Origin of the sequence: Dyella acidisoli, assembly GCF_030160295.1 — a bacterium.
Taxonomy (GTDB): Bacteria; Pseudomonadota; Gammaproteobacteria; order Xanthomonadales; family Rhodanobacteraceae; genus Dyella_B; species Dyella_B acidisoli.
This window is the reverse complement of sequence record NZ_BSOB01000046.1, coordinates 192673-530961: the sequence shown is the minus strand read 5'-3', so window position 1 is coordinate 530961 and position 338289 is coordinate 192673. Positions and strand designations below refer to the sequence as shown.

Below are 338289 nucleotides of genomic sequence, written 5' to 3'. Positions count from 1 at the left end.
GGCCCCTCACCCCAACCCTCTCCCCGGAGGGGAGAGGGGGCAAAACGCGCCGGCATTTAGCCATCCAAACGCTATGCCGAATTTTCGGTTGCATTCCGGCTGACGCATTGCAACACTGGCGGAATTGACTTTTCCCGCAACCCTAGACAGAGAAACCGTGACCTCGAACGCCCCCGCGCCGCTTTCCTCCGGCGCACCCTGGATCGTGATGAAGTTTGGCGGCACCAGTGTCGCCACCCTGCCGCGCTGGCAGAACATCCGCGAACTCGTTGCCAGTCGTCGTGCCGAAGGCGCGCGCGTGCTGGTGGTCGTGTCCGCGCTGACCGGCATCACCGACGCACTCAAACAACTGTGCGCCCAGGAAGATAAAGGCAAACGTATCGAGGCATACAAAGCGATCGCGCAGCGTCACTACGATCTGCTCGATCACATGCAGTTGTCCGTACCCGATACCTTGGCCACGCGTTTGCGCGAGCTGTCGAAGCTGGCTGAAGAAGGTCCGGCGGTGATGGGTGAGCTCGCGTGGTCGGCGCTGGTGCAGGCGCACGGCGAGCTGATGTCCAGTGCGCTGGGTGCGGCGTTTCTCTCGCATACGGATCTGCCCACGCAGTGGCTGGATGCGCGCGAGTGTCTGGCCGCGGTGGCGCTGCCGAATCAGAACGAACGCACCAAGCTGCTTTCGGCGATGGTCGAGGCGAAACCCGATCCGGCATTGAACGAACGTCTGGCGCAGCTGGGCGAAGTGTTCATAACCCAAGGTTTCATTGCGCGCGAATCGCAAGGCCGCACCGTGCTGCTTGGCCGTGGCGGTTCGGATACGTCGGCATCGTATTTCGGCGCATTGCTCAAAGCGCAACGCGTGGAAATCTGGACTGACGTGGCTGGCATGTTCACCGCCAATCCACGCCAGGTGCAAGGTGCGCGCCTGTTGCAGAAACTTGATTACGAAGAAGCACAGGAAATCGCTTCTACCGGGGCAAAAGTGCTGCATCCGCGCTGCCTCTCGCCGTTGCGCGAGCCGCGTGTGCCGATGCTGATCAAGGATACGAATCGTCCGGAACTTGAAGGCACCGTGATCGGTCCGGAAGTGCGCGAGCACGCGCCCAGTGTCAAAGCGATCAGCGCGCGCAAAGGCATCACGCTGATTTCGATGGAGTCGGTGGGCATGTGGCAGCAGGTCGGTTTTCTTGCCGACGTGTTTGCGCATTTCAAGCAGCACGGCTTGTCGGTGGACTTGATCAGTTCGGCGGAAACCAACGTCACCGTTTCGCTGGACCCCACCGAAAACCTGCTCGATTCCGATGCCATCGCCGCGCTCGCCAGCGATCTGGCCAAGGTTTGCCGCGTCAAGGTGATTGCGCCGTGTGCGGCGATCACCATGGTTGGCCGCGGCATGCGTTCGATGCTTCATACCTTGTCCGGTGTGCTGGCGGAGTTCGGCCAGTTGCGCGTGCACCTGATTTCGCAGTCGTCCAACAATCTCAACCTCACTTTCGTGGTCGACGAGAGCGTGGTGGACGAACTGGTGCCACGCCTGCACGAAATGCTGATTGCTGCTGGCGCCTTGCGTACCGATGACAGTGCCTTGTTCGGGCCGAGCTGGCAAAGCCTATACGGCAGCGGTGAAACGATTGCCGCAAGCGATGCCTGGTGGCGCATGCAAGAGCGTGAGCGTTTGCTTGCGCTCGGTGCTGAAGCTACGCCGCGCTACGTTTATCACTTGCCGACCGTGCGCAAGCAGGCGCGTGCGCTGAAGACACTCGGCGCAGTGGATCGCCTGCATTACGCAGTGAAAGCCAATACGCATCCGGCCATCCTGCGCGCACTCGCCGAAGAAGGTTTCGGTTTCGAGTGCGTGTCGCCCGGCGAACTGAAAGCGGTGATGGCAGTGGTGCCCGAATCGGCGCCGCTGCTGTTCACGCCCAACTTCGCGCCGCGCGAAGATTACGCGTGGGCATTCACCACGCGTGCCACCGTGTCGCTGGATTCGCTCTATCCGTTGGAGCATTGGGGCGATGTGTTCCGCGGGCGCGAAATCGTGCTGCGTCTGGATCTTGGGCGCGGCCTGGGCCATCACGAAAAAGTGCGCACCGGCGGCAGCGGCAGCAAATTCGGTTTGCCGGTAGATCAGCTCGATGCGTTCCTGCGCCTGGCCGATGCGCATGGCGTCACTGTGCGTGGTCTGCATGCGCATCTGGGTTCAGGCATTCTCGACGTCAAGCATTGGAGCGAGGTGTACAGCCAGCTGGCGACCATCGCTGAACGCATCGGTAGCGTCGCTTTTCTCGATATCGGCGGCGGTCTCGGCGTGCCTTCGCATCCCGGTGAGGCGCAGCTCGACATCGCAGCGCTCGAAGAAACGCTGCGCAAGGTCAAGGCGGCTTATCCGCATTACCAGTTGTGGATGGAGCCGGGACGTTATCTGGTCGCTGATGCGGGCGTGCTGATCACTCGCGTGACGCAACAGAAGGGTAAGGGTTCGTGGCGTTATCTCGGCGTGGATACGGGCATGAACAGCCTGATCCGTCCGGCGCTTTACGACGCCTGGCACGAGATTGTGAACCTCACGCGCCTGGACGAGCCGGCCACCGCGCTCTACCAGGTAGTCGGCCCGATCTGCGAAAGCGGCGACGTGATCGGTTCGGACCGCCGCCTGCCGGAAGCCCAGGAGGGCGACGTGGTGCTGGTTGCCCAGGCTGGCGCTTACGGAAAGGTGATGTCCTCGCCGTACAATCTGCGGGATGAGGCGGAAGAGATCGTCATCGAGTGACGCCGCACTTTAGCTCCCTCTCCCCTTCGGGGAGAGGGCTGGGGTGAGGGGTCAACCTCGCCAGATGTAGAAAGGAACTCAGGGATGAAGCGGATGAATGTCCGCAAGGCGCGGGACTTGCGCGGCAGCATGACTGATGCAGAGCGATTGATGTGGTATCACCTGCGTGGTCGGCCGCTGTCTGGATACAGGTTCCGCCGGCAGCATGAAATTGATCGTTATATTGTCGATTTCGTCTGTTCGGATGCGAGATTAATTGTCGAACTGGATGGTGGGCAGCACGCGGAGCAGATGCAAGAGGATGCATACCGCACGCAACGGTTAGAGACACTTGGTTATCGCGTGCTGCGATTTTGGAACAATGATGTTTTGACGAATACTTACGCGGTGCTTGAGGTGATTTTGGAGGCTCTCGCGAGTGTGGCCCCTCACCCCAACCCTCTCCCCGGAGGGGAGAGGGAGTAGAGCGCGAAGTTGCCATATCCAGCACCCTCTCCCCTCTGGGGAGAGGGTTGAAGTGAGGGGCAGCCTCGCGAGAAAGTTAAAGACAGTTTGGAGTTTCTGAGTGACCCACCCGATCCAACCCCGCCTGACCCAGGTCTTCCGCTTCGTACGCCACAGCTACGCCGACGGCGTGGCTGAGTTGGTCTACGCCTTCGACCAGGGCGAGGAGTTGATCGAGCGGGTGCGCTTCCCCGCGCCGCCTGCACTGACGCCCGAACGCAAACACGCGTTCAATGCCGCGCTCAGGCTGCTGCATTACATAGCGGGTGTGAGCTACTACAAGGCGGGTGTGCCACCGAAGATCGAAGTGGCCGATGGTCCGCTGGACGATGCCACGGCGGATTTGCTCGAGGCACTCTACCTGCACGGCCTGGCCGAATTTGCTTATCGCAATGGCCTGGACTTGCGTGGCCGTATTGCGTTCCCGCGCTCCGGAGAGCCGTCGGGGAAGGTGGAGGCAGCTGCCTTGCATCTTCCCAAGCGCACGCTGGTGCCGATCGGTGGTGGCAAGGATTCGCTCGTTGCCGTGGAAGCGATCAAGCAGATCGGTGGCGAGGCGACCGCGGTTTGGGTAGGCAATTCGCCGTTGATTGCCGCGTGTGCGGAGCGCACCGGTTTGCCCATGCTCAATATCCAGCGCGAACTCGCCCCCGGCTTGTTCGAATTGAACCGGCTCGGTGCCTGGAACGGTCATATTCCGGTGACGGCGGTGAACTCGGCGATTCTCGCCGTTGCCGCCGTGCTCTATGGTTTCGACAGCATTGCCTTCGCCAACGAGCGTTCCGCCTCGGCCGCCACGCTGGAATACGAAGGGCAGCAAGTAAATCATCAGTGGAGCAAGGGCTACGCTTTCGAGCAACTGCTTACCGATTGGCTGCATACCCACGTTGCCTCGGATCTGGATTACTGCTCCCTGTTGCGTCCGTACTCGGAACTTGCGATCACGCGAGCATTCGCCAAGCTAACGCCGTATTTCGACGCGTTTTCCAGCTGCAACCGCAACTTCAAGATTCTTGGGCCGAAACCGGCGGATCGCTGGTGCGGACAGTGTCCGAAGTGCCATTTCGTGTTTCTGGCGCTGGCGCCGTTCCTGCCCAAGCCGCGCTTGCTCGCCATCTTTGGTCGCAACTTGCTCGATGACGAAACGCAGGCTGCAGGCTTCGACGCGTTGCTTGAGTATCACGACCACAAACCCTTCGAATGTGTGGGCGAAGGCGCGGAAGCACGTGCAGCGATGTACACGTTGAGCCAACGCCCGGAATGGCAAGAGGATACGCTGGTGGCGCGTTTCCGTAGCGAAATTCTGCCGCAGCTCGATGTTTCACAACTCGCATTGGAGCCGTGGCTGCACGCTTCGGGCGAACATCGCGTACCGGTCCGCTTGCAGGCGGCGCTCGCGGCGATCGGCTGATATGCGTATTGCCGAACTTGCCGGACAGCGTGTTGCAATCTGGGGATTCGGGCGCGAAGGACGCGCGACCATTCAGGCCTTGCGCAAACGCCTTCCCGAATTGCCGCTGGCGCTTTACTGCAGCGAAGCGGAAGCCGCCGAGGCACAGGCACTGGACGCGGCATTGCGCGTTTATCCACGCGAGCCCGATGCTGTCGCGCTGAGCGCTTATGACCTCGTTATCAAGTCGCCCGGGATTTCCGCTTACAAGCCGGCCATCGTCACGGCGCAGGCGCAGGGCACGCGTTTCACTTCCGGTACGGCATTGTGGTTTGCGGAGAATCCGCAGGCGCGCGTGATCGCGGTCACTGGCACCAAGGGCAAGAGCACCACGACGGCGCTGATTGCGCATCTCGCTCGTACGTCGGGTGTACGCACAGCGCTGGCAGGCAATATCGGCTTGCCTTTGCTCGAACTGCTCGACCAGCAAGCCGACTTGTGGGCGATCGAACTGTCCAGCTTTCAGACAAGTGAGGCCGGTCCGTTGGCGTTGGGCGTGATCACCAGTCTTTACGAAGAACATCTCGACTGGCATGGCTCGCGTGAGCGTTATGTAGCCGACAAGCTCAAACTGGTCGACAGTGCACAGCGGCTGTTGGTGAATGCACAACAGCCTTCGTTGTTGGAGAAGACAACCCAGCATTCGCAACGTTTGCTGTTCGGACAACCCGAGGGCTGGCACGTGGTGGAGGGTTTTATTCGCCGCGGTCAAACGGAAGTGTTTCCCTTGGCGCGCATCGCCGTGCCTGGGCCACACAACGCACTCAATGCGTGTGCAGCGCTCGCCGCGCTGGAAGCGATGGGTATCGACGCCGTTGCAGCAGCGCAAGGACTAGCTTCGTTCCATCCATTGCCGCATCGCCTGCAGCCATTGGGCGAACGCGATGGCTTGCAGTGGATCAATGATTCCATCAGCACGACACCACTAGCCACGCTCGCTGCGTTGGAAAGCTTGCAGGGCAGGGAGGTCACCGTGATCGTCGGTGGTCATGATCGCGGCCTGGACTGGGCGCCCTTCGTCGATGCGGTGAAGTCACGCACGGCTTTGCGCGTCATCACGCAAGGCGCGAATGGTCCGCGCATCGCCGCTGCCTTGCGCGCTGCAAGGGCGGACGTGCCGATGGGTGATGTCGACAAGCTGACAGACGCCGTAGAAATGGCACGCATCATCACACCTGAAGGCGGCACTGTATTGCTCTCGCCGGGTGCACCGAGTTTCGATCAATTCCACGACTACGCCGAACGCGGACGCCGCTTCGCCGGATTGGCGGGGTTCGATGAGCAAGCTATTGCGGGCATCGAAGGCTTGGGAATCGCCTGAACGCCGTATCAAGCGCACGGCCACCTGACTGCGTAAGTTGGGGTGTAAACCCCAACATTGCCATGTCTTTCAGGATCGGGATGTTGGGGTTTGCACCTCAACCTACTTAGTACGCTTACGTTGCCGTTATCTCTGACTAGTTCGAATTTACGTCAACGCCTTCACGCATATTCGATGATCCCTTATAGGGTCTGGCTTAGCCATGCCGTAGTTTTTCACCATTCCGTGCTTTTCTTGGCAGTTGTGTGATGGGTCGCACCGCGTGTGAAGGAAATCGCGTTGTGGCTGCTTTGCAGGAGAGTGAGAAGTGAAAAAGGGATTGCAAGAGAATGTGTGGCTGACGCAGATTATCGTCGCCGTGGGTTACATGCTTGCTTATTTGGCGATGCGACCATTCTCCGATGCGCAGTGGACGCTTACGTCAGGACTTCGTGTCGCATGTCTTCTTCTGATGCCTTATCGCTTTTGGCCAGCATTGGTCGCAGGCGAGATTTTTCCATTGGCGTGGTGGAACCATAGAGAAGGGATGGATCTTGGATGGATTTGGCTAGCAGTCGCATCCATACCGCCTATTGCCTTGGGAATGCCGATAGTGTGGTGGTGTCGCAAGCGTTTGGCGCTGTTTCCGTCACGACGCTTGGTCAACATAGGTGCTCTGTTGCAATGCCTGTTGCTGCTGTCCTTGATCTGGGCGTTTATCAGCTATCTGCTGTATCTAACTGCCAAGCCGTTGCAACCGGTAGAAGATGTGGCCCCCGCCGTGGGGACGATCATGTACTTCCTTGGCAACTATTTAGGCATGATTACGATTTTGCCGTGGGCGTTGCTGGCTAGGCTGGAACAATGGCAGGCGCCATGGCGTTTCAAGTTGAAGCAATTGCTCGTCAATCGCATGGCGCGCGATATTTTTCTGGTTGTGTTGCCATCGATGGGAGGGCTTTTGGCCCTGAGTTGTGTTGATCAGGGTGGCGTTGGGAAAGTGGCGCGCGCAGCCATGCTATTGCCTGTTGTGTGGCTCACGCTCAGGTATGGATGGCGTGCTTCAGTGCTTGGAAGTACGTTTGTTGTGACGTGCCTCTGCGTGCTTTTTGTTTGCAAACCCGACGAAGACATGATGCAGGTCCAGGCCTATGTGGTCATAGTGGTGACTTGCCTATATGCACTGGGTGCGTATATCTCCACGCAAAGTAATCAGAAGGAGGGAGTTGCTACCTATGTGTTGCAAGCACAGCAGGCTGCCAAGAACAGCTTGAATTTTGGTGAGCGCCGTCTTGAGCAGGCATCGCGTGCAATGGAATCATTATTGGGGGTACTGGAAGTCGAGCAATTGAATGTCTCGGAGAAGCTTCGGCATGTCGCCTCAGATACGGAGAGGAGAGCCTACGACAGGCAGGCCAGCCTGCTTCAACAACGCATATATCGTCTGGCTGAGAGCATGTATCCCAGCGCATGGCGGCAGGGAGGGTTGCAGGCAGCTCTTCGCGATTCGATTGGGCGTGTGCTGCGCGAGGCCGGTTTGACGTATAACTTCAGGGTAACCGGACAGCGTTCTGAGATTCTATCGATAAGCATGCAGGCGGCCATCTATCGTGTTGCTTGCGCGGCCGTCGTATGTACGAGCTCGGATCTTACGTGCGCTGCCGTTGATGTGGTTATGCGCGAGGGAAGTACGCAGGGTCATCGCTGGGTTATGTTGCGTGTTGACGGAGTGCTTAGCGAATTGGCGATCGCGCGTAATATCAGCCTTGCGGGGGAGCGTGAGCGCGTGGCGCCGAAATTGGGCGCCGACGCGCTGGATTTCCGAGAATTACGAAATCTCATCCGGCTATTCGATGGTGAGCTACGCATTCGAGAAGAAAAGGATGGCGTGCGTGTTACGGCTCTATTATTTGAGAGCGCCCAGAGAGTGAAGAAAGGCACATTGGCGCTCACGCATCCCTTATGGGTTAGCTGAGTTCATTTAGCGACAATTCTTCCGCCGCCGTTGCAGTAAGTGCAGGTGAGGATATCAATCAAAGCCTGCGTCGCACCGTTTGTTTGCGTGGTCGAAGTGGTCGTTGCTGGAGTGCTGCTCGTCGCTGTCTGCGCAAAGGAGATGGTCGATACACCAACAGTCAAGGCGAAAGCAGCGATGGCTTGACGGGCAAAACGGCTGTTAATGCGGAACATGATGCGTGTCCTTTACGTTTGTAGTGGAAGATTTCCCCTGCGCGCTCAATGTAACAAGACGTGTACTACGGAAAAGACAGCGTTCTTCGTATTGACAGGTCCTCGTTTCATGTGCTTTTCAGTAGGCTTGCTGAAAATTCTTTGAGCGTATTGTTCCCGATTAAAAAAGCCGCACTCCAAGGAGTGCGGCTTTTTTCTGTTTTTCTGCTTGTTTTGATGCTTACCAGATTTTTACGCGATCGTCCGGCGCGAGATAAAGCTTCTCGCCTGATTTCACGTTGAAGGCGTCATACCAGCCGTCGATATTGCGCACGGTTAGCGCGCGGAATTCCGCCGGTGCGTGCACGTCGGTGGCAAGCCGTTGGCGCTGCGCTGCATCGCGAATCTTCGAGCGCCATGCTTGGCCGAAGGCCAGGAAGAAGCGTTGATCACCGCTGAGGCCGTCGATTACCGGCGCCGGCTTGCCGCCGAGCGAGGCGTGATAAGCCGCATACGACGCGGTGAGGCCGGAGACGTCTGCGATGTTCTCGCCCAGCGTCTGCTGACCGCTTACATGCAGGCCGGGTAGTGCTTCGTATTGGTCGTACTGCTTGACCAGTTTCTTCGTGGCAGCTTCGAAGTGCTCAGCGTCCGCAGGCGTCCACCAATTTTCCATCTTGCCTTGTGCATCGAAATCGGCGCCGGTGTTGTCGAAGCTGTGGCTGATTTCGTGACCGATGATTGCGCCGATCGAACCATAGTTGGCAGCGATATCGGCGTTCGGATCGAAGAATGGCGGTTGCAGGATGGCGGCCGGGAAGTTGAGCGCGTTCTGCAGCGGTAGATTGACCGCGTTGACTGTCTGCGGCGTCATCCACCATTCGCCTTTGTCCACCGGCTGGCTGAGCTTAGCGAGCTGGTGCTTGTATTCCTGCGCCACGGAGCGCTCGTGGTTACCGATCGGATCATCGGCGCTGATCTGAAGTGAGCTGTAATCGCGCCAGGTATCCGGATAGCCGACACTTACGCGCAGCGTGGCGATCTTCTCCTTGGCCTTCGCACGCGTGGCGGGTGTCATCCATGCCAGCGTATCGAGGCGTTGATCGAAGGCCGCCACGATGTTCTTCACCAGTTCTTCGATCTTTGCTTTGGACGAGGCAGGGAAGTAGCGCTTCACGTAGAGCTGGCCCACTGCGTCGCCAAGATCGGTGTTGGTTGCATTGACAGCACGTTTCCACCGCTCACGCTGCTTGGGGGTGCCTTGCAGCGTGGTGCCGTAGAACTGGAAGTTGAGGTCCGCATAGGCCTTCGGCAAAAGCGGCGCAGCCTGATCCAGGGCGTGATAACGCAGCAACTGCTTCCAGGTATCGATTGATTCGCTACCCACCAGCTTGGCGAGGCCTGTGATGCCGGATGGCTGCCATACGTCGATCTGTTTCTGACCATCCAGGCTTGCAGCCTTGAAATAGGCATCCCAGTTTAAGCCTGGCGCCTTTTGCGCAAAGTCACCCGCGTTCCACACGTTGTTGGCTTTATGCACGTCCTGGCTGTCGACCAGGCTTTCCTGCGCCTGCGCGATCTTGGTTTCCAGCGTAATGATGGCCTTTGCCTGCGCTTCGGCATCCGGTGTGCCGGCGAGCTTCAGCAACGAGGTCACGTATGTCTGGTACTTGGCGCGCGCTTCGACCATATCTTTGTCTTGCGAAAGGTAGTAATCGCGACTTGGCATCGCGATACCGCCTTGCAGCAGATAGGCCATGTTGCGCGAGGGATCTTCCAACCCTTGCGTCACGAACAGGCCGAACAAGTTCTCGGTCTGGAAGTTGGTGGCATTGATCGGGTCGACGTCGGCGCGCATCTGGCTGCCGAGCACGCTGGCGAGGTCATCACGCGTCTTGATCGCATCGATGAGCGCGAATTCCGACTTCAGCGGTGTGAGGCCGCGTTTTTCGATGTTGGCCTCATCCATGTAGGCGGCGTAGTAGTCGGCGATCTTGCGCTCGTTGGAGCCCGGCGCGGCATGACCTTGTGCAACGTTGCGAATCAGCGTGGACGTCTGCTTCTCGGCTAGTTGGAAAACTTGCAGGAAGGTCCCCGTGCTGGAGCGATCGGCCGGAATCTGCGTGGTCTTCACCCAGGTGCCGTTGGCGTAGTGGAAAAAGTCATCGCCGGGTTTCACGCCGTGATCGACGCCCTTTAAATCGATGCCAATATCCGGGTGACTGGATTTTGCCGTTGGCGCACCACCCACCGTGGCGGGCAAAGCGGCCATGGCCGTCGTGCTGCTCAAGATCGCGGCGGTGAGAATCCATCTGAATCGCTGCATGGCGATCACCTTTATATGTGAGGAACGAGTTCCCCAACATAGCCCGCTTTAGGCGGGCTTGTGAGCATGACTTTCGGGCTAGGTGCGTTCGCTTTTGCTTTGACGTGCGGGTAGCTGCATACCGTGCCGAAAACCAGTTCCCTCTGCCCTTCGGGGAGAGGGTTAGGGTGAGGGGTTAGGCATGCGGGGATTTTCGGTGCGTAAAAATTTTCTCTTGAATCTCGCGTGGAACTAACCATGTCGCGAGGTTCGCCCCCTCACCCCAGCCCTCTCCCCGGAGGGGAGAGGGAGTAACGCGCATCACCGCCCCAACAACGCAATCTCTGCCAACGCTTTCGGCGCGTCATTGTCGAACCGAATCCGGTAATACGCATAAGGTCCTGGCTGGTGAATGCCGAAAGCCCGCGTCTGTCGCGTCCACGGAAAATGTTCGTCCTTGCGCGTATCGAGCACCTTCCAATGTTTCCCATCATCGGAAGCTTCCAACGTCCAGTTCGACGGTGCCGGCGCTTGCTTGGCCGAGGTGAACGTATACATTGCTACCGCGCGCGGCTCGGGGAAATGCCAGCTCACGGCAGCCTGCGAACCGGGCAGCTGCACCTCGGTATCGCTGGTGTGATCAAACAAAGCATTGAGATTGGATAGGGCTGGATAGCCGCCAGGCTCGCCTTGGCCAGGTCCCACAAGATCATGCATGGGGGAGGGTTTGTCGCTGGTAGTCAGTGACGGCGGCAATGCCTGCTCTTCACTGCCCCAGTTGGAAGGCTTCGGCCCCATCACAAAATCCAACGTTGCGCCTTGCGCTAACAATTCGTGCGGCAAGGTCAGTTTGTTCCATGGCTGGCCGTTCACGCGCAGGCTTTGTACGTAACGATTTTCATCGCTCACGGATGGCGCATTGATCACGATGTGCTTGCCATTTTCCAGTGCGATGTCCATGTGCGGGAAATACGGTGCGCCGATCACGTACTCAGGCGTGCCCATGCGCAGCGGATAGAAACCGGCGGCACTGAACAGCCACCAGCCGGACATTTCACCGTTGTCCTCGTCGCCCAGGTAACCCTGGCCGATCTCGCTGCCCAGGTACAGACGTGATAGTACGTCGCGGACTTTATCCTGTGTCTTCCACGGCTCGCCCGCGTAGTCGTACATATAGATGATGTGATGCGATGGTTGATTGCTGTGGCCGTATTGGCCCATGCGCACGGCTTGTGCCTCAAACATCTCGTGGATCGGCTCGCCGTAGCCGCCGACGTGATAGATCCCGGGTGTGGTGAAGAATTGATCCAGCTTCGCGCCGAGTGCTTCGCGTCCGCCATACAGTGCAGCAAGGCCTGCGCCGTCCTGCGGTGCGTGGAAGGCCATGTTCCATGCGTTCGTTTCGGTGTAATCGTCACCCCAGCGCAGCGGGTCGAAGTTCTGCTTGGTGTAACGCCAGCGGCCTTGCGCATCGCGGGCTACGAAGAAGCCGATGTCAGGATTGAAAAGATTTACGTAATCCAGCGCGCGATCGTGGAAGTAGTCGGCATCTTCCGCATAGTGCGATTGATACGGATCGTGTTCGCCATGGTGCGTGGCCAGCGCGCTGGCAAGATTGCCGATCGCGAAATCAGCGATATAGCCGTCCATCGACCAGGAAAAACCTTCTTTGATCGCATAGTCTGTGTAGCCGTTGAAGATCGAGCGCTGCAAGCCTTTGCGGCCGATGCCTTGCAGCGGGCTCACCACGGTGGCGTCTTTCAAGGCAGCTTGATAGAACGACTGCACGTCGAAGTTGTGTACACCTTTCAGCCACGCGTCGGCGAAAGCGACGTCGGCGCTGGTGCCGACCATCAGGTCGGCATAACCGGGCGATGACCAACGCGCGATCCAGCCACCATCGCGGTATTCCTGCACGAAGCCATCGATCATCGTGCCGGCCTGTTGTGGCATCAACAGCGCATAAGCGGGCCATGCTGTGCGATAGGTATCCCAGAAGCCGTTGTTCACGAACACCTTGCCGTCGACGATGCGCGCACCCGTCTGCGTGGGCGTGTTCTCTTCGATAGCGGGTGAGAAGGGGCTTGCGTAGCGATAAACCGGAGCACTGGTTGTGCCGGTGTTCTCGTACGCAGAATTCGGGTACATGAACAGGCGATAGAGATTGGAATACAGCGTTACACGTTCATCGTGGCTGGCACCTTGTATCTGCACGATGCCAAGTTGTTCGTCCCACGTCTTTTTCGCGCGCTCGCGCACGTCGTCGAAGCTTTCCTGCGGTGTGATTTCCAGTTCCAGGTTGTGCTTGGCCTGCTCAAGGCTGAGCAGTGACGTGGCCATGCGTACATTCACCGTTTTTGTTTTCGACGTGTCGAAGCCGAACCATGCTGCGACGTGATCGCGGCCTTCGCCTGTGAGCTGCCCGCTTTCGGCGACCGGTTGATCGACCACGGCGTAGAAGAACAGGCGTGTCGCGCCCGTCGAAAGTTTGCTCTTGACGTCGGAATAACCGCTGAAACTGCGATGTGCGGCATCGAGCGTGATGCCACCCTGATCCGTGCGATTGTCGAATACGAGTTGGCCTCGCTTGCTCGGGAAAGTGAAGCGGAACATCGCGGCATGATCAGTCGGTGTGATTTCGCCGATGATGCCGTTGTCGAATGCCACCTTGTAGTAGTGCGCGTGAGCTACTTCGTTCGCATGGCTGAAGCTCAATGCGCGCTTCTCGCGATTGGCGGTGGGTGCGCCGCTGGCAGCTGCCGCGGGCATGAGCTGGAACGTCTGCCGATCGCCCATCCACGGGCTGGGCTCATGCGAGAGCGAGAATGCTTCGATGCGCGGACGATTGTCGGCGTCGTTACGCTGCTGATACTGGTACATCCAATCCGAGCTGGCGTCGGTTACGGGTGCCCAGAAATTGAAGCCGTGCGGCAACGTGACAGCCGGGACGTTGTTGCCGCGCGAGAACGTGAAGCCGGAATTCGTACCACGCAGGATGTTCACGTAGTCACTCGGCCGATCATTTGTGGCGGGCGCTGGTGCTGGACCGATGCGCAGATCGTCAAGATAACCTTCGATCTTTCCGGCTGGGCCGTCATGCGACAGCACGATATGACGAACACGGCGCCCGGCGGCTACCTTGCCCAGGTCGATCGTCAGCTTGTTCCATTGGTTTACATAAACCGTGCGGCTGGTGCCGAGCGCGTGAGCGTTTGCAGGAATGCGATGCTGATCCTGTGCTTGGCTGGCAGAAAGACGCGTGCCGTCGTCGAACACCAGATCGACGGCAACATAGGTAGAAGGATCGGCCAGATCGCCTTTGCTGATGCAGGGGAACAACAGATACGACAGTTGCGTGTCTGCTTGCACCTGCAGATCCACATCGAACAGGGCGGCTTCTTGCTTGCCGCCAGAGTGACCTTCGTAGTGCAGCGAATGCAGGCCAGTGAAGCCGACACCGGGTTTGGCGGTATAGGCATTTTCGGCAGAAGGGCCACCATCGATCTCAATGCTGAAAGCAGCGCTGGCTGCACTGGTTGGCGGTGCCGGCTCGCCCGCTTCGAAGGAGGTATAGAAGCTCCCATGTTCATCTGCGCTGATGATGGTGGTGCAGAAGGCGAGCGCAAGGAAGAGCAGTGTCTGCCGAGAGCGAGCAGTGAAACCGGGCATTAGATGACCCCTGTAGATTGCGTACGAGTGATGAAGCTACGCCAAGGCCGAATTTGATCGATCTAAATCACGCGTGTCAAACCGCGGCGCAGCATGCGCCCGGAGCAGGCGGCCTCATGCTGGAATCGCTGCGTCACACGATAAGTGCGGGCCGCCAACGGTGCGAGAGTGATATCTTGCGATGTCGATTTCAGGATGGCTCGTTCGACGTACCCAAAAGAGCACATCCGCATTCAAAGGCATCTCATGACGCATTCGCCGGCCGCACATCATTCTCATATCTCCATGCATCCCGATCGACGCTGGCTGGCCTTGATCGTGCTTTGCTTGGGTGTGTTGATGATCGTGCTCGATACCACGATCGTTAACGTGGCTTTGCCTTCGATCAAAGTGGATCTGAAGTTCGGCGACATCACGCTTGCCTGGGTGGTGAACGCCTATTTGCTCACCTACGGTGGTTTTCTGTTGTTGGGCGGCAGGTTGGGCGATCTCTACGGGCATCGACGCCTGTTCCTGATCGGTATCGCTGCGTTCACGCTGGCTTCGCTCGCCTGCGGGCTTTCCACCACGCAGATCGCGCTGGTCGTCGCGCGCGCCATACAGGGCTTGGGTGGTGCGGTGGTGACGGCGGTGGCGTTGTCGCTGATCATGGATTTGTTTACGGATCCGCAGGATCGCGCCAAGGCCATGGGTGTGTACGGTTTCGTGTGCGCAGGCGGTGGCAGTCTTGGCGCCATGCTCGGCGGCGTGCTCACCAGCAGCTTGAGCTGGCACTGGGTGTTTCTGGTGAATCTTCCGATCGGTATTGGCGTGGTGGTAGCTTCGCTGCGCTTGCTGCCGGCAGCGACGGGAACGGCAGCATCCAAACATTTGGACGTGTGGGGTGCGATCACGGTGACCACCGCGTTGATGCTGGCGGTGTATGCCATCGTCAACGGCAATCAAGTTGGCTGGCTTTCGTCGAGAACGGTGGGGCAGTTGGCGATTGCAGTCGCTTTGTTGGTGGTGTTCCTGTGGTTGGAAGCGCGCGTGCACGTGCCGCTGATGCCATTACGTCTGTTTCGGCTGCGCAATCTGGTGGTGTCCAACGTCGTGGGCGTGCTTTGGGCGGCGGCGATGTTTGCCTGGTTTTTTCTTTCCGCGTTGTATATGCAGCTCGTGCTCGGCTACGGGCCGATGGAAGTGGGTCTCGCTTTCCTGCCTGCCAACTTGATCATGGCGGTGTTTTCGCTTGGGCTGTCTGCGAAGCTGGTGATGCGTTTCGGTATCCGTCGTCCGTTGGTGGTCGGTCTCGCCATGGCGGCGTGTGGTTTGTTGTTGTTTGCGAATGCGCCGGAGCATGGCCACTTCTTGCGTGACATTTTGCCGGGCATGGTTCTGCTGGGTATCGGCGCTGGCGTTGCATTCAATCCTGTTTTGCTGGCGGCGATGAACGACGTAGGGCCATCCGAATCGGGATTGGCCTCAGGCGTTGTGAACACGGCATTCATGATGGGTGGTTCACTGGGTCTGGCTGTGCTGGCGAGTTTGGCAGCGGCCCGTACGCAGGGTGTGACAGCGGCAGGTGGCATGGACACGCTGGCGCTGACGTCGGGCTATCAGTTGGCCTTTTTGGTAGGAGCGTGTTTCGCCGCGCTGGGGGCTGTGGCGGGTGCTGTGTTTTTGCGCACATCGCAAGCGGCGGCGGGAGAGCAAGCGACGGCTGTGCACTGAAGGATTAGATCGCAACACCATTCTTCACGAGTTGCTTGCTTCGAATCTGAAGTAGAAGGCCAGGCGGCCGTAGTTTCGTATTTCTCCTATCCCGTCGATCTTTGGATCACGGAACAATCCTACTGTCGAGAACACGAGCGACGCTGCGTGCAATGTCGTTCGTCGTGACTTGTAATCAAGTAGATTTCCCGGGGAAGCGTGATGATGACTTCGGAAGACAATGCTGATCGCATGTTGGCCAAGGTCGCTGCGTTTCCGTTTCGTATCGGACATCGCTACGTATGCTGTGTCAGCATTCTTACGCTGCTGGTGGGGCTGGTTGCATGCAGTTACCGCGCGCCGGACAAGACGAAGTTGTATGCAAAAACTGCTGTCTCCGAATCGCTCGCGATAACTGCGGCTAAGGCGCAAGTCGGCCTGAAGTCCGAAAACGACTCGCCGCTCGATACAGCAGCTGTGTCTGCGTCACCATCGACGGAACTGGCGCAAGTGAACGCATCCCTCGGTGCGTACACGACACCCCGTGGACGCAACAGCAAGCAAGCAGTAGCAGCGATTGATCGCGTCGTGGGTGATGTTTCGGTAACGCTGTCATCAGCGTCGGCTATCGACGTTGCGCCCCTTACCGGGGCGAGCGAAGTGGATACCAGCAACGCACCGTTGCCATCCATTGTCAGGCCTGCCAACGAAAGGTCAGGATCCGATTTTCCATGGTTTTGGCTGCTTGCGGCACTCGCCTTGATCGCGATGATATGGACTGGCTCGGCACACTATCGCCGGCGGCGTGTCGAAACGCTTGGCAAAACTTGTAGTGAAGCGACTGATGTGGCTGTGCAATCGGTGCAGACATCACCACAACCAAATAGCGAAAGATCATCTGAGGATGCAACGCCAGTACGGTTTGAAGCTGTAACGGCCTCAGAGACCCCGCATGTTGAAACCGGTCGTATCGATTTTTCGTGGCTGGAATGGTCGTATCAGGCACTCGATTACGAAGGATATGAGCATTGGGACGCTGCGGCGCCGATCGACTTTCTCCCCGCTTCCCTGTCTGCGTATATTGCGCAAGCGACTCCGGAGGCAGACGAGTTGCCTTTGGAATCCGTAGGCGGAGAAGAGGTGCGGTTCGTCGAAGAAAATGAAAATGTCTCAGTGCGTGCCTCCAGAGACAATCCGCTGTCCGAACTGTTCGATCAGTTGGAAGCCATTGCAATACCGGATGGTGAAGATATTCCCGCGCTCCTTATCGAGCGCGACAGCACACTGCCTAACGTGATGGGCATGAGCAGCGAGCCGGCACAGAGCTTCATTCTGGAGGCATGGGAACGTTTGCTGCGGCAAACCATTCCCGATACAGAAACACTGACGTTGCCGTGGCTACTCGTCAGCACGCTATTGTTGCGAGCGGACAATGCGAACCATCGCGAAGCCGAATCGCTCTATGAAGAAGCGAGGAAGTGGATCGATCTGGGCATGGCTTCCGATGTGGAGAGGCCTGCAACATGGCTCGCGCGCCACATCGATATCGATCTCCGCCGCGCGAAGCGCCAGAAGGGTGCTTCGCGCCTGCTTTCGCTGCGCGGTATGCAGTCGCGCTATGCGGAAGATTTGGCGGGTGGCGAGCCGACCATATTGCTTGTCTGGATCGATGCACTCATTTTCTTGGCCGAGTGCCAGTTCGGTGACGTGGCACTCGCAAAGTACAGTGAGGCTGAGGCGATATGTGTGCACCTTTGCGAGCTTCCAGCGAGCGCTGATGTCGCACAGCGGCGTCGTGCCGACATTCTTCGGCAGCGTGCCGCGATTGAGGAAGGTGGTGCGCGCCTGAAGAGTCTGGATACCGCGCAAACGTTGCTCGATCTGCTTTACAAACGCGTCCCTAGTGGCGATAACGCGCTTGCAGTCGCGCTTACCGCACTCGCCCGAGGCAACGTACTACCGCCCGAGCAGGCCAAAGAAGCGTATTCCCATGCATTGATGCACGCGTTCATGGCCGAGGGTGAGCTGCATCTTCGCTCCGAAAGCCTGCAATGCCGGCTTGCCGTGCAATGGGCTTACGAGAACCTGCCGGGCATGTCGGTGCAAAGCAATGTCGCTATCGGTTTGAGCACCCGCTTGGAAGCCCTGCACGTGCAGCACCCGGAAACGGTGCTACGTATGGCACAGATTTATTTGCGAAACGCCGATTTCGCCCGCGCCTCCGAACTTTGCGAAAAAGCCTGGCGCAACGGCCGGGCGACGCCAACGCTGCTCGCTACCTGGCAGGAAGCCTGCCGGCAGTGGGGCAGCGCTTCCACTCAGCCAGAGCAGCTAATCGCGCAGCAACAGGCGACGCGGCAACTCAGCATCGCGAGCGCCATGCGTTAGCAAGAACCCCTATTCATTTCATACTCAAGAGGTTTGATCATGAACACGCAAAAGAAAGCCAATGCATCGGAATCCTCATCACGCTTGTGGTCGACGCGCTACGGCATGATGACAGGTGTTCCCGTCAAAGGCTCGGTGGCTCGCTCGTTGCAGCGTTACGGCGAATGGTCGGAACAAGAGCTCAACCTGCTTAGCGGGTTGATCCAGGACGGGCAGAGCGTGCTGGAATTCGGTGGTGAATACGGTGCGCACACGCTCTGGTTCGCCCGGGCGGTGGGCGAAAAGGGCAAGGTATATGTCGCTGAACCGCGCCGTCTACCGTTCCAGCAGCTTTGTGCAAACGTCGCCATCAATCAGCTCACGAACGTGTATACGCATTCTCATTGGCTGGCTCGCTCGGATGCACAGCTTGTGCTGTCGTCGCTGCCCGGTGGTGTCGTGCCGGATGGCGAGGAGGATGAAATGGTCAATGTCGTCACGCTCGACAGCCTCAATCTGGATAGCCTGGATCTGCTCAAGATCAATCTGTCGGGCAGCCTGATCGATCTGCTATTGGGCGCTGCGGAAACGATTCGCAAGCATCGCCCGATCATTTACTACCGTCTTTCCGGTATCGAGCAGGTCGAAGCAGAAGTGCAGGCGATCAAGGATCTCGGTTACCGTTGCTGGTCGCATACGCCGTACCTCTACAATGCGGACAATCACGCGAGCGAGAGTGTGAATATTTTTCCCGGCTGCGTGCAGCAGAACGTGATTGCATCTCCGGTGGAGAGCCGTTTCGAACTGGAGCAGCGTTACGAGTTGTAAAACGGTAAGTTGCGATGAAAGCCACTCATACCTCACGGCCGTCATTCCCGCGAAAGCGGGAATCCATTGTGCTCTGATGCATCTTTGAACATGGATTCCCGCGTTCGCGGGAATGACGACCATGAGGGAATGTGTACTCTTATGCAACCTAAGATGGTCACCCCTTCCTAACCTAATAGAGGCTACTTCTCGATACGGTAGTTGACGCTGGCTCGATTGAAATCGGTGGCGTTCTGCGCTTCAAAGCTCCAGCGTCGGCTGAGCCGATAGCGAAGGGTGATGACCTGGCCAGGCTCGAACAATCCGATGCCGTAGCTCAGATAGAGCCGCGGCGAAAGATATTTGCCAACCGTGAAAGCAGAATTGCCGTTCAAGGCGTCGCTGCTGCTTACGCCGATATCTTCGATGCCGAGCTTGCTGCCGATGCTTTTGGCGAGCAGATTCCCGGTCGCCGAGCCGAGTGCCTGCGCTGCCGCGTTCACCATATTACTTTCACCGCCGCTGCTCACTTGCGATAGCGGCTTGCCAGTGATCATGTAGGAAAGCGCGTCGGACTGATCCATCACCGGGTTTGAGAATACGGTAAGGACGGGGCGTTTTGCGGTACCCGTGATCTGAAGACCCACTTGCTGGCCTTCGTTGATAGTGGCGTTAGGCTGCAGATTGCGGATCGCCTTGATGTTGAGGCCTGGGTTGTCGATCGGCGTGCTGGCGAACAGCAATTGGCCTTGCTGGATCTGCAGCTTCTGCCCGTACGCCTTGTACGTGCCAGTGACCGTGACCTGCCCTTGACCGGTGGTGGCCCGGCCTGGACGTTCCTCGACGGTAAGTACACCTCCCAATCGCCCATCCAATCCCATGCCGATCAAATGCGCGCGCTGGCCGAGATCCACCTTGATCGATGCGTTGATGGGCGTGGCCCCACTATTTGCCGCCGGTTGAGGCTCATCCACGACCACGACATCTGGCGATGCCTTGTTGACGCCGCTGCCTGGCAATTTGTCGAGATTCACATCGGCGCTGTCCAGACGTACGGAGCCTGTGGCCTGAAGACCTTGTGTGTCGTGGCGAACCTGCAGATCCGGCGTAAGCACGACTTTCGCCGCTGGAATGTCGATGACCGTGACTTCGTTACCCTTGAGCGTAATCGTCGTGGGTGTTTGCGCATCGAGCCCTGCCGTGCCGCTGATGGCAAGCGCGCCTTTGCCGGATTGCACGCTGCCATCGATGCGAAGCTCCCGCGCGTCGGTGGTGGTCGCTACCAGACGTCCATCGGTGAACTTCAAGCCTGCGTCGGGTATTTCGGCGGCGAAGCCGTCAATGCCTGCCTGGCCGGTGATAGCCGGTTCTGCGACGGTGCCGCCGAGTTTGAAGTCACCATTTATACGGCCTTTGACGTTGGCCAGCGTATCGGTGAACAAGCTCATGAAGGCCAGGTCGTCCAGATGCAGGCTAACTTGGCCATTGAGTACCTGTTGTAATCCCGTGATAGCAACTTGCCCATCCATACGTCCATTGCCGTTGAGCGCTGCATACACAGTCGCGTGCTGGTTGCCAGGCGACAGCTCAGCATTCAAGGCGAGATCCTTGTAGGTGAGCAACGGCTGATCAGGATGTTCGTTGTAGGTAATGCGACCTTGCGATGAGGTGATCGACGCATTACCGGTGAGTGCGCCAGCGCTGGTGCGCCGAATTTTTCCACTACCTTCCAGCAGGCCGTCGGCGCTCACCGGCATGTTGGTGACACCGGCTGCATCGACCACCAATGTCAGCGGTACGGCGTGCAGGCGATAACCGGCATCGAGGTTGCTGGCTTTATCCAGCTTGCCGTTGACACAAAGTAAGGGCTCGCCCGCCGTCAGGCATAAATCGCCAATGCTCGCGTTACCGTCGTTCCAACCTAGCTGCGTCGCTTGTTGCTGATGCCAGCGTGGCATGCCTTGCACGTCCAGCGTGAGCGAGGAAAGCGTGCCGTTCCAGTTCTGTGCCTTCAACGAGCCACTAAGTGCAAGCGAGATGGACAGTGGTTGGCCTTGCGCGTCAAGCGACAACTGATGCTGCGCTGACGTGCCTTGACCATTGAGGTGAATCTGCTTGAAGGCAAGGCCGCTGATAGTGGCGCCCGCTGCATCCAGCTCCAGCTTGCCGCCTGGATGGCTGATATCCGGCACGTCTGCCTGCAACTGCAAGCTATGGACGCTTTGCTTGTCCCAGCCTACCGATTGACCTTGCAGCGTGCCGTTGACGGCCAGTGCAGGATAGTTGCCGCGTACGCGGAACTGGCCATTCAGCGCACCGGTGGCTTGCGGCAGCCAGTCGTTCAACGATGCGATGGCCAGGGTGACGTTCGCGTTGTTGCTGCTGCCCGGTTGCGCGAGCAGTTTGATGCTGCTGCTGCCGGACGCAAGTTCCAGCGTGCCATCCACTACGTGGTTGGGCGATACATGCAGCCGCCCTGTGCCGCGCAGATGGCGTTGGCGCAACTGACCATCCAATTTGCGCAGGTCGAGCGTGACGTCAGGCTGTTTTTGCGCAAACTTGCCTTGTGTGGCGAGATCAGCGTCGAGCGATCCCTGCCAGCCAACAAACAGCTGGCCTGGATCGAATTTGTTCGCGGTTGCCTGCAATTGCCAGGCGAGATCGGGCTGCCATGTCAGCGAACCGTTCGCGCTGAATTGACCCTGCGGCTGCAGAAGGCTCAACGTATGCAATTGGATCTGCTGCGGTGTGCCGTCCAGGTTCAAGGCGAGCTTGGCCGGTTTGCCGGGTGGACCAATCGTCACTTCACCTTCGGCGTGATAGGCATCTGCGCTGCCTTTGGCGGCGAGATGTCCCTGGCTATCGAGGATCTGGCCAACCAGGTCGGCAGGCAATTCGAGATTCTTCCAATCGACGATCAGATCCGCACGGGTCGGATGAGCATCGAGATGGATCGTGCCGGCGGCACTCAATTGACCTTTGATCTGCGGTGAAGCCAGTTGCAACTGCTGCAAGGTGAATGTCTTGAAATCCTTGTCGATGCTCGCCTGCAATGGCTGCAGAAGCACGCGGTAGTCGTTGAGATCGAGCTGACCAGTCAGCGTGCCGCCTTGCTGGTTTCCGCTGCCTTGCAGGCTTACGCCAAGACGTGTCAGCGAACTGCTGCCCAGTAGAGGTTTGGGATTGAAGGCAGGCGCATCGAGTTTGGCTGTCCATGCATTGTTGTTGCGTTGATCCACATCAAGCTGCAGCTGCGCGCTCGTCGGTTGCGTCAAGGCCAACTGCAATTGCGCGTTGCGGCCATCACCCTGTGCATTGAGCGTGCCGATGTACTCGACCTCATTCACTTTCCACGCGATCTCGGCGTGACCTTTGCCTCGATAGCGCCGGCCGACGCCGAGCTTGCCATTGAGGTCGACGTGTCCATCCGGTGCACGCAGTGTCAACGTGCTCACATCGATGCCGCTATTGGCCCAGCGACCAGAGATATCGAGCTGGTCGGAAGCAAATAGAGGTTTGCCTTGCTCGGTGATGGTCACAGGACCAACGTGCGCGCGATCCAGCAACATCTCGATCGGCGGTTTGAGCGAAAAATTGCTGGAAGAAGAGGAAGGTTCTTGTGAAGCCGGAAGCGCCACATCCACGTGCTCTACACGAAGGTCGATGATGTGGAGCTGCTTATAGAGCAGGGCGGCAAGATTCCAATTCAGGTGCGTGCGTGTGATAACGACGTCAGTGCCCTTGCCGTCGTCATAACGCAGCAGCGCGATGTCGATCGGGCCGATCAGCCGACCTTCTGCTTGCTGCACCTGTAACGCGCCATGCGTGAAACCTTGTGCTTGCGCCAGCGCAAAGCGCAAACCTGAGCCGGTACAAAGCAGCCAGAACAGGCTGCTGGCCAGCAGAACGAAAAACACGAGTAACGCAATGCCAATAGCGCGAAGCCAACGGCGGCGAGGACGGGGAGCGGGCTGTGTCGTGTTCATCACAAGTCGGGTCCGATCACCAAGTGCAACTCCACGCCACGGTGCTGTGCATCGTTGATCGGCGTGCCTACATCCAAGCGGATCATGCCCACCGGTGAACGCCAGCGTACACCGATGCCCGTGCCGATCTTGGGATGAACATTGGTGCCGTTGAAGGCATTGCCGGCGTCGACAAAGGTGGCGATGCCCCAGCGCGGCGTGAAGTAGTGCTCCACCGTGGCGCTGGCGATGGCCAAGCTATTGCCGCCGATCACGCGGCCGTAGCCGTTTTGTGGGCCAACAGCCTGATAGGTATAACCGCGAATGGATTGATCGCCGCCGGCGAAAAAGCGCAGCTGCGGCGGCAAGGCCTGGAAGTCGCTGGTCCACACGTGGCCGACATCGCCGCGCAGGATCAATCGGTTGGTGCGCCAGAACGAGCGGATCCATTTGCCGCTGGCTGTGATCTCGCTGAAGCGCGCGGTGGAGAACAGATCGCTTGCCGTGCTGCGCACATCGAAGTTCAGCGACCAACCGCGACGGACGAAGTCGAGATTGTCCGCCACCTTGCGACTCAACGAGCCCTCCGCATAGATGAGCGTGCTGCGGCCATGCTCCACCCCGGGCGTGCTTTCCGGTTCATCAGGGCGCTTGCCGACGCTGAAAGTGCCGGTGAGGGCATGTACGCCCACGGTGCGCACCCATTCATGCCACAGCTCGCTTTCGTTGGCGACGAATTCAAGCGTGCGCGATTGTGAGGTGACGGTGTTCGCGTCGCGATAGTTGACGCCGAAGTTCAAGCTGCGCTGGTTGTCGCCCGTCAATGGAATGGTGTACTGGCTGGACACCGTCTTCAGCCGCTGCGCCAGCACGATGTCGTTCGTCCATTTATGGCCGTAGCGGTTTATCCAGCGGTATCCCACGCCACCGCGCACACCGACGCCCGTATCGGTTCCCACGAACAAACCCGCGCTGTAGATCCTGCGCTTGGCGGGGGCCAACTGCACATGGATGTCGACGACGCCATCCTTTGCCTTGTCGACCTCCGGGATCACGTTGACAGCGGAGAAGTAGTCGGCGCCGTTCAACGCCTGCTGCAAGGTGAGCAGTTGGTTCTGGTCGAAATAGTCGCCGGGCTTGAACGGGACGTAGCGATCGAGAAACGGCGGCTGGAACTGCGAACCTTCGAAACTGACCTCACCATAGCGATAGCGACGACCCACATCCCACGCCAGATGGATGGCCGCACTATGTTCGCCACGATTCACCTCCACGCGACGTAGAGTGAGCTTGGCGTCGAGATAGCCGTTAGCAGTCAGTGCATTGTTCAAGGCATCGCGCGCGGAATCGTAGGCTGCGTCATCCAGCTGTTGGCCCTTGAGTTTTTCCACGCCGCGTTTTGCCGAGCGGATCGGCTTCAGGGCAGCGGCAGCGGAATCGAGCTGGATATCGACGGATGTAACCTTGACCGGATCGCCCGGTACAACGTGCAAACTGATGCGCCAATCCTTGCCGACGTGCTCGAGTTTTCCGGTGGCGTGCGCATCGTAGTAGCCGTACGGCCGCAACGCATTGCCGACCTCACTATCGGCGCGTTCGTAGAGACGATGGATTTGCGCCTCGCTCACGTCGCGCGAAGCGTACTGGGAAAGACTCACGCCTGCGATGACGGCTGTCTTGAGCGGATCGTCCACGCCATCCACGACAAGCTGCACCCCGGCGTGGCTCAACGCGGGAACAAGTAGCAGCGGGAGCAGGCTCAGATAGCGAATCCGGCGCATGCGTTAGGGTTCCATCCTTAGCGGGGTATCGCAAGTGAAGCAGCTTAGCGAGCCGGGTGTGCATCGCGCATTAAGGCTGTTCCTAATTTCGCGATGCCACATGCGCCGTTGTCCGTACGCTGGGATGGCAATCCCAGCACTCAGCATCCATAAGCTGGGATTGTCATCCCAGCCTACAAATCAACCTGCTTTATCGCCGGATCGGTGCGCAATCCACGCACCGATCAGCGCAGAAATATACGGAATCGCCTGCGCGGACAGGATGAACATCCACAACTGCCCTTCGGTGAAGTGCGCCGCCGTACTCTTTGCCATGCCGATGATGCACAGCGTGAGCGCGAGGAACATCAGCATTTCTTCACGCACCGGCGCGAACGCAGCGAAGTTGCTGCCACCCAGGCGCCGGCTTTTGGCGGTCACCACGAACGAGGTCTTCTCCCGTGTAAGGCCATGCAAAATGCCACGTGCAATCGCGTGACTCAGGCTCATGCTGGCGAGCGAGGCCATGATGGTGTCGTACCAGCTACAGGGCACCCGCGCGCGATACAGCACGACGCCGAAGATCGCCTTGGCGAAGAAGAAGCCGATGATCGGAATCAGGAACAGCTGCATTGGCAGGCTGAAAATCTGTGGCAGGCCGACCATGCCAGCCGTCCAGAAGATCGCCATCAGCGTGAAGAGCAGGTGCAATGCATCGGCGAACCAGCTGAACCAGCCGGTGAGGAAGTGGAAGCGCTGGCCGCTGCTGAGTGGACCTTTCTTGGTCATCCAGCTCCAGCGGCCCTTCAGGATCTGCATCGCGCCGAATGCCCAGCGATAGCGCTGGCTCTTGTACGCCTTGAAGTCGGCGGGGGTGAGGCCCTTGCCCATCAGCTCATCGACATAGACCAGCTCGTAGCCGGCATGCATCAGGCGCAGGCCAAGCTCGGCATCTTCGCAGATCGTCCATTCCGACCAGCCGCCGGTGCCTTCCAGCGCAGAGCGGCGCACCATCGTCATGGTGCCGTGCTGGATGATGGCGTTGCGCTCGTTGCGATGATGCATGCCGATACGGAAGAAGCCGTCGTATTCCCAGGCGGTCATGCGGCGGAACGGGTTGTGTTCGAAGTCGCGGTGCGCCTGCGGGCACTGCACCACCGCTACCTTCGGATCGTGGAAGTAGCCGGTAAGTGCTTTCAGCCAGTCCGCACGCACCACGTAGTCGGCGTCGATGACAGCCACCACGTCGGCACGCGGACTGGTTTCCTTCAAGCCGAAGTTCAGCGCGCCGGCCTTGAAGCCAGGCCACGGCTCCAAATGGAAGAAGCGGAACTTGGGTCCCAGCTTCTCGCAGTATTCCTGCACGGGCTTCCAGATTGCTGGATCTTTCGTGTTGTTGTCGATCACCAACACTTCGAAGTTTTCGTACTCCAGCGCGGCGAGCGAATCGAGCGTGATGATCACCATCTCCGGCGGCTCGTTGTAGCAGGCCAGGTGGATGGAGACGAACGGCTGCTTCTCAGCCGGATCAGGCGGCAGCAGGTCTGCGTGACGGATCCATTTGCGCCGCCACAGCACTTCGGTGAATTCGAAACCGTTGATCAGCAGGATCGCCAGGATCGCCACCTGCGCCGGGAACAGCAGCACCAACATGCTCCAGTCCACCCAGCTCAGGTAGAAATTGAACGGCAGCGTCACCGACCACACGATCAGGCCGCAGGCGAGCTGGATCAGTACGTCGAAGAACAACCGACCCGTCAGCTTGAAGCGGCTGAAGCGGATGCCGAACCAGATCATCGGCGCAATCGCCAGCAAGCTCGCCGCCAGCGCCTTCCACGGCCAGCCGGTGTCTTCGGTTACTGGGCCGATGAAGGGGAACTTCGGCTGGCGATCGGCATTGAACACGCCCCAGTAGGAACCGGTGCGGCCTTCGCCCAGACCTTCCTTCCACGGCTGGTCGAAGGCTTCAAACAAGTAGTAGTCGACGTTGTTGTGCTTGGCCCAGATCAGCCACTGGCGGTCAAAGATGGCTTCGTTGGAGATGGACGGATAAGCGCGTTCGCGGCGATCGCCATTGGAGGGCCAGCCCACTTCGCCCACCACTACGTGCTTGTTGGGGAAGCGCTCCTTGATGGCGTTGTAGGCGCCTTCGGCGGCATGGACCGCCACCGAATATCGTTCGTCGCTCGACACCGGCAGGCCGTTCCAGAACGGGAACAGGTGGATGGTGATGTAATCCACGTGATCGGCCAGTTCCGGATACTTCAGCCAGATGTAATCCGGCTCCGCGATCGACACCGGCTGGCGGATATGCGCACGCGCCCGATCCAGGTACGTGATCATTTTGTCGACGGGCAGATCGTTGCGGAACAGCACTTCGTTGCCTATCAGCACACGTTCGATCGTGTCCGGATAGCGTCGCGACACCGCGATCAGCGTTTCCAGTTCCTTTTCGTTGTTCTCCAGCCGGGTGTCGATTTGCGCACTGGCCATCACCTTCAACCCTTCTTTTTGGGCCAGGCGGTAGACCTGCGGATTCTCCTGCATGGAGTACGTACGAATGCGGCCGGTGTACTGGCGCAGGAGCTTCAGGTCGCTGTCGATCTCATCGTCGCTGGGGAAGCTTTGGTTGAACGGGTTCTGGTAGCGCTGGAATAGCGATACGGCGAATCCGTTGATCTGCCCGTGCCAATCCTCGGGACCGTGCGGGCGGTTGCCCCACCACCACAGGCCGATGTTCAACGCGGCGACCACGAGTGCCAAGAAGATGGCAGAGATGATCGATGGCCCGGATTTGGGTTGGGTGGATGTGGCGCTCAAGAAAGTCCCCGCAAGTCACCTCTCACGAGGCGCGTTAATCTCGTGGAGCTTAACCAATTCGCGGCGGGGGGCTCAATAAATTGCGAGTGGAGTGGTCAGCGCAAGGTCAGGGCTTTCCCTCTCTCCCCCCTTTGGAGAGAGAGGGGATAGAGGTTTACTTCAGCAACGAACGCAGCATCCAGGCGGTCTTCTCGTGCGCCTTGAGTCGCCCGGTGGCCATGTCCACGGTGCCTTCATCACCGGCCGCATCGGCGGCCTTGATCACCTCGCGCGCGGTGGAGGCGGCGATTTCGTGGCCGGTGACGAGCTGCTCCACCATCTCCTTCCAGTCCGGCACCCCTGCTTCTTCCTTGATGGTGGTGAGCTTGCCGAACTGGCTGTAGGAACCGGGTGCGAACACGTCGAGCGTTCGGATGCGCTCGGCCACTTCATCGGCGGCCAGCCACAGTTCGTTGTATTGGGTTTCGAACATGGTGTGCAGGCTGTTGAAATGCGGGCCGGTCACATTCCAGTGGAAACTGTGGGTTTTCAAGTACAACGAGTACGTATCGGCCAGCAGTTTGGACAACTGCTTGGCGATGGCTTCACGGTCTTTCTTGGCAATGCCGATGCTGGTGGCCATGCGTGTGTTCCCGATCTTATGAGTCTGGATACTGAGCTTAACCGTGCCCCGGAAACGGGGGAAATGAATAAAGCAGATGCCGGCGATAGTCGCGAGCTATCATGTGCGACTGCATGAGTGATCCCAAACCCGATACCCCTTCCACTGCTTCTCCGGAAACCCGCTTGCGCGCGCTGCGCAAATCGCTGGACACGGTTTCAAGCCGCGATTTCGGCCGCCTGCTGGGCCGTTGGCGCGGCCTGTCCCGCCATCCGGATGCGAACAAGCTGGAAGCGCTGGCCACCGATATTGCCGCTTCTGCCGAGCGGAGGAAGAAGCGCGCGCAAAGCAAACCGGAGATTCGCCTGGACGAATCGCTACCGATCACCGCGCGTGCCGATGAGATCGTGAAGCTGATTCGCGAGCATCAAGTCGTGGTGATCGCGGGCGAAACCGGTTCGGGCAAAACCACACAGCTACCCAAACTGTGCCTGGCGGCAGGGCGCGGCGAAGCCGGTGTGATCGGCTGCACGCAGCCGCGGCGCCTGGCCGCCCGCTCGGTAGCGCGTCGCGTGGCGGAAGAGTTGGGCACCCAAGTCGGCGACAAGGTCGGTTTTCAGGTGCGCTTTACCGACCAGGTGTCCGAGCAGAGCCTGATCAAGTTCATGACCGACGGCATCTTGCTAGCCGAGACGCAGAACGATCCCTGGCTGTCCGCCTACGACACGCTGATCATCGACGAAGCCCACGAACGCAGCCTCAACATCGATTTCCTGCTGGGCTATTTGAAACGGCTCGCGGTGAAGCGGTCCGAGCTGAAGATCATCGTCACCTCGGCCACCATCGACACTGCGCGCTTCGCCGAACACTTCGGCAACGCGCCGGTTGTCTCGGTCGAAGGCCGTGCCTATCCGGTGGAGTTGCGTTGGCGCTCGGTGGACGAAGTGGCTGCGCGCCGCAACCAGCGCAACAGCGAGCTACAGCAGGGCAGTGCCGAACACGTGGCCGCCGTGCTGGACGAAATCACACACGACGATCCACAGGGCGACGTGCTGGTCTTCATGCCCGGCGAACGCGAGATCCGCGATGCACACTTGATGCTGTCGCGCCGCCAATATCGCGAGACAGAAATCCTGCCGTTGTACGCGCGTCTTTCCGCCACCGATCAGGATCGCGTGTTCAAACCCGGTCCAAAGCGACGCGTGGTGCTTGCCACCAACGTGGCGGAAACCTCGCTCACCGTGCCGCGCATCCGCTATGTGATCGATACCGGTACCGCACGCGTTAAGCGCTACAGCCAGCGCAGCCAGCTCGAACGTCTGCACGTGGAGCCGGTCTCGCAGGCCGCCGCGGATCAGCGCAAAGGGCGCTGCGGTCGTGTCGGGCCCGGCATCTGCTATCGCTTGTACGACGAAGCCGACTACGCCTCGCGTGTGGCTTTCACGGATCCGGAACTGCTGCGTTCGTCGCTCGCCAATGTGATCCTGCGCATGTTGTCGTTGCAGTTGGGCGAGGTTGACGAATTCCCGTTCCTTGAATCGCCCGATCCGCGTGTGGTGGCCGATGGCTATCGGCGCCTCGCCGAAATCAGCGCGATCGACGACAAGCGTCAGCTCACCCCCATTGGCCGCACGCTTGCGCGTTTACCCATCGACGTGCAACTCGCGCGCATGTTGGTGGAAGCGCAGAAGCTGGGCAGTCTGCGCGAGCTGCTGGTGGTCGTGGCCTTTCTCAGCATCCAGGACCCGCGCGAGCGTCCGGCTGATGCGCGCCAGCAGGCGGATGCGGCGCATGCAGCGTTTGCCGATCCCAAGTCGGATTTCGTCGGTGTGTTGAATCTCTGGCGTGAGTACGACCACGTGCATGAGGAACTGACGCAGTCGAAATTGCGCGATTGGTGTACGCGGCACTTTTTGAGCTTCTTGCGGATGCGCGAGTGGCGCGAGCTGCATCGGCAGTTGTTGCTGGTGACGCAGGAGCTCGGGTGGAAGCTGGATGCTGCAACCACTTCTCCCTCTCCCCTTCGGGGAGAGGGCCGGGGTGAGGGGGCAATCTCGCGTGATACGGCAAACGTGCGTGCAAGGTCTTCTCAAAAAACTCGCGGGGATGCGTCTTCCGGCAAGCCCCAACCCCTCACCCCAACCCTCTCCCCGGAGGGGAGAGGGAGCGAAGGCGGCAGCGAGAGCGAACATCGCTACGAATCCATCCACCGCAGTTTGCTAGCCGGTCTTCCCACGCAGGTGGGCAATAAAGACGAGAAGGGCGTCTACCGCAGCACCCGCGAACGCCGCTTCCAAGTCTTCCCCGGCTCTGCGCTGGCCAAGACCCCGTCGAACTGGATCTTCGCCGCGCAAATCCTGGATATCGGTGGCCGCGTGTGGGGCATGATGTGTGCGCGTATCGAACCATTGTGGATCGAACAGCAAGCCGCGCATCTGCTGCGTAGCGCCTGCCGCGACGCGCATTGGTCGCGCAAGCGCGGTACCGTGGTGGCGTACGAGCAAATCAGTCTGTTCGGACTGGTGCTGGTTGAACGCCGCCCTGTGACTTTCCAGAAGCAGGACCCAGCCCTTGCGCACGATATCTTTCTGCGCGAAGCGCTTGCACGCGGCGACATCGAAGCGCGTGCGGATTTCATACGCGCGAACCAGCGCGTGCTGGAAGACGCACGCGGCATCGAAGCACGCCAGCGCCGCGAAGGGTTGATCCGCCATGAAGACGAACTGGTGGATTTCTTTCGCAGAAAATTGCCTGAAGACATCGCCAGCAGCCGCGCTTTGGACGCGTGGTATCGCAACGCGCGCCCTACCGAACAGGCAGCATTGCGCTGGTCGATCGATGACGTGATGGTGGGCGGTGCCGGATTGGACCCGAAGGCGTTTCCCGCTTCGCTCGATATTCCGCCGCAACGCTATCGTTTGGAATACCGTTTCGTGCCCGGCGACGAGGCCGACGGTGTCACCTTGCATTTGCCGTTGGCGATGCTCAATGCGCTGCCAGCCGCACGCTGCGAGTGGCTGGTGCCTGGTTTGCTGGGTGACAAGGTGGCGGAGCTGATCCGTGGATTGCCCAAGGCCTTGCGCCGCAACTTCGTACCCGCGCCGGACTTCGCGCGGGCCTTCGTCGAAGCGGAAGCGCCGCGCGATGAGATGTTGGCGAAAGTGCTTGCTGCATTCCTGCGGCGCACGACCGGCGTGGAGATCGAAGCGAGCGAATTCGCACCCGTGGAACTTGCGCCGCACTTTGCGATGCGCTTCCGCCTGCACGATGAGAGCGGACGCACGCTCGCTACCGGTCGCGATCTCGCCGCATTGCGTGCGCAATGGGAAGGGCAGGCGCGTGAAGCGTTTTCGCGCAAGACCGATATCGAACTCACGCGCGAAGACGTGACCAGCTGGGATTTTGAGGAAATCCCCGAGCAGGTGCGCTCCGAAGGCGGATTGATGGCGTTTCCCGCGCTGGTCGATCTCGGCGAAGCAGTGGCCTTTCGCGTATTTGAACGGCGTGACGAAGCGAAGGCAGCACACGTCGAAGGTGTGGAACGTCTGCTGCGCAACTCGCTTGACAGCGAGGTCAAGCAAGCGCGTCGGCGTCTGCCGATTTCCAATCCCATGTCCTTGAAGTACGCATCGCTGGGCAGTGTGGATAGCTTGCGCGAAGACCTGGTGGAAGGCGGTTTTACCGATTTGCTGGAAACGCAGAATCTCAACGTACGCAGTGCCGCGTCATTCGAAGTGTTGCGTACGCATGCGGCACGTGAGTTGTTCGCTGCGGCGGTGGAGCGATTGAAGCTCGCCGAGCCAATCATTGAGGCGCAGGCCGACCTGAAACCCTGGCTGCAGCCACCGTTGATCGGTTTTGCGCGCGCGAGCTACGACGACCTGCGTGAGCAGCTCGATGCGTTGCTGGCATCCGGCTTTTTGCGCGAGCTATCGACTACGCGACTTGCGCACTTCCCGCGCTACCTGAAAGCCATGCGCTTGCGTGCCGAGCGCTTGCGACAGGATCCGGCCAAGGATCAGCAGCGCATGCTGCAGGTGCTGCCGTATTGGCGCGAGTACCTCAACCATCGCGCGGGTGGTAGCGACGGTTTGGATGAACTGCGCTGGTTGATCGAGGAATGGCGGGTATCGCTGTTCGCGCAAGAATTGAAGACGGCCGAGCCGGTGTCGCCCAAACGCCTGGCGAAGTCACTCGAAACCCTCCGCCAATCGTAGATTGGGTTAGTGCAGCGTAACCCAACATGTTCGGGGCGGTATTGTTGGGTTACGCTGCGCTAACCCAACCTACGCAGGCTATGCCTACCTGACGCGCATCATGGTTCACGCCACCACTATCGCAAGCCACCTGGCGGCGTGGCAGTCACGAGCGGGCACGCTGCCCGCCGTACTGGCCGACGCGCTCGCGGCATGCGCGCAAAACGGGGTGAACGAACACGAGTGTGGCGACGTGCTGGATCTGCTCGCCATGCTCGGCTGCGATGCGCAGACTCAGGCTGCCGCGTTGTGGTTTGAGCTCGCACGTACACATCCGCTGGTGTGGGAGCAGCGTGAGGCATCGCTGCCGGACGAATTGCAACGCCTGGTCGCCGGCCAAGTGGCCGCGGAGCGCGTGTGGGCGTTGCATGCACAACGGCCGCCGCAGGGTGGTTCCGAAGGTCTGCGGCGTCTGTTGCTGGCGATCATCCGCGACGTACGCGTGGTGTTCATTCTGCTGTCCCGCCAACTCGCCCGCATGCGTGCAGCCAGTAGCCTGCCCGAGGAGGAGCGGCAGGAACTGGCGCGACTCACGCGCGACATCCAGTCGCCGCTCGCCAACCGGCTCGGTATCTGGCAGTTGAAGTGGGAGTTGGAAGATCTGGCTTTCCGCTACCTGCAGCCGGACACCTACCGGCGTATCGCCAAGCTGCTGGACGAACGCCGCAGCGATCGCGAAACCTTCATTCGCGAAGCGCTGGCCGAACTGGGTGGTGCGTTGCGCGAAGTGGGCATCCACGCTGACCTGGCCGGACGACCCAAGCACATCTATTCCATCTGGAAGAAGATGCAGCGCAAGGCGGTGGAGTTTTCCGATCTCTATGACATTCGCGCCGTGCGCATCCTGGTCGACAGCGTGGCGGATTGTTACGCCGCGCTTGGCATCGTGCACTCACTGTGGCCGCATCTGCCTGGCGAATTCGACGACTACGTGGCGCGCCCCAAAAGCAACGGTTATCGCTCGCTGCATACTGCCGTGATCGGCCCGCGTGGCAAGACGCTGGAAGTGCAGATCCGCACACACGAGATGCATCGCGCCAACGAATTGGGCGTGGCCGCACACTGGCGTTACAAGGAAGGCGGCAGCGGCGATGCGGATTTTGAAGCGAAGATCGCCTGGATACGCAAGCTGCTCGAGCCGCGCAATGACGACGGTGAATTGGCTGCCGAGTTGCAGACCGAGTTGCTGGAAGACCGCGTCTACGTGCTCACGCCCAGGGGTGAGGTGGTCGACTTGCCGCACGGCGCCACCGTGCTCGATTTCGCCTATCACGTACATACTGAAGTAGGTCATCGCTGTCGCGGCGCCAAAGTCAACGGGCGCATCGTGCCGCTCACGCATCAGCCGCACAGCGGCGATCGCGTGGAGATTCTCACCACCAAAGTGCCTGAGCCTCGCCGCGACTGGCTATCGCCGCACCATGGCTATTTGCATACCAGCCGCGCGCGCGACAAGGTGCGCGCCTGGTTCCGCCGCAGTGCGCATGAAGCCAACCTCTCCGCGGGGCGCGCACTGCTGGAGCGTGAACTGAAACGGCTGGCACTGCCGGAGGTGGATCTCGTCAAGTTGCCGGCGCTGTTCCATCTGCAGACGCAAGACGAACTGTTAGTCGCGCTTGCGCTGGGCGAGATCAGCCTGGGGCAGGTGGCGCGCGTGCTGCAGGAAGCGCAGCAGCCGTCCGAACCTGCGCCGAGTGCACCGCATCCCACGGCACGTCCGGCCGTATTCGACCACAGCGCCATCACCATCGAAGGCGTGGGCAATCTCCTTACGGTGCTGGCCAAATGCTGTCAGCCGCTGCCCGGCGATCCGGTGCGCGGCTTCATCACGCGCACGCGTGGGGTATCCGTTCATCGCGCCAATTGCGCGAGTTTGGTGCGTTTGGCGCGGAGTGATCCGGACCGGGTGATCGAAGTGAGCTGGGGCCGGGCTGACGCGCAGGCTTATGAGGTCACCATCCAGCTCAACGGCTACGATCGCAAAGGCTTGCAAAAGGACGTGGTCGGCGTGATCAGCAACGCCAACGTCGGCATCATCGCGTCCAGCAGCCGGCTGTTTCCGCGTACCGGCGAGGTGGAAATGCATTACACGCTGCGTGTGCGGGATTTTGAGCAGCTTTCCACCCTGCTGGACCGGCTGGGCGTGCTGCCAAACGTGGTGGAGGCGCGCAGAGTAGGGGCGGGTTAGGTTGCGGAAGCTCTCAGTTCAATTCTTCCCCGCCAGCAGAGAAGAGAGTGTCTTCGCATCGCTGAACGCAACTTTTCGCTGTCAGTTTCTGTCTTCATGGCAATGCTAAGCTGAACGCATTCACCCGCTAGCTCAGGACCCATGGGCAGAAAACGCGACCCGAACGACCCGAGTAATTCCGGCCGAACCGAACCGAAACTGGGCAACCTGGACCAGGTGGATCGGCCGCATCCGGCTGCCGAGCCGGATGACGGTCTGCCGCGCATTCAGGTGGAGCCTGCTTATCGACGTGACGCATCCAGTAACAAAGACCCTTATAAAAAGCGCCACTGGATCCTACCCACCTTGATCGCCGTGCTGCTGGCGGCGGTCGCCGGCTTGTGGTTCAACCAGAGCCGTTTGCGCAGCCTGGTACCGCGCACCGATTTCGATGACGTGCTGCATCGGGCGCAGGTCGCCTTGCAGCAAGGTCACCTCGATGGCACCGATGGCACCAGCGCGCGCGAGCTGTTCGAAGCGGCGCGCGCACTCGAACCGGATAATGATGCTGCGCGACAAGGCCTCAACGACGTGGGGCGTGCGGAGATTTCGCGCGCCGATGCCGCCTTGCAAGCAGGCAAGCCCGACGAAGCATCCCAGGCATTGACCAATGCTCGCGAATTGCTTGGCGGCGGCAGCGACGTGGATCGCCTTACGCAGGCCATCGCCAAGGCGCAGGTTTCGTCGGGTCAGACGGACAGCTTGGTCGCGCAAGCGCAACAGGCGCTCAGCCAGAACAAGCTCGATGGTCCGGACGGCGCCGCCGCGCTCTACCAACGCGTTCTGTCAGCAGAGCCAGATAACGCAGTGGCGCGGCATGGCATGGATCAAGTCGGCGATGCGATGGCTGCGCAAATCCAGAAAGCACTGAATGCGAACGATATCGCCAACGCTTCCGCCGGCATCGATCGTCTCGCGGCTGTGCTGCCCAACTATGCGCAATTGCCTAACTTGCGCGCGTCGCTTTCCGCACTGCAGGCGCAAGCCAACGGTGCGCTGACCGATGCCATCAATCAGGGCAATGATGCGTTGCGTGCCGGCCGCATTGCGGGCGATGGCAACGACACCGCGCTCGCGCATTTCAAGGCGGCGCTGGCGATCGATCCTAACAACACACAGGCCAAGGCTGGGATTGGGCAAGTTGCGCAAGCACTGGTAGTGCAAGCGAATGCCGCAATCGATGACGGTGATGCCGAACACGCAAAGCAACTGCTCGATCAGGCCGAAACGCTCGCGCCGGGATCGGCCGATCTGGTTGCAGCGCGGGCGCGTTTGGGTCAAACACCTGCGCAGCTCCCCGTTGTCGACAACACTACGGCGACCACCAATAAGGCGCCAACGGTTAGCAAGGGTGGCCAGGAGGAAGGCATCGCGCCACCGCAACAAGCGCCTTTGACAGGGCAGCAGCAAATCAAGGTTGCGGATATGGTCAGCCGCGCCAAGCAGGCCACGGCGCGAGGCGACATCATGTCGCCGCCGGGCGATTGCGCTTACGACCTTTATCGCGGCGCGCTCGCCATCGACGGCAACAACCCGGAAGCGCTGGCTGGACTGCAAGGATTGCCGGGAGCAGTGCAGCAGCAATTCAATCAGGCCTTACGCGCCGGCAATCTCAAGAAAGCCGGCAGCTTGCTCGATGCACTCGACAATCTCGAGCCGGGCGATGCGGCCTTGTCGATATCACGCCAGCGCCTGGCTAACGCCTGGATCGATCAGGCCGAGCAGCAGTTTGACAGTGGTGATCGCAACAACGCGGCCTCGTCACTGGAGCAGGGGCGAAATCTGCTGCCGAACGATCCGCGCGTGCGAGAACTTATTGCACGCATGCAGCAGGGAAGTCGATGACGGTATTGGTCTTTGGCGGCAGCAGCCAGATCGGGCACTACTTGCTGCCATTGCTCGCCGCTCGCGATGAGCCGGTCTTGGCATTGAGCCGGACTGCACAATCCCCGGCGCAAAACGTGACGTGGCTGTCCGGCCGTCTTCCTGACGCGGTGCCGGTGGTCGGAGACATATCGGCCATTTTCAGCTTCGGTCCTTTGAACCATCTTGCCGACTGGTTGCAGCAGGTTGAACTGCCGCATGCGCCGCGCGTGGTGGTGGTCAGTTCGATGAGCGCAGACAGCAAGCGCGATTCAGAAGTGCATACGGAGCGTGAGCTGTCGCAACTGATTCGCGATAGCGAAAAGGTGATGGTTGAAGCCTGTGAAAAGCACGGCAGTGCCTGGACAGTGCTGCGCCCTACGTTGGTTTATGGTGCTGGCATGGATAAAAGCCTCACGCCGATGGCCCAGCGTGCGATGCGCACGCGGGTGTTTCCACTCCCGGCCGGCAGCGGCTTGCGCCAGCCCGTCCATGCGCAGGATCTGGCCCACGCTGCGCTCGCGGCGCTGGATAACGCCGCCGCGGCAGGCAAAGTTCTCGCGATCGGCGGTGGCGAACGGCTGCCGGTAAGCGAAATGTTCCAGCGCGTGCGCCGCAGCCTGCCGGTCGATACGGTGCCTTTGCCGCTTCCGGCGTGGCTGTTGCGAACGGCGAGTCGCGGAGTAGGCAAACTGCGGGGGCCGCTGAGTCGCCTGGAGGCGGATCTTATTGCCGACAATACCGAGGTGACACGGCTGCTTGGCGTGCAACCACGGCCGTTTCAGCCGGATGCCGAGTGCTGGCGGCTGTAGGTTGAGGTGCAAACCTACACGGGGCCTTTGCGGAGTAGAGGCCACGTGAAAACCCCCGAAATGCCCGCCCTGTGCCATCTATGACAGGCCTGCGTTCATCCGGCCGCCGGGTGGCGAGCCCTATGATCCCGACACCGCCGATCCAACTCTCCCTACATCTGGACACCCTTTGGACGCTTTGAGCCGCATCCGATCCATCGCAAGCGCGTGCTGGCCCTGGCTACGCATTCCGTTCTGGGTTTGCACGGGCCTGTTGTTCGGGTTCCTGCTGCCGTACTCGCTAATCCTCAACAAGCGCGTGCAGAACCGTTTCAACGATCTTGTTTTCGCCGTGCCTACGCGCATCTACTCGCAGCCGCTGCGCCTCGCGCCCGGCGTGCCGATGACGCCCAACACCTTGGAAGTGGAACTCACCTTCTCCGGCTACGTGAGCGACGGTCACGGCGATGTCCCGGGTAGCTGGGCGAAAAAGGGCAGCATCTATTTCATTTCCTCGCGTGGCTATGCAGGGCCTGACGGTGGCGAACTGCCCAAGCACGTTCGTGTTGCGGTGGGCAGCGGTGTCGTGCAATCGGTCGCCGACGTGGGCTCGAACAAGGCGTTGAGCGAAGTGCACCTGGATCCTGCACGCATCGCCACCGTGTATGGCGCCAAGCAGGAAGACCGCAGCTACGTACAGTTGAACGACGTGCCGCCGTTGCTGATCGCCGGTTTGCAGGCGGTGGAAGACCGCGACTTCAAGCATCACATTGGTGTCGACTTCACCGCGATCCTGCGTGCCTTGTTCGCTGACTTGCGCGCAGGCCATGCCGTGCAAGGTGCGTCCACGCTCACCCAGCAGCTGGTGCGCAATCTGTTCCTCAATCGCGAACAGACCATGGGGCGCAAGTTGAACGAAGCGCTGATGGCGATCCTGCTGGAGATGCACTACAGCAAGTCGCGCATTCTCGAGGCGTACGTCAACGAAGTGTTCCTGGGGCAGCAGGGCAATCAGGCCGTGCACGGTTTTGCGGCGGGCGCGGAGTTCTATTTCGGTCGGCGCCTGGAATATCTGCGCCCGCAGGAAATGGCCTTGCTGATTGGTCTGGTGAAAGGCCCCAGCCAGCTTGATCCGCGCCGTTATCCCGATCGTGCATTGGCGCGGCGCAACCTGGTGCTGGATATGTTCGCCAGCACAGGATTGCTCACGGAAGAACAGGCCCGCTCCGCGAAGCAGACACAGCTAGGCGTGATCCCTGACGGTCAATTGCCACACAACCGTTTCCCGGCCTTCATGGAACTGGTGCGTCAGCAGATCACCAATGATTTCGATGAAGACACGCTGATGCAGGGCAACCTGTCGATCTTCACCACGCTCGATCCGGCCACGCAGCTTTATACCGAGCAGTCGCTCAGCACCGCGATCAACAATCTCGGCAAGCGCGGCGAGGATACGCAGGGCGCGGGGGTGGTCACCGATTCCAAGACCGGCCATGTGCTTGCTGTCGTGGGCAGCAAGTTTGCCGACGAGCAGGGCTTCAATCGTGCGCTGGATGCACAGCGGCCGATCGGTTCCACCATCAAACCGTTCGTCTATCTGGTGGCCCTGACGCAGCCCGATCGCTGGAATCTCGCCACGCAGTTGGACGATTCGCCGATCAGCATGAAGCAGCCCGATGGCACGTGGTGGACGCCGCATAACGACGACAACCAGAGCCATGGCATGGTGCCGATGGTCGATGCGCTAGCCAATTCCTGGAACCTCGCCACCATTCACCTCGGCATGTCCGTGGGCGTACCGCGCGTCAAGGCGTTTCTCGATTCATTCGGATTGACCCAGATCCAGCCTGGCCCTTCGCTGTTGATCGGCGCGGTCGACCTGGCCCCGATCCAGGTGACGCAGCTTTATCAGTACATCGCGTCGGACGGCCATGCACTGCCGTTGCTGGCAGTGAGTGGCGTGGTCGACGGCAATGGCCGCACCATCAAGCGCTACGAAGTGGAAAGCGGCAAAGGCGAATACCAGCCCGCGGTACGACTGATGACCTGGGCGATGCAACAAGTGGCCACTTACGGCACGGCCAAGTCGCTGGCTGATGGAAGCCTCGCGTACCTGCATACGGCCGGCAAGACCGGCACCAGCAACGACCTGCGCGACAGCTGGTTTGCCGGTTTCACCGGCGATCGGCTGGCGGTGTTCTGGATGGGCCGCGACGACAACAAGCCCAGCCATCTGTGGGGTTCCACCGGCGCTTTGCGCGCGTGGCAAGAGTTGTTCCGCAAACTGCCCACCCAGCCGCTGTCTCCGGCGCCGGGCGACGGGCTGGAAATGGCCTGGATCAACCCCTCCGACGGCCGCCGCAGTGACCCGGCCTGTTCGGGCGCCAAGCAGGTGCCGGTGATCGCCGGTACCCTGTCCACCGATTCGGAGGGGTGTTTCTGGCAAAAGATCGGTAATCTGTTCGGCTCCGGCCAGAGCGCCTCTGCGCCTTCCTCCGATACGCCAACCACCGTCACTAATCAGTAGCCAGCATGACCATGTCGTACCGTTCGCTCCGCCATCCCTTCCTGCTCGCCGCGCTGGCGGGTGTCCTGCTCGCCGCCTGTGCCCAGCCTGCGCCCGAAGCGCCGAAGCCGCCGCCGGGAAAATCCAACGTGGCGATGGTGGATGAGATTCGTGCTGCCGGTGAGCGCGATAAGTCAGTGATCAACGTGCACCCGCTCAGCGACCCGGGCATCACCGCGCTGCAGGATGCTGCGCGCCAGGATGAGCGCAACGGTCAGTATCAGGCTGCTGCCGCGAAGCTCGATATGGCATTGAAGCGCAATCCCGATGCGCCGGATGTGCTGCAGGATCGCGCCGAAGTCGCGATCTATATGGGCGACTTCCAGCTTGCCGAAAAGCTTGCGCATCAGTCGTGGACCTTGGGTTCCAAGCAAGGCCCGCTGTGCGCGCGCAATTGGCAGACCATTGCGGAGATTCGCTTGCAAGCCAACGATCAGCAGGGAGCTGCGTCCGCCAGCAAATGGGTGGGCGAATGTCGCGAGCCGGGTATGCAGCGGCTTTGAGTTCGAGCTAGTCGCTCGTCATTCAGACCTTCGCTACTGCTATCCGGGAAAGCTTGCGGCCGGGTAGGTTGCTATGAAAATCACCATTCCCTTATGGCCGTCATTCCCGCGAAAGCGGGAATCCATCTTGCTCTGATGCATACTTGAAATTGGATTGACCAGCTTCGCTGTTGAAAAGCGCCTCCACTTTCGCGGGAATGACGGACGGCTAAAGTAAGTGCATCACGTGACAGGAAAGACAATCTTGCGCACGCCTCCCTTACGGAATTGCTTCTCATGACCAACGATAAGCCACGGATCGGCCTCGTCGGAAGCCAAGGCGCCTACGGCCGCTGGCTGCGTCACTTTTTCGAAGACCGCATGGGTCTGCACGTCTTCGGCCATGATCCAAGCGGCGACACGGCGCTCTCCGAACGCGCACTCATCGAAGCCGTCGATGTACTGATCTTCTGTGCACCGATCCGCCAGACACCCGCCGTCATCAGCCACTACGTCGCCCAGGCGGCTGGCATCGAACGCGAGCAGCTCTGGCTGGACATCACTTCGATCAAAGCCGTGCCGGTAGCAGTCATGCTGACTTCGCAAGCCGAAGTCGTCGGCCTGCATCCGATGAGCGCCGCGCCCAAAGCCGCCACCTTGCGTGGCCGTTCGATGGTGGTGTGCGAAGCGCGCCTGGATAAATGGCGTCCGTGGCTCGAAGATTTTCTTGCCGCCACCGAAGCCGATTGCGTGCGTGCCGATGCCGAGCAGCACGATCGCATCATGGCGCTCGTGCAAGGCATGGTGCATGCCACGCATATGGCGCAGGGCGCCGTGTTGCGTGAACTCGCACCGGCGGTCGGCGATCTCGACGGTATCCGCCCTTTCAGTTCGGTGGGCTATGAACTGGATGTGGCGGTGACACGCCGCATTCTCGCCAGCAATCCGGCGATCTATCAGGACATCCAGTTCGAAAACCCGCATGTGGCGCCGATGCTGGAACGCCTGGCAGCACATCTGGATACACTGCGTGACTTGGTGCGCCAGGGCGACGATGAAGCGCGCGATCGCATGCGCGAAACCTTGCTGGAACAAAGCCGTGCCTATGTCGGCGAGCAGGCCATAGCCGAAGGCAGTTATGCATTCGAGCGGCTGGGCTATCTGCTCGCCGATCTACACGAGCCGCGCTACATCAGTGTGTTCTTGCCGGTGGATCGCCCCGGCTCGTTGCGCGCGCTGCTTTCCGTATTCGAACAACGTGGCATCAATCTCGATTCCATCCACTCCTCGCGCAGTGCCGACGGGGATCTGCTGTTCCGCATCGGCGTGAGCAGGGACGGCGACACGCTTGCGTTGCGCTCGGCAATGAGCGCGATCGAAGCGGAAGGCATCGGCCGCGTCGTCGATGCGCCGGGGTAGCCATCTAGCCTCTCGGGCTGAAACCGGCATCGCCTGTCACAACAAAGGCATCAGCAAAAGCACGATGCCTACGATGCTGACGCTCCAGACCAGTGTCCTTAGATAAGGAATGCCCAGCGCATAAATAGGCACGTAGATGAGGCGAGCCCAGAAATAAAGCTGCGCTCCCAAGGCGGTCATGGCGGAATGACGTTGCAGCACATAGCCGGCGAGCACCGCCGCCGCAAAGAAGACGAACGTTTCGAGGAAATTTGCGCTGGCGCGATCGAGTCTTGCCGTAACGCCGACGACGGGCGGCAACTGCGCATCACGTGGGCTAGCGGCCCAGCCCAGGCCCCGCTTTCCGATCAGACCGCTGACAGCGATGACGATCTGGACCAGGCCAAGCACGATACTCCAGGCCAACATCTGCAGTTCGACGTTCATGGCGCATCTCCGGTTGGGTGGCGTTATGGTGGACCTCACGGGTCACTCGCGCCAGCAATGACGACGTGAGGCAGCCTTTAAATGATTTCACTCGATGACACGCACTTATAAGTCAGGCGTTTCTTTGAAAACCGCGTAAGCGCTCATAAGCACGTCTTGCGGTTGTGCCATCGTGTATGACGAAAGCGAGCGGTAGCTAGTTTCTGCCACCCTCGCTGCGAGATACTGGATGCATGACCGACCCCGACGACATCGGCGCACTGCTCGGCGCCGACGGCCCGTTTGCCCGCGAGTTGCCGAATTTCGCCCCACGCCCCGCGCAGCAGGAAATGGCGCACGCGGTGCAGCACGCCATTGCCGAATGCGAGACGCTGATTGCCGAAGCGGGCACGGGCACGGGCAAAACGTATGCGTACCTGGTGCCGGCCATGCTGTCGGGCGAGCGGGTGATTGTTTCCACTGGCACGAAGGCGCTGCAGGATCAGCTCTTTTTCCGCGACATACCGAAAGTGCGTTCGGTGCTCGGTGCGCGTCTGAAGACAGCGTTGCTGAAAGGACGTGCCAATTATCTGTGCTTGTATCGCCTCGATCAGACGGTACGCGAAGGTTCGAGCATGGAGCGCAGCCAGGCCGCGCAATTGGCATCGATCCGCGCGTGGTCCGCGCGCACGCGTCGTGGTGATCGCATGGAGCTGGCGGAAGTGCCAGAGGATTCACCGTTATGGGTGCGCGTAACGTCCACGCCAGAAAACTGCCTGGGCGTCGAATGTCCGTTCTACGACGATTGCCATGTGGTCACCGCGCGCCGTGAAGCGCAGGAAGCGGATCTGGTCGTGGTGAATCACCATCTGCTGTTCGCCGATCTGGCGTTGAAGCAGGAGGGCTTCGGTGAAATTCTGCCGGGCGCGCAGGCTTTCATTCTGGACGAGGCACATCAGATACCGGAACTGGCTGGACAGTTCTTTTCGCAAAGCATCAGCGCACGGCAGCTCACCGAACTGGCGCAGGATGCGCTCGCCGAATGCAATGGCGTCACCGGTGCGATGGGTCTTGTGCTGGAACCCGTGGAAGCCTTGCAGGAAGCGGTACGCAAGTTCCGCCTGGCGATCGACACACTGCCAACACGCGGACCATTCCACGAACTATTGCGACGCGACGGCGTGTCCTCCTCACTGCGCGACCTGAGCGAAGTGCTGGCCGCGCTGACCGATGCGCTGGCTTCGCAAGCCGAACGTTCGCGCGGTCTGATGAACGTACACGAGCGAGCAGCGCATCTGAGCGAACGCCTGGATCGCGTCGCCGAAACATCGTCCGAGCAGGACGTGCGCTGGTACGAACTGTTTCCACGCGGGTTTGCATTGCATGCCACGCCGCTGGATCTGGCAGCGCCATTGCGTGCGATGCGCGAGCGCACGCATGCGGCGTGGATTCATACCTCGGCGACGCTGTCAGTCGCGGGGCAGTTTGACCACTTCGCGCGTCAGCTGGGCTTAGACGATCCACAGACGTTGAGCCTGGAAAGTCCTTTCGATTACGCGCGACAAGCCTTGTGTTACATGCCGGATGGTCTTCCCGATCCAGCGATGCGCGATTACACCGATCGTGTGATCGATGCCACGCTGCCTGTGCTGGAAGCCTCCAACGGTCGCGCGTTCCTGCTATTCACCTCGCACCGCGCATTGCGCCGCGCTGCGGATCTGCTGACCGATCGCGTGCCTTGGCCGCTGTTCGTGCAGGGCAGTGCGCCGCGTCACCAGTTGCTGGAGGATTTTCGCGCCAGCGGTCATGGCGTTCTGCTTGGCGCAGCGAGCTTTTGGGAAGGCGTGGACGTGGCCGGCGAAGCGCTGTCTGTGGTGATGATCGACAAGCTGCCGTTTGCCGCGCCGGACGATCCGGTGCTGCAGGCACGACTGGAATCGCTGGAGCAGGCGGGCATCAATCCTTTCATGGGGTGGCAGGTTCCTTCGGCCGTGATTGCGCTCAAGCAAGGGGCAGGGCGGCTGATTCGTGACGTGCACGATCGCGGCGTACTGGTGCTTTGCGATCCGCGTTTGACGACCAAGGGTTACGGCAAGTTGTTCCTCAACAGCCTGCCGCCGATGCCTCGAACGCGGGATATTGGTGAAGTGCAGAGGTTCTTTGAACGTCCGCAGGCAGGCGTAGCGGCCGTTTCTTCGTGATGCTTGTTCACCATGAAGTGATTTCGGCGAAAGAGGTGCTCGCGCTTCAGTGGTAGTAGGGGTGTTGCTCCGGCCACAGACTGCTACAGTCTTGCCCTGCATACGTATTCAGGCGGACAAGATCAGCCGCCCTGCGCAGAATCGGCCATCACTGAAGAACCATCATGTGGGGAGCATGATCGATATGCACATGAATACCAATACAAGTGCGGGTGTGGCGCAGGGGGATGAAGGGCGCACCACGGCAAGAGTCGTGCTGATTGCAGCGGCGGCGGCGATCGGCGGTTTTCTGTTCGGATTCGACACCGCGGTAATCAATGGCGCGGTTGATGCGGTGCGTCATGGTTTCGGCCTGAGCGCGGGACGGATCGGTATCGCAGTGTCTTGCGCGCTGCTCGGTTCTGCACTGGGCGCGTGGTATGCGGGTCCGTTGGCAGATCGCCTTGGACGCGTGCGCACCATGCAGGTGGCCGCGTTGTTCCTGGTGCTGTGCGCGATCGGTTCCGGGCTTGTGCACGGTGTGTGGGATCTGATGTTCTGGCGCGCGATCGGCGGTATCGGCGTGGGTGTCGCTTCGGTGATTGCACCGGCGTATATCGCCGAAGTATCGCCGGCTCATGTGCGCGGACGGCTCGGTTCGATGCAGCAGTTGGCAATCGTGCTCGGCATTTTCGTGGCGCTACTCAGCGATGCATGGCTGGCGAGCACGGCGGGTGGCGCAGCGGGAAAGCTCTGGTTTGGCCTGGAGGCTTGGCGCTGGATGTTCCTGGTCGCCACGCTGCCGGCCTTGATCTACGGTGTGCTCGTGCTGGGCGTGCCGGAATCGCCGCGTTACCTCGTCGCGCGTGGACGTCCTGCTGAAGCGCGCGTAGTGCTGGCGAAAGTGTTGGATCTGCATAGCGATCACGCACTGGATGCGAAGATCAATGACATCGCCCACAGCCTGAAGGTGGAATACCGTCCCACGTTGAAGGATCTGCGCGGTCCGCGTGCGGGCCTGCTGCCGATCGTATGGGTAGGCATTTTGCTTTCGGTGTTCCAGCAGTTCGTCGGCATCAACGTGATCTTCTATTACTCGTCGACGCTGTGGCACTCAGTGGGTTTCAGTGAGGCCGATTCATTTTCGATCACGGTGTTCACATCCATCGTCAATGTATTGGTGACACTGGTGGCCATCGCGCTGGTCGACAAGATCGGGCGCAAGCCGTTGCTGTTGATTGGCTCGGCCGGCATGACCATCACCTTAGCTTTGATGGCGTGGTGCTTTTCGCAATCCGTCGGCAGTGGAGCGGCAATGAGCCTGCCGGCGCCGTGGGGAATGATCGCGCTGGTGGCAGCGAATGCCTACGTCGTGTGCTTCGGATTGAGCTGGGGGCCGATGGTATGGGTGTTGTTGGGCGAGATGTTCCCCAACAGCATTCGTGCGATTGCACTGGCCGTGGCTGCTGCCGCGCAGTGGGTGGCTAACTTTGTCATCACCAGCACGTTCCCGTGGTTGGCGCAGATCGGTCTTAGCTTCGCGTACGGTTTGTACGCATTGTTTGCTTTCGTGTCACTCCTGTTTGTGATGCGCGCCGTGCGCGAAACGCGCGGTATGGAACTGGAAGATATGCGCGCATCCTGATGACTACGCGCCGGCATGTGAGTGTGTCGGCGCGTTTTATGCGTTTCAAGCAGATTCGCATGCATGCATTTGCACTAGGCGAATATCAAAACGAGGACAGGTGGATGGCCGTCTTTGTTCAAGTGGGTGGCGTGCAATATTTTCGATATACACCGTCACTTCCGTTCGATAGCTGAGTTTTTTCTCTCAAGCGTTCACGCGGATATCACTCGCGAGAGTGCACATGTGCGCGCTGCCACGTGTGCATGTACGCGTGTGCGGGGAATCACATTCTGTCTCGGTCATATCTGCGGAGGGCGATATGCGATACGTTGCTATGGTGTTTACCCTGCTGGTGTCGATGTTGGCGGTGAATGCGCCGGCGAAAGCTCAAAGTCTTCCCGGTTCATTGGTTTCGATTCCTACAGCGGATGGCTATCAACTGCAGGCTTATGTCGCGGTTCCTTCGGGAAGTGGGCCTTTCCCGCTCGTAGTGATGCCTTCGAGCTGGAGTGAAAGTGACACAGAGTACGTGGGCGAAGCTAACAAGCTCGCCAGTGATGGATTCATCGTAATCAGTTACAGCTCGCGTGGATTCGGCTTGGGTTGTTCGCTGAGTCCCCAATGCGGCTATATCGATATCGATGGTCCGCTTACGGTAGGCGATGCAAGCACGGTGATCGATTGGGCATTGAGCAACACGCCGGCCGATTCGAACGAAATCGGCATTTCGGGGATTTCGTACGGCGGAGGTACCAGCCTGCTTGCTGCCGAGCATGATCCGCGCATCAAGGCAGTGGCGGCGCTGAGTTCGTGGGCAGATCTGCTTGCATCGCTGGATGCCAACCAGACGGCCAGTTCACAGGCGATTGGCTTGCTGTCGTTTGCGAGTTATCTCGGCAAGCCGGGCACGTTGATGCAGAAGGTGAATGCGGATGTGCTCGCGTTAAACTTTGATGGCGCGGTGCAGACCGTGGAAAATGATTCTGCGACGCCAGGGCGTTCGGCCATCAATGACATTGCAGCGATCAACGCAAACGGTCCAGCAGTGTTGCTGGCAAATGATTTCGAAGACAGCCTCTTTGTGCCTAGCCAGCTCGTCAACTTCTACAGCCGGCTCAATGGGCCGAAGATGTTGTTGCTCGCGCACGGCGATCACACCACTGCCGAGATGGGCGGCGCGATGGGATTTCCCAACGAAATCTATACGGCGGTGAACGATTGGTTCGAGCACTACCTCAAGGGTGTGCAAAATGGCATCGACACGCAGTTGCCAGTGCAATTGAAATCGCAAGCCGGCACGTGGAGCACGTTCGCGGATTGGAACGCTGTGCAGCAAGGTGCTGTCACGTACAGCCTCACCCAACCCAAGGGCTGGCTTGGCATTCTTCCTACCGGCAGTTTGTCAACGGGTGCGGGCAGCAATTGGCAATACGGCATTACGGGCGGTTATCTCACTACAGCAACCACCGGCGTGGCCTTGGTGAGCGGCGCACTGACGGGTTTTCTGCAATTGCCGCCGCCTGTGGAGCTGGCTTTGGTGAATCGGTCAAACGCCAGTGTTTGGACCGGGCCGGTGTTCACGCAGACGCAGAATCTGATGGGCATGCCGTCGTTGCATGTAACAGTCACGCCAACGGCGAATCAGCTCACCTTGATCGCGTATCTCTATAGCGTGAATGCGAGTACCGGCATTGGTCAGTTGATCACGTGGAAACCTTATACGTTGCGCAACGTGCCGGTAGGTGTGCCACAAACCGTCAGCATGAATCTGGAAGCGACGAATTGGGAAATCGGCCCGGGCAATCAACTAGCTTTGATCATCGGTACTAGCGACATTCGCTATGCAGGTGTGACGCCGGTGGGGAGCGCGGTGAGTTTCAGTTCGTCGGCTGCAACGCCAGCGACACTTACTGTATCGCTACATTGAACTGCTAACCCTCACGGCCGTCATTCCCGCGAAAGCGGGAATCCATTTTGGCTTTTGCTTGAGAGCAAGATGGATCCCCGCTTTCGCGGGAATGACGGCCGTGAGGGTACGACGATTTTTCTCGTGAGGTTGGCGTGTTGCCTCACCCCTTTCTTGGAAAAGAGAGGGAAAGGTTTCAAGCAGCGCGCAATATGCGGCTATACGCGTGTACTTCATCCACCAGCACCTTCACGTGCTCAGGATCAACCTCCGGCGTCACGCCGTGTCCGAGGTTGAATACGTGCCCAGGATGATTGCCGTAGCTGTCGAGCACACGGCGCACTTCGCGGCGAATCACTTCGGGACTGGCACGCAGCACAGCCGGATCGAGATTGCCTTGCAGCGCCACCTTGCCGTCCACCGCTTTGCGTGCATCGGAGAGATCGATAGTCCAGTCGACGCCAAGTGCCGCACAGCCGGTGGCCGCCATCTCTGCAAGATGTCCGTTGGCGCCCTTGGAGAACAGGATCAGCGGTAGGTCGCGCGCGTGGATATCCGACTTCAACACGTCGACCACCTGCGACAAATAGCGCAGCGAGAATTCGCGGAATGCCGCCGGGCCGAGTAAGCCGCCCCAGGTGTCGAAGATCATCAATGCCTGCGCACCAGCGGCGGCTTGGGCACTGAGATACGCAGCAACCGAACGCGCGAGCGTCTCGAGCAGCATGTGCGCCATGGCTGGATCGCTCCAGCACATCGCCTTGACGGTGGCGAAATCGCGGGAGCCTTCGCCTTCCACCATGTAGCAGGCGAGCGTCCATGGGCTACCGGAAAAACCGATCAGCGGCACGCGGCCGGCGAGTTCGCGGCGGATGACGCGGACGGCATCCATCACATAGCGCAGTTCGCTTTCCATGTCCGGGACGCCAAGGCGTTCCACCTCGGCGCGCGTACGCACGGGACGCGCAAACTGTGGACCTTCGCCGTGTGCGAAAGACAGGCCCAGACCCATGGCATCCGGAATGGTGAGGATGTCGGAGAACAGGATGGCCGCGTCCAGCTCGTAGCGGTCCAGCGGCTGCAGTGTCACCTCGCAGGCCAGTTCCGGATTCTGCGCCAGCGCCATGAAGCTGCCGGCTTTCGCACGCGTGGCGCGGTATTCGGGCAGATAACGGCCAGCTTGGCGCATCACCCATACGGGCGTGGTGTCGACGGGTTCGCGGCGCAGCGCGCGCAGGAAGCGATCATTCTTCAACGGCATAGGCATGTTGTTTATCGGCGTCCGTAAGGGCCTTCGACGCCCTGGGCAAAGACCACGCGATAGCCGCGCTTGAGCTGGGCATCGCGCACTTTTTCGAAGGCGGCGATGGCTTCGTCGCGCTCCAGGTATTGATCACGCTTGAGTGTGGCGCGGCCACCTTGCGTGCCGGACTCGCGATACAGCGTCCAGCCGCCGAGCAGATCCTGCTCCAGCACGATCTGAACATAGCGCGGCGGCTCGGCCGAGGCTGGCATGGTTTGCAGATAGAGGCGCATGGCGTCCCTGAATAGAGGTGCGGCTAAGCGGCCGCAAGGTAAGGCATTTTAGAGGGCGGGAGGGCTTGCAAGCGAGGGTGCTTGGTTATTGGCCGGAAAAGGTACCGCTCAACGTTGATGGCACGCCTCGCGCAACACCGCCAAAACCTCCGCCTCGTTCACCCCGGACACGATCTCTGCCCGGCCAATACCGCGCCAAAGGATCAACCGCAGCGTGCCGGCGGTGTTCTTTTTGTCCAGCCGCATCAGTGCCAGCAGTTGTTCGGGATCAAAGCCGGACGGCACCTCTGTCGGCAAACCGACAGCGAGCAGCAGTCGCTCCAGTCGCAAGGTATCGGCCTGAGCGCTCATGCCCAGGCGCTCGGACAGGCGTGCGGCCAGTAGCATGCCCACGGCGACGCCTTCGCCATGCAGCAGCGTGGTGTAGTGGCCTGCTGTCTCCAATGCATGTCCGAAGGTGTGGCCAAAGTTGAGCAGGGCGCGCTCACCTTGCTCAGTTTCATCGCGTGCCACCACGCCAGCCTTGTAACGCACCTTGGTGGCGATGGCCTGCACCAGCGCGTTTTCGTCGCGTGCGGCCAGCGCATCGGCATGCTGTTCCAGCCATGCGAAGAAGGTCTCATCGCCGATCGCTGCGCCCTTGATGACTTCCGCCAGGCCAGCGCGGTATTCGCGCACGGGCAAGCTATCCAGGGTGCCGATATCGGCTACTACCGCGCGTGGCTGGTGAAAGGCGCCAACCAGATTCTTGCCGGCGGGAAGATTCACGCCAGTCTTGCCACCCACCGAAGAGTCGACCATCGACAGCAAGGTAGTCGGCATCTGGATGAAGTCGATGCCGCGCATCCAGCAGGCCGCGGTGAAGCCGGCAAGATCGCCGACTACGCCACCGCCCAGGGCAACGACGCAAGCATCGCGCGTCGCGCCGAGCGTGGACAGCGCATCGAGCGCGAGTCCCACATTGGCGAAGCTCTTGTGCGCTTCACCGTCGTCGAGCAGGAACGAAGACCAGTGCAAACCATCCAACCCGCGTGCCACGCGCTCCAAATAGAGCGGCGCCACCGTGTGATTGCTGATCACCAGCGCATGCTTGCCGCGTAATGCAGCGCGCCAACGCGCGTGATCGTCGAGCAGGCCGCGGCCGATCCACACCGGATAGCTGCGTTCGCCTAGCGTGACGTGAATGGTTTCGGATGGTGTAGTTGTGCTTGTGCTCATGCGGCTTGTCGGTTCCAGTTCCGATCGATAAGGGCGATACAGCGTTCGCTCGCCGCGGCCACACCTTCCTGTTCGTGGCCGTGCGGAATGATCAGATCGGTGATTTCTTCATACAGCGAGGTGCGTGCTTCCGCCATCGCTTCCAATTTGCGTTGACGATCGGTATCGGCCAGTAACGGGCGCGAGGTGTCGAGTGCAAGCCGCTGCAACTGCACCGGCACCGTGGTTTGCAGCCAGACGACGTAGCCGCGCTCCATCAATGTGCGGCGGTTGGCCGGATCGAGCACGGCGCCCGCACCGCTCGCCAACACCACACCGCGTCGGCCGCTACACTCCTCCAGCAACGCGCGCTCGCGCCGACGAAAACCTGCCTCGCCTTCGATATCGAAGATGGTGCTGACGGGAACGCCGGTGACTCGTTCGATTTCCTGGTCGAGATCGAGAAACGGCAGGTCGTAGCGAACGGCGAGCTGCCGGCCGATCGACGTCTTGCCAGCGCCGGTGGGACCGACCAGGAACAGGTTGCACGAAGGGTTCATGCGTGGATAGTAGCAAGCACAAGCAGGTGAATGGATGTCCGAACGGATTTTGATCGCCGGCTGCGGCGACCTGGGTGAACGGGTGGCGCGCCTGCTGCTGAAGCAGGGCGACGAGGTATATGCGCTGCGGCGCCATCCCCCTGGTAACAATGATGCTATCCGCTGGGTGGCGGCGGATCTGGCTTCTCCGGAAACACTCACAGCGCTTCCGTCAAGCATCACCCAATTGGCGTACATGCCGGCACCGCAGGCACGAGAGCCGGAGGCTTACCGAGCGGTGTATATCGATGGATTGCGCAATGTGCTCGAAGCGTTGGACGCGGCTTCACTGAAGCGTGTCCTGTTCGTCTCTTCCAGTGGCGTGTATGGCGAACATGGCGATGCATGGGTAGATGAAGCAACACCACCCGCACCGCCGGGTTTCAGCGGCCAAGTGTTGTGGGAAGCGGAGCAATGGCTTTCGAATCAGCCGGTTGAGACCGTGGTATTGCGTCTAGCTGGCCTTTATGGGCCGGGGCGGCTGCAGCTCGTTGATCGTATACGCGCGGGACAGGCGTGCGCGCCGCACGGTCAGCAACATTGGGCCAATCGCATGCATGTCGATGATGCGGCGGCGGCTATCGTGCATCTGCTTGCGCTACACGATCCGCAGAGCGTCTATGTAGGCGTCGACAACACGCCGTTACCGTTGGACGTTCTCTACGATCATCTTGCCGCTTTGATCGGTGCGCCACCTGTTGCTGACGGACCTGCGCCTGCGGGCATTGGCAGCAAACGGCTCAGTAATGCTCGGCTTCGAGCCAGTGGCTTTGAACTTTGCTGGCCGGATTCACGGCATGGGTATGCCGAATGTTTGCGGAGCTAGATCTGCTTCGGCTCGGCGTGCGGTTCGGCGTTCTGCGAGGTCAGGTGTTCCTCGATGCCGTATTTGATGAGATCCGCATCGCGGCTGATACCGAGCTTGCGCATCGCGCTCATTTTTTGCGTGCTTACCGTCTGCTTGCTGCGATGCAGGCGCGCGGCGATTTCGCTGATGGTGAGGCCTGATACGAACAGACGTACTACTTCCAGTTCGCGCGTGGACAAATGGCGTGTACGTGAGATCGATGCGCCGCCCTGAATGCCGTGCCGATGCACGATGGCCTCGATGCCAGGCGAGAGGTAACGCTTGCCGGCGAGCGCGGCATACAGCGCAGTGGTGAGGTATTCCAGCGGATCGGCTTTGCTCAGGATGCAGGTTACGTCCTGCGCAAGCAGCGAACGGATCACGTCGGCATTGCTCATCATGGTGAGCGCGATCAAGCGCACGTTGGGAAAACGTTGCCGCAGCAGGCCAAACAGCGTGATGCCATCGCCATAGCTGCCGCCTGGCATCGCGTAGTCGGAGATGATCACGTCGACGGTCTGCGTTTCCAGCAATTCGATCAACGCGGTGGAATTCGCAGCGGAGCCGACGATGCGGATGTCGGCCTGTCCGCGCAATTCATGCAGCAGACCGGCAACTAGCAGCGGATGATCGTCCGCAATAGCCACGCGGATAGTGCGTTCGCTGGACGGAGAGGAGTCGTTGACGAATTTCGTGGACATGATGCGCAGCTATGATGGGTTATGGTCACGCTGCCGGCTGTGCCATGGATCGTTCGGCGATTACGCAGCGTCCTAATATGCGTGTAGCGGGATGGGCCGTCGGGCCTGCAACGACAAAAAAAGCTTGGGCAAGCTGTCAACGAGACAGTTCGCTTTCACTTGACGTTGCTGTGTATCGATTATGGAAGGGCGGAATGTTCGAACACATAGAACATTTCCGAAATGGCTTGTCTGAAATCGCGCATGTGTCGCGCCTGCAGCATGGCGTTTTTCAGCTGTGACTGAGGCCCATCACATGATGCTTCGTGTCGTATTCCACGCAAGTATCGGCCAGCACGGGCAGGGTGGAAAGAGCATGCCGACTGAGTCGCTCGAAATGAGCAAGGAAACGTTTCATGGCCGTGGCATCCATCGCCAACGGCGCGCCGCGCGCCAGCAATTCCTTTTCGGTTTCGCTGCGCCATTCGCGCACTACTTCCCAGTTCGGTGCCTGCAGCACGATCAGGGCGTCCAGCTTGCGCCATAGTGGCTGATAGGCGCGCAGTTGCTTATTCACCCAATGCCGCCAGCGGCCATCCGAATCTTCGGTACGCTCTAGCTCGTTGACTGGTTCTTCAAGTGCACTTTCCAGTTGAGGCCTCAGGCCCAGCGCCCAGCCTTCCAGCACCACCAAGCGTGGCGGGCGGGTGGCGCGTGGCCAGCGTGAGGGCGGTGTGCGCGTGTCGCGGCCTTTGTCGAAGCGCGGCCAGCTCACCGGAAATTTGTCCGACGCGTGCGGCAGGGCAGCTAGCACAGACAGCAGCAGTTCGATCTCGTGAGTACCTGGAACGCCGCGCGTGCGCAGCAGCGGATGCACCTGATGGGCCAACGCCTCGCGTTCACTGCGCGAGTAGTAGAAGTCGTCCAGCGAAAATACCTCGGTCGGCCAGCCACGATGTTCGGCCTGGGTCTTGATCACCCGTGCAAGAGTGCTCTTGCCGCTTCCCTGCAGGCCCGACAGACCAAGTACGTACGGCCGCTGCGTTCGCGCGATGCGGCCGGCGTAATGATCCAGCAGGTGGCCGGCGAGGGCCTCGTTCTGCGTGCTAGCATCATCCTTCATCGCGTAATCATGACGTGCGCTGGCTACGATTCAAGACCTGACAGACCATCCCATGCTCAAACCCGAGATTCTTGACACTTTCAATACCCTGCTGGATCAGGCCGTGGCAAGTGGCGATCCTGAGCCTACTGCAATGAACTTGTCCAGCGTGGATGCCGCGGGCCGTGTCAGCTCGCGCATCGTACTGCTGAAAGGGGCCGATCAGCGCGGGTTTCGATTCTTCACCAATTACGAGAGCGACAAAGGTGTGCAGATCGACGCCCATCCACAAGTCGCATTGTGCTTTCACTGGAAGCGTCTGCGCGAGGGCGTGCAGGTGCGCGTGGAAGGCCTGACGCGTAAGGCCCCAGCGGAGGAATCCGACGCCTATTTCGCCAGCCGCCCGCGCGGCAGCCAGATTGGCGCATGGGCTTCGTTGCAATCGCAAACGCTGGCCGTGCGCGAGACATTCGAACAGCGTGTCGCTCATTACGAGCGGCAATATGCCGATCGCGACGTACCGCGTCCGCCGCATTGGGGCGGTTATGTGGTGGAGCCCGACATGATTGAATTCTGGTACGGCGCCAATTTCCGACTGCACGAGCGCGTGCGCTGGGACCGCCACGGCCAGACCTGGACCAGCCGATTGTTGTATCCCTGATAGATCAGAGCATCCCAAGGAGCGCGCTATGAGCCGAGCTACCCCCGCGGAACATGTCGCGCAGAACGGCTTTACCGTGCACACACGCGGTCGCGGCTTCAGCGAAATCACCGAGAAGGTGGTCGAGCTGGTAGCGGCCAGCGGCGTGCATACCGGCATCGTCAACATCTTCACCACGCATACCAGCTGTTCGCTGCTGATCAGCGAGAACGCCGACCCGGCCGTGCGCGCCGATCTGGAACGCTGGTTCACCCGCGCCGTGCCCGATGGCGATGCCATCTTCCAGCACGACGCCGAAGGGCCTGACGACATGCCTTCGCATGTACGCGCCATCCTCACCGGCGTGAGCCTGACGCTTCCCATACACGGTGGCAAACCACAGCTCGGAACGTGGCAAGGCATTTACTTGTGGGAGCATCGCGTAGACCCGCATCAACGCAAGGTGACCGTGACGGTACTTGGGCACTGAAAACAACGGGCTCTTCTAAGAGACCAACGAGCGCTATCTCATTTCCATGTCCGATCCCTTTCCCCACCGCATCGTCTGCCTCACCGAAGAACCCACCGAAGTGCTCTACGCGCTTGGTGAAGAACATCGCATCGTCGGTATCTCCGGCTTCACCGTGCGCCCGGCACGCGCACGCAAGGAGAAGCCGAAGGTATCCGTGTTCACCAGTGCGAAGCTGGGCGAAATCCTTGCGCTTGAACCGGATCTGGTTATCGGCTTTTCCGATATTCAGGCCGATATCGCGCGGGAGCTGATCCACGCAGGCATCGAAGTGTGGATCAGCAATCATCGCAGCGTGGAAGGCATCCTCGCCTATATCCGTCGCCTTGGCGCGATGGTGGGTGCACACGAAAAGGCCGAGCGCTATGCGCAGCGTGCCGAAGCGCATCTTGCCGAAGTGCGTGCCGCCGCTGCAGCGTGGCCGAAGCGACCGAAGGTTTACTTCGAAGAATGGGATGAGCCGATCATCACCGGCATTCGTTGGGTGGCCGAGTTGATCGGCGTTGCCGGCGGCGACGATCTATTTCCCGAACTCGCCCGCGAATCGCTGGCCAAGTACCGCATTCTTGCGGATGGCAGTGAAGTGGTGCGGCGCGCACCGGATATCATTCTCGGCTCCTGGTGCGGCAAGCGCTTTCGTCCGGAGCGCGTGGCGCAACGACCAGGCTGGGATGCAATTCCAGCGGTGCGTAACGGTGACCTGCACGAAATCAAATCGCCGATCATTCTGCAGCCCGGTCCAGCCGCGTTGTTCGATGGGCTGGATGCGATTCATGGCGTGATTGCCGATTGGGTGCGTAAGCAGGAATGACCATCGTGGGTTAGGGTGCAAACCCCAACATGACCATACTTGGGGTTTGCACCCCAACAACCTACGAATTAACGATGATGAGGTAGGCATGGTGCGGCGATGCGGGATAGCTCTCGGCGCTGCGCAGCATCCGGCACAAACTGCGCCACTAGCGGCGGTGTTTGTGCATTGCCGCTGTTCTGAATCCAGGTAAACGTCATGCCTGGTTTGCTCAATGCCATCGCAGCACTCGCTGCTGCGTTGTGTTGCCCTGGCGTTGTAGCCATGCCGAACACGAATACGCCCGGACCATCACCGCCGTACCAACCCGAGACTGCGATCTGCCCGAAGGACTGGTTTCCTGCCCGCAGTTCTGCGCTGGGTTGAAATGATGCTGGCGCGCGTGGCCCTTCAAATGCATCGAAAGGAAAGCCCGGCGCGGTTTCGCTCATCAGCGACAGTTGCAAGGACAACGCGCCGCCGGAACCTTGCGTGCACATCAGCGTGAACCACGCGGGATGTTCGCCGCTCTCAGTGGTGACTGTGCCATGCAGGATGACCTGGGGCGGTTGCTGCTGTGACATCACCGACGTACTAAAGACGAGGCCAAGGCAGAGCAGAAGCCATCGCTTTCGCATGATGGCGTCACCCGCCTCGCGCCAGGCTTGCGCCGAAATCGAACAGCGGATCAGCAATCAACCGCATGGCGAGCAGCAACACGATCACGACCACAGTGGGAGAAAAATCAATGCTCCCCACTACTAGCTTGCCACGCAGCGGGCGTAGCAAGGGTTGCACGATGGTGCCGGCAAGTCGGTACATCGGGTGATATGTGTCGGGTGAAAACATGCTGAGTAAGGACCAGCCGAAGATCACCACGATGTAGAACAGGAGCACGAATCTGAGCAGGTCAGCCAGCGAAATCACCAACAGGCTCAACCATGGTGGAAGGAAACCATCCAGCACGGAAATCAACGTACGCTCGACCACGAAAGTAATCAGCAGGATGAGCAACGCGGTCAGGTTGATGCGCCGCCAGTTCGGCAGCACGCGGCGAATGGGTGCCAGGATCGGATTGGTGTAACGGTAGACGAACTGGCTGAGCGGATTATGGAAGTCCGCGCGATTGGCTTCCGCCAGCAAGCGAACCAGAAACAGCGTGGCGATGGCACCGAATACGACCTGGACCAGCAATGCGAGGGCGCTGAGCAGATATGACATGGATCATTCCTTATCCAGCGCGGCGGCAAGTTCAGCACCACGCTTGGTGGCAGCAGCCACGGCACGGGCCACGACGCGCGGAAGCTGGTCGGCGCTGAAGCTTTCCAGCGCAGCCTGGGTGGTGCCGTTAGGCGAGGTGACGCGTTGACGCAGCGTGGCGGGCGCTTCGTTGCTTTCCACCAGCATGCGGCCGGCGCCAAGGCATGTCTGTGTGGCAAGGATGCGCGCAGTCTCGCGCGGCATGCCTTGCGCCACGGCAGCGTCTTCAAGCGCCTCGACCACGGCGAAGAAGTACGCCGGGCCGGAGCCAGAGATCGCGGTCACCGTGTCCATCAGCGCTTCGTCGTCGAGCCAGCGCGTGATGCCGACCGCATCCAGGATGTGCTGCGCATGCTCCCGTTGTTGCGGTGTCACACGCAGGTTGGCGCATAGCCCGGTGGCACCGGCGCCGATCAAGGCAGGCGTATTGGGCATGCAGCGCACGATGGGCAGCAGATTGCCGAACCATCGTTCCAACTGATCGATGCGTACCCCCGCGGCGATGGAGATCAGCAGGGGACGGTTGCGTTGCAAGGTGTCGCGCAGTTCGGCATGGATCGCCGGCATCACCTGCGGTTTCACTGCCAGTACCAGCACATCGGCTTCGGCCACGGCCAGCCGGTTGTCGGCGAAGGTGGCGACGCCGAAATCGCGGCCCAGGCTTTCACGCGCCTGTGCCATGGGTTCGGCTACGCGCAGGTTGGCGGCCGGTGCGCCGGTCTTGAGCAGGCCGCCGATCAGGCTCCGCGCCATGTTGCCGCCGCCGATGAATGCGATACGGGTCATGTATGGGTGGTTCCAGGGTTTTGCGGGTCTATACCTTACTGGACGTTGGGGAATGGGGAACAGAGAACGTGCGAGTCACAGCGGACAGAGTTCAACCGGTCTTTCACGCTTGCCAAATTAAGTCTTTGGGGATAAGTGCTACCCGCTCCCTTACGCCTCACATTCCCCGTTTCCAGCTTTTCTGTGCTCGGTCCCGCAATTAGACCACCCAAAGACTGGCTGCCCGCCCCACCCCGCGAGTAGTATCGGGGGCGCTGCAAAGGATCGGGGGAATGGTGGGGCAGGTGTACTGCACCTATGCATCTGTCCGGGTGACCTGCCGTCGTCCCGATTGTGGCCTGCTTTCGACCAAGACGATCGGTTTCTAGGGGAAACTACTGATGGATATCGCCGAACTGCTTGCCTTCTCGGTGAAGAACAAGGCGTCCGACTTGCATCTGTCAGCGGGCTTGCCGCCGATGATCCGCGTGGACGGCGACGTGCGCCGCATCAACATCCCGGCGCTGGATCATAAGCAGGTGCATTCGCTGATCTACGACATCATGTCGGACAAGCAGCGCCGCGACTATGAAGAATTTTTCGAGGTCGATTTCTCGTTCGAGATTCCCGGCCTCGCGCGTTTCCGCGTCAACGCGTTCAATCAGAACCGCGGTGCCGGTTCGGTGTTCCGTACCATTCCTTCCGAAGTGCTCACGCTGGACGACCTGGGTTGTCCCAAGGTGTTCCGTGAGCTGATCGAGCAGCCGCAGGGACTGATCCTGGTGACCGGTCCAACCGGTTCGGGCAAGTCGACCACACTGGCGGCGATGGTCGATCACATCAACAAGAACGAATACGCGCACATCCTCACCGTCGAGGACCCGATCGAATTCGTGCATACCTCGCAGAAGTGTCTGGTGAATCAGCGCGAAGTACACCGCGATACGCACGGCTTCAACGAAGCGCTTCGTTCCGCGCTGCGTGAAGACCCGGACTACATCCTGGTGGGCGAGTTGCGCGACCTGGAAACCATCCGCCTGGCGCTCACCGCCGCGGAAACCGGTCACTTGGTGTTCGGCACCCTGCACACCAGTTCGGCGGCCAAGACCATCGACCGCATCATCGACGTGTTCCCGGCCGGCGAAAAGCCGATGGTGCGCTCGATGCTGTCCGAGTCGCTGCGTGCGGTCATTTCGCAGACGCTGCTGAAGAAAGTCGGCGGCGGCCGTATTGCGGCGCACGAGATCATGGTGGGCATCCCTGCCATCCGTAACCTGATCCGCGAGGACAAGGTTGCGCAGATGTATTCCTCTATCCAGACCGGCCAGCAGTACGGCATGCAAACGCTGGATCAGATCCTGCTCGACCTGGTGAAGCGCGGTTTGATCGCGAAGCAGCAGGCGATCGGGTATGCGAAGAACAAAGAAGTATTCAAGTGACTAGGGGACGCCCCTACGGGAGCCCGCCATGAGCGAATTTGATTTCACCTCATTCCTGAAGTTGATGGTCCACAAGAAGGCGTCGGACCTGTTCATCACGGCCGGCGTACCGCCGTCCATGAAAGTGCAGGGACGCGTCGTGCCGATCACCCAGAGCCCGCTGTCTGCGCAGCAGTCGCGCGACATGGTGATCAACGTCATGACGCCCAACCAGCGTGAAGAGTTCGAGAAAACACACGAATGCCAGTTCGCGATTTCCGCGCAGGGCGTCGGCCGTTTCCGTGTGTCGTGTTTCTATCAGCGCAATTGCGTGGGCATGGTGCTGCGCCGGATCGAATCGAAGATCCCCACCATCGAGGAGCTGGGCCTGCCGCCGGTCATCAAGCAACTGGCGATGACCAAGCGCGGCATCATCATCTTCGTGGGTGCGACCGGTACAGGTAAATCCACCTCGCTGGCGTCGATGGTCGGCTATCGCAACCAGAATTCGACCGGTCACATCATCACCATCGAAGACCCGATCGAATACGTGCACAAGCACGAGGGTTGCATCATCACCCAGCGCGAGCTGGGCATTGATACCGATAGCTGGGAAAACGCGCTGAAGAACACGCTGCGTCAGGCGCCCGACGTGATTCTGATCGGCGAAGTGCGTACGCGCGAGACGATGGAGTACGCGATCAACTTCGCCGAAACCGGTCACTTGTGCCTATGTACGCTGCACGCCAACAACGCGAACCAGGCGATCGACCGCATCCTGCACTTCTTCGCGGAAGATCGGCGCCAACAGTTGTTCATGGATTTGTCCTTGAACCTGAAGGGCATCGTCGCGCAGCAGCTGATTCCCACGCCGGACGGCAAGGCGCGCCGTGTGGCGATGGAAGTGATGCTGGGCACGCCGCTGGTGCAGGACTACATCCGCCAGGGCGAGATTCACAAGCTCAAGGAAGTGATGAAGGAATCCAGCAACCTCGGCATGATGACCTTCGACCAGAGCCTGGTGCAGCTGTATCAGGCCGGCGAAATCAGCTACGAAGATGCCCTGCGTCACGCGGACAGCGCCAACGAAGTGCGCCTGCGCATCAAGCTGTCGCAGGGCGGCGATGCGCATACGCTGTCGCAAGGCCTGGAAGGTGTGGAACTGGAAGAGGATCGCACCAACCAGAATGGGATTGGTGGAGGGTTCCTGCGGCGTTGATGTAGCTCAACTCACTTTCCCGTCAGGGGAAGGAGCCAAGCTATAACATGATGTTGATGTCGTCATTCCCGCGAAAGCGGGAATTCAATTTGCCTTTTCGCACCAGAGCAAAGTGGATTCCCGCTTTCGCGGGACGTTTGAAAAACCTGCCTGTTCACATGCAGTCACCCGCGACACATTGTGAAACAAGCGCCCATAGCGTGCCGTCTTTTAACGATGGCAACCTCGTGAGGTCGCCATCGTTAGTCATCTATGCGATCCGATCCGCCGCTCGCGCCAGATTCCATGCCGTCAGGGTTAATAACGTCGCGGCTGTATTGCGCGCCAAACCGTAGTAACGCATGCGCATCAATCCGTAGGATCGCTTCAGCGCTCCAAACACCCCTTCAACTCGACCACGCACGCGTCCAATCAGCCGATTACGCACGATCTCCCAGCGGCGAAGCGGACGGCCTCGTGCCGCACGGCGTTGCACGCGATCCTTGATCTTCGCCGCGTGCAGTCGCTCGCGCATGGCCGGACCTACGTAACCTTTATCGGCCCATACCGCCGCTTCGTCCCCTTGCACCAAGGCGTGACCGATGCATACCTCGTTGACGTTCGCTGGCGTCACCTGCGCCGCCCTCACCAACTGCGAATCGCGATCCACCGCCACATGCAGCTTGTAGCCAAATGTCGCCTTCGCGCCGCGTTTGGTCCAGGCAGCGTCCGGATCGGTGGCCGAACGTCCACCGCCTTTCTGTTTGGGCGGTTCGCTCACCGCCGCCGGAATCAGGGTCGCATCGATGAGCGTGCCTCGCCGCAAGATCAATCCATGCGCATCCAACTGCCGATTCACTTCCGCAAACACCGCTTCGGCTTGCCCTTGCAGGCTTTGGCGAAACCGACACAGGCTCGAATGATCCGGCACCTTCTCGCCCAGGCTTAGTCCCACAAAGCGCCGAAACGACAGTCGGTCGCCCAGGGCTTCTTCCATCTCCGGATCACCCAAGCCATACCAGCTTTGCAGCAACAGAATCTTCAGCATCATCAACGCCGGATACGCCGGACGACCCGTTCGGGCCGTCCCACGCGGCGTCAGCGCTTGCTCCAACGAGGACCAGTCAATCAAGGTGTCGATGCGTTCCAGGCGGGCGTTACCACCACCTACCACTAAACCATCCACCAGGCTCATCGTCGGTTGTTTGCGCATCACTATGGCCCTTCGTTGGAGCAATGCTTAGTTTTGCAAACTTTCCGCTTTCGCGGGAATGACGGCGAGGTAATGATGGAACGTATTGGAGAGCATGGATTTGCCAAAAAAAGGAGCCTCGCGGCTCCTTTTTCGTTTAATGATTTCAGCGACGAAGCGTCACTTCATCTCTGTGTGCGTCGTAATCACCAGGCCCTGATCCTGCATCTGCACCCGCATGCCGATCGCCTTGATGCGCGCCGCTTCCGACTTCATCGCTTCGAACTGCGCCTTGGTGTTGGCGATCGCCGTCTTCTCATCGTTCTGCGGGTTGCTGTCGTCCGGATTCATGGTGGCCGCCATGGCGGCGGCGTTTTCGGCGCGCTGCTGCAACAGGGTGATCCAGTTGGCGTACATGTCGCCGTCCAGGCGCACGCGCATCAGCTCGCCGGCGTCACCGCCTTGCTGCTTGATCGTGTCGGCCAGCTTGCCGTCTTCGTCAGTGCCCACCGCAATGCCGATGGACTTGTTGGCCATGGCTGCCCAACCTGATTCGCCCAGCGCATTGGTAAGCTGGGCAGGCAGTACGACGGGCTTGCCATCGCTGGTGGGTTTCACGCCGTTGAGCATGGGGCTGGTGACCTGTGCCATCGCCAGCAAGCCCGCCGGGTTGTTGGTGCCGATCACCACGCGGCCGGAGAGCTTCGGCATGCCGCCACCTGGGTTGGGCGTGTAGCTGTCCACCGCAACGTGCAGACCGAGCAGATCGCCGATCGGCGGTACCGCAGCCTTCTGCACGGCGTCACCAAGGCTGCTGAAGGTTTCGTTGAGGTTGTCCAGCATGGGGCAAGTGAACGGCTTGTCCGTGACCGCTTGTGCCTGGGCGCCCCAGAACGCGCGGATCTGCTGCATTGGCAACGCCAGGCTCATTTCGAACGGTGCAGTGGGGTCGCTGCCGAGGCCGGGCAGCTCCACCTTCAAACCGTTGAACGCGCTGACGATGTCGTTGGCCAGTGTCACATCGAATCGCATGTCGCGATGTTTTTCGTCCAGCGTGGTGTAGCCCACGCTCATCCTGGGCACGCGCGCGGCAATGCGGTCGGCTTCACCTGAGCAACTGGGCGCAACCTGCATCAGGTTGGTCACGGGTTCGCCGGTTTTGGCAGATTCGTTTTCTGCGCGCATCTTTTGCAGCGACTGCGCCAGCGGATCCTGGCCGCTGACGAACAGCGGGAGCAAGCGCGTCAGGTCGATTTCACCCACCGCCCACTTGGCGTAGCCCTTGGACTTGGCCAGGTCCGTGAGGCGATCCGTGTCCTGCACGCTCTTGGCCGGACGATCGAGGCCCAGTGCCTGGCGCAGCAGTGGCTGGGCGGCATCCTGCGGCAGCATGGCGATCACGGCGTGCTTGCCGACCACGGCAATGATGAACTGCACATGCGAAGCCGGCGTGACGTAACGCTGATAGCTCTGCGTACCGAGCGTCACTGTATCGAACTTCTTGCCGTAATCATTTTGCAGCTTGGCGACGAACTGCTGGAACGCGTTCGCGTCTGCCAGCTCCATGCGCAGCACCGGCGACAGGCCCAGGCCATACAGCGCCATGTAGCCCTTGGGATTGAGGCCGGTTTCCTGGATCACCTGTTCGGCCGTGTTGCCGTCGAATTCGCCGGCAACAGTCCGCAGGTATTTCGCCATGTCCTGATCTTTCTCGGCCAACTGGTCGGCCTGCGCTTTCATCTGTGCGACTTGCGCGGGCATCTCCGCATCGACCTGGGCCAGGATGGCCTTGCGCGTGCTGTCATCCAGCACGTCCAGGTTGGCGATCACGTAAGGGGTATCCGCCGGCGCGAAGGCCAGGGGGGCATCCTTGTCTTTGTGCGAGCAGGCGGCCAGCAGCAAGCCGGAGAACGCCAGCGCCAGCACGCGCTTGGGTCTACGCATATTCTTCCCCAGGGGTGTCGTGTTCAACCGCAGCATTATGCCTGCTTTGGCGTGTTGCCGCTGTGGTTGCAGCGCGCCATTTCCCGTTTCGATGGCGACAGGTCGTGGGTTGGGGTGCAAACCCCAACATGGCCATGTGCGCGTGTACGCCGACGTTAGGGTTTGCACCCCAACCTAAGTGTGGCCTCTTATCGCGCCAGCATCTCGCCCAGCACGGCCATGCGCACGAACACGCCGTTACCCACCTGCTCGAGGATGCGCGACTGCGGACCGTCGGCGACTTCGGGGGCAATTTCGATACCACGATTGATCGGGCCCGGATGCATCACCAGGCAACCGCGCGCGGCCTTGGCCAGGCGGCGGGCGTCGAGCCCGTATTCACGAAAATAGGCCGCTTCGTCGGGCAGCTCGATGCTGGCCATGCGTTCTTTCTGCAGGCGAAGCGTGATGGCCACATCGGCGCCTTCGATGGCATCGTCGAAGTTGTCGTAGAACTTGCAGGCGGGGAATTCGCTCTGGTCCGGCATCAGCGAGGCAGGGCCGCACAGACGCACTTCGCGCGCGCCAAGCCGGGTGAAGGCATGCACATCCGAGCGGGCGACACGCGAATGTTTCACGTCGCCGCAGATCACCACGATGAGCTGGCTGAAATCCGGCCGATGCTGGCGGATGGTCAACGCGTCGAGCAGGCCTTGCGTGGGGTGCGCGCGATTGCCGTCGCCGGCGTTGATCACCGACACACCGCTCATGGCATGGCGCACTAGTTCGTCTGGTGTGCCCGACACTTTGTGGCGCACGATGATGGCGTCCAGATGCATCGCTTCCAACGTGTGCAAGGTGTCGAACAGTTCCTCGCCCTTGGCGGTGGAGGAAAAGCCGATGTCGAAATTGATCACGTCCGCGCCCAGGCGGCGTGCGGCCAGCTCGAATGACGTGCGGGTGCGCGTAGACGGCTCGAAGAACAAATTGAGAATGGTGCGCCCGTTGAGCAGATCCAGCTTGCGCGTGCCGTGTGCGCAGGCGTCGCGCATGATGATGGCTCGGTCCAGCAGTCGCTCAATGCAATCGCGCGACAGATTTTCCAGGGTGGTGAGGTGGCGCAGGCGTGAAATCATGGCGATGGTCTTTTGACTGTTGTTGTTAGAGCCTGATTATGGCCTCGGTGTGGGCCACGCCGAGACCATAATCAGGATCTTATGCGGCTTGATGTAACCAGCGTTCGAGAATCACTGCGGCGGCTTCCGCGTCGAGCTGTGTGGCATCGCGGCGACGCTTCAAGCCGGCGGAGCGTGCTTGGGCGAAACGCTGCGCGGCTTCGCGCGAACTGTGGCGTTCGTCCACCAGATCCACGGGCATGCTATAGCGCTCGTGCAAGCGCTCGGCGAAGCGGCGTGCGCGTTTGCTGGCGGTTTGTTCTTCACCTTCGAGTGTAAGCGGCAATCCCACCACGAAGCTCTCGGGCAACCATTCACCGCGCAAGGCATCGAGTGTCGCCCAGTCGGGCATGTCGTCGCGCATCGGAATGGTGGCGATGGCGCGGGCGCTGGCTGTGATGCGATTGCCGACCGCGACGCCGATAAGCTTGCTGCCGACGTCAAAGCCGAAGACGCAGCTCATGCGTGGCCCGCGTAGCCGGGGAGTTGCAGCGGGTCGATGCCGACCAGTCCGGCGGCGGCGCTCCAGCGTTCTTCCAACGGGGTGTGGAAGATCACTCGCTCGCTTGCTTCGGCGGTGAGCCACGTGTTGTCTTTCAGTTCCTGCTCGAGCTGACCGGCACCCCAGCCCGAGTAACCGAGCGCCATCAGCGCCAGACGAGGGCCGTCACCCGATGCCATGGCGACCAGGATGTCGCGCGAAGTCGTCACCGACCAGTCCGCGTTGATGCGATAGCTCGATTCCCAGTGGCCGTGCTCGCGATGCAGTACGAAGCCGCGCTCCTGCTGTACCGGGCCACCGATCAGCACCGGCGCGTCGGCGAGTTCAGGGTCCTTGCAGTCGAGCTTCATCTGCGCCAGCACGTCGCCGAAACGGTATTCGGAAAGCTGGTTCACCAGCAGCCCCACTGCGCCGTCCTCATCGTGCTGGCAGATGAAAGCTACGCCGCGCGAGAACGGTGGTTCGGTCAGGCTGGGCATTGCAATCAGGAACTGGCCGGCGAGGGTCGGGGGAGACTTGGTCTGCATGGTGGCCATTGTATGCGCTGTGCGTGGTCGCGTCTGCGGCAAACAAATAGGGTGGTTGGGGTGCAAGCCCCAACATCGCTGGTACCAGCCGATGCGCCAGTATCGCGCTCGACGGTGTTACAGCACTGTTATTGCGTCATGCGCCGGAGCATTTTACGAAGCCGTCATGGGCGGAAGCGGGACGGGTTGAGGCGTGCGGCAGCTTGTGTGATGTCGACGGGCATGGTGATGCTTGGGTTTGCATCCCAATCTACGCGGAGCGATGCGTTCAGCGCGTCTTGAGCACGTCGCCCGGCTGGAACTCCCAGGTGCGCGTGATGTAGAGGATGTCCACCTTCTCCTTGCTGTCCGGTGGCAACGGCGGGAACGGCGCGCATAGTTTCACGATCGCGATCGCCGCTTTGTCGATGACGCTGTAGCCTGAGCTTTTCGTAACGTCGATGTCATGGATGCTGCCATCCCGATTCAGGCCCACGGTGAGAATCACATCGCCGTGCAGTTGCTGGTCGCGGGCTTGCTGTGGGTAATTCAGATTGCCCACGCGCTCGATGCGATCCACCCAGCCGCGCATGTAGGCGGCATAGGCGTATTCCTTGGTGCTGGCGGAGATGAATTTCTTGTGCGGCCGCTTCGCATAGGCCTGCGATTGCTGGCGCAATTCCGCGGCGAGCTGCGCGGCTTGTTGTTCGATGCGGGCTTCATCCGCGGTGGTGTCCGGTGTATCCCGTGCGTTCTTGGCAGTGTCGCTGTTGACGCTGAAGCTGGCTTGCCCAGTGGTGGTGAGCATGCGTTGATCAGTGGCTTGCTGCGGCGAGGGCGTCGCGGCCTGCACCGGCTGCACGGCCGTGCCCTGGCTGGGCATCGGCAGCAGGCCGGAGAAGGGCTGTGAAGGGCGTTGCGATTTGTCGCTTTCGCCACCGCCCTTGTTGTTGGCCTGGGCGAGAAAATCAGCCTTGTCCGGCGCCTCGCTGTTGGCGACGTTCACCAGCGTCACGTCGAGTGTGGGCAGGGCCGGACGCGTCACCACATAGCTGACGCCGATGCCGAACAGCAGCAGGCCGTGAACCAGCAGCGAAAAAACAAAAGTGGCCCCGATCTTGTTATCGCCGGGGCGGCGGGCTACAGCATTCACGCGGACCTGGTCTCGAGAGCGTCAAATAGCAATCCGGCGATATTAAGCCCGAACTGCTTGTCCAGTTCGCGCGCGCAGGTCGGCGATGTGACGTTGATCTCGGTCAGGTAGTCGCCGATCACGTCCAGACCCACGAAGCGCAGGCCGCGGCGGCGCAATTCCGGACCGATCTCGGCCGCGATCCAGCGATCGCGGTCGGAAAGCGGCACGCCTTCGCCGCGTCCGCCGGCGGCAAGGTTGCCGCGGAATTCGTCGCCCTGCGGGATGCGCGCCAGTGCGTAGGGTATCGGTTCACCGTCAATCATCAGGATGCGCTTGTCGCCCGCACTGATCTGCGGAATGAATTTCTGCGCCATGGCGAAGTGGCGGCCATGGCCGTGCGAGTCGCCGACGAGCAGGGTTTCCAGCATCGAGTTGAGATTCTTGTCACCCGACTGCACACGGAAGATGCCACGTCCGCCCATGCCATCCAGCGGCTTGAGCACGGCGTCGCCGTGCTCAGCCACGAAGCGGCGCAGCTCGGCCGGATCGCGTGCCACCAGGGTCGGTGCCATGCACTGCGGGAAGTGCATGGCGAACACTTTCTCGTTGCAGTCACGCAGTGCGCGCGGATCGTTCACCACCTGCACGCCATCGCGTTGGGCCACGTCCATGACCAGGGTGTCGTAGACGAACTGGGCATCGACCGGCGGATCCTTGCGCAACAGCACGGTGCCTATTTCGCGCAGATCGGTCCAGCGCGCTTCGCCAAGGGTGTACCAGCCGGCAGGGTCATCCTTCACACTCAATGGGCGCAATCGCGCCCACGGTGCGCCATCACGCAAGGCCAGGTCGCCTTGTTCCATGTAGTGCAGCCGGTGGCCGCGGCGCTGGGCTTCCAAAAGCAGGGCGAAGGTGGTGTCCTTGGCAATCTTGATGCTGCCGATGGGATCCATCAGCACAGCGACCGAACGGGGCATGGCGGTTCCGGTAGCGGGTGGGGCGTGCATGTTCGCCGAGGTGATTGGGAGGCCACAAGGGTGGTGTGCGCGAAACCCGGCCGGGCAGGGACACTCTCTTGTCAGGAAGGTATCTCTATAGGTCTTTCTTCACATTTGTGTTCGCGATTTTGGTGATAAACGCCCCCGCCACAACGTTTTTTCCTTGACGGAAGACCGCCCAGGCAGTAAACAGCAACGACGGAGTGCCCGACAAAGATCGGGCGCCCAAAAAGCGTTTCAGCAGGAATTTTTTATCAGCGTTCGGCGGGCGGCCGTTTGCCGCGTGCGGGATGACATACCTGAGCCTGGGGCAGGCAGCAGGGGGGTTAAGTGAACTTGAACGTAGCTACGAACGGCCTGGCTGGTCTGAAGGTCATGGTCATTGACGACTCAAAGACCATCCGCCGCACGGCGGAAACCTTGCTCAAGAAAGAAGGATGCGAGGTGCTTACCGCCGTCGACGGCTTCGAGGCGTTGGCTAAGATTTCCGACCAGAAACCGGCCATCATTTTCGTGGACATCATGATGCCGCGGCTGGATGGCTATCAGACGTGCGCGCTGATCAAGAACAATCCGCAATTCCGTTCGACGCCGGTGATCATGCTGAGCTCGAAGGACGGTTTGTTCGACAAAGCGCGTGGCCGCATTGTCGGCGCGGAGCAATACCTCACCAAGCCGTTCACACGCGATGAACTGCTTGGTGCCATCCACCGTCATGTCGCCAGCACGGTTTAAAGGTTGTGAAGAAGAGCTCTGAAGGGGGAGCTGTGGCCAACATCCTCATCATCGACGATTCGCCCACGGACGTGCGCGTGTTTTCCACCATGCTCGAACGGGCAGGGCATCGCGTCGACTCCTGCAACAATGCGGAGGACGGCATCGAGCGCGTGCGCGCCACACGGCCGGATCTCGTCATCATGGACGTCATCATGCCGGGCATGAACGGTTTCCAGGCGACGCGCACGCTCACGCGCGACCCGGCCACCGCCAGCGTGCCGATCGTGATCATCACCACCAAGTCGATGGAAACCGACCGTGTGTGGGGCATGCGGCAGGGCGCCAAGGCCTTCATCACCAAACCGGTGAATGAGAAGGACCTGCTGGCATGCATCAACGAACTGCTGCCGAAGGCTGCCTGAAATGACGGTAGCAGTCGCCCAGTCGCCCTTCGAGATCCTGGCCCGCTACGAACGGCTTTCACTGGCGCACGCGTCCGGTACGCAGGAGCGTTTCGAAGCGCCCGGTCTGTGGCGTGGCATCGGTTATCGCGCCGGCGGCTACCTGTTTGTAAGCGCCATCGAAGAGATCAACGAGTTGTTGGCCGTGCCCACGCTTACCCCCGTGCCCGGTACCAAGCCGTGGCTGCTGGGCGTGGCGAACGTGCGCGGCAACCTGATGCCGGTGGTGGACATGGCGCGCTTCCTGTTCAGCGAGCGCACGCTGCATTCCGAGCGCGCACGCCTCTTGGTGGTGCGCCAGGGTGCCGGCAGCGTGGCGCTACTGGTCGATGAAGTATTCGGACAGCGCACGGTGGACGCGGAACAACGCCGCGATGCCGAGCGCGAAGACGATCCACGCCTGACGCGTTTCGTCGACGATCGCGTGGAAGTGGACGGACAGCGCCTGGCGCTGTTCAGCATGGGCAAGTTGGTTCGTGCACCCGATTTTCGCCAGGCAGCTGCCTGATGAAGCGGTTGTTGTCGGCACGGGTTGCGCCCGGAGCGGGGCGAGAGCTTCGGAAATTCTTGACTGGCACGCGTTGGCGTGCCGGTGCAGTAGACGGATGAGGTGAAGATCATGAGCACTACAGGGGGCGTCGGCAAGGAAAGGGGATACACCATCCTCATCGTATTGCTGGTGGTTTCGATCGGCTTCGCGGCGATCGACTTCGTATTACTCAACCTCAAGAACGGCGAAGACCGCCAGGCGATTGCGTTGACCACGCAGATCCAGGTGTTGTCGCAGCAGACGGCCAAGTACGCGCTGGAAGCTTCCGGCGGTAACCCCGATTCGTTCGCTGAGCTGGAGAACGCGCGCGACGCGATCGATTCGGCCACACAGCGCCTGGTCAACGGCGACACCAAGACCGGCATGAAGCCCTATGCCGACCAGAACGCCACGCCCACCGGCCGTTCCGTCAGCAAGCTGGCCGATGCGTGGAAACAGCTCGACGGCGATATCGGCAAGATCCTTTCCAACAAGGCGGTCGTGCTCGATTCGACGCAGCGCGCGGACGATCTGTCCAAGCAGTTGCCGCTGCTCAACTCCAACATGGAGCAGGTGGTCAACATCCTGCAGCAGCGCAAGGGCAGCAGCGCGGACGAAATGCTTGGCGCTTCGCGTCAGATGTTGCTGGCCGACCGTATCATCCGCCGCGTGCAGGAAGTGCTGCAGGGTGGTGAATCGGCACAGGCCTCCGCTGACGGCCTGTCGCGCGACGCGCAGAGCTACGGCGAAGTGCTCAAGGGCTTGCTGCAAGGCAACCAGAGCATGGGCGTGCAGCAGCTGGGCGATGCGAACGGTCGCAAGATTCTTTCGCAGATGCAGGGCGACTGGGACAAGCTGAGCGATCCAGTCTCCAAGCTCGTGGCCGCGGCCAGCAACCTCGCCGTGGTGAAGAGCGCCGGCAACCAGGCTTCGCTGGATTCGCAGAACGTGCTGCTGCGCGCGAACGACCTTGCCGAACAGATTGGCCAGCTTCCCGTGCGTCGTTTGTTCCCGAACGTGGGCTGGGGCGTGGTCGGTGCGCTTGGCGCCGTGGCCTTCGCCGTCTTGCTGGTGTTCCAACTGGTGACCGACCAGCGTCGCCGCTTCCGCGAGAGTACCGAACTCAACCAGCGTAACCAGGAGGCCATCATGCGCCTGCTGGACGAAATGGGTTCGCTCGCCGAAGGTGACCTGACCGTAAAGACCACCGTGTCCGAAGACATCACGGGTGCGATCGCCGACTCGGTGAACTACGCTATCGACGAGTTGCGCACCCTGGTGACGACGATTAACGAAACCTCCGAGCAGGTGTCGTCTTCGGCGCAGGAAACGCAGACTACCGCACGCCATCTGGCCGACGCCGCGAAAGCGCAGGCGCACCGCATCAGCACGGCGACCACCGCGATCAACCAGATCGCGACGTCGATGGACGATGTGTCGAAGAATTCCGCCGAATCGGCCGACGTGGCCGAGCGCTCGGTGCAAATCGCTTCCCGCGGTGCCGAGGTGGTGCGCGAGACGATTTCCGGCATGGACTCGATCCGCGACCAGATCCAGGAAACGTCCAAGCGTATTAAGCGACTGGGTGAATCCTCGCAGGAAATCGGCTCCATCGTGGAACTGATTAACGACATTGCCGAACAGACCAACATCCTCGCCTTGAACGCGGCTATCCAAGCAGCCTCGGCGGGTGAAGCGGGCCGCGGTTTCGCGGTGGTGGCGGACGAAGTGCAGCGCCTCGCGGAACGCTCCGCGAGCGCCACGAAGCGAATTGAAACGCTGGTGCAGACGATTCAGTCCGACACCAACGAAGCGGTGAACTCGATGGAACAGACCACCGCCGAAGTGGTGGCAGGTGCCCGCAAGGCCGAGGACGCCGGCAGCGCACTGGGCGACATCGAGCGCGTATCGCACGACTTGTCCGCACTGATTCAAAACATCTCCGCCGCTGCGCGTCAGCAGTCGATCGCCGCGACGGATATTTCCCAATCCATGAATGCGATTCAGGAAATCACCTCGCAGACGTCGCAAGGCGCAAGCCAAACGGCCGAATCGATTGGCTACCTGGCGCAACTGGCAAGCGACCTGCGCCGCTCGGTGGCGCACTTCAAGCTGCCGGGCTGACCGGTGTTACTGGACCTGCTGTTATTAGGCCGGGTGTTATTAGGCATCTACAAGAGGGCAACCTCGACGGTTGTGTCAAAGCGCCAAGAGCGCAGCCGCTGAGGGGGGCGCATGAGACTTCAAGACCACATCGATTTCACCACGCTCCAGTGGGTCAAGCCTGAGCTTGACGAGACGCTTGCGCTCGCGCGACAGGCGCTTGAGTCCTACGTGGACAATCCCGGCGAGCGCCAGGTCATGCGCAACTGCGCCGAGAACCTGCATCAGGTGCAAGGCACCTTGCGCATGGTCGAGCTGTATGGCGCCGCGATGGTCGCCGAGGAGATGGAGACACTCGCCATCTCGCTGCTCGAAGACCACGTACGCAACCGCGAAGACGCTTATGCCGCGCTGATGCGCGGCCTGATGCAGCTGCCCGATTATCTGGAACGCCTTTCCAGCGGTCACCGCGACGTACCGGTGGTGCTGCTGCCGCTATTGAACGAACTGCGCGCCAGCCGTGAGCAGGAAGCGCTGAGCGAAGCGGCTCTGTTCGCGCCTAATCTGGATACCCCGCTGCCGCCGCAGGCACCGGTGGCCGCTGCGGCTGTCGACGTGCAGCGCCGCAAGACCGAAATCAACGAATTGCGCCTGCGCTTCCAGCAGCAATTGCTGGCCTGGTTCCGCGGCCAAGGTGGCTCGCAGCAACTCGCCGGCATGCGCAACACGCTTGCTGCCATCGGCGCTCGCTGTAGCACCGTGCCGGGGCGTCGCCTGTGGTGGATCACCTCCGGTGTGCTGGAAGGCCTCGATCAGGGCATGCTCAAGAGCTACGCCGCCGACGTGCGGCAGCTGATCGGCAAGGTCGATCGCAGCATCCGCCAACTGATCGAGCAGGGCGAAGACGCCATGCAGGGCGGTGACTCCGACGATCTGGCGCGCAAGCTGCTGTACATCGTGGCGCAGTCCAAGCAACGCAGCCAACAGATGGCGCTGCTGGCGCAGACATACAACCTCGACAACCTGATGCCCGATGCCACCGAGCTGGAACATGCTCGCGGGTCGATGGCCGGGCATAACCGCGCCTTGCTCGACTCCGTGGCGCGCGCGCTGAAGGACGATCTGCTGCGCGTGAAGGAAGCGCTGGATCTGTTCCTGCGCCAGAACGATGCCGATCCGGCGCAACTCGGTGCGCAAGCCGAAGTGCTGGAACGCGTCGGCGATACGCTCGGGATGCTCGCGCTGAACGTGCCGCGCCGCGTGGTGAACGAACAGCGTCGAGTGCTGGAAGAAGTCGCCAATCGCATGCGCAGTCCCGATGAGGAATCGCTGCTCGACGTGGCCGGCGCATTGCTCTATGTGGAAGCGTCGCTGGACGATCACATCGAAAGCCTTGGCGCGGACAACGTGCACGAGGAAGAACAAAAGGTCTCGATGCTGCCGCGCAGCGAGGCGCGGCACATTCTTGCCACGCTGATGAACGAGGCCGTGGGCAACACCGGCAAGGTGAAGAACGGCATCGTCGCGTTCGTCGAATCCGGCTGGCAGCACGAACAGCTCGATGGTTTGCCGGCGATGATGGACGAAGTGGCCGGCGCCATGCGCATGCTGTCTTCGCCGCGCTCGGCGGAGATCGCCGAAGGCGTGGGCCGCTTCATCGGCAACGAGCTGTGCATCGACAAGCGCATTCCCAGCAGTGCGCAGATGGATCAGCTGGCCGACGCGATCGCCGCATTGGAGTATTACCTCGAAGCTGCGCGTGAACATCGCGGTGGGCTCGAACATGTCCTGGACGTCGCCGAGCACAGCCTGGGTGGATTGGGCTACTGGCCTCCGCCGGAGGCCAAGGAAGCACCGGAAAGCGCGCCGGAGATACACGCACCGGCAGCTGCGCCGGTGGAGGCCGTCTCTGCGCCAGTACCCGCATCCGCACCCGCTCTCAACGAGTCGGTCACGGTCGCGCACGGCGAAGACGCCACAGCGCTCTTCGTCGGCAGCAGCGAAACGCCTGTACCGGCTGCGCACGACGTCACCGGTCTGCACTTGGTCGAAACCGAACCGCACGCGTACACGCATGCGGCTGAGGAAAGTAGCGACTGGGTCGAGATCGAAGAGGAAATCGAGGAACAGGTTTCGGGCGTCGATCCGCTGGCCTTCACGGCCGGCTTCCAGGCCAGCACCGAAGGCATCGACGACGACATCCGCGACATCTTCCTGGAGGAAATGCAGGAAGAGATCAGCAACCTGCGCCATGCGCAGCAGACCTGGATGACGGATCCGGCGCAGCTGTCCGAGCTCACGTCGATCCGCCGTTCGTTCCACACGCTGAAGGGTTCGGGCCGCCTGGTCGGCGCCGCCGTGCTGGGCGAATTCGCCTGGCGCGTGGAGAACATGCTCAATCGCGTGCTGGACGGCAGCATCCAGGCGCACAGCGGCGTACAGGCGCTGGTCGGTCACGCCATCGAGGCACTGCCCCAGCTGTATTCCATGCTGAAGGAAGGCACCGTGCCGACCGTGCCGCTCAGCGCGATCATGCAGGCTGCCGATCATCTCTCCGCCGGCGAGCAGGCCGATGTGGCGCAGTTCCTCACCACGGGCACGCAGACTGTGCGGCATGTGGTACGCCGCCGCGTGCCACGCGTAGCGACCGATGCGATTCCGACCGCTACGCACACCGATCACTCGGTTGCTGCTGCACAGCCGATCGAGGAGCCGGTCATTCCCGCCGTCATGGCGATGGAAGCGCCGGTGCTGCCGCCGGTCGACCCGGTGCTGTTGGAAATCCTGCGCAGCGAAGTGGCGCAGTACCTCCAAACCATCCGCAATGCAGTGACTTTCGCCAAGGGCGAACTGCCGGTCGAAGACGGTCTGTTGCGCGCCGTGCACACCCTGCATGGCGCCATCGCGATGGTCGACATTCCGCTGCTGATCCAGCTGCTGTCGCCGTTGGAAAGCCTGCTCAAGCGCTTGCGCGCAGCCGGTCAGCCGCTCTCGCTCGAAGGCTTGAGCCTGCTGCGCCAGAGTGCCGACGTCGTCGATGAAGTCATGGCCCAGTTCGACACGCCACATCCGCAGTTGCCGGATGCGACCGCGCTGATCACGCGCCTCACCGAGCTGCGCGATCACCAACCCGAACCGCAGATGGCGCACGTGGTGTTCGAGCCGCACGCCGTCGAGCCGGTGTCGTTCGAGCCGGTGCGCGTGGCCGAGCCGGTCGAACCCGAAGAACAAGCGCACATTGCGGCCGAAGAGCCAACGGTTGAAACGCCGGTCGAGACGACTGCGGAACCGTTTGTCGAATCGCCCGCCATCGCGGGAGAGGACTACACCGCCGAGTTGCTCGATGCGCTCGCCGCGGAAGGTCCTGGCGAAGCTGAGCCCGAGCCCGTGCTGCAGCATCTCGAGCCCGAACCCAGCGCGCAGGACGCAGATTTCGCGGAACTTCTCGCCAGCCTCGAAGCGCTCGACACCGGTCACCACGCTGTTAGCGAGGAAGCGGCCGAAGAACCAGCCGCGATCGAACATCATCTCGACTTTGGTTTCGAAGCGGCGAACGAGCCGGTGGAAGAACCGGCGCACGAAGAACCCGTGCATGCGTTCGTCAGCGAGACCATGCTCGAAGAACCGACTGTGGCCGAGCCGGAAGCGGCTGCGCCAGAAGTGGCTCAACCTGAAGTGGTCGAGCCCGAAGTTGTCGATCATCAGGCTATCGAGCATCAAGCCGTCGAGCATGAGATCGAGCAGCCGGTGGAAGAGCCGGTCGTACAGGCGCCGCATCACGAAGAACCTGTTGTCGCTGAAGCACCGCAACAGGAAACGATCGAACGTCAGCCGGCAGAACGCGTGCCGGCCGGCGAGCTGATGAGCTTCAACCACATCGACCCGGATTTGCTGGAAATCTTCAGCGAAGAAGCGCGCGAGATTCTCGACGACGCCGACGGCACGCTCGCGAAATGGCATGCCGAGCCGACCGATGTTTCACACATGGCCGGACTCCTGCGTGCGCTGCACACCCTCAAGGGTGGCGCGCGCATCGCCGGTGTCACACCGGTGGGCGATCTTAGCCACGCGCTGGAAAGCTTGCTCGAACATTCGCATGGCATCGACCCGCAGAAGACCGGTTCGCTGATCGGCACGCTTGAAGCTGCGTTCGACGAAATGCATGGCCTCGTGCAGCGCGTATCGCAAGGCAAGGCCATTGCCTATCCGCATGCCATGATCGCGCGCCTGACGGGCGGTGACGTGCACGAGACGCAGGCGCATGAAGCGTCAGCACTCGTTGCCGAAGAAGCCCCCGTTGCCGAAGCGCCCGCTCCTGCGCCCGTTGCAGCAGCGCCGGCTCCGGAAGTCAGCGCGTTGGAACTGCCTTCGCTGCTGCCCGCGGAAAACGACGCGCAGGCCGAAGAAGCAGGCCGCACCGCGCAGGAACAGATTCGCGTACGTGCGGAACTGCTGGACAGCCTGGTAAATCACGCGGGCGAAGTAGCGATCTACCGTTCGCGTCTGGAGCAGCAGGTTTCGGCCTACCGCTTCAACCTGGTCGAACTTGAACAGACCGTATCGCGTCTGCGCAGCCAGCTGCGCATGCTCGAAATCGAAACCGAAGCGCAGATCATCGCGCGCTTCCAGCGCGAGCATCGCGAAGCGGGCATGGCGGTGTTCGATCCGCTGGAACTGGACCGCTTCTCGCAGCTGCAGCAGTACTCACGTGCGCTGGCCGAATCGGTGTCGGACTTGGTGTCGATCCAGAGCATGCTGGACGATCTCACCCGTCAGGCCGAAACGCTGCTGATCCAGCAGTCCCGCGTAAGTTCGGAACTGCAGGAAGGTCTGTTGCGCACGCGCATGCTGCCGTTCGACACCATGGTGCCGAACCTGCGCCGCACGCTGCGTCAGGCCGCGCAAGAAGAAGGCAAGAGCGCGCAGCTGTACGTGGAAGGCGCGCACGGTGAAATGGACCGCAACCTGCTCGACCGCATCAAGGCGCCGTTCGAGCACATGCTGCGCAACGCCGTGGCGCACGGTATCGAAACGCCGGAAGCGCGCCGCGCGTCCGGCAAGTCGGAAGAGGGCGCAGTGCGCATCCGCGTGGCGCGCGAAGCCACCGAGGTGGTGATCCGCGTCAGCGACGACGGCCGCGGCCTGGACCGCGAGGCGATTCGCAAGCGTGCGATCGAGCGTGGGCTGATTCGCGCTGATACACGCTTGTTCGACGACCAGTTGCTCTCGCTGATCACCCTGACCGGTTTCTCCACCGCCAGCACCGTCACCCAGCTCGCCGGCCGCGGCGTGGGCATGGACGTGGTGGCCAGCGAGATCAAGGCAATGGGCGGTTCGCTCGCGATCGAGTCGCGTCAGGGCGAAGGCACCACCTTTGTGCTGCGACTGCCGTTCACCCTCGCGGTGACGCAGGCGATCCTGGTGCGCATCGGCGAATCCACTTTCGCCATCCCGATGACCTCGGTACAGGGTGTTGCACGCATCAGTCCAGATGAGCTGTCACAGCGTCTGGTGGAAGAAAATCCGCAGTTCGATTACAACGGCGAGGATTACGCCATCCACGACCTGGCCGGCCTGCTTGGCCTGACCCCAGGCATGGGCGATGAAGAACAGCTGCCGTTGCTGCTGACTCGTTCGGGTGAACTGCGTGCCGCCATCCGCGTCGACGCCGTGATCGGTTCGCGCGAAATCGTGGTGAAGTCGGTCGGCCCGCAAGTGAGCTCGGTGCCCGGCATCCTCGGTGCGACCATCATGGGCGATGGCTCGGTGCTGGTGATTCTCGACCTCGCGCCGCTGGTGCGTCATGGCCTGGCCCGTCGCGAACAGCGCCTGGCCGAAGGCGTGCATTACGCCACCGTCGCGCCGGTGATCGAAGAAGAACGCTTGCGCCCGCTGGTGATGGTGGTCGACGACTCGATCACCATGCGCAAGGTCACCGGCCGCGTGCTCGAACGCCACGAATACGAAGTGGAAACCGCGAAGGACGGCCTCGACGCGTTGGAAAAACTGCACGAACGCGTGCCGAATCTGATGCTGCTCGACATCGAAATGCCGCGCATGGACGGCTACGAACTGGCGACGCAGATGAAGGCCGATCCGCGCCTGCGCCACGTGCCGATCATCATGATCACCTCGCGTACCGGCGAAAAGCATCGCCAGCGCGCCTTCGACATCGGTGTGGAACGTTATCTCGGCAAGCCGTATCAAGAAGCCGAGTTGCTGGCTCAAATCAGCGAAGTACTGGAGCAACACGCGCAGGAGCCGGTGAATGAGCAATAACGCTGTTGCGGTAGCGCTGCTGTTCGATGACGTGGAGTTGGGAAGTCATCTGCGCACCGCACTTTCCGAGCACGGTGCTCGGATTGCGCACGAAGGTCCGGTCAGCAGCTTCGACGTAGTGAAACTGCGGCAAGCCGGCGTGAACGTGCTGGTGGTGAATCTGGACGACTCGGTGGACGACGCCGCGCTTGACCTGATCTATGAGCTGGTCGCTGCCGGCGACATTCCCGTCGTCTTCAACGATGCGCAGGCCAGTCGTGGCCTGGACGGCTGGGATCGTGCGCGGTGGGCGCGCCATCTGGCCGCTAAAACGCTCAAGAGCGACACCATTGATCCGCCGCGCCCAGAGCATGCGCGTGCGGTGGAAGTACCCGTGACGCCGGTGATGCCTGCTGCGGTGGAACCACAGCCCGAGCCACTGGCTGCCGCCGCTGCACTGCCCGTTGTAGAACCGCTGCTCGAACCGGAGCCCGAACTGGAACCACTGCCTGAGCCGGTGGCGGAAGTTCCCGCGGCGCACGAACCCATCGTAGACACATCGCTGGTGCACGAGGAAGTTGCTGCCGCGCCGGCCTCGTCCGAAACACTGGCGGCTGAATTGGAAGCGCTGCTGGCGTCCGACGAAGCGCCGCACGAGCCGGAAAACGAATTCGGTTCGCTGAAATTCAAGGCGGAAGAGGATTTGCAGCCGCTGCACGACGGCGATTTCAGTTGGCATGACGACGCCGTGCCTGTTGCGCACGATGACATTCCGACCTCGCTTGCGTTCGCGCCCGCAGCCGTACCGGAACCGGCTCGGATGGAAGCGCCGACGTTCAACATCAATCACGATGACATTCCGACGTCGCCTGGATTCGCTCCTGCGCCGGTACCTGAACCGGAGCCGGCGCGTATGCAGGCCCCAGCGTTCAACATCAACCTGGATCACCTCTCGCTCGCTTCGCTTGACGAGGAGTTCACCCCGCCGGTGATCGAAAAGGCGACGCTTGCCCAACAGACACCCTCGCCTGTCGCACCGGAATGGGGCTTCATGGCGGAGGATGATCATGCGGCGACGCCACCCGCGGGCGATAAGGCGTTCGGTATCGAGAAAGTCAGCGCGTCGGACTATCTGGCACCCGATGTCGAGTTTCTGGAACACGAGTCGCCGGTCGAGCCGGGTATGAGCCTGGAACTGGTGTCGATGGAAGAAGCTATCGCGCCCCAGGACGAATACGTGCCAGTCGAGTCGCATCTGCAGGAGCTGGATTCCGCGTTCGCGAACTTGCTCGTACTCGGTGCAGCGCGTGACAGCGATGCATCGTTGGCGACTTTCCTCGGCGCACTGCCGGGCAATCTGAAAATGCCGATCCTGCTCACCCAGCATCACAGCCGGGATGCATTGGAACCGTTGATTGCATCACTGACCACACGTTGCAGCTTGCCGATCAAGGTTGCCGCTACGGGTATGCGCGCGCGCAATGGCGAAGTCGTGGTGGTGCCGCGTGGGCAGCAGGTGCGCATCACTCGCGACGGTCGCGTGGAACTCAGTGCCGCGAACGATGACGTCAGTGGCATGCTGCCCTCCATCGACAGCAGCTTCACGATGGCGGCGAACGTATTTGGGCGTGACGCACTGGCGATCGTGTTCGCCGGCCAAGCCACCGATGCCGTGGCTGGCGCACAAGCCATCCATGATCGTGGCGGGCAGGTGTGGGTGGAAGCGGCCTTCAGCGATCACTACACAGACATGGTCAACGGCGTGATGGCCGAACGCCTGGCCAGCTTTTCCGGTTCGCCGCAGGAATTGGCGGTGCGGCTGGTGGAGGACTTCCGATGAGTGAACAGCCGTTACCCCGCGAAATCCGCTGCGTGCTGGTACCAGTAGGCAATCTGCGCCTGCTGCTGCCGAATGCGACCGTGGCCGAAGTGATCACCTTCGCCACCCCCGAACCCGTTGCCGGCGCCCCTGAGTGGTTGCTCGGCCGCATTGCTTGGCGTGGTTGGCGCGTGCCGCTGGTGTCATTCACCAAGCTGGCCAATGCCGAGGAAGGCGACACCGAACTCAGCGTGCGTGTGGCTGTGCTCAAGGCGCTTGGCGACAATCCCGACGTGCCGTTCGTTGCGGTGGTCACGCAAGGTTTCCCGCGCCTGACCACACTCAACGCCGAGCTGATCATTCCCACGCATGATGGCAAGCCATTGCCGCGCGGCGTGAAAGCGCAGGTGCTGGTGCGCGATGACATTGCAGTGATTCCGGATCTCGAAGGTATCGAGATCGAGGTGACCGAGTTGCTGCGTCAGGCGAGCTGATTTCTACTGCCTAGATCATGCAGGTTGGGTTAGCGCAACGTAACCCAACAATTTCAGGCCATTGTTGTTGGGTTACGCTGGGCTAACCCAACCTACAAATCCCCGTGCAACGCTTGCAACGCAGCCAGCGCGGCCAATCCCGCAGTTTCTGTGCGCAAAATGCGCGGCCCTAGTTGCAGCCCTCGAAAGCCAGCTTCGCGCAGTGCCGCAACATCGCGCTCGCCTAAGCCGCCTTCGGGTCCCACCACCAGCAAGCCACCTGACTCGCTGAAGCGCACTTCACGCGCTCGCTGAGTACCCTCGGGCAGCAACGCCAGACGCTGGGCGCCATCATTGGCAAGACCTTCCAGCCAGGTTTGCAGTGGTTGCGCAGGCATCACTTCGGGGAGGCGTACGCGACCGCTTTGCTCGCACGCACTGGCAGCCACCGCGCGCCAATGCTGTAGGCGTTTTTCCGCGCGGGCGGGATCGAGCTTTACTTCGGAGCGTTCGGTAAACAAGGGCACGATGCGCGCAACACCCAGTTCAGTGGCTTTCTGCACGATCAGATCCATCTTCTCGCCACGCGCAACACCTTGCGCCAACGTAAGTTGCAGCGGTGATTCATTCGCAACTTCTTCGCAGCCGTCGATGTGGACGACTACATCGCGCTTGCCGACGCTCACGATCGTGGTTACGTAGTCGTAGCCATCGCCGTTGAAAACGGTTAGTGCGTCCCCCGCATTCATGCGCAGCACGCGCGCCACGTGCTCCGCGGCTTGCACAGGCAAGCTCAGTGTGGCGGCAGGCGTCAGCGGCTGGTCGACGTGGATGCGGATGGTGCGCATAAGCTTCGATCAATGGCAGGTTGTCCAGCATAGCGCTAGGCGCATCGTTGTTCAGCCATCTGAACGCGTTCCAGTAAAATAGGCCTTGCGATGAACCTAAGCTGGTATCAGCATGGTCTTACCTACGTAGCTCGCTCTTTTCCCCCATTTGCGAGCAGGAGGTTTGCCATGTTCAAACGGGTTATTTGCGCAGCTCTGGCGGCTGGTATGGTGACCGTGGCATTCGCTGCACCGCAAAGCGCGCCTCAAGCGGATCAGCAAGCGTCCGCACCGGCCAAGACCGTGCCGCGCTCGCCGCTCAAACCGGGCGATCGTAATTGCATCCGTGATACCGGCAGCCTGATCAAGGCCAAGCCGGGTGAATGCTTGCCGGTCGCGGGCCGTTCGTATAGCAAGCAGGATATCGATGCCACTGGCGAAACCCAGCTTGGGCCAGCGCTGGAGAGACTGGATCCGGCCGTTACGATTCGCGGCGGCGGTGGTCATTAGCTGCTGCACCCTTCCTTCTTCCTTTGGGAGAAGGTGCCCGAAGGGCGGATGAGGGTTCGGGCGAAGCGTGATCTAGACTTTTCACGCAAGTCTTGGTTTTTGCGCGTTGATCGCACCCTCACCCCAACCCCTCTCCCGAAGATGGAGAGGGGCATTTGCATCAGGCTACGACCGCACGCGCAATCCCTGCGCTAGCTACATCCACGAGATGATCAATCTCGTCTTCGCTCACCACGTAGGGCGGCATGAAGTAGATGATGTTGCCCAACGGCCGCAGCAACGCGCCGTGTTCCAGTCCATGCAAATAGACGCGCAAGCCGCGCCGTTCCTCCGAAGGAAACGCGCGTCGCGTTGCCTTGTCAGCCACCAACTCCACCGCAGCGATCATGCCGTGCTGACGTACGTCAGCCACGTTTGGATGCTCGCGTAGTGGTGCCAGTCGCTTGGCAAGATGCGCAGTTAGCGTCCGGTTATGTTCCAGCACCGGTTCGTCGCGAAAGATGTTCAAGGTTTCCAGCGCAGCTCGGCATGCAAGCGGATTGCCGGTGTAGCTGTGCGAGTGCAGAAACGCTTTGCCTGCACTGTATTCGGCGTAGAAGGCGTCATACATGCGCTGCGTGGTGAGCACGGCGGAGAGCGGCAGGGTGCCGCCAGTCAGCCCCTTGGACAGGCACATGAAATCCGGCGCAATAGCGGCCTGTTCGCACGCGAACATCGTGCCGGTGCGACCGAAACCCACGGCGATTTCATCAGCGATGAGGTGCACGTGATACTGATCGCACAACGCACGCAGGCCGCTGAGATAACTCGGGTGATACATGCGCATGCCGCCAGCGCATTGCACCAATGGCTCCACGATTACTGCGCAGGCTTCTTGCGCGTGGCGCTCCAGCAGCTCGCGCATGGTTTCCAACCGGCGCGCGGCGATTTGTTCGGGCGATTCGCCCGGTTCACCTTCGTATATATCGGGTGAGGGCGCGAGTATCGGAGTAAGCAGCAAGGGCGCATAGGTCTTGCGGTACAGCGCTACGTCGCTGACCGACAAGGCACCAAGCGTTTCGCCGTGATAACTGCCGGTGAGCGCAATGAATCGCGTCTTTTCACCATGTCCCTGGTTGAGCCAATAGTGGAAGCTCATTTTCAGCGCCACTTCGATGGCCGCCGAACCGTTGTCGGCGAAGAAGACCTTCTCCAAACCTTGCGGCGTGATGTCCACCAGCCGCTCGGCCAATTCGATCGCGACCGGATGCGTAAAACCGGCAAAAATCACGTGCTCCAGCGTGCGGGCCTGTTCGGCCAGCGCCGCGGCGATACGCGGATTGGCATGGCCGAACAGATTGGTCCACCAGGAGCTGATGCCATCCAGATAGCGGCGCCCGTCCGCGTCGATCAGCCACGCGCCTTCACCTCGCACAATCGGCACCATCGGTACGTATTCGTGATCGTGCATCTGGGTGCAGGGGTGCCAGATGTGGCGGAGATCGCGCTGGGCGAGGGCGGCGTTGGCGTCGAGTTGATGATTCATGTGGCTATGATCGGGGTAGCCGCGATAGGGCTCAAGCATTGACGGAAGGCTGATGAAGCGTTGGTTGTCGATTTTTCTGGTAGGTGTGCTTGCTGTAGGTGCGCTGATATGGTTCGTTCCGGCAAGCTGGGCCTTGCCCTTGTTGCAGTCGCAGCTGCGTGGCGTGCACTTGGAGGGAGTCAGCGGAACGCTGTGGCAGGGCCGGGCTGAGCAAGTGTCGATTGCGAATGGTCCGCCGCTCGGTAGCCTCGATTGGACGCTTTCTCATCGCGCCCTGCTCGGCGATATCCACGTAGGCGTGGACCTCCATCAGCCGCAGCTGCAGCTGAAGGCCCAGATACATCGTCCTTCCTCGACACAGATGGACGTGCGTGACCTCACTCTGCATATGAATATGGCGATGCTCGGCACGCAACCGTGGCTGCACGGAGCGCCGCAAGGCCTGCTTGATGTGCAGATGCCGCAGGCACAGTTACAGGGCATTTGGCCGATGCAGCTCGATGCTACCGGCAACTGGTGGCAGGCTTCAGTCCGCACCGCGCAAGGCGAAGTTCCTTTGGGCACGATGATGCTGGCAGTCACCGGCCAGTCGGGCGCCATCCAGGGCACGCTCAACGACAATGGCAGCGGCCCGGTACAGACGTCCGGACGGCTATCTCTCAGCCCTTTGGGCTGGGATTTGCAAATTCGCCTTATTCCCCGCAACGATGATCCCGCTGTGCTGAGCTGGCTACGCAGCCTGGGCACACCTGCAGCGGACGGCACGCTCGAACTCCGCTATCGTGGTGGTTTGGCACAACTGAGTCCTGCGGCAAGGCAATGATGAACGAACAGCGATGGGGCGCGGCGCTGAAAGCCGCGCGCGAAGCGGCGGACGCAGCCGCCGAGGTGATTAGGCATTACTGGCGTCGTGGCGTCGATGTGGAGATCAAATCCGACGCTACGCCGGTGACGATCGCCGACCGCGAAGCCGAGCAGGCGATTCGCGCCATCCTTGCGCCGGCACTGCCAGGTGCGGCGATCTACGGTGAGGAGTTCGGCCTCGACAACGACAGCGCGGAATGGCTCTGGTTGGTCGATCCACTGGATGGCACCAAAAGCTTCGTGCGCCGCACGCCGTTTTTCTCCACTCAAATCGCGCTGATGTATCGGGGGGAACTGGTGCTGGGTTTATCGAGTGCACCGGTCTATGGCGAAACCATGTGGGCTCATGCAGGCGGCGGCACGTGGTTCAACGGCGAGCGCGTGCACGTGGCGGCAACGACTGAAATGGCGCAGGCGTCCATCTCCACCGGCAACGTCAAGACGCTTACGGGCGATGCGCGATGGCAGGCATTGGGCCAGATGATTCGCGACAGCAACCGCATCCGCGGTTATGGCGATTTCTGCCATTACCACCTGCTTGCGCGCGGAGGGCTGGATCTGGTGATCGAGTCCGATGTGAATATTCTCGACGTGGCTGCGCTGGCAGTGATCGTGCGCGAGGCGGGTGGCGTATTCACTGATCTGGAAGGCAAGTCGCTGAATCTGGAAACCCGCAGTGTGTTGGCCGGTACGCCGGCGATTCATGCGCAGGCGCTCAATCGTTTCAGTCGATAGCCGAGCTGCCCAAGACATTGCGCAAGGTTGCCCCTCACCCCAGCCCTCTCCCCCGGCGGGGAGAGGGAGCAAAAGCCAGTTACAATCCCTTCCCATGCCGCCTCGCTACCCCGTCATCCACGCCACGCGCGACACCACCACCAGCAGCTTCCTGCATGTGGAGCAGGTGGATCTGGAATTCTCCAACGGCCAGCACCGTACCTATGAGCGGCTCAAAGGGCGGGGCCTGGGCGCGGTCATCATCGTGCCCATGCTGGACGATGAAACCGTGCTGCTGGTCCGCGAATACGGCGTCGGCGTGGACCGTTACGAACTGGGCCTGCCCAAAGGTCGGCTCGACCAGGACGAAACGGTGGAGCAGGGCGCGGATCGCGAGCTGAAGGAAGAAGTCGGCTACGGCGCGCGCAAGCTCAAGATCCTGCACAACCTCTCGTTGTCGCCGTCGTACATGACGCACATGGCGCACGTGGTGCTGGCACAAGATCTTTACCCCGAACGACTGCAGGGCGACGAACCCGAGCCGCTTGAAGTCGTGCCGTGGAAACTCGCCGAATTGCACACCCTGGTCTCACGGGACGATGTCACCGAAGGCCGCTCCATCGCCGCGCTGTTCCTTGCGCGCGAATACCTTGCCGGACGTTTGCACATCTAGTGAGCATCATGCCCGATCATCCTCTGCTGCTCGAAGTCGGCACGCTGGCGCGACTTGCCGGCGACGCCATCATGGTCGTCTATCGCGAAGATTTCGACGTCGAGATGAAAAGCGATCGGTCGCCGCTCACGGCAGCTGACCTGGCCGCGCAAAAAGTCATCGCTTCCGGCTTGGCGCAGCTTGATCCCGTGTTGCCGGTAGTTTCGGAAGAAGCGAGCCAGTTGCCGTGGGAACAACGTCGCGAATGGTCGCGGTACTGGCTGGTCGATCCCCTCGACGGCACGCGCGAATTCGTCAAGCGCAACGGTGAATTCACTGTCAACATCGCTTTGATCGAGAACGGCGATCCCGTGCTGGGCGTGGTGCTGGCACCGGTCACGGGAGAACTGTTTGTCGCCGCGCGCGGACATGGCGCATGGTGGCAAGTGCAACGCGATGCCGAGTGGGAACGTATTTCCACGCGCACGCTGGCCAATCCACCGGTTGCCGCGGGCAGCCGCTCGCATGGTGGTTCGTCGGAAGCGACGCTGCGCCGTCTGCTGGGTGAGGATTACCAACTGCATGCGCTTGGCTCCTCGCTGAAGTTTTGCCTGATTGCCCGTGGCTCAGCGGATGTGTACTTGCGCCGTGGCCCGACCAGCGAATGGGATACCGCCGCTGCACAATGCGTGCTGGAAGAAGCCGGTGGTGCAGTGCTCGATCTCTCCGGCAAACCGCTGCATTACAACCGCGGGGAATCGTTGATCAATCCAGAATTCCTCGCCGTGGGCGATGCCGGCATCGATTGGCCCGCGCGCCTGCGCGAAGCGGGATTGCCGTGAATCTATCGATTCCATCGCCCCGGCAACGGCAATGAGAGATATCGATGAAGGTTGAAAAACGCCAAAGCCTCGCCGACCTGCTCGCCATCATGGCGCGCCTACGCGATCCGGAACGCGGTTGTCCGTGGGATGTGCAGCAGGATTTCAGCACCATAGCGCCCTATACCGTCGAGGAAGCCTACGAAGTCGCCGATGCCATCGATCGCAAGGACTGGCACGACCTGCGCGATGAACTGGGTGATTTGCTGTTGCAGGTGGTGTTTCACTCGCAGATGGCGAAAGAGCAAGGGCTATTCGATTTCGACGATGTAGCGCACACCATCAGCGAGAAAATGCTGCGTCGACATCCACACGTGTTCGGCGACGTCACTTACGCGGACGTGGAAGAGCAGAAGCGCGCCTGGGATGAGATCAAAGCCAGCGAGCGCGCTGCGAAAGGCGCGCACAGCGACGACAGTGTGCTCGCCGGTGTTTCACCCGGCCAGCCGGAATGGCAGCGCGCACTGAAGTTGCAGCAGCGTGCGGCGACGGTCGGCTTCGACTGGCCCGATCATCGCCCGGTCATCGGCAAGCTGCATGAAGAGCTATCCGAAGTTGACGCCGAGTTCGAAGCCGGCGCCGATCCCGCTCGACTGGAAGATGAGATCGGCGACGTGCTGTTCGTGGCGGTCAATCTGGCGCGTCACGCCAAGGTCGATTTCGCGCGCGCGTTGAAGCACGCCAATGCCAAGTTCGAGCGCCGTTTTCGGCGCATGGAGCAGCTGGCGGCAGGAGCGGGCAAGACACTTGAGTCGATGGAGCTGATGGAGCAGGAAGCGCTTTGGCAGCGGGCGAAGGCAGAAGAGCGGTAATCTTCATCTATCTGCCCGTTTCAACCTTTTTCACACTTCAAGCATCTGAAGCATTCGAACACCTCCGGAGCTTTCGTATGCGTTACCTACTTGCCCTGCTGGCCTTGCTTCCCCTCACCGCTGCCGCCTCGGAATGTCGCTACAGTGCCCCCCGCACTCTGCACGACGACCTGGCCGGCATCCGTCGTGTCCAGATCGAATTGCATAGTCAGGACTTGCACCTGGTAGGCACCGGCAACGCCAGTGGCTTGCAAGTCAATGGCCGTGCCTGCGCTTCTTCGCAGTCCGAGCTGGATAACCTCCAAGTCACCTCGCGGCGCGAAGGCGATCAGCTCATCATCGACATCGGCGCACATAACACATTCAATGTCCGTGTCTTTGGTGTTTCTTACGCCTATCTGGACCTGCAGGCGCAACTGCCTGCCAACATGCCCGTCAGTATCAATACCGGCTCGGGCGACGCCTACGTGAGTGGGCTGGCGCAGCTCGACGCGCAGACCGGCTCGGGCGATCTGCATGTCGATCATGTCGCTGGCGAAGTCTCCGTGACGACGGGTTCTGGCGATGTTGAACTTTCCGACGTGGGCAGCGTGCGTGCCGATTCGGTGGGCTCGGGCGATCTGAAAGCGCGCAATGTCCGCAACGGCGTCAATATTGGCAACGTTGGTTCCGGCGACGTCACCCTGGAGCATGTGGGAGGCAGCGTCCACGTGGACACCATCGGTTCCGGCGATGTAACGGCCAAGGACGTGCGCGGCGATTTGGTTGTGGCCGCCAAGGGCAGCGGTGACGTGACGCACAGTGAGATTGGCGGCAAGGTGAGTGTGCCGAACGACAACGATTGATCGTCATTCGCTGCCGCTTCAGCTCTCAGGCAAGCAAGCGCATCACGACATAAACCACCGCTGCGCAAACCAGCAAAAACGGAATCGACACTTCATGAAACAGCCGCATGCCATGCGGCTGTTTTGCCAAGCGGAGTGCGATCAGGTTCGCCAGCGAGCCGATTACCACGCCAAAGCCGCCTACGTTTACCGCCACGGCCAACGCCATCGCATCCGGCGAGCGATCAAGCAGCAACACCGTGGCCGGCACATTGCTGATCAGCTGTGAGCTCACGATGCCGCCTAGATAAAGGGCCAGTGGCTGGGTGAAGTCGATCTTGCCGAGTGCATGGCCCACGATCGGCAGCGCGGCGAAATGGCCAAGCCCCAGGAAGATCGCGGCGAAGGTCGCCATCAGCCACCCATCGATGCACCGAAGCGTGCGCCAGGAAAATGAGGCGAAGGGAATCACCAACAGCAGCGCACCAAGCGGTGCATAGCCGCGTTCCATCATCAGTACCATCATGGCGAGTGCGACCAGGGACAGCACTGCCAGCGATACCGAAATTGGGTGCCCATCGAGCTTGTCGGCCTGCAGTTCCACACGTTCTTTTGGTAGCCAGAACCAGGTGAGCACGGCGACCATCACGAACATCACTGCGGACGCGGGCAGCAGGCTGCCGACGAATTGCAGGAAAGGAATCTGCGCATGCTGCCAAATCAGCAGATTCTGCGGATTGCCGATCGGACTGAGCGTGGAGCCGGCGTTGACGGCCAGCGCTTCCAGCACCGCCAAGCGCAGGATCGGCAAATTGGACATGCCGCCGATCGCCACCGTCAGCGGCACCACCAGGAACAGGCTCACATCGTTGGTGAGCACCATCGACAACACCGCCGTCATGCTCACCAGCACCAGGCCCACGCCGCGCAGCGAATGCATGCGTGCCACCAGCATGCCCGCCAAGCGTTGCACCAGCCCGCTGTCGCGAATGCCTTGAATCGCGATCATCAGCCCCAGCAAGCCGCACAAGGTGGGTACTTGCAGCCAACGTTGGTAGCGCGCCCACGGTTGCGGATCGACAAAGGCCAGCAGCACGGTAAGCGCAGTGAACAACAGCAGCAGCCATTCGTGCTTGAGACGGTCGAGCCAGGTGTGGGTGGTAGATGTCTGCGAGGTCATCGTCGATATGCGCGATATTCCTGTTCCCTCTCCCCTCCGGGGAGAGGGTTAGGGTGAGGGGACAATCTTGCGGTGCAAGTAAATCGAAGCGTGGCTTTTATGGAGCCTGAGGCAAGCCTTGACTCCTCACCCCAGCCCTCTCCCCGGGAGGGAGAGGGAGAAAAACTGCCTCACCACTCCGTCAGCCCTTCCAGTTCATACAACTTCTTCCAGCTTGGTCGCGCACGCACGTTATCGGCCAATCGTTTCAGCGCCGACCATTCGGTCGCCGGGCGCGGCATGTTGCGCGACCAACGCATCAGCATGGTGAGCATCAAATCCACGCCGGAGAAATCGGTGCCGAGCATGTAGGGACCATGCGCAGAGAGATGCGCTTCAAGGCGATCCCAGATTCCCTCGATCTTGTGTTGCACGGCGGCGCGGATATCCGGCGGCGATTCCTGATGGCCGAGTTCCTGCGGATAGAACCAGAACCGATACGTCGACATCAGCGCGTTGCTGAGGAATACCGTCCATTGCAACCACGTCTCGCGTTCGGGCGTCCCCACTGGTGGGATCAACTTCGCTTCCGGATGACGCTCGGCCAGGATGATCAGCAGTGCTCCCGACTCGTACACCGCTCGGCCATCGATTAGCAGCGTCGGTACCTTGGCGCCAGGATTGAGCTTCAGATACTCGGCGTCGTATTGCGCTTTGTTGTCGATGTCCACCAGCTTCAGCTGATAGGGTGCGCCGATTTCCAGCAAGGCGAGATGGACGACCATGCTGGCGGTGCCGGGGGAATAGTAGAGCGTGTACATGTGCGGTCCTTGTCGGGAAGGAAGGCGCATCGTACCGCATGCATTTATTCCCTCTCCCCTTCGGGGAGAGGGTTAGGTTGAGGGGACAATCTTGCGTATCAGTCACTTCATGGCGAGGTTGGCCCCTCACCCCAGCCCTCTCCCCCGAAGGGGAGAGGGGGCATAACGCATCATTCCGCGCGCAACAAACGCATCGGCGGCGTATGCGTGACTTTCCGCGTGCCGGCTAGACCAAGCAGCATCACCACGATCGCCGCAGCGAGTGCCGACAGCAGAAGCGGCACCGGTTGCGGCATGAAATCCTTGATGTGGAATACGCTGCGTCCCAGCCACCACCCACCGACCATCGAGCCGCATGCGGCGGTAATGCCGGCAATCAAGCCGAGCAGGGCAAATTCGCATGCCGCGGCGATACGCAGCAAACCGCGGCGTGCACCCAACGTGCGCAGCAAGGCTGCTTCGTGTCGACGTTCCTGCCCGCTGGTGGCCAGCGCTGCCGCCAGCACCAGCGCGCCGGCCAGCAAGCTGAAACCCAGCACCCAACGCACAGCACCTGTTACGCGTTGCACGATATCGCGCACGCGATCGAGCAGTGCATCCACATCCACCAGGCTCAAGTTGGAGTAGTTGCGGGAAACCGCAGCCAGGGCTTCGGTATGGCCGCGCGGCAAATAGAAACTGGCCAGCCAGGTATGCGGCAGCGTGTTTGCGTGCGTCGGATCCATCAGCAGGAAGAAGTTCACGCGGAAAGATGTCCAATCCACATGCCGGAAACTGGTGATTTTGGCGTCGATCTGACCCTCGCCTACATCGAAGCGCATGATGTCGCCGAGTTTCAGCGCATACATGTCGCGCCACATCGTATCCACCGACACCTCGGCCTGTGCTGGCTGCGGCGCAAACCATTGGCCAGCGACCACTGTGTTGGATGGAGGCAGATCGTTCGCCCACGACAGGCGCAACTGGCGATCGCTCCACTCTTTCGCGCGTTCGTCCTTGAATGTCAGGGTGTCGATTGGATGGCCGTTGATGGCAGTGAGCTTGCCGACTGCCAGCGGCATCATGTTGAGCTGATTGGCGTCGAGGCTTGCGAGTGCCTTGTTGAAACCGTCGCGCTGATCGTCCTGCAGGTTGAGCACGAACCAGTTCGGCGTATCGGTGGGCAATTCCTTGCGCCAGCCATCGAGCAATGCAGGCGCTACTACAGCGAGCAGCAGAAGCGCGGTAAGGCCCATGCTCAGTGCAGTCGCCTGCACGATGCTCAAGCCACGGCGACGCGCCAGCGCCGCCATGCCCAGCCGCAGCGCTGGATGTCCACCGGGTGCAATGCGTCGCACCGTCCACAGCAGCAACGCCGCCAGCAGGGCGGCGAACAGCGCAACGCCCAGCAAACTCACCGCGAGGATGCCAGCAAGTTTGGCGGAGCCGCTGAGATTCCAGATCAGCGCCAACGCCACCACGGCAGGAATGAGATACAGCACATCGAAGCGTCGGATACGCCGCGCCATGCTGGCGCGAAACACCGCCACCGGCGGCACATCGGCAAGCCGCACCAGTGGCGGCAAGGCAAAGCCGATCAGTACGGCGATGCCCATGCCGGCCGCGGCGAAGGCGGGCAGTATCGGCAATACCGTCGGCACACCCGAGAACAACTGGCTGGCAAACATCCACGCACCTTGCGCCAGAAGCAATGCCAGCAGCACGCCGAGCAAAGCAGCTGGCAATGCGAGACCACCCATCGTGCCGAGCAACAAGCCAAACACTCGCGCACGTGATGTGCCGAGCGCGCGCAACAACGACACTTCACTGGTTTTGCGGCGCGCGTAGCGCTGCGATGCCAGTGCGATGGCTACACCAGAGAGCAATGCAGAGAGCAGCGCCGTCAGCCGCAAGAACGAGCCGGCGCGATCGAATGCGCTGCGCATGCGTTCCTGCGTCTGTTCCGGCGTGATCAATTCGCCACCTTGCGGCAGCGTGGTGGATTGCGCCCACGCGCGCCAACTTTGCACGGCAGCGGGCTCGCCCGCCAACAGCACGTTATGTCGCGCGCGACTGCCAACGCTTAACAGACCCGCCTGCTGCGCATCGCCCAGGTTCATCAGCGCGCGAGGCGCCATGGCCACCAGTTCGCCGCCGTCCGGTTGTTGCAGCAATTCGCCGGCAATGCGCAGATCGCGGCCACCCAACTGCACGCTATTACCGACATGACGATCCAATGCCACGAGCGCACGGTGATCGAGATAGACCGTTCCAGCTGCAGGTCCATGACTGACGACTTGCCGCCCATTCGTATCAGCGATCAGCAACGTGCCGCGTAGCGGATAGCCCGAGTCGGTAGCAAGCACGTCCAGCAGCTGACTCTGCTGCTGCGCGAAGGCGACGCTGGGAAAGCTGGCGGTCTGGGTGACCGCCAAGCCGCGCTGGCTTCCGGCCACGGCAAATTTGCCTGGGATGTTCTGCGGTGCCGAAACACCTACATCACCACCGATAAGTTCGGCGGCGCTGGCAAGCACGCCGCGTTCCATGCGCGTGGCAAGCGTGGCCACGACACCGAGCGCCACCACCGCTAGCACCAACGACGCCGCGAGCGTGCGCAGTTCCGGCAGATGCCATTCGCGCCGCAGGCTGCGCAAGGCTAGCAACAGAATTCTCATGATAGCGACTCTAAGTGACCTTCCTGCAGTTCCGCGCGCCGCATGCATCGTTCCGCCAATTGCATATCGTGCGTGACAAGTATCAAGGTCGTGTGATGATCGCGATTTAGCGCGAACAACAGATCGCACACATGTCGTCCGGTGCGTCGATCCAGATTGCCCGTAGGCTCATCCGCGAAAAGTACGCGTGGTCCATGCACGAAGGCGCGCGCGATGGCCACGCGCTGTTGCTCGCCGCCGGAAAGTTGCGCGGGATAGTGCTTGCGCCGCGTGCCGAGCTCGACCGCATCCAGCGCAGCACGTGCGCGTTCACGTGCATCAGCATGGCCTTCCAATTCCAGTGGCAGCATGACGTTCTGTTCGGCGGTCAAAGCTGGCAGCAGATGGAACGACTGGAACACGAAGCCGACCAGGCGCCGACGTAAGTCTGCGCGCGCTTCTTCATCGAGCTGCTCCAGCGCATGGCCGTCCAGATGGATGCTGCCGCTGGTGGGTGTGTCCAGTCCGGCGAGCAGGCCGAGCAGGGTGGTTTTGCCAGAGCCGGAAGCGCCGACGATGGCGAAGCTTTCGCCCGCGCTCACCTGCATGGCTACGTTGTTGAGGATATCCAGCCTTCCCTCGGGACCGTTCACCGACTTGCTAACATCGCGAACTTCGAGAACATGCTTTTCAAGCCCCGATCTTTCAACTACCGGACGAGAACCACCACTCATGCGTCGTTTCCTATATCTGTTCGTGCTGTTGTTCGGTATCGGGGTGGTGCAGGCGGCGTCTACGCCGAACGTTTCCGCGAAAAATTTGCTCGTGCTGGGCGATTCGCTATCCGCCGCGCACAACATTCCGGTAGAAGCAGGCTGGGTGCATCTGCTGGAAGTACGTCTCAAACAGATGGAGCCGGGCTGGACGGTGATCAATGCCAGCATCAGCGGCGAAACGTCGGTGAGCGGGCGCAACCGGCTGCCAGCGCTGCTGGCGCAATACCACCCGCGTGTAGTGGTGATCGAGCTGGGCGCCAACGATGGATTGCGCGGTCTGCCGTTGACGGATTTGCGCACTCATCTGGCCGCGATGATCGATGCGGCCCAGCACGCAGGCGCCAAAGTGCTGCTGCTCGGTATCGAAATGCCGGTGAATTACGGGCCGCAATACCGCGACGGCTTGCGTGCGGTCTATGCCGATCTCGCCCGGGAAAAGCACGCCGCGCTGGTACCGTTTCTGCTGGATGGCGTGGCTTTGAATCCGGCATTGATGCAGGAGGATGGTCTGCATCCGGTGGCGGCCGGAGAGCCGATGGTGTTGGACAACGTATGGCCGACGCTCAAGCCGCTGCTGTAAGAGCCTGTTCCATAAGCTCAAATAGCTCCCTGAACAAACCGCAACGGGATCATCACCACATATTCGTCGAAAGAATTTCACATCGGTCTTACTACCCCGAACGTTAGTCTTCACAAATGTGAAGACCGTAACGGCGACGAGGCGAATCATGAGTTCACGTGACGAGCATGCAGGGCTGATCCTGCTAGTGGAAGACAACCGTCAGATCGCGGAAATGGTGGGCGAGTTTCTGGAGCGCCGAGGCTATTCCGTTGATTTTGCTCAAGATGGTGTGAGCGGTTTACATCTGGCGGTGTCCAATAGTTACGACGTGGTGGTGCTGGATTTGATGCTTCCGGGCATCGACGGCCTGGACGTATGTCGCAAGCTGCGCGGAGACGCCAAGAAATCCACCCCCGTGCTGATGCTGACGGCGCGCGACACTCTGGAAGACAAACTGATCGGCCTGGAAGCCGGCGCCGACGACTACCTGGTGAAGCCTTTCGAGGTACGCGAACTGGAGGCGCGCCTGCGCGCCCTGATCCGCCGTGACCGCCGCCAGGTATCCAGCGAAGTGCTGACCGTGGGCGACATGACCCTGGACACCGCCACCCTGCGCCTGACCCGGGCTGGGCAGGAGCTGACCGTTTCCCCGATTGGCCTGAAGCTGCTGGCGATCCTGATGCGCGAATCGCCGCGCGTGGTAAGCCGGCGCGATATCGAGCGGGAAATTTGGGGCGATACCTTGCCCGACTCCGACACCCTGCGTTCGCATCTCTACAACTTGCGCCGGGTGATCGACAAACCGTTCGATCGGGCTTTGCTACACACCATTCATTCGGCCGGTTATCGCTTGGCCGATCTGGAGACTGAGGCGACCGCTCCCATCAGTCATATTGCGTAACCACCCGATACTTGCATGTCGACAATGGGTGCCCCGATGCCGCGCGACGAGCCCGCGCGCGGCGGCTTTCAACGCCGGTTGCTGCTGATTTTCGGCATGCAACTCGTGGCGGTGGTGGTGGCGTGCCTGATGGGTTACTACAACGTGGCGCCGGCGGCCGCGGTGCTGCTGCTGATCGTGATCGTGAGCGCACTGACCTGGCTTGCTACGGAGCGCGCTTGGCGGCAAGTCAGCACGTTGGCGCAATGGGTGGGTAACTGGAAAGAAGGGCAGCCCGATCTGGATGCCATCCAGCCCGAGCGCCTGCGTCAAACGGATAGCGACATCGCTACCTTGGCGCGCGGTTTCCACACCTTCGCCAGCCGCATCGCCGGTTACAACGAACGCGAGCGCAACTTCACCCGCGACGCCAGCCACGAACTGCGCAGCCCGCTCACGGTGATCAAGATGTCCACCGATATGCTGTCGGACGAAGCGGGCCTGAGCGATTTCGGCAAACGTTCCGTGCAGCGCATTCGTCGCGCCACGCGGGAAATGGAAGCGCTGGTGGAGGCCTTGCTGATCTTGGCGCGCGAAGCCGACAACGGCCAGGGCGAGCAGGATTTCGTGGTGAACGACATATTGCGCGACGAACTCGCCAACGCGCGCGAGATGCTGCACGGCCATCCGATCGAACTGCAGTTGGAAGAGCCGGCTTCATTCGCACTGCATGGCTCGCCGCGCGTATTCGCGGTGCTTTGCTGGCAACTGATTCGACATGCCAGCCAATACACCGGACAGGGCATCGTGCAGGTCACGGTGACGCCCGGTATGGTGAGCGTAAGCGCCATCGCGGGTAGTGAGCAGGAACATCCGCCCGCTCCCGGACAGCGAGGCTTTGAATACGCCATCGCGCAACGCATCAGCGAGCGTTTTGCGTGGCCGCTGAGTCTGCATGTGCAGGGCGGCAATCGCTATGTGGCGGAGATCCGGTTTCCGAAACCGTTGCCGGTTTCTGCGTAGCGTCAAACTCGTGCTTGCCGCAAATGGCTCCCTCCCCCACGTGAAGTAGGGGAGGGAGTAAAGCGCGTCAACGCAGTGACGCACTCACCTCGAACGTGCACCCCGTCTTCGCCTTCACCTCGTCCACCGTCACACCTTCCTGCAGTTCGATCAGCGTCAGCCCCTTGCCCTTCGCCACTTCGAACACGCACAGATCGGTGATGATCAGATCCACCACCTGCTGGCCGGTGAGTGGCAGATCGCACTGCATCTTGATCTTCGGCGAACCGTCTTTCGCGGTGTGTTCCATCAGCACCACGACACGTTTGACACCGCTGACCAGATCCATCGCACCACCCGGCCCCTTCACCATCTTGCCCGGCACCATCCAGTTGGCGAGATCGCCGGTGCAGGACACTTCCAGGCCGCCGAGAATCGACAGGTCGATATGCCCGCCGCGAATCATCGCGAACGATTCGGCGCTGGAGAAATAGCTCGAGCCAGGCAGGGCAGTGATGGTCTGCTTACCAGCATTGATCAAATCAGGATCAACGTGGGCGTCGTCCGGGAACGGGCCGATGCCGAGCAGGCCGTTCTCCGATTGCAGCGTTACATCCATGCCCGGCGGAATGAAGTTGGCCACCAGCGTGGGAATGCCGATGCCCAGGTTCACGTAGAAGCCGTCGCGCAATTCCTTCGCTGCGCGCTGTGCCATGGCCATACGAATCGGGCTTTCCTTGCCGGTGTTGGCGCCGGCAACGGTGCGGAACTCGATGCGCTTTTCGTAGTGTTCGCCCTTGATGATGCGGTCGACATAGATGCCCGGCACGTGGATCTGATCCGGCTCCAATTCACCCACTTCCACCAGTTCTTCCACTTCGGCCACGCACACCTTGCCGCAGGTGGCGATCATCGGATTGAAGTTGCGCGCTGTCTTGCGGAATACGAGGTTGCCCAGTTTGTCGGCTTTCCACGCCTTCACGATCGACACGTCGGCATGGATCGCCTCTTCCAGCACGTATTCCTTATCGCCGAAGCGCTTGGTTTCCTTACCCTCGGCCAGCTTGGTGCCGAACGCCGTACGTGTATAGAACCCCGGAATGCCAGCACCCCCAGCGCGCAGCTTTTCCGCCAACGTGCCTTGCGGCACCAGGTGCAATTCCAACTCGCCGGCCAGTACCTGGCGCTCAAATTCCTTGTTCTCTCCTACATAGGACGCATAGACGCGCTTGACCTGGCGTGTTTTCAACAGCGGACCCATGCCGAAATCATCCACGCCAGCGTTATTGCCGACGATGGTCAAACCTTTTGTACCGGCGGCGAGCAGGGCGCCGATCAGGTTCTCGGGAATGCCGCAAAGACCAAAGCCGCCTGCAGCAATGGTCATGCCATCAAACAGCAGACCGTCGAGAGCCTTGGTTGCGCTTGCATAAACCTTTTCCATGAGGATGCCTTTCTTGCGGGGGGAATTAGCTCCCTAGGATACGACGGATCGACGACGGGACATGTTGTACGAAGGTCGAAAGATGCGGCTTTGAGTGTCATCAATGTGCCATACGGCTGAGCACGTCATGACGGCTGGCTATACTCGGCCCATACCGCGAGAGGTGCGACGTGAAGCCGTTTTGTCTGTCTGTTGCGCTTACTGCCTTGGGAATCGCCGCCATGACGCATGCCACCACGCCAGTACTGGTGATCCACGGTGGCGCCGGCGTGATCAAGCGCGACATGAGTCCAGCCAAGGAAAAGGCGGTGCGCGCTGCGATGGCCAAGGCACTACAAGATGGCTATGCCCAGCTCAGGGCCGGCAAGTCTGCGATGGATGCAGTGACGACGGCCATCGTCGCCCTGGAGGACGATTCCGAGTTTAATGCCGGCAAAGGTTCGGTGTTCACGCATGACGGCAAGAATGAGATGGACGCCGCGGTGATGGATGGCGAGAGCTTGCGCGCGGGTTCGGTGGCGGGCTTGCACCGGGTGAAGAATCCCATTCTGTTGGCACGTGCGGTCATGGACCATTCGCCGCATGTCATGCTGGTTGGCGAAGGCGCGGAAGCGTTTGCGAAGGAGCAGGGCGTCGCGCTGGTCGATCCTTCCTACTTTCGTACCGAGGAACGCTGGCAGCAGCTACAGAAAGCATTGAAGGAAGACAGCGAAAAGAAGCCGCACAACGACCCAGCGCGTGCGAGTGCAGATATAACCAAGCATTTCGGCACCGTCGGCGCGGTAGCGCTCGATAGCCAGGGTCGCCTTGCTGCGGGCACGTCCACCGGTGGTATGACCGACAAGCGCTGGGGGCGCATAGGTGATTCGCCAATCATCGGCGCCGGCACTTATGCGAATGCGCAGTGCGCCGTATCAGGCACCGGTTGGGGTGAGTTCTACATGCGCACCGTGGCGGCGCACGAAATCTGCATGAAGGTGTCGATGCTGGATGAACCGGTACAGCGCGCCGCTGCCGAAGTGATCAACCAGGAAATTCCATCCATGGGCGGCAATGGCGGTGCCATTGCGCTGGATTCGGATGGCAACATCGCGATGCCGTTCAATACCGACGGTATGTTTCGTGGCTGGATCGGTGCGGACGGCGTACCGCATGTGGCGATCTACGACGATGAACCGGATCCGTCGAATCATCAGCCGTCGCCAGCGGAGCCATCTTCGACGGAGTAAGGCCTGGCGCAGCGGCGCAATGACGGAAGTGTTGTCCACCTTCCCGATGTGCAATGCTCTTGCGCCCTCATCAAAGCGGTTATGCGCGTGGCGTACAGGACAGGATGGATATCTCGCACTCTTGATTCGTGGCTGATGCCCGTCCTGATTGGCGTGGTGGCCTGTCTGCTCATCACAGGCAGTGCGATGCTGGCCCCCGGCAACGTCAACTGGCTTACGCACGGTGACCTCGCGCAGAGCTATCTAGGCTGGGCGTTTTACCGCCATGCCCCATGGGGTTGGCCGCCCGGAGCCAATTCGCTTTATGGCGCAGGGCTGCATACCTCGGTTTACTACTCCGATTCCATTCCGTTGCTGGCGATGTTGCTCAAGCCATGGGCATCGTGGCTGCCTGAGCCGTTCCAATACTTTGGTCTGTGGGTTCTAGCCTGCTTCGTACTGCAAGCATGGTTTGCATGGCGCCTGCTCGGCTTGGCGACGCAGAACCCGGTGGTGAAAGCGTTGGGGGTGCCGTTCTTCGTATTCGCACCGCCGATGTTGTTGCGGCTTGGCGGGCATATGGCGCTGGTTGGCCATTGGATCGTGCTTGCCGCGGTCTATCTTTGCCTTCGCCCCGATCGCAGGCGCCAAGCGCTCTATTGGGGGTTGTTGCTGGCTGTGGCGATAACGGTGCATGCCTATCTCTTCGCCATGGCTGGGGCGATCTGGCTGGCAGATGTGGTGCAGCGTTTTCGTGTATCTGGGCCAGACGCGGCAAACGCGCGCATCAAAACGCTTTTGTCCGAGCTGCTTTCTGTTGTCGCTGTTGCTGTATTCGCCGCCTGGATAGCCGGATTGTTCATGGTGTCAGGCCACGGCGCGCAGGCCGAAGGTTTCGGCTATTACAAGATGAACGTGCTGGCGCCTTTCAATGGAGCTGGCTGGTCGCATCTAGGATTGAATTTTCCCGAGGCTACAGGCGAATACGAGGGCTTCAATTATTTCGGCCTGGGCGGCTTGGTGTTGATCCTGTCGGCTGCTGTGATAACGATGGCTCGCCGGCGCGCTTTACGCACTCGACGCATACCTGGCCCGCTCTTATGGATGGCATTGTTGCTGGCGATAGCCGCTGTGACTTGCAATGTCGGCATCGGCAGCCTGCAATGGCATATGCCGTTGCCGGAGAAATGGTGGGCTGCACTTTCCCGCGTGCCGCTGCAATCCACCGGGCGCTTGTTCTGGGCTAGCTACTACGTCGTGCTGGTAGCGTCCTTATTCGTGCTGCTGCAATCGTGTTCCGTGCGCTGGCAAATCGCCGTGTTGTTCGGGGCAATCGTTCTGCAGTGTTTGGATATTGCGCCCGGCTTCGCCAATTTGCATGCAACGTTGGCGGCGCGAGCGCGCAATGATTCGGTGCCGGGTTTGCATGGCGCTTTCTGGGATACGGCAGGGCAGCGCTATACCACGCTTAGAGTCGTGCCGCTTGCGAAGCCTTCTGGCTGGGAGCAACTTGCGTTTTATGCGAACAGCCAGCGCATGGGCTTCGATGCCGTGCAACTGGCGCGTATCGACATGGACAAATTTCATGTGCTCTACAACGATCAGCAAACTGCGCTGTTGAGCGGCAATCTGGACACACGCACACTTTACCTGCTGGATGACCGTGAGCTTGCCGTAGCACGCGCCATACCTGCGTCACGTGCCGCCTTGTTCCAGTTGGATGGCAAGAACGTGCTGGCTCCCGCATGGACTGCGCCGTTGCCGTCTTCAGCTATCGATCTGCGTGCGACGGCGTCAACATCGCCGTTTAATTTGCCGTTTCAGAGTGATTTCACCCAAACGAGCCACGGACGTTTGTTGGTGGCCGAAGGATGGGATGCGACGGGTGAGGGTGTCATGAGCCTTGACGATAGGGCGACCTTGTTCGTTCCGGATGGCTCCGACACACAGCGGCCGTTGAATGTGCAAATCAATCTTCATCGCGCGAACACCGGAAAGTCGATGGCGATGGAGTTGGAAGCGTGGTCTGATGGCAAGCGCGTCGGCAGTTGCCATATGGCGAATGATGGCTGCCGCACGTGGGTGTTCGAGGTGCCAGGCGTCACTGGTGAAGGCTATTTTCGCAAATTGGAATTGCGGCCCGGTACCCCAACGGCAAAGCTGCGTATTGCACTCGACGCGATCAGCGTGCAATAGCGCAGCCTTGGGTCGTTTAACTACCCTGGTTCGGTCGCTCGCGCACTGGGTGTTTGCTCAACTTACGCTGCAGCGTGCGGCGATGCATGCCCAGGCGCCGCGCGGTTTCGGAAATATTGCCGTCGCATTCCGTAAGCACGCGCTGGATGTGTTCCCACTCAAGGCGACGTAGTGCAAGCGGAGCTTCGGGGGCGTCGATGACCTCGTCTTCGCCTTGGGGCACCGTGTCGCCTCCTTCGAGCAACGCTCGTACCACGGCATCGGCGTCGACCGGCTTGGCGAGGTAATCATGCGCGCCGCGCTTGATGGCTTCGACAGCCGTAGCGATGGAGGCGTAGCCGGTCAGCAGCAGGATGCGTAAGTCGGGAACCAACTCGCGCAATTCCGGGATCAGGCGCAAACCATTTTCTTCGCCTAGTTTCAGATCCAGCACGCAATGGCGAGGCTGATGACGTTGCGACAGCGCGCGTGCTTCGTCGGCGTTGCCGGCGGTGATCACTTCGAAACCGCGCGAGGTTAGTGCTCGGGTGAGTACACGTACAAAGGTGGCGTCGTCGTCCACGATCAACAATGGACGCGTGCCGCCGGTGGGGATGGGGTGATTCATGTGCCGCTTCTGCTCGAATTTACCGGACTATTTTGCCGGATAAGCAGGCCTGTGTGCGCGTTTGGATATCTCAAGAACTAGGCAAAGCCACGCAGGCTCATCACAAATGTGCCCTACGCACCCTCGGCGATGGTCGACAAGGGCAGCCGCAGACACATTTCCGCGCCGTTTTCGGTGTTCCTGGTGATCAGTTCGCCAGACAGCCTTTCGGCGGTGGCTTCGGCCAGCGCCAGGCCAATACCAAGGCCGCTCTGCTTGCCGCTCTCGCCAAGCGCCGCGCGAACGCCAGTGGGGGCGAAGCCCGGGCCGCGGTCGCTGACGATCCAATCAAGCCACTCTCCGTCGCGGCGCACTTCGAGCGTGACGCTGTTTGAGTCGCGCAATGCGGAAGCGTCGACCGCGTTATTCAGAAGATTGAGCAAGGCATGGCGCAGGCCCGGCGGTGTGCGAAGCACAAGCTGATCGAGTTGTGGCACCACGCGCAGTTCCAGCTCCGCTTCCGGGCGCAGGAGCTGGAAGCGCTTGAGGCAGCCATGGATGAAAGTCGATAGCGTGATCCGTTCGAACTCCTGCGACAGCTGTGTCTTGCCGAAGGCGACCATCTCACGAAGGATGGTGCGGCAGCGTTCCACTTGGCCTTCCAGCAAGGCCAGGTCTTCGTCCAGCGTCGCATCGGCGGCATGTTCGCGCCGCAGTTCCGGTAACAGCGTACGCATGGTCGAAAGCGGCGTGTTCAGTTCATGCGCTGCGCCGGCAGCTTGTGTAGCGATGGCCATGATGCCTTCGTCGCGCAAGGCACGCTCACGCACGCGCTGCACTTCCTGTTGCTGCTGGCGCACCGCAGTCGCCAGCCTGTTGATGAAGAAGCCAAGCAGTAGGGCAGTAATGCCGAAGTTCACGCCCATGCCTGCTACGTGCAGCGAGAAGCCATGATCGTTGGCCGTCAGCTCATTCATCGGCAATGGCACAAACCAAAGCAACAGCACGAAGTACGCCGCGCCGGCAGCGGCAGCCACGGCGAGAATGGCGCGTACTGACAAGGCTGCGGCACTGAGCGCGATAGGTACTAGCAGCAACGTGACGAATGGATTCCTGGCGCCGCCAGTGAAGTAGAGCAAGTAACTCAGCACCAGTGTGTCCGCGACGATATGACACACCGCCTCCCATTCGCGCACCGGCCAGGGCTGACTGATCCGCCACGCGGCAAACACTGCGAATACGGCGAGCAGGTCGATGCCGAGCAGCAGCGACAGCGTGGGAATGTCGATGTGCATCCACCAGGAGCACACCATTACCGCCATGCTCTGACCGGCGATGGCGCACAGGCGCAGCCACGCAAGCGTGCGTGTCAGCGCAAAAGGTCCGATGGGTTGCTTGAGTTGGTGTTGCGGCATGACCGGCTGAGGTGGCTGTGATCCGCCGATATTACGTCGGATCGCAGGCTAGTCATGGGGTGTTGAATTCCTCGGAGCGCACGGCCGGCAGCGGCTCGTAGTTAGTGGCAGCGTCCGAATGGCTAGCCGAAAGCTTGTTCATCAGCGGCAACACAGCAATAGCGACAAGCGTGCAGCCGATGCCGACGAAACCGAGGACATTGAACAGGTGCGTATAGATGGCTAGCGACTGCACCGGATCTGTGAGGTTGTCCGGGATGTGCGCGATGTTGGCTGCCACGCTGCCGAGGTATTGCGAGATGCCCACCGCCACGTAGTAGGCGCCCATCATGAAACCGCCCATGCGTTCGGGCACGTAGCGCGCGATCATCGCCAAGCCCAGGCCGCTCACCAGCAGCTCGCCCAGCGAATAGAGGCCGTAGCCCCAGATCATCACCCACGAAGAAACCTGGCCGTTGACTGCCCCGTTCGCACCGAAGCCATACATGAAGAAGCCCAGCGCTACTGCTGCAAAGCCCCAGGCAAACTTCGTCGCCACCGACGGATCCTTGCCGAGTTTGCCAAGCGAGTTGTAGATGAAGACCAGCACTGGGCTGAGCAGCACAATCCAGATGGCGTTCAAGTTCTGGTACTGCTCGGGAATCCAATTGAACAGGTGAACGCCAAAGACGTAGAACGACAGATCAACATTGCGCTGCGCGAACAGATTCAGCGACGTCGCCATCTGCGCGTAGAAGATGAAGAAAAAGATCGTCTGTACCGTCAGCACCAGCGCTGCCGTCAAACCGGCGCGCTCGCTGGGGCGGCTGCTGCGAATCAGGTGAATGAAGATGCCGAGGATCACGATACCCGCGCCATATACGCACCACTTGGCGACGGTTTCGCTTTGCAGGATGAAAGCGGAAATGAATACGGTGGCTAGTGCTGCCAGCATCACGCCCATCACTCGTTTGAAATCGATCGCACGATCGTCGCTGGGCGAGCCGATGTGCGACAGCGTGCGCTTCATCAGCGTGTAATTGATCAAGCCAAGCACTAGGCCGATGGAGCAGACGCCGAACGCAGTGTGCCAGCCCAGGTCGTCACCATAGCGTTTGCCGATGTAATCGCGAATCCATGGCGTGGCCGTCATCGAGATCATCGAGCCGATATTCACTGCCATGTAGTAGATGGTGAAGGCGCTATCGATGCGTGTTTCGTCGCCTTCGTAGATTTTGCGTACCAGGTTGCCGGCATTCGGTTTGAAGAAACCATTGCCGACCACGATCACACCGAGCGAGAGATAAGTGATGTAGGCGTTATCGGTGGGTATCCACAGCATCGCGTAACCGATGGCGAGAATGACTGCGCCGAGCAACATGGTGCGCCGCGTGCCGATCAGCTTGTCACCGACCCAGCCGCCGATCGCCGGCGTGGCATAGATAAGCGCCGCCGCGGCACCCCAGACCAGGTTGGCCTTGGTATCCACGAAGCCCAGCTTCTTCATCATGAAGGTGACCATCAGCACCTGCATGCCGTAGAAGCCGAAGCGCTCCCACATTTCGATCAGGAATACGGTGGTAAAGGAGCGGGTCTGCGAAACGGATCGGGTTTGGATGGCCATGGATGCTTCCGGATTACGTGTACTGCAAAGCCAAAATGGGCTTGTTTTTGTGGACCTTGGCGAGGCACATCCGGCGAAGCCTACCTGATTCGCCGTTAGCCGAAAGTTGCACTGCGGCAAGCAAAATCCTGCGGGAAATCGGTGCCTAGGCTGGCTTGTGGCATCATGGCGCGCCCGTTGCCACGTTCAGGGAGAGTCGACCGTTATGCCGAAAAGCGCCGTAATTCCCTTGTCGGTAAGCGTTTTTAACCATGCCCGGTAACGGATTTCGCGGTGATCCGCGTCAGTTGTGGCGTGCTTTTCGATGGTCGATGAGCGGCCTGCGTGCGGGCTGGCGGCACGAGGCGTCGTTTCGGTTGGAAGCTATGCTTACCGTCATCCTTGTCCCTCTCGGACTGTGGGTGGGTAACGGGGCGCTTGAGAAGATCGCCCTGGTATCGCCGGTGATCCTGGTGCTGTCGGTAGAGCTGCTCAATTCGGCGATCGAGGCGGTTGTGGACAAGGTCAGTCCTGAATTTCACGAGCTGGCCGGACGGGCCAAGGACATGGGCTCGGCAGCAGTGTTTCTGCTGTTGGTGCTGGTGGTGTTGTGCTGGGGCCTGATTCTGGGGCCACGCTGGTTTTGATTCGCGCAAGCCTGAGCGGCAATTGCATCCCATCAGGTCAAATGCTGCAATGAATGCCTACGGGAAAGGAGCATTCCAATGAAAACCCTGCGTGTCTTGGTGCTGTTGCTGCTGGTGTCCATGCTTTCGGGTTGTGGCTACAACGCGATCCAGAAACAGGACGAAGTGGTCAAGGCGCAATGGTCCGAAGTGCTCAATCAATATCAGCGCCGTGCCGACCTGGTGCCGAATCTGGTGAATACCGTGAAGGGTTACGCCGCGCACGAGGAAAAGGTTTTTTCCGAAGTGACCGAGGCACGTTCACGCGTAGGCAGCATCCAGGTGACGCCTGAACTGGCCAACGATCCTGAAGCGCTTTCGAAATTCCAGGCCGCCCAAGGCCAACTCACCGGCGCATTGTCGCGACTGATGGCTGTCAGCGAGCGCTATCCCGATTTGAAGGCGAACGGTGTATTCCAGAATCTGCAGGCGCAATTGGAAGGCACTGAGAATCGCATTGCCGTTGCACGCAATCGCTACATCCAGGCGGTGCAGCAATACAACTCGTTGATCCGCACCTTCCCCAACAACCTCACCGCCAAGATGTTCGGCTATCAGGTCAAGCCAAATTTCTCGGTAGAGAACGAGAAGGCGATTTCCACGGCGCCGACGGTGGATTTCGGTACCGGTGCGCCGGCTCCTGCTGCGTCGGCACACTGATATGACCCGGCGCTGGCTGCGCCTTTGGATGACGCTGGCGATAGCCTTGCTATCGCCATGGACTTCGTTGCATGCCGACGATCAGCCGGCAGTGCCCAAGCTGGCGCGGCACGTCACGGATCTCACCGCCACGCTGACACCGCAGCAGATTGATCAGCTCGACGCGCGACTGGCCAATCTGGAAAAACAAAAAGGCGCGCAGCTGGTCGTGCTGATGATCGGCAGCACACAGCCTGATGACATCGAAGATTATTCCCTGCGTGTTTCCGAAGCGAACAAGGTTGGTCGCAAGGGTATCGATGATGGCGTGTTGCTATTCATCGCCAAAAACGATCGTCAGGTACGCATCGAAGTGGGGTATGGCCTGGAAGGTGCAATTCCCGATGCCGCTGCGGCGCGCATTATTCGCGAATACCTCGCGCCGAAGTTTCGCAACAACGATTACTTCGGCGGCATCAGCGATGCGCTCGGTGCGTTGACGTTATTGGTCAATGGCGAGCCGTTGCCGCCGCCCGTGCGCGGTAACGAGGTCGCGCATGGCCAGAATCTGCAAGGCTTTTTCTTTCTGGCGCTTTTTGCGCTGATCGTCATGCGCGGCATATTCGGGCGCGCGCCCGCGCTGGTGCGAGCGCCGCTGGGCGGGCTGGTCATCGGGGCCTTGCTCTGGATGCTGGTATCGATGGGCATTGGCATTCTCGGCGGCGTTCTCGGCGGCCTGTTCATGCTGCTGCCGCGGGGATCGGGTCGATCGATCGGCGGCGGTGGCTGGGGTGGCTTCGGTGGTTGGGGCGGCGGCGGTTTTGGTGGTGGCGGCTTCGGCGGTGGTAGCGGCGGTGGGTTTAGTGGTGGCGGTGGCAGCTTTGGTGGCGGCGGCGCCTCAGGGAGCTGGTGACATGTCTGCACGCGGCCAAAGGATCTTCGCGAATCTGTTCGAGGGCTGGTTCCAACTGCATCGGCGCTTTTCGCCCGAATTGCTGGACGATATGACGGCGGCGATCGCCGATGGCGAGCACACCCATCTTGGCGAAGTGCGTTTTGCGATCGAATCGCGGTTACCGTTGCCAGCGGTGTGGGTTGGGCTGGACGCTGGTACGCGCGCACGGCAGGTGTTCGGTCAACTTGGCGTGTGGGATACCGAGCATAACTGCGGCGTGCTGATCTACGTGCTGATGTCCGAGCATCGCATCGAAATCGTTGCGGACCGCGGTATCGCGCGACGCGTGCAGCCGGCAGAGTGGGTGGCGATCTGCAATGGCATGCGGGAGAACTTTGCAGCCGGGCAGTGGCGTGCAGGTGCCTTGCATGGCATTACTCAAGTGCATGCGTTGCTGGCAAAGCACTTTCCGAGTCATGGCAAGCCACGTCCGGATGAATTGCCGGATCGGCCAGTGTTGCTATGAATGGTCGGCTGATCAGTTGTCCGAAGCGCACTTGGCTACATCCTCCGGCTCAGGTGCTGCCGCCCTGATACGTCCTTCCCTGGCTACGCGCACTACCAAAACACGTGGCGAAGTTTCCCGTGTACAAAATACGAGACTTTGAAAGGTGCCAGCGGAACTGCCATCTGGTTTGAACCAGAAATACTGCTTGCTGCTGCCTAAGATGCGGATTGAGTTTGAGTATTTGCCGCCTGTGTAAAGTGGCTTTCCGTCTACCTCTTGCTTACCGTCAGGATCGCGTCCGATCAACCAGCCGTCTTGCCATTTGTTGTCGCCGTTGCACGTGAGCGCATCGTGGCTGGGACAAAGAATAGTGCGTACCTGTTCATTCACGGCAAGATTGCGCGCATGGTGCAAAGCGGCCATGTAGTCACTTTGGGCTGCGCGTAACTCGTGCCCGATCAGCATCCGGTTAAAGGAAGGGACGGCCATCGCGGTCACCACGGCCAGTACTGCCAGTGCGATCAGCTGTTCGGCGAGACCGAATCCTCTATTTTTGTGCTCAGTGAGACCGTTGGCATGCCATGATTTCATTTAGTTGATGCTAAACCGCGACTTCAGCGGACCAACCCGCCATAGGGTGGGGCTGGCGTCAGACCCTGCTGACAGGTTGTGTCAGCACTCGGCGTTTAAAATCCCCGAAACGCCCGCATGCTGAGCCGCTATGACCGAACGCGACCGTTTCGAACTCGTTTCCAACTACAAGCCCGCCGGTGACCAGCCGAGCGCCATTGCGCGCCTGGTCGAGGGCTTCGAGTCGGGCCTTGCCGGGCAGACGCTGCTCGGCGTGACCGGCTCCGGCAAGACCTTCACCATTGCCAACGTGGTTGCGCAGGTGCAACGACCCACCATCGTGCTGGCGCCGAACAAGACGCTGGCGGCGCAGCTCTACGGCGAATTCAAGGAATTCTTCCCGCACAACGCGGTGGAATACTTCGTCAGCTACTACGACTACTACCAGCCCGAAGCGTACGTGGTCGCATCGGATACCTATATCGAAAAAGATGCCTCGATCAACGATCACATCGAGCAGATGCGTCTGGCAGCGACCAAGGCGCTGCTCTCACGCAAGGATTCGTTGATCGTGGCCACTGTCTCGGCCATCTACGGTCTCGGCGACCCAGAAGATTACCTTTCGTTGCGCCTGATTCTTGCGCGCGGCGAGCGCATCGATCAGCGCGCCTTGATCCGCCAACTTACTGAGCTGCAGTACACCCGCAACGAGATGGAGCTGCGTCGCGGTACTTATCGCGTGCGTGGCGAGGTCATCGACGTGTTCCCGGCCGAATCGGAAACTGAGGCGTTACGCATCGAATTGTTCGACGGCGAAGTGGAGAATCTTTCGCTGTTCGACCCGCTCACGGGCGAGACGATCCGCAAGGTGCCGCGCTACACCGTGTATCCGCGTACGCATTACGCCAGCACACGCGAAAGCGTGCTCAATGCCATCGAGACGATCAAGGTCGAACTGAAAGATCGTCTGGAGCTGCTGTACCAGCAAAACCGGCTGGTGGAGGCGCAGCGCCTGGATCAGCGCACACGCTTCGATATCGAGATGATGGCCGAAGTGGGCTACTGCCAGGGTATCGAAAACTACTCGCGCCATCTGACCCGTCGTGCTCCGGGCGAGCCACCGCCGACGCTGTTCGACTATCTGCCGCCGGATGCGTTGCTGGTCATCGACGAATCGCACGTCACCGTGCCGCAGCTCGGCGCCATGTACAAGGGTGATCGCTCGCGCAAGGAGACGCTGGTGGAGTTCGGTTTCCGTCTGCCGTCGGCGATGGACAATCGCCCGCTGCGCTTCGAGGAATTCGAGCGCCGCGCGCCACGTTCGATTTACGTATCCGCTACGCCCCGCAATTACGAGTTGGAGAAATCCGGCGATGCGGTGGTGGAGTTGGTGGTGCGCCCCACTGGCCTGGTCGACCCGGAAGTGGAAGTACGGCCGGTGCGTACCCAGGTGGACGATTTGCTCAGCGAGGCGAAAAAGCGCATCGCAATGGGCGATCGCGTGCTGGTTACCACGCTTACCAAGCGCATGGCGGAGAACCTTACCGAGTACCTCAGTGAGCACGACGTAAAGGTGCGTTATCTGCACTCGGACATCGAAACCGTGGAGCGCGTGGAGATCATCCGCGACCTGCGCCTGGGCGAGTTCGATGTGCTGGTGGGCATCAACCTGCTGCGTGAGGGTTTGGACATGCCCGAGGTATCGCTTGTGGCGATCCTCGATGCCGACAAGGAAGGTTTCCTGCGTTCCACCGGCTCGCTGATCCAGACCATCGGCCGCGCCGCGCGCAACGTGCGCGGCAAGGCCATTCTCTATGCCGATGAAGTGACTCGTTCGATGCAGGCGGCGATGGATGAGACGAGCCGCCGTCGCGAAAAGCAGGTGGCCTGGAACCAGGAGCAGGGCATTACGCCACAATCCGTGGTGCGTCGCATTGCCGACATCATGGAAGGCGCTCGCAGCGAGGTGCCCGGTCGGGGGCGGGGCAAGGCTTCGCGTGGTCGCGCCGCTGCTGCAGTGGCCGAGCAGGCTGCGGAGTATGCGAGCCTGGATGCCGACCAGGCCGCCGCCATGATCAAGCGGTTGGAAGCCGAGATGCGCAAGCACGCGGAAAACCTGGAGTTCGAGGAGGCTGCCCGGCTGCGCGACCGCATCCACCAACTGCGCGAGCGGGCTTTGCGCTAGATAGGGTCTTCCGCTACACTACGCGGCTCGCGCGGTTTGCCGGGCGAGCTTATGGGCGGTTAGCTCAGCGGTAGAGCACTTCCTTGACATGGAAGGGGTCACAAGTTCGATCCTTGTACCGCCCACCAAATTCTAGATGTCACAACGGCGCAACTGAAAAGTTGCGCCGTTGTTTTTTTCGAACGGGTACACGCTGCATTGACGTTGCCTGAGGCTTGAGTTCACTGCTGGGTGACCACGCGCTTTTCCGTCTTGCGTATATCTTCAGTTGCCGATACAACGGCGCACGGCATTACGCGCCGTTTTTCGTCTGCGAAGAGGCTGACCACGCATGGTTTATCTTTGGATCAAAAGCTTCCATGTGCTGTTCGTGATCGCATGGATGTCATCAGTGTTCTATCTGCCACGCATTCTGGTAAACATCGCTGAGGCTGGTGAGGATGCTGCCGTAAAAGCGCGCTTGTGTTTGATGGGGCGCCGCCTGTATGGCTTCGGTCACAACCTGTTTGGCCTCGCGTCTTTGTTGGGGCTTACCCTGTGGCAAGGTTGGCGCGTGTTTCCTCATGCCTTGCCGAACGTCACTGGCCCATTGCACTGGATCGACGCCAAGCTGACCCTGGTAGTCGTGTTGCTGATTTATTTCGTATGGATTGGGCGTTTACTCAAACGCAGCGAAAAAGGTGGGGCGCTGCCTTCGTCGCGCACATTGCGGTTGATGAACGAGTTGCCGGTACTGGTGTTGCTGGGTGTGGTGTTCTTGGTGATCGCCAAGCCGTTCTGATTTGTTCCTGGCGTATACGCCAATTTTGCCTGGCCGTCATCCCGCGAAAACAGGAATGACGGCAGGGCGCGAGGAATGAGCTGCAATCAGGCGATGTGGTGGTATTCCCGATACCACTTCACAAATTTCGCCACACCGTCCTCGATCGATGTATTCGGCGTGTAACCCACATCACGCCGCAGCGCGGAGACATCGGCCCACGTATCCGGCACGTCGCCGGGTTGCATCGGCAGCAAGCGCTTTTCCACTGTACGACCAAGGCTCTGCTCCATCAGTTCGATGAAGTGCATCAACTGCACCGGCTGGTCGTTGCCGATGTTGTAGACGCGATACGGTGCATTCGACGCGCCAGGGTTGGGTTGCGTCGCGTCGTAATTCAAATCCGGCTCGGCAACATGATCCAGCGTGCGAATCACGCCTTCGACGATGTCGTCGATGTAGGTGAAATCGCGGCTGTGGTTGCCGTAGTTGAAGACGTCGATCGGTTCACCACGCACGATGCGGTCGGCAAACAGGATCGGCGACATGTCCGGGCGCCCCCATGGGCCGTACACAGTGAAGAAGCGCAGGCCAGTGGTGGGCAGGTCGTACAGATGGCTGTAGGTATGCGCCATCAACTCGTTGGCCTTCTTGCTGGCGGCGTACAGGCTTACCGGGTGGTCGACGGCGTCTTCCACCGCGAACGGCAGTTTGCGGTTTGCGCCATAGACAGAGCTGGAGGAGGCGTAGACCAGGTGCTCCACCTTGTGATGCCGGCAAGCCTCCAGAATGTTGATGAAACCGACCAGATTGCTTTGCGCGTAAGCCTGCGGGTTCTTAAGCGAATAACGCACGCCTGCCTGAGCGGCCAAGTTCGCCACGCGTTCTGGCCGGAATTCTCGAAAGAGTCGATTCAGCGCTTCGGCATCGGCCAGATCGGCGCGCAGGTGGGTGTAGTTCGGGTGATTGGCGAAGCGCGCCAGGCGGGCTTCTTTCAACGATGGATCGTAGTAGTCGTTGTGGTTGTCAATGCCTTGGACCTGATCGCCCCGAGCCAACAAACGCTCCGTGAGAGCTGCGCCGATGAAGCCAGCCGAGCCGGTGACGAGTACACGCATCGCGATGTCCTTGGGAATGAGGTCGCTATTGTATAGCTCGGTCGCCGTAGCTGAATTGACACGGCCGCCGCGCTGAACTAGCGTTCGTTTCCCAACATTCAGAGACAAGGTGGCCCGCGCCCACGCGCCGGTCGAGTGTGCGACATGGCAACTACGAGCTTCCAACGCTGATTCCGCCACGCCTGTCTTTTCACAAAAGGGCGCGTGTGGCGCCCTTTTGTTTTTCCGAGATCCAACTCCATGATCGAAATCACGCTCCCAGACGGCAGCAAGCGCCCCTTCGACCATCCCGTCACGGTGCAGGACGTGGCTGCCTCCATTGGCGCCGGATTGGCTAAAGCTACCTTGGCAGGCAAGGTGGACGGCAAGCTAGTAGACGCCGGCTTCACCATCGGCCACAACGCCAGCCTCGAGATCGTCACTGAGAAAAGCCCCGAAGCGCTCGAGATCCTGCGTCACTCCACGGCGCACCTGCTGGCGCAGGCCGTGCAGCGCCTGTTCCCCGGCGCGCAGGTGACGATCGGTCCGGTGATCGACAGCGGCTTCTATTACGACTTTGCCTACGAGCGCCCCTTCACGCCGGACGATCTGGTGAAGATCGAGGCGGAGATGGAAACGATCGTGAAAGAGCAGCTGCCCGTCACGCGCAGCGTGAAGTCGCGCGACGATGCAGTCACGTTCTTCCGCGGCCTTGGCGAGGCGTATAAGGCCGAGATCATCGAGAGCATTCCGTCCAATGAGGAGCTTTCGCTCTACACGCAAGGCGAATTCACGGACCTGTGCCGTGGCCCGCACGTACCCAATACCGGCAAGCTGCGCGCGTTCAAGCTGATGAAGGTGGCTGGCGCCTATTGGCGCGGCGATTCCAACAACGCGATGCTCACGCGCATCTACGGTACAGCGTGGTTGAACGACAAGGATCTGAAAGCCCACCTGCATCAGCTCGAAGAAGCCGAGAAGCGCGACCATCGCAAGATCGGCAAGGCGCTGGACTTGTTCCACCAGCAGGAAGAAGCGCCTGGCATGGTGTTCTGGCATCCGAATGGCTGGGCCATCTGGCAGACGGTGGAGCAGTACGTGCGTGGCGTGTACCGCAAGAGCGGTTACCGGGAAGTGCGCGGCCCGCAGATCATGGATGTGAGCCTGTGGAAGAAGTCCGGCCACTGGGACAACTACCAGGAAAACATGTTCTTTACGGAATCGGAAAAGCGCACGTATGCGCTCAAGCCGATGAATTGCCCCGGCCACGTGCAGATCTACAACACGTCGCTGCACAGCTATCGTGACCTGCCGATCCGCTACGGCGAATTCGGCGGATGCCATCGCAACGAGCCCTCGGGTGCCTTGCACGGCATCATGCGCGTGCGCGCCTTCACGCAGGACGACGGTCACATCTTCTGCACGGAAGAGCAGATTGAATCGGAGGTCACTGCGTTCCACCAGCAGGCCATGCAGGTGTACGCCGACTTCGGCTTCGAAGACATTGCCTTGAAGATCGCCATGCGTCCCGACAAGCGCCTCGGCAGCGACGACGTGTGGGATCGCGCCGAGAACGCCCTGCGTGCCGCGCTGCGTTCGGCCGGTGTGCAATGGGAAGAGTTGCCGGGCGAAGGTGCGTTCTATGGCCCGAAGATCGAGTACCACATGAAGGATTCGATCGGACGCGCCTGGCAGGTCGGCACCATGCAGGTGGATTTCATGATGCCGGAGCGTCTAGGCGCCGAATACGTGGACGAGCACAGCCAGCGCCGGCACCCGGTGATGCTGCATCGGGCCATCGTGGGTTCGATGGAACGCTTCATCGGCATCCTGATCGAGCATCATGCCGGCAATCTGCCCGCCTGGCTGGCGCCGGTGCAGGCGCAGGTCTTCAGCATTACAGATGCGCAGTCCGACTATGTCCGCGAGGTGGCGCAAGCCCTTGTCGATAAAGGCTTCCGCGTGCACGCCGATTTGCGCAACGAAAAGGTCGGCTATAAAATCCGCGAACATACGCTTCAGAAAGTGCCCTACCTGCTTGTGGTCGGCGATCGCGAAAAGGCTTCGGGGGCTGTTTCTGTGCGTACGCGCTCGGGCGAAGACCTTGGCAGCATGCCGCTGGCCAGCTTCATCGAACGCCTGGAGACCGAGACACGGCGCTGATGCCGCCGTCCGGCCAAACTGAAACATCTTCTGGAGGATAGTGGTATCGCCACCACAGAAACTAAGGGTAACCGCCGCAACCATGAAATCCGCGTACCTCGCGTGCGCGTGATTGGACCGGATTCCGAACAGCTCGGCATCCTGACTCGCGACGAGGCGCTGCGCGCCGCCGAGGAGGCGGGGCTCGACTTGGTCGAGATTCAGCCGAACGGCGACCCACCGGTCTGTCGAATCATGGACTACGGCAAGTTCAAGTTCGAAGCCCAGAAGAAGGCCCAGGCCGCCAAGAAGAAGCAGAAGCAGGTCGAGATCAAGGAAGTGAAGTTCCGTCCGGTCACGGACGTGGGCGACTACCAGATCAAGCTGCGCAACATGCTTCGCTTCCTGGAAGAAGGCGACAAGGTCAAGGTCACCATCCGCTTCCGCGGCCGCGAGATGTCCCACCAGGACCTCGGCCAGGATCTCGCCAAGCGCATCCAGGAGGATGTGGGTGAGACCGGGGTGGTTGAGTCCTTCCCGCGCCTGGAAGGGCGCCAGATGGTGATGATGATCGGGCCGAAGAAGAAGTAAGTCCGCTCGTTTTTCCCCTCTCTCCATCGGGGAGAGGGGCCAAATGCTGCACGTTGGGCTGGTTTTAAGTAACCAACCTCCGTATAATCGCCGGTTCGACCCGCAAGGAAGGGTCGTGAACCGATCATGGCAGGACGGAAAGCGTGGCCTTTAGGGACCACCGCCAGATCAGTCAGAAACCGGGGCTGCTCTTCATTGAGCAGGCATCCCCATCAAGGAGCACTCAAATGCCCAAGATCAAGACCAACCGCGCGGCGGCGAAGCGTTTTCGCAAGACCGCGTCCGGCAAGTTCAAGGCCGGTCATGCGTTCAAGTCGCACATTCTGACCAAGAAGTCGACCAAGCGTAAGCGCAACCTGCGCGCCACCAACCACGTCAAGGCTTGCGACACCAAGGGTGTAGCACGCATGTTGCCGTATCTCTAAGGCGGAGGACTAAACCATGGCTCGTGTAAAGCGTGGCGTTACCGCCCGTCGTCGTCATAAGAAAATCATTGGCCGTGCGAAGGGCTACTACAACGCCCGTCGCAAGGTCTTCCGCGTTGCCAACCAGGCCGTCATCAAGGCCGGTCAATACGCTTATATCGGCCGCAAGCAGAAGAAGCGCCAGTTCCGCGCCCTGTGGATCGTGCGTATCAATGCTGCTGCCCGTCAGTTCGGTCTGTCCTACAGCCGCCTGATCAACGGTCTTGCCAAGGCCGGTATCACGGTGGACCGCAAAGTGCTGGCTGACATCGCCGTGCACGACATCAAGGCGTTTGGGGCCATCGCGGAAAAGGCGAAGGCCAGTCTGGCCGCTTGATCGTCAAACACTGACGAAATGATGTGAATCAAGCGGGGAGAAGGCCTTAAGCCTTCTCCCCGTTTTTATTTGAGCTTCTGTTAGAAAGCACAGATACCTATTCATCGCGGTGATTTCTTTGTGCCGTCATTCCCGCGAAAGCGGGAATAACGGCAAGGCAAGATGAAGTCTTGTGATGCGGTAGACAGGGAGAGGCTAATCAACATGAACCAAGCCGAGACCACATCGATGGAAGACCTCGACACCCGCGCCACTCAGGCGCTGGCGGAAATCGACAAGACCGACACGCTCGACACGCTCGACGCGTTGCGCGTAAGTCTGCTTGGCAAGAGCGGCATCGTCACTGCCGCACTGAAAGCGCTGGGCACGCTGTCGCCTGAAGATCGCAAAGCGCGTGGTGCTGAAGTGAATCGTCTGAAGGAACGTCTCAACGACGCGCTGGCTGCACGCAAGCAGACGCTGGAACAAGCCGAGCTAGATCATCGCCTTGCTTCAGAGAAACTCGACATCAGCATGCCTGGTCGCAACGGCGAACGTGGCGGCATCCATCCGATCACGCGCGCCCTCGAACGCATCGCCGCGATTTTCGCGCGCCTCGGTTATCAACGCGCCGACGGCCCCGAAATCGAAGACGACTGGCACAACTTCGAGGCGTTGAATTTCCCACCGCATCATCCGGCGCGTGCGATGCACGACACGTTCTACTTCGGTGACGGGCGCCTGCTGCGCACGCATACCTCGCCGGTGCAGATCCGCTCGATGAAAGGCCGGCAACCCCCGATCCGCATCATCGCGCCGGGCAAGGTGTATCGCAGCGATTCGGATCAGACGCACTCGCCGATGTTCCATCAGATCGAGGGTTTGCTGGTGGACGAAACTTCCAGCTTCGCCGATCTGAAAGGCACGCTGGCCGAATTCATCCGCGCCTTCTTCGAGCGCGATTTCGAAATGCGCTTCCGTCCCAGCTATTTCCCTTTCACCGAGCCCTCGGCCGAAGTGGATATCCGCTGGGATGCTGAAGACGGCAGCACGCGTTGGCTGGAAGTACTTGGCTGCGGCATGGTGCATCCGAACGTGCTGCAGAACTGCGGTATCGATCCGGAGCGCTACACCGGCTTTGCCTTCGGCCTTGGCGTCGAGCGTTTCGCCATGCTGCGTTATGGCGTTTCCGATCTGCGCGCGTTCTTCGAGAACGATCTGCGCTTCCTCAAGCAATTCGCGTAAACGCAGCAGGAATCGATACGCATGAAATTCTCCGAAAATTGGCTGCGTCACCATGTTCCGACCCGCGCTTCGCGCGACGAACTTGCTGCGACGCTGACGGCAATCGGCCTGGAGGTCGAAGACGTCACTCCATTGGGCAACTCACTTGATGGCGTGATCGTTGCGCGCATCATTAGCGCTCAGAAACACCCAGAGGCCGATCGCTTGCAGGTCTGTGAAGTGGACACGGGCAACGGCGTCGTCCAGATCGTCTGCGGAGCCGCCAATGCCCGTGCTGGCCTGGTCGCTCCGTTGGCAATCGTTGGCGCCAACCTGCCTGGCGGCATCGCGATCAAGGCGGCGAAGCTGCGCGGGGTTGAATCGTTCGGCATGCTTTGCTCGGCCAAGGAGTTGGGCGTCGATCCCGATGCGTCGGGCCTGCTCGAACTCCCCGCCGATGCGCCGATTGGAACGCAGTTGGCGACGTACCTCGGTCTGCCGGATGCCAGTATCGAAATCAAACTTACGCCTAACCGTGCGGATTGCTTCAGCGTGCGTGGTATCGCATTCGATGTCGCTGCAGCGCTGGGTAGCGAGGTGATCCCGCTCGATCGGGCGTCGATGCCGGTCCAGAGCGATGCCACGATGAAGGTCGTGCTCGATGCGGGTCCGCGCGTGCCCCGCTTTGCGGGTCGGGTCATCGACATCGTGAACGCCAAAGTCGAAACACCCGTGTGGATGGCCGAGCGGTTGCGTCGCAGTGGCTTGCGTCCGATCAGCTTTCTCGTCGACGTCACGCAGTACGTCATGCTGGAGCTTGGCCAGCCCATGCATGCCTTCGACAAAGATAAGCTGGACGGCGAGATTGTCGTGCGTGCTGCGCGTGCGCGCGAACCACTCGCGTTGCTTGACGGCCGTACCGTCGAGCTGGATGAAGACTTTCTCGTGGTTTCCGATAGCCGTGGCGGCAGAGGAGAACGTGCCGTTGCGCTTGGCGGGATCATGGGGGGATTGGATACACGGGTCACTGACGACACGCGCAGCGTCTTTCTGGAAGCCGCGCACTGGATTCCCTCGGCCATCATTGGCCGCAGCCGCAAGCTGGGTATGCATACCGATGCCGCGCACCGCTTCGAACGCGGCGTCGATCCGGAACTGCCTGGCATCGCCGTCGAATATGCGACGCGACTGATCCTTGAGATCGCCGGCGGTGTCCCCGGTCCGCTGACGGACGTTACATTGCCGGAACACTTGCAGTCGCCGAAGCCGATCCTCCTGCGCCGAGCGCGGCTGGCGCGCGTGCTTGGCTTGACCGTCGCCGATGACGAAGTCGTGCGTATCTTCACGGCGCTCGGCATGAAGGTCGAACCGTTGGCGGATGGTTGGCACATCACCGCGCCTAGTCGCCGCTTTGACATCGAGCGCGAGGAAGACCTGATCGAAGAGGTTGCGCGCATCCACGGCTATGAAAACATTCCCACGCACACGCCGGCCGGCGCGCTGACGCTCGCCGCGGAACCCGAAGCCCGCCTCAATGAGCTGGCTGTGCGCGAGCAACTGGCGGCGCGCGACTACTACGAAGCGGTGAACCTTGCCTTCATCAGTAATGACGTGCTTCAGCGCTGGGGCATGACTGAGCAGTTGGTGCCGCTGGCCAATCCGCTTTCGGCGGACTTGGCCGTGATGCGTCCATCTCTATTGCCGGGCCTGATCGCGGCGTTGTCGCACAACCGTGCCCGCCAACAGGAGCGGGTGCGCCTGTTCGAGCTGGGCCGCACGTTCCGCATCAGCGAAGAGGCCGCTGCAAGCAAGGACGCGCCGACCGAGACGCCTGCGTTGGCCATGGTGGCTTGCGGTACGGCGCGCGCCGAACAATGGGGTGCGGCTGCCCGATCGCTCGATTTCTTCGACCTCAAGGGCGATCTGGATGCCTTGATTGCATGGGGCGGCGAACCCCAGCGCTGGGCCGTCCACGCTGATGGCTTACCTGGGTGGCTGCATCCCGGCCGCTCGGCACGCGTTACACGTGATGGCCAGACGGTCGGTTACCTCGGCGCACTGCACCCTCGCTTGGCCAAAGTCCTGGACCTCGGGCCGGACGTGCATGTGCTCGAACTGGCTCTGGAGCCCCTGCTTGGCCGCCGTCTGCCAAAGGCTCAGCCGGTACCCCGTTTCCCATCCGTACGCCGGGACATCGCCGTTGACGTTCCTGAACAGGTAAGCTGGTCACAGATTGAGCAAGCCGTTCGCGCCACCCTGGGCACGACCCTGGCAGACCTGCGGCTGTTCGATCGCTATAGCGGGAAGGGGGTCGAAGCGGGCCGAAAGAGTCTCGCTATGGGCTTGATTTTGCAGGACGCTTCACGCACCCTTACTGACGACGACGCGGACAACTGCGTACGAAATGCGGTGTCTGCGTTGGAGGCTGCATGCGAGGCGAAATTGCGAGGGTAAGATGGCGGCGCTGACAAAGGCGGAGATGGCAGAGCGCCTCTTCCTCGAGGTGGGCCTTAACAAACGTGAAGCCAAAGAGTTCGTGGACGCCTACTTCGAGGTCGTCCGTGAAGCTTTGGAAAGGGGCGAGCAGGTCAAGCTGTCCGGCTTCGGCAACTTCGACCTGCGGCAGAAGAACCAGCGACCGGGGCGTAATCCCAAGACCGGCGAGGAGATCCCCATCTCCGCCCGCCGTGTGGTGACGTTCCGGCCAGGACAAAAACTCAAGGTGAGAGTCGAGGGCTATGCTGGATCAGGGGAATAACACCGAGCTGCCCGCCATCCCGGCCAAGCGCTACTTCACCATTGGTGAGGTCAGCGAGTTGTGCGGCGTGAAGCCCCATGTGCTGCGCTATTGGGAGCAGGAATTTCCTGCGCTCAACCCGGTCAAGCGTCGCGGCAACCGCCGCTATTATCAGCGCCACGACGTGCTGATGATCCGGCAGATCCGCTCGTTGCTGTACGACGAAGGCTTCACCATCACCGGTGCGCGTGCGCGCCTGGAAGGCCCGCAGGCCCGGATGGAAGCCAGCATGTCGCACCAAATCGTGCGTCAGGTACGCATGGAGCTGGAAGAAGTGCTGGCGCTGTTGCGTCGCTGAGCCCACCTACCGGCATGCGTGCCGGTACTGCTACAATTTCCATCTTTGCTGGATCAGTCGGGGCGTAGCGCAGCCTGGTAGCGCATTTGCCTGGGGGGCAAAGGGTCGTCGGTTCGAATCCGGCCGCCCCGACCAATTCAGAAAATCGACAAGCGGCGCCTCGGGCGCCGTTTTTCGTTTCCGGCTGCTAGTCTCGCGCGAACGCACCACCGCGCAGATCAGGAGTCATCGCCATGCAGTCGAACACCTGTCATCCGAACGCCCCGCACGAGAAGCTGAAAACGCCTGACTGGTATATCTCCTCCCTCATGCTGGATCGCGCGCTCGACGCCATCCTGCGCCGGGTGAAGAAGTTCGACCGCAAACACGACATTCCCTATCTTGCCGGCTACAGCCAGGATGGCAAGACCATCTACATCGATCGCCACCTGCCTAATTCCTTCATTTTCCGTGGGCGCACTGTCGAAGTGGATCGCTTTTTGATCCTGCATGAGGAAGTTGAGAAAACCTTGATCGATCAACTCGGCCTGCACTACCTGCACGCCCATCAGATTGCCACGCGCGCTGAGGAAGCCGCCGTGCACGCACAGCGCATCACCTGGAAGGCCTACGACCGTTTCATGCAGAAATACGTGAAGCGCATTGGTGACGAACGCCTGACAAAAGTGCCTGACGATCTCGACCTAAAACCGTATCGCGATTATCACGACTACGATTTGCTACGCCGAATGGAACAGCATCTAGCACGCGACGCGGTACCCGCTGGCGTAAAGAAGGCAGAACTGCAAAGTTACGCGGCCGCATTTCGCGAAGAGCAGCGCGTGAGCAAGCAGCATGTGACGGCTGATGACGCCGTCAGGTCCACTCGCAAGCGTACGGCTACCATGAAGAAGACTGTTAAGCGCGTTCGACAAGGCACATAGAGCCAGGATTTTGCCTCAGCGTCATTCCGGTCTTCGCTCACTGCTGTCCGGGAAAGTTTACAGCGCCTGCCCCTCTCCCTTCGGGAGAGGGGTTGGGGTGAGGGTACGATCAGCGCGTGATGGCAAAACTTGCGGGAGAAATGGGCGCCACGCTTCGTCCGAACCCCCCACCCGCCTCTCGGCACCCCCGATCGGGTCGGGGGCAGGCTCCTCTCCTGGAGGGAGAGGGGCTCACTCAGTGAGTTTTCGAGTCGCCGCACATCAAGCAGTGCCTCCAAGGCCAATGTGCAGCTGAGTTTCTGCTGATCGCAGAAATTTTCCCCGAACAGTCGAGGATCTTTGCTGGAATGACGCTCAGGTACGACAGTGCATGGTGATCAGGCCACTTCCAACTGAGGACGCGACAGCAGCTTTGACTCAACCTGATGCGACATCGGCGCCGTGGAATGGCTGGTCGCTTCTTTCCCACCAAGCTTAAAGAACTCCACGCTTTCGACCAGCGAACGCGCACGCACCTGCACGGTATCGGCTGCGGCAGCTGCTTCCTCCACCAGTGCAGCATTGTTTTGTGTGACTTCATCCATCTGGTGCACGGCGCGATTCACCTGCTGGATGCTGCTCGCCTGTTCCATGCTCAGCGTGGCGATGGCGTCCACCGTCTTGGTGACGTCGTCGACGCTGTTAAGCAATTTGCCAACCATCGATTCAGCATGGCTGATGCTTTGCGTGCCGCTTGCAATGATGGCGACGGATTCTTCAATGAGGGCGCGGATCTCGCGCGACGCTGTGCGCGAATTGCGTGCCAGTCCCTGCACCTCGGCTGCGACGATGTTGAAGCCTTTGCCCGCCTCACCGGCACGCGCCGCTTCCACTGATGCATTGAGCGCGAGAATGTGGGTCTGCGTGGCAATGCGATCCATCGTTTCGGTGATTTCGGTAATGCGGCCTGCCACGTTTTGCACCTGGGTCATGGCATCCACTGCTTCGGACATCGCCGCGCCGCTCTGGAGCGCAATGTGCGAAGCGGACTCAGCCAAGCGGCTAGCCTCATGGGCGCGCATCGCGTTGGTATTCACGCTGGTCGTGAATTCCTGCATCGACGATGATGTTTCCTCCAGCGCGGCAGCTTGTTCGCTGGTGCGCGCTGAGAGATCCTGATTACCCACGGCGATCTGCCGGGTGGACGCGGAGATTTCGGTGGAGCCCGCGCGAATGACACTCACCACGTTGCGAAGTTGTTTGTTCATCACGCCCAGTGCAGAGAGCAACCGACCGGTTTCGTCGCGGCTCGTTGCAATCACCTCGGTAGAGAGATCACCTTCCGCAACGGCCTGCGCGACCTTCACGGCGTGCCCCAGTGGCGCGGTGATGCTGTAAGCCAGCAGCCAGACTAACAAAGCTCCCGCGACCATCGCGCATAACACCACCGTGGCCAGCAGCATGCATGCCTCGCTGAATGCCGTACGGCTCTGGGTATCGATGCGCTTTGACGCGTCGTCGGCCTCTTTCTTCATGCCGGCGACCAGCGCGTCGATGGCCGTGGTGGGCGCGCGATCAATGCCGGCGACCAGGCCGTCGACAACGTGCACGCTCTTTTCGTCCTTGGCATCGTAATGCTGGATGGCGACGAGATATTTCTCGCCGAGTTCGGCGTGCGTGGCCACGGCATTGTCCACGCCGCCTGTGTCGAGGCCGAGCTCGGCCATTTGATGCTTGAGCGTGGCCAGGTCGGTATCGACGGCATGCGCCTGTGCGAGGAAGGCATCGCGGTATTTCTTGAACTTCTCAGCATCCGCGCCGCGCAGCAGCAGATCTTTCCACTCCTGCACTTGTTTCTTGAAATCGACTTGCGCAACGCGAGCGGTATCGACCGCCGCAGCAAACTGTGCCGCAGTTTCGGCGGAACGAACCTGCAGATCATGGGTGCGGACGAGCCCGCGCCAGCCGCCGAAACCGACGATAACCGTGGCTGCCAGCATCACGATGCCAAGCAGGCCGAGACGGGCGGCGATGGGGAAATCACGAAACCGAAAACGCATGGGAAAACCGCATAAGAAAACGCCGAGGTATAGAAAATATCGGCATAAATGCGGTTTTCTTGAGTATGTGGCGGTCAGGCCCGGCTTGTAGCTAGGGTCCCTGGGCCTGACGCCAGTGCTTCAATACAGCACGCGCGCGCGCAGAGTGCCAGGAATCGCCGCCAGCTTCTCCTTCAGCGAAGCCGCCTGATGTTCATCGGCGGACACGTCGATCACGACATAGCCCACGTCCGCGCTGGTCTGCAAGAACTGCGCGTCGATGTTCATGTTGCCCGCGGAGAACAGTTCGTTGATACGCGAAAGCACGCCCGGCATGTTGCGATGGATGTGCAGCAAGCGACGGCTGCGCGGGTGTTCAGGCAGAGTGACTTCGGGGAAGTTGACGGCAGAGAGCGTCGAGCCGTTGTCGCTGTAGCGCACCAGCTTGCTGGCCACTTCGATGCCGATATTCTCCTGCGCTTCGAGCGTGCTGCCGCCGATGTGCGGAGTGAGGATGACGTTGTCCATGCCGATCAGCGGCGACACGAATGGATCGTCATTACCCTTCGGTTCCGCCGGGAACACATCGATCGCCGCGCCACCCACATGTTCGTTGCGCAATGCTTCCGCCAGTGCATCGATGTCCACCACCGTGCCGCGCGAAGCATTGATCAGCAAGGCGCCGTTGCGCATCTTCGACAGCTCGTTGCGGCCGATCATCAGCTTCGTGGAAGGCGTTTCCGGTACGTGCAGCGTGACAACGTCTGATCGTTCTAGCAGATCGTCCAGGCCGGCAGCAGCGCGTGCATTGCCCAGCGACAGCTTGGCTTCGATATCGTGGAAGATCACGCGCATGCCGAGACTTTCAGCGAGCACGCCAACCTGCGTGCCAATGTGCCCGTAGCCGACGATGCCGATCACCTTGTCGCGCACCTCGAAACTGCCGGCAGCCGATTTGGTCCAACCACCGCGATGGCATAGCGCGTTCTTTTGCGGAATACCGCGCAACAGCATGATCGCTTCCGCGATGACCAGTTCCGCCACGCTGCGCGTATTGGAGTAGGGCGCATTGAACACCGGAATGCCAAGCTGCCCCGCGGCCGTGAGATCTACCTGGTTCGTGCCGATGCAATAGCAGCCCACTGCAATCAAACGCTTGGCGTGTTCCAGTACGTCGGCGGTGAGATGCGTGCGTGAGCGAATGCCGATGATGTGCGCATCGGCGATGCGCGCATTCAATTCGTCCTCCGGCAAGGATTTGGCGTGATACTCGATCTGGCTGTAACCCGCGCGCTGGAACGTTTCCACTGCCGTACGGCTCACACCTTCGAGCAGCAGTACCTTGATGTCTTGCTTGGGGAACGAAGTCTTCATGAGAGCGTCGTATTTGGATGTCCAAACACTATGCCAGATTTTGTCGCGTCGCAGCACTAGACGTGCAGAGCAGGCACTGGCACGCTGGGAGCTTCCCTCCCGGAGCCGCCATGAATCCGCAAGCCCTCGCCGATCTTTCCAGCCGCCTGCCCGAGCTGCGCCTGCTCACCGAGCCCGGCGACCTGGAACACTACGGCCGGGACTGGACGCGGCGCTGGACCCCGGCCCCGCTGGCCATCGCGCTGCCGGCGTCGATCGAGGAAGTGCAGGGCATCGTGCGCTGGGCCAACCAGCACCACGTGGCCATCGTGCCATCCGGCGGCCGCACAGGCCTCTCCGGTGGCGCCGTGGCGGCGAACGGCGAATTGGTGCTGAGCCTGGCGCGCATGAACCGGGTGCTGGGTTTCGATGTGGTCGATCGCACGCTGACCGTGCAGCCCGGTATATCGCTGGAGGCCGTGCACACGGTGGCGCGGGAGCACGACCTGATCTACCCGGTGGATTTCGCTGCGCGCGGTTCCTGTTCTATCGGCGGCAATATCGCGACCAATGCCGGCGGCATCCGAGTGATCCGCTATGGCAATACGCGTGAGTGGATTGCCGGCCTCAAGGTCGTGGCCGGCAATGGCGAGTTGCTCGATCTCAATCGCGGGTTGATCAAAAACTCCAGTGGTTATGACTTACGGCAATTAATGATCGGCTCGGAAGGCACGCTCGGCATTGTGGTGGAAGCGACGCTGCGCCTCACTGATCCGCCGCCCGCCTCGCAAGTCATGCTTCTGGCCTTGCCGGACATGGATGCGTTGATGCAGGTGTTTGCGCTGTTCCGCGCACGATTGTCGCTGCAGGCATTCGAGTTCTTCACCGATGTCGCGCTGAAACACGTGTTGGCACACGGTGCCCAGCGTGCGATCGATGGCGATTATCCGTATTACGTGGTTACCGAATTCGATGCCACGGACGAACGCGCACAGGAAGAAGCATTGTCGGTGTTCGAGCAAGGTGTCGAGCAGGGATGTATCGCCGATGGCGTGATGGCGCAAAGCGATGCGCAAGCTGCCGCGCTGTGGCGTTTGCGCGAAGGCATCACGGAGAGCCTTGCCGCACACAAGCCCTATAAAAACGATATTTCCGTGCGCATCGGCGCCGTGCCGGGATTTCTGCAAGAAATACAAGCGTTGCTGACGCGTGAATATCCGCAGATGGAAGTCGTGTGGTTTGGCCATATCGGGGATGGCAATCTGCACATTAATGTACTGAAGCCCGCTTCGCTGGCCGATGCGGAATTCATCGCGCAATGCGAGCATGTCACCAAATTGCTGGCCGAAACGCTGCAGCGTCACGGCGGCAGTATTTCTGCCGAACACGGCATTGGCTTGGTGAAGCGTGCGTATCTTGAAAGCACGCGCAGTGCGGCGGAGATCGCCTTGATGCGCGGAGTGAAAGTGGTGTTTGATCCGAACGGGATCTTGAATCCGGGTAAGTTGTTTGCCTGAGCGTCTACCTAGCTCCCTCCTCTACGTGTAGTAGGGTAGGGGTGGGGTGAAGCAAACTTGCGGTGAACTCAAACATCGCAGCAAGCTCAAGCAACCCCACCCCAACCCTCTCCTGTCAAACAGGGGAGGGAGTCAAATCTCGCGCAGGTTTATCGAGCTTGGGTTGCACACCACTCCCCCGTACCATGTGCCTTCCCCAACCTAAGGCTGCCGAAGACCATGTCCCAGCATCGCCGTACCTTGTACCCCGAGATCGAGCCCTACGATGTCGGCCAGCTCAAGGTCTCCGACCTGCACACGCTCTACTACGAGCAAAGCGGCAACCCGAACGGCAAGCCGGTGGTGTTTCTGCATGGCGGCCCGGGTGGTGGCACCAATCCCAAATGCCGCCGTTTCTTCGATCCGGCGATCTATCGCATCGTGCTCTTCGATCAGCGCGGCTGTGGTAAATCCACGCCGCATGCAGAGCTGACAGACAACACCACCTGGCATCTGGTCGCTGATATCGAGCGCCTGCGTGAGCATCTCGGCATCGCGCGCTGGCAGGTGTTCGGTGGTTCGTGGGGTTCCACGCTATCGCTCGCCTATGCGCAAACGCATCCGGACAAAGTGACCGAATTGGTGTTGCGCGGCATCTTCATGCTGCGTCGCTGGGAGCTGGAATGGTTCTACCAGAAAGGTTGCGACGCGCTGTATCCGGATGCCTGGGAGCCGTTTCTCGCTGCGATTCCTGAGGTCGAGCGTGGTGATCTGATGAGTGCCTATCATCGGCGTCTAACCAGTGCGGATTCGCAGGTTCGCCTGGACGCCGCGCGCGCCTGGTCGGTGTGGGAGGGTGCGACGAGTTTCCTCTATCAGGACGAGGCATACATTCATAACAGTGGCGAGGACGAATTCGCCCTCGCATTTGCACGCATCGAATGCCACTACTTCGTGCACGGTGGCTTTTTTGAACACGATGATCAGCTGTTACGTAATGTGGATCGCATCCGGCGTATTCCGACGGTGATCGTGCAAGGCCGTTACGATGTGGTGTGCCCGATGCGTAGTGCGTGGGATCTGCATCGTGCATGGCCGGAGTCGGACCTGCGTGTTGTGCAGGATGCGGGGCATTCGGCGTTTGAGCCCGGGATTACGCACGAGTTGATTGAAGCGACGGATCGTTTCGCTCGGCGTACTTGATGTAGGTTGGGGTGCAAACCCCAACATCCGTAATGTTCATACATGGCGATGTTGGGGTTTGCACCTCAACCTACGGGGCGTCACGCGGGCAGCTGCTTCGTTCCGAAAATCTTGTCCCCCGCATCGCCTAGCCCCGGCAGGATGTAGCCGTGCTCATTGAGCCGCTCATCGATCGCCGCGGTGTAAATCTCCACATCCGGATGCGTCGCCTCGATGTGCTTCAAGCCTTCTGGCGCCGCTACCAGGAACAACCCTTTAATGCGCTTGCAGCCGGCCGCCTTGAGCATGTCCACCGTGGCGACCAAGGTGCCGGCGGTGGCCAGCATCGGGTCGACGATCAACGCGATGCGCTCGTCCATGCGGCCGGTGAGCTTCTCGTAATAGGTGATCGGCTGCAGCGTCTGCTCGTCGCGTTGAAGACCTACCACGCTCACCTTTGCCGAGGGAATCAGTTCCAGCACGCCGGGCAGCATCCCTAAGCCTGCGCGCAGGATCGGCACGATGGTGATCTTCTTGCCTTTGATTCGCTGCACGCGCACCGGGCCGGCCCAACCATCGATCTGTGTTTCGACGGTTTCCAGATCCTTGGTGGCCTCGTAGGTGAGCAGCGAGCCGACTTCCGAAGCCAGTTCGCGAAATTCCTTGGTGCTGATGCCGGCGCGGCGCATAAGGCCGAGCTTGTGCTGAATCAGAGGATGGCGGACTTCGATGATCTTCATGCGGCAGCGATGCGAAGGAAGTGAAGTGCCGCAAGCATAGCCGGAAATGAAAAAGGCGCCGCCATGCCTGGCAGCGCCTTGAAACGTTCGTGAGCCCCGGTCGGTTCAGCGCATCAATGAGCCTTCAGGCAGGCACTGACGCCACTCTTGTAGTCGGCGCCCTTCTTGCCGGCGTTTTCCTTGCTGCATGCGGCCATCTTTTCCTGCTGAGTCATCTTGGCAGGGGCGGCGGCGGCAGTGTTGTCGCCTTTCATGCAGCTGCTTACGGAGCTCTTGTAGTCGGCGCCGGTCTTGCCTTTGGCGGCGTGGCTGCAATCGGCCAATTTCTGCTGTGACGAAGAAAGGGGTTTGCTTTGCGGTGCGGCTGCGAAAGCGGCGGTGGCGAAAACCAGGCCGGCGCTGGCGGCGAGCAGGCTGAAACGCATGGACATGATGCTTCCTCCTGAAGTGATGACCGGTGGCGGTACCGGCTGGCGCAGTCTATGCCGTGTGAAGGAGGAGGGGAACGGGGGAGTAGGGAACGGAGAACATCAACATTTCGCGGGGCTTTATGTTCCCCGCGAAGGAGTCTCATAGGTTGAGGTTTGCACCCCAACCTACGACGCCCCCTCTCCCTTCGTGAGAGGGGGGCAAAAAGCTGTCAAGCCGCCTGCGCCTCGCTCTTGCGCGGCCCTTCCAACAAAGCATGCCGTACATGGTCGATCACCATGTCCACTTCCGCGCCGGTGATCTTGAAGTGCGGCGTAAAGCGCAACGAGTTGGCACCGCCGTGGATCACGCCAATACCGCGTTCGCGCATGTATTCCTCGGTGGAGCCTGCGCCGTAGCACTTGAACTGCGGCGCCAATTCGCAAGAGAACAGCAGGCCGGTGCCTTGCACCTTGGTGATCAGGCCACCCAGTTCGTCCTTCAACACATTGAGCTTGTCGACGAACTCCTTGCCGCGGGCGGTGATGTTGGCGCGCACTTCATCCGTGAGCTGATCCAGCGTGGCCAGCGCCACATCCAGCGCACGCGGATTGGCAGTCATGGTGTTGCCATAGATGCCCTTGCGATACAGGCCGGCAACGCGATCACCCACCGCCAGCACCGAGAGCGGATATTGCCCAGCGTTGAGCGCCTTGGAGAATGTTTCCATATCCGGCGGTGCGAGTTTTTCGAAGCCGGGATAGTCGATGATCGACAACACGCCGTGCGCGCGCAGGCCCGCCTGGATGGAGTCGACCATCAGCAGCGAGCCATGCGATTCGGTCAACTCGCGCGCGGCCTGATAGAACGCAGGCGTCACCGAACGACCCGGATCACCTTCGCCCATTACCGGTTCCAGGAACATCGCTTCGATGAACCAGCCATGCTTGTCTGCATCGGCGAACACGGCTTCCAGTTGCGCGACGTCGTAGGGCGCCACCGTAAGCAGTGTGTCTTCGTGGCGATAGCTCGCCAGATGTTGCACATACGTGCGACGCGAGGAATCCGAATACAGCGCCGGCCGATCGGTGCGCCCGTGGAACGCGCCTTTCACCGCGATGCGCTTGATGGTGCGCCCGGCATAGCGTGCGCCCGGATCGGTCATCAGCTTCGCGTTCACGTCGGCGATGCGGCAAGCCAGGCCCACCCCTTCCGAACCGGAATTCAGACAAAGATAGCGCGTGTAAGGATTGTTGCCGCGGTGATGGCCGAGTTCGCGCTTCATCGCTTGCGAGAAACGCATCTGCGACACGCTCGGCGTCATCACGTTGGCCATCACTTGCGGACGCGATAGCGCGGCGTCGATCGCAGCGTTGTTGTGGCCGAAGCCGAGCATGCCGTAGCCGCCATTGTCGTGCACCACCGCACCCTTCAGCGTGACGACCCACGGGCCGCGTGCAGCAGCAGGAAGGTACGGATTGATCGCATCGTCCGGATAGAAATTCACCAGGTCGTGTTGCGCCTGCGTCAGCTGCTCGGCTTCATCCAGCTTCAGGAAATCGCCGAGTTCGCCACGCAACTCGCGGTGACGCGCAACCGCATCGGCAATGGCTTGCGTGAGTTGCGGGTCCAACGCGGCCATGCGCTCGATAGTGGCGTCGTCCAGGCCAGTGGTCCGCGGCTTGCCGCCAAATTCGCGCAGTTCGCGCAGCTGATCGATGACACCCATGACTACTCTCCTCGAATCTGACAGCGCCTCGCACCCAACGCGAAGCAGGCCGGCAGGATGTGTTGCGTGCGGTGAAAAGCGTAAAAGCCCGGGCGATACGCCCTGTTCGCACTGCGCCGTGTATGGGGAAACCGCCGGCGCTGGGCTATCAGGATACCCGGTGGAAAAGGGCGGCGGTACCCCCAAGGATGACGGCTGTCATGCGGGATCGCTGACGCGAGCAACTGCAGAAAGGCGCTTGCCGTCCCTACGCTGCAGTGCAAGGAGGACCACCATGCATACTTCATCTGATGTCGTAGCCCGTCTTTGCGGTGTCGTAAAGCGTTACGGCGGTGTTACCGCGCTCGACGGCGTGGATCTTGTGTTGCAGCGCGGCGAACTGTTGGCCGTGTTGGGGCCCAACGGCGCCGGCAAAACCACCAGCATCGGTCTGCTGCTTGGCCTGATGCGTCCCGATGCGGGCCGTGTGGAGTTGTTCGGCATGGATCCGCAGCAGATCGATGCACGCCGCCGCATCGGTGTGATGCTGCAATCCGCCATGTTGCCGCCGACATTGCGCGTTGGTGAACTACTGCGGCTGGTATCCAGCTACTACCCCCACCCACGCGCGTTGGATGAAAGCGCAGCGCTGGCCGGCATTGCCGATTTGCTGCAGCGGCCTTACGGCAAGCTGTCGGGTGGTCAGCAGCGGCGGGTGCAATTTGCATTGGCTTTGTGCGGTCGACCGGAACTGCTGTTTCTCGACGAGCCGACGGTGGGCATGGATATCGACGCGCGCCGCAAACTATGGAACGCGATGCGCACGCTGGTTGCCGAAGGTTGCTCGGTGGTGCTGACCACGCATTACCTGGAAGAAGCCGAAGCGCTGGCACAACGCGTCGTCGTGATGGCCAAAGGGCGTGTACTAAGCGAAGGCAGCGTCGATGCGTTGCGCGCACATGTGCCGCTGTCACGCATTCGTTGCGTTACCGACCTCGATGTCGCGGCGGTGTCGGCCTGGCCGCAAGTGGCATCGGCTGAGCGCGAAGGGGCGCGCTTACGTATCAGCACCAACGAACCCGAAAACGTATTGCGACGTCTGTTGGATGCCGATCTCGCGCTCAGCGAACTGGAAGTGCAGCGCGCGGGCCTGGCCGAAGCATTCACCGAACTCACACGCGAAGAAACCGCAGAACAGGAGGCCGCGTAATGAACAGCGTATCGATACCCGCTACACCGATAGCATCATCTGTTAGCGCTATGAGTACACGGCGAGTGATCGGCGCTTATCTGGCCGAGGCACGCAGCGAATGCCTACGCTACATGCGTGCACCGGGCTTCATGTTGCCGATCATATTGTTTCCCACCATGTTCTATTTGCTGTTCGGCGTCATCATGAATGGTTCCGCGGGCGCCGATACCTTGCGTTATCTGCTGGTGAGCTACGGCGTGTTCGGCGTGATGAGCCCCGGCTTGTTCGGCTTCGGCGTGTCGCTGGCACTGGAGCGCGACGGTGGCCTGCTCACGTATAAGCGTGCTCTGCCGATGCCGCCCGGCGCTTATCTGCTCGGCAAAATGCTGATGGCAATGGTGGCCGCAGCGGTCGTCATTTTGCTGCTGCTCGCCATTGGTTTGACGCTGGGGCACGTCACTTTGTCTTTGCCGCAAGTCGCCTTGATGTTGCTTACCGGCATCTTGGGCGTATTGCCGTTCTGCGCGCTGGGCATGCTGGTGGGCACCTTCATCAAAGGGCAGGGCGCACCGGGCATGCTGAACCTTGTTTACCTACCCATGTCGTTCCTGTCCGGCCTATGGGTTCCGCTCGGTATGTTGCCAAAGGCCGTGCAGCAGATTGCGCCGGTGTGGCCTCCCTACCACCTGCATCAGCTTGGGCTGGCAGCGCTGGGGTTGGAACACGGTAGCGTGATGATGCATTTCGCCATGCTGTTAGGTTTTGCGGGCGTGTTTCTCTTCATCGCTGCGCGCAGGCTGCGGCGCTACGGTTGAAGTAGGATGTGGACATCGAGGGTTCGGGGACAAGCCATGATCATGCAAATTCGAGCTTGGTTTAGACCGGCCCCCGATTCGTATGCGGCGGGAAGCGTACGCAAAGGCAAGTCGCCATGGATCGATGGCGTGCATTTGCTGTGGTCGGTGTGGATTTTCGTTACGCCGATGTTCGATCATTACACGTGGACGTGGGCGCTATTGACGCTGGTGTCCTATCCCGTGTTCCTGTTCCTCTATGCCAAGTGCATCGTTTCGTCGCGGCGAGCCACCAGGCTCTATGCGCTGGGCATGAATGCGCTTTCTATGGCATTGATGGCCTGGTATCCCAGTGGACTCACGTACTTCGTGTTCGGTTGCGTGATGCTGCGCGGCTGCCTGACGGGCTTCCGCACGTATCTGCTGATGATTACCGCGCTCAATGCCGCATGTTTAGTCGAGGCCTGGTTTCTACACTATCCGTGGCAGGCGGTGATATCGATTCCGCTGGTGTCTTTCATCATCGGATTGGTAACCGCCGCGGAGAAGCTCAGCGACGAAAAAGATGCGGAGCTCAAGCTTTCCCACGACGAGGTGCGCCGGCTCGCCGCAACGGCTGAGCGCGAGCGCATTGGACGCGATCTGCATGACTTGCTCGGACATACGCTATCGCTGATTACCTTGAAGCTGGAGCTTTCGCGCAAACTCTTTGATCGCGATAGTGCAGCTGCGCGGCGCGAATTGGAGGAAGCCGAGCGCGTTGCGCGGCATGCTTTGGCGGAAGTGCGCGCCGCGGTTACAGGCATTCGTTCCACCGATCTGGCAGCCGAACTCGCTTCCGCGCGTCTGCTCTTGGAATCGTCTGGCGTGCACCTCGATTACGGCAGCCTGCCCGATGCGCTGCCGCAAGATATCGAACGTACGCTTGCGCTGGTCATCCGCGAAGCCACGACCAATATTCATCGTCACGCTGCAGCTACAGAAGCCAGCGTTCGTTTTATTCGCACCACGGAAAAGTTGGACATGCAGATCAGCGATAACGGAAAAGGTGGCCTTGTGACGCATGGCAACGGTGTCAGCGGCATGTGTGAGCGAATACGCGCCGTCGGAGGAAACTTGCAGATCGATTCGCCGCCGCGTCGCGGCACGCGCTTGCTGATCAGCGTATCGCTGCACGCACAAAAGGCAGGTGGTGGCTCAGAAGGAGCCTCGCAGAAGGGCTATGCGGGGAGCGCTGCATGATTCGCGTGTTGCTGGCCGAAGATCAGGCGATGGTGCGCGGTGCGCTGTCGGCCTTGCTCAATCTCGAGTCGGATATCGAAGTGCTGGGTTCGGCGTCCGACGGTGAAATGGCGTGGCGCGAAGTGCAGCGATTGAAGCCGGATGTGCTGGTAACCGATATCGAAATGCCGGGCCTTACTGGTTTGGAGTTGGCGCAGCGCATTCATCGCCAAGAGCTGCCGGTGAAGTGCATCATCGTGACCACGTTTGCACGGCCGGGATTTCTGCGCCGTGCGCTGGATGCCGGTGTATCCGGTTACCTCTTGAAGGACGCGCCTGCGGAAAACCTCGCTGAAGCGTTGCGCATCGTGCATCGTGGTGGCCGATCGATCGATCCGCAGTTGGCGCTGGAAGCGTGGTCGGAAGCCGATCCTTTGAACGATCGCGAACGACAGGTACTGCGTCTTGCGGGCGAGGGGCAATCGGCGAGCGATATTGCGACCAAGCTCAATCTGTCGCATGGCACCGTGCGTAATTATCTGTCCGAGGCGATCGGCAAGCTCGGCGCGGCCAATCGCATTGAGGCGTATCGCCTGGCGAGACAGAAGGGTTGGCTCTAGTTGCGCTTTGTTCTTTCCTTGTGCATCCCCACTCTCCGGACGTCATTCCCGCGAAAGCGGGAATCCATGTTGCTCCTAGGCGAAAGTAAAAAATGGATTGCCCAGCTTCGCTGTTATAAAGCGCTTTCGCTTTCGCAGGAATGACGTGCAGGGGAAATATACACATCATTTTATAAGAAATTTTCTTAGCGAAAATTTCTTGCATTGGAAATAAACCTCACGTAATGTTCGCATCCTTCGCCAACTCCGGCGATTTATTCAAGGGTTTAATCATGCTGTATCACGTCGTCAAATTCGGTTTGCCGTCGCGCGGAAATCGCGCTGCGCTGCCGTGTGTGCGCGATGAACAGCATCGGCTCACCCTGAACTTCATTCATTGACCGAATCCGCTCGCGGAGATCGGTCACCCCGATCTCCCGAGGCAACGCGAACGCCCTCGGGTCGCCAAACCCGGGGGTGTTTTGTTTTTAGCGTTCGCAAAGCGATGGTCATGCGAAAACAGATCACCAATCCGGCTCCCGGAAGATTTCTTCCGCCCTGAAGCACCCGGCGCGGGCCCGCGCTGTGGCGAAGGGCGCGGCTGCTATAGGCGCATGTGCGCTGCACCTGGGTGCTTCGGTGCGAGCAAGGCGGGATTAGGAAAAGTATTCGGGCGTGTATGCCCAAACGAATTGCCGATTGGAAACAGTCGGCAATACGCAGCACCAAATCGGCAGGTTTCAGCGGTATGGGTTCAAAAGTCCATCCGGTGCGCGGGGTTTTGCCTCAAGCGTATGCCGAAGCTTGTGCGAAGGTGTTGCGAGAAGTCGACGTTAGCTCAGAGGGTAGAGCAACGACACGTGATGCCGTTGGCCGCCGGTTCGAATCCGGCACGTCGAGCCACTGGATAGCTCAGATGGGTAGAGCATCGGACTGTTAATCCGAGTGTCGCGGGTTCGACTCCCGCTCCAACCAGGGCGAAAGCCCTTCAGGAGGGAATGCCCCGTGCGTAGGTGGGATGGATCACCAAGGATGGTGACCGGCCAGCTCACGCAGCGGATGTATAGCCGGATGTCCGTCCCAAGCTTGGGCGGATGATCTTCGAAGTGCAGCGGATGCGGCATGCCGCACAGATGCGACGGAAAGGATTATCTCCACAAGCGAGGCACGAATATTCCGCTTTGCATACGTATAGGGGCATTTCCATTTTTTGAGTTTTGTCGGCGCGAATCATTTTCGAGCCGTATCCCGCGAGGGATGGTCTGCTACGCCTCTGATTATCCAAACAACCATCACGCATTAACGATTCGAAGGCGTGATGGACTATCCAGGCGGATCGAAAAGGGAAAATGAAGAAGGAGTATTCCCATGTTATGGATCAAGCAAATCGTGATCGGCGACGGCGAGCGCGGTTTGCTGTATCGCAACCGTCAAGTGCAGGCCGTACTTTCGGCCGGTGTATATCGCTACTTCGATCCGTTCGACCGCATGGCGATCGTGGTGCACAACGTCGCGCGCCCGGAATATGGCGGCAACGATGCGGAAGTGCTGATGGCGTCTACCGATAAGGAGCTTGCCAAGCACTTTCTGGTGGCCGACGTCGGTACCGACCAAGTTGGCCTGGTGTTGAAGAACGGCAAGCTCGAGGACGTGCTGGCGCCGGGTACGCGCAAGCTGTACTGGAATGCATTGGTGCAGATCGAAGTGCAACTGGTGTGGATGTCCGAATCTCTGGCGATGGATGCCAACGTGGTGGCGCGTTTGCGTCAGCTTGGCGTGCTATCCAAGGTGGGCGTGACGGTTGACGTGCCAGTGGAGTCGACAGGCCTGCTGTTCGTCGATGGCAAGCTGGTGCGCGCATTGACGCCAGGTGCTTATGCGTTCTGGAATTTCCGCAAGAACGTGGCGGCCGAGGTGATCGACCTGCGCGTGCAGTCGATGGAGGTGTCCGGCCAGGAACTGTTGACGCGCGACAAGGTAAGTCTGCGCGTGAACCTCGCAGCGAGCGTGCGTGTGGTCGATCCGGTCACCGCGCGTACCAAAGTCGCCAAGTACGGGGATTATTTGTACCGCGAACTGCAGTACGGCTTGCGCAAGGCGGTATCTGCCAAAACGCTGGACGAATTGCTCGGCGACAAGGCCTCACTGGATGCCGACATCTTCGCGTACGTACGTGGTCGCGTGAGCGAACTGGGTCTTGAAGTGCTTGGTGTGGGCGTGAAGGACGTGATCCTGCCGGGCGAGATGAAAGAGATCCTCAACAGCGTGGTGCAGGCGGAGAAGGCGGCCCAAGCCAACGTGATCCGCCGTCGTGAGGAAGCGAACGCGACGCGCTCCTTGCTCAACACGGCCAAGCTGATCGAGGAAAGCCCGACGCTGATGCGCTTGAAGGAGCTGGAGTCCTTGGAAAAGGTCACCGAGAAGATCGACAAGCTCACCGTGTTCGGCGGCCTGGACGGCGTGCTGACGCAGCTAGTGAGTCTCAAGCAGTAAAATCCAGTTCGGCAGAGGGAATTGCCGCGCTGGATCCTAGGAAGAATGAATCATGGAAACGCAATCCCAATACAAGCTGCTGCATGCCGAAGGTAGCGCCACGCCGATCAAAGGCTGGGTGCGCGGCGTGCCGCTGGAAGAGCAAGCTCATCGCCAACTGAAGAACATCGCCGCGTTGCCGTTCGTCGGTCCGTGGGTGGCGGTGATGCCGGACGTGCACCTCGGCAAAGGTGCAACGGTCGGTTCGGTAGTGCCTACGCGCGGCGCGATCATTCCGGCCGCGGTCGGCGTGGATATCGGCTGCGGCATGGCCGCGGTGCGCACAACGTTGCGTGCGAAGGATCTGCCGGACAACCTCGCACAACTGCGCTCGAGCATCGAGCGTGGCGTGCCGGTCGGCAACGGACGTGGCGGCGATCATCACCGCATGCCAGCCAGTATCGAAACGCGGTTGACTGAGTCAGGACTGTACGAGCGTCTGGAAGCGATCAAGGCCAAGCATCGCCACATTCGCATCGACAAGCTCGACAAGCAGCTCGGCACGCTAGGCGGCGGCAATCACTTCATCGAAATCTGTCTCGACGAGACAGACGCAGTGTGGGTGATGCTGCACTCCGGTTCGCGTGGCACTGGCAACTTGATCGGTACGTACTTCATCGAGCGTGCGCGTGAGCAACTGGCGCATCGCGTGCTCGGCTTCCATCTGCCGGACAAGGATCTAGCCTTCTTCATGGAAGGCGAGCCGCTGTTCGACGATTACGTGGAGGCCGTGTCTTGGGCGCAGGACTACGCCCGGCACAACCGTGAAGCGATGCTGGAGCGGGTACTGGGCGAAATGCGCCATCGCCTGCCGAAGTTCCAACTGGAGAAGATGGCCGTGAACTGCCACCACAACTATGTGCAGCGCGAAACGCATGGCGGTGAATCGCTGCTGGTCACGCGTAAAGGTGCGGTGAGCGCCAGGGAAGGCGAGTTGGGGATCATCCCGGGCAGCATGGGCACACGCAGCTACATCGTGCGTGGCAAGGGCAACCCGGAAAGTTTCCACAGCTGCAGTCACGGCGCCGGGCGTGTGATGAGTCGTACCGCCGCGCGCCAGAACATCACGTTGTCGCAACATCGCCAGGCAACCGCGCACGTCGAATGCCGCAAGGACGCGGGTGTGATCGATGAATCACCTGCGGCGTACAAGTCGATCGATGCGGTGATGGCTGCGCAGACTGACTTGGTGGAAGTGGTGCATACGCTACGGCAGGTACTGTGCGTGAAGGGTTGAATGATCAGCTTGCGCCGCCTCGATGAGGCGGTTTTTTTTTATCCGTCGAAAGGCTTGGTTCTCGCATCGTAGTCATTCCGGGCTGCGCGGGAATGACGAGCACCCTGAATTGCCGTTTGGACAGCCTCCGCGCTCCCGGCTCGGGTGAGCTCCCATTTGCGCAATAATGCGTCATCCCAAGCCAATCTCCCGCCGTGAAGAAGTCCGATTTCAACTTCGATCTCCCGCCCGAACTGATCGCTCAGGCACCTCTACCCCAGCGAAGCGCAAGCCGCCTGTTGGTGCTCAACGTGCCGACGCATACATGGCAGGACCGGATGTTTCGCGACCTGCCTTCCATGTTGCGCAAGGGCGATTTGCTCGTGTTCAACGACACGCGTGTGCTGCCAGCGCGCTTGTATGGGCAGAAGCCAAGCGGCGGCGCGGTAGAGATCCTGATCGAGCGTGTGACCGGCGCGCATGAAGCCACTGTGCAGCTCGGCGTAAGCAAGAAGCCGCGCGAAGGCACGGTGATCGTGCTGGCGGACGGCAGCCATGCCACGGTGCTTGGACGTGACGACAGCTTTTTCCATTTGCGCTTCGAATCACCCGAGCCACTGGAACGCTTGCTGCTGAAACTCGGCGAAATGCCACTGCCTCCGTACATCTCACGGCACGCGGATGCCAGCGACATGGAGCGCTACCAGACGGTGTATGCGCGCGAGCCGGGCGCGGTGGCTGCGCCGACGGCTGGTTTGCATTTCGACGAGACATCGCTGAAGCAGCTGCGCGAAATGGGCGTGGATTTCGGATACGTGACCTTGCATGTCGGCGCGGGCACATTCCAGCCCATGCGCACCGAAGAACTTTCCCATCACAAAATGCATCGCGAATGGCTCAACGTCGGCGCGGGGCTGGTCGAGCAGATTCATCGCACGCGCCGCGCAGGTGGTCGGGTGATTGCGGTCGGCACGACGGTGGTGCGCGCATTGGAAAGCGCCACGGTGAACGGCGAGCTACGCCCGTTCGCCGGCGAAACGCAGATCTTTATCTTCCCCGGCTATCGCATTACCAGCATCGACGGATTGATTACCAACTTCCATCTGCCGCAATCGACCCTTTTGATGCTGGTGTCGGCCTTGGCGGGGAGGGAGTTCATGCTGGGGGCTTATCGGCATGCGGTGCAGGCGCGGTATCGGTTTTTCTCGTATGGGGATGCGATGTTGATCTTGCCGCAGGGTTCATGATGCACGCGCATTTCCTCCTCCCCCCTCCGGGGAGAGGATCGAGGTGAGGGGACAAGGCTTGCCTGGAAATTCAATCGAAGCATCGCTTCGGTCCACCTTTTATTGCGAGGGTGGCCCCTCACCCCAACCCTCTCTCCGGAGGGGAGAGGGAGCTAGTTCAATGCCATACTTCCCCAATGACCTCCATGCACTTCGACCTCCTCGCCACTGACGGCACCGCGCGGCGCGGCCGTCTTACCTTCGATCGCGGCACCGTGGAAACCCCGGCCTTCATGCCCGTGGGTACCTATGGCTCAGTAAAAGCCATGACGCCACGTGACCTGGTCGAGGTGGGGGCGGAGATCATTCTCGGCAACACGTTCCATCTGTTCCTACGGCCGGGCTTGGACATCGTCGGCGAGTTCGGCGGTCTGCACCGTTTTATTGGCTGGAAGGCGCCGATCCTCACCGATTCCGGCGGTTTCCAGGTGTTCTCGCTGGCGCACAAGCGCAAGATCACCGAGCAGGGCGTGACGTTCGCCTCGCCTGTCGATGGCTCCAAGGTGTTTCTTTCGCCAGAAGAATCGATGCGCATCCAGACTGTGCTGGATTCGGACATCGCGATGATCTTCGACGAATGCACGCCGTATCCGGCCACGGAAAAAGTGGCAGCTGATTCGATGGAGCTGAGCTTGCGCTGGGCCGAACGTTCGCGTCGCGCATTCAATGATCTGAACAACCCCAATGCACTGTTTGGCATTGTGCAGGGCGGTGTTTACGAACACCTGCGCAAGCGCTCAGCCGAAGGGTTGAAGCAGATCGGCTTCGACGGCTACGCAATCGGCGGACTGGCGGTGGGCGAGCCGGAAGCGGAGCGCAATTACACGCTGGATTTCACCGTGCCGATGCTGCCGCAGGATCGGCCGCGCTATCTGATGGGAGTCGGTCGTCCGGAGGATATTGTCGAGGCCGTCCGACGCGGCATCGACATGTTCGACTGCGTGATGCCCACCCGAAACGCGCGCAACGGCTTCCTGTTCACGTCCCACGGTACGTTGCGTATCCGCAACGCGAAGTACGCCAACGACACTCGCGTGATCGAAGACGGCTGCGAATGCTACGCCTGCAGCCAAGGCTTCAGCCGCGCGTACCTGCGTCATTTGGATCGCTGCAACGAAATCCTCGGCAGCCAGCTCGCCACCATCCACAACCTGCACCACTACCAGCGCCTGATGGCTGGGTTGCGCGAGGCCATTGCGGCAGGGACGCTGGAGAAGTTCGTGGCCGACTTCTATGCCCGGCGAAAGGGTGGGGCGGCCGAGTAACTCCCTCTCCCCTTCGGGGAGAACATTCCCTTTTCCCTTTTTTCGAGGGAAAAGGGACGGGATGAGGGGCAAATCTTGCGTGAAACTTGGCTAATGACAGCGAACTTTCAGGCTGTTTTTAGACACGAAATCGAAGGTCTGTGGCGAGGTTGACCCCTCACCTCAATCCTCTCCCCGGAGGGGAGAGGAGGCGAACGCAAAGAGCCATTCTCATGGCATAATCCAACGTCTTTTTATTGGGCTTGCGACAAAAACTCCAGTCGCAGCCACAACTTGCGGGATAAGCAGATGACTCTTCCGACGACTTTCGTGCTGGCGCAGGCCGCGCCTGGCGGTGCTGCCAATGGCGGCATTTCCATGATCATCATGATGATCGTGCTGTTCGGCCTGATGTATTTCATGATGATCCGCCCGCAGATGAAGCGGCAGAAGGAACACCGCCAGATGGTGTCCAGCCTGGCCAAGGGCGACGAAGTGGTCACCAACGGTGGCATCGCTGGCCGCGTCGACGACGTGGGCGAGACCTTCATCACGGTCGAGATCGCCCCGAACGTGAAGATCAAGCTGCAGAAGAGCGCCGTGCAGCAGGTGCTGCCGAAGGGCACGCTGAAGTCGTCCTAATTGCGGCGGCTCGTTCCTTCCCTTTAGTTAATTCACGCTACCCGCGGCTAAGACGCCGCGGTTCACCCGGATGCAAGGCATGAGTGATTTTCCACGCTGGAGATACTTTCTGGTCGCCGTCGTACTGGTGCTGGGCATCTTGTACGGGTTGCCGAACGTGTACGTGCCATTGCAGGCCGTGCAGGTAACGGCCAACCAGAGTACGTCTCTTGATCCGGCCGCGCAGCAGAAGGTCATCACCGCGCTGCAGTCCGCCAAGATTCCCTACGTCAACGAAAGCTTGAAGCACGATGCCAGTCGCGGCGATTACATCGTGATCGGCTTCGCCAACGGTGACTTGCAGAAGAATGCGGCTGACGCGCTGAAGGCCACGCTGGGTGACAGCTACACCGTCGCCTTCAACCTCGAGCCCACCGTGCCGCGTTGGCTCACCGCAATCGGCGGTCGTGCCATGCCGCTGGGTCTGGATCTGCAGGGTGGCGTGCGCTTCCTGATGGCGGTTGACCAGGACGACATCGTCGACCGGCAGGAAAATCGCTATACACAAGATATTGCTGCGCTGCTGAAGGACAGGAAGATTCCCTTCATTTCCGTAGCGCGCAATGCCACGCGCGGTCAGGGCGTGAACGTCATGCTGAGCTCCGCTGCCGATCGCACCGCGGCCAGCGATGCCATCGCCTCCGAATACACCGATCTGGGTGTGACGGATGGCGCTAGCACCGGCGATCGCTTCGCGCTCAACGCTTCGATCAAACCGAACAAGCTGCATGACCTGCAAGTCAATGCGATCCGCCAGAACCTCGCCACGCTGAGCAATCGCATCAACGCGCTAGGTGTGTCCGAGCCGGTGATCCAGGTGCAAGGCGAAGACCACATCTCGGTGGAACTGGCTGGCGTGCAAGATCCGGCCGAGGCGAAGAAGGTGATTGGCGCCACGGCTACTCTGCAGTACGTAGCAGGGTTGGGTGATGCCCGTGACCCCGCCGTGCAAGATGCGGCGAAGACGGGCAACGTGCCGCCGGATGCGCATCTGTATTACGGCCAGCACGGTGAACCATTCCTGGTCAGCAAGAACATCATCGCTAGCGGTGACGAGCTGGTGGATGCTGCGTCTGGCAACGATCCGCAATCCGGCTCGCCGATGGTCAGCGTCACGCTGAACTCGGCAGGCGCGGCGAAGATGCTCGATTTCACGCGCGACAACGTCGGCAAGCCGATGGCCGTGGTTTACGTGGAAAACACCACCGACACCAAGATTGTCGACGGCAAGGAAGTGCGTACGCCCAAGACCACCTATTCGGTGATCAATTACGCCACCATCAATGGCGTCTTCAGCAACAAGTTCCAAACTACCGGCCTCCAGAGTTCCAAGGCCGCATCGGAACTGGCGCTGATGCTGAAGGGCGGCTCGCTCGCCGCACGCATGGACATCGTGCAGGAAGGCGTGATCGGTCCCAGCCTCGGTCAAGACAACATCGAGAAGGGCCTGAAGGCCGTGTTGCTCGGCCTGGGCCTCGTGCTGCTGGCAGCTGCGATCTACTACAAGCTGTTCGGTCTGGTGGCAGACGTCGCGCTGTTCTTCAACCTGGTGATCCTGGTGGCGGTGATGTCGATGATCGGCGTGACGCTGACCATGCCAGGCATCGCCGGTATCGTGCTGACGCTGGGTATGGCGATCGACGCCAACGTGCTGATCTGCGAACGCGTGCGCGAGGAATTGCGCAACGGCTCCACGCCGTTGGCTGCGATCCGCGCCGGTTATGAAAAAGCCTGGGCGACCATTCTCGACGCCAACGTCACCCACCTTATCGCCGCGCTGGCGCTGACCACGATGGGCTCCGGCCCGATCAAGGGCTTCGGCGTCACGCTGCTGATCGGTATCCTCACCTCGATGTTCACCTCGGTAACGGTTACCCATGCGATCACCGCGCTTATCCACGGCGGCCGCAAGCTCAAGACGCTGTCGGTGTAATCGGAGACGATCATGGAAATTTTTAGTCACAACAGCAACGTCCATTTCCTGGGTCTTCGCAAGGTCAGCATTGGCATCGCGGTTCTGCTTATGCTGGCCTCGATCGTGCTGCTTGCTACGCGCAGTCTGAATTACGGCCTGGACTTCACCGGCGGCGTAAGCGTGGATGCCACCTATGACAACCCGGTATCGGTCGAGGATGTCCGCAGTGCCCTGGACAAGGGGGGCATCGAGAATGCCGTCGTGCAGAGCGTCGGCGGCACCCGTCAGGTGTCTCTCCGCTTTCAGCCCAAAGACGACAAGCACTACGTGCTGCAAGAGGGTAAATCGCCCAATCTTGATTTGATCTCCAACGACGTGGCGAAGGCTCTGCAAACCGCGCGCCCTGATGCCAAGATCGCCGGCAAGAACTACGTAGGCCCGCAGGTGGGCGAACAGCTGCGTAGCGATGGCGTTACCGCCGCGATCTTCGTGATCATCGGTATCGGTCTGTATTTGTGGATCCGTTTCGAACGTCGCTTCGCGATTGCCGCGCTCGCCACCGAAGTGCATGACGTGTTGGTGACGCTGGGCGTGATCTCGTTGGTGCAGCGCGAATTCGACCTGACCGTGCTGGCTTCGGTGCTGGCGGTGATCGGTTATTCGATCAACGACAAGGTGGTGGTGTTCGACCGTATTCGCGAACTGTTCCGCTCCTCGCGCAAGGCCGATCCGGAAGAAGTGCTCAATCGTTCGATCAACAGCACGCTGTCGCGAACCATCATCACCTCGACGTTCACCAGTATTGCGATGGCCGCGCTGTATTTCTTCGGTGGTCCCTCGGTGCATGGTTTCGCGATTACGATGCTGATCGGCATCCTGGTCGGTACGCTGTCATCGATCTTCGTGGCAAGCCCCATTCTGTTGTGGCTGGGCGTGTCGAAGAAGGATCTGATGCCGGTGACCAAGGAAAATCCGGAACTGGCTCGCCGTCCGTAATTTTCATCGCGTCATGTGCATGCAAAACGGCCCGGTCTCCCGGGCCGTTTTTTTGTAGGTTGGGATGCAAACCCCAGCCTACATCCGCTGTTACGTAACTGACGCAGTGCGCACGTATATGACAACAGTTTGCGCTTGATGCGCATCACATTACGCAAACTTTTCGATCTAAATTTTGTACTCCATCGGTCGATAAGCAGGGAAGGACGCTAACGTCCCGAATGGAGTCCCCCCATGCTTGTCGTGATCGGTTCCCTGGTGGTGCTTTCCTGCGTCCTGGGCGGTTACCTGCTTTCGCACGGCCATATTCTTGCGCTATGGCAGCCGAGTGAACTGATGATCATCGGTGGCGGCGCGATGGGTGCGTTCCTCTCGGCCAACCCGCCGAAGATTGTGAAAGGTGCGTTGCAGAATGTGGCCGCGCTGTTCAAAGGGCCCACGTATCGCAAGCAGGATTACGTCGACCTGCTGTCACTGCTGTACGACATTTTTAGCGTGATGCGCAAGCAAGGTCTGCTTGCGCTGGAGTCGCACATCGAAGATCCGCAATCGAGCTCGATCTTCGGTGCCTATCCTCGCCTGGTGAATGAGCATCACCTGATCGAATTCATCACTGACTGTCTGCGATTGATGGTGGGCGGCAACATGAATCCGCATGAGCTGGAACAGTTGCTGGAGGTGGAATTGGAAACCCATCATCACGAAGCGGAAGCACCTGCGCTGGCCGTGATGAAGATGGCAGATGCGTTGCCGGGCTTCGGTATTGTGGCAGCGGTGCTCGGCATCGTTACCACCATGTCTCAGCTTGGTGGGGACACTTCGCAGATTGGTGAGCATATTGCCGGCGCGCTGGTGGGCACCTTCCTTGGCATTTTGTTGTGCTACGGCTTTGTCGGCCCGCTGGCGGCGGCGATGGAAAGCCGCGTGCAGGAAGACGGCAAAGCGTTTGAGTGCGTGAAGGTGGCCTTGCTGGCTTCCCTGCGGGGCTATAACCCAAAGGTATCCGTGGAGTTTGCACGCAAGTCGTTGTCGCCGCAGGCACGGCCTAACTTCCAGGATTTCGAGGATCATCTGAAAGATGCGGCACGCGCGGGAGCGGCGGCGTGAGCGAGCAGGATCGCGACATGGTGATCGTGGTGCGCCGTTCGCGGCGCAAGAAACACGGTCATCACGGTGGTGCGTGGAAGGTGGCGTATGCCGACTTCGTCACCGCGATGATGGCGTTCTTCCTGGTCATGTGGCTGCTCGGCGTGGGCACGCGCCAGCAGCGCGCAGCGATCGCCGAATACTTCAAAAATCCCAGCATGGCGCAAGGCAATGCCACGATGGCGCCGCCAGGCAGAATGGGGCCGGGTGGCGCAAGCGACAGCATGATCAAACTGGGCGGCGCGATGGACATCCCGCACGGCCCGGGCAAGGATCGCCGCGCGTCACGCGCGGATGCCGCGGACGTGGAAAAGCAGGCGCGCGAACACGAGAAGGAACGCCTGGAAAACCTCATGCAGCAATTGCGTGCGGCGATTGAAAAGAGCCAGGCGCTGGAGCCATTCAAGGATCAGTTACTGCTCGACATCACGCCCGAAGGCTTGCGCATCCAGATCGTAGATAAACAGAACCGACCGATGTTCGATACCGGCAGCGCTACGCTCAAGTCTTATACCGTGGCGATCTTGCACGAGCTGGCGGGCTTCATCGATCAGGCGCCCAACAAGGTCAGTATTTCGGGACATACTGACGATGCGCCGTACAGTGGCGTCAGCCAGTACAGCAATTGGGAGCTTTCCGCAGATCGCGCCAATGCAGCGCGGCGTGCCTTGCTGGATGCTGGCCTTGAAGAAGGAAAGATTGCGCGCGTGGTGGGGCTGGCGGCTTCAGTGCCGTTCGACAAAGTCAATCCTAGCGATCCGATCAATCGGCGCATCAGCATCATCATGATGACCAAGCAAGCCCAGGATGCAGCGCTTTCGCAGGAACAAGCGGAGGCTGTGCCGTCACGCACATTACCCTCACCGGTCACGATTACGCCGCTTGCGTCAGGTGCGCCGTAGGTTGAGGTTTGCGTTTGCAATCCAACTACGCATTTTCATCCGAACGTTCTGCGTTCAACGCTGCCAACCTTTCAGGCGAACCTACATCCGTCCATTCGCCCCGATGATGGCTGCCGTTCACCCAGCCCCGTTGCATCGCTGCGCGCAATAGTGGTGCGAGCTTGAAGCACGGGTGCTTGTTATTCGTTGAATCGCCGATGATGCTTTGCCAATCATTCAAAAGCTCGCGCCGATAAACACCGATTCCGCTATAGGTGAGTCGTTGATCGCCTTCGGTGTGCAACTTGCCCTGCTCATCCAGCGCAAAATCTCCCTGCGGATGATGTGGCGGGTTGTCCACCATCAGCAGATGCGCAACGCCATCAGGCTCCGCTGGCAGCGCAGCGAAATCCGCATCCGTCCACACGTCGCCATTGATCACAATGAACGGCTCCGGCCCTAGCAGCGGCAGCGCGTGCAGCATGCCGCCGCCGGTTTCGAGCGGCGTGGGGCCTTCGTACGCGTAGCGAATGCGCAAGCCCCATTGCGCACCATCGCCGAGCACTTCCGGGAACTGCTCAGCCAGATGCGACGTGTTGATCACCACGTAATGCACGCCCATCGATGCAAGTTTTTCCAGATGCCACGCGATCAGCGGTTTGCCGCGCACGGTGAGTAGCGGCTTGGGCGTGTGGTTAGTGAGAGGACGCATGCGTTCGCCCAGGCCGGCGGCAAAGATCAGTGCATGCCTCATGCGAGGGTTACCTGGGTGAGGTCGCGTCCTTCCGCGTGACGTTCGATCAGCGCTACGAAGTCGGTCAATTCGGGATAGCTGCGCGCCACCGAAATGACATAGTGATAGACGCGCGGCACATCTGCGAGATAACCCGGTTTGCCGTCGCGATACCACAGTCGATAGAACTGGCCCAGCACGCGCACGTGGCGATGCAAACCAGTGAGGTCGAACCAGCGCAGAAAGTGCTCGCAATCGATGTCGGCACCGATCACACAAGCCTTGTGCAATCGCTGCCGATAGGATTCCACCCAGTCTTCCACGCGTTCGCGCGGCCATACGATGTAAGCATCGCGCAACAACGAAGCTAGGTCATACGTGATAGGGCCGGCGAGCGCGCCCTGAAAATCGATGATGCCGGGATTATTGTGTTCCACCACCAGCAGGTTGCGGCTGTGGTAATCGCGATGCACGAAGCAACGCGGTTGTTCCTGCGCGTTGCGGATGATCACACCGAATGCGGCTTTCAGAACGTCCCATTCGCCGCACTCGGGTGTGTGCCCGAGATGACGGCCGAGGAACCATTCAGGCATCACTTCCAGCCCGCTCGCCAATATACGGTGATCGAAGGGCGGCAATTCGCCGTAATCCATGCGTGTCTGCATGCGCAGCAGTGCATCCATGGCATCGCTGTAGAGCGCGTCGGCGTTATGGTCGTTGAGCTCGTTGAGATAAAGCCGCGTGCCAAGATCCTCGATCAGCAGAAAGCCTTGTTCGAGGTCCTGCGCGTGCACAGTCGGAACATGCAAGCCTGCATCGGCGAGTTGCTGGCCGATCTTCAGCCACGGGCGCGGATCTTCCTGCGCGGGTGGTGAATCCATCACGATCCAGCTTTGTCCGTCGTAATGCGTGCGCCAGTAGCTGCGGAAGCTGGCGTCGGAGGAGGCAGGTTCGAGTGTTAGCGAATGATCGCCAAGTGCTGCGCGCGTCCAGGTGAGGCGAGCAGCGGCGCGGTCGGTGATGCTTTGCATGAGGGCATTCGTTGCGGACACATACAAAGCTTAGAGCTTGCGCGCATCACGGCGATACCATTGATTTGCTCCCTCCCCTGCAAGCAGGGGAGGGAGATAGCATCAAGACAGGTTGTACGCCCGCTCCTCATGCTCGGCGATATCCAGGCCCACCTGTTCCTGCTCGGGCCCCACGCGCAAGCCGATCGTCAGATCCACCAGCTTCAGGATCACCCAGCTCAACACGCCGCTCCACACGATGGTGAAGCCCACGCCTTTCGCCTGGATCCACAACTGCGCCAGCGGTGAAATCACCGTACCAAAGCCACCCAGCTTTGGCGCTGCGAACACACCGGTAAGCAGCGCGCCGATGATGCCGGCGATGGCGTGCACGCCGAATACGTCGAGTGTGTCGTCGTAACCGAGCTTGTGCTTGAGCTTGGTTGCGGTGAAGAAACACGCAGCACCCGCGGCGAAGCCGATGATCAGTGCGCCGCCAGGCCCTGCCGTGCCCGCCGCGGGAGTGATCGCAACCAGCCCGGCGACTGCGCCTGAAGCCGCGCCGAGCACGCTGGCGCGTTTGTGCACGAGCCACTCCACCGCCACCCAGCCGATCACGGCTGCAGCAGTGGCGATCTGGGTCACCAGCATGGCCATGCTGGCGTTGCCGTTGGCAGCCACGGCAGAGCCCGCATTGAAACCAAACCAACCCAGCCACAGCAGGGCCGCGCCGATCACCGTATAGCCCAGGTTATGCGGCGGCATATGCGTATGCGGAAAGCCGCGGCGCTTGCCGATCACCAGGCAGGCGACCAGACCGGCGATACCTGCGTTGATATGCACCACCGTGCCGCCGGCGAAATCGAGCACGCCCAGATCGCCCAGCAGCGAGCCTGGGCCGCTCCACACCATGTGTGCGATCGGCAGGTAGACGAACGTCAGCCACAAGCCACTGAACCACAACATGGCGCTGAACTTCATGCGCTCCGCATACGCGCCGATGATCAGCGCCGGAGTGATGATCGCGAAGGTCAGCTGGAACATCACAAACACGCTTTCCGGCACGGTCTGATACAGCGTGGAAGGCGTAAGCCCTGCCAGCATGACCCGATCGAAGGCGCCGAGAAACGAATGCCAGTTGGTAATACCTGCGTGCATGCCTTCGGTGCTGAAGGCCAGCGAATAGCCGTAGATCATCCACTGCACCGTTACCAGGGCGGTGATTGCCAGGCACTGCATCATCACCGACAGCAGGTTCTTTGCGCGCACCATGCCGCCGTAGAACAGCGCCACGCCGGGAATCGTCATCATCAAGACGAATGCGCTGGCGACGAGCATCCAGGCGGTGTCGCCGCCGTTGAGCACGGGAGCAGGCGTGGCCTGCGCAAAAGCCGGCACGGCCAAGCCGGCTGCCAGCATGGCGACGATAAGCCGCAAAACATGTCGATACTTGGTCATCCCCCGTTCCCCATTTCCCCGCATGTCAAAGCGCATCTGCGTCCACTTCCTGCGTACGGATGCGAATCACCTGTTCCAGGTCACTCACGAAAATCTTGCCGTCGCCCACCTTGCCGGTACGCGCCGCGCGGATGATGGCCTCGACGGCCAGCTCGACCTGCTCATCCGCCACGGCAATCTCGATCTTCAGCTTGGGCAGGAAGTCGACCACGTACTCCGCGCCGCGATACAGCTCGGTATGTCCGCGCTGTCGGCCGAAGCCCTTTACCTCGGTGACGGTCATGCCCTGTACGCCGGCCTCGCCCAGCGCCTCGCGCACATCGTCCAAGGTGAAGGGTTTGATGATGGCGGTAACCCATTTCATGCGCGACGGCTCCGTGAGGGTGGCTTTGTTGCGTCACAGCAGAATATGTGCCAAGCGTGAGCGGGAGGCGTCAGGCCCCGCCAGAGCGCCATTTCTGGCGATGGGATGAGGATAGTCAGGCCGAGATGAAGAATGATTTGGTGCATGCTTTGCACCGTTATGGCGCAAATTGACCTCACTCTTCGCCGGGGCGGCGAGCAGGCTAGGTTTGACCCATTAACCACTAATCTGTACCATTTCGGTACGAATTAAGCCGTGTCTCTTTTTCCCCATGTTTCGTGTCAGCCGACTAACGGACTACGCCACTGTGGTGATGACTTGCATCGCCACGCATCCTGGCGACGACGTCCTCAGCACGGCCCAGATCGCCGAAGAGGCGCATCTGGAACTGCCTACCGTCAGTAAGCTGCTGAAGTCGCTGGGGCATGCGGGACTGGTGGAATCCTTCCGCGGTGTAAACGGCGGCTATCGCCTGGCGCGGCCCGCGCAGCAGATCAGCGTGGCCGACATCGTTGAGGCGATCGAAGGCCCGCTCGGCATGACCGAATGCACCCTCGGCGAAGGCCAGTGCGAACGCGAAGCCCAATGCGGCGTGCGCGGCAGCTGGCAACGCATCAACCACGTACTCGACAACGCGCTGCGCACGATGAGCTTGGCCGACATGCTGCATCCCGCGCCGTCACCCGTTGCGACCGTGGCGCTTACCGAATTGAAAGGCAGGACAGCATCATGACCATCGAGAACGATAGCCCCGTCGTGCTGCGCGACAACGCTGAAGTCGCCGCCGCGCTCGGCCGTCGCTACGAAGCCGGGTTCGTCACCGACATCGAAACAGACAGCCTGCCGCCGGGTTTGTCGGAAGATATCGTGCGCCAGCTGTCGGCATTGAAAGGCGAGCCGGAGTGGATGACCGAGTGGCGCCTGAAGGCGTATCGCCACTGGCTCACCATGCCCACGCCGCACTGGGCCAAGCTCAGCATTGCGCCGATCGACTTCCAGGCGATCAGCTACTACGCCTCGCCGAAGAACAAGCCGAAATCGCTCGACGAGGTCGATCCCAAGCTGCTGGAAACCTACGACAAGCTCGGTGTGCCGCTGCACGAGCGCGCCAGGCTCGCGGGCGTGGCGGTGGATGCGGTGTTCGATTCCGTATCCGTGGGCACCACTTTCCGTAAAGAGCTGGCGGAAGCCGGCGTGATCTTCTGCTCAATGAGCGAAGCGATCCGCGAATATCCGGAACTGGTACAGAAGTACCTGGGCAGCGTCGTGCCGACCGGTGACAACTACTTTGCCGCGCTGAACTCGGCGGTGTTCTCTGATGGCTCGTTCGTGTTCATTCCGAAGGGTGTGCGTTGCCCGATGGAGTTGTCGACCTATTTCCGCATCAACGCCGGCCACACCGGCCAGTTCGAGCGCACGCTGATCATCGCCGAAGACGGCGCCTACGTTTCCTACCTCGAGGGCTGCACCGCGCCGATGCGCGACGAGAATCAGTTGCACGCCGCGGTAGTGGAACTGGTCGCGCTCGAAAAAGCGCAGATCAAATATTCCACCGTGCAGAACTGGTATCCGGGCGATGAAGAAGGTCGCGGCGGCATCTACAACTTCGTTACGAAGCGCGGTGATTGCCGCGGCGGCGATTCGAAGATTTCCTGGACGCAGGTCGAAACGGGTTCCGCGATTACCTGGAAGTATCCGAGTTGCGTGCTGCGCGGCGATCGCTCGGTTGGCGAGTTCTATTCGGTGGCGCTCACACACCATCGCCAGCAAGCCGACACCGGCACCAAGATGATCCACATCGGCAAAGGCACCAAATCCAAGATTGTTTCCAAGGGCATCAGTGCCGGCAAGAGCTCCAACAGCTATCGCGGTCTGGTGAAGGTGGAGAAGGGCGCTGAAGGCGCGCGCAACTACACGCAGTGCGATTCACTGCTGATCGGCAAGAAATGCGGCGCGCACACCTTCCCGTATATGGAAGTGAAAAATCCCACGGCAATCGTCGAGCACGAAGCCACCACCTCCAAGATTTCGGACGATCAGCTCTTCTACTGCCGCTCGCGCGGTATTGGTGAAGAAGATGCGGTGTCGATGATCGTGGACGGTTTCTGCAAGCAGGTGTTCCGCGAGCTGCCGATGGAGTTTGCGGTGGAGGCGAAGAAGCTGCTGGAGGTTTCGTTGGAAGGTGCAGTGGGCTAAGGATGCCTCAGCTTCTCACTCGCTCTCCCCTCCGGGGAGAGGGCTGGGGTGAGGGGGCAACCTCGCGAGACAGTTGCTTCCTAGCTAAAGAATTAAAAGGCAAAACCTTTCGTTATGACTACAGCTGTTATGGCAAGCGCAGCCCCTCACCCCAACCCTCTCCCCGGAGGGGAGAGGGAGCTTGCACTCGAGAAGATGTTGCTTGGTTTGCTGTTGCTTGGTGCGGTTGGTGCTGTACACGCCGACCAACCCATGTCAGATCAGCAGGTCGTGGACCGCTACTGCGCCAAGGCCAATACCCAGCGCGACATGGATGAGTGTTCCGCCGCTGCGCTGAGCGATGCCAACCACCAACTCAACGCAACCTATCAAGCGGTGCTGAAGAAATGGGCCGCGTTTCCGGCCATGACTACGAAGGTCCGCCAAGCCCAGCGCGGCTGGCTGACTTATCGCGACGCGGATGTCGCCGCTCACTTTGCCATCGCCGATCAAGATCGGGCCGCTGGCACTGCGGGCACGGCATATCCCATGGCGCGGAATCTTTATCAAACGGGTCTGGTGCTCGAACGCGTCGCCCGTCTTTGCGAATTTCTACGCGGCGATGCCTATGGCGAGCGAGATAACGCGTCATGCGCCGATCTGGTGGCTCACCCCACCGTCGTACCTCATCAACCTTGATGTGACTTTTTAACCATGCTGAAGATCGAAAACCTGCACGCCCGCGTCGAGGGCAAGGACATCCTCAAGGGCCTCACGCTTACCGTGAACCCGGGCGAGGTGCACGCCATCATGGGCCCGAACGGGGCCGGCAAGTCGACGCTGGGTAACGTACTGTCCGGCCGCGATGGCTATGAAGTCACGGCCGGTTCCGTGACGTTCGAAGGACGCGATCTGCTCGCGCTGGAACCCGAAGATCGCGCGGCTGCCGGTGTGTTTCTCGCGTTCCAGTATCCGGTGGAAATCCCCGGTGTGAACAACACGTATTTCCTGCGCGCCGCACTCAACGCACAGCGCAAGCAGCGCGGTGAAGCGGAGCTGGATTCCATGCAGTTCCTCAAGCTCGTGCGCGAAAAGCTGAAGATCATGCAGATCTCCGACGAGTTGCTGCATCGCGCCGTCAACGAAGGTTTTTCGGGCGGCGAGAAGAAGCGCAACGAAATCTTCCAGATGGCGGTGCTGGAACCGAAGCTGGCGATTCTGGACGAGACCGATTCCGGTCTGGACATTGATGCACTCAAGCAAGTGGCGCAGGGTGTGAATGCGCTGCGTTCGCCGGATCGTGCATTCCTTGTCATCACCCACTACCAGCGCCTGCTCGACTACATCGAGCCGGATTTCGTGCATGTGCTGGCCGATGGCCGCATCGTGGAGAGCGGCGACAAGACGCTGGCGCTGAAGCTGGAAGAACACGGTTACGCCTGGGTCAACGATCACGATCCAGCCTTGGCGAACGAGGCGCGTGCATGAGCCAGTCACCGGCACCCATGCCTTTCATCGACGCGCTGCGTGATGCGGGCAACCTGCGCCTGCCGGGCAGTGGTCTGGCATGGTTGGATGCAGCACGGCGCGAAAATCTGGAAGCGTTCATCACGGCCGGGTTGCCGGATACGCGCGCGGAAGCCTGGAAGTACACTGCGCTGCGCGCGCTCGGCCAGCGTCGATTCGCGCTGGGCGATGCAGCGGCGGCTTCGCATCCGGTTGATCCCTATGCACTGACTTTGCCGGGTATCGATGGTCCGCGGCTGGTGTTCGTCAACGGCGTGTTTCGCGCCGACCTGTCGCGGCTCGAAGCCTTGCCGCCGGGTTTGTCGCTGCAGCCGCTTTCCCGTGTATTGGAAAACGATCCAGAGCCACTGCGCTTCGCCCTCAGTCGTCACTATCGGGAAGCGGGTGATGCATTCGCGCGACTCAATGCGGCGCTGGCCGGCGATGGCGTGGTGCTGCGTGTGGCGCCCGGCGTGCGTGTGGGTAAGCCGGTTCACCTGTGTTTTGCTGGCACGCCTGCGCAAGGTGATGCGGCGTGGCACGTGCGTAACGTGATCGAACTGGGCGAAGGCGCAGAACTCGATCTGGTCGAGCATCACCTGGCCACGGCGCAGCACAAGCACCTGGCTACGCTGGTCAGCGATATCGTGGTGCGCGATGGTGCCAAGCTTCAGCATGCGTTGCTGCAAAACGCCGCCGAAGAAAGCACATTGATCCGTCGCGGCAGTATGCACTTGGGCGCGAAGTCACAGGCCACTCTGCACGTGCTGGAACTGGGCGGCGCATTGGTTCGGCATGACTTGCACGCAGAACTGCGCGGTGATCAGGCACGCCTCGATACGCGCGGCGTGTTCGTGCTGCGTGGACGTCAGCATGTCGACACCCAGCTATCGATTCGCCATCAGGCGCTCAATACCGCTTCGGAATCCATCTGGCGCGGCGTGGCCGACGAACGTGCGCGCGGCGTGTTTCGCGGCGCGATCGTGGTGGCCGAAGGTGCCGACGGCAGCGATGCCAGCCTCAATAACAAGAACCTGTTGTTATCCGCGCAAGCAGAGATCGATACCAAGCCGGAATTGGAAATCTACGCCGACGAGGTGAAGGCTGCGCACGGCGCCACGGTCGGCCAGCTCGATGAGCGTGCGTTGTTCTACCTGCGTTCGCGCGGTTTGCCGAATGCGGAAGCGCGCGCGCTGCTTACATCGGCGTTCTGCCGGGCGGTGTTCGCCGCGCTCCCCAACGAAACCCTGCGCGACCATTTCTCCGACGCGCTACTCGCGCATCTACCCTGATTGCCACCATGACCGTCAAGCCCAGCCATCCTTCCGTCGACTTCGATGTGCAGCGTGTGCGCGCGGATTTTCCGCTGCTGTCGCGCACGGTGCACGGCAAGCCACTGGTGTATTTCGACAACGCCAATACCAGCCAGAAGCCGCGACAGGTGATTGAGGCGGTCGACGATCACTATCGCAAGCACAACGCAAACGTAGCGCGTGCGGTGCATCTGCTGGGCGAAGAGGCGACCGCTGCTTATGAAAATGCGCGTGACAGGCTCGCCGCTTTCATCAATGCCGGTTCGCGCAACGAAGTGGTTCTTACCTCCGGCACCACACAATCGATGAACCTGGTGGCGTACAGCTATGCGCTGCCGCGCCTGAAGCCAGGTGACGCAATCGTCACCACGGTGATGGAACATCATGCCAACATCGTGCCGTGGCAGCTTGTTGCTGCACGCACGGGCGCTATCGTGAAAGCTGCGCCGATCGATCAGAACGGTGAACTGATCGTGGAGAAATTCTTCGAACTGCTTACGCCGGATGTGAAGCTCGCGTGTGTGGCGCACGTTTCCAATGTGCTTGGCACGGTGAACCCGGTGCGCGAGATCGCACGCGAATGCCGCAAACGCGGCATTCCGTTGGTCGTCGACGGTTCGCAAGCGCTGCCGCATCGTCCTGTGGATGTGCAAGCAATCGGTTGTGATTTCTACGCATTTACCGGGCACAAGGTACTGGCGCCCACCGGTACGGGCGGGCTATGGGCAAAGCGTGAACACCTGCAGGCCATGCCGCCGTTCTTCGGCGGTGGCGAAATGATTCGCGAAGTGCGCTTCGATGGCACCACCTTTGCCGAGCCTCCACACAAGTTCGAGGCGGGTACGCCGAACATTGCCGGCTTTGCCGGCATAGGCGCCGCGATCGACTACTACCAATCCATCGGCTTCGAAGCGATTCGTGCATGGGAGTACGAGCTGCTGACGTACGCCACCGAGCGCCTGCGTGAGATCCCGGGTGTACGCATTTACGGCGAAGCGAAGGAGAAAGAGCCGGTGATCTCCTTCCTGGTCGAAGGCGCGCAAGCGATGGACATGGCCACGCTGCTCGACCTGGAAGGCGTGGCCGTGCGCTCGGGCCATCATTGCGCGCATCCGCTGATGCAGTTCTACGGTGTGCCGGCCACCTTGCGTGCGTCGCTGGCGTTCTACAACACGCGTGAGGAAGTGGATGCATTCATTGCCGCGCTGTTGAAGGTGCGCAAGTTGCTGATGTAGTAACGCGTGCGCGCGCTTCGGCAAATTGTGTACTTGCCAAGATGAAAGTTACCCCGAGGGCCGTCATTCCCGCTTTCGCGTGAATGACGGCCGTGAGGTAAGGATGACTTTCATGGAGCAACCTACGTCTTTGCTCTACAGCTTGCCAGAATGATGGTGCGGGGCGCTGAGCACCTTGCTTGCCGCAAGCAGCGCCAGAACTCCGGCCATAGCAAGCAGCCACGGCTGCGAGAGCGCCAGCGGCACCAGCTGTTTCCAACTGCTCGCATACCGAACCAGCACACCAATCAACATCCCTACCAGCACGCCAAGCAGCGCCAGGCTCAGATAGAGCTCCAGCCGTGTATCGCCAGCGGTATGGCGACGTGCCTCCAAGGCGACCTTGCTGGCGAAATCGGCCGGCAGGTTTTCATCCAACGGTTGTCGTAATGCGCGCGCTACCAAGCGATAGCGCTGCAGCGCCTGATCATCGCTGGCGTCCAGCCCGAGCCGTTCCGCTCGAACGGCGCGTTCCTGCAGTGCCCATTCGCGTTCCATGCGGTCGTCGTGAGGCGATGGTGGTTCGCGGGTCATGGTGAAACTCCGTACAAAGTCTGCAACTGTTCGCGCAAACGAAGACGTGTGCGAAACAGATGGCTTTTGATCGTACCGGTAGCCAAGCCGGTGATGCTGGCGATCTCGTCGATGGACAGCTCGTCCAGATGATAGAGCGTAAGCAGGGTTCGCTGCAGGGGAGGGAGGGTTTCGATGGCTGCATGTAGATGTGCCGCCATGTCGCTATCGGCATAAGCGCTTTCCAGATCGAAGCTGTCGCTCGCTCTCTCTGCCACGTCAAAGCCGTCCCCATCTTCGCTGGGATCAAGCACTGCAATGCGCTTTCGTTCCAGATATCGCAGCGCCACCGTATAAGCCACACGACCGATCCAGGACTTTAGCGCGCTTTCGTAGCGGTACTGGCGCAGATGCTGGTGCACGCGCAGGAACGTATCCTGGCAAAGCTCGCGCGCGTCCTCCGGGTGGCGGACCATGCGGTAGATGATGTGCCAGCACAGCGCCTGGTGCTCGCGCACCAGCCGCTCGAACGCGCCGGGCGCGTTCGCCAGTACGGCTTCGACCAACTGGCGATCCTGATGATCCATGCGCCGCGGCGCCAATCAGCCGAAACGTCGCGCGAGCACAAAGAACAATAGGTAACCAAGCCCGAAGGCTCCCAATAGCATTGCCACCACGCCAGCGTTGATGTCGGTCCAGCCCATGGCCTGGATGACGCCAAAACCGATGGCTTCCATGACGGTGACAATGCCCCAGCGCAAGGCTGTCATCTGGTCGCGATGCATATCGCCTTGCACCACAGACTCCACCAGCTCCTTCGAGCCGGAGACTTGCAGCATCTTGACGCGCAAGCGCGCGTTGACCAATAGCCTGACTATGTAAGTGATCCCGAAGGTGATGCAAAGGAAGAGCACAATCGGGATCATCTCGCCTAACACGCCTTTGTCCATCATCTACTCCAGATAAAGGGCGCCGGATTGGGCACCGATGAGTATAGAGATACGGCCGGCCACCGATCGGTTGCAGGCGAATGTCTTGCAACTGTTTGCCCTCCAGCCGCATCTACCTCTCCGTAATCCGTTGCAGCCGTCCATACGGTCGCATGCCATGCATGCCGCCAAGGGTTTACTGCGCCTTTCAAAAGGAGATCGTCATGCGTCCCTGCTTAGCGGCAATGTGCCTTGCCTGTCTTCCTCCTGGCGCGCTGGCTAACTCGGTACATATCATCGAGGTCATCAACGATACCCACAGCCGTATCGACTCGTTTTCGATGGCTCCGGCCGGCAGCGACCGCTGGACCGAGGTGGACTTCAAGCCGCCCATGTGGGAGTCGTCGTTTGATCATCAGCAGGCCGCCATGCTGCAGTTTCACGACAACGATGGCTGCTTGCGCGATCTGCGCACGGTACTGTCGGACGGACGCAGGATCTTCGCCAGCAACTTCGACCTGTGCCGTTTCCACGCCTACCGGCCTGGCATGCGTTTTCACGGCGGGCACCCCGGTTCGCAAATCATGCCTTAGCTATGCGGGTGACTTTGGCGGAATCACAGCGCGGATTATCATGGGCGGATGAATACCGTCATCGCTCCCGTTTTCCGCAAGGCCATCGAGGCCGACATCGATGCCATCGTCGCCTTAGTGCACTCCGCCTACCGCGGCGAATTCAGTCGCCAGGGTTGGACGACCGAAGCTGATCTGCTCGATGGACCGCGTACTGATCCCGCCGACGTGGCGGAGGTGCTGGCCGCGCCGGACAGTGCCGTGCTGCTGGCGTCGATCGATAGCGAGTTGCTTGCCTGCTGCCATATCGAGCGACATGGCGAGTCGGCCTATTTCGGCATGTTCGCCGTCCATCCCCCGCGCCAAGGCAGCGGGCTCGGCCGGTTGGTGCTGGCGGAAGCGGAACGATATGCGCAGCAAATCTGGCAGTGCAGGGCCATGCACATGAAGGTGATCGACGTTCGTAGCGACCTGATGGCCTGGTACGAGCGTCGGGGTTATCACCGCACTGGCGAATATTCGCCTTTCCCTTACGGCGACGAACGCTTCGGCCTGCCGCGCCGCGACGATCTACGTTTCGAATTGATGGTGAAGGATCTGGCGGGAGCGGCACGATGAGCGAAGCATGGGTGGAAGTCGGCACGCGCTCGGAGTTGCTGCCCGGCGAATTCAAGGTGGTATGGGATGGCGACACCGCCATCGCCGTGTTCAACGTCGACGGCGATCTGTATGCGGTGGAAGATATCTGCACGCACGACGGCGGCGAGTTGGCCGGTGGCGAGATCCATGGCCACGAGGTGGAGTGTCCACGCCACGGCGCGCGTTTCGATTTGCGCACGGGCGAGCCGACTTGTCCGCCGGCCTATGAGCCGATTCATCGTTTTCCTGTGCGTGAAGAAAACGGGTTGATCTGGACGCGCGACGATCGCTGAGCATGGCGTTCGTCGATTCGTGACAACTGTTTCTTTGTGGCTTGGTTCTCAAGTCAGCGCGCGGAAACATACACGTCAATAATTGTTGACGCTTCTTTCATCCGCGAATTGTTACATCGCAACATAAGCGCTGCGTGGTGTTAGGCAGCGTGATGTTGTGCACATGGCTACGCCTGTGTGCGGGATTGGTTGCAGCGGAACGGCGGATGCGAGGCGGAATGCTGGTCTCTCCGTGTCGTCGCCTATGTGAGTAAACCAAGTGGCTGACGATTGCTGATCGCATTTCAGCCATCGTCACGTTTTTTTGCGGCACTCATCGTGCAAGCGTCTCTTTCATGGCTGCAGTTAGCCGTGACGGGCTGCTAGTGCCTTGAAAAACAAGAGCGCAGCCATCTGCGTCGGGAGAGTGTGTCTAGGGGTAACCGAATTTGCATCACAACGCGAATGCAATGCAGCAAGGCAGGCGCATGCGTGTGAGTTGAGAAAGCCAGCCAGGCCATGACGGAAGTGTGTGCATTCGCAAGGAGAACGCGCAATGAGTCACGAGTCACTTTTGTCGCTGCCATTGACCACCGCGCAGCGCGGATTGTGGGTGGGCCAGAAGATCGGCGCAGCAGATGCCACCTTGAACATCGCCGAGATGCTGGAGATCTGTGGGCCAGTACAGCCCGAACTTTTCATGCGTGCCTTATGGCAGATCACGCATGAAGCGGAGACCTTGCGCGTAGCCGTGGTGGAGCATCACGGCCAGCCCCGACAGATTGTGAGGGCCGTGTACAACGGTCATTTCCCTTTTCTGGATGTGAGTCGCGAGGCCAATCCACGTGCCGCGGCGGAAGCGTGGATGCTGGAGGAATTGAGCCGTCCGGTCGATCTGGCCAACGATCCCTTGTTTGTCAGCGCGTTGTTCAAGGCTGCCGACGATCGTTATTACTGGTATCAGCGCGCCCATCACATCGTTTACGACGGCTACAGCGGTGGCCTGATCGCGCGCCGATTGGCTGAGCTTTACACAGCGTACATGGAAGGACGCGAACCTGAACCCTGCGAGTTTGGTCCACTGAAGGATCTGCTCGAAGCCGAGGCGAGCTATCGAGATTCGAGCCGCTTCCATCGAGACCGAGAATTCTGGAAGGGAAAGCTTGCTGATCTGCCCGAGGCCGTATCGCTAGCACGTGGAAATCACCGCAGCAGCATGGGTGGCTTGCGGCGAAGTATTGGACACTTCTCGATAGCGACGGTAGAACGCTTGCGTAAGTTGGGCAAGCAGACCTCCACCAGTCTTCCTCAAATGCTGATCGCGCTGGTGGCGGCTTATTATCATCGCGCAACGGGTGCCCACGACCTTGTCATTGGCATGCCGGTGTCGGCACGTATGAGTGCGCAGTTGCGCAACTGCCCCGGTATGGTCGCCAACGCAGTAGCGATTCGGCTGAGCTTTACGCCAGGCATGACGACTGTCGACCTGTTTGCGCAAGTCGCCCAGGCAGTAAGGCAGACGCTGCGGCACCAGCAATACCGTTACGAAGATGTCCGGCGGGATGTTGGCCTGGTCACCAAAGGCCAGCACCTTGCATGGCTGGGTGTGAACATCGAGCCTTTCGATTACCAACTGAGTTTCGCAGGGGCTCCGGCCATTTCACACAATGTGTCGAATGGATCGGCCGAGGATTTGACGGTATTCGTCTACGATCGGGGCGATGACAGCGAATTGCGCTTCGACTTCGACGCCAATCCTGCGCTCTATAGCATGCCCGAACTGGATGAGCATCGCCGTCGGCTGGCGTTGCTGGTAGAGGCGGTGCTGGCCGATCCGTCCCAAGCATTGCAGGATATCGACATATTGGGCATCGACGAGCGCCGTCGTCTGTTGCACGAATGGAATGCAACCGAAGCTCTCCTTTCATTGACCAGCCTTCCTGCGCTGGTTGCATCTCAGGCAGCCTTGAATCCAGACGCTCCGGCGCTGATCTTCGAGGACGCGACCGTGACTTATCGGGAACTTCACGAGCGAAGCGTAAAGCAAGCCAGGCAGCTTATCGCCGACGGCATTCTCCCCGGCGACATCGTTGCAGTCATGCTGCCGCGTAGCGAACAGTGGATCGTTGTATTGCTGGCCATCATGCGCACGGGCGCGGCTTATTTGCCTTTGGATCCGAATGGACCAAGGGATCGCATTGCCATGATGCTGAGCGATGCGTCACCCATTGCCCTGATCGCTACGCGCGAACTTTGCGAGCAATTTGCGGTTGGCGGCATGATGATCTTGCATCCCGAGGACCTGGACGTGTCATCGGAGGCGGCGCCAAGCGAGCCTGACTTGGTCAGTGCTGATGCGACCGCCTATGTGCTTTACACCTCCGGCTCAACGGGCAAGCCGAAAGGTGTCGAGGTGACGCATCGTAACCTTGCCAATTTTCTGCAAGGTATGCGCGCGCCTTTGGGCATGCAGGCCAGCGATCGTTTCCTGGCCGTGACGACCATGACATTTGATATCTCCGTTCTGGAGGTTTTCTTTCCTTTGACAATCGGCGCTTGCGTGATCATGGCCGGTAGCGAGGACGTTCGTACGCCTCCCGCATTGGCTCGACTGATCCGCCAGCATCGCGCAACGTATATGCAAGCCACGCCTTCGCTCTGGCGGGTGTTGCTGGCAAGTCCGAATCTGGATTTGCAGCAGGTGAACGTGCTGATTGGCGGCGAAGCACTTAACGCCGAACTGGCTGGACAGCTAAAGCGCCGTGCTGCACGTGTCATTCAGTTCTACGGGCCGACCGAAACGACGGTATGGTCCACCGTATTTGAACTTGATGCTGCGGACGGTGTTAGTGCACCACCCATTGGCCGTCCCATCCTTAATACCCGGCTCTACGTTCTCGACGCCTACCAGCGCCCTGTGCAGACCGGCGCGGTGGGCGAGTTGTATATCGCCGGTGCGGGTGTGGCGAAGGGTTACCTGCATCATCACCAGCTCACTGAAGCGCGTTTTCTGGCTGATCCTTTCATCAGTGATGGCACCCGCATGTATCGCACTGGCGATCTGGTGTACTGGGACGACAAAGGGTTGCTCCACTTCGTCGGCCGTGCCGATGGCCAGGTGAAAATCCGTGGCCATCGCGTCGAGCTGGGTGAAATCGAATGCCAGCTCGTGCGGTACACTGCCATTGCCGAGGCGGCAGTGACAGTACATAGCGAGCAGGACGGTGTCCCCTCGCTCACCGGCTACGTGGTGATGCGGACAGGTATGGATGCCAGCATCCATGCGGTGCGCCAGCATCTGGCGAAGTTCCTTCCCGAGTACATGATTCCCGCACAGCTTATCGTGCTCGACGCCATGCCGTTGACGTCCAGTGGCAAGCTCGACCGCAAGGCCCTGCCGCTGCCCGCACGTTCCAGCAAGACGGCATATGCCGAGCCAGTGACCGGGATCGAGAAGAAGCTGGCCGTGCTATGGCAGCAGGTGCTGGGTGTGGAACGGATCGGTCTGCACGACAATTTCTTTCAGCTCGGTGGCGACTCGCTCAAAGCGGCAGAAATGGTCGCACGCTTTCCCGAGCACTTCGGTATGGAATTGCCATTGGCCAGCCTGTTCGAAGCTTCCACCATCGGTAGTCTGGCCGCGTATCTGCAACGCGCGGAAAGCAGCAGCGATCCGCTCGGCATCGTACTGCCGCTACGGATAGCACGGCGCGAACGTCCGCTGTTCTGCATCCACCCGGCCGTGGGCTTGAGCTGGGGCTATGGTGGCCTGCTGCGTTATCTGGATGACAAGCTGCCGGTGTACGGCTTGCAGTCGCGCGGCTTGCGCGGTGGCGTGCTGCCCGAGAGCATCGCGGAGATCGCGGCAGATTATCTGGTGCAGATGCGGCGAGTGCAGCCGGAAGGTCCTTATCGCATGCTGGGCTGGTCCCTGGGCGGCTTGATTGCGCATGAGGTCGCTGCGCAATTGCAGCGTGCCGGCGAGCAGGTTGAATTTCTCGCCCTGCTGGATGCGTATCCGTTCGTTATCGACGACGCGCAGGCAGATGCCAATCCGTCGCACGAGATCCGGTCGATCCTTCGCTTCCTGGGTTTCCATCATCACGCGGTGGAAAATCCACCGGCGGACTTCGCTGCGTTGACCGATCTGCTGTGCAAGGAATATGGGGTGTTCGACATGCCGCTGGTGCAGGAAATCACCCGCAAGGATTCGCATCTGATCGAGCACGTCTCCGCTGTCACGCTCAATAACTTGCTGCTGGCACGCAAGCATGTGCCACAGCGGATCGATGCTGACGTGATGTTCCTGAACGCGGCGATCAAGGGTGAGGTCGATCTAAGCGGCCAGTTGCATGACAAGCCTGAAGCCTGGCGTCCCTATGTGGATGGCCGGCTGGATGTGCACGACGTGCCTTGCCATCACCAGGCGATGCTGGACGCCGAATACGCCACGCATGTCGGCAAACGGGTGATGCAACGGATGCATGCGCTGCAATCCATTCGCGTTCCAGCTGCTGCAGCCTTGCCGGCGATGGATGCTGGACAGCCATTTGCGGAGAACGCGGCCTATGCGTGACATCATCGCGCACGGCGCGCCCATCGCCATTTTCACCGTAGGCACGCAAGGCGATATCCGACCTTGCGTGGCGTTGGGTGCCGGCCTGCGGCGTGCGGGTTATCCGGTCCGCATCGTCACCAGCGACAACTTTGAAAGCATGGTGCGTGCAGCGGGGCTGGACTTCTTCCCGCTGACCGCCAATTTCCAGCACTTGCTCGACTCCAATCGCGAGATGACCGAGCAAGGCTTGAACATGGCAGCCATGGCGCGTATCTCGCGGCGTTTCTATAGCGATTGGGCTGTGCACTGGGCGCGTGAAGGGATGGCTGCCGCGGAAGGTGCCGGCTTGCTGATCGGCGTGGCCAACAGCACCTTGCTGGCCAAAGCGGTGGCCGAGGCGCGCGGCATTCCCTTCGTGGCTGCGCAGTTGCAACCGCTGACGCCATCGCGCTTTATGCCGCCCTTGGTGCTGTCAGGCGCAGGCACGTTACCGCAGTTCCTCAACATGCCCTTGTACAACGTGCTGCGCCTGCTGGTGTGGTATGTCATGAAGCCGGCCATCAACGATACCGTGCGTTCGCAGCTCGGCTTGCCGCGTTATCCGTGGTACGGGCCTTACTTCCACAGCCGGCAGCAGCGCGTGCTGTACGGTTTCAGTCGCCACATCGTGCCCAGGCCAGTCGATTGGCCTGACGCCGCACAGATCACCGGTTACTGGTTTCTTGATGAGCGGTACTGGCAGCCATCGCATGCTTTGCGTGATTTTCTCGATGCGGGACCCAAGCCGATCTACGTGGGATTCGGCAGCATGGTGAGCGCACAGGCGGAACAGTTTACGGCTTGCGTGCTCGACGCCATCGGCCGCAGTGGTCAGCGTGCCGTGCTCGCGACTGGCTGGGGCGGCCTGGCGGCTGAAGAGGGAGCGCAAGACGAGCGGATCTTCATTACCCAAGGTGCGCCGCATGATTGGCTATTCCCGCGCATAGCTGCCGCGGTTCATCACGGTGGCGCCGGCACGACCGCGGCGGCTGTCCGTGCTGGCATTCCCTCCGTGATCGTGCCGTTTTATGGCGATCAACCGTTCTGGGCGCGCTGCTTGCAGCGTGAAGGTATGGCACCGCCCGCGCTGGATCGCAAACAGCTAAGTGCAGAAGCACTGGCGGGCGCCATCGAGAGCACGCTGCAGGAGCCTATGCGTCGATCCGCTGCGGCACTGGGCGAGCGCGTGCGAGCAGAAGATGGCGTAGCTGTCGCATTGCGTTGCCTGCAAGCCTGGGGTTTCTTGTCGCCGATTGTGGATGAGTCGGCTATCGAACCATTGCGTAACGTGGGTTGAAATCGGCGGCTTGTGTGGCCGGCGAAGGTTCTTCTTCAGCCTGGATGGTGCAACAACGTGGCGAGTTGTCATTGATACCGGAGGGAATGCCATGGAAACCTTTGGCTTGATCTTTGTGCTCTACCAGCCCACTGCCGAATTCGTGAGCAATCTTCACAAAGCAACGGCGCTATGTCGAAACGTCATTGCTGTCGATAACTCGCCCGAGCCGAACTTGCATCTTCACGAGACGCTGCGACAGGCTGGCACCACTGTGATCTTCAATCGCAATCAAGGTGGCCTGGCTGGTGCCTACAATCGAGGTGCGGATCTGCTGCTAGAGCAGGGCTGTGAGGTGATTTTCCTGCTCGATCAGGATTCGGATATTGATGAGCAATTTTTCGTAAAAATGATGAAGGCATGCTCGGGGCTTGGCACCGATATATTCATCATGGGTCCTAAGATTTACGAAATTCATTTGCAGCGATGCATGCCGGTGACGCCGCCAGGGCGAAGGTTTCCCAAGCCGTTCCGCATTGATAAGGAAATCGAGGGGTTGTTTCCCACCCTCTTCGTGATCTCCTCTGGCTCAGCCATATCTGCACAAGCATACCGGACGGTGGGCGCCTTCAAGGAGGACTATTTCATCGAATGCATTGATGTCGAATATGGCCTTCGTGCAACGAGTCTGGGCGTCCCGGTTTATATGAATGCCGCGGTGACGATGCGGCAAACCACGGGGAATATCGAGCGACACGGAAAGTTGTTTACCACTAATCATGCAGCATGGCGGCGCTATTACGGCACGCGCAACGCCGTTCATTCGCTACGGCTTTACCGATCAAAATGGTCGCTGCACTGGCTGAGCGGCCCATTGGCCATCCATTGGGCACTTTGCGTCGTGCTGTTCGAACCGCAGAAGCTGCGCAAGCTTGTTGCGATGGTTGCCGGCTACGTGGATGGACGGCTCGGTGTGTTAGGAACCTTCGAAAGCAGGCATCCAAGGATCGCTGCATTCTGCAAGCGGTCCTCGCGCGAAGAGATTCTCATTCAGGACAATTCATCGGCAACCGCTGAATAGGAGGCGAGCATGAAACAGAAGCTCTCCACCGTGGAGCATTTGATCGAGGGCAATATCACCTGCCGGGTCAGCGTGGATGGCCACCTTTCGATGGATCGACTTCGCTCGGCACTCGATCGGGTGCAGCGTAAACATCCGGCGTTGCGGGCGCTTATCAGTCAGCAGGGCGATGAGCTCTACTACGAAGCGGATACGGCCGGGGCTATTCCGCTGCGCATTGTCGAGATGAATTCGGAAGAGGACTGCACCGGAGCCCGCGAGGCTGAGCTGATCATGGCCTTTCCGCATCATCAACCGCAGTTGCGTGTCGTCTGGTTGAGATCAGGGCTGAGCAACGAATTGCTTATCACGACCTCGCATCGCATCTGCGATGGCATGAGTGTGCTCACCTTGGTCAGGGAGATACTCAAGTCGCTGCACAGTGATGACGCGATGGTTCCCTACGCACCCTTGACCCTTCACGACATCATCGGCGATTTGCGCGATGAAGGCCTGCCCAAGCGTCGGCGCGCGGCGCGCATCATGAACGCGGTGATCGGGTTGGTTCCGGGCTCTCAGAGGCCGGTGGAAAATAAGGAAATCTATCGGGAGTGGAGCGCAAGCCAGGGGTTGTCGACCCTGCTGAGGCAGCGCTGCAAGCTCGAGGGAGTGTCCATGCATACGGCCTTGTTGGCCGTGTTGGATAAGGCGCTGCAGGCGACGTTCGGCAAGCAAGCCCCGGCATGGATAGACAATCCTTTCGATGGGCGGCGTGGTGGGCGACTATCCATGATCAAGAGCGACATGCTCTTTTTCAGTGGCGGCAGTTTCAAGATCAAGTCAGGGCAGAACGATACTGAGGATTTCTGGGAGAGGGTGCGCAAGATCCATGCGGAGGTCCGCCTGAAAATAGAACAGGAGCTGGTCAATATCCCTGCGAAGCATCAGTTCTTTGAGATGATCAAGGTGCCTTCCGAGAGCAAGATGCGATCGATCGTGAGGCTGCAGAATTTCTTGAGCGGCCGCGGCAATCGGAGGGTATTTTCATTTTCCAACCTCGGCAATATTCAAGTGATTGACGAGGATGCGCCCTTTGAGTTGAAGGACTTCCGCCTGTTTGTGCATTCATTCGTCGTGAGGCTTTTGGGCATCATCGCCTATTCGTTGCATGGTCAGCTCCGTTTTATCTATTTGGGCGACGAAAAGTGTTTAAGCCACGCCGAAGTCGATGCGCTGAAATGTCAATTCATGACTTTGCTTGAAATGCATGCCGGGCAGCATGCCCGGACGCCAGAGCCTTTGGGTACATTTGGAGTCGTAGCCGAATGAGGCTTTGGTGGACTTCAGGCTCCATCAGTACCTGATTCGCGTCTTGCCTCAGCTGTGTATGTCGTGGTGTTGGGGCATTGCCTGCGGCGCTTTCGGAGCTTTCGGACCCTAAAGGGCCCGAGTCACTTTTCTTTGCTGGCCCAAAGAAAAGTAACCCAAAGAAATGGCCTAACAGGCTCACAGCATGGGGAGGCTAAAAGCCTGAACGTGTATGGCTAGATAGGTGGTTGGTTGCCCAAGGTTCGACGCTCCCGCTATACCGCGAGGCGTCGAAGCACTGAGGGCTTAAAGCGCGCCTTCCGATAGGTTGAGCTTTGCTGAGATCTGCCAGATCTGCCTTAAGTCCTCAGCGTCTCGACGCCTCGCGGTATAGCGGGGTGGTAGAAGCTTGGCTCGCCATCGATCAAAGCATGGCGACATCCACCAAGCTTGTAACCGATGCAATGCCATGAGCTCTTGAGGCCATTTCTTTGGGTTACTTTTCTTTGGGCCAGCAAAGAAAAGTGACCCGGTCGCTTCGCGACCGGAAGCGCCGCAGGCAATACCCCAACAAACGACATACCCAGCCGAGGCTCGACACTAATTAGGTACTAAGCAGGGAGCCTGTCAGTTGGGGTGCAAACCCCAACGATGCTGGGGTTTGCACCCCAACCAACGTGCGCCGATTACTTCGGCGCAAACTTCACTAACACTCGCTGCCCAATGCGCAACGGCGTCGAAGGTGGCTGATCAAAAGTCAGCACGCATTCCACCGAGCGCGTATTGGCGCGCACCTGCGGATCGTCTTCCAGCGTGCTGGCGCCGAACACATTGCCGATGCGCAGTACGTGCGCCTTGAGCGGGGCCATGCCGCTGCCGCTGTCGTCGTCCACTTCCGCCGCCATGCCTTCGTGCACCACGCCAACGAAGGATTCGTTGAGTTCGGCGCGCACGATACGCGGCGAGTCCGGCAGCATCACGAAGATCGGGCCCGCCGCGGGTGACACCGATGCGCCGGGTTGGACCAGACGCTGCACGATTTCTCCGTCGACGGGGGCATGCAAGCTGCGCAATTCGAGCTGATAACGGGCGCCAGCTACTTTCTGCGCGGCCAGTGCGGTAGCCGCGCGTGCATTGTTCAATTCCACCTGCGTCTGTTGTGCGGCTTGGCGTGCATCATCCGCGCTCTGCACGTCGCCGGCACCAGCCTTGGCGGCCTGTTCCAAGCGCGACGCACGCACGTTCGCGGATTTCGCGCGCTCTTCCAGCGCGGCGATCTGCGCCGTCGCCTGTTGTTGTTCTGCCAGCGCGGAGTCCAGCGCCAGCTTCGCGGGTTCAAGTTCAAGCTGCGCCACCAACTGGCCTTTGTGCACATGCTCGCCTTCATGCGCGTTGACCTGGGCCACTACGCCTTCGCTGGGCATGGTGAGTTTGAGCAGGCCGCCTTCGATATCGATACGCCCACGCGCCACCGCGGAATACGCCGCGGTATTAGTGTTGGACGTGGAAGCCGGTGCTTCGTCTTGCGAGCACCCAGCCAACAGCATGGCGGCGAGCAGGGTGAGCGGAAGGCGGAGGTTGCGCAGAATCATGCGTGAGGTTCTCAGGAATGCTCGGTGATCGCGGCGGATGCAGCGGGCGGCACATGGTCGCTCAGAATGCGGCCGTCTTCCATCGCCAGCACGCGGTCGGCATGGTGGACCAGGCGCGGGTCGTGGCTGACGCAGAGCACGGTGGTGCCGTGTGTGCGGGCAATGCGGTGCAGGATGTCGATCACGATCTGTCCGTTGGCGGCATCCAGCGCGCTGGTGGGCTCGTCGGCGAAGAGCAGTTCCGGCTGTTTGGCCAGTGCGCGGGCAATGGCGACGCGCTGCTTTTCACCGCCGGACAATTCGATGGGCAACATGCTCATGCGTGGACCGAGACCGACTTCTTCCAGCGATTCCACCGCGCGCTTGCGCACGACGTCTTTGGCCAGCCCCATGTAGCTCAGCGGCAGTTCCACCTGTTCCAGCGCGGTGAGTGCAGGGAACAGATTGAAGCCCTGAAACACGAAACCGGTGTGCTGCAGACGGAACGCCTCCAGTGCGCGCATGCTCAGGCCATGAAGATCGTGCCCCAGGGCGCGGACTTCGCCCGTATCGGCGGGCTGCAAACCGCTCAGGATCGCCAGCAGCGTGCTCTTGCCGCAGCCGGAGGGCCCGGAGATCAGCGTGAGTTCGCCGGCACGCACGTCCAGCGTCAGATCGTGCAGCACCGTGCTTTCAACGCGTCCGGAGACGAACGATTTGCGCACGCTGCGTGCTTGCAGCGTGGGTGTGTTCGCGGAGGGATTCGATGCGATTGCGGACATGCTCATCTCAGCAGGCTCGCCGGATCTGCGCGGCGCAGGCTGCGCACGGAAGCCAGCCCGGACACGATGGCCAGCGCCATGCTTACCGTCAGGCATGCCAAGGCGGTCAACGGGCGCATCTCCATCGGCACGCTGCGATTACGCGCAATCACCAGCAGAATCGCGCCGATGACCACGCTGCACAGCAAGCCCAGTGCGCCTACCCAGAACGCTTGCTCCATCACTACCTTGCGCAACGAGCCACGGCCGACGCCGAGCGCGTTCAAGGTGGCGTATTCGCGAATTGAACCGATTACCGCAGCGATCAGCGTCTGGCTGGTGATCACCGCGCCGACCAGGAACACGATGCCGGCCAGGAACAACACGCCAGCACCCGCGCCGGTGTCGAACATCCAGTACAACTGCGATTCGCGCGCGAAATCTTTGGCCGTCCAAACCGTGTAAGGCCCGAACGCGTTTGAGCCATTCAGGCGCCTCGCCGCCGCTTTAGGCCTGACGCCAGGACGTAGTTTCGCGACGAAGTAGGTCATCATGCCGGCGTCTTCCGGTGCAATGTCGAGCACCCGCGCGGTTTCCAGCGAGGCGACGATGTTCACGCCACCGAGCGCACGCAAACCGCTGCTCACACCGACCACGCGCACACGCTGGCCGTTGATGGCCGCGGTATCGCCGATGCTCACGCCCAGGCTGTCGAGATCAGCCTTGTCCACGATCACCGCACCGGGTTCGTTCAAGCGTGCGCGCAATGCCAGGGGCAGGGCGCGCGAAAACATCATGCCGTCGGCGCGCGGATCGATGCCGGACACGAACACCGAGACGCCACCGGTATCGCGTGGGCCGCGCCAGTCGGCGTCCACCCAGCGGAAGGGTTCTACCTTCACTACATCTGGATCCATGCGCAGACGCATCGCTACGTCCTCGTTGATGGGGCGGCCGAGGTTCACGCTCTGCGTGCCCGGATAACCCGCCCACAGATCGGCGGACGAACCGGTGATGTACACGCTCGCGCTACCGAAGATGCCCAGCACCAGGGCTGCCTGCAGCAGTTGTAGCAGGCTCGCAAAACCCACCGCGAGAATCGCGGGGAGAAAGCGGCGCCATTCGTAGATCAGGGTCTTGCGTGCCAACGCGACCATCAGTGCGCCTCTTTCTTGTTGCCAAGCGCCTTATAGTCGGCCGCAACGTTCACCGGAGGCTGAGGTGCGCCGCCCAGCGCCTTGTACAGCGCTACGTACGCGAGGTCGCGTTCTGCGCGCGCGGAAACGAGTTCAAGCTGCGCGTTCTGTTGGGCGATCACGGCATCCTGCATGTCCAGCGTGCTGGCCAAGCCGAGATTGCGGCGCTTGCTTAGTGCGGCAGCGTTGCCGTCGAGCGCCTGCGCCGCCTGCATGGCAGCGCTCTCACGCGTGTGCGCCTGCTGCAGATCGCCCATCGCCGTTTCGGCTTCGGCTACACCCTGCAGCACGGCCTGCCGGTAGGCATACACGGCGGCACGCATTTCGTGGCGCTTGGAACGCGCCTGCGCGACGCGCATGCCCCAATCGAACAGTGGCACATCGACTACCGGGCCGGCCGAAAAAATGCCGTCGCCGGAGCGGATAAACGTGTGATGGCTGAGCAGGTTCGTCGACCAGTCCAGCGAACTGCCCAGCCCAATATGCGGGTAGATCGCCGCGCGGCTGATGCCCGCTTCACCCGCCGCGCGCAGCACGTCGGCTTCGGCAGCAGCGATTTCCGGTCGCGTGCGCAGCAGATCGGCCGGCGCGCTGGTCATTTGCCATTCGCCAAGTTGCGGTTGAGCGCCGTTTGCTTCCAGCCATGCCGGATCAGGCTCGCTCTGGCCGAGCAGCACTGCCAGTTGCTGTGCGTTCGCGTTCATGGCGCGTTGCGGGTCGGTCAGGGCCATGTCGGAGCGGGCCAGCTCGGCTTTGGCGGTGCCGACGTCGGTGGGTGAAACCAGCTTCAGCTTTTCACGTACTTCCAGCAGGCGGAGTTTTTCGCGATTGGCATCGCGCACGGCCGTCAGCAGTCGGGCCTGTTCCTGTGCCGTACGCAGGGCGACCCAGCAACGCGTCACTTCGGCCACCAGGGTGACGTAGGTGCCCTGCAACTGGGCGCTCGCGGCGTCGAGATTCCCGGCAGCGAGACGGTGCGTACTCTTGAGTGCACCGAACAGAGGCATCTCCCACAGCGCATCGAAGCCGACGATAAAGTAGGAGGCGCTGGCGTCAGGCTGGATCACCTGGTTAGTGTCGAAGCGCAGGCTGGGCAGGAATTTGTCGTTGGTGTGCCGGTACAGCGTGCGCGCAGCCAGTACGCGCTCAGAAGCAGCCTTCACGTCCAGATTGTGGTCCAGCGCCCGCTGTACCAGTGAGTTTAGTTGTGGATCGTTGAGGGCCTGCCACCAGTTGTGCAGGTCTGGCTGCGCGGCGCTCGGGTAGGTCGCGGGTGCATTGCGCCAGGTTTGCGGCACTGGTGGTTTCAAAGCTGGCAAGGGAGGTGCGGCGCAGCCAGCCAGCAGGGTCAGCACCAGCGCGGAAAGCAGGTGCAGCCCGGTGTTCGGCCGGCGGGTCGCAGGGAGGGCATGGCGCAGTGCAGGATCGTGCACAGGGGGAAACCGTCGATGAAGGCGTGCAAACGCTAAGCATAGCGGGTCGGCCTTATGTGACACACCTCCTCTCCCCTTCGGGGAGAGAGCTGGGGCGAGGGCTAGAAGCGTAGATTGGGGGGCAAACCCCAACACTGCCACGCACTCATATATCGCGATGTTGGGGTTTTCACCCGGGCGCTAAAGGCGGAAAGGGGCCCGAAAGGGGATGCTTGCCAAGATGCATGCTCATCTTGTGTGTGTTGGAGTGGCGCGTGTGACTGCCTGGACCATCCTCTGCGACTTCGACGGAACCATCTCCGTCGAGGACGTGATCGACTCGCTGCTGGATCGTTTCGGCCGTCCTGGGTGGGAAGCGTTGGAGCAGGACTGGCGCGCTGGCCGCATCGGTTCGCGCGAATGCATGAGCGGACAGGTGGCTTTGCTCGATGTGAGCAGCAAAGAACTCGACGAGCACCTGGACGGTCTGTGGATCGACCATGCTTTCCCCGCTTTCGTGAGCCGTGCGGCGGAACTCGGCACGCCGATCCGTGTCGTCAGCGACGGCCTGGACTATGCCATCCATCGCATTCTTGGGCGCTACGATCTGGATCATCTCCCGCTCGCCGCCAATCACCTGGCGCCGGGCACGCCGCCGCGCCAGTGGCAGCTCACCTCGCCATTCCAGAGTGAAGGCTGCCGTAGCGGCACCTGCAAGTGCGCATGCGTGGCACAGGCGCGCAGCGGCGGTGCCAAGACCCTGCTGATCGGCGACGGTGCATCGGATTTCTGCGCAGCTGACCAGGTGGATTTTGTGTTCGCCAAGCATCGCCTGATCGAACACTGCCGCGCCGCCGGCATTCCTTACGTACCGATCACCGGCTTCGAGGATGCGCTGGAATTGCTGCCGCGTCTGCTGGATGGCAGCTTGCTGGCCGAGCATCAACCGCGGGTGTTGCCGGCGGTTTCGAATTTTTAGTCTTGAGCAGAAGCGTATCCGTACCTTCTCCGTGATGTTGGACTCCTCCGCGCCGTCATTCCCGCGAAAGCGGGAATCCATCTTCGCTCTCGCATCAGGGCAACATGGATTCCCGCTTTCGCGGGAATGACGGCCGGGTAGTAGCAGATCATCGCGGTCGAACCCTTTTCATTTTCATTCCCGTTCCTTATTCGATGAATACCTACGATCCCAACGCCGCCTCCTACGTCATTCCCGACGACGAACTCCTCGCCGACGAAGCTCAATACAGTTCCTTCGGCGACACCGTGCACTACGTCGATCCGCCGAAGATCTTCCGTCACGGCCAAGGCAGCTACATGTACGACACGGCCGGCGTGCCGTTCCTCGACTTGCAGATGTGGTATTCGGCCGTCAACTTCGGCTACGGCAACAAGCGCCTCAACGACACGTTGAAGCGTCAGATCGACGTGCTGCCGCAGGTGGCCAGCCAGTATCTGCATCAGACGCGCATCGAATTGGCGAAGACCATCGCGGTCGACGCACAGAAGAAGTTCGGTCTGAAGGGCCGCGTGCACTTCAACGTGGGCGGCGCGCAGGCGGTGGAGGATTCGCTCAAGCTGGTGCGCAACTACAAGAACGGCAAGAGCCTGATGTTTGCCTTCGAAGGCGGCTATCACGGCCGCACGCTGGGCGCATCGTCGATCACTTCGAGCTACCGCTATCGCCGCCGTTTCGGCCACTTCGGCGAGCGCGCGATGTTCATTCCGTTCCCGTATCCGTTCCGTCGCCCGAAAGGCATGACGCCGGAAGAATATTCCGATCATTGCGTGCGCCAGTTCGAGCGCCTGTTCGAAACCGAATACAACGGCGTGTGGGATCCAAAGGTCAACCAGGCCGAATACGCTGCCTTCTATGTCGAGCCGATCCAGGGCACCGGCGGCTACGTCGTGCCGCCGCGCAATTTCTTCAAGGATCTGAAGAAGGTGCTGGACAAGTACGGCATCCTGATGGTGGTCGATGAAATCCAGATGGGTTTCTGGCGCACCGGCAAGCTGTGGTCGATCGAGCACTTCGGCGTTACGCCCGACATCATCGTGTTCGGCAAGGCGCTTACCAATGGTCTCAATCCGCTGTCCGGCTTGTGGGCGCGCGAGGAGATGATCAACCCGACCATCTTCCCGCCTGGTTCTACGCATTCCACCTTCAATTCCAACCCGCTCGGTACATCGCTGGGTCTGGAAGTGATCAAGATGGGTTACGAGCTGGATTACGAAAAGACCGTGCCGGAGAAGGGCGCTCATTTCCTCGAAGGCTTGAAGGATCTGCAAAAGCGCCACAAGGAAATCGGCGACGTCGATGGTCTTGGCTTGGCCCTGCGCGCGGAAATCTGCACCGACGACGGTTTCACGCCGAACAGGGCACTGTTGGACAAGATGGTTGACATCGGCCTGGCAGGGGATCTCGAGCACAACGGCAAGAAGATCGGCCTCGTGCTGGACGTCGGCGGTTGGTACAAGAACGTCATCACGTTCGCGCCGTCGCTCGATATCAGCTATGAGGAAATCGATCTCGCCATCGTGCTGCTCGATCAGCTGCTGACCAAGGCGAAGAAGGCGATGTAACTCCTTTACTCCCTCTCCCCCATCTTTGATCCATGACGGGGGAGAGGAGCGGGGCGAGGGGCTGCTCTCGCGACCAAGCTTTTATTTCCGTAATTACGAACAAAAGCTTTTTGTCGATGTTCCCATGCAGGGGAAGCTGACAAACATGGCGGCGCTTTGCGCCGCTTTTTTTTGACGATTGGCATCCCGCCAATCGACTTTCATGCATCGCGCGCTTGCGGAAAAACAATTTCCACTCGCAACCCAAGCCCGCTGCTTCCACTCCGATACCGCACCCGCGCGTTATGCCACTCCGCAATGCGCTGCACGATGGCCAACCCCAAGCCGCTGCCTTGCTCTTCACTGCCAGGCACGCGGAAGAAGCGTTCGCCCAGACGCTCGATCCATGTGGGCGGCACGCCGGGGCCGTTATCTTCCACCGCAAGACAGATGGCGTTGCTTTCGCGTTCGAGCGAGACGGTCATCAGGCTGCCGCGCCCGGCGTAGCGCAAGCCGTTGTCGATCAGGTTGTCGAGCATTTCCTGCAGGCGATGGCGATCACCTTCGATCCATAGTGGGCCTGTTGGGCCGTCGTAGCCAAGGTCGATATCCGCCGCCAACGCTTCATGCACGCGTTGGCCGACCAGTTCGGGGATCACCGCTGCGAGATCGAGTCGTTCGGTATCGCCGATTTCGTGCTCGGCGGTTTGCGCGCGGGTCAGCGCCAGCAACTGGCTGGACGTGCGATTGGCGCGCAGAATCAATCGCTGGATGTGATTCAGTGCATCCTTGATCGTCGCCTGATCGGAACTGGCTTGTGCGCGCTCGGCATGGACGCTTAAGCCGGCCAGCGGTGTACGCAATTGATGAGCCGCGTCGGCGATGAAGCGCTCGTGCAAGGCGAGCATGCCGCGCAGGCGTGCAAACAGACCGTCGATGGTGCGCGTAAGCGGCAGGATTTCCACCGGTACTTGGGCATCGCCGATCGGCGCCAGATCGTGTTCGCGATTGGCGAGCTGATTGGTGAGCGGTTCGAGTTGGCGCAAACCGGTGCTTACGCCTAGCCATACCAACAGGAACGCGGCGATGATCAGCAATGCCTGTGCGGGAATGCTCAGCAACAGGATCTGCCGTGCTTCGAGGCGGCGATCACGTAGGGTTTCTGCAACCGTGACTTCAAGCTGATCGCCGGGCTCACGCGGATTGGCCATTTGAATGCTTGCCGCGCGCAATGCATGTCTTTCGATTTGCACGTCATAGAGCTGCGGCCGGGTACCGTCGATGAACAGGCCACCGGGTGGCTTCAACACAGGATTGCCGGCGACCAGGCCGTGGCGGGCGCTGAACACGCTGAAGTAATTGCGGCCTTCCGGTTCGTATTCGAGCAGGAATTGCGCTTGCGGCGAGACGCGGCCATCCGGGCTCTTCGTGGCCATCATCTGCACTAGAGTCACTGTGTCGTTGACCAGGTTCACATCGTGCACGTGGTTGGCGTAGATCAGCGCGCCGATGTAGGTGATCAGGCTGTTCAACAGCAACAGCGCGGTAAGCGGCACCAGCAGCGTGGTCAGCAGGCGTCTACGCAGGCTCTGGCGGCTGTTGCGCCACCGCAGGCGCTGGCTCATGCCTGCTTGACCTCTTCCAATAGATAACCCAATCCACGGATGGTGCGTACTTGCGTGCCGGAATCGATCAGCTTGCGGCGCAGCCGGTAGATGGCGATATCCAGGCCGTTGTCGGTGAGCTCCTGATCCCAACTGCACAATGCTTCGATGAGCTGCGCGCGGCTGGTGACGCGATCGGGGCGTGCAGCAAGCGCCTCCAGCAAGCCGAATTCGCGTGCAGTGAGCTCGAGCGGTTTGTCGTCCACCCACGCACGATGGCCGGGAAGATCCAGGCGCAGGTGGCCCAGCGTGATCTCCGGCGCGCCTTGCGTGGTATAGCGGCGCAGCAAGGCTCGCACGCGCGCTTCGAATTCGGCCAGTGCGAAGGGTTTCACCAGATAATCATCCGCACCCAAATCCAGCACGCGCACGCGCTCGCGCAAACCTTCGCGCGCGGTGATCACCAGCACCGGCAGCCCACTGCCGCGCTTGCGCACGCGTTGCAGCACTTCGCTGCCATCCAGGCTGGGCAGGCCCAGATCGAGCACCAGCAGATCGTAAGGTGTGTCCTTCAGCGCAGCATCGGCGCGTACGCCATCAGCGACGTGATCGACCGCATGGCCGCCCTGGCGCAACGCCGCGCTGACGCCGGCGGCAATGGAGGGGTCGTCTTCGGCAATCAGGATACGCATGGTCGATAGGCTCCCTTGGAACTTCGCAGTATGTCCATGATTTTCAGCGAGTTCCGCGTGATGTGGCTGAACAGTGGGCAGCTTAGCGCGTGTGGTGGTGTTCGCACAGATGCGCTCGAGCTTGTCCTGTTGGGCCGCTTGTGAGCGTCATGACCACATGGGTGGGGGATTGGCACGCTCAATCCATATCGACCGACATGACGTTTGGCCGATGCTGCAACAGATGTCCATGCCGCAGGCTCAACGGATCATCGAAAGGGGAGACCGCAAGATGAGCTTTGCAACAAACCGAGGCGGGCGGTGGCTCGCCGCATGCGTGGCGTTGTGGTCGTGTCAGGCGATCGCGCAGACTGTCACGCCAGTTGGGGAGGTGCAGCGAAGCAACGCGCCACCCATGGCTGTGTCGCAAGACATTCCGTTCGCGCCTGCACACAACACCATCATCACCACGCAGAGCGCAACGAACGCCTGGGGTGGTGAGCGTACCGGCAGCGAACCGACGCTTTCCGATCGCGTGGTGAGCTACAGCATCGATGCGGATCTTGATGCCGCAAAGCATGCCGTGACCGGCAAGGAACACATGACCTGGCGCAATCGCAGCGATCGCGAAGTGCGCAGTGTCTATTTTCATCTCTACCTCAATGCCTTCCAGAATGACGGCAGCACGTTCTTCACTGAGCGCAAAGTGCTCACTGCGCATGGCCAGTTGCGTGGAAACGCGGAGTTGGAGAAAGGGCAGTGGGGCGGGATCCGCCTGCAAAATGTTCAGCAAAACGGTGCGCCGCTGAAATGGAGCTTCGTGCATCCTGACGGTGGCCCGAGCACGGATGAAACCGTAGTACGCATCGATTTGGCGCAACCGGTACCGGCGGGTGGCACGCTGGCGCTGGATATCGACTTCCTCAGTCAGCTGCCGCGCGTGGTGGAACGCACCGGCTGGTGGGGTGATTTCAACCTGGTCGGCCAATGGTTTCCCAAGATCGGCGTACTTGAATTGCCCGGTGAGCGCGGTGCCACCCAGGCGCGCTGGAACGTGCACGAGTTCCATTTCTTCAGCGAGTTCTACGCGGACTTCGGCCTGTACGACGTGCGATTGACCGTACCTAGTGATTACACCGTCGGTGCAGTCGGCAAGCTGCAGGCAGCGCCAGAACAGAAGAATGGCAAGACCACCTATCACTTCGTGCAAGGTGATGTGCACGATTTCGCATGGGTGGCTGCGAAGGGTTTCAAGACCATGGATGGCACTTACGAAGGGCCGGGCAGCCCGAAAGTGGCGGTGCGTGTGATCTATCCGGCGGAATACGAAGCCAGTGCTGCGCCGACCTTGAAGTCGAGCATCGATGCGATTGGCTATTTCTCGCGCACGCTCGGGCCTTATCCGTATGAAACGCTCACTGCGGTCATCCCGCCGTACAACGCCGACGAAGCCGGCGGCATGGAATATCCAACCTTCTTCACCTCGGAAGGCTACAAGCAGGTCGAGCCAGATACGATCAATCAGATGACAAGCGATTTCGTGAACATCCACGAATTCGGCCACGGCTATTTCTACGGCATTCTCGCTTCCAATGAATTCGAAGAGCCGATACTGGACGAAGGGCTCAACGAGTATTGGGACAACCGCATGCTGCGCGAGCGCAAGCAGGAACTGGTGGTGGCTACGCCGTTTACCAAGCGCTTGGGCATCACGCCGCATATCAACGGTTTCACCTTCGAACGCATGACTGCAACGCTGTTTCACCCGGCCGATCCGCTTGCGCAGAACAGTTGGGATCGTCTTTCTGCCACTAGCTACGGCACCGTGTATTCGCGCACCGCCACGGCCATGCACGATCTGGAAGAACGCCTTGGCCGGCCGGCGCTGGAGAAGGCTTTCCGTCTTTACTACCAGCGCTGGCATTTCCGTCACCCCTCGGTGGCTGATCTGCGTGCCGCGCTGATCGACAGCTCCGGCAACGCCAAGGAAGTGGACGCTGTCTTCAACGAATATGTCTACGGCACTGCTTTCATCGACGACAAGGTAAGCGACATCGATAGCTACGAAGTGCTGCCGCAGGCGGGTGTCACATGGAAGGACGGCAAGCAGACCGAAGTGGTCGCATCGGAACTGGACAAGGAGATCGACAAGAAGCGCAGCGAATGGGACAAGGCGCATCCCGATGCAAAACCCGGTGCACCCGGACCCTATCCCTGGCACAGCACGGTAAGCGTGCGACGTGACGGTGTCCCCACGCCGGAGCTGCTGCGCGTGACCTTCGAAGATGGCACGCATGAAGACGTCACCTGGAACGACGACCGCCGTTGGGTACGCTTCGATTTCGTCAAGCCGAGCAAAGTGGTATCGGCGGAGCTCGATCCGGATCAGCACAATCTGTTGGATCGCGATCGCCTCAACAACAGCCTGACCACCAAGCCGAATGGCGCAGCTTCGACGCGCTGGACGGCTGATATCAGCGCGCTTCTGCAGGCGCTTTATTCCGCGCTGGCAACCATGTGAGGGCCACAGACATGTCTCGTTCTAATGGTTTTGGGGCTCTGTTTTCCGGCATGCGCGCCGCGGTGCAGTGGCGACTGTTGCTGCTGTGGCTGCTGATCATGCTGATTCCGGTGACAGTCGTGGCACTGCCGCTGTGGCGCATGCTGAGCGGCTTGCTCGACATGTCGGTACACGCCGCGGATTGGGCCAATGGTTTCAACGACATCATGTTCGGTGATGTGATCGCCAACTTCTCCGATCATCCGCAGTGGCTGGTGACTGATCTGGCGCTCGCGCAGGCGACAACCTTGTTGTTGTCGCCGTTCCTGGCGGGCATGGTCGTTGGCAGTGGTCGTGCAGGGCGTGTATTGGGCTTTGGCGCTTTGCTGCAAAGTGGCCTGGTGGAATACGGCCGTATGTTCCGCTTGATGCTGTGGGCGCTGATTCCCTATGGATTGGTGATTGCTGTGCACGTCATGGGCATGCATCTGGGGGATAAGCACGCAGAACAGGCAGTGCTGGAATCGCAGGCGGATCGTTACGCCGACATCGCACATTGGGTACTGATCATCGTGTTCGTGCTGGTGCAGTCGATTGTGGAATCGGCGCGGGCCGCATTCATTGCGGACACTTCCCTGCGTTCGGCAACGCGCGCGCTGTGGCGTGGCATCAAGCAGTTGTTCCGGCGACCAGTCAGGACGCTGTCGTTCTATCTGGTGGTGACGCTGGTAGGACTGGTGCTGGCATCAGTGTTCGGACTGCTGCGTATCCATGTAACGGCGGTGGGTTTTGCAGGTGTGGTGCTGGCATTGCTGTTGAGCCAACTCATCGTCCTGGCGTTCGGCTGGATGCGCACCGCGCGCTTGTTTGTGCTGGCGGATGTAGCGCGGGATGTGATGCCTGCTCGACGCGTGATGTAGAAGTATATGTAGGTTGGGTTAGCGCAGCGTAACCCAACATTTTCGAGGCGGCTCGTCGGGTTATAACCTAACCTACCGAGCCGCTTCGCCTTTGGGAGAAGCATCTTCAGGCTTGCATGCCCAATCGAAGGTGATGAGTCCTTGCTGGATATATCGGTGTATGGATGAGTAGGGCCAATCTCTTGCTCTGGCTACGTAGCCATGTTTAACAGGATTGATGTGTACGTAATCGAGATGAGTCTGGAAATCTCTTTCATCCCGTATCTGATGTTCCCAAAAACGGCGTTGCCAAATTTCGCGCTCACCTTTTCTCTGCTTTGAAGGGCGAATTATTTCTTCCCGTTCGATGGATTTTGAAAAGCGCTGCTTTATCAATCGCCAACGTTTTGAATAGTCGGGATCACGATCTGGCATGCTCCAGATGGTGTGCATGTGGTCGGGAAGTACGACCCAGGCAGCGATATGGAAGGGATGATGCGTTTTTATATGTCGAACTGCTTCCCGCAAGATATCGACCCGATCAGTGAGTAGCGAACTGGTACGGTTGGCGAGATTGACAGTGAAAAAGTAAGTGGCGCCCGGCGCCTTGATGCGTCTGTAGCGCATTCATCTCTCCTTGACGTTATGTCGTTTGCGTAGGTTGGGTTCGCGCAGCGTGACCCAACGGATTTTGCGAGCCATGTTGGGTTACGCTGCGCTAACCCAACCTACGAGTGCATAGCGGCGAGGTGTACCAACACCAGCTCGCCGCCGCCTTCGATGCGCACGCGCTCACCTGGCCGCGTATCGATCCACAGGTTCGCGCCAGTGTCGATCTCGAGGCGTTCGTTACCGGCTTCCATTTCTGCGCGACCACTAAGCATATGCAGGAACCAACGCCATCCTTCGCGTGATGGCAACCACATGCTTCCGTTCAAGGGCCGTGCGATCAGTTCACCCTGCGCCTCCCCGCGCAACATCACGTTGAAGGCGCGTGTTGCACCTTTCGGGAGGGTGGCGTGTGGCGCATCGGCGCCATCGAAATGGGTAACTTGCAGGCGCAGCAGCGACAGCTCGCGTTGATCGCCAAAGCGCAATTGCACCGGCGCATCCAGTGCCACGAAGTGCCGGCGTGTTTCAGGGAAAGCGGAGAATTCGCAAGCTTGCGTGATGTCGGCAATGCTCAAGCGCCATTGCCAAGGCTCGTCCGGTCCACTAGCGATGACTGTGGTGGTTCCGGCACCGTTGGCCCATGCCTGCGCATGCAGGGCATCATTCGGCACCCGGCGCAGTCGGCTCATGCGAAGGCGTGACGGCGCAAGTCGCGGTGTGGTGGGTAGTAGGCAAAAACGTGGTTGTCGCTGCCGAAGAAGTCGATGTCTTCGATGTGCTCGCCGCCGAGGCGTTCGGCGACGCGATCGGAAGCATCGTTGCCGACGCGTACCAGGCTGATCACGCGTTGCAGATGCAGCTGGCTCCACGCGAAATCGAGAATGGTCGTGCCGGCTTCGGTGGCGTAGCCGTGGTGGCGATGATCGGGTTTGAGCATCCAGCCCATTTCCACGTCCGGCCAGCCTTCCGGATGCAAAAGACCTGCGCGGCCGACGAATTCACCCGTGGCGCGCAGTTCCAGCGCCCACATGCCGTAACCGCGCAATTGCCAGTGGCCGATAAGCATGGCCAGTGAACGCCATGCGTTGGTGCGGTCGAGCGGCAAGCCGTCGCCGATCCAGCGCGTGCTCTCCGAGTCGGCGAGCATGGCTGCGTAGTCGTTGAAGTGGCGTTCGGTCAGCGCCGTCAGACGAAGGCGCTCGGTTTCGATGGTAGGGATCTCGATCATTTCCGATCAGTCGCTTGTCAGTCGCTGGCGCTATCCAACACCCTGGCGAGGGAGCGAGTGGTGGTCATCAGGCTCTCGTCCCATGGAAGGCCTACAATTTTCTCACCGGTGGCGGTATCGATAAAGTCCTCCTCCTGGCCGGGTGGCAGCAGGTGGCGGTAATCCACGGTGATCTCGGTACCAACCGGCAAGTCGTGCAGGGCGAACACAAAACCCAGATGCCAAAGGCCAGTCGGGTCGAAGCTGTGGTTGATGTAGCACTCGTCCGGCCACTCCGGCGACACCGTGTAGCGGTTTTCGAACCAACGGGCACTGGCGTACATCTGTTCGGGGTTCGCCAGCAGTTCGTCTAGCCGATAAGTGTGGTCGATGGCGTCGGGCGCGGTGATGATGCGGCCTGCGTCGACGGTTTCTTCCAGAAACAATCCTTTGCCCGCGCCACGGATGGTGGAAGCGTCAATGCGGTAGCGCGGAAGAATCATGTTAGGTGGCTGCGATGGGCGGATTCGGTTTAGGGCTTTTTCAATGTCTTAGCGTGGTTCGCATGGCGGCCACTCAGGGGCCTTGCGGGTCGCGCTGAGGCATTGAACAGGCCCTTTGCGCCGCGGAGTGTAGCGCAAGCGATGCTGGGCGATACGGTCCACACAAGGACCGTATCGGTATGGTGCGGATCAGTCTTGAGTGGCCTCCTCCTTGGCCGGCTTGGACTTCTTGGCGTGTTTGGGCTTGGCTGGCGCGTCTTCCGCCTTGGCGCCTTCGCCGCTTAGCAGAATGGCGTCGTGATTGCGCTGCAGCGTCGCCGCGCCGATGCCTTTGACCTGCGACAATTCGTCCGCGCTCTTGAACGGGCCGTGTTCGTCACGGAAGGCGACGATGGCTTTTGCCTTGGCGAGGCCGATGCCATCCAGCGATTTGGCGATGGTTTCTGCGTCTGCCGTATTGACGTTGACCGGCGTAGCGGCGAAAGCGGGCAGGGCAAGCGCCAACGTCAACCCGGTGATGGCGATGAATTTTTTCAGCATGAAGGGTGTTCTCCTTTGTGGAATCCAAGCGGCATGTCCATGCCGCAGCTTCACTTTCGCCGTTGCCTGCGCGATGGCCCAGTCGGTGCAGTGCGTGCGGGGATGGCTGGATTGCGCCAACGTGAGTGTCAGCGAGACGCCGTGGTGGTTGTGAGCATCGGTTTTGCGTGGAATCGGGCGCAATTGTTTCCCTGCAGCAAGAGTGTGATAGCGCACGCTGTTAAAATCGCGCTTTCACATTTCCCGATGGAGTCCGTGATGGATACCGCCCGCGTCACCCGTTACATCAGCGATTTGTGGGATGCCGAGATCGTCCCGCAGTTAGTGGAATACATTCGCATTCCCAACAAATCGCCGATGTTCGACAAGGATTGGGCGGCGCATGGACACATGGATGCTGCGGTGAAGCTGATGGAAGCCTGGGCTCGCAGCAAGTTGCCATTGCTGCCCGGTGCCACACTCGAAGTGGTGCGGCTGGAAGGACGTACCCCGCTGATCTACATCGAAGTACCGGGCCAGAACGAAGACACCGTGGTGCTGTATGGCCATCTGGACAAGCAACCGGAAATGACCGGCTGGTCGGAAGGTCTGGGCCCGTGGACGCCCGTGCTGAAAGGCGACAAGCTCTACGGTCGAGGCGGTGCGGACGACGGCTATGCGATCTTCGGCTCGGTTGCTGCGCTGCTGGCGCTCCAGGAGCAGAACATTCCTCACGCGCGCTGCGTGATTCTGATCGAAGCCTGCGAGGAATCGGGTAGCTACGACCTGCCGTATTACGTGGATCATCTCGCACCGCGCATCGGCAATCCCTCGCTAGTGGTGTGCCTGGATTCGGGCTGCGGCAATTACGACCAGCTGTGGCTTACCACTTCGCTGCGTGGCATGACCGGCGGCGAACTCACGGTGCAGGTGCTGGAAGAAGGCGTGCACTCGGGCGATGCCTCCGGCGTGGTGCCGTCCAGCTTCCGCATCCTGCGTGAGCTGCTTTCGCGCCTGGAGGATCCGGAAACCGGCCGCATCAAGCCCAACGAGCTGTACGCGGAGATTCCGGCACAACGTATCGAACAGGCCAAGGCTGCGGCAGGCGTGCTTGGCAAGGCGGTGTATGAGAAGTTTCCCTTTGTGGAAGGCATGCAGCCGGTGACGGAAGACCTCACCGAACTGGTGCTCAACCGCACGTGGCGTCCGCAGTTGGCCGTGACCGGCGCCGAAGGCCTGCCGCCGCTGGAAAGCGCAGGCAATGTGCTGCGACCGAAAACCTCGGTAAAGCTCAGCCTGCGTGTACCGCCGACACTGGACGGTGCGAAGGCCGGCGAATTTGTAAAGCAACTGCTGGAGAAGGATTCGCCATACGGCGCCAAGGTCACTTTCAAGCTAGAAAAAGACGGCAGCGGCTGGAACGCTCCGCAACTTTCGCCGTGGCTGGAACAGGCGGTTGCCGAAGCTTCGCAGCATTACTTCGGCGCGCCGGCTGCGTACATGGGCGAGGGCGGTTCCATTCCCTTCATGGGCATGCTCGGCGCCAAATTCCCGCAAGCGCAGTTCCTGATCACCGGCGTGCTGGGGCCACATTCCAACGCACACGGCCCGAACGAGTTCCTGCACATTCCCACCGGCAAGAAGGTATCGATGGTGGTCGCCGACGTTGTAGCGCGCCATTTCCAGCAAAGCGCACGGAGCTGAGCTTTTGATCGACACCGTGCAACTTGCCGCCAACTGGAACGCCGTACGCCGACGGGTGGACGAGGCCTGCCGTGAGGCAGGCCGTGATCCGGGCGAGGTGAGCATCCTGCCGGTCAGCAAAACGTTCGGCCCGGACGTGGTTCGGGCCGCACTGGCGCAAGGCCTGAATCGCTTTGGCGAAAACAAGGTGCAGGAAATCAAGGACAAAGCCACAGCGCTCGCTGGCGAGTCGATCGATTGGGTAGTGATCGGCCACCTGCAGACCAACAAGGCCAAGGACGTGGCGCGGCTGGCTAGCGAAGTGCAGTCGCTGGACCGGCTGGAATTGGCCGAGGCGCTGCATCGGCGCCTGGAGGCCGAAAACCGCACCCTGGACGTACTGGTGCAGGTGAAGACAGCGCGCGAGGAGAGCAAGCATGGTCTGCCCGCCGAAGAACTGCCGGCTTTCCTGGAGTGCCTGCGTGCGTATCCCACGCTCCGCGTAAAAGGCTTGATGACCCTGGCGACCTTGTCCGAGGACCCCGGCGAGGTGCGCGCTTGCTTCGGCCATCTGCGCGAGCTGCGCGACCGTTGCGCTGCCGAAGGCCACCTGCTTGCGCGGCTTTCCATGGGCATGAGCGGCGATTTCCCGTTCGCCATTGCCGAAGGCGCGACCGAGGTGCGTATCGGAACCGCCATTTTTGGTAGCCGTTCGTACCCTGTGGCGTAGGGTTTCCAGCCGTTGCAGGTGTAAAGCTAGCGAAAAATTTTTCCAGGCCTGCTTACCGGTAAACGTCGGTTTTCGAAAAATGGTTTTAAAAAATAATAAGTTACGTTCAAGTTTGGCGAGAAATAGATTTTCCAAACGATAGGGTTCAGTTAACCCCATCCGAACAAGTCGCGGGTGTTGCTTTGTTACTTTCACTGCTTCGTCACGGCCGCCGCAGGGGGCGACGGCCGGACACAGCAACCGCCCAGAGAACCACCGAATGCCAAACACGCGACTTGTACTTGCCGCGCTTGCCACGGCCTTGTGCTTTTCAGGCACCGCCTTCGCCACCGATACCGCCAATAGCGTTCAAGCTCAGGTTGCCGGCAAATTCTCGTCTGCGTTGTTGAGTCCTCTGGCCGCTTTCAGCGCCGCACCTTCCCTGGCTCAGTCCACGCTCCCCACCCAGCTTCCCATCGCCGCACTGGCGTCCGCCAAGGCCGATACGGCCGACGCTGATCTCAGTGTCGACCAGTTCAGTGATGCCAAGACCAGCCAGGATCTGCGTGACATGCTGATCGGCATGGCCATGCAGCTGCGTCACGTGCGCTACGTGCGCGGTGGCCGCGATCCTTCCACCGGTTTCGACTGCAGCGGGTTCGTGCGCTACGTATTCGAGCGCGCGCTCGGTCTGGAACTGCCAAACAACTCAGCCTCGCAGTACCTGATCGGCCATATCGTGCATCGCAACGACATGCAGCCGGGCGATCTGGTGTTCTTCCGCACCGCCGATCGCCGCGGCAAAGGTCGTATCTCGCATGTAGGCATCTACGTGAGCGACGGTCGCTTCATTCATTCGCCGCGCCGCGGCGAATCCGTGCGCGTGGACAACCTCGCCGACAGCTACTGGGCCAAGCGCTTTGCCGGCGCCCGCCGTCCGGAGGCGATGGCGCAGATCGATGCGGGTACGCACAACGGTTGATTGTTTTAGCAATGACGATTGTGAAAGGCCACCCATGGTGGCCTTTTTTTGTGAGCGCCTTTTGTTCCCTCTCCCCTTTGGGGAGAGGGCTAGGGTGAGGGGTCAATCTTGCGGAGATGTAACTTCCAAGCGGTGCAAGCAGCCAAATAAGGACTTACCGCGATCAGTATCATCGTGGCAAGCTCCGCCACTCACCCCAACCCTCTCCCTAGAGGGGAGAGGGAGCTGTGTGTTGCCGCTTCGGAATCTGCATGCCAACTCGTTTGCCTCCCATCACCCGCAACTTGCTGATCGCCAACATCGCGGTGTTCCTGCTGCAGCAAGTGATGGGCGATACGCTGATCGCTCACTTCGCGCTGTGGCCGTGGGGGCCGGATCAGTTGGCGCAGGCGCGGGACGGTAGCGCGATCGCGATCGGTTTCCGGCTGTGGCAGCTCGTTACCTACGCCTTCATGCATGGCAGCTATCTGCACATCTTCTTCAACATGTTCGCGCTGTACATGTTCGGCGGGATCCTCGAGCAAACCTTCGGTCCGCGCAATTTCATCGTGTATTACTTCGTTTGCCTGCTGGTTGCTGCGCTGACACAACTGCTGGTGGTGAAGTACTTCACGCATGGTTTTGAACCGACGCTTGGGGCATCCGGCGCCATCTTCGGTCTGCTGCTCGCGTTCGGCATGCTCTACCCGCAAGAGAAGCTGATGCTGATGTTCATACCGATCCCCATACCCGCATGGTTATTTGTAAGCGGCTATGGTGCGGTAGAGCTGACATTAGGGGTATCTGGATGGCAGCCGGACGTTGCGCATTTCGCCCATCTTGGGGGTATGCTGGGCGGCTTTTTGATGATCGAGTACTGGCGCGGCAAGCTTCCAATTAAACCTAAACGCCGTTTGATGCGCTGAACAATTTCCATAGGGCGGGAAAACCATGACGCAACATTTGCAGCGCCGGCTGATGCCGCGCCACATCACCTTCATGGCGCTGGGCATGGCCATCGGTACGGGCCTGTTCCTCGGCTCGGCCGACACGATCCAGGTGGCCGGCCCCTCGGTGCTGTTTGCTTACATGTTTGGCGGCTTGATGATCTTCATCATCATGCGCGCGCTGGGCGAAATGGCCGTGCACGATCCGGTGGCCGGTTCCTTCAGCAGCTACGCGCATCGCTACCTGGGGCCGTTCGCCGGCTACGTGACCGGCTGGAATTACTGGCTGCTGATGGTGGGTGTGGGCATGGCCGAAAGCACCGGCGTAGGCATCTACATGAAGCAGTGGTTTCCCGATCTACCGCAGTGGATCTGGGTGTTCGGCAGCGTGGTGATGATCGGCGGCTTGAACCTGATGGCGGTGAAGGTGTACGGCGAAATGGAATTCTGGTTCACCATGATCAAAGTGGTGACGGTGGTGCTGATGATCTTGGGCGGCGCCGGCATGATCTGGCTGGGCTGGGGCAACGGCGGGCATGCGGTGGGCCTTTCCAACTTGTGGAGTCACGGTGGGTGGTTCCCCAACGGGGTGATTGGCATGGTGCTGGCGCTGCCAGTGGTGGTGTTTTCCTTCGGCGGTATCGAAACGGTAGGCATGGCGGCGGGCGAAGCGTCGCAGCCTGAGCGCACCATTCCGGTCGCCGTCAATTCGGTACTGTGGCGTATTCTGATTTTCTATGTGGGTGCGTTGTTCGTGATCATGGCGATCTATCCCTGGAATCAGATCGGCACGCAGGGCAGCCCGTTCGTGACTACGTTCGACAAGCTCGGCATTGCGCAAGCAGCGGGGTTGATCAATTTCGTATTGATCACCGCAGCGTTATCGGGGTTCAACAGCACCACCTTCAGCGGTAGTCGCATGCTCTATAGCCTTGCCAACAAGGGGCAGGCGCCGGCTGTGCTGGCCAACGTGAGTGCGCATGGCGTGCCGATTCGCGGCGTGCTGGTGACGCTGGCCTGCCTGATGATGGGTGTGGTGCTCAACTATCTGCTGCCGAAGAGCATTTTCGGCATGATGATGTCGATTCTCTCGTTCAATACCGTGTGGACGTGGTCGATGGTGCTGATTGCACACTTCAGCTTCCGCCGCCGCTACGGCAAAACCAAGTTTCCGTTGCGCGGCTGGCCGTTCACCAGTGCAATTTGCTTGGCGTTTCTGCTGTTTGTGGTGGTGATGTTGGGTTATCACCCGAATACGCGCGTCGCCCTATATGTGGGCGCGGCATGGGTGGCGTTGTTGACGGTGGCTTATTTCGTGTTTGGCATCGGGCGCAGGATGAATCTTGCAGCGGCGGATGCGAATGCGGTTTGAGTAGCCAGTCCTAGTGAACTTGCGTGCCTCAATCTTGCGTGTAGGCCGTCATTCACGCGGAAGCGGGGATCCATGTTGCTCTTGAACAATTCGTAGGTTGGGGTGCAAACCCCAATACTCGAATGGTTGTGCATGGCGACGTTGGCCCCTCACCCCAACCCTCTCCCCGAAGGGGAGAGGGAGCAAAGCTTCAGCGCAACGCCAGAAAATCCGGACTCACCACGAACCGCACCGCATCCAATCGCAAGCGCGCCTGCGGCAGCGCTTCAAGCAATGCCGCACGTTCCTCTTCGACACCAGCAATTTCCGTTTCGCTGATCGAAGGATTCACCGCGCGAAGTGCGTGCAAACGCGCCAGTTCCGCGTCCAGCATGTCCCTTGCTTCATTCACCGCGTCGGCAATGCTGCTCTGCGCGCGCAGGCTTGCCGCAGCTTCGGCTTTTTCCAGCATCGGTGGCACCAGTTTGGCGAGGAATTTGCGGTAACGCGGCACTTCGATGGAACGTTCGCCGGCTCTGCGCACAGCGATATCGCTCGGCTGGAAGTTCGCGCGTTCCGTGAGTTTAGTGTCGATAGTAGCCACGATCGGTTGCGTGGGTAGGAAACGCTCCGCATCCAGGCTGCGTTCGGCCACGCATTCCAGTACGTATACCGCCTGCAATAACGCACTACGCGACGGTAGCGTATCGTCCACCATGAAAGCTGCGTTGCCTCGTTCGTGAGACAGCGCCAGATCGACGGCGCTCGCGATCATTGGATGATCCAGACGCAGCAGCGGAAGCTCCTCGCGCGCGAGCGCTACATCACGAGAGAAAGTGATGGAAACGGGGCCCTCGGCAAAGCCGGGCAGGGCATCCGTAGAGAGGTATTGCGGATCGAGCAGCAAGACGTTGCTGCTGAGTTCTTCAACGTGAATGCCGAAGGATTCCAGCAGGCGTTGCAAGAAAGCATCGCGCGACGGGTCGTTGTCTTCACGGCGGAAGGCTTGTGCCAATTCATCCGCATGCATATCGCGGCTTGCGGCGAGTTCAAGCAGGTGATCGCGGCCTGCACGGATCAGTTCGGCCATCTGCTCGTGCGCAGCGCGCGTTTCAGCGAGCAGCACATCCAATTCCTGATCGCGTTGGTCGTCGTTGCCTGCGTGTTCCTCTGCGAGCCGCGCCAGTGTGTCGCCGAAACGGCGCAGCAATTCGCGGCCATCGGCCGGGCTGGTGCGGAAGGCATCGATGCCTTCGTGGTACCAGCGCGCCAGTACATGCTGAGCGCTATCTGCCGCGGCGATGATGTGAATGCTGATGTCGTGCTTCTGGCCGATGCGATCGAGTCGGCCGATGCGTTGTTCGAGCAGATCCGGATCAAGCGGTAGATCCCACAACACCAGGCGATGTGCAAACTGGAAGTTACGGCCTTCCGAGCCAATCTCCGAGCAGATCAGCAGGCGCGCCCCATCAGGCTGCGCAAAGTACGCCGCGTTGCGATCGCGCTGCACGATGCCCAAACCTTCGTGAAAGCGTGCGATGCCTGCGCCAGTGCGCGTACGCAGTGCTTCTTCCAGTGCCAACACCTTCGCCTGGCTACGGCAGATCAGCAGGAACTTGTCCTGCGGGTAACGCTCGAGCAACGCGACCAGCGCATCGATGCGCGGATCGTTGGCGTAATTCAATTCCAGCATGGGTACCGGTTGCTGGATATCCGCATGGAACTCGGCCAGCAACGCCTGACGAGTGCTTTCGTCCAGGCGCTCGGCATCGATCAATTCCCACGCGGGCACACGCTTGGGAAAACCGCCGATGTTGGCGCGGCGATTACGGAACATGGAGCGGCCGGTGCCATGACGATCGATCAGCGCTGCGAGCAGTTCGCGGCTGTGCTCGGGCTTGGTGGTATCGGCAAGGCAGGCTTGCAGCGCGACATCGCCATTGAAGGCCTTTTGCAACTGTTCCAGTTCGGCGGCTTCGAGTGGTTTGCGTTCCAATAATTTATCGGCCATGCGAGAAAGCGCCTGGAACCGCTCGGATTCGGCGAGATACGCCTCCAGATCGTGATAGCGCTGCGGATCAAGCAGACGCAGACGGGCGAAGTGGCCGCTGCGTCCCAGTTGTTCCGGTGTGGCCGTAAGCAGAATTACACCAGGCGTGGCCGCGGCGAGCTGCTCCACCAAGGTGTAGCGCGGGGTGGCGTTTTCCGGCGTCCATGCCAGGTGATGGGCTTCGTCCACCACCAATAGATCCCAGTTCGTTTCCAATAGTTGCCTGGCGCGCTTGCCGTTATGTTCCAGGAAGCTGAAGTCGGCGATGACCAGCTGCTCGTCTTCGAACGGATTGGCCTCGTTGCCGGACTGCTCAAGCGCCTCGCAGCGCTCTTCATCGTAGATCGCAAAGCTGAGGTTGAAGCGGCGCAAAAGCTCCACGAACCACTGGTAGACCAGCGTATCCGGCAACAGCACCAGCACGCGCGTGGCCCTGCCGGCTGCAATCTGGCGGGCGATGATCATGCCCGCTTCGATCGTCTTGCCCAGGCCCACTTCGTCGGCGAGCAGTACGCGTGGCGGATGGCGCGATGCGGCGATACCCGCCACGCGCAACTGATGCGGCACCAACCCAATGCGCGCTGAACCCAAGCCCCAACTCGCCGAACGCCGCGCTGCTGCCCGGCGTTCCAGGCTTTCCAGACGCAGATCGAAGTGATGAGCCGGGTCCGTGCGCCCGCCGATCAGCCGGTCATCTGCCTGGCTGACGGCCTGCTCATCATCCAGTTGCCCCTCGTGCAACTCGCGCCCTTCACCGCGATAGACCAGCAGCCCCTCGCGTTCCTCCACCCGCTCAACCAGGAAGGCGATGCCCTTGCCGGCCACCCGCTGCCCCGCCCGGAACTCCGCCCGCACCAGCGGCGCGGAATCCGCCGCATAGGGGCGCAACACCCCTGACTTGGCAAACAACACCTGCACCCCGCGCCCCTCGACGCGCAGCACAGTGCCGAGGCCGAGCTCGGGTTCGGCGGTGGAAATCCAGCGTTGACCGGGTGTGAACATCTGCCTGCATTGCGTGGTTTCGAGGGGTGTCGATTATCCGCGCAATAGAAGGGGCTGGCTACGCCCGAGAAGAACAGCCAAAGAGATTCAATCCATGGGGAGGTAGGTGCCGAAGCAGACGAGAAGGTGACATCACCAGCAACCGGTACCGCCGCTCGACGTGCCAGTGGCTTGCTGATTGCCGAGATAGTCCACCGAATAGTTGCCGCAACTGTCACTTGCTTGCGAGCCCGTTGCGGTGGCCGTGGCCGTATACGTAGTAGCGCTGCTGCCTGAAGACGCGGGGGCACTGAAGGCGATGGTGTAGTAAGGATTCGTGCTGTTAGGCACCTGGATGCTGTTGTTGGTGATGCTCGAATAGCCGAGGCTCACCAAATTGAGCGTGTAGGTGTTGTTCGTGGAGTAGTACGTTTCTTCCCGCCTGGCCAGATCCAGCAGCGCGGACTTTGCGGTGGTGCGATTGGATTTCTGGATTTGCTTTCTATATTGCGGCAAGGCTATCGCCGCCAGAATGGCGACGATAGCGACGACGATCATCAGCTCGACCAGCGTAAAACCCCCGTAGCGACGCCACGTCGAGCGTGTTGAGCGATGATGAGTGCATGCTTTGTCGAGTGTCTTAGCCATTGCTGTTTCACCTTGTCTCAACGCAGTTGCAGCCATGTCAACCGCTGGCCCTTTTGTCCGCCGGGAGGATTGATCTGATTGACAGTGCCAACACCCGAAACAGTCTGGTTGACCAGATAAGGATGGCCATTCGCTGTCACCACCGATGGACTGCCCACTGCGCTCAGTGCGATGCCGCTAATGGAGCCGCTGATTACAGTGCCGGTGGTATCGGCAAAGAACGACTGGGCTGAGAAGCCGCCGCCCGTAGCCGGATTCAAAGCCATCGTCCAGCCGGCAGTTGTCACCACCGTGCAGCTCAGGGGTGAGTTGTTCGCCGGAATCGTGGTATTCACTATAAATGCACCTTCGGATTCAATCGGGCTGTAGATAACCTGTTCGGTCTGGTTACTGCCGCCTACCCAGGACACGCCGTTATAGGCGGGCAGGTTCAGATACCAACCGAACATGGTGCCGGCCGTGTTAACGAGGTTGCCGTTCGAATCGGTCGTTGCACAGGTCGAGCCTTGCATGCATACGGTGTTCTCGCTGACCGTGCGATAGCCCAGAATGGACGTGGAGCCGGTGGCTGTCGTGGTACTGGTTATGGTCTGTTGTTCCAAGGTGCTTTGAGTAATCGGCGCACTTGCAGTGGGCGTGCCGGTTCCGCCAACGGTTAAGCCGGCATAGCCCGTGCCTGCTGTGCCTGCTGCCCCCAGGTTCCAGTCCCAAATGCCATATAGCGTTTGAGGACCTGCCGAATAAATGGCGCTGGACGTCACGGATTGCGGTTCGATGGAGCCGGTGCCGAATTCCACCAATACGTAAGGCGTGTTGGAGCTTGAGCTTGGCTCTGTCGTTGCAACCACGACCAGCTGGGTGGTAATCGGCTGCGGACTGATAACCGTATAAGTGGTGGTGTTGCCGCTTGTCGTACTGGTGGTGCCGTATCCGTAGGTGGATTGTTGCGATGGCGCTACCGGTGACAGAACGGTGATCGTTGGCGACGACGTGGAAGTGGTCGTGGTGCCGCCGCTGGTTGTCGTGGTGGTGGTATACACCGTCTTGATCGGCGGCGTGGTGAACAACGGCGTGGGTGAGCTGTTGCCGTAGTTGGAAACTCCCCAACTGGAAGGGCTGCTGCTGGTCAGATCGAAACGCCAGATGTTGCCGTACGCGTCGCCTGCATAGACGTAATCGGTAATGTGATCGCCATCGAGATCGACGGCGGAAACATAGCCAATACCATTGGGATTGCTCGCACTGCCCACCCCGGTGTCCAGGAAATAGACGGTGGACGAGCTTTGGCTGCTGGCGCTGATGGCGCCGCTGCTATTAACCAACATGACATAGATGCCGGCATGGCCCGTGACGCTGTCGAAGCCGTTGCCGAAAATGATCGCCCAGCTTCCGTTGTGTAGACGCCTGATCTGCGGCGAGCCGACGGTCTGGCCTAGCGACTTGCCGCACGCGCTGCTGGTTGTATCGTTCTTACATACGAGCGTGGTAGCGACCGAGCTGCCTGTAACGGCCGTGCTCCACTCGCCAATAACGCTACCGGTGCCGAAGGTGGAGGTGCCAAGATCGGTGATGTCGAGCGCGAAGATGGCATTGCCGCCGACGCCCAATCCGCTTACCAGCCAAGTGTGCCAGGCATTGCCGTAGAACAGATCACCGGTGCCCGGCGTGGCATCCATGTAGAAGTTATGTGCGTAATTGACTGATGAGTAATCCAGCGTCGAGGTGGCAGCATTGTGGATCGTCGAGAGCACGGCGCCCGGGATGTAAGCAAGCACTTCCTTGCCGTCGTTCGCGGTGCCATCGGCGCAAAGGTTATCGATGCCATTAGCGTTGGCTGATGCGCATGCGTAAGTGCCGTCGGCGTTGTAGTAACCCGATTCGAAACCATGCATGAAGCCGTCATTCGCGCCCACGTAGACCACGTTCAAGCGCTTGGCTTCGTTGCTGGCGAACGTCCCATAAGTGGTGGTGCCCGTAGCGTTCTCAGCCATCGTTTGCGTGGGGTAAAGCAGATCTGACCACGTATTCGGATAAGGCGACAAAGGCGGTCCCACCCAAGTGGGGCTGGAATCGATGATGTCGCCCAGTACGCTGGTACGTGCGCGGAAATTGTCGTACGAGCCCGCGGCATTCTTCACCGACGACCCCGACTGGCTCACTTCGTTGGTGCGATCGCCGCCCAGATAGACAACGCGGTCCTGCGCCACCTGACTGGCGTTCGTGACGCCACTGTCATTAGAGCCCAGCCACTTTTGCTCGTTCGTGGTCAGGCGGCTCCAACTAAAGGGCGCCGCGCCCGCACTGCTGGCATTGTCGTTCGGGCCGCCAGTCCAGGTAACCATGTTGCGACTGCCAGAGCCCTGTGCAGTCAAGCTGGTTTGACCGGTTGCCGTACAGTTGCCACCGGTGAGAACACACGAAGCATCCCAGTTCGCAGAACTTGAAATCGATACCGTGCCGGTGGTTGCGTTGTAGACCAGATTTTGCGAGTCCAGCTCACCCCACCAATTGTTGGGATGGTAGTACGCCAAGTACACCTGCGTACCGGTTTGCACTTCGCCGGTCTGCTGTGTGTTGATGCCGGCCGAGCTGGCCGACACGTTCGCTGGCGTGGCTTGGAAGCAGGTGATCTCGTGAACGTTTTGGCTGCCGCCAGTGGAGCCGCCGAAGCCAAACAGGAAATTCGCCGGCATGGCGCCATTGGATGAAGAAATATCCTGTGCGGTCAGCACGGGCACGTAGTTGCCGCCGTTGTAGCTGTACCACAGGCTTAGCAGGCCCGTCTGAGTGATTTGCAGCTTGTACGCGATAGGTGTGGCGGTAGTGCGTGTCAATGCGCTTTCGTTTGCAATCGGCGTATTGCTGGGCAGATTGATGTATGCGTTGGGAATGGCGGGGTAGTCGGGGATGCTGGCTATGCCGCTATTGGTTGTCGTTGATGTTGTTGTGATTGCGACGGGGTAATAAGCGCCGCCAATTTGTACGAACGGGGTTCCAGTGCCGGTGTAGCCATCGTTGAGAGCTTGCGTACTCGGGCCTACCGTTGAACCCGCGGCCGTGTAGCTATAGGTTGTGGTCGTTACGGTCTGTGAAATATCGCAGACAGTCCCAGTTTTCGGATCGGTATAGGTACCTGGTGTCGGAGTCGACGTCACGCTCGATACCGATTGGTTTTGCTGATACAGCGGCGTTCCTGCCGGAAGTAGGGTCTGACTTCCAGTCAATGGGCCCGCCCCGCCCGTTGAAGTGGGTGCTGGCTGATCGCTATTGCAAGTTTTTTGGTCTTTGTTCTTGCCACTCGCGGCGGTATAGGCGTCAGTTGTGGTAACCAGGGTGGTGTAAGCGCTATTGGCCAGGTAGGAGTAGGTATACGTATAGGTGTTATAGGCATTGGTGTACTGGTAAGTGCCTCCATTCAAACAGGTGGCTTGCACATCCGCTTCGCTGGCCTGTGGGTTGTACGTCTGCAGTGTTGTGAGGTTGACGTTGCCCCAGCCACGCAAACCAATGCGTCCTGGCTGATACTGCACGCCATTGCCGCCGTTGCTGTTCGTTGCCTGCTGACCAGATGCTGTGTTGTCACCGTTATAGGTATAGCTGAGGTTGGTCACGGAACCGTTGAGATAGTTGCCGTACTCGTCCATGCCCAGGCCGATATATGCCCCCACCATCCCGTCGTAGGGGTTGTTGACATTCGAACAACTGTAACCAAGGCTGCCGCCGAATGCGCCAATTTGAGGGGCGTAAGTGGTCGTGCCATTGCTGCTGGTAGATGGGACCTTGGAGGCATCTAGCAGATAGAAGCCGATGCCATCCGCACCATCACCTGCACCACCACCACGGTTCCCGCTGTAGGTATAGGTGGTGAAGGTGACTTGGATACCCTGGCTCGATGAAAATGGTGTGCTCGAAATGATCGCGCCGTTCTGGCTGGGATAGCACGTACCGCTGGAGCCACCGGCGCAACCGTTGGTTAGGCGCAGTGCGCCACTGCCTGGAGCGTCGACGTTATTGGTCAGGCCGGCTTGGGTTTGGTTGCCGTAGTAGGCGAGCCCTTTACAAGCGGGAACGCTACCGGTGCCGTTGCCGGCGGTCAGGCAGGCACCATTGGAGTGAAGCCAATTCAGGCTGGCTGATGTGCCAGTAAAGTTGTCCTGCACGATGTTGGTGGAAGTTTGCGCATAGGCCGTAGGCAGCCATGCGGCGAGACCAATAAGCGCGAGCCAGCTCGCAAATATTCGAGTGGTTTTCATGTGATTCGACCCTGTATTTATGGTCCGCATGACAGGCATCTAGTGTTGGTCGACAACTCATACGTGCTCTGCACTACTGCTACAGCGCTGGGTGTGCTGCCGTAGCTCAGGGCGGTGACCTGATAGATTTGGCCGGCACCATTCGGTGCGCCACCCAGATATTGGAAGTAGTACTGCGGATTGGCGTAATACGTGTCGGTGCTGCTCGTCGTCGATACCGTGATGGCCGGTTGCATGCTGGTATACGCCTGATAAGCGGCCAGCGACATGACACCAGTTGCCGTGGTGGGGTTTGTGATGCTGTAGGAGTTCGAACAGATCGTAAGCGCAGTAAACACCGTGCCTGACGTACAACTGACCGATGAAGGCAGGCTCGCTGAGTTATGCACTAGCACGTATTCGGCGTACTGCAGCGTGCTTTGCGCGAGCTGGAAGGAGCGCCCTTTCTCCTTGGTGTTCGAAGCGACGTTTTCCTGAATGGTGAAGTTGTGGTACATGCTGACAGCTAGCACTGTCATCACGAGTAGCATCAGCAAACTCGCGATCAAGACGTAGCCACCTTCTTTGTGGAAGCTGATTTTAGGGTTGCTATGCATGAGACTTCTCTTGTGCATCATGGCGCGGCGATTACTGCGCCGTCTGCGTCAACGAAACGATTCGGGTAACTTGCGGTAACGTTGGTGAGTTGCTTTGGCCGGGTACGCCCGACTGGCCATACAACGGATTGGTAAACTTGAGCTGCAGATTGACCGATTGCACAGAGGCCCACAGCGTGCCGGCTGTCACCTGATCGGCAGTGAGGTATTCGCTGACGGAGCTGTCTTGCGTGGTGGAGACGCCGTAGTACACCACGAAGGACTGAACATTAGGCACGATCTTCTGTGCCGCCTGACCATTCACCGAGCAGGTAAGATTGTTGTTGCCATCTATCTGGAAGAGGTTGGTAACAAGTGTCTTGGCGGTGTCACTCTGACCCAAGCAGTCGAGCGTGTTGCCCTGGGTCGTATCAGCCATGAAGCGCACTTCCAGCGTATCGTTGCCCGTGGATGGGTGCGTGCCGTAAATCGTCTGCCCCGCTACGGTAAATGGAGAGAGCACGGTGAAAACGTTGCTCTGTGTATAGAGCGGAGTAGGTGGGCTGCCACCATAGTTAGCCGATACCGGGTAATAGCCGGCCGTTTGTATCGCGTTACCCAGGATGATCAGCGCCATGCGCTGGTTGTCCTGCACTTGCGCCAACTGGTTTTGCGTTTTGAAGGTCGTGCGAGTTTGAAACCACACGGTGAACAAGCCGGCGAGCAGGAAGCTGCCGATGAGCAATGCGATCATCAGCGAAATAAGACTGAGGCCGCGCTGGTTATGGCGATGCATAGTCATGGCTCAGATCTGGTTGACCAGCGTGTAGTTCATGGTTGTCGTAGTTGCCGCGTTGGCGGTGCCGCTGTTGAGGGCCGCTACCGACTTCTCTGTCCATTGGATCGCGATTTTGCAACCTACCGGGGCGCTTGCTGTGCAGGTAATGGTGGCGCTGGCGCCGGGGACTTGTTGCAACAACTGTGTGGCCCATTGCTGCACGTCGTAGCCCGCCATGTTGGCGGGCGAGCAAACGGTGTTGATGCAGCCTCCCGTCGGAGCGGCTGGTGTGTTGGTGCCATAGACGGGAGTAGTTGGGCTGCTGGTTGAACTGGTAATGGTGAAAGTCGGCGAGTTGTTCGCCCAGTAATCGGGGTTGGCGCTCATGGCCTCGGCTAGGCTGCGTGCTTGGATCGCCACCATTGATTCGAGTTGTGAACCGTGAGTACTGGATAGCGCTGAAGCCTGCATGGCAGCCAAGCCAATCAGTCCGATAGAGAGAATCACCAGCGCAACCATCACTTCTAGCAAAGTGAAGCCACGCATCCGTTGAGAGGCAAGATTGATCATGGGCAACTCGCCTGAGTATTGTTCTGTTCGGAATCCACGGTGATGGTGCCTGCTTCGGAGATGATCGCGCAGCGGCGCCAGGTGGTATTGTTGGTGGCATCGTGCAAAGTCAGCGTGCCGGTGTTGCCAAAATTGGCCGCGGTACCGAAGCTGTTTGTGCCACCCATGCGATTGAAGGCGATGTAAGTCAGCGTTCCTGGAGTCGCGGTAGACACCAGCGTATCGCTGCCACTGAAAGGGCCATGCACGCGCAATAGCGTGTCACCGTTGGCGTTGCCGAAGGTCTGATTGCCGGCGACATCGATGAAGACGATCCACCCGGTGTTCCACTCGGTGCTGTTGCTGCAGGAGGGGGCAGCGGCTGCAGGTGTGGCATTAGGGTTGGCCGACGGGCAGATGGTCACGGTCAAGCCCTGTTTGATGGCCGCAGAACGCGCCAATGCGATGTCGCTAGCCAGATCGTTGATCTCGCCAGCCATCCGGTTCTGGGTGGTGACAGCCTTATAAGAGGGAACGCCAAATACAAGGAGGACAGCGATGATGGCGACTACCACCATCAACTCAACCACCGTGAACCCTGCTGCCGGTCTGCGATGCGTGCGCATCGTGCTCATGGACCGCCCCCGTACCGCATTGGATAGCTGTATGTACCGGACGATGTCCGGCTCCCCATAGCTCCCCCGGCCTATTCAGCGGTCCATATTGCGGAATTTGTCGCAATGGGCCGAAGCAATAAGCTTCGAAACCATTATGTTGTAGGGGTTTACTGAATTGAACGACCGCTGGTCGGAGGAAAAGCGACGCTTATCGACGAAATGTTGGCGTGCCGTAAAAAAGACAGGGGCGGGGGCGTTAAGGAGTCAGCGTGACCGCATGAGATCTCACTTCTGACCACATCCTTAGCGGGTGTGTGATGCACGCCGGTAAGCCTTACTCGCGCGGCTTCGCCCATCATCACGCGCATGCACAACGGCCAGTGGGCGATCATCTTCGGCAACGGCCTGGGCAGCGGGACGAGTGCTGGCATCTATATCGGCTTGGTGAGCTGGAACGCGACCACGAGTACGCCAGCGGTGAGGTTCCAGCTCCTGGATACCGGGGTGGGTTCGTCCACCAGGGCCAGCGGCATCGCTTACGTCACCTCGGTGGATCTGGATGGTGACAACATTGCGGACTACCTCTACGCAGGCGACCTGCAGGGCAATGTCTGGCGCTTCGATGTGACCAGCAGTAGCGCCAGCAATTGGGCGGCATCCACCTTCGGCAACAGGACATCAACACCGCTGTTCGTAGCCAAGGATTCTTCCGGCAACCTGCAGCCGATCACCACAGCGATCGTCGCCGCCGCGATCCAGACCAATGGCGTGACCCGAGCCATGCTGTATTTCGGCACCGGCCAGAAAATCCCGCAGACGGCCACGTCGGGCGATACGCACAACACCACCGGCACTCAGACCTTCTATGGCATCTGGGATTGGGACGTGGCCAACTGGAACTCGTTATCCAGCGTTGACCGGGGTGAACATCGTGCGCCATTGGAACTAAAGCGGGCGCTAACTATCCGCCAATAGACTGGCTGCAGCATAAGTCCTTCGAGAAACAGATTAATTCTGCCAGCAAGTACCGGCTGCTGTAGTCGTGGGTGTCCAGCCCTTCTTGTTGGTATTGTCGACGGTGAGTGTTGCGCAGGCGGTATCTTTTGCCTGCGCGCCCACGGCGGTTGCAGTGATTACGTATGAGCTGGTGGAAGTACCAGCCGGCCCTGCTGCCGCAGCAAGGGTGTAGTAACTATTCTGTGAGGTCGTTGCAATCTGCGTGCAATTTACGCCGCTGGTATTGCCCGAGTTGCCGTTATAGGCATAGGAATAGTTGTACGTCTGCTGATAGCAGCGCTCCATGATGCCTTGGTCCTGCGACAAAGCAGAATAAGCATCCGTGCGCCGGCTGGTCTGGATGTACTTCGAGTATGAGGCGATTGCAATGGCACTCAATATCGCCACGATTGCCACAACGATCATCAATTCGATCATCGAGAATCCACGTGTCGATCGCGGACATGCCAGGCTTGGATTGCTACATGCCGAGGCGGCGCCGGGAAGGGATGACGTTTCGACCGTCATAGTGGGTGATTGGCCTGGTAGTTGTTGATGCATGATCGGTCTCACTTGATTTGCCACCAGCTGGCGCGGGTGCCTGGGCCGATTGGGGTATACGTAGTGCAAACATGCTGGTAACCGCAGCCTTGGTAATTGCCGGTCGAGCCTAGGCTGTTACCCAGGCTGATCGACGCCGAGGAGTAGCCATTATTGATGGCCACACCGGTTGCGTACGCACCACTCGAAGACTGGTAGGACGAACTGCTTGTAATAGTGCTGCTGTAACTCAGGGCTGGCCTGGAGAACGGGCCACCCGTGGCGTAGTTGACATACATCAGATAGGACAGCGGCAGACCGCATGATGTCGACGTCGAATAGGGCGGTATGTTGACCGTGAACAAGATGCCGCCATACAGCAGTTCCGAGTTGGTGAAGACACGCGGGGCGGGAGCACCGGTGGCGCTGGCCAGTGGCGACAGGTCGAAATACCAGCCTTCGACGGACGGGTAAGTAACGGCCGTACCCGAAGAGTTGTTGATCGTCTCCGATGCGTAGGTCAGGTTGACGGGATTATTCGTCGAATAAACAACCTGCGTCGTTGTGCCGGAGGAAGACGTATACGTTCCTGTCGAAAGCGTTTGTGCTTCCAGATTCGAGCGCGTATAGGGCAGCGTCGGTGGACTTGCATAGTTCGACAGATCGCTGCTGTTGTCCCACACACCGTAGAAGCTCTGGGTATTGGTACTGGTCAAATCGCTCGTTTGCAGAAACAAGCCAGTACCGAAATACACCATGGAACCAAGATAGGTCTGCCCGTTCAAGGAAGGGAAGTTCGGATTGGGCGCGACCGTCGGCGCGGAGGTGATCGGCTGTGCATTGCCCGAACCATCACGCGCTTGGAACAGCAACTTTACAGTCCAGCTCGAAGGCGTGCTATTGCTCATGTTGATGGCCCACACATTCCCCTGCAGATCGCCGGCATAGGCCATGTCTTGTGGAATGCCGGAAACACCGCTGGAATTGACCGCGGTAATGCTGGACAGGCCGTTTGCTGCACTGCTGCTACATGCAGTAGTGGGTACACCGGTTGCGGTGCAGAGGTTGATCTTTGCTAGCAGGGCGCCGGTGGATGCGTTCACTGCATAAAAGATCGGTTGGCCGCTTGGGCTGTTGTAGCCGTTGCCGAACAGCACAGCGAAGCCCTGCACGGTCGCTCCGCTAGTTGCGTCCGTGACTGTTACCGCATTGGAGCGAACGATGGTCGGCGAGCTGTAGCTGTAGCCCATGCCAGAGTCCGTGTATTCCCACTTCACGGCGCTCGCTACGTTGCTATCCGAAGAGAAGTTGGAAGGATTGGTCACGTCAATGGCATAGATGCTGTTGCCACCGGCGTTCTCGCCTCCCACTAGCAAGGTGTGCCAATTCCCATCGCTCAACATCACATCGTCCGCATAGGGAGTACCGTCTACAAAGAAGTGATGGTTGTAAAGATAGCTGGGGCTCGTAAGCAGAGGCAGGTTTGCGAACACGCCATAGGGAACGAACGCCATCTGTTCGCTGCCGGTGCTTGCGTTGAAGCCATGCAGCATGCCGTCATTGGCGCCTACATAAATCATGGGCGTGCGGCTGGCGTTATTGGTCACGAACGTTTGATATGAGGCATCAGGGAAATAGTCGCTAGGCGGACCGACGTAATAGGGTGCACTATCGATGATATCGCCCAGCACATGCTGTCGGGTGCGGAGCGTTCCACCATTGGACTGGTAATAGGTATTGCTGCCGCGCAACCAGCCGAGGCGCTGTTGCCCAAGGCTGTCAGTGGAGTTGAGGACGGTCTGCAGGTTGGTTGAAAGGCTCGTCCATTGGAAAGCGACACCGGCAGGCGTGACGGTGGTGCCGCCGGTGGGTACATGGTAGGGATCCCATGTCGCAATATATCGAGTGCTTTGGCTGTCGAGCAGGCTTTGCGCATCCCAGGTCGCAAGGGAGGTATCGATGGTTCCGCCAGACGCCGAGTAGGCATCCAGATCACCCGTCCACGCATCGGTAGTTGCGCTACCTGGATTGAAAGAGGCCTGGTAGAAAAGGGTGTTGGTCGAAAGCGAAGTCGAGTTGGCTGCAACCTCGCTGATGGAGTTGTTGCGCGAAGCGATGTCGTTCAAGATCGACGCCAAGTCGCTGACTAGCGCCTGTGGACTGGTGGCCGGAAGGTAGCCGTTTGTGCTCACGGATGACGTGCCGCCGGCAATAGCCATCGCCGCCAGTGCTTGAACCGCCGAACTGTTCGAACTGTTGCTGGGATCGGCACCGGCGCCCATGCCGACGACATAGGTGAGTATGCCGGCGTTGTTCAGTGCAGTGATCTGGTTGACCGTGTCGATCAAAGCCTGGTCGTTGACTTTGCCTGAGGGAGGTGTGTAATTGGTATTGAGCGAGCCGTTACTGTTGAAGGAAGCCGTCACTCCATATCCGGTGGCCGAGGCGCTCCCGAGCGGCGGCCAGAAATTGCCGCTCAAATCCTCAGTAGGCAAACCATCGGTAATCAGGATGACGTACTTATGTGGCTGCGTGCAGTCGTAAGAGGGGGCCGTTACGTTCTTCAAGGTGCTCAGCGCACTCTTCATCAGGCCCGCCAACGGTGATTGCCCGGCCAGCGCTTTGATTTCCTTCGTGCTGGTGCTGTTGGTTTCGGCATTCAATGCGCTCGTGAAATAACCAAGAGCCGTGCTTACGCTGGTGGTGGTCGGACTCTGACCGGCGCTGACGATGTTATTCCCGCTACTGTCTGTGGCAACGATCTGTCCGCTGCCGCCCGTTTGGGAGTCCGTTGCTCCGTAACCGAAACCGCGCATGGCATACATCACCTGCGGTGAAAACGGGATGTAACCTGCGTTCGTGGGAGAGGTGGTAGTGACGAAGTTGGGTGTTGAGTTGCTATACGATGTGGTGATACCTCCTTTTTCGTAATCCGATATACCGTAGTGCGTATACGGATTGGATGGGTTGGGACCACCGTATGAAATCGATACAGACGTCCTACCGGATGCATACAGCACGTCGTTGATGCTGGCATCGTCACTGGATGCGCCGATCAATAGGTATTGTTGGTTGACGTTCGACCAACTTCCGCTCGCAATGCTGCCGCAATCACTCTTTACCTGAGAGCTGGCGTTGGAGTAGTTGTAACAGGGATTCGCAATATAACGGTCGCCTGTTGGTGGCGACGTGTTCGTGCTCGAAAAGGTAAAGCCATTCGAGCTGTCGGACATGTAATACACCCAGGTCTGATAAAGCGATGGGCTGTTCTCGGCGTAATCCATCAAGCCGAAATCGGTACTGTAGAAATACTGATTAAGGATTTGGTAGATCGATTGCTTGGCCACATTCAAACGGCTGGCGCTGACGTCGTATTCCGTGTTGCTGCAGGTATAGGTATATGGATATGACGAGGTGGAAGAAACGGCCGGCGCCGAGCAGCTGCTTCCGCCAACGCCCAATTGTGATGGATTGAAGCCGCTGGGTATCGAGTAGTTCACGGGGGAGCTGGAGCTCTGCAGCGACGTATAGCTGCTGCTCAGCGCCCCCGACCCGGTCATGATGGCGCCTGACAAATCTCCGTCCATCGATTCTGAATTGCCGATCGCAATCAAAACCTGCGGATGCACCGGCTGGGTGACGATGATTGGCGTTTGAGAAATCGAAAGCTGGGGCGGCGTGGCGGCCCACACCGGAGCCGGTGCATTCAACATGCCGACTAGCAACACCGCGCCAGCAGTACTGCCAGTGCGACCGAACAGACGGGAGATGGAGCGCTTGAAGGTGCTCATGGAATATACCGATGCAGTTAGGCGAGTATTGGCAGCAGGTAGATCGTTTGCAGCATGACCTGGCCGTGATTGCTTGGCCCGGCAACCTGCACGGTAATACGGAAAACGTTGCACCTGCCCAGGACAGGCGAAGTGATCTGCGGCAACATCTCGATCATGTATTTACAGGACGATATCACCTGCGAAGAAAGTGAGCCGCATGCCGTTGTGTCGGATTGCGCAGTGCTCCATGCAGTCGTGCTATTCCAGGGGAGAGGAGTGCTCGAGCTGTAAGAAGATGGGGAGTAAAAGTAATACCCGTTGGCGTCCGCGACATAGGTAGACGTCGCGGATGAAATCGCGCCGGTGAACAGTCGGTTGGAAACCGTTCTCAGGGCCGTTTCGGCAGCCTGCAGGGTAATTTGCTGAACCTGCGTATTGGTGGCCATGCGTGTTTGCGAGCTGATCTGCTCCACGATCACGACCGAGGAGATGGTCATGACCAACAGCATGATTAGCACGACCGGCAGAACAATGCCTTTTTGTCGACGCTGACTGGGACGATGACGAGTATTCATAATAGCGTGGTGTTCCGCGTGTTGATCGTCATGGTGAAAACGTGGCGCATACGCGTGTCGGGCGCTACCTTGATAGTGCTATTTAACAGCGGGTATGACTGCGCAGAGGATGGCAGTGGCGCAGAGCCAGCTTCCCCTTCGACCAGGAAGCCCAGCTTGACCGATACGACACTCGCCCAGCTGCTGACCAGGCTGGCGTCAACATACTGTGTGGACTGCCCGTTACTGCCGACGCCATACAACACTTTCATCGCGGTAACGCCAGGCACCATGGCGGTGGGTGTCCATGCTGCGCCGGATAGGTTGCCGCCACTGGGAATGGTCATGATCGCCTCATACAACGTGCTCTGCCCGCCGTTGTCTTTACCTATGTAGAACATCGTCTGCTGCAGAGAAACCAGTTGCGCTCCCGTGATGTATTGAGGAGTGCCGTTCGGTCCCGCGGTATATGAAAGTTTGCCGCTGCCAGCAGAACTAGCCAGAAAGATCGTGCTGGATTTGCAGTCCGATACAGCTACGGGCCAAGGGCCACTGCCGGTCAACTCTGAGGTATCGTTCACGGCAAAGGGGCTGCCGACCACGCCGCCGGGTAACCCCGCGGCGTACACATTGGGCGTAGCGCCCAACAGCACGACGATATCGCTACCTTGCTCAGCACCACCCATGTTTACGATGGAACTATCCAGAGCTGGACTCCAGTCGCTTGTAGCGGTGACGTTGGCTGCGTTATCGGTAAACGAAAAACTGCTGGAAATGGTGCCGGTGTAACCCTGCACGGCACTGCTGGTGTTGAACGTTAACGACGATGGCGCTGTGCCGAGATTATTCAGGGTATTCGCGTTGAGTACGCCGCAGCCGAGAAATCCTGCGCTGCGTGCAACGGGCGTGATGGTCGCTGAGATCGCGTTGTCTGCGTCCTGCATCAGCGACTGCGATGAGGAATTGTTGTAGACCTGACTTTCGGCAAGAAAAATCACCAGCAAGCCGGCTGTAACGATCAAGCCAAGGCCCATCGCAATCATGAGTTCGAGTAGGCCAAAGCCCGCCATGCGATAACTTGGAGTGCCGTATCTCATAGTGCACTGACAACCGTGTAGGTCTGGGTGGTGTTGGATGCCGTTGCTCCCTGTGGCGTAAAGGCACTGCTGCCGGCCTGATCGCTCCATGTCACCGACACCGTAACGGTATAAGTGTTGGTGCTACCTGCCGCGATGGTTACGGAGCCCACACCTTGCGGTAGGTTCGTACTGACATTCGTTTCCCATTGCCATACGTCGTATGCCGCCATTTGGGTTCCGGTGCACGTGGAAGTGGAGCAATTGGGCGATGGCGCGCTGCTCGGCACAGATGAAGTGGTATACGAACCCCCGGCTACGGCCGCAACAGTATGATTGGCGCGCATGCGATCCAGAATGTCATAGGCATCCTGCACAGCCTGCTGGCGAACGTAGCTGGATGTCGCGCTGCGATTGGCAGTAAAGAGTGTTGCAGCAATGCCAAGCATGCCGAACGAAACGATGAGCACGGAAACGAGCACCTCCATCATCGTAAAGCCGCGTTGCTTGCGTATCGTCTTCATGGATGCACCTAGCATGAAGTGATGGTTGCTCCAGACGGTGTTTTGCCGGGAGTGGAGGAAGATTGGATAAATCCGGCGGCGTTGATGACCACTCCACGCGCCAGGCTCGTACCACGAGAATCGCAAACGGTGATCACTTCGGACGAGCCAGTGGCCATGGTGACGGTGCCATTGCCTTTAAATTGAAAATACACGTTGCCGCCCACGGCCTTGACGTCGGGAATCGTGTTTGAGGATGTGAGCGAATGCGTGGCGAGCACCTGCGCTGTAGTGGAGCCCTGCGGTATAGCAATAAGTTGCCAGCCGGTTGCCCAGCTACCGCCGCTAGCGCATGCGCCGCCTACGGTGCCGACACCACCTGTGCCAGCGCATAAAAATGTGGACTGGTCCAGATCGATGGCCTGCGTGCGCGCATAGTTAAGCGACGCTACCAGTCCATCGACGGCGCTGTCGCGCCGGCTGTTGAGGACGAACGCACGCAAGTTGGGTATGGCGATGGCGAGGAGAATGATGGCCACCGAAAGGGTGATCATCAACTCCAGCACGGTGAACCCTTTGCTGCATCGGCGCGGTTGCTGCACCCGATTCATCGACTTCCCCCTGATGTGTTCCAGCCGATGATTGCGCTGGACTTTGTTACGGATCGTTTTGGTTACGCAAAGGTGCAGCGACGCTAGAGCACCTGGCGACTGTGATTACCTGAAACTTGCAATTTTCCCCAGCCAACCGCCGCCTATGCGACAAGTGGCGTCGCATCAATAAATGTCTGGCGGTCGGATAATTCTAATGTACGTAAAGACTGACACTCGCGGCCGTTGGTCGGATAAAACCTGCCGCTTGTCAGTTGAAGCGTGAAAGGCATCAACAAATGTGGCGCGGGCCTCATGACTGCTGAGGGCACCTGCATAAGTGACAGAAATGGGTCGTGTGAAACACGAGGGCGGTAACAACGTTGACTTGGTAGCCCTTCTTCCACGCATGAAAGAAGGGCGGTCAAGGAAGGATGCGTCAAGAGTTGGCGTCTGCCTGGCAGGTCTGGCTCATTGTGCCGCTGTAGGAACCCGTCCAATTGGAGCCGCCACCGCCGCGGGCACCACCAATCACGTAAGGCTTGTAGGTCTCAGGTGTACCGGCGTGATCGGAGTTCTGATACGAGCTGGCTTTTGTGTCATCGGTAGGTTTGACGTCCAGCAGAGCGTAGTTACTGCTGAAGTTGGTGTAGACCGCTGCGGCCCACTGCCAATTGATCGTCACGCCGGCGGTATCTGAACTGATCTGGCCGTCCCAGGTCACCGGTTTGATGCCACCGGGCAGGCTGTTCGCCAGTGTCAGTGCTACGGCATCGAGGAAGGTATTGCCGGCCGTGCCATAGGGTGTATCGGTAACCCATGTATTGGTATTGGCGTCGAAGCTCGTGGTAGCGGTCGTAGCGTTGGGATCAAAGGTCACCTGTGCATTCGGCACGGCTACGGTGTAGGTGTTGCCGCTATTGTCTTGGAAAGTGACAGTGGCGTTCGTCACATAGATGTTCACCGCATGCGAAGTGCTGGGCGCGTTCTGCAGCTTCATCACGCTGTTGAACCAGATCGTGTTCTCGGCGGCGATTGGCGTGCCGTTGAAGTTGGAGATGACGGTACTGGAGAACGAACAAGCGGTCGGCGGCGGGGTTGTGGTTGGCGGTGGTGCGACTGCGCTGGCGGTGACAGTTGTTGTGGCACCGAGTGACGTTAAAGCGACGATCAGTGCGCTTGCAAGAAGCTTGCTTGGCTGGATGGATGACATGAGCAATACCCCTGTTTCGATGGATACGAAAAAGACGGAACCGCGCTTCATGGTTCCGGCGGCGGTATCTCAACCGAGATGGGCTATTGGGACAACTCTTTGGGACAGCATGCGGCAGCGAACCTTTTGCAGCGTGACTTAGTTCAAGTGTGTATTGTGTTTTGGTTGGCCTTTGCTCCATGGCGCATGCTCGATTGGGGAAATCTGTGGTCGCCTTCAGCCCGCGGGTGGCTCTGCTCCAGTTTTGAAGTGTCCGAAATTCCGAGCAACGTCAATCAGGCGCCGCGTTTCGGCGCCTCTGGCTTACAAGCCTGACCACATTCTCAACAGGTTGTGATAACAGCCGGCAAGCCGTATGCGCGCGGCTTCATCGGCATTCGTCGCAGTGAGTCGTTGGATAGCGTTATCAAGATCAAACAACATGGTGCGCTGACCATCGTCGCGCACCATGCTTTGTACCCAGAAGAAACAAGCTAATCGTGCTCCGCGTGTAACAGGGTTAACGCGATGCAGACTGCTGGCGGGATAGAGAATCATGTCGCCGGCAGGGAGTTTCACGGTTTGGGTGCCGTAGGTGTCTTCGATCAGTAGTTCGCCGCCGTCGTAGCTTTCGGGTGGTGCGAGGAAGAGTGTGGCGGAGAGGTCGGTGCGGATTTTATCGCCGGTGCCGGGTAGCAGGCGGATGGAGCCGTCGACGTGGTTGCCGAAGTGCATGCCGCTTTCATAGCGGTTGAACATGGGTGGGTAGATGCGGTTGGGCAGGGCGGCGCTGATGAAGAGTGGGTTGCGTTCCAGCGCGGCGAGCACGACGTGACCGAGTTCGATTGCCAGCGGCGAGCCCTCGGCGATTTGCTGGTTTTGTTTGACGTGGATGCCTTGATGGCCTGCGGTGACGCGGCCGTCTACCCAAGGGGCGTCTGTCGCATCGAGGCGTTTACGGAAGTGTGCGAGTTGGTCGGTGGTAAGCAGGTTGGGGATATGGGTAAGCATGGTGAAAGAGCCTTCGCGATGTGGCGGTTATGGCGAGTGTGGCCCCTCACCCCAACCCTCTCCCCGCAGGGGAGAGGGAGTAGTCAGAACTTATACGTAAACGTCGCCAACGCCGTACGCCCAATCCCCGGCACGGCACGCCCGCCATCCGATGGAATCACCGCATCGAAATAGCGCTTGTTGGCAAGGTTCAACAGGTTGAGCCGGATGTCGTAGCTGGGTTGATGGTAGGCCACCATTGCATCCCAGCGCGTATAGCCGCCCACGCTCGTTTTGTCGGTATTCGCTGCATAGCGCTGCGACATATAGGTGGGACCGCCGCCGGCCTCCCAATGTTCGGCAAAGGTATACGTGCTCCACGTGGAGAGGGTGTGGCGTGGCGTGTTGGCGGGTACGTTGCCTTGCGTGCCATCACTCGCTTTCACGATCTTGCCGTCCATGTAGCTGTAGCCGGAGAAGATTTGCCAGTGCTTGGTGATGTGCCCCACCGCGCCAAGCTCGGCACCGCGTACGCGGATGTTGCCGTCCAGCGTGTATTCGCCGGATGAGGTTTGCGTGCGTGCGTTGGTTTGTTCCAGGCGATACAGTGCCGCGTTGATCGCCAACATGTCGTCCAGCAGGTTCCATTTGCTACCGATTTCGTAGGATCGATTTTTCGACGGAGCGAGGTTCTGTGTGCCGTTGGTGAGCGTGAGCTGCTCAAGCACCGGATTGAACGAGGTGCCGTACGACACGTAGTACGACTGTTTTTCACTCGGCTGGTAGATCACGCCACCGCGCACGCTGGTGAAGGACGCCGTTTGTTGTGCATACGCCGGCGCTGAGATGGTGTTACTGATGTGTGCATCGAAGCGATCGCGCCGCACACCGGCAACAACCATCCATTGATCGTTGAACTTGATGGAGTCGTTGGCGTAGATGGCTGCCGTCTTGCCGACCGATTGCGCATAGTTGCCCACGGTGGTTTGCACGTTGGCGGGCGTTGCTTCGTATACAGGATCGAGTAATGAAATAAGCGGTAGGCCGTTACGCGTGTATGTCTGGTTATTGTAGGTTTCTCGCGCCAGTTCTACGCCAGTGATCAGCGTATGCTGCCAGCTTCCCGTGTCGAACTTGGTGACCAGGTCGGTCTGGCTGTCCAGCAGTTTGTCGTGGATGACGCGATCGTGGCTGGCGAGCTGCGCGTACAGATCCTGCAGCGGGAGGTTGGTGGGGTTGCCCAGTGTTCGATTGAGTGTCACGCCAGTCGAGGTCACGATGGAGTTGGCCGCGGTTTCGCGTGCATCGGTTCGGTATTGGCTGTACTGCAGTTGCGTGCGCAAATTGACGTTGTCCGAGAACGTGTGCTCCAGGCGCGCATTGAATGCGTTGACGCTTTGGATGGTGCGGTCATCGGTAAGGCCGTACCAGTTTTTCTCATTCACATGCGCGGGGCGACCGTTGATCGGTGGCAGGCCGTAATCGGGCATGTCGTGATTGCGTTGAAGCAAGGCCGACAACGTGATCTGCGTTGGCGTGCCGATGCCGAAGCGCAGTGACGGCGCAAGGCCTGCATCGCGGTTGTTCAACACGTCTCGTGTGGAATGCATGTCCTGGCCGTAGATATTCAATCGTGCGGCGGAGGTATCGGACAGTGGCTGGTTGATGTCGCCTGTCAGGCGATAGCGATCGCTAGTACCCACTGTGGCACTCACGGTGCCGAACGATTTCAGTTCCGGCTCTTTGGTCACCTGGTTGATCACGCCGCCAGTCGAGCCGCGGCCGAACAGCATGGAGGAGGGGCCCTTCAGCACTTCGACCGCGTCAAGATCGAATACGTCGCGATAGTACTGACCAGGATCGCGGAAGCCATCCAGGTAGATATCCGTGCGTGCGGTGAAGCCGCGCAGGTTGATGTTGTTGCCGATCTGTCCACCTTCTGCCGCGCCGATGGTGATGCCGGGTACGTTGCGCAGGGCATCCTGCAAGGAGGTGGCGCCTTGCGCGTCGAGCAGATCGCGGTTCACCACCACGACGGTCTGCGGAATGTCGCGCAGCGAGGTCGGTACTTTTGCACCGACGGTGGACGTGTCGGCGGTGTAGTCGTTGCCGAGCACGCTGCCGGTGACGTGGACTGAGGTGAGCGTTTTCGGTTTGGTCTGCGCGTCGGAGCTGTCGCTGGGAGGGGAGACGCCTTGTGCATTTGCGGCGGCTGGCAGAGTCAGGGCAAGGAGCAGGGCGGTTTGCAGGGACGAAGCACGGAATGGGGTAGGCATGGGCAACGATGTCGGCAAGTGGAAGGGCCAGAATTTGGGATGGCTGGCTGCCTGAGCCCGACGCAGTGATCTGCGGTCAGCTCAATCCTGCTTGCTGCCCCTGAAACGTTCTTTACGAATGAGAACGGTTCTTATTCTTACATGTTGCGACATCGTTGTGAAGCGATTCGTAGCGTGGGAGGCCAATCCCAGCTTTCTCGCTGGGTCATGGACGTGGATCAGCATCCCGAGTTTGAGGGCGGCGAGAAACGTAGGTGCCTTGCGTCTAGCGATTGCAAGGCAAAGTCGCAGGGCCCCGGCCTTCGCCGGGACGACGCTGAGGTTTCTTCAAAAGTTTCGGTGAAGGTAGGCGCAGTGATTTCCTTACTGCGTCAACTGCACCCAATCCGGATGATGGATCCAGAAATCCTCGCGCGAGCGAAGCCAGCCCGATGCCTGCTGATAGGTCAGCCACGCATTGATCACATCGAGCAAATCACCGTCGTTGCGGCGTACGGCGAATCCGTGTGCGGTTCTGCCATAGGTTTGTACTTCAAGCGTGCGTAGCTGATCCGGATAGGTTTTTGCCAACGCGGTGGGTACCGGTTCTTCGGCCATGAATCCATCGAGTTTGCCGGCGCGCACATCCTTGATGGCTTGGATTTCGTCGTGGATCTCGACCACTTTGCTTTGTCCAAAGTATTCCTTGGTAGTCGCCGCGGTCACTGTGCCGGACAACACGCCGATGGTGTGCGAGCTGCCGCTTTGCAGTTTGGTTGCATCATCCATGCCGATGGTTTGTCGATTCACCACCATGCCGAGTGCGTAGTCGCCGTACGGACGGCTGAATTTCAGCAGGAGCGCACGTTGCGGCGTAATGCTCAGGCCGGAAGCCAGCATGTCGAAATGGTGTGCGCGCAAATCCTCGATACTGTTTTGCCACGATGCGGGAACGAGATCGAGCTTCCATCCCATGTCCTGTGCAAGTTGCCGGAGCAGGTCAATTTCCAGGCCGCTCCACTGGCCGTTGCTATCGCGAAAGACCCAGGGTGCGTTGACGGCTACACCGACTTTCAAAACACCGTTCTTTTGAATAACAGCCAGGCTGCCTTCCGATGAGCTGGTCGAATCGTTCGTGGTCGAAGCCAGGGCTGCATTGGGGATTTGGAAAAGACCTGCAACAACAATCAGCAACATCAACCGCCGTACTACACCGAGTGAGTTCATGACGTCCTCGCAATGGTGGCTTGGGATGATGACCAAATAGTGGCTTGATAATTGAGCGGTAAGCGATGGAACGCAAGCATGATGCGTCACGCTTTGTCGTGTGTTTGCTGCGTGATGATGCCTTCACATGAATCGTAGGTTGGGTTAGCGCAGTTAAAACGCGAGGTTGAAAAAAAGCCCCGCACTCGCGTACGGGGCTTTCGGTTTCGATCCCAGGGATCGTGCGGCTTACCAGATCTTGACCTGCTTGTCGCCATCGCGAACCATCGCATCGCCAGTCTTGCACTGGAACGCTTGGGCGAAGGCCGTCATGTTCGACGGCGCACCAATGGCGCGCAGCGAAGCGGGGGCATGCGGATCGATGTTGAGATACAGCTCTGCCTGCTTTTCACGCGTATTGTTGCGCCACACGCGTGCCCAGCTCAGGAAGTAGCGCTGATCCTGTGTGTAGCCGTCGATCTTCTGCTGCGACTCGGTGGCGTTCTTCTTCAGCGCTTCCTGCAGCGCGTCGTAGGCCACGTTCAGGCCACCGAGGTCGGCGATGTTTTCGCCCAGCGTCAGCTGGCCGTTCACGTGCAGATCCGGCTTGTCCTTGAGCGGTGCATAGCCGCTGAACTGGTCGACCAGTTTGCCCGTGCGGGCCTTGAACTGCGACTTGTCCTGCGCCGTCCACCAGTCGGCCTTGTTGCCGTCGCCGTCGAACTGCGCGCCCTGGTCGTCGAAACCATGGCTGGCTTCGTGGCCGATCACTGCACCGATGCCGCCGTAGTTGATCGCGTCGTCGCCGTTGGCATAGAAGAACGGCGGCTGCAGGATCGCGGCCGGGAAGTTGATCGTGTTGGTGCTGGGATCGTAGTACGCGTTCACCGTTTGCGGCGTCATGCCCCATTCGGTGCGATCGGTGGGCTTGCCGATGTGGCCGATGTCCCACTGATAGTTGAACTTGGCGGCAGCTTGCAGGCTGTCGTAGTAGTCGCCCTGCTTGATGTCCAGGCCATCCCAGCTACGCCAGTGGTCCGGATAGCCGATCTTGGGCAGGAACTTTTCCCATTTCTCCACCGCCTTCTGCTTGGTGGTGTCGCTCATCCAATCCAGATGCTGGATGCGATCCTTCAGCGCCCCGCGCACGTTGGTCACCAATTCCTGTGCGCGCTGTTTGGCTTCCGGCGTGAATTCCTTGGCCACATACAGCTGACCCAGTGCTTCGCCCATCGAACCGTTCACGGCGCCGAGCACGCGCTTCCACAGCGGCTTCTGCTCCGGCTGGCCGGAAAGCGTCTTGCCGTAGAAATCGAAGCGGTTGTCCTGGAAGGCCGTGCTCAGATAGGGCGAAGCGCTGCTGATGGCATGGAAGCGCAGGTAAGACTGCCATTGTGAGATCGGCGCGGTGGCCAGCAGCTTGTCGAACTCGGCGAAGAACTTCGGCTGCGACAGCGAGAAGCCCTTGTCGATGGTCACGCCTTGGGCTTTGAAGAAGTCGTCCCACTTGAAGTGCGGGGTGATCTTGTCCGCATCGGCCACGCTCACGAAGTGATATTGGTTGTCCAGGTCGCGCATTTCCGTGGGCGAGAGCGAGGCCTGCGCCAGCTTGGTCTCGAACGCCAGCACCTCATCGGCCTGCTTCTTGGCATCGGCCTCGGAAACGCCGGTCAGTTCCAGCGACTTGGCAATGTAGCCCTTGTAGGCTTCGCGGATATCGGCGTACTTCTTGTCGGAATAGTAGTCGCGCGTGGGCAGACCGAGGCCCGATTGGTTGGCAAAGCCGATCTGGATCTTGGCATCCTTGAAGTCGGCGCCGGAGCCGAAGTCGAACACCTGGCTGTCGCCGTCGGCGAAGCGGTCGGTGATGTACTTGGCAACGTCGGTCGGCGTCTTCAGTGCGGCGATCTGATCGAGCTGCGGCTTGATCGGGTCGTAACCGAGCTTGTTGATCGTGTCCTGGTCCATGCCGGCCTGGTACAGGGAGCCGATCTTCTGCTCGATCGAGCCTGGCTTGGCCTGCGCGACATTCTTGGCGGCGGCTTCGACGATGTCGTGCTGGGTGTTGAGGCTCTGCTCGGCCAGCGCGTCGAACGCGCCCCAACGGGTGCGGTCCTGCGGAATCGGGTTGGCGCCGATCCATTTGGCATTTACGAAGCCGTTGAAGTCCTGGCAGGCATTAATGCCGCTATCCAGCTCAGCGACGTCGAAGACGTTGACGGGCTTGGCGACGCTGGCGGCTGTGGATGCCGGGGCCGGCGCAGTGGAGGCCGGTGCTGGCGCGGGCGCTTGTTCCTGTTTGCCGCACGCGGCCAGGGCAAAGGTGACGCTCGCGGCGAGCAGCAGCGGCTTCAAATGCTTGTAGGTCATGAATATCCCTCTGAAAGATGTCGATGAATTGCCCGCAGGCGTTCCCATTCATGCTGGCCGGTCACGGGCGTGGTGATTTCGCAGCCATGACCTTCCACGCTAGGCCGTAAGTCATGGTGGGCAAAGTGTCAAAGGTCAGGGGTGGGGTAGGGCTCGGGTTTTGCCGTTTGTGCGGCAATGCCGCGATTGCAGGTTGGGGTGCAAACCCCAACACGGAGATACCCATGCATCGCCATGTTGGGGTTTGCACCCCAACCTGCGACAAGCAAGGCAAGCCTGAGATTTTTCGCGGTGTTACGGGCACTTAACTGCAACTTCGATAGAGTTGCCGATGGTCAGCGACATGAGTGCAGCTCAAGGGAAAGCAGTCTCACACCGCTCTCGCTTATGGGCGCTGATCCCTGCAGATCGCCGTGGTAACGAGGGGACCTGAGCGCATCGAACGTTTCTCAGCCTCAGGCTTTCATGGGCGCCTGTCTGGCGTCTCTTACGAGAGCGATCGCGGTTTGTTGGCGTTGCGCCCTTGAGCAAGCAACGCGCGCGTCACGCAAGATTCAAAACGCTGCACCATCTTCAAATGCAATGCCTGCGGCCGTTCGTGCTGCGAACGGCCATCCCATCACGATTCCCAGTGAATCAGTAAGGAGACTGGCCATGCTTAATAATGAAGAGCAGTTGATAGCCCCTTATCTTGTACTTCTCCTCGGGCGGTTGACCGGGTGGAACTATCCGCACGGTGATGGCGGCGATCCGGTTTATCTCACCGGCGAACAGAAGGCCGCCCTGGCCGTTGAGGGCATCAATCTTTTGAGCTCCTACCTGCCCGCGGATGCCGCCAGACAAGTTACTTCTGCGATCGAGCGGCTGCCTCGTCCGGAGCACATAAAGCGGAACCATGCCGATCACGAAGCGGCTCTCATGCGCATTGGCGCGCTCGGAGGCGTGTTGCATGTTACGCACAGCTCGGGTTCGCCTCCCGGCTGCTGCGTTATGGAGAACGGGCATCTGGTTTGTGTGAACTGATGTGCGCCACCTCATCAATGCCTGATTGCTTAGCTTGTTGGAATTTGCACCCTCCTCTGCTTGCAGGGGAGGGTCGCGGTGAGTGCTCGCGTAAGGTATTCCCTTAAGTTGGGGTGCAAACCCCAACGCAATGATGTGCAAGGCAATGTTGGGGGTTGCACCCCAATCTACACCTGCTAAGCAGCACGTCGTCGCATGATTGTTATGAGGCTGTCATCGCTATTGCGTATGGTTCCGCGTATCGCGCTTAGGGGAGCGTGCCTATTGACCGTTACCGGAGACTGCCATGCGCTCACGTCTTGCCGTCTGTCTTGCCGCCAGTTTGCTTACTTTGTCCGCCGTTGCGATCTCTGCACCCGATCCTGTCGCTGAAGATGCCCACCATGGGTACCACCACGTGCACACCGCCACGCCGATCAAGCATCTGGTGGTGATCTTCCAGGAAAACGTCTCCTTCGATCATTACTTCGGCACCTATCCTTATGCAGCGAATGCGCCGGGTGAGCCGACGTTCTATGCGAAGTCGGATACGCCGAAGGTCAACGGCTTCACCAAGGAACTGCTCAGCAACAACCCCAACGCCAACAACGCTGCCAATGGCGCGGGCGCGATCAATCCGTTCCGCCTGTCGCGTGCACAGGCCGCCACGGCTGACCAGGATCACGATTACCAGCCGGAACAGCAGGCGTTCGACAACGGCGCCATGGATCTTTTCCCGAAGTACACCGGCACAGGTGAAGCGCTGCCGGGCGGCACCACCGCTGAAAACGGCATTGGCCAGGTGATGGGCTACTACGACGGCAACACCGTCACCGCGCTGTGGCATTACGCCCAGCACTTCGCGATGAGCGACAACAGCTACAACACCACCTTCGGCCCCTCTACGCCGGGTGCGATCAATCTGGTTTCGGGCCAGACCAATGGCGTTAGCGACCAGTTGGCCGCTGGCGGCGATGTCGTGGCGGATGGGCAGGGCGGCTACACGCTGGTCAGCGATGCCGATCCGATCGACGACGTGTGCTCCACTTCCAGCGGCGCGCGTGTGCACTTGAGTGGCAAGAACGTAGGTGACTTGCTCAATGCCAAGGGCATCACCTGGGGCTTCTTCGAAGGCGGCTTCGATCTCACCGCCGTGAATGCGAATGGCACTACCGGCTGCAAACGCAGCACCGTGTCCGCTGTCACGCAAGTAAATAAAGCGGACTACATTCCGCATCACCAGCCGTTCCAGTACTACACCAGCACCGCCAATCCGACACACGTGCGTCCCACTTCGGTGGCGATGATCGGCCACAATGGCGACGCGGCGAATCATCAGTACGACCTGAGCGATTTCTACGCCGCCGTGGACGCGGACAATATGCCGGCGGTGAGCTTCCTCAAGGCACCGGGCTATCAGGATGGCCACGCCGGTTATTCCGATCCGCTGGACGAACAGCAGTTCATCGTGCACGTGATCAACTATTTGCAGAAGCGCCCGGAATGGCGTGATACCGCCGTGGTGATCGCCTATGACGACTCCGACGGCTGGTACGACCATCAGTCTGCGCCGCAGGTGAATGCATCGCAGACCAGCCAGGATGCACTGAATGGTGCTGGCGTGTGCAACGGTCACGGCACGCTGTCGGGTGTGAACACCAGCAATGCTGTGCAGGGCCGCTGCGGTTATGGTCCGCGCCTGCCGTTGCTGGTGGTTTCGCCGTGGGCACGTCGCAACCACGTCGATCACACGGTGACCGATCAGAGTTCGATCACCCGCTTCATCGAAGACAACTGGCTGGACAGCCATCGCATCGGCGGCGGCTCCTTTGACGCCGTGGCCGGCAAGTTGAACCACATGTTCGACTTTGACGATTCGTTCCCGGAAAACCGTCGCTTGTTCCTGGATGAAACCACGGGTGAGCCGGTGGAGAAGAAGTAATCAGGGCGCATAGCTGCAACAGCGCCTCGACCTGTTCCCTCTCCCCACCGGGGAGAGGGTTAGGGTGAGGGGACAAGGCTTGCGAAATACCATATAAGTACCTCAACGCCGTCATTCCCGCGAAAGCGGGAATCCATTTTCGCCTGTTGCTTGAGCGTAAGATGGATTGACCAGCATTCGCTGTTGAAAAGCACCTCCGCTTTCGCGGGAACGACGGCCAAATAGCGAGCCTCACGCCAGACTGCGCAACGTGCCATCCCGTCGCGATTTCCTAACTTGGTCCATGTTTGGTCTAGGCGCCTACGCCACGCGCATGCGCGCCCACGACATGCACGCCATGCCAAAAATGGGCGGTGGCAGCGCGCTGTGCAAGCACATGGTGGCAGACCAGCCAAACGTGCCGCGCCTGCTTGATCCAACGCAGTTGAAACCTTTCGTCGATCCGTTGCCGCTGCCGCCAGTGCTGCGCACAGACGGCAACATATTGCATGTGGATATGCGCGAAACCGAGCAACGTCTGCATCGCGATCTGCCACTTACGCGCGTGTGGACGTATGGCGGCTGCATGCCTGGACCTACCATCGAAGCCGAAAGCGGCAAGGAGCTGCGCATTAATTGGCGCAACGCACTGCCATCGAAACACTTTCTGCCCATCGATCACCGCATTCACGGTGCCGAAAAGGACAAGCCCGAGGTGCGGGCAGTCGTTCATGTGCATGGTGCATGCGTGCCGACTGCCAGCGACGGTTATCCGGAAGATTGGTACGTGCCGGGCCAGTCGCGCTTGCACACCTATCCAAACAAACAAGATGCCGCGGGGCTCTGGTATCACGACCATGCCATGGGCATCAATCGCCTGAATATCTACGCAGGCATGTTCGGTAGTTTGATTTTGCGCAATGAGCACGAGCGCTCACTCGGTCTGCCGCAAGGCGAGCAGGAGATTCCGCTGACCTTGAGCGATCGCCTGCTCACCACCGATGCGCAGCTTTACTATCCGGTATCCGGCAATAGCGAAGCGCCCTGGGTGTCGGAGATATTCGGCAACGCCATGCTGGTCAACGGTGCGCTGTTGCCTTACCTGGACGTGCAGCCGCGTCGTTACCGGTTTCGTGTGCTCAATGCATCCAATGCGCGTTTCTTTAATTTGAAGCTACGTGATGGGCGACCGTTTCAGCAGATCGGGAGCGACCAGGGCTTGTTGGCAGCGCCGGCCATGCTGCACAGCTTGTTTATCTCGCCTGGCGAGCGCGCAGACATTGTGGTTGATTTCTCGGCCTGGGCTGGGCAGCAGATTGAATGGATCAACGATGCGCTGCCGATCATGCAGTTCCGCATTGGTAGCACCCGCGTAAAGGATGCCAGCGTGGTGCCCCCCGTGCTGCGCGATGTACCGCGCATGGCGGAATCGGCCGCAACGCGACAACGCATGCTGACGCTGGACTCCTATCAGGATTGCGTAGCCGAACCGATGCTGATGCTGCTCGACGGCAAACGCTGGCATGAACCGGTAACGGAAAAGCCGGTGCTGGGCAGCACTGAAATCTGGAATCTGATCAACCTCACCGACGATTCGCATCCCATTCACTTGCATCTGGTGCGATTCCAGATCCTGGATCGCCGTCCATTTGATCAAGGTATGTGGACGGATTCGAAGACCGTTCGTTATACCGGTCCAGCGCAATCGCCCTCAGCGGGTGAGGCAGGATGGAAGGATGTGGTGCAGGCGTGGCCGGGCATGATCACGCGCATCATCGTGCGCTTCGATGGCTACGTGGGGCGTTACGCCTGGCATTGCCATCTGCTGGAGCATGAAGCGAACGAGATGATGCGGCCGTTTGAGGTGGTGTCTGCCTAGCTTTTAGTTCCCTCTCCCCTTTGGGGAGAGGGTTAGGGTGAGGGGCGAATCTTGCGAGATATGGCCTTTGTGCGAGTGGCAAAAAAGCTCGAATACGCCTGCATGGGTATGCCTTCCTGCAAGCCCCGTCCCCTCACCCCAACCCTCTCCCCGGAGGGGAGAGGGAGTGAAATGGCTACTTCGTCGCAATATTCGCCAACTGCGCCGCATCCACTCGCAACACCGGATAAGCTCCCACGCGCTGCACCGTGTACCACGGTGAGCGCATGAAAAAGAAACTCAACCGCGCACGGCTATTTCCTGCAAAAGCAGGATCATCACGCAACTTCTGCGCGAATTCCGCCTTCAACTTGGGATCCTTATCGATCATGTCACGTGCAAGTTTTTCCAACACACGCGGCTCACCGAATTCCTTCGCTTCAAAGATGGCATTGAGATAACCCCAGTGCAGTAGCGAATCAGGTGCTTCCGGCTCCAGCAATTGGATGGCGACGTTTGCAGCGCGCTGATTCATCGGAACGATCACCGATCCTGCTGGCAATGTCACTTTCGTGGGCTGCGTATGCAGGTTGAAACTTTGCAGCATCAAATGCCCTTCAAAAGGCGCATCGGCCCACTTAGGCTGATCAAGCTGATACGCGGTGGCATCCACTTCTTTCATGGGATGCCCAATGCGCCGGTAGGCGATACCGTGCGCATCCAGCTTGTCGATGATGACTTTCCACTCGCCAGGCACGATGTAGGCCACGGGTGGCGTGATCGATAGATCAGGCAACAGATCGTTCCAATTGTTGATGCGATACGTGACGGGCTTGCCTGGGTCGTATTGAATCCAGGTGTCGTTGGAAATATCGCTATGCGTTTGCGTGAACGCGTAACCCTTCAACTCAAATGGCGTCGACGTGGCATCGAGTTTGAATGTCAACGGGACATTCGCGTGAGCGTCGCCTGCGCGTGCGATCGTATGCGCATCGGCCTGGCTGGTGGCTGCCAGCAGCGAAGCCGGGTCGCGATCAATACCGTCCAGCAGCACGCGCACCAGATCGTAAGCCGCATGCACGCGTGTGGCGTAGGGTTTGAGCATATGCGTTTCGATCAGCAGCGCCGGGCGATTCTGCAGCGCTGCATAGCCGGTGGAGAAACGCTGTCCGGAACCGAAGTTCTCGATGCCCTTGCGCGGATCGCGGCCATCCTTGAATTCCAGGTAGATCGAAGCCTGGTGACCCAGCTTTTCATACGCTGGAATGGCCTGCTCGGCGATGGCTTTGTGTTGCCACGAAGCAACGGCAGGATCGAGTTTATGTGGATCTTCCGTGTACCAGGTGAGGTCGTACTGGTAATCGGCGCCATCCGTGGTATGCACGTCGATCAGAAAATCCGGCAGCCATGTTTGCCACAGCTTCAACCACGCCAGCGTTTCCGGCGCGTCGGCTTTGATGTAGTCGCGATTGAGATTGAGGTACTGCGATTGGCCGCGAAAGCCCATGCTTTCTGGGCCGTTCTGATTGATGCGGTTGTAAGGCGACACGTATTCGTGTCCATCCACGCTGTACACGGGGATGTAGACCAGCGCCACGTGATCGAGCAGATGCGGGTACTTGTTGGTGACGGCCATATCGCGCAACAGCATCAGTCCGGCATCCTTGCCTTCGATCTCACCGGGATGGATGCCGGCCTGCAACCACACGATCGGTTTATGTGCGGCACGTGCGGTGTCGGGAGTAAGCGTGCCATCGCTGCTTGCGACTACCACCGTCATCGGACGGCCTTGCGGGGAAATGCCGAAACTTTCCAGCTTGATCTTGTCCGGCGCGACCTGTTGCAGTTGTTGCAGATAAGCCAATGTCTGCGCGTAGCTCGGCGTGGTGCGAAACTGCGAAGCCTCTGCGGGTGTGGTCCAGTCAGTGTCGTGCGATCCAACTGCGTGCGTACTCATGCTGATCACGCCAAGAAGAGCGGCAAGCCACACCCGGCGCGTGATCATGCATGGTTCCCCGATGGATTCGCCGGCAATGCCGCTGGCGATGCGGGCAGTGTATCGGGCGCTACTGCGCCGCCCGAAATGATGAAGGCCATGGCCTGATCCATGGTCCAGTCGGTCGGTGTCAGCTCATCCAGCGGCACCACTTCCAGATAGCCGCCGGTGGGGTTGGGTGTGGTGGGGATGTACACCGCGGCCATTTCGCGGCCGGTGCCTTCTTCCTGCATCACGCGTGTCACGAAGCCCACGACCTTCATGCCTTTGCGCGGGAAATCCACCAGCACTACACGCTGCGCGCCACTGGGTTTGTTTTGCAGTACGGTCATCAATTTCTTGGTGCCGCCGTAGATGGTCTGCACTAGCGGAATGCGTTGCAAAAGACTATCGAATGCATGCAACAGCCGCTGGCCGATCACGCGATTGGCGAGAAAGCCCAGCAGATACAGCGTGATCAAGGTGAGCGCCAGCGCCAGCAGATAGGTCACCCAGCCGTGGCTGAGCTGATCGGCCACCTGAGGCGATACCCAACCCAAGGCGCCCACGAACGCGGCCACCAGTGGGGCGCCGAGATCGGCCAGAAATCCCACAATGAATTTGAAGACCAGCCACGTGACCCATAGCGGCATAAAGGTAAGCAGGCCGGTGATGAGATAGCGTTTCAGGCGCAGCGGGGGCATGGTCGACTCGGGTGGGGGAGGGCGCTTTATTGTAGGGCCGAACCCTGGGTTGTGATTTTTCATCGCGCGCTGCGAATAACAGGAGTAAGCAAGGGGACAGGCCATGCGCGGAAGGGAACAACAGCGAGCGTTCGAGACATTGTTGCGGGAACACCAACGCATCGTATTCAAGGTGGTGTCCGTATACGCCCGTCATCCGGAAGATCGGCATGATCTGACGCAGGAAATCTGCGTGCAGCTGTGGCGTTCGTTCCCCAGTTTCGACGCAACCCGCGCAAAGTTCTCGACCTGGATGTATCGGGTAGCGCTCAACGTGGCGATTTCGCAGATGCGGCGGCCTCCGCGGCAGGAAGAGCCGCTGGACCCACAAGAACTCGAAGCACTCGGCGGAACGGCGGAGATTGCCGAACAGGATGAGCGGCTTGATGCCTTGTACGGATTCATCGACCAGCTCGATCCGCTCAACCGCGCATTGATTTTGCTGTATCTGGAAAATCGCAGTTATGCCGAGATTGCAGAGATTCTCGGCATTAGCGAAACCAATGTCGCCACGAAGATCAGTCGCATCAAACAGAAACTTCGCAATCAGATGACGGGTGCCACGCCCGTGGGAGCCTGACTATGGAACTCGAGGAAATGAAAGCCGCTTGGCAGGCTTTGAATCAACAGTTGGAACGGCAGCAGGTACTAAATATCCGGTTGCTCGTAGAAAGTCGACTGGACAAGGTTCGCCACGGATTACGCCCACTGATGGTAGGGCAATGGATCCAGTTCGCATTCGGTTTTACTTTCATGCTGTGGGGTATTTCTTTTTGGGTGGTGCGAACCGAGGTTTTGCATTGGTTGATCGTGGGTATCTTGGTGCAGTTATTTGGCGTGTCGATGATGTTGGCTGCTGGGTGGAATCTGCACCTGATCCAGCGTATCGACTACGCGGCACCTATTGTGGAGATACAGCAGCGGCTTGCCGCATTGCGTGCATGGCGCGTGAAGTTCGAAGCGCCACTATTTGCCGCAATCGGCTCATTTGTCTGGATTCCGGTATTGCTGATGGAGGTGCAGCGCGAGGACGAGGATGCCTTGGGTAAGTTTGATCTTCTCGCTCATGCGCCATGGTTGCTACCGCAGCTGATTCTTTGTGGGTGTGTTTCGCTGGTGCTGGTGTTGTTCGTCTTCTGGCTGGTGAGTCGAATTGGACATCGACGTTGGCTCGAAAACAATTTCGCCGGCAAGAGCGTGCAAAGAGCGGAAGCCATGCTGGAGCAGATTGCACAGTTCAAACAGGAATAGCTGCGAATGCGGAAGGAATGTCGTTATCCGTAAGAGGCTTGCTTCGGAATGCGGTCAGCGGTTCCGTGGTTTCAACCGAACATAAAGCTGCTTGCGCACAACCGCTACCACTTCACCTGACGCCGTCTTGATCGATACATCAAACCAGCGCAGCACCTTTTCACCATTAGCTGCGGCGGCACGCAATTCGTCTAGCACGCTGGGTTCGAGTTTGAAGTGCGCATAGACATCTTCGCGGCCGGGCGCCACGAAATCGATGGTGCCCGCTTTGTCCCACACAAAATGATCGCTGCCCAAGTGATGCAGGATCAGCAGCATCCAGAATGGATCGGCCATCGCAAACAAACTGCCACCGAATTGCGTACGCACGTAATTCCGATTCCATGGCCGCAACCGCAATACCACCCGCGCTTCGGTGTAATCGTCATCCAGGCTCAGCAGACGAATGCCGCTGAACAGGAATGGCGGCCACAGATTGAGCAGGCGGCGGAAGGTGGATGCGCGCATGGAGGGCTCCGAAAGAAGGAGCCCTCAGCTTGCCATACTTTGGCGTATGGGTATTAAGGCATCAGAACAGCAGCGACGCCATCCGTCTGCGATAACGTCCCACCAGTTCTGCATCGTCCAACGTATTAAACGCAGCCAGTAGACGCTTCTTCGCTTGACCTTCATTCCAGTCGCGCGCTTTCTCAAGCATCAGCAGCCAATGCTCCAAGCCTGCGGCGGGATCGTTACCGAGCAGCAATCGTACGCCCAGCAAATCGTGCGCTTCCCAATCCTGCGGATTGGCATGAATGCGTTGCTGCAGCACTTCCATCGATGGCGTGCCTTCGAGCGAGCGAGCCAGGTCCAGTTGGCTACGCAGGCGCACAGCGCGCGTGTCGGTAGCGAGGTTGGCGGGCAGGGCGTTGAGTTCCGCTTCGGCAGCGGAAGCTTGGCCGGCTTGCGCGAGTGCGATGGCCAGGTCGAGCTTGAGTTCGGGGCGATTGGTGCTGGCAGCGATTTCCTGCTGCAGGCGATTGATCGCTTGCTCGGGGGATTCGGGCAGGGTTTCCTCTTCCAGCACTTCTTCTTCGAAGTCGCCTTCCAGCGGTTGGACATGACGGGAGAGGAATTGACGTAGTTGGCCTTCAGGCAGGGCGCCGGCAAAGCCATCGAGGATCTGGCCGTCTTTCACCAAGATGACGGTGGGAATGCTGCGGATGCCGAAGACGCCCGCCAGCTCCTGGTTCTTGTCCACGTCCACCTTGCCAAGCCGGAATGCACCGTTGTATTCGGCGGCGAGCTTTTCCAGCAATGGACCCAATGACTTGCACGGGCCGCACCATTCGGCCCAGAAATCCACCAGCACAGGGGTCTGGAGCGAGCCCTGCAGCACATCGGTTTCAAAGTTGTCCTGATCGACGTCAAAAATGTGCGGAGAAACAGCGGCGTTCACGTTGGGCTCCAGATGGATGAACCCCAGACAAGTCGGGGCACCTTGAAGCATATCAAGTGCGCGCAGGGCGCTTAAGGATTTGCGAGAATCGCCAACATGAGCACCCCCCCGGCCGCCGTCGAGCAAGCGCAGAAATCGATGTCGTCGACGCTGATGATCTGCGAGCACTGCGATACGGTGCACCACCGTCGGCCGCTGGCACGCGGCGAGGTTGCCCGTTGCGCGCGTTGCAATGCGGTGCTGGAGCGCCATCAGCGCATCGGTCTTGACGCGATGTTCGCGCTGGTAGTCACCGTGATGGTGGTGTTCATACAGGCTAACGTGTGGCCGATCATCACCCTGGGACTCAATGGCGAGGAAATTCACGCCACTCTGTGGGGCATCATCATCATGATGTGGAAGGAGCACTCGCAGGTGGTGTCGGTGCTGGCGGCGGCGACGCTGTTTTTCTTTCCGCTGTGCAAGATGGGGATTCTGGGCTGGCTGCTGATCTTTGGTCGCAAAGGGCAGCGCGCCCCCGGCTTCGTGCCACTGATGGTGGTGCTGCACTACATCGCGCCGTGGACGATGAGCGAGGTGTTTGTGCTCGGTGTGCTGGTGTCCATCGTCAAGGCGCAGCTGTATTTTGACGTGACGCCCAACATCGGTGCGTTCGCCTATGCAGCGCTGGCGTTGTTGATCACCATCTTTTCCGGTATCGATCTGCACCAGCTGTGGGACAAGCTCCCCGCGGAGTCAACATCATGAGCGCGCTGCCGCGTGCACACGAGCTGGGACTGATTGGCTGCCATGTCTGCGGCCAGGTTTGCCGCGATACGCAAATCGAAGATGCGGCCTGCCCTCGTTGTGGCAGTTCACTGCATCGGCGCAAGCCTTATAGCTGCGTACGCACCTGGGCGCTCCTGATCGCAGCCTTCATCTTCTACATCCCCGCCAATGTGCTGCCGATCATGCGCACGGCAAGCCTGGGTGACGTGGACGACAACACGATCCTGAGCGGTGTGATCGAGCTGTGGGTAAAAGGCTCGCCAGATCTGGCCGTCATCGTGTTCACCGCCAGCATCGTGGTGCCGATGATGAAGTTCCTGGTGATCAGCACGCTGCTGCTGAGTGCGCTTCGCGGTACCAACTGGGCACGTCGCCAGCGCTCCATGCTGTACCGGCTGGTGGAATTCATCGGCTATTGGTCCATGCTGGACGTCTTTGTGGTGGCGCTGCTTACCGCGCTGGTGCAATTCGGCTTCTTTAGCCAGGTGGAGCCGTTGCCTGGGGTGGTGTATTTCGGATTGACGGTCATACTTACCATGCTTGCTTCGCAGAGTTTCGACCCTCGCCTGATATGGGATTGCAAGGAAGACGATGACTGAGAACCAATCCAGCCTAGGCGGTGGTCTGCCCGAACCGGTGGTGCGGCGCAAGCGCGTGAACGCTGCATGGATTTGGCTGGTGCCGGTCGTGGCGGCGCTGATTGGCCTGTCGCTGGTGATCAGCGCGTGGCGGGAGCGGGGGCCTACGATCTCCATCAGTTTTGAAACCGCGCAGGGCTTGGAGTCGGGCAAGACGGTTGTGAAGTACAAGGATGTGGTGATCGGCAAGGTCACCGGTATCCGCCTGAGCGAGGATCACAGCAAGGTGATCGTGAAGGTGGGGCTGGAAAAAAGTGCGTCCGGCATTGCCGTTTCCGATTCACGTTTCTGGGTGGTGCGCCCGCGCATCGGGCTGGGTGGCGTGTCGGGGATCGATACGCTGCTGTCGGGCTCGTTCATTGGCGTGGATGTGGGCAAGTCCCAGCAGACGCAGAACGATTTCGTCGGCTTGGAAAATCCACCATCGGTATTGCACGACTCACGCGGCAAAAGTTTCACGCTGCACGCCGGCGACCTGGGTTCGCTGGATATCGGCTCGCCAGTGTTTTACCGGCGCCTGCAGGTCGGTCGCGTGGCGTCGTACAAGCTGGATGACGACGGCAAGGGCGTCACCATGCAGATTTTCGTCGACAGCCCCTACGACAGTTTCGTTACCAATGAATCGCGCTTCTGGAATGCCAGCGGCGTGGATGTATCGATCAGTGCCGATGGCTTGAAACTCAATACCCAATCGCTGGCCACCGTCTTGGCTGGTGGTGTGGCGTTCAACGATGCCCCCGGACCGCATCCGACCGAAAAACCGGTTCCCGAGAACACCAGCTTTACCCTCTTCGATACACAAAGCAACGCGATGGCGCCGCCGGATGGTGAGCCGCGTTATATCGTCATGCGCTTCGATCAACCGGTGCGTGGCCTGGCGGTGGATTCGCCGGTGGAATTCCGCGGCATCAACTTTGGCCATGTCGTGTCCATCCGCATGGACTACGACGAGAAGACCAGCAAGTTCCCGATCTACGTGGGTGCATTGATCTATCCCGAACGCCTGGGGCGTGCGAATGCCAAGCTGGCTGAGATTGCCAGGTCCAAGGGTGACGAGGATATGTCGAAGGTCGTCACCTCGCTGGTTGCACAAGGCCTGCGCGCGCAGGCCAAGGTGGGCAACCTGCTCACCGGCCAGCTATTCATTTCGCTGGATATCGAACCGAAGGCGCCCAAGGCGGTGGACTACGATCCGAACGCGCGTCCGTTGCAAATCCCCACCATCCCCGGCAGCTTCGACAAGCTGCAGGAGCAGATGGCGGAGATCGTCGACAAGATCAACAAGATTCCGTTCGACGCAATCGGCAACAACCTCAATCACACGCTGGCTGATCTGGATGGCACGATCAAGCAGCTCAACGGTGATGTGTTGCCCGCTTTCAAGACCACGCTTAACGGTGCCAACCAAACGCTCGGCACGGCGAACAACGCGCTCGCCGCCGATTCGCCGTTGCAGCAGAGCCTGAGCGGCACGTTGCAAGAGTTGCAGCGCATGGCGCGCTCGTTGCGCACGCTCACCGATTATTTGAACGCCCAGCCCAGCGCGCTGATCCGTGGACGGGCCAAGGATGCGCCGCCGCCCGAGAACAACGGTTCGTCCACCGCCCAGCCGCAGCAAGGGAGCAAGCCATGATTCGTATGCGACATTTGATGGCGGCATTGGGCGCGGCGGCGCTGGCGGCTTGCGCTTCGGCGCCGATTCATTACTACACACTCATACCGGCGTCCGATAACGGTACGCCGGCCGCCACGTCGCCGGCACACTTCCAGTTCGAGCTGATGCCGGTCGGTGTTCCGGCGCAGAACGACGTGCCGCAATTGGTGGTGCGCCAAGGCGGGCAGGCCGTCACCTTGCTTAACGGCGAACGCTGGGCCGCTCCCTTGGCGGATGAAGTACGCGGTGCGTTGTCCGTCGACCTCTCACAGCGCACCGGTGCGCAGGACATCAGCGGCGGCGTGGCCATCAACGGCAAGCCGGTGCTGCGCATCAAAGTCGACCTGCGCCGCTTTGATTCCGCACCCAGCAGCTATGCACTGATCGATGCGACCTGGACAGTGCGCGAGCTGCGCAGCCAGGCTGTGCTTACTTGCAGCAGCCACATCAACGAAACCGTGGGGCAGGATTACGCCAGCGTGGTGGCTGGTCACCAGCAGGCGCTGTCGACGCTGGCGGACCAAATCGCCAGCGTGGCACCGGCGATGGCGGCGGGGAGTGTGCCGTCGGCTTGTCCGTCTCCGTAAACTGTCTCCGCGCATCGCTTTTCGTCCCCTTTCCCCTATGGGGAGAGGGCTAGGGTGAGGGGGCAAGGCTTGCGGGAAATGGTGTGCGTGCGGGCGGCCACTTTCGTTTTGTGTCTTGATTAAAGATCAGGCGAGGTTGTCCCCTCACCCCAGCCCTCTCCCCCAGAGGGGAGAGGGAGCCAAATCCGATCCAAGCGAAGAGGCATTTCTGCTAGTCTGCCGGGTCCCACGCAGCACTGGGCGACGGACGCCCGCGCTGCCGAATACGCATAACGGCGCCGGATCATGCAGGACAACCAAGACCAGGGTTCTTCCAACGACTACAACCCGCAGGCGGTGGAATCCGCTGCGCAGCAGTATTGGAACGCGCAGCGCGCGTATGAGGTGAAGGAGGATCCCTCCCGGCCGAAGTTCTACTGCCTGGCCATGCTGCCGTACCCCTCCGGCGCGCTGCACATGGGCCACGTGCGTAACTACACCATCGGCGACGTCATCAGCCGCTACCAGCGCATGACCGGCAAGAACGTGCTGCAGCCGATGGGCTGGGACGCGTTCGGCCTGCCGGCGGAAAATGCCGCAATCAAGAACAACACCGCGCCCGCGAAGTGGACGTACAAGAACATCGACCACATGCGTGAGCAGCTCAAGTCGCTGGGCTATGCCATCGACTGGTCGCGCGAATTCGCCACCTGTAGGCCGGAGTACTACCGCTGGGAACAGTTGATGTTCACCCGGCTGATGAAGAAGGGCCTGGCCTATCGCAAGAACGCGGTGGTGAATTGGGACCCGGTCGACCACACCGTATTGGCCAACGAGCAGGTGATCGACGGCCGCGGCTGGCGCTCTGGCGCGCTGGTGGAAAAGCGCGAGATTCCGCAGTGGTTCCTGAAGATCACCGACTACGCGCAGGAACTGCTCGACGGCCTGGACACGCTGCCCGGCTGGCCGGATGCCGTGAAAACCATGCAGCGCAACTGGATCGGCCGCAGCGAAGGCGTGGATATCCATTTCGCGGTGGAAGGCGAAGTCGAGCCACTGACTGTGTTCACCACGCGTCCCGACACCTTGATGGGCGTGACCTTCGTCTCGATCGCTGGCGAACATCCGCTGGCGCAGAAAGCTGCCGGCAGCAATCCGCAACTGGCCGCGTTCCTCGATGAATTGCGTCACGGCGGCGTGTCCGAGGCCGAACTGGAAACGCAGGAAAAACGCGGCATGCCCACCGGCCTGTTCGCGATCCACCCGGTCAGCGGCGACAAAGTGCCGGTGTGGGTGGCTAACTTCGTGCTGATGGGCTACGGCACGGGTGCGGTGATGGCTGTGCCCGGTCACGACGAGCGTGATTTCGAGTTCGCGCACAAGTACAACTTGCCGATCAAGCAGGTGATCGCAGTGAGTGGCGACGATGCCACGTACGATCCGCAACATTGGAAGGAGTGGTACTCGGACAAGACGCGCGCAGACATGCGCGTAGTCAACTCCGGCGACATGGATGGCAAGAATTACCGCGATGCCTTCGACTTCATCGCAGGCCAACTGGAAGCAGCCGGCAACGGGCATCGCCGCGTCAACTGGCGCCTGCGTGATTGGGGTGTGAGCCGCCAGCGTTACTGGGGCTGCCCAATTCCGGTGATCTATTGCCAGCATTGCGGTGCGCTGCCCGTACCGGAAGATCAGTTACCGGTCGTGCTGCCGGAAGATGTCGCTTTCTCAGGCGTGCAGTCGCCGATCAAGGCCGACCCAGAGTGGCGCAAGACGGTCTGCCCGCAATGCGGCGGCGCGGCCGAACGCGAAACCGATACCTTCGATACCTTCATGGAATCGAGCTGGTATTACGCGCGCTACACCAGTCCCGGCGCGAATGGTCTGGTAGACGAACGCGCCAACTATTGGCTGCCAGTCGATCAATACATTGGCGGCATCGAGCACGCGATCCTGCATCTGCTGTACTTCCGCTTCTATCACAAGCTGATGCGCGACGCGGGCTTGGTGAAGTCGGACGAGCCGGCCACTAATTTGCTATGCCAGGGGATGGTGATCGCCGAGACGTTCTATCGCGAAAACGCGAATGGATCGAAGGACTGGATCAATCCGGCCGACGTGGAAATCCAGCGCGATGAAAAAGCGCGCGTTATTGGTGCGGTGCTCAAGGCAGACGGCATGCCGGTGCTGATCGGCGGCACCGAGAAAATGTCCAAGTCCAAGAACAACGGCGTCGATCCGCAAGTGATGGTGGAGAAATTCGGCGCCGACACCGTACGCCTGTTCTCCATGTTCGCCGCCCCGCCGGAACAATCGCTGGAATGGAGCGAAGCCGGTGTGGAAGGCATGGCGCGCTTCCTGCGCCGCTTCTGGCGCGAAGTGATCACGCACGTCGGTCAGCCGGATCATCCGGAAGTCGATCCTGCCGCGCTCGACGCCGGACAGAAAGCGTTGCGTCGCCAATTGCACGAAACCATCCAGAAGGTCAGCGACGACTTCGGCCGCCGCCATGCCTTCAACACGGCGATTGCGTCCCTAATGGAACTGCTCAACGCGCTTGGCAAGTTCACAGACCAAAGCGACCAGGGCCGCGCCGTGCGCCATGAGGCGCTGGAAACCATGGTGCTGCTGCTCAACCCGGTGGTGCCGCACGTCAGCCATACGCTGTGGCAGGCGCTGGGTCACTCGCAAGCCGTGCTGGACGACCAGCCATGGCCGAAGGTGGACTCGGCTGCGCTGGTGCGGGATACGCTCACTTTGGCTGTTCAGGTGAACGGCAAGCTGCGCGGTACCATTGAAGTCTCCGCCAACGCCTCGAAAGAAGAGGCCGAGGCGCTGGCGCGCGCGCAACCCAATGTGGCAGCCTTCCTGGAAGGGCAGACCGTGCGCAAGGTCATCGTGGTGCCTGGCAAGATCGTCAACATCGTCGCAGGATGAGTTCATGAATCACCGCATGCTGAAACTGATCGCGCTGCTGCCCATGCTTGCCCTGGCAGCATGCGGTTTCCATCTGCGCGGAAGCGCGGCCATGCCCGAAGGGATGCAGCGCGTACACCTGACGGTGGGCGGCGGTGGCGACTTCCAGCGCAAATTGGCGCGCGCGCTGCTCGCTTCCAACGTTGTGTTGGAAGACAAGTCCGGCCCCGGCATTGCCGAGTTGCACGTGCCGGCGCAGAACTTCAACGTGCAATCGCTCACCATCAATGGCGCTGCGCAGGTGACGGAATTCGCCGTGCGTTTCCACATGGTGTTTACCGCCGTTGATCCGGACGGCAAGGTCATCGTGCCGGAGCAGGCCATCGATCTGCAGCGCGAATTCAGCTATGACGCCAGCCAGCCGGTGGGCACGCAATCGCAGATGGAACAGATCCAGGGCAGCCTGATCGACGACGCCATCCAGGCCACGTTGTTCCGTTTGCAGGCGGTGGCCAAAAATGGAACAACGGCCGCCGCGAAGGCGGTCGGCCCCATGCCGGCCAACGCGAGTACCACGCAGCAACCGCCGCAATACATGCCGACGCCGATCGGCGACTAAGCGGGCTCTGACGACTATGCCGCTCAACCACGCCCAGTGGCAGAAGGCGCTGGCCGCGGACCGCCTCAGTCCCGTCTACCTACTGGCGGGCGAGGAACTGCTGGTGCTGGAAGCGGCCGACGCGTTGCGCGCGCAAGCACGCAAGCTAGGTTACACCGAGCGCCAGGTCCTCGACGTCGGCGCGCATTTCGATTGGGACGAACTGGCGCGCTCCGCTGCCGGCATGTCGTTGTTCGCCACGCGTCGCCTGCTTGATCTGCGCTTACCCACTGGGCGACCAGGTGTCGAAGGCGCCAAGGCCATCGTCGAATTCTGTTCCAATCCCCCTCCGGATGTGACGCTGCTGATCACCGCGGTGGAATGGAGCAACAAACATGAAGGCGCATGGACCAAGCAGCTGGATAGCGCCGGCTCCATGGTGGTCTTCAACGCGCCGCGGCCCAACGAATGGGAAGCTTGGATCGGCGCGCGTCTCGCTTCGCGCGGACTGACTGCTGTGCCGGATGCGGTTGCTTTGCTTGCCGAGCGCGTGGAAGGCAATCTGCTTGCTGCCGCGCAGGAAATCGACAAGCTCGTGGTGTTGCACGGGCAGGGCAAGATCGATGCGGCGGAGATGGAAAACCTAGTTGCCGATAGCGCGCGTTACGACGCTTTCAAGCTGACCGACGCAGCGCTTGGTGGCGATGGCGCGCGTGCACTGCGCATTCTCGATGGCCTGCGTGCGGAAGGTGATGAATTGATTGCACTGATGGGCTGGCTGGTCAATCAGCTGCAGCTTGCTATGCGACTGGCCAACGCCCATGACTTCGGTGCGCAGGCGCGTGCGGAGCGTTTGTGGCCGGCGCGCGAGCAACTGTTCCGCAAAGCGCTGCGTCGTGCGCCGCGTGAACATTGGATGCAATGCTTGGCGCGCGCTGCGCGGATCGATCGCATTGCGAAGGGTCGTGAAGCCGGCGATGCGTGGTTGGAGACGCAGCGCTTGATTGCAGCGATTGCGGAGCCGAGAGCGGCGCAGGCGTTGGTATGAAAATGAAACCGCTAGCCCTGTTCGGCGGCACCTTTGACCCGATCCACATTGGCCACCTCAGCGTGGCGTGGGAAGCCTCCGAGCTGCTCGACGCCGAAGTGCGTTTGATGCCTGCTAACGTGCCACCGCATCGTCCACCACCTACCGCCAGCGCCACACAGCGCGTGGACATGCTGCGCGCGGCTTTGCGTGGGCAATCGCGCTTGGCGATGGACACACGCGAACTCGAACGCAATGGCCCTTCCTACACCATCGACACGCTGGAAGAGCTACGTCGCGAATTCGGTGCGCGGCCATTGGTGCTGTTGCTCGGCGCGGATGCCTTCGCCGGCTTGCGCAGTTGGCACCGCTGGCGCGAGTTGTTCAACGTCACGCACATCGGCGTGATCAACCGCCCCGGCATTGAAGCGTGCATTCCGGTGGAACTGGAACGCGCCGTGGCTGCGCGGCGCACGGATGATCCTGCTGTTATTCGAACAGAGACTGCAGGGAAGGTGATCGAACTTTCCGTCACGCCTTTTGAAGTGTCCGCTACGCGCATTCGCGAGTTGCTGGCGGCAGGGCGTGATCCGCGCTACTTGTTGCCGGCAGGGTTGTTTGATGACCCTGAATTGTTGGCGCCGTATCGCGCGATACCCTCGCCTTGATGTTCCCTCTCCCTTCGGGAGAAGGTGCCCGAGGGGCGGATGAGGGTACGAACGAAGCGTGTCATAGAAGTCTTGCGAAGGTGTTGGTAACGCGCTCCGTTCGTGCCTTCACCCCAACCCCTCTCCCGATAGGAGAGGGGCAGCATATCGGTAAGCATCAACTCACCCGATACGCCACAAACCGCATCGCCACTGAATTCATGCAATAACGCAACCCAGTCGGCGGCGGACCATCATCAAACACGTGGCCCAAGTGACTGTCGCATCCGGCACAGCTCACCGCCGTGCGAATCATTCCATAGGCGGTATCGCGACTCTCGATCACATTCTTCTTGGCAATCGGCCGCCAGAAACTCGGCCAGCCTGTGCCGGAGTCGAATTGTGTGGCTGCATCGAACAACGCAGTGTCACAGCCGGCGCAGCGATACAGACCTTTGCTTTGCGGCTTTTCATGCGGACCACTGAACGCCATCTCGGTTCCCGCGCGACGCATCACGTTGAACGCGGCATCGGAAAGGCGCTGATGCCATTGCTCATCGGTGAGCACCAGCTTGCGCACGTCACAGGGGCCAAGATGGTGACCGTCGTCGTCGGAAAAGCATTCGAGCAATAGGGTTTCTACCCTGTTGGTTGCGGCAGGCGTGGCCGCCATCGCGTTGCCTCCTTTGCCAGCGAAGAACCTCACCATCGCCACACCACCCAGCGCCGCAACAGCGCCGCCGCCCATCATGGCGAGCAGAAATCGCCGCCGATCCGCAACTTTGTCATCGTATGTGGAGGTCATGCCTTGCTCCTGTTGCTTGTTTTGCTGCACTCAGCCGAACGTGAACGCATACACGCGTACGTCCGGATCGAGGAAGGTGATTTCGAAGACGCGCTCGCCTGTGCCGTGCGTTTGGCGCACCAGCTGGTACAGGCGTTGTCCGTTGATCGTGCCGTTGCCATCCGCATCGATGTCGGTGCCGTGGTCATCACCCGGTGCTTTGCCGTCGAGCGTGACGCGGAAACGCACGGGCTTGCCGTCTTCGCTGGGGCCAAGCACTAGATGCAGATCGCGACCGCGGAAGCGGTAGACAATGCTGCCATTCGATTTGTCGAGCGTGGCGTGTTGCGCGTTTACCGTCCACGTTCCATTGAAGGCCCATTGATTGGCGGTGAGGGTGTCCGGTGCGCGGTACTGCCAGCTGTCATCATGGGCGATCTGTCCACCGGCGAATCCTTCGCTGCGGGCATAACCCACGTAGGTTTCCGGTGAGCGGCGCATGTCGCCGGAGCCGGCGGCTTCCGCGCCGGATGCGCCGGGTTGCACGTAGCCATCAGGTAGATCCTTGTAACCGGCATCGCTCAGCAAGCGACGGATCACATCTTCGCTGCCGGTGTAATCGCCCTCACCGAAATGATGTGCACGGATTTGCCCGTGCGGATCGATGAAGTAATGCGCTGGCCAATATTCGTTGTTGAAGCCTTTCCAGATGGCATAGTCGTTGTCCATCGCCACTGGATAAGTGATGTTGAAATCCTTGATCGCCTTGGCGACGTTGGCGGGATCTTTCTCGAATGCGAATTCCGGCGCATGCACGCCAATCACCACCAATCCGTGATCGCGATATTTCTGCGCCCACGCATTCACGTATGGCAGCGAGCGAATGCAGTTGATACAGGAATACGTCCAGAAATCGACCAATACCACCTTGCCGCGCAGTGCTTCGGGCGATAGCGGTGCACTGTTGAACCACTTCGTTGCACCATCCAGCGACGGTAGTTCACCTTCCACTGGCAACGGTACGCCGGCTTTCGGTGCAGGAGCGGCGTGAACCGGTGCGGGGCGCACGGCATCAATCAGTTTCTGCTCGAAACCGCCGGTGCTTGCCAGCGAAACGCGCGTCAGCAAACCCGTGTCGACACCAAGTGCGATGGCCACCACGCCGGCCAGCACCAGCACACCCAGCGCTCGGCGCACCCATTCACCGGCGCCCAGTGAACGTTTCATCAACGCGAAGACACGTCCACCGACCACCAGCGCGAGCGCGAGCGACGCTGCCGCGCCAGCGGCGTACGTGAGCAGCAGCAAGCTGGTTGTTGCGCTGGCACCTTGCAGCGCCGCGCCGGTGAGCAACAGGCCAAGAATCGGCCCGGCGCACGGCGCCCACAGCAGACCGGTTGCGATGCCGAGTCCCGCGGCGGACCACGGCGAATCCTGCTGCGCCTCGGTCTTCTCGCTGAGCCGGTTGCCAAGTTGCACGAAAGGACGGCTGATCCATTCGGCGAAGTGCGGCAGCAACAAGGTCAGGCCAAGTACCGCCAATACCACCAGCGCGATGTAGCGGCCATATTGATTCGCGTGCACCGCCCATCCGCCGCCCACCGCCGCCAACGTGGCGACCAATGCAAAGGTGAACGCCATGGCAATCAGCATAGGTAGGCCGTTGCGCATGAACGGCCGATCGGCTCGCGCGAACACGAACGGCAGCACCGGCAGGATGCATGGGCTAAGGATGGTAAGGACGCCGCCGAGGAAGGCCAGGATAAGGAGGAGCATGGTTGGGATGCGTGGTGGCTTTGGTGGGATATTCGCTGGGGTGTGGCGAGTGGTTACTTGAGGGCGGAAAATAGGAAACGTAACGATTACGTTTGGTGTGACGCCTCGTGCGCTGTGAAGCGACGATGCTTGCGACGCGCACATTTCACGCGCCCGGCGCGTTACATGTTCCCCGTTTCCTATTTCCCGTTCCCGCCTCCAAGTAACCGTACACCCGAACTCAACGAATACCCCCACAGAAACCACCAAGCCTCAGCATGCCTAACGCATCCTTGACCTTTGACGGCCCGTGGGTCCTACTACGCCAGCCTCTGCCAAGGGGGCTGGATAGCGACAAGGCCGTGCCGACCGAATCTTTAAGTGCCAGCGAACAGGCTGACCGGCAGCGGGCAGCATGGATGGCCGCCGCGCAAGCAGGCGACCAGCGCGCCTACACGCGCGTGCTGAATGATTCGGTGGCGTTGATCCGCGCGGTAGCGCGGCGGCAGGGCGTGGCGGTGGATGCGCTGGATGATGTGGTGCAGGAAACCCTGCTCACGGTGCATCGCGCGCGGCACACGTTCGATCCGTCGCGCTCCTACGACGCTTGGCTGTCGGCGATCGCCGCGCGCCGTGCTATCGACTTGCTGCGCAGCCACGGGCGTCGCGCGCATCGCGAGGTGCACGACGAATTTGCCTTCGATACGCACGCTGACCGCGAAGACGCCAGCGCCGGCACCCAGCGCCATCAGGACGCTGAGCGTCTACGCAAGGCGATCGAAACCCTGCCGCCGGGGCAGCGCGAGGCGGTGGAACAACTTGGTCTGAAGGAGCGCACGCTCGCTGAGGCCGCCGAACGCACCGGGCGAAACACCGGTGCGCTGAAAGTGAATCTGCATCGCGCGCTGAAGACGCTGCGCGATCGCCTGCATGGAGAACCTTGAGCCCTCATGTCCGACGCAGCACGCCATGAAGCCTTGATCGACGCGCTCGGCGCGGAGCTGACGCCCGTGCGGCGCCTGCTGCCGCCGTGGCGGCGTGCGCTCGGCTGGCTGGCGATAGTGGCAGTAATCGCCGTGGGGCTGTTCGTGCGTTATGGCGCCGGCACCATGCTGCATCGCTGGAGCGTGGCGCCCGACCTTGGGCTGGCGGCGTGTGGCGCGGTGATTACCGCGGTCACCGCGGCGCTGGCGTCGTTCATGCTTGCGGTGCCGGGGCGTTCACGCAGTTGGGCGTGGGTGCCCGTGCCTAGCGCGTTGCTTTGGATCGGCGCCAGCGGCATGGGCTGCCTGCGTGCGCACATACCGGGTATGCCGGTGATGGATCTGCACGGCGCCAATGACTGCCTGATCTTCATCATCAGTTTTTCGATTCCGCTGTCCGGCCTGATGGTCTGGCTGCTCCGGCGAGCCTGTCCGTTGCGCCCGGTGCTGACGGCTGTGCTGGTGGGGCTGGCCAGCGCGTCGGCTTCCGCGAGCCTGCTGGAGATCTGCCACAACTTCGATGCCACTGCGTCGGATCTGCTGATGCATACGGTGGCAGTGGGGATCGTGGTTGGCGCCAATGCGCTGATGGGTGGGCGGTTGTTGTCGAAAGCGTAGCTGGGCTTGTTTCTGAGCCCATGGCTACATGCCCACTGCGACGTGCGCGGTACCGGCGCGTCGCAAGTTTCGATAGCGGGCAAGCGCCCACAATGGAAAGAACTTGGGATAGCCGTGGTAGCGCAGATAAAGCACGCGCGGAATGCCGGTGCCGGTAACTAGCTCGTCCTCCCACAGACCGTCTTGGTATTGCGTGGCGAGCAGGTAGGAAATACCGCGCTTAACAGATGGATGATTGATTTGGCCGGCTGCCATCAATCCAAGCAGTGCCCAGGACGTTTGCGATGCGGTGCTGTTGGCGTGCGAGAAATGGCGGTAGTCGCACTCGTAGCTGGCGCAGCTTTCGCCCCAACCCCCATCTGCGTTTTGGATGGCGATCAGCCATTGCACCGCCCGTTGCAGGCGTGGAGTTTCATGCGCCACGCCGGCGGCGTTCAATGCGCAAAGGGCCAGCCAGGTGCCGTAGATGTAATTGACGCCCCAGCGGCCGTACCAACTTCCATTGGGTTGTTGCTCCCGCCACAGGAAATTGATCGCACGGTTGGCTGACTCGCTAGCGGCCGGCAATTGGCCAAGCTGAGCGAGCAGGGATAAACATCGCGACGAAACATCGGCCGTAGGTGGATCGGTCATGGCGCCGTGATCGGAGAACGGAATGCTATCCAGATACGTATGCGTGTTTTCTGCCTCGAAGGCACCCCAGCCTCCGTTGTGGCATTGCATACCTACGATCCATTCCAAACTCCGTGCCACAGCTTCCCGATACGTTTCGGAGTGGGATGATTTACTCGCGCGATCCATCGCAGCGGCGACGACGGCCGTATCGTCAACGTCAGGGTAATGAACATTGCCGTATTGAAACGCCCAGCCGCCCGGCCGTACGTGCGGACGACGTATGGCCCAATCGCCGCGCACGTCCAGAGTCTGATGGGTACGCAACCAATCGAGCCCGCGCACCGCCGCCACCTGGGCAACAGGCGTGTCTGTTTCAAGCAAGGCATGCGCAGCAAATGCGGTATCCCACACGGGTGATCGGGAGGGCTGACAATAAGCTTCGAGCTCGCCCGCTGCCAGGTAATGTTCCACTGCCTGGCGTGACTTGGCTCGTTGCAGGTGATCTTTGGGGTAACCCAGCGCGTCGTACATCATGACCACCATGGCTGCGGCGGGAAAGATGCCCCCCAATCCTTCCTTGCTATCTAAGTGTTCTTCGACAAATGCCACGGCGGCTTCGATCGCGCGTTGCCGAGCGTGCTTTGGAAACAGGCGTTCCGTTGCTCTCAACAGGGTGTCGAGGCCGTGGAAGAACACAAACAGGCCAGCGCTTTGGTGTGGTGCGCGCGGCAGTAGATGCAAGCCAGACGGTGCGACGTTGAACAGTTGATCGATCCCGACCTGATACGCATGTCTCGCTTGCGGGCGTTTGGCATTCACGACAAGCAACGGCACCAAGAAGGCGCGCGCTACAGGCGACATTTTCGACAAATGCACGGGAAACCATGCAGGCAGTTGGATGATCTCGACCGGCATCATGGGCACCGCTTGCCAGGGAACGATGCCATGCAAGGCGAGCAGCGTACGCGTGAATACGTTGGATGCTTCGGCGCCGCCGTGCGCAAGAATGGCCCGTCGGGCGCGCTGCATGGGTTCGGTATCCTCGGTTTCGCCCATGATCTTGAGTGCGTAATAAGCCTTGACGCTGCTGCTTACGTTGATCGGACCACCGGCATACAGCGGCCAGCCGCCGTCCGTAAGTTGCGTGCGATGGAGGTAACGCGCCATTTTTTGATGCTGTTCGAGCTTGGGCGGTTCGCCCAAGTAGTGAGTCAGCATGATGTATTCGGCGGTACTACTGGCGTCGCTTTCCAGTTCGTAAACCCAATGACCGTCTGCCTGCTGTGCGTCCGTCAGGCCTTGAGCAGCACGTTCGATAGCGCTTTCAAGCAGGGAAAAGCGTTCGGCATCCGCTTTCCGTTGCTTATGCGGAATGTCATGCGTAGAGGTCGAAGCAGTGGGCGTCTGAACATCCATCTCAGCACCTACTCAATGCGCGTATTGAGGGGCGTAGATATGGATAGGGCCCCGTAAAGGGCCTGTTTGGATGCCGTGAATGGGCGTGGAATCATTCCATAGATGTGACGCAGGAGACGAAAGTCGGCTTATGAAAGCGTTTCCTGGATGTGAGTTGCCGTCCCGCCCCCAATCCCGGGTGCTGGCGGGGCGACCACAGGGACGTTGCCAGGGTCGCCGGGGGTAAATAAGGGGCGCTTGACGTCCCGTCATGGCAGGGCGGATATACTGCAGTCGCGCAATCCCGCGCTCCCGAAACGCTGCGAGGCCCCAACTCTTGACCACCATTCGTCATACCAAAGCCGTCAATACGGCCGCCCTGCGCAAGACCGTCATCGCCGCCCTTGAAGACCTCAAGGCCAAAGACATCCGAGAAATCGATGTGCGCGGCAAAACCTCTATCGCCGACCTGCTCGTGATTGCTTCCGGCACCTCGGCCCGCCACGTGAAATCCATCGCCGACGAAGTCGTCAAGTTCGCCAAAAAGGCGGGCGTGATGCCGCTGGGTGTCGAAGGCGAGCAGGAAGCGGAGTGGGTGCTGGTGGATCTGGGTGATGTGATCGTGCACGTGATGTTGCCGCGCATCCGCGAGTTCTACGGTTTGGAACGCCTGTGGACTGTGGGTGACCGCGACGCCGAAGGCGAAGCTGCCTTAGCTACCGGCTAAGAAAATCCGGCATGCGCGCCCGCTTGATTGCCATTGGCGAACGCATGCCCGCATGGGTTGCAGAAGGGTTTGCCGAATACCGCAAACGGCTCTCCCATGATTTGCCCCTCGAATTGATCGAACTGAAGCCCGGTGCACGCGGCAAGGGCCGCGACGATGCGCGTGCGATCCACGACGAAGGCGCCGCCATCCTCGCCGCACTCCCACGCGACATCCATGTGATTGCGCTGGACGGTCGCGGCAAAGCATGGTCCAGCGAAGAACTGGCCGAGCAGCTTGCGAAATGGCGCATGGCCGGTCGCGATCTGGCTTTTCTCATCGGCGGCCCCGACGGCCACGCGCCGGAAGTGGTGGCACGCGCTGATCAAAAGTGGTCATTGGGCCCGCTTACGCTCCCCCATATGCTGGTGCGGTTGGTGCTGGTGGAGCAGCTTTACCGCGCCACTACTTTGCTGGCCGGCCATCCGTACCATCGCGCCTGATCGGTGCATGCCAGCGTCACTGTCTTGTCACGGGAGCTGTCATGCTTTTTGAGGTTCGCCAGGCGAATATTTATGACCTGGATACGTTGGTGCCATTGTTCGATGGATATCGGCAGTTTTATCGTCAAACATCCGACCCGGCACGTGCGCGTGCTTTTCTTACCGAGCGTTTCGTGCATCACGAGTCAGTGATTCTGCTTGCCTGCGACGAGCACGGTACAGGGCTTGGGTTCACGCAACTGTTTCCGTTGTTTTCATCCGTGAGCACGGCGCGGATTTATCTGCTCAACGATATATTCGTAACGCGTGAAGCGCGCAAGCATGGTGTGGGCAAGGCTTTGATTGATGCCTCGGCCGAGCATGCACGTGCATTGGGCGCGGCCAGGTTGTGGCTACAGACGGAATTGGACAACACGCCCGCTCAAGCCTTGTACGAATCGACCGGATGGAAGCGCGGCACGGAATTTTGCGATTACGGTCTGGCGTTGTAGGTACGCCTATTCGGGACATGTCATCGCCTTGGTTGTTGCAGTAAGGTTCGCCCTTGGACCTTAGGCAAGGCATCCGGTGTCATGCTTTATCTCGCCTCTCAATCGCCGCGTAGACGCGAACTGCTCGGGCAGCTCGGCGTGAGCTTTTCCATTCTCGATGTGGATGTGGCGGAAGTGCCGTATCCGGAAGAAATGCCGCTGGATTACGTAAGGCGCGTGGCGCGCGACAAGGCGCAGGCTGGATGGGAATCGCTGACGCGCGAAGTGCAGGGCGATGCGCTGGTGATCGCCTCTGACACGGAAGTGGTGTTGGAGGAGCGCGTTTTCGGCAAGCCAAAAGATGCCGACGATGCCGTGGAAATGCTGCATGCGCTGTCTGGCCGCACGCATGAGGTCATCTCGGCCGTATGCATGGTGTCTGCGAAGCAGGAGCACAGCGACGTTTGCGTCTCGCGCGTGCGTTTTGCCGAGTTGGATGAGGCGGAGATTACGGCCTATGTGGCAACCGGCGAGCCATTCGGCAAGGCAGGGGCGTATGCCATTCAAGGTCGAGGCGCTACCTTGATCGAGCATCTGGAAGGCAGCTATTCCGGCGTAATGGGATTGCCCTTATTCGAAACAGCGCGGTTGTTGCGGAAGTTTGGGGTGGGTGTGTGATACCCATCGTTACATCCCACGCGCATAGGTTGGGATGACAATCGTAGGTTGGGGTGCAAACCTACGATGCGCCGCTCGCTGTAGAAAACAACGCCACCAGCGCAAACAGGTTATACACCCCATGCGCCACAACGGCTGGCCATAACGATTCGGACTTCAACCGCAGCCAGCACAACGCGATAGCAAGCAGCATCAAGTTCGGCAGCGCATACCACTGAAAATCCAGTCCGCCCAGATGCACTGCGCCGAACATCACGGAGCAGACCGTAATCGACATTTTCGTCGACATATGACGCATCAGTGCGGAAAGCAGCACGCCACGAAACATCAACTCCTCGATCATCGGCCCTACCGTGATCGCAACGATTGCCAGCGGCAAGCGCAAATAACTTGATGCGTGTTGGCTGAGTTCCTGCACGTTCTGGGTTACTTCATGGCCGTGTGCCAGCAACTGTGTGATCAGCGCACCGAGGAGTGGCATGGTCACCCCAACGAGCAGCGCGGCGACGTACCAACGGGGTGTCGAATGGCCGTGGAACCCGAAGCCAGGCGGTGTCGCGCGAGCCCACAACAGCGGCCATTTGCGATGCACCAGCCAGAACAGGAGCATCGCGATCAACGGCACGGCGATCACCACCAGCATGGCGTTGCCGTCCGGTTGCTGCAGTACGTTCATCGCATACTTGCGCACGTCCGCCAGGGCAAGTTGCGGGTGGCGAATCTTTTCGATCACCCCGACGGTGAAACCCATCAGCACGCCTGCCACGACCTGCAGCAGGAAATAAAGCAAGATCAGGCCAAATGCCTGCAGCACACCCGGTGCCGTGGGCAAAGGTGGTGATGCCGGTTCGTCCCGCGCGCTCATCGACCGCTTTGCATTAGCCCGCGAGCAGCGCGCGCGCCAGACCGAGCGCACTCATCACTACCAGCGCTGCCCAGCCCACCATGCTCACCATGTAACCCGGCCCTCGCTTGCTCGCGTCGCCCAGATAAGCCCATGCGTACCAAGCGCGCCCCACAATCCACACCAGCCCGGCGATGCCTGCCCAAAGTACGTAGCCGTAGTGCGCCGCCAGCCACAGTGCAGGCAGAAACATTACCGTGCTTTCCAGCGTGTTCATCTGCACGCGATAAGCGCGCTCGAACGCGGGATGGCCGCTGACGGCGGGTGCCTCGATGCGGTACTTGCCCCGCGCATGGCCGACTGCCCACATGGTGGCGAATTGCAGCAAAACCGTCAGCAAGGTGACCAGGGCAGGCAGGTTCTGAATCATGACGCATATAGGTAGGAAAGGAGGTGCCACTGTAGCGGTTTGGTGCCATGCTGTGGGGGCTGGCCGGTGGTGGCACTGCGATCGCGCGCATTGGGGAAAACGTATGGACTGGCAGAAAGGCGAGGAGAGTCAGAACGTCGAAGTCGACCAGGGCGGTGGTGGCGGTGGTCGTGGTTTCGGCGGCGGAAGGATGGGCATCGGTGGTCTGATCATCCTGGCTTTGCTAGGTTGGATTTTCTTCAAGAATCCACTGGCCTTGCTCCAGCAGGGTGGCGGTCAGCCGGCCACGTATGCACCCCGTAGCCAGCCGGCGCAAGTGGATCCGCAGCAGATGGAATTCGTGCGCCGCGTGCTCGGCTCTACCGAAAAAACCTGGGGCGACATTTTTGCCGGCATGGGGCGCACGTATGTCGATCCCAAGCTGGACCTGTTCAGTGGCGGCGTGAATACCGCGTGCGGTGCCGCATCGACTGCAGTGGGACCTTTCTACTGCCCTGGCGATCAGAAGGTTTATCTGGATCTCGATTTCTTCCGTGAACTGGAAACGCGTTTTCACTCCAGCGGCGACTTTGCGCGCGCTTATGTGATTGCGCATGAAGTGGGGCATCACGTGCAGAACCAATTGGGCGTGTTTGCAAAGAGCAGCGAAATGCAGCGTCGTGGTGCAGCGATGCAAGGCGCCACAGGACTTTCAGTGCGGCAGGAATTGCAAGCCGATTGCTTCGCCGGCGTATGGGCCAATCGCACGCAACAGCGTTTGCAGTGGCTGCAACCGGGTGACGTGGAATCCGCGCTCAATGCCGCTACCCAGATTGGCGACGATACCCTGCAGCGCGAAGCACGCGGCACGGTAGTGCCGGATTCGTTTACGCACGGCACTTCGGCGCAGCGCGTGAAGTGGTTCAAGACCGGATTGCAGAGCGGCGACATTCAGTCGTGCGACACCTTCAGCGGGCCGCTGTAGTGGCTCCTGCAATGATTCATCCATGCCTGCGCTGCGGCGCCTGCTGTGCTTGTTTCCGAGTCGCTTTCCACTGGATGGAAGCCGAAGCGTCCTTGGGTGGACACGTACCCGCGGAACTCACCGAAAAGCTCGATCCGCATCGCCTGGTGATGCGCGGTACGCAGGCTTATCAGCCGCGTTGCATTGCCCTAAAAGGCACTATCGGCGAGGCCGCCCATTGCGGCATCTATCCTCAGCGTCCGTCGGTGTGCAGGGAGGTGCCTCCTTCCTGGGAATTCGGTGAGCCGAGCCCGCAGTGCGACAAGGGACGCACCGCACACGGCTTGCCGCCGCTCACGCCAGATGACTGGATCGGCATGCACTCAGAGCCTGCAAGCGAAGCCGATACGGCTGATGCTTAAAGTGGAGCGGCATCGTTCCGAAAGGCTTGCACAAACTGTTGCAGCTCACCTTCGTTGATGTCGGATATCGCAATGAAGTGCATGCGTTCGTCCGTCCATTGAATCATCGTATAGCCATGCAACTGCGTGACCTTCGTCTCCGCTGTGGGTGCTGATATCGGCCACTGATAGAGATTGATCACATGCAGATGCCGCCTGTAAACCAAGGCTGCGACGCTGTGGCCATCAAGCGCATCAAGCCGTCCGCCCACCAGCGGGAAACCTTCACTCGTCAGATCTTTCACGCGCGGCGAGAAATCCAGCTTGCCGGCGAACCATGGCTTCACCGTGTGTTGATCGGTGGAAGCCACATCCATCAGGTGTTGCGCCTGCATCGAGCGGATATGGCTGGATACGACCTCATCGACGGCCTGGCTTGCACTGCGGTGCAGTGTGTACCACCACGCCGGTGCGGCGATAAGCAGTGCAGTGACGAATCCCGCGGCCATCGCCAGCGCGACAGGAGGGCGGCGCCACTTGGCGACAGATGGAACGCTGGATTCCGTAGACCATTGCTTGCGCAGCGCATCGGGCGCTCGCCGATATAACGATGCACGCTCAAAGCTTTGGTGCAGCAGCGTGTAATCGGCATGCAACGCCGCGCAGGCCTGGCAGGCTTGCATGTGCCGGTCGATGGCTACGCTTTGCGTAGCATCCAGTTCGTTGTCGAGATAGGCGTGCAGAAGCAGCCTGGCGTCATCGCACATCATGACGGCGGGCCTCCGTGTAAGTGTTGGACAGTTCCGCCCGCAGCCGTTCGCGGGCGCGGGCGAGGCGCGACATCACCGTGCCGATTTTCTGCCCGGTGATGGAGGCGATTTCCTTGTATGAGCATTCCTCCAGTTCGCGCAGCACGATCGCTTCGCGCAACGGATGAGGAAGATGGGTCAGCGCAACTTGCAAGGCGTTGACGTCCACCGAGAGCAGTGCACGTGCTTCCGGCGATGGTTGTTCGTCGACGAAGGCGTGAGCGTCTTCATCGAAGAGCTCGTGCGCATCGTCGGGCGCACTTTTCGCGCGCAACGAATAGAACGTGTTGCGCACGATAGCCAATAGCCATACGCGAGCGTCGCCACCGTGAAAGCTGTTGAAGTAGCGGAACGCGCGCAGCATCGCTTCCTGCGTGACGTCTTGGGCGTCCGCATCGTCGCGCGATAGCCAGCGCGCGAGGTTGTAGGCGGCGTCCAGATACGGCAGCACGCAGGCCTCAAAGTCAGCGTTGTGCGAGGCGGATGCGGAGTGGCGGAAGTGGGAGGGCATAAGACCTTCTACCGGCGTTGCGGCGACTTTATTCCAAGCCCCAAAAACACGGAATAGGCCAGCCCTCACGCGGGTAGAGGCAGGTAAGGGCGGCGCTGGGCAGCCTCTTTGCGTGGAGTGAACGACGATGCAGGACTACGACAACATGATGGACGAAGGCACGGCGGATATCGGCATGGCCGGCGGCCGGAGGCAGTTTCTCAAGTGCATGGCCTGGGCTGGAGCCGGAACGTTGTGGCTGATGAAAAGCGGTGTGCTGCAGGCGCAGCCGCTGGGTGAAGCCAATACCGTGAAAGGCGCCACTTTCAGCTTTGTGCAGATCAGCGATTCGCACATCGGCTTTCACAAGGCGCCCAACCCAGATGTCGTCGGCACGCTGCGCCGCTCGCTGGCGATGATCAACGCCCAGAAAACCCGTCCCGCCTTTCTTCTGCATACGGGCGATCTGACGCATCTTTCCAAACCCGAGGAATTCGACATCTTGAACGGGTTGATGCAGGAGGCGCGCGTTGAACGCCGCTTTTATGTGCCCGGCGAGCACGATGTCATCGGCGACAACGGCGCTGAATTCTTCAGTCGTTTCGGCGAGAAACAGCATGCGGGTGGCTGGTACAGCTTCGATCAGCATGGCGTGCATTTCGTAGGCTTGATCAACGTGCTCAACCTCAAGGCCGGCGGCCTGGGCTCGCTGGGTGCGGATCAATTGGCCTGGCTGAAAAACGATCTTGCGGGTTTGTCGGCCGAAACGCCGGTGGTGGTGTTTGCACACATGCCGCTATGGCCGTTGTATCCGCAGTGGGGCTGGGGCACCGATGACAGCGGCGAAGCCTTGAGCTATCTGCGCCGTTTCGGTTCAGTCACCGTGCTCAACGGGCATATTCATCAGATCCAGCAAAAGGTGGAAGGCAACATCACGTTCTACACCGCGCGCTCCACTGCCTATCCACAGCCGGCGCCGGGTGACGGGCCGGGACCAGGGCCGTTGCAGAGCGTGACGGCGGAGGCGTTGCATCGCTATCTGGGCATTCGCGATGTGCGGCATGTGCGAACCGGTGGCGCACTGGCAGTAACCGAGGAGGTGCTGTCATGAAACCATCGTGGACGTGGCGCTTGATTAGCATGCCGGCAGCAGTCGCATTGTGCGGCGTCGCAGTCTCGTGCGCAGCAGCGGATGTTGCGCCGCCCAAAGGTGTAACCCATCAAGTGGCGATCCAAAATTTCGCTTTTGCGCCGAAATCACTCATCGTGCCGGTCGGTACGCGTGTGGTATGGACTAACCATGACGAGGAGCCGCATGTCGTGACCAGTGCTGGCGCGGCATTTGCGTCGTCCAAAGCGTTGGATTCCGGCGATACCTATGCGGTGACATTCTTTAAGCCGGGTACTTACACCTATTACTGCTCAATCCACCCGATGATGGTTGGCACGATCATTGTGCAGTGACGGAGGTAAGCAAGCTGTCGAAGCGATAGATGTCCATGGCAAAGAGGCCCAGGTCGACACCTGCATCGATGCGTTGCCCATCAGCGTGCTCGCCAGCGGCGCCGAGTGCTACGTACAGCGGCAGCAGGTGTTCGTCGGTGGGATGTGCGCGTTCGGCAAACGGTGCCTGGCGACGGTAGTTGAGCAGGGCGTCGAGATCGCCGTCGTTGATCTTCTGCTCGATCCAGTCGATGAACGGACGCACGTAAGGTGCCTCGTTCGTTTCGCTGTAGCCTGCGCGAAAATCACGCAGGTTGTGCGTGATGCTGCCGGAACCGATCACCAGCACACCTTGTTCGCGTAGTGGCGCCAGCGCGCGACCCACTGCGTATTGATGCGCAGGCCCCAGGTTCGGTTGGATCGACAGCGGCACCACAGGGATGTCGGCTTCCGGGTAAAGCAAATGCAGCGGCACCCAAGCGCCGTGATCGAGACCTTGCCGAGGATCGAGTCTGGAGCTTAAGCCGGCTTGGTCGAGTAAATGCGCAACATGCGCAGCCAGTTCGGGCGCACCCGGGGCGGGGTAGCGGATGTCGAACAGCTCACGCGGAAAACCGTAGAAGTCGTGGATGGTTTCCGGCTCTGACGCGCTACCCACGCTCGGCTGGTGCGCCAGCCAGTGCGCGCTGGCGATCACGATGGCCTTCGGGCGCGGCAGGCTGGCGGCGATTTCGGCCAACTGCTTGCCGACCTTGCCTGGATGCAAGGCGGTCATCGGAGAGCCGTGGGAAATGTAGAGGCTAGGCAGAGTGTTCATGACGACTAAGTATGGCCGGATGAACGTATTTGCAGCGGTAGAGGGTCAGGAACGCACTGTTGCGCCAAATGCAACGATTAGCCCTTTAACCTCACAGCCGTCATTCCCGTACAAGCCGGAATGACGATCGTGAGGGTGTATGTGACGACGAGGACTTACTTGCGGCGCGGGGGCTTATCACCACCACCGCGCCCATGCTTCGGCTTGCCCGCATGCCCTCGCGTATGGGCCGGTTTGAACCCCGATTTGCGCGGTGCACGCGTACCCGCATCGTGCTGTTCGTTCCCATCCCACTCGCAGATGTTCAACTGCTGCTGATTCACCCACACTTTTTTCAGGTGCTGGAACACTTCCTTGGGCATGCCATCGGGCAGGTCGATCAGGCTGTAATCGCCGCGAATGCTCAGGCGGCCGATGTATTGGCTTTCCAGGCCGGCTTCATTGGCGATGGCGCCGATGATGTTGCCGGGCTTCACGCCATGCTCGTGACCCACTTCGATGCGATAGGTGCGTTTGCCGGCTTCGGTGGCATGCGGGCGTAGCTGGCGCGGCGCGAAATCGCGCGGGCTTTCCTCGCGATGACGCGGTTCGCGTTGTGCGTGGTGCTTTTCGCCATCGTGTGCGCGGGCGGGGCGTGTTTCGCGTTCGTGCGTGCGCTCGCGCTTGGGTGGTGCCTCCAATAGCAACGGGCGATCACCTTGCGAGATGCGCGCCAGCGCAGCGGCGATTTCGATGGCGGGTATGTCGTGTTCCTGCTCGAATTGCTCAATCAGCTGCTGGAATTGTTCCAGTCCGCCGACGGCCAGCGTATCGCTGATGTTCTGCTTGAAACGCGCGATGCGGCGGTCGTTCACGGCCTCTACCGTGGGCAGCTTCATTTCATCGATCGGCTGGCGCGTGGCGCGCTCGATCGCACGCAGCATGCCTTTTTCGCGCGGCGTCACGAACAGGATCGCTTCGCCGCTGCGGCCGGCGCGGCCAGTGCGGCCGATGCGATGCACGTAGCTTTCCGTGTCGTACGGAATGTCGTAATTCAGCACATGGCTGATGCGTTCCACGTCCAGGCCGCGTGCGGCGACGTCGGTGGCGACGAGAATGTCGAGCTTGCCTTCCTTGAGTTGCTGGATCACGCGTTCGCGCTGCGGTTGTGCGATGTCACCGTTGATCGCGGCCGCGGCGAGGCCGCGCGCTTGCAGTTTTTCGGCTAGTTCCTCGGTGGCCTGCTTGGTGCGCGCGAAGATGATCATCGCGTCGAACGGTTCGGCCTCGAGGATGCGCGTCATGGCATCCAGCTTGTGCATGCCGCTCACCCACCAGTAGCGCTGGCGGATATTTGCTGCGGTTGTGGTGGCAGCCTTGATGGTGACTTCCACCGGATCTTTCAGATGCTGCTGCGCGATCTTGCGGATCGGCTGTGGCATGGTGGCGGAGAACAAGGCCACCTGGCGTTCCGGCGGCGTGGCTTGCAGCACTTTCTCGACGTCGTCGATGAAGCCCATACGCAGCATCTCGTCCGCTTCGTCGAGCACGATGAAACGCAGTTCGGACAGATCGAGCGTCTTGCGATCGAGATGATCGATCACGCGTCCCGGCGTGCCGACCACCACATGTACGCCGCGGCGTAGTGCGTGCAACTGTGGGCCGTAGCTTTGGCCACCGTAGATCGGCAGCACCTGGAAGCCTGGCATATGCGCAGCGTAGCGTTGAAACGCTTCGGCCACTTGGATGGCTAACTCGCGCGTCGGCGCCAAGACCAACGCCTGTGGCTTGCCGGGGCGCATTTCGATGCGCGAAAGAATCGGCAGTGCGAAGGCAGCCGTCTTGCCGGTGCCCGTCTGTGCCTGTCCCAGCACATCGCGGCCTTCGAGCAGCGATGGAATCGTGGCGGCCTGGATCGGCGAGGGCGATTCGTAACCCACGTCGGCCAGCGCGCGCAGCACTTCCGGCGAGAGCGCAAGCGCAGAGAAGCCAGCGGTGGCCGGAGCAGAGTCGGAAGACGGGGACGACATGGGAGACCTCGACGGGGCATGCGCGGGGCATGCGGGAGAAAGGTCACTATTGTAACAGCCCGTGGCCGACATACTCTTGATGGGTTGTATGACCTAAGGGAGCTGTCATGAAGAATCGCCTGAAAGATCGTATCGCGCTGGTTACGGGAGCATCCTCGGGAATCGGCGAGGCGACCGCGCTGGCCTTGGCCGAGCAGGGTGCCAAAGTGGCGATTGCCGCACGACGCAAGGACCGGCTCGACCTGCTTGCAGCCAAGCTTGCCGGCCTAGGCGCGGAACCGCTGGTGCTGGTGGCGGACCTTGCTTTGGAAGCCGAAGCGCAACGCATTGTGAAGGAAACGGAGGCTCACTACGGTCGCCTGGATATCCTCGTCAACAATGCCGGCGTGATGTACCTGGAGCCGGTCGCCGAAGCGGATCTGGGCCGCTGGCGCCACATGCTGCAATTGAACGTACTCAGCCTGATCGCCTCCACGCAGGCTGCACTGGCCGGCATGCGTGTGCGGCGCGATGGGCACGTCGTAAATATTTCGTCAGTGGCCGGACGCGTGGCCAATCCCAACGCGGCAGCGTATGCGGCAACCAAGTTCGGCGTGGTTGGTTTTTCCGAATCGCTACGGCGCGAGGTTTACAAAGACAACATTCGCGTCAGCGTGATCGAGCCGGGCATGGTGGATACGGAATTGCGCGACCATGTTGGCCATGAAGCCAGCCGTCGTGCAGTGAATGCACGGGCAGGTGAAATGCGCCAGCTTCAAGCCGAGGATATTGCCGACACGATTCTGTTCTGCGTGACGCGGCCGGATTATGTATGCATCAACGAAGTGTTGTTGCGGCCAACGGATCAGGAGCGTTGAGGTTGCAACGTTTGATTGTTTTGCCGCAACTGGAAACGCCTCACACACGCATTCGCTTGGCAGAAGAAGCGGACGCGGCCAAGCTGCTGCGCTACCGCGTGGAGAATCGTGCGCATCTGGCGCCGTGGGAGCCGCTGCGTGAAACGGAGTACTACACGCTCGAACATTGTGTGAAGACGATCGTTGGTGGATACGACAACGCGATGCATGATCGCGGTTATCCCTTGGTTGCGTTCGATCATGCGGAGCAGGCGATTCTCGCTACCTGCAACTTCGCCAACCTCGTGCGCGGCGCGTTTCAGGCGTGTCATCTGGGTTACGGCGTGGATGCGCGCATGCAAGGGAAGGGGCTGATGCGCGAAGTGCTGCAGGTCGGCATAGCCTGGGCGTTCGGCGAATTGCATTTGCACCGGATCATGGCGAACTATCTGCCGCGCAACGAACGTAGCGCGAAGTTGCTGGCATCGCTCGGGTTTGAGCGCGAAGGGTATGCGAAGCGGTATTTGCAGATTGCCGGGGTGTGGGAGGACCACATTCTTACGGCGTTGATTGGCCCAGGTGGTTGAGTCTTGCGACGTGCAGTTCCCTCTCCCCTTTGGGGAGAGGGTTAGGGTGAGGGGATACTCTAGCGATAGCGGCAAATCGAAGCGTTGCTCTTGTGAAGTCTGCGGCCAGTGCCGCCCCTCACCCCAGCCCTCTCCCCAAGGGGGAGAGGGGGTTAAAGGCGTTACGCTTTCGCGGCTGGCTTGCGCCCACGCGACCGCTTGCGTTTGCGATTCCCCATCGCATGCTCGCCCGCGCCATTGTGGTGCTGCGCATGTCCATGCGTACGATGGCCGTTGCCACCTTGCCGCGGTTGTTGTTGACGCTGCCCCTGCTTCGGACGCGGCGCATGCGCATCCAGGCGCAGCGGTGCCGAAGGCTCGAAACCAGACACTTCACTGATCGCAATGTCCTGCTTGAGCAGCTTGCGGATATCGCGCAACAAGCCCGATTCCTCATGACTCACCAGCGATAGCGCAAGGCCGCTGGCACCCGCGCGACCGGTACGGCCGATGCGGTGCACGTAATCTTCCGCGACCATCGGCAGATCGAAATTGATAACGATCGGCAGCTGGTCAATATCGATGCCGCGCGCGGCGATATCGGTGGCCACCAGCACGGTGACGCGGCCGTTCTTGAAATCGGCCAGCGCTTTCGTGCGCGCGTTCTGACTCTTGTTGCCATGGATGGCGGCCGCACGCAGACCGGATTGCTCTAGGTAACGCACCAGCTTGTCGGCGCCGTGTTTGGTGCGAGAGAAGACCAGTGTCTGGCGGCGGCTGTCCTTGCTGAGTACATGCAGTAGAAGGTCGCGTTTGCGTGCTGCATCGACGGGGTGCACTTCATGGCTGACCGTGGTTGCAACGCTGTTGGCGGGCGTTACGGACACTTCGCGCGGTGATTGCATGAACTGCATGGCCAGTGCTTTGATCTCCGGCGCAAAGGTGGCGGAGAACAACAGTGTCTGCCGCTGTTTGGGCAACGCACCGATGATGCGCTTGAGGGCCGGCAGAAAACCCATGTCGAGCATGCGGTCGGCTTCATCCAGCACCAGTACCTCAATGCCGGAGAGGTCGATCGTGCGTTGCTGCATGTGATCGACCAGACGGCCCGGCGTGGCGATGATGATGTCCGTGCCGCGCCGCAATGCCTGCACCTGCGGGCCCATGCTTACGCCGCCGAAGATCGTCGTGCTGCTTACACGCAGATGCTTGCCGTAGGCGCGCATGTTGTCTTGGATCTGCGCAGCCAGTTCGCGCGTGGGCGTGAGTACGAGCGCGCGCGGGCGTTTGGCGGTGTGCTCAGTCGTGGACATGCGCTGCAGCAAAGGCAGCGAGAAAGCGGCGGTCTTGCCGGTACCGGTTTGCGCGGCGGCCAGCAGATCGTGGCCTTCAAGTACCACCGGAATGGCGCCGGCCTGGATAGGTGTGGGTTCGGCGTAGCCCTGTTCGGCAAGCGCGCGCAGTAACGCAGGGGCAAGGCCCAGCGATTCGAAAGACATGGATAGCTCCTGTGCAACCCGGAGCCTTCATGCAGAACCGCGTTGCTGATCGATATGGATATGGGAATGCGTCCAGAGGACGCGATTCGAGCGCGGAGTATACATGAACGACCGTTCGTAGCGCGGCCACTGCATGGTAGCCTCGCGCCACCGCAAACCGGGAGCCGTGCATGTCCGTCCTGTCAGCCCTTCGCGAGTTGAATCACGAGCAACGGCATACCGTGCTGGCGAGCTTCCTGGGTTGGACGCTCGATGCGTTCGACTATTTTCTCTACACCTTCGTGATTGTCGGCATTGCGAAGGACTTCGGTGCTGATCGAACCGAAGTCACGCTGGGCGTGTTTCTGACCTTGGCGGCGCGCCCGGTTGGCGCGCTGCTGTTTGGCCGACTGGCGGATCGCTTCGGCCGGCGGCCGGTGTTGATGGTCGACGTGATGCTGTTTTCACTGTTCGAACTGGCGACCGCGTTTTCGACCTCGATGGCGATGCTGTTGGCGCTGCGTTTTCTGTTCGGCGTGGCGATGGGTGGTGAGTGGGGTATCGGCGCTTCGCTGGCGATGGAGTCGATTCCGCCGAAATCGCGCGGACTGGTATCGGGTTTGCTGCAGAGCGGTTATCCCTGCGGCTTTTTTCTCGGTGCGTTGGCGAACTGGTTGCTGATCGATCACATCGGTTGGCGCGGCTTATTCGTCGTAGGCACCTTGCCCGCGCTGCTCGTGCTCTACATCCGGCGCAAGGTGCCGGAATCGCCAGCATGGGAAGCAAGCCAGGCGGTACATGGCAAGCGCAGTTTGGGCGAAGCGATGCGCGGCCACTGGAAGCTAGCGATCTATCTGATGTGCCTGATGGCTGCGTTCAACATGTTCAGCCATGGCTCGCAGGACATGTATCACACCTTCGAGGAAGTGAACCTGCATCTGCCCACTGGCTCCAGTGCGGCGTTTTTGCTGGTAGCCATGCTCAATCTCGGTGCACTGGTGGGCGGTATTTGCTTCGGTGCGTGGTCGGAGAAGGTTGGACGTCGCCGCACGATGATCATCGCCGCGTTGCTCGCCATTCCGGTGATTCCCTTGTGGACGTACGGCGGCTCGCTATGGTTGCTGGGCGCAGGGGCCTTCTTGATCCAGGTGATGGTGCAGGGTGCCTGGGGCGTGGTGCCGACGCATCTCAATGAACTCTCGCCGGACGCGGTACGCGGCACTCTGCCCGGCTTTGCGTATCAGATGGGTAACTTGATCGCAGCCGGGACGGCTACGGCACAGTCCTGGCTGGCAGGGCAGGGGGTGGGCTTGCCGCTGGTAATGTCGCTGTGGATCGCCGGGGTGGCCTTGCTGCTGGCGTTGCTGGTCTGGCTTGGTCCTGAGGCGCGGGGCGTGCGCTTCGGGAGCTGATAGAATCCGCCTCTTTGATTTACAAGAGATCAGGCAATGAAGGCTGGCAAGGACAAGGTCATCGCGTTTCACTACACGCTCACCGTGGACGGCGAGAAGGTTGAAAGCTCGCACGACGGCGGCGAACCGTTGTGGATTCTGCTTGGCCACGGCCAGCTGATTCCGGGCCTGGAAAAGGCGCTGGAAGAGCACGGTGCCGGCGACACGCTGCAGGTGGAAATTCCGCCGTCCGAAGGTTACGGCGAACGCCAGGAAGGACAAGTCCAGCGTGTGCCGAAGAAGTATTTCCAGCAGGGTAATCGCCTCAAGCCCGGCATGGTGACGGTGCTGTCGCTGAAGCAGGGCGGCCAGCGTGCAGTGACGGTGCACAAGGTCGGCATGTCCACGATCGACGTGGATATGAATCATCCGATGGCTGGCAAGACGCTGAATTTCGACGTTGCGATCCAGGAAGTACGCGATGCGACGGAAGAGGAAATCCAGCACGGGCACGCGCATCCGCCGGGTGCCGAGGCGCATTGAGCGCTGCTCGGACAAGAGACGACAACGGCGCCTTTCGGCGCCGTTGTTTTATCAGTCACTCACATCAAACCAGGCTGATCTGCACATCTACGTTGCCGCGCGTGGCATGCGAATACGGGCAGATATCGCGATGTGCGACGTCAACCAGTTCCTGCGCAACAGCGGGATCGATGCCCGGCAGGCTCACTTCCAGCTTCACGGCGATCGCAAAGCCGGTGGGCTCGCGCGGACCGATGCCGACGTGGCCGGTCACCGAGGCTTCCTTCAGCGCGACCTTCTTCTCACGCGCGACGTAGCGCACGGCACCTTCGAAGCAGGCGGCATAACCGGCGGCGAACAACTGCTCCGGGTTGCTGCCGAGACCGCCTGGGCCGCCGAGTTCTTTCGGCACCTTCAGATCGAAATCCAGCACGCCGTCGCTGCTGTGGATGTGGCCTTCGCGGCCACCCTTGGCGGTGGCTGTGGCGGTATAGAGGACTTTGGTGGGGTTGCTCATGGCTATTTACTCTCTTGGTCAGTGGAGGCGGCGAGTTGAGTCGCCAGGGTCTTGAGTTGATCGCGCAGACGCGTGAACGAATCTGCGGACATGCAAAGTTTTTCGGCCAGGCAGCGCGGCACATCCTCGGCGCGTTCGCGCAGTGTGTGCCCGGCATCGGTCAGGGTGATTTCCACTTCACGTTCGTCGCTTAGGCGGCGGTGGCGACCCAGCAGGCCGGCTTGCTCCAAGCGCTTCAGCAGCGGCGTCAGGGTGCCCGAATCCAGCTGCAGGCGTTCGCCCAGTTCGCGCACAGTCACGCCATCCTGTTCCCATAGCACCAGCATCACGATGTATTGCGGGTAGGTCAGGTCCAATGCATCGAGCAGCGGGCGATAGGCCGCTGTCATCCGGCGTGAGGCGGCGTACAGCGCGAAGCAGAGCTGTTCGTCCAGGAGCAGGGAGGGGGTTAGAGATTTCTTCATGGCGAAAACAGTAGCATCAAATTTAATTGTGCGCAATATAATTTTCGTGAAGATAAGTGGCTTTTGCTTTCGCCGAAGACTATTCATCGGGTGAGTTGGGCAATCTCGCCTCATCGTCGTCCCGGCGAAAGCCGGGACCCAGCGACTTTCGCTCTTCCACGCATAAAGACACTGGGTCCCGGCTTTCGCCGGGACGATGAATCTGAGGTTTCTTTATGTGGATAGGTGAGTTGTGGAGAGAGTCAATCCAGCAACCGCTTCCCATACGCGAAGTGATCGCGCCAATACGGCCCATCGATATCGTCGAGCCGCACGGTGCCACCACTGTTGGGCGCATGCACGAAGCGGCCTTTGCCCACGTACACACCGACGTGGTTGATGCCGCCGCCGCTGCCGAAGAACACCAGGTCACCGCTCTCCAGATCGTCCATGTGCTTGACCTTGACCCCATCCATCGAGGCCATGTCGCGCGAACTGTGCGGCAACATGATGTTGGCGGCGTTGCGATAGATGTATTCGACCAATCCACTGCAGTCGAAGCCGCCGGTGGGCGTATTACCACCCCAGCGGTAGGGTGTGCCGACCAGGGCCATCGCGCGGAACAGGACGTCGTTGGCGGTGCCGATGGCGTTTTCCGGTGCGCGGGCCGGCTCGTCGGCGAGTGCAGAGCGTGATGGTTTGTAGGTGGCTTCGCGACGGGGAGAGCTGGCGCAAGCGGCGAGCAACAGCAGCGTGCCTACGAGTGCGCCGAGGCGCAGCGCACGGGCGAACGATCGATGTTTGTCGGGATCACCGGCGCCGGCCAAACCCATAAGAAAAAACCTCGGCGTGTTTGCGCCGAGGTTATAGCAAATCAATGGCTTGCCTGGAAGTTCTCAGGAACTGGAGGAGCTTGATTGCGTAGGTTGCGCAGCCGGCGGGGGCGGCATCGGGCTGCCCGGCGGTGGGGGTGGCGGCATCTCTCCGCCATGTGGCGGTCCGGGCGGGTGTGGCGGCAGCAGCGAGAGGCTGTAACGCACCGGTACTTTCACCCACGCGTCGGCCGACTTGGCGTTCTCCTGCTTCAGGTAATGCCATTTCAGGGCAGCATCGCTGGCCGCCTTGGTCAATTCGGGTGAGGCTTTGTTATCCGGGTCGACTTCGACTTTGCGTGCAGTTCCGTCGGCCCCCACCAGCACTTTGAGCAGCACGATGCCTTGTTCGCGGTTTCTGGCGCCATCGGGCGGCGGCGGAAAACCGCTATGCGGCATATCCGGGCCGTTTTCAAAACCTGCCGGCGGTGCATCCGGGCTTTGTGCCAGGGCGGCGCTGGCAAGCAGGGCGGCCAACGTCATGCCGCCGATGCGACGCCGCCATGCGTTGCGGGAATCAATCATGGTGAGCTCCTTTGTTTGCGGCTCGACGAGCCGGGGGATCAAGGACGCTCCCGCGCCTGCGCAGAAACTGCACATTGCCGTTGGGTCGCGGGACGTCTTGCCAGGAAAGCTACTCGTGCGCGCAGAGCGGCAAAAGAGCAGCAGAGAGCCACAATCACCAGGGCTTGTTCAATATCTCAGCGCAGCGGTACGTCGATATCCTGCTGATGCAGGGTCTTGCCCGTGGCATCCCAGGCACGCAGCCGGTAATGACCGGGGAATAGATAAAGATTGTTGTGCGAGTGCTTGTGGAGAAAAGTGTAACGATCGGCCGGCGTGGCACCGTCGGGTTCGTTGGGATAGTGGGCGTCGATCACGCAAGGTATCTGGCTGTCGCAAAGGTCCGTGCTGATCGGGTAGGCCACGCGAGCGCCACCCAGGGTCAGCCACGGTGGCCGACGATCGAGGTCGAACGGCGGGCGCGGCAAGATGACTTCGCGGCGCAACACGTCGCTGTGCACGATGCCGTTCACGTCGAGATCGCTGTCCGACGCGGGCGGTAGTACGACGGTGACGTCATGCTGCTGCGGATTGGAGCTCCAGATCGTGCCATCGCTCCGCGCGCGCAGTACATAAGGTTCTTGTGCAGGGAAATGGCTTGCTACGGTGTTGTAGAAACCAAAATCCAGGCCGCCAACGGCAACGTCATGAAACTGGGTTTGATCGACGCTTAGCGGGTCCTCGCCGACCAATCGTTTGAGTTGCATCGCCATCGGTTGAACGCCGCTGCCCAGGTTGCCCCCCGCCTTGTCGATATGGGCATAGCCTGCGTGCACGAACAATTTGGCCTGGCTGTCCTTGTCGAACACTTTCTTCTTGAGCGTGAGCGCTTCTTCGCCATCGCGGTTTTCGGAGGCGGCGTCTTCGGGATCGTACGCGACGATGGTGTAACCCAGCCGGATGGCCTGGCGCACGATCTCGCCATACAGCGGCTCAAGCACGTATTCGCTGCCGGAGGTTTCGGTTACGTAGCCGCGGCGCATCAAGTCAGTGTCTTTAGGGCTGAGTGCTTCCACCGCAAAGTATTGGAAGCCGAGCGCGCGCAGTCGCGGTAGCAGGGCCAAGGTCAGTTCGCGCGTGTGCGCATCATGATGCGATTCGTTCACCATCACGATGCGGTGTTTGGCGACGAGCTTGGTTATCGCGTCCGCCGCATCGACGGCTTGCCACTGATCGGGTTGTGGTAGCGGCGTGGATTTGGGCGGCGCGACGCGGTTGTCGAATGGGAAGGCCATCACGGCCTCGTTGTACAAACCCAGTTCGCTGTCCACCGTTGCCAGCAGCTGTTTTGCGAACGATTTATCTTCACCCGTAAGCAGAGGCATCACCGAGGTAAGGTACTCGTAGCGAGCAAGGCCGTTGGGCGCAGTGCCGAAGCGGGTCAGCAGCTCGGTGGTGGAAGGGGGAGACAGTTGCTCACGCGCGCTGAGTGGAGCCACCAGCACGGTCGTGCACAGCAGGCACATCACTATCTTCAGTCGCATCGGTGTGGGGGGCGATGTCGTGGATGCAGTACCAGCCTGCGACGAAGTTCGGCCGCGCGCAAGTACCTTGTTCGTCAAGGTCGAGCATGGCCACCCTGATCCGTCTTGAGTGACGCAAATCAAGCACCAATTGAGCTGGTTTCGCGGAAGGCCATCCATAGTTCGACTGGCTGGCCGCTACAATGGTCCGATGAATCCTTCCCGTAGCGACGTATTGATTCTCGGTGGTGGTGTCATCGGCCTTTCGTGTGCACTGCATCTGCTCAAGGGGGGCGCACGGGTGCGTGTGCTGGAGCAGGGGACGCCCGGATGCGGCAGCTCGCACGGCAACTGCGGCACCATCACACCTAGCCATGCGGCACCTTTGTCCATGCCAGGCACACTGGGTGTGGCGTTGCGTTCAATGCTTCGCGCAGACGCGCCGCTTTATCTCAACCCGCGGTTCGATGGTCCACGCCTTCGCTGGTTGCTCGGCTTTGCTCGGCACTGTACTTGGCGTGATTTCGAGCATGCTGCGCAGGCGCGGGCGGCGATTCTGCATCGTTCACGCGGTCTGATTGCCGAGTTGATCCGCAACGACCGGCTGGACTGCGAGTTTGTGGAAGAAGGTCTGCTCTACGTCTATCGCAGCAGCGCACAGATGGCCGATGACGAGCACCATCATGCGCAGTTGCTCGATCGCATGGGTGTTCCCGTGCAACGCTTGCGCGGCGACGAAGTGGAAGCGATGGAGCCAGCGCTGAAACCGGGTGTGCATGGGGGCTTGTTTCACCCGGAAGATGCGCGTTTGCGGCCAGATCGCTACGTCGCCGAACTGGCGCGACGAGTAAGCGAGCAAGGCGGGATGATCGAGACCGGCGCGAAGATCGAACAGTTTGCGACCGATGGAAAACGCATCGTAGGCGTCAGTACATCGCGTGGCGATTTCACTGGCGATTGCTTGGTGATGGCGCTGGGCGCCTGGTCGCCACTGCTCGGCAAACGGCTTGGCTTGCGTCTGCCCATGCAGCCCGGCAAGGGCTATTCGCTGACGTATACGCGACCGCAGCTGGCGCCGCGGCATGCGATGGTGCTGCGCGAAGCCAAGGTGTGCGTCACTACCTGGGACAGCGGGTTTCGCCTGGGTAGCACCATGGAATTCTCCGGTTATGCGGAAGGGCTTAATCGCGGGCGGATGGATGCGCTGCGCCGAGGCGCTGCGGAAGGACTGCGTGAGCCAGAAGGCCCGCAACTGCAGGAGGAATGGTGGGGCTGGCGCCCGATGAGTGTGGACGAAATACCGATCATCGGCCCGAGCACGCGCTGGTCGAATCTGCACTTGGCTACAGGTCACGGCATGCTCGGAGTCAGCATGTCGGCGGCGACCGGTGAATTGGTTGCTGCGCAAATCAATGGTACGACGCCGATGATTGATCCGGCGCCTTATGCGCCAGCACGCTTTGGTCTCTAAACGTGTTCATTGCGCACGTTGCCTGAAACCTTATCTGAAGTGAGTCGTCATTCCTCCGGAACGACGTCGGAAAAAAACAGCAGGAGGATGCATGAGCGAACGCTTCGATCTGATCGTTGTGGGAGCAGGATCCGGTGGTTTGAGTGCTGCACAGCACGCGGCGCGATTGGGTGCGCGGGTTGCGTTATTCGAGCCTGATCCACTTGGCGGCACCTGCGTGAATCGCGGTTGCGTGCCGAAGAAGGCGATGTGGTTCGCGGCGCAGATTGCCGACATGCATCAGTTGGGTCAGGAAATTGGGTTCGATTCCGGACCCTTGCGCTTGGATTGGGCGCGCTTTCGCAACTTGCGCGACCAATACATCGCTGGCATCCGCGATCGCTATGCGAAGCGGTTGGACCTGGCCGGCATCCACGTGATCGACGAATCGGTGCGGCTGGTTTCAAACGACACAGTGGTCACGCCTAAGGGGACGCAAGCAAGCGCGCCGCATATCGTGATTGCGACAGGTGCCCGGCCGAATCGGCTCGATATTCCCGGTTTCGAACTGGGTATCGTGTCCGACCAGATCTTCGAACTCGATGCGCCACCCCAACGCATTGCGGTGGTCGGCGGCGGCTACGTAGCGGTGGAATTTGGCTGTGTGCTGCGCGGACTTGGCTGCCAGGTGGATTTGCTGGTGCGTGAGAAGCTGCTGACGGGCTTTGATCTTGAATTGGTCGAAGCATTGGCCGTACAGATGCAGGCACATGGAATTCGCATCGTGCGCAATACGCGAATCAAATCGGCGCGTGGCCAATTGGGCAAGGTGACATTGGAAGCGCTCGATGGCGCCGAGCATGGCGTCTACGATGCGGTGCTATGGGCGTTGGGGCGTGTGCCCAACAGCGGCAACCTCGGCCTGGAAGAACTTGGTGTGGAATGCGACGAACGTGGTCATGTACTGGTGGATGCATATCAGAACACCAACGTGTCCGGCATCTATGCAGTGGGCGACGTCACCGATCGCAGGGCGCTCACACCGGTCGCCGTGGCGGCGGGGCGTGCGCTGGCCGATCGATTGATTGGCGGTCACGCTGGTGCAAGGTTCGACGACAGTGTCATTCCCAGTGTGGTGTTTTCCGAGCCACCGCTGGGTGCCGTTGGCCTTACCGAACAGCAGGCACATGCGCGTTACGGTAATGCGGTGAATGTGCATACCGGCCGCTATACCCCCTTGTTGTGGATGGTGGCCGGTCGGTCGGAGCAAAGTGTGGTGAAGGTGGTGACCGTCGGTGAGGAGCGCAAGGTTGTCGGCATCCATGTGCTGGGGCCGGGCAGTGACGAATTGCTGCAGGGCTTCGCGGTGGCGATGCAGAAGGGGCTGTATTGGCGTGACCTGAAGGCGGCGATCGCGATCCATCCCACCGCGGCGGAGGAGCTGCTGTTGCTGCACTGAGCGTGGACGGGTCAAACTGGGCGAATGGATACATTCACCCTTACCCGCGGCCATGTGCCGCTGCTGATCAGCCTGCCGCACGACGGCACCCATCTTCCTAGCGATTTGATCCCACGGCTGCAGCCCCGCGCGCACCGCGTCCCCGATACGGACTGGCACGTCGCCCGGCTGTATGAACCTCTGGCGCGAGCACTTGGGGCCAGCATGATCAGGCCGGTTGCTTCGCGCTACGTAGTCGATCTGAATCGTCCTGCGGACGGCCATGCCCTGTATCCGGGGCGCCGTGAAACAGGTCTGCTGCCGACCATTGGTTTCGATGGCGAGCCGCTTTACCTGGAGGGGCAGGAGCCGGACGCAGACGAAATCCACCAGCGTGTCGACACCTGGTGGCGTCCCTATCACCAGGCGCTTGCCGGCGAGCTTGCGCGACTGAAAGCAGAGCACGGTAGGGCGGTATTGTGGGACGGCCATTCCATTCGCAGCCGGGTTCCCATGCTGTTCGAGGGCCGGCTGCCGGATTTCAACCTGGGCACGGCCGACAGCACGAGCTGTGGTCCCGATCTGCAATGGAGCCTCACCAACGTCCTGGAAGCCCAGAATCGCTACGACTTCGTCGTCAATGGACGCTTCAAGGGCGGCCACATCACCCGCCACTACGGGCATCCGGCTGACGGCGTCCAGGCCGTGCAGCTTGAGCTGGCGCAGTACCAATACATGGACGAGGAAAGCTTCGCCTGGGATGAGGCCAAGGCAAAACAGGTGCAGGCCACCATTCTTGAGCTGTTGCGTTGCTGTCTTGCCTGAACCTGTAGGCATGCCAATGGGATGTCAGCGGATTTGGGTGTTTGTTTAAATGGCTACCCGCGGCATCGACATTTTCCAACCGCCGTTCAGTTTCGGTATGCCGAGGTGGATGCATTGTTAGGGCCGTCACGCCGCCCGCGATAGCCGGGTTCCGGCCGGGTCCGTGGCGACCAAAATCTCGAGGCTCATGATCATGATGCGTAAACTTGCGATCGCTTCCCTGCTTGTGGCAGGTGTCGCTCTTTCCGGTTCGGTGCTGGCTCAGGACACGTCGGCTGCTCCGGCACCCGCGTCGACCTCGGCTGCGCCCGCCAAGCACGCCCACAAGTCCTCGACTCACAAGAGCCACAAGTCGACGAAGAAGGCCAGCAGCACCGAAGCAGCACCGGCTTCCAGCAGCACGGCCGCTGGCAAGTAATTCACTCATCCAGTTCGGATGCAAAGACCCGGTGGCGAAGGCCTCCGGGTTTTTTGTGTCAGCGCGATGAAGCCGGCAACGCGGCCACGCACTTCAACTCGATGGCAATCGGTGTTGGCAACGCGGTGATGCCAAGCGTGGTGCGGCAGGCATCCACGCCCTTGAAGTATTCGGCATAGAGACGGTTGTACGTGGGGAAATCGCGTGCCATGTCGGTGAGGAACACGGTGACGTCGACCAGATCCTCCCAGCGGACGCCGCTTGCTTCCAGCACTGCACGCACATTGGCGAACACCTGTCGGCACTGTTGTTCGATGTCGTAGCCGACCAGCTTTCCCGCGGCGTCGTAGACGTTGCCTGGAATGGCGTTGGTGCCGGGCTCGCGCGGACCTACACCGGAAAGAAACAGCAAATCACCCACGCGGCGCGCGTGCGGATAGGCACCGACGGGTGCGGGTGCGGCATCTGTGCGCACCACGTTGCTCATCGCAGCTCCTTCGCGTGGTGCATCAACAGCTCCAACGCTTGTTCGTAACTGGGCCGCAACGCTTCGCGCGATGACACATGCATGCCCAGGTCGTGCATATGTCCGTTGGCGAGGCTGTAGCACCACGCATGTACGGAAAGCGGCTGACCGCGATCCCAGGCATCCATCACGATGGTGGTCTGGCATACGTTGACCACCTGTTCGATCGCGTTGAGCTCGCACAGGCGCATATTGCGCAGTGGCATCGAATCCACAGTTGCCAGCTTGTCGATGTGTTTGTGCGCCACGTCGCCGACATGGCGCAGCCAGTTGTCGACCAGGCCAAGGCGCAGTTCGTCCAGTACCGCTTGCACGCCGCCGCAGCCGTAATGACCGACCACGATGATGTGCTCCACTTTCAGCACGTCCACCGCAAACTGGATGGTGCTGAGGCAGTTGAGATCCGTATGCGATACCACGTTGGCGACGTTGCGCTGCACGAAGATCTCGCCCGGCGGCAGATCCACGATCTGTGTGGCCGGTACGCGCGAATCGGAGCAGCCGATCCACAGATACTTAGGCGATTGCTGCTTGGCGAGCCGTTCAAAGAACTTCGGATCGGCTTCTGTTACCGCTGCCGACCAGCGGCGATTGCTGTCGATCAGATCCTGTAGTGGATTGCTCAAGGTGCTTTCCTCAATAACGAATGCAGATGTTGCGTGGCTCGGTGAAGAAGCGCAGTGCTTCCGCGCCGCCTTCGCGACCGACGCCGGATTGCTTGCTGCCGCCGAACGGTGTGCGCAGATCGCGCAGCAGCCAGCAGTTGATCCACACGATGCCGAATTCCAATTGCGCGCCCATGCGATGGGCGCGCGACAGGTCGCTAGTCCATAGCGAGGCGGCTAGGCCGTAGCCGGTGCCATTGGCGATGGCGAGCGCTTCGGCTTCATCACCGAACGGAATCAGCGTGACGACGGGGCCGAAGATTTCCTGCTGATTGGTAAGCGTGTCGTTCGACAAGCCATCGATCACCGTGGGTGCGGTGAACCAGCCATCGGCGCAGCGCCCTTCGAGTTTCAGCGCATGGCCGCCGCAGAGAATGCGCCCACCTTCATCGCGTGCCTGCGTAATGCAGCGCATCACTTTGTCGAAGTGTTCGCGCGAAACGAGTGCGCCCAGATCGCTGGGTGCTTCCTGTGGATCGCCTACGCGCAGCGCCTGCACTTTCGCCAGATAGCGTTCGCGGAAACTGTCGTAGATCGAACGTTGCACCAGCAAGCGCGAGCCGCAAAGACAGATCTCACCCTGATTGGCGAAGCCGGAGCGCACGATGGTGTCGAGGTTTTCGTCGCTGAGGTCAGCATCGGCGAACACAATGGCGGGATTCTTGCCGCCCAGTTCCAACGACAGCTTCTTGAATTGCGGTGCCGCCGTCGCCGCGATGCTGGCGCCAGTGCGCGTGCTGCCGGTGAAGGAAATGGCCTTTACCGCCGGGTGTTCGACGATGGCTTGGCCGGTGCTAGGCCCGCGTCCTTGGACGACGTTCAGCACGCCAGGTGGAAAGCCCGCTTCAATGCTGAGCTCGCCCAGCAGGGCAGCCGTGCAGGGCGTGATTTCGGAAGGCTTGGCGATGACTGCATTGCCGCTGGCCAGCGCCGGTGCAATCTTCCACGTGAACAGATACAGGGGAAGATTCCACGGGCTGATGCAGCCGACCACGCCGAGCGGATGACGCAGCGTGTAGTTGATCGCGCCGGTTTCCATCGCGTGCGCTTCGCTTTCCCAACCGATGATCGCGGCAGCGAAGAAGCGCAGATTGGAAATGGCACGGGGAATATCCAGGCGCCTGGCGAGCGCTACGGGCTTGCCGCTGTCGCGCGATTCCAGTGCGGCGAATTCATCGATGCGTGCTTCAATCAGGTCGGCCAGCTTGTGCAGCCGTTGCGCCCGTGTTTCAGCAGGCGTGGCTGCCCAGCCCGGTGCTGCGCTTTGTGCGGCTTTTGCTGCAGCTTCCACGTCGGCAGCAGAGGAGTCGGGACATTGCGCAAACACTGCGCCGGTGGCTGGTTCGTAGACGTCGAGCCAGCGATCGTCTAAAGGCGCCTGCAGGCGACCATCGATGAGATTGGCGAGGCGTGTGCTTGGCATCCTCGCAAGCTTAGGGCTTGCGTGCGCGAAATGCACCGGACGCGGGAGTATGTGTGATCAGCTCAGCGCCTTCGTCCGCCCACCATCCACTGCAATGCTCACGCCGTTGACGTAAGCCGCCGCCGGCGTGCAAAGGAAGGCGATTACGGCGGCGATTTCTCCCGGTTCGCCGAAACGGCGCGCAGGTACGGCGGCTGCCATTTCTTTGGCTAGTTCTTGTTCGCTACGCCCGCTTTTTTGCGCTTGCACCTCGAGCAGGCCATCGAGTCGGGCAGTGCGGGTATAGCCCGGTAGTACGTTGTTGACGGTGATGCCGTCAGCGGCCAATTCGCCGGACATCGTCTTGGCCCAGGCGGCCATCGCTGCGCGCACGGTGTTCGATACGCCGAGCCCGGGAATCGGCTCCTTCACCGATGTGGAGATGACATTCACCACGCGTCCATAGCCGCTGTCGCGCATGCCTTGCAGCACCACTTGCAGCAGTGTGTGAGCTGCCAGTACATGCTGACGGAAGGTGTTCTCGAAGGCGGCTGTTGCCGCACTATGGATGGGGCCTCCAACTGGACCACCGGTGTTGTTGATCAGGATATGCACCGGACTGGCTCCGACAATGTCGACAGCTGCCGCATGGAGTGCATCGGAATCCAACATGTCGACGCTGCGCCAGCTATGGCGTTGCGCGGGATGCGTGCGTGGCAGGTTTTCGGCGAGCGAGGCCAGGCGCTCGGCAGAACGTGCCAGCAGGGTGACATCGGCACCGAGTTCGGCGAGTTCGACGGCTGCCGCGTGGCCGATACCTTGCGATGCGCCGCACACGAGAGCATGACGGCCGCGCAGATTCAAATCCATGTGATCTCCTGATTAGAGCCTATTTAATGTTTCAGCGTAGTTCGCCTAGCCCCTGAGTAGCCGCTATGCGGCCGTGCGCGGCTTGACCAGACAGCCAGCACGACCACCTAACGACTACTCAGGGGCTAGGCGGGCTGCGCTGAGATATTAAACAGACTCTTGCGGTCAGCGGCTATGCCATTGCATCGCCAAGGCCGCCAACCAACAGCCCCAAGCAAGCCATTGACTGTAACGCCAGGTGCGCCACAGTCGCGTGATCGCGGCATCGTCGATGGCGGCAATGGCCGGGGAGCGCAGCACGTTTTGCATGCGCAGCCATAGCTGCGGCCCATGTGCGGCCTGTGCACTGCCGGTATCGACGATGACCTTCCAGTGCAGCGGGTAGTCTTCGCGCAAGTGCTTGGCGATGCGAAACGGCAGCACAGCATGCGTGATGAAACAGGCAAGGCCGATCAGCAGCAAGCCGATGTAGACCACAACGGGAATCAAGGGCCTCTCCGCTGCAAGCCGAGATCTGCACTTAGCGAGTTAAGCAGACCGTTGCCTTGCGGAGCCTTGGCGCACACGGCTTTGTTGACCGCTTGGGCATACGATTTGTCCATCATGCCTACCCATACCACGCCTTCGGGACCATGCGAGATTTTGTAACTGCCGCCCATGGTCGTGGTAGCAGGCGTGGCGTTGGTGCTGCTGGTGGTGGAGAAAGTGCTGGCCGACTGCTCCCAGTACGTGTTGTCCGATTGCTGCTTGGCGGAGCTGTAAACGACGAGGTAACGCGCGCGGCTATTGGTGACTTCGATACTGCCGAACGCACCGCTATCGTCGTTGCTCCAGCCCATGTATTCGCACAGCTTCACGTCTTGCGAGTCAATCGGTTGGAACGCTTCGTCCAACTGGACGATGGTCGGCGCAAACAGATAGCTGCTGCTGGTGACGGAGCGGCCGACCAGTTCCGATTTCAGGCCGACCTTGTACGGCAGCTTCACGTCCGCTGGCAAAGTGAAACTCAAGAAATAGCTGCGCGAACCGTTAATCGCCACCACCTGGCTGCCCGGGCCAAGTTGGAAACGCTGCGGTCGCCAGGGCAGGAGAGTCTGATAGGAAAAATCGGCGAAGGTGGTGCAGCACGGTGTGGCGTCGCTCAACGCTTTCTTCGCGTCGGCGAGCGGCCGGATCGGCTGACTCTGCGGCAGCAGATCCGTGGGCAGGGGCAACTTGGGCAGCTTGACGGTATGGCAAGCTGCAAGCAGCAACATAGAAGCGAGTGTGAGTACGAGTCGAAGACGCATGAGTTCTTTAGGCGATCAGAATTCGGCGCTCCCTGCCGCGCGTGGGTAAGGGATGGCGTCACGGATATTGGTCAAGCCGCACACGTAGACAAGCAAGCGTTCGAAACCGAGGCCGAAGCCTGCGTGCGGTACGGTGCCGTAGCGGCGCAAATCACGGTACCAGCCGTACGTGGCAGGATCGAGACCGAACTTGGTCATGCGGCGATCCAGATAATCCAGGCGCTCTTCACGCTGGCTGCCTCCGATGATTTCGCCGATGCCAGGCGCGAGCACGTCCATCGCGGCAACGGTTTTCTCGTCGTCGTTCAGGCGCATGTAGAAGGCCTTGATCTGTTCCGGGTAGTTCATAACGACCACGGGGCGGCCGATATGTTTCTCGGCCAGGTAACGCTCGTGCTCGGTTTGCAGATCCACGCCCCATACCACGGGGAATTCGAACGCTTGGCCGGACTTCTTCAGGATCTCGATGGCGTCGGTGTAATCGATGCGTTCGAACGGCTGGCTGATGAAGGTTTCCAGGCGAGTGATGGCTTCCGGCAGCACGCGTTCGGCGAAGAACGTCATGTCGTCAGCGCGTTCATCCAACACGGCCTTGAAGATCGCCTTGAGGAAGGCCTCCGCGCAGTCGGCGTCGGCGGAAAGATCGGCGAAGGCGATTTCCGGCTCCACCATCCAGAATTCGGCCAGGTGGCGCGGTGTGTTCGAGTTTTCCGCACGGAAGGTAGGGCCGAAGGTGTAGACCTTGCTCATCGCCAGTGCGTAGGCCTCGACGTTGAGCTGGCCGGACACGGTGAGAAACGCTTCGCGACCGAAAAAATCCTTGCGGAAATCGATCTTGCCCTTGTCGTCGCGTGGCAGGTTGGCCAGATCCAGCGTGGACAGGCGGAACATGTCGCCGGCGCCTTCAGCATCTGACGTGGTGATGATCGGCGTGTTGATCCAGAAGAAACCCTGCTCGGTGAGATGGCGATGGATGGCCGTCATCATCGTGTGGCGCACGCGCGTGACGGCACCGAACAGGTTGGTGCGCGGACGCAGATGCGCTACTTCGCGCAAGAACTCCATCGAGTGCTGCTTGGGCTGGATCGGGTAGGTTTCCGGATCGTCGACGAAGCCGGTGACCACCACGCTCTCGGTCTGCAACTCGAACGTCTGGCCCTTGCCCTGTGAAGGCACCAGCGTGCCGTTGACGATTACGCCGGCGCCGGCGGTGAGGTGCTTCACCTCGTTCTCGTAATTGCCAAGGGTGGCCGGCACCACGGCCTGAATCGGATCGAAGCAGGAGCCGTCGCTGATATTCACGAACGACAGGCCCGCTTTGGAGTCGCGGCGCGTGCGCACCCAGCCGCGCACCGTCACTTTGCTGCCGGCCTCGAGCTTGCCGGAAAGGGCCTGTTTGACGCTGACCACCGTCATGGATTGAAACTCCTGGAAGAGGCGCCCATCTGTTCATGGGCGTGAAGGCAAGCGGGCATGATAATCTAGCCGTGCCGCACTGCGACATGCCATCCATGGCAGAAGTGCTGATTCAGAACCTGTCGTTATGACCATCTCGATCACTCCGTCCGCCAATCAACGCATGCGTCAGTTCCTTGCGCAGATGCCTTCCGCCGCGGGTGTCCGCTTTGGCGTGAAGCGCACTGGCTGCTCGGGCTTCGCCTATGTCGTGGACTTGGCCGAGAGCGTGGGTGAGGGCGACGAGACGTTCCAGATCGATGGCGTGCCAGTGATCGTCGATGCCAAGAGCCTGCCGATGATCGAGGGTACTGAGATCGACTTTCAGCGCCAGGGGCTCAATGCCAGCTTTGTGTTCCGCAATCCAAACGCTACTGGCGAGTGCGGTTGCGGCGAGAGCTTCACCGTCGGCTGATTTCTCCTGCCAACAGGGCGAAAGGTAAGACCCGCAACCAATTCAGCGACTTGCGCCGCTTCGCTCACCCCGCTTACAATTCCGCTTCTGCCTACGCCAAACAGGTGCCAGGCAGCCTTGCCTCACCGCAATGCCGCGGGAGGCTGCGAGGCCCGTAAGGGTCGCATCCATAAGGAGTTTCCCCAATGACCTTGCGTCATTACGAAGTTGTATTCCTGGTCCATCCCGACCAGAGCGAACAGGTTCCGGCGATGATCGAACGCTACAAAGCGCTGATCGCCTCCGACGGCGGCAAGATCCACCGCCTGGAAGACTGGGGTCGCCGCCAGCTGGCCTACCCGATCGTGAACCTGGCCAAGGCTCACTACGTGATGCTCAATATCGAAGTGAGCCAGAACGTGCTGAACGAGCTGGAATCGGGCTTCCGCTTCAACGACGCCGTGCTGCGTCACCTGGTGATCAAGCGCGATGCGGCCGACACTGAGCAGTCCTTCATCCTCAAGAGCAAGGAAAAGGATGATGCCAAGTCCTCTCGCCGCCGTGACGACGACAGCGATGGCGACGACCGCCGCGTGGGTCGCGCCGATAGCGACGACGTCGATTCCGAAGACTGATCCAGGAGCCTGAGCCATGTCCAAGTTCTTCCGCCGCCGCAAGTTCTGCCGCTTCACGGCCGAAAATGTCAAAGAGATCGACTACAAGGATCTCAACACGCTGCGTCAATACATCACCGAAAACGGCAAGATCGTGCCCAGCCGCATTACCGGCACCAAGGCGCGCTACCAGCGTCAGCTGGCCGCCGCCATCAAGCGTGCGCGCTTCCTGGCACTGCTGCCGTACACGGATAACCACGACGTTTAATGCTTTACCTGCCGCTTCCCGAAAGGGGATGCGGCAGTTCCCTTCGGACAACCGTCCACGGCTGCGCCGGGCCACTCCGGTGCTAACGAATTGAGGAATCAATCATGGAACTCATTCTTCTCGAAAAGGTGCGCAACCTCGGCAACCTCGGCGATAAGGTCAACGTGAAGCCGGGCTACGGCCGCAACTACCTGCTGCCGCAGGGCAAGGCCGTGCGCGTCAATGCTGAAAACCTCGCCGCATTCGAAGCCCGTCGCGCCGAATACGAAGCCAAGGCCAACAACCTGCTGGCCGGTGCTGAAACCCGCAAGAACAAGCTGACCGACGTGACGGTGACCATCGCCGCCAACGCCAGCCCGGAAGGCAAGCTCTACGGCTCGGTCGGTCCGCGCGAAATCGCCGATGCGCTGCAGGCCGTTGGCCACGACATCCACAAGGGTGAAGTGATCCAGGGTGAAGGCCCGATCCGCCACATTGGCGAGTTCGAAGTGGTGATCAGCCTGCACGCCGATGTGCAGGGCTCGGTCAAGGTGATCGTGGTCGCCGAGAAGCAGTAAGCAAGCTAGGAGCCTGCAAGCGCGATACGTTCGCGGTACGGGTTCCAAAAGACGAAAGGCATCTGCACATCTGCAGGTGCCTTTCGTTTTTTCGAGCGTGCGGTTTATACCCGGCCACCCACAAGATATCCACAGACTTATTGTCTCGTCTCAGACGATGAGACCTCGTAAGCTCATTACTTGTGCCTACGACCTACGCGGCGTCGAGCACCCCCCTTGCTACAGGGAATGTCCATGTCCTTCGTCCCCGAACGCAAATCCGCTCATAGCGCTATCGAGGCTCTACGCGTACCGCCGCACTCCATCGATGCAGAGCAGGCGGTGTTGGGCGGATTGATGCTGGCCGCCGATGCCCTGGATCGGGTGGCCGACAAACTCAACGAACAGGACTTCTATCGCAAGGATCACCGCCTGATCTGGCGCGCAATTACCGAGCTTGCCAACAAGGGCATGCCTTGCGACGCCATCACGCTGGGTGATTGGTTCGAGGCCAACGGCCTGGCTGAGATGGTGGGCGGTGCCAGTTATCTGGTGGAATTGGCGAATGCGACGCCCAGCGCGGCGAACATCATTGCCTACGCTGAAATCGTGCGCGAAAAGTCGGTGTTGCGCCAGCTGATCGATGCAGGCACTGCGATCACCGAAGACGGCTATCGCCCGGAAGGCAAGACCGTCCACGAAGTGCTGGAAACGGCCGAGCAGCGCGTGTTCCATATCGCCGAATCCGGTGCGCGCGGCAAGAAAGATACCGTATCCATGCGCGAGGCGGTGAAGGACGCCTTCCGCCAGTTGCACGAGCGTTACCAGAATCGCGGCCAGCTCACCGGCATCTCCACCGGCTTTACCGATCTGGACAACCTCACTTCGGGTTTGCAGCCGTCGGACCTGATCATCGTTGCGGCGCGTCCGTCGATGGGCAAGACCGCTTTCTCTGTCAACATCGCCGAAGCCTGCGCGTTGCGCGCCAAGAAGCCGGTCGCGATTTTTTCGATGGAAATGTCCGCATCACAGCTGGCCTTCCGTCTGATCTCTTCGGTTGGCCGCATCCATGCGCAGCACTTGCGCACGGGTGACCTGGCCGAAGAGGACTGGCCGCGCGTCACCAATGCCATCGCGCTTCTGTCTGAAGCGAAGATCTTCATCGACGACACGCCCGGTCTCTCGCCGGTTGAAATGCGTTCGCGCGCGCGACGCTTGGCGCGCGAGCATGGCGGTCTCGGCCTGATCGTTATCGACTATTTGCAGTTGATGCAGGTGCCGGGCAACAAGGAAAACCGCGCCACCGAAATTTCGGAAATCTCGCGCTCGCTGAAGGGCCTGGCCAAGGAACTCAACGTGCCGGTGATTGCCCTGTCACAGCTGAATCGTTCGTTGGAGCAGCGCGCGGACAAGCGGCCGATGATGTCGGACCTGCGCGAATCGGGCGCTATCGAACAGGACGCCGACGTGATCATGTTCATCTACCGCGACGAGTACTACAACAAAGAGTCGGCGGACAAAGGCCTTGCGGAAATCATTATCGGCAAGCAGCGTAACGGCCCCACGGATACGGTGAAGCTGACCTTTTTGGGTCACTACACCAAATTCGAGAACTACAGCCCCGATTCGTACACAGGGCATTTCTGAGCGAGTGCTGCCCGCACATTGCCATTTCCCCGCCCTGATCGGGTGCCTGCTTCCCGCTACCCTATGTGGCAGTACGCGCAGGTGGCAGACTTCCTGCGCGCGTCGTTTTTCGATGGCAAGCCTTAACCTCACATCCTGCCCATGAGCCGCACCACTGTCGCCACTATTCATCTGGGCGCGTTGCGCCACAACCTAACGCGGATCAAGGCGCTGGCTGCGCCAGCCAAGGTCATGGCGGTGGTCAAGGCCGATGCATATGGGCATGGTTTGGAGCGCGTCGCACGCGCTCTCGATGGTGCTGCAGATGCGTTTGCCGTCGCGTCGCTGGGTGATGGCTTGCGTCTGCGCGCGGCAGGACATCGTCAGCGCATTGTCGTGCTGTCGGGCCCGGATCAGGCGGGCGATATCGCGGAAATGCAGCGGCTCGGCCTCGATGCTGCGATTCATCACGAGAGCCAATTGCAATGGTTGTCGGAAGCATCGCCTGCACGTGGCCGCCTGCGCGTCTGGTTGAAAGTGGACAGTGGCATGCATCGGCTTGGCTTCGCACCTGAGCGCGCGGTTGAGGTGCATACGCAATTGGCGGCGATGGAAGGTATCGATCCGGATATCGGTCTGATGACGCATTTTGCGGAATCCGAAGTATTTGACGGTGAACGCACGCAGCAACAGATCGAACGTTTCCAATCGGCAACGCGCGGTCTGGCCGGTCCGCGATCGCTCTCCAACTCCGCCGCTGTGTTGGGATGGCCCGACGCGCGCGGCGAGTGGGTGCGCACCGGAGGCCTGCTTTACGGACTCTCCGTGGTGGAGGGTAAAAGCGGCATCGACTTCGGTTTTCGTGCAGCCACGACGTTGTCCACTCGCCTGATCGCGATCAACACCATCAAGCGTGGCGAACGCATTGGTTATAACGGGCTATGGGAATGTCCCGAAGACATGCCGGTAGGTGTGGCGGCCGTCGGTTACGGCGACGGTTATCCGCGCAGCGCTGCGTCTGGCACGCCGGTGCTAGTGGGGAATCGGTCCGTGCCTCTGATCGGGCGTGTCTCGATGGACTTGATCACGCTGGACTTGCGCGAAGCACCGGAGGCCAAAGTGGGCGATCGCGTGGTGCTGTGGGGGCCGGAGCTACCGGTGGAAATCGTTGCGACACAGGCCGGTACCATCAGCTATGACCTGACATGCGGCATGACGCGTCGCGTACTGTTCGTCGAGGATGATCAGTAATCACCATGTCTCGCGGCTTGCGATCATTGCAAGCTAAGCTCCCCTCATCGAAACACGCGCATCTCTATCATGGCCAAAGCCAAAACCGCTTACGTCTGTGCCGATTGCGGCGCTGAGCACTCCAAATGGCAGGGTCAGTGCGTGGAATGTGGCGCGTGGAACACGCTGTCGGAATTCGTAGTGCAGCCGGCGCAGAAATCCATGGGCGCGGCGCGGCAAAGTGGTTATGCCGGTGTAACCAACGGTGTTGCGCGCGTCACACCGTTAACTGACGTGCTGGTGACGGCCGAATTGCGCACGCTGACCGGCATCGGTGAATTGGATCGCGTGTTGGGCGGTGGTCTGGTCGACGGCTCAGTGGTGCTTATCGGTGGCGATCCCGGTATCGGTAAATCCACGCTGTTGCTGCAGATGCTGGGCAAGATCGGTGAAAAGCTTCCCAGTGTCTACGTCACCGGTGAGGAATCGCTGGCTCAGGTTGCCGCGCGTGCGCAACGTCTCGATTTGCCGTTGCAGCCGCTGCATGCGCTGGCCGAAACCGGCATCGAGCGCATTCTCGATCAAGTCGCCGCCTCGCGACCGCGCGTGCTCGTGATCGACTCCATCCAGACGATCTGGACCGACCTGCTTACCGCGGCACCGGGTTCGGTGAGTCAGGTGCGTGAATCCGCTGCGAAGCTGACACGCTTCGCAAAGGAGACCGGCACTTCGGTATTCCTCGTCGGCCACGTCACTAAAGAAGGTGGCATAGCCGGGCCGCGTGTACTCGAGCATATGGTCGATGCTGTGCTGTATTTCGAGGGTGAATCCGGTAGCCGTTTCCGCGTATTGCGTGCTTTCAAGAACCGCTTCGGTGCAGTAAACGAGCTTGGCGTATTCGCGATGTCCGAAAAGGGCTTGCGCGAGGTGCCCAATCCCTCCGCCATTTTCCTGTCCGCGCATAGCGGTCCTACGTCGGGCAGTGCCGTGATGGTTACGCGTGAGGGCACGCGGCCGTTGTTGGTCGAGGTGCAGGCGTTGGTGGATCAGTCCTCGCTGGGCAATCCACGACGCGTGGCGCTTGGTCTCGAGCAGAATCGACTGGCCATGCTGCTGGCTGTCCTGCACCGGCATGGCGGTGTAGCTGCTTATGATCAGGATGTCTTCGTCAATGTCGTCGGCGGCATCCGCGTGCAGGAAACCGCTGCAGATTTGCCCGTACTGCTGGCGGTGCTCTCATCCCTGCGAGATCGCCCGCTGCCGGAGAAAACGATCGCCTTTGGCGAGGTCGGCCTTTCCGGAGAAATTCGTCCTGTGCCTAACGGCGAAGAACGCATGAAGGAAGCGGCTCATCATGGCTTCCGGCGTGCCATCGTGCCGAAAGCCAACGCGCCGAAGAAAGGGTCGGTGGGTGAGATGGAGGTGATCGGGGTGGAGCGTTTGGCACAGGCGATCGACGCCTGCCGCTGAGGAACTTAATCCACAGCGCGGTGCAGGATCACTTCCAGCACGAACTTCGATCCAAAGAACGCCAACACCAGCACGCTCATTCCGATCAGCGTGAGGTTGACCGCGCTGCGTCCGCGCCAGCCATGCCGCCAGCGGCCATAGAGCAGGGCGCCAAAGACTAGCCAGGCAATGATCGACAGCACAGTTTTGTGTGCCAAGTGCTGACTGAAGAGATTGTTGATGAACAGGATGCCGGTGAGCAGTGCCACGGTGAGCAATGCGAAACCTGCGCCGATCAGTCGAAACAGCAGCGATTCCGTCAATGTCAAAGGCGGCAACGCGCTCAGCCACGGCGTGATGTGACGATGCCGCAACGCCCGGTCCTGGATGGCCAGCAGGATGGCCATCGCTGCTGCGATAGAGAGCACACTGAAAGCGAGCAGCGCCACGGTTACATGCAACTTGATTTGCCAATCCATCGATATGGGCGCCGTAGGTGGCGCGAGAAAGCTGTCCACTAACAGCAACAATGCGCTTAGCGGAAAGACGATGACGCCAAGCGCGACGACCGGCCGAGTGAGATTGACCGCCAGTGTCAGCGCCGACACCACACACGCCACCAGTGATAGTGCGGCGAAGAAATGCAGATCCAGCGCACCGCGGTGCGTTGCCAGCAACCAGGCGGCGTGTGCCGCTACAGCAACGGTGGCAATCACGAGCGCAGGACGCGCCAATCGAGTCGGCGCGGCTGTATTGCCGTCAAACAGAGGCCACGCCAACAGCCCGCTGGCGAGCAGGTAACAGACGACGGCTAAGATGGAGAGAGTGGCTAGCATGGCGTGCAAGTGTGGCACACGGCGGGAGTGGGGTGAGCGCGGTTGTGTGACTGGTACTTGCAGCATTTAGAAGGTTGTCTAAATATCTACTCGTCAATCGGAGTGTCTTGCCAGGCGATGAAGCAACAAGCCGTCTTCCGTGCCCTCGCCGATCCCACGCGTCGCGCTATTTTCAAGCGATTGCAGAGCGGCCCCATGAGTGCGGGCGAAATGGGCGAAGCCTTCGACATCACCGGCGCATAGCTCTCGCATCACTTCACCTGCAGTGTATCGACGCTTGGAACTGCGTCGTTGAGAGGGATGTCTACGAGCAGCGCATTGTGTCGGGCAGTCCGGTTTGGCTCTGCCGCAGAGATGGCGGCGTCGCACCGTGACGAGGGATTGGCGAATGCCTAGGGCCATTTTCTGAGGCCCTGAGAAAACAGGCGGGTCTGATACAATCGCCTGTCCAATTTTCGTATGTCGATCCCGCGCTTATGTTCGAGTCGCTCAGCCAACGCCTCTCTACCACCGTCAACCGCTTGCGTGGCCGTGGCCGGTTGACCGAGGAAAATATCCGCGAATCGCTGCGCGAAGTGCGCATTGCGTTGCTGGAAGCTGACGTGGCGCTGCCAGTGGTGCAGGCGTTGATCGAGCGCGTGAAGGTGCGCGCAGTCGGCCAGGAAGTGCTCAAGAGCCTGTCGCCGGGCCAGGCCTTGGTGAAGGTGGTCAGCGACGAGCTGACAGCAGTGATGGGCACTGCCAATGCCGAATTGAACCTTGCCCAGCAGCCGCCCGCCGTGGTGTTGATGGCGGGTCTGCAGGGTGCTGGTAAGACCACCACCGTGGCCAAGCTCGCGCGCTTCCTCACTGAGCGCAAGAAAAAGCGCGTGATGGTGGTGAGCTGCGACGTGTACCGTCCGGCAGCTATCGAGCAGTTGCGTACGCTCGCCGAGCAGGTGGGTGTGCGGTTCTTCCCCTCCGAGGGCAGCCAGAACCCCGTCGACATCGCCAAGGCGGCGATCAGCGCCGCGCGCAAGGAAGTGATGGACGTGCTGCTGGTGGATACCGCTGGCCGTCTGCATATCGATGAAGCCATGATGGCCGAGATCAAAGCGCTGCATGCCGCGATCACGCCCATCGAAACGCTGTTCGTAGTCGACTCGATGACCGGTCAGGACGCGGCCAATACTGCCAAAGCTTTCGCCGAAGCGCTGCCGCTCACCGGTGTGGTGCTGACCAAGACCGACGGCGATGCCCGTGGTGGTGCGGCGCTCTCGGTGCGCTACGTCACCGGCCGGCCGATCAAATTCCTCGGCGCGGGCGAGAAGACGGACGCGCTGGAGCCGTTCTATCCCGATCGCGTGGCACAGCGCATCCTCGGCATGGGTGACGTCCTGTCGCTGGTCGAGGAAGTAGAGCGCAAGGTCGATCAGGAAAAGGCGCAGAAGCTCGCCGAGAAGGTGATCAAGGGCAAGCGCTTCGACCTCAATGACATGCGTGACCAGCTTGAGCAGATGAATAACATGGGTGGGTTGGCCGGTTTGATGGACAAGCTGCCGGGCGTCTCCTCGCTGCCTGAGAACGTGAAATCCAAGGTCAACGATGGCGAGATCAAGCGCATGATCGCGATCATCAGTTCGATGACCAAGAAAGAACGTCGCCATCCGGACCTGCTTAACGGCTCCCGCCGCGCTCGTGTGGCGCGCGGTTCTGGCACGCAACCGGCGGACGTCAACCGCCTGCTGAAGCAGTACATGCAGATGGAAAAGATGATGTCCAAGCTCTCCAAAGGCGGCACCAAAGGCCTGCTGCGGCAGATGCGTGGTGCCATGAAGGGCATGGGCGGGATGGGCGGCGGCTTTCCGCCAATGCGCTGAAGCGGGCTGGATCGCTAACCCCTTCCTTTTTCCACGAATTTCATTAAAATGTCGCGTTTACCGCGCCCAGTCTAGGGCGTGCTTGCCGGGCAAGTCGGCAACTCTGGAGCTTTTTACTATGGTCAAGATTCGTCTTTCGCGCGGCGGCGCCAAGGGCCGTCCGTTCTACCACGTCGTTGTGACCGACTCGCGCAGCGCGCGTGATGGCCGCAACATCGAGAACGTTGGTTTCTACAACCCGGTCGCTGCGGGCAAGGACAAGCGCCTTGAGCTGAACGTCGCGCGCGTGCAGGAGTGGGTAGGCAAGGGCGCTCAGTTGAGCGACAAGGTTGCCTCCCTGTTGAAGGAAGCCGCCAAGCAGGCTGCCTGAGCATGAATGCAGCCGGTCGGCGCGTCCTGGTCGGACGCATCGTCGGGTTGTACGGCGTACAGGGCTGGGTAAAGCTCGAATCCTGGACCGAGCCCCGTGCGCAGATCTTCAACTATCTACCCTGGCAGCTCTCGGGGGCGCCGGGCGGGGAAATGAAGACCGAAGGTGTCAAAGGTCGGCCTCAGGGCAAAGGGCTCATCGCCAAATTGCCAGGGGTGGACGACCGGGATGGTGCAGCGGCATTGGTAGGGCAGGAGATCTATGTCGCCCGCGAACTGCTACCACCGCCTGGGAAGGATGAGTACTACTGGGTCGACCTCGAAGGTCTCGAGGTTGTCACCACCGAAGGCGTAGCGTTGGGACGCGTGAGTCATCTGTTCGCGACCGGCGCCAACGATGTGGTGGTCGTAAGGGATGGCGAGCGCGAGCGGCTGGTTCCTTTCGTCCAGGGTGTATATGTGCGTTCGGTGGATCTTTCCGGCGGACGCATGGTGGTGGACTGGGATCCCGAGTTCTGAGGGTCCTATGCGCATCGATGTCGTCACGTTGTTCCCGGACTTCATGCGCCAGTGCGCCGCCGTCGGTGTCGTGGGACGCGCGCAACAGCGTGAGCTGCTGCAGGTGGAAGCCTGGAATCCGCGCGATTACGCCACCGACAACTACCGTACCGTGGATGGCCGCACCTGCGGCGGCGGTCCGGGCATGGTGATGTTGATCGAGCCTCTGCGCAAAACCCTCAAGGCGATGCGCGAGGCAGCACCCGAACCGGTGCATGTGATTTACCTCAGTCCGCAAGGAGCGCGGCTGACGCAGGGCAGGGTGGAAGCGCTGGCGAAGCTGCCGCGCATCGCTCTGCTCTGTGGGCGTTACGAAGGTGTAGACGAGCGTCTGCTGGCGCACGAGGTCGACGAGGAGCTGTCCATCGGCGATTATGTGCTGTCCGGCGGTGAGTTGGGTGCCGCGGTAATCATCGACGCGGTAGGCCGCTTGCAGGAAGGTGCGTTGAACGATGCACAATCCGCCGAGCAGGATTCGTTCTCGAACGGCTTGCTCGATTGTCCGCACTACACGAAACCAGTGCACGACGCACTGGGCGACGTACCGGAGGTGCTGCTTTCCGGCGATCACGCGGCAATTCGCCGTTGGCGTCTGAAGCAATCGTTGGGACGAACTTGGTTGAGGCGTCCCGATTTATTGGCGCAGCGCGCGCTGGATAAAGAATCACGCGCGCTGTTGGATGAATTCCGCCGTGAGCATGCTCAAGTGCAGCAACGGCAAAACGATGCGGCCGATGAAGACCGCAGTCATTGAACAAAGACAGGTGTTGTCATGAACAAGATCATCGAACAGTTCGAAGCCGAGCAGATCACCCGCCAGCTGCCGGAGTTCGGCCCTGGCGACACCGTGGTGGTCAACGTCAAGGTGAAGGAAGGCAACCGCGAGCGCGTACAGGCGTTCGAGGGCGTTGTCATCGCCAAGCGCAGCCGCGGCCTGCATTCGGCCTTCACCGTGCGTAAGATTTCGCATGGCACTGGCGTGGAGCGCGTGTTCCAGGCGCACAGCCCGAGCATCGAATCGGTGCAGGTGAAGCGCAAGGGCAAAGTGCGTGGCGCCAAGCTGTACTACTTGCGTAACCTGGAAGGCAAGGCAGCGCGCATCAAGGAAAACATCGGCGCTTCGACCTCCGCCGACTAATTCGACGGCTGCAGCGTTATATGAAAGCCCTGCGGATTTCCGCAGGGCTTTTTGTTTTTGTGGGTTGGGGTGCAAACCTCAACATCGGAATGCGCCGCCATGGCAGTGTTGGGGTTTGTACCCCAATTTACGTCATTTGTGCCCCAGCCCACGAAAGGCTTTTCTTAGGCGTTCACCACCAAAGGCTGGGGCTCTTGCAGGAAGTTGCCCTGCACGAAATCCACGCCGCAAGCGAATAGCAGCGAAGTGCTGGCCGCATCTTCTACCCATTCGGCCACGGCCAAGCGCTTCATCTCGTGCACTTGCTGACAGATCTCGGTGATCTTCTTCTGGTTTTCCGGGTGCTGCGGAAGATCGGCCATGAAGCTGCGGTCGATCTTGAGGTAATCCGCGTCGACGTGATTGAGCAACTGGAAAGAATTGAGGCCGGAACCGAATTGTTCCAGTGCGAAATAGCCGCCGAGCTTCTTCCAGGCCGTGATGAATTCCTGCGCGGGGCGCAGCATCGTCACCACCTTGCTTTCCGTCATTTCCAGTACCAGGCGGCCATGCTTGAGTCCGGCCTGTTTCAGTGCGCGATCCAGCCACGGCAGCAAGTTGGCTTGCGGTTGCATGGAGTCAGGCGTGAGCTTTACGAAAAAGGTAGTGGGGATGCCATGCCGGTCGCGCGTCTTCAGCGCGGTGATGGCTTGGTTGAGCACCCAGCGGTCGATTTCGGCGTTGAGGCCATTCTTTTCGGCGATCGGCATGAAGAAGCCGGGCGAGACTTCGCCCTGCGGACCGTTCATGCGCAACAGGATTTCCGAATAGTCGCCCTCGGCATCCTGCAGGCTGATGGTCTGCTGGTGGTACAGCATGAATTCGTTCTGGGTGAGCGCCTTACGTAGCAGGCTCAGCCAGTTGCGTTCGCGCTCGGCATCGGCTTTTTCTCTGGCGGCCGGGTCGTGCAGTTCGCTGCGATTGCCGCCCTGGCCCTGTGCGCTGCGTATGGCCTGGCCAGCCTGGTTCAACAGCATGTCGGTGTTGGCGTTCTTCTCACCCAGCAGGCTGCCGCCGATGCTGGCAGTCAACGTGATCGACTGCGTGCCCAGGTCGAAAATCTCACTGGAAATGGCCTTTTGCAGACCATCGATCCAGTCGCGGATCGCCTCATCGGTCTCCGTGCGCAGGATCACGCCGACAGTATGATCAGCGAGCAGGCCGGCAATGTCCTCCTGCCCTAGTTGCCCGCTTACGCGGCGCGCGAAGGCTGCCAGTAATTCATCGGCTTTGCCCAGCCCGACATTGTTGACGATCGGCGCCCAGTTGTCCGGCTCGATCAAAAGCAAGGTTTGACCCTTCTGGCCTTCGCTCGCGGCAGCGACAGCGTTGTCGATGCATTCCAGCATGCGGGCACGGTTGAACAACCCAGTGACTGAATCGCGCTGCAGCTGTTCCACCAGGGAGGGGTCGATCTGCTGGCGGCGGAATACGATCTGCAGGCAGGGCTCGCCTTCGAAGGTGGCGTGCGCGAACTCGGCCGTAGCCGGGAAGGTGCTGCCGTCGGCGCGGCGCGCGTGCAGTTCGAGACGGTGTTCGGTTTTTTCGCCCTTTGATAGCGCGCGAAGCAGGTTCTTGAAAGCTTCCGCATCGGATGGGCCGATCAGGTCCAGTACCGGCAGGCAGAGCAGATCGTCGTAGTCGGTATAGCCGAATGTATCCAGATAAGACCGATTGGCGCGCACGTGCATACCCTCGTGCACGTAGGCGATCGGATCGTTCGAGGAGTCCAGCAGTGCATCGCAGCGACGCTCCGATTCACGCAGGGCGGTTTCGAGCCGGCGAACCTGGCGGCGTGCGTTGAGCGACTCGAACTCGCGCCGAATCACGGTGATGAGTTGCTTGGGCTGGGTACGCGAACCGACCCCGTGTACGCCCTCCTGGAACATGTCCGCCACGCTCTGCTCATCGATCTTGGGCACGCAGGCGATCATTGCGATGTCGCGGGCGGTTGCATCGATCTGCTGCGTGACACTGCGCAGGGGTAGTCCGTTAACGGAGGGGTTGTATAGCACCAGATCCGGGCCGAGCTCTTCGAGCACATCGTGGACCTGTTCGGGAGTTGTCGCCCGCGCGGGGCGTACGGCAATGCCGGCATTGCGCAACAGCGTGATGATTTGTTCCGCGTCCTCGACCGAGTTTTCGATGAAGAGGATCTTGATGACGGAGTCTGTCTTCATGGGGGCGTCGTGCGTTCCTTTGATAAGGCTGCCCATGCGGAAAGGCATCCGAGGGCTAGCCGGCACTGAAATAACGTTTTAACGGATTCCGTTCAGCCCCGCCAGCGTCAATGCGTCCATTGGTGACGAAGCGCATGGGCACGTAGGAGCTTGGCGGCAACCGCTTACCATGAGATGACCGGGTGGCCCCTGATGACAGCTCAAAGCGGACGCTTGGACGGGTCGCCGCCTACCTCGCGCACCAGCTTGGGTACGAGGTATCCCGGCAGGCGATTGCGCATCAGCTCGATCAGTGCCTGCGCCAACGCATCCGCCACTTCGAAATGCGCCGCGCCTTGCACGCGATCCAATTGGTGCAGGTAATACGGCAATACTCCCGCAGCGAACATCCGCTCCGATAGTGCTATCAGGATATCGGCATCGTCGTTGATTCCCTTTAGCAGTACGGATTGATTGAGTAGTGTGGCCCCTGCGCCGTGCAGGCGCGAGCAAGCCTCGTCCACACTATCGTCGAACTCATTCGCGTGATTGGCGTGCATCACCACCACCTTCTGCATCGGCAAGGCCTTGAGCCAGTCGATGAAGGGGCCGTCAACGCGCTCGGGCAGCACCACCGGCAGACGAGTGTGGATGCGCAGGCGGGTCACGTGCGGAATATCTGCCAGTCCACGGCTGAGCTCTTCCAGTTTGCTGGTGGCCAGGGCCAGCGGATCCCCGCCGGAAAGGATGAGTTCGTTGATAGAGGTGTCCTCGCGGACATGCTCCAGTGCCTGGCGCCATTGGCTCGCTGCGGCCATTTCGTCGCCGTAAGGGAAGTGCCGGCGGAAGCAATAGCGGCAGTTCACCGCGCAGCTACCGCTGGCGATCAGCAAGGCACGTCCCTGATATTTGTGCAGCACGCCTTGAGCTTCACGGGCAGCCAGGTCGCCGACAGCATCCATCATGAAGCCCGGTGCCTGCTCCAGTTCGGCGAGTTGCGGCAGCACTTGCAACAGCAGCGGATCGCGCGGATCACCTATACGCATGCGCGCCACGAAGCCCCGCGGCACGCGCAGGCTGAAACCGGCGTCATCGGCGGGCAAGGTACCGGCAAGGTACTCGAGGCCCACCAGTGCCAATAATTCGTGGGCGTCGGTAATGGCTTCGCGCCATAGCGTCCGCCAGTCGGACCCGGGCAGTGATAGGCGTGTGGCGTGGCTTGCGGTTATCATAGTGAGTCTTGATCCGGGCTTAGTGTCCGGGAAATCCCCATTCTAGCCGCCTGTCGGCGTCACCACATCTGGAGCATAAAGCGCATGGCCACCGTCGGTCTTAACGACGTCAAGAAGGGTATGAAGATCCTTCACAACAATGACCCGTGGGTCATCACCGACGCCGATTTCATCAAGCCAGGCAAAGGTCAGGCGTTCACCCGCATCTTCATCCGCAACCTGAAGAACGGCCGCACCACCGAACAGACGATGAAGTCCAGCGATAGCTTCGAGGTCGCCGACGTTGTCGATACCGATATGCAGTATCTGTACTCCGATGGCGAATACTGGCACTTCATGCACCAGGAAAGCTTCGAGCAGCACCAGGCCAGCAAGGTGGGTATGGGTGACGCGACCAAGTGGCTCAAGGGCGAGGAGGAATGCGTCGTCACGTTGTTCAACGGCGAGATCATCGCGGTGCAACCCCCGAATTTCGTAGAGCTGAAGATCACCGAAACCGATCCCGGCCTGCGCGGCGACACCTCCGGCGGTGGCGGCAAGCCCGCGACGCTGGAAACCGGTGCCGTGGTGCGTGTGCCGTTGTTCGTCAACACGGATGAAATGATCAAGGTCGACACCCGTACAGGCGAGTACGTCAGCCGCGTCGGCAAGTGACGTATTGGCCGCGTTTCAGCGTGGCGACAAGCAATCCACCGGGGCGGTCATCGTAAGATGTACCGCCCCGTTTCATATCCCCACACAAAGAACATCATGACGAGCCAGATCGCGCCGCATTCTGTGGATGTACTTATCGAAGCCCGTTGGGTTGTGCCGGTCGAACCTCACGGCGTGGTGCTGGAGCACCATGCGGTGGCGATCCAGGCTGACCGTATTGTCGCCATCCTGCCGATCGCAGAAGCGCGCACCACCTATGCACCACGTGAGCGCGTAGAGCTGGGCGAACACGTGCTGATTCCGGGCCTGATCAACACGCACGCGCACAATCCAATGACGTTGATGCGCGGCCTCGCCGACGATCTGCCACTGATGGTGTGGCTGCAGCAGCACATCTGGCCGGTGGAAGCGAAGGTGATCGGTCCTGAGTTTGTACGCGACGGTGTGGAACTCGCTATTGCCGAGATGCTGCGTGGCGGTACGACCTGCGCCAATGAAAATTACTTCTTCCCGGATGCGATCGGTGCGACCTACCGCAAGCACGGTTTCCGCGCGGTGATCGCCCTGCCAGTGATCCAGTTCCCCACAGCCTGGGCGCGGACACAGGATGAGTATTTCGAACGCGCTGGCGAAACCCATGACGCTTTTCGCAACGATCCGCTGATCCGTACCGCGTTCGGCCCGCACGCGCCATACACCGTATCCGACGAATCGTTCGAACGCATTCGCGTACTGGCCGATCAGCTTGATATTCCCGTGCATCTGCATCTGCACGAAACGGCGCACGAAGTGGACGAGGAGCGCAAGAAGAGTGGACTGCGTCCCTTCCAGCGTCTGCAGAAACTCGGGTTGATCAACGATCGACTGATCGCCGTGCACATGACCCAGCTCACCGATGGCGAAATTGCGGCTTGCGCCGAAGCTGGCGTGTCCGTGGTGCATTGCCCGGAATCGAACTTGAAGCTCGCCTCTGGTTTCTGTCCGGCTGAAAAATTGCGCAACGCCGGCGTGAATGTGGCGCTGGGCACCGATGGCACTGCGTCCAATAACGATTTGGATATGTTTGGCGAAATGCGCACCGCGGCGCTGCTTGCCAAAGCGGTCGCAGAGGATGCCGCTGCGTTCGACGCGGGCTTTGCGCTGCGCACTGCCACCATCCAAGCCGCCAAGGCGCTGGGGCTAGACGCCGAGATCGGCTCGATCGAAGCCGGCAAGCAGGCAGACCTGGCAGCCGTGCGACTGAGCGATTTGGAAACCCAACCGCTGTTCCACATCGTGTCGCAGTTGGTCTACGCAACCGGTCGCCATCAGGTCACCGATGTGTGGATCGCAGGCAAGCGCAAGCTGGCCGCGCGCGAGCTGGTGGACATGGATCTACCCGGCGTCATGGCACGTACCCACGCATGGCGCGAACGCATCGCCGCGCTAGATCCGGTATGAAGCGCTTTCTGGTCATGTTGATGCGCCGTCCGCAACTGGATCAGGCGGTCATTCCTTTGCACCAGCAGTTTCTCGCATCGCTGCGCGAGCAGGGGCGCAACGAGATGTCGGGTGGATTCGCCGATAAATCTGGTGGCGCGTATCTTCTGCGTGCCCCTTCGATGGAAGAGGCGTTAGCGATTGCGCACAGCGATCCGGCGCATACTAGCGGCGGCTGGGATGTCACGGTTTACGAATGGAACACGCACTAACTTAAGCGGGTCCACGGGAGTTGTTCGTCATGCAAGCCACGCAAAACGTCAGTCACAAGGAAATCGCGCGCTTCGACAAACTGGCCTCGCGCTGGTGGGATCCGGATGGCGAATCGCGGCCCTTGCACGATCTCAATCCCGTACGTCTTGACTATGTGGCCAAGCGCGTAGCCTTGCGAGGTGCACGCGTGGCGGACGTCGGTTGCGGTGGCGGCTTGCTGAGTGAGGCGCTGGCGTGCGCAGGTGCCGACGTCGTCGGTATCGATCTCGGTTTGAAAGTGATCGAAATTGCGCGGCTGCATCTCCATGAGTCGAATCTGCAGGTTGATTACCGCAAGCAATCATCGGCAGAACTTGCTGAGACGGAACCGGGCAGTTTCGATGCCGTGTGCTGCATGGAAATGATCGAGCACGTGCCCGATCCGGCGGCGCTGGTGCACGACCTTGCGGTGATGCTCAAACCGGGCGCCCGTCTGTTTATGTCCACTCTCAACCGTACGCCCGCTGCGTTCGGCGCGGCGATCATTGGTGCGGAATACGTTGCGCGCCTGCTGCCACGCGGCACGCATCATTACGCGCAGTTCCTCAAGCCTTCCGAACTGGCGCGACTGATGCGCCATGAAGGTTTGGAACTCGAAGACATCAGCGGCCTCGGCTACAACCCGATCAATCGCAAGGCATGGCTCAGCCGCTTTACTGCCGTCAATTACCTCGTTTGCGCACGTAAACCTGCATGAAGCCGTTGCCCGCATCCCCTCATGGCATGTTGTTCGATCTGGACGGCACATTGCTCGACAGTGCGCCGGACTTGCACGCAGCGCTGGCTGTTTATTGCGGCGAAGTGGGCGCTGCGGTGCCTTCGTATGCATCGGTGCGCACTGTGGTATCGCGCGGCTCGCGTGCCATCCTGCGTTGCGCTTTCGATGAAAGCGATGAAGCCTTGTTTGAACGCATGCCTCGTTACCTCGAGCTTTATCACAGCATGATGTCCCGCCACACGCGTCCTTTCGAGGGCGTTGACACGCTGCTCGATGCACTGGAAGGCAACGGCATCGCCTGGGGCGTCGTCACCAACAAGCCTGGCTATCTCACGGACGACCTCGTCAAGCAGATCGGCTGGGATGAGCGTGCATGTGCGGTGGTTTCCGGTGACACGTTGCCAGTGCGCAAGCCAGATCCTGCGCCCGTGCTGCTGGCCTGCGAGCGGGCTGGACTCGATCCCGTGCGCTGTTTCTTCGTCGGCGACGACCGCCGCGATGTGCAAGCCGGCCGTGATGCCGGGCTTTATACCGTTGCCGTGCAATGGGGTTACCTCGATGGCGGCGATCCGCATGCCTGGGGTGCCGATGCAGTAGTCGCGCATCCGCGCGAATTGCTCGAATTGCTCAAGTTGAAGGTTCCGGCGTGAGCGAAGTGGTTTCTCACGGTCACGGTGCGCTGCAGAGTTACATCGACAAATGGCTCGCAGTGCAACCGCAACAGCGCATGGCGCTGGTGTTCGTCGAACCGAATAAATATCCGGGGCACGTCGCGCTTGCGGCGCTCGAACAAGAGCTGCTTTCGGCCGCATACGGCATTCGCGAGCCGCACGTCGCAACCACCAAGCTCAATTGGTGGGCGGAAGAATTAAGCGGTGCGGCTGCCAGCGGAGGCCGGCATCCATTGACTCGCGTGTTGTTCGATGACGAGCGCGCACACGCCATGCCGCAGCAACGCTGGCTAGCACCGGTGCTGGCTGCGATGGCGCAACTGGAAGAGGGCACCGCAGTGGATTTCGCCGCTCAGCTCAACGCTGCTTCGGCGTTGCACGGCGCCTTGGCCGAGTTGGAAACCGCATGGTGGTTCGGCGAAACCGAATCACCGGCACGCGCGGCGCGGGTGGCCACCCTTAGCCATCTGCTGTTTGCCTTGCGCCGCCTGCAGGACGATGCCGAGCGGGATCGCCTACCTCTGCCCATGGCGCGGTTGGCGCGCTTTGGCCTGAGCCGCGCCGGCTTGCGTCAGAGCAGCGAGGCGCGTGATGAGGCGATCAAGGCCCAATTGGGCGATCTGCGCGCCGCCTGGAGCGAGGCCTCGCGCATTGATGGCCCGCTCAGTGTGTTCCGCGCGCTGGAGACGGGCGACGGTGAGCGCCTTGCGCGCAAGGCAGCCCGGGCCAGCACGCCCCTGGAAATGCTGCAAAAAGGCGTGCCGGACGGCGGTTTCATGGCGACCCTACGTGCCTGGCGAGCAGCCCAGCGTTGGCGGCAGCAAGTGGCGGTCTGATCGCCATAAACGCACCGTTTCCGGCGTGGTACCTGTTGCGACGCGGCAAGCTGTCCCAAAATGAGTCTGGAGGCCGTGCCGCGCGGTTTGTACAACCTGATCTCCCTTGCCAGCCGGGGGAGGGGATTCAAGGAACACTCATGCATACCCACGAAAACACCGTCCGTCTGATGCCCGACGTTGCCAGCCAGGCGCAGCCGCATCTGGCCGGCGCACTGGATTGGGTGGGCATGGACGGCATCGAAGTACCTGCGCTGTTCGACGCGGGTGACGGCACCGTGCAACGTTCCAGCGCTCAGGTCGGCGCATTCGTGAACCTCACTCGGCCGGACAAGCGCGGTATCCACATGTCGCGTTTGTACTTGCTGGTCGACGAATACTTGAGCGCAAAGCAGCTTGACGCAAGCATGCTGGAATCGCTGTTGCGCGCCTTCCTCGATTCGCACAAAGACCTCGCCGACCGCGCGCGTGTCAGCATTCGTTTCGATCAGCTCGTGCGTCGCGCCGCCCTGCGCAGTAGCAACAGCGGCTGGCGCGCTTATCCGGTGTCCATTGAAGCCAGCTTGTGTGAAGAGGGTTTCCGCATGGAACTGGGGACGGAGGTCGTCTACTCCTCCACCTGTCCCGCTTCAGCGGCGTTGTCGCGGCAGTTGATTCAAGATCAATTCGCCAAGGATTTTGATGCTAGCAAGCCGTTGGACCATGCCGCCGTATTGGCCTGGCTGGGCAGCGAGAAGGGCATCGTTGCCACACCGCATGCGCAGCGCAGCGTGGCGCGCTTGCTGGTGCGTTTCAATGACAACGCGCCGCTCAACTTGATTGGTCTGCTTGATCGTGTCGAACAGGCATTGGGTACGCCGGTGCAAACCGCGGTGAAGCGCGAAGACGAGCAGGCCTTTGCGCTCGCCAACGGTGGCAACCTGATGTTCTGTGAGGATGCCGCACGCCGCATTCAGCGCGCGCTCGATGCCGACGAGAGTATCGCCGACTTCCACATTCGTTTAGAGCACCAGGAAAGCTTGCATCCGCACGATGCAGTGGCTTATGTCAGCAAAGGCGTGGCGGGCGGCTTCGGCGACAGGCGAGGGTGATTCAACGCCACCTCGTGCGCGGTTGTTATCATCCGCGTTCGCAGATCAAGGAGTCGCCATGAAAATTCGCTACGGAGTGCTTTTGGCCGGCACGGTTGTGCTGGCCGGTTGCAGCTGGATGCCGCATTTTGGCAAGCATAAGCAGGAGGCAGCGCAGCAGCAGACGTTGATGAAGTCATTGAGCGGGGAAGTGGATTATCACCTCGCGCATGACTTGCCGCCCGATGCCTATCTGGTCGTCACGCTCGACCGGCATGATGCGCCTGCGCGAATGATCGCAAGCGACCGCATCGCGCCCATCGGTGCGTCACCGGTTTCTTTCGTGTTGAGTTACGAGCCTGGCGACCTGGTCAGCGGTACAGATTTCACCGTGTCGGCCAGCATCAAGCAAGGCGATCGTACGTTGGCGTCGAACGATACGCCGATCAGGGTGCTTGGAGATTCCGGCAATGAAGGGCCGGTGTTGGTGGTGGTTTCCGAGTTGCACTGACCTCACCCCTCTCCGTTCAAGAGAGGGGCTTGCCTTGCATTTCGCTAGATCTATCGATCAAACGCCAGTCGTTCACCGCGCACGGCGCCGTCCACGTTCGAGCCGTCCCATACGCGCCGTCCGTTGACGAACGTGGCGGCAATCGAGCTGTTGAAGGTATAGCCCTCGAAAGGCGACCAGCCGCATTTGGAAAGTACCTGCCCGCGACGCACCAAGTGCGGCTTGTTTGGATCGACCAGCACCAGGTCGGCAGCGTAACCCTCGCGCAGAAAGCCGCGCTCGTGCACGTCGAACAATGTGGCCGGCGCATGGCTCACGGCTTCCACCACGCGCTCCAAGGTCAACTTGCCTTCGGTCACACGCTGTAACGCGGTCTGCAGCGCGAACTGCACCAGCGGCAAGCCGGAGGGTGCCTTGTCGTAGGTCTGCCCTTTTTCTTCCAGCAGATGCGGTGCGTGGTCGGTGGCGAGCACGTCGATACGGCCTTCCGCTACTGCCTTGGTGATGGCTTCGCGATCGGCGGCGGTTTTGATGGCCGGGTTGCACTTGATCAGGAAGCCGAGCCGGTCGTAATCCTCGTCACTGAAATGCAGGAAGTGCACGCAGGTTTCGGCGGTGATCTTCTTGCCTTTGAGCGGGCCGGGTTGGAACAGGGCAAGCTCGTCCGCGGTGGAAATGTGCAGCACGTGCAGGCGGGTGCCGTGTTTTTGGGCCAGCGAGATCGCCAACCGGGTCGATTTGATGCAGGCCTCGCGCGAACGGATCAGCGGGTGCTCGCGCGCGGGAATATGTTCGCCATACGTTTCGCGCGCCTTGGCGTGCAGCGCGTCGATCATCGGCGTGTCTTCGCAGTGCGTGATGATCGGTGTGGGCGCTTCGCGGAAGATACCGTCCAGCGTGTCGGGATTGTCCACCAGCATGTTGCCCGTGGAGGCGCCCATGAAAACTTTCACACCGGGTGCGGCCTTGGGGTCCAGCGTGCGGATCGCTTCGAGGTTGTCGTTGCTGGCGCCCATGTAGAAGGCGTAATTCACGGCCGAGGTTTGCGCCGCGCGCTCGTACTTGGCTTCCAGCGACTCGCGGTCCAGGGCCGGTGGTTTGGTATTGGGCATTTCCATGAAGCTGGTAATGCCGCCGGCGGCACAGGCACGCGACTCGTGCGCGATGTCGGCCTTGTGCGTAAGCCCGGGTTCGCGAAAGTGGACCTGGTCATCGATCATGCCCGGCAGCAGCCACAGTCCGCTGGCGTCGATCACCTGCTCGCCAGGGCGGGCGGCCAGGTCGCCGCCGATGTTGTCGATGCGACCGTGCTTGACGCGCAGATCGGCATGGAAACGACGCCCTTCATTGACCAGTTCGGCGTTCTTGATCAGCCAATCGGTGGACATGCGAACTCCTTAAAGAAAAGGGAAACTAAAAAACGCGTTGGACTTGTGTCGTGCTCAAGGAGCCCCATCTTCGGGTCCCTTGTCGGTGGCGCGGCAGCTGGGAAAATGGAAATGCTCGGGCACAGGATCGTTACCGCCCGGGCACAGCGGCTGACAGCGTAGTATCCGCCACCCGGCCAGCAAACCGCCTTGCCATGGACCGAAGCGGGAGACTGCAGTGCGTGCATAATCCGAGCAACTGGGGTAAAAGCGACAACGCTGTCCCAATAGAGGGCTCACGAAGCGTTTGTAGAGGTTGAGCAGGAAGATGATCAATCGACTCACGGCGTTCACATGGCCGAAACCGCTTTGAGACTCAAGAATGTAAGTATTCCAGAAGGATGGTTGCCGGTGTGAACGGTATTGGGCTATAACAGCCGGCCGCCAAGGCCAAAATGGTGAAGGTAAATGGCGAAAACCACGCGTAGTACCACCGCCGCCAAGAAAGCTGCACAGGGAAAGGCTGCGGGTAAGAGCAACGAAGCCAAGGCCAGCAAGGCCAAGGTCGCTGCGCCCAAATCCGCGAAGAAGGCCGAGCCTGTCAAGAAGGCTGCGGTGAAGAAAGCGCCGGCCAAGGCTGCTGCCAAAAAGGCGCCGCCGGCCAAAAAGGTTGTGGCCAAGCCAGCCCCCAAGCCGCAGCCTAAGAAGGCCGAGCCGGTCAAGGCAGTGAAGCAGGCGGTCAAGCCGTCGGCTCCGAAGCCGGAAGCCAAGCACGCCGCGCCGGCCGCCAAGCAGGCACCCGTCAAGAAGGTTGCGGAAAAGACTGTCACCAAGTCGGCCCCGCACCCCACTCCGGCACCTGCGCCTGCTACCGCTTCCAAACGGCCAACGCCAGCTACACAAACTGCAACATCACAACCCGTATCATCCCCCGCTGCCAGGCCCATTGCGGGCAAGGTAGCGAGTGCCGTGGGCCCCACGGCGCCGCGCGTAGCGAATGCCACTGCGCATAACTCCACCAGCAAAAAGCAGAAGACAACGCAGTCCTCAATGAATAGCTCCGCTACAACGCTCGATAATGGTGTAACCCGCGAAGACGGTCGTTACGCCCTGCCCATTACTACGAACATCGATCTGCCTCCCGGCTATCGTCCTTCGTCCGACGAGGAGTACATGAATCCTCGTCATCTCGCTTACTTCCGCAACAAGCTGCGCGTGTGGCGCGACCAGTTGGTGGAAGAGTCGCGCCAGACTATGGAAAACCTGCGCGATGAAGTACGTGACGTAGGCGACGAAGCCGAACGCGCCACCCGCGAAACGGAAAATTCGCTGGAGCTGCGCACCCGCGATCGCTATCGCAAGCTGATCTCCAAGATCGACAAGGCGCTGCGTCGCATCGAGGAAGGTCGCTACGGCTATTGCGAGGAGACCGATGAGGAAATCGGCCTCGAACGCCTCGATGCCCGCCCGATCGCTACGCTCTCGCTGGATGCTCAGGAGCGTCGCGAACATTTGCAGAAGCAGATGGGCGACTGACGTTTGTGGCTTCGGCCGGAACGAAAAAGCCCCGCCAAGTGCGGGGCTTTTTGTAGGTTGGGGTGCAAACCCCAACGTATGCCATGCATGCAATGCGGTGATGCTGGGGTTTGTACTCCAACTTACTTTTCGAGCGCCGCCGCGGCGTGTGCTTTCAGCTTCGCCAACATCGCCACCAAACCGTTGGATCGCGTGGGTGACAGATGCTTGGCCAGCCCGATCTCCTGGATAAAAGCCGGTTCGCTGGCCACGATCTCCGCCGCCGAGCGATCCGAATACACGCGCAACACCAGCGCGATCAAGCCAGAGACGATGGCCGAATCGCTGGTGGCATCGAAGTGCATGTTGGAAGCGTCACCGCTGGGGATCAGCCACACCATCGACTGGCAGCCGTGCACGCGATAGTCCTCGCTCTTCCACTCATCGGGGAAGGGCGGCAACTGTTTACCGAGGTCGATCAGGTATTGGTAGCGCTCGGTCCAGTCGCCGAAGAAGGCGAATTCGTCAGCAATGTCTTGTTGGGCCTGGATGGCGCTCGTGGTGGCTAGAGTGTTCATGGATGAATTATCGCGCGGTTCGGCTTAGCTCGGGCCGAACCTGGCCATTTCAATGCTTTGCCACGCTCCAGCGCGTGCCTTGGGTGCCGTCCTCGATCGCCACACCCATGGCTGTCAGCTCATTGCGGATCGCGTCCGCGCGAGCGAAATCGCGGGCGGCGCGTGCGGCACGGCGTTCTTCCAGCAGTGTCTCGACGCGTTGGGCGTCCACATCGCTACCGCTCGCCTGCTTGAACCAAGCTTCAGCATCCTGCTGCAGCAAGCCGAGTGTTGCGCCGCCGCCGAGCAAGGCGGCTTTCGTGGCGGGGCTGGGTGTTTGCCGCGCGGCATCCGCAAGCAAAGACAGTTCGGCCAGCGCTTGTGGCGTGTTCATATCGTCGCAAAGCGCCGCTTCCAGGCGCTCGGGAACGGGCAGTGGCTGAGTGACATCGACGGCGATGTCGCCCAATTCGCGTAGCACGCGGTACCAGCCGTCCAGCGTGCTGATGGCTTGTGCAATGGCAGCGTCCGACCAATCCAATGGTTGACGATAGTGACCACGCAGCAACAATAGGCGCAGCGCTTCATGCGGATGTTGTTTCAGCAGCTCATGCACGTGCAGCACGTTGCCCAGCGACTTGGACATCTTGCGTCCTTCGAAGGTGAGCATGCCGTTGTGCAGCCACCAGCGCGCGAACACCTTGCCGCCATGTGCGCAGGTGGATTGGGCGATTTCATTCTCGTGATGCGGAAATTGCAGGTCCACGCCGCCCGCGTGGATGTCGATGGTTTCGCCCAGATGTGCCGCAGTCATCGCTGAGCATTCGATATGCCAGCCCGGTCGGCCGCGACCCCAGGGGCTGTCCCAGCCGGGCAGCTCCGGGGTGGATGGCTTCCACAGCACAAAGTCGGTGGGATTCTTTTTGTAGGGCGCCACTTCCACGCGCGCGCCGGCGATCAGCTCGTCGGTATCGCGGCCTGACAGTGCACCGTAGGCGGCGTAGGAGGCCACGTCGAATAGCACATGGCTTTCCGCTTCGTAGGCATGACCACTCTGGATGAGGGTCTGAATCATGGCGATGATCTGACCGATGTGCGCGGTGGCATGGGGTTCCACGTCCGGCGGTGCAATGCCCAACTCGGCCATGTCTTCGCGGTAGGCCTGGGTGAAGCGGCTGGTGATCTGGCCGATCGGCACACCCTGTTCGATAGCAGCGGTATTGATCTTGTCGTCCACGTCGGTGATGTTGCGGGCGTAGATCACCTTCGGGTAATGCCGGCGCAACAGTTTCACCAGCACGTCGAACACCACCGGGCCACGCGCATTGCCAATATGAACGTAGTTATAGACCGTAGGCCCGCACAGATAGACCGTCACCCGGCTCGGATCGAGCGGCGCAAAGGGCTCGATGCGGCGGCTGAGGCTGTTATAGAGCGAGATCGGCATGGCAGGTGGCGCAGTCAGGTCAATAAGCCCACCATCTTATCAAGCTCTTACGGGAGTGCTGCCAGAAACCGCTGCAAAAGTTTCGAAAACGTCTGGCAACGCGGCACTAAGTTGCGGTCGTTCTAAGCGTGGATTCAGTGTGAATTTGCTGAAATTTAACCATGCGCACAACGCGCCCGAATCCCTCTTCAGGAGGTTGTCCATGAACAAGAAAACGCTGTTGATCCCCCTGCTTGCGCTCGCCGTGGCTTCTACCGGAGCGCTGGCGCAGCAAGGCGGGTATCCGCCTCCGCCGCCTCCGCAGGGCGCTGCGGGTCCGGATAACGCGCACTATGCCTGGGCCGACGTGCTGCGCGTCGATCCGGTCTATGGTGTAGCCCGTACGGCAGCCCCCACTACCCAGTGCTATGACCAGCAGGTGGTGCAGCAGACTCCGGGTAATAAGGGTGTGGGCACAGTGCTCGGCGCGGTTGTCGGTGGCGTGCTCGGCAGCACCATTGGTCATGGTCGCGGTAATACGGCGGCTATTGTGGGCGGTGCGGTGGCGGGCGGTGCCGTCGGTAACTCCGTCGCCAGTGGTGGGCAGACTTACAGCTCCACCCAGACCGTTTGCCAGCCGGTCACCCAGGTCAGCGAGCAGCGCCAGATCATCGGCTATGACGTGGAGTATCGCTATCACGGCGACGTCTATATGTCGCGCCTCAGCTACGACCCGGGTGAGCGTCTCCGGGTGCGGGTGAGCGTTTCCCCCGCTGACTGAGCGATAGCACGTTCCTCATCAAGGCGACCGTTGCCTCTGGCGCGGTCGCCTTTCTTTTTGCACTCCGAACTTTTCTGTTGCATGGCAACGAAAATCCCGTCATGATTGAGATTCAACCACCCGGAAGCCTCATGTCTTCAGCCGTCTATACCGCTACCGTGCTTACCAGCGCCCGCATGGCCGCTGGCATGACCTCGCGTGCGCGCCGACCGCTGAATCGACATTCGGCCGGGTAGGCTGTCGCCACGTTGCATGTGTAATACGACGACGAAACCCGGCCCTTGTGCCGGGTTTTTTGTTTTTTGACTGGAGTCAACGATGTCACTTCGTCATTTCCTCACTACCCAGGATTACAGCCGCGCAGAGATCGACGCGCTGCTTGAGCAAGCCACCGCATTCAAGCGCTCGCCGCGTGGTCAGCAACTGGCTGGCAAATCGGTGGCGCTGCTGTTCTTCAATCCCTCGATGCGTACACGTACGAGCTTTGAGCTGGGTGCATTCCACCTCGGTGGTCACGCCATCGTGCTATCGCCCGGCAAAGACGCATGGCCGATCGAATTCCGCCCTGGCGTGGTAATGGATGGCGAAGCGGAAGAGCACATTGCCGAAGTGGCACGCGTGCTGAGCCGCTATGTCGACCTGATCGCCGTGCGTGCCTTTCCGAAATTTCAGGATTGGTCGGTGGACCGCGAGGATGCCGTCATCAAGGCGTTCGCGCAGTACGCCACGGTGCCGGTGATCAACATGGAAACCATCACGCATCCTTGCCAGGAACTGGCGCATGCGTTGGCGCTGAAAGAACGCTTCGGTGATCTTACTGGCCGCAAATACGTGCTCACCTGGACCTATCACCCGAAGCCGCTGAATACGGCGGTAGCCAATTCGGCACTGCTGATCGCCACCAAGATGGGCATGGATGTCACGCTGCTGTGCCCAACGCCGGATTACGTGCTGGATGAGCGCTATATGGCCTACGGAGAACAGAACGCGAAGGAGAACGGCGGCTCGCTCACCGTCAGCCACAACATCGAGGAAGCCTATCGCGGCGCCGATGTCGTTTATGCCAAGAGCTGGGGCGCGCTGCCATTCTTCGGCCGCTGGGAAAATGAAAAGCCGATCCGCGACGCACACAAGCACTTCATCGTCGACGAAGCGAAGATGGCGCTCACCAATAACGGTGTCTTCAGCCATTGCCTGCCGTTGCGCCGGAACATCAAGGCCACCGATGCGGTGATGGATTCACCGGCCTGCATTGCCATCGACGAAGCCGAGAACCGCTTGCATGTGCAAAAAGCGGTGATGACATCGTTGATCGCGCAAAAATAATCGCGAGCACGGCATGTATCTACCCAAGCCCTTCCATGAAACACGCACCGACGTGCTGCATGCGTTGATGCGCGACTATCCGTTCGCCACCATTGTCATGCAGAGTGCGGATGGGCTGGCTGCGAATCACGTGCCGCTGGAACTGGTTGACGACGTTTCCCTGCATGGCCACGTAGCGCGCGGCAACGAATTGGCGAAAGCAGACGGCGCGCAAGTGCTGGTGATCTTTCACGGCGCAGAAGGCTACGTCAGTCCCAACTGGTATCCAAGCAAACACAAGCACGGCCGCGAGGTACCTACCTGGAACTACGCCGTCGTGCACGTGCATGGCCGCTTGCGTGTGATGGAAGATCAAGCATGGCTGCGCCGCTTGCTGGAGCGACTCACCGACCGCCACGAAGCAACACAGCCGAAACCCTGGCACGTGGATGATGCACCTGCAGATCACGTAGAAAAAATGCTGCGCATGATCGTAGGTATTGATATCGCGATCGAGCGCATCGAAGGGAAATTCAAGCTGAGCCAGAACCACGTCGCTGCCAATCGTGCAGGCGTGCTTCACGGCTTGGCCGAACGTCATGGCCGGCGCGATGCCGAACTGTCCGAACTGATGCAACAAGCCGAGGAACGTCGACATGAGTCATAAGCAGCACCAGTATCCCGTTCAAGTGGCTTGGACCGGCAATCACGGCAGCGGTACCAAGACCTATCAGAGTTATGGTCGTGAACATGAGGTGCGCATCCCCGGCAAACCGGTGATTGCCGGCTCGTCCGATGCTGTCTTCCGTGGCGACAACGCCAAGCACAACCCTGAAGAATTGCTGGTTGCGGCGCTGTCAGGCTGCCACATGCTTTGGTACCTGCATCTGGCGGCGGATGCGGGCGTGGTGGTTATCGATTACGTCGACGACGCGGTTGGAACGCTGCAAGAACTTGGCAAGGACGGGCGCTTCACCGAAGCCGTGTTGCGCCCGCGGGTGACGATCAGCGCAGACAGCGACCCCGACCTTGCCGCGCGCGTGCACGACGACGCACACCATGCCTGTTTCATCGCCAATTCCGTCAATTTCCCGGTGCGCTGCGAACCGCGCATTGTCATCGAATCCGTGTAAACAACTATTCTTTTGGATCCAGCATCATGAGCAAAGATATCGTTCTGGCCTTCTCCGGCGGTCTCGACACCAGCTTCTGCATTCCTTATCTGCAGGAACGTGGCTGGGCCGTGCACACCGTGTTCGCCGATACCGGCGGCGTGGATGCCGAGGAGCGCGCCTATATCGAAGCCCGCGCCAAGGAATTGAAGGCAGCCAGCCACGTCACGATCGACGGCGGTCCGGCGATCTGGAGCGGATTCGTCAAACCGTTCGTGTGGGCGGGTGAGGGTTATCAGGGCCAGTATCCGTTACTGGTATCTGATCGCTACCTGATCGTGGATGCTGCGCTCAAGCGTTGTGCGCAACTAGGCACCAAGGCGATCGCGCACGGTTGCACTGGCATGGGTAACGATCAGGTGCGTTTCGACCTCGCTGTGAAAGCTCAGGGTGATTACGAGATCGTGGCGCCGATCCGTGAGATCCAGAAAGAACACACTGAAGTGCGCGCGTATGAGCAGAAATATCTGGAAGCCAAGGGCTTCGGCGTGCGTGCCAAGCAGAAGGCCTACACCATCAACGAGAACCTGCTCGGCGTGACCATGTCCGGCGGCGAGATCGACCGCTGGCTGACACCCGGCGAAGGCGCGGTGGGCTGGTGCAAGCCGCGTTCGGAATGGCCGTCCAAATCGCTGCGCCTGAAGCTCAGCTTCGTCAACGGCGAAGCGGTGGCGTTGGATGGTGAAAAGATCGATGGCCACAAACTGCTCGCCAAGCTTAACGGCCTGCTGGCACAGTACGGCGTGGGCCGCGGCATCTACACCGGCGACACCACCATCGGCCTTAAGGGCCGCATCATTTTCGAAGCGCCGGGCCTCACCGCGTTGCTGGTAGCGCATCGCGCATTGGAAGAAGCTGTGCTGACCAAGCAGCAGAACCGCTTCAAGCCGGACGTGGCGCGCAAGTGGGTGGAGCTGGTTTACGAAGGCTTCTTCCACGATCCGCTGAAAACCGACTTGGAGGCGTTCCTCGCTTCGAGCCAGTCGACCGTCAATGGCGACGTCACGCTGGAGACCAACGGCGGCATCATCAATGCGGTCGCAGTGGAATCCAAGCACATCCTCAACGCCAAGGGCGCCACGTACGCGCAGGCGGCGGACTGGGGCGTGGCGGAAGCGGAAGGCTTCATCAAGCTGTTCGGCATGAGCAGCACGCTGTGGGCCGAGGTGAACCGATGAGTGCTGCGGAGCTCGGGGCTCGGAACTCGGGACTCGGTGCATCTTTACTTGATGCAACGCTGACGCATTTGCGTGCGCTGATTTCGTTCGATACGCGTAATCCTCCACGCACGATCGGCACTGGCGGCATTTTCGATTACCTGCGCGAACAATTGCCGGGCTTCGATGTGAAAGTGACCGATTACGGTGCGGGTGCCGTGACGCTATATGCCGTGCGCGGCAAGCCGAAGTATCTGTTCAACGTGCATCTGGATACCGTGCCGGACTCGCCGCATTGGACGCATGATCCACATGTGCTTGAGGTGACAGAAGACCGGGCAATCGGTCTTGGCGCTTGCGACATCAAAGGTGCGGCAGCGGCATTGGTTGCCGTGGCGAACGCCTGCGAGGGCGACCTGGCCTTGTTGCTCTCCACCGACGAAGAAGCGAATGACCCGCGTTGTATTGCCGGTTTCCTTAAAGAGAGACACAAGTACGATGCGGTGATTGTGGCCGAACCCACGCGTGGCGAAGCCGTGCTTGCACATCGCGGCATCCATTCGGTGCAGATGCGTTTTACAGGGCAGGCCGGTCACGCCTCGGGCGAGATCAAAGCGACTGACAGCGCCGTGCATCAAGCGATACGTTGGGGTGCTGCCGCACTAGAACACGTGGAAAGTCTGTCACACGAACGCTTCGGTGGCCTCACCGGTTTGCGCTTCAACATCGGCCGAGTAGAAGGTGGTATCAAGGCGAACATGATTGCGCCGACGGCCGACGTGCGTTTCGGTTTCCGCCCGTTACCCAGCATGGATCCTGACCAATTGCTGGAGACGTTCCGCACCCTGGTGGAACCCACGCCGGTCAGCTACGAGGAACTGTTCCGCGGCATGTCCTTGCCGGCGGGTGATGTTCCCAACGCCGAGGCACGCCGCCTTGCTGCGCGCGACATTGCCGATGAACTCGGCATCCCTGTCGGTAACGCGGTGAACTTCTGGACCGAAGCGGCGTTATTTTCTGAAGCCGGCTACATCTCTTTTGTCTACGGCCCCGGCGACATCGCACAGGCGCATACCGCCGACGAATGGGTTGCGCTGGATCAATTGCAAAAATACGCTGAAACCATCTACGAGATCGTGAACCGTGGAAGCGCATAAGAACACCCGCCAAACCATCGTGCGTCTGCTTTCCGCCATGGGCAGCGCCAAGGAAATCCAGCAATACCTCAAGCGCTTTTCGCAACTCGACGCCAAGCGTTTTGCCGTGGTGAAAGTCGGCGGTGCAGTGCTGCGTGACGAACTCGGCGATCTGACATCTTCGCTCACCTTTCTGCAACAAGTCGGTTTGACGCCAATCGTGTTGCATGGCGCGGGTCCGCAACTCGATGTGGAACTGGAAGCTGCCGGCATTACCAAGCAAACCGTCAATGGCTTGCGTGTTACGTCGCCAAAGGCTTTGGGCATCGTGCGTCGCGTGTTTCAGCAGGAGAACTTGCGACTGGTGGAAGCCCTGCAGGCGATGGATACGCGCGCCACTTCGGTGCCGTCTGGTGTCTTCATGTCCAGCTTTCTGGATAAAGATACCTATGGCATGGTGGGCAAGGTCGATAGCATCAATCTCGCACCGATCGAAGCCAGCCTGCGTGCTGGTTCCATCCCGGTAATCGCCAGCCTGGGCGAAACCGATGAAGGCCAGTTCCTCAATATCAACGCCGACTTCGCGGCGAATGAACTGGTGCGCGTGCTGCAGCCGTACAAGATCATTTTCCTCACCGGAACCGGTGGCCTGCTCGACGACAAGGGCCAGATCATCGATTCGATCAACTTGAGCACCGAGTTCGAACACCTGATCCAGCAACCGTGGATCAACGGCGGCATGCGCGTAAAGATCGAGCAGATTGCCGATCTGCTGCAAAGCTTGCCGTTAACCTCGTCGGTGTCGATCACTCGTCCGTCGGAGCTGGCGAAGGAGCTGTTCACGCACAAAGGTTCGGGCACGCTGGTGCGTCGTGGTGAAAAGGTGTTCCGCTTCGAAAGCTGGGAAGGTGTGGACCAAGCGCGCATGCGCGTGCTGATCGAATCCAGCTTCGGTCGCAAGGTGGTCGATGACTATTTCGCACGCACCAAGCCCTATCGCGTCTATGTCAGCGAAAACTACCGTGCCGCGATGATTCTCACCAACGAGAATGGCCTGATTTATCTGGACAAATTCGCCGTGCTGGACGACGCACAAGGCGAAGGCCTCGGTCGTGCCGTGTGGCTGGTGATGCGCGAGGAAAATCCAAGCTTGTTCTGGCGTTCGCGTCACGGCAATACCATCAACCATTTCTACTACGCCGAGTCGGATGGCTGTTACAAGCAGGAGCGCTGGAAAGTGTTCTGGTACGGCTTGGATGGTTTCGACACGATCGCGCGCTGTGTCGAACATTGTGCGCATCGCCAACCCACTTTGATCGACTGACGACTATGGCGACTTCCAAGAAACGTATCGGCATCGTTGGCGCGCGCGGTCATACCGGTGCAGAACTGATCCGCCTGGTTGCGGCGCATCCGGCGCTGGAATTGGCTTATGTGTCCTCGCGCGAATTGAACGGACAGTGCGTCGAAGATCACGTTGAAGGGTACAAGGGCGAGCTGCGCTACACCTCACCTGCACATGAAGAACTGCCTTCGCTCGACGCTGATGTGGTGGTGCTGGCCTTGCCGAACGGAAAGGCGTCCGCATTCGTTGAAGCGTTCGACGCTGCCGGCAAGGATCCGGTGATCGTGGATCTCTCGGCAGACTATCGCTTCGACAACACCTGGTATTACGGCTTGCCCGAACTTACTCGTAACAAGTGGCGTGGCGAGAAGCGCATCAGCAATCCAGGGTGCTACGCCACAGCGATCCAGCTTTCCATCGCGCCGCTCAAGGATGTATTGGCCGCGCCGCCTGTGTGCTTCGGCGTCTCCGGTTATTCCGGAGCCGGCACCACGCCGTCCGATAAGAACGATCCGGAAAAGCTGCGCGACAACCTGATGCCGTATTCGCTCACCGGTCATATGCATGAAAAGGAAGCGAGCCGGCATTTGGGTATCCCCGTGGAATTCATGCCGCATGTGGCGCCGCATTTCCGTGGGCTGACCGTCACCACCAATCTCTATCTTTCGCGTGCGCAAAAGCGTGAGGACGTGTTCGCGCGCTTCCAGCAAGCTTATGCAGGCGAGAAGCTGGTGCGCGTGTTGGATGAGGCACCGTGGGTGAGCAACGTTGCGGGCAAGCACCATGCCGAAGTTGGCGGCTTCACCTTGTCGGCCGATGGCAAACGCTTGGTGGTTGTCGCGACGTTGGACAACCTGCTGAAAGGGGCTGCGACGCAAGCGATGCAGAACATCAATCGAGCGATTGGTGTGGACGAATACACGGCGATTCCCGCGTAGCCACTCCCTCTCCCCTTCGGGGAGAGGGCTGGGGTGAGGGGCCAACCTCGCCGCGAGCTGCAGTCTTCCCGTTTGAAGCGCAACTAATAGAAATTCTTCGCAAGATTGACCCCTCACCCCAACCCTCTCCCCGGAGGGGAGAGGGAGCAAAAAGAGAGATCTCTGTATGACTAACCTCCTTTGGCAAAAAGCCGGCGTCGAAACCAACGCGAAAATCATGAAGTTCCTCGCCGGCAACGACGTTCTGCTGGATCGCGAGTTCTTCCTGCACGACATCACCGCCAGCAAGGCGCATGTGGAGGGCCTGGCCAATATCGGCGTAGTCAGCGCAAAGGAGATGGACGATCTCAAGCGTGAGCTCGATGCACTGGCCGAAGACTTCAGTGCCGGACGCTTCGTGCTGGACGAACGTTACGAAGACGGCCATTCCGCCATCGAAGCGCGACTTACCGAACGTCTCGGCGACGCCGGTCGCCGCGTGCATACCGGTCGTAGCCGCAACGATCAGATCCTGGTGGCCACACGCCTGTGGCTGAAAGAAAAGCTGGCATTGCTTGAGGCGCATTGCCGCACTGTTGCCGACGTATGTTTGCAGCGTGCGGCGCAACCGGCTTTGCCGCTGCCGGGCTACACCCATCTGCAACGCGCCGTGGTGTCGTCCACTGCCATGTGGTTCGCTGGCTTTGCAGAAAGTTTTATCGACAATGCCTGGCGCGCGAAGCAGACAGCAGCGTGGATCGACGCCAATCCGCTGGGTACCGCCGCAGGCTATGGCGTGAACCTCCCGTTGGATCGCGCGCATACGACGCAGGCGTTAGGTTTCGGCCGCATGCAGGTGTCGCCGATCTACGCGCAGCTCTCGCGCGGCAAGTTCGAAATGGCCGTCATGGAAGCCTTGAGTAGCGCCATGCTCGATACGCGTCGCCTTGCGTGGGATCTCTCGCTGTTCACCACCGCGGAATTCAACTTCGTATCGCTGCCGTCTGAATACACCACCGGCAGCTCAATCATGCCAAACAAGCGCAACCCTGATGTTGTGGAGCTGTTGCGTGCTTCCTACGCCACCGTCGCGGCTGCGCGCTGTGAAATCGAACAGTTGCTTTCACTACCGTCCGGTTATCAGCGCGATCTGCAGTTCTCAAAGGGCTCGCTGTTCCATGGCGTAACGCATGGTCTTTCGGCACTGGAGCTGTTGCCGGATCTGCTTGCACGCATGCAATGGAACGAGGCGGTCATGCGCGCAGCGATCGAGCCGGCCATGTACGCCACGGATGTCGCGATCGAGCAAGCTGCAGCGGGCGTGCCATTCCGGGAGGCCTATCGCGCCGCGGCTCAGGCGGCTGCGGAAGCAGGGCAGGGGCGTACGCCGGAATCAAGCTTGGCGGCACGCACGTCACCGGGCGCAGGCCAGGTTCTTCACCTGGATGAATTGCGGCAACGGTTGGACAGCTTGTCCTCATAACGGAATCGATATGACCATCGTCAGCACGGCCAATGCACAGCACTATCACTGGGGACAATCCTGCGACGGCTGGCATCTGCTGGCGCTGGACGAACTCAGCGTCATCGAGGAACGCATGCCGCCCGGTAGTTTCGAGCAGCGGCATCGTCACGCACGTGCGCGCCAGTTCTTCTATGTGCTGGAAGGCGAGGTGACGATCGAACTGGAAGGCGAAGCGCACAGTTTGCATGGTGGCGAGGGCTTGCACGTTCCGCCCGGCAGCGCGCATCAGGTACGCAACGATGGCACCGTGGACGCGCGCTTCGTCGTGGTGTCATCGCCAAAAAGCCACGGCGACCGGACGGCAGCACCACTGGAGGGTATTTCGCTGTGACGAGCCGTGTGTTACCCGAACACAGGTTGCCGACATGGCGCCGCGCCGTGCTGAAAGTCGGTAGCAACCTGCTTGCAGCTGATGGTGGTGGACTGACGTCCCGGTACGCGCAGACGCTTGCAGCCTTTATCGCAGCCAGTCAAAAAGCTGGGCGCGAAGTGGTGCTGGTTTCTTCCGGCGCAGTGGCTGCGGGACGCGCTCTACTGCGCGAGCGCACAACGTTGGGTCCCGAGCTTGCCGCCAAGCAGGCGCTTGCAGCGCTAGGTCAGGCGCCCATGATCGCCTTATGGCAGAGCCTGTCGGAGCGCCCTGTAGCACAAGTACTGCTGACGCATGACGATCTGCGCAATCGTCGCCGTTATCTCAATGCCCGCGCCACCTTGCGCGAATTGTTGATGCTGAGTGTGCTGCCCGTAGTGAATGAAAACGACACTGTCGCCGTGGACGAACTCAAGCTGGGCGACAACGACAATTTGGCCGCCATCGTCGCCGCGCTGGTTGATGCCGATCTCCTGCTGATCGCCTCGGACGTCGATGCGCTCTACAACGCCGACCCGCGACGCGATCCATCCGCCGAGCCTATCGGGCGCGTGCCACAACTGACACCTGCCATCATTGCCATGGCGGGAGGTAGTGGCACGAGCGTAGGCACCGGCGGCATGCGCACCAAACTGCAGGCGGCAGAGAAAGCGGCCGCGGCCGGCATTCCCACGGCCTTGTTCAGCGGGCGCGAAACCGCAACAGTGCAAGCGTTGGAAGAGGGGCGTTTGCACGGCACGTTGATCGATGTCGCAGGCAACCGGCTCCAGGCGCGCAAGTATTGGCTGCGTCATGCGCCGACAGGTAGTGGGCGCATCAGTGTTGATGCCGGTGCGGTGCGTGCTTTGACCGGTGGCCGCGCATCCCTGTTGCCTGGCGGCATTCTTGATGTGGCGGGCGAGTTCCATCGCGGCGACCTGGTCGAAATTGTCGACGCCAACGACCGACCTGTGGCGCGCGGTCTGAGCCAGTATGGCGCGGCGGAAGTGCGGCGCTTGGCCGGGCGTCACAGCCGCGATATTGCGGCTGTACTCGGTTACAGCTACGGCACAGAGATCGTGCACCGCGATGATCTCGCCACCTTGATCGATCCGGCAGGAGAATCGGAAGCATGAGCGAGATTCGTACACTGGCCCTGGCCTGCAAGGACGCCGCGCAAGCGATGTTTGCGCTGGACACCGAGACCAAGCGCAAACTGCTGCACGACATGGCTGCAGCGTTGGAAGAACAGCGCGATACCATTCTCACGGCGAACGCGCGCGATCTGCAGCAAGCTGCCGCCAGAGGCATTCAAGGCGCCATGCTGGACCGCCTGCGCCTGGACGAGGCGCGCCTGGCAGGCATCGCCAAAGCCGTACGCGAAATCGCCGCCTTGCCCGATCCCGTTGGCCTAGTCACGCGCCGCGATACATTGCCCAACGGTCTGGAAGTAGAACGTGTGCGCATTCCGCTCGGTGTCATTGCGATGATCTACGAAGCGCGTCCCAACGTAACGGCCGATGCGGCGGCGCTGTGCTTGATGGCTGGCAATGCCGTCATCCTGCGCGGTGGCTCCGAAGCTTTGCACTCCAATGTGGCGATTGCATCGGCGTTGCATGCGGCGCTGGAAAAGCATGACATTCCCACTGCAGCTGTAACCTTGATCGAAGATCTTCGTCGCGAAACCATGGTGGAGCTGCTGCAGCTCAGCGACGTTATTGATTTGGCGATTCCGCGTGGTGGCGAAGGCCTGATCCGCTTTGTGGCTGAGCACGCACGCGTGCCAGTGATCAAGCATTACAAGGGCGTATGCCATTTGTACGTCGATGCCACTGCAGACGAATCACTTGCCCTGAACTTGCTAGTTGACGGCAAGACATCGCGGCCTGGCGTTTGCAACGCGTTGGAAACCTTGCTGGTACATCGCGACGTGGCCCCGTCGTTCCTGCCAAAAGCAGTGCAGGCGTTGCAAGAGCGCGGCGTCGAGTTGCGCGGTTGCGAGCGTTCCCGCGCATTGGTCGATGGCATGCGTCCTGCAACCGACGACGACTACGCAGCCGAATTCCTCGATCTTATCCTTGCCGTGCGCGTGGTCGATGACCTCGGCATGGCCATCGGCCACATCCAGCGTTTCGGCTCCGATCACACCGAAGTGATTGCCACGCGTGACGACCAGGCTGCGAGACGCTTCATGCAAGCCATCCGCTCGGCAGTCGTGATGGTCAATGCTTCTTCGCGCTTTTCCGACGGCGGTGAACTTGGCCTAGGCGCCGAAATCGGCATTTCCACCACGCGCCTGCATGCGTATGGACCGATGGGCGCGGAAGCGCTGACTGTCGAGCGCTTTATCGTACGCGGCGACGGGCAAGTGCGTCATCCGCAAAGCCGGCTTTAATCAATAGGGGAAGTCATAGGAAGCGAATTGACCGAGGCGGATATTGTCCGTCCGGTGCAGGAGCAATTGGCCGCGTATAACGCCAAAGTCATCGACCGTTTCATGCAATGGTGGGCGGACGATTGTCAGTACTACGCGTTTCCCTCGGAACTACTAGCAGATGGTGCGGCTCAAATTCGTGAGCGTCATGTTGAGCGGTTCAAAGAACCGGATCTGCATGGGCAACTGGTTCATCGCTCGGTAGCAGGCAATCTGGTTGTCGACCAGGAAGTGGTTGCAAGAAATTTTCCGGAAGGGTTGGGCGAAGTCGACGTCATTGCCATCTATGAAATCGAAGCGGGTAAGATTGCCAAGGCGTGGTTCAAGATAGGGCCACGCCGAATCGCGTCTTCGTAGGTTGGGGTGAAAACCCCAACGTTGCCATGTCTCTCAGTATCGCTATGTTGGGGTTTGCACCCCCCCAGCCTACGACGTCTGCTCTTTCCAACGTCTCACCGCCTGCGCAAACGCCAAACAATCCACAAACCGGTTATACAGCGGCACCGGCGAGATGCGGATCACATCGGGCTCGCGCCAATCGCCGATGATGCCGTGCTCGATCAGATACTCGAACAACGCGCGACCTTGCGTGCGACCACCTAAAACGCGGATGGATAGCTGCGCGCCGCGGCGTTCTGATTCCTTCGGCGTGACGACTTCCAGCACATTGGGTAGTTGCGTTTGCACCAGCCATTCCAGATAGCCAGTGACTTGCAGTGATTTCTCGCGCAGGCGTTGCATGCCTGCGCGATGGAAGAGATCTAGTGAAACGCGCAGTGGTGCGAGGGAAAGGATCGGCGGATTGGATAATTGCCAGCCATCAGCACCGGGCGTGGGAACGAATTCCGGACCCATCTGGAAACGGGTGGATTTATCGTGGCCCCACCAACCGGCAAAGCGAGGCAGCGTGGCGCGAGCGTGGCGTGCATGCACGAATGCGCCGCCCACCGCGCCGGGGCCGCTGTTGAGATATTTGTAGCTGCACCAGATGGCGAAGTCGGCGCCGCTGTCGTGCAATTGCAAAGGCAGATTGCCGACGGCGTGGGCTAGATCGAAGCCCACTTGGCAACCTTGCTTATGTGCGAGATCGGTAATCGCCTTCAAGTCGAAGGCCTGCCCGGTGCGGTATTGCACGCCCGGCAGCAAAACCAGCGCGATACGCGAGCCATGTTCGGCGAGCGCGCGCTCGATGGCGCCCATCGAGATGGTGCCGTTGGGCTCGTCGCCTTCCAGTTCGATCAGCGACAGGTTAGGGCTGAAGCCGTGATAACGGATCTGCGATTCCACCGCATAGCGATCGGTAGGAAAGGCACCGGCTTCGATCAAGATGGCATGGCGATCCGGCGTGGGGCGGTAAAAGCTCACCATCATCAGATGCAGATTTACGCCCAGTGTGTTCATGGCCACAACTTCGTCGGGCTGTGCACCAATGAGTTCGGCGAGATGGTCGCGCACGAATTCGTGGTAATTCAGCCACGGCAGACGGCCTTTGAAATGGCCTTCCACACCCAGCTCACCCCAATAGTCGATCTCTGCGTTGACCGCTTCACGTACACCGCGCGGTTGCAGACCCAGCGAATTACCGCAGAAGTAATGGCTGTCGCCACCTTCGTGCGGAGGAATCAGAAACTCGTTGCGAAAGTCGCGCAGCGGGTCGGCGGCGTCATGGGCCCGGGCCCATTCAAGGGTGGCTTCGTAGGGGGTGGACATCGAGGCATCCCAGCTTGGTTTGTACGTTTGGTTTTACATTTCGTGATGCTCACCTTTTCCGGCCGTCATTCCCGCGAAAGCGGGAATCCATTTTTCACGTGCTACCTAAGAGCAACATGGATTTCCGCTTTCGCGGAAATGACGGCGGCGTAAGGTGGAGCATTCCAACAGCATGCAGATACTTGTGCGTTAGCTCAGCTATTCAACGCGGCAGCAATATCATTGCAGCCCTTGTCGAAGGTCGCAGCCCACGCTTGCCCAGCCTGGCTTGCCGAAGGGCGCGCGCAGCGCAGTTGAATGCCGTGGCCATTGCGGAACCAGTAGCGCTCGACATAGGTGTACTGCGTGCCGCTTTCATTGGCGGTATAGATGAAGCTGTTCTGATCGCCTGCGGGACGATTGCCCTGCTGAAAATCCTTCAAGTTTTTGGCTTTGCTCATCGCAGCGGTAACGTAGTCATTGAACGCCTGCATATCGGTAACTTGCTTCACCGTAACGCTGATGCGCGCCAGCGTGCTGCTTGCGCTGGGCGAAGGGTCGGGCACCTGGAATACGCGCACTTCCGGATCGCCGTCTACCTGCATGATGCCGACCCAATTGGAGGGTGTGCTGAAGTGCACGCTGCCGGATGCCATGGAGACATCGTCGGCATGGGCCACGGTGATGCTGGCCAATGCCAGGAAAGCGGTCGCCATGTAGCGCCTGAAAATCATTAGTGTTCCTCGGGATAAGTGTTTTGAACGAAGCGGCGTTGTGGCAACCCCAGCCATTCCAGTGCGGTGCCGTGAAACAGGCGGGCGCGGGTCGGTTCGTCCAAGTGCAGCGACTCGATACCGCTGCCCGGCTCCTGCTCCCCCAACGGAAAAGGATAGTCGGTACCGAGCATCACGCGGTCGACGCCGGTCACATCCAAGAGATAGCGCAGCGCCGCAGGGTCGTGCACGCAAGAGTCGAAATACAGGCGCTTGAGGTATTCGCGCGGATTGCGTGGATTGTCGGTGGCGACCAGATCCGGCCGCATGCGAAAGCCGTGCTCGATGCGGCCGATGGTCCAGGGGAAGCTGCCGCCGCCGTGCGCGAGCATCACACGCAGTTTAGGCAGCCGTTCCAGCACACCACCGAAGGCCAAGCAGCACGCGGCGCGCGATTGTTCGGCGGGCATGCCAACGAGCCATGGCATCCAGTACTTGGGCATGGTGGCGGCGCCCATCATGTCCCAGGGGTGCACCATGATGGCTGCGCCCAGGTCGGCGGCGGCTTCGAAGAAGGGAAACAGCTCCGGCGCGTCCAGGTTCCAGTCGTTGCAATGCGAGCCGATCTGCACACCGCACAGGCCGAGTTCGTCAATGCACCGCTCCAGTTCGCGAATGGCCAGTTCCGGCGCTTGGAGCGGCACGGTGCCGATACCTGCGTAGTGCTTTGGATGATCCTGGCAGACACCGGCCATGTGGTCGTTCAGATGCCGGTGCAGGTCCAATGCCTGGTAACCCGGCGCCCAGTAGGAGAACAGCACCGGTACGGTGGAAATCACCTGCACACCGACGCCGAAGCGGGCGTAGTCGTTGATGCGGTGTTGCGGATCGAAGGACGATTCCCAGACTTCGCGGAAGAACTTGCCGTCTTTGTAGATACGATGCCGCCCGTCGCTATGAATCATCACCGGGAAAGCATCGTTGCCGTATTTGACGGCGAGATTAGGCCAGTCACGCGGGAGGATGTGGGCGTGGGTGTCTATTTTCAGCATGGGCCAAGTGTAGCGCTTGCGTGGGGCAGGAATCGTCAATCGTAGAGGCAGGTTGCGGTACACCTGCAGGCGGCTGCTTCTGATCCGATTCGGGATTACCGATTGACAGCGCCTGGGTGGCGCTGTGCCGCTGCTGCCTCCTGCGGCCCGCGCCCCACTACGTGGGCCAGCGTATTGATGTTGTCGACCAGCCGGTCGCTGATGCGCACCAGTTGTTCAGCGCGTGGGCGATCGTCCGCCATGGCCAATAGTGTGGAAAGACTGCGCTGCAACTGGCGCAGCTCGGGCGCCGGCGACGGCACCTGGTTGTTGCGCAATGCAACAGCCTGGTTATGCAGATGGGTTGCCGCCCGTTCCAAAAAGTTGGTGACTTCCACTTGCTCTGGCAAGCTGTCGCAATCGTGCAGCAGGGCCTCTAGCGTCATCGTTGTGCGTGCGAGCCGATTGCCATTGAGGAATAGCACGTTGGCCAGCTCCAGCAGATTCAGTGGCGTGGCAGGTTCGGATTGCATGCGATCGATCGACGCCTGCGCATTGGTGCGTGCAGTGCGGGCGGCGGTACGCGTTTCGCGATGAGCATGACGTTGCTCGGGACGCCCCAGCGCGCGCAGATAATCCGCATACGCATCCAGCATATCCGCCAGCGCAGAGCGTGCACGTCTGCGCTCCCAGGTCGGCCAGATCACATAGGCGAGCAAGGCCATGCCGCTGCCCAGTGCGGTGTTGAGCACGCGATCCATCACGGCCGTACCGGAATTTACGCCTTCGAATGAAAGCAGGATCACCACCGTGCCGGTCAGCGCTGCGACCGCAACACCGTAATGCGCCGTAGCGAGGTAACGGAACGCCATGCACAGCACCGCCATCAGCGCCAAGTGCGCCCATGGATCGTGCGGCGTGATGTGCAGCAAGGCAGTGGTCAACACCAGGCCAAGAATGGTGCCGACCACGCGCAGCAAGCCGAAGTTGAAGGTGGCGCCAAAATCCGGTCGCAGCACAATGGCGGCCGTCATCGGCAACCAGTAGCCATGCGGCAGTTGCCAGACGCGTGAAACAAGCAACGCGATGCTCAGGCACACCGCGCAACGCATCGCATGTCGGAACGCTACCGAATGCGTGGTGAGATTCGCGCGCAGCATGGATAGCGGTGCGCGACCGCGCAAGGCGCCAGGCAGGCGTGTTTCGGCGGCTTCCGCGCGCTCCTCGCCGCGTGAACCGGCCCAGTTTGCGTTGCGTACTGCTGCCGCGAGCTGCCCAGAAAGGGCGTGGATGTGTGCAGCAACGCTATCGCTGCGGGTGTGGTTGTCCAGCAGCGCGCGTTCGCTCGCTTGTAGAGTCTGCAAGGCGCGCGCGGCTTGTTCCGGTGAATCGCCACTATCCAGCGCATCGGCGATGGCCGTGAGCACGCGCGCGGCATCTGCACGGAACATTGCGATGACGCTTGCGGCACCATGCAGTTCTGCCATGGCCACCAATTCAAGGCGCAGACGCTCAGCCAATTCCAACAACACGGCGAAGGCTTCCATCGCACGACCACCTGCGTGATGACGGCCCAGCAGCGTTTGCTGCAGCGTGGTCATGGCTTCGGTGAGCGCGGGTACGTCTTCCTGGTTCTGCCGGTTTTCCCTGGCCAACGAAGCCAGGCCGCGATAAACCGTGGCCAATGCATGTCGTTCGGGGCCGTAGCGCTGCAGTGGCCATGCCGCGACGGAGAACAACGCCAGTAAAAGGCCGCCCGCGAAAATCAGTGCCGCGCCGATCAATGCTTGATCCAGCGTGGTCGGCGTCGCCGCCGTAATCACCAGCAGGATCATGCTGGTCATGCCCACGCGTGCGATGTCCACACCGAACACCACCAACAAGCCGCCGAAGAAACCGAATGCGGCCATTGCCAACAGAATCAGCGGCAGATTGGCGCCGATCAGAAAGCCGCAAAGCGAAGCCAGTCCTGCGGCGAGCGAAGCCAGCAACAATTGCCGGATGCGTTGGCGATAAGGGCCAGGCTGGTCGGAAAACATGGTGTCGAGCGCGCCGGCGCCAATGGCCAGGCCTGCTTGTTCATGCCCGGTGAGCATGCCCACCGCTAATGGCAACACCACGGCGGCGGTATTGCGGATGACCACCCACGCTGGCACGTCCGGCCGCTTGGTCGCAGTCAGGCTTTGCAGCACGCTGGCGCGTAGCGAGTAGGCTCGAGTCGACATGGCGGGGAACGGTGCCGGAATGCAGAAGATTCTGCCTTACCGCCGTGGCCGTGTCGCCTGCTCGATATACAAAAAAACGGCGCCGAGAAGGGCGCCGTTCGGTGAAGGTTCAAAGCCGCAGCCGTTGCGCTGCGATCAGAACGTCTTTTCGGACCCGCGTCCGGCGAATTCGCCGGTGAGCGTGTTGACCCACACTTTCTCGTCGGTGGTGATGTATTCCGGCACCTGGATTTCGATGCCGGTGTTGAGCTTGGCGGGCTTGGTACGCTTGGTGGCGCTGGCGCCTTTCAGTTCCGGCGCGGTGTCCACTACGGTGAGCAGCACGCTGGTCGGCACCTGCAGGCCTACCGGCGCATCATCGATCACCTGCACGTAATAGCCTTCCACACTTTCAACGATGTAGCCGGCGTTGTCGCCGATCAGTTCCGGGCCTAGCGTGTACTGCGTGTAATCCTCGTTGTCCATGAACACGTAAGCGTCGCCGTCCATGTACGAGAAATTGGCGGCGCGACGCACCAGATCCATTTCTTTCAGATCGTCGTCGGCGCGCAGGCTGAGGTCGAACTTGCGTCCGCCCGGGATCGAATACAGCGTGAAGCGGAACGTGACGTTGCCGCCACGCGCAGTGGGCGAACTGCGTTCGATATCGCGCACCTGGTAAACGGTGCCTTCGTGTTCGACCACGTTGCCTTTCTTGACGTCGGAAGCTTTCATGGGAAGTGTCGGTAGTTGGAAATAAAAGGGTCGCTATTACTTCGGCTGCAGTCGTACCGCGCCGTCCAGACGAATCGTTTCGCCATTGATGTAGCGATTGCCGAGGATGAACGCCACGGTCGTGGCAAATTCCTCCGGCTTGCCCAGGCGCGAAGGGAAGGGGATCGACGCCGAAAGCGATTCCTGCACCTGCGGCGGCATGTTGTCCACCATCGGCGTCCAGAAGATACCCGGCGCGATGGTTGCCACGCGGATGCCGAAGCGCGACAACTCGCGCGCCATCGGCAAGGTCATGGCCACCACGCCACCTTTCGAAGCGGAATAGGCGGCTTGGCCGATCTGGCCTTCGTAGGCAGCCACGCTGGCGGTGTTGATGATCACGCCGCGTTCGCCGTCCTCGCCTGCATCGTTGTTCTGCATGAGCGCTGCGCCCGCCTTGGCGACGTTGAAGCTGCCCACCAGGTTCACCATCACGGTGGTGGCGAACGTGCTCAGTGCCATCGGGCCTTCTTTGCCGAGCACGCGGCCGGCGCCAAGAATGCCCGCGCAATTGATGACCACATTCAAGCCGCCCAACGCATCACGGGCGGCCGCCACATTTGCGGCCACGCCTTCTTCCGATGTGACGTCGGTGCGGAAGAACTGACAGCCCAGCGCCTTGGCTGCTTCTTGGCCCTTCTCCTCGTTCACATCGAACAGGGCAACGCGCCCACCATGGGCAGCTAGATGTTGCGCCACGGCATGGCCGAGGCCGGAAGCACCGCCGGTCACGATGGCTTTGACTTGATTGAGTTGCATGGGGAGTGTCCCGGAAAGCTAAAACGGTAATGGTAACCCACCGGCCCCCGTTGGTTGGGCGGCTAACCCAAACATCCCTATGCCCATGACAACGGTGGGGTTGCACTTCAACCTACGAGTTAAGCAAGTGTCGCAACGCTTCTGAACCCGCGATCGATGCGAACGCCTGCACTGCCTCCGGTGGATTTGCGGCAGGCTGCAGCTCCTTCTGCCAAACACCTACATCCCACCACAGCCCAAGCTTGTAACCGGCCTTGCGCCAAACACCTGCCGGTGTAAAGCCCATCGCCTCATGCAAGGCCACGCTGACTTCGCCCGGCATGGTGATCACACCCACCGCCTGATTGATGCCTTGCAGGCGCATGACATCGAGCAGCACGCTGTAGAGTTTGCGTGCGATACCGCGCCGTCTCGCGTTTTCATGCACGTAAATCGAGGTTTCGGCAATCCAGTCGTACGCCGCGCGCTCACGAAAGCGTGTGGCATACCCATAAGCAAGCACTTCACCTTGTTCTTCCCACACTAGCCATGGGTAATGCTGCAGGCGGGTGAGAATGCGTTGACGCATTGCATCCGCACCCGGCAATTCGGTTTCGAAGGTGATGGCGGTGTCGATGACAGCGGGTGCATAAATCGCGTGGACGGCTTCGGCGTCCTCGGCGTGGGCGATACGGATCATTTCATGTATTTCCAGTTGCGGTGCTTGCCTTCGGCCAGCCATTCCAGTGCTGTGGCCATACGTTTTTGGCGCGTGGCGTCAGTCTTGGCTTCGGTAAGCCATTCCACGTATTCGCGTTGCGCGCTGGGGCTGAAGGCCTCGTACGTTTTGCGTGCGGCAGTGTGCTTTTTCAGCAGCGCAGCGAAATCGTCGGGTAGTTTTAGCGGTGGTTTGCGCTTGGGTACAGCGCGTTGCCTTGTTACACCCGCTTCCCGCAGTGCGATGGATTTGCGCACGTAAGCGATCAGTTCCTTTTTGCTCGGCAGCTCTTTTACAGATGTGAGTTTGCCGAACTGGCCCATGCCTTCCTTGTCAGTCTCGCCCACCACATCCTTGCCGTGCCAGAAGTGAAAGCTGCAGTGCTGCTTGAACGCAGCCATGGAACACATCAACTTGCCCTGGTACAAGAAGTGCGGGCAACTCCATTTGATGCTTTCTTCCACCTCGGGGCATGCGGCGTGCACTACGTCGCGCAGATGTTCCAGGATGGGTTTTGCGAAATCGGCCGCGCTGGCGATGTAGGCATCGATGCGTGGATCGCGGCTGGCCATGGCGTGCCCTATAGATCGCGAATAAAGAAACGGTCGCAACCGAAATGCCCCGTGCCGCCCATCGGCTCGCACAAGGCCTTGAATCCATTCTTCTGGTACAGCACCTGCGCGGCATCCATGCCGGTCAGCGTTTCGATGTAGCAGCGCTTGAAGCCAAAACTACGCGCAGTGTCCAGGCAACGATGCATCATGGCGGCACCCGCGCCGATGCCGCGTGCTTCGGGCAGAAAGTACATCTTGCGCAGCTCGCAGACGTCATCCTCGCCGGCATCCAGCGGAGCGACACCGCCACCGCCTACAACGACACCGTCACGTTCCACGACGAAGTACGCACTACGCGGCCGTGCATAGGACGCATGCATGTCATTCACTTCGGGGTCGTGGATGGCGAAGCCGGGGCCATCGGCACCGAATTCGGGCATGACGGTGCGGATGATGGTGGCGACTGCGGCGCTGTCGCGAGGTTCGATCGGGCGGATGAAAAAGTTGGGCATAGTGCGAGCTTACCAATCCCTCTTTCTGTGGGGGAGGGATTGGAGTGGCGCTACCGGGGTTTGTTCCCTAGAGCCTCAATCAAAGCGTACCGTCGTCCCGGCGAAGGCCGGGACCTAGCGACTTTGCTTTTTCCGCAAAAGACGCTGGGTGATTCGCTTCGCTCACCCCTTTGGGGCCGTCCTTCGGACGTTCTTCGCGCTTCGCGCTACGTCCGGCCTTCGCCGGGACGACGGATCTTAGGTTCTTTCGTTACTGCGTAGAAGACAGCATCATGCAGCCGTCGTACGCGCCTTCGTCACCCGGCTCGCCGTGGGCTTGTTGAGCTGCGCGGAAAGCCATGCGCCAGTGGCGACGAGCATGTCCAGATTGATGCCTGTCTGCAGACCCATGCCGTGCAGCATGTACACCACGTCTTCGCTGGCGACGTTGCCGCTGGCACCTTTTGCGTAAGGGCAACCGCCGGTGCCGGAGACGGCGCTGTCGACCACGCGCACGCCTTCTTCCAGGCAGGCGAGGATGTTGGCCAGCGCCTGGCCATAAGTGTCATGGAAGTGCACGGCCAGCGCGCGCATCGGAATTTCCTGCGCCACGGCATGCAGCATCGCACGCGCCTTGGCCGGTGTGCCGACGCCGATGGTGTCGGCTACTGAGATTTCATAACAGCCCATCTCATACAGCCGCTTGGCAACGCTGACTACGTCCTCTATCGGTACCTCGCCCTGGTAGGGGCAACCCAAGGCGGTAGACACGTAACCGCGTACTTTCACGCCTTCGGCTTTGGCTTCCTCCAGCACCGGTTCGAAGCGTTGCAGCGATTCCTGGATGGACGCATTGATGTTGGCGCGATTGAACGCTTCCGATGCGGCGGTGAACACCGACACTTCGGTGGCGCCGGCTTCGCGCGCGATTCGATAGCCTTGCTCGTTCGGAACCAGCACCGGATAGGTCACGCCCGGCACTTTGCGGATGTGGCGGAACACTTCCGTTGCGTCGGCAAGCTGAGGCACCCAGCGCGCACTGACGAAGCTGGTGGTCTCGATGGTCTTGAGCCCTGTGGCGGAAAGCCGGTCGATCAGCGCGATCTTGATGTCGGGCGGCAGCAGGGTCTTTTCGTTCTGCAAGCCATCGCGAGGGCTGACTTCGACGATGCGCACTTGAGAGTCTGTATTCATACGAAGCTCCTGCATCCCTCACGCTGATTACGATGCGAAACGAACGAGTACGGCATCGGCTTCTACAAACTCGCCTTGCGTTGCACTCACACTTTCAATAGTGCCGGCGCGCGGCGCCTTCAAGGCCAATTCCATCTTCATGGCTTCCATGACCAGCAATTCTTGCCCTTCTTCGACGGTATCGCCCACGCAGGCTTTCACCAAGACGACGCGGCCAGGCATCGGCGCGACGATCTGGTTGCCGCCGCCGCCTTCTTTCGACTGCCACGCAAAAGCGGCGGTGCGCGTAAAGGCATGGCGCTGGCCGTTCGCATCATGCAAGGCAATGCGTTCCTGATCGGCGTGCATGGCAAGGCGAATGCCCCTGCCATCGAAGCGTGCGCTGAGCGCGTCGTTCTGAAGGCGTGCACCATGGACCTCGCACTGTGCCGAACCGTGCAGCAATTGGTAATCCCCGTCGTGGCCATGCGCTTCGACTTCATAGCGCTGCTCGCGCAAGCTGAGTGCGACGATGCGCTTGCCGGCATGCCCGATGCGCCACGCGTCGGCGCGCGACCAGGGTGAATAAGGATCCCTGCTGCGCGCCGCACCGGCGACCACCGCACGTTCGTCGTGAAGCAGTGCAGCAGTGGCGGCAGCGAACAGGACATGGTCAGAGGGTGACGCATCACCAGTTAGAAATTCATCAAGATGACGATCCAGATAGCCGGTGTCGATGCGACCTTCGATGACCACCGGATGACGCGCCAGGCGCTCGAGAAAAGCGACGTTCGATTTCGGCCCGACGATCTCGCATTCCGCCAACGCCTCGCGCAAACGCTGCAAGGCCTGCGTGCGATCGGCGTCATGCACGATCAGCTTGGCGATCATCGGATCATAAAAAATTGTTACGGTGTCGCCTTCGATGACACCGCCATCCAGCCGCACATGGCGCGACGGTGTTGGCAAACGCAACACACGCAACTTGCCCGAGCCGGGCAGGAAGTTCTGATCCGGATCTTCGGCGTACAGGCGTACCTCGATCGCATGTCCATGCGCCTGGATGTCGTCCTGCCGCAACGGCAACGGTTCGCCGGCAGCTACGCGCAATTGCCATTCAACCAGGTCGAGCCCCAGCGTTTCTTCGGTAACCGGGTGTTCCACCTGCAGACGCGTGTTCATCTCCATGAAATAGAACGTGCCATCTTGGCCGACGATGAATTCCACCGTGCCGGCGCCCACGTAGTTCACCGCTTTAGCTGCGGCGACCGCGGCTTCGCCCATCGCCGTGCGGCGCTCGGCGTTGAGGAACGGAGAGGGTGTTTCTTCCAGCACTTTTTGATAACGGCGTTGGGCGGAGCACTCGCGTTCGTTCAAATGGATGACGTTGCCGTGCGTATCACCGAACACCTGGAATTCGATGTGGCGCGGATGGTCCACGTAGCGCTCCAGGATCACGCGCGTATCGCCGAATGAGCTGGCCGCTTCGCGTTGTGCGGAAGCCAGCGCATCGGTGAATTCTTTTTCCGTGCGCACGATGCGCATGCCCTTGCCGCCGCCGCCTGCGGCAGCCTTGATCATCAGCGGGAAGCCAGTCTTGCGCGCGTGTTCGGCGAGAACCTCGGTGTCCTGGTTGTCGCCGTGATAGCCCGGCACCAGCGGCACGCTGTGTTGCTCCATCAACGCTTTGGCGGCTGCCTTGGAACCCATCGCATCAATGCTTTCCGGGCGCGGACCGATGAACGCTACGCCGGCTTCGGTGCACGCACGTGCGAAGGCGGTGTTCTCGGAAAGAAAACCGTAACCGGGATGGATCGCCTGCGCGCCGGTTTTCTTTGCGACGTCCAGAATGGCATCGCCGCGCAAGTACGATTCGGCGGGACGCGGTCCGCCGATCGGCCACGCTTCGTCGGCCAGCCGCACGTGCTGCGCATCCTTGTCCGCTTCTGAATACACCGCGATGGTGTGGATACCCAGCCGGCGGCAGGTGCGGATCACGCGGCAGGCGATCTCGCCGCGGTTGGCAATCAGTACGCGCTCGAACATGCGGGTTCCTTACCTGCTCGCAGAAGCTGCAAAGCCCATAAAGCTAGCAGAATTGCAGGGTTTCGCCGATGCGCGGTGCAGCAAGAGTGAGCTATTCGCCTTCCCAATAATCGGCGGTATCACCCTGCCGCATCACGATACGAATCATTTGCGGCTTGCCTTCCGCATCCGGTCCGAACTCGCCCAAGATGCCGTATTTGTTGGAATCAGGGTATTCGCAAATCTCCGGCGAAAGCTTGCTGCTTACTGCGAGATAACGCATTTCAACCGATCCAGTATTGATGATCTGGTGCGCGCTTTCCGGGCCACCAGGCGGACACGCAACGAAGTCGCCCTGGCGGATCGGGTAGCGTTCCGCGCCAACGCGTATTTCGCCTTCACCTTCCAGGATGAAAAACATTTCTTCGTTTACGCGATGGTTGTGCAGCGGAAACGCGCGCTTGCCGGGCGGCACTGCGGTGATGTTGTAGCCAAGCTTCTCCGCGCCTAGCTGTATGGAAACGCGGCCCATACGAGCATCAAAGCGTTGCGCAGCATCGCCGGTGGCGGCGAAGCCGGGCGGGCGGGGTTGCAGTTCGATATCGGCGATGTTGACGATGCGTTTCATGGCGAGCCTCAGTCGTAATTGACGAGCGGAATGCAGACGCTAGCAGGGGCTTGCTGCCAGCGTGGTGTCAGCCTTAGAGCCTTTTTAATATCTCAGCGTGGTTTGCATAGTCACTGAGTAGTCGTCAGGTGGTCGCGCGTGGCGCAGCGCCAGACTGCTGGTCTGGTCAAGCGGCGCACGGCCGCATGGCGGCTACTCAGTGACTATGCAAGCCGTGGGGAGGTATTAAACAGGCTCTTACTGTGTCCAGGTTGGTGCGCGCTTATCAAGGAAGGCTGCCAAACCTTCTTGGCCCTCCGGCGATACGCGCAGCCGTGCGATCAGTGCGGCGTTTTCGTGGTCGATGCGCTCGGCCGCTGCTTCGGTCAGCCCGTGCATGCCAAAGGCCAGTTGCTTGGCTTCGTGCTGGGCCACAGGGCCGGCCTTGGCGAGTTGCTTGAGCACCGTGTGCACGGTGTCATCCAGATATTCGGCGGAAACCACTTCGTGCAGCAGGCCGATGCGCTCGGCGGTGTCCGCTTCGAAAATTTCGCCGGTAAGAAACAGTCGACGTGCCTGCCGCACACCGATCGCGGCGATCACATACGGCGAGATCACCGCCGGCACCAGGCCCAGCTTCACTTCCGTAAGTCCGAACTTTGCGGTGTCCACGCCGATGGCGATATCGCAGCAAGCAATCAACCCCACCCCACCGCCGTAAGCGGCGCCGTTCACGCGGGCCACGGTGGGTTTGGGCAGGAACTGCAACGTGCGCATCAAAGCGGCCAGGCGCAGCGAGTCTTCGCGATTTTCCGCTTCGCTGGCCTTGGCCATGCCGCGCATCCAGTTGAGGTCCGCGCCAGCGGAAAAACTGGCGCCTACGCCGGTCAGTACCACTGCGCGCACGGCGGGATCGCCGCCGGCGTCCCGCAGGGCGGCAGTAAGTTCGGCGATCAGCCGGTTATCGAAGGCGTTGTGCACTTCCGGGCGGTTCAGACGGAGTTCGCGGATGCCGGCGTGGTCGGCGATCTGGATGGAGGTGGGCATGGGGCCGTCCGTGCGAGGGGGAATTTCCCAAAGCGTAGAGCAAGCCCCTCTCCCGTCGGGAGGGGGGAGCCCCTGTACTGAATGCGAAAAGAGGATACAATGCGAACCATTCTTATTTAGAAGCATAACAACGTGCGCCTGTCCGACTTGCCGAAAGGTGCCTACGCCGTGGTTGAACGAGTCGAAGATGCCCATGCCGATGACCTGATTGCGCAACGTCTGCGCGATCTGGGTTTTGTCGCCGGCGAACAGGTGCGGCTGGTGGCGTGCGGCCCGGTGGGGGCGGATCCGTTGTTGATCCAGATTGGCTCGACGCGTTTCGCGCTGCGCCGTGCTGAGGCCGCTCGAGTCACAGTGCAGGAGGTTGCATGAGCGCGGGCAGTTTGCGTATCGCACTGGTCGGCAATCCCAACTGCGGCAAGACGGCGCTGTTCAATCAGCTCACGGGTGGTCGCCAAAAGGTCGCCAATTACGCTGGCGTCACGGTAGAGCGCAAGGAAGGGCGATTCAGCGCGCCGTCCGGTCGCGTGATGCAGATCCTGGATCTGCCTGGTACGTACAGTTTCGACGCCGCCAGCCCTGATGAGCAGATCACCCGCGATGTATTGGAAGGCAATTACCCCGGTGAAGCGGCGCCTGACCTGATCATCTGTGTTGCCGACGCCACCAATTTGCGTCTGCACCTGCGTTTCGTGCTGGAAGTGAAGCGTCTTGGCCGCCCGGTGGTGCTGGCTTTGAACATGATGGATGCGGCGCGTCATCGCGGCGTCACCATCGACGTACCGGAACTGCAGCGCCGTCTTGGCATTCCCGTGGTGGAAACCATTGCGGTGAAGCGTGGTGGCACGCGCGCGCTGGTTGAACGCGTGGATGGTGATTTGCCGGATGCGCCGCCTGCGTTACCGGACGATCCGGCCAGTCGTGCCAATCTGCACGACGAGGTGCGCGAGCTGATGGCGGCTACAGTAACGATGCCGCGCGCGACGGCGGTGATCGATGATGTGCTGGATCGTTGGGCGCTGCATCCGGTTTTTGGCGTGCTCACGCTTGCCGTGGTGATGTTTCTGGTGTTCCAGGCGGTGTATGCATCCGGCAAGCCGATGAGCGATCTGATTGGTCGCGGCTTCACGTGGCTGGGTGAACATACTGCCGCCGTGTTGCCGCCTGGGCCGCTGCACGACTTGGTAGTGAGCGGCATATTCGGCGGTCTTGGCACCGTGCTTGGCTTTTTGCCGGTCATCCTCGTGCTGTTCTTTTTCATCCTCATGCTGGAGGAGTCGGGCTATCTGCCGCGCGCAGCGTTCCTGCTCGATCGCTTGATGGTGTCGGTGGGTTTGACCGGACGTTCGTTCATTCCTCTGCTGTCGAGCTTTGCATGCGCCATCCCCGGCATCATGGGCACGCGCAGCATCACCGACCCGCGTGATCGCCTGGCGACCATTCTGGTTGCGCCGCTGATGACGTGCTCGGCGCGCCTGCCGGTGTATGCGCTGCTGATCGGTGCATTCATTCCCGAGCGGCGCGTGTTCGGCCTATTCAATCTGCAAGGCGTCGTGCTGTTTGCGCTCTATGTGGCGGGCATCACGGGTGCGATGGCGGTGGGCTGGGTGATCAAGCGCATTCGTCGCGATAAAAGCGAGCACGCTTTGTTGATGGAGCTGCCTTCGTATCGTCTGCCGCGAGCGCGCGACATCGGTATCGGCTTGTGGGAACGCGGCGCCATCTTCCTCAAGCGTTTGACCGGCGTGATCCTGGCGCTGACGGTGCTGATGTGGTTTATCTCCACCTTCCCGGCGCCACCGGAGGGTGCAACGGGGCCGGCGATCAACTACAGCTTCGCTGGTCATCTGGGCCGTTTCCTGCAGCACATCTTTGCCCCACTGGGTTTCAACTGGCAGATCAGCCTGTCGTTGATTCCTGCTTTCGCTGCACGCGAAACGGCTGTAGCCACGCTGGCGACGGTCTACGCCGTGAGTGGTGATGCTCAAAATGGCGGCCTTGCGCATGCGCTTACCGGTAACTTCTCGCTGGCGTCGGCGCTGTCGCTACTGGTGTGGTTTGCGTTTGCGCCGCAGTGCATGTCCACGTTGGCGGTGATTCGCCGCGAAACCAATTCGTGGCGCAATGTGGCGATTTCGTTCGGTTACATGTTTGCCGTGGCATACGCGGCATCGTTCATCACCTATCAGGTGGCGAGGTTGTTCGTGTGAACGCGAGTCTGCTGATTCAGTACGTGGTGATTGGCTTGGCGGTAGTGGCCAGTGCGGTGTATGCCTTTCACAAGATGGCACCACAGCTCACCAATCGCTGGCTGGCGGCAGCGTCGATCCGATACAGCCAGCCGGAACATGCCGCCTGGGTGCGTGCTTTGGGGCGGCGCCTGCAGCCGAAGCAGGCTACCGGCAATTGCAGCGATGGATGCAGTACGTGCGGGGCATGTGGACCGAAACCACCTGTGAGTGCGCGTGGCGAAGCCAGGCCACTGGAATTTCGGCCGCGGCAGCACTGAATGGATTGCCCCTCGCCCCATCGGGGAGAGGGATAGGGTGAGGGGACAATCTCTCATCAAATCAAACGTACAGCCGAATGCTCCATGGCTGTTATTTCGCCTTCTGCGGAATGGATGGCCATGGAGGTATCACTAGGAAAGCACGCAGCGATCAGTACGGATTGCCACCCGAATAATCGTTGTTGATCGTGCTGCTAAGCTGGCCCATCACGTTCGAATCGGTCGTGGTCAAGCCAAGCTCGCGATTCTTGTTCAACGAGTAATACGAGAAGTTCTCCGAGCCGACGAACGCCACAGCATTCGATGTGCCGTAATCGGCAACGATCGCCTTCGCGTGGATATACAGCGAGGTGTTGTCGTTCGGATAGGTGGCGATATTCGCGCCGGCCGACTTTAGTGCATCGAGGTTGTTGTAGTAGCTGCTGTTATCGGTCATCACGATCGTCACGTTCACGCCGTTGGACGCCGCGTTTTTCAGTGCGCTAACGATGCCGCTATCGCTCATTTCTTCGTTTTCCACCAACAGGCTGGTGGTGGCGTTGTTGATGATATTGAGCAGCGAGCTGCGCGAGTTGGTCGGGCTCCACACCAGGTCGTCACCATTCGAGGGCGTCACCGAAGTGTGAGCGAAGTCCTTGTTGAACGTGGCCTCGATCGCGCCGATATCGGTGGCATCGTTTTCAATGACGGCATAGTCGCGGCTGGTGCTGTAGTAGCGGCTGGTCAGGTTCAGCGACATGATGGCCACTTGCGCGTTCGACTTGCCGTAGTCGATCACGATGCTTTTCTGATGCGTGGCCGAGTAGGTGGTCCAGGCCCACTTCACGCTTACGCCGCAGCTGTTGAGCTGGTTGTAGGCCGACGTGTTGTTGCTCTTTTCAAGGTTGATGTCGAGGATGACACGCACCTTGATACCTTTGCCGGCCGCCGTGCACAGCAGATTCTGCGCGGTGGTGTCTTGCAGTTCGTACATCGTCATGTCGATCGTCGACTGAGCGGACGAGATCAAATTGTAGATCGAGTTGAGCCCCTGGTCGGGTTCGATCACCAGCGTCTGCGTGCCCTGCGCAAAGGCGGGCAGCGCAATGCCGAAAGCACAAGCAGCCGCCAGCGCGGCTTTCGTGAAGCTGGAACGTACAAAACAGCTTTTCATGACTTGATCCTTATGTCGAGTTAGGTTGACGCACTCCGTGCGCTAATCCATTGCCGCTCTCCCTCCCTGCGCGGCCATTCGGCTGGCCGGCAATGCCGGTCTTCCCCTTGGACACCGGTGCGTGCACGCACCACAGCCGAAAGCGCGCATCTCAGCGGGCGTGGATGACAGGAATCTTTCTGCAACGTGGCAAACGCAGTGCGCGTTTAAGAGGCGTGCGCCTTCGTCACGAGTGAGTGAATGCTAGAAAGATGAGATCGATCGAAATGTGATGTGTGACTTGCGCGCATCTGACGAATGCAGATGTATGGTCAGTTACGTGCAAGCCTTGGGTGCAGATAGGCGCGATGACGCCAGAGATCTGCGATCGACATCGCAAATGTGGCGAGTGCCAGAATCGGAATGAGCGGAAAGTCTTCCATGCCTTGCGCGCGTGATAGTGCTGCGATGATCCACACGCTGATCCAAATGAACGCAGGTGTCGAAGCGGTGATGCGCGCGAAGAAACTACCGTTGCCGGCGATCCGTCGCCGAAATTTTCGCATGGCGGCAATGAAGCACATCATGACCAGCCATCGCATGTAAGGTGCATTGCCGGTTTCGTACATCGCAAAGCTCAATACGCATAGCAAAGGAATGGCGAGTCTGCGCAGCCATGGCCAGCGGGATGGGGTGGATTCCGGCATGCCTTGCCAGAGATCGAACCACCAGAATCCAGCTATGAGTAGCCACAACACGAGTATGCCCCCACCCAGGATGCCTGCTACGCGCGCTACTTCCGACCAATGCACGCCGTCTGGCGCGGCGCTCATCATTGCAATGACCACCACCGCCAGCATGGTTACGAACGCCCACACGCCAGCACGCAGCGAGTGGAGAATAAAGCGCTCACGAGTCAGCAACGGACCGCCGGTTGCACCGCGGAACCAGAACATGGCGTGCTGCCGGTTTACGGATGCAGGTAATTCGTCAAGGCGACCGTTATTGGACAGCGTACGAACTAGAGCGGCCAGTCCGTGAGCGCGTTTAGATTGCATCGCCGCCAGAGTGACGCGTGCCCAATTCAGAGGGTGCTGCAGCAGTGCTAGATCTTTTCTCACCCGTAGCACTTCGGGGCGACCGTTGTGCATAAGACCTGCGCGGCGCGCCAGTTCGTGATGATTTTCCGGACGCAGTTCCCACAAGGTCCTCTGCCGCGCGCGTAAGGACTGGAGAGCGACCGGGTTGACACCGGACAGCACATGATCCAGATCAAAGAATTTCAGCATTGCGTCCATGCAATGCGCAGCGATAGCTTGTGGTTGCTGGAACAGACGTTGCAGCACCAATTGTGCTGCCTGCTGTTTGATCTGGATGGACCAGAATTCGGGGCGATTTTTTAACCAGCGAGAAAGTTCTTCGCTGTTTTGGGCTTCAATCGCAGCACGAATGATCTCATTCGTCAGGGTGCCGAGATGGACGACAGGTTCTGTTACGTTGGTGGTGTCTGCGTGCGTCGGTAGAGCGAGTTGTACGGGCGGTCGCGAGGTTGGTTCGGCGTGCGTGACGACGGTCGGCGTGGGCATAATCGCCGCAGTGGCTTTCGCGCTGATATGCGCCAGCACAATTTTGTACGCCATATGCAGCCGCTGAAACGCCTCCGGATCGTCATCCGGGCGTGTGATGCGCAACAATCGTGCATAGGCTCGTTTGACGTCGGCAACATCTGCATCCGGCCTAAGCCCGAGCAGTTCGAACGCCCAGTTCAAACCTGCGCTTCCAGCGAGTCCAGCGCATGGCTGAAGTTTTCGCGGTGTTCCAGGATCACTCGCTCGTCTTGTGTTTCCAATATCTGCCGGAAGTGGCTGATCCATTGCTGTAGCACTTGTCGCGCGGAGAGGTGCTCCTCGAACAGACGCTCCGCGCGTGCGAGCAGGGCGATGTTTTCCTGCTTGGCGCGCGGGTGAATCTTCAACTCTGACAAGGCGGCCAGCCGGGCACGAATTTCCTGGTCGCTGAGCAGGCCGGGGTTCTGCTGCAACATCAGCTCATGACGAATGCCGCTGGCTTTGGGTGTGGCCTCTACTTGCAGCACGCCATTGATATCGTAAGTGAAGCGCACGACCACTTCGTTCTTGGCGATGGGCAGGGTCGGATTGAGGGTGATCTCCAGTTCACCCAGCTTGATGTTGTTGTCCACCATCGGGTTTTCGCCCTGGTAGATCTTCAGTGAGAGCTTGGCTTGGCGTTCGGCCAGCGGGTAGTAACTGCTTTCGCGACTGATGGGCACCACGCTGTTGCGTTGGATGATCGGTGAGAACAAACCGTTTTGCACATGCCCTTGCGCATCGCGCTGTCCCACTTCCACGCCCAGCGTGTAAGGGCATACGTCGGTGAGAATCACTTCATCCAGCTTTGCGTTGCGGCTCTTCAGGCCGGAAGCAACGCACGCGCCCAGCGCAATGGCTTCATCAGGATTCACATGGCGCAGAGGCAACTTGCCGAACATGCGCGCGATCAGTCGCGACACCAATGGCATGCGGCTGGCGCCGCCGACCAGCACGATTTCATCGAGTTGATCAGGACGCAGGCGCGCATCGCGCAAAGCGCGTTCCAGCGGCATACGCATGCGTTGCATCAAGGGTTCGGCCAATTGCAAGAAGCGATCCTGGTCGATGCGCCATACGATGTCGTGCTTGCCGATCTGGCCTTCAACGCTTACCTCGGGCTGCTGGCTCAGGCTGCGCTTGACCAGTTCCAGGCGACGGCGCAGCAGGCCGCGCTCCACTGGAGAAAAATCGTCTGCGCGCAGCTTGAGATCGGCCAGACAGGCGGTTTGCAGAACATCGAGAAAATCCTCGCCGCCGAGATAATTGTCACCCGCGCTGGCATGGACTTCGACGACGCCTTCGAACATCTCAAGCACCGATACGTCGAACGTGCCGCCGCCCAGATCGAAGATCAGAAAGCGGCTGCCTTCCTTGCGTTCCTGCAGACCGTAGGCTAGGGCAGCGGCAGTGGGTTCGTTGATCAGCCGTTCCACCTTGATACCGGCCAACTCGCCGGCGGCGCGTGTGGCCTTGCGTTGCGCGTCGGAGAAATAGGCCGGCACGCTGATCACGGCTTCTTGCACTTTCTCGCCCAGCGCGGCTTCGGCATCGGCCAGCAGCGAGCGCAGCACCAACGCGGACAATTCTTCGGGGCGGAAGCTGCGCTTGCCGAGCTGCACCTCGCGTGCAGTGCCCATCCAGCGCTTGAACGCGGCGACGCTGGTGTTCGGATGGCTGATCAGGCGATCGCGGGCAGGGGCGCCGACCAACATGTGTCCTTCATCGTCGACGCTGATGACGGAAGGTGTGAGGTATTCGCCGAGTGCATTGCGGAAGAGTTGCGGCCCCTCTTCGCCGTAGTGGCCAACCAGCGAATGCGTGGTGCCAAGATCGATGCCGACGATCATGCTGTTTCTTTCCCCTGTACTTCCGTGCCGAAATCTTGCCGATGCTTTCTCCCTCTCCCCGCTGGGGAGAGGGAGAAAAAGCCTACATCCGAAACACGCCGTACCGCTGCGGCTCAATCCGCGCATTCAATGATGCCGACACCGCCAGCCCCAGCACACGACGCGTATCGGCCGGGTCGATGATGCCATCGTCCCACAGCCGCGCCGAGGCGTAATAAGGGTGGCCCTGGCGCTCGTATTGGTCGCGGATCGGCGCCTTGAAGGCCTCCTCTTCCTCGCTGCTCCAGGTTTGGCCGGCCGCTTCCATGCCGTCGCGTTTCACCGTGGCCAGCACGCTGGCAGCCTGCTCCCCGCCCATCACGCTGATGCGCGCGTTCGGCCACATCCACAGGAAGCGTGCGCCGTACGAGCGACCACACATGGCGTAGTTACCAGCGCCGAAGCTGCCGCCGATGACCACGGTGAATTTCGGCACGTGCGAGCAGGCGACGGCGGTGACCATCTTTGCGCCATCCTTCGCAATGCCGGCGTTCTCATATTTCTTGCCGACCATGAAGCCGGTGATGTTCTGCAGGAACACCAGTGGCACGTTGCGCTGGTTGCACAGCTCGATGAAATGCGCGCCCTTGAGTGCGGATTCGGAAAACAGGATGCCGTTGTTGGCGATGATGCCGACCGGGTAGCCATAAATATGCGCGAAACCGCAGACCAGCGTCTTGCCGTAACGCGCCTTGAATTCGTGGAACTCCGAACCGTCGACGATACGCGCGATCACCTCGCGGATGTCGAACGGGCGGCGCGTATCTTGCGGTATCACGCCATACAGTTCCTCCGCCGCGTAGCGGGGGTCGACAACCGGGCGCACGGCCAGCGGCATCGGCTTGTTGCGATTGAGGCTGGCTACGATGTCGCGCGCGATCGACAGCGCATGCGTGTCGTTTTCGGCGAAGTGATCCGCCACGCCAGAGGTGGAAGTGTGTACGTCAGCACCGCCAAGGGCTTCCGCATCAACCACCTCACCGGTGGCTGCCTTCACCAGCGGCGGACCGCCGAGAAAGATTGTGCCCTGTTCGCGCACGATGATGGTTTCGTCGCTCATCGCCGGTACGTAGGCGCCACCGGCGGTGCACGAACCCATCACCACTGCGATCTGCGGAATCCCCAAGCCCGACATGCGCGCCTGGTTGTAGAAGATGCGGCCGAAATGTTCCTTGTCCGGAAAAACCTCGTCCTGCATGGGTAGAAACGCGCCGCCGGAATCGACCAGATAGATGCACGGCAGGCGATTCTCCAGCGCAACTTCTTGTGCGCGCAGGTGCTTCTTCACCGTCATCGGGAAATAGGTGCCACCTTTGACGGTGGCATCATTCGCCACAATCACCACTTCGATGCCATGCACGTGGCCGATACCGGTGATGATGCCGGCAGCTGGCGCTGCATCGTCGTACATGCCATACGCGGCAAGCGGCGAGAGTTCCAGAAACGGCGAGCCGGGATCGAGCAGGGCGCGAATGCGTTCGCGTGGCAGCAGCTTGCCGCGGGCGGTGTGCTTTTCGCGCGCCTTGGCACCACCGCCTTCGGCGCTGCGCGCAAGCTGGTGATGCAGGTCATCGACCAGGCTGCGCAGATTTGCGCTGCTGGCTTGGAAATCGGAAGAACGGGGATCGATCTGCGAAGTAAGGACGCTCATGGGGTCGTGCAAAGATCGTCAGGGCAAACCACGGATGATAGCGGGGCATGCCGTTCTTCCGCATGTTGCACGCGACCATAAAAAAACCGGCCGCCAAACGGCGGCCGGTTTCATGGAGCTTCGAACAAGCAGGTATTAGTGCTTGGCCGACGCGTCCTTGGTGGCGTCCTTCGCAGCGGTCGCAGCCGACTTGGCTGCGTCGGCGGCCTTGTCGGCAGCCTGCGAAGCGTCGGCAGCGGCGCTCTTCATCGCATCGCCAGCAGCCGGAGCAGCAGCGGTGGAAGCAGGGGCAGCAGCCGGAGCGGCAGCGGTGGAAGCCGGAGCAGCAGCCGGGGTAGCCGGAGCAGCAGCGGTGGAAGCAGCGGCGGCCTTCTGAGCCTGGTCAGCAGCCTGAGTAGCTGCTTGCTGGGCCTGATCAGCCGACTTCTGTGCGTCCTGCGCGCCTTCCTGTGCGCCGTTGCTGCAAGCCGCCAGCAGCGCGACGAGCGCAGAGGCGAGAAGGGTACGCGTGAACTTCATGATGGATCTCCTTAGCCGTGGAATGCCAATTGGCGGATTATTAATAGCGCTTTCACGTTTACGGCGCTACCGGTTTCTACTAACAACTTTCATGCCGCATTAAACCAGCCAGGGTAGATACCCCGGCTGGCAGCACACGGAACAGGACTTAGTCCAGACGTTCCACGGCAATGGCAGTGGCTTCGCCGCCACCAATGCACAATGCGGCAACGCCACGACGCAAGCCACGGGTTTTCAAGGCATTGAGCAAGGTCACCACGATGCGGGCGCCGCTGGCGCCGATCGGATGGCCAAGTGCGCAGGCGCCACCATTGACGTTGAGCTTGTCGTGCGGAACACCCAGTTCGCGCATCGGCGCCATGGCCACTACGGCAAACGCTTCGTTGACTTCGAACAGGTCAACGTCGCCCACCTTCCAACCAGCCTTGTCGAGCACCTTACTGATTGCACCGACCGGTGCGGTGGTGAACCACTCCGGTTCCTGCGAGTGGGTGGCGTGGGCAGCGATGCGTGCCAGCGGCTTCACCCCGCGCGCCTTGGCGTCATCCGCCGACAACAGAATGAGGGCAGCTGCACCGTCAGAGATGCTCGAAGAGCTGGCTGCGGTGATGGTGCCGTTCTCCTTGCGAAATGCTGGCTTCAGCGAGGGGATCTTGTTGATGTCGGAACGGTTGGGCTGTTCGTCGGTATCGATCTGTACGTCGCCCTTCTTGCCGGCCACGGTCACCGGGACGATCTCGTCGACAAAGGCGCCGGAGGCCTGCGCAGCCTGGGAGCGCTTTACCGACTCGATGGAGAAGGCATCCTGTTCTTCGCGGCTGAAGTGGTACTTGTCAGCGCAGAGCTCGCCGAACACGCCCATCGCCTTACCGTCATACGGATTGGTCAGGCCGTCCCAGGCCATGTGGTCGACCAGCTTGCCGTCACCGTAGCGGAGGCCACCGCGGGCGTTGACCATGTGTGGTGCGTTGGTCATCGACTCCATGCCGCCGGCCACTACCACGCTGGCCGAGCCGGCCTTGATCAGATCGTGCCCCAGCATGATCGCCTTCATGCCCGAACCGCACACCTTGTTAATGGTAGTGCAGCCGGTGGCCGGGGGGAGCCCGGCGTTCAGGGACGCCTGACGGGCAGGAGCCTGGCCGAGGTTGGCCGGTAGCACGCAACCCATGATCACTTCGCTAACGTCCTTGGCGGCGATGCCGGATTGCTCCAGCGCTGCACGGATGGCAGTGGCGCCGAGGGTGGGGGAGGGGACGCCAGTGAACTGGCCTTGAAACGAGCCAATGGCAGTGCGTTTGGCGGCGGCGATGACGATATCCGACATGGGGATCTCCAGGGGAGCTTTTAGGCGCGTCGCGCCGAGGAAGGAATTAGCGAATTATCGCAGCCCGCACTGCTTTGCAGCAAATCGGCGTTTCTTTGAGAAACCATGCATTCTGTCCACTCGCAATCCGGCAGACTTAACTAATAAGCTATTGCGGAATGCCGCTGTTGGGAGTGGCGGCATTACTTCTGGAAGCACATCATTTACAGGGTGAGAGCTATGGCAACTGGGATGCAGGCGTTGCGCCGCCGCGAAATAGCGCTATTGGTCAGTCTCGCAGTGGGTTTGAGTGGTTGCGGGGGAGGGAGCAACAGTGCTGTAAAGGCGTCGATGCCAGCCGGACCGTCGCAGAGCCTCTCGCCCTCACCCACTCCCACTCCCACGCCATCACCTTCACCTTCGCCGTCACCCAGCACGAATGTTCCGACGCCGCCGATCGACGCGCAGCTATCCCTGACCAATACTTATGCGGCACACAAGCAGGGCTATACCGGAACCGGCGTCACCATCGGCGTGGTGGACAGCGGCATCATGCGCTCCAATCCGGCTATTGCAGGACGCGTGTCGCAAGAGCTGATCTACGTCGATCCCACGCAGAACAACACCAAAGTTGATGACGTGGTCGGACACGGCACATGGGTGTCCGAGGTTGCGGCCGGCACATCGTTCGCGCAGTTTTCAGGTGGTATCGCGCCGGGCGCGAGCCTGGTTTCCGCCCGCATCATTTCAGACAGCGCGCCGGACGATAACGGTTCTGCGCCACCTTCTCAGGTAACGACCAGTGACGCGACGTTCTTTCAGCAGGTCAATCAGGATCTGATCAGCGCTGGCGTAAAGGTGATGAACAATTCCTGGGGCGGGATTACCTGGGATACCACCAACGCCACGCTAAACAGCGCATTCGACGCAGCCTACACGCCGTTCGTGAATAACGGCGGCCTCGTGGTATTCGCAGCAGGCAATGATTCAACAGCAAACCCGAGCACGATCGCTTCGCTGCCAACCATCGCAAATGACGCCAACCTGCAGAAGGGCTGGCTGGTAGCCGTGGCGTTGAACAGCAACAATCCCACGCAACTCGAAAGCTATTCGAACAAGTGCGGCATTGCGATGAATTATTGCCTCGCAGCGCCGGGTGATGTGATCGTGCTGGACAAGAACACTACGTCCACCACCACCAATCCCACTTACTACATCGTGGAAGGCACGTCATTCGCTGCACCGATCGTTTCCGGCGCGGCGGCGCTGGTGTGGCAGGCGTATCCGTATTTCAGCAATGACCTGGTGCGGCAGACGTTGCTGGGCACGGCCACGCCGCTTGGTGGTTCGCAACCCAACCCCACGTACGGTTACGGTGCGTTGAACGTAGGAGCGGCAGTGAATGGGCCGCAGCAGTTCAATTGGGGGGATGTCACGGTCGGCTTCAGCGGCTCGTCGAGCTGGAACAATCCGATAACGGGCAAGGGCGGTTTGATCATGCAGGGGCCGGGTACGCTCAACCTTACTCAGCCTTCTACATACACAGGCAATACCACAATCAACGGCGGAACCTTGAATGCGGTTTCGCTCACATCTGCCAACACTACGGTCAATAGCGGTGCGTTGAACGCCGGTTCGATAGCGTCGACCAATACGTTAGTGAACGGTGGCACTTTGAATGCCAACGCGGTGGCATCGAGCACCAGCATTGCTTCCGGGGGAACCCTGGCGATTACAGGAAATTCCACCACCACCTCGACTCCATTAATCACTGGCAATGTAACGAGTCAAGGCACGCTGGTGGTGGGTACCAGCAGCAACCTCACGATGACAGGTAACTATTCTCAGGCGGGTGGCAAGCTTGCCGTATCGTTGGGTTCTTCTCTGCAAGTGACTGGTGCAGCCACGCTCACTAATGGCGCTGCTTTGTACGTCTACGGTGCCAATCAAGGCTATGTCGCCAGTTCCCAAACCATCGTGTTATCGGCGACCAATGGTCTGACCGGCACGTTCTCTGGCTTTTCTACGCCATCGACGGTCACGCTGCACGCCACGTTGGGTTACGACGCTAACGATGCTTGGCTCAACGTGACGCAGGTCAACCTCACGCAAGCTTCGGGTGCGCCGTATTCTTCCGCCACGTATGCGGGAGCTGTGCGTACGCAGAGCGCATTCAATACGATCACCAGCGTGATCCAAAGCGGTTCGAACTCGCAGCCTTTGCCGGCCAGTTTCGTCGGCAGTGCCGCAAGCATCCAGCAATCGCAAACCACCGCCGAGCTGCAAAAATCGTTGAGCAGCCTCTCCGGCCAGATGTACGCCACCAGCGCCGCGATGACCTTCGAAGCCATCGACGCCGACACGCGTGCGCTGTCCGATCGTTTCGACAGCCTGCTCGATAATCCGCAAGCGTTCGAACGCAGCGGCAAGTTCCAGAATTGGTCGCAGAACCTGGGCTACCAGGGCAGCTTCTCACGCAGCGGTTACGACAACCTCGGCTTCCAGCTCAACGGCAGCATGGTTGGCGGTGATCGCATGCTTGGCAATGGCGCAGTGTTGGGCTATGCCATCAGCCACAGCCAAGGGCTTGGCAATCTGCAGCAGAGCGCCGACCAGGGCTACAGTCGCGCGCTGGAAGGCATGGTTTATGGCGGCATCGTGCACGGTAACTGGTACACGATGGGGCGCTTCGGCGTTGGCAGCGACTGGCAGAACACGCGCCGCGAACTGTTGCTGGGCACCCAATACGCAGGGGTGGGGAGCTTCAGCAATGGCCGCTATCAGGTGGCTTATAGCGAAAGCGGTTACCGCTTCAACGCGGGCAAATGGAAATTCACGCCGTACGCCGATCTGGAATACGCCAATGTCGAACGCGATGGGTTCAATGAACTGGGCGGCGCCGGCTTTGGCTTGAGTTCCAGTTCGCAGAACGTCCAGCGCTGGCAAGCGGGCATCGGTTTGCGTGGTTCGCGCCAGTGGCAAATGCCGGATGGCAGTAGCCTCAGCCTGCAAGCCCGGTACCAGTGGCAGGATGCCATCGCCATACGCGGCGTGATGCCGTCAGCCAGTTTCACAGCCTTGCAGCAGTTCATGCCGATCAACGGCATCGGCTTGTCGCGTTACGGCAGCATCGCTGGCGTGTCGTTGAACTGGCGTTTCTCGGCGCGCTCGCAATTGTCGCTCGGTGCTGATCAATACAACGCACAGCGCGAGCACGCGACGATGGGTACGCTCAATTACAACTTGCGTTTCTGAGGCTCATCCCGCTAAAAACTTAGGTATCCCTCACGGTCGTCATTCCTGCGAAAGCAGGAATCCATCTTGCTCTGATGCATCCTTGAAAATGGATTCCCGCGTTCGCGGGAATGACGGCCGAGAGGGTAAGCGGGTGATTCGGCGAGTATCACTCCCGCCCGTGAAACAACTCACGCCCGATCAACATGCGACGAATTTCATTCGTCCCCGCGCCGATCTCATACAGCTTCGCATCGCGCAGCAAACGTCCGGTGGGATATTCGTTGATGTAGCCGTTGCCGCCAAGCGTCTGGATCGCTTCCAGCGCCACCTGCACGGCATTCTCCGAGGCATTGAGCAGACAGGCGGCAGGATCGATGCGTGACTTCACGCCGGCATCGAATTCCTTCGCCACCATGTAGGCAAAGCCACGCGAACTTTGCAGCTTGGTATACATGTCGGCGATCTTGGCCTGCATCACGCCGAAGGTGCCGATCGGCGCGTTGAACTGCTTGCGCTCACGCACATAGGGCAGGGCGACATCCACCGCAGCTTGCATCAGCCCGATCGGACCGCCGGAGAGCACCAGGCGCTCGGTATCCAGCCCGCTCATCAGCACGCGCACGCCTTCGTTCACTTCACCGACGATGTTTTCGGCGGGAATCTCGCAATTCTCGAACACCAACTCGCAGGTGTTGGAACCACGCATGCCGAGTTTGTCCAGCTTCTGCGCCGTGCTGAAACCCTTCATACCCTTTTCGACGATGAATGCGGTCATGCAACGACTGCCCACGTTGCGCGGCGCGGTGCGCATATACACCAGCAGCACACTTGCGTCGGGGCCGTTGGTGATCCACATCTTCGAACCGTTGGCGACCCACACATCGCCGTGCTGCTCGGCATGGCAGGTCATCGAGCCCACCACGTCCGAGCCCGCGCCTGGTTCGCTCATCGCCAGTGCGCCTACATATTCACCGGTGCACAACTTGGGGATGTACTTGCGGCGTTGCGCTTCGTTGCCATTGTGGAAAATGTTCTGCACGCAGAGATTGGAATGCGCGCCATAAGAGAGGCCCACCGAACCCGATGCGCGCGAGATTTCTTCCATCGCGACCAAGTGAGCCAGGAAACCCATGCCGCTGCCGCCGTATTCCTCCGGCACGGTGATGCCAAGCAATCCCAGGTCACCCATCTTGCGCCACAGATCATTCGGAAACACGTTGTCGTGATCGATGTGGCTGGCGCGCGGCGCGATCTCCTTTTCGGCGAAGGCGGAAACGCTTTCGCGCAGCAGGTCGATCTCTTCACCGAGCGGGAACGGACGCATGACGAACTCCTGGGAGATGGGTTGGAGATGTGAGGAATTGTAGCGCAGGGGATTTCGAAGGCGCTGATGCGCTGCATCAGCGTACCCGCGCTGCCGGTTCTCTTCACTATATTCACTACACCTCAAGGCCGTCATTCCCGCGAAAGCGGGAATCCATTTTAAGGATGCATCAAAGCAAGATGGATTCCCGCTTTCGCGGGAATGACGGCCGTTAGGAATCCCACAAGAAGGGCAAGCTGGCTTACTGCTGCACTTTCACCAACGTGCCCTTCATGATCACACCCGACATCAAAAAGCCCACGTGGCATTCGTACTTCTCACCGTCGCGATATTCATCGCCGTAATCGCTGACGATATCGACCACCGCGTTAGCGCCCGCCGTTTTTGCCTCGTTTTGAAGGGCGATCAACGCCGATTGCAGCGCCCAATCGCACGTGGGTTGATCCGCTTTGCCGAAGGCGTTGGTCTTGCGGTTGACGCTGACATCGCTCTTGATCATCGCCACCTGGCCCTGCGGATCATTCCCGTGGAGATAAAACTTCACTGTGCCGTCCAACTTGCCGGACTTGGTCGCTTCGGCCACAGCATTTGCAAACGGGTAATGCTTGATCGCGTCCTTGGCCACTGCCACGGTTGAAACGGCCACCGACAACGCAACGACAGCGAGTGCGCTTGCTTTCATATCCCTATCCCCCCTTGTTGATGGTTTGTTGGATCGTGCAAATAATCGCTTTTCCTCAACAGAGTCCGCCGTTCACAGCAAGCACCTGGCGCGTGATGTAGCTGGCTTCGGCGCTCATCAGGAATTGCACCGCGGCGGCCACTTCATCGGCCGTGCCGGCGCGCTGCATCGGAATCACTTTGAGAATCTCGTCCAGTGGCACGTCGTCGCTGGTCATGTCGGTGTCGATCAAACCGGGTGCCACGCAATTGACGGTGATCTTGCGCTTGGCTAACTCCACCGCCAGCGCCTTGGCTGCGCCGATCACGCCGGCTTTGGACGCGCTGTAGTTCACTTGCCCGCGATTGCCGATCAACCCCGAGACCGAAGTGATGCACACGATGCGTCCGGCTTGGCGGCGGCGGATCATCGGCATGATGATTGGATGCAGCACGTTGTAGAAACCATCCAGGTTCGTACGAAGCACCTGATCCCAGTCGTCGTCGGTCAGCGCAGGAAAGGCACCGTCGCGCGTTAGTCCGGCATTGCAGACCACGCCGTAGTAGGCGCGATGCGCTTCGACATCTTCCTCGAGCGCGGCAGCACAGGCAGCACGATTGGCGACGTCGAATTGCAGAATGCGCGCGCTGCGTCCAAGTGCCTGGATTGCAGCGCCAACGTGTTCGGCTTCATCGCGACGGCTACGGCAATGCAGAACGATGTCGTAACCGGCCTGCGCAAGCTTCAATGCAATAGCGCGTCCGATGCCGCGGCTGGAGCCCGTAACCAGAACTGTTTCAGCCATGCGGTATCTCCTCGGTGATTTGCTTGAAAAACGCGTCCGCATCAGACGGGCTGTAGACGTTCAGGCGTGCCTCGGCGTGAATGCCAGGACCTTCGATACAGCAGTGGAAGACACCCATGCCTTGCTCATCATGGAAAGCACGTTCCGCCCCGATGCGCAGGCGAACGCCGGCAGGAAACGCATCGACGTTGCATGCGTAGTGCCGCGTACCAAGTAGAAATCCAAGCCGCACGGGGCGTTGTTCCGCACGCGCGTGGCAACCAGCCCAAGCGGCAATGGCCTGCGCCATCAATTCAACACCCACCCACGAAGGCAAGCTGCCATCGGCGTCCGTGAACATGCCGCCCGGCTGAATCGTGCGTACACACGTGATGCACTCGGCCTCGAACGCCTCGATGCTGTCGAGCAAGATCATCTCGCCAGCGTGCGGCACCACCTCTTCGATCGGCCACAGCGTCACGCTGGGTCTCCCAGTATCAGCGACGCATTGTTGCCGCCAAAAGCAAAGGAATTGCTCATCAGATAGCGCCGCCCGCCAGCCGGCAGATGACTGCCGATGTCGATCAGGTTCAAGGCAGGCAGTGACGGATCGGTTTCGTGATCCCAGATATGCGGAGGCAGACGGCGCTCCGGGCGTGCATCGGTCAGACTCAGCCAACAGAAGGCTGCTTCCAGCGCACCTGCTGCTGCAAGCGTATGGCCGGTCAGCGACTTCGTGGACGAACACGGCATATCGCTACCAAACATCGCTGCCACCGCCTGGCTTTCCATGCTGTCGTTGTGCTCCGTCGCGGTACCGTGCAAATTGATGTAGTCGATCTGCGTAGCATCGAGGCCGGCATGAAACAGCGCGTTGTGCATTGCCTTGCGCGCGCCGGTGCCTTCAGGATCGGGCGAAGACATGTGATAGGCGTCGGAACTGGCGCCGCCGCCGAGCAACTGCACAGGGCCGGGTTCACGCGTCATCAGAAACAGCGCTGCCGCTTCACCGATATTGATGCCGCGACGATGCTTCGAGAAGGGATCGCACCGCTGAAGATCGACGGCTTCCAGTGCATGAAACCCGTTGATCGCCAAGCGGCACAACGTATCCACACCACCGCACAGCACAGCATCGCACAACCCGATGCGAAGCAGACGCTGTGCACTCATCAATGCACGTGCCCCCGAAGTGCAGGCCGTGGAAATGCTGTAACAAGGGCCGGACAACCCCAGCCATTCGGCGAGAAGTTCAGCCGGTGCGCCGAGTTCCTGATGTGAGTAGTGATAATCAGCCGGCCAAGCGCCATTGCGTCGATAAGCACCGACACCCTGCGTAGCTTCCTCGATGCCGGTGGTGCTGGTGCCGAGCACGATGCCGATGCGTGCGTGTCCGTAACGCGCGATCGCCCAGCGAATATCGGATTCGATTTCCAGTGCCGCGGCAAGCAGCAGGCGATTGTTGCGGTTGTCGCGGTGATGCAATGTGTCGGGTATCGACGGCAATGTCGCTTGCACACTGCCGAGCGGCGGCTCGTGATTCGGAATCCAGCCTTGCTCGGGGCGGATGCCGCTGTCGTTGCCGGCGAACAATGCCTCGGCGACGGCGGCTTTGGTTGCGCCGAGATTGCAGAGGATGCCGAGGGCGTTGAGGTAGCTGTTCATCCGAAAAGCCTCTGCACACGAACTCCCTCTCCCCTCCGGGGAGAGGGTTGGGGTGAGGGGGCAAGGCTTGCTTGAAA

At 60.3% G+C, this 338289-nt stretch carries 302 protein-coding genes and 4 tRNA genes; 171 read left to right on the top strand and 135 right to left on the bottom strand.

Annotated elements, in window-relative coordinates; genetic code table 11:
- Nucleotides 1–157: 157 nt before the first annotated feature.
- From QQJ86_RS18685 to QQJ86_RS18665, 5 genes are all read left to right on the top strand, one after another.
- Nucleotides 158–2770 (top strand): bifunctional aspartate kinase/diaminopimelate decarboxylase, encoded by a 2613-nt coding sequence (locus QQJ86_RS18685; RefSeq protein WP_284322470.1) that lies wholly within the window; start codon nucleotides 158–160, stop codon nucleotides 2768–2770.
- A gap of 84 nt (nucleotides 2771–2854) precedes the next feature.
- Nucleotides 2855–3235: an endonuclease domain-containing protein gene (locus QQJ86_RS18680; RefSeq protein ID WP_284322469.1), complete on the top strand. Its 381-nt coding sequence runs from the start codon at nucleotides 2855–2857 to the stop codon at nucleotides 3233–3235.
- Nucleotides 3236–3335: 100 nt separating this feature from the next.
- Nucleotides 3336–4685, top strand: a complete 1350-nt coding sequence (gene murL / locus QQJ86_RS18675) for a UDP-N-acetyl-alpha-D-muramoyl-L-alanyl-L-glutamate epimerase (protein WP_284322468.1) — start codon at nucleotides 3336–3338, stop codon at nucleotides 4683–4685.
- Nucleotide 4686: 1 nt separating this feature from the next.
- The gene (murD, locus tag QQJ86_RS18670; protein WP_284322467.1) at nucleotides 4687–6045 is read left to right on the top strand and encodes a UDP-N-acetylmuramoyl-L-alanine--D-glutamate ligase; all 1359 of its coding nucleotides are present in this window, start codon (nucleotides 4687–4689) and stop codon (nucleotides 6043–6045) included.
- Nucleotides 6046–6352: 307 nt separating this feature from the next.
- A complete protein-coding gene (locus QQJ86_RS18665; protein ID WP_284322466.1) occupies nucleotides 6353–7999 on the top strand; it encodes an MASE1 domain-containing protein in 1647 nt (548 codons plus the stop codon).
- A gap of 2 nt (nucleotides 8000–8001) precedes the next feature.
- Here the strand turns inward: QQJ86_RS18665 and QQJ86_RS18660 are convergent, their stop codons facing one another.
- The 3 genes from QQJ86_RS18660 to QQJ86_RS18650 all read right to left on the bottom strand — a co-directional run bounded on the left by QQJ86_RS18660 (nucleotide 8002) and on the right by QQJ86_RS18650 (nucleotide 14167).
- Nucleotides 8002–8214 carry a hypothetical protein gene (locus QQJ86_RS18660; RefSeq protein WP_284322465.1) on the bottom strand — a complete coding sequence of 71 codons (213 nt, stop codon included), beginning with the start codon at nucleotides 8212–8214 and terminating at the stop codon, nucleotides 8002–8004.
- 220 nt (nucleotides 8215–8434) lie between these two features.
- A complete protein-coding gene (locus tag QQJ86_RS18655; RefSeq protein ID WP_284322464.1) occupies nucleotides 8435–10519 on the bottom strand; it encodes a M13 family metallopeptidase in 2085 nt (694 codons plus the stop codon).
- 300 nt (nucleotides 10520–10819) lie between these two features.
- The gene (locus QQJ86_RS18650; protein ID WP_284322463.1) at nucleotides 10820–14167 is read right to left on the bottom strand and encodes a GH92 family glycosyl hydrolase; all 3348 of its coding nucleotides are present in this window, start codon (nucleotides 14165–14167) and stop codon (nucleotides 10820–10822) included.
- Between the two features lie 246 nt (nucleotides 14168–14413).
- Between QQJ86_RS18650 and QQJ86_RS18645 the strand changes: the two genes are divergently transcribed.
- The 3 genes from QQJ86_RS18645 (at nucleotide 14414) to QQJ86_RS18635 (ending at nucleotide 19054) form a co-directional block, all read left to right on the top strand.
- Nucleotides 14414–15880, top strand: coding sequence for a DHA2 family efflux MFS transporter permease subunit (locus tag QQJ86_RS18645; RefSeq protein ID WP_284322462.1), 1467 nt, complete (start codon nucleotides 14414–14416; stop codon nucleotides 15878–15880).
- Between the two features lie 201 nt (nucleotides 15881–16081).
- Nucleotides 16082–18247 carry a hypothetical protein gene (locus QQJ86_RS18640; protein WP_284322461.1) on the top strand — a complete coding sequence of 722 codons (2166 nt, stop codon included), beginning with the start codon at nucleotides 16082–16084 and terminating at the stop codon, nucleotides 18245–18247.
- Nucleotides 18248–18286: 39 nt separating this feature from the next.
- Nucleotides 18287–19054 carry an FkbM family methyltransferase gene (locus QQJ86_RS18635; RefSeq protein ID WP_284322460.1) on the top strand — a complete coding sequence of 256 codons (768 nt, stop codon included), beginning with the start codon at nucleotides 18287–18289 and terminating at the stop codon, nucleotides 19052–19054.
- A 182-nt stretch (nucleotides 19055–19236) separates the two neighbouring features.
- On the opposite strand, the gene QQJ86_RS18630 is transcribed toward QQJ86_RS18635, so the two are convergent.
- From QQJ86_RS18630 to QQJ86_RS18615, 4 genes are all read right to left on the bottom strand, one after another.
- Nucleotides 19237–22950, bottom strand: a complete 3714-nt coding sequence (locus QQJ86_RS18630) for a translocation/assembly module TamB domain-containing protein (RefSeq protein WP_345782829.1) — start codon at nucleotides 22948–22950, stop codon at nucleotides 19237–19239.
- A 68-nt stretch (nucleotides 22951–23018) separates the two neighbouring features.
- Nucleotides 23019–24779, bottom strand: coding sequence for an autotransporter assembly complex protein TamA (locus QQJ86_RS18625; RefSeq protein WP_284322458.1), 1761 nt, complete (start codon nucleotides 24777–24779; stop codon nucleotides 23019–23021).
- A gap of 180 nt (nucleotides 24780–24959) precedes the next feature.
- Nucleotides 24960–27578 (bottom strand): glycosyltransferase, encoded by a 2619-nt coding sequence (locus QQJ86_RS18620; protein ID WP_284322457.1) that lies wholly within the window; start codon nucleotides 27576–27578, stop codon nucleotides 24960–24962.
- Between the two features lie 154 nt (nucleotides 27579–27732).
- Nucleotides 27733–28200, bottom strand: coding sequence for a Dps family protein (locus QQJ86_RS18615; RefSeq protein WP_284322456.1), 468 nt, complete (start codon nucleotides 28198–28200; stop codon nucleotides 27733–27735).
- 113 nt (nucleotides 28201–28313) lie between these two features.
- On the opposite strand from QQJ86_RS18615, the gene hrpA reads away from it, so the two are divergent.
- The 7 genes from hrpA to QQJ86_RS18580 all read left to right on the top strand — a co-directional run bounded on the left by hrpA (nucleotide 28314) and on the right by QQJ86_RS18580 (nucleotide 41783).
- The gene (gene hrpA, locus QQJ86_RS18610) at nucleotides 28314–32396 is read left to right on the top strand and encodes an ATP-dependent RNA helicase HrpA (RefSeq protein ID WP_284322455.1); all 4083 of its coding nucleotides are present in this window, start codon (nucleotides 28314–28316) and stop codon (nucleotides 32394–32396) included.
- 100 nt (nucleotides 32397–32496) lie between these two features.
- Nucleotides 32497–34623, top strand: coding sequence for a RelA/SpoT family protein (locus QQJ86_RS18605; RefSeq protein WP_284322454.1), 2127 nt, complete (start codon nucleotides 32497–32499; stop codon nucleotides 34621–34623).
- 141 nt (nucleotides 34624–34764) lie between these two features.
- A complete protein-coding gene (locus QQJ86_RS18600) occupies nucleotides 34765–36507 on the top strand; it encodes a hypothetical protein (protein ID WP_284322453.1) in 1743 nt (580 codons plus the stop codon).
- Nucleotides 36504–37337: an SDR family oxidoreductase gene (locus QQJ86_RS18595; protein ID WP_284322452.1), complete on the top strand. Its 834-nt coding sequence runs from the start codon at nucleotides 36504–36506 to the stop codon at nucleotides 37335–37337. The genes QQJ86_RS18600 and QQJ86_RS18595 overlap by 4 nt, the downstream gene beginning before the upstream one ends.
- A gap of 169 nt (nucleotides 37338–37506) precedes the next feature.
- Nucleotides 37507–39843 (top strand): penicillin-binding protein 1B, encoded by a 2337-nt coding sequence (gene mrcB / locus QQJ86_RS18590; RefSeq protein ID WP_284322451.1) that lies wholly within the window; start codon nucleotides 37507–37509, stop codon nucleotides 39841–39843.
- Nucleotides 39844–39848: 5 nt separating this feature from the next.
- Nucleotides 39849–40385, top strand: a complete 537-nt coding sequence (locus QQJ86_RS18585; protein ID WP_345782828.1) for a tetratricopeptide repeat protein — start codon at nucleotides 39849–39851, stop codon at nucleotides 40383–40385.
- A 276-nt stretch (nucleotides 40386–40661) separates the two neighbouring features.
- Nucleotides 40662–41783 (top strand): prephenate dehydrogenase, encoded by a 1122-nt coding sequence (locus tag QQJ86_RS18580; RefSeq protein WP_284322450.1) that lies wholly within the window; start codon nucleotides 40662–40664, stop codon nucleotides 41781–41783.
- Nucleotides 41784–41819: 36 nt separating this feature from the next.
- On the opposite strand, the gene QQJ86_RS18575 is transcribed toward QQJ86_RS18580, so the two are convergent.
- Complete coding sequence (locus tag QQJ86_RS18575) at nucleotides 41820–42209, bottom strand: MAPEG family protein (RefSeq protein ID WP_284322449.1); 390 nt, start codon at nucleotides 42207–42209, stop codon at nucleotides 41820–41822.
- Nucleotides 42210–42442: 233 nt separating this feature from the next.
- On the opposite strand from QQJ86_RS18575, the gene yoaA reads away from it, so the two are divergent.
- The 3 genes from yoaA (at nucleotide 42443) to QQJ86_RS18560 (ending at nucleotide 47922) form a co-directional block, all read left to right on the top strand.
- Complete coding sequence (gene yoaA / locus QQJ86_RS18570; RefSeq protein WP_284322448.1) at nucleotides 42443–44389, top strand: DNA repair helicase YoaA; 1947 nt, start codon at nucleotides 42443–42445, stop codon at nucleotides 44387–44389.
- A gap of 184 nt (nucleotides 44390–44573) precedes the next feature.
- Nucleotides 44574–46013 carry a sugar porter family MFS transporter gene (locus QQJ86_RS18565; protein ID WP_284322498.1) on the top strand — a complete coding sequence of 480 codons (1440 nt, stop codon included), beginning with the start codon at nucleotides 44574–44576 and terminating at the stop codon, nucleotides 46011–46013.
- Nucleotides 46014–46314: 301 nt separating this feature from the next.
- A complete protein-coding gene (locus tag QQJ86_RS18560; protein WP_284322447.1) occupies nucleotides 46315–47922 on the top strand; it encodes a CocE/NonD family hydrolase in 1608 nt (535 codons plus the stop codon).
- Between the two features lie 175 nt (nucleotides 47923–48097).
- Here QQJ86_RS18560 and hemE read toward each other — a convergent pair whose 3' ends face one another.
- The 4 genes from hemE to QQJ86_RS18540 all read right to left on the bottom strand — a co-directional run bounded on the left by hemE (nucleotide 48098) and on the right by QQJ86_RS18540 (nucleotide 51194).
- Entirely contained in the window at nucleotides 48098–49168 is a 1071-nt protein-coding gene (hemE, locus tag QQJ86_RS18555; protein WP_284322446.1) for a uroporphyrinogen decarboxylase, read from the bottom strand.
- A 5-nt stretch (nucleotides 49169–49173) separates the two neighbouring features.
- Nucleotides 49174–49437, bottom strand: coding sequence for a WGR domain-containing protein (locus QQJ86_RS18550; RefSeq protein WP_284322445.1), 264 nt, complete (start codon nucleotides 49435–49437; stop codon nucleotides 49174–49176).
- A 108-nt stretch (nucleotides 49438–49545) separates the two neighbouring features.
- Entirely contained in the window at nucleotides 49546–50655 is a 1110-nt protein-coding gene (gene aroB, locus QQJ86_RS18545) for a 3-dehydroquinate synthase (protein WP_284322444.1), read from the bottom strand.
- Nucleotides 50652–51194 (bottom strand): shikimate kinase, encoded by a 543-nt coding sequence (locus tag QQJ86_RS18540; protein WP_284322443.1) that lies wholly within the window; start codon nucleotides 51192–51194, stop codon nucleotides 50652–50654. Before QQJ86_RS18540 ends, aroB begins: the two co-directional genes overlap by 4 nt.
- 34 nt (nucleotides 51195–51228) lie before the next feature.
- Here QQJ86_RS18540 and QQJ86_RS18535 point away from each other — a divergent pair, with 34 nt between their 5' ends.
- The gene (locus QQJ86_RS18535) at nucleotides 51229–52059 is read left to right on the top strand and encodes an NAD-dependent epimerase/dehydratase family protein (protein WP_284322442.1); all 831 of its coding nucleotides are present in this window, start codon (nucleotides 51229–51231) and stop codon (nucleotides 52057–52059) included.
- Here QQJ86_RS18535 and QQJ86_RS18530 read toward each other — a convergent pair.
- Together QQJ86_RS18530 and QQJ86_RS18525 are read right to left on the bottom strand one after the other, a co-directional pair.
- Entirely contained in the window at nucleotides 52056–52781 is a 726-nt protein-coding gene (locus QQJ86_RS18530; RefSeq protein WP_284322441.1) for a response regulator, read from the bottom strand. The genes QQJ86_RS18535 and QQJ86_RS18530 overlap by 4 nt on opposite strands.
- Nucleotides 52782–53052: 271 nt before the next feature.
- The gene (locus QQJ86_RS18525) at nucleotides 53053–53883 is read right to left on the bottom strand and encodes a kinase (protein ID WP_284322440.1); all 831 of its coding nucleotides are present in this window, start codon (nucleotides 53881–53883) and stop codon (nucleotides 53053–53055) included.
- Between the two features lie 52 nt (nucleotides 53884–53935).
- Between QQJ86_RS18525 and pdxH the strand changes: the two genes are divergently transcribed.
- The 3 genes from pdxH to QQJ86_RS18510 are packed head-to-tail and all read left to right on the top strand — an operon-like array spanning nucleotide 53936 to nucleotide 55842.
- Nucleotides 53936–54523 carry a pyridoxamine 5'-phosphate oxidase gene (pdxH, locus tag QQJ86_RS18520; RefSeq protein ID WP_284322439.1) on the top strand — a complete coding sequence of 196 codons (588 nt, stop codon included), beginning with the start codon at nucleotides 53936–53938 and terminating at the stop codon, nucleotides 54521–54523.
- 28 nt (nucleotides 54524–54551) lie between these two features.
- Nucleotides 54552–54992, top strand: a complete 441-nt coding sequence (locus QQJ86_RS18515; RefSeq protein ID WP_284322438.1) for a secondary thiamine-phosphate synthase enzyme YjbQ — start codon at nucleotides 54552–54554, stop codon at nucleotides 54990–54992.
- Nucleotides 54993–55038: 46 nt separating this feature from the next.
- Complete coding sequence (locus QQJ86_RS18510) at nucleotides 55039–55842, top strand: cobalamin-binding protein (protein ID WP_284322437.1); 804 nt, start codon at nucleotides 55039–55041, stop codon at nucleotides 55840–55842.
- 68 nt (nucleotides 55843–55910) lie between these two features.
- Here the strand turns inward: QQJ86_RS18510 and QQJ86_RS18505 are convergent, their stop codons facing one another.
- The 3 genes from QQJ86_RS18505 to proC are packed head-to-tail and all read right to left on the bottom strand — an operon-like array spanning nucleotide 55911 to nucleotide 57867.
- Nucleotides 55911–56459 carry a hypothetical protein gene (locus QQJ86_RS18505; protein ID WP_284322436.1) on the bottom strand — a complete coding sequence of 183 codons (549 nt, stop codon included), beginning with the start codon at nucleotides 56457–56459 and terminating at the stop codon, nucleotides 55911–55913.
- A 7-nt stretch (nucleotides 56460–56466) separates the two neighbouring features.
- Nucleotides 56467–57042 (bottom strand): YggT family protein, encoded by a 576-nt coding sequence (locus tag QQJ86_RS18500; protein ID WP_284322435.1) that lies wholly within the window; start codon nucleotides 57040–57042, stop codon nucleotides 56467–56469.
- A 3-nt stretch (nucleotides 57043–57045) separates the two neighbouring features.
- Nucleotides 57046–57867, bottom strand: coding sequence for a pyrroline-5-carboxylate reductase (gene proC, locus QQJ86_RS18495; protein WP_284322434.1), 822 nt, complete (start codon nucleotides 57865–57867; stop codon nucleotides 57046–57048).
- A 380-nt stretch (nucleotides 57868–58247) separates the two neighbouring features.
- Between proC and QQJ86_RS18490 the strand changes: the two genes are divergently transcribed.
- Nucleotides 58248–59285 carry a type IV pilus twitching motility protein PilT gene (locus QQJ86_RS18490; protein WP_284322433.1) on the top strand — a complete coding sequence of 346 codons (1038 nt, stop codon included), beginning with the start codon at nucleotides 58248–58250 and terminating at the stop codon, nucleotides 59283–59285.
- Between the two features lie 28 nt (nucleotides 59286–59313).
- Nucleotides 59314–60483 (top strand): PilT/PilU family type 4a pilus ATPase, encoded by a 1170-nt coding sequence (locus QQJ86_RS18485; RefSeq protein ID WP_284322432.1) that lies wholly within the window; start codon nucleotides 59314–59316, stop codon nucleotides 60481–60483.
- Nucleotides 60484–60733: 250 nt separating this feature from the next.
- On the opposite strand, the gene QQJ86_RS18480 is transcribed toward QQJ86_RS18485, so the two are convergent.
- From QQJ86_RS18480 to gshB, 7 genes are all read right to left on the bottom strand, one after another.
- The gene (locus QQJ86_RS18480) at nucleotides 60734–61675 is read right to left on the bottom strand and encodes an IS5 family transposase (protein WP_284322431.1); all 942 of its coding nucleotides are present in this window, start codon (nucleotides 61673–61675) and stop codon (nucleotides 60734–60736) included.
- Between the two features lie 159 nt (nucleotides 61676–61834).
- On the bottom strand, nucleotides 61835–63598 hold the full coding sequence (locus QQJ86_RS18475; RefSeq protein ID WP_284322430.1) for an outer membrane protein assembly factor BamD: 1764 nt from the start codon (nucleotides 63596–63598) through the stop codon (nucleotides 61835–61837).
- A gap of 188 nt (nucleotides 63599–63786) precedes the next feature.
- Nucleotides 63787–64713 carry an aspartate carbamoyltransferase catalytic subunit gene (locus QQJ86_RS18470; RefSeq protein ID WP_284322429.1) on the bottom strand — a complete coding sequence of 309 codons (927 nt, stop codon included), beginning with the start codon at nucleotides 64711–64713 and terminating at the stop codon, nucleotides 63787–63789.
- A gap of 79 nt (nucleotides 64714–64792) precedes the next feature.
- A complete protein-coding gene (gene ruvX / locus QQJ86_RS18465; RefSeq protein ID WP_284322428.1) occupies nucleotides 64793–65215 on the bottom strand; it encodes a Holliday junction resolvase RuvX in 423 nt (140 codons plus the stop codon).
- A complete protein-coding gene (locus QQJ86_RS18460) occupies nucleotides 65212–65790 on the bottom strand; it encodes a YqgE/AlgH family protein (RefSeq protein ID WP_284322427.1) in 579 nt (192 codons plus the stop codon). The genes ruvX and QQJ86_RS18460 overlap by 4 nt, the downstream gene beginning before the upstream one ends.
- 259 nt (nucleotides 65791–66049) lie before the next feature.
- A complete protein-coding gene (locus tag QQJ86_RS18455) occupies nucleotides 66050–66913 on the bottom strand; it encodes a TonB family protein (protein ID WP_284322426.1) in 864 nt (287 codons plus the stop codon).
- A complete protein-coding gene (gene gshB / locus QQJ86_RS18450; protein ID WP_284322425.1) occupies nucleotides 66910–67872 on the bottom strand; it encodes a glutathione synthase in 963 nt (320 codons plus the stop codon). The genes QQJ86_RS18455 and gshB overlap by 4 nt, the downstream gene beginning before the upstream one ends.
- 396 nt (nucleotides 67873–68268) lie before the next feature.
- On the opposite strand from gshB, the gene pilG reads away from it, so the two are divergent.
- From pilG to QQJ86_RS18415, 7 genes are all read left to right on the top strand, one after another.
- Nucleotides 68269–68628: a twitching motility response regulator PilG gene (pilG, locus tag QQJ86_RS18445; protein ID WP_188795642.1), complete on the top strand. Its 360-nt coding sequence runs from the start codon at nucleotides 68269–68271 to the stop codon at nucleotides 68626–68628.
- A 32-nt stretch (nucleotides 68629–68660) separates the two neighbouring features.
- Complete coding sequence (locus QQJ86_RS18440; protein ID WP_284322424.1) at nucleotides 68661–69032, top strand: response regulator; 372 nt, start codon at nucleotides 68661–68663, stop codon at nucleotides 69030–69032.
- Between the two features lies 1 nt (nucleotide 69033).
- On the top strand, nucleotides 69034–69579 hold the full coding sequence (locus QQJ86_RS18435) for a chemotaxis protein CheW (protein ID WP_284322423.1): 546 nt from the start codon (nucleotides 69034–69036) through the stop codon (nucleotides 69577–69579).
- 111 nt (nucleotides 69580–69690) lie between these two features.
- A complete protein-coding gene (locus QQJ86_RS18430) occupies nucleotides 69691–71724 on the top strand; it encodes a methyl-accepting chemotaxis protein (protein WP_284322422.1) in 2034 nt (677 codons plus the stop codon).
- Nucleotides 71725–71835: 111 nt separating this feature from the next.
- The gene (locus QQJ86_RS18425; protein ID WP_284322421.1) at nucleotides 71836–77982 is read left to right on the top strand and encodes an Hpt domain-containing protein; all 6147 of its coding nucleotides are present in this window, start codon (nucleotides 71836–71838) and stop codon (nucleotides 77980–77982) included.
- A complete protein-coding gene (locus tag QQJ86_RS18420) occupies nucleotides 77972–79801 on the top strand; it encodes a chemotaxis protein CheB (protein ID WP_284322420.1) in 1830 nt (609 codons plus the stop codon). Before QQJ86_RS18425 ends, QQJ86_RS18420 begins: the two co-directional genes overlap by 11 nt.
- Nucleotides 79798–80274, top strand: a complete 477-nt coding sequence (locus QQJ86_RS18415; RefSeq protein ID WP_284322419.1) for a chemotaxis protein CheW — start codon at nucleotides 79798–79800, stop codon at nucleotides 80272–80274. The genes QQJ86_RS18420 and QQJ86_RS18415 overlap by 4 nt, the downstream gene beginning before the upstream one ends.
- 92 nt (nucleotides 80275–80366) lie before the next feature.
- Here the strand turns inward: QQJ86_RS18415 and QQJ86_RS18410 are convergent, their stop codons facing one another.
- Complete coding sequence (locus tag QQJ86_RS18410; RefSeq protein ID WP_284322418.1) at nucleotides 80367–81101, bottom strand: 16S rRNA (uracil(1498)-N(3))-methyltransferase; 735 nt, start codon at nucleotides 81099–81101, stop codon at nucleotides 80367–80369.
- 168 nt (nucleotides 81102–81269) lie between these two features.
- Between QQJ86_RS18410 and QQJ86_RS18405 the strand changes: the two genes are divergently transcribed.
- The gene (locus QQJ86_RS18405) at nucleotides 81270–81590 is read left to right on the top strand and encodes a hypothetical protein (RefSeq protein WP_284322417.1); all 321 of its coding nucleotides are present in this window, start codon (nucleotides 81270–81272) and stop codon (nucleotides 81588–81590) included.
- A gap of 160 nt (nucleotides 81591–81750) precedes the next feature.
- On the opposite strand, the gene QQJ86_RS18400 is transcribed toward QQJ86_RS18405, so the two are convergent.
- Entirely contained in the window at nucleotides 81751–83115 is a 1365-nt protein-coding gene (locus QQJ86_RS18400) for an adenosylmethionine--8-amino-7-oxononanoate transaminase (protein WP_284322416.1), read from the bottom strand.
- A gap of 52 nt (nucleotides 83116–83167) precedes the next feature.
- On the opposite strand from QQJ86_RS18400, the gene gspN reads away from it, so the two are divergent.
- From gspN to QQJ86_RS18370, 6 genes are all read left to right on the top strand, one after another.
- Nucleotides 83168–83938 (top strand): type II secretion system protein N, encoded by a 771-nt coding sequence (gspN, locus tag QQJ86_RS18395; RefSeq protein WP_284322415.1) that lies wholly within the window; start codon nucleotides 83168–83170, stop codon nucleotides 83936–83938.
- Nucleotides 83938–84714 carry an inositol monophosphatase family protein gene (locus QQJ86_RS18390; RefSeq protein WP_284322414.1) on the top strand — a complete coding sequence of 259 codons (777 nt, stop codon included), beginning with the start codon at nucleotides 83938–83940 and terminating at the stop codon, nucleotides 84712–84714. The genes gspN and QQJ86_RS18390 overlap by 1 nt, the downstream gene beginning before the upstream one ends.
- 94 nt (nucleotides 84715–84808) lie before the next feature.
- The gene (gene nudE / locus QQJ86_RS18385; protein ID WP_284322413.1) at nucleotides 84809–85366 is read left to right on the top strand and encodes an ADP compounds hydrolase NudE; all 558 of its coding nucleotides are present in this window, start codon (nucleotides 84809–84811) and stop codon (nucleotides 85364–85366) included.
- Nucleotides 85367–85374: 8 nt separating this feature from the next.
- Complete coding sequence (gene cysQ / locus QQJ86_RS18380; protein WP_284322412.1) at nucleotides 85375–86187, top strand: 3'(2'),5'-bisphosphate nucleotidase CysQ; 813 nt, start codon at nucleotides 85375–85377, stop codon at nucleotides 86185–86187.
- A 44-nt stretch (nucleotides 86188–86231) separates the two neighbouring features.
- Nucleotides 86232–87038, top strand: coding sequence for a nucleoside triphosphate pyrophosphohydrolase (gene mazG, locus QQJ86_RS18375; RefSeq protein WP_284322411.1), 807 nt, complete (start codon nucleotides 86232–86234; stop codon nucleotides 87036–87038).
- A 77-nt stretch (nucleotides 87039–87115) separates the two neighbouring features.
- Nucleotides 87116–87883, top strand: a complete 768-nt coding sequence (locus tag QQJ86_RS18370; protein WP_284322410.1) for a DUF4097 family beta strand repeat-containing protein — start codon at nucleotides 87116–87118, stop codon at nucleotides 87881–87883.
- A gap of 25 nt (nucleotides 87884–87908) precedes the next feature.
- Here QQJ86_RS18370 and QQJ86_RS18365 read toward each other — a convergent pair whose 3' ends face one another.
- From QQJ86_RS18365 to QQJ86_RS18350, 4 genes are all read right to left on the bottom strand, one after another.
- On the bottom strand, nucleotides 87909–89042 hold the full coding sequence (locus QQJ86_RS18365; protein ID WP_284322409.1) for an SLC13 family permease: 1134 nt from the start codon (nucleotides 89040–89042) through the stop codon (nucleotides 87909–87911).
- 170 nt (nucleotides 89043–89212) lie between these two features.
- On the bottom strand, nucleotides 89213–89842 hold the full coding sequence (locus QQJ86_RS18360) for a glutathione S-transferase family protein (protein ID WP_284322408.1): 630 nt from the start codon (nucleotides 89840–89842) through the stop codon (nucleotides 89213–89215).
- Between the two features lie 170 nt (nucleotides 89843–90012).
- Entirely contained in the window at nucleotides 90013–92496 is a 2484-nt protein-coding gene (locus QQJ86_RS18355) for an ABC transporter permease (RefSeq protein ID WP_284322407.1), read from the bottom strand.
- Nucleotides 92493–93209 (bottom strand): ABC transporter ATP-binding protein, encoded by a 717-nt coding sequence (locus QQJ86_RS18350; RefSeq protein WP_423372825.1) that lies wholly within the window; start codon nucleotides 93207–93209, stop codon nucleotides 92493–92495. Before QQJ86_RS18350 ends, QQJ86_RS18355 begins: the two co-directional genes overlap by 4 nt.
- Here QQJ86_RS18350 and QQJ86_RS18345 point away from each other — a divergent pair.
- The 3 genes from QQJ86_RS18345 to QQJ86_RS18335 all read left to right on the top strand — a co-directional run bounded on the left by QQJ86_RS18345 (nucleotide 93208) and on the right by QQJ86_RS18335 (nucleotide 95716).
- Nucleotides 93208–93831, top strand: coding sequence for an arylesterase (locus tag QQJ86_RS18345; protein ID WP_284322405.1), 624 nt, complete (start codon nucleotides 93208–93210; stop codon nucleotides 93829–93831). The two genes, QQJ86_RS18350 and QQJ86_RS18345, sit on opposite strands and share 2 nt — an antisense overlap.
- A 148-nt stretch (nucleotides 93832–93979) precedes the next feature.
- Entirely contained in the window at nucleotides 93980–94714 is a 735-nt protein-coding gene (locus tag QQJ86_RS18340) for a response regulator transcription factor (protein WP_284322404.1), read from the top strand.
- Between the two features lie 15 nt (nucleotides 94715–94729).
- Entirely contained in the window at nucleotides 94730–95716 is a 987-nt protein-coding gene (locus QQJ86_RS18335; protein WP_284322403.1) for a sensor histidine kinase, read from the top strand.
- Between the two features lie 67 nt (nucleotides 95717–95783).
- Here the strand turns inward: QQJ86_RS18335 and QQJ86_RS22760 are convergent, their stop codons facing one another.
- Nucleotides 95784–97139, bottom strand: coding sequence for a 3-oxoacid CoA-transferase (locus QQJ86_RS22760; protein WP_345782827.1), 1356 nt, complete (start codon nucleotides 97137–97139; stop codon nucleotides 95784–95786).
- A 221-nt stretch (nucleotides 97140–97360) separates the two neighbouring features.
- Here QQJ86_RS22760 and QQJ86_RS18320 point away from each other — a divergent pair, with 221 nt between their 5' ends.
- Complete coding sequence (locus QQJ86_RS18320) at nucleotides 97361–98368, top strand: isoaspartyl peptidase/L-asparaginase family protein (protein ID WP_284322402.1); 1008 nt, start codon at nucleotides 97361–97363, stop codon at nucleotides 98366–98368.
- 135 nt (nucleotides 98369–98503) lie between these two features.
- Nucleotides 98504–100543, top strand: coding sequence for a DUF6311 domain-containing protein (locus tag QQJ86_RS18315; RefSeq protein WP_284322401.1), 2040 nt, complete (start codon nucleotides 98504–98506; stop codon nucleotides 100541–100543).
- Nucleotides 100544–100559: 16 nt separating this feature from the next.
- Here the strand turns inward: QQJ86_RS18315 and QQJ86_RS18310 are convergent, their stop codons facing one another.
- From QQJ86_RS18310 to QQJ86_RS18300, 3 genes are all read right to left on the bottom strand, one after another.
- The gene (locus QQJ86_RS18310; RefSeq protein ID WP_284322400.1) at nucleotides 100560–101150 is read right to left on the bottom strand and encodes a response regulator transcription factor; all 591 of its coding nucleotides are present in this window, start codon (nucleotides 101148–101150) and stop codon (nucleotides 100560–100562) included.
- A gap of 113 nt (nucleotides 101151–101263) precedes the next feature.
- Complete coding sequence (locus QQJ86_RS18305) at nucleotides 101264–102544, bottom strand: ATP-binding protein (protein ID WP_284322399.1); 1281 nt, start codon at nucleotides 102542–102544, stop codon at nucleotides 101264–101266.
- A gap of 52 nt (nucleotides 102545–102596) precedes the next feature.
- Nucleotides 102597–104147 (bottom strand): peptide MFS transporter, encoded by a 1551-nt coding sequence (locus QQJ86_RS18300; protein WP_284322398.1) that lies wholly within the window; start codon nucleotides 104145–104147, stop codon nucleotides 102597–102599.
- A 251-nt stretch (nucleotides 104148–104398) separates the two neighbouring features.
- Here QQJ86_RS18300 and QQJ86_RS18295 point away from each other — a divergent pair, with 251 nt between their 5' ends.
- The 4 genes from QQJ86_RS18295 to QQJ86_RS18280 all read left to right on the top strand — a co-directional run bounded on the left by QQJ86_RS18295 (nucleotide 104399) and on the right by QQJ86_RS18280 (nucleotide 106872).
- Nucleotides 104399–104773, top strand: coding sequence for a diacylglycerol kinase (locus QQJ86_RS18295; RefSeq protein WP_284322397.1), 375 nt, complete (start codon nucleotides 104399–104401; stop codon nucleotides 104771–104773).
- 78 nt (nucleotides 104774–104851) lie between these two features.
- Nucleotides 104852–105472 carry a LemA family protein gene (locus QQJ86_RS18290; protein WP_284322396.1) on the top strand — a complete coding sequence of 207 codons (621 nt, stop codon included), beginning with the start codon at nucleotides 104852–104854 and terminating at the stop codon, nucleotides 105470–105472.
- Between the two features lies 1 nt (nucleotide 105473).
- Complete coding sequence (locus QQJ86_RS18285; RefSeq protein ID WP_284322395.1) at nucleotides 105474–106364, top strand: TPM domain-containing protein; 891 nt, start codon at nucleotides 105474–105476, stop codon at nucleotides 106362–106364.
- A gap of 1 nt (nucleotide 106365) precedes the next feature.
- Nucleotides 106366–106872 (top strand): TPM domain-containing protein, encoded by a 507-nt coding sequence (locus tag QQJ86_RS18280; RefSeq protein WP_284322394.1) that lies wholly within the window; start codon nucleotides 106366–106368, stop codon nucleotides 106870–106872.
- 12 nt (nucleotides 106873–106884) lie between these two features.
- Here the strand turns inward: QQJ86_RS18280 and QQJ86_RS18275 are convergent, their stop codons facing one another.
- On the bottom strand, nucleotides 106885–107445 hold the full coding sequence (locus QQJ86_RS18275; protein ID WP_284322393.1) for a GspH/FimT family pseudopilin: 561 nt from the start codon (nucleotides 107443–107445) through the stop codon (nucleotides 106885–106887).
- A 130-nt stretch (nucleotides 107446–107575) separates the two neighbouring features.
- Between QQJ86_RS18275 and uvrB the strand changes: the two genes are divergently transcribed.
- From uvrB to QQJ86_RS18260, 3 genes are all read left to right on the top strand, one after another.
- On the top strand, nucleotides 107576–109609 hold the full coding sequence (uvrB, locus tag QQJ86_RS18270; RefSeq protein WP_284322392.1) for an excinuclease ABC subunit UvrB: 2034 nt from the start codon (nucleotides 107576–107578) through the stop codon (nucleotides 109607–109609).
- A gap of 53 nt (nucleotides 109610–109662) precedes the next feature.
- A tRNA-Val gene (locus tag QQJ86_RS18265) sits at nucleotides 109663–109737 on the top strand.
- A 203-nt stretch (nucleotides 109738–109940) separates the two neighbouring features.
- Nucleotides 109941–110390: a CopD family protein gene (locus QQJ86_RS18260; RefSeq protein WP_284322391.1), complete on the top strand. Its 450-nt coding sequence runs from the start codon at nucleotides 109941–109943 to the stop codon at nucleotides 110388–110390.
- 86 nt (nucleotides 110391–110476) lie between these two features.
- Here the strand turns inward: QQJ86_RS18260 and QQJ86_RS18255 are convergent, their stop codons facing one another.
- Nucleotides 110477–111487 (bottom strand): NAD-dependent epimerase, encoded by a 1011-nt coding sequence (locus QQJ86_RS18255; RefSeq protein WP_284322390.1) that lies wholly within the window; start codon nucleotides 111485–111487, stop codon nucleotides 110477–110479.
- Nucleotides 111488–111727: 240 nt separating this feature from the next.
- Between QQJ86_RS18255 and thrS the strand changes: the two genes are divergently transcribed.
- From thrS to QQJ86_RS18205, 10 genes are all read left to right on the top strand, one after another.
- A complete protein-coding gene (gene thrS, locus QQJ86_RS18250) occupies nucleotides 111728–113629 on the top strand; it encodes a threonine--tRNA ligase (protein ID WP_284322389.1) in 1902 nt (633 codons plus the stop codon).
- 45 nt (nucleotides 113630–113674) lie between these two features.
- Entirely contained in the window at nucleotides 113675–114199 is a 525-nt protein-coding gene (infC, locus tag QQJ86_RS18245; RefSeq protein WP_345782832.1) for a translation initiation factor IF-3, read from the top strand.
- A 227-nt stretch (nucleotides 114200–114426) separates the two neighbouring features.
- Nucleotides 114427–114624 (top strand): 50S ribosomal protein L35, encoded by a 198-nt coding sequence (gene rpmI, locus QQJ86_RS18240; protein ID WP_019467379.1) that lies wholly within the window; start codon nucleotides 114427–114429, stop codon nucleotides 114622–114624.
- Between the two features lie 16 nt (nucleotides 114625–114640).
- Nucleotides 114641–115000 (top strand): 50S ribosomal protein L20, encoded by a 360-nt coding sequence (gene rplT / locus QQJ86_RS18235; protein WP_128898432.1) that lies wholly within the window; start codon nucleotides 114641–114643, stop codon nucleotides 114998–115000.
- A gap of 228 nt (nucleotides 115001–115228) precedes the next feature.
- A complete protein-coding gene (gene pheS, locus QQJ86_RS18230) occupies nucleotides 115229–116224 on the top strand; it encodes a phenylalanine--tRNA ligase subunit alpha (protein WP_284322495.1) in 996 nt (331 codons plus the stop codon).
- A 21-nt stretch (nucleotides 116225–116245) separates the two neighbouring features.
- A complete protein-coding gene (gene pheT, locus QQJ86_RS18225; RefSeq protein ID WP_284322388.1) occupies nucleotides 116246–118657 on the top strand; it encodes a phenylalanine--tRNA ligase subunit beta in 2412 nt (803 codons plus the stop codon).
- A 1-nt stretch (nucleotide 118658) separates the two neighbouring features.
- Nucleotides 118659–118961, top strand: coding sequence for an integration host factor subunit alpha (gene ihfA, locus QQJ86_RS18220; RefSeq protein WP_115477488.1), 303 nt, complete (start codon nucleotides 118659–118661; stop codon nucleotides 118959–118961).
- A complete protein-coding gene (locus QQJ86_RS18215) occupies nucleotides 118942–119298 on the top strand; it encodes a MerR family transcriptional regulator (protein WP_115493718.1) in 357 nt (118 codons plus the stop codon). Before ihfA ends, QQJ86_RS18215 begins: the two co-directional genes overlap by 20 nt.
- 58 nt (nucleotides 119299–119356) lie before the next feature.
- A tRNA-Pro gene (locus QQJ86_RS18210) sits at nucleotides 119357–119433 on the top strand.
- Between the two features lie 98 nt (nucleotides 119434–119531).
- Nucleotides 119532–120221 (top strand): hypothetical protein, encoded by a 690-nt coding sequence (locus tag QQJ86_RS18205; RefSeq protein ID WP_284322387.1) that lies wholly within the window; start codon nucleotides 119532–119534, stop codon nucleotides 120219–120221.
- A gap of 377 nt (nucleotides 120222–120598) precedes the next feature.
- Here QQJ86_RS18205 and QQJ86_RS18200 read toward each other — a convergent pair whose 3' ends face one another.
- Together QQJ86_RS18200 and serA are read right to left on the bottom strand one after the other, a co-directional pair.
- On the bottom strand, nucleotides 120599–122260 hold the full coding sequence (locus QQJ86_RS18200) for a methyl-accepting chemotaxis protein (RefSeq protein ID WP_284322386.1): 1662 nt from the start codon (nucleotides 122258–122260) through the stop codon (nucleotides 120599–120601).
- Nucleotides 122261–122380: 120 nt separating this feature from the next.
- On the bottom strand, nucleotides 122381–123613 hold the full coding sequence (serA, locus tag QQJ86_RS18195) for a phosphoglycerate dehydrogenase (protein ID WP_284322385.1): 1233 nt from the start codon (nucleotides 123611–123613) through the stop codon (nucleotides 122381–122383).
- 110 nt (nucleotides 123614–123723) lie between these two features.
- Between serA and QQJ86_RS18190 the strand changes: the two genes are divergently transcribed.
- Nucleotides 123724–125109 (top strand): FAD-binding oxidoreductase, encoded by a 1386-nt coding sequence (locus QQJ86_RS18190; protein ID WP_284322384.1) that lies wholly within the window; start codon nucleotides 123724–123726, stop codon nucleotides 125107–125109.
- A 219-nt stretch (nucleotides 125110–125328) separates the two neighbouring features.
- Nucleotides 125329–126291, top strand: coding sequence for a prolyl aminopeptidase (gene pip, locus QQJ86_RS18185; protein WP_284322383.1), 963 nt, complete (start codon nucleotides 125329–125331; stop codon nucleotides 126289–126291).
- A gap of 80 nt (nucleotides 126292–126371) precedes the next feature.
- Here the strand turns inward: pip and upp are convergent, their stop codons facing one another.
- The 3 genes from upp to QQJ86_RS18170 form a co-directional block, all read right to left on the bottom strand.
- The gene (gene upp, locus QQJ86_RS18180; RefSeq protein WP_284322382.1) at nucleotides 126372–127010 is read right to left on the bottom strand and encodes a uracil phosphoribosyltransferase; all 639 of its coding nucleotides are present in this window, start codon (nucleotides 127008–127010) and stop codon (nucleotides 126372–126374) included.
- A gap of 113 nt (nucleotides 127011–127123) precedes the next feature.
- Nucleotides 127124–127441 carry a PsiF family protein gene (locus QQJ86_RS18175; protein ID WP_284322381.1) on the bottom strand — a complete coding sequence of 106 codons (318 nt, stop codon included), beginning with the start codon at nucleotides 127439–127441 and terminating at the stop codon, nucleotides 127124–127126.
- Nucleotides 127442–127650: 209 nt separating this feature from the next.
- Nucleotides 127651–129147, bottom strand: a complete 1497-nt coding sequence (locus tag QQJ86_RS18170) for an aminotransferase class III-fold pyridoxal phosphate-dependent enzyme (protein WP_284322380.1) — start codon at nucleotides 129145–129147, stop codon at nucleotides 127651–127653.
- Between the two features lie 274 nt (nucleotides 129148–129421).
- Here QQJ86_RS18170 and QQJ86_RS18165 point away from each other — a divergent pair, with 274 nt between their 5' ends.
- The 16 genes from QQJ86_RS18165 (at nucleotide 129422) to motB (ending at nucleotide 144850) form a co-directional block, all read left to right on the top strand.
- Nucleotides 129422–130336 (top strand): ABC transporter ATP-binding protein, encoded by a 915-nt coding sequence (locus tag QQJ86_RS18165; RefSeq protein ID WP_284322379.1) that lies wholly within the window; start codon nucleotides 129422–129424, stop codon nucleotides 130334–130336.
- Between the two features lie 50 nt (nucleotides 130337–130386).
- Nucleotides 130387–131133: an ABC transporter permease gene (locus QQJ86_RS18160; RefSeq protein WP_284322378.1), complete on the top strand. Its 747-nt coding sequence runs from the start codon at nucleotides 130387–130389 to the stop codon at nucleotides 131131–131133.
- Nucleotides 131134–131169: 36 nt separating this feature from the next.
- Nucleotides 131170–132354 (top strand): sensor histidine kinase, encoded by a 1185-nt coding sequence (locus QQJ86_RS18155; protein WP_284322377.1) that lies wholly within the window; start codon nucleotides 131170–131172, stop codon nucleotides 132352–132354.
- Entirely contained in the window at nucleotides 132351–132953 is a 603-nt protein-coding gene (locus QQJ86_RS18150; protein ID WP_284322376.1) for a response regulator transcription factor, read from the top strand. The genes QQJ86_RS18155 and QQJ86_RS18150 overlap by 4 nt, the downstream gene beginning before the upstream one ends.
- A gap of 224 nt (nucleotides 132954–133177) precedes the next feature.
- The gene (locus tag QQJ86_RS18145; RefSeq protein ID WP_284322375.1) at nucleotides 133178–133333 is read left to right on the top strand and encodes a hypothetical protein; all 156 of its coding nucleotides are present in this window, start codon (nucleotides 133178–133180) and stop codon (nucleotides 133331–133333) included.
- A gap of 426 nt (nucleotides 133334–133759) precedes the next feature.
- A tRNA-Thr gene (locus QQJ86_RS18140) sits at nucleotides 133760–133835 on the top strand.
- A gap of 1 nt (nucleotide 133836) precedes the next feature.
- Nucleotides 133837–133907, top strand: a tRNA-Asn gene (locus QQJ86_RS18135).
- A gap of 393 nt (nucleotides 133908–134300) precedes the next feature.
- The gene (locus tag QQJ86_RS18130) at nucleotides 134301–135425 is read left to right on the top strand and encodes a slipin family protein (RefSeq protein WP_284322374.1); all 1125 of its coding nucleotides are present in this window, start codon (nucleotides 134301–134303) and stop codon (nucleotides 135423–135425) included.
- Nucleotides 135426–135477: 52 nt separating this feature from the next.
- The gene (locus QQJ86_RS18125) at nucleotides 135478–136701 is read left to right on the top strand and encodes an RtcB family protein (protein ID WP_284322373.1); all 1224 of its coding nucleotides are present in this window, start codon (nucleotides 135478–135480) and stop codon (nucleotides 136699–136701) included.
- Nucleotides 136702–136895: 194 nt separating this feature from the next.
- The gene (gene queA / locus QQJ86_RS18120; RefSeq protein WP_284322372.1) at nucleotides 136896–137927 is read left to right on the top strand and encodes a tRNA preQ1(34) S-adenosylmethionine ribosyltransferase-isomerase QueA; all 1032 of its coding nucleotides are present in this window, start codon (nucleotides 136896–136898) and stop codon (nucleotides 137925–137927) included.
- Nucleotides 137928–138103: 176 nt separating this feature from the next.
- Nucleotides 138104–139231, top strand: a complete 1128-nt coding sequence (gene tgt, locus QQJ86_RS18115; protein ID WP_284322371.1) for a tRNA guanosine(34) transglycosylase Tgt — start codon at nucleotides 138104–138106, stop codon at nucleotides 139229–139231.
- A 288-nt stretch (nucleotides 139232–139519) separates the two neighbouring features.
- Nucleotides 139520–139852 (top strand): preprotein translocase subunit YajC, encoded by a 333-nt coding sequence (yajC, locus tag QQJ86_RS18110; RefSeq protein ID WP_284322370.1) that lies wholly within the window; start codon nucleotides 139520–139522, stop codon nucleotides 139850–139852.
- 79 nt (nucleotides 139853–139931) lie between these two features.
- Complete coding sequence (secD, locus tag QQJ86_RS18105) at nucleotides 139932–141824, top strand: protein translocase subunit SecD (protein ID WP_284322369.1); 1893 nt, start codon at nucleotides 139932–139934, stop codon at nucleotides 141822–141824.
- Between the two features lie 12 nt (nucleotides 141825–141836).
- The gene (gene secF, locus QQJ86_RS18100; protein WP_284322368.1) at nucleotides 141837–142802 is read left to right on the top strand and encodes a protein translocase subunit SecF; all 966 of its coding nucleotides are present in this window, start codon (nucleotides 141837–141839) and stop codon (nucleotides 142800–142802) included.
- A 234-nt stretch (nucleotides 142803–143036) separates the two neighbouring features.
- Nucleotides 143037–143909: a flagellar motor stator protein MotA gene (gene motA / locus QQJ86_RS18095; protein ID WP_284322367.1), complete on the top strand. Its 873-nt coding sequence runs from the start codon at nucleotides 143037–143039 to the stop codon at nucleotides 143907–143909.
- Complete coding sequence (gene motB, locus QQJ86_RS18090; RefSeq protein ID WP_423372824.1) at nucleotides 143906–144850, top strand: flagellar motor protein MotB; 945 nt, start codon at nucleotides 143906–143908, stop codon at nucleotides 144848–144850. The genes motA and motB overlap by 4 nt, the downstream gene beginning before the upstream one ends.
- Nucleotides 144851–144875: 25 nt before the next feature.
- On the opposite strand, the gene murU is transcribed toward motB, so the two are convergent.
- The 4 genes from murU to QQJ86_RS18070 all read right to left on the bottom strand — a co-directional run bounded on the left by murU (nucleotide 144876) and on the right by QQJ86_RS18070 (nucleotide 148394).
- Entirely contained in the window at nucleotides 144876–145583 is a 708-nt protein-coding gene (gene murU, locus QQJ86_RS18085; RefSeq protein ID WP_284322366.1) for an N-acetylmuramate alpha-1-phosphate uridylyltransferase MurU, read from the bottom strand.
- Complete coding sequence (locus QQJ86_RS18080; protein WP_284322365.1) at nucleotides 145580–146593, bottom strand: aminoglycoside phosphotransferase family protein; 1014 nt, start codon at nucleotides 146591–146593, stop codon at nucleotides 145580–145582. Before QQJ86_RS18080 ends, murU begins: the two co-directional genes overlap by 4 nt.
- A 102-nt stretch (nucleotides 146594–146695) precedes the next feature.
- The gene (locus QQJ86_RS18075) at nucleotides 146696–148030 is read right to left on the bottom strand and encodes an ammonium transporter (RefSeq protein WP_284322364.1); all 1335 of its coding nucleotides are present in this window, start codon (nucleotides 148028–148030) and stop codon (nucleotides 146696–146698) included.
- A 25-nt stretch (nucleotides 148031–148055) separates the two neighbouring features.
- On the bottom strand, nucleotides 148056–148394 hold the full coding sequence (locus tag QQJ86_RS18070) for a P-II family nitrogen regulator (protein ID WP_284322363.1): 339 nt from the start codon (nucleotides 148392–148394) through the stop codon (nucleotides 148056–148058).
- Between the two features lie 271 nt (nucleotides 148395–148665).
- Between QQJ86_RS18070 and QQJ86_RS18065 the strand changes: the two genes are divergently transcribed.
- The 6 genes from QQJ86_RS18065 (at nucleotide 148666) to QQJ86_RS18040 (ending at nucleotide 154623) form a co-directional block, all read left to right on the top strand.
- On the top strand, nucleotides 148666–149127 hold the full coding sequence (locus tag QQJ86_RS18065; RefSeq protein WP_284322362.1) for an SUF system Fe-S cluster assembly regulator: 462 nt from the start codon (nucleotides 148666–148668) through the stop codon (nucleotides 149125–149127).
- Nucleotides 149124–150590, top strand: coding sequence for a Fe-S cluster assembly protein SufB (gene sufB, locus QQJ86_RS18060; RefSeq protein WP_284322361.1), 1467 nt, complete (start codon nucleotides 149124–149126; stop codon nucleotides 150588–150590). Before QQJ86_RS18065 ends, sufB begins: the two co-directional genes overlap by 4 nt.
- Before the next feature lie 252 nt (nucleotides 150591–150842).
- Nucleotides 150843–151268: a lysozyme inhibitor LprI family protein gene (locus QQJ86_RS18055; protein ID WP_284322360.1), complete on the top strand. Its 426-nt coding sequence runs from the start codon at nucleotides 150843–150845 to the stop codon at nucleotides 151266–151268.
- Between the two features lie 15 nt (nucleotides 151269–151283).
- Nucleotides 151284–152057, top strand: a complete 774-nt coding sequence (sufC, locus tag QQJ86_RS18050; protein ID WP_284322359.1) for a Fe-S cluster assembly ATPase SufC — start codon at nucleotides 151284–151286, stop codon at nucleotides 152055–152057.
- Nucleotides 152054–153367 carry a Fe-S cluster assembly protein SufD gene (gene sufD / locus QQJ86_RS18045; RefSeq protein WP_284322358.1) on the top strand — a complete coding sequence of 438 codons (1314 nt, stop codon included), beginning with the start codon at nucleotides 152054–152056 and terminating at the stop codon, nucleotides 153365–153367. Before sufC ends, sufD begins: the two co-directional genes overlap by 4 nt.
- 8 nt (nucleotides 153368–153375) lie before the next feature.
- Nucleotides 153376–154623 (top strand): cysteine desulfurase, encoded by a 1248-nt coding sequence (locus tag QQJ86_RS18040; protein WP_284322357.1) that lies wholly within the window; start codon nucleotides 153376–153378, stop codon nucleotides 154621–154623.
- Between the two features lie 135 nt (nucleotides 154624–154758).
- On the opposite strand, the gene QQJ86_RS18035 is transcribed toward QQJ86_RS18040, so the two are convergent.
- From QQJ86_RS18035 to QQJ86_RS18025, 3 genes are read right to left on the bottom strand one after another with little or no spacing between them, the layout of a single operon-like run.
- The gene (locus QQJ86_RS18035; protein ID WP_284322356.1) at nucleotides 154759–155196 is read right to left on the bottom strand and encodes a hypothetical protein; all 438 of its coding nucleotides are present in this window, start codon (nucleotides 155194–155196) and stop codon (nucleotides 154759–154761) included.
- Nucleotides 155193–155762, bottom strand: coding sequence for an RNA polymerase sigma factor (locus QQJ86_RS18030; protein WP_284322355.1), 570 nt, complete (start codon nucleotides 155760–155762; stop codon nucleotides 155193–155195). The genes QQJ86_RS18035 and QQJ86_RS18030 overlap by 4 nt, the downstream gene beginning before the upstream one ends.
- A gap of 15 nt (nucleotides 155763–155777) precedes the next feature.
- Entirely contained in the window at nucleotides 155778–156128 is a 351-nt protein-coding gene (locus QQJ86_RS18025) for a hypothetical protein (RefSeq protein WP_284322354.1), read from the bottom strand.
- Between the two features lie 200 nt (nucleotides 156129–156328).
- On the opposite strand from QQJ86_RS18025, the gene QQJ86_RS18020 reads away from it, so the two are divergent.
- The 7 genes from QQJ86_RS18020 (at nucleotide 156329) to QQJ86_RS17990 (ending at nucleotide 165849) form a co-directional block, all read left to right on the top strand.
- On the top strand, nucleotides 156329–156697 hold the full coding sequence (locus QQJ86_RS18020) for a hypothetical protein (RefSeq protein ID WP_284322353.1): 369 nt from the start codon (nucleotides 156329–156331) through the stop codon (nucleotides 156695–156697).
- 48 nt (nucleotides 156698–156745) lie between these two features.
- Nucleotides 156746–157294 (top strand): GNAT family N-acetyltransferase, encoded by a 549-nt coding sequence (locus QQJ86_RS18015; protein ID WP_284322352.1) that lies wholly within the window; start codon nucleotides 156746–156748, stop codon nucleotides 157292–157294.
- Nucleotides 157291–157608, top strand: coding sequence for a Rieske (2Fe-2S) protein (locus QQJ86_RS18010; protein ID WP_284322351.1), 318 nt, complete (start codon nucleotides 157291–157293; stop codon nucleotides 157606–157608). The genes QQJ86_RS18015 and QQJ86_RS18010 overlap by 4 nt, the downstream gene beginning before the upstream one ends.
- A gap of 535 nt (nucleotides 157609–158143) precedes the next feature.
- Complete coding sequence (locus tag QQJ86_RS18005) at nucleotides 158144–162163, top strand: amino acid adenylation domain-containing protein (protein ID WP_284322350.1); 4020 nt, start codon at nucleotides 158144–158146, stop codon at nucleotides 162161–162163.
- A complete protein-coding gene (locus QQJ86_RS18000; protein ID WP_284322349.1) occupies nucleotides 162156–163481 on the top strand; it encodes a glycosyltransferase in 1326 nt (441 codons plus the stop codon). Before QQJ86_RS18005 ends, QQJ86_RS18000 begins: the two co-directional genes overlap by 8 nt.
- 91 nt (nucleotides 163482–163572) lie before the next feature.
- Entirely contained in the window at nucleotides 163573–164541 is a 969-nt protein-coding gene (locus QQJ86_RS17995; RefSeq protein ID WP_284322348.1) for a glycosyltransferase, read from the top strand.
- A gap of 9 nt (nucleotides 164542–164550) precedes the next feature.
- The gene (locus QQJ86_RS17990) at nucleotides 164551–165849 is read left to right on the top strand and encodes a condensation domain-containing protein (protein WP_284322347.1); all 1299 of its coding nucleotides are present in this window, start codon (nucleotides 164551–164553) and stop codon (nucleotides 165847–165849) included.
- A 665-nt stretch (nucleotides 165850–166514) separates the two neighbouring features.
- Here the strand turns inward: QQJ86_RS17990 and QQJ86_RS17985 are convergent.
- From QQJ86_RS17985 to QQJ86_RS17970, 4 genes are read right to left on the bottom strand one after another with little or no spacing between them, the layout of a single operon-like run.
- Nucleotides 166515–167420, bottom strand: a complete 906-nt coding sequence (locus QQJ86_RS17985; RefSeq protein WP_284322346.1) for an HlyD family secretion protein — start codon at nucleotides 167418–167420, stop codon at nucleotides 166515–166517.
- 11 nt (nucleotides 167421–167431) lie between these two features.
- Nucleotides 167432–168187 carry an ABC transporter ATP-binding protein gene (locus tag QQJ86_RS17980; protein ID WP_423372823.1) on the bottom strand — a complete coding sequence of 252 codons (756 nt, stop codon included), beginning with the start codon at nucleotides 168185–168187 and terminating at the stop codon, nucleotides 167432–167434.
- Nucleotides 168184–169317, bottom strand: a complete 1134-nt coding sequence (locus tag QQJ86_RS17975) for an ABC transporter permease (protein WP_284322344.1) — start codon at nucleotides 169315–169317, stop codon at nucleotides 168184–168186. Before QQJ86_RS17975 ends, QQJ86_RS17980 begins: the two co-directional genes overlap by 4 nt.
- Nucleotides 169317–170789, bottom strand: a complete 1473-nt coding sequence (locus tag QQJ86_RS17970; RefSeq protein WP_284322343.1) for an efflux transporter outer membrane subunit — start codon at nucleotides 170787–170789, stop codon at nucleotides 169317–169319. The genes QQJ86_RS17975 and QQJ86_RS17970 overlap by 1 nt, the downstream gene beginning before the upstream one ends.
- Nucleotides 170790–171009: 220 nt before the next feature.
- Here QQJ86_RS17970 and QQJ86_RS17965 point away from each other — a divergent pair, with 220 nt between their 5' ends.
- Entirely contained in the window at nucleotides 171010–171747 is a 738-nt protein-coding gene (locus QQJ86_RS17965; protein WP_423372822.1) for an HAD-IB family phosphatase, read from the top strand.
- 194 nt (nucleotides 171748–171941) lie between these two features.
- Entirely contained in the window at nucleotides 171942–173351 is a 1410-nt protein-coding gene (locus QQJ86_RS17960) for an aspartate aminotransferase family protein (protein WP_284322494.1), read from the top strand.
- Between the two features lie 200 nt (nucleotides 173352–173551).
- Here QQJ86_RS17960 and QQJ86_RS17955 read toward each other — a convergent pair whose 3' ends face one another.
- Together QQJ86_RS17955 and QQJ86_RS17950 are read right to left on the bottom strand one after the other, a co-directional pair.
- A complete protein-coding gene (locus QQJ86_RS17955; protein WP_284322341.1) occupies nucleotides 173552–174955 on the bottom strand; it encodes a sensor histidine kinase in 1404 nt (467 codons plus the stop codon).
- The gene (locus QQJ86_RS17950; protein WP_284322340.1) at nucleotides 174952–175626 is read right to left on the bottom strand and encodes a response regulator; all 675 of its coding nucleotides are present in this window, start codon (nucleotides 175624–175626) and stop codon (nucleotides 174952–174954) included. Before QQJ86_RS17950 ends, QQJ86_RS17955 begins: the two co-directional genes overlap by 4 nt.
- Nucleotides 175627–176020: 394 nt before the next feature.
- Between QQJ86_RS17950 and QQJ86_RS17945 the strand changes: the two genes are divergently transcribed.
- Together QQJ86_RS17945 and QQJ86_RS17940 are read left to right on the top strand one after the other, a co-directional pair.
- Nucleotides 176021–178126 (top strand): M1 family metallopeptidase, encoded by a 2106-nt coding sequence (locus QQJ86_RS17945; RefSeq protein WP_284322339.1) that lies wholly within the window; start codon nucleotides 176021–176023, stop codon nucleotides 178124–178126.
- A gap of 11 nt (nucleotides 178127–178137) precedes the next feature.
- Nucleotides 178138–179025, top strand: coding sequence for a hypothetical protein (locus QQJ86_RS17940; protein WP_284322338.1), 888 nt, complete (start codon nucleotides 178138–178140; stop codon nucleotides 179023–179025).
- Between the two features lie 72 nt (nucleotides 179026–179097).
- Here QQJ86_RS17940 and QQJ86_RS17935 read toward each other — a convergent pair whose 3' ends face one another.
- The 5 genes from QQJ86_RS17935 to QQJ86_RS22855 all read right to left on the bottom strand — a co-directional run bounded on the left by QQJ86_RS17935 (nucleotide 179098) and on the right by QQJ86_RS22855 (nucleotide 182082).
- Nucleotides 179098–179631 carry an REP-associated tyrosine transposase gene (locus tag QQJ86_RS17935; RefSeq protein WP_284322337.1) on the bottom strand — a complete coding sequence of 178 codons (534 nt, stop codon included), beginning with the start codon at nucleotides 179629–179631 and terminating at the stop codon, nucleotides 179098–179100.
- Between the two features lie 101 nt (nucleotides 179632–179732).
- Entirely contained in the window at nucleotides 179733–180305 is a 573-nt protein-coding gene (locus QQJ86_RS17930) for a HutD/Ves family protein (RefSeq protein WP_284322336.1), read from the bottom strand.
- Nucleotides 180302–180844 (bottom strand): GNAT family N-acetyltransferase, encoded by a 543-nt coding sequence (locus QQJ86_RS17925; RefSeq protein ID WP_284322335.1) that lies wholly within the window; start codon nucleotides 180842–180844, stop codon nucleotides 180302–180304. The genes QQJ86_RS17930 and QQJ86_RS17925 overlap by 4 nt, the downstream gene beginning before the upstream one ends.
- A gap of 17 nt (nucleotides 180845–180861) precedes the next feature.
- Nucleotides 180862–181326, bottom strand: a complete 465-nt coding sequence (locus QQJ86_RS17920) for an SET domain-containing protein (RefSeq protein WP_284322334.1) — start codon at nucleotides 181324–181326, stop codon at nucleotides 180862–180864.
- Between the two features lie 189 nt (nucleotides 181327–181515).
- Nucleotides 181516–182082 (bottom strand): ComEA family DNA-binding protein, encoded by a 567-nt coding sequence (locus QQJ86_RS22855; protein WP_423372821.1) that lies wholly within the window; start codon nucleotides 182080–182082, stop codon nucleotides 181516–181518.
- Nucleotides 182083–182124: 42 nt separating this feature from the next.
- On the opposite strand from QQJ86_RS22855, the gene QQJ86_RS17910 reads away from it, so the two are divergent.
- The 5 genes from QQJ86_RS17910 (at nucleotide 182125) to QQJ86_RS17890 (ending at nucleotide 187517) form a co-directional block, all read left to right on the top strand.
- The gene (locus QQJ86_RS17910) at nucleotides 182125–183549 is read left to right on the top strand and encodes a M20 family metallopeptidase (RefSeq protein WP_284322333.1); all 1425 of its coding nucleotides are present in this window, start codon (nucleotides 182125–182127) and stop codon (nucleotides 183547–183549) included.
- A gap of 7 nt (nucleotides 183550–183556) precedes the next feature.
- Entirely contained in the window at nucleotides 183557–184258 is a 702-nt protein-coding gene (locus tag QQJ86_RS17905; RefSeq protein WP_284322492.1) for a YggS family pyridoxal phosphate-dependent enzyme, read from the top strand.
- A 259-nt stretch (nucleotides 184259–184517) separates the two neighbouring features.
- Nucleotides 184518–185219, top strand: a complete 702-nt coding sequence (locus QQJ86_RS17900) for a C40 family peptidase (protein ID WP_284322332.1) — start codon at nucleotides 184518–184520, stop codon at nucleotides 185217–185219.
- 251 nt (nucleotides 185220–185470) lie between these two features.
- Nucleotides 185471–186124, top strand: coding sequence for a rhomboid family intramembrane serine protease (locus QQJ86_RS17895; protein ID WP_284322331.1), 654 nt, complete (start codon nucleotides 185471–185473; stop codon nucleotides 186122–186124).
- A 25-nt stretch (nucleotides 186125–186149) separates the two neighbouring features.
- Nucleotides 186150–187517, top strand: coding sequence for an amino acid permease (locus tag QQJ86_RS17890; protein WP_284322330.1), 1368 nt, complete (start codon nucleotides 186150–186152; stop codon nucleotides 187515–187517).
- A 190-nt stretch (nucleotides 187518–187707) separates the two neighbouring features.
- On the opposite strand, the gene rapA is transcribed toward QQJ86_RS17890, so the two are convergent.
- The 7 genes from rapA to QQJ86_RS17855 form a co-directional block, all read right to left on the bottom strand.
- Nucleotides 187708–190548 (bottom strand): RNA polymerase-associated protein RapA, encoded by a 2841-nt coding sequence (gene rapA, locus QQJ86_RS17885; RefSeq protein ID WP_284322329.1) that lies wholly within the window; start codon nucleotides 190546–190548, stop codon nucleotides 187708–187710.
- Nucleotides 190549–190680: 132 nt separating this feature from the next.
- Nucleotides 190681–191175 carry a type IV pilin protein gene (locus QQJ86_RS17880; protein WP_284322328.1) on the bottom strand — a complete coding sequence of 165 codons (495 nt, stop codon included), beginning with the start codon at nucleotides 191173–191175 and terminating at the stop codon, nucleotides 190681–190683.
- Nucleotides 191176–191192: 17 nt separating this feature from the next.
- A complete protein-coding gene (locus QQJ86_RS17875; RefSeq protein WP_284322327.1) occupies nucleotides 191193–195428 on the bottom strand; it encodes a pilus assembly protein in 4236 nt (1411 codons plus the stop codon).
- A 17-nt stretch (nucleotides 195429–195445) separates the two neighbouring features.
- Nucleotides 195446–196024 carry a pilus assembly PilX family protein gene (locus QQJ86_RS17870; RefSeq protein ID WP_284322326.1) on the bottom strand — a complete coding sequence of 193 codons (579 nt, stop codon included), beginning with the start codon at nucleotides 196022–196024 and terminating at the stop codon, nucleotides 195446–195448.
- Between the two features lie 31 nt (nucleotides 196025–196055).
- The gene (locus QQJ86_RS17865; protein ID WP_284322325.1) at nucleotides 196056–196805 is read right to left on the bottom strand and encodes a PilW family protein; all 750 of its coding nucleotides are present in this window, start codon (nucleotides 196803–196805) and stop codon (nucleotides 196056–196058) included.
- Nucleotides 196806–196808: 3 nt separating this feature from the next.
- The gene (gene pilV / locus QQJ86_RS17860; RefSeq protein WP_284322324.1) at nucleotides 196809–197351 is read right to left on the bottom strand and encodes a type IV pilus modification protein PilV; all 543 of its coding nucleotides are present in this window, start codon (nucleotides 197349–197351) and stop codon (nucleotides 196809–196811) included.
- Nucleotides 197348–197965, bottom strand: a complete 618-nt coding sequence (locus tag QQJ86_RS17855) for a GspH/FimT family pseudopilin (protein ID WP_284322323.1) — start codon at nucleotides 197963–197965, stop codon at nucleotides 197348–197350. Before QQJ86_RS17855 ends, pilV (QQJ86_RS17860) begins: the two co-directional genes overlap by 4 nt.
- A gap of 336 nt (nucleotides 197966–198301) precedes the next feature.
- Between QQJ86_RS17855 and QQJ86_RS17850 the strand changes: the two genes are divergently transcribed.
- Nucleotides 198302–198922, top strand: a complete 621-nt coding sequence (locus QQJ86_RS17850) for a PilC/PilY family type IV pilus protein (protein WP_345782831.1) — start codon at nucleotides 198302–198304, stop codon at nucleotides 198920–198922.
- Nucleotides 198923–198955: 33 nt separating this feature from the next.
- Here QQJ86_RS17850 and QQJ86_RS17845 read toward each other — a convergent pair whose 3' ends face one another.
- The 11 genes from QQJ86_RS17845 to QQJ86_RS17795 all read right to left on the bottom strand — a co-directional run bounded on the left by QQJ86_RS17845 (nucleotide 198956) and on the right by QQJ86_RS17795 (nucleotide 213992).
- Nucleotides 198956–199381 (bottom strand): type IV pilin protein, encoded by a 426-nt coding sequence (locus QQJ86_RS17845; protein WP_423372820.1) that lies wholly within the window; start codon nucleotides 199379–199381, stop codon nucleotides 198956–198958.
- Between the two features lie 131 nt (nucleotides 199382–199512).
- Entirely contained in the window at nucleotides 199513–203274 is a 3762-nt protein-coding gene (locus QQJ86_RS17840) for a pilus assembly protein (RefSeq protein WP_284322322.1), read from the bottom strand.
- Between the two features lie 17 nt (nucleotides 203275–203291).
- Complete coding sequence (locus QQJ86_RS17835) at nucleotides 203292–203831, bottom strand: pilus assembly PilX family protein (protein WP_284322321.1); 540 nt, start codon at nucleotides 203829–203831, stop codon at nucleotides 203292–203294.
- Nucleotides 203828–204907 (bottom strand): PilW family protein, encoded by a 1080-nt coding sequence (locus QQJ86_RS17830; protein WP_284322320.1) that lies wholly within the window; start codon nucleotides 204905–204907, stop codon nucleotides 203828–203830. Before QQJ86_RS17830 ends, QQJ86_RS17835 begins: the two co-directional genes overlap by 4 nt.
- Nucleotides 204904–205410: a type IV pilus modification protein PilV gene (gene pilV, locus QQJ86_RS17825; RefSeq protein ID WP_284322319.1), complete on the bottom strand. Its 507-nt coding sequence runs from the start codon at nucleotides 205408–205410 to the stop codon at nucleotides 204904–204906. The genes QQJ86_RS17830 and pilV (QQJ86_RS17825) overlap by 4 nt, the downstream gene beginning before the upstream one ends.
- Before the next feature lie 8 nt (nucleotides 205411–205418).
- Nucleotides 205419–206000, bottom strand: coding sequence for a GspH/FimT family pseudopilin (locus QQJ86_RS17820; protein WP_284322318.1), 582 nt, complete (start codon nucleotides 205998–206000; stop codon nucleotides 205419–205421).
- Nucleotides 206001–206418: 418 nt separating this feature from the next.
- Complete coding sequence (locus QQJ86_RS17815) at nucleotides 206419–207192, bottom strand: hypothetical protein (RefSeq protein WP_284322317.1); 774 nt, start codon at nucleotides 207190–207192, stop codon at nucleotides 206419–206421.
- 303 nt (nucleotides 207193–207495) lie between these two features.
- Nucleotides 207496–208182, bottom strand: a complete 687-nt coding sequence (locus QQJ86_RS17810; protein ID WP_284322316.1) for a Fe2+-dependent dioxygenase — start codon at nucleotides 208180–208182, stop codon at nucleotides 207496–207498.
- Nucleotides 208183–208265: 83 nt separating this feature from the next.
- Nucleotides 208266–210437 (bottom strand): TonB-dependent receptor, encoded by a 2172-nt coding sequence (locus QQJ86_RS17805; RefSeq protein WP_284322315.1) that lies wholly within the window; start codon nucleotides 210435–210437, stop codon nucleotides 208266–208268.
- Between the two features lie 363 nt (nucleotides 210438–210800).
- Complete coding sequence (locus tag QQJ86_RS17800) at nucleotides 210801–211643, bottom strand: substrate-binding periplasmic protein (protein WP_284322314.1); 843 nt, start codon at nucleotides 211641–211643, stop codon at nucleotides 210801–210803.
- A 228-nt stretch (nucleotides 211644–211871) separates the two neighbouring features.
- Complete coding sequence (locus QQJ86_RS17795) at nucleotides 211872–213992, bottom strand: M13 family metallopeptidase (protein ID WP_284322313.1); 2121 nt, start codon at nucleotides 213990–213992, stop codon at nucleotides 211872–211874.
- A gap of 654 nt (nucleotides 213993–214646) precedes the next feature.
- Between QQJ86_RS17795 and QQJ86_RS17790 the strand changes: the two genes are divergently transcribed.
- From QQJ86_RS17790 to QQJ86_RS17780, 3 genes are all read left to right on the top strand, one after another.
- A complete protein-coding gene (locus QQJ86_RS17790) occupies nucleotides 214647–215015 on the top strand; it encodes a hypothetical protein (RefSeq protein ID WP_284322312.1) in 369 nt (122 codons plus the stop codon).
- A 286-nt stretch (nucleotides 215016–215301) separates the two neighbouring features.
- Nucleotides 215302–216936, top strand: coding sequence for a phospholipase C (locus QQJ86_RS17785; RefSeq protein ID WP_284322311.1), 1635 nt, complete (start codon nucleotides 215302–215304; stop codon nucleotides 216934–216936).
- 283 nt (nucleotides 216937–217219) lie between these two features.
- Entirely contained in the window at nucleotides 217220–218794 is a 1575-nt protein-coding gene (locus QQJ86_RS17780; protein WP_284322310.1) for a multicopper oxidase family protein, read from the top strand.
- 175 nt (nucleotides 218795–218969) lie between these two features.
- Here the strand turns inward: QQJ86_RS17780 and QQJ86_RS17775 are convergent, their stop codons facing one another.
- Nucleotides 218970–220778 carry a M14 family metallopeptidase gene (locus tag QQJ86_RS17775; protein ID WP_284322309.1) on the bottom strand — a complete coding sequence of 603 codons (1809 nt, stop codon included), beginning with the start codon at nucleotides 220776–220778 and terminating at the stop codon, nucleotides 218970–218972.
- The gene (locus tag QQJ86_RS17770) at nucleotides 220775–221452 is read right to left on the bottom strand and encodes a DUF502 domain-containing protein (RefSeq protein ID WP_284322308.1); all 678 of its coding nucleotides are present in this window, start codon (nucleotides 221450–221452) and stop codon (nucleotides 220775–220777) included. The genes QQJ86_RS17775 and QQJ86_RS17770 overlap by 4 nt, the downstream gene beginning before the upstream one ends.
- Nucleotides 221453–221555: 103 nt before the next feature.
- Between QQJ86_RS17770 and QQJ86_RS17765 the strand changes: the two genes are divergently transcribed.
- Together QQJ86_RS17765 and QQJ86_RS17760 are read left to right on the top strand one after the other, a co-directional pair.
- Nucleotides 221556–222071, top strand: a complete 516-nt coding sequence (locus QQJ86_RS17765) for an RNA polymerase sigma factor (protein ID WP_284322307.1) — start codon at nucleotides 221556–221558, stop codon at nucleotides 222069–222071.
- A 2-nt stretch (nucleotides 222072–222073) separates the two neighbouring features.
- The gene (locus QQJ86_RS17760) at nucleotides 222074–222742 is read left to right on the top strand and encodes a hypothetical protein (protein ID WP_284322306.1); all 669 of its coding nucleotides are present in this window, start codon (nucleotides 222074–222076) and stop codon (nucleotides 222740–222742) included.
- Nucleotides 222743–222796: 54 nt separating this feature from the next.
- On the opposite strand, the gene QQJ86_RS17755 is transcribed toward QQJ86_RS17760, so the two are convergent.
- Both QQJ86_RS17755 and trxA read right to left on the bottom strand, forming a co-directional pair.
- Nucleotides 222797–223249, bottom strand: coding sequence for a DUF4442 domain-containing protein (locus tag QQJ86_RS17755; RefSeq protein ID WP_284322305.1), 453 nt, complete (start codon nucleotides 223247–223249; stop codon nucleotides 222797–222799).
- Between the two features lie 61 nt (nucleotides 223250–223310).
- Entirely contained in the window at nucleotides 223311–224180 is an 870-nt protein-coding gene (gene trxA / locus QQJ86_RS17750) for a thioredoxin (RefSeq protein WP_423372817.1), read from the bottom strand.
- A gap of 96 nt (nucleotides 224181–224276) precedes the next feature.
- Between trxA and QQJ86_RS17745 the strand changes: the two genes are divergently transcribed.
- The 8 genes from QQJ86_RS17745 (at nucleotide 224277) to nadD (ending at nucleotide 233018) form a co-directional block, all read left to right on the top strand.
- A complete protein-coding gene (locus QQJ86_RS17745; RefSeq protein WP_284322303.1) occupies nucleotides 224277–224927 on the top strand; it encodes a paraquat-inducible protein A in 651 nt (216 codons plus the stop codon).
- The gene (locus QQJ86_RS17740; RefSeq protein ID WP_284322302.1) at nucleotides 224924–225547 is read left to right on the top strand and encodes a paraquat-inducible protein A; all 624 of its coding nucleotides are present in this window, start codon (nucleotides 224924–224926) and stop codon (nucleotides 225545–225547) included. The genes QQJ86_RS17745 and QQJ86_RS17740 overlap by 4 nt, the downstream gene beginning before the upstream one ends.
- Nucleotides 225540–227219 carry a PqiB family protein gene (locus QQJ86_RS17735; RefSeq protein ID WP_284322301.1) on the top strand — a complete coding sequence of 560 codons (1680 nt, stop codon included), beginning with the start codon at nucleotides 225540–225542 and terminating at the stop codon, nucleotides 227217–227219. The genes QQJ86_RS17740 and QQJ86_RS17735 overlap by 8 nt, the downstream gene beginning before the upstream one ends.
- Complete coding sequence (locus QQJ86_RS17730) at nucleotides 227216–227827, top strand: PqiC family protein (RefSeq protein WP_284322300.1); 612 nt, start codon at nucleotides 227216–227218, stop codon at nucleotides 227825–227827. The genes QQJ86_RS17735 and QQJ86_RS17730 overlap by 4 nt, the downstream gene beginning before the upstream one ends.
- 285 nt (nucleotides 227828–228112) lie before the next feature.
- Complete coding sequence (leuS, locus tag QQJ86_RS17725) at nucleotides 228113–230746, top strand: leucine--tRNA ligase (protein WP_284322299.1); 2634 nt, start codon at nucleotides 228113–228115, stop codon at nucleotides 230744–230746.
- A gap of 4 nt (nucleotides 230747–230750) precedes the next feature.
- Nucleotides 230751–231344 (top strand): LPS-assembly lipoprotein LptE, encoded by a 594-nt coding sequence (locus tag QQJ86_RS17720; protein ID WP_284322298.1) that lies wholly within the window; start codon nucleotides 230751–230753, stop codon nucleotides 231342–231344.
- Nucleotides 231345–231360: 16 nt separating this feature from the next.
- Nucleotides 231361–232371 carry a DNA polymerase III subunit delta gene (holA, locus tag QQJ86_RS17715; protein WP_284322297.1) on the top strand — a complete coding sequence of 337 codons (1011 nt, stop codon included), beginning with the start codon at nucleotides 231361–231363 and terminating at the stop codon, nucleotides 232369–232371.
- Nucleotides 232372–232373: 2 nt separating this feature from the next.
- Nucleotides 232374–233018, top strand: coding sequence for a nicotinate-nucleotide adenylyltransferase (gene nadD, locus QQJ86_RS17710; protein ID WP_284322489.1), 645 nt, complete (start codon nucleotides 232374–232376; stop codon nucleotides 233016–233018).
- 157 nt (nucleotides 233019–233175) lie between these two features.
- On the opposite strand, the gene msrB is transcribed toward nadD, so the two are convergent.
- Nucleotides 233176–233802 carry a peptide-methionine (R)-S-oxide reductase MsrB gene (gene msrB / locus QQJ86_RS17705; RefSeq protein ID WP_284322296.1) on the bottom strand — a complete coding sequence of 209 codons (627 nt, stop codon included), beginning with the start codon at nucleotides 233800–233802 and terminating at the stop codon, nucleotides 233176–233178.
- A gap of 30 nt (nucleotides 233803–233832) precedes the next feature.
- On the bottom strand, nucleotides 233833–235557 hold the full coding sequence (locus QQJ86_RS17700; RefSeq protein ID WP_284322295.1) for a cytochrome c biogenesis protein DipZ: 1725 nt from the start codon (nucleotides 235555–235557) through the stop codon (nucleotides 233833–233835).
- A 257-nt stretch (nucleotides 235558–235814) separates the two neighbouring features.
- On the opposite strand from QQJ86_RS17700, the gene QQJ86_RS17695 reads away from it, so the two are divergent.
- Both QQJ86_RS17695 and QQJ86_RS17690 read left to right on the top strand, forming a co-directional pair.
- On the top strand, nucleotides 235815–236480 hold the full coding sequence (locus QQJ86_RS17695; protein WP_345782826.1) for an RNA polymerase sigma factor: 666 nt from the start codon (nucleotides 235815–235817) through the stop codon (nucleotides 236478–236480).
- Nucleotides 236481–236486: 6 nt separating this feature from the next.
- Nucleotides 236487–237137, top strand: a complete 651-nt coding sequence (locus QQJ86_RS17690) for an NrsF family protein (RefSeq protein ID WP_284322294.1) — start codon at nucleotides 236487–236489, stop codon at nucleotides 237135–237137.
- A gap of 24 nt (nucleotides 237138–237161) precedes the next feature.
- Here QQJ86_RS17690 and shc read toward each other — a convergent pair whose 3' ends face one another.
- Nucleotides 237162–239168: a squalene--hopene cyclase gene (shc, locus tag QQJ86_RS17685; RefSeq protein ID WP_284322293.1), complete on the bottom strand. Its 2007-nt coding sequence runs from the start codon at nucleotides 239166–239168 to the stop codon at nucleotides 237162–237164.
- A 316-nt stretch (nucleotides 239169–239484) separates the two neighbouring features.
- Between shc and rsfS the strand changes: the two genes are divergently transcribed.
- The 4 genes from rsfS (at nucleotide 239485) to QQJ86_RS17665 (ending at nucleotide 241504) form a co-directional block, all read left to right on the top strand.
- Nucleotides 239485–239874 (top strand): ribosome silencing factor, encoded by a 390-nt coding sequence (gene rsfS, locus QQJ86_RS17680; RefSeq protein WP_284322292.1) that lies wholly within the window; start codon nucleotides 239485–239487, stop codon nucleotides 239872–239874.
- A gap of 11 nt (nucleotides 239875–239885) precedes the next feature.
- Nucleotides 239886–240356: a 23S rRNA (pseudouridine(1915)-N(3))-methyltransferase RlmH gene (gene rlmH / locus QQJ86_RS17675; RefSeq protein WP_284322291.1), complete on the top strand. Its 471-nt coding sequence runs from the start codon at nucleotides 239886–239888 to the stop codon at nucleotides 240354–240356.
- 41 nt (nucleotides 240357–240397) lie between these two features.
- Entirely contained in the window at nucleotides 240398–240847 is a 450-nt protein-coding gene (locus tag QQJ86_RS17670; RefSeq protein ID WP_284322290.1) for a GNAT family N-acetyltransferase, read from the top strand.
- Nucleotides 240848–240928: 81 nt separating this feature from the next.
- Nucleotides 240929–241504 (top strand): Maf family protein, encoded by a 576-nt coding sequence (locus tag QQJ86_RS17665; protein ID WP_284322289.1) that lies wholly within the window; start codon nucleotides 240929–240931, stop codon nucleotides 241502–241504.
- 61 nt (nucleotides 241505–241565) lie between these two features.
- Here the strand turns inward: QQJ86_RS17665 and QQJ86_RS17660 are convergent, their stop codons facing one another.
- The gene (locus QQJ86_RS17660; protein WP_284322288.1) at nucleotides 241566–242369 is read right to left on the bottom strand and encodes a CPBP family intramembrane glutamic endopeptidase; all 804 of its coding nucleotides are present in this window, start codon (nucleotides 242367–242369) and stop codon (nucleotides 241566–241568) included.
- A 13-nt stretch (nucleotides 242370–242382) separates the two neighbouring features.
- Complete coding sequence (locus QQJ86_RS17655) at nucleotides 242383–242775, bottom strand: MAPEG family protein (RefSeq protein ID WP_284322487.1); 393 nt, start codon at nucleotides 242773–242775, stop codon at nucleotides 242383–242385.
- A gap of 106 nt (nucleotides 242776–242881) precedes the next feature.
- On the opposite strand from QQJ86_RS17655, the gene ypfJ reads away from it, so the two are divergent.
- Together ypfJ and QQJ86_RS17645 are read left to right on the top strand one after the other, a co-directional pair.
- The gene (gene ypfJ / locus QQJ86_RS17650) at nucleotides 242882–243742 is read left to right on the top strand and encodes a KPN_02809 family neutral zinc metallopeptidase (RefSeq protein ID WP_284322287.1); all 861 of its coding nucleotides are present in this window, start codon (nucleotides 242882–242884) and stop codon (nucleotides 243740–243742) included.
- Between the two features lie 11 nt (nucleotides 243743–243753).
- Nucleotides 243754–244143, top strand: coding sequence for a YkgJ family cysteine cluster protein (locus tag QQJ86_RS17645; RefSeq protein WP_284322286.1), 390 nt, complete (start codon nucleotides 243754–243756; stop codon nucleotides 244141–244143).
- Here QQJ86_RS17645 and QQJ86_RS17640 read toward each other — a convergent pair.
- Nucleotides 244140–244892 (bottom strand): anti-sigma factor family protein, encoded by a 753-nt coding sequence (locus QQJ86_RS17640; protein WP_284322285.1) that lies wholly within the window; start codon nucleotides 244890–244892, stop codon nucleotides 244140–244142. The two genes, QQJ86_RS17645 and QQJ86_RS17640, sit on opposite strands and share 4 nt — an antisense overlap.
- On the bottom strand, nucleotides 244879–245442 hold the full coding sequence (locus tag QQJ86_RS17635; protein ID WP_284322284.1) for a sigma-70 family RNA polymerase sigma factor: 564 nt from the start codon (nucleotides 245440–245442) through the stop codon (nucleotides 244879–244881). Before QQJ86_RS17635 ends, QQJ86_RS17640 begins: the two co-directional genes overlap by 14 nt.
- A 127-nt stretch (nucleotides 245443–245569) precedes the next feature.
- Between QQJ86_RS17635 and QQJ86_RS17630 the strand changes: the two genes are divergently transcribed.
- Together QQJ86_RS17630 and QQJ86_RS17625 are read left to right on the top strand one after the other, a co-directional pair.
- A complete protein-coding gene (locus tag QQJ86_RS17630; protein WP_284322283.1) occupies nucleotides 245570–246532 on the top strand; it encodes a metallophosphoesterase family protein in 963 nt (320 codons plus the stop codon).
- Nucleotides 246529–246885 (top strand): cupredoxin domain-containing protein, encoded by a 357-nt coding sequence (locus QQJ86_RS17625; protein WP_284322282.1) that lies wholly within the window; start codon nucleotides 246529–246531, stop codon nucleotides 246883–246885. Before QQJ86_RS17630 ends, QQJ86_RS17625 begins: the two co-directional genes overlap by 4 nt.
- Here the strand turns inward: QQJ86_RS17625 and QQJ86_RS17620 are convergent.
- Nucleotides 246872–247681: a dioxygenase family protein gene (locus QQJ86_RS17620; RefSeq protein WP_284322281.1), complete on the bottom strand. Its 810-nt coding sequence runs from the start codon at nucleotides 247679–247681 to the stop codon at nucleotides 246872–246874. The genes QQJ86_RS17625 and QQJ86_RS17620 overlap by 14 nt on opposite strands.
- Before the next feature lie 155 nt (nucleotides 247682–247836).
- The gene (locus QQJ86_RS17615; protein ID WP_284322280.1) at nucleotides 247837–249690 is read right to left on the bottom strand and encodes a DEAD/DEAH box helicase; all 1854 of its coding nucleotides are present in this window, start codon (nucleotides 249688–249690) and stop codon (nucleotides 247837–247839) included.
- A gap of 107 nt (nucleotides 249691–249797) precedes the next feature.
- Here QQJ86_RS17615 and QQJ86_RS17610 point away from each other — a divergent pair, with 107 nt between their 5' ends.
- A complete protein-coding gene (locus QQJ86_RS17610; RefSeq protein ID WP_284322279.1) occupies nucleotides 249798–250547 on the top strand; it encodes an SDR family NAD(P)-dependent oxidoreductase in 750 nt (249 codons plus the stop codon).
- Between the two features lie 2 nt (nucleotides 250548–250549).
- A complete protein-coding gene (locus QQJ86_RS17605; protein ID WP_284322278.1) occupies nucleotides 250550–251113 on the top strand; it encodes a GNAT family N-acetyltransferase in 564 nt (187 codons plus the stop codon).
- Nucleotides 251114–251274: 161 nt separating this feature from the next.
- Here QQJ86_RS17605 and QQJ86_RS17600 read toward each other — a convergent pair whose 3' ends face one another.
- Complete coding sequence (locus tag QQJ86_RS17600; protein ID WP_284322277.1) at nucleotides 251275–252591, bottom strand: DEAD/DEAH box helicase; 1317 nt, start codon at nucleotides 252589–252591, stop codon at nucleotides 251275–251277.
- A gap of 170 nt (nucleotides 252592–252761) precedes the next feature.
- Here QQJ86_RS17600 and QQJ86_RS17595 point away from each other — a divergent pair, with 170 nt between their 5' ends.
- Entirely contained in the window at nucleotides 252762–253982 is a 1221-nt protein-coding gene (locus QQJ86_RS17595; RefSeq protein WP_284322276.1) for an MFS transporter, read from the top strand.
- Nucleotides 253983–254018: 36 nt separating this feature from the next.
- Complete coding sequence (locus QQJ86_RS17590) at nucleotides 254019–254504, top strand: FKBP-type peptidyl-prolyl cis-trans isomerase (RefSeq protein WP_284322275.1); 486 nt, start codon at nucleotides 254019–254021, stop codon at nucleotides 254502–254504.
- 64 nt (nucleotides 254505–254568) lie between these two features.
- On the opposite strand, the gene QQJ86_RS17585 is transcribed toward QQJ86_RS17590, so the two are convergent.
- The 6 genes from QQJ86_RS17585 to QQJ86_RS17560 form a co-directional block, all read right to left on the bottom strand.
- Nucleotides 254569–255000 (bottom strand): organic hydroperoxide resistance protein, encoded by a 432-nt coding sequence (locus tag QQJ86_RS17585; protein WP_284322274.1) that lies wholly within the window; start codon nucleotides 254998–255000, stop codon nucleotides 254569–254571.
- 2 nt (nucleotides 255001–255002) lie between these two features.
- A complete protein-coding gene (locus QQJ86_RS17580) occupies nucleotides 255003–255464 on the bottom strand; it encodes a MarR family winged helix-turn-helix transcriptional regulator (RefSeq protein WP_284322273.1) in 462 nt (153 codons plus the stop codon).
- Between the two features lie 242 nt (nucleotides 255465–255706).
- Nucleotides 255707–256276 (bottom strand): C40 family peptidase, encoded by a 570-nt coding sequence (locus QQJ86_RS17575; RefSeq protein WP_284322272.1) that lies wholly within the window; start codon nucleotides 256274–256276, stop codon nucleotides 255707–255709.
- A 63-nt stretch (nucleotides 256277–256339) separates the two neighbouring features.
- Nucleotides 256340–256840 (bottom strand): TonB family protein, encoded by a 501-nt coding sequence (locus tag QQJ86_RS17570; RefSeq protein WP_284322271.1) that lies wholly within the window; start codon nucleotides 256838–256840, stop codon nucleotides 256340–256342.
- Between the two features lie 176 nt (nucleotides 256841–257016).
- Nucleotides 257017–258318, bottom strand: a complete 1302-nt coding sequence (locus QQJ86_RS17565) for a hypothetical protein (protein ID WP_284322270.1) — start codon at nucleotides 258316–258318, stop codon at nucleotides 257017–257019.
- Nucleotides 258296–258451 (bottom strand): hypothetical protein, encoded by a 156-nt coding sequence (locus QQJ86_RS17560; RefSeq protein WP_284322269.1) that lies wholly within the window; start codon nucleotides 258449–258451, stop codon nucleotides 258296–258298. The genes QQJ86_RS17565 and QQJ86_RS17560 overlap by 23 nt, the downstream gene beginning before the upstream one ends.
- A 102-nt stretch (nucleotides 258452–258553) precedes the next feature.
- Between QQJ86_RS17560 and QQJ86_RS17555 the strand changes: the two genes are divergently transcribed.
- The 4 genes from QQJ86_RS17555 to QQJ86_RS17540 all read left to right on the top strand — a co-directional run bounded on the left by QQJ86_RS17555 (nucleotide 258554) and on the right by QQJ86_RS17540 (nucleotide 262473).
- On the top strand, nucleotides 258554–259813 hold the full coding sequence (locus QQJ86_RS17555; RefSeq protein ID WP_284322268.1) for an NAD(P)/FAD-dependent oxidoreductase: 1260 nt from the start codon (nucleotides 258554–258556) through the stop codon (nucleotides 259811–259813).
- Nucleotides 259814–259904: 91 nt separating this feature from the next.
- Nucleotides 259905–261251, top strand: a complete 1347-nt coding sequence (gene gorA / locus QQJ86_RS17550; RefSeq protein WP_284322267.1) for a glutathione-disulfide reductase — start codon at nucleotides 259905–259907, stop codon at nucleotides 261249–261251.
- 24 nt (nucleotides 261252–261275) lie between these two features.
- On the top strand, nucleotides 261276–262055 hold the full coding sequence (gene hutG / locus QQJ86_RS17545) for an N-formylglutamate deformylase (RefSeq protein WP_284322266.1): 780 nt from the start codon (nucleotides 261276–261278) through the stop codon (nucleotides 262053–262055).
- 193 nt (nucleotides 262056–262248) lie between these two features.
- Nucleotides 262249–262473 (top strand): hypothetical protein, encoded by a 225-nt coding sequence (locus tag QQJ86_RS17540; RefSeq protein ID WP_284322265.1) that lies wholly within the window; start codon nucleotides 262249–262251, stop codon nucleotides 262471–262473.
- Nucleotides 262474–262531: 58 nt separating this feature from the next.
- On the opposite strand, the gene QQJ86_RS17535 is transcribed toward QQJ86_RS17540, so the two are convergent.
- From QQJ86_RS17535 to asnS, 7 genes are all read right to left on the bottom strand, one after another.
- Nucleotides 262532–262960 (bottom strand): RidA family protein, encoded by a 429-nt coding sequence (locus tag QQJ86_RS17535; RefSeq protein ID WP_284322264.1) that lies wholly within the window; start codon nucleotides 262958–262960, stop codon nucleotides 262532–262534.
- Nucleotides 262957–263625 carry a carbonate dehydratase gene (can, locus tag QQJ86_RS17530; RefSeq protein ID WP_284322263.1) on the bottom strand — a complete coding sequence of 223 codons (669 nt, stop codon included), beginning with the start codon at nucleotides 263623–263625 and terminating at the stop codon, nucleotides 262957–262959. Before can ends, QQJ86_RS17535 begins: the two co-directional genes overlap by 4 nt.
- Nucleotides 263626–263635: 10 nt before the next feature.
- Complete coding sequence (locus QQJ86_RS17525) at nucleotides 263636–265087, bottom strand: aldehyde dehydrogenase (protein WP_284322262.1); 1452 nt, start codon at nucleotides 265085–265087, stop codon at nucleotides 263636–263638.
- A 57-nt stretch (nucleotides 265088–265144) separates the two neighbouring features.
- Nucleotides 265145–265936 (bottom strand): SDR family oxidoreductase, encoded by a 792-nt coding sequence (locus QQJ86_RS17520; protein WP_284322261.1) that lies wholly within the window; start codon nucleotides 265934–265936, stop codon nucleotides 265145–265147.
- Between the two features lie 165 nt (nucleotides 265937–266101).
- Nucleotides 266102–266425: a hypothetical protein gene (locus tag QQJ86_RS17515; protein WP_284322260.1), complete on the bottom strand. Its 324-nt coding sequence runs from the start codon at nucleotides 266423–266425 to the stop codon at nucleotides 266102–266104.
- On the bottom strand, nucleotides 266422–267225 hold the full coding sequence (locus tag QQJ86_RS17510) for a MalM family protein (protein WP_284322259.1): 804 nt from the start codon (nucleotides 267223–267225) through the stop codon (nucleotides 266422–266424). The genes QQJ86_RS17515 and QQJ86_RS17510 overlap by 4 nt, the downstream gene beginning before the upstream one ends.
- A 15-nt stretch (nucleotides 267226–267240) precedes the next feature.
- Nucleotides 267241–268641 carry an asparagine--tRNA ligase gene (gene asnS / locus QQJ86_RS17505; protein WP_284322258.1) on the bottom strand — a complete coding sequence of 467 codons (1401 nt, stop codon included), beginning with the start codon at nucleotides 268639–268641 and terminating at the stop codon, nucleotides 267241–267243.
- A 127-nt stretch (nucleotides 268642–268768) separates the two neighbouring features.
- On the opposite strand from asnS, the gene QQJ86_RS17500 reads away from it, so the two are divergent.
- The 7 genes from QQJ86_RS17500 to radA all read left to right on the top strand — a co-directional run bounded on the left by QQJ86_RS17500 (nucleotide 268769) and on the right by radA (nucleotide 274818).
- Complete coding sequence (locus QQJ86_RS17500) at nucleotides 268769–269095, top strand: HesB/IscA family protein (RefSeq protein ID WP_284322257.1); 327 nt, start codon at nucleotides 268769–268771, stop codon at nucleotides 269093–269095.
- A 185-nt stretch (nucleotides 269096–269280) separates the two neighbouring features.
- Nucleotides 269281–269709 carry a 30S ribosomal protein S6 gene (gene rpsF, locus QQJ86_RS17495; RefSeq protein ID WP_284322256.1) on the top strand — a complete coding sequence of 143 codons (429 nt, stop codon included), beginning with the start codon at nucleotides 269281–269283 and terminating at the stop codon, nucleotides 269707–269709.
- A 16-nt stretch (nucleotides 269710–269725) separates the two neighbouring features.
- Nucleotides 269726–269956 (top strand): 30S ribosomal protein S18, encoded by a 231-nt coding sequence (gene rpsR, locus QQJ86_RS17490; protein ID WP_192554853.1) that lies wholly within the window; start codon nucleotides 269726–269728, stop codon nucleotides 269954–269956.
- Between the two features lie 104 nt (nucleotides 269957–270060).
- Complete coding sequence (gene rplI, locus QQJ86_RS17485; protein WP_284322255.1) at nucleotides 270061–270513, top strand: 50S ribosomal protein L9; 453 nt, start codon at nucleotides 270061–270063, stop codon at nucleotides 270511–270513.
- Nucleotides 270514–270747: 234 nt separating this feature from the next.
- A complete protein-coding gene (locus tag QQJ86_RS17480; protein WP_284322254.1) occupies nucleotides 270748–272139 on the top strand; it encodes a replicative DNA helicase in 1392 nt (463 codons plus the stop codon).
- A 141-nt stretch (nucleotides 272140–272280) separates the two neighbouring features.
- Nucleotides 272281–273369 carry an alanine racemase gene (alr, locus tag QQJ86_RS17475; protein WP_284322253.1) on the top strand — a complete coding sequence of 363 codons (1089 nt, stop codon included), beginning with the start codon at nucleotides 272281–272283 and terminating at the stop codon, nucleotides 273367–273369.
- Between the two features lie 69 nt (nucleotides 273370–273438).
- Nucleotides 273439–274818, top strand: a complete 1380-nt coding sequence (gene radA, locus QQJ86_RS17470; RefSeq protein WP_284322252.1) for a DNA repair protein RadA — start codon at nucleotides 273439–273441, stop codon at nucleotides 274816–274818.
- Between the two features lie 5 nt (nucleotides 274819–274823).
- On the opposite strand, the gene QQJ86_RS17465 is transcribed toward radA, so the two are convergent.
- On the bottom strand, nucleotides 274824–275633 hold the full coding sequence (locus QQJ86_RS17465; RefSeq protein WP_284322251.1) for a cytochrome C assembly family protein: 810 nt from the start codon (nucleotides 275631–275633) through the stop codon (nucleotides 274824–274826).
- 117 nt (nucleotides 275634–275750) lie between these two features.
- Here QQJ86_RS17465 and QQJ86_RS17460 point away from each other — a divergent pair, with 117 nt between their 5' ends.
- From QQJ86_RS17460 to rplS, 6 genes are all read left to right on the top strand, one after another.
- Nucleotides 275751–275876 (top strand): helix-turn-helix domain-containing protein, encoded by a 126-nt coding sequence (locus QQJ86_RS17460; protein WP_284322250.1) that lies wholly within the window; start codon nucleotides 275751–275753, stop codon nucleotides 275874–275876.
- 233 nt (nucleotides 275877–276109) lie between these two features.
- Nucleotides 276110–277492 carry a signal recognition particle protein gene (ffh, locus tag QQJ86_RS17455; protein WP_284322249.1) on the top strand — a complete coding sequence of 461 codons (1383 nt, stop codon included), beginning with the start codon at nucleotides 276110–276112 and terminating at the stop codon, nucleotides 277490–277492.
- A gap of 118 nt (nucleotides 277493–277610) precedes the next feature.
- A complete protein-coding gene (rpsP, locus tag QQJ86_RS17450; protein ID WP_284322248.1) occupies nucleotides 277611–277862 on the top strand; it encodes a 30S ribosomal protein S16 in 252 nt (83 codons plus the stop codon).
- Between the two features lie 2 nt (nucleotides 277863–277864).
- Entirely contained in the window at nucleotides 277865–278380 is a 516-nt protein-coding gene (gene rimM / locus QQJ86_RS17445; protein WP_284322247.1) for a ribosome maturation factor RimM, read from the top strand.
- Nucleotides 278381–278387: 7 nt separating this feature from the next.
- A complete protein-coding gene (trmD, locus tag QQJ86_RS17440) occupies nucleotides 278388–279173 on the top strand; it encodes a tRNA (guanosine(37)-N1)-methyltransferase TrmD (protein ID WP_284322246.1) in 786 nt (261 codons plus the stop codon).
- A gap of 18 nt (nucleotides 279174–279191) precedes the next feature.
- On the top strand, nucleotides 279192–279557 hold the full coding sequence (gene rplS / locus QQJ86_RS17435; protein ID WP_284322245.1) for a 50S ribosomal protein L19: 366 nt from the start codon (nucleotides 279192–279194) through the stop codon (nucleotides 279555–279557).
- A gap of 164 nt (nucleotides 279558–279721) precedes the next feature.
- On the opposite strand, the gene QQJ86_RS17430 is transcribed toward rplS, so the two are convergent.
- On the bottom strand, nucleotides 279722–281776 hold the full coding sequence (locus QQJ86_RS17430) for a GGDEF/EAL domain-containing response regulator (protein ID WP_284322244.1): 2055 nt from the start codon (nucleotides 281774–281776) through the stop codon (nucleotides 279722–279724).
- Between the two features lie 200 nt (nucleotides 281777–281976).
- Nucleotides 281977–282987, bottom strand: a complete 1011-nt coding sequence (gene epmB, locus QQJ86_RS17425; RefSeq protein WP_284322243.1) for an EF-P beta-lysylation protein EpmB — start codon at nucleotides 282985–282987, stop codon at nucleotides 281977–281979.
- Between the two features lie 84 nt (nucleotides 282988–283071).
- Between epmB and efp the strand changes: the two genes are divergently transcribed.
- The 8 genes from efp to QQJ86_RS17385 all read left to right on the top strand — a co-directional run bounded on the left by efp (nucleotide 283072) and on the right by QQJ86_RS17385 (nucleotide 289178).
- Nucleotides 283072–283641 (top strand): elongation factor P, encoded by a 570-nt coding sequence (gene efp, locus QQJ86_RS17420; RefSeq protein ID WP_284322242.1) that lies wholly within the window; start codon nucleotides 283072–283074, stop codon nucleotides 283639–283641.
- A 96-nt stretch (nucleotides 283642–283737) separates the two neighbouring features.
- Nucleotides 283738–285081 carry a TRZ/ATZ family hydrolase gene (locus QQJ86_RS17415; protein ID WP_284322241.1) on the top strand — a complete coding sequence of 448 codons (1344 nt, stop codon included), beginning with the start codon at nucleotides 283738–283740 and terminating at the stop codon, nucleotides 285079–285081.
- Nucleotides 285078–285332 carry a YciI family protein gene (locus QQJ86_RS17410; RefSeq protein ID WP_284322240.1) on the top strand — a complete coding sequence of 85 codons (255 nt, stop codon included), beginning with the start codon at nucleotides 285078–285080 and terminating at the stop codon, nucleotides 285330–285332. The genes QQJ86_RS17415 and QQJ86_RS17410 overlap by 4 nt, the downstream gene beginning before the upstream one ends.
- 29 nt (nucleotides 285333–285361) lie before the next feature.
- Nucleotides 285362–286069, top strand: a complete 708-nt coding sequence (gene ubiG, locus QQJ86_RS17405; protein ID WP_284322239.1) for a bifunctional 2-polyprenyl-6-hydroxyphenol methylase/3-demethylubiquinol 3-O-methyltransferase UbiG — start codon at nucleotides 285362–285364, stop codon at nucleotides 286067–286069.
- Nucleotides 286066–286740, top strand: coding sequence for an HAD-IA family hydrolase (locus QQJ86_RS17400; RefSeq protein WP_284322238.1), 675 nt, complete (start codon nucleotides 286066–286068; stop codon nucleotides 286738–286740). Before ubiG ends, QQJ86_RS17400 begins: the two co-directional genes overlap by 4 nt.
- The gene (locus QQJ86_RS17395; protein ID WP_284322237.1) at nucleotides 286737–287597 is read left to right on the top strand and encodes a squalene/phytoene synthase family protein; all 861 of its coding nucleotides are present in this window, start codon (nucleotides 286737–286739) and stop codon (nucleotides 287595–287597) included. Before QQJ86_RS17400 ends, QQJ86_RS17395 begins: the two co-directional genes overlap by 4 nt.
- 140 nt (nucleotides 287598–287737) lie before the next feature.
- Entirely contained in the window at nucleotides 287738–288688 is a 951-nt protein-coding gene (gene folE2 / locus QQJ86_RS17390) for a GTP cyclohydrolase FolE2 (protein WP_284322236.1), read from the top strand.
- Nucleotides 288689–288746: 58 nt separating this feature from the next.
- The gene (locus QQJ86_RS17385; RefSeq protein ID WP_284322235.1) at nucleotides 288747–289178 is read left to right on the top strand and encodes a YbaY family lipoprotein; all 432 of its coding nucleotides are present in this window, start codon (nucleotides 288747–288749) and stop codon (nucleotides 289176–289178) included.
- Nucleotides 289179–289228: 50 nt separating this feature from the next.
- Here the strand turns inward: QQJ86_RS17385 and QQJ86_RS17380 are convergent, their stop codons facing one another.
- Both QQJ86_RS17380 and yidD read right to left on the bottom strand, forming a co-directional pair.
- Nucleotides 289229–290566 carry a dihydroorotase gene (locus QQJ86_RS17380; RefSeq protein ID WP_284322234.1) on the bottom strand — a complete coding sequence of 446 codons (1338 nt, stop codon included), beginning with the start codon at nucleotides 290564–290566 and terminating at the stop codon, nucleotides 289229–289231.
- A 54-nt stretch (nucleotides 290567–290620) separates the two neighbouring features.
- Entirely contained in the window at nucleotides 290621–290845 is a 225-nt protein-coding gene (yidD, locus tag QQJ86_RS17375; protein WP_423372993.1) for a membrane protein insertion efficiency factor YidD, read from the bottom strand.
- A gap of 168 nt (nucleotides 290846–291013) precedes the next feature.
- On the opposite strand from yidD, the gene dksA reads away from it, so the two are divergent.
- Entirely contained in the window at nucleotides 291014–292081 is a 1068-nt protein-coding gene (gene dksA / locus QQJ86_RS17370) for an RNA polymerase-binding protein DksA (RefSeq protein WP_284322232.1), read from the top strand.
- A gap of 122 nt (nucleotides 292082–292203) precedes the next feature.
- On the opposite strand, the gene QQJ86_RS17365 is transcribed toward dksA, so the two are convergent.
- Both QQJ86_RS17365 and cysS read right to left on the bottom strand, forming a co-directional pair.
- Entirely contained in the window at nucleotides 292204–292638 is a 435-nt protein-coding gene (locus QQJ86_RS17365; protein WP_284322231.1) for a SufE family protein, read from the bottom strand.
- Between the two features lie 49 nt (nucleotides 292639–292687).
- Nucleotides 292688–294064: a cysteine--tRNA ligase gene (gene cysS / locus QQJ86_RS17360; protein ID WP_284322230.1), complete on the bottom strand. Its 1377-nt coding sequence runs from the start codon at nucleotides 294062–294064 to the stop codon at nucleotides 292688–292690.
- A 202-nt stretch (nucleotides 294065–294266) separates the two neighbouring features.
- Here cysS and QQJ86_RS17355 point away from each other — a divergent pair, with 202 nt between their 5' ends.
- From QQJ86_RS17355 to QQJ86_RS17295, 13 genes are all read left to right on the top strand, one after another.
- A complete protein-coding gene (locus QQJ86_RS17355; RefSeq protein WP_284322229.1) occupies nucleotides 294267–294824 on the top strand; it encodes a glycine zipper 2TM domain-containing protein in 558 nt (185 codons plus the stop codon).
- Between the two features lie 318 nt (nucleotides 294825–295142).
- Nucleotides 295143–296150 carry an N-acetylornithine carbamoyltransferase gene (locus QQJ86_RS17350; protein WP_284322228.1) on the top strand — a complete coding sequence of 336 codons (1008 nt, stop codon included), beginning with the start codon at nucleotides 295143–295145 and terminating at the stop codon, nucleotides 296148–296150.
- Between the two features lie 13 nt (nucleotides 296151–296163).
- On the top strand, nucleotides 296164–296796 hold the full coding sequence (locus tag QQJ86_RS17345) for an FMN-binding negative transcriptional regulator (RefSeq protein WP_284322227.1): 633 nt from the start codon (nucleotides 296164–296166) through the stop codon (nucleotides 296794–296796).
- Nucleotides 296786–297262: an OsmC family protein gene (locus QQJ86_RS17340; RefSeq protein WP_284322226.1), complete on the top strand. Its 477-nt coding sequence runs from the start codon at nucleotides 296786–296788 to the stop codon at nucleotides 297260–297262. Before QQJ86_RS17345 ends, QQJ86_RS17340 begins: the two co-directional genes overlap by 11 nt.
- Nucleotides 297263–297288: 26 nt before the next feature.
- A complete protein-coding gene (locus QQJ86_RS17335; protein ID WP_284322225.1) occupies nucleotides 297289–298479 on the top strand; it encodes an argininosuccinate synthase in 1191 nt (396 codons plus the stop codon).
- On the top strand, nucleotides 298476–299615 hold the full coding sequence (locus QQJ86_RS17330; RefSeq protein ID WP_284322224.1) for an acetylornithine deacetylase: 1140 nt from the start codon (nucleotides 298476–298478) through the stop codon (nucleotides 299613–299615). The genes QQJ86_RS17335 and QQJ86_RS17330 overlap by 4 nt, the downstream gene beginning before the upstream one ends.
- A gap of 37 nt (nucleotides 299616–299652) precedes the next feature.
- Nucleotides 299653–300918: an acetylglutamate kinase gene (locus tag QQJ86_RS17325; RefSeq protein WP_284322486.1), complete on the top strand. Its 1266-nt coding sequence runs from the start codon at nucleotides 299653–299655 to the stop codon at nucleotides 300916–300918.
- A gap of 5 nt (nucleotides 300919–300923) precedes the next feature.
- Complete coding sequence (gene argC, locus QQJ86_RS17320; RefSeq protein ID WP_284322223.1) at nucleotides 300924–301877, top strand: N-acetyl-gamma-glutamyl-phosphate reductase; 954 nt, start codon at nucleotides 300924–300926, stop codon at nucleotides 301875–301877.
- Nucleotides 301878–302043: 166 nt separating this feature from the next.
- A complete protein-coding gene (gene argH, locus QQJ86_RS17315; protein ID WP_284322222.1) occupies nucleotides 302044–303339 on the top strand; it encodes an argininosuccinate lyase in 1296 nt (431 codons plus the stop codon).
- 10 nt (nucleotides 303340–303349) lie between these two features.
- Nucleotides 303350–303712, top strand: a complete 363-nt coding sequence (locus QQJ86_RS17310; RefSeq protein ID WP_284322221.1) for a cupin domain-containing protein — start codon at nucleotides 303350–303352, stop codon at nucleotides 303710–303712.
- 47 nt (nucleotides 303713–303759) lie between these two features.
- On the top strand, nucleotides 303760–304866 hold the full coding sequence (proB, locus tag QQJ86_RS17305; protein ID WP_423372813.1) for a glutamate 5-kinase: 1107 nt from the start codon (nucleotides 303760–303762) through the stop codon (nucleotides 304864–304866).
- On the top strand, nucleotides 304863–306125 hold the full coding sequence (locus QQJ86_RS17300) for a glutamate-5-semialdehyde dehydrogenase (protein ID WP_284322219.1): 1263 nt from the start codon (nucleotides 304863–304865) through the stop codon (nucleotides 306123–306125). The genes proB and QQJ86_RS17300 overlap by 4 nt, the downstream gene beginning before the upstream one ends.
- 27 nt (nucleotides 306126–306152) lie before the next feature.
- Nucleotides 306153–306521 carry a nuclear transport factor 2 family protein gene (locus QQJ86_RS17295; protein ID WP_284322218.1) on the top strand — a complete coding sequence of 123 codons (369 nt, stop codon included), beginning with the start codon at nucleotides 306153–306155 and terminating at the stop codon, nucleotides 306519–306521.
- Between the two features lie 69 nt (nucleotides 306522–306590).
- Here QQJ86_RS17295 and kynU read toward each other — a convergent pair whose 3' ends face one another.
- The 13 genes from kynU to QQJ86_RS17230 form a co-directional block, all read right to left on the bottom strand.
- Nucleotides 306591–307874: a kynureninase gene (gene kynU, locus QQJ86_RS17290; protein ID WP_284322217.1), complete on the bottom strand. Its 1284-nt coding sequence runs from the start codon at nucleotides 307872–307874 to the stop codon at nucleotides 306591–306593.
- 194 nt (nucleotides 307875–308068) lie between these two features.
- Nucleotides 308069–308587, bottom strand: a complete 519-nt coding sequence (locus QQJ86_RS17285) for a hypothetical protein (RefSeq protein WP_284322216.1) — start codon at nucleotides 308585–308587, stop codon at nucleotides 308069–308071.
- The gene (locus tag QQJ86_RS17280) at nucleotides 308587–309618 is read right to left on the bottom strand and encodes an amidohydrolase family protein (RefSeq protein WP_284322215.1); all 1032 of its coding nucleotides are present in this window, start codon (nucleotides 309616–309618) and stop codon (nucleotides 308587–308589) included. The genes QQJ86_RS17285 and QQJ86_RS17280 overlap by 1 nt, the downstream gene beginning before the upstream one ends.
- A gap of 95 nt (nucleotides 309619–309713) precedes the next feature.
- Entirely contained in the window at nucleotides 309714–311822 is a 2109-nt protein-coding gene (locus QQJ86_RS17275; RefSeq protein WP_284322214.1) for an FUSC family protein, read from the bottom strand.
- A gap of 135 nt (nucleotides 311823–311957) precedes the next feature.
- Nucleotides 311958–312536 carry an elongation factor P-like protein EfpL gene (efpL, locus tag QQJ86_RS17270; protein ID WP_284322213.1) on the bottom strand — a complete coding sequence of 193 codons (579 nt, stop codon included), beginning with the start codon at nucleotides 312534–312536 and terminating at the stop codon, nucleotides 311958–311960.
- A 36-nt stretch (nucleotides 312537–312572) separates the two neighbouring features.
- Complete coding sequence (locus QQJ86_RS17265; protein WP_284322212.1) at nucleotides 312573–313334, bottom strand: SDR family oxidoreductase; 762 nt, start codon at nucleotides 313332–313334, stop codon at nucleotides 312573–312575.
- A gap of 112 nt (nucleotides 313335–313446) precedes the next feature.
- Nucleotides 313447–314013 (bottom strand): GNAT family N-acetyltransferase, encoded by a 567-nt coding sequence (locus QQJ86_RS17260; protein WP_284322211.1) that lies wholly within the window; start codon nucleotides 314011–314013, stop codon nucleotides 313447–313449.
- Nucleotides 314010–314603, bottom strand: coding sequence for a YdeI/OmpD-associated family protein (locus QQJ86_RS17255; RefSeq protein ID WP_284322210.1), 594 nt, complete (start codon nucleotides 314601–314603; stop codon nucleotides 314010–314012). Before QQJ86_RS17255 ends, QQJ86_RS17260 begins: the two co-directional genes overlap by 4 nt.
- Nucleotides 314604–314611: 8 nt before the next feature.
- Nucleotides 314612–315097: a GNAT family N-acetyltransferase gene (locus QQJ86_RS17250; protein WP_284322209.1), complete on the bottom strand. Its 486-nt coding sequence runs from the start codon at nucleotides 315095–315097 to the stop codon at nucleotides 314612–314614.
- Nucleotides 315098–315367: 270 nt separating this feature from the next.
- Nucleotides 315368–316270 (bottom strand): hydroxymethylglutaryl-CoA lyase, encoded by a 903-nt coding sequence (locus QQJ86_RS17245; RefSeq protein WP_284322208.1) that lies wholly within the window; start codon nucleotides 316268–316270, stop codon nucleotides 315368–315370.
- Between the two features lie 27 nt (nucleotides 316271–316297).
- Nucleotides 316298–318295, bottom strand: a complete 1998-nt coding sequence (locus QQJ86_RS17240; protein ID WP_284322207.1) for an acetyl/propionyl/methylcrotonyl-CoA carboxylase subunit alpha — start codon at nucleotides 318293–318295, stop codon at nucleotides 316298–316300.
- A gap of 91 nt (nucleotides 318296–318386) precedes the next feature.
- Nucleotides 318387–318902 (bottom strand): cupin domain-containing protein, encoded by a 516-nt coding sequence (locus QQJ86_RS17235; RefSeq protein ID WP_284322206.1) that lies wholly within the window; start codon nucleotides 318900–318902, stop codon nucleotides 318387–318389.
- 237 nt (nucleotides 318903–319139) lie between these two features.
- Nucleotides 319140–319928: an enoyl-CoA hydratase-related protein gene (locus QQJ86_RS17230; protein ID WP_284322205.1), complete on the bottom strand. Its 789-nt coding sequence runs from the start codon at nucleotides 319926–319928 to the stop codon at nucleotides 319140–319142.
- 132 nt (nucleotides 319929–320060) lie between these two features.
- Between QQJ86_RS17230 and QQJ86_RS17225 the strand changes: the two genes are divergently transcribed.
- Genes QQJ86_RS17225 through QQJ86_RS17215 form a run of 3 tightly spaced genes read left to right on the top strand, consistent with a single transcriptional unit; the run spans nucleotide 320061 to nucleotide 322437 of the window.
- Complete coding sequence (locus QQJ86_RS17225) at nucleotides 320061–320300, top strand: FeoA family protein (RefSeq protein WP_284322204.1); 240 nt, start codon at nucleotides 320061–320063, stop codon at nucleotides 320298–320300.
- Complete coding sequence (feoB, locus tag QQJ86_RS17220) at nucleotides 320297–322138, top strand: ferrous iron transporter B (protein ID WP_284322203.1); 1842 nt, start codon at nucleotides 320297–320299, stop codon at nucleotides 322136–322138. Before QQJ86_RS17225 ends, feoB begins: the two co-directional genes overlap by 4 nt.
- Nucleotides 322135–322437, top strand: a complete 303-nt coding sequence (locus QQJ86_RS17215; RefSeq protein WP_284322202.1) for a DUF6587 family protein — start codon at nucleotides 322135–322137, stop codon at nucleotides 322435–322437. Before feoB ends, QQJ86_RS17215 begins: the two co-directional genes overlap by 4 nt.
- 151 nt (nucleotides 322438–322588) lie before the next feature.
- On the opposite strand, the gene QQJ86_RS17210 is transcribed toward QQJ86_RS17215, so the two are convergent.
- The 6 genes from QQJ86_RS17210 to QQJ86_RS17185 form a co-directional block, all read right to left on the bottom strand.
- Complete coding sequence (locus QQJ86_RS17210; protein WP_284322201.1) at nucleotides 322589–323590, bottom strand: phospholipase D-like domain-containing protein; 1002 nt, start codon at nucleotides 323588–323590, stop codon at nucleotides 322589–322591.
- A gap of 311 nt (nucleotides 323591–323901) precedes the next feature.
- On the bottom strand, nucleotides 323902–325338 hold the full coding sequence (locus QQJ86_RS17205; RefSeq protein WP_284322200.1) for a J domain-containing protein: 1437 nt from the start codon (nucleotides 325336–325338) through the stop codon (nucleotides 323902–323904).
- The gene (locus QQJ86_RS17200) at nucleotides 325335–327026 is read right to left on the bottom strand and encodes a molecular chaperone HscC (RefSeq protein ID WP_284322199.1); all 1692 of its coding nucleotides are present in this window, start codon (nucleotides 327024–327026) and stop codon (nucleotides 325335–325337) included. The genes QQJ86_RS17205 and QQJ86_RS17200 overlap by 4 nt, the downstream gene beginning before the upstream one ends.
- Before the next feature lie 82 nt (nucleotides 327027–327108).
- Entirely contained in the window at nucleotides 327109–328716 is a 1608-nt protein-coding gene (locus QQJ86_RS17195; protein WP_284322198.1) for a carboxyl transferase domain-containing protein, read from the bottom strand.
- Between the two features lie 135 nt (nucleotides 328717–328851).
- A complete protein-coding gene (locus QQJ86_RS17190; RefSeq protein ID WP_284322197.1) occupies nucleotides 328852–329235 on the bottom strand; it encodes a hypothetical protein in 384 nt (127 codons plus the stop codon).
- Nucleotides 329236–329383: 148 nt separating this feature from the next.
- The gene (locus QQJ86_RS17185; protein ID WP_284322196.1) at nucleotides 329384–330562 is read right to left on the bottom strand and encodes a thiolase family protein; all 1179 of its coding nucleotides are present in this window, start codon (nucleotides 330560–330562) and stop codon (nucleotides 329384–329386) included.
- A gap of 219 nt (nucleotides 330563–330781) precedes the next feature.
- Here QQJ86_RS17185 and QQJ86_RS17180 point away from each other — a divergent pair, with 219 nt between their 5' ends.
- Nucleotides 330782–333796 (top strand): S8 family serine peptidase, encoded by a 3015-nt coding sequence (locus tag QQJ86_RS17180; protein WP_284322195.1) that lies wholly within the window; start codon nucleotides 330782–330784, stop codon nucleotides 333794–333796.
- Between the two features lie 148 nt (nucleotides 333797–333944).
- Here QQJ86_RS17180 and QQJ86_RS17175 read toward each other — a convergent pair whose 3' ends face one another.
- The 5 genes from QQJ86_RS17175 to QQJ86_RS17155 all read right to left on the bottom strand — a co-directional run bounded on the left by QQJ86_RS17175 (nucleotide 333945) and on the right by QQJ86_RS17155 (nucleotide 338212).
- Nucleotides 333945–335102 (bottom strand): isovaleryl-CoA dehydrogenase, encoded by a 1158-nt coding sequence (locus tag QQJ86_RS17175; RefSeq protein WP_284322194.1) that lies wholly within the window; start codon nucleotides 335100–335102, stop codon nucleotides 333945–333947.
- A gap of 241 nt (nucleotides 335103–335343) precedes the next feature.
- Nucleotides 335344–335784 (bottom strand): excinuclease, encoded by a 441-nt coding sequence (locus QQJ86_RS17170; RefSeq protein ID WP_284322193.1) that lies wholly within the window; start codon nucleotides 335782–335784, stop codon nucleotides 335344–335346.
- 55 nt (nucleotides 335785–335839) lie between these two features.
- The gene (gene fabG, locus QQJ86_RS17165; protein ID WP_284322192.1) at nucleotides 335840–336568 is read right to left on the bottom strand and encodes a 3-oxoacyl-ACP reductase FabG; all 729 of its coding nucleotides are present in this window, start codon (nucleotides 336566–336568) and stop codon (nucleotides 335840–335842) included.
- A complete protein-coding gene (locus QQJ86_RS17160) occupies nucleotides 336561–337028 on the bottom strand; it encodes a hotdog family protein (protein WP_284322191.1) in 468 nt (155 codons plus the stop codon). Before QQJ86_RS17160 ends, fabG begins: the two co-directional genes overlap by 8 nt.
- Nucleotides 337025–338212 carry a beta-ketoacyl-[acyl-carrier-protein] synthase family protein gene (locus QQJ86_RS17155; RefSeq protein WP_284322190.1) on the bottom strand — a complete coding sequence of 396 codons (1188 nt, stop codon included), beginning with the start codon at nucleotides 338210–338212 and terminating at the stop codon, nucleotides 337025–337027. The genes QQJ86_RS17160 and QQJ86_RS17155 overlap by 4 nt, the downstream gene beginning before the upstream one ends.
- Between the last annotated feature and the right edge of the window lie 77 nt (nucleotides 338213–338289).

Coding starts and splice junctions, on each gene's coding strand:
- QQJ86_RS18680 (WP_284322469.1), top strand. CDS start 2,855: ATGAAGCGGATGAATGTCCGCAAGGCGCGGGACTTGCGCGGCAGCATG.
- murD (WP_284322467.1), top strand. CDS start 4,687: ATGCGTATTGCCGAACTTGCCGGACAGCGTGTTGCAATCTGGGGATTC.
- QQJ86_RS18660 (WP_284322465.1), bottom strand. CDS start 8,214: ATGTTCCGCATTAACAGCCGTTTTGCCCGTCAAGCCATCGCTGCTTTC.
- QQJ86_RS18655 (WP_284322464.1), bottom strand. CDS start 10,519: ATGCAGCGATTCAGATGGATTCTCACCGCCGCGATCTTGAGCAGCACG.
- QQJ86_RS18650 (WP_284322463.1), bottom strand. CDS start 14,167: ATGCCCGGTTTCACTGCTCGCTCTCGGCAGACACTGCTCTTCCTTGCG.
- QQJ86_RS18645 (WP_284322462.1), top strand. CDS start 14,414: ATGACGCATTCGCCGGCCGCACATCATTCTCATATCTCCATGCATCCC.
- QQJ86_RS18640 (WP_284322461.1), top strand. CDS start 16,082: ATGATGACTTCGGAAGACAATGCTGATCGCATGTTGGCCAAGGTCGCT.
- QQJ86_RS18635 (WP_284322460.1), top strand. CDS start 18,287: ATGAACACGCAAAAGAAAGCCAATGCATCGGAATCCTCATCACGCTTG.
- QQJ86_RS18625 (WP_284322458.1), bottom strand. CDS start 24,779: ATGCGCCGGATTCGCTATCTGAGCCTGCTCCCGCTGCTACTTGTTCCC.
- QQJ86_RS18615 (WP_284322456.1), bottom strand. CDS start 28,200: ATGGCCACCAGCATCGGCATTGCCAAGAAAGACCGTGAAGCCATCGCC.
- hrpA (WP_284322455.1), top strand. CDS start 28,314: ATGAGTGATCCCAAACCCGATACCCCTTCCACTGCTTCTCCGGAAACC.
- QQJ86_RS18605 (WP_284322454.1), top strand. CDS start 32,497: ATGGTTCACGCCACCACTATCGCAAGCCACCTGGCGGCGTGGCAGTCA.
- QQJ86_RS18600 (WP_284322453.1), top strand. CDS start 34,765: ATGGGCAGAAAACGCGACCCGAACGACCCGAGTAATTCCGGCCGAACC.
- QQJ86_RS18595 (WP_284322452.1), top strand. CDS start 36,504: ATGACGGTATTGGTCTTTGGCGGCAGCAGCCAGATCGGGCACTACTTG.
- QQJ86_RS18585 (WP_345782828.1), top strand. CDS start 39,849: ATGACCATGTCGTACCGTTCGCTCCGCCATCCCTTCCTGCTCGCCGCG.
- QQJ86_RS18580 (WP_284322450.1), top strand. CDS start 40,662: ATGACCAACGATAAGCCACGGATCGGCCTCGTCGGAAGCCAAGGCGCC.
- QQJ86_RS18575 (WP_284322449.1), bottom strand. CDS start 42,209: ATGAACGTCGAACTGCAGATGTTGGCCTGGAGTATCGTGCTTGGCCTG.
- yoaA (WP_284322448.1), top strand. CDS start 42,443: ATGACCGACCCCGACGACATCGGCGCACTGCTCGGCGCCGACGGCCCG.
- QQJ86_RS18565 (WP_284322498.1), top strand. CDS start 44,574: ATGCACATGAATACCAATACAAGTGCGGGTGTGGCGCAGGGGGATGAA.
- QQJ86_RS18560 (WP_284322447.1), top strand. CDS start 46,315: ATGCGATACGTTGCTATGGTGTTTACCCTGCTGGTGTCGATGTTGGCG.
- hemE (WP_284322446.1), bottom strand. CDS start 49,168: ATGCCTATGCCGTTGAAGAATGATCGCTTCCTGCGCGCGCTGCGCCGC.
- QQJ86_RS18550 (WP_284322445.1), bottom strand. CDS start 49,437: ATGCGCCTCTATCTGCAAACCATGCCAGCCTCGGCCGAGCCGCCGCGC.
- aroB (WP_284322444.1), bottom strand. CDS start 50,655: ATGAGCACAAGCACAACTACACCATCCGAAACCATTCACGTCACGCTA.
- QQJ86_RS18540 (WP_284322443.1), bottom strand. CDS start 51,194: ATGAACCCTTCGTGCAACCTGTTCCTGGTCGGTCCCACCGGCGCTGGC.
- QQJ86_RS18535 (WP_284322442.1), top strand. CDS start 51,229: ATGTCCGAACGGATTTTGATCGCCGGCTGCGGCGACCTGGGTGAACGG.
- QQJ86_RS18530 (WP_284322441.1), bottom strand. CDS start 52,781: ATGTCCACGAAATTCGTCAACGACTCCTCTCCGTCCAGCGAACGCACT.
- QQJ86_RS18525 (WP_284322440.1), bottom strand. CDS start 53,883: ATGAAGGATGATGCTAGCACGCAGAACGAGGCCCTCGCCGGCCACCTG.
- pdxH (WP_284322439.1), top strand. CDS start 53,936: ATGCTCAAACCCGAGATTCTTGACACTTTCAATACCCTGCTGGATCAG.
- QQJ86_RS18515 (WP_284322438.1), top strand. CDS start 54,552: ATGAGCCGAGCTACCCCCGCGGAACATGTCGCGCAGAACGGCTTTACC.
- QQJ86_RS18510 (WP_284322437.1), top strand. CDS start 55,039: ATGTCCGATCCCTTTCCCCACCGCATCGTCTGCCTCACCGAAGAACCC.
- QQJ86_RS18505 (WP_284322436.1), bottom strand. CDS start 56,459: ATGCGAAAGCGATGGCTTCTGCTCTGCCTTGGCCTCGTCTTTAGTACG.
- QQJ86_RS18500 (WP_284322435.1), bottom strand. CDS start 57,042: ATGTCATATCTGCTCAGCGCCCTCGCATTGCTGGTCCAGGTCGTATTC.
- proC (WP_284322434.1), bottom strand. CDS start 57,867: ATGACCCGTATCGCATTCATCGGCGGCGGCAACATGGCGCGGAGCCTG.
- QQJ86_RS18490 (WP_284322433.1), top strand. CDS start 58,248: ATGGATATCGCCGAACTGCTTGCCTTCTCGGTGAAGAACAAGGCGTCC.
- QQJ86_RS18485 (WP_284322432.1), top strand. CDS start 59,314: ATGAGCGAATTTGATTTCACCTCATTCCTGAAGTTGATGGTCCACAAG.
- QQJ86_RS18480 (WP_284322431.1), bottom strand. CDS start 61,675: ATGCGCAAACAACCGACGATGAGCCTGGTGGATGGTTTAGTGGTAGGT.
- QQJ86_RS18475 (WP_284322430.1), bottom strand. CDS start 63,598: ATGCGTAGACCCAAGCGCGTGCTGGCGCTGGCGTTCTCCGGCTTGCTG.
- QQJ86_RS18470 (WP_284322429.1), bottom strand. CDS start 64,713: ATGATTTCACGCCTGCGCCACCTCACCACCCTGGAAAATCTGTCGCGC.
- ruvX (WP_284322428.1), bottom strand. CDS start 65,215: ATGAGCTGCGTCTTCGGCTTTGACGTCGGCAGCAAGCTTATCGGCGTC.
- QQJ86_RS18460 (WP_284322427.1), bottom strand. CDS start 65,790: ATGGCCACCATGCAGACCAAGTCTCCCCCGACCCTCGCCGGCCAGTTC.
- gshB (WP_284322425.1), bottom strand. CDS start 67,872: ATGCCCCGTTCGGTCGCTGTGCTGATGGATCCCATCGGCAGCATCAAG.
- pilG (WP_188795642.1), top strand. CDS start 68,269: ATGGTCATTGACGACTCAAAGACCATCCGCCGCACGGCGGAAACCTTG.
- QQJ86_RS18435 (WP_284322423.1), top strand. CDS start 69,034: ATGACGGTAGCAGTCGCCCAGTCGCCCTTCGAGATCCTGGCCCGCTAC.
- QQJ86_RS18430 (WP_284322422.1), top strand. CDS start 69,691: ATGAGCACTACAGGGGGCGTCGGCAAGGAAAGGGGATACACCATCCTC.
- QQJ86_RS18425 (WP_284322421.1), top strand. CDS start 71,836: ATGAGACTTCAAGACCACATCGATTTCACCACGCTCCAGTGGGTCAAG.
- QQJ86_RS18420 (WP_284322420.1), top strand. CDS start 77,972: ATGAGCAATAACGCTGTTGCGGTAGCGCTGCTGTTCGATGACGTGGAG.
- QQJ86_RS18415 (WP_284322419.1), top strand. CDS start 79,798: ATGAGTGAACAGCCGTTACCCCGCGAAATCCGCTGCGTGCTGGTACCA.
- QQJ86_RS18410 (WP_284322418.1), bottom strand. CDS start 81,101: ATGCGCACCATCCGCATCCACGTCGACCAGCCGCTGACGCCTGCCGCC.
- QQJ86_RS18405 (WP_284322417.1), top strand. CDS start 81,270: ATGTTCAAACGGGTTATTTGCGCAGCTCTGGCGGCTGGTATGGTGACC.
- QQJ86_RS18400 (WP_284322416.1), bottom strand. CDS start 83,115: ATGAATCATCAACTCGACGCCAACGCCGCCCTCGCCCAGCGCGATCTC.
- gspN (WP_284322415.1), top strand. CDS start 83,168: ATGAAGCGTTGGTTGTCGATTTTTCTGGTAGGTGTGCTTGCTGTAGGT.
- QQJ86_RS18390 (WP_284322414.1), top strand. CDS start 83,938: ATGAACGAACAGCGATGGGGCGCGGCGCTGAAAGCCGCGCGCGAAGCG.
- nudE (WP_284322413.1), top strand. CDS start 84,809: ATGCCGCCTCGCTACCCCGTCATCCACGCCACGCGCGACACCACCACC.
- cysQ (WP_284322412.1), top strand. CDS start 85,375: ATGCCCGATCATCCTCTGCTGCTCGAAGTCGGCACGCTGGCGCGACTT.
- mazG (WP_284322411.1), top strand. CDS start 86,232: ATGAAGGTTGAAAAACGCCAAAGCCTCGCCGACCTGCTCGCCATCATG.
- QQJ86_RS18370 (WP_284322410.1), top strand. CDS start 87,116: ATGCGTTACCTACTTGCCCTGCTGGCCTTGCTTCCCCTCACCGCTGCC.
- QQJ86_RS18365 (WP_284322409.1), bottom strand. CDS start 89,042: ATGACCTCGCAGACATCTACCACCCACACCTGGCTCGACCGTCTCAAG.
- QQJ86_RS18360 (WP_284322408.1), bottom strand. CDS start 89,842: ATGTACACGCTCTACTATTCCCCCGGCACCGCCAGCATGGTCGTCCAT.
- QQJ86_RS18355 (WP_284322407.1), bottom strand. CDS start 92,496: ATGAGAATTCTGTTGCTAGCCTTGCGCAGCCTGCGGCGCGAATGGCAT.
- QQJ86_RS18345 (WP_284322405.1), top strand. CDS start 93,208: ATGCGTCGTTTCCTATATCTGTTCGTGCTGTTGTTCGGTATCGGGGTG.
- QQJ86_RS18350 (WP_423372825.1), bottom strand. CDS start 93,209: ATGAGTGGTGGTTCTCGTCCGGTAGTTGAAAGATCGGGGCTTGAAAAG.
- QQJ86_RS18340 (WP_284322404.1), top strand. CDS start 93,980: ATGAGTTCACGTGACGAGCATGCAGGGCTGATCCTGCTAGTGGAAGAC.
- QQJ86_RS18335 (WP_284322403.1), top strand. CDS start 94,730: ATGTCGACAATGGGTGCCCCGATGCCGCGCGACGAGCCCGCGCGCGGC.
- QQJ86_RS22760 (WP_345782827.1), bottom strand. CDS start 97,139: ATGGAAAAGGTTTATGCAAGCGCAACCAAGGCTCTCGACGGTCTGCTG.
- QQJ86_RS18320 (WP_284322402.1), top strand. CDS start 97,361: ATGACGCATGCCACCACGCCAGTACTGGTGATCCACGGTGGCGCCGGC.
- QQJ86_RS18315 (WP_284322401.1), top strand. CDS start 98,504: ATGCCCGTCCTGATTGGCGTGGTGGCCTGTCTGCTCATCACAGGCAGT.
- QQJ86_RS18310 (WP_284322400.1), bottom strand. CDS start 101,150: ATGAATCACCCCATCCCCACCGGCGGCACGCGTCCATTGTTGATCGTG.
- QQJ86_RS18305 (WP_284322399.1), bottom strand. CDS start 102,544: ATGCCGCAACACCAACTCAAGCAACCCATCGGACCTTTTGCGCTGACA.
- QQJ86_RS18300 (WP_284322398.1), bottom strand. CDS start 104,147: ATGGCCATCCAAACCCGATCCGTTTCGCAGACCCGCTCCTTTACCACC.
- QQJ86_RS18295 (WP_284322397.1), top strand. CDS start 104,399: ATGCCCGGTAACGGATTTCGCGGTGATCCGCGTCAGTTGTGGCGTGCT.
- QQJ86_RS18290 (WP_284322396.1), top strand. CDS start 104,852: ATGAAAACCCTGCGTGTCTTGGTGCTGTTGCTGCTGGTGTCCATGCTT.
- QQJ86_RS18285 (WP_284322395.1), top strand. CDS start 105,474: ATGACCCGGCGCTGGCTGCGCCTTTGGATGACGCTGGCGATAGCCTTG.
- QQJ86_RS18280 (WP_284322394.1), top strand. CDS start 106,366: ATGTCTGCACGCGGCCAAAGGATCTTCGCGAATCTGTTCGAGGGCTGG.
- QQJ86_RS18275 (WP_284322393.1), bottom strand. CDS start 107,445: ATGAAATCATGGCATGCCAACGGTCTCACTGAGCACAAAAATAGAGGA.
- uvrB (WP_284322392.1), top strand. CDS start 107,576: ATGACCGAACGCGACCGTTTCGAACTCGTTTCCAACTACAAGCCCGCC.
- QQJ86_RS18260 (WP_284322391.1), top strand. CDS start 109,941: ATGGTTTATCTTTGGATCAAAAGCTTCCATGTGCTGTTCGTGATCGCA.
- QQJ86_RS18255 (WP_284322390.1), bottom strand. CDS start 111,487: ATGCGTGTACTCGTCACCGGCTCGGCTGGCTTCATCGGCGCAGCTCTC.
- thrS (WP_284322389.1), top strand. CDS start 111,728: ATGATCGAAATCACGCTCCCAGACGGCAGCAAGCGCCCCTTCGACCAT.
- rpmI (WP_019467379.1), top strand. CDS start 114,427: ATGCCCAAGATCAAGACCAACCGCGCGGCGGCGAAGCGTTTTCGCAAG.
- rplT (WP_128898432.1), top strand. CDS start 114,641: ATGGCTCGTGTAAAGCGTGGCGTTACCGCCCGTCGTCGTCATAAGAAA.
- pheS (WP_284322495.1), top strand. CDS start 115,229: ATGGAAGACCTCGACACCCGCGCCACTCAGGCGCTGGCGGAAATCGAC.
- pheT (WP_284322388.1), top strand. CDS start 116,246: ATGAAATTCTCCGAAAATTGGCTGCGTCACCATGTTCCGACCCGCGCT.
- ihfA (WP_115477488.1), top strand. CDS start 118,659: ATGGCGGCGCTGACAAAGGCGGAGATGGCAGAGCGCCTCTTCCTCGAG.
- QQJ86_RS18215 (WP_115493718.1), top strand. CDS start 118,942: ATGCTGGATCAGGGGAATAACACCGAGCTGCCCGCCATCCCGGCCAAG.
- QQJ86_RS18205 (WP_284322387.1), top strand. CDS start 119,532: ATGCAGTCGAACACCTGTCATCCGAACGCCCCGCACGAGAAGCTGAAA.
- QQJ86_RS18200 (WP_284322386.1), bottom strand. CDS start 122,260: ATGCGTTTTCGGTTTCGTGATTTCCCCATCGCCGCCCGTCTCGGCCTG.
- serA (WP_284322385.1), bottom strand. CDS start 123,613: ATGAAGACTTCGTTCCCCAAGCAAGACATCAAGGTACTGCTGCTCGAA.
- QQJ86_RS18190 (WP_284322384.1), top strand. CDS start 123,724: ATGAATCCGCAAGCCCTCGCCGATCTTTCCAGCCGCCTGCCCGAGCTG.
- pip (WP_284322383.1), top strand. CDS start 125,329: ATGTCCCAGCATCGCCGTACCTTGTACCCCGAGATCGAGCCCTACGAT.
- upp (WP_284322382.1), bottom strand. CDS start 127,010: ATGAAGATCATCGAAGTCCGCCATCCTCTGATTCAGCACAAGCTCGGC.
- QQJ86_RS18175 (WP_284322381.1), bottom strand. CDS start 127,441: ATGTCCATGCGTTTCAGCCTGCTCGCCGCCAGCGCCGGCCTGGTTTTC.
- QQJ86_RS18170 (WP_284322380.1), bottom strand. CDS start 129,147: ATGGGTGTCATCGATCAGCTGCGCGAACTGCGCGAATTTGGCGGCAAG.
- QQJ86_RS18165 (WP_284322379.1), top strand. CDS start 129,422: ATGCATACTTCATCTGATGTCGTAGCCCGTCTTTGCGGTGTCGTAAAG.
- QQJ86_RS18160 (WP_284322378.1), top strand. CDS start 130,387: ATGAGTACACGGCGAGTGATCGGCGCTTATCTGGCCGAGGCACGCAGC.
- QQJ86_RS18155 (WP_284322377.1), top strand. CDS start 131,170: ATGATCATGCAAATTCGAGCTTGGTTTAGACCGGCCCCCGATTCGTAT.
- QQJ86_RS18150 (WP_284322376.1), top strand. CDS start 132,351: ATGATTCGCGTGTTGCTGGCCGAAGATCAGGCGATGGTGCGCGGTGCG.
- QQJ86_RS18145 (WP_284322375.1), top strand. CDS start 133,178: ATGTTCGCATCCTTCGCCAACTCCGGCGATTTATTCAAGGGTTTAATC.
- QQJ86_RS18130 (WP_284322374.1), top strand. CDS start 134,301: ATGTTATGGATCAAGCAAATCGTGATCGGCGACGGCGAGCGCGGTTTG.
- QQJ86_RS18125 (WP_284322373.1), top strand. CDS start 135,478: ATGGAAACGCAATCCCAATACAAGCTGCTGCATGCCGAAGGTAGCGCC.
- tgt (WP_284322371.1), top strand. CDS start 138,104: ATGACCTCCATGCACTTCGACCTCCTCGCCACTGACGGCACCGCGCGG.
- yajC (WP_284322370.1), top strand. CDS start 139,520: ATGACTCTTCCGACGACTTTCGTGCTGGCGCAGGCCGCGCCTGGCGGT.
- secD (WP_284322369.1), top strand. CDS start 139,932: ATGAGTGATTTTCCACGCTGGAGATACTTTCTGGTCGCCGTCGTACTG.
- secF (WP_284322368.1), top strand. CDS start 141,837: ATGGAAATTTTTAGTCACAACAGCAACGTCCATTTCCTGGGTCTTCGC.
- motA (WP_284322367.1), top strand. CDS start 143,037: ATGCTTGTCGTGATCGGTTCCCTGGTGGTGCTTTCCTGCGTCCTGGGC.
- murU (WP_284322366.1), bottom strand. CDS start 145,583: ATGAGGCATGCACTGATCTTTGCCGCCGGCCTGGGCGAACGCATGCGT.
- QQJ86_RS18080 (WP_284322365.1), bottom strand. CDS start 146,593: ATGCAAAGCATCACCGACCGCGCCGCTGCTCGCCTCACCTGGACGCGC.
- QQJ86_RS18075 (WP_284322364.1), bottom strand. CDS start 148,030: ATGACCAAGTATCGACATGTTTTGCGGCTTATCGTCGCCATGCTGGCA.
- QQJ86_RS18070 (WP_284322363.1), bottom strand. CDS start 148,394: ATGAAATGGGTTACCGCCATCATCAAACCCTTCACCTTGGACGATGTG.
- QQJ86_RS18065 (WP_284322362.1), top strand. CDS start 148,666: ATGTTTCGTGTCAGCCGACTAACGGACTACGCCACTGTGGTGATGACT.
- sufB (WP_284322361.1), top strand. CDS start 149,124: ATGACCATCGAGAACGATAGCCCCGTCGTGCTGCGCGACAACGCTGAA.
- QQJ86_RS18055 (WP_284322360.1), top strand. CDS start 150,843: ATGTCAGATCAGCAGGTCGTGGACCGCTACTGCGCCAAGGCCAATACC.
- sufC (WP_284322359.1), top strand. CDS start 151,284: ATGCTGAAGATCGAAAACCTGCACGCCCGCGTCGAGGGCAAGGACATC.
- sufD (WP_284322358.1), top strand. CDS start 152,054: ATGAGCCAGTCACCGGCACCCATGCCTTTCATCGACGCGCTGCGTGAT.
- QQJ86_RS18040 (WP_284322357.1), top strand. CDS start 153,376: ATGACCGTCAAGCCCAGCCATCCTTCCGTCGACTTCGATGTGCAGCGT.
- QQJ86_RS18035 (WP_284322356.1), bottom strand. CDS start 155,196: ATGACCCGCGAACCACCATCGCCTCACGACGACCGCATGGAACGCGAA.
- QQJ86_RS18030 (WP_284322355.1), bottom strand. CDS start 155,762: ATGGATCATCAGGATCGCCAGTTGGTCGAAGCCGTACTGGCGAACGCG.
- QQJ86_RS18025 (WP_284322354.1), bottom strand. CDS start 156,128: ATGATGGACAAAGGCGTGTTAGGCGAGATGATCCCGATTGTGCTCTTC.
- QQJ86_RS18020 (WP_284322353.1), top strand. CDS start 156,329: ATGCGTCCCTGCTTAGCGGCAATGTGCCTTGCCTGTCTTCCTCCTGGC.
- QQJ86_RS18015 (WP_284322352.1), top strand. CDS start 156,746: ATGAATACCGTCATCGCTCCCGTTTTCCGCAAGGCCATCGAGGCCGAC.
- QQJ86_RS18010 (WP_284322351.1), top strand. CDS start 157,291: ATGAGCGAAGCATGGGTGGAAGTCGGCACGCGCTCGGAGTTGCTGCCC.
- QQJ86_RS18005 (WP_284322350.1), top strand. CDS start 158,144: ATGAGTCACGAGTCACTTTTGTCGCTGCCATTGACCACCGCGCAGCGC.
- QQJ86_RS18000 (WP_284322349.1), top strand. CDS start 162,156: ATGCGTGACATCATCGCGCACGGCGCGCCCATCGCCATTTTCACCGTA.
- QQJ86_RS17995 (WP_284322348.1), top strand. CDS start 163,573: ATGGAAACCTTTGGCTTGATCTTTGTGCTCTACCAGCCCACTGCCGAA.
- QQJ86_RS17990 (WP_284322347.1), top strand. CDS start 164,551: ATGAAACAGAAGCTCTCCACCGTGGAGCATTTGATCGAGGGCAATATC.
- QQJ86_RS17985 (WP_284322346.1), bottom strand. CDS start 167,420: ATGATTCTGCGCAACCTCCGCCTTCCGCTCACCCTGCTCGCCGCCATG.
- QQJ86_RS17980 (WP_423372823.1), bottom strand. CDS start 168,187: ATGAGCATGTCCGCAATCGCATCGAATCCCTCCGCGAACACACCCACG.
- QQJ86_RS17975 (WP_284322344.1), bottom strand. CDS start 169,317: ATGGTCGCGTTGGCACGCAAGACCCTGATCTACGAATGGCGCCGCTTT.
- QQJ86_RS17965 (WP_423372822.1), top strand. CDS start 171,010: ATGCATGCTCATCTTGTGTGTGTTGGAGTGGCGCGTGTGACTGCCTGG.
- QQJ86_RS17960 (WP_284322494.1), top strand. CDS start 171,942: ATGAATACCTACGATCCCAACGCCGCCTCCTACGTCATTCCCGACGAC.
- QQJ86_RS17955 (WP_284322341.1), bottom strand. CDS start 174,955: ATGAGCCAGCGCCTGCGGTGGCGCAACAGCCGCCAGAGCCTGCGTAGA.
- QQJ86_RS17950 (WP_284322340.1), bottom strand. CDS start 175,626: ATGCGTATCCTGATTGCCGAAGACGACCCCTCCATTGCCGCCGGCGTC.
- QQJ86_RS17945 (WP_284322339.1), top strand. CDS start 176,021: ATGGCTGTGTCGCAAGACATTCCGTTCGCGCCTGCACACAACACCATC.
- QQJ86_RS17940 (WP_284322338.1), top strand. CDS start 178,138: ATGTCTCGTTCTAATGGTTTTGGGGCTCTGTTTTCCGGCATGCGCGCC.
- QQJ86_RS17935 (WP_284322337.1), bottom strand. CDS start 179,631: ATGCGCTACAGACGCATCAAGGCGCCGGGCGCCACTTACTTTTTCACT.
- QQJ86_RS17930 (WP_284322336.1), bottom strand. CDS start 180,305: ATGAGCCGACTGCGCCGGGTGCCGAATGATGCCCTGCATGCGCAGGCA.
- QQJ86_RS17925 (WP_284322335.1), bottom strand. CDS start 180,844: ATGATCGAGATCCCTACCATCGAAACCGAGCGCCTTCGTCTGACGGCG.
- QQJ86_RS17920 (WP_284322334.1), bottom strand. CDS start 181,326: ATGATTCTTCCGCGCTACCGCATTGACGCTTCCACCATCCGTGGCGCG.
- QQJ86_RS17910 (WP_284322333.1), top strand. CDS start 182,125: ATGGATACCGCCCGCGTCACCCGTTACATCAGCGATTTGTGGGATGCC.
- QQJ86_RS17900 (WP_284322332.1), top strand. CDS start 184,518: ATGCCAAACACGCGACTTGTACTTGCCGCGCTTGCCACGGCCTTGTGC.
- QQJ86_RS17895 (WP_284322331.1), top strand. CDS start 185,471: ATGCCAACTCGTTTGCCTCCCATCACCCGCAACTTGCTGATCGCCAAC.
- QQJ86_RS17890 (WP_284322330.1), top strand. CDS start 186,150: ATGACGCAACATTTGCAGCGCCGGCTGATGCCGCGCCACATCACCTTC.
- rapA (WP_284322329.1), bottom strand. CDS start 190,548: ATGTTCACACCCGGTCAACGCTGGATTTCCACCGCCGAACCCGAGCTC.
- QQJ86_RS17880 (WP_284322328.1), bottom strand. CDS start 191,175: ATGGCTAAGACACTCGACAAAGCATGCACTCATCATCGCTCAACACGC.
- QQJ86_RS17875 (WP_284322327.1), bottom strand. CDS start 195,428: ATGAAAACCACTCGAATATTTGCGAGCTGGCTCGCGCTTATTGGTCTC.
- QQJ86_RS17870 (WP_284322326.1), bottom strand. CDS start 196,024: ATGCATAGCAACCCTAAAATCAGCTTCCACAAAGAAGGTGGCTACGTC.
- QQJ86_RS17865 (WP_284322325.1), bottom strand. CDS start 196,805: ATGACTATGCATCGCCATAACCAGCGCGGCCTCAGTCTTATTTCGCTG.
- pilV (WP_284322324.1), bottom strand. CDS start 197,351: ATGATCAATCTTGCCTCTCAACGGATGCGTGGCTTCACTTTGCTAGAA.
- QQJ86_RS17855 (WP_284322323.1), bottom strand. CDS start 197,965: ATGAGCACGATGCGCACGCATCGCAGACCGGCAGCAGGGTTCACGGTG.
- QQJ86_RS17845 (WP_423372820.1), bottom strand. CDS start 199,381: ATGATCGAATTGATGATCGTTGTGGCAATCGTGGCGATATTGAGTGCC.
- QQJ86_RS17840 (WP_284322322.1), bottom strand. CDS start 203,274: ATGAGCACCTTCAAGCGCTCCATCTCCCGTCTGTTCGGTCGCACTGGC.
- QQJ86_RS17835 (WP_284322321.1), bottom strand. CDS start 203,831: ATGAATACTCGTCATCGTCCCAGTCAGCGTCGACAAAAAGGCATTGTT.
- QQJ86_RS17830 (WP_284322320.1), bottom strand. CDS start 204,907: ATGAGATACGGCACTCCAAGTTATCGCATGGCGGGCTTTGGCCTACTC.
- pilV (WP_284322319.1), bottom strand. CDS start 205,410: ATGAAGACGATACGCAAGCAACGCGGCTTTACGATGATGGAGGTGCTC.
- QQJ86_RS17820 (WP_284322318.1), bottom strand. CDS start 206,000: ATGAATCGGGTGCAGCAACCGCGCCGATGCAGCAAAGGGTTCACCGTG.
- QQJ86_RS17815 (WP_284322317.1), bottom strand. CDS start 207,192: ATGTCATCCATCCAGCCAAGCAAGCTTCTTGCAAGCGCACTGATCGTC.
- QQJ86_RS17810 (WP_284322316.1), bottom strand. CDS start 208,182: ATGCTTACCCATATCCCCAACCTGCTTACCACCGACCAACTCGCACAC.
- QQJ86_RS17805 (WP_284322315.1), bottom strand. CDS start 210,437: ATGCCTACCCCATTCCGTGCTTCGTCCCTGCAAACCGCCCTGCTCCTT.
- QQJ86_RS17800 (WP_284322314.1), bottom strand. CDS start 211,643: ATGAACTCACTCGGTGTAGTACGGCGGTTGATGTTGCTGATTGTTGTT.
- QQJ86_RS17795 (WP_284322313.1), bottom strand. CDS start 213,992: ATGACCTACAAGCATTTGAAGCCGCTGCTGCTCGCCGCGAGCGTCACC.
- QQJ86_RS17790 (WP_284322312.1), top strand. CDS start 214,647: ATGCTTAATAATGAAGAGCAGTTGATAGCCCCTTATCTTGTACTTCTC.
- QQJ86_RS17785 (WP_284322311.1), top strand. CDS start 215,302: ATGCGCTCACGTCTTGCCGTCTGTCTTGCCGCCAGTTTGCTTACTTTG.
- QQJ86_RS17780 (WP_284322310.1), top strand. CDS start 217,220: ATGTTTGGTCTAGGCGCCTACGCCACGCGCATGCGCGCCCACGACATG.
- QQJ86_RS17775 (WP_284322309.1), bottom strand. CDS start 220,778: ATGATCACGCGCCGGGTGTGGCTTGCCGCTCTTCTTGGCGTGATCAGC.
- QQJ86_RS17770 (WP_284322308.1), bottom strand. CDS start 221,452: ATGCCCCCGCTGCGCCTGAAACGCTATCTCATCACCGGCCTGCTTACC.
- QQJ86_RS17765 (WP_284322307.1), top strand. CDS start 221,556: ATGCGCGGAAGGGAACAACAGCGAGCGTTCGAGACATTGTTGCGGGAA.
- QQJ86_RS17760 (WP_284322306.1), top strand. CDS start 222,074: ATGGAACTCGAGGAAATGAAAGCCGCTTGGCAGGCTTTGAATCAACAG.
- QQJ86_RS17755 (WP_284322305.1), bottom strand. CDS start 223,249: ATGCGCGCATCCACCTTCCGCCGCCTGCTCAATCTGTGGCCGCCATTC.
- QQJ86_RS17745 (WP_284322303.1), top strand. CDS start 224,277: ATGAGCACCCCCCCGGCCGCCGTCGAGCAAGCGCAGAAATCGATGTCG.
- QQJ86_RS17740 (WP_284322302.1), top strand. CDS start 224,924: ATGAGCGCGCTGCCGCGTGCACACGAGCTGGGACTGATTGGCTGCCAT.
- QQJ86_RS17735 (WP_284322301.1), top strand. CDS start 225,540: ATGACTGAGAACCAATCCAGCCTAGGCGGTGGTCTGCCCGAACCGGTG.
- QQJ86_RS17730 (WP_284322300.1), top strand. CDS start 227,216: ATGATTCGTATGCGACATTTGATGGCGGCATTGGGCGCGGCGGCGCTG.
- leuS (WP_284322299.1), top strand. CDS start 228,113: ATGCAGGACAACCAAGACCAGGGTTCTTCCAACGACTACAACCCGCAG.
- QQJ86_RS17720 (WP_284322298.1), top strand. CDS start 230,751: ATGAATCACCGCATGCTGAAACTGATCGCGCTGCTGCCCATGCTTGCC.
- holA (WP_284322297.1), top strand. CDS start 231,361: ATGCCGCTCAACCACGCCCAGTGGCAGAAGGCGCTGGCCGCGGACCGC.
- nadD (WP_284322489.1), top strand. CDS start 232,374: ATGAAACCGCTAGCCCTGTTCGGCGGCACCTTTGACCCGATCCACATT.
- msrB (WP_284322296.1), bottom strand. CDS start 233,802: ATGACCTCCACATACGATGACAAAGTTGCGGATCGGCGGCGATTTCTG.
- QQJ86_RS17700 (WP_284322295.1), bottom strand. CDS start 235,557: ATGCTCCTCCTTATCCTGGCCTTCCTCGGCGGCGTCCTTACCATCCTT.
- QQJ86_RS17695 (WP_345782826.1), top strand. CDS start 235,815: ATGCCTAACGCATCCTTGACCTTTGACGGCCCGTGGGTCCTACTACGC.
- QQJ86_RS17690 (WP_284322294.1), top strand. CDS start 236,487: ATGTCCGACGCAGCACGCCATGAAGCCTTGATCGACGCGCTCGGCGCG.
- shc (WP_284322293.1), bottom strand. CDS start 239,168: ATGGATGTTCAGACGCCCACTGCTTCGACCTCTACGCATGACATTCCG.
- rlmH (WP_284322291.1), top strand. CDS start 239,886: ATGCGCGCCCGCTTGATTGCCATTGGCGAACGCATGCCCGCATGGGTT.
- QQJ86_RS17670 (WP_284322290.1), top strand. CDS start 240,398: ATGCTTTTTGAGGTTCGCCAGGCGAATATTTATGACCTGGATACGTTG.
- QQJ86_RS17665 (WP_284322289.1), top strand. CDS start 240,929: ATGCTTTATCTCGCCTCTCAATCGCCGCGTAGACGCGAACTGCTCGGG.
- QQJ86_RS17660 (WP_284322288.1), bottom strand. CDS start 242,369: ATGAGCGCGCGGGACGAACCGGCATCACCACCTTTGCCCACGGCACCG.
- ypfJ (WP_284322287.1), top strand. CDS start 242,882: ATGGACTGGCAGAAAGGCGAGGAGAGTCAGAACGTCGAAGTCGACCAG.
- QQJ86_RS17645 (WP_284322286.1), top strand. CDS start 243,754: ATGATTCATCCATGCCTGCGCTGCGGCGCCTGCTGTGCTTGTTTCCGA.
- QQJ86_RS17640 (WP_284322285.1), bottom strand. CDS start 244,892: ATGATGTGCGATGACGCCAGGCTGCTTCTGCACGCCTATCTCGACAAC.
- QQJ86_RS17635 (WP_284322284.1), bottom strand. CDS start 245,442: ATGCCCTCCCACTTCCGCCACTCCGCATCCGCCTCGCACAACGCTGAC.
- QQJ86_RS17630 (WP_284322283.1), top strand. CDS start 245,570: ATGCAGGACTACGACAACATGATGGACGAAGGCACGGCGGATATCGGC.
- QQJ86_RS17625 (WP_284322282.1), top strand. CDS start 246,529: ATGAAACCATCGTGGACGTGGCGCTTGATTAGCATGCCGGCAGCAGTC.
- QQJ86_RS17620 (WP_284322281.1), bottom strand. CDS start 247,681: ATGAACACTCTGCCTAGCCTCTACATTTCCCACGGCTCTCCGATGACC.
- QQJ86_RS17615 (WP_284322280.1), bottom strand. CDS start 249,690: ATGTCGTCCCCGTCTTCCGACTCTGCTCCGGCCACCGCTGGCTTCTCT.
- QQJ86_RS17610 (WP_284322279.1), top strand. CDS start 249,798: ATGAAGAATCGCCTGAAAGATCGTATCGCGCTGGTTACGGGAGCATCC.
- QQJ86_RS17600 (WP_284322277.1), bottom strand. CDS start 252,591: ATGTCTTTCGAATCGCTGGGCCTTGCCCCTGCGTTACTGCGCGCGCTT.
- QQJ86_RS17595 (WP_284322276.1), top strand. CDS start 252,762: ATGTCCGTCCTGTCAGCCCTTCGCGAGTTGAATCACGAGCAACGGCAT.
- QQJ86_RS17590 (WP_284322275.1), top strand. CDS start 254,019: ATGAAGGCTGGCAAGGACAAGGTCATCGCGTTTCACTACACGCTCACC.
- QQJ86_RS17585 (WP_284322274.1), bottom strand. CDS start 255,000: ATGAGCAACCCCACCAAAGTCCTCTATACCGCCACAGCCACCGCCAAG.
- QQJ86_RS17580 (WP_284322273.1), bottom strand. CDS start 255,464: ATGAAGAAATCTCTAACCCCCTCCCTGCTCCTGGACGAACAGCTCTGC.
- QQJ86_RS17575 (WP_284322272.1), bottom strand. CDS start 256,276: ATGGGTTTGGCCGGCGCCGGTGATCCCGACAAACATCGATCGTTCGCC.
- QQJ86_RS17570 (WP_284322271.1), bottom strand. CDS start 256,840: ATGATTGATTCCCGCAACGCATGGCGGCGTCGCATCGGCGGCATGACG.
- QQJ86_RS17560 (WP_284322269.1), bottom strand. CDS start 258,451: ATGCTCGACCTTGACGAACAAGGTACTTGCGCGCGGCCGAACTTCGTC.
- QQJ86_RS17555 (WP_284322268.1), top strand. CDS start 258,554: ATGAATCCTTCCCGTAGCGACGTATTGATTCTCGGTGGTGGTGTCATC.
- gorA (WP_284322267.1), top strand. CDS start 259,905: ATGAGCGAACGCTTCGATCTGATCGTTGTGGGAGCAGGATCCGGTGGT.
- hutG (WP_284322266.1), top strand. CDS start 261,276: ATGGATACATTCACCCTTACCCGCGGCCATGTGCCGCTGCTGATCAGC.
- QQJ86_RS17540 (WP_284322265.1), top strand. CDS start 262,249: ATGATGCGTAAACTTGCGATCGCTTCCCTGCTTGTGGCAGGTGTCGCT.
- QQJ86_RS17535 (WP_284322264.1), bottom strand. CDS start 262,960: ATGAGCAACGTGGTGCGCACAGATGCCGCACCCGCACCCGTCGGTGCC.
- QQJ86_RS17525 (WP_284322262.1), bottom strand. CDS start 265,087: ATGCCAAGCACACGCCTCGCCAATCTCATCGATGGTCGCCTGCAGGCG.
- QQJ86_RS17520 (WP_284322261.1), bottom strand. CDS start 265,936: ATGGATTTGAATCTGCGCGGCCGTCATGCTCTCGTGTGCGGCGCATCG.
- QQJ86_RS17510 (WP_284322259.1), bottom strand. CDS start 267,225: ATGCGTCTTCGACTCGTACTCACACTCGCTTCTATGTTGCTGCTTGCA.
- asnS (WP_284322258.1), bottom strand. CDS start 268,641: ATGACGGTGGTCAGCGTCAAACAGGCCCTTTCCGGCAAGCTCGAGGCC.
- QQJ86_RS17500 (WP_284322257.1), top strand. CDS start 268,769: ATGACCATCTCGATCACTCCGTCCGCCAATCAACGCATGCGTCAGTTC.
- rpsF (WP_284322256.1), top strand. CDS start 269,281: ATGACCTTGCGTCATTACGAAGTTGTATTCCTGGTCCATCCCGACCAG.
- rpsR (WP_192554853.1), top strand. CDS start 269,726: ATGTCCAAGTTCTTCCGCCGCCGCAAGTTCTGCCGCTTCACGGCCGAA.
- rplI (WP_284322255.1), top strand. CDS start 270,061: ATGGAACTCATTCTTCTCGAAAAGGTGCGCAACCTCGGCAACCTCGGC.
- QQJ86_RS17480 (WP_284322254.1), top strand. CDS start 270,748: ATGTCCTTCGTCCCCGAACGCAAATCCGCTCATAGCGCTATCGAGGCT.
- alr (WP_284322253.1), top strand. CDS start 272,281: ATGAGCCGCACCACTGTCGCCACTATTCATCTGGGCGCGTTGCGCCAC.
- radA (WP_284322252.1), top strand. CDS start 273,439: ATGGCCAAAGCCAAAACCGCTTACGTCTGTGCCGATTGCGGCGCTGAG.
- QQJ86_RS17465 (WP_284322251.1), bottom strand. CDS start 275,633: ATGCTAGCCACTCTCTCCATCTTAGCCGTCGTCTGTTACCTGCTCGCC.
- QQJ86_RS17460 (WP_284322250.1), top strand. CDS start 275,751: ATGAAGCAACAAGCCGTCTTCCGTGCCCTCGCCGATCCCACGCGTCGC.
- ffh (WP_284322249.1), top strand. CDS start 276,110: ATGTTCGAGTCGCTCAGCCAACGCCTCTCTACCACCGTCAACCGCTTG.
- rpsP (WP_284322248.1), top strand. CDS start 277,611: ATGGTCAAGATTCGTCTTTCGCGCGGCGGCGCCAAGGGCCGTCCGTTC.
- rimM (WP_284322247.1), top strand. CDS start 277,865: ATGAATGCAGCCGGTCGGCGCGTCCTGGTCGGACGCATCGTCGGGTTG.
- trmD (WP_284322246.1), top strand. CDS start 278,388: ATGCGCATCGATGTCGTCACGTTGTTCCCGGACTTCATGCGCCAGTGC.
- rplS (WP_284322245.1), top strand. CDS start 279,192: ATGAACAAGATCATCGAACAGTTCGAAGCCGAGCAGATCACCCGCCAG.
- QQJ86_RS17430 (WP_284322244.1), bottom strand. CDS start 281,776: ATGAAGACAGACTCCGTCATCAAGATCCTCTTCATCGAAAACTCGGTC.
- epmB (WP_284322243.1), bottom strand. CDS start 282,987: ATGATAACCGCAAGCCACGCCACACGCCTATCACTGCCCGGGTCCGAC.
- efp (WP_284322242.1), top strand. CDS start 283,072: ATGGCCACCGTCGGTCTTAACGACGTCAAGAAGGGTATGAAGATCCTT.
- QQJ86_RS17415 (WP_284322241.1), top strand. CDS start 283,738: ATGACGAGCCAGATCGCGCCGCATTCTGTGGATGTACTTATCGAAGCC.
- QQJ86_RS17410 (WP_284322240.1), top strand. CDS start 285,078: ATGAAGCGCTTTCTGGTCATGTTGATGCGCCGTCCGCAACTGGATCAG.
- ubiG (WP_284322239.1), top strand. CDS start 285,362: ATGCAAGCCACGCAAAACGTCAGTCACAAGGAAATCGCGCGCTTCGAC.
- QQJ86_RS17400 (WP_284322238.1), top strand. CDS start 286,066: ATGAAGCCGTTGCCCGCATCCCCTCATGGCATGTTGTTCGATCTGGAC.
- folE2 (WP_284322236.1), top strand. CDS start 287,738: ATGCATACCCACGAAAACACCGTCCGTCTGATGCCCGACGTTGCCAGC.
- QQJ86_RS17385 (WP_284322235.1), top strand. CDS start 288,747: ATGAAAATTCGCTACGGAGTGCTTTTGGCCGGCACGGTTGTGCTGGCC.
- QQJ86_RS17380 (WP_284322234.1), bottom strand. CDS start 290,566: ATGTCCACCGATTGGCTGATCAAGAACGCCGAACTGGTCAATGAAGGG.
- dksA (WP_284322232.1), top strand. CDS start 291,014: ATGGCGAAAACCACGCGTAGTACCACCGCCGCCAAGAAAGCTGCACAG.
- QQJ86_RS17365 (WP_284322231.1), bottom strand. CDS start 292,638: ATGAACACTCTAGCCACCACGAGCGCCATCCAGGCCCAACAAGACATT.
- cysS (WP_284322230.1), bottom strand. CDS start 294,064: ATGCCGATCTCGCTCTATAACAGCCTCAGCCGCCGCATCGAGCCCTTT.
- QQJ86_RS17355 (WP_284322229.1), top strand. CDS start 294,267: ATGAACAAGAAAACGCTGTTGATCCCCCTGCTTGCGCTCGCCGTGGCT.
- QQJ86_RS17350 (WP_284322228.1), top strand. CDS start 295,143: ATGTCACTTCGTCATTTCCTCACTACCCAGGATTACAGCCGCGCAGAG.
- QQJ86_RS17345 (WP_284322227.1), top strand. CDS start 296,164: ATGTATCTACCCAAGCCCTTCCATGAAACACGCACCGACGTGCTGCAT.
- QQJ86_RS17340 (WP_284322226.1), top strand. CDS start 296,786: ATGAGTCATAAGCAGCACCAGTATCCCGTTCAAGTGGCTTGGACCGGC.
- QQJ86_RS17335 (WP_284322225.1), top strand. CDS start 297,289: ATGAGCAAAGATATCGTTCTGGCCTTCTCCGGCGGTCTCGACACCAGC.
- QQJ86_RS17330 (WP_284322224.1), top strand. CDS start 298,476: ATGAGTGCTGCGGAGCTCGGGGCTCGGAACTCGGGACTCGGTGCATCT.
- QQJ86_RS17325 (WP_284322486.1), top strand. CDS start 299,653: ATGGGCAGCGCCAAGGAAATCCAGCAATACCTCAAGCGCTTTTCGCAA.
- argC (WP_284322223.1), top strand. CDS start 300,924: ATGGCGACTTCCAAGAAACGTATCGGCATCGTTGGCGCGCGCGGTCAT.
- argH (WP_284322222.1), top strand. CDS start 302,044: ATGACTAACCTCCTTTGGCAAAAAGCCGGCGTCGAAACCAACGCGAAA.
- QQJ86_RS17310 (WP_284322221.1), top strand. CDS start 303,350: ATGACCATCGTCAGCACGGCCAATGCACAGCACTATCACTGGGGACAA.
- QQJ86_RS17300 (WP_284322219.1), top strand. CDS start 304,863: ATGAGCGAGATTCGTACACTGGCCCTGGCCTGCAAGGACGCCGCGCAA.
- kynU (WP_284322217.1), bottom strand. CDS start 307,874: ATGTCCACCCCCTACGAAGCCACCCTTGAATGGGCCCGGGCCCATGAC.
- QQJ86_RS17285 (WP_284322216.1), bottom strand. CDS start 308,587: ATGATTTTCAGGCGCTACATGGCGACCGCTTTCCTGGCATTGGCCAGC.
- QQJ86_RS17280 (WP_284322215.1), bottom strand. CDS start 309,618: ATGCTGAAAATAGACACCCACGCCCACATCCTCCCGCGTGACTGGCCT.
- QQJ86_RS17275 (WP_284322214.1), bottom strand. CDS start 311,822: ATGTCGACTCGAGCCTACTCGCTACGCGCCAGCGTGCTGCAAAGCCTG.
- efpL (WP_284322213.1), bottom strand. CDS start 312,536: ATGAAAGCTTCCGACGTCAAGAAAGGCAACGTGGTCGAACACGAAGGC.
- QQJ86_RS17265 (WP_284322212.1), bottom strand. CDS start 313,334: ATGCAACTCAATCAAGTCAAAGCCATCGTGACCGGCGGTGCTTCCGGC.
- QQJ86_RS17260 (WP_284322211.1), bottom strand. CDS start 314,013: ATGATCCGTATCGCCCACGCCGAGGACGCCGAAGCCGTCCACGCGATT.
- QQJ86_RS17255 (WP_284322210.1), bottom strand. CDS start 314,603: ATGGCCAGCCGCGATCCACGCATCGATGCCTACATCGCCAGCGCGGCC.
- QQJ86_RS17250 (WP_284322209.1), bottom strand. CDS start 315,097: ATGCCCAACTTTTTCATCCGCCCGATCGAACCTCGCGACAGCGCCGCA.
- QQJ86_RS17245 (WP_284322208.1), bottom strand. CDS start 316,270: ATGAATACAGACTCTCAAGTGCGCATCGTCGAAGTCAGCCCTCGCGAT.
- QQJ86_RS17240 (WP_284322207.1), bottom strand. CDS start 318,295: ATGTTCGAGCGCGTACTGATTGCCAACCGCGGCGAGATCGCCTGCCGC.
- QQJ86_RS17235 (WP_284322206.1), bottom strand. CDS start 318,902: ATGAAACGCATCGTCAACATCGCCGATATCGAACTGCAACCCCGCCCG.
- QQJ86_RS17230 (WP_284322205.1), bottom strand. CDS start 319,928: ATGCCCACCTCCATCCAGATCGCCGACCACGCCGGCATCCGCGAACTC.
- feoB (WP_284322203.1), top strand. CDS start 320,297: ATGAGCGCGGGCAGTTTGCGTATCGCACTGGTCGGCAATCCCAACTGC.
- QQJ86_RS17210 (WP_284322201.1), bottom strand. CDS start 323,590: ATGAAAAGCTGTTTTGTACGTTCCAGCTTCACGAAAGCCGCGCTGGCG.
- QQJ86_RS17200 (WP_284322199.1), bottom strand. CDS start 327,026: ATGATCGTCGGCATCGATCTTGGCACCACGCATTCGCTGGTTGGCCAC.
- QQJ86_RS17195 (WP_284322198.1), bottom strand. CDS start 328,716: ATGAGCGTCCTTACTTCGCAGATCGATCCCCGTTCTTCCGATTTCCAA.
- QQJ86_RS17190 (WP_284322197.1), bottom strand. CDS start 329,235: ATGAAGTTCACGCGTACCCTTCTCGCCTCTGCGCTCGTCGCGCTGCTG.
- QQJ86_RS17185 (WP_284322196.1), bottom strand. CDS start 330,562: ATGTCGGATATCGTCATCGCCGCCGCCAAACGCACTGCCATTGGCTCG.
- QQJ86_RS17180 (WP_284322195.1), top strand. CDS start 330,782: ATGGCAACTGGGATGCAGGCGTTGCGCCGCCGCGAAATAGCGCTATTG.
- QQJ86_RS17175 (WP_284322194.1), bottom strand. CDS start 335,102: ATGCGTCCGTTCCCGCTCGGTGAAGAGATCGACCTGCTGCGCGAAAGC.
- QQJ86_RS17170 (WP_284322193.1), bottom strand. CDS start 335,784: ATGAAAGCAAGCGCACTCGCTGTCGTTGCGTTGTCGGTGGCCGTTTCA.
- fabG (WP_284322192.1), bottom strand. CDS start 336,568: ATGGCTGAAACAGTTCTGGTTACGGGCTCCAGCCGCGGCATCGGACGC.
- QQJ86_RS17155 (WP_284322190.1), bottom strand. CDS start 338,212: ATGAACAGCTACCTCAACGCCCTCGGCATCCTCTGCAATCTCGGCGCA.